Genomic DNA, 461,373 nt, shown 5'->3' on the forward strand with positions numbered 1-461,373 from the left:
GTATCAGTGCGGTCCGCAGCCCGTGTTTGAACAGCGCTCGCCGCCGGGTCAGGCCTTTAGCGCGTGCGGTGCGAATGAAATCCTGGCCCAGGACGTCGAGCATCGCGTTGCGCTGATAGCGGCTGAAACCGGCGGCTGCACCCAGTGCAAGGGTGAGCGACGGCAGGACCAGATGCTGCAACCTGTCGAAGAGGTTCACCCATAACCCACCGGCGACACCTGGCGAGGTCTCGCCCGTGTAGTCGAATAGTTGTACTCCGAGCGCCCAGTTGATCCGCAGGGCGCTCAGAATCAATAGATTGGATACCACGAACGTTGGGGTGCTCAGCACCAGCAACGCCACCATGGTGACGAACCGATCGCTGAACCGGTACTGACGGATGGCGCCCCACGCCCCCAACACGACGCCTAGCACCGTGCCGGCCAGGGATCCAACGACCAGCAGGCGCAGACTGACGCCGATGCGGCGCCACAGCTCGCGAGAGACAGGCTGACCGGTGATGGTGGCTCCGAAGTCGCCGCGAACGGCGTGTGAAACCCAGTTGGCATAGCGAATCGGTATGGGTTTGTTCAAACCCAGCTCGGCGGCCTTGGTGTCGATAACTGCCTGCGGTGGGGGTGGGCTTCGCTGCATCAGGCTTTCCAACGGATTGAAAGCAAGCGAGGTCAGGCAGTAGGTCAGGAACGACGCTAGCGCCAGCAATACTAGGTAGTTGAGCAACCGGCGCGCCAAGAAGCGTGTCATTCCCGGTCGCCCCGCCCCTGTCGCATTGGGACAGGGTAGCGATCAGGCGAACGAAGTCGCGCCAACACGTCGAGTCGGTGGCTGCGGTGATCGGTAGTGACCGCTACCAGTGATGTGCACGTCGGCAACATTTCGATCGGGCCGATTTTCATTGGTGAAATCCACGGTCCTGATTGTTAGGCTCGCAGCGCGGTACCGATCTTTGTAGCAAATGCCAAAGGTGATACTCGAGGAGGCTTGCGTGACGGTGACCGAGGAAATTCTTGCCCACAATGCGCAGTACGCCAGCGCCTTCAAGGGCCCGCTGCCGATGCCGCCGAGCAAACACCTAGCGATTGTCGCTTGCATGGATGCGCGGCTTGACGTCTATCGCATGCTTGGCATCAACGAGGGTGAGGCCCATGTCATCCGTAACGCCGGCGGTGTGGTGACCGACGATGCGATCCGCTCGCTGGCTATCAGTCAGCGGTTGTTGGGGACGCGAGAGGTGATCCTCATTCACCACACCGACTGCGGGATGCTCACTTTTACCGACGACGACTTCAAGCGCTCAATCCAGGATGCTGTGGGAATCAAACCGCAATGGGCTGTCGAGGCCTTTCCCGATTCCGTCGCGGACGTGCGACAGTCGCTGCGCCGCATCGAAAACAGTCCTTTCGTCACCCAGCACGTTTCGCTGCGCGGGTTCGTCTTCGACGTCGCCACTGGCAAGCTCAACGAGGTCACGCTGTAGTGTCTGGCGGCTGCACGCTGGGTGTCCTTGACCGGGCTTGTAAAACGTAAGTGTCGTGGCGGTCGTATGGCCGTCCGGATAGACGATCTCTGCTTCGCCGTTGACTGGTGAACGCCCCACCCCGGTTGCCGGTCCGCCGGGGTCAGGTCGGTGGTGCCAGCCGGACATTGTGAATTCCGGCGCCATTGCCCCCGGTCACCCGCTGCAGCGGCGAAGAAGTGGTCGCGCCACCAGGCCGCTGCGTCGCTGCGACGTGCCGCACCGCGGTGGGATCGGTGCGGTGTGGCGATGGCCCGGCTAGCGCCATGTCTTCGACGGCAGCTTTCGATGGACCTCACGGATCGGATGTGATTCCCGGCTAGCCGGCGAACTGCGACTCAGGGCGGAAGCGGCTGATCGCATCGCAGCTGCTTAGAGCCCTGCAATGCATCGCATTGACAGGAGTGTCAATGCCTGGTTTCATAGCGGGTAATGATCATAAGTATGGTCAAATCGACCAACTTAATTGAGAAATATCAGGGTGTTATGACCAGCAATGTGAAAGCCGGCCCAGCGGTCGGGCAGTACGAACTGAGCCATCTGCGCTCGTTGGAAGCCGAGGCGATCCACATCATCCGAGAGGTGGTTGCCGAGTTCGAGCGGCCGGTGCTGTTGTTCTCGGGCGGCAAGGACTCCATCGTCATGCTGCACTTGGCGGTAAAGGCATTCCGTCCCGGGCGGTTGCCGTTCCCGGTGATGCACGTCGACACCGGCCACAATTTCGACGAGGTCATCACTACCCGCGACGAGCTGGTGGCCGATGCGGGTATCAGGTTGGTGGTGGCTTCGGTCCAGGAAGACATCGACGCTGGCCGCGTTGTCGAAACCATTCCGTCTCGAAATCCGATTCAGACGGTGACGCTGCTACGTGCCATTCGCGAGAACAAGTTCGACGCGGCGTTCGGCGGGGCGCGACGTGACGAGGAGAAGGCTCGCGCCAAGGAACGAGTGTTCAGCTTCCGCGACGAGTTCGGTCAGTGGGATCCGAAGGTCCAACGGCCGGAGCTATGGAACCTCTACAACGGTCGGCACCACAAGGGCGAACACATTCGTGTATTCCCACTGTCTAACTGGACCGAGTTCGACATCTGGTCGTATGTCGGTGCTGAGAAGCTAAGGCTGCCGTCGATCTATTTCGCGCACCGGCGAAAAGTATTCAGCCGCGACGGAATGCTACTGGCCGTGCACCGGCACATGCAGCCACGCGCCAGCGAGCCGGTGTTCGAAGCTATGGTCCGATTCCGCACCGTCGGAGACGTGACGTGCACCGGGTGCGTTGAGTCGTCGGCATCGACTGTTGCCGAGGTTATTGCCGAGACCGCGGTGTCCCGGTTGACCGAACGAGGGGCTACTCGCGCTGACGACCGAATATCGGAGGCTGGTATGGAAGACCGCAAGCGGCAGGGGTACTTCTGATGGTCGCATCAACAACGCTGCTGCGCGTCGCAACTGCTGGTTCGGTCGACGACGGCAAATCCACGCTGATCGGCCGCTTACTCTACGACTCGAAAGCCGTCATGGAAGACCAGTGGGCTTCGGTGGAGCGGACGTCGAAGGAGCGCGGCCATGAGTACACCGACCTAGCGCTTGTTACCGACGGACTGCGCGCCGAACGTGAGCAGGGTATCACCATCGATGTCGCCTACCGTTATTTCGCCACTCCCAAGCGGAAATTCATCATTGCTGATACCCCGGGCCACATCCAATACACCCGAAACATGGTGACTGGAACGTCCACCGCCCAGCTGGTGGTTGTGCTGGTGGACGCGCGGGCAGGCTTGCAGGAGCAATCCCGTCGGCATGCCTTCCTGGCGTCGTTGTTGGGCATCCGCCATCTTGTGCTGGCGGTGAACAAAATGGACCTGATCGACTGGGAAAGAAAAGCATTCGAGTCCATTCGTGACGAGTTTCACGCCTTTGCTGCGCGGCTCGATGTGCAGGACGTAACTTCCATTCCGATTTCTGCGCTGCATGGCGACAACGTAGTGACCAAATCCGACCAGACGCCTTGGTATGACGGGCCAGCGTTGTTGTCCCACCTCGAAGAGGTCTACATCGCCGGCGACCGCAACCTGGTGGACGTACGTTTCCCGGTCCAGTACGTCATTCGTCCGCATACTGTCGAACATCAAGACCACCGCAGCTACGCAGGGTCCGTGGCTAGTGGTGTGATGCGCCCGGGTGACGAAGTTGTCGTGCTGCCTATCGGCAAGACTACCCGGATCACCGCGATCAACGGAACGAACGGGCCTGTGGCGGAAGCGTTTCCGCCGATGGCGGTGGCGGTGGAGCTCGCCGATGAGATCGATATTTCGCGAGGCGACATGATCGCTCGCACCAACAACCAGCCCAGGATCACCCAGCAGTTCGACGCTACGGTGTGCTGGATGGCGGACTCTGGGGTGCTTGAGCCGGGCCGCGACTACGTTATCAAGCACACCACCCGAACAACGCGCGCGCGGATCACCGATCTGGACTATCGCCTCGACGTCAACACGCTGCATCGTGACAAGACAGCAACAGCATTGAAGCTCAACGAACTTGGTCGAATTTCGCTGCGCACTCAGGTGCCTCTGCTGCTCGACGAATATACGCGCAATGCCGCTACGGGATCGTTTATCCTCATCGACCCCAACACCAATGGAACGGTGGCGGCGGGCATGGTGTTGCGCGACGTTTCGGCTCAGACGCCGAGCCCAAACACGGTGCGGCACAAGTCACTGGTCACCGGCAAGGACCGGTTGTCGCGCGGGCGGACGGTGTGGTTCACGGGTTTGTCAGGGTCGGGTAAGTCATCAGTGGCCATGTTGGTCGAGCAGAAACTACTCGAAAACGGCATTCCTGCTTATGTTCTCGATGGCGACAATCTGCGTCATGGCCTCAATGCGGATCTGGGCTTCAGCATGGCCGACCGTGCGGAGAACCTGCGTCGGCTGGCGCATGTGGCGACCCTGCTCGCCGAAAGCGGCCATGTTGTGCTGGTACCGGCGATCAGCCCGCTTGCCGAGCACCGGGCGTTGGCCCGTAGGGTGCATATCGACGCTGGAATCGACTTCTTCGAGGTGTTCTGCGACACTCCGCTCGAGGACTGCGAGCGGCGTGATCCCAAAGGGTTGTACGCCAAGGCACGTGCCGGCGAGATTACCCATTTTACCGGGATTGACAGCCCCTACCAGCGGCCAAAGGATCCTGATTTACGGCTGACTCCTGAGCATGCCCTCGACGAGCTGGCGCAGCGGGTTATTGACCTGCTGCAGTCGAGGTTCTAGTCGCGAATCCATCGGGGGCTCGGTGCCGCGGCTTCGCCGCAGCGGCGCTCGGCGTCGTCGTCAGCGCGGGTGGCACAATTCTCGATATGCGCATGTCAGCCAAGGCGGAGTACGCAGTGCGGGCGATGGTTCAGCTCGCCACCGTCGGTAGCGGGACGTTGGTAAAGACCGACGACTTGGCCCAGGCACAGGGCATACCGCCGCAGTTTCTCGTCGACATTCTCACCAACCTGCGCACCGACCGGTTGGTGCGCAGTCACCGAGGTCGTGAGGGCGGCTATGAATTGGCACGCCCCGGAACCGAAATAAGCATTGCCGACGTACTGCGCTGTATCGATGGGCCGTTGGCTAGTGTCCGCGACATGGGTCTTGGCGACTTGCCCTACTGCGGCCCGACGGCGGCGTTGACTGATGTCTGGCGAGCGTTGCGCGCCAGCATGCGTGCGGTGCTAGAGGCGACAACCTTGGCCGATGTCGCGGTTGGCGCCCTACCTGAGAGCGTCATACAACTCGCCAATGACTATCGGGATCAGGAAAAGACGCGGCACGGCTTGCCGAATGGCGGCGACTAAGAGCCACCCCCGATGCTTCGAGTCTGCTCAACCGTTCGAGCCATAGGGGTGAGTGAGGATCTCGAGGAAGTGCCCGGAGGGGTCCAGGAAGTACACCCCGCGGCCGCCGTCTCGGTGGTTGATCTCGCCAGGTCGTGTCGAGCCCGGGTCCGCCCAGTGCGGTAGCTCGCGCGCTTGGATCCTGGCGTAGATCGCATCGAAATCCTTGTCGGAAACCAGAAACGCGTAGTGCTGCGGCGGGATTTCCACGCCTGCGGGGACGTCGGCGTAGTCCAGATTGGCGCCGTGTTCTAGGGCGACAACCATGAAGCGCCCAAACGGTTCAGGACTTGGCAGTCCGAACAGGTCGGTGAGAAATTCCGCGGACTTTTTCTTGTCGTGTGACGCGACAATGGTGTGGTTGAAGCTGATCGTCATTGTCTTTCCCAGTCAACCACCACTGGCACAAATTTGCGAACCGTTCTCTGGGCTACCTGAGCCGGCGGCCGTAGGCGTGCCAGAATCGCGTTTGTGCAGATAGCGATGACCATGCCGGTGATGGAGCCCGACCTCGATAGGACTGTGCTCGCGAACTGGGCGCGCGCGATCGACGAGGGGCCCTTCTCGTCGTTGTGCTGGGGTGAGCGTATCGCGTTCGGCAATCCCGACAGCCTGACATTGCTCGGGGCACTGGCGGCTTGGACCGATCGGGTACGCCTTGTGACAACGGTCATTGTTCCGCAGCTGCACGATCCTGTGATGCTGGCGAAGGCGTTAGCGACTGGGGATGTGCTCAGCGGCGGTCGGCTGACTGTGGGAATCGGCGTAGGGGGAAGAGCCGAGGACTATCACGCGGTGGGTGCCGATCCGGCGACACAGACCATACGCGGCATGGCCGAACGCATAGCGGTGATGAAAAGGGTATGGGCTGGCGACAAGGTCACCGACTCGGTGCAGCCAGTAGGTCCAGCTCCGGTCCAACCTGCCGGCCCGCCGTTGCTCGTTGGCACCATCGGACCCAAGACTCTGCGCAGCGCCGCGGGTTGGGCTGACGGATTGACTGGTATCACTCTGGATCTTGACCTAGACAAGCAGAACGAGCTTTTTGACGTTGCGCGGGTGGCATGGGCGCGGGCCGGCAAGCCGAGGCCTCGGTTGGCAACATCGTTCTGGTTCGCGTTCGGGCCTAAAGATGAGGCTCGCATCCAGGTTCATCGTCATCTGCGGCGCTATATGAACTGGATTCCAACCGAGTACGTCGACGCGATAGCGCCGACAACTGGCTGGGCGGGGACGGAATCTGAGCTGTTGGTGGTGCTGCGGAAGTTCGCTGACATTGGAACCGACGAAATTCACCTCATTCCGACGTGTTCGGACATCGAGCAGCTTCGTCGGGCCGCCGATGTCGTTGCCGAGTTATGAGCACAGCGGTCGCGGGCTCGGGTGTCCCAAAGTTCTAGCCTGGTTGCCCGTGCGGTGAAGTCCGATGGTCGCGTCTCATCGCTGGTGTAAATGGTCACGGGCGTAGGTTCCGTCGCAACCGACGAAAGCTATGAAGGAGGGGCTACGCCCGTGACCAAGCGAGTATCGCCGATTGAGCGTGTGCGTGTTGAGATGGATCAGTTGTTCGCCGCGACCGAGCGGCCGTTGACCGAGATTTTGGAGGAGGTCGGGCGGTTATCGGTGCGTCTGGTGTTTCAGGTCGCCGTGGAGGCCGAGGTAGAAGCAGTGTTGGGCCGAGCCCGTCACCAGCGTCGGGTTCAGGACGGCCCGGGCGGGTACCGCAATGGGTATCAACCGCCGGCGACGGTGAAGACCACGATGGGCTCGGTCGAATTATGCCGCCCGAAACTACGCGACACCGACGAGCGGTTCTGTTCGCGGCTATTCGGTGCCGGGGTGACGCGCACCCACGCTCTGGAGGCGTTGGTGATTTCGGGATGGGTGCGCGGTTTGTCGGATCGCGACATCGAGGCCGCGTTGGCCGAGGTGCTGGGCTCGCAGGCGGCGTTGTCGCGCTCGACGGTGAGCCGGATTTGTGCGGCCATCAAAGACGAGTTCGCTGCGTGGTCGTCTCGACGCCTTGATGAGCTGGTGTTGGACTACCTGTTCTTGGATGCCTCGAACTTTCGGATGCATCCCAACGCCCCGGCCGAGCCGGTGCTGGCCGCCTGGGGCATCTGCACCGACGGCAAGCCCCTGTTTATTGGGCTGGCCCCAGCCGCAGCGGAGTCGGCTGATGCGTGGGCCGACTTCTTGGCTGACCTGAGGAACCGGGGACTACGCCCGCCGCTACTGGGCATCTCCGACGGGGCGCCGGGCCTGATCGCCGCATGGGAGACCACGTTTCCGGCAAGCCTGCGTCAGCGGTGTCTGATCCATCGCTGCCGTAACGTCATCGCCAAGACACCTGTCGCGGTCCAGGACGAGATCAAAGCCGCGTTCTGGTCGATCTTCGATGACATTGACCAGCCACCCGGCCAGCAGGCCGTGGATGAAGCCACCCGCCGCGCCGAGGAGTTCACCACCACATACCGCGGGCTCTACCCAGCCGCGGTCGCTTGCCTGGCCAACGACTTCGCCTCGCTGAGCGTGCATTTGCGCTTCCCCCGCCAACACTGGACACGCATCCGCCATTCCAACCTCATCGAACGCACCTTCGGAGAATCCCGTCGCCGGGTCAAGGTCATCGGCCGCCTACCCGGCGAAACCAGCTGTCTGTCGCTGGTATGGGCCGTCCTCGACCGCGCCAGCCGCGGCTGGCGCGGAGTCACCCAAACATCAGCGACCAGCCGCCACCTCCAAGAACTACGCCACCAACTGCTCGAGCCACCCCGCCCACTGCATCCCCCCACCACAACAACCACGACCGACACCACCGCCGCGTAACATGACCACCAGGAACATGCGCCCAGCGTTTTTACACCAGTCCTAAGACGCCACCAGTCCGATAGGGCGTGATCGTGTCCGTGCTGAGATCCGCCCGCGTCATTGACCCCACATTATGGGGCGGTGTACCTGCGATCGATTTTGCGCATTCTCCTGGTCGCGGTGCTTGGTGATATCGCAATCGCGCCATGCTTGGCCTCCGCTGTTCCGGCGCAGGCGGCGACTCCGGCGTGGAATGGGAAATATTCGCTTGTGCGATACGCCGTGGACAAGTCAGGCACTAGCGTGGCCGCCAGCCAATCCGAACCTACCTTCAGCGCCGACTACGTCTTTACGACTGTGTGTTCGGCAACGAGGTGCGTTGCTACCACCTCTGATGGACCTGTTCCTAAGAACCCGACCCTGCCCCAGCCCTCTCATTACACCTGGGACGGAGCCAAGTGGGTTGAGGTCTTCGAGTTTCAATGGGATTGCTACATGGGTGAAGGGGTACCGAAGGTGTGGGCACCTGCGAAATCGTGGGCGTACTACGCGCCGCAGCGGGACGGGTCGTTGCGCGGTACCTGGCACACCGACATCTATGGCGGGCCTTGCCGCGGGACCGTCGCCATGCCGGTGGCGGCGTTTCGCTCAGATGCCCCATAGACGACAGCCGCCAGAAAGTCGCGGGTAGCCCCGCACGGAGTGAGACCGTGCCCTAGGTGACTCACGTACAACGCTTCGGCGGTGGCACGACTGGCCTATAACCTCGTACGTATGGCTGTGGGCGAATCAGTCAGGCAGGCGCTGGAGCAGTGGGATCGGAAGGTGTGGGACGTAGCGATGCTCCACGCGTGTAACGCGCTCGACGGCACGAGCCGGAAGCGATATCCGACGCTCGGTGTCGGCACACGTTTCCGCACCGCAATTCGCGATGCCCTCGACATCTTCGGTGTGATGGCAATGCCCGGCGTCAATCTCGAACAAACTCGCTTTCCGGTCGCGGTCAGGTCTGATCTACTCCCGGAAAGACGGCCCGACATCGCAGATGTCCTCTTCGGCATGCACCGGTGGTTGCACGGCCATAGTGATCAATCGTCTGTGCAGTTCGAGATCAGCCCCTACGTGAGTGCCAATGCAGCACTTCGTATTGCGAATAACGGCACTGTCCAGCTACCTACCTCGGCGGTGTTGGGTCTGCTCGCCGTTGCCGTGTTCGCCCCGGAGAACAAGGGGCAGGTCATTCCCCCCACCTATCAGCTCACCTGGTAAGACCATGTTTTCTTCATCAACGTCTGGTGGGGCTGGCAGGACCACTTCCGCGAAATGGTCGGCTTGGACAAGGCGCGGCTCGTCACGCTCGATTTTGGCGACGCATGGAACAGGTGGACGCCGACCGGATGACCATGATGACAGCGCGGGACAGGCGGACTGTTGGTCGCTGCTGCGGTGCATGCTTTGCCGTCCTGGCCAAAAGGCTCTAGCCAGCGCTAGCGAATTCAGCAGCCATAGCGCAGCGACGGCCGCGGTGTGTCCGTTGTTGCCGGCGACCTCAACCAACCTGTTGACCAGCTTGATCCATGTCATGTTGGACCAGGCACCACGCTGCGGCGCCCCGCAGTGACGCGGGGTGGAATATCAGCTGAGACCATGGATCGGTGAAGCGTCGTTTTGTGTCTGCGACTGTGCTCGATCAGATCGGTGACCTCCTCGCCGGCACAGACGCCCAGCTTGACCGTGAATATCGCGGCGATCGACACGAGGGCCAGCCGCTGCACACCGTCTACGTTGCTGCCTCAGATGCCGGTCCGGACACCGTTGAGCGGTGGGCCGCGGAGTCGATTGGGCTGGCGGATCGCGCTGCTGACGTGCTGGAAGATCTGGACCTCGATCGCGTTATGCCCGACGTGCTCCGCCAGCTCGAAATTTCGCCGGTGCAAGACCTGCGGATCGATTTCGAGGATGGGTACGGCTGGCGCGATGACGCCGTCGAGGACAGCGATGCTCGGCGGGCCGGTACGACGCTGGGCGCGCTCAGCGGGCGTCTGTTGGCGTGTGGTATTCGGATTAAGGGGCTGACCACGGCGGATGCTGTACGCGCGATACGCACGTTGGAACTCACGTTGGACGCTGCGGGCGATGTGCCCCAGAGATTCGTATTTACCGTGCCCAAGCTCCGCCTGGCTGAGCAGGCGAGCGCGGCTGTCAAGGTGTGTGAAGAGATCGAGCGTGCTCACGGTTTGCTGGCCGGCTCCCTGCGCTTTGAACTTCAGATCGAGAGTCCTCAGGCAGTTATTGCCGCCGACGGAACAGTGACAGTTGCCCGGGCTATTCAGCTGTCGCAGGGCCGATGTTCTGGTCTGCACTACGGTACCTACGACTACAGCGCCGCCTGCGGGATTGCCGCACCATTTCAGTCGCTAGATCACCCAGTTGCCGACTACGCGAAGGCTGTCATGCAGGTCGCGGCCGCCCAGACTGGCGTGTGGGTGTGCGACGGATCGACTCAGGTAGTGCCGACAGGTAGTGCCGCATCGGTTGCGTCGGCGCTGCGTCGCCATCACGAGTTGGTGCGCAGGTCACTGTGTCGTGGCTACTACCAGGGCTGGGACATGCACCCGGGCCACCTCGTCACTCGATGGCTAGCCAACTTCGGGTTTTTCCGATCAGCGCTGTCGGTGGCAGCTCCGCGGCTACAGGCATACCTGGACCGCAGCGGGGGATCAGTCATCGAGGAGCCGGCAACCGCTGAGGCGCTGGCAGCGGTGGTGGTTCGCGGACTGTGCGTTGGTGTCTTCGATGAGCGTGCGGTTATCGAGCTGGCCCCATCTGTGAACCGCGACGTGCTCGACGCTCTCCTGCATCGATGCCTCGGTCGCGTCGAACAGGGCGACCATGACGGCGAACGAGAGGATTAGCGTGGTTGCAGATGATTTTCTAGCTCTCCCCGACCTGGCGCTTCGACCGCTAGGCGGGGCAGTGGTGTGGGCGACCGATGACCTGTTCGCGGAGAAAGAGAATCTAATCCGGCCGGGACCGGCCACGTACCAGCCGGCGACCTTCGGACACAAAGGTCAGGTATACGACGGCTGGGAGACCCGACGCCAACGCGGACAGCGATCGTCTGACGATGCCATCATCAGGCTCGGGGTTCCGGGTATTGTCCGCGGTGTCGTCGTGGATACCTCCTGGTTCAAGGGTAATTACCCGAAAATTCGTAGCGCGGGAAAGCCCCGCATCTTTAGTGCGGGGATGGAGCGCATCAATTTTGTTTCCGGGGTGGCCACTGCCTGGGGTCGCGGCGTGGCCGCCGCTTGTCGGTGCCCGGCACTATCGTGACTGGTATGAGTGCCGGGGCTGGTGAGGATGCGGGTAGCGGCAAAGCCCGCTACACCTACCGGCTGCGCATGTCGGGCGTCGCCGAAAAGGCTCTCCTGGTCGAGTGGGATCGCTGCCGCTGGGTGTGGAACCAGTGTGTCGCAGAATCGAAAAAAGCGCATCAGGCAGGCCAGACCTGCGGATACGCGGAACTCGACAAGCAACTAACTGGCTGGCGCCAACAGCAGGATTGGCTGGCCGCTGGATCGGCGGTACCGCATCAACAAACCGTGCGTGACTTCGCGAAATCGCGGGCAAAAGCGCTCAAGGACATCCGGAACCGGCTGCCGATGCGAGCCCGTGCTGGATTCCCCACATTCAAGAAGAAGCAACTCGCCGCGCCCACCCTCAACTACAACCGCAACGCCTTCCGGCTCGTAGACCGGGTGCTGTTTTTGGCGAAAGGTGTTGTGGTGCGGCCGGTGTGGTCGCGGGAGCTGCCTACTGCGCCGTCGAGTGTGCGCGTCTACCGCGACAGTCTGGGGCACTGGTATGCCTCGTTTGTGGTGAAAGCCCAAGCCGAGCCGCTACCAGTCACGGGCCGGGTAGTTGGTATCGACTGGGGTGTGAAGGCTATAGCTACCACCACCAGCGCTGAGCATGATTTGGCGCACCCGCAGCACGGTAAAACCGGATCCGACAAGCTGGCCCGCTATCAGCGGGCCATGGCGCGACGGCGCCCCGGAAAAGGGAAGCCAGGTAGTCGGCGCTACCGGGCGGCTAAAAGGTTGGCGGCCAAGGCGCACAAGAAGGTTGCGCGTCAACGCCAGCAGGACGCACGAATGTGGGCGAAAAACCTGGTCAATGATTTCGATGCGGTAGCAGTCGAGGACTTCAAGCCAAAGTTTTTGGCGAAGTCGACGATGGCGCGTAAGGCCGCCGATGCGGGTATCCGTATCGCGAAAACAGAACTTGTGAACATGGCGGGCAAGCATGGCCGTTGTGTTGTGATGGTGGACCCGAAGTACACCAGCACCGACTGCGGACAGTGCGGGGCAAGAGCCACGCACCGCCTGCCGCTGTCGCAACGCATCTACACCTGTGCCACGTGCGGCACAGTCGCGGACAGGGATCGAAACGCGGCGCAGGTGGTTTTAAACCGGGCAGGGCTGAACCCCGGCGGCGTAGACGGTGTAAGACCCGACGCGGCGTAGCTGCGCTAGGCAACCCGAGCTGCGGAATCCCCCGCATTTATGCGGGGGAGCAGTCAACCGCCAGAGATTTCCGTGCAGGCGATAGTGGTGGAGGGTTACCCCAAGCCGGAGGTGATGGTCGCCAGGCAAGACTGGGAAACCATTGTCGAACGGCGGCCTGTGTTAGGAGACAGCTGCAACTCGTTTGAGGTCGTCTCACCGAAGCGTTGGACCCACATCAAGCTCACGATGTATCCCGACGGCGGGGTCGCTCGCTTGCGTGTTCACGGTGAGGGTGTGCCAGACCCTCGTTTTCTCGGCTTGGGACCGATGGACCTAGTGGCTATCGAAAACGGCGGACTGGTAACGGCGTGCTCAAACATGTTCTATAGCTCACCCCAGAACCTTCTGTTTCCTGGAATGGCACGGGCGATGGGAGACGGATGGGAGACCGCTCGCCGGCGCGACGACGCCAATGACTGGGTGCAGGTGCGGATGGCAGGTGAAGGGATCATCCGGCTAGCCGAGATCGACACCTCATGGTTCGTCGGCAACGCACCGGGCGAGGTGGCGCTACGCGGTCGTGTCAGTGGTGCTCAGTGGGTGCAGCTTCTGCCCCAAACACCGTTATTGGTCGATACCCGGCACCGTTTTCTGATCGAGGATGCTCCGCCGGTGACCGACGTGCGTGTCGACATTTTCCCGGACGGCGGGTTTAGCCGGCTGCGATTGTTCGGCGATTTGACCGAACGCGGTCGTAGCATCGTCGAGCATCGTTGGTGGGAAGGAGCGGGTCGGTGAGCCAGCCGATCAGCGAATTCAGCTGCGGACGCGACTACCCGAGGGATCTCATCGGTTACGGACGCAAGGTCCCGAATCCGCAGTGGCCGGGGGACTCCCGGATCGCCCTGCAGTTCGTGTTGAACTACGAAGAAGGCGCAGAAAACAACGTCTTGGACGGTGACGGCTATTCGGAGGTCTTTCTCTCTGAGATGACACCGGCCGAGCCGTTCCCCAATCGGCACATGAGTATGGAGAGCCTTTACGAATATGGCTCCCGTGCGGGCGTGTGGCGAATCCTGCGGGTGTTCGAACGGCGTCGACTACCACTCACCGTTTTCGGGGTGGCGTTGGCTCTGCAACGCAACCCGGATGCAGCTGCAGCCTTCATCGAGCAGGGGCACGAGATCGCCTGCCACGGATTACGTTGGCGCTCATACCAACTGATTGATCCGGACGTCGAGCGTGAAGATATGGCACAGGCCGTGCAGATCCTCGCCGAGTTGAGCGGATCGGCCCCACAGGGCTGGTACACCGGGCGGGACTCCCCGCAGACACGGAAGTTGGTCGTCGAGCATGGTGGCTTCCTCTACGACTCGGACTCCTATGCCGACGATCTGCCCTATTGGGTGCGGGTTCCCAAAGGTGAGTCCGAGGTCGACCACCTCATCATCCCGTACACATTGGACACCAACGATATGCGATTCTCCTCACCCGCAGGGTTTCCCAGCGGCGAGCAGTTCTTCGCGCATTTGCGCGACGCATTCGACACTCTTTATGCCGAGGGTGTCGCCGGTTCCCCCAAGATGATGTCGGTCGGACTGCATTGCCGCATCATCGGGCGGCCAGCGCGTATCGCTTCGCTGGAACGGTTCTTGGACCACGTTCAATCCCATGAGGCCGTATGGATTACCCGGCGTATCGACATCGCTAAGCACTGGCACGCAACGTATCCGCCGCCCGCGTAATTGCCGGTCGGCCGCTTCGGCGGTTTGGACGTTGAGTTTGCCCAGCCGCTAGGTTCGGGATTGTCGACTGAGCCTGGGTGACCGCTACCAGAGGTCCCGGTCGGGAGATTTGCCGCTGCAAGGTGCCATTCCAAAACGACAGCCGGGAAGCACTTACTGGTTGCGGAGCCGGGTTATCGTATCGACGCGAGGTTGCGGTAGACAGTGGTCTCGAAATCGAGGTAGGCGTCGAACGATACCGTGTCGCAGAACGGAAGAACCTGTGTTGCCCACAATCCCGCAATGCCGTTCTGTCGGTCAATCCAGTAGTAGAGATTGGGCAGGCCCCCCCAGCCAAGTGCGCCCGCGGGTCGCCCGGTTGGTGCCTGCTCGTCGTTGACCATAAATGTGTATGCCCACGACTTCGGTTGTCCTGGAAAGAACTCCACGTCGTTCGATAGCGCAGGGTCGATTCCCGTGAGTGTCGTTACGCGCTGCTTCTCCAGGCCGTTGCGGGTCGCCCACCGCACAGTCTCCGGCTTTAGCACCCGACCGTGGTCACCTGCGCCGTCATTTAGCCACATACGCAGAAGCTTCATATAGTCTCTGACCGTCCCGAACAGGCCATGGCCGCCTAGGTCGATTTCGGGCTGCTGGGGTGCTGCGAAATTGATCGCAACCAATGCTCCGTCACGCTGCCGTTGGTGCATCGTGGCGAGTCGCTGACTCATGGTGGGACTCAGCGCAAACGCGGTGTCCGACATCCCCAACGGTGCAAAGACGCGATTGTCCATCACATGCCCCAAGCGCTGGCCTCGGATTGATTCGACAACAAAACCTGCCCAATCAAGGCTGAAGCCGTACATCCACCGCTCACCCGGATCAAAGAGCAGCGGCAACATTAGTGACTCCTTGACGGCGGAGGCCGAACTCGATTGGCTGAGCTGCAGGCCCAGGCGGCGGTAGGTGGCGTCGTATGTCGGGTAACCGAATCCAGCGGTGTGCAGCAAGAGCATCCGAGTCGTGATGTCACGTTTTGGAGCCCGCAGAATTGGTGCGCCGTCAGCTCCGGACCCCTCGATGACCCGCAATTGACTGATCTCTGGCACCCAAGTTGCCGCGGGCGCGTCGAGATCGAGGAGGCCTTCCTCGGCACATTGCAGGACAGCGGTGCCGGTGATCGGCTTGGTCATCGAGTGAAGCACGAACACCGCGTCGAGGGTCATTGGCTGTGCGGTTGCCAGGCATCGGAGCCCAACGGCTTTCTCGTATATGGTGCCGTTCGCGTCGGTAACCGCAGCTACCACTCCCGGTACCGAGTCACCTGTATGGCCGTCACGCGTCACGCGTTCGATCACCGCATCTAGCTGTGCCTCAAGCGTTGTCATCGACAGTTCCTTCGGTCGAAGCGGAAAGTCTGGACACCAGAATCTATACGGTCGATGTACTGGGAAGGTTCGAAGCGTTTTGCGAGATGTCAACCGTGGCTCATAACCGCGGGAACAGACCGGGACTCAGCCGCGGTGAAGACTGCACGTCGATCTGCAACCCAACGACCTCAATGGCGTACAAACACTGCGGCTACACTGCGACGGTGGTAAATGACCAGCTCGTATCGCTCGGATCGTGGCCCACGCCGCTTGAAGGAGCCCCACGGCTGTCGGCGGCGATTGGATTGGCTCCCGAAGATCTATGGGTTAAGCGCGATGACTTGACGGGTCTTGGCGGTGGCGGCAACAAGGTCCGCAAGCTTGAGTGGTTGTGCGCGCAGGCACTGCGGGACGGTGCGACGATCCTGGTGACCAGTGGGGGCGCCCAATCCAACCACGCTCGCCTCACCGCCGCCGCGGGTGCTCGGTTGGGGCTGCCGGTCGTGTTGGTGCTCAAGGGGTCCGGCCAAACGCCGTCGCGTGGCAACGTTGTTCTCGACGGTCTTTTCGGAGCCACGATCGTATGGGCTGATGCCGACAGCCTAGGTGACCTTGCTACCCATGTGGAGAGTGTCGTCGAAGGCCTGCGCCGAGATGGGCAGCGCCCTGCCGTTATTGCGTTGGGAGGATCGACGGACCTGTCGGTCAACGCATACGAAGCGGCCGCCGAGGAAGTCCTTGCCCAGGGGCCGGCGCCCCATCACGTTGTTGTTGCCCTGGGAACCGGGGCGACGATGGCAGGGCTGGTCCGTCGGCTCGGTGCGACGTGTGTACTGGGCGTGGATTGCGGAGCCATTGATGAGCCCGGCCGCAGGGTCGCAGAACTGACGAATCAAGCGTTGGCCGAGGCGCTAAGGCCACAACTTCGTATCCGCCATGACCAAATCGGCCGTGGCTATGCGTACCTGAATCCAACTGTCATGGATGCGATGAAAGTAGCGGCACGTACCGAGGGCATTGTTTTGGATCCGGTCTATACGGGTCGCGCGCTAGCCGGTCTCATTGCTGCGGTTCGCGACGGCCATATTCGTCCCGGTGAACGAACTGTCCTGATGCACACGGGCGGGTTGCCGGGAATCTTCGGCCACGAGGAACTTCTGGCCGAGCTGGCTTCCGGCTTTGCGACTTAGCTTGGAGTCGCAACGGTTTTGGGGGCCAGAAGCAATTGATGGGAAGCTGCGTGCCGCGGAAATGTAAGGCACCCGCTGCGGGGGCTTAGGCGCGGCGGACTATCCGCGAGGTCAAAGAACCGGTGTCAGGGCTGACTTTGGGGAGGCGTCACGGTGGCTAGCTGACGGTGAGCACGAGCAGGGGTTGCGACATGGCACGGGCGCTCACCGCCCGGCCCACTCGTCGATTTCGGCGGCGGCTTCAAGCAGTGCGGACGCCAATTCACGGGCCTGGTCACTGTTGAGTGGATTCAGATCCCCGAGCTCGAAAACATAGACGCTGGGGGAGCCAATTCGGCCGTCGTCGATGCTGCCATCAGCCCACTGCACGGCGCTGGGGGAAACTCTGACGGGGTGGTCGGTGACGCGTCGGTCAGTGCCGACGACGGCCCGGTAGGGCACGGGGTAGTGGGGTTGCCAGTCATCGAATTCCCGGACGCCAGGTAGTTGGATGCCGGGGAGGGGTAGGGTGCTCATTCGAGCCGCTTCCTTTCCTTTGCGGGGTGGTGGTTGGTTCGGGCGGCCTCCGCCCGGCGCTGCAACGCCGGGGTCGACGGGGGCCGCCTTCTGTTTGCGGTTGTGTGGTGAGACTAGGGCTCGCCGCGGGCTGTGTACATAAAAATTTTGGAAAGAAATTTGCTGGCGGATGCGGAAGCGGCGGGTCCGGCGGCCGCACTCACGGACTGCAGCAAAGACTGGTGAGCCCCACGGCGGCGGGGTTGTTGTCAATGGGCGGTTTGGTGTGGCGGTGCTGGTGTGGTGACCCATGGCGCGCTTCCTGCGCCGATACCGTGAGGGGCAGCTGTATTGGGCACGTTAGCTAAACCAGGTGCAGCAAATGAGGCTACGCAACGTGTTCGGCGGGCCGTACACATCGCCGGATCGGCGTGTCGGAGCTCTAGCGTGTCGTGACGACGGCTCGACTGCGCAGCTGTTGCATCGTCATCGCCTCCTGCCCGGCAGCTTTGTGACTGGCAGGAGCAATTCGGTTCGGTCGATGGCCGATCTGGTGGGCTACGTCGCGCCCACACTGTCTTATGTGCCCGGGCTTCTTTGCGGCCGGCGTTACTCGTGCCGCCCTCACCACGTTGAAACCCAATATGTTTGGGGTTGCGCATTAGCGCGCCAGCGCAGAAAACGCAGCGAAAAATCTGTATGCGAAACGGCCTCTTGGTAAAGGCGTTGCCGTTAGCGGCAAGTAAGCGTGCTAGGGCGACCGCGCCCCAGCCGAAAATGCCGACGCCGTCGCCTGTCATCTCGGCTCAGGTAACAGCATTGGCGAGCTGCACGCAGCAAATCGCGACACCTGGTTGGTAGGCCAGTAAGATATTGAGCCTCAACACGATGCGGTGGGTGACATCGCCCGGGCAAGCCCCGCGGAGGTTACTCGTCGGTGAGGAGATGGGTTGACCGCACCACACGATCACCGGCGCGGCGAACCTGAGGTCGACGGTGTTGAGCCAATTGATCAGCCGCCACCACCGTATAGTGACCCACCGTTAGGTTTTTGGGACAGCCAGCCTTGGCGGGGAGCGCCCCCACAGCCTCCCGCTGGCTCAGGGCCTCCGCCTTATGAGCTACCACCGCAGGGGTTAGGCCCAGAATTCCACGATCTGCAGGCCCAACGTTACGACAACCACGCGCGTGTCCACGAAGCCATGGCCTGGCAGCATCAACACGCGGGCACAGACACCGCCGAAGCCCTCGACCCCACCGACCGTCTGGTCAATCCAGCAGACAAGGCCCAGATCGAGCGGGACCTTGCCGACCTCGATATGCCCCCGCACGTCAACGACGTATTTGATGTCGGACGAAGCAATCAACCTCAGCAACGGATGCTGTATGTCCCCCCAGAAGAAAGGATGGCCGCAAACCCTCCGGCTCTGCAAGAACACCTGTACCACCAGCAGCAGACCGCATGGCACCAAGACCAGCAGCGTCAGTGGGAAGCGCAAGCCCAATACCATCGTGACCAAGCCGCACAAATCAGAGATCACCCGGAATGGGGGGAGTGGCAAGATTTTGAGCGTACCTATCAGCCGCAACCAATCAGCGATCCCGACGCACTAGACGACCGGGTGCGGACCCGGCGTTGGCCGTGGAGCAGACGCGTTGATCCCGTTGATACCCAAGAGCGGCCACAGAACCCGGTTGTTCGGCTGCCGCATGATGACGCCGACCGGTCGGCTCAGGCGCTTCGCGCCTATGCCGACCACCAAATCACCCGAGTAAACGACTATGAAACGTTTGCCCAGGCATCCCGCGACCAAGCCATCGCCGGCGAGCAGTTCGCTCAGGGGGACCAACAACTAGCCGAAGATGAGCGCCGCGAAGCTCAGCAGATCCGCGACGAGGTGTTGCAGCACCTCCCCGAGCAGTATCGGGAGCAGGCGCGGAACACAACGTTTGCTGCTGAAAGACAGCACCTGCAATCCGCTGAGATGTATGAGGATCTGGCCCGCGAAAGCCGACAAAGAGTCGGTGAGTTGCGCGACCAGGCGCGGTGGGCTGATGGACAGGTCCTGGGGTTGCGGGGGCGTGCCCAGCAGGACCGAATAATAGCCGATCAGTACCAACGCGCTGCGCGCCCGCGATCTGGCCAGCAGCCGGCTGGGGCTGAGTCCTCGGGCGCGACCAACATTGTGGAGTATGACCATGGAGGTATCGCCGATGGCGTGGGTCGTTTGCGGCGGGTTGTGTCACGGTCGCAATCTGCGTTAGATCGCATCGGCCAAACGCAAGCTTCACTGGCGGAAGGCTCGGCCGGGCAGACCGTAGGGGCATCGCAAGAGGCATTAAACCGGCTTGCCCACATGCATCGCCGTACAATCGACACGGCCAGACGCGCTCTGGACTATCTCGACCTAGCCGATGGGCAAATGCAGCGCCTCGATCGCGAACTGGCGCGAAGGTTTCACACCTAACCTGCTTCGAGGTGGTCCTGCCCGCGGGAAGTTCGGTCGATGTCGACCCAGCGAGGCGCTTATCATACCTCCGGATCGTCGTCGGTGTTTGGTGTGATTGGTGACGAATGTGGCTCTCTCACCCGACTACACCCGCACTTGCCAAGAGGGGCAAATCGGCCAAACCGGGGAATCGCTGGCCGCTCGTTCACGCAGGCTGACCAGAGAGGTCTCCCAACAGAGGCTGAATCAGCACGAAAACAATGGCTGCCACACGATCGGAGCGGTCTCACGCCCGATAGACGTTCTCGGTCTAGCCAACACCGAGCTGCCGTACCTCGACTGCAACACGGCACGATGATTCAGGTCCTAAAAAACCAATGTCATCCCGCGGTCGCTGTCCGAAAATTTTGCGAACATGTCCCTTCGCGCAATTCGTGGCGGTATATGTTTCGCGTTCGATACGTGTTTTTCGCGAAAATTCTCAAAAAAGATTCTTGCCGACGTTCGAAGCAAACAGCATGAGTTTGCTTTCGTTGATATCCGGCGTCGTGGCTGGCGTGTTGAGAAGTGAGCTATCGTCGGGGTCGGTGAATGTTATTGTGCCGAAAACAATTTGGGCCTTCTCGGCGGGATGACTATGCAGGGGTACGTCGGGGCTGCTTGCTAGTTGAAACCAGCGGCGAACCGCGAGTCAGTAATGGCCATATTGTAGTTGGCCTCCCGCAGTGACTGTAGTGCTCCAGCGACGGCGGCCAGGACGCGCCGGTTGGTTTGCTCGATGGCCAACAGACGGTTTTGCGAAGCCTCCGCCGCTTGGCCAGACGCGCTAGCTTGTAGGGACTGGCGGGCCGTAAGCGCCTTTTCGAGGCTTGTTCGGGCTTTTGCGGCGATCTGCTGCAACGCGGTAACGCCGGCATCTATCTGGGCGTAGTCGTACACCAGCAGACGCGGGTCGGCACCGCCGATCGGCGGTGGTGGCGGAACCCTGAAATTGTTGACCAGCTCTCGGTACGCTCGGGCGAGCGGTGGAGCCGAGACGACACCAGGATGAGTCGTTTCTAGCCACGTCTGTTGCCTGAGGGCTTCTAGCTCAACACGGCGATACATGTCACGGTAGAAAACTTCATCTTTGGCGTCTTCACGGAGCTGTTGCGCCTGCTGGACTTTCTGTTTGTCCGCCGATTGCGGCAATGTGCGCGCCTGCTGCCGCAGCTGGTCGGCCTCCCGGAGCTTCTTTTCGGCCTTCTGCTGGTACGGCTCTGCCTGCTGCCGCAGCTGGTCGGCGAACTGCTGCTTCTGCCGAGCCTTATAACGCAGCTGCTCGGCCTCCCGATACTTTTGTTCGCCTTCCTGCCGCATCTCGTTGGCCTCATCGATCGTCGCTTTGAACTCCCGAAGCTTCTCGCTGGCCTCATGTTTGAGGGTATGAGCCGCATGCTTGACGGCATCGGCTTCATCGCGGAGAACCTGGACATAATGCTGGGAGTCCTGGTCAAGCTTGACTGCCTGCAGAGAGTGTTCATGCCACTGTGTTTCGTGGTGTTGAGCATCGCGGGCGTCTGACTGAGCGTTGCGAAAATTCTTCTGTGCGGCTTGCCGATGGTGCCAATTGGCCTGCTGGCGGTGTTCTTCGGCGCGCTGATGATGCTCTTGGGATTGCAATTGGACCGGATCTGGCCGGTGTCGGTGCTGTTTTGCCGTCTGCTTCAACCGGGCGGCCTCGCGAAACTTGTCGCTGGCCTCCTGGCCTTGTCGTATGCTCGCCTGCCTAATCCGATCGCCCTCATCGAACTTCGAGGTGTGTTCGGCTATCTTTTGTGCGCCCGCACGCTCTCGCTGTTCAGCTTGTTGCCTTAGTTCGACGGCCTCCTGTTGGTGCGGTTCGGCCTCCCGCCGAAGCTGGTCGGCGACCTGCTGATTTTGTTCGGCCTCCTGCTGTTTCAGAGCGGCTTCTTGCTTGAGTTGCTTGGCTTGATTTCGGTGTGGTTCGAGCTGTTCGGCTTGATGCCGGGCATGCCTTGCTTGCCGGTTGTGTTGTTCAGCTTGTTCACGAGCGTCTTGTGCCTGGCGGGCTGCGGCGGTGTGAGCATCGATGACAGCTGGGTTTTTGTCGGCGAGCAGCTGGTGGTGTTGTTGCTGATCGGCGAAAAACCTGGCCACGGCGTCTGGATCGCCGGTGTCGTAGATCGATAACGGCTCGTCGTCGACTGGCGTGTTCTGGCCGGGCTGGGCCGGTGTGGGTGACGGTGAGGTCATGCAGAGCCCTCCGTCGTGCTCATCAGCGACTGCGTTCCATAGTTGATGCCATCGGCACGGCAGCGGTGACGGCGCTGGTGGGTATGCGGGCATACCGCAAACCCACTGAGCTCCGTGAGCGCTTGGACCTTGCCGCCGTGGCGGTGGTTTTTATTGGAGTACCACATGTTGTAGATGCCATTGTATGAGTAGTGGCTCTAGTTAACATTGGCAAAAGCGCTTAGGAATTGATTTTTGAGCCCATTGACATATTGACCGCTTAGCGCGTTCCGCTCGGCGGGGTGTGTATATCAGGGAGCTGGCCAACGACTTTGGGTGCGATCTCACTTCGGCCATCTTTGGTGTTCTTTGTCACATTTTTCTGAAGCCAGCTTTAGCTCTCGTCGCGGGCCTATTGTGTGCGCAATCACAAAGGCGGATTCAAGCGCAACCAGTGCTGCTGGAGCTAGGAACAGGCCAATCGGCGTTCCGCGGCCGATCTGAGCCAGGTTGCAGGATCGTGTTGCAAACGCAATGGACAAACTCAAATCGGTTAGTATTGATCGGTAAATCTGGTGCGGGAATATTGTGTATCGGTGAGACTCAACACGGTGACATCAACGGCGAAGACAGTCGCCACTACTGGCGCAAAGGCGACTGCCCATAATGGGTTTTCGGGGTTCTAGCGTTAAACGGAATCGGCACGGCTGGCCTCGCCTCCGCAAAACCTTGAAGGCTAATAAAGCTAGTCCGGTAACCACAATCACGGATGCGTCTGTGATATTGACGGTTACACCCCGGGCGCGCGAAGACCGTGCTGCCGCAGGAAAACCGTTGACCGTCTTGCGTGAGGTAGTCCGCGTGAGGGGTAGAGGCGGACTGGCGCGGGGGTCGCATGCGCTCTGCGGCACGGATTATTTGTGTTGATGAAGGTGGGTGCCCCCGGCAGGATTCGAACCTGCGGCCTTCTGCTCCGGAGGCAGACGCTCTATCCCCTGAGCTACGGGGGCGCACCGACAAACATGCTGCGCCATAGGGCTTGAACAAGCAGGAACAGATTAGCGCATGGCGGCCGCCGCCCGGCCACCGCGATGGATTCGAGGTGCGCGCCTGCTAGACCATAGGATGGACGCTCGTGACCCCCGCCGAACTCGCTGAGCTGCTCAAAGCCACCGCCGCTGCGGTGCTGGCCGAGCGCGGCCTCGACGCTTCGGTCTTGCCGCAGAACGTCGTTGTGGAGCGGCCACGCAATCCCGAGCATGGCGACTATGCGAGCAACCTGGCACTGCAGGTGGGTAAGAAAGTCGGTGTAAACCAGCGTGAGCTGGCTGGATGGCTCGCTGAAGCGTTGGCGCAAACCGCCGGTGTCGCTTCGGCCGAGGTTGCCGGCCCGGGCTTTGTCAACATACGCCTCGAGACGTCAGCGCAGGCCAAAATCGTCGTTGACGTTATCGATGCCGGAGCGCGCTTTGGTCACTGCGACGCTTTGGCGGGGCGCAGCATCAACCTGGAATTCGTCTCAGCCAATCCGACCGGGCCGATCCACATCGGTGGTACTCGATGGGCCGCCGTGGGCGACGCGCTGGGTCGACTGCTGTCGACGCAGGGCGCCGATGTGGTGCGCGAATACTATTTCAACGACCATGGCGCCCAGATCGACCGATTCGCCAACTCGCTGATCGCCTCGGCTAGAGGCGAACCGACGCCGGAAGATGGCTACGCGGGTAGCTACATCACCGACATCGCGGCGCATGTGCTGCGAAAAGCCCCCGACGTGCTGAGCCTGCCCGAGGCGGAGCTGCACGAGGCATTTCGCGAAATTGGTGTCGACTTGATGTTCTCCCACATCAAGGAGTCGCTACACCAGTTCGGCACCGACTTCGACGTCTATACCCACGAAGACTCGATGCACACGAGCGGCCGTGTCGATCAAGCTATCGCCCGGCTCCGCGAAACCGGCAACATCTATGAGAAGGATGGCGCAGTCTGGCTGCGTAGCAGCAGCTTCGGCGACGACAAAGACCGTGTTGTGGTCAAAAGCGACGGCAAGCCGGCCTATATTGCCGGTGATCTCGCCTACTTCCTCGACAAACGTCAACGTGGCTTTGACCTGTGTATCTACATGCTCGGGGCGGACCATCACGGATACATCGCCCGGCTCAAAGCTGCCGCGGCGGCGTTCGGCGACGACCCTGCGACCGTCGAGGTGCTCACAGGACAGATGGTCAACCTTGTCCGAGATGGCCAGCCGGTCCGGATGAGTAAACGCGCGGGTACCGTGCTCACGCTCGATGACCTGGTCGAGGCGATCGGCGTCGATGCTGCGCGCTACAGTCTGATCCGGTCGTCTGTGGATACCGCGATCGATATCGACCTCGCATTGTGGTCGTCGGCGTCGAATGAAAACCCGGTCTACTATGTGCAATACGCGCACGCCCGGTTGTCAGCGCTGGCTCGCAACGCTGTTGAACTCGGCTTGGCCCCCGACTCCGCGCAGCTTGAGTTATTGAGTCACGACAAGGAGGGCGCACTGCTGCGCACCATCGGTGAGTTCCCGCGCGTGCTCACAACGGCGGCTTCGCTGCGGGAACCGCACCGAGTGTGCCGCTACCTCGAAGACCTCGCCGGCGACTACCATCGGTTCTACGACGCGTGCCGGGTGTTGCCGCAGGGCGACGAGGAGCCCACCGATCTGAATGCCGCGCGGCTGGCCTTGTGTCAGGCAACCCGGCAGGTCATTGCCAACGGGCTGGCAATACTGCGAGTCAGCGCCCCGGAGCGAATGTGAACGTCCATCCTGCCGGAGCCCGGCATGCCGAAGAGACTCGATCCGTGACCAGTCCGCCGCAGCCGCAGTGCCCTGAGGAGCTGCTGGGCCTAGCGTCAAATGTGTGGCCGCGCAATACAACGCGCGACCAAGCGGGTGTGGTATCGGTGGCGGGAGTTTCACTTCCAGACCTGGCACACAAGTACGGAACTCCGCTGTTCGTGATCGACGAGGACGATTTTCGGTCTCGCTGTCGAGAGATCGCCACGGCGTTCGGTGGCGGGGCCAATGTGCACTACGCCGCCAAGGCGTTCTTGTGCAGCGAAATAGCGCGGTGGATTGACGAGGAAGGGTTGTCGCTGGATGTATGTACCGGCGGCGAGCTGGCCGTTGCTCTCTACGCCGCCTTCCCGCCGAATCGAATTACCCTGCACGGCAACAATAAATCGCTCTCTGAGCTCACCGCCGCCGTCAAAGCCGGTGTCGGGCATGTCGTCTTGGACTCGTTGGCCGAAATTCAGCGCCTCGACGCCATCGCTGGCGAAGCCGGAATCATCCAGGATGTCCTTGTGCGCCTCACCGTCGGTGTCGAGGCGCATACCCATGAGTTCATATCCACTGCGCACGAAGACCAGAAATTTGGTTTGTCGGTGGCCGGTGGCGCGGCGCTGACGGCGATCCGCCGAGTATTCGCTGCCGATCACCTGCGACTGGTCGGCCTGCACAGCCACATCGGTTCGCAGATCTTCGATGTGGCCGGCTTTGAAGTCGCCGCTCACCGCGTCATCGGCCTGCTGCGCGAGGTTGTCGGCGAGTTCGGCGCCGAGCGGACCGCGCAGCTATCCACCGTCGACCTCGGCGGTGGTTTGGGTATCTCCTACCTGGCGGCCGACGACCCACCACCCATCGCAGAGCTGGCGGCCAAATTAGGTGCCATCGTAAGAAGTGAGTCCGCGGCGGTTGGGCTGCCTGCCCCCAGGTTGGTGGTTGAGCCTGGACGTGCCATTGCCGGCCCCGGAACCGTCACACTCTATGAGGTGGGAACCGTCAAGGACGTCGACGTGAGTGCTGTGGCGCGCCGGCGGTACGTCAGCGTCGACGGTGGAATGAGTGACAACATCCGCACCGCGCTCTATGACGCGCAATATGACGTCCGGCTGGTATCCAGGACCACCGGCGCGCCGGCGACGCTGGCCCGTGTTGTCGGAAAACACTGCGAAAGCGGAGACATTGTGGTGCGAGACGCCTGGGTTCCAGATGATATGCAGCCCGGCGACCTGGTCGCGGTGGCTGCCACGGGCGCCTACTGCTATTCGCTGTCGAGTCGTTACAACATGATCGGCCGGCCGGCCGTGGCAGCGGTTCGCGCCGGTCAAGCGCGCCTGCTCCTGCGCCGGGAGACCGTAGACGATCTGCTGAGTTTGGAAGTGAGGTGAACTGTGGCCAATGACGAAACGCCGGTTGGCGTGGCAGTGCTCGGGTTGGGCAATGTCGGCAGTGAAGTTGTACGCATCATCGACAACAGCGCCGAAGATCTCGCGGCTCGCGTGGGCGCTCCGTTGGTGCTGCGCGGCATTGGAGTGCGCCGTGTCGCCCCTGACCGCGGTGTGCCGATCGAACTACTCACAGACGATATCGAAGAACTTGTCTCCCGCGAGGACGTCGACATTGTCGTTGAGTTGATGGGGCCGGTTGAGCCGGCGCGCAAGGCTATCCTCGCTGCGCTGGAGCGCGGCAAGTCAGTTGTCACGGCGAACAAAGCGCTGCTGTCCACGTCCACCGGTGAATTAGCCCAAGCCGCTGAAAGCGCGAACGTCGATCTCTACTTCGAGGCGGCTGTCGCAGGCGCTATCCCAGTGATCCGACCGCTGACCCAGTCGTTGGCTGGCGATACCGTCTTGCGCGTTGCCGGAATCGTGAACGGCACCACCAACTACATTCTGTCTGCAATGGACAGCACCGGAGCCGACTACGACGGGGCTTTGGCCGACGCGAGTTCGCTTGGCTACGCTGAGGCCGATCCAACCGCGGACGTCGAAGGTTACGACGCCGCGGCGAAAGCGGCCATTCTCGCCTCCATCGCGTTTCACACCCGGGTGACTGCCGAGGACGTTCATCGTGAAGGCATCACCAATATCACCCCGGCGGACTTCATTTCTGCCCGGGCGCTGGGCTGCACCATCAAACTACTGTCCATTTGCGAGCGGATTACGACTGATGAAGAACAGCAACGTGTTTCCGCGCGTGTCTACCCCGCGCTGGTGCCGCTTACGCATCCACTTGCCTCGGTGAACGGCGCGTTCAACGCCGTAGTGGTCGAGGCTGAAGCCGCGGGGCGGCTAATGTTCTACGGGCAGGGGGCTGGCGGCGCACCGACGGCTTCGGCGGTGACCGGCGACCTGGTGATGGCCGCGCGCAACCGAGTACTGGGCAGTCGCGGGCCGCGTGAGTCCAAGTACGCTCAACTGCCTGTGGCGCCAATGGGTTTCATCTCCACACGCTACTACGTCAGCATGAATGTCGCGGACAAGCCGGGCGTGTTGTCGGCAGTGGCAGCAGAGTTCGCCAAGCGTGAGGTGAGCATTGCCGAGGTGCGTCAGGAAGGTGTGGTGGACGAGGACGGTCGGCGAGTGGGTGCACGAATCGTGGTGGTCACCCATCTGGCTACCGACGCGGCGCTCTCTGAAACTGTTGATGCCCTGTCAGATCTGGGTGTGGTGCAGAGCGTAGCTAGTGTCCTGCGATTGGAGGGAACCGGCGCATGAGCGCCGTGCGGACGGAGGCCGTCCACCCCTGGCCGGGCGTGATCGCGGCGTACCGTAGCCGGTTGCCGGTGGGCGAGAACTGGGTACCAGTCACGCTGCTTGAAGGTGGCACGCCACTGATTGCGGCACCCAGGCTCTCCAAGCGGACCGGGTGCACGATTCACCTCAAAGTCGAAGGTCTCAATCCCACTGGCTCCTTCAAAGACCGGGGCATGACAATGGCGGTCACCGATGCCCTGGCCCGCGGGCAGCAGGCCGTCTTGTGTGCGTCGACTGGAAACACCTCGGCGTCGGCGGCGGCATATGCCGCCCGTGCCGGTATCACCTGCGCGGTGTTGATCCCTCAGGGCAAGATTGCGATGGGCAAGCTGGCGCAGGCCGTCATGCACGGCGCGAAGATTATTCAGATTGATGGCAACTTCGACGACTGCCTGGAACTGGCCCGCAAGATGGCAGCTGATTTCCCGACCATCTCGCTGGTAAATTCGGTCAACCCGGTTCGCATTGAGGGTCAGAAGACAGCGGCGTTCGAAATTGTCGACGTACTCGGTGCCGCGCCAGATGTACATGCGCTTCCAGTGGGCAATGCCGGCAATATCACTGCGTACTGGAAGGGGTACACCGAGTACCACCATGAGGGCGTGATCAACAAGCTGCCGCGCATGCTCGGTGCGCAGGCATCCGGTGCTGCGCCCCTGGTGTTCGGCGAACCGGTGAGCCACCCAGAGACCATCGCTACTGCGATCCGCATCGGTTCGCCGGCGTCGTGGACAGCTGCTGTAGAGGCGCAGCAGCAATCAAGAGGGCGCTTTTTGGCTGTCACCGACGAGGAGATCCTGGCCGCTTACCACCTTGTCGCCAGCGCCGAAGGGGTCTTTGTTGAACCTGCGTCCGCCGCCAGCATTGCGGGCCTGCTCAAAGCCATCGACGACGGCTGGGTGGTTCGCGGGTCGACTGTAGTGTGTACGGTGACCGGCAACGGGCTCAAGGATCCCGATACGGCTCTGAAGGACATGCCGAGCGTGTCCCCGCTGCCCGTGGACCCTGTCGCCGTGGTTGAGAAATTGGGGCTGGTCTAGTGGTGATCGCAAGCGCGCCGGATTCGGGCGCAGCGGGCTGCCGCGTGTCTGTCCGCACAAGTCAGGCCTAGTGAAAGTTTATTGATGACTCAGGTGCTGCCTCCTCGGCTAGCAGCGAGCGCAGTGGTGTCGGCGTCCAGCGCTAATCTCGGCCCGGGCTTCGACAGCGTTGGTCTGGCGCTGGGTCTGTTGGATGAGATAAATGTCGAGACAACAGATTCCGGATTGGTGGTCTTAGTAGAGGGCGAGAGCGCCGATCAGGTTCCGTTGGGTCCCGACCATCTGGTCGTTCGCGCCGTTCGCCGCGGACTGCAGGCCGCCGGACTGAGCGCGGCCGGTCTGGTGGTGCGTTGCCGCAACGTGATCCCTCATTCGCGTGGTCTCGGTTCTTCCGCTGCGGCCGTGGTAGGCGGCCTAGCGGCCATTAATGGTCTTATTGCGCAAACGAATTCGAAGCCATTGGATGAGGCGCAGTTGATCCAGCTGTCCGCGGAGTTCGAGGGCCATCCCGACAACGCCGCGGCCGCCGTGTTGGGTGGTGCGGTGGTCTCGTGGACCGACCGTGTCGGCGGTAGCCCCAAATACTCGGCTGTGCGCCTGCGGCTCCATCCTGATATTCACCTGTTCTCTGCGATTCCCCAGGAGTGCTCGTCTACCGCGGAGACCCGAGCGTTGTTATCTGCCCAGGTCAGTCACGACGATGCACGCTTCAACGTGAGTCGTGCCGCGTTGCTGGTAGTAGCGCTGACCGACCGGCCGGATCTGCTGATGTCGGCGACCGAAGACGTACTTCACCAGCCGCAACGCGGTCATGCGATGCCGGCGTCGGGCGAGTACCTTCAGTTGTTGCGGCGGCACAATGTTGCAGCGGCCTTTTCGGGAGCTGGCCCGTCGCTGATCGCACTGACCACGGAACCGCAGTTGCCTGCCGAAGCGGTGCAGTACGGCGCCGCAAACGGGTTTTCTGTGGCTCCGATGACCGCGGGCGAGGGAGTTCGCTGGAGCCCGGAAGTTGCGGTCGCACGTTGATCCACACCGTCGTGGGCGGGTTTGCTTGCTTCCGACAAAGAAGGGGGCTATCCTCGGAGCCGTCCAGCAATTGCAGCATCTTTCATACTGCCTTGCCGCTAGGACAACACTTACCAATTCTTCTCGTGGACGAGGTTCGCCGTTTCCGTCGCCGATCCAGGTGATCACCGTTGCAGAGTCGATGATTGGGCGCACTCGGCAATTTGGCTGAATGCGACGAACCCCCACGTGACGTGATCAGTGGGGAAGAAAGGAAATCCGTGACTGATACGGACCTCATCACGGCTGGCGACAGCGCTGAGAGCAGCAAGCTGTCGGACCCCGTGGCCATAGAAACTCCGAGCGTCGAAACCCCTGCACCGGCCAGTTCACTGTCCACCATGGTGCTGCCCGAACTGCGTGCCCTCGCTAGTCAAGCCGGCGTTAAAGGGACGTCGGGTATGCGGAAGAGCGAACTGATCGCCGCGATTCAGGAAAGCCGGGGTTCGGACAACGGCACCCCAGCTAGTCGCCAGTTGTCTCAAGAGCCAGCCGAAGCGCCGGCAGCCCCGGGGGGTGAGCCGACCAATACATCTGGTGACGATTCGTCAGGCGAGCCGCCGCGCCGAGAACGACGTACCGCCTCGCGTGCCGCGGGATCATCGTCGCGTGCGAGCGAACAGTCGGATCGCGAAACCTCACCGGAGGATAAACCCGACGAGAGGGCCAACGACAAAGCAGACAACCGCCAAAAGGGCCAGCAGGAAACCAAGACGGACGAGCGCCGGGCGGATGCTGCTGGCGAGCAAGCCGGTGACCAGCAAAGTTCTGGTGGCCAGCAATCCCGCGGCGACGACGAAGGTGACGGACGTCAGGGGCGGCGGGGACGCCGCTTCCGCGATCGCAAGCGTCGTGGTGAACGCGGGGGAGACGGTGCTGAAGCTGAACTGCGGGAGGACGATGTCGTCCAGCCGGTAGCCGGAATCCTGGACGTCCTCGACAACTACGCGTTCGTGCGCACGTCCGGTTATTTGGCCGGTCCCCATGATGTGTATGTCTCAATGAATATGGTGCGCAAGAACGGTTTGCGCCGCGGTGATGCGGTGACCGGCGCAGTTCGAGTGCCTAGAGAAGGTGAGCAGCCCAACCAGCGGCAGAAGTTCAACCCGTTGGTGCGACTGGACACCATCAATGGTGGTTCGGTGGACGAGGCCAGGAAGCGGCCCGAATTCGGCAAGCTCACGCCGTTGTACCCGAACCAGCGGCTTCGTCTGGAAACCACTACCGAACGGCTCACCACGCGGGTCATCGACCTCATCATGCCGATCGGCAAGGGCCAGCGCGCGCTCATTGTGTCACCGCCCAAGGCCGGTAAGACGACAATCCTGCAAGACATCGCCAATGCCATCACGAAAAACAATCCGGAATGCCACCTCATGGTCGTGCTCGTCGATGAGCGGCCTGAAGAGGTCACTGACATGCAGCGTTCGGTCAACGGCGAGGTCATCGCCTCGACGTTTGACCGGCCGCCATCGGATCACACCTCGGTGGCGGAGCTTGCGATCGAGCGTGCCAAGCGACTCGTTGAGCAAGGCAAGGACGTCGTGGTTTTGCTCGACTCGATCACCCGGCTTGGGCGCGCTTACAACAATGCGTCGCCGGCATCGGGTCGGATCCTGTCTGGTGGTGTTGACTCCACCGCCTTGTATCCGCCCAAACGTTTCCTGGGCGCGGCCCGCAATATCGAAGGCGGTGGGTCGTTGACCATCATTGCGACCGCCATGGTCGAGACGGGTTCCACTGGCGACACGGTCATCTTTGAGGAGTTCAAGGGGACCGGCAATGCCGAGCTCAAGCTGGATCGTAAGATCTCCGAGCGGCGCGTATTCCCCGCTGTCGACGTGAACCCCTCTGGCACCCGCAAAGACGAGTTGTTGCTTTCTTCCGACGAGTTCGCTGTCGTGCACAAGCTGCGTCGGGTGCTGTCCGGTCTGGATTCCCATCAGGCCATCGACCTATTGATGTCGCAGCTGCGTAAGACGAAGAACAACTACGAATTCCTCGTGCAGGTCTCCAAGACGACACCTGGGTCAATGGACAACGAATAACCGCGTCCAGACTGTGATCGAAACGCTCCAGCAGCTGCTCCGCGAGCGTTCGTACCAGGACACGCCGGCAGTCAAATATGGCGATCAGGTATGGAGCTGGCGCGAACATCTTTCCGATGCCTGCGCTGCGGCAGCCGCGTTGATCCGCGACGCCGACCAGCACCGGCCGTTGCACGTAGGGGCATTGCTGGGCAACACCCCTGAGATGCTGACCGCCATGGCGTCGGCTGCGCTCGGCGGATACGTGCTGTGCGGTATTAACCACACTCGGCGTGGTGATGCACTGGCCAGGGATATTCTGCGGGCTGATTGCCAGATCTTGCTTACTGACAGTGCGCATCGCGACTTACTCACCGGACTTGAGTTGCCGGGTGTACGGGTGATTGATGTCTCGGGCGAATCCTGGTCAACCATGCTCGAAAATGCCGGATCGCTGGCCCCACATCGTGAGGTTGAGCCGACTGACACCTTCATGATGATCTTTACGTCCGGGACCAGCGGTGAGCCGAAGGCGGTGCAGGTCACTCATCTGACCGTAATGTTTGCTGGTGCTTCGCTGATCGGGCGGGGTGAGGTCCAGTCTTGTGACGTCTGCTATCTGTCTATGCCGCTTTTTCATTCCAATGCGTTGCTTGCGGGGTGGAGCGTGGCGGTGGGTGCTGGAGCCGCGATGGTCCCCGCCGCTTTTTCGGCCTCGGGGCTGCTCGCTGATCTGCGCCGGTACGGAGTCACTTACATGAACTACGTCGGCAAACCGCTGGCGTACGTGCTGGCTACCCCGGAGTTACCTGATGATCATGACAACCCGCTACGTGTCGCTTTCGGTAATGAGGCAAGCGATCGTGACATTGCCGAATTCAGTCGCCGTTTCGACTGCACGGTGTGGGATGGCTTCGGCTCTACCGAGGGCGCGATCATCATCACCCGCGAGGAGGGGTGCCCGCCGGGGTCGCTCGGTCGCGGCTTTCCGGGCGTTGAAATCTACAACCCGGACACGCTGACCGAATGTCCGCCGGCCGTCTTGGCCGACGACGGCACGTTGGCCAATGCTGAGGAGGCCATCGGCGAGTTGGTCAACGCAACGGGCGCCGGGTTATTTGCTGGCTACTACAACGACCCGGAAGCCAATGAAACGCGGCTTCGGCACGGCATGTTCTGGTCTGGTGACCTCGCGTACCGCGATGCAGACGGGTGGATCTACTTCGCCGGACGCAGCGGAGACTGGTTGCGCGTCGACGGGGAGAATATGACTACGGCGCCCATTGAGCGGATCTTGCAGCGGTTGAAGCAAGTCAATCACGTTGCGGTGTACGCCGTACCCGATGAGCATGTTGGCGATCAGGTAATGGCAGCCATCGTATTGGGGGACAAGGCCGAGTTGACGCCGGAGGAGTTCGGCCTGTTTTTGGCCGCTCAGCCCGACCTGTCTCCCAAGGCCTGGCCGCGGCATGTTTGGCTCACCGATCAACTGCCGTCTACGGCGACGAACAAGATCCTGAAGCGGGACCTGTCTGCGCGCGGCGCCAAACCCGATGGCGGTGTGCTCTGGACGCGCAGTGAACGAAGCACGTCCTATGCCCGCGTAGTTCCCGATGCTGGGGCCGATGTCAGCCAACCAGGCCGAGGTGGACCGCCGCCGAGCCCTTGATGCCGCCCAGCCGGAGGCTATTGAGCCTGTTGGGAATGTGCGCGGGGATTTCGCTGTTTGGGTGGGTGGCAGTTGACCTGGCATAATTGACGGACAACTACCCCAGAAGCACCCCGGGATTCTCCAGTTCAGGCCCGACCGCCACGTCGAACGTCGCGGGGGACCGGGCGGCAACGATTGAAGAGGACAGCATGAAAACCGACATTCATCCCGCATACGAGGAGACCAATGTGGTGTGCGGATGCGGCAATACCTTCCAGACGCGCAGCACCAAGCCGGGCGGGCGCATTGTGGTCGAGGTTTGTTCGCAGTGCCACCCGTTTTACACAGGTAAGCAGAAGATCCTCGACAGCGGTGGCCGGGTGGCTCGCTTCGAAAGGCGCTACGGCAAGCGCGCGGCTGGGGCTGGCGCCGCCAAGACGGGACAAACCGACAAATAGCTGGCTTACCGACGCCCGAACTGTGCTGCGAACTGCACAGGCCGGGCGTCGGTTCGCGTTTGGGGCGAAGAGCTTGCTGAATTTCGTTGGAGGTGTGGCATGACGCAGCCGGTGCAGACGATTGACGTTCTGCTCGCCGAACATGCCGAGCTTGAGCGTGCTCTGGCAGATCCTGAATTGCACGGCAATCCGACCGAGGCACGCAAAGCCGGACGGCGGTTTGCCCGACTGGTCCCGATCGTCACCACCCACCGCAAGTTGGTGTCCGCGCGTGAGGATCTGGACACTGCACGCGAGCTCGCCGAGTCCGACCATTCGTTCGCCGAGGAGGTGGCCGAATTAGAGGCTCGGGTAGCCGAACTGGACACCCAGCTGACCGACATGCTGGCACCTCGCGACCCGCATGACGGCGACGACATTGTGCTCGAAGTCAAGTCCGGTGAGGGGGGTGAAGAATCGGCGTTATTCGCCGCCGACTTGGCCAGGATGTACGTCCGATACGCCGAGCGACACGGCTGGACGGTGACAATCCTGGACGAAACGACGTCGGATCTGGGGGGCTACAAGGAAGCGACACTTGCCATTGCCGCCAGCAACTCCTCGCCCGACGGGGTTTGGGCACGAATGAAGTTCGAAGGCGGGGTGCACCGGGTACAGCGGGTCCCTGTGACGGAATCTCAAGGCCGGGTGCATACGTCGGCTGCGGGAGTGCTGGTGTATCCCGAACCAGAGGAAGTCGCCGAGGTGCAAATCGACGAGTCGGACCTGCGCATCGACGTATATCGGTCTTCGGGGAAAGGCGGCCAGGGTGTCAATACCACCGACTCGGCGGTGCGGATCACCCACCTGCCCACCGGCATCGTCGTTACTTGCCAGAACGAGCGTTCGCAGCTGCAGAATAAGACCCGCGCATTACAAGTGCTGGCCGCTCGCCTGCAGGCGATAGCTGAGGAGCAGGCATTGGCGGACGCCTCGGCAGATCGGGCCAGCCAGATTCGCACTGTCGACCGCAGCGAACGCATCCGTACCTACAATTTCCCAGAGAACCGCGTCGCAGACCACCGAATCGGCTACAAAGCGCACAATCTGGATCAGGTACTAGAAGGTGATCTGGATGCTCTATTCGATGCGCTGGCCGACGCCGACAAGCAGTCTCGGCTACAACAGTCATGACCGTCTTGCAGCGCGCGATGCGATCCGCTGCGGCGCTGCTCGCCGAAGCGGGAATCGACTCGGCACGCTGCGATGCCGAGCTGTTGGCCGCACACCTGGCCGGAACCGAACGCGGCCGGCTGGCGCTGCTTGAGCAACCCGACGACGAGTTCTTCGAGCGCTACCACCACCTGGTTGCCGCGCGCTCTCGCCGGGTGCCGTTACAGCACCTCACCGGGACGGCGTGGTTCGGTCCGGTGAGGTTGCACGTCGGCCCTGGTGTGTTCATACCGCGCCCGGAGACCGAGGCCATGTTGGCATGGGCCGCCGCGCAGCCGCTGCCCGCACGACCCGTGATTGTCGACGTGTTTACCGGATCAGGTGCTTTAGCGGTCGCGATGGCACGGCACCTTCCCGCGGCCCGGATCTTTGCCATAGACGATTCCGAGGCGGCTCTCGGATATGCCCGCCGCAACGTCGAAGGTACGGATGTGGAGTTGGTCCGTGCCGACGTCACCGTATCGGGCTTGCTCCCCGAACTGGACGGGCAGGCTGACCTCCTAGTCGCCAATCCACCCTACGTTCCCGATGATGCTGCTCTAGAACCTGAAGTAGCACAACATGATCCAAAACATGCGGTGTTCGGTGGGGCAGATGGGATGGGGCTGGTGGCGGTTGTCGTCGCTCTGGCTGCGCGCTGGCTGCGTCCCGGTGGTCAGTTCGCGGTCGAGCACGACGACAGCACATCGACGTTGACTGCCGATTTGGTCGGCAGCACAGGATTTTTCGACGAAGTTCGCGCCCACAAGGATCTGGCCGGACGACCGAGGTTTGTGACGGCCCGCAAGCGCGGATATCACCCGCGCGCGGGGGAGGGAGAACCGTGATACGCACCGCAACGATCCAGGCCGTGGCGATGATGAGGAGCGGCGGCTATGTCTGAGGTTTTCGCCTGCGCTGACGCTGAACAGCGTTCGCGCGGAGTCGCCCGTGCAGCGGGCGCACTCAAGGAAGGCAGACTCGTCGTCTTACCGACGGACACTGTGTACGGCGTGGGCGCCGACGCCTTCGACAGCGCTGCGGTGGCCGCGCTGCTGTCGGCGAAGGGGCGGGGGAGAGACATGCCCGTAGGTGTGCTGGTCGGCTCCTGGTACACGATCGAGGGTCTGGTCTACGCGGTGCCCGATGGGGCTCGGGAGCTGATCCAAGCATTCTGGCCTGGTGCGCTCAGTCTGGTCGTGATGCAGGCGCCCTCCTTGCAGTGGGATCTTGGCGATGCCCGCGGAACCGTGATGCTGCGAATGCCGTTGCACCCGGTGGCCATCGAGCTGCTGCGTGAGGTAGGGCCGATGGCGGTGTCCAGCGCCAACATTTCTGGCCATCCGCCGGCTGGAGATGCGGACGAGGCGCGTCGCCAGCTCGGCGATCTCGTCGACGTCTACCTCGATGCGGGTCCGTCGACGCAGCAGGCCGCGTCGACGATCGTCGATCTGACCGGAGGCACTCCGCGTATCCTGCGGTCCGGACCGGTGAGCGTTGAGCAGATTGCCTCGGTGCTCGGGGTGGACCCGGCGAGCTTGATCGCCTAAGCGCCGGATGTGAACGGCATGTCGGCATCGCGACCGGCGTGGCTGTTGAGGTCTCAGCTTGGTGCAGTAGGGTCTCGTGGTGTCCAGCGATGCGGTCAGCTTGGCCGGCGGTTTGCTCGCCCTGTCTGGTCGCGGCGCCGGTGTCCCGTTGCGAGAACTTGTCTTGGTCGGATTGACCGCGGCGATTATCACCTACTTCGCCACTTCTCCGGTACAGGTTTTGGCTACCCGGCTGGGCGCGGTCGCCTATCCGCGCGAACGGGATGTGCATGTGACGCCAACCCCGCGAATGGGCGGGATGGCGATGTTTTTCGGGGTTGTCGCCGCAGTCTTTCTCGCCTCCCAGCTGCCGGCCCTAACGCGCGGGTTCGTATATTCCTCAGGCATGCCCGCGGTGCTGGTAGCGGGCGCGGTGATCATGGGTATCGGCCTGATCGATGATCGATGGGGCTTGGACGCACTGACGAAGTTCGCCGGACAGATAACCGCGGCCAGCGTGTTGGTCACCATGGGTGTGGCTTGGAGCGTGCTCTACATTCCCTTCGGCGGTGTGGGCACGATTGTGCTGGATCAGGCTTCTTCGATCCTGCTCACGCTGGCATTGACCGTGTCGATCGTGAACGCGATGAACTTCGTCGACGGTTTGGACGGACTGGCCGCCGGGCTCGGCCTCATCACGGCGCTGGCAATCTGTATGTTCTCGGTGGGCCTGCTTCGCGATCATGGTGGGGATGTGCTCTACTACCCGCCGGCGGTGATCTCGGTAGTTCTTGCTGGGGCCTGTTTGGGTTTTCTGCCGCATAATTTCCACCGAGCCAAGATCTTCATGGGCGATTCGGGATCGATGCTGATTGGTCTGATGCTCGCTGCGGCTTCCACGACTGCGGCGGGCCCCATTTCGCAGAACGCATACGGTGCTCGTGATGTGTTTGCTCTGTTGTCACCGTTTCTTTTGGTGGTGGCAGTCGTATTTGTCCCGATGCTCGATCTGCTGCTGGCAATCGTGCGCCGCACGCGCGCGGGCCGTAGTGCATTCAGCCCGGACAAGATGCACTTACACCACCGCCTGCTGCAGATCGGTCATTCGCATCGCCGAGTGGTCCTATTGATCTATCTCTGGGTTGGCATCGTCGCTTTCGGCGCTGCGAGTTCGGTCTTCTTCGACCCGCGCGACACCGCGATGGTGATGCTGGTCGCGATTGTCGTCGTGGGCGTGGCAACTGTGATCCCGTTGCTACGTCGGCGCGAAGACTTCTACGACGAAGAGTAGTAGCGGCATCTTCGGTGTGGTAGCCTGCAGCTAGAACCCCGAAATGAAATATCGCGGGTTGCCGGCCCCCCGGCCCATCGGACGAGTTTCCGATTGCGCCGATGCACGACCGACACAGGGAGCTACCCCTTGGGTGATTCCAGCCCGACGACTGCGATACGCTCGGCGGACCACCGCGCAGTCGGTTGGATGATTCCTGCTTCATCGACCCGGATTGAGGTGCTGCAGTGACGACACCAGCGCAAGACATGCCGTTGGTGTTTCCTGCTGTTGCCTTTCGGCCGGTTCGCCTCTTTGCCATCAGTGTTGCATTGACCGCGGTGGCAATCTTGCTCGCCGGTTTGTCTGGTCATCTGATGGTCGGGGTGTTCCTCGGCGTGGGGCTGTCGCTGGGTTTGCTCAATGCCCTGTTGGTGCGGCGATCGGTCGAGTCGATCACCGCTCGTGACCATCCGCTAAAGAGCTCGATGGCCATAAACTCAGCGTCGCGACTGGCCGTTATCACGATCTTAGGGCTAATCGTCGCCTACGTTTTCCGGCCGGCTGGATTGGGAGTTTTGTTCGGGTTGGCGCTGTTCCAGGTGCTGCTGGTGGTATCGACTGCGCTGCCGGTTTGGAAGAAGTTGCGCACCGGTGAGCCAGCGGACGGCGCCGTGCTTGCGGCGTCGGAAGGGATGGAGAACCCGCGATGAACCCGACGATCCTGGCTGAGAGCCAAATCGAGGTTGGTGAGCACCACACGGCCACGTGGCTAGGTATGACTGTCAATACCGACACGGTGCTATCCACCGCAATCGCGGCGGCGATCGTGATCTCACTGGCTTTCTTCCTGCGGGCTAAGGTCACCTCGACGGACGTGCCAGGCGGGGTTCAGCTGTTCTTCGAGGCGATCACGGTACAGATGCGTAACCAGATCGAGGGGGCGATCGGTATGCGGATCGCACCGTTTGTGCTGCCGCTGGCGGTCACGATCTTCGTGTTTATCCTCATCTCCAACTGGCTATCGGTGCTGCCAGTGCAGTACACAGATGGCACAGGTCACACCACCGAATTGCTGAAGCCGGCTGCGGCCGACATCAATTACGTGTTGGCGCTAGCTCTTTTTGTCTTCGTTTGCTACCACGTGGCAGGTATTTGGCGCCGCGGCATTATCGGACACCCGGTCAAGCTGCTTAAGGGGCATGTATCGCTCTTGGCGCCCATTAACCTGGTGGAAGAAATCGCGAAACCGATTTCGTTGTCACTCCGACTTTTCGGTAATATCTTCGCCGGTGGAATTTTGGTTGCGCTGATCGCGCTCTTTCCGCCATACATCATGTGGGCGCCTAACGCGATCTGGAAGGCCTTTGACTTGTTCGTTGGCGCCATCCAGGCGTTCATCTTCGCGCTGCTGACAATCTTGTACTTCAGTCAAGCAATGGAGTTGGAAGAGGAACACCACTAGAACTTTCACCGACATGCCTGCTACATGCCGCAACTCAACCTGGTAAACCGTTACCAGCGTTATCAAGGAGGATAGAGGAAAATGGACCCCACAATCGCTGCCGGCGCCCTCATCGGTGGTGGACTTATCATGGCCGGTGGCGCCATCGGCGCCGGTGTCGGTGATGGTATCGCCGGCAACGCGCTTATCTCCGGTATCGCGCGTCAACCCGAGGCGCAAGGACGGCTTTTCACGCCGTTTTTCATCACCGTTGGTCTTGTTGAGGCGGCGTACTTCATCAACCTGGCGTTCATGGCGTTGTTCGTCTTCGCGACCCCCGTCAAGTAATTCGCCGTGATTGGTCGCAAAGGGGTGAAGTGAGCTCTCTCGTCGTAGCCGCCGGCCAGGCCGCCGAGGAAGGTAAGACCAGCAACTTCCTGGTCCCCAACGGCACTTTTTTCTTCGTGCTGGCCATCTTCTTGGTAGTGCTCGGAGTTATCGGCGCTTTTGTCGTGCCGCCGATTCTGAAGGTATTGCGCGAGCGCGAGAACGTCGTCGCCAAAACCATCGCGGACAACAAGAATTCGGCTGAGCAGTTTGCCGCTGCTGAGGCCGACTACGAAGAGGCGATGTCTGCTGCGCGGACCGAGGCGTCGGCAGTCCGTGACGAGGCTCGTGCGGAGGGGCGCCGGATTCTCGAGGACATGCGGGCGCGTGCCAGCGGGGAGGTGACGTCACTCACGGACAGCGCCGCTGAGCAACTGAAGCAGGAGGGCGAAACCGTGGCTGCGGATCTGCGCGCCACGGTTGAGATCCTTTCGGCAACGCTGGCCGGGCGGATACTGGGTGTCGACGTCAGCAGCCCGACCGCCGCGACCCCAGCCGCCGCGACATTGGGCGCAGGAACTTCGGGGCGGTAGCGAAGGATGTCGACATTCATCGGTCAGCTCGTTGGGTTCACTGTCATCGTTTGGGGTGTGTGGCGCTTTGTGGTCCCCCCGGTGCGCAGGTTGATGGCTGCCCAACAGCAGGCGGTACGTGACCAGCTAGACGAGTCCGTTGCTGCCGCAGGTCGGTTGGCGAAAGCCGCGGCCGCCCACGCCAAGGCTCGCAACGATGCGCAAGTTGAGGCGCGCCGTGTGACCGAGGAGGCCCACGCCGACGCCGTACGGATAACCGAACAACTGGTTGCAGCGGCCGATGCCGAGGTTGAACGCATCAAAGTGCAAGGTGCCCAGCAAGTCAAATTGCTGCGTGCACAAATGATTCGCCGGCTTCGGCAGGACCTCGGCCACGAATCAGTCCGCCGCGCAGCAGAATTGGTACGGGAGCACGTTGCTGACTCAGCTCGCCAGTCTGCGACCGTCGACCGTTTCATCGACGAGCTGGACGCGATGGCGCCGTCAGAAGCCGACGTGAAGTACCCGGTGCTTGCCAAGATGCGCTCGGCCAGCCGACAGGCGACGAGCTCCATGATCAGCCGATTTGATGTGGTTGCCCGGGATCTCGACGATGCGGGACTATTCACCCTCGTCGGCGACTTGACGTCGGTAGTCAAGCTGTTGGACCGCGAAGTGGTCGTGGCCCGGTATCTGACCGTTCCGGCCGAGGACGCGACGCCTCGAATTCGGCTGATCGAGCGACTGGTGTCCGGGAAAGTTGGAGACCCTGCGCTCGAACTGCTGAAGGCCGCGGTGTCGATGCGGTGGTCAGCCAACTCCGATCTGGCCGATGCCGTCGAGCACTTGGCGCGCCAAGCGTTGCTGTTGCTTGCCGAACGCACAGGTGATATCGACGAGGTCGAAGATCAGCTATTCCGTGTTTCTCGTATCTTGGAGGCGCAACCGCGGCTGGACACGCTGTTGAGTGACACCGCGGCACCGGCGGCAGGGCGCGTCCGGTTGCTGCGTTCTGTCTTAGAGAGCGCGGCAAGTGGTGCGAGCCAGATCGCGGTTTCGCTGTTGTGTCAGACGATTGAGTTGCTGCGTGGCCAATCAGCCCACGAAGCTGTGGCGGTTCTGGCCGAAGTTGCGGTAGCTCGCCGCGGCGAAGTTGTAGCACGCGTTAGTGCCGCAGCTGAGCTCAGTGCTGCGCAGCGGACCCGTCTCGCCCAGGTGCTGAGTCGTATCTACGGTCATCCGGTGACTGTGCAGATGCAGATCAACCCGGCACTGTTGGGAGGGCTGTCGATCTGTGTCGGCGACGAGGTGATCGATGGGACGCTCTCGTCTCGTCTGGCTGCGGCCCAAGCTCAGCTACCCGACTGAACACCAAACACTCCAACATAATCCACACTGAAGGTAGGAAGACGAAAAGCGATGGCAGAGTTGACAATCTCCGCGGATGACATCCAGGGGGCGATCGATGAGTACGTGAGCTCCTTCTCCTCCGACACTGCCCGCGAGGAGATTGGCACTGTGATCGATGCCGGCGACGGCATCGCCCACGTTGAAGGGTTGCCATCGGTGATGACCCAGGAGCTGCTCGAATTTCCCGGCGGTGTTCTGGGGGTGGCGCTGAACCTCGATGAGCACAATGTCGGCACGGTGATCTTGGGCGACTTTGAGCAGATCGAGGAGGGCCAGCAAGTCAAGCGCACCGGCGAGGTGCTGTCGGTCCCGGTCGGCGACGGGTTCCTCGGCCGGGTGGTCAACCCGCTCGGCCAGCCGATCGATGCCCGCGGCGACATTGATGCCGAGACTCGCCGAGCGCTGGAAATCCAGGCGCCTTCAGTGGTGCAGCGTCAAGGCGTCAAGGAGCCATTGCAGACCGGCATCAAGGCTATTGACGCGATGACGCCGATTGGCCGTGGTCAGCGGCAGCTCATTATCGGCGACCGCAAGACCGGCAAGACCGCTGTCTGCGTTGACACGATCCTCAACCAGCGGAAGAACTGGGAGTCCGGTGACCCCGCGTCGCAAGTGCGATGTGTGTATGTTGCTATCGGGCAAAAGGGCACCACGATCGCTAGTGTGCGCCGCGCGCTGGAGGAGGGGGGCGCGATGGATTACACGACGATCGTCGCTGCTCCCGCGTCGGACTCCGCTGGGTTCAAATGGCTTGCGCCGTATACGGGATCGGCGATCGCCCAGCACTGGATGTATAACGGCAAGCACGTGTTGATCGTCTTCGACGACCTGACCAAACAAGCCGAGGCCTACCGTGCGATCTCACTGCTGCTGCGGCGGCCGCCGGGGCGCGAAGCGTACCCGGGAGACGTGTTCTACCTGCATTCGCGACTGCTGGAACGGTGCGCCAAACTCTCCGACGAACTCGGTGGCGGCTCGATGACCGGTCTACCGATCATCGAGACAAAGGCCAACGATATTTCCGCCTACATTCCGACCAACGTCATCTCGATTACCGACGGACAGTGCTTCTTGGAGACCGACCTGTTCAACCAGGGCGTTCGACCGGCGATTAACGTCGGAGTGTCGGTGTCGCGGGTGGGCGGCGCAGCTCAAATCAAGGCGATGAAGGAAGTGGCAGGATCACTGCGCCTGGATCTGTCGCAGTATCGAGAATTGGAAGCTTTCGCCGCTTTTGCCTCTGACCTGGACGCCACATCGAAGGCACAGCTCGAGCGCGGTGCGCGGCTAGTCGAGTTGCTCAAACAGCCGCAGTACAGCCCGATGCCAGTTGAGGAGCAAGTGGTTTCGATGTTCTTGGGCACCGGTGGGCACCTGGACTCGGTGCCGGTCGAAGACGTTGGCCGCTTTGAAACCGAACTGCTGGACCACATTCGGGCTTCTGAGGGCGAAATCCTGTCCGACATTCGTGAGTCCAAAAAGCTCAGCGACGAGACGACGGAAAAGCTCACCGAGGTGATCAAGCAGTTCAAGAAGGGTTTCGCGGCGACGGGTGGCGCCTCGGTAGTACCCGATGAGCATGTCGAAGCGCTCGATGAGGAGAAACTGGGCAAAGAAGCGGTCCAAGTCCACAAGCCTGCCCCGAAGAAGAAGTAGTCAGCGATGGCCGCCACACTTCGCGAACTGCGCGGACGGATCCGCTCCGCTGGGTCGATCAAAAAGATCACCAAAGCCCAGGAGCTGATCGCGACTTCGCGTATCGGCCGAGCGCAAGCTCGACTAGCCGCGGCCCGGCCCTATGCCGATGAAATCACCCGCATGCTCACCACCTTGGCGGCTGAGGCCGCTCTAGACCATCCGCTGCTTGTCGAGCGTCCCGCGCCTAGGCGCGCCGGTGTCCTCGTCGTGTCGTCGGATCGAGGTCTCTGCGGTGCCTACAACTCGAGCATATTTCGTCGCGCCGAGGAACTTTTTTCCCTTCTGCGGGAGGAAGGCAAGACGCCAGTACTGTACGTGGTAGGCCGTAAGGCGTTGAGCTACTATACATTTCGAAGCTGGCAGATCACTGAGTCGTGGAGTGGGTTCTCCGAGCAGCCCAGCTACGAGAACGCTTCGACGATTGCCTCGACGCTTGTCGAGGCATTCCTGACCGACGTCGAGGACGACGATTCAGCTTCTGGTGGCGTCGTTGGCGTCGACGAGCTGCATATCGTGGCCACCGAGTTCAAGTCGATGTTGTCGCAGTCGGCGGAGGCGCGCCGGATAGCGCCGATGGTGTTGGAGTACGTGGGGGAGGATGTCGGACCGCGCACCCTGTACTCTTTCGAGCCGGACGCGACGACGTTGTTTGAGGCGCTCCTGCCGCGCTATCTGACTACTCGCGTTTACGCCGCGTTGCTTGAAGCCGCGGCTTCAGAGTTGGCGTCGCGGCAGCGCGCAATGAAGTCGGCGACCGACAATGCCGACGACCTCATCAAGGCCCTCACGCTGGAGGCTAACCGCGAGCGGCAGGCCCAAATCACCCAAGAAATCAGCGAAATCGTCGGTGGCGCGAACGCGCTCGCCGATGCCGCTAGATAAGCCCCACCAGGAAGCGATGAAGAAATGACTGCTATGGCCGAAAAGTCCACCGGGACCGCAAGCGTAAGGGACAAGGACAGCAATGGACGCGTGGTGCGCGTCACCGGACCGGTGGTCGACGTCGAGTTCCCACGCGGCGCGGTGCCCGAGCTGTTCAATGCTCTGCATGCCGAAATCACGTTTGAGTCGCTCGCCAAGACGCTGACGCTGGAGGTTGCCCAGCATCTCGGTGACAACCTGGTACGCACAATCTCGATGCAACCCACCGATGGATTGGTGCGCGGCGTTGAGGTGACAGACACCGGCCGATCGATCTCCGTGCCGGTCGGCGATGCCGTCAAGGGGCACGTGTTCAACGCCCTTGGCGTCTGCCTTGACGAGCAGGGCTACGGCGCAGACCTGGAACGATGGTCAATCCACCGCAAGCCGCCAGCTTTCGACGAGCTGGAACCGCGCACTGAGATGCTCGAGACCGGTCTGAAGGTCGTCGACTTGTTGACGCCCTATGTGCGGGGCGGAAAGATCGCGTTGTTCGGCGGCGCCGGAGTGGGTAAGACGGTGCTTATCCAGGAGATGATCAACCGTATCGCTCGAAACTTCGGCGGCACCTCGGTGTTCGCCGGTGTGGGGGAGCGCACTCGCGAGGGCAATGACCTGTGGGTCGAGCTGGCGGACGCCAACGTGCTCAAGGACACCGCACTCGTATTCGGCCAGATGGACGAGCCGCCCGGCACTCGTATGCGAGTGGCGCTGTCCGGATTGACGATGGCGGAGTACTTCCGAGACGAGCAGGGCCAGGATGTGCTGTTGTTTATCGACAACATCTTCCGGTTCACCCAGGCTGGATCGGAAGTGTCGACGTTGCTCGGCCGGATGCCGTCAGCGGTGGGCTACCAGCCCACGCTTGCTGACGAAATGGGAGAGTTGCAGGAGCGCATTACCTCGACGCGAGGGCGATCCATCACCTCGATGCAGGCAGTTTACGTGCCGGCCGACGACTATACCGACCCTGCGCCGGCAACGACGTTCGCACACTTGGATGCCACTACAGAGCTGTCCCGTGCGGTGTTCTCCAAGGGGATCTTTCCAGCCGTGGACCCCTTGGCTTCGAGTTCGACAATCCTGGACCCGGGCGTGGTCGGTGACGAGCACTACCGTGTGGCTCAGGAAGTCATCCGGATTTTGCAGCGCTACAAGGACCTTCAAGACATCATTGCGATCCTTGGTATCGACGAGCTCTCGGAAGAGGACAAGCAACTGGTCGGCCGGGCCCGACGCATCGAGCGCTTCCTGTCTCAGAACATGATGGCGGCCGAGCAGTTTACCGGCCAGCCGGGCTCGACAGTCCCGCTGAAGGAAACTATCGAAGCGTTCGACCGCGTGTGCACCGGAGAGTTCGACCACGTGCCGGAGCAAGCGTTCTTTCTGATCGGGGGCCTCGACGACTTGGCCAAGAAGGCCGAGAGCCTCGGCACGAAGTTGTGATCCGGTCTTGCCAGCAGCGAAAGGTGGTGTGGTGTGGCCGAATTGAACGTTGAGATCGTCGCCGTCGACCGAAAGATCTGGTCGGGCAAGGCAACGTTTCTCTTCACTCGCACCACCGTCGGTGAAATTGGGGTTTTGCCGCATCACATCCCGGTAGTAGCCCAGTTGGTTGATGATGCCATGGTGCGCGTTGAACGGGAGGGCGAAAAGGATCTGCGGGTCGCCGTGGATGGCGGCTTTTTGTCGGTAACCGAAGAAGGGGTCAGCATCCTCGCCGAATCCGCCGAGTTCGAGTCGGAGGTAGACGAGAGCGCCGCCAAGCAGGATTCCGAGTCCGACGATCCTCGTATCGCCGCCAGGGGGCGCGCCAGATTGCGCGCTGTCGGCGCGATCAACTAGAGCTCCGATGAGCGCGCCCATGGCCGCCATGGTCGTGCTCGTCGTCTTGTTGGGTGTAGCTGTTGTGGCTCTCAGCTACAGGTTGTGGAAACTGCGCCAGGGTGGAACAGCAGGGATCATGCGGGATATGCCCGCTTTCGGAGGCCAAGGCTGGCGCCACGGTGTGATCCGCTACCGCGGCGGCGAAGCCGCTTTCTATCGCCTTTCCAGTCTGCGGTTGTGGCCGGATCGCCGGCTCAGCAGACGCGGCGTGGAAATCATTGCTCGGCGATCTCCACGGGGCGACGAGTTTGACATCATGACCGACAAGATTGTCGTCGTGGAGTTGCGTGATACCACCCAGGACCGCCGATCGGGCTACGAGATTGCCCTCGATCAAGGCGCGCTGACCGGCTTCTTGTCCTGGCTGGAGTCCCGTCCTTCGCCGCGTGCGCGTCGGCGCAGTGTCTGATCGACCTGAATCTGGGCCCAAAAGGTGAAGCACGTAAACGAATTCGAACGGCGACGAGCCAAGATTCCGATGGGCGGCCACAACGTGGTCGACTGTCCCCGAGTAGTTCGTTCTGACGTGAACCAGCGGTTCGCCAAGGAGTCCTAGGTTGTCGGTCGCGGGCAGTTCGTCGATTGTCTGGTGAGGTCGGGGGCTTACCGGCGCGGCGAAATCGGCGGCATGACTTTGTCGTTGGGTGGCTATCTGGCTAGCAACGAGTCGGATGCGCCTAATCGGCAGTGCTCGCGTCGCCGCCCGGTCGCCACAGCACGTCGCCGCCCGCGTTGGCCAGCCGCGACAGAATGAAGAGCAAATCCGACAGCCGGTTGAGGTACTTTGCCGGCAGAACGCTAACCTGCTCGGGGTTTGAATCGACCGCGGTCCATGCCGAGCGTTCAGCGCGGCGTACCACGGTACGAGCGACGTGCAGCAACGCTGACAATGGTGAACCACCAGGCAGCACAAACGATTTCAGCGGCGGCAAAGACGCGTTATATGTGTCGCACCAGCTTTCGAGCCGGTCGATATATGGCTGGGTGATGCGCAGCGAAGGACGCTCAAGCTCGTCTGCGGGATTTTTCAGCGGGGTTGACAGATCGGCGCCGGCGTCGAACAAGTCGTTTTGAATCTGTCGCAGTACGGCGGTGAGCTTTTCATCAGGGTTCCCCAGCGCCACGGCGGCACCGACCGCGGAGTTGGCCTCGTCGCAATCCGCGTAAGCCACTACGCGCGCGTCGGTTTTCGAGACCCTGGAGAAGTCGCTCAACCCCGTAGTCCCGTCGTCGCCGGTTCGGGTGTAGATGCGGGTGAGGTGGATTGCCATGAGAAAACGGTACCGCGAGCGATGAAAAATCGGGGAATGCTTGAGGGGCAGCAGCCTGACAAGCCGATAGCGCTTCACTAGACTAACCCGCGTGTCAGAGCGTTTCGTGGTGACCGGTGGCAATCGGTTGTCCGGGGCAGTCGCTGTCGGAGGGGCCAAGAACAGCGTGCTCAAGCTCATGGCCGCGACATTGTTGGCTGAAGGCACCAGCACCATCACCAACTGCCCCGACATCCTCGATGTGCCGCTGATGGCGGAGGTGTTGCGGGGGCTGGGGGCCAACGTGGAACTCGATGGTGATGTTGCTCGCATCACCTCGCCCGATGAGCCGAAGTACGATGCTGACTTCGCTGCGGTGCGTCAGTTCCGGGCCTCAGTCTGTGTGTTGGGGCCGCTGGTCGGCCGGTGCAAGCGCGCCAAGGTCGCCCTCCCGGGCGGTGATGCGATCGGGTCCCGCCCACTGGATATGCACCAGGCGGGTCTGCGGCTATTGGGTGCTGATTGCAACATCGAACATGGGTGCGTTGTAGCCCAGGCAGACACCCTGCGCGGTGCGGAGATTCAGTTGGAGTTTCCGTCAGTGGGGGCAACCGAGAATATCTTGATGGCAGCCGTCGTGGCCGAGGGCGTCACCACGATTCATAACGCGGCGCGTGAGCCTGACGTCGTCGACTTGTGCACGATGTTGAATCAGATGGGCGCGCAGGTCGAGGGTGCAGGTTCGCCGACGATGACGATCACCGGCGTGCCGCGGCTGTATCCAACCGAACACCGGGTGATCGGCGACCGCATCGTTGCCGCCACGTGGGGAATCGCTGCGGTGATGACGCGCGGGGACATATCGGTGACCGGTGTCGATCCAGCGCATCTTCAACTCGTCCTGCACAAGTTGCATGATGCCGGTGCGACCGTCACCCAAACCGACACCAGTTTCCGGATCGCTCAGTACGAGCGGCCCAAGGCCGTCAACGTTGCAACATTGCCGTTCCCTGGGTTTCCTACCGATCTACAGCCGATGGCGATTGCGTTGGCGTCTATCGCCGACGGCACGTCAATGATTACCGAGAACGTGTTCGAGGCACGGTTTCGATTCGTCGAAGAGATGATTCGGCTCGGTGCAGATGCCCGCACCGATGGGCATCACGCTGTGCTCCGGGGTCTGCCGCAGCTATCGAGCGCGCCCGTCTGGTGTTCGGATATCCGGGCTGGTGCGGGCTTGGTGCTGGCGGGCTTGGTTGCTGACGGAGATACCGAGGTCCACGACGTTTTCCACATCGATCGCGGCTACCCGTTGTTCGTTGAGAACCTGGCCGGTCTTGGCGCCGAAATCGAGAGGGTAGAATAGCTTTCAGGTTGACCACTCCACAGCGGTCGCGAAGACCGCCAAACATGGGGGTTGACGGGACCCGCGCCGCGGAGTACAGTGGTGGGGTTGCCTTTTCACGGGGTGTTGCTTGAGAACTCAATAGTGTGTTTGGTGTTTTGACATTTTGTTGTTGTTGTTTTTTTGGCCAAGGTCTTGACGCCCCGTTGTCGGGAACTTGGTCGTTTGTTTTGTCAGGATATTTCTGAATTCCTTTTTCCGCGCAATGGCGCGGTGAGGTTTTGTTTGGAGAGTTTGATCCTGGCTCAGGACGAACGCTGGCGGCGTGCTTAACACATGCAAGTCGAACGGAAAGGTCTCTTCGGAGATACTCGAGTGGCGAACGGGTGAGTAACACGTGGGTGATCTACCCTGCACTTCGGGATAAGCCTGGGAAACTGGGTCTAATACCGGATAGGACCACGGGATGCATGTCCTGTGGTGGAAAGCGTTTAGCGGTGTGGGATGGGCCCGCGGCCTATCAGCTTGTTGGTGGGGTGATGGCCTACCAAGGCGACGACGGGTAGCCGGCCTGAGAGGGTGTCCGGCCACACTGGGACTGAGATACGGCCCAGACTCCTACGGGAGGCAGCAGTGGGGAATATTGCACAATGGGCGCAAGCCTGATGCAGCGACGCCGCGTGGGGGATGACGGCCTTCGGGTTGTAAACCTCTTTCACCATCGACGAAGGTTCGGGTTTTCTCGGATTGACGGTAGGTGGAGAAGAAGCACCGGCCAACTACGTGCCAGCAGCCGCGGTAATACGTAGGGTGCGAGCGTTGTCCGGAATTACTGGGCGTAAAGAGCTCGTAGGTGGTTTGTCGCGTTGTTCGTGAAAACTCACGGCTTAACTGTGAGCGTGCGGGCGATACGGGCAGACTAGAGTACTGCAGGGGAGACTGGAATTCCTGGTGTAGCGGTGGAATGCGCAGATATCAGGAGGAACACCGGTGGCGAAGGCGGGTCTCTGGGCAGTAACTGACGCTGAGGAGCGAAAGCGTGGGGAGCGAACAGGATTAGATACCCTGGTAGTCCACGCCGTAAACGGTGGGTACTAGGTGTGGGTTTCCTTCCTTGGGATCCGTGCCGTAGCTAACGCATTAAGTACCCCGCCTGGGGAGTACGGCCGCAAGGCTAAAACTCAAAGGAATTGACGGGGGCCCGCACAAGCGGCGGAGCATGTGGATTAATTCGATGCAACGCGAAGAACCTTACCTGGGTTTGACATGCACAGGACGCGCCTAGAGATAGGCGTTCCCTTGTGGCCTGTGTGCAGGTGGTGCATGGCTGTCGTCAGCTCGTGTCGTGAGATGTTGGGTTAAGTCCCGCAACGAGCGCAACCCTTGTCTCATGTTGCCAGCACGTAATGGTGGGGACTCGTGAGAGACTGCCGGGGTCAACTCGGAGGAAGGTGGGGATGACGTCAAGTCATCATGCCCCTTATGTCCAGGGCTTCACACATGCTACAATGGCCGGTACAAAGGGCTGCGATGCCGCGAGGTGGAGCGAATCCTTTTAAAGCCGGTCTCAGTTCGGATCGGGGTCTGCAACTCGACCCCGTGAAGTCGGAGTCGCTAGTAATCGCAGATCAGCAACGCTGCGGTGAATACGTTCCCGGGCCTTGTACACACCGCCCGTCACGTCATGAAAGTCGGTAACACCCGAAGCCAGTGGCCCAACCCTTGGGAGGGAGCTGTCTAAGGTGGGATCGGCGATTGGGACGAAGTCGTAACAAGGTAGCCGTACCGGAAGGTGCGGCTGGATCACCTCCTTTCTAAGGAGCACCACGAAAAGTATCTCAATTCCTGAGGTACAGGCCGTGTGGAGTTCGCGTCTGTAGTGGACGAGAACTGGGTGCGCAACAGCAAACAAAACTACTGGACACACTATTGGGCCCTGAGGCAACAGCCGGTCTATTTGAGGCTGTTGTCCCCTCCATCTTGGTGGTGGGGTGTGGTGTTTGAGAATTGGATAGTGGTTGCGAGCATCGAATGGATGCGCTGCCCGCGTGGTAGCGGATTCATTTTGTGTAATTTTGTTCTTTGGTTTTATTGTGTTTGTAAGTGTCTAAGGGCGCATGGTGGATGCCTTGGCATCGAGAGCCGATGAAGGACGTGGGAGGCTGCGATATGCCTCGGGGAGCTGTCAACCGAGCGTGGATCCGAGGATTTCCGAATGGGGAAACCCAGCACGAGTGATGTCGTGTTACCCGTATCTGAATATATAGGGTGCGGGAGGGAACGCGGGGAAGTGAAACATCTCAGTACCCGTAGGAGAAGAAAACAATTGTGATTCCGCAAGTAGTGGCGAGCGAACGTGGAAAATGGCTAAACCGCATGCATGTGTAACCGGGTAGGGGTTGTGTGTGCGGGGTTGTGGGAGTGATACGTCTTAGCTCTACCTGGCTGAGAGGCAGTCATAAAGTGTCGTGGTTAGCGGAAGTGGCCTGGGATGGTCTGCCGCAGACGGTGAGAGCCCGGTACGCGAAAACCTGGCACCTGCCTAGTATCAATTCCCGAGTAGCAGCGGGCCCGTGGAATCTGCTGTGAATCTGCCGGGACCACCCGGTAAGCCTAAATACTTCTCGATGACCGATAGCGGATTAGTACCGTGAGGGAATGGTGAAAAGTACCCCGGGAGGGGAGTGAAAGAGTACCTGAAACCGTGTGCCTACAATCCGTCAGAGCCCCCTCGTGGGGTGATGGCGTGCCTTTTGAAGAATGAGCCTGCGAGTCAGGGACATGTCGCGAGGTTAACCCGTGTGGGGTAGCCGCAGCGAAAGCGAGTCTGAATAGGGCGTATCACGTGTGAGCGTGTGTAGTGGCATGTTCTGGACCCGAAGCGGAGTGATCTACCCATGGCCAGGGTGAAGCGCGGGTAAGACCGCGTGGAGGCCCGAACCCACTTAGGTTGAAGACTGAGGGGATGAGCTGTGGGTAGGGGTGAAAGGCCAATCAAACTCCGTGATAGCTGGTTCTCCCCGAAATGCATTTAGGTGCAGCGTTGCGTGGTTCACCACGGAGGTAGAGCTACTGGATGGCCGATGGGCCCTACTAGGTTACTGACGTCAGCCAAACTCCGAATGCCGTGGTGTAGAGCGTGGCAGTGAGACGGCGGGGGATAAGCTCCGTACGTCGAAAGGGAAACAGCCCAGATCGCCGGCTAAGGCCCCAAAGCGTGTGCTAAGTGGGAAAGGATGTGCAGTCGCAGAGACAACCAGGAGGTTGGCTTAGAAGCAGCCACCCTTGAAAGAGTGCGTAATAGCTCACTGGTCAAGTGATTGTGCGCCGATAATGTAGCGGGGCTCAAGCACACCGCCGAAGCCGCGACATATTCACTTTCGGGTGAGTATGGGTAGGGGAGCGTCCCTCATTCAGCGAAGCCACCGGGTGACCGGCGGTGGAGGGTGGGGGAGTGAGAATGCAGGCATGAGTAGCGATAAGGCAAGTGAGAACCTTGCCCGCCGAAAGACCAAGGGTTCCTGGGCCAGGCCAGTCCGCCCAGGGTGAGTCGGGACCTAAGGCGAGGCCGACAGGCGTAGTCGATGGACAACGGGTTGATATTCCCGTACCCGTGTGTGGGCGCCCGTGATGAATCAGCGGTACTAACCACCCAAAACCGGATCGATCATTCCCCTTCGGGGGCATGGAGTTTCGGAGCTGCGTGGGAACTTCGCTGGTAGTAGTCAAGCAAAGGGGTGACGCAGGAAGGTAGCCGTACCAGTCAGTGGTAATACTGGGGCAAACCTGTAGGGAGAGCGATAGGCAAATCCGTCGCTCATTAATCCTGAGGGGTGATGCATAGCCGATTGAGGCGAATTCGGTGATCCTCTGCTGCCAAGAAAAGCCTCTAGCGAGCACACACACGGCCCGTACCCCAAACCAACACAGGTGGTCAGGTAGAGCATACCAAGGCGTACGAGATAACTATGGTTAAGGAACTCGGCAAAATGCCCCCGTAACTTCGGGAGAAGGGGGACCGGAATACCGTGAACACCCTGCGGTGGGAGCGGGATCCGGTCGCAGAAACCAGTGAGAAGCGACTGTTTACTAAAAACACAGGTCCGTGCGAAGTCGCAAGACGATGTATACGGACTGACGCCTGCCCGGTGCTGGAAGGTTAAGAGGACCCGTTAACTCGTAAGGGTGAAGCGGAGAATTTAAGCCCCAGTAAACGGCGGTGGTAACTATAACCATCCTAAGGTAGCGAAATTCCTTGTCGGGTAAGTTCCGACCTGCACGAATGGCGTAACGACTCCTCAACTGTCTCAACCATAGACTCGGCGAAATTGCACTACGAGTAAAGATGCTCGTTACGCGCGGCAGGACGAAAAGACCCCGGGACCTTCACTACAACTTGGTATTGATGTTCGGTACGGTTTGTGTAGGATAGGTGGGAGACTTTGAAGCTTCAACGCCAGTTGAAGTGGAGTCGTTGTTGAAATACCACTCTGACCCTATTGGACATCTAACTTCGAACCCTGAATCGGGTTCAGGAACAGTGCCTGGTGGGTAGTTTAACTGGGGCGGTTGCCTCCTAAAAAGTAACGGAGGCGCCCAAAGGTTCCCTCAACCTGGACGGCAATCAGGTGGCGAGTGTAAGTGCACAAGGGAGCTTGACTGCGAGACTTACAAGTCAAGCAGGGACGAAAGTCGGGACTAGTGATCCGGCACCCCCGAGTGGAAGGGGTGTCGCTCAACGGATAAAAGGTACCCCGGGGATAACAGGCTGATCTTCCCCAAGAGTCCATATCGACGGGATGGTTTGGCACCTCGATGTCGGCTCGTCGCATCCTGGGGCTGGAGCAGGTCCCAAGGGTTGGGCTGTTCGCCCATTAAAGCGGCACGCGAGCTGGGTTTAGAACGTCGTGAGACAGTTCGGTCTCTATCCGCCGCGCGCGTCAGAAACTTGAGGAATTCTGTCCCTAGTACGAGAGGACCGGGACGGACGAACCTCTGGTCTACCAGTTGTCCCGCCAGGGGCACTGCTGGATAGCTACGTTCGGACAGGATAACCGCTGAAAGCATCTAAGCGGGAAACCTTTTCCAAGATCAGGCTTCTCACCCACTTGGTGGGATAAGGCCCCCCGCAGAACACGGGTTCGATAGGTCAGACCTAGAAGCTCAGTAATGAGTGCAGGGAACTGGCACTAACCGGCCGAAAACTTACCAACACAAATCGCAACCACTAATCCAATCCCGGGATAGAATTGTCACGGGACACCACACCCCACACCAGAGCAAATTTCATAGAGTTACGGCGGCCATAGCGACAGGGAAACGCCCGGTCCCATTCCGAACCCGGAAGCTAAGCCTGTCAGCGCCGATGATACTGCCCAGTCCGGGTGGAAAAGTAGGACACCGCCGAACATACACAAAAACACCCCCGCAATGGGGGTGTTTTTGCATTTGTAGACTTTTGGATAAGTTAGCCGAACAACGTCATATCTGGCGATAGCTGATTTCTTTCTAGTTTGAGCAAGATTTGTTTTCGATCAAGGCCGCCGCCATAGCCGGTTAGACCACCGCTGGCGCCAATAACGCGGTGGCAAGGAACGATTATCGCGATCGGATTCCGTCCGTTAGCCAAGCCCACTGCCCGGGCGGCGTTGGGAGATCCGATTTGTTCGGCAATTTCTCCGTATGTACGCGTTTCGCCATATGGAATTGTAAGCAGTGCTTTCCAGACGCGCTGTTGGAATTCGGTGCCCCGCAATTTTAGTTCGATATCGAATTCGGTTCGCTCACCGGCGAAATAGGCACCGAGCTGGTTAGCGGCGTCCGGGAACGCGGTGGGATCCGGTGACCAGTTGGCGCGGCTCGGCTCGTAGGTCTGGTCGACCATACGTAGGTTGGTCACTACTCCGTCACGCCCGGCCAGGGTCAATTGGCCGATCGGGCTGTCGATAGTGCGATAGTGAATCATGCGATCTCCTTTGGTGGCCAGTGGTTGATCGGGTGCTCGAGGGTGGTCCACAAATGCTGGGTGGCATAGGAGCGCCAGGGGCGCCAGCTGGCGCCATACTCGATCAGGGGCAGTTCTCGCGTCGGCAGGCCCAGCTGGTTGGCAGCCAGTCGCACGCCTAGGTCGGTTGCGGGAAACGCGTCCGGGTCTCCCAGCCCCCGCATGGCGATGATCTCGGCGGTCCAAGGGCCGATGCCGGGCAGCGCAAGTAGCTGTGTACGCGCGCGTAACCAGTCGCATCCGGCGTCTAGTGCGACTTCTCCCTCGGCAAGGGCTGTGACAAGCGCTTTCAGGGTCCGCTGACGTGTCTTGGGGATGGCGAGATGGATGGGAGCGATGTCGGTGAGGCGCTCGACGCCCGGGAAGGTATGGGTCAATGAGCCGTCGGCATCGTTCACCGGCTGCCCGTAGGCGGCGACGAGTCTGCTGAGGTGGGTCTGTGCGGCTTTCGTTGACACCTGTTGGCCGAGCACCGCGCGGATCGCGAGTTCGGCTTCGTCAACGGTGCGCGGTATGCGTTGTCCGGGTGCGTTGGCGACTACCGGAGCGAGGTGAGGATCGCGGCTCAGCGCTTCGACCACTGCCTCGGGGTCCGCGTCGAGGTCAAGGAGACGTCGGCATCGCGCGGTGGCGGTGGTGAGGTCGCGGAGGTCATCGAGGACTAACGTGCAGCGGACATGATCGGCCGCTGGCGTCAAGGCGACAAGACCATGGCCCAACGGCAGTCGTAGCGTGCGGCGGTAGGTACCACCGCGCACTTCTTCGCATCCAGGGACCGCACCGGCCGCCAGATGGCCGAAGAGGCCTTCGTAGGCGAAGGGTGCACGCACCGGTAGTCGAAGTGACACCGTTCCCGGGGAGGCCGCTGTGTTGTGCGGCGCGCTGAATCGGCTCGCCGCACGGTTGCGCAGCGCCGTCGGAGTGCTGTCGCACAGCAGCCGGACGGTGTCATTGAATTGGCGGATGCTGGAAAAGCCGGCGGCAAATGCAACATCACCGAACGGAAGATCGGTGGTTTCGATCAGCACCCGTGCGGTCTGCATCCGTTGAGCGCGAGCAAGCGCCAGCGGAGCGGCTCCTACTTCCGCCTGCAGTAGCCGCTCAAGCTGACGAACGGTGTAACCGAGTTGCGCGGCAAGGCCGGTGACTCCGTCGCGGTCCACCGTGCCATCGGCGATTAGTCGCATTGCCCGAGCGACGACATCGCTGCGGACATTCCATTCAGGAGAACCTGCCGACGCGTCCGGCCGGCATCGTTTGCAGGCCCGGAAGCCCTCACGTTGAGCCGCCGCAGCGGTCGGCAGGAACACCACGTTCGAGGCAAACGGTGGCCGTACAGGGCAACTGGGTCGGCAATAGATTCGGGTGGTCAGTACAGCTGTGACGAACCAGCCGTCGAAACGGGCGTCCTTGGATTGGACCGCTCGGTAGCAGCGTTCGAAATCTTCATGCACACCTCGACAATGGCACGCGCCCAGCGGCATGCCTAGCGGAAAAACGACATCAAAGTGAGTTGGGTGCTACGAGCGGCTTGGCCTGGCTGGTTCGACCGGTTTGGCCAGCCGCGTAGGTTGGTCGTGGCCACGAAGCTTCACGTGCCTTCCCAAAGACCAATGGGATCGCTCGTTTGCAGTCGCTCCGTCCAATGCCTGCGAGGAAGCCAGGAGTTTTCCGGGTCGGGATTTTGCTAGTTCGCACAGGCGTGCTGCTTCATTGACCGGCTCTCCGATGACGGTGTACTCGAAGCGTTCTTTGGCACCGACATTGCCGGCAATGACCTGCCCCGCAGCCACGCCGATGCCAGCCCGGCACTCGGGCATCTCGTTGGCTAGCCGGTCAGCGACGGCGCGCGCGGCGGCCAGCGCCGCGTCTTCGGGACAGTCGAGATCATTGGGGGCGCCGAATATTGCCAGCGAAGCATCGCCCTCGAACTTGTTGACCAGTCCGCCGTGGCGATCGACTTCGTCGACGACTATCCCGAAGAACCGGTTGAGAAATGCCACGACATCGGCGGCAGGCTGGCTGGTCACAAGCTGTGTCGAACCGACGATGTCGACGAAAACCACCGCGACGTGGCGCTCCTCCCCGCCTAGCTTGGGTCGCGCGCGTTCGGCGGCGGCGGCGACTTCACGTCCGACGTGCCGTCCGAATAGATCGCGAACGCGTTCTCGTTCGCGCAGCCCGTCAACCATCGCATTGAAACCGCGCTGCAGCTGACCCAACTCAGTGCCATCGAACACCGCTAGGTCGCCGCGCAGATCGCCGTCCTCGACGCGCTTGAGTGCCGCGCACACCACCCATACGGGCGTCGCTGTCAGCCAGGACAGTATCCACATCAGGATGCACCCGAAGATCAACGTCGCCGCAGAGACGATCAGCACTCCTAAAGCGAATTGGGTGTTCGTAAGATTGCCCGCCCACATCTCAAAGATCGCCATCAAGACGATACCGACGACAGGAACGCCCGAGCACAGCGTCCAAACCATCATGGTGCGGCCCATAATGCCCAGCGCGACCCTCCGGGGCAGCGCGCCGGCCGCGAGCGCCTGGGCGGCCACCGGACGCAGTGCGAACTCGGTCACCATGTAGGCGCCGGTCGAGACCAGGACGCCGCAAAAAGTCACTCCTATCAGGAACCGGGGGATGAACAAGTCGTTGGCCAGGCCGTAGAGGGTCGTGAAGAGCGCGGCCCCGACTCCCCAGAGGGCCAGATCGACGATCGCGACTCGCCACGGGGCAAGGAAGGTACTGCGTTCGTCGTCGGTTGTCGGCGCGCGCCCCTCGATCGCCCAGCGCAACGCAAGGACGGTTCGTCGGGTAATCCAGTAGGCGCCGACCACCAGGGCAAGCAGGATGTAGGCCGGCGCGACTGCCGTTGTGATCCACATCGGCGCATCGTGCAGCACGCTTGGCGCGGGAATGGCGACCGTGGTCAGCAGAATCGCGAAGCCGATCCCGATCACGTTCGCAGTAGCGATCAACACGGTCAGGATGACTTGGATACGGATCCGTCGGCGGCGCTGGCTTTCCTGTGCTCTTCCCAGCAGCCACGAGCCGTATGCGGGGGTTTCCGGTAACCGGCCGCTCTGCCGGGTTAGCGTCTCGAGAACCCGGCCTAGACGTTGCTCCATGGTCTTGTTGGCCGACATGGTGGCCTCAGCCTATTTCGCCCATACGCCCTAAGGTGAGTCGGGTGCGTCTAGTCATTGCTCAGTGCACTGTCGATTACGTTGGCAGGCTTACCGCGCATCTGCCCTCCGCGCGCAGGTTGTTGCTGTTCAAAGCCGACGGGTCGGTCAGCGTGCACGCCGACGATCGTGCCTACAAACCGCTGAACTGGATGAGTCCACCGTGTTGGTTGACCGAGCAACACACCGGAGAGCCCCCGGTGTGGGTGGTCGAGAACAAGTCCGGCGAACAGTTGCGTATCACCGTCGAGGCGATCGAGCACGATTCCAGTCACAATCTGGGCGTTGACCCCGGACTGGTGAAGGACGGTGTGGAAGCCCATCTGCAGGCACTGCTGGCGGAGCATGTACAGCTGCTCGGTGAGGGGTACACCCTGGTCCGCCGTGAGTACATGACCGCCATCGGGCCTGTTGACCTGCTCTGCCGCGACGAACAGGGTGGCTCGGTCGCCGTGGAGATCAAGCGGCGCGGCGAGATTGACGGCGTGGAGCAGCTGACCCGCTACCTCGAATTGCTGAACCGAGACAGTGTTCTGGCTCCGGTGCGGGGGGTGTTTGCCGCTCAACAAATCAAGCCGCAGGCTCGCACCCTGGCTACTGATCGCGGCATCCGTTGCGTGACACTGGACTACGACCAGATGCGCGGGATTGACAGTGATGAGTACCGGCTGTTTTGAGGTGCGTGACTAGGCTAGTTGCATGGGTCGGCGTCGCAGACCGCAGCGCGCAGAGCAGCCGGTCTCACCACTGGCGAGCCTGCGGCGGGTGGAAACAGGGCCCGATGGGCTCCAGTACGAGGTGCGCCCGGTTGCCGCGGCGCGTGCCGTCAAGACCTATAGGTGTCCTGGATGCGATCACGAAATTCGTTCCGGCACTGCACATGTAGTCGCGTGGCCAGCGGATTCGCCGCTGGCTGGACCCGAAGGCATCGAAGATCGGCGACACTGGCACACCCCGTGCTGGGCGAACCGCGCGACTCGCGGGCCCACCCGCAGATGGAGTTAGCTTGTTTCGAGGCTGCCGAGCCGCTAGGAGGCCGGCTCGACCAACTCCATCAGAACCCCGCCAGCATCTTTCGGGTGAATGAAGTTGATTTTTGAGTTTGCGGTGCCGCGCCGGGGAGCGTCGTAGACCAGCCGAACACCCTGAGCGCGCAACTGACGGCAAAGGGCGTCGAGGTCGTCGACTCGAAACGCAAGCTGTTGGATACCCGGTCCGCGTTTGTCCAGAAATTTAGCTATTGCCGACGATTCGTCGATGGGGGCCATCAGCTGGATCTGGCCCGTGCCCGACCCCCCTGGCGCCGCAAGCATCGCCTCGCGGATTCCCTGGTCCTCGTTGACTTCTTCGTGCACCAGGATCATGCCGAGGTGGTCGTTGTACCACTCGATGGCTGCGTCCAAGTCGGCGACCGCGATGCCCACGTGATCGAGCCCGGTCACGAGGGAGGTGGCCAGCATGCGACGGGCATCAACTTGATCGGTCGTCATAACACAACGGTAACCTGATGGGAAAGAATCTGCTTCTCCGGGTCGCCGGATCGGCTGTTCCCATGCGTTGAGGAGGTAGTCATGACGGCGTCGGTGATCGTTGCTGGGGCAAGGACGCCAATCGGCAGGTTGATGGGTTCGCTGAAGGATTTCAGCGCCAGCGATCTGGGGGCGATTGCGATCTCCGGTGCCCTGGAAAAGGCCAAGGTGCCGGCCTCTTTGGTCGAGTACGTAATCATGGGTCAGGTGCTGACCGCGGGGGCGGGTCAGATGCCCGCGCGACAGGCGGCGATCGCCGCGGGCATTGGCTGGGACGTGCCGGCGCTGACGATCAACAAGATGTGTTTGTCCGGGATCGACTCGATCGCACTTGCTGACCAGCTCATTCGCGCTGGCGAGTTCGACGTGGTGGTGGCTGGCGGTCAGGAATCTATGTCGAAAGCGCCTCATTTGTTGACCGATAGCCGTACCGGCTACAAGTACGGCGACGTCACGGTTTTGGACCACATGGCCTATGACGGCCTGCACGACGTGTTCACCGACCAGCCGATGGGCGCTCTCACCGAGCAGCGCAACGATATCGACAAATTCACCCGCCGCGAGCAGGACGAATATGCGGCCGCGTCGCATCGAAAAGCAGCTGCGGCCTGGAAAGATGGTGTCTTCGCCGACGAAGTGATCCCGGTGAACATTCCGCAACGCAAGGGCGATCCGCTTCAGTTCAACGAAGATGAAGGAATTCGCGCCAACACCACCGCCGACTCCCTAGCCGGTCTCAAACCTGCGTTCCGCAAGGAAGGCACAATCACCGCTGGATCGGCGTCGCAGATCTCGGATGGTGCGGCCGCGGTTGTGGTGATGAACAAAGAAAAGGCCCGGGAGCTGGGGCTGACATGGCTGGCCGAGATCGGTGCTCACGGTGTGGTCGCTGGACCGGATTCCACTCTGCAGTCGCAGCCGGCCAATGCGATCAAGAAAGCACTTGACCGCGAGGGCATCTCTGCCGAGCGGCTTGATGTTGTGGAAATCAACGAGGCATTCGCCGCAGTGGCCCTGGCCTCGACCAGGGAACTCGGGGTGAACGCTGAGCTCGTGAACGTCAACGGAGGTGCGATCGCCGTGGGGCATCCCATCGGTATGTCGGGCGCGCGAATCACACTGCACGTGGCGCTTGAGCTTGCGCGCCGCGGGTCGGGCTACGGGGTTGCTGCGTTGTGCGGTGCCGGCGGTCAGGGCGATGCACTGATCCTGCGAGCTGGTTAGCCGCTATGGCTGCCGACCGGGTATAGACGTTGCTAGACGCTGCGCGATGATGCCTCGCAAATGCGGGTGTGATATCGATCATAGACGCTGATCGGGGCCGTCGAAGCGGGATTTCGGGCTGGTCGTGCGGTCGCCGTTAGGGTGTGTGCCACCGGGTGGATTGGCGTCGGTGGCGACGTGTAAGACTTGATGATGTGACGCGTCGGCGACCCCCGATCGGACCGGCTATGGCAGGTGCGGTCGATCTGTCCAGCTTGAAGCAGCGCTCTCAGCAGAACGCCGCGGCAAGTAGCGGCCCGAGCCGCGCGTCATCGTCGCAGCCGGGTGCGATCGAGGTCACCGAGGCTAATTTCGAAGAGCAGGTGATCGTTCGGTCCGAACAAATTCCGGTTGTGGTGTTGCTCTGGTCGCCGCGGAGCGACGTGTGCGTCGAGCTGCTTGACGCGCTAGCTGGGCTGGCCGCCGAAGATAACGGCAAATGGTCGCTGGCGTCGGTCAATGTCGACGCCACCCCCAGAGTGGCCCAGATCTTCGGTGTCCAGGCTGTCCCCACGGTAGTGGCTTTGGCTGCGGGGCAGCCGATCTCTAACTTTCAGGGTCCGCAACCAGCCGACCAGCTGCGACGTTGGTTGGACTCATTGCTGTCGGCGACGGCCGGCAAACTCAGTGGCGCCCCCAGCGATGAGGAATCCGCTGAAGGCGACCCAGCTTTGGAACAGGCTCGCCAGCAACTTGAAGCCGGTGATTTTGCTGCCGCGCAGAGTTCTTTTCAGGCGATCTTGGATACCGACCCAGACAGTGTCGAAGCCAAGGCGGCGCTGCGGCAGGTTGAATTCCTCACACGCGCAACGGCGCACCGCCAGGATGCCGTCCCGGCAGCGGACGCCGCCCCAGGGGACATCGAGGCCGCATTTGCGGCCGCCGACGTCCAGATTCTTAGTCAGGATGTCGTCGCGGCGTTTGAGCGTCTGATTGCTTTGGTGCGGAATACATCTGGAGATGAGCGCGCCTCGGTCCGCACTCGGCTGATCGAGCTTTTTGAGCTGTTTGACCCGGCTGATCCGGACGTGATCGCAGCTCGACGTGGTCTTGCCAACGCTCTTTACTGACGCAACGTCGAACGGTGCGCGTCCGCGAAGCCGTTGAGTCAGTTGTGCTGCGGTAGAGGTAACTCGGTTTGCCGCTGGTAGCACGGCTAGGCAGGCTCCAGCCACAACGCTGAAGAGGGCGGAAGCACCAGCACCGCCGACGCGGGACGGCCGTGCCAGGGGGTGCCGGTAGCGTCTACGCCACCGAGGTTGCCGATTCCTGAGCCGCAGTAAGCTGTCGCGTCGGTGTTGAGCACCTCACGCCAGCGGCCGATGCTCGGCAGGCCGAGTCTGTAGTTGTCGTGCGTCGAACCTGCAAAGTTGAACACGCAGGCCATGACCTGGCCGTCACTGCCGTGCCGAAGGAAGCTCAAGACGTTGTTGGCTGAGTCGTTGGCATCGATCCAGGAATAGCCTTCAGGGGTGGTGTCTTGACTCCACAGCGCCGGGTGGCTGCAGTAAACGTCGTTGATGTCACGGACGAGGCGCAAAATCCCGCGAGAAAAACCGTTCTCCTCGAGCTGGAACCAGTCCAAACCACGGTGTTCGGACCACTCGGCGCGTTGGCCGAATTCCTGGCCCATAAACAGCAGCTGCTTTCCTGGATGTGCCCACTGGTAGGCGAGCAGGCTGCGCAGCCCGGCTGCTTTGGCGTGATCATTTCCCGGCATTCGACTCCACAGCGTGCCCTTGCCGTGTACTACCTCGTCGTGGCTGAGGGGCAAGACGTAGTTCTCGCTGAACGCGTAAAGCATCGAGAATGTCATCTCGTGGTGGTGGTAGCTCCGATAAATTGGATCACGACTGAGGTAGTCGAGAGTGTCGTGCATCCAACCCATGGACCACTTCATCGAAAAACCAAGCCCGCCAATGCTGGTCGGTCGGGTTACCCCCGGCCATGACGTCGACTCCTCGGCGATGGTGACGATGCCTGGGGCCGCTTTGTGGGCGGTGGCGTTCATCTCTTGCAAAAACTCTACGGCTTCCAGGTTCTCGCGTCCGCCGTAGATGTTCGGGGTCCAGCCGCCCTCGGGGCGCGAATAGTCCAGGTAGAGCATGGACGCAACCGCATCTACGCGCAGGCCGTCGATGTGGAATTCTTCGATCCAGTACAACACGTTAGCTACCAGAAAGTTACGCACCTCTGGCCGGCCAAAATCGAAAACATACGTGCCCCAGTCGAGTTGCTCGCCACGCTTGGGATCAGAGTGCTCGTACAGCGGGGTACCGTCAAACCGACCCAGCGCCCAGGCATCCTTGGGAAAGTGCGCTGGAACCCAATCCACGATGACACCGATCCCGGCTTGGTGCAGGGCGTCGACGAGTGCCCGGAAGTCGTCGGGCGTGCCGAACCGAGACGTGGGCGCGTAGTAAGAGGTGACCTGATATCCCCAGGAACCGGCGAACGGATGCTCAGCGACAGGAAGCAGTTCTACGTGGGTAAATCGTTGTTCTACAAGATAATCAGCTAGATCGCGAGCAAGCTGGCGATAGCTCAGTCCGGGGCGCCAGGAGCCGAGGTGCACTTCGCAGGTACTCATCGGTTCGGTCACCGGATTGCGTTGCGCACGCCGAGCAAGCCAGTCGCCGTCACGCCACTCATAGCTACTCGACGTCACTCGTGACGCGCGCCGTGGTGGAATTTCGGTGCCGAAGGCGAACGGGTCGGCCCGATCGGTGACCAAGTCGTCGGCGCCGTGCACCCGGAACTTGTACAGGCCGTCGGGGGGGAAGCCCGGCCAGAACAATTCCCATACGCCCGATGAGCCCAGCACCCGCATGGGGGCGTCGTTGCCGTTCCAGCCGTTGAATTCGCCGATCAGTGCGACACCCTTGGCGTTGGGCGCCCACACCGCGAACGACACCCCAGCTACTACGCCGTCGGCGGTGGTGAACGAGCGCGGGTGTGCGCCCAGTACCTCCCAGAGGCGTTCGTGGCGGCCCTCGGCGAACAGGTGAAGGTCGAACTCGGTCACGGTGGGTAAGAAGCGGTAGGCGTCGGCCACGGTGTGCACGTCGAGCGTCTCAGTAGTGCCCTGGTAGCAGACCTGCAGCCGGTAGTCGATCAGGCCGGCAAATGGCAGCGCGACAGCGAACAAGCCCGGGTCAAGCTGCTGTAGCGGAAATCGGTCATCGCCAACGAGCGCGATGACAGCGGATGCGTGTGGACGGAATGCCCGGATAACAGTGTGATCGCCGTACTCGTGCGCGCCCAGGATTCCGTGCGGGTTGTGGTGTGTCCCGGCGCTGAGGCGCGTGAGCTCGGCGGATGCGGGCCTTAGGTGTGTCCGGGCATTCTGGCCGGAAACGTTATTGGGTCGGCTCACCTCCGTAGGCCCCTGCGGAGCAGCATGATCCGCGATTCCGGCGGAACGATTGGCATATTGACGATGTGAGCAACTGCCTGGCCAGGGTCGATACGAATGTAATTGGATTGCCCCCATTGGTAGTCCTGGCCGGATATTTCGTCGCGCACCCAAAATCGTTCGTAGGACTCCATACCCAATGCCGGCATGTCTAGCCACAGAGTCGCTTCTTCAGGCGTGAAAGCGTTGAGCGTTACCACGACCAACACGCAGTCGCCGGTGGCTGGGTCGAACTTGCTGTAGGCCAGCAGCGCGTCGTTGTCCACATGGTGAAAATGAATGGTGCGCAACTGCTGCAGGGCGGGATGAATTCGGCGAATTGCGTTGAGGCGAGCAATGAACGGCTCCAGCGATCGTCCCGAATCCAGCGCGCTGGCGAAGTCGCGAGGCCGTAGCTCGTACTTTTCAGAATCCTGGTACTCCTCGCTACCACTGCGTAGCGCTTGGTGTTCGAAAAGCTCATAGCCGGAGTAGACACCCCAGGCGGGACTCATCGTTGCCGCGAGCACCGCGCGGATGGCGAACATACCCGGGCCGTTGTGCTGGAGGACGGCATGCAGGATATCCGGGGTATTGACGAACAAGTTGGGCCTGCGATAGTCGGCGAGTTCAGCTATGCCGTTGCCGAATTCGGTGAGTTCTGTCTTGGCGGTGCGCCAGGTGAAGTAGGTGTAGGACTGGGTGAAGCCGAGTTTGGCCAGCCCATACTGTCGTGCTGGAGGGGTGAAAGCTTCGGATAGGAACAGAACGTCGGGGTCGATGGTCTTGACCTGGCCGATCAGCCAGACCCAGAAGTCGGGTGGCTTGGTATGCGGATTGTCGACCCGGAAGAACTTGACACCATGGTCGATCCAATGCCGCACCACGCGTAGAACCTCGTGGTAGAGGCCCGCGGGATCGTTGTCAAAGTTGAGCGGATAGATGTCCTGATACTTCTTCGGTGGGTTCTCGGCGTAAGCAATGGTGCCGTCCGGCAATTCGGTGAACCACTGTCGGTTATTGGTGGCCCATGGATGGTCTGGTGCGCATTGCAGAGCCAGGTCCAAAGCCACTTCCATGCCCAGGTCGCGCGCCGTGGCCACGAACTCATCGAAGTCGGTGAGGTTCCCCAAGTCCGGATGAACAGCATCGTGGCCACCGTCGTCGCTCCCGATCGCCCAGGGAGATCCCACGTCGCCGGTTGCGGCGGTGGGGGTGTTATTGCGGCCTTTGCGATGTACTTTGCCGATGGGATGTATCGGGGGCAGGTACACCACGTCAAAACCCATCTCGGCTATACGCGGAAGCGCCGCCGAGGCGGTCGCGAAGGTGCCGTGTATCGGTATGCCGTTCTCGTCCCGCCCGCCGGTCGAGCGCGGAAACATTTCGTACCATGCGCCGAAGCGCGCCAACGGGCGGTCTACCCAAACGTCGAACCGCTTGCCCCGCGTAACCAGATCCCGCAGCGGATAGACAGTCAGGAGTTCGTCGATTTCCGACGTCAGGGCCAGCGCGGTACGAGTCACCGGATCGCCGGGTTCACGCAAAGCCGCTGCAACCGACAGTAGCCGAGCGCGGTGCGCGCGTGGCACACCCGTCGCCGCGCGCTCAAACAGCGCGGCGCCTATCAGCAGATCGTTGAACAGTTCCTCCTCGCCTTGACCAGCGTCCAGCTTGGCGATTAGCCCATGACGCCACGTGCGGATCGGATCGCCCCAGCCGTCGATTCTGAAGGTCCACAAGCCCACGCTGTCCGGGGCGAATTGGGCGTGGAATCTAAAGGGTTCTTGGCCCATTGTCATGGGAATCGGAATAGGTTTGACGCGAGGCGGCTGAGCGGCCGGGAGATGTTGCGCGACAGCCGGCTCTGATGCCGGGGCTCGCACCGCATGTGCCCGCCGGCCGTCGGTGGGGTGCGGGTAACGCGGCCCGAGATAGCGCACCACCAGTGTCGCCGCGACTGCCTCGTGGCCTTCTCGCCATACCGTCGCGCTGACCGGGACTATCTCACCGACCACTGCTTTGGCCGGGTACGCGCCGCACGATACAACGGGCGCGACGTCATCGATCTCGACGCGACCGGGCACCCACCACTCCGTTCCGATTGCCCGGCTTCTTCTCGGCCCGCTGCGCGGTTCGCGTCGTAACCGGGGTGTACTCCGCGTGTTGTTGTCCTTTTGCTCGTCTCGTTGCGCCTACAACCACCCTAGTGTCCGATCGTGGTCACCGGGGCGAAGCCGTCACGAGGTAGCCTGCAGGCAGCCGAATGCGCAGTAAGGTAAAGACGTGTGAAAGCCCTACGCCGGTTTACCGTCAGCGCCCATCTTCCGGACCGTCTGACCGCCCTTGACCAGCTGTCGACCAACCTGCGGTGGTCATGGGAGCAGCCGGTACAAGATCTCTTCGCGACCATAGACCCGGCCTTGTGGGTGGATTGTGGCAATGATCCGCTGGCGCTGTTGGGTTCGGTTAGTCCCGCGAGACTTGACGAATTGGCGCTCGATAGAGAGTTTCTGAGCCGCCTCGATCAGTTGGCGGCTGATTTGGACGACTACCGCAGTCGTGCGTTGTGGTATCAGCAGCAGGAAGAAGAGATCGGAGTTTCAGGGCCAACTTTGCCGACCGGTATCGCGTACTTCTCGATGGAGTTCGGTGTCGCCGAGGTGTTGCCCAACTACTCCGGTGGCCTCGGCATCCTCGCCGGTGACCACCTGAAAGCCGCCTCTGATCTAGGGGTGCCGTTGATCGCGGTTGGCCTGTACTACCGGTCTGGCTATTTCCGCCAGTCGCTCACCACAGATGGCTGGCAGCACGAAACATATCCCTTGCTGGACCCGCAGGGGTTGCCGTTGCGTCTGCTCACCGATGTCAACGGTGATCCGGTGCTGGTGGAACTGGCCCTGCCGGACTCGGCGCGGCTGCGAGCCCGGATCTGGGTCGCGCAGGTGGGGCGTGTTCCGCTGCTCCTGCTGGACTCCGATGTCCCGGAGAACGAGCACGATCTACGCGGCGTTACGGATCGCCTCTACGGTGGTGATCAGGAACATCGGATTCGGCAAGAAATCCTGGCCGGGGTCGGTGGAGTGCGGGCGGTGCGCGCGTTCACCACGATTGCGGGATTGCCGGCGCCCGAGGTGTTCCACATGAACGAGGGGCATGCCGGATTCCTGGGCGTGGAACGAATTCGCGAACTGATCACCGATTCCGGGCTGGACTTCGACACCGCGTTGACGGTCGTGCGGTCCAGCACGGTGTTCACCACTCACACGCCGGTGCCGGCCGGCATCGACCGGTTCCCGGTGGACATGGTGCGCCGCTACCTTGGGGACGACGTCGCTGGTGACGGGGTGTCCACACTACTGCCTGGAGTGCCGACCGAGCGGGTCATGGCGCTCGGCGCCGAAGGCGATCCGGTCACGTTCAACATGGCTCACATGGGTCTGCGCTTGGCTCAACGGGCCAACGGTGTGTCGTTGCTGCATGGTCGGGTGAGTCGGGACATGTTCAATGATCTGTGGCCGGGTTTCGACTCCGGAGAGGTCCCGATCGGGTCGATCACCAACGGCGTACACGCACGTACCTGGGCGGCGCCGCAGTGGTTGCAGCTGGGCAGCGAGCTGGCCGGACCTGGTTCGTTCAGTGAGCCTGGTGAATGGCCGCGGTTGCGGCAAGTCGATCCTGGCCATCTGTGGTGGATTCGCTCGCAGCTGCGCTCGCAACTAATCGCAGATGTCCGGGCGCGCCTGCGGCGTTCGTGGCTGGAGCGTGGCGCTTCGGACGCCGAATTAGGTTGGATTGCTGAGGCTTTCGATCCGGATGTGCTTACCGTTGGTTTTGCCAGGCGGGTCCCGACGTACAAGCGGCTGACACTGATGCTGCGAGATCCGGATCGGCTTGAGCGCCTGTTGTTGGACCAGCACCGACCGATCCAGCTGATTGTCGCCGGGAAATCACATCCGGCTGACGAAGCCGGCAAGGCGCTGATTCAGCAGGTGGTTCAGTTCGCCGATCGGCCCCAGCTGCGCCACCGCATCGCTTTCCTGCCCAACTACGACATGTCAATGGCCCGGTTGTTGTACTGGGGCTGCGATGTATGGCTCAACAACCCGCTTCGGCCGCTGGAGGCCTGCGGTACCTCAGGAATGAAGAGCGCGCTCAATGGCGGGTTGAATCTGTCCATCCGCGACGGTTGGTGGGACGAGTGCTACGACGGTGAAAACGGTTGGGAGATACCGTCTGCGGACGGTGTGGCCGACGAGGACCGTCGCGATGACCTGGAGTCCAGCGCTCTGTATGACCTGCTAGAGCAGTCGGTCACGCCCAAGTTCTACGAGCGGAACGAACACGGGGTGCCGCCGCGGTGGATCGAAATGGTGCGCCATACCCTGCAGACACTTGGTCCGAAAGTTTCGGCTTCTCGGATGGTGCGCGACTATGTTGAGCGCTACTACACGCCGGCGGCGCATTCGCTGCGGCAGATCGCGGGGCAACCAGAAGGCAGCGAAAACACTTGGTGCGGTGCCCACTTTGATTCAGCGCGGGAGTTGGCCGCCTATCGCCGACGTGTCGAGGAAGCGTGGCCGCGGATCGACATCACCGATGTCGACAGCACCGGGCTGCCGGATACTCCGCTTCTCGGGTCGAAGTTGACCCTGACCGCCAGCGTATGTCTAGCGGGTTTGGAGCACGGCGAAGTGACGGTGCAGGCAGTGCTGGGCAGGGTCGACGCAGGCGACGTGTTGCTGGATCCAGTCACTGTCGAAATGTCGCACACAGGCACCGCTGAGGGCGGAAAGCAGATCTTCTCCACGACAACGCCGTTGCCGTTGGCGGGGGCGGTCGGCTACACGGTGCGAGTGTTGCCTCGCCATCCGATGCTCGCTTCCGGTAACGAACTCGGGCTGGTGGCGCTGGCTTGAGGGCTGTCGCCGGGTCAGGCCGGTGTGCTGTCGGCTTGCGCGGACAAACGGGCAAGCGCCGCGCGGACTTGTGCGGCGTCGGTGGTTTGCCAAAATGGCGGCAACGAGGCGCGCAGGTAACCGGCGTACCTGGCGGTGACCATCCGCGAGTCCAGCACTGCAATAACACCGCGGTCTGTGACGCGGCGCAACAGCCGGCCCGATCCCTGCGCCAGCAACAGCGCGGCGTGGCTCGCGGCGACGGCCATGAACCCGTTGCCGCCGGTGGCCGCCACCGCTCGCTGTCGTGCGCTGAGCAGCGGGTCGTCAGGCCGGGGAAACGGGATGCGATCGATGAGTACCAATGACAGAGATGGCCCCGGAACGTCGACGCCCTGCCACAGCGATAGCGTACCGAACAGGGAAGTCGCGGCGTCTTCGGCGAACTGTTCAACGAGGGTGGACGTGCTGTCGTCGCCCTGGCACAACACCGGTGTGGACAGCCGGTTGCGCATGGCCTCGGCGGTGGCCCGGGCGGCGCGCATCGAGGAGAACAGGCCCAGGGTGCGTCCTCCGGCCGCAGCGATGAGTTCTGCTACCTCGGTCAGCTGTTCGGCCGATCCGGCGCTGTCGCGGCCAGGTGGAGGGAGATGGGCGGCCACGTAGAGTATGCCCGACGTGGCGTGGTGGAACGGCGATCCGACATCAAGCCCGCGCCAGGCGGTGTCCTGGCTGGTTTCTCTCCCGGTGAGGCCCCAGGCCGCGGCCATCGGCTCAAATGACCCGCCGATTGTCAGCGTCGCCGACGTCAACGTGGTCGTCGACCGGGCGAACACCTCAGTTGCCAGCAGTCCGGCCACCGAAAGCGGGGCCACCCGCAGCACGGCGCGCGGTGCACCGCGGTTGTCCTCATGGTCGACCCAAACGACATCGGTGCGATCGGGGATTGCGCGAGTAAATGACGTCAGGATCCGTGCCGCGGTGTCGCAGATCTCGGTCATCAGCGCGGCTGCTTCGGCGCGTGCTGCTGCGGCCTTCGCGTCGTTGGTGCTGTCGATCGCCGAGCGCGCAGCGTGGGCTGCGTCGCGCAGCGCGGCCAGGTATGTGGTCGTTTCCTCGTCGAGATGATCCATGCGGCCCGGTGTCGCATCGTGGATCGCTGCGGCGAGGGTTGCAGACGTCGCCTCCAGTCGCTGGGTCAATTCCGGACTCACCAATCGCGTGACGCGCCGGGCGGCGACACCGAGGTTCGCCGACGTCAGTTCAGCGGTGGCCACCGAGGTGACCCGATCGACCAACTCGTGTGCTTCGTCGACGACCAGCAGCGTATGTTCGGGCAGCACCGCCGACTCGGCTACGGCATCAATGGCCAGTAGCGCGTGATTGGTGACGACGATGTCGGCCGCGCCAGCTCGGCCACGCGCTCGTTCAGAGAAGCACTCCGAGCCAAACGGACAGCGAGCCACACCGATGCATTCCCGCGCGGTAACGCTGACTTGGGACCAGGACCGATCCGACACGCCAGGCTTGAGGTCGTCGCGGTCGCCGGACTCTGTCGTCGACGCCCAGGCCGTAAGTCGCTGCACGTCGCGGCCCAAGGTCGTGACCGCCATCGAGTCGAAAAGTTCCTCCTGCGGGCGGTCCTGAGCGCCGGTGGAGTCCGGCTCCGTTGAACCACTAGAAGTGCTGCCGTGGATCTTGTTCAGACACAGGTAGTTTCGACGGCCTTTGAGCAACGCGAATGTCGGCCGTCGGGGAAGGTAGCCAGCAAGCGAATCAGCCAGCCGAGGAAGATCGCGGTCGACAAGTTGGCGCTGCAAGGCGATAGTCGCTGTCGAAACCACAACCGGTGCGTCGCCGCGGACGGAATGGACAATCGCTGGAACCAGGTACGCCAGCGACTTGCCGGTGCCGGTGCCGGCTTGGACGACCAGGTGCTCGCCGGTTTCGAAGGCATGGGCCACCGCGGTGGCCATTTCTATCTGGCCGCGGCGTTCGGTGCCGCCGAGCGCGGCCACCGCCATGGCCAGCAACCTGGGCACGGACACAGACACGTCGGGCGTGGGCTGCTCCCTTGCCTATCGGGGTCTGGGGTCGTCGGACCCGTAATGTTCGGGGCCCGGTATGCAGACGGTATCTGATTGCTTCGCTTTGCCCTTCGGGCGGGCGTTTGCGCGGTGGCGCCGCGTGATCAGGTGCTGAACAGAAGCGTTGGGATCGCCGGATCTCCGTCTGCCAGCTTCAGCCCCTCCCAGGGCAGGCTTCCCAGTCCGGATGCCATCAGCTTGCGCGCCGCGGCCAGGTCACATCCGGCCACTGGACGTCCATCGCGGACGAGCGGTGTGGTCAGTGTCCGGCACGGCACGGTGCTGGCGGGTGGGCGTCCCGCTGGATGCACGACTTCCTCGGTGATGATGCCCGTCGAGCGGGAGCGTCGCAGGGCCTCCTTGCGGCCGCCGCGTGATTCCTTGTGACTGGAGCGCTTCTGCACCGCAATCCCATCCACCTCGACCAACTTGTAGACCATGTTCGCGGTCGGCGCACCCGAGCCAGTAACAAGCGACGTACCCACGCCGTAGCTGTCCACCGGCTCCCCGCGTAGCGCCGCGATGGCGAACTCGTCGAGATCACCGGAGACCATGATGCGAGTTTGCGTGGCCCCCAAGCGGTCGAGCTGTTCGCGCACTCGGCGAGTTAGCACGGCAAGTTCGCCGGAGTCGATGCGCACCGCGCCGAGTGTCGGACCGGCGGCTGTCACGGCATTCGCCACGCCCGTTGTCACGTCATAGGTGTCCACCAACAGCGTCGTGTCCGAGCCCAGCGCGTCAACCTGGGCGCGAAACGCCGCCAGTTCGGATTCTTGCGGGCGGTCGTCGGCGCGGGCATGCAGCATGGTGAATGCGTGCGCGGCGGTTCCCTTCGCCGGTACTCCGTATCGCCGCTGAGCTTGCAGGTTGGATGAGGCAGCGAAGCCGCCGATATAGGCCGCCCGGGCGGCGGCAACCGCCGCGCGCTCGTGTGTCCGTCGAGAGCCCATCTCGACCAGCGGGCGTTCTGCGGCGGCACTGACCATGCGTGCCGCGGCCGACGCGATCGCGCTGTCGTGGTTGAGGATCGACAGCACCAGCGTTTCGATCACCACGCACTCGGCGAAGCTGCCATGTACCGACAAGATGGGGGATCCCGGGAAGTACAGCTCGCCCTCGGCGTAGCCGTCGATATCGCCATTGAACCGGAAGCTGCTCAGGTAGCTGACTGTCTCGGTGTTGAGGAACTGTGCCAGGAAGTCACACGCTTCGTCGTCGAACGTGAACTGCGGCAAGGCTTCCAGCAGACGGCCAGTTCCAGCGACCACCCCGTAACGGCGGCCCGCTGGGAGTCGACGGGCGAACACCTCAAACGTGGTCCGGCGGTTGGCGGTGCCATCGCGTAGCGCCGCCGCCAGCATCGTCAACTCGTACTTGTCGGTAAACAGCCCAGCTGCCACCGAGTCGCTCACACCGCAACGGTACCGGCAGTAGCGAACCTCCTTCTCGGTATCCTGGTTCCCATGGTTGTTGCGTCAGCACCCGTTAAGCCGGGGTCCACCGGCCAACACGAGTCCGCGGGGGTCGATGCCGCAGCCAGTCCATGGGTCACCATCGTCTGGGACGACCCGGTTAATCTGATGACCTACGTGACGTATGTTTTCCAGAAATTGTTTGGCTATAGCGAGCCGCATGCCACCAAGCTGATGTTGCAGGTGCACAACGAAGGCAGGGCGGTGGTATCGGCGGGAAGCCGTGAGTCGATGGAAGTCGACGTGTCCAAGCTGCATGCCGCCGGGTTGTGGGCCACGCTGCAGCAGGACAAGTGACCGTTTCCGTGCTTGCAGGGTTCCGTCGTGCGTAGGTGGAAACGCGTGGAGACACCCGGCGGGCTGCGATTTCGGTCTTCGCTGGCTGCTCATGAAGCGGCCCTGCTGAAGAACCTGGTCAGTGCCATGGTCGGGTTGTTAGACCAACGTGAATCCTCCTCGCCGTCGGACGAACTGGAAGAAATTACCGGAATAAAGACCGGGCATGCGCAGCCGCCGGGCGACCCGACGCTGGGCCGGCTACTGCCGGCTTTCTACAGGTCTGTTGAACCCGATGATGTTGATCCGTTGGGCGCCGAGGCCGTCGACAGCCTTAACGCTGCCCTGCGCAGCCTGCACGAACCGGAGATCATCGGTGCCAAACGTGCTGCCGCTCAGCAGGTCTTGGCTACGGTTCCGCATAACGGTGGTCGTCTCGAGCTGACCGAAGAGGACGCCAACGCATGGGTCGCGGCCGTCAACGATCTTCGGCTGACCTTGGGAACGATGCTCGAAATCGGCCCACAAGGGCCGGATCGCCTGCCGGCCGAACATCCGCTCGCTGCGCACTTCGCTGTCTACCAATGGCTGACGGTTTTGCAGGAATACCTGGTCTTGGTGCTGATGGGAAAGCCGGCCCGATGAGCTCGATCAGCGACGTCGACGGCATCCGCGTGGGGCACTTCCAGCGGCTGGACCCCGACGCATCGCTTGGCAGCGGTTGGGCATGTGGCGCCACGGTGGTGTTGCCGCCGCCCGGGACCGTCGGCGCGGTTGATTGCCGGGGCGGTGCGCCTGGCACCCGGGAGACCGATCTGCTGGACCCGGCCAATAGCGTGCGTTTCGTCGATGCCGTACTGCTGGCTGGTGGTAGCGCATTCGGTCTCGCCGCAGCCGACGGCGTCATGCGCTGGCTGGAAGAACACCAACGCGGCGTAGCGATGGGCGCTGGTGTTGTGCCGATCGTGCCTGGAGCGGTGATTTTCGATCTGCCTGTCGGCGGTTGGGATTGCCGGCCGACCGCTGAATTCGGCTACGCGGCTGCTGCCGCCGCCGCGGGGTCGGCGCGCGATGATGCTGTTGCCGTCGGGACGGTCGGCGCGGGTGTAGGGGCGCGTGCGGGCGTGTTCAAGGGGGGTGTTGGGACCGCGTCCACGCATCTGACGACGGTGAATCCCAGCGTGACTGTCGGCGCCGTGGTTGTGGTGAACTCCGTGGGTAACGTCGTCGATCCGGCAACCGGTCTGCCCTGGATGGCGGACTTGATACAGGCGTTCGCGTTGACAACCCCACCGAGCGAGCAGATTGATGCTCTTGCCACGTTGCCGTCCGTTGCGAGTTCCCTGAACACCACGATCGCGGTGGTAGCCACCGATGCTGCGCTCAGCCCCACGGGATGCCGGCGTGTCGCGATCGCCGCCCACGACGGGCTGGCTCGCACTATCCGGCCCGCGCACACCCCGCTAGACGGCGATACCGTGTTCGCCCTGGCTACCGGGAAGGTCGAAGCAACTTGGGCAGCCGGACCGGTGCCGGACGCGTTGTCTCCGGAAACGGGTTTGGTCGCGGCGGTGGGTGCGGCCGCTGCCGATTGCCTGGCTCGCGCGGTGCTGAGTGCAGTCCTAGCGGCCCAGCCGGTAGCTGGAATACCTACCTACCGCGGCACGTTGCCCGGAGCATTCGAGGCTTGAACTTTCCGGACTGTCGCGACCCGACCAGCAGAGGCCAGCCGCTGACGTGCTGGTGATTCGTGCCGACATTGTCGATGCGAGGGGCACCCGTGCGCTCTGTGGCCAATGTGGCGAAGCCTATTGCCTTCGTGGTCGTCGATGCCGGTTGGATGTGTCTGTCAACAGGCGTAGACGCAGGTAGCCTTGATGACGCCGAAAACGCTCTGGAAGGGCAGGTGTGGGCATGACCGGGTCGGCTGGGCGCCGCGCAACACCAGCTGTGCCGCCGAAGAAGCGGCCGGAGTGGCTGGTGGGTGGGGCCACGGTCCTCACCTTCGTCGCGCTGCTGTACCTGATCGAACTGATCGACCAGCTCTCGCGGCATTCGTTGGATGTCAACGGCATCAGGCCGCTTGAAAGTGACGGTTTGTGGGGGATCATCTTCGCGCCGCTGCTGCACGCTAACTGGCCCCATTTGCTAGCCAACACCATCCCGTTGCTGGTGCTGGGATTTCTGATGACTCTGGCGGGGCTGTCCCGGTTCGTGTGGGCGACCGCGATCGTATGGATCGTGGGAGGTTTCGGGACTTGGTTGATCGGCAACCTCGGCAGCAGTTGCGGCCCGACCGACCACATTGGGGCTTCGGGCCTGATCTTTGGTTGGCTGGCGTTTCTACTGGTCTTCGGGCTGTTTGTGCGGCGGGTGCGCGATGTCGCGATCGGGCTGGTGGTCTTGTTCGCCTACGGCGGTTATCTGCTCGGGGCGATGCCGGTGCTCGGCCAGTGCGGTGGTGTGTCATGGCAGGGACATTTGTGCGGCGCGGTGGCTGGTGTCCTGGCCGCCTATGTGTTGTCTGGTCCGGAACGCAGGGCGCGTGCGCTGAGAAAGTCCGTTCAGCACCCGTGACTACATGAGTTCGCCGCTGACGCCCGTCGGGGTCTTCGACTCCGGCGTTGGGGGACTGACCGTAGCGCGGGCGATCATCGATCAACTGCCGGACGAGGACATCGTCTATGTCGGTGACACCGGCAACGGTCCGTACGGTCCGCTGACCATCCCGGAGATCCGTGCGCATGCGCTGGCCATCGGTGACGATCTGGTGGAGCGTGGCGTCAAGGCATTGGTGATCGCTTGCAACTCGGCGTCAGCGGCTTGCCTGCGGGACGCGCGAGAGCGCTACGACGTTCCGGTCGTGGAAGTGATCTTGCCGGCGGTGCGCCGCGCGGTCGCCGCCACTCGCAGTGGGCGTATCGGGGTAATCGGCACGCGAGCTACCATCACCTCGCTCGCCTATCAGGACGCGTTTGCCGCGGCCCGCGACACTGAGATCACCGCGGTAGCTTGCCCGCGCTTCGTGGACTTCGTCGAGCGCGGTGTTACCACTGGCCGTCAGGTTCTCGGTTTGGCCGAAGGCTATCTGGAGCCGCTGCAGCGCGCCGAAGTGGACACACTAGTGCTGGGTTGTACGCACTATCCGTTGCTTTCCGGTCTGATTCAGCTCGCCATGGGAGACAACGTCACGCTGGTTTCGAGCGCGGAGGAGACGGCCAAAGAAGTGGTGCGGGTGCTCACCGAGATGGATCTGTTGCGTCCGCACGATGCTCCGCCGGCGAACCGGGTGTTCGAAGCAACGGGCGACCCCGCGGCGTTCACCAAATTGGCGGCGCGATTTCTTGGTCCGGCAGTGACCGGTGTGCAATCTGTTCACCACTTCGGCTTCCGCTAGGCGCGCGCACGGGTTCTGCTGAACGAATGCGGCGATGTTTTCGTCATTGCGCTATCCGACGTGGCACAGTAGGTTCCGTGCGAATAACCGTGCTGGGGTGCTCCGGCAGCGTTGGGGGACCGGATTCGCCCGCTTCGGGCTATTTGCTGCGGGCTCCGGACACGCCTCCGATTGTCATCGACTTCGGCGGGGGAGTGCTGGGCGCCTTGCAGCGTCACGCGGACCCGGCCGATGTGCATGTGCTGTTGTCCCATCTGCATGCTGATCACTGTTTGGACATGCCGGGACTTTTCGTGTGGCGTCGCTACCATCCGTCGCGTCCGTCGGGCAAGGCGGTGTTGTACGGCCCGAGTGACACCTGGTCGCGGCTGGGGGCGGCGTCTTCGCCCTACGGCGGAGAGATAGACGATTGCTCGGACATCTTCGATGTTCGCCGCTGGGTCGACGGCGAGCCGGTCGCCTTAGGTTCGCTTACGGTGGTGCCGCGCACGGTCGCGCATCCGACGGAGTCTTACGGTCTGCGGATCACTGATGCCGAAGGTGCGTCGTTGGCCTACAGCGGTGACACCGGCAGCTGCGACCAGCTCGTGGAGCTGGCTCGTGGCGCCGACGTCTTCCTGTGCGAGGCGTCCTGGACCCATTCGCCACGGCGTCCGCCTGATCTGCATCTGTCCGGCACCGAGGCGGGCCGAGCGGCCGCCCAGGCCGGTGTTCGTGAGCTGCTGCTCACTCATATCCCACCGTGGACATCCCGTGAGGATGTGATCAGCGAGGCTAAGGCGGAGTTTGACGGTCCCGTACACGCGGTCGTGTGCGATGAGACGTTTGAAGTCCGGCGTGCGCTGACTGGCCAGATTTAGACCCCAACCCACACCGTTCCGGCGGGTTGGGGCAGGGTCGGGTTAGGGTTGGCGCCGTGTCAAAACGAGAAGATGGTCGGCTGGACGACGAGCTTCGTCCGGTTGTGATGACCCGGGGTTTTACCAATAACCCGGCAGGTTCGGTGCTCGTCGAATTCGGCCAGACAAAGGTCATGTGCACCGCGAGCGTCACTGAGGGAGTGCCGCGTTGGCGGAAGGGATCAGGTCTGGGCTGGCTCACTGCGGAGTACGCAATGCTGCCGTCGGCGACGCACAGCCGTTCGGACCGGGAATCGGTGAAGGGCCGGCCCAGCGGGCGGACCCAAGAGATCAGTCGCCTGGTCGGTCGATCGCTGCGGGCCTGCATCGACCTCGGTGCGCTGGGAGAGAACACCATCGCCGTCGACTGTGATGTATTGCAGGCCGACGGCGGTACTCGTACCGCTGCGATCACCGGTGCTTACGTGGCGCTAGCAGACGCGGTGACCTACCTGGCGGCGTTTGGCAGGCTGTCGGATCCCAGGCCCTTGTCGTGTGCGATCGCTGCGGTGAGTGTCGGCGTGGTCGACGGCAGAATTCGAGTGGACTTGCCCTACGAGGAAGATTCTCGGGCAGAGGTCGACATGAACGTGGTCGCTACCGACACCGGGACTCTGGTGGAGGTACAGGGCACCGGGGAGGGCGCGACCTTTCCGCGCTCGACGCTCGACAAGTTGCTCGACGTAGCGCTGGGCGCCTGCGATGCCTTGTTTGCCGCCCAGCGTGAGGCGTTGGCGCTGCCTTATCCAGGTGTGTTGCCCGAGGGGCCACCGTCACCCAAGGCGTTCGGAAGCTGACCTGCCTTATTGCCCGGGATTTTGGGAAGCCTGATCAGCAACCGTCAATCCGGTGCGTGGCCCAAGATGGGCAGCGACGAATCCCCAAGCAGGGGAGGCGACAGCCCTGGGTAGCGCAATGACGGTGCATTTCGCATGGCGTAGTCGTGCTCCGCAACGCCTTGTCCGGTGGAGAGCAACGATCAAGGCCGACAGCGTTTCTGGCCCTATGGATATGCTGCCGAGAGGTCGACAGGTATTGCCAGACAGTCATGTAGTTGGGGCTATTCGCCGAATGGCTCGTCGGACCAGCGGAACCAGGCGTCACCGTTTTGAATGTGAAGTAGGAACTCCGCGACTGGCATGCCCTCGGCGTCGATCAAGGTGAGTTCGTTGTTGATCAGTTCGTAGGTCTTCTCCCAGGAATCCATAGCATCTTCGGCGCCCGGGTTGTCGGACGCCATCAGTTCGAGTTCGCGGTCGAAAAACGGCTTGAAATGGGCGAATCCGGGTGAAGCGACGAAGGTGCCGCAGAGCCAGGGAAAGTCGCTGCCGGTGATATGAATCTCCCCGATCAACTCATCGGCGTGTTTGAGCTTCCAGATGTTTTCTGTCACGGGAATCTCCTCTGCCAGCATGAAGGGCAACACTCATCGCACGACCTCTTCGATCGTCCGCAACGGTGCTCCGCACGCTAGGTTCGGTCAGCTCGATCGCGCAAGGTCGCCGCCGAGCGGCTGCCGGCAGCGCTGAGATACCCCAAAATCGAGCTGAGATCCATGCTGAGCAGTTTTCAGCCGTAGGTGTTGGAACGGTATCGGATATTGCGCTGAGGGCTCCCGACGGTCTTCTCTTGTCTGGCGATCACGCCTAGCGACTAGTGGCCAGGCTCGGTGATCGCGTTGCGGACAACATTGGCTGCCACGTCCGCTTACTTTCAAGCAGTTTTGGTGCGGCTTCGCGGAAAACCTAGCGGTGGTGGGCAAGATGGACCAGCGTGTTGGGGGTGGCGGCTAGGTGGACGTATCTACGCTGGTGCATGATTCGAGCACGGCCCCACGTCAATTGGGCGTCAGAAGTTGTGTCCCGGTGTGGAGGGACTGAGAGTCTGGAGTGAATTCTGACCCGTCTGCTTGTTGCTAGCCGCAATCGTAAGAAGCTGGCTGAATTGCGTCGGGTGTTGGACCTCGCCGGGCTATCCACATTGACGCTGGTGTCCCTCGACGAGTTGGCGCCGTTCGATGAAGCGCCGGAAACCGGCGCGACATTCGAGGAAAACGCCCTGGCGAAGGCGCGCGACGCATTTGTCGCCACGGGTCTTGCCAGTCTCGCTGATGACTCCGGCTTGGAGGTGGCTGCGCTGCGGGGCATGCCGGGTGTGCTCTCAGCCCGGTGGTCTGGCCGACACGGAGACGACGCAGCCAATACGGAGCTGCTGCTCGCCCAGTTGTGTGATGTGCCCGATGAGCGGCGCGGTGCGGTGTTTGTTTCCGCTTGCGCGTTGGTGTCTGGGGCTGGCGAAGTTGTGGTGCGCGGCGAGTGGCCGGGTGCGATTTGCCGGGAGCCGCGTGGTCGTGGCGGGTTCGGATACGACCCGGTGTTCGTTCCGGACGGCCCTGACACTGCAGACCGGACTGCGGCGCAGCTGAGCGCGGAAGAGAAGGACGCGGCGTCGCACCGGGGTCGTGCACTGGCGCTGCTCTTGCCGGCGTTACGTACGCTTGCCCAGTAGAGAATTCGCCCTGCTGCGGTAGATGCCGGTTAAAAGGTCGGGCTTACACGCCAAAGCGCGCCTTGACGTCTTTGGTCTGGAAGTGCTCCACGAGTATTCCGAGCAACGGAATGGTGCCGGCTAGCAGCACACCGCCCGTCCTGGCGATCGGCCAGCGGACTTTTACGGCCAAATTCGCGGTGAACAACAAGTAGGTGAAATACACCCAGCCGTGGACGACGCCGATCCAGGTTGGCGGATTGTCGACCTTGACGATGTAGCGGACCACAATCTCGTAGCACAGCGCCATGAGCCAAATACCCGTTGTCCACGCCATGACGCGGTAGCCGAGCAATGCAGTGCGGATCTTGTCGGCAGGAATGCTGTTCTCGCTCTGCTGCGCTTCGGGGGTCTCTGGTGTGGTCATGCGGTGGTCCTGTTCGGTTTATCGGAGTCGTTGCTCGCGAGTGCCGCGAGGTAGGCGTTGTACTGCTGAAGTGCCGGGTCATCTGCTGGCTGCTGGGCTGGCTTGGGTCGCTCGGGAAGTAGTTCGGCGGGTACTTCGGTCATAGTCGTGCTGCTGCGCGGATTCGGTGCGGCCTCCTCGTAGCGAACGAAGTTGCGGTACGCGTAGACGCAGAACCAGGCAAATAGCGGCCACTGCAGCGCGTAGCCGAGATTCTGGAAGGTGCCGGACTCCGCTTGAAATCTTGTCCACTGCCACCATCCCAGCGCTAGGCAGCCGCACGCCGCAATGATCACCAGAATGATCAGCGCCGGCCGTCGACGACGCATGGTTGGCACCCCCAAAGCATATTACCTGCGCGGTACCTGTGATCAGGCGATCTGCCGCGAAGCGGTGTCGTGCATGGGGCCTTCCGCGGAATCCGGTGGATACGGTTTGCAAATGGGGGAGATCGAGATGCGCTCGCGACGGGGCTGTTTCGACGGATGCGCTCAGTGGGGCCGGTTGATCCGTTCAGTGACCGTGTCGGCGTCCGCTGGCCCGGCAGGCACGACGCACACGTCTGCGGCGCTGAGCGGTTATGGGGCGGCTCATCGCGGGCTAACGTAGCGTAATGCCAGCTAACAAGGTTGCGTACTCCATATGCAGGTGCGTGGCAGGTAGCTCGACGATCGAGCGGTAAAGTCCAAGGCCCGCGGGCGTGATGAAATTGGCAAACATGCCGGCTTTAGGTGCCGGTGCTCGTAAGAGCTTGAGGGTTCGAGTCCCTCCGCCCGCACCGATGCAGTCGGGCCGTGCCGTTAGGCAGACAGTTTCCGGTGGACCCAGGCTGGTGCGCGTTGTCCCGACGACACTTCGCTGGCTGTTGAGCTGGCTGTTGAGAGACCGTCGCGGCCGGGCCGCCCTGGGCGAATTGCTCTGCACCTCAGCAGTGATCGGTGGAGGTGTCTTCGGTTGGGTTCCGATCCTTGTGGCTCAAATAGGATTTGTGTGTCATTATTAATGGGATAATGGTCCCAACAACAGGGGTGCTGTGGCTGACAACCAGGAGAACGCCGCGGCAGAACGTCACGGGCTGCCGGCATCGATGATTCGAACGGGGGGACGCACCGAGCGCAACCGCCATGCGGTCGCGGCCGGGGTCTTGGAGTTACTCAAGGCGGGTGACACTGATCTCACCCAAGACAAGGTCGCTGAGGTCTCCGGTGTCAGCCGAAGCACGGTCTACCGACGCTGGCCGTCGCGGGTTGCACTGCTTCGCGAAGGGCTTTCTGCGCACGCCCGCAGCCTCAAGATCTCGAGTACTGGTGGATTTGATACCGACGTTTATGCACTAGCGCGTGCGCTCGCGCGCTTCCTTGCCAGTCCGACAGAGATCGCCATGAGCGTTGCGATGGTGGCCGATGACGACAGCGAGTTCAACGAATCGCAAATCGAGTTTTGGGCCGAGCACGCCGAGTCGCTTCTGGTCCCGTTCACCGCGGCTATCAAAAGAGGGGAGCTCTCCGAAGACACTGATTCGGCTGCTCTTCTCGAGATGCTGATGAGTCCGATGATCGTGCGTACGGTTGTGATGAAGCAGCGCCTTGAGGGCGGAATTGTTGACCGACTGGCGCGGCAGGTCATCCACGCGGCGCGGTCGAGCATCCGAGATTGAGGGCGTATTGAAGATCAAGTTGCGAGGACAAGGAGAACGTCAATGAGTGAGACAATCAGCGTCCTGGGTAGTGCTGCCCCCGTCGAGACGATCACTGGGCCGTTGCGTGAGCACGGCGTGGTCATCATCGAAGACTTCCTTGACGCCGATCTGCTGTGCCGATTCAACGCCGAGATAGATGACGTCCTTGCGACGGTTGCCGACGGAAGAGAGCTTTCGAACCCGCTTCATCGGGCATTTTTCGGCGAACAGACCAAACACCTCTCTGGTGTTGCCGGCTATTCGCGCATTTTCGCCACGGAGGTTCTGTGTCACCCGCTCTACAAAGACATCGCAGACGACATACTGCTTCCTTCTTGCGTCAACTATCGTCTCAATGTCGCTCACGTCCTAGACCGCGGTCCTGGTTCTGAGCAGCAATACCCGCATCGGGACGAGGATGTCTGGTATCACTTGCCGCAACCGCATCCTGAAATTCAGCTGGCCTCAGTAATCGCGCTGAATGACTTCACCGCCGAGAATGGAGCCACCCGTGTGGTTCCCGGCAGCCACCGCTGGGACCGGGAACGGATCGCCCGTCCGGACGACCTTCTGCCAGCCGAGATGAGCGCGGGATCTGCGGTCGTCTACCTCGGGTCAACGATTCACGGGGGTGGCCCAAACACGACCAGCAACCAACGACGCAGGGGTATGCACCTGAGCTTCAACGTAGGGTGGCTAAGGACCGAGGAGAACAACTACTTGGTGAATCCGGTCGAGACCGTGCGCGATCTCCCTGAACGCGCACAAGAGCTACTCGGGTATCGGGTTCATGACGCCATCTTGAATGGAGGGGGCGCGGTGGGGCTGTATCTGTCGAACGACCCCATCGAGATGATGCAGACGGGAAGGCTCTAAGTCTGGCGAGCATGTGGCGCTTCGGCTTCGCTCTTTGTCTTCTGCGGGCGGCGGTCCACTCGTAGATAGCTGATTCGGTGTTATCGTCCGGATGGCCAAGCGGCGATGTGGGAACTTTCCGCGATGAGTTGGTTGATCGCACGCGGTTTCTCGGTAGCTGTGACCGCCGAGATGTGGCAGGAGGTCAGGCGTGAGCGAGATAGGGCGGGGCGGTGCGGACAGTCCCCGATTGCGCCGCATGTCTGGACGCGACCCACACGAGCGGCATCGCGTGGCGACGCCGCTGGAGTTGCTTTTCGACTTGACGTTTGTTGTCGCGGCAGCGATCGCCGCAAATGAGTTCGCGCTCGCGCTCGCCGAGAACCGCGCTGGCTCTGGGTTATTCGGCTTCGTCTTCGCCGTCCTCACCATCGCGTGGGCGTGGATCACCTTCACCTGGTTCGCGTCGGCTTACGACACCGACGACTGGGCGTATCGACTTGCCACGATGCTTCAGATGGTTGGCGCGATCATCCTGGCGTTCGGCCTGTTGCCGATGTTCGCTTCCCTTGAAAAAGGCGGTCATGTCGACGATGCCGTCATGATGGCCGGGTACGTTCTTATGCGGCTCACGATGGCAGCTCAATGGTTGCGCGCAGCCAAGCAGGACCCCGGCCGCCGCGGGGCGTGCCTGACCTATGCCATCACCATCACAGCTGCCCAGGTCGGATGGATCGCGGTGGCGTTGGTGCGCACTTCGGTTGCGGTGACGCTCACGTTGTCTGCCGCCCTGCTCTTCGTCGAAGTCGCTGGGCCGTGGATCGCTGAGAGACGCAAAGGGGGAACGCCCTGGCACGCGCACCACATTGCCGAGCGGTATACGCAATTCATCATCATCGCGCTCGGTGAGGGGATGATCGGAACAGTCGCGTCGCTGTCGGCCGTGGTCGAAGATCAGGGTTTCACGATAGACGCGGTTCTGGTGGCACTCGCTGGCACCGGACTGACGTTTGGAATGTGGTGGATGTACAACTCAACGCCAATCGCGAATCTGCTTCACGCGTACCGAGAGCAGTCTTTTACTCTCGGTTATCTCACTATCGCCGTGTTTGGCGCCATCGTGGCCGCTGGTGCTGGTCTGCACGTTGCCGCCTCCTACATCGAACATCACGCCAAGATCTCACCGGCCAGCACCGTGTTGTCCATCGCGGTGCCGGTAGCCATCTTTGTCGTAGCTATGTATCTGATTTACACGCTGTTGGTTCGTACCTGGGAAGGGCTGTATGCGCTGATCGTCGCGCTAGCCGCCACCGTGCTGGTCGCATCGGTGTTGCTCGCGGCCGCCGGTATGCCGATACGTTTTTGTTTGTTGGTGGTGATGCTCGTTTGTTTGTTGGTGGTGATGCTCGCGCCGGTGGTCAGTGTGGTCGGGTCCGAAGTTACCGGTCATCGCCAAGCGGTCGCGACGGTAGCTCGCACGCTGCGGTAGCCAGGACACGCACGGTCGGTGCTCCTCGCAGCCGCCAACGGGGCGGCGTTGCGTGGGTGTTGGTTGGACGGCTTTCGTCCGAGCAGCGAACCGTGTCACCCACGCAGTTCGCCGCCGCGCGGGTGCCGATCTGGTGAGGCCGCCAACGATGCGAGAAATGGTTATGGCACAGCTGCTTTCGCGCCGATCGTATTCGGCTGTCGACGTTCTCGGCCGATGCCATACTTCTTATAGAACATGCTGGCCAGGAGATATCTACGCGGCTTCCTGGACAATTTGGATCAAGTTGCCGCAAGTATCTTCAAAGACTGCTGTGATTACTGGGCCCATATTTGCGGGTTCCTGGGTGAAGTGCACCCCGAGTTCGTGCAGCCGCAGGTACTCAGCTTGCGCGTCGTCCACGGCGAACGAGGTACACGGTATGCCGTCGGCGACCAGTGCGGTCTTGTACGACTTGGCCGCTGGGTGGTCGTCGGGTTCGAGTAGGAGTTCGGTGCCATCGGGATCCTCGGGCGACACCACGGTCATCCACCGGAACTTACCTAATGGAACGTTGGTCTTCTCCTGAAAGTTGAGGACCGCGGTATAAAACCGTAGTGCTTTGTCCTGATCGTCAACGAGCACGCTGGTTAGGTTGATTCTCATGGGGGTCTTTTCTGTCAATGTTGGCGCCGGTGCCGGGGCGGTTATCGGCGCTGTTGGCTGTGTTTTTGCCAAGCCACCGATCGACGATCGGTTCAAGCGGTGTGGTGTTGATGTAGTGAAGCTTGTGCCTGCCTTTGCGGGTGGACTCGACTAGGCCGGCAGTTTCGAGGAGGTCGAGGTGCTGTGAAATCGCCTGCCGCGTCAGGTTGATGCGGTGCTTGGTCGTCAGACGCGAGCAAATTTCAAAAAGTGTTTGACCATTACGGTCGGTCAACTCGTCGAGGATCGTGCGGCGCGTAGAGTCCGCCAGTGCCTTGAAGACGCTCTCCACTCCCGCAAACAATAGGCAAGCGGTTGCTTGCCTGTCAACCCAGGGTCGTCCTCGCTGACCGGCGCCGTAGATCGATTCTGGTATGTCTCATAGCTAGAGATTCGAGAGTGATCAGTTCGTGTCTCACATCGGGGTGGGGTGGCGTTCCGTTCCGGCGCCCCAGGCGGTCTGCATCACGCACCGCCTGCCGACGCAGACTGCTTCAGGGCCATCGAGGTGTTCTTCTCGGCGGTGATTCTTGGTCGCTTCAACGCGGCGACTCTCGCGATGGCCCCTTTTCCGCAGGAGACCGATACGCAGCCGCCCCCTGCACCTCGACGGGGGCGCACCCCGGGCGGGTTCCGCATTCGTTCGGCAAAGCCGGCAAAGAAACGCGCACACAATTTGAGTGCCGACCACGAGATTGTGGCGTTAGCTGTCGCGTTGTTCGCTTTCATGTTCGCCGTTGTGGCACTCAGGGTCGGCGTCTTGCTCCCAGCTGGTTGGGATCAGCGGCATCCGTGGGCCTTTGCCGGGTTGGTCGGTCGGCGTTATGGCCAGGCCCACCGCTTTGGCAACCGAATTTTTGGATGCTGTTCCAGCAAAACCAAGGTTACTGGCGCCCGAATCCGAGGCGGCAGTTGCGGCATTCGGTGCCATGGCCCAGTCGGGATCGGCATCGACGTTCATAGCCATGAACTCGTCGGTGTGTCCGCGCTGTTGGTTGCGTCGACGTCGGCGCGCCCGTGATTGCTCCCGCGCGGCAGCGGCTGCAGCTGCTGCCGCAGCATCGGGTTCCTGGGCTTTCCGTTGCGCGCTACGACGGGCACTGGCGCTAGCCGGTGAGCCAAGCCCTGTTCCCGGAGGCGCGACGACATAAGGGGGGCCAAAGCCAGGCCCAGGTGGCGGCGGCGGAGCCGCCGAAGCGGCACTGGCGCCGGTCGTTATCGCGGTGGGCGGTGACGACACAGATACGGAAACTGACGCCGTCGGCGGTGCGGCCTGAGATAGTTCGACCGCCGGTAACGCGGCGGGTGCAGCCGCATCAGGCGCGGGCAGTACCGGGGAATGCGGCGGACTGGTGAGTCCAGCCAATCCCGTGAAACCACTAGCAGCCCCCAGCGGTGCGATGCCGGTAAGGATCGCCGGTGCTAGCAATTGCGGCTGGGTGGCCAAGTAGCTGGCTATCTCCGCGATATGGGTTGGCCAGTCGAACAACGCGAGGTTGAGCAAGTACCTAAACGCCAGTAGCGGATTGCGCACCAGGTAGTGACCGAACTGTTGAAAATCTTCGAAAAGCTCAAGGGCTCGAACAAGCCAGAAGATCGGCTGCCCTGGATTGGTAAAAGAGTCGTAGGGTAGACCGTTCACGGTGCCTTTGGCGGGATTCCAGTCGATACCGAAGTGCTTGAGGATGTGCGCGATTAGTTCGTCTATCGGGTTGTCAATCGTCGGGTCGGGGAAAGGGTCATCCGAATCTGATTGGCTGCCAGATGATTTTAAGATCGGTGGTGCCGGCTGGGTTTCCGGTGTCGATGACAGCGCCGCGGCGGACGCTCCTTGATACGCCGCCATCGTGGTGGCGGCCTGAACCCACATGCGCGCGTAGTCTGCCTCGTTGAGCGTGATCGGAATCGTGTTGATGCCGAAAAAGTTGGTCGCCGTCAATACCCCGTGAACGATGTGGTTCGTCGCTATTTCAGCCAATGTGGGCATTGCTGCCAGCGCTGTGGTGTAAGCAGCTGCCGCCATCTCATGTTGAGCGGCCGTGGTTGCTGCGTTGGTGCTCAGCTGTGTTAGCCAGGACAGGTACGGCTGATGAGCTGTCATATACGACTCGGCGCTCGGTCCCTCCCATGAGCTGGCCCGCGCCTCCTCTAGTAGTAAGTCGAGTTCTTCAGCGACCGCGGCGTATTCGATGCTTAGGCCAGACCAGGCTGTTGCTTCCCGCAGCAACGGCGCTGGACCCGGTCCGCTACTGATCAAGGCCGAATGAACTTCCGGGGGCGACGCCATCCAGATCGGTGCTGTCATGAGTATTTCCTTGTTTTTGCGTGCTTGAACAGGCAAGAGACAGTTTAATGGTAACGATTATCGTTTGCGACTTGGCGGTGCGGATCGGTCATCACGAGCGCCTGACGTGGCCCGCGTGCTCGAAGAGGGGCTGCGAGCTGCTGGGGGCTGAGGACTGTTGCGTCTCGTATCTCAAGGAATGCGACAGTCCGACTGTGCCGTTGTATCCAGGCGTTTCCCCAGGTCGCGGCGTGCCGGGTCTTGTCTCGCGTGGCTGGCTGTTTGGGCCCCGGACCGCCGGCTGTGGCCACACTGTGGTGTAGCTGGGAATGCTCTGGCCTCAAGCCCTTGCGCCTGCATCGTGTGGCAAATCGGCTGGTAGCGAAACCGCAGTTGGCTTTTGGTAAGGTAACCCTTAGTTTGTGATGGTAGCTTTCCCCGTTGAAGTAGGTAGCCAGATAAAGGTTGTTTCGTCGCATCGATAGGGGCGACCCGCGCCTGTCGCGGTCAGGGACCTCGCGCGGTTGGATCGTCAGTTGGGGTTGCAACACCGGATCCGCGACGCGCGGTCGGGACACGGCTCGGGGTGTCGGCCCCGCTTCGCATCGGCTGGCACAGCGCGGGCGGGAGTTAAGTACCGAAGGAGGGGTTCACTGATGGCACGTGGCTTACAGGGCGTGATGCTGCGGAGTTTCGGCGCGCGCGACCACACCGCAGTGGTGATCGAGACTCTCCGGATTGCCCCACACATGGTACGGGTACGCATGGAGTCGCCAACGTTGTTCGAAGACGCGGTGGTTGAACCCACTGCGTGGCTGCGGTTCTGGTTCCCCGACCCGGAAGGGTCCAGCACTGAGTTTCAGCGGGCGTACACGATCTCCGAAGCTGACGTCGCTGCGGGCCGTTTTGCGGTGGACGTCGTGTTGCACAATCCGGTTGGGCCGGCGTCACTGTGGGCGCGCACCGTTGAACCTGGCGTGACAATCTCGGTGATGTCGTTGATGGGCTCGTCGTCGCGCTTCGTTGTACCCGATGAGCAACCTGCCGGCTACCTGCTGATTGGTGACTCGGCGTCGATCCCGGGATTGAACGGCATCATCGGAACCGTGCCCGACGAAGTGCCAATTGAGCTGTACCTCGAGCAACACGAAGACGATGACATGCTGATTCCTATCGCGCGACATCCCCGACTGCAGGTTCATTGGGTTGCTCGTCATGACCAGAAATCGCTGGCCGCGGCAATCGAGAGCCGCGACTGGTCGGACTGGTATGCATGGGCAACGCCGGAGGCCGCCACGCTGAAGAACGTTCGGGTGCGGCTGCGCGACGAGTTTGGTTTTCCCAAGTCAGAGATCCATGCCCAGGCCTACTGGAACGCCGGACGCGCCATGGGCACTCACCGCGCTGTCGGATCCGACGCCAACGTTGGCGCTGCACCGACGACCAACGGCTATCGGCCGGAAGGCTCTGTAGTGCAGCAGGAGTCGTCGGTATCCGGGTCAAGCGGGGCGCTCTCACCCTCTTCCCGCGGGAGTTGGCGCGCTCAAGCCGCCGGTCGGTTGCTTGCGCCGTTGCGGTCGGCGCTGGTGCTGGCCGGTGTGCTGCAGGCTGTTGCAACACTGGTGCAGCTGGTGCCGTTTTTGTTACTGGTCGAATTGGCTCGGTTGCTGGTGTCGGGAGCGGGGGCGCCTCGATTATGGGCGCTTGGAATTGCGGCAATTGCGCTGATGGGGGTAGGCACTCTGCTGGGTGCAGCGCTAACGCTGTGGCTGCACATAGTTGACGCCCGGTTCGCAAGCGCCCTGCGATCGCGGCTGTTGGGTAAACTCGCGCGGTTGCCGCTGGGCTGGTTCACCGTGCGCGGCTCAGGCGCGATAAAGCAGTTGGTGCAGGACGACACGCTGTCACTGCACTACTTGGTCACCCACGCCATTCCAGACGCAGTCGCCGCGGTCGTCGCACCGGTTGCAGTACTGGCCTATCTGTTTATCGTCGACTGGCGGGTGGCGCTCGTACTATTCCTACCGATCCTCGTCTACCTGGTGACGACCTGGCTGCTGACGATTCAGTCCGGTCCGCGGATCGGTCAATCGCAGCAGTGGTCCGAAAAAATGAGCGGCGAGGCCGGCGCCTACCTTGAGGGGCAGCCGGTGGTTCGCGTCTTCGGCGGTGCCGCTGCGTCGAGTTTCCGCCGCCGCTTGGACGAATACATTGGGTTCCTGGTCGCGTGGCAGCGCCCGCTTGCCGGCAAGAAGACCCTGATGGATCTGGCCACCCGTCCGACGACCTTCCTGTGGCTCATTACGGCCACGGGCACATTGCTGGTGGTCAGCGGCCGGATGGATCCAGTAAACCTTTTGCCGGCTTTGCTGTTGGGCACCACATTCGGCACCCGCCTGCTAGGCATCGCCTACGGGCTCGGCGGCATCCGCGCCGGCATGCTGGCGGCTCGGCGCTTGCAGATCGCGCTGGACGAGGTGGAGCTCGTGGTGGCTGAACCACCGCGCAAAGTTCTTGGTGACTTGCCGGCGACTGTGGTGTTCGACCACGTCAGCTTCGGATACCGGCCCGGAGTTCCGGTGATCCAAGACGTGTCGTTGACCCTGCAGCCAGGCACGGTAACCGCGCTTGTCGGTCCGTCAGGATCTGGAAAGTCCACGCTGGCTGCCTTGCTGGCTCGATTTCACGATGTCGAACAAGGCGCGATATGCGTTGGGGAACAGGACATTCGGTCGATGACGGCCGATGAACTTTATGCGAGAGTCGGCTTCGTCTTGCAGGAGACCCAGCTCGTGCATGGCACCGTCGGCGAGAACATCGCGCTGGCCGTCCCCGATGCTACCGCCGCAGAAGTCACCGCTGCGGCCCGCGCGGCGCAGATCCACGACCGTGTGCTACGCCTGCCGGATGGCTACGACACGGTGCTGGGCGCCGGTTCAGGGTTGTCGGGCGGGGAGCGGCAACGGCTCACCATTGCTCGCGCCATCCTGGCGGATACCCCGGTCCTGATCCTCGACGAGGCTATGGCGTTTGCCGATCCCGAATCGGAATATCTTGTGCAGCAAGCGCTCAACCGGTTGACCAAGGATCGCACCGTGCTGATAATCGCTCATCGACTGCACACCATCACTCAGGCCGACCAGATCGCCGTGCTCGATCATGGCCGGATCACCGAGTACGGCACTCACGATGAGCTGCTGGCCGCAGATGGACGCTACCGACAACTGTGGAATACCGGTCAGCGCAACCCTGTAGCAGCCAGCGCCCTTCAGGAGCAGGCGCGATGATCCGCACCTGGTTAGGGCTTGTTCCCGAGGGCCACCGAATCAAACTGGTCGCTTACGCGTTGCTTACGTTCGGCTCTGTCGTGATGCGGGCCCTAGCCATAGTATTGCTCGTTCCCCTGGTAGGGGCTTTGTTCGGCGACGCACCGCAGGACGCGCTGGCGTGGCTGGGCTGGTTGACTGGCGCAACGGTTGCCGGGTGGACCATCGACACCGTCAATGCGCGGATTGGGTTCAACCTGGGCTTCGCTGTGCTCGATCACGCCCAGCACGACCTCGCGGATCGGCTTCCAGATGTTCGGCTGGACTGGTTCACCGCTGAGAACACCGCGACGGCGCGGCAGGCGATTGCGTCTACAGGGCCGGAACTCGTTGGTCTGGTGGTTTACCTGTTGACGCCGCTGATCGCCGCGATCCTCTCGCCGCCGGTCATCGCTCTGGCCCTATTGCTGGTGTCCTGGCAGCTCGGAGCAGCCGCGCTGGCTGGTGTACCGCTGTTGCTGGGAGCCTTGTGGGCCTCGGTGCGCTTGGCGCGCCGGGCAGACGCCGCGGCAGGCAAGGCGAACACCGCTCTCACCGAGCGGATCATCGAGTTCGCCCGAACCCAGCAGGCATTGCGTGCCGCGCGGCGTGTCGAGCCGGCCCGCAGTCTGGTTGGCTCAGCGTTGACAGCACAGCGCGGCGCGACAATGCGATTGTTGGGCATGCAGATCCCGGGGCAGCTGCTGTTCAGCCTTGCCAGCCAGTTGGCTCTCATCCTGCTGGCGGGCGCGACAACAGCGCTCACCGTGACCGGCACGCTGACAGTGGCCGAGGCCGTCGCCCTGATTGTCGTGATTGCCCGCTATCTGGAACCATTCACCACCGTTAGCGAGCTCGCGCCGGCTCTCGAAAGCACCCGAGCGACGCTTGATCGTATCCGGTCGGTGCTCACCGCGCCGGTCATCCCGGCCGGAACCGGTGCGCTGCGCAACGGCGCTGCGGCCCCGCGGATCGATTTCGATGACGTCGCTTTCTGCTATGAGGGTGTGGGTGCGCCAGTGCTCGATGGCGTCAGCTTCTCACTAAGCGCGGGAAGCACGACAGCGATCGTCGGACCGTCTGGATCGGGCAAGACCACCATCCTGGGACTAATCTCGGGCCTGCACCAGCCAACTCGCGGTCGCGTCCTCATCGACGGTGTCGACGTCGCGACACTGGACGCCGAGGCTCGCCGCAACGCATGCAGCGTCGTGTTCCAGCATCCGTATCTGTTCCATGGGCCGATCCGGGACAACGTGTCTGCTGGCGACCCCGGCGCCGATGCCGACCGATTCGCACGGGCTGTACGGCTGGCGCGCGTAGACGAGTTGACCAGCAGGCTGCCCGACGGTGCCGACACGATCGTCGGCGAGGCGGGCACTGCGCTTTCCGGTGGTGAACGCCAACGGGTCAGCATCGCGCGAGCTCTGCTCAAATCCGCGCCGATACTGCTGGTTGACGAGGCCACTAGTGCGCTGGACAACGAGAACGAGGCCGCGGTGGTCGACGCTCTCACCGTAGATCCGCAGTCACGAACCCGGGTGATTGTCGCTCACCGGCTAGCGAGTATTCGCCATGCTGACCGCGTTCTTTTTCTCCAGGATGGCCGAGTGGTCGAAGATGGTTCGGTCGACGAATTGCTCACCGCTGGCGGGCGTTTCGACGAATTTTGGCGACAGCAACGCGAGGCCGCGGAGTGGCAAATCCTCGCCGATTAGCCCATAGCGGGTGATTGCGCAACTGCTGTATGTCGTTCGGTCACAACGTTGCTGGTCATTGGTGCGCTGCGTTGACCAAGTTCGCCCCAATGATTAGACGCTGAATTTCGCTGGTGCCTTCGTATAGCCGCAGCAAACGAACGTCACGGTAGATCCGCTCGACCGGCACTCCGCGCATATAGCCACTGCCGCCGTGAATTTGGACCGCGAGATCGGCCACTTTGCCCGCCATCTCGGTACAAAAGAGTTTCGCCGCCGACGGTGCGATTCTGCGATCCTGATTGCTGAGCCACAGCCGAGCCGCGTCGCGGACAAGGGCACGGCCGGCCAACACGCCGGTCTGCTGATCGGCGAGCATCGCTTGCACCAACTGGAAGTTCCCAATGGGAACACCGCCTTGGGTTGCCGTAGCGGCGTGCGCAACAGATTCGTCAAGTGCGCGTGCGGCGGTGCCCACCGCTACCGCGGCGATGTGGACGCGGCCGCGTGCCAAGGAAGTCAACGCTGCTCGATAACCGATGTCTTCGGTACCGCCGATCAAGGCTCCGGCATCGATTCGGACGTCGGTGAGATTAACGTCGGAGGTCCATGCACCTTCCTGGCCCATCTTCGCGTCTTTTGCGCCCACTTCTACCCCGGCGGTGTCGGCCGGAACGAGGAATACAGCGATACCGGGGGCTTGCTCGTCGGCGGGCCGGGTGCGGGCGAACACCACAAACAGGTCGGCGACGGGCGCGTTGGTGATGAAGCACTTCTGTCCCGAGATCACCCAATGGTCGTTGTCGCGGACAGCCTTGGTCCGCAGGCCAGCCGGATTCGATCCTGCGCCGGGCTCAGTCAGGGCGAAGGACGCGACGACCTCACCAGATGCCATCGGCTCTAACCAGCGGGCCTTCTGGGCATCGGTGCCGAAACCGACGAGGAGCTGCCCGGCGATGCCATTGTTGGTACCGAACATCGACCGCAGCGCCAATGAGGTGTAACCCAGTTCCATCGCCAACTCGACATCCTGCACCACGTTCAGGCCGAGCCCACCCCACTGTTGTGGAAGCGCGTAGCCGAATAGCCCCATCTTCTTGGCTTGGTCGCGCACGTCATCGGGTACTCGATCCGCAGCAAGGATCTCTTGCTCGCGCGGCAGCACGGCGTTGCGGACGAAGTGTCGGGTCTGGGCCAGGATCGCCTGAAAATCCTCGTCTTCGACTTCGGGCCGGTTGGCTGTTGTCATGGCAGACGCTCCTTGTTGGGCAGGTGGCAGCCACGTTCGGCCCTACCCAGGCATCTCCAATAGGCGGGCACCCCCGGTGCTGCAAAAATCCTATAGGAAATATGATATTTGCAGTGCGGCCCGTGCGGAGCCTGGAAGTTGGGGATGGGTGATGTTGCTGAACGGTCAGGCAGCGGTAGTCACCGGCGGTGCGCAGGGTTTGGGGCTCGCCATCGCAGAGCGATTCGTCAAGGAGGGCGCGCGGGTCGTTCTCGGTGATGTGAACGTCGATGCGACCCGTTACGCGGCCAGGCAGCTAGGCGGCAACGACATTGCCTTGGCGGTGGGCTGTGACGTGACCAAAGCGGCCGACGTCGATGTCCTGGTGCGGACCGCTGTTGAGCGTTTCGGTGGTTTGGACATCATGGTCAACAACGCTGGGATTACCCGGGACGCAACAATGCGCAAGATGACCGAGGAGCAGTTCGATCAGGTCATCGCGGTGCATCTGAAAGGAACGTGGAACGGCACCCGTCTGGCCGCGGCGATCATGCGGCAAAACGGACGTGGCGCGATTGTCAACATGTCATCGGTTTCCGGCAAAGTCGGAATGGTGGGGCAGACCAACTATTCCGCGGCCAAGGCGGGAATAGTCGGGATGACCAAAGCGGCGGCGAAAGAGCTTGCTCACCTGGGTATTCGAGTCAACGGTATTGCCCCTGGTTTGATCCGATCGGCGATGACAGAGGCTATGCCGCAGCGCGTTTGGGACCAGAAACTGGCTGAGGTGCCAATGGGGAGAGCCGGTGAGCCAAGTGAAGTCGCCAGCGTCGCACTATTTTTGGCCTCGGATTTGTCCTCGTACATGACCGGCACGGTGCTGGATGTCACCGGTGGGCGGTTTCTCTGAGATGACTGCTCATGCGTGATGCCGTTATCTGTGAACCTGTGCGGACACCGATCGGCCGCTACGGCGGAATGTTCATGTCGCACACCGCGGTCGATCTCGGCGTGGCTGCGCTGCGTGGTCTGCTCGAACGGACCGGGATCGCGCCCAGTGCGGTGCAGGACGTGGTTCTGGGGCACTGCTACCCGAGCAGCGAGGCGCCGGCGATCGGGCGTGTGGTGGCGTTGGATGCCGGCTTGCCGGTGACAGTTCCCGGTATGCAGGTCGACCGCCGCTGCGGGTCAGGTCTGCAGGCGGTAATACAAGCGTGTCTCCAAGTGCGCTCCGGCGACAACGATCTCGTCATCGCGGGTGGCTGCGAAAGCATGAGCAACGTCGCCTTCTATTCCACCGACATGCGTTGGGGCGGTGCACGTGGTGGTGTCCGGGTGCACGATGGGTTAGCCCGCGGCCGCACTACCGCCGGGGGGCGTCATTACCCGGTGCCCGGTGGAATGCTTGAGACCGCCGAGAATCTGCGCCGCCAGTACGGTATTTCGCGCCGGGAGCAGGACGAGCTCGCTGTGATGTCGCATCAGCGTGCCGTTGCCGCGCAGGAAAATGGGATCCTGGCTGAGGAGATCATTGCGGTGGCGCGGCCAACCGGTGGCGGCGAGGAGCTGCTCGACACAGACGAGCATCCCCGCTCTGATGCCTCGGTAGAATCGCTAGCCAGGCTCAAACCCGTTCTGCTGAACGATGACCCAGAGGCAACCGTGACGGCCGGCAATGCCAGCGGCCAGAATGACGCGGCGGCCATGTGTGTGGTGACCACCGCGGAAAAGGCGGACCATTATGGTCTGACGCCATTGGTGCGTTTGGTGTCGTGGGGGCAAGCAGGAGTGGCGCCCGACGTCATGGGTATCGGTCCGGTGCCGGCCACCGAACTCGCGCTTGCCAAGGCGGGTCTCCTGCTTGGTGACATCGACCTCATCGAACTCAACGAAGCTTTTGCTGCCCAAGTGATTGCGGTTATGCGTGAATGGAAGTTCGGCGCGGCAGACCGCGACCGAACCAACGTCCACGGCTCTGGGATCTCGCTGGGCCATCCGGTCGGCGCGACCGGTGGGCGGATGCTGGCAACTCTGGCGCGCGCGCTCGATCGGCGTCAGGCGCGATACGGTTTGGCGACGATGTGCATCGGTGGGGGCCAGGGGCTTGCCGCGATCTTCGAGCGGATCGCGGCAACATGAACAGTAGTGAGTTTGAAAAAGCACTGCCGTTGGACGGACTCAGTGTCGTCGAAGTGTCCAGTTTTGTCGCCGCGCCGCTATGCGGCATGACCCTGAGCCAACTCGGCGCGCAGGTAGTCCGCATCGATCCCATTGGGGGTGGTTCAGATATCCGGCGATGGCCGCTCACCTCGACCGGAACGTCGATCTACTGGACCGGTCTGAACAAGGGGAAGCGTTCGGTCACAATCGATCTGCGCTCACCGGCAGGTCAACAACTGGTCCAGCGCCTAATCGTGGAAGGCGATGGCATAGTCGTCACCAATTCCACAGGCATGTCCTGGCTGAATCATGATCTGCTGGCGGCCAAGCGCAGCGACGTCATCCATGTTCAGCTAATGGGCCGCGGCGACGGCTCGACTGGGGTGGATTACACAGTGAATGCGGCAAGTGGGTTCCCGCTCGTCACCGGTCCAGCCGACCATACCGGGCCGGTGAATCACGTCCTCCCGGCCTGGGACGTGTGCTGCGGATTATATGCCGCCCTTGCTGTTGTCGCGGCCGTCCGGCGCCGCGACCAAACCGGGGTTGGCGCGCGTATCAGCCTGGCTCTGGAGGACGTCGCGTTGGCCACAGCGGGAAATCTGGGACTCTTAACCGAACCGCAAGTCAACGGCACGCAACGCCGGCGGCTGGGCAACGCCGTCTACGGTCAGTACGGTCAGGATTTCACCAGCCGTGATGGTGTCGCTTTTATGGTCGTCGCGCTGACGGCACGGCACTTCCGCGATCTGGTCGACGTAACCGGCACCGGCCCCGCAGTGTCGGCGCTGGCTGGCGCGCTCGGCGTTGACTTTGCGGCCGAAGGTGATCGCTACCGGTACCGTGATGTTCTTTCCGGCCTGTTCAGCACTTGGTTCGCCGATCGTACGGCAGCGGAAATCGACATTGCCCTGTCCGGCACTACGGTGTTGTTCGAGCGGTACCGTACTTTCGCGCAAGTTGCCGAAGATAGCCGGGTCACGGCCAATCCGTTGTTTTCCTGGCTGCGGCAACCCGGTGTTGGCGATTACCTGGCCCCGGCTATCCCGACCGCCTTCGATGGTGTCCACCCCGCTAGCGCACCCGCCCCAGTACTGGGGCAGGACACCGTTGAAGTCCTCACCCGGTATCTGGGGTTGACGCCCGCCGACGTCGCCCGTTTGACGAGCGAAAAAACAATCGCCTGCTGAGTCAGCCGGACCAGAAGCGAGGGGAGACACACCGCATGACCCGACTTGCCCAGACACTTGGTTTGACCGAGTTTCAGACCGAAATTTTATCGACAGTAAGACAATTCGTCGAAAGGGAAGTTATTCCCTCTGCTGGCGAACTCGACCGCGGCGACATCTACCCGCAACATATCGTCGACCAGATGCGCGACATGGGGTTGTTCGGCCTGATGATTCCGCGAGAGCACGGTGGGCTGGGCGAATCGTTGCTGACGTACGCGCTATGCGTTGAGGAGCTGGCGCGGGGCTGGATGAGCGTCTCCGGTGTGTTGAACACTCACTTCATCGTGGCCTACATGGTGCGCCAGCACGGAACCGACACGCAGAAGCGACGGTTGCTGCCTCGAATGGCGACCGGCGAGTGCCGTGGCGCGTTCTCGATGTCGGAGCCGGAGTTGGGTTCAGACGTGGCAGCGATCCGCACACGGGCTAAGCGCAACCCAGATGGCACCTATGCGATCGATGGCCAAAAAATGTGGCTGACCAACGGTGGTAGTTCGACGCTGATCGCCGTGCTGGTGCGTACCAGCGAAGGCGCTGACAGGCCGCATGGTAACTTGACCGCTTTCCTCGTTGAGAAGCCAACAGGTTTCGGCGAGGTGGTGCCGGGCCTGGTGATACCCGGCAAGATCGACAAATTGGGTTACAAAGGGATCGACACGACCGAACTCATTTTCGACGGCTATCACGCTGCGGCCGAAGACATTCTGGGTGGGAGGCCGGGTAAGGGCTTCGCCCAGATGATGGACGGGATCGAGGTCGGTCGGGTTAACGTGTCGGCGAGAGCGTGCGGGGTCGGGATCCGCGCCTTTGAGTTGGCGGTTCGCTATGCCCAGCAACGTCATACGTTCGGCAAGCCGATCGCCGAGCACCAGGCCATCGCATTCCAGCTGGCCGAGATGGCGACCAAGGTTGAAGCCGCGCATCTAATGATGGTCAACGCGGCACGGTTGAAAGACTCGGGGGATCGCAACGACGTCGTTGCTGGAATGGCCAAATATCTTGCCAGCGAATATTGCACTGAGGTGACCCAGCAGAGCTTTCGGATTCATGGTGGCTATGGGTATTCCACTGGGTACGAGATTGAGCGGCTGATGCGCGATGCGCCATTCCTGCTGATTGGCGAGGGAACCAGCGAAATCCAGAAGTCCATTATCAGCAAACGCCTCCTTGCCGAGTATCGGGTCTGACCGGTGGACGTTCCGGATTTTTCGGCCCGGCCTCAGCTTTCCGAAGATGTCGCGCGGTATGTCCGCCGGCAGATCTTCGACGGCAACTATCGGCCAGGGGAGTACGTGCGCCTGGATCAGCTGGCTGCTGAACTGGGAATCAGTGTGACACCGGTTCGTGAGGCGCTACTGATGTTGCGGGCCGAAGGCCTGATTGCCCAACAACCCCGACGGGGTTTTGTGGTGTTGGAGGTGACCCGACGCGACGTCACTGACGTCGCGAACGTTCAGGCGCATGTCGGGGGCGAGCTTGCCGCGCGGGCCGCGCTCAACATCACCGACGGCCAGCTGCGCGAGCTCAAGGACATTCAGGTCCAGTTGGAGGATGCCTACGCTGGCGATGATCCTGAGTTGACGGTTCGACTCAACCATGAATTTCACCGAGCCATCAATGTCGCTGCTGATTCGCCCAAGCTGGCTCAGCTGATGTCACAGATCACCCGCTTTGCTGCCGAAGCGATGTTCCCCAGCATCGGAGGCTGGCCGGCCCAGTCGGTAAGAGACCATCGGCGGGTGCTGGAGGCACTTGAGAAGCGCGACGGCAAGCTTGCCCGCGCCGCCATGTCGGATCATCTTGCCGCAGGGGCAGGTCCATTGATCGACCACCTCGTGGCGCGTGGTGTTGTTACCGAGGCCGGCCGCCCGATATCCGAGCAGCGGGGTGCTTCAGTCATTTGACAGATTTGGTCGGACAAGCGGCCACGTACCGACCGCACGCATGGGCCGGCGAATCCTCTGACTTTGGCGTTTGGTCAGGCATCCCGGCTGTCGGGATTGTTCGACGTCTAGACGCTCTTACGGCATGATCAGCGTTCGGCCTACCGGTTCCGCGGCGACCTGACGGCCGGAGATACCTCGTTGGAGCGAGGCGAGCAGAGCGTCACGCGTCTCCCGGGGGTCGATAAGTTCGTCGAAGCCCATTCGCTCAGCCGAGCGAAACGACGCTTCCAGCTCGGCATCGTGCAGCTTGGCGGAGAGGTCTTCGCCGGCGTTCGAGGCACGGCTTAGCGCCGCTGCGCCCATCGCGCCCATCGTCGCGCCCGGATAGGCGAACGTTGCTACCTGGTCGTCGAAGCTGATCAGCGACATGACCATGGAACCGAAGCCGTATGCCTTGCGCAGCGTCAGGTGCAGCTTGAGCGTTGTCGCAGCTGTTTGTGCGGCGAACATCCGGGCGCCGCTGCGCAGCACGCCCGCGCGCTCGGATCTACTGCCGGGCAGCATGCCCGGATTGTCGGCGAGGAAGACGATCGGAAGGTGAAATGAATCAGCTACCGTGATGAAGTGGGCTGCCTTGTCGGCGGCGTCAGCGTTGATGGACCCGGCCAGCACCTGGGGTTGATTGGCAACGACTGCCACCGGATGTCCGCCGAGGTGAGCCAGAGCGCAGATGATCGCCCCGCCGAAATGCGGTTGAACTTCGAACCAGTCGGGCTGGTCGAACACCACATCAAGCACTGCGCGCATGTCGTAGACGCGGCGGTTGTCGCGGGAGACGATATCGAGGAGCTCTGGTGTGGGCCGCGGTTTCGTTTGTTCTGAGGCCGGCAGCGAAGGCGGGTATGACCAGGCGCTCGAGGGAAAATACGACAGGTAGGCGCGGATCGCATCGAGCGCAGCGGCGTCGTCGTCGGCGACGTTGTGGATTACGCCGCTGGTCACGGCAATATCCGGACCGCCCAGATCTTCTTTCGAAATATCCTCTCCCGTAGATTCTTTCACTACTGGGGGGCCGGCGGTGAAGATCGCGCCCTGGCGGCTCATGATGGTGAAGTCGCTGACCGGGGCGACGAGCGCGCCGTGCCCTGCCGAGGGGCCTAGCACCGCACTGACCAGTGGGATCCGGCCTGAGCACCGTGCCTGGGCGAGCAAGTCAGTCGGAGTTCGTCCGTAGTGTTCACTGGTGGGCCGAAACCCGGCACCTTCGAGCAGCATTACCAGCGGTATCTTGTCGCGCACCGCGAGCTCAGCGATCCGGTAACGCTTGGCGTTGCTGCCGGGTGCAATAGTTCCGGCCAGTGTCGTAAAATCCTCGGCGCCCACCATGACCGGTAGTTCGCCTATTTGGCCGAAGCCGGTAACTATTCCATCGGCGGCGATTTCACCGCCGGTGAGCGTGCCCAGTTCTCGAAAGCTACCGGGGTCAAGAAGCCGTTCGATGCGCGCACGGGCGTCGAACTTTCCGCTGCGGTGGTGTTTGTCGAGCCGCTCTGGTCCACCCATGCCCCGCGAATGTTGACGGCGACGTTCAAGGTCTTCGAGCGTCTCATCCCAACCGCCGGATATCGCCATGCGTCCGTCCTACATACCGGATTGGCTACTGTAAAGTTGCCCGCATGGGTAGCGGCCCACGCCTCAAAATCGACGGGGGCATACCTAATCAACTTGCTCGGGCGGCGGGAGCAGCCAGCTTCCTGGAAAACGACGGCTACGACGGCGGCTGGATACCTGAGACCAGCCATGATCCGTTTCTACCGCTGTTGTTGGCTGCCGAGCATACGTCGCGTCTTGAAATCGGCACGAACATCGCGGTGGCGTTCGCTCGCAATCCGATGAACGTGGCCAACATCGGATGGGACTTGCAGACGTACTCGCGTGGCCGGTTCATCCTTGGTTTGGGCACCCAGATTCAGGCGCATATCGAGAAGCGATTCAGCATGCCGTGGAGCCATCCCGCACGCCGCATGCGTGAATTCGTTGCCGCGCTGCACGCGATCTGGTCGGCCTGGAAGGACGGCACCAAGCTCGGTTTCGAAGGCGAGTTCTATACCCACAAGATCATGACCCCGATGTTCACCCCCGAGCCGCAACCGTATCCGGTGCCCAAAGTGTTTCTCGCTGCAGTGGGCGACGCGATGACTGAGATGTGCGGCGAAGTCGCCGACGGGCACCTAGGTCATCCGTGCGTTTCGAAACGCTATCTCGACGAGGTGACGATGCCCGCCTTGTTGCGCGGATTAGCGCGCTCCGGCCGTGAGCGCAGCGACTTCGAGGTGTCGTGCGAGGTGATGGTGGCCACTGGTGAAAACGATGCCGAGCTGGCAACAGCTGTTGCCGCCGTGCGCAAGCAGATCGCGTTCTACGGATCTACGCCGGCCTACCGAAAAGTTCTCGAGCTGCACGGCTGGGGAGAGTTGCAGGCCGAATTGCGGCGCCTCTCGTTGCAGGCCGAATGGGACACCATGGGCTCGCTCATCGACGATGAAATGCTGGGAGCTTTCGCCGTGGTCGGCCCGGTTGACCAAGTGGCTGCTGCTCTCCGAAGCCGTTGTGAGGGCGTGGTAGATCGCGTGCTGCCGATTTTCTTTGCCGCTACCCAGGACTGCGTTTCCGCAGCTCTGAAGGAGTTGCGCCAGGGTGTCTAGCCATGATGCGGAACTTTTTTCGCGTGCCAACAGATTCCTCGGTATGGACTGGCTAGGGCGCGCTTGCACTCGATACTGGCCTACCTGAGCGGCGGCGCGGTATTTCTTGGTCGCACGTCCAAGAAGCTAGATCGGGATGAATTTGCTGATCATCCACGTGCCGTCGATTCGCGACATGGTCACCAGCACGCTGCTGGCTGCCACCGACGGTTCGGGGTGGTCTTTATTCATGGTCCTCTGGTTGACGAAGACAAGTACGACGGCCGAATCGGGCTTAAGTTCCGACACCGCAGCGCGCACTACTTCGGCGCTGGTTCTTAGCGCCTTCTCCTTCGCCGCCGGCGCCACGTACTGCTCGGTGAACTGGTTGTAGTAGGCCAGAAAATCTCCGGCCAGATGCGACCTGGCGGTGGCGAAGTCCTCGTCGAGAGTGTCGGGCGCGTACGACAACAGTGCGACGGTTCCTTCAGAGGCCGCGCGCAGAACCGCGTTCTCGACGCTGGGGTTGGTCTGCTGATCGGGCTGGTATTGCTTGACGTAGAGCCACGCTGTTGTACCCGCGGTGATCAATACGAGCAGGATCAGGATTACCGGAATCGGTTTCAGCGTGACCTGTACGCGCCACAGGTCGCGGCGCAGCCGCCGAGTCGGGGCAGGGGAGTCGGACTCTGCGCTTTCTTCCAGGAATTCGTTCGCCGAGTCGTCAGATTCGCTTGTTGCTGAATCGATCTCGGCGGTTTCGATGTCGCGAGCATCATCGTTCACGATACGAACTCAACCTTGGACATCTTGTACTGTCCGTCGACCTCGGTCACGCTCACCTTGAGCCGCCACTGTTGAGGTTTGTCTTTACCGTCTTCTGCGTTGGCAACGCGTGATGTTGCCGCGACGAGTACCAAAGCGGTATGCCCGTCAATGGACGCTACTGCCGTGGCATTCACCGTTCCTTCGGCGACTACTTTGGATTGCTCAACCACTTTGGTGAAATCGGCTGCCCGACGCTGGAAATCGTCCTTAAAGTCGCCGGTAGAGCTGTCGATAACCCGTTGCACGTCTTTCTTGGCGTTTTTGAAGTCGAGCGAGGTGATGGCGACTACGCCTTCTCGAGCCCCAGCTGCGAACGCGGCGACCCGCTCTTGTCGTTCGGTGGCCTCATGATGGGTCCATAAGATGTAGCCGCTGAGGCCGGCAAAGCAACAGATGATGACGATCGCGGCTGTTTGGGCGATCGTGGATAGCCGAGGGAGCCGGAGCCAGCGTCGCCGGGACGGTGAGTTTTCGACTTCCGGTTCTGCGGTTTCGTCGTCTTCGTACTCGGCGTCGTTTGTGGTTTCCCAGTCGGCGTCGTCGGGGTCGCCCTCTTCATCTGGGTCCGTGGTTTCTCCGATGGCTATTGCCTCACGCCGCATCCGGGCGGCTTGAGCGCGAGCGCGCGCCGCCGCAGCAAGCGCTTCGGCCTCGGCTGCTTCAGCTTCGGCTTCCTCCGCCAACGCCATCGCGTCGGCTTTCGATCGAGCAGAATCTGCCACCGGTTCGTTGGTGTCATCCATGGCGGTGACAGCTCGTCAACATCATTATCGGCTGAACTCCGTTATCTCCTGCATTGTTTCCCTTTGCTATGTGCTCTGCGCCAGTGGTCTCTGACGAGCCATCATGACCGCTGTCGACTCTCTCGAAAGATACTCTTTACCTCGGCCGTCGCAGCGCTTCTGCGCAAAGAAATGTCGCTGCGCGTCATTTCTGGGCTATGCGAGCTGTGGTTTGGTTCGCTGTCCAAGCCTCTTCGGCAGCGCGTTGCCATTGCTGCAGCACGACCCTTGGAACCCGCGATACGGTGTCCGATCGAACCTAGGCTTGGTGGCGTAGCCGCCATGACACGCGGGCGTTTTGCGGCCGGCTGTCGGCGTTTGGGCCGGACTCGTCGGCCGCGGGTCCGATTCCGTGCGCCAAACTAGCGGACAGATCTCGCAAAGCTGGTCAGTAGACGTGAATCCGCTAGCTATCCAAGTGGTGGTGGTATAAACGGCCGGGTGAGTCACGGGTCCTCCGATCGGCCGACGCCAATTGAGAAATTGCTGGTCGTTGAGATCAGTGATCGGGTAGCCGGTAGCTACTGCGGAAAGCTGTTGGTCGACGCGGGCGCACAGGTTCTCAAAATCGAATCACCGCAAGGGGATCCGTTGCGGAGGTTCACGGCTACCGGATCGACGGTGCCAGCTGGCGTGGACTCGCCGTTGTTCAACTACCTCAACGCGGGCAAGAGCATCGTCAGCATGTCCCCGGATTCGGAACGTTACCGAGCCCAACTCAGCGCTGCCGACGTAGTGCTTGTGACCGCCAGCCAGGCGCAGGCGGAAAGCCTGGGTATCGATCCGCAGCGGTTGCTGGCCGACTCCGCGCGTTTGATCGTCGTGACGATCTCCGACTTCGGCTGGACCGGCCCCTATGCCAACCGCGCGGCCAGCGAGTTCACCTTGCAGGCGTGGGCAGGTTCGCCTGGTTTTCGCGGCGATCCCGCCGGACCCCCCGTCGCTATCGGCTGTGACCTGGGGGAATACATGGGTGGTGTGTTTGCTGCGTTCGGCGCGTTGGCCGTACGGCGCCGGGTTGAGCGCGGCGGGCTGGGCGAGCATCTTGATCTGTCGATGCTTGAGGCGATGACGCTGATGCAGAGCGGCGAATGGCTGCATTCGCAGCTGCTGCGGGTTCCGCCGGTCACTCGCACGGTCGAAGTGCCCTCGATCGAGCGGGCGCGCGACGGCTACGTGGGGATCACGTTGGTCACCGGCCAGCAATGGCTCGATTTCGCGGCCATGGTGCAGTGCCCGCAGCTTGAAGAGATCCCTCAGCTGCGTTTTCAAATCGGCCGCTGGGAATACCGGGACCTGATTCGTGAGCTGATTGGTCCCTGGTTTGCTGAGCACACCGTCGAGGAGATCGTCGAGCTGGGGCAACTGTTCCGGCTGCCGATCGCGGCTTTGGGTAACGGCGCCACAATCCGAGACACCGACCACGCCACCGAACGCGGGATCTTTGTTCGCAACCCTGCCGGTTTTCACCAGCCCCGCCCGCCGTGGTTGATGTCACGGTGTGCGCCCGCGCCGTTGCGCGCCGGTGCCGCGCTCGATACGGCTGACGGCACCTGGTCTTCGCGCAACACTGAATCCGACGATTCGTCCGCCGGTCATGGGCTGCCGCTTCAGGGCATCCGTGTCATCGATTTGACCGCATTCTGGGCCGGGCCGGCCGCCACGCACCTAATGGCTGCGTTCGGCGCTGACGTTGTCAAGGTGGAGTCGATCCAGCGACCGGACGGCATTCGGTACTCGGGTGGTATGCGCACCGATGTCGAAGACTGGTGGGAATACGGTTGGGTGTTTCACGCGATGAACACCAACAAGCGGGCTGTGACACTGGATTTGGGCTCCAGCGAAGGACGCCGGTTGTTTCTCGCGTTGGCCGCCGACGCCGACGTGGTGATCGAGAACTTCTCTCCGCGAGTGATGGATCACTTCGGGCTCACAGCCGATGTCTTGCTGCAGGCAAACCCCAGGCTTGTTGTCGCCCGGATGCCGGCATTCGGGTTGGCTGGCCCGTGGCGTGAGCGCGTCGGGTTCGCCGCCACGATGGAACAGATCGGCGGCCTGGCGTGGGTAACGGGATTTCCGGACGAGTCACCGTTGACGCCACGCGGGGTCTGCGACCCGCTGGCCGGCGTGCACGCCGCTTTCTCGGTTATGGCCGCACTGCATCATGCCGAACGCACCGGATCAGGACAGCAGGTCGAGCTGCCGATGGTCGAAACGGTGTTGAATGCGACCGCGATACAGCCGATCGAATTCGAAGTCTTCGGGACGATGCCGAATCGGCGGGGCAATCGCGGTCAGGATGGGACTATCCAAAACATCTACCGTTGCGCTGGTCTGAACGACGATTGGATTGCCCTCTCTGTGTGCGACGACACTCAATGGCGGGCGCTGGTAGGACTCATGGATCAGCCCTGGTGGTCCGACGATGACCTGTCAACTGTTGCTGGACGTCAAGAGCGGGCTGATGAGATCGACCATCGGTTGCGGGACTGGTTTGCCGCGCAGCACCTTGAACCGATCGTGAAGCGTCTGGCTGGTGTCGGAGTTCCGGCCGCGCCTGTCGTATCGCCGTCCCTGGTGACTGATAATCCCCAACTGCGTGAGCGGGGATTCTTCGAGGAGCTGGAACATCCACGGACTGGCCGCGGACTTTATCCCACGCCACCGTTCGCTCCACTGACTGGGCAGCGCAAATGGCTGATGCGCCCGCCGCCGACGCTCGGAGAACACAATCATGAGGTACTGCGCGACCGATGCGGTCTGACCGAGGAAGATCTTGCACACCTTGCCTCCAGCGGGGTGATTGGCAGCCGACCGGTGGGCACCTGAGGGTCCCGGAGCGGCAAACCGGTCACTCCACCGCGCACGTCCTACGCGCGCGATCGCTTGTGACGTCAGGATCGTGCTGCGCAGCGATACGCCAATGTGATGCAGATGTGACCACTGAGGTCAATGTAGCAAATGGTGTGTTTGTCGTATCCTGTGACATATGTCGGTTTCTCGGCGTGATGTTCTAAAGTACGCTACGGCGGCTCCCGGTCTGCTCGGGCTCGCGGCCGCCGCGTCGTCGTTGTGCGCCGCACCGGCGTCGGCGGATTCTCTGGGTACCTTGTTGGACTACGCGGCAGGGGTCATCCCCGCCAACGCGATTAGGGCGGCCGGCGCGGCGGGCGCGATCCGCTATGTGTCGGACCGACGTCCGGGCGGTTCCTGGATGCTGGGCAAGCCGATTCAGCTCGCGGAAGCCCGGGACCTGTATCGCAACGGGCTCAAAATTGTGTCGTGCTACCAATACGGAAAGGGCAGCACGTCTGACTGGCTCGGCGGTTCAGCCGCCGGCGTGCGCCACGCCAAGCGTGGAATCCAGCTGCACGCGGCAGCCGGCGGTCCCGCGAGAGCCCCGATCTACGCCTCGATCGACGACAACCCGTCATATGAGCAGTACAAGAACCAGATCGTTCCGTATCTGCGCGCCTGGGAGTCGGTGATCGGGCATCAGCGGACTGGTGTGTACGCCAATTCAAAAACGATCGACTGGGCGCTGCAGGACGGTTTGGGCTCCTACTATTGGCAACACAACTGGGGCTCGCCCAAGGGCTATACCCATCCGGCCGCGAATTTGCACCAAGTCGAGATCGACAAGCGCAGTGTCGGCGGGGTCGGGGTGGACATCAATACAATCCTCAAGCCTCAGTTTGGGCAGTGGGTCTGACATTCCGTTTGGGCCAGCCTTGGTTCCCTGCTCTCCAGCAAACATCTATCCGAGCCTGGCGTGGCGTTGTCAACCCGGTTGATTGCGCGATCCGATGGCCGACGCGGCTTCGCGCGCCCACCATAATACCCATTTGTAACATAACGATTATGTAACAATACTGCCTTGATCTGCGCTGTTGTGGCTACTCGACCGTAACCAGTGCCATGCAGGACGTTTGTTCTGGGCACCGGCGCTCGCGCATGAAACCGGTGTTACCCACAACACGGTTACCCGTGCGTAGAACTCGTCAGTAACCGATCGGCGGTAAAGAATCGGACGGATCCTTATGACACTCTTAGTGCAGCCGACGCAGTCAAACGCGGTGCTCGTCCCACGGGTCGGCCCGCCGACAACACACCAGTCAGTCGAGTTTTGACTGCGATTCGACGGGGTAGCGAACGGGACTTGTCCAGGTTCTGACGTGGGTGTCCGGACTGGCCGATCCAACCGATACGTAAAGACGCACTACAGGGAGATGCAGACGTGACAATCCACGAGCACGGCCGGGTGTCCGCTGACCGCGCCGGGAATGGCGACCGGAACCGGGGGCACCAGCCGCTCGTGGGGGACACCCACGCTCTGGTCGATCGTCTGACGGCCGGTGAGCCCTACGCGGTCGCCTTCGGCGGACAGGGCAGCGCGTGGTTGGAGACCCTCGAAGAGTTGGTGTCGGCTGCCGCGATCGAAGCGGAGCTGGCGACGCTTGTAGGCGAGGTGGAGCTGCTGCTCGAGCCGGTTGCCAAAGAGCTGGTCGTCGTGCGTCCTATTGGGTTCGAGCCGCTGCAGTGGGTTCGTGCGCTGGCGGCTGAAGACCCGACTCCGTCTGACAAGCACCTGACCTCCGCGGCGGTTTCTGTGCCTGGTGTGCTGCTTACCCAGATCGCGGCCATGCGCGCGTTGGCTCGTCAGGGCATGGACCCGATTGCGGCTCCGCCAGTGGCGCTGGCGGGACACTCGCAGGGTGTGCTGGGTGTCGAGTCGATCAAAGCCGGGGGGACACGCGACGTAGAGCTGTTGGCCCTGGCACAGCTGATCGGTGCGGCGGGAACGCTGGTGGCCCGCCGACGTGGAATCTCAGTACTTGGAGATCGGCCGCCGATGGTGTCGGTGTCGAACGCTGATCCTGAGCGCATCCAACGTTTGCTTGACGACTTCGCCCAGGACGTCCGCACTGTGCTGCCACCGGTGCTGTCTATTCGCAACGGGCGGCGTTCGGTCGTCATCACAGGTACGCCCGAACAGCTTTCGCGCTTCGAACTCTATTGCCAGCAGATTTCCGACCGAGAAGAAGCCGACCGCAAGAACAAAGTGCGAGGCGGTGATGTTTTCGCGCCTGTTTTCGAGCCAGTGCAGGTGGAGGTGGGCTTCCATACCCCGCGGCTGGCCGACGGGATCGACATCATCGGCGGCTGGGCTCAGCAGGTCGGTCTCGATGTCGCATTGGCTCGGGAGCTGGCCGAGGCCATCTTGGTCAGGCAGGTGGACTGGGTCGACGAGATTTCCCGCGTCCACGAAGCCGGCGCGCGTTGGATCCTCGACTTAGGCCCCGGAGACATTTTGACTCGGCTGACCGCGCCGGTGATCCGTGGCCTCGGGATTGGAATCATCCCCGCTGCAACGCGCGGTGGTCAGCGCAACCTTTTCACCGTGGGAGCTATCCCCGAAGTGGCCCAAGCGTGGTCGAGCTACGCGCCGACGGTGGTTCGCCTCCCCGACAGCAGAGTCAAGTTGTCTACGAAATTCACCCGGCTGACCGGCCGGTCACCCATCCTGTTGGCGGGAATGACCCCGACCACTGTCGATGCCAAGATCATCGCCGCCGCTGCCAACGCGGGGCATTGGGCGGAACTGGCCGGCGGCGGGCAGGTCACCGAAGAGATCTTCCACCGCCGAGTCCAGGAGCTGTCCGGGCTGTTAGAGCCCGGTCGGACCTTCGAATTCAACGCCTTGTTTCTTGATCCCTACCTGTGGAAACTGCAGCTCGGTGGCAAGCGGTTGGTGCAAAAGGCCCGTCAGTCCGGAGCGGCTATCGACGGAGTCGTGATCAGTGCCGGCATCCCAGACCTTGAGGAAGCTGTAGACCTGATTGGCGAACTCAACGACATCGGCATCAGCCACGTCGTGTTCAAGCCGGGGACGATTGAGCAGATTCGATCGGTGATCCGCATTGCGACCGAGGTGCCCACCAAACCGGTGATCATGCACATCGAGGGCGGTCGTGCCGGTGGCCACCACTCCTGGGAAGACCTCGACGACCTATTGTTGGCGACCTACTCCGAGTTGCGTTCGCGCGCCAACGTCACGGTGTGTGTCGGTGGCGGCATCGGTACTCCCGAACGTGCGGCCGAGTACTTGTCCGGGCGGTGGGCCCATGCCTACGGCTTCCCGTTGATGCCGATCGACGGGATCTTGGTTGGCACCGCGGCGATGGCGACCAAGGAGTCCACCACGTCGCCCGCGGTCAAACAGATGCTGGTTGATACCCAAGGCACCGATCAGTGGATTAGTGCCGGAAAAGCCCAGGGTGGCATGGCTTCCAGCCGGAGCCAGCTCGGTGCAGACATCCACGAGATCGACAACGCGGCATCCCGTTGTGGCCGGTTGCTCGATGAGGTCGCCGGCGACGCCGAAGCGGTCGCCGAGCGTCGCGACGAGATCATCGCAGCGATGGCCAAAACCGCCAAGCCATACTTCGGCGACGTTGGCGAGATGACCTACCTGCAGTGGATTCAGCGTTATGTAGAGCTGACTATCGGCGATGGCGACTCAACCGCCGATACCGCAGCACCGGACAGCAAGTGGCTGGCAGACACCTGGCGCGACCGCTTCGCGCAGATCCTGCAGCGAACTGAGGCGCGGCTGCACGCCCAAGACCACGGGCCTATCGGGACCCTTTTTGACAGCTCAGATGAGCATGGTGCACAGCTCCTGGAGAATCCAGACGTTGCCATCGCAACCCTGCTTGCGCGCTACCCGGACGCCCAAACTGTTCAACTGCATCCCGCTGATGTGCCTTTCTTTGTGACGTTGTGCAAAACCTTGGGCAAGCCGGTCAACTTCGTGCCGGTCATCGATAAGGACGTGCGGCGCTGGTGGCGCAGTGACTCCCTGTGGCAGGCACACGATGCCCGCTACGACGCCGAGCAGGTGTGCATCATTCCGGGAACCGCGGCGGTAGCCGGCATCACCAGACTTGATGAACCAGTCGGTGAGTTGCTCGACCGCTTCGAGCAAGCCGCCATCGACGAGGTGCTCGGTGCTGGGACAGAACCACAGGATGTGACATCGCGGCGGCTGGGTCGCCCCGATGCCACCGGAACGCTGGCCGCTGTGCTCGATGCACCCGACGTGCTGTGGGCGGGCCGCACTGCCACCAATCCGGTCCATCGAATCGCCGATCCCAGCGACTGGCTGGTACACGATGGGCCAGAAAGCCTGCGTGCCACAAACTCATCCACTGGCGCTCAGCTGCAGGTGCGGACCGGCGACGAACGAGTTGTGCTCAGCGTGCCAGTTTCGGGAACGTGGGTCGACATCCCGTTCGCCTTGCCCGCCAACACTGTTGACGGCGGCATTCCGGTGGTTTCGACCGAGGACGCTGCCGCTGCTATGCGTGCGGTGCTGGCCATCGCCGCCGGTGTCGGCAAACCGGAATTATTGCCCGCGGTGAAAGACGGGACGGCGACTCAGACCGTGAACTGGGATCCCGAGCGGGTAGCTGACCATACGGGGGTCACGGCGACTTTCGGTGAGCCGTTGGCGCCCAGCCTCACAACTGTGCCGGACGCGCTTGTCGGTCTGTGCTGGCCGGCGCTGTTCGCGGCGATCGGTTCGGCCGTCACCGATGCCGGCGTGCCCGTGGTGGAGGGCCTGCTGAGTCTGGTGCACTTGGACCACGCCGCGCACGTGGTCGGTCAGATACCTACCGTCCCAGGCCAATTAGTCGTTACGGCAACGGTTTCGACGGCAACCGATACAGACATGGGGCGTGTCGTCCCGGCCTCGGTCACCGTTGCCGGAGTCGATGGCTCGATCATCGCAACTCTCAGCGAACGGTTCGCGATCTTGGGGCGTACCGGTACGGCCGAACTCGCCGACCCGGTCCGGGCCGGGGGTGCGGTGTCAGAAAATACCACCGACACGCCCCGCCGCCGCCGCCGCGACGTCACGCTTACCGCGCCGGTCGACATGCGCCCGTTCGCGGTGGTTTCGGGCGACCACAACCCCATTCACACCGATCGGGCCGCTGCGTTGCTAGCAGGTCTGGAGTCGCCGATCGTGCACGGGATGTGGTTGTCGGCCGCGGCGCAGCACGCAGTGACCGCAACCGATGGGCAAGCCCGCCCACCGGCGCGGTTGGTGGGCTGGACCGCACGTTTCTTGGGCATGGTCCGGCCGGGTGACGAGGTGGACTTCCGCGTCGAACGTGTCGGAATCGACCAAGGCGCAGAGGTTATCGAAGTAGCCGCCCGCGTTGGCTCGGACCTGGTGATGGCGGCGACCGCGCGGTTACGCGCCCCGAAGACGGCCTACGCGTTTCCGGGCCAGGGCATTCAGCACAAGGGAATGGGTATGGAAGTCCGTGCCCGCTCCAAGGCGGCCCGCAAGGTGTGGGACTCCGCGGACCAGTTCACCCGCGAAACGTTGGGCTTCTCGGTACTGCATGTGGTGCGCGATAACCCGACAAGCATCATCGGCTGCGGTGTCCACTACCAGCACCCCGACGGCGTGCTGTATCTGACGCAGTTCACTCAGGTGGCCATGGCAACCGTGGCGGCGGCGCAGGTCGCGGAGATGCGTGAGCAGGGCGCCTTCGCCGAAGATGCCATTGCCTGTGGCCATTCGGTGGGCGAATACACCGCACTGGCCTGCGTAACCGGCATCTATGAGCTAGAAGCACTGCTGGAGATGGTGTTCCATCGCGGTTCGAAAATGCACGACATCGTGCCGCGTGACGAGCTGGGCCGCTCAAACTACCGGCTGGCGGCGATCCGGCCGTCCCAGATCGACCTCGCTGATGCTGATGTTCCGGCATTCGTCGCCGAGATCTCGGCGAGCACTGGGGAGTTTCTCGAGATCGTGAACTTCAACCTGCGTGGTTCCCAGTACGCGATTGCCGGAACGGTACGCGGTCTGGAGGCATTGGAAGCCGAGGTGCAGCGCCGCCGCGAGCTCACCGGCGGGCGGCGATCGTTCATCTTGGTGCCTGGTATCGATGTGCCGTTCCACTCTCGGGTACTCCGTGTGGGTGTGGCAGATTTCCGTCGCTCCCTAGACCGGGTTATGCCGCGCGACAAGGATCCTGATGTGATCATCGGTCGCTACATTCCTAACCTGGTGCCGCGGCCGTTCAGCCTGGATCGCGACTTCATCCAGGAAATCCGGGATCTGGTTCCGGCTGAACCACTTGACGAGATCCTGGCCGACTACGACACCTGGCGCAGCGAGCGGCCACGTGAGTTGGCGCGCACGGTGCTCATCGAACTGTTGGCGTGGCAATTCGCCAGCCCGGTGCGCTGGATCGAGACGCAGGATCTGCTGTTCATCGAAGAAGCTGCCGGTGGCCTGGGCGTAGAGCGATTCGTCGAGATCGGTGTTAAGTCTTCGCCCACAGTGACAGGGTTGGCAACCAACACCCTCAAGTTGCCCGAATATGCCCACAGCACAGTGGAAGTACTCAACGCGGAGCGCGACGCGGCGGTACTGTTTGCCACCGACACCGATCCAGAGCCCGAGCCTATCGATGAGGGCCCCGCCGAGGCCGAGGCAGCCGCCGGTGCCGAGCCCGAGGCGGTAACCAGCCCCGATGTCGCCGCTGCGGTTCCTCCCGTGGCCGCGGCTCCGTCCGGGGCCGCACGTCCCGACGACATCGTGTTCGATGCCGCCGACGCTACGTTGGCGTTGATAGCGCTGTCTGCCAAAATGCGCATTGACCAGATCGAGGAGTTGGACTCCATCGAGTCGATCACCGACGGTGCGTCGTCACGGCGCAATCAGTTGTTGGTGGACTTGGGTTCCGAGCTCAATTTGGGCGCTATCGACGGTGCCGCTGAGGCGGACCTGGCCGGGCTACGGTCGCAGGTAACCAAGTTAGCCCGTACCTACAAACCCTACGGGCCAGTGCTTTCCGACGCGATCAACGATCAACTGCGGACCGTTCTCGGGCCGTCGGGGAAGCGACCCGGCGGTATCGCCGAGCGGGTGAAGAAGACCTGGGAGCTCGGTGACGGCTGGGCGAGTCATGTCACGGTCGAAGTTGCGCTCGGCACCCGCGAGGGGACCAGCGTGCGTGGGGATGCATTGGGGCACTTGCATGAGGGGGCATTGGCCGATGCCGCTTCGGTGGACAAGGTTATCGATGCCGCCGTCGCTTCGGTCGCCGCGCGCCGGGGGACTGCGGTGGCCTTGCCTTCTGCCGGCGGCGGTGGTGGTGCGACTGTCGACGCGGCCGCGCTGAGTGAGTTCACCGATCAGATCACCGGTCGCGACGGTGTGCTAGCCTCGGCCGCCCGGCTCGTGCTGGGGCAACTCGGGCTCGAAGACCCTGTTACCGCTCCGCCCGCTGCCACTGATGCCGAGCTCATCGACTTGGTCACCGGCGAATTGGGTTCGGAATGGCCACGTTTGGTTGCGCCAGTCTTCGACGCAAAGAAGGCTGTTGTGTTTGACGACCGCTGGGCCAGCGCCCGCGAGGACTTGGTCAAGCTCTGGTTGACCGACGAAGGTGAGATCGATGCCGACTGGGAGCGACGCTCCGAACGGTTCGAGGGTGCCGGACATGTCGTGGCGACCCAAGCGACCTGGTGGCAGGGCAAGTCGCTAGCAGCAGGGCGCCACATACATGCGTCTTTGTACGGCCGGATCGCCGCCGGGGCCGAGAACCCGGACCCGGGTCCCTACAGCAGCGAAGTCGCCGTGATCACGGGTGCTTCAAAGGGCTCGATCGCGGCGTCTGTGGCGGCACAGCTGCTCGACGGTGGAGCTACCGTCGTTGCGACTACCTCGAAACTTGACGAAGAGCGGCTGGCGTTCTATCGCTCCCTCTACCGGGACCACGCTCGTTACGGTGCGGTGCTTTGGGTGGTCGCGGCCAACATGGCGTCCTACACCGACATCGACGCGGTGGTGGATTGGGTCGGGAATGAACAGAGCGAAAGCCTTGGCCCGCAGTCGATTCATATCAAGGATGCGCAAAACCCGACGTTGCTGTTCCCGTTTGCGGCACCGCGCGTTGTCGGCGATCTGTCGGAGGTCGGTTCGCGCGCCGAGATGGAGATGAAGGTGCTGCTATGGGCAGTCCAGCGGTTGATCGCCGGTCTGTCCACAATTGGCGCGGAGCGCGACATCGCGTCGCGGTTGCACGTGGTGCTGCCCGGTTCGCCTAACCGCGGCTTGTTCGGCGGTGACGGCGCCTACGGTGAAGCCAAGTCGGCGCTGGATGCCGTGGTGAGCCGCTGGCACGCCGAGTCGTCTTGGGCGGCCCGGGTCAGCCTGGCGCATGCGTTGATCGGCTGGACCCGCGGAACCGGACTGATGGGTCACAATGACGCGATCGTCGACGCAGTCGAAGAGGCTGGCGTCACGACGTACTCGACCGACCAGATGGCGGCTATGCTGCTGGGCCTGTGTGACGTGGAGTCCAAGGTGGCAGCTGCCAGCGCGCCGATCAAGGCGGACTTCACCGGCGGATTGGCCAAAGTCGACCTTGATATGGCTGAACTCGCGGCCAATGCGCGGGAGCGGGCCACTTCCGAGGAGGAGTCGCAAAATTCCGAGGCCGAGGGTGCCGTCGCTGCGCTGCCTTCCCCGCCGCGCGGATATTCTCTGGCTCCCGCTCCGCAATGGGATGACCTCAATGTCGATCCAGCGGACCTGGTGGTCATTGTGGGCGGCGCCGAAATCGGCCCGTACGGTTCGTCTCGCACCCGGTTCGAGATGGAGGTTGACAACGAGCTGTCGGCAGCCGGCGTCTTGGAGCTGGCCTGGACCACCGGGCTGATTCGATGGGAAGACGACCCTCAGCCGGGTTGGTACGACGTCGAATCCGGGGATTTGGTAGACGAAACTGAGTTGGTTGAGCGGTATCACGACACTGTCGTGGAGCGTGTCGGCATCCGCGAGTTTGTGGACGACGGCGCAATCGACCCGGATCACGCTTCCCCGCTGCTGGTATCGGTGTTCCTGGACAAGGACTTTAGTTTTGTGGTGCCGTCGGAGGCCGACGCCCGCGCTTTCGTCGAGTTCGACCCCGAGCACACCATCATTCGGCCGGTGCCTGACTCGGGGGATTGGCAAGTTATTCGCAAAGCGGGCACCGAGATTCGGGTACCGCGGAAAACCAAGCTGTCGCGAACTGTCGGGGCGCAGATCCCGACCGGGTTCGACCCGACGGTTTGGGGTGTCAGCGCGGACATGGCCAGCTCCATCGACCGGGTGGCGCTGTGGAATATCGTGGCGACTGTCGACGCGTTCCTGTCCGCCGGCTTCAGCCCAACTGAAGTGATGCGTTACGTGCACCCGAGTTTGGTGGCCAGTACCCAGGGCACTGGTATGGGCGGCATGACCTCGATGCAGACCATGTACCACGGCAACCTGCTGGGGCGAAACAAACCGAACGACATCTTGCAGGAGGTACTGCCGAATGTTGTTGCCGCGCACGTGGTTCAGTCCTATGTAGGTAGCTACGGCGCGATGATCCACCCAGTTGCCGCGTGCGCTACTGCCGCGGTTTCGGTCGAGGAGGGCGTGGACAAAATCCGGCTGGGTAAGGCCGAGTTGGTGGTGGCCGGCGGTTTCGACGACCTGACGTTGGAGGCGATCATCGGTTTCGGCGACATGGCCGCTACCGCAGACACATCAATGATGCGCGGCAGAGGGATCAACGACTCCAAGTTCTCTCGGCCTAACGACCGGCGGCGGCTGGGCTTTGTCGAGGCTCAGGGTGGCGGCACTATCCTGCTGGCCCGTGGTGACTTGGCGGTCAAGATGGGACTGCCTGTGCTCGCGGTCGTGGCTTATGCACAGTCGTTCGGTGACGGCGTGCACACCTCGATCCCGGCCCCTGGCCTGGGCGCCTTAAGCGCGGGCCGCGGTGGTAAGGACTCGCCCTTGGCACGCGCATTGGGCAAGCTTGGGGTGGCTGCTGATGATGTTGCGGTGATCTCCAAGCACGACACTTCAACGCTTGCCAACGACCCCAACGAGACCGAGCTGCATGAACGGCTCGCGGACTCGTTGGGACGCTCTGAAGGCGCTCCGCTGTTCATCGTGTCGCAGAAGAGTCTGACCGGTCACGCCAAGGGCGGCGCGGCGGTATTCCAGACGTTGGGGTTGTGCCAGATGCTTCGGGATGGAGTAATTCCGCCCAACCGCAGTCTGGATTGCGTCGACGACGAACTGGCCGGCTCCGCGCACTTCGTCTGGGTGCGGGACACCTTGCGACTCGGCGCGAAGTTCCCGCTCAAGGCGGCGATGTTGTCCAGTCTCGGGTTCGGCCACGTGTCTGGCCTGGTCGCGCTGGTACACCCGCAGGCGTTCATCGCGGCGATGGACCCCGGACAGCGCGCTGAGTACCAGCGGCGGGCCGATGCACGTCTGGTGGCTGGTCAGCGCCGCCTAGCTTCGGCGATCGCCGGCGGCGAGCCGATGTACCAGCGGCCAAGCGATCGGCGTTTCGACCACGAGACGCCGGAAAAGCCGCAGGAGGCGGCGATGCTGCTCGATCCGGCCGCTCGGCTGGGCGAGGGTGAGGCGTATGCCCGATGACTTCGACAATCGGTTAGCGTGACTGCTCGTGGGCATTGTCGGAGTAGGAATCGATCTCGTTTCCATTCCTGATTTCGCCGAGCAGGTTGACCAACCGGGAACCGTGTTCGCCGAGACTTTTACACCAGGAGAGCGGCGTGATGCTTCGGACAAGAGTTCGTCGGCGGCGCGTCACTTGGCGGCCCGCTGGGCCGCCAAGGAGGCGGTGATCAAGGCCTGGTCTGGGTCGCGTTTCGCGCAGCGGCCGATGCTGCCGGAGGATATCCACCGTGACATTGAGGTTGTAACCGACATGTGGGGACGACCGCGAGTGCGGCTGACCGGCGACATTGCGAAGCACCTAGCGGACGTGACGATCCATGTGTCGCTAACCCATGAATCTGACACCGCAGCGGCGGTGGCGATCCTCGAAACATCGTGAGCCGCTGGATAGCTAGTCTCAGGCCATGACTGATCTGGTTGAGCGGGTGCGCGATGTGTTGCCGTCGGTGCGGCGCGACCTCGAGGACCTGGTCCGCATCGAATCGGTGTGGGCAGACCCCAATCGGCACGACGAGGTTCACCGCAGCGCCCAGGCGGTGGCCAACTTGCTATCACAAGCTGGTTTTGACGACGTTCGGATCGTCAGCGAGGGTGGCGCGCCTGCCGTCATTGGGCACTGTCCGGCGCCGCCGGGAGCGCCCAATGTGCTGTTGTACGCTCACCACGACGTGCAGCCTGAAGGTGACCCCGGGAGTTGGGTATCGCCACCTTTTGCGCCGACTGAGCGCGACGGGCGACTCTACGGTCGTGGCAGCGCCGATGATAAGGCCGGAATAGCAACGCATTTGGCCGCGTTCCGGGCACATGGCGGCCGGCCGCCAGTGGGCGTGACGGTCTTCGTTGAGGGGGAGGAGGAGTCCGGATCGCCGTCGCTGGGCAGGTTGCTCGCCGCTCACCGCGACAGGCTGGCAGCTGACGTCATAGTGATTGCAGACTCGGAGAATTGGAGTATCGACGTGCCGGCGCTGACTGTGTCGCTGCGCGGATTGGCCGACTGTGTGGTCGAGGTCGCCACTCTCGATCACGGGCTACATTCCGGTTTGTGGGGCGGCGTGGTTCCTGATGCATTGAGTGTGCTGGTAAGGCTGCTGGCCAGCCTGCACGACGATGACGGCAATGTGGCGGTACCTGGTCTGCACGAGACGTATACCGAGGGTCTGCACTATCCCGTTTATCCTGACGAGCGGGTGCGCTCCGATTCTGGTCTGCTCGACGGGGTGTCGACGATCGGCGTAGGCTCAGTGCCGCAGCGGCTTTGGGCTAAGCCCGCGATCTCTGTGATCGGTATCGATACCACATCTGTTGCGACAGCTTCGAATACGCTGATACCCCGGGCGCGAGCCAAGGTCAGCATGCGAGTTCCACCTGGCGGCGACGCGACAGCGCACCTGGATGCCTTGGCCACCCATCTGCGGGAGCGCGCTCCATGGGGGGCGCAGGTCACCGTGACCCGCGGTGAGGTCGCTCAGCCGTATGCCATCGATGCATCCGGCCCCGTCTATGACGCGGCGCGGGCCGCCTTCCGTGCGGCCTGGGGTGCCGATCCGATCGACATGGGTATGGGTGGATCGATTCCGTTCATCGCAGAGTTCGCCGCAGCGTTCCCGCAAGCGAAGATCCTTGTCACCGGCGTTGAGGATCCGGGAACGCAGGCGCACAGTATTAACGAGAGTTTGCACTTAGGTGTGTTGGAACGTGCCGCGGTTGCCGAGGCGCTGTTGTTGACCAATCTGGCCACGTTGCTGGCGTCCGCCTAGATCGATCAGCCGCGTCGCTCGTCTAGATAGTCACGCCAGGGCCTCACCCCGGTAGGACCTGGCGTACATCAACACGGCGTATCGAGAATTGGGAGGAGACCCGACACCAACCATCGTCTCGCCGGGATTCTCGGATCGAGCGGGCCGGCTGTGGGTCTTTCGGCCCGCGTGATGTCATGTCTCAGCCAGCTTGTCGAGAACTTTGTGTGCCTTGTCAGTAGCTTCGCCGCCTTCGGTGCCAGCTCGGGCCTTGGTGAGAAAGCCGCTGTTTCGTGCGCGCATGATGTGGCCTTTCACGGTAGGTACCGGTTTGCCCAGTGCGCCTGCCAGCGCGGTTGATACGTCGCGTCGTTGCGGCGCTAATTCCTCGTAGGCCACTGCGAGCAACGCCAAGTATTCGTCGGTGACCTTGCCACCCCCGTCCCCATACGCTGAAACCATCGCCTGGGCAGCTTCGCGCCCGGTGCCAGTCGTCGGTGTTGCACGGTACTGGCGTCGTGCGAAGTCTTGAATCTGCCGCGCGGCATAGAGAAGTTCCTCGGAGCCCAGCTGGCGGTCCTTATTATTGGTCGTTGGCCGAATCGTGATTTGAATGAGTCGGCCGTTCTCGTAGCCCATCGAGATGTCGGCGGCGGCCATCTTCCGTATTTCCATGCGTATGACTGTACCGCACTGCGTTTTTCGTCAACCCTCCAAAAACGGTTGTACCGTATGAGACTTTCAAGTCATATCATCCGGTTATGCACCAATGAGATCGAAGTCCTCTTGACTGCCGCCCATACAGGTCAACCCGGGGTGGCGGGAACCGCTTGCCGACTCTCTTTAATTTCCAGCAAGATTTGTTGCTGAACCGTTCAGAAAGACATCTCACGAAGTTAAAAGTCAAGCCACGAGCGAGGGAGGAGGTGGAAAGGCTAGATGTTCGGTGTAGTGCTGGCCGGTTTGCAGGCAGTGGTGGAGTTGGCCGAGGAATTTGTTGAACAGATGTCGTTGGGCTTGGTGGTTCCAGTCTCCTGCGGCGCGGCGGGTGTCGTAGTGGCGACGGGCGCCCGGCGAGGCGCGCAGCGATGCCAAAGCCCAGATGGGACCCACGGCGGCCAGGCGCCGGTTCTTGATATGGCGGTGCAACACGAGGGTTTTCTTGCCGCTGGCGCGGGTGATCGGCGCGGCTCCGGCGAATGCTTTCAGTCCGCGGGCGTCGGTGAAGCGGGCGCGGTCATCACCGATCTCGGCGAGTACCCGGGCACCGGCCAGGTTCCCCAGTCCGGGGAAGCTGGTGATGATCGTGGAGTCCGGGTGCTGCTCAAAATGGGCGGTTGCCGCCTCGGCGAGATCAGCAGCAGTGGTGCAGGCAGCCTCGAACTGACCCAGCAGCCCTGCCAATTGGATACCCATCGCGTTCTCCACGACCGGTGGTTGGTGCAGGTAGGTGTCGGTGAACACCTCCCGCAACCGTTCGATGTCACGGTCGAGATGGCGGCGGCGGCCGGCCTTGGCCAGCAGTCGGCGCAGTCGGGCCGGGGTCAGCTTGGTCGCCTGGGTGGGGGTTGGTGCAGCAGCCAAGATGGTGCGCGCATCTCGACGAGCCAGCCCGCCCTCGGGCAGGTCGGCGAACGCGGTGATGGCCGCCGGGTAGAAATCTTTGAGCACATCGCGAATCTGGTTGCCGATGTGTTGACGTGCCCATACCGCGTCTTGCTGAGCGCGGGCCAGCACCCGGATCGCCTGGGCCAACTCGGTGTCGGCGGGCAATGGGCGGTGCGCGCCGGGGTCGGTGCGCACAATATTGGCCAGCAGCACCGCGTCGGCACCATCGGATTTGGCCCCCGACACCGCACACCGTGCCCGATACCGCGAAGCCGCCAACGGGTTGATCGGATAAATCACCCGGCCAGTTTCTCGCAGCGCCGCCACCCACAGGCCACGATCAGTTTCCATCCCCACTGGTATCGGATCAGCGGCACTGTCACCGGCCTCAGCCAGCAACGTCAACAGCTGCGCGAACCCGGCCGCATCATTGCCCAGCCGTGCACGGGCTACCACCCTCCCGTCGTCATCAACCACAGCAACATCGTGATGCTCAGTAGCCCAGTCGATTCCACAAAACAAGCCCAAGACGTCCTCACTTTTTCGTCGGTGGATGGTTGCGCCGTTACCGGTGGACTCACGCGGCGCCCTAATCGCGGGACTCCAAGGTCCGTCATCTCACTAGCCGTCCGTGACTCCAGCACATCGCAGGACTTCGTTCTGTCGAAGAGCTCAAGGCTCGAGAACAACCATCAGGAAGTCACCCCTGCGACGGGCTCGGGCAACGGAATCTCACCACCAACCCGACAAGACCTGCCGCCAGACGCGCCGCTCTTTCTCAAGTCGTCGAACGACGGGAACACCAGACGTCACCTGACGGCAGATCCCGCAAGAAACAGGCCCCGGTCACCAACACCCGGACCGGTAACCAATCCCTACTAAACGATTAGGAGCCTGAAATCGCTACGAATAGAGCAAAAGATCGCCCGGAAAACCTTCAATGTCAAGGCATACGCTGAAGCGTTTGCTATCGACATGTCCGATTCTTTTAGGTCGGCTGAATGCTTTTCTGGGCTTGCCCTGAACCCGTCTGCGAATTTAGCGGATTCGGGTGGAAGCGACGCACACGTGCTGCGAAAAGACGTCGCTACTGGGCAAGGGGGGATGCCTGCCGATGACTGGGAATTTCATTGTGCTCGACGTCGTGACACCGCGTCGCAGGTTGCCGGGCTGATCAAGTCGAAGCCGTCGCCTGCTTGATGATCTTCTGTATCAATGTGGAGGCGTGCGCAGCCTTGACGTTGTATTGCGCCAGCACAATTTTTCCGTCTTCGCCGACGACGAACGTGGATCGGATCACGCCGTGGACGGTCTTGCCGTACAGCTGCTTTTCTCCGTAGGCGCCCCAGGCCCCCAACACCTCGCGTTCGGGGTCGGACAACAGCGGGAACGTCAGGCCCTCAGCGTCACGGAACTTGGCCAGTTTTGCTGGTGGATCGGGCGAGATGCCAACCACATCGAGGCCGGCGTCATTGAGATCGCGTAGGTTGTCGCGAAAGCTACAGGCTTGTTTGGTGCATCCCGGTGTCGAGGCCGCCGGGTAGAAGTACACGACAACCTGCCGTCCGCGGTAGGCGGCCAATGACACGTCTTTTCCGTCCGCGTCGGGCAAGGTGAAGGTAGGTGCAGTGTCGCCGGGCGCCAGCCGCGTGGTCTGGGTCAACTCGTTGCCTCTCTGCGTCATTTCGGTTCACCGGAGCTGAGGGATCAGCACCGGCTGATCTAGGGTAGTGCGTCAGGTGAACCAGCCATACGTGCAGGCAGAAAAAGGCGGACTTGGAGGACAGACGTGGCGGATCGCGATCCCGACACCATCAAGCAGGAGATCGACCTCGCCCGCGAACAACTGGCGTCCACGGTCGACTCATTGGCCGAGCGAACCAGTCCGCGCCGTGTCGCTGACAATCTCAAGTTGCGGCTGGTTGAGTTCGCCAAGCAGCCTGTTGTGGCAGTTTCGCTGGCCAGCATCGGTGCTCTGGCCGTTGTCATCGTGGTTCGCCGAGTCAAGAATCGTTGACGCGGTACTCGCCTGGCCATCGCGCGATGATGGCACTGGTGCGCCGTCAGGGTTTCGAACCCCGGACCCGCTGATTAAGAGTCAGCTGCTCTACCAACTGAGCTAACGGCGCCTAGACTCACCTAGCCAGGGCACATTAACAGGCTCTGCATTAATGCGTGAAATCACGCGGAAGGTTCACAGTCCTGCGGCCTGTCTGGCCCTAGAATACAACGAAGTGTACAGCTTCGGCGCGGCGTGATCTGGTGGGGGAGGTAGGTAGCGAATGCCAACGGTGGGAGGTGTGACCCGTTGGCGTCGGCTCAGGGCTTGGAGGGCCTGGTCAGCCGCGTTGGTGTTGGCTCCGGTGGTGGTCGGTGCTGTCGCGTGCGGCAGTAATAGCAGCGGGCCTGAACCGCTCAAGGTCATCGTGGGCAAGGGCACGCCATTTACCGATTTGCTGGTTCCGAAACTCGCCTCGTCGGTGACTGATGGCGCGGTCGGCGTCACCGTGGATGTGCCGGTGTCGGTGTCGGTTGCCAACGGTGTGCTTGCTGCGGTCACGATGGTCAACGGCAGCGGCACCTCGGTGAGTGGCAAACTCAGCTCGGATGGACTGCACTGGTCGACCACTGAGCCGCTGGGATACAACAAGCGCTATACGCTCAACGTAAAGGCCCGCGGGCTTGCTGGTACGGCGAGTCGCCAGATGACCTTTCAAACCAGTTCGCCCGCGCACCTGACGATGCCCTACGTCACGCCGGGTGTTGGCGAGGTTGTCGGTGTGGGCGCACCGGTGGCGATCCGGTTCGACGAGAACATCTCCGACCGCGCCGCCGCCGAGAAAGCCGTCAAAATCACTACCGATCCACCAGTGGAAGGCGCTTTCTACTGGCTGAACAATCGTGAAGTGCGTTGGCGCCCGCAGCATTTCTGGAAGCCGGGTACGGCTGTCGACGTCGCGGTTAACACCTACGGTGTCGACTTGGGCGAGGGGATGTTTGGTGAGGACAACGCGAAGACGCACTTCCTCGTTGGCGATGAGGTGATAGCCACCGCCGACGACAAAACCAAGATGCTGACCGTACGGGTCAACGGTGAAATCGTCAGGACGATCCCAACGTCGATGGGCAAACACAGCACACCGACCGACAACGGCTTTTATATCGTCGGGTCGCGTTTCAAACACATCATCATGGATTCGTCTACCTACGGCGTACCCGTCAACTCGCCCCACGGATATCGCACCGACGTCAACTGGGCCACCCAGATTTCTTACAGTGGTGTGTTCGTGCACTCCGCGCCATGGTCGGTTGGCGCTCAGGGACACACCAACACCAGCCACGGTTGTCTGAACGTGAGTCCGAGCAACGCCCAGTGGTTCTACCACCACGTCAAGCGTGGCGACATTGTCAAGGTCGTCAACACGGTGGGAGGCACACTGCCAGGGACCGAAGGTCTTGGCGACTGGAACGTTCCGTGGGATCAGTGGCAGGCCGGCAACGCCGACGCATGATGCCCGCTGCGTGTTCGGGGTGAGTGACGGGGCTCGAACCCGCGACTTCCAGGATCACAACCTGGTGCTCTACCAACTGAACTACACTCACCATCGCCCGGCGCCGGCCCCGCGGGGGCCAAGCAGAGGCGACGTCGATACTAGCCGTTCGGTTGGTCGCCAGCCGAATCGGATGTTGCCGTCGTCCCGTTTTCGCGGTCAAGATCGGCCACCACTGCCGCGATGTCGCTGGTGGAGGGCCCGGGTGGGGATGCGAATACGGTGCGCCGATAGAACTGCAGTTCACGGATTGACTCACGGATATCGGCCAGCGCTCGATGGGCTAGCCCCTTGGCGGGCTGTCCGAAATAGACGCGCGGGTACCAGCGTCGGCAGAGTTCCTTGATCGAGCTGACATCGATCATCCGGTAGTGCAGGAACGAGTCCAACGTGGGCATGTCGCGCGCAATGAACGAACGATCGGTGGCGATTGAGTTGCCGGCCAAGGGCGCGGTCTTGGGTTGTTTGACGTGTTCACCGATGTATTCGAGGACCATCGTCTCGGCGGTCGCCAGGTCTACCGTAGATACCTTCACCTCGTCGACCAGCCCCGAGCGCGAGTGCATCTCGGCAACCACGTCGATCATCGATGACAGCGCCGCGGCGTCAGCATGGATCACAACGTCGACTCCGTCGCCGAGAATGTTCAGATCGGCATCGGTGACGAGGGCTGCGATCTCGATCAATTTGTCTGATCCCAGATTGAGCCCGGTCATCTCGCAATCGATCCATATCAATTCGTCACGCACAGCGCTCAGCGTAGGCCCCTACTTAGCCCCCGCCAGCTCGCACCCGTACTTCTCCCTCGTATGTGATGCTTTCCGCATGAATGCTGACTTACGGGAGAAGAGGGACCTGGCACGATGAGCACGGACATGGCGGCCGATGGGTCGGACAGGCCCGCGAAGCGGGTTTCTGCCGGCTATGCCGTCGAAGGCGAGGTCTTGGAGCTGGGCACGGTCGTCGTCGACGGCGACGTCGACCCAACCGCTCGAATCCGCGTTCCCCTAGCCACCGTCAATAGACACGGCCTGGTGGCCGGCGCGACTGGGACCGGCAAGACCAAGACGCTGCAGCTGATTGCCGAGCAGCTCAGCGCTGCGGGTGTAGCCGTGCTGATGGCCGATGTGAAGGGCGATTTGTCCGGCTTGGCGCGCACCGGCGTGGCCGGCGACAAGATCGCTGAGCGCGCGAAGCAGACCGGGGACGACTGGACGCCTGCGAAGTTCCCGGTGGAGTTCCTGTCGTTGGGCACTGGCGGAGTTGGGGTACCGGTGCGTGCGGCTATCTCTAGCTTTGGGCCCGTCCTACTTTCAAAGGTGTTAGAACTCAACGCTACTCAGGAATCGACACTGGGCCTGATCTTCTATTGGGCCGACCGGCGGGGTCTTCCGCTGCTGGACCTGAAAGATTTGCGCGCGGTCATCAGATACCTGATCAGTGATGAGGGCAAGTCTGAACTGAAAAGCCTTGGAGCCGTATCCACTCGAACGGCCGGTGTCATTCTTCGGGCATTGGTCACCCTCGAGGCGGAGGGTGCAGACACCTTCTTCGGCGAGCCGGAGCTAAACTCTGAAGACCTGGTGCGCATTGACGATCAGGGCCGTGGCGTCATCTCGTTACTTGAGTTCAGCGGCAATTCGTTGCGCCCGGTGCTGTTCTCCACCTTTCTCATGTGGGTGCTAGCTGACCTGTTCGTGCTCCTTCCCGAGATCGGTGATCTAGCCAAGCCCAAGCTGGTGATCGTCTTCGACGAGGCACATCTGTTGTTCGCCGGCGCCTCGAAGGCGTTTCTGCAACAAGTCGAGCAGACCGTCAAGCTGATTCGTTCCAGGGGCGTAGGAGTGTTCTTCTGCACTCAGTCGCCCACGGATGTGCCCAAGGAAGTGCTTTCTCAGTTGGGCGCTCGCGTCCAGCACGCGTTGCGGGCGTTTACCGCCGACGACCAGAAGGCGCTGCGGAAGACCGTCCGAACCTACCCGCAAACCGACGTCTACGACCTTGAATCAGCGCTGACCTCGTTGGGCATCGGTGAGGCGGTGGTCACCGTGCTTTCTGAGACGGGCGCGCCGACACCTGTCGCTTGGACGCGCATGCGCGCCCCCCGTTCGTTGATGGGCGCGATTGGCGCCGAAGCGATCGATGCTGCGGCCGGGGCAAGTTCGCTGCAAGCCGAATACGGCCAGACCATTGACCGGGAGTCCGCTCACGAATTGCTCAGCGCAAAGCTTGCGCCTGCGCAACGGACTCTGCCAGAACGCGTCCCAACCCCGCTGGGGGAGCAGGGCCCGCTGCCCTGGCCGAACGGCGTTGAAGTACCGCCGATGCCGGCGCCAGTTGAGCCCCAAGGCCCGGCCATGTGGGAAGAGATATTGAATAATCCGACGGTGAAGAGCGTGCTCAACACAACTGCGCGTGAAATCACTCGCAGCATCTTTGGTACTGGCCGCCGTCGTCGGCGGAAGTAGCAGCTACCCGCCGCCCAGCTTCTTATAGAAGCTGCCGACGATTGGCGCTACGATTGCTCGTGGAGCGTACTGGCTCGCAACCGACATCGCTTTCGATGTAACGCCCGGTACAACGCGCATCTTGTTGCGGGCCAAAGCATCCAGCGAGATCCGCGCGGTGTGCTCCACCGAGATCCAAAGAAAATCCGGTACCAGCCTGTCGACCAGCGACGCGTTGGCCGGATCTGGCATTTCCGCGCGCACCGGACCGGGCGCGAGCAGCGTCACGTGCACTCCGGAGCTGTGCAGCTCACCGCGCAGCGATTCGCTGAAGGTGTTCGCGAAGGCTTTGGTGGCCGCATAGGTCGCGTTGTTGGGAATAGGCGAATTTCCAGCTGCGGAGCCAGAAATCAATATTCCGCCGGCTTTGCGTTCGACCATCGCCGGCAGGACCGCCAACGTAAGGTCGTGTACCCCTAAGGCATTGAGCTGGACTTGGGCCTTTTCTTCGGCCGGGTCCAGCGACGCTACGGGACCGAAAGTCGCGGTACCGGCATTGGCGCACAGGATCGAGATAGGGCGGCCAGCGAGTTCGTCGGCTAGCTTCGTTCGTTCGGATGGGTCGGCGAGATCAGTAGCTCGCACTTCGACCACGACCCGGTACTTGTCGGCCAGCCGGGCGGCGAGGTCGGTGAGCACTCCTTCGCGTCGCGCAGTGACTATCAGACTGTGGCCGCGTGCGGCCAGTTCGGTGGCCAGCGCTTCACCGATGCCTTGCGAGGCTCCGGTGACGACGGCACGCGCGTCGGGGCTGGGCGCGGGTATCGGCATGCGCCAATGGTAGACACGTAGCGATCGCAAGGCCGGCGTAGCCGGGTGCAGCGGGTCGCTGCGCGTATGGTTCCGTAGCGATCGCCAGGCCGGCGTAGCCGGGTGCAGCGGAGGGTCTATATCGAGCACTAGAGTGCTGATCATGGACACCACGGACGCGGCGACCGGCGTGTTTCCGCGATTCCGGGTAGTGGCGTGGGCGTTGTGGGATTGCGGTTCCACCGGGCTGAACGCGATTGTGGCTACGTTCGTGTTCTCGGTCTACCTGACCGGCAGTGTGGGCCAGGGCACGCCGGGTAGTACCTCACCGGCGAGTTGGCTGGGACGTGCGCTGGCACTCTCAGGGTTGACTATTGCCGTGCTCGCGCCGGCAATCGGCGTATGGGTGGAGTCGCTGCATCGCCGGCGGGTCGCGTTGGGATTGTTGACCGGGCTTGCGGTGACATTCACCAGCGCGATGAGCCTGATTCGTGATCAGCCCAGCTATCTGTTGCCTGGCCTAGTGCTGCTGGCGGCCACGGCGGCATGTGGTGACTTGTCCAGCGTCCCCTATAACGCGATGCTGCGTCAGTTCAGCACGCCTCAGACGGTCGGCCGGATTTCCGGGTTCGGCTGGGCATCGGGCTACGTCGGCAGCGTCGTGTTGCTACTGGTGATCTACCTGGGCTTCATGTCGGGCAGCGGCTCGGAGCGTGGGTTGCTGCGTCTGCCGATTCACGATGGATTCAACGTACGCGCAGCGATGCTCCTGGCAGCCGCGTGGCTGGCGTTGTTCGCTCTTCCGCTCCTGGTCATAGCTCACCGGCTGCCCGACGTTGGTCCTGGGACAGGTAGGGTCACTGGCCCGAAGACGGGCATCTTCGGTGGTTATCGCAAGTTGTGGGCGGACATCAGCGCGGAATGGCGCGGCGACCGCAACCTGGTCTACTTTCTGGTGGCAAGCGCGCTCTTCCGCGACGGGTTGGCGGCCATATTTACCTTCGGCGCAGTTTTGGGTGTCAACGTGTACGGACTGTCGCAAGCTGACGTGTTGATCTTCGGCGTTGCCGCGAGCGTGGTGGCTGCGCTCGGAGCCGTGGCGGGCGGGCTCATCGACCACCGGATCGGGTCCAAGCTGGTGATTATCACGTCGCTGATAGCCATCATCGCCATGGCACTGGCATTGATCGCCTTGTCGGGCCCGCTGGCATTCTGGTTGTGCGGGTTGTTGCTGTGCGTGTTCATTGGGCCGTCGCAGTCGGCGTCTCGCGCGTTGCTGTTGCGCATGGCGGCCCACGGCAAAGAGGGCGTGGCCTTCGGCTTGTACACGATGACCGGTCGCGCGGTGTCGTTTATGGCACCGTGGCTGTTTTCTATCTTCGTTGACGTGTTCGGCGCCGTGCGCGCCGGTCTGGGCGGAGTTTGTGTGGTGCTGATTGCCGGACTCTTGGTAATGCTGCGGGTCCGGCCGCCCGGACACGAGCGCGTTGTTACCGCTGAATCGCCTTAGCCCGGCGAGTTGCAAATAGTTAAGCCGACCCCGGTGCGTTGACGTACCTGTACCCCGGCCACCGTGAGTGAACAGGTGATGTCGTGGCCGATGTTGACGATGGTGACGCTCGCCGGATTTACGGCTGACGTCGATAGGCTGACTTCCTTGTGCCACGGCAACGCGACGTTGAACTCGGTTTGTATGACGTTGCCGGTATCGAGGTAGGTGACGCTAATCGCGCGGCCTTCGCCGGTGATGTCGTAGACGACGGTCTGCATCGCGGCCGGGTCGGTTGTTTCGGTTCGCGTACCCGGGCTGCTGTTCGTCGGCGGCGCTGCGGAGGGTGAGCGCGGCCGCTTTGTCGTCGGGGTCTGGTTCGTCGAGCTTGGTCCGGACATTGCGGGTAACGGTGGCACGGCGGTTTGCCTTTGAGCAGAGCCGTTTGCAATGACCAGCGCTATGAGAAGTCCAACGACCAGCAGCACTGCTGCCCCGGCAGCGAACCATAGCCAGCGCGGTGATTTCGGGCCCTCTGGCGGCGTGGTTGGTCCATTTTGTGGTGGTCCGCCCGGAGGGGGAGCACCTTCTTGCCAGTACTGCGGCATCTCGTAGGTTGTGTCGGGCTCGTACTGTCCCTGTGCCCATTGCGGAGGATAGCCGCCGTAGGGGGGCGCATACGGCGCGTACGGTTCTTGGCCGGCGTAGGCTGGGTCGGCGGGCGGCGGGTTTCGGGGTCCCCGCGGATCGGTCTGTCCAGACCCTGTTAGAGGGGGACCAAACCGCTCGGTGCGACGTGGATCGTTCATGTCCACCTCATGGATTGCAGGGTACCTGGGTGGGACCTAGAAATGCTGACGTACCCGATGACCTTGCGGTTCGGCTACCGCTCTGGACGCTGTCCCGACACGTTGCGACCAGGTATTTCGTTGCAGACGCGCCGTGGCGCCACGCGGCGTCGGTGCCTTCCTGGTGGCGGCCGGTCTCCGGTTCGGCGCCAGCGCCGGGCGCATTCTTCGAGATCACGCGGCGGTTGTCGAAGTACGCGGGTCGCGACAATCGAAGCGGTGGCCTTCGACAGATCCGCTGGCTGATCGACTCAGTCAAGTTCGGCTATTGCGGGCCGATCGGCAGCCGCCACTTGCGTCTTTGCGATCAGGAATCGGTGGCGGCAGACGTTATGGACTGGTGGCCATCAGCGCGGCGACTGTCATCGCTCGCATGACTGCGCGGGAACGCGTTTTGCGTCCTGGTTTAGTATCGGCTGATTTCATGCTGTGCGGCGTTGAGTTCAACAGTCCGAATACAGCGTGTGCCATCAGCCGGGCGTCGGCTTCGGCCAGATCCGGGTGCAGCTCACGTAAGACGCTCACCCAGACCTCCACGTACTGCCGCTGGGCTTTCCGTACGTGCCGCTCAGCCGTTGACGGTAGGTGTGATAGGTCGCGGTCCTGGATCCGGATGAGGCTTGGCTCGTCTAGGACAAAGTCGAGGTGAAAATCGATAAGGTCGTCCAGCGCCGCGGTCGCGTCGGAGCTGCGGGAGGTCACATCGATGGCTCCGGCGAGTAGCCGCGCGCTTATGCCGACCAGCAACTCGACGAGCAGAGACTCCTTGTTCGGGAAGTGCCGGTAGATTGCCGGACCGCTGACGCCGGCGGCGGCACCGATGTCCTCTAGGCGCACGGCAAGGAAACCGCTTTCAGCAAACAGCCGTTCGGCGGCCGACAGCAATTGCGAACGGCGGTCGGACTTCAACTGGCTGCGACGACTCAGGGCCTCAGGCGGGTCTGCTTGGCCGTTCCGGGAGCGCGCTGGCATGGCGGTCTCCGTAGCCAACTAGTCTTTGAATACTTCGGTTAATCGTCACTAACATAGCACGCGTTGCTCGCAATTGGCTCGAGTTGTCGCACGGTAGGCATCAGACTGGGGAGCTGTGTCGGCTGACCTTTCCTATGAGTGCGGTGCAACCGAACCTGGGCTGCTCGCCATGACTATCGGTGCCAACCTCGCCGCCACCACAGCCAGCTGCGGGCATCGGGAGGCGCTTGTCGATATCCCCGCGGACCGGCGCTGGACCTACCGCGAATTGCTCGCCGATGTGCGCCGGCTGGCGACTGGGTTGTTGCGGGCGGGGATTGGCGCGGGCGATCGGGTAGGCATATGGGCGCCCAACCGGTATGAGTGGGTGCTTGTCCAGTACGCGACTGCTGAAATCGGCGCGATTCTGGTGACCGTAAACCCTGCCTACCAGGCTCGGGAATTGGGTTATGTGCTAAGGCAATCCGGTGTCGCCATGTTGATTGCTGCTTCCGGTTTCAAAGCTGTGGACTATCGGGCGATCCTGGCCGAGGTCGCGCCGAGCTGCCCCGGCCTGAACGAGGTGGTGTTCATCGGCGGCGATCGATGGGAGACGTTGTCCCGGGCAGAGCCCGAGCTGGGTGTGCTGCAGCAGATCGCGCCAACGCTGGATAGCAACGATCCGATCAATATCCAATACACATCTGGCACAACGGGATACCCGAAGGGCGTCACGTTGAGTCATCGCAATATCCTCAACAACGGCTATCTGGTGGGCGAGCTACTCGGGTATACCGCAGACGACCGAGTCTGCATTCCGGTGCCCTTCTATCACTGCTTCGGCATGGTGCTAGGCAATTTGGCGGCCACCAGCCACGGGGCTTGCATGGTGATACCAGCGCAGAGCTTCGATCCCGCCGCTACGTTGCGGGCGGTTGAAGCCCAACGATGCACCAGCCTGTACGGAGTGCCGACGATGTTCATCGCCGCTCTCGGCCTACCTGAATTCGAAGGCTACGAACTGGGCAGCCTGCGTACCGGAATCATGGCCGGTGCGCCATGCCCGATTGAGTTGATGCGCAAGGTGATCGAGCAGATGCACATGTCTGCGATCTCAATTTGCTACGGCATGACTGAAACGTCCCCCGTGGCAACTCAGACGCGCAGCGACGACTCCCTGCAGCGGCGGGTCGCTACGGTTGGCCGGGTGGGGCCCCATTTGGAGGTCAAGGTGGCGGACCCAGGCACCGGCGAGACGTTGCCTCGTGGTGTGGCCGGTGAATTCTGCACACGGGGTTACGCGGTGATGGCCGGCTACTGGAACGATCCGGAGCGGACTGCGGAGGTGATCGACGCTGACGGGTGGATGCACACCGGAGATCTCGCCGAGATGGATTCGCACGGGTATGTCCAAATCGTCGGCCGGATTAAAGACATGGTCGTGCGAGGGGGTGAGAACGTCTCGCCACGGGAGATCGAAGAGTTCCTCTACACCCACGCCGATATCGTCGACGGTCACGTCATCGGGGTGCCCGATGATAAGTACGGCGAGGAGCTTATGGCGGTGGTCAAGCTGCGCGACGGCGCACCGGTGCTGACCATCGAGCGATTGCGCGAATTCTGCGACGGCCAAATTTCCAGGTTCAAGATCCCGCGGTATCTGTGGATCGTCGACGAATTCCCCATGACGGTTACCGGAAAAGTCCGCAAAGTGGAGCTGCGTGAGCGGGCGATCCAGTACTTGCGCAGCCAGGGCTGAACGCTGGTGTGGGCCGTTATGCCTGGACGCGGTGCGTAGCCGGTGGTAGGGTATTTTCCCAGTTAATGAACATTAACTGAAGCCGGAGGGTTCCGCGGTCTATGGACAAGGTAGTAGCGACCGCTGCGGAAGCGATATCAGACATCGGCAATGGGGCTTCCCTGGCGGTCGGAGGATTCGGGCTGTGCGGTATTCCCGAAGCCTTGATCGCCGCACTGGCCGACAGTCAGGTCGCCGACTTGGAAACGGTGTCGAACAACTGCGGAGTTGACGGTGTCGGGCTAGGCCTGTTGCTGCAGCACAAGCGAATTCGTCGGACGGTCTCGTCGTACGTCGGCGAAAATAAGGAATTCGCGCGGCAGTTCTTGTCCGGCGAACTTGAGGTGGAGCTCACCCCACAAGGCACGCTGGCTGAACGGTTACGCGCCGGCGGGATGGGCATACCGGCCTTCTACACACCGGCCGGTGTCGGTACCGAGATTGCCAATGGCGGGCTGCCGTGGCGCTACGACGAATCAGGTGCGGTCGCGGTGGTGTCGCCGGCGAAGGAGACGCGCGAATTCGATGGTGTCACATACGTTCTCGAGCGATCGATCCGCACCGACTTCGCGCTGGTGCACGCCTGGATGGGGGACCGGCACGGCAATCTTGTCTATCGCCAGGCCGCCGCCAACTTCAACCCGGACTGCGCCACAGCCGGGAAGATCACCATCGCCGAGGTCGAACACCTTGTCGAGCCGGGAGAAATCGACCCTGCGGCAGTGCACACCCCCGGTGTCTACGTCCAACGGGTGCTGCATGTTCCCCATCCGCCCAAGCGCATCGAGCGGGAGACGGTACGGCCATGACAGCGCACACGGCGATGCGGTGGGGCACCTCCCGGTTGCGGCGGTCAAGGCGATGAGGAGGTGCGGCGCGCAATGACGTGGAGTAGAGACGACATGGCCGCGCGAGTCGCTGCAGAATTTGCCGACGGGCAGTACGTCAACCTCGGCATCGGAATGCCGACGCTTATCCCCAACCATATTCCAGCTGGGAAAACCGTCGTCTTGCACTCCGAAAACGGGATCCTTGGCGTTGGCCCGTATCCGCGGCGCGCGGACCTTGATGCGGATCTGATCAACGCGGGAAAAGAGACGGTCACGACGTTGCCGGGCGCCGCGTTCTTTGGTTCCGCGTCATCATTCGGCATCATCCGTGGTGGACACCTCGATGTCGCGGTGCTCGGCGCTATGCAAGTTTCAGCCACCGGTGACCTAGCCAACTGGATGATCCCCGGCAAGATGGTCAAAGGCATGGGCGGCGCGATGGACTTGGTGCACGGTGCTCGTCGGGTGATTGTGATGATGGAGCACGCCGCCAAGGACGGCAGCCCAAAAATCGTTGAACGGTGCACATTGCCGTTGACCGGTGTGGGTTGTGTGAACCGCATTGTCACCGAGCTCGGGGTCATCGATGTTCGCGCTGACGGCCTCTACCTCATCGAGATCGCCCCAGAGGTGTCGGTCGATGAGGTCGTAGCCAAGACTGAGCCGCCCCTTGCGCTTCGGGATTTGGGCTAACAATGAATACCCCGGGATGACACGGTGACAACAAAGACCCCCGCACCATCGTTCGCCGACGAGCACCGCCGGCTGGTGGCGGAGCTGAACGCCAAGATTGCCGACGCCGCTCTGGGCGGTAGCGAACGCGCGCGCGAACGCCACGTCGGCCGCGGCAAGCTACTACCCCGAGAACGGGTGGATCGCCTGGTTGATCCGGGCAGCCCCTTCCTCGAACTGGCTCCACTGGCCGCGGGCGGCCTGTACGAAAACGAGTCCCCGGGTGCCGGCATCATCACCGGAATCGGCCGGGTATCTGGGCGAGAGTGCGTGATCGTCGCCAATGACGCGACGGTCAAGGGCGGCACCTACTATCCGATGACGGTCAAAAAGCACCTGCGTGCACAGGAAGTCGCGGTACAGAATCGGCTGCCGTGCATCTATCTCGTCGACTCCGGCGGCGCTTTCCTGCCGCGGCAGGATGAGGTGTTTCCGGACCGCGAGCACTTCGGACGGATCTTCTTCAACCAGGCGACGATGAGTGCCGAGGGCATCCCACAGGTGGCGGCGGTGCTGGGCTCGTGCACGGCCGGCGGCGCCTATGTGCCCGCAATGAGCGACGAGGCCGTCACCGTCCGTGAGCAGGGCACGATCTTCCTTGGCGGTCCGCCTCTGGTCAAAGCGGCGACCGGCGAGATCGTATCGGCAGAGGAGCTGGGCGGCGGTGACTTGCACTCCCGAGTATCCGGGGTCACCGATCATCTCGCGCACGACGACGAGGACGCGTTGCGGATTGTTCGGTCGATAGCGGCCACTTTCGGGCCGCGCGAACCAGCTCAATGGGACGTGGGCCCGGCGGTCGAGCCGAAGTATCCCCAACGCGAGCTCTACGACGTGGTCCCGCCGGATCCGCGGGTGCCCTACGACGTCCACGAGGTCATCGTGCGGCTGGTTGACGGCGGCGAATTCAACGAGTTCAAAGCGAAATACGGCAAGACGTTGGTGACCGCCTTCGCCCGCATCCACGGCCACCCGGTCGGAATCGTCGCCAACAATGGCGTGCTGTTCAGCGAATCCGCAGTCAAAGGAGCCCATTTCATCGAGCTGTGCGACAAGCGCAAGATTCCGCTGCTGTTCCTGCAGAACATCGCCGGCTTCATGGTAGGCCGCGACTACGAGGCTGGCGGCATCGCCAAACATGGCGCCAAGATGGTCACCGCCGTTGCGTGCGCCCGGGTGCCGAAGCTAACCGTTGTGATCGGCGGATCGTATGGAGCAGGCAACTACTCGATGTGTGGCCGAGCGTATTCGCCCCGCTTTTTGTGGATGTGGCCGAATGCGCGTATTTCGGTGATGGGCGGCGAGCAGGCGGCCTCCGTGCTGGCCACCGTGCGTGCTGAGCAGCTCAGCGCGTCCGGCCGATCTTGGACGGACCATGAGGAAGAAGCGTTCAAGTCGCCGATCCGCGCGCAGTATGAGGATCAAGGCAACCCGTACTATTCGACAGCCCGCCTGTGGGACGACGGAATTATCGACCCCGCCGAGACGAGAACGTTTGTGGGGCTGGCTTTGTCGGTCTGTGTGCATGCGCCGCTGAAACCGGTCTCCTACGGCGTCTTCCGGATGTGACTGTCGATGGGCATTGAGTTGTTCGATACCGTGCTGGTGGCAAATCGCGGTGAGATCGCGGTGCGAGTGATGACGACGCTGCGCAAGCTCGGCATCCGGTCGGTCGCGGTCTACAGCGATCCCGACGCCGATGCTCGGCACGTCGTAGAGGCCGATATGGCGGTGCGGCTCGGACCGGCAGCGGCGCGTGACAGCTACCTCGATATCGACAAGGTGCTGGGCGCTGCCGAACGGTCCGGCGCCCAGGCGATCCATCCGGGATACGGGTTCCTTTCCGAGAACGCCGATTTCGCCGCGGCGTGTGAAAGCGCGGGGGTGGTGTTTCTCGGGCCGTCAGCACGCGCGATCACGGTGATGGGTGACAAGATCACCGCCAAGAACGCTGTCGGCGCCGCCGGGGTGCCGGTTGTGCCAGGAGTGGCCCGGCCGGGATTGAGTGACGACGAGCTGTTCGCGGCGGCCGGAGAAGTCGGCTATCCGGTGCTGATCAAGCCATCCGCGGGAGGCGGTGGCAAGGGTATGCGTCTGGTGGAAACCTCGGCAGGGCTGGGTAAGGCCCTGCAGGGGGCCAGACGGGAGGCGGCTTCCTCGTTCGGTGACGACACGTTGTTCCTGGAGCGATTCATATCGCAGCCCAGGCATATCGAAGTGCAGGTCCTGGCCGACAGCCACGGCAACGTGGTTCATCTCGGTGAGCGTGAGTGTAGCTTGCAGCGACGCCACCAGAAGGTCATCGAGGAGGCGCCGTCGGTGCTCCTCGACGAGTCGACACGGGCGCGGATCGGGGCCGCGGCCGTCGATACCGCCCGCAGTGTCGATTATGTCGGTGTCGGCACGGTGGAGTTCATCGTCTCGGCCGACCGTCCGGACGAGTTTTTCTTCATGGAGATGAACACCCGGCTGCAAGTGGAACATCCGGTCACCGAAGCGATCACCGGCATGGACCTCGTGGAGTGGCAGCTGCGGGTTGCCGCCGGGGAGAAGCTGATGTTCGCCCAGGACGATATCAAGCTGAGCGGCCATGCGATCGAGGCACGCGTCTATGCGGAGGACCCCGCGCGCGGGTTTTTGCCTACCGGCGGTCCGGTGCTGGCAGTGCGGGAGCCATCCGGCCCTGGTGTGCGGGTGGACTCGTCGTTGCGGCCGGGCACATTGGTTGGCAGCGAATACGATCCGATGCTGAGCAAGGTAATCGCGCACGGGAGCAACCGCGAACAGGCGCTTGCGCGACTTGACCAGGCGTTGGCGCAAACGGCTGTCTTAGGGGTGCAGACCAATGTGGAGTTCCTCCGGTTTCTGCTGGCGGATCGGCGGGTACGCGCCGGAGACTTAGATACGGCTTTGCTGGACGAGCGCCTCGCTGATTTCGCGCCGCTGTCTGCGCCCGACGATGTGCTGGCCGCAGGAGGCCTCTATAGGCAGTGCATTTTGGCGCGCAGTGCTGCCGGCTATTTGTGGGCGGTGCCGACCGGTTGGCGCGCCGGTGGCGACGTGACGCCGGTCCGCACCGCGATGGGCACCGCACAGCGGTCTGAGACGGTGTCGGTGTGGGGTTTGCCCGAAGACGCTCGGGTGCAAGTCGGTGATGGTGAGATTTGTTCTGCGCATGGGCAGCTCGATCGGGGAATGTTGAGCGTCACGCTGGACGGGCTGCATCGGGTCTACCGATGTGCGGAGGCTGATCGGCACCTATGGATCGCCGACGAACGCGGCACGTGGCATCTGCGCGAAGCGCAGGAAACCAAGATTCAACGTTCGCTGGGGCAGCGCCAGGCCGAGGTGGTCAGCCCGATGCCCGGCAGCGTCATTGCTGTCCCGGTTGACTCGGGCGCCCAGCTTTCGGAGGGCGACGTGGTGGTGGTGATCGAAGCGATGAAGATGGAGCACTCGCTCACGGCTCCAATTCCGGGGCAGGTAGAGGTCCTGGTGTCCGTCGGCGATCAAGTGACCGTCGATCAGGTGCTGGCCCGGCTGATTCCAGCGTCCAAACAGACCACAGCACAAGCCACAGAGATCGAGGATTAGAGGGTCATGGCCACAACCATTACGGCTGGAACATTGCCTAAGGAATACCAGGATCTTCGCGACACGGTGGCCGACTTCGCCCGCACTGTCGTTGCGCCTGTGTCGGCCAAACACGACGAGGAGCACAGCTTCCCGTACGAGGTGGTCGCCAAGATGGGCGAAATGGGTTTGTTCGGTTTGCCGTTCCCCGAAGAGTACGGCGGGATGGGCGGCGACTACTTCGCGCTGTCGCTGGCCCTAGAGGAACTGGGGAAAGTCGATCAGTCGGTGGCGATCACCCTGGAGGCCGCGGCGAGTCTGGGTGCGATGCCGATCTACCGGTTCGGTAGTGAGGAGCAGAAAAATAGGTGGTTACCGGACCTGCTTGCCGGTCGAGCGCTCGCCGGTTTTGGGCTGACCGAAACGGGGGCCGGCTCGGACGCCGGCGGCACGCGTACTACTGCCCGGCTCGAAGATGGCGAATGGGTAATCACCGGCAGTAAGCAATTCATCACCAATTCGGGTACCGATATCACGTCGCTTGTCACTGTCACCGCAGTCACCGGCACCGTCGCCGATGGCAAGAAAGAGATCTCGACGATCATCGTGCCCAATGGCACACCAGGTTTCGTAGTGGAGCCGGTCTACAACAAAGTCGGTTGGAATGCGTCGGACACCCACCCTCTGACCTTCGATGAGGCGCGGGTACCGGAGGAGAATCTGCTCGGTGCGCGTGGGACGGGCTATGCAAACTTCCTGTCTATCTTGGACGAGGGGCGTATCGCGATCGCAGCACTGGCCACCGGAGCGGCGCAGGGGTGCGTCGACGAGAGCGTCAAGTACGCCAAGGAGCGTCAGTCGTTCGGCCAGCCGATCGGCTCCTATCAGGCAATTAGCTTCAAGATCGCGCGGATGGAAGCGCGTGCTCATGTCGCCCGCACTGCCTACTATGAAGCGGCGGCAAAGGTGCTGGCTGGCAAGCCGTTCAAGAAGGAGGCGGCCATTGCGAAGATGACTGCCTCCGAGGCTGCGATGGACAACGCTCGTGATGCCACCCAGATCCACGGCGGATACGGCTTCATGAACGAGTATCCGGTGGCGCGTCACTATCGCGACAGCAAGATCCTCGAGGTAGGAGAGGGCACCACCGAGGTCCAGCTGATGCTCATTGCCCGATCGCTGGGGCTGTGATGGCTGGGCAGAGCGAGGAAACGACGGTCGTCCAGCGCGGCTTGTGGTTCGAGGAGTTCGAGATCGGCACGACCTACCTGCACCGGCCCGGCCGCACGGTTACCGAGGCCGACAACGTGTTGTTCACGACGCTGACGATGAACACCCAGTCGCTGCACCTCGATGCGGCCTGGGCGGCCGAGCAGCCGGGTTTTCGGGGTGAACGGTTGGTCAACTCGATGTTTACCCTCTCGACACTGGTCGGGCTGTCGGTTGCGCAACTCACGCTGGGCACCATCGTGGCCAACCTCGGCTTCTCCGAGGTGGCATTCCCTAAGCCGGTCTTTCATGGTGACACCCTGTACGCCGAGACGGTGTGCACCGAAAAGCGTGGCTCGAAAAGCCGACCCGCAGAAGGAATCGTCACCTTAGAGCACATCGCTCGTAACCAGCATGGTGACGTGGTTGCGCGCGCGGTACGGGCCACGCTGGTCCGGAAACGGCCAGCCAAGGAGCTGCGATGAATCTGTGTTCCGGCCCGGCTTGGCTATTCTGCCCCGCCGACCGCCCCGAACGTTTCGCCAAGGCGGCGGCCGTTGCCGACGTGGTGATCCTGGACCTGGAAGATGGCGTGGCCGAGGCGGCGAAGTCCGACGCACGCAGAGCGCTGCGGAACACTCCGCTGGATCCCGACCGCACAGTTGTGCGGATCAACGCGGCGGGAACCGGCGAACACGCCCGCGACCTGGAGGAGCTGGCCGACACCGCCTACACAACGGTGATGCTGCCCAAAGCCGAGTCGGCGGCGCAGGTGGCAGCGCTTGGGCCGCGACATGTCATTGCCTTGGTGGAAACCGCGCGCGGTGCCCTGTTGGCCGCCGAGATCGCCGCGGCAGAAGCCACGGTGGGGATGATGTGGGGCGCCGAGGATCTCATCGCCACCCTTGGCGGCAGCTCCAGCCGGCGGGCAGACGGCAGCTACCGGGATGTGGCCTGCCAGGTGCGCTCGACCGTCTTGCTGGCCGCGTCGGCGTTTGGCAGGCTCGCGCTCGACGCGGTGCATCTGGACATCGGCGATGGAGAGGGTTTGGGAGTCGAAGCGTTTGACGCGGCGACGGTGGGTTTCGATGCGACCGTGTGCATTCACCCGAGCCAGATACCGGTGGTGCGCGCCGCCTATCGCCCCAGCGACGAGAAGCTCGCCTGGGCGCGACGGGTGTTGGCCGCGTCAAAAACCGAGCGCGGAGTGTTCGCGTTCGAAGGACAGATGGTCGATGCCCCGGTGCTCAAACATGCGGAGATGATGCTGCGGCGGGCTGGCGAACACGCCGGGTAGCGGCCCGGGTCGCTGGTGTGAGTTGTTTGCGGAAATCGTCATCGGGTGGTGTCGCGAGCGGCTGCTAAACCGTACCCCGAGCGGCCGGTGCGACACGTTTCGGCGGTTCTCGCGATCTGCCTGCTGTCTTAGTATGCGAGGGCATAATGGGGGGTGCGCCAGTGTTGCGGCGAGCGGGGTCTATCGCGGAGCTGGTGGTTGACTTCGACTCGCAGCAGCTCCCGGTCGGGATTTTGCTGCGGCCGCCGTACCTGTGCCGACGCGAAGTACGGAATGCAGTTGGTTGGTGATCGGCGACCGAAAGGACGATATCTTCTTGCGGCGCGACCCTGCTGTGGCTCGGAGTTGAGGAGGCAGAATGGCGGCAAGGCCTCAGATCCCGATGGCTATCGGCCTCGACCCGGTGCAACTTGTCGGCGCTGATGGGACTGCGACGGCCGAACGCCGTTACAGCCGCGAACTTCCCGACGAAACGCTGTCTTGGCTTTACGAGATGATGATGGTCACCCGTGAGCTGGACATCGAGTTCATTAACTTGAAGCGTCAGGGGCAGCTGGCTCTTTTTGCGTCGTGCCGCGGACAAGAGGCCGCGCAGGTCGGCGCGACGGCCTGCTTGCGCAAGACCGACTGGCTGTTTCCGCAGTATCGCGAGTTGGGTGCCTATCTGGTGCGCGGCATCCCGCCCGGGCATGTGGGAGCGGCATGGCGTGGAACCTGGCATGGTGGGCTGGAATTCACCAAGAAATGCTGCGCCCCCATGTCGATCCCGATCGGTACCCAGACGTTGCACGCTGTTGGCGCAGCCATGGCCGCGCAACGCCTCGGAGAGAACTCGGTGACAGTGGCTTTCCTCGGTGACGGCGCCACCAGCGAGGGCGACGTGCACGAGGCGCTGAACTTCGCGGGGATATATCAGACGCCGTGCGTGTTCTATGTGCAGAACAACCATTGGGCGATCTCGGTGCCAGTATCCAAGCAGACAGCCGCCCCCTCCATCGCGCACAAAGCGATTGGCTACGGGATGCCCGGCATCCGGGTAGACGGCAATGACGTCTTGGCGTGCTACGCCGTAATGGCCGAAGCCGTCGCCCGGGCCCGGGCCGGAGACGGCCCGACTCTGATCGAGGCGGTCACCTACCGGCTCGGCGCACACACCACCGCCGACGATCCGACCCGGTACCGGACGCAGGAGGACGTCGACCACTGGCTCGCCCTGGACCCGATTCCGCGCTATCGCAGCTACCTGCGAGGCCGGGGAGTGTGGTCGGAACGGCTCGAAGACCGCGTCGCCGCCCGTTCGAAGCGAATGCGGACCGAACTGCGCGGCGCGGTGTTTGATGCGCCCGATTTCGATATCGATGACGTGTTCACGACGGTGTACGCCGAAATCACGCCTGGGCTGCAGGCGCAGCGCCAACAGCTGAGGGCCGAACTGGCCCGAACCGATTGAGGAGGCGGGGATGACTCAGCTTGTCGATCCTCCGGCTCGCCCGGACGACACGCTGACAGCTACGTCGGGCGATGCGGCTGTTGGTGCGCGACCGCTGACAATGGTGCAGGCGCTTAACAACGCGCTGCACGACGCGATGGCTGCTGATGACCGGGTCCTGGTGTTCGGTGAGGATGTCGCGGTCTCGGGCGGGGTGTTCCGGGTCACTGAAGGCTTGGCCGAAACATTCGGTGAGAAACGGTGCTTTGACACGCCACTGGCAGAGTCGGCGCTGATTGGGATCGCCGTAGGGCTAGCGTTACGTGGCTTTGTTCCGGTGCCTGAGATCCAGTTCGACGGCTTCTCCTACCCGGCTTTCGATCAGGTGGTCAGTCACCTGGCGAAGTACCGGACTCGTACCCGAGGCGAGGTGGATATGCCGGTGACCGTCCGGATACCGTCATTCGGCGGTATCGGCGCGGCCGAACATCACTCGGAGTCCACCGAGTCCTACTGGGCGCACACCGCTGGATTGAAGGTGGTCGTTCCGTCCACTCCCGCCGACGCGTACTGGCTGTTGCGGCACGCAATCGACTGTCCGGACCCGGTGATGTACCTCGAGCCGAAGCGTCGCTACCAGGGGAGGGGGCTGGTCGACACACGTAGGGCGGAGCCTCCGATCGGACAGGCGATGGTCCGTCGCGAGGGCGCTGATGTGACCGTGGTAACTTACGGCAACCTCGTAGGCACCGCCTTGAGCGCCGCGGAATCCGCTGAGCAGCAAAGAGGTTGGAACCTCGAGGTCATTGATCTGCGGACGCTGGTCCCGCTCGACTTCGAAACCGTCGCGGCGTCGGTTCATCGGACCGGGCGTTGCGTGGTAATGCACGAGGGCCCGCGAAGCCTGGGCTATGGGGCAGGTTTGGCTGCGCGCATCCAGGAGGAGCTGTTCTACGAGTTGGAAGCTCCTGTATTGCGGGCCTGCGGTTTTGACACCCCATATCCGCCGCCGCGGCTGGAGAGATATTGGCTGCCAGGGCCCGACCGTCTGCTTGACTGCGTGCAGCGCGCGATGGACCAGCCATGAGCGCCGACCCCGCCCAGGATCCCGTTAAGTCCTTCTTAGTCCCCGATCTCGGTGAGGGCCTGCAAGAGGTGACGGTGACATCCTGGGACGTCGCCGTCGGCGACGACGTCGAACTTAACCAGACGTTGTGCTCGGTGGAGACAGCTAAAGCCGAGGTCGAAATTCCCAGCCCGTACGCCGGTCGTATCCTCGAAAAAGGCGGCGCCGAAGGCGATGTCATCAAAGTGGGCGCGATGCTTGTCAAGATCGATACCACAGCCGCGACCGGCGGATTGCTGCCGTCCAACGGCGAGGCGCTGCCTACGCTGGTCGGCTACGGCGCTGACGGGAGCATCGACCAGAGCAGACGCCAGAGCCGCCCGCTGGCCGCACCGCCAGTCCGCAAACTGGCGAAGGAACTCATGATTGATCTGACGTCGTTACGGCCTGGTTCCGGCCCCGGCGGGGTGATTACTCGCGCGGATGTGGTGGCGGCTGCTGAATCTGCTGGCTGCGGGTCTGACGTGCGCCAGATTCGCGGAGTGCAGGCCCGGATGGCCGAAAAGATGACGCTGGCTCACCAAGAAATCCCGGACGCGATGGCCAGCGTTGAGGTCGATTGCACCGAATTGCTGCGGCTGCGCGACCACTTCCGTTCGGTAGTAGCCGAACATGGTCATGAGATCACGGCATTTGTTCTGACGTTGCGGCTACTGGTTATTGCGTTGACCCGCAATGAGATTCTCAACTCCACCTGGACTGATACTGCCGATGGTCCGCAAGTACGCGTTCATCGGAGTGTGCACTTAGGCTTCGGTGTGGCTACCAAGCGTGGATTGCTTGTCCCGGTGATTACCGACTCGCAGACCAAGACCACCCGGGAACTTGCTCGACGTGTGGCTGAGTTGATTGCCGGCGCCCGCACCGGTGCCCTGGCGCCGGAGGAGCTTCGAGGCTCGACGTTTACGGTGTCGAATTTCGGGGCGCTGGGAGTCGACGACGGCATGCCGGTGATCAACCATCCCGAAGCAGCGATCCTGGGTATGGGGGCAATCAAGCCGCGCCCGGTTGTCCTCAACGCGGAGGTGGTCGCTCGGCCGACCATGAGATTGACGTGCGTGTTCGACCATCGCGTCGCCGACGGCGCCCAGGTTTCCCGGTTTATGGGTGAACTGCGTGGTCTCATCGAATCACCCGCGACCGCGCTATTGGAGCTTTAGCGCGCCACGGCGGTGGGTTCAAGCGGCTTTTGGAGCGTTTCAGGTTGTCCCGGCCGTTGCTATTTGCGCCGTGCTGCTGCCAATCGAGCAACGAAATCCGGTGACCGTATCGATATCGCTTGTGGTCGAAGTTCGAGATCTTTGGCGTGTTCGTGTTGGTCGCTGTCGAGCGAGCCCAAGCTGGCCGTGGTGCGCATGGTTGCCTTAGTAGCCAGCACCATCTCGCGTGGTGCGGTTGCGGGCCCGGCAGCTAGTTCGAGGGCCGCGACGACAGGATCTTCGGCAACAGATAGTGCCAGTCCGTGCCGCACGGCGGACTCGGCGTCGAAGCGCATGCCGAACAACAAGGCTGCCCGCGCGACTTGTGGGCCCACTGCCCGGTGCAGCATCCAGGTGGCGCCCCCGCCAGGATGTATGCCCAGCTTCTGGAAGCGGGCGTCGAATACCGCGGCCGGCCCGGCGATGCGTACATCCGCGGCCAGGGCAAGATTCAGTCCAGCGCCGACAGCGGGACCGTTGACTGCGGCAATGGTCGGCAGGCTGCAACTGCCGACGGCCATGAAACCGTCGTAGAGCCGCAGCAGTCCTGGCTCGGTCTCGCCGCCGACCCCAGCGCTCAGAGCACTCAGGTCGGCGCCGGCGCAAAATGCCGTGCCTGCCCCCGTGACAACGAGGGCGTGCACATTCGGGTCGGCCTCGGCGCGTTCGACGCCAGCGCGCAGCTGAGCGGAGATCTGATCAGTGACGGCGTTACGCCGATCGGGGTCGTTGATGGTGATGAGTGCGACTCGATCGCAGACGCTGAACAGAACGAGGTCGGCGTGAGCCATGGGCACCTCCGCAGTTCGGTTTCGCTATCGCTGGCGAATTGATGTCGGACGCCTCGCTGGACGGCAGCTTGCTCTCGCGGGCTGCGACACCATTAGATGTCGTCAGAGTACGTCGCCTGGTTGGGCCGCGATGTCGAGGCATCCAGCAGCGCCCACCGTGTCCCTTGTGCCACGCCACACAAGTCTCATCGAGCGAGTTCGGCGTGACTCGAACAAGAGACCCATTGCTCGTGAGGTCGTATGGGGTGTGGCGGACGCCGTTGCGGTGTCAGATTGTTAGCGGATGAATAGGCACCTGGCGAGACTCTGCCGGAATCAGTTCGCCACACGAGGTGGCGTCTTAGGACTGGTGTAAAAACGCTGGGCGCATGTTCCTGGTGGTCATGTTACGCGGCGGTGGTGTCGGTCGTGGTTGTTGTGGTGGGGGGATGCAGTGGGCGGGGTGGCTCGAGCAGTTGGTGGCGTAGTTCTTGGAGGTGGCGGCTGGTCGCTGATGTTTGGGTGACTCCGCGCCAGCCGCGGCTGGCGCGGTCGAGGACGGCCCATACCAGCGACAGACAGCTGGTTTCGCCGGGTAGGCGGCCGATGACCTTGACCCGGCGACGGGATTCTCCGAAGGTGCGTTCGATGAGGTTGGAATGGCGGATGCGTGTCCAGTGTTGGCGGGGGAAGCGCAAATGCACGCTCAGCGAGGCGAAGTCGTTGGCCAGGCAAGCGACCGCGGCTGGGTAGAGCCCGCGGTATGTGGTGGTGAACTCCTCGGCGCGGCGGGTGGCTTCATCCACGGCCTGCTGGCCGGGTGGCTGGTCAATGTCATCGAAGATCGACCAGAACGCGGCTTTGATCTCGTCCTGGACCGCGACAGGTGTCTTGGCGATGACGTTACGGCAGCGATGGATCAGACACCGCTGACGCAGGCTTGCCGGAAACGTGGTCTCCCATGCGGCGATCAGGCCCGGCGCCCCGTCGGAGATGCCCAGTAGCGGCGGGCGTAGTCCCCGGTTCCTCAGGTCAGCCAAGAAGTCGGCCCACGCATCAGCCGACTCCGCTGCGGCTGGGGCCAGCCCAATAAACAGGGGCTTGCCGTCGGTGCAGATGCCCCAGGCGGCCAGCACCGGCTCGGCCGGGGCGTTGGGATGCATCCGAAAGTTCGAGGCATCCAAGAACAGGTAGTCCAACACCAGCTCATCAAGGCGTCGAGACGACCACGCAGCGAACTCGTCTTTGATGGCCGCACAAATCCGGCTCACCGTCGAGCGCGACAACGCCGCCTGCGAGCCCAGCACCTCGGCCAACGCGGCCTCGATGTCGCGATCCGACAAACCGCGCACCCATCCCGAAATCACCAACGCCTCCAGAGCGTGGGTGCGCGTCACCCCGGCACCGAATAGCCGCGAACAGAACCGCTCGTCGGTGTCGCGTAGTTTCGGGCGGCATAATTCGACCGAGCCCATCGTGGTCTTCACCGTCGCCGGCGGTTGATACCCATTGCGGTACCCGCCCGGGCCGTCCTGAACCCGACGCTGGTGACGGGCTCGGCCCAACACTGCTTCTACCTCGGCCTCCACGGCGACCTGAAACACCAGACGCACCGATAACCGCCCGACCTCCTCCAAAATCTCGGTCAACGGCCGCTCGGTCGCGGCGAACAACTGATCCATCTCAACACGCACACGCTCAATCGGCGATACTCGCTTGGTCACGGGCGTAGCCCCTCCTTCATAGCTTTCGTCGGTTGCGACGGAACCTACGCCCGTGACCATTTACACCAGCGATGAGACGCGACCCCACGATGTCACGTTGCGCAGCACCGGTGTTAGACCGACAAGCGCAATTGTTCAGGCGACGCAGCCGATCACACAGCGTGGTGCGGCTGCAAAGTGGAGCAACGTTGACGGAGTGGTTGTGACCGGGCACGTGCTCAACCCATTGGTTACACCAGAATTGAAAAATTTGCCCGATGGTGTTGCGAGGGTGGTGGTGGCTGCGGATGAAACCGACAGGCCCATTAAACGGTGGGCGCTTGGCTCTCCGGTAACGGTTCGTCTTGACGGCGCTATTTACAACCTCGGCGTAATAGTCGGCGTGGATGAGGCAAGGCACTGGGTTGTGGTCGACCTCATAAATCCTTTTCTCGCCCAACAAAAGGCTCGTTTGATCACAATGGCGTAAAGGCCGAATGCATCCGCCTGCCGACGGCTATTTTTCGAAGCGACCCTTACCCGACGGATTCCAAGGCAATACAAAACCGCAGTCGTTTGCCCTCTGTGGCGGACCGTTATCACGACAAAGTGCTGCCGTGTGGTCCGTGGATCAGGATGAGTCGGGATCCTGCGGGGAAAGCGGGGGCTACACCGTCATTGTGGAGGGTGCGGGCTACGCCGGCGGAATCGCCCCGTCGCAGCCTCCGGGTGGTGGTGGTCCCGGGAGAGGTTCGTCGCCCCCGACGCAGTCGTAGTAAAACTGAGGACCAGTAGCCCAGGTCCGCATCCACTGATGCCAAAAAGACCCGTCAGGGTATTTCACCCCGTCGCACACGCCCAAACTACCCCAGCCCCAACGGCCACCTGGACAGTAGCCCTTTGTGATGTCCGGCTTGTGCGGGTCAGGTGAATCCGCGCTAGCAGGTGTGCCCGGGTTGTTTGGGTCCGGTGGATCAGCGCTAGCGACCGCAGTAGAGAACATAAGGGCAGCAGCACAACCGAATGTCGCAGCACCAAGACGAGCGAGTCTGAACTTCATTTCGACTCCCTTATACCTTTGAATCAACATAGCCGATTCCAAGCGATGATCAGAACTAGTTAATGCGCCGCGGCGATGAGGTGTCATTAGACGAACCGTCCCGAGGGGAATCTAGAGTCCGGTTCGTTCTGATCAAGAGCCGGCATTGACCCGCTGGTTCGGGAAGGTACAACCGTCTTTTCGATATTCTACGTGACGCCGCGTGGCAGAACCTATGCCAAATGTCACAGCCAGTTTGGCTAGCGGGAGCTTGTCGGTGAAAGTGGCATGCGCGACGCGGGCGATTGAAAGTGCGCGATATTGGATTTCGACCAGAGTCGCGGCGAGAGGGCATAACTGCGCTAGATTCGGCGCTCGCGCCTCACTTGAGTTTCGGCGCAAACGTTGGGCTGCTGCTGGAGTTAGAGCGCACGAACACGCCACAACGGTTGGCTCGTGACTAGCACGAACGGCGGCCCCGGGCGGTGTAGGCCACTCCTCAGACGCAATCCCGCCAAGCCCGCATCTGGTGTGTCCGGCTGCTTAGGCCAAATTTCGGATGCGCCGGCCTAGTCTCAGCGTCCCAGCTATGGAGCTAGCCAAAAATCCGAACTAGGCATGCGTATGGGCTGGAGGCAAGGGCAACGCCCGCCTCGTGGGACTGCCGATCATATGGGCAATGGACGCGCATCGACGATGTTTTTCATGATCAGGCTAGAGCCGAGTCGTCCGATGCCGGGCAGCGTAGCAATGTGCTCGTCGTAGAGCTGTTGGTAGGCAGTTTGGTCGCGGGCCACAACGCGCAGCAGGAAGTCGGGGTCGCCGAAAAGCCTCTGGGCGGAGAGCACGTAAGGGATCTGTGCGACGGCTTCTTCGAAGGCAGCAACGGTGTCGCGGTCTTCGTAGCGCATGGTGACAAAGACGAGGGCTTCGAAGGTCAGTCCGAGAGCGGCGGCGTTGAGTTGCGGGTCGCGTCTCATCGCTGGTGTAAATGGTCACGGGCGTAGGTTCCGTCGCAACCGACGAAAGCTATGAAGGAGGGGCTACGCCCGTGACCAAGCGAGTATCGCCGATTGAGCGTGTGCGTGTTGAGATGGATCAGTTGTTCGCCGCGACCGAGCGGCCGTTGACCGAGATTTTGGAGGAGGTCGGGCGGTTATCGGTGCGTCTGGTGTTTCAGGTCGCCGTGGAGGCCGAGGTAGAAGCAGTGTTGGGCCGAGCCCGTCACCAGCGTCGGGTTCAGGACGGCCCGGGCGGGTACCGCAATGGGTATCAACCGCCGGCGACGGTGAAGACCACGATGGGCTCGGTCGAATTATGCCGCCCGAAACTACGCGACACCGACGAGCGGTTCTGTTCGCGGCTATTCGGTGCCGGGGTGACGCGCACCCACGCTCTGGAGGCGTTGGTGATTTCGGGATGGGTGCGCGGTTTGTCGGATCGCGACATCGAGGCCGCGTTGGCCGAGGTGCTGGGCTCGTAGGCGGCGTTGTCGCGCTCGACGGTGAGCCGGATTTGTGCGGCCATCAAAGACGAGTTCGCTGCGTGGTCGTCTCGACGCCTTGATGAGCTGGTGTTGGACTACCTGTTCTTGGATGCCTCGAACTTTCGGATGCATCCCAACGCCCCGGCCGAGCCGGTGCTGGCCGCCTGGGGCATCTGCACCGACGGCAAGCCCCTGTTTATTGGGCTGGCCCCAGCCGCAGCGGAGTCGGCTGATGCGTGGGCCGGCTTCTTGGCTGACCTGAGGAACCGGGGACTACGCCCGCCGCTACTGGGCATCTCCGACGGGGCGCCGGGCCTGATCGCCGCATGGGAGACCACGTTTCCGGCAAGCCTGCGTCAGCGGTGTCTGATCCATCGCTGCCGTAACGTCATCGCCAAGACACCTGTCGCGGTCCAGGACGAGATCAAAGCCGCGTTCTGGTCGATCTTCGATGACATTGACCAGCCACCCGGCCAGCAGGCCGTGGATGAAGCCACCCGCCGCGCCGAGGAGTTCACCACCACATACCGCGGGCTCTACCCAGCCGCGGTCGCTTGCCTGGCCAACGACTTCGCCTCGCTGAGCGTGCATTTGCGCTTCCCCCGCCAACACTGGACACGCATCCGCCATTCCAACCTCATCGAACGCACCTTCGGAGAATCCCGTCGCCGGGTCAAGGTCATCGGCCGCCTACCCGGCGAAACCAGCTGTCTGTCGCTGGTATGGGCCGTCCTCGACCGCGCCAGCCGCGGCTGGCGCGGAGTCACCCAAACATCAGCGACCAGCCGCCACCTCCAAGAACTACGCCACCAACTGCTCGAGCCACCCCGCCCACTGCATCCCCCCACCACAACAACCACGACCGACACCACCGCCGCGTAACATGACCACCAGGAACATGCGCCCAGCGTTTTTACACCAGTCCTAAGACGCCACCGTTGCGCGTGATACCCGGTGATCGCACCGGAGTGTTCCAGCGCGTGAAGGCGGCGGTGACACGGCGAATTGCTCAGTCGCACTCTGCGGGCTAGCTCGGTGAGTGTCTGACGGCCGTCCTTCTGAAGCTCTGAAAGGATCTTCCGATCAATGTCGTCCATGAGGAAGATCATTCCACGGATAGCGGCTAATCAGCGAAATTATGGAAACACTTGCTCGCTAATGGTGCCTAACATTTCCCGGTACGAGGCTTGAAGTCTGGGACGTAGACCGAACGAGCGGAATGGGCAACTAGAGCGGGGTAGGTAGGTCATGGCGTTCAGCAGTATCGCTGCGTTCTGGCTGGTTTCGATGGCGCTGACGTTGGTACCAGGTGCGGATTGGGCTTACGTGATCGCGGCGAGCATGGCCGGCGGCGCGATACTGCCTTCGACCTGTGGCTTGCTGGTTGGCCATATGGCCTTGACCGGGTTGGTCGCAGCCGGGTTGGCGACCGCGGTGGCCAGTTCGCCAACCGTGCTGTCGGTTCTGACTTTGGTCGGATCGTTGTACCTGTTGTGGCTGGGAATCTCGACAGTTCGGCATCCGCCAACGCCGCGGGCGGACGCCGGTCAGGCGGGCGTGTCGTGGTTGCGGCGCGCGGCCAAGGGCGCAGGTATCAGCGGCCTGAATCCCAAGGTGTTGTTGCTGTTGGTGGTTCTGCTGCCGCAGTTCATCGTCAGCAAGGCGGTGTGGCCTTTCGCCGTGCAAATCGCCATATTGGGCTTGGTGCACATTGTTAACTTGTGTGGGGTCTATGCCGGTGTGGGTGCCACCGCGCGGCGTATCCTACGGACTCGACCGGAGGCGGCCCGGGCGGTCAGCCGGGCTTCGGGCGTGACGATGATCCTCATGGGCGTCGCGCTATCCGTAGAACATTTCGTGCGGTGATGAGCTGCCGACACGCTGCGCTACTGCAGGCGCGTTCTCGTGGCTACGGCCACTGCCGCAGTTGGGCAGACCTCCGCTGTGGAACCTCTGGCGGCTTTGTCGCGCCAGCGGAGTTCTTGGGGGTAGGCATGGCTGAGCTGAGTTGGCTCAAGAATTAGCTGGCGGTCCCGCTCAGTCGGTGCAACGGCCGGCGTGTTGATGACGCAGTGTCGACAGAAAACGTGCCGAGCTTGGCTGCGGCGAACTCATCCGCGCATATATTTATATGTGTTGAACTGCATAAAGCGTTGGTGCCCCCGGCACGACTCGAACGTGCGACCTAGGGATTAGAAGGCCCTTGCTCTATCCACCTGAGCTACGGAGGCAATGCGCAGGTCAGTCTATCTAATGGCGTCCTCGAACGGTTCCGGTGCCAAATCGCATGCGAAATGTCTTTCCTGGCGTCGACGATCGGTTAAGGTGTGATCCTCGACACACGTACAAACCGGCTCGTAATGAGCCGTTAACCGCAACGATGCGTGTGGCTGACGTCGAGGGGTGGGCTTTGGTATGGGCTTAGCCAGTTTGACTTCGCAGTGTTCGCGAGTCGGCGCTGAGGCATTCCACCAGGGAGTGCAGCTGGGTGCGGACGCCAGAGACACCTACCGATCAGCCAAACTGTTGTTGCGTGGCTCGCCGTTCGCTGTCGGTTGGCTAGCCGGCTGGCTGGCCTCAGAGTTTCCACCCCATGTGCTGACCGGGCATGCCTTGTCGCGGGTAACGCCGTCGGCAATTGGTCGGGTTGCGACGACGTGGGCGGCGCAGCGGTCAGATCAGATCCTTGGCTCGGCGCTTGAGGATGCGTTGGGCCGGGGCTTTCGCGACCTGGTGTGTCATCCGACGTGTGAGGACTCCGATTGTGGCAAGCCCGGTGGGCTATTGCAGATGCCTGGTCCCCATCGCCGGTATGCGGCACAGACCTCAGACATCTCCTACGGCCCGGGAGGGCGCGACAACTTGCTCGACGTGTGGCGACGGCATGATCTGGCGCCCGGTTCCCGCGCGCCGGTCTTGGTGCAGGTTCCCGGTGGGGCCTGGTCCGTCAACGGCAAACGCCCTCAGGGATACACCTTGATGAGCCGGATGGTCGAACTCGGTTGGATCTGCGTCTCGATCAACTACAGCAAGAGTCCGCGTAGCGCCTGGCCGGCGCACATTGTCGACGTGAAAAGGGCGATCGCGTGGGTTCGTGAGAACATCGCCGATTACGGCGGAGACTCGGACTTCATTGCGATCACCGGCGGGTCTGCGGGCGCACACCTAGCTTCGCTCGCCGCCCTCACCGCCAACGACCCGGCGCTTCAGCCGGGTTTCGAAAAAGCTGACACGACCGTCCAGGCGGCGGCGCCGTACTACGGTGTCTACGACCTGACAAACGTCGAAAACATGCATGAACTAATGCTGCCGTTCCTGGAACATTTCGTGATGCGCAGCCGCTACGCCGAGACCCCTGAGCTGTTCGAGGCGGCCTCACCTATTTCGCACGCACACAGCGCGGCTCCGCCGTTCTTCATACTGCACGGTGAAAAGGACCCAATGGTGCCCAGCACGCAAGCGCAAGCCTTTTGCGCCGCGCTTCGTCAGGCCGGAGCCTCGATTGTGTCGTATGCCGAGTTGCCCAACGCCCACCATGCCTTCGATATAGCCGCCACCGTCCGATCACGCATAGTTGCCGATGCCGTCTCGGACTTTCTCGGTGTGGTCTATGGGCAACGTGCTGACTCGCGAATGGACTCGGTGCCACTGTCCGCATCATCGCCGGCTAGCTGAGCTCGGCGCGCCGCGAGCCCACGTAGCGCGACGCAATTTCGAGACGTGTCTACCTCGGGCGCTCGGCACGATGTGTGAGCTTGCGGCCGGCGCGTCGGATGAGTAGATCCCCAGCGGCAAGCGGCTTTCACCGCCGGGTCAACACGACTAGCGTTGTAATGGCAGTTGGGTTTGCGAGTCCGGAGCAGGAGGCTTGATCGGCGGTGACAGGATTGGCGCATCGAGTTGCCCGGCGCCGGCGGGGGCGTGGCCATGGCTGAGTTTGTCGAGGCCGACGGGCTATCCGACGAACTAGGTCCCGTCGACTATCTCATGCATCGTGGCGAAGCGAATCCGCGGACCCGGTCGGGGATCATGGCGTTGGAAATCCTTGACACCGCCCCGGACTGGGACCGCTTTCGGACCAGGTTCGAAAATGCCTCCCGCCGGGTGCTGCGGTTACGGCAGAAAGTCGTCGTGCCAACCCTGCCGACGGCTGCGCCGCGCTGGGTGGTGGATCCGGATTTCAACGTGGACTTTCATGTGCGCCGGGTCCGTGTCGCCGAACCCGGCACGCTGCGTGAAGTTATCGATCTCGCAGAGGTGAACCTGCAGTCACCTCTGGACATCTCCCGGCCGCTGTGGACAGCCACCTTGGTTGAGGGTCTGGCTGACGGCAAGGCTGCCACGCTCCTGCACGTCAGCCACGCGGTAACCGATGGCGTAGGCGGTGTCGAGATGTTCGCAGAGATCTACGATCTCGACCGGGATCCGCCAGTCAGGTCGACACCGCCGCAACCCATTCCGCAGGATCTTTCCCCAAACGACCTGATGAGGCAGGGCATCGGCCAGCTGCCCTTCGCCATCGCCGGTGGCGTCTTGGGCGCGGTGTCGGGGGCAGTGTCAGCAGCTGGGCGTGCGATTCTGGATCCGGGGTCGACTGTGTCGGGCATCGTAGGCTACGCGCTGTCGGGCGTGCGGGTGATGAACCGCGCAGCCGAGCCGTCCCCGTTGCTGCGTCGGCGCAGCCTGACCACCCGTACCGAGGCGATCGACATTCGACTCTCCGACTTACACAAGGCCGCGAAGGCCGGGGGCGGGTCAATTAACGACGCCTACCTCGCGGGGCTGAGCGGCGCCCTGCGCCGTTACCACGACGCCCTTGGCGTGCCGATCAGCACGTTGCCAATGGCGGTGCCGGTAAACCTGAGAGCCGAAGCTGACGGGGCCGGTGGCAACCGGTTCACCGGTGTCAATCTGGCAGCGCCGGTAGGCACTGTCGACCCGGTGTCCCGGATGAGGAAGATTCGCGCGCAGATGACGCAGCGTCGCGACGAGCCAGCGATGAACATCATCGGGTCTGTCGCGCCGGTGTTGAGCGTCTTGCCGACAGCAGTGCTGGAGGGAATCACCAGCTCGGTGATCGGCTCCGATGTGCAGGCGAGCAATGTTCCGGTCTACCCGGGCGACACCTACATCTGCGGTGCAAAAATACTGCGGCAGTACGGCATTGGCCCGCTGCCGGGCGTAGCGATGATGGTGGTGTTGATATCTCGGGGCGGATTCTGCACGATCACGGTTCGCTACGACCGGGCGTCAGTGCGAAATGACGAGCTTTTCGCCCAATGTCTCCTAGAAGGTTTTGACGAAATTCTCGCGCTGGCCGGTGATCCGGCGCCACATGCGGAGCCGGCATCGTTTGTTGCCCGCCCGACTGGTCGGCCGTCTCGATCGGCGTCGGGCTCATGAGCGCCGCCGACGACAAGAAGAAGGAGCCGCCGGCGCGAAAGCCGCTGCCCGACTTGCGATTGCCTGGCTCGGTCGCAGAGATTCTCGCGAGCCCTGCCGGCCCGAAAGTTGGTGCGTTTTTCGACCTGGACGGCACGTTGGTAGCCGGCTTCACGGCCGTCATTCTGACCCAGGAACGTTTGCGACGCCGCGACATGGGCGTGGGGGAGCTGCTTAGCATGGTTCAGGCGGGACTGAACCATAAGCTCGGGCGTATCGAGTTTGAAGACCTCATCGGAAAGGCTTCTTCGGCGCTGGCGGGGCGGCTTCTGACCGATTTGGAGGAGGTCGGCGAACGACTGTTCGCCCAGCGGATCGAGTCGCGGATCTACCCGGAAATGCGTGAGCTGGTTCGCGCCCATGCGGCACGCGGCCACACCGTGGTGCTCAGCTCTTCTGCGCTAACTATCCAGGTTGGCCCGGTGGCCCGCTTCCTTGGGATCGCCAACATGCTGACCAACAAGTTCGAGACCAACGAGGACGGGCTACTTACCGGCGGCGTCTTGAAGCCGATCCTGTGGGGACCGGGAAAAGCCTCCGCGGTCCAGCGGTTTGCGGCCGAGCGCGACATCGACCTCAAAGACAGTTACTTCTACGCTGACGGTGACGAAGACGTCGCGCTGATGTACCTCGTGGGAAACCCTCGGCCCACCAACCCCGAAGGCAAGATGGCTGCCGTCGCTAAGCGCCGTGGCTGGCCGATATTGAAGTTCGACAGCCGCGGTGGAGTGGGTATTCGGCGCCAGTTACGCACAATTGCCGGTTTGAGTTCGATGTTTCCGGTCGCGGCCGGCGCCTTAGGGATCGGTGTCTTGACCGGTAGTCGGCGGCGCGGCGTGAACTTCTTCACGTCGACCTTCTCCCAGCTGTTGCTAGCGACCAGCGGGGTGCGTCTCAATGTGATCGGAAAAGAGAATCTGACCGCGCAACGCCCAGCGGTCTTTCTCTTCAACCACCGCAATCAGGTTGACCCGGTCATCGCTGGCGCGTTGGTGCGCGACAACTGGGTCGCCGTCGGCAAGAAAGAACTGGCCAGTGACCCGATCATGGGCACGCTGGGTAAGCTGCTCGATGGCGTTTTTATTGACCGCGACGATCCGATATCCGCGGTCGAGACCTTGCACACCGTCGAAGAACGCGCCAGAAACGGGCTGTCCATCGTTATCGCCCCCGAAGGCACCCGGCTGGACACCACCGAAGTCGGGCCCTTCAAGAAGGGGCCTTTCCGAATCGCGATGGCGGCGAAGATCCCGATTGTCCCGATTGTGATCCGCAATGCCGAGATTGTCGCCTCTCGAAACTCGACGACGATCAATCCAGGCACCGTCGAGGTCGCGGTCTTCCCGCCGATCCCAGTCGACGACTGGAATCTTGACACGCTGCCCGATCGCATCGCCGAGGTGCGCCAGCTGTACCTGGACACGCTGGCCGGATGGCCGGTCGATGAGTTGCCCGACGTCAGCGGCTACATCGCGGTCGACAAGGCGGCGCCGAAGAAAGGCCGGCAGGCCCGCGCCGCCAAGGCCGCGGCTAAACGCGGTAAACCGAAGCCGCCGGCGAAAGATGCCGCAAAGAAGGCCGCGGTGCCGGCCGCGAATAAGGCCAGCGCGAAGAAGACGCAGCCCAAGACCACTGCAAAAAAGGCTCTGGCGCCTTCCTCAGGCAGCGACGCTGCGAAGAAGGCACAATCAAAGGCCAGCCCGAAGAAGCCGGCAAAAGCGACTCCGAGAGTGTCCAAGCCGGCTGACAAAGCCGATTCCCAACCTCGGGCCTCGAAACAGGCCGACACCGATTCAGCCGAATCGCCGAGATCTCGTCCCAAAGGACGCCCGTGACCAAAACGGCCGCTGATGCCAGTGCAGTCCTCACCGATGAAGACTCGCTGGTGCTGGCTTCAATGGCATCGCCGGTCGAGATGGAGCTGGTCATGGATTGGTTGGCGCAGCAGCGTGCCCGCAATCCGGAGACGACGTTCGACATATTGAAGCTGCCGCCCCTCAATACACCGCCGGAAGCGCTGACAGCGCTTGTCGAGCAGCTTGAATCGGGTGCTAGAACCGAGTTGGAGGTTGAGACCGACGCGGCTGGTGAATCCAGCCGAGATCGGTCTGTTGTGCCGGTGCGAGTGTTCTGGATGCCGCCCGCGGACCGCGGAAAAGTGGCCAAAGTGGCCGCGCTGCTTCCGGGCCGCGATCCATACCGTCCCAGCCAGCGCCAGCAGCGCCGCATCCTGCGCACCGCCCCGTGGCGTGCCCGGGTGGTCGCCGGCGAGTCGGCCAAGGTGTCCCAGCTACGCGACCAATGGCGCGCCACCACAGTCGGCGAGGACACACGAGATTTCGCCCGATTTGTCAGCCGCCGGGCCCTGCTCGCGCTGGCACGTGCCGAATACCGGATTCTGGGACCGCAATACAAGTCTCCTCGGCTGGTGAAGCCGGAAATACTGGCATCGTCGCGATTTCGTGCCGGCTTGAAACAGATTCCGGGCGCCACGCTGGAGCAGGCGGGAAAAATGCTCGACGAACTCGCGACCGGCTGGAGTCAGGTATCTGTCGATCTGATTTCCGTACTCGGCAGGTTAATCAGCCGCGGATTCGACCCCGAATATGACTACGACGAGTATGAAGTCGCGGCCATGCGTGCCGAGCTGGAAGCACATCCGGCGGTGCTGCTGTTCTCGCATCGTTCCTATATCGATGGCGCAGTGGTGCCGGTGGCGATGCAGGAGAATCGGTTGCCGCCAGTACACATGTTCGGCGGCATCAACTTGTCGTTCGGAGTTATGGGTCCATTGATGCGGCGATCCGGAATGATTTTCATCCGGCGAAATATCGGTGACGATCCGTTGTATAGGTACGTGCTCAAGGAGTACGTGGGCTACGTCGTCGAGAAGCGGTTCAACCTGAGTTGGTCTATTGAGGGCACCCGGTCACGGACCGGAAAGATGTTGCCGCCCAAGCTTGGCCTGATGAGCTATGTGGCCGATGCGTACCTTGACGGTCGCAGCGACGACATCTTGTTGCAGGGTGTTTCAATCTGCTTCGACCAGCTGCATGAGATCGCTGAGTACGCAGCCTATGCGCGCGGTGCCGAGAAGACACCCGAGGGGTTCAGCTCGCTCTATAACTTCATCAAGGCGCAAGGCGAACGAAACTACGGCAAAATCTACGTCCGTTTCCCCGAGGCGGTCTCGATGCGCCAGTATCTCGGTCCGCCGCGCGGTTCGCTGACCCATGATCAGGACGCGAAACGTCTTGCTCTGCAGAAGATGTCGTTTGAAGTTGCGTGGCGGATTCTTCGATCTACACCCATAACGGCAACGGGCCTGGTCTCTGGGCTGTTGCTGACAACTCGCGGAGTCGCGCTGACGCTCGATCAGCTGCATCACACGTTGCAGGACTCGTTGGATTACCTCGACCGCAAGAAAACCCCAGTCTCGACGAGCGCATTGCGGCTGCGTTCGCGCGAAGGTGTACGGGCTGCGGTGGACGCATTGTCTAACGGACACCCGATAACTCGCGTCGACAGCGGCCGGGAGCCGGTGTGGTACATCGCTCCCGATGACGAACTCGCTGCGGCGTTTTACCGGAACTCGGTCATCCATGCTTTCTTGGAGACGTCGATCGTCGAACTCGCGCTGGTGCACGCGAGGAATAGTCTGGGTGACCGAATGGCGGCCTTCTGGGCACAGGCGATGCGGCTGCGCGATCTGTTGAAGTTCGATTTCTATTTCGCCGACTCGGCGGCATTCCGGGCCAACATTGCCGAAGAGATGGCATGGCACGACGATTGGGAAGCGCAGGTGGCCGCGGGCGGCGACGAGATCGACGCGATGCTCTACGCGAAGCGGCCGTTGATGTCGGACGCGATGCTGCGGGTGTTCTTCGAGGCCTATGAGATTGTCGCCGACGTGTTGCGCGACGCGCCGGCCGACATCGGCTCGAAGGAACTGACGAATTTGGCGCTCGGGGTGGGGCGTCAATACGTGGCCCAGGCCCGCGTCCGCACCAGTGAACCGGTATCGACGCTGCTGTTTGCTACCGCCCGCCAAGTCGCCGTTGATCAAGACCTGATAGCCCCGGCAGCAGATCTCACCCAACGGCGGATCGCGTTCCGGCGGGAATTGCAGGGAATCCTCCGCGATTTCGACTACGTGGAGCAGGTCGCCCGCAACCAATTCGTTGCCCGCGAATTCAAGGCGCGCGAAGCCCGTTCGGATAACCAGGTTCAGTAGCTAAGGACTCGGTCATACGCTGGGCGAATGACGGTTGAGCAGCCTGCCGTGCGTGCTGGCGGGAAGGTTGCCGAGGTGTGTCGGACGCTGCATACCTGACTCGGGTCAGGCTGTGCCGTCGGGGCGGCGCAGCGGCGGGGGTGCTTGTCCACAGTCGTGGCTTTTTCCACCGACGCATCTGTCGGTAGCCGAGGCCGGTGTGCTTTGTCGGTGATGTCGCGCTGAATGTGCACAAGCACGAGCAACACTTCGGCTAGCGACGAAAGGAAACGTGAATCCATGTTTGAGACGCAGTTGACCGTGGTCGGCCGCATCGTCAACGACTTACAGCGCCGAAAGGTCGGTGATCAAGAAGTCATCAAGTTTCGAGTTGCCAGCAATTCGCGCCGGCGAACCAGCGACGGGGTGTGGGAACCGGGGGATTCGCTGTTCCTTAACGTCAATTGCTGGGGCCGGCTGGTTACCGGGGTGGGCGCGGCGTTGGGTAAGGGCGCCCCGGTCATTGTAGTAGGCCACGTCTATACCAGCGAATACGAGGATCGCGCCGGCAACCGGCGTTCGGGGCTGGAAATGCGAGCCACGTCGGTGGGCCCGGATCTGTCACGCGCGATCGTGCGTATCGAGAAGCCGAGCTATACCGGTCCGAGTACCGCGGACATCCGAACGGGAACAGACGTGGCTGGGGCTGCCGGTACTGCCGCAGACTCGGTCGATAGGGGCGAACAGAATCCCGATTCGTCTGCCGGTGACGTAGCCGCTGATCATGATGTGCTGCCACTACCGGCTTAGCTCCAACGAGCGGTGCCTAGGATGGTCCGCGAGATAGTTCCAGTAGACCAGAAAGGCAATACCGCGGCATGGCTGAGTTCATCTACACGATGAAAAAGGTCCGCAAGGCGCACGGCGACAAGGTCATCCTCGACGACGTCACCTTGAGCTTCTTCCCCGGAGCCAAGATCGGTGTCGTCGGCCCAAATGGCGCGGGGAAATCGAGCGTCTTGCGGATCATGGCCGGTCTGGACAAGGCCAACAACGGGGAGGCGTTTCTGGCCACCGGGGCGTCAGTCGGCATCCTGCAACAAGAGCCGCCGCTCAACGAGGAGAAGACCGTACGCGGCAACGTCGAAGAGGGCTTGGGCGACATCAAGATCAAGCTGGACCGATTCAACGAGGTCGCCGAGTTAATGGCCACCGACTACTCCGATGAGCTTATGGAAGAGATGGGCCAGCTGCAGGAGGAGCTTGACCACGCCGACGCGTGGGACCTCGATTCCCAGCTAGAACAGGCCATGGACGCGCTCCGTTGCCCATCGCCCGAAGAGCCGGTGACAAACTTGTCTGGCGGTGAACGTCGCCGCGTCGCGCTATGCAAGCTGCTGCTGTCCAAGCCCGACCTGCTGTTGCTCGACGAGCCGACCAACCACTTGGACGCAGAAAGTGTGCAGTGGCTCGAGCAGCATCTTGCCGTCTATCCGGGTGCAATATTGGCGGTCACTCACGACCGCTACTTTCTCGACAACGTCGCTGAATGGATTCTCGAGCTAGATCGTGGCCGCGCATACCCGTACGAAGGTAACTACTCGACCTACCTGGAAAAGAAGGCCGAGCGGCTGGCGGTGCAGGGCCGCAAAGACGCCAAGCTGCAGAAACGATTGACCGAGGAACTGGCCTGGGTCCGCTCTGGTGCTAAAGCCCGGCAGGCCAAGAACAAGGCGCGCCTGCAGCGCTACGAGGAGATGGCGGCCGAGGCTGAGAAGACCCGCAAGCTGGACTTTGAGGAGATCCAGATCCCGGTCGGGCCGCGGCTGGGGGCCGTGGTGGTCGAGGTAGATCACCTCGATAAGGGCTACGAAGGACGCGTCCTAATTAAGGACCTGTCCTTCACATTGCCACGCAACGGCATCGTCGGCGTTATCGGGCCGAACGGCGTCGGAAAGACCACGCTGTTCAAAACCATCGTCGGGCTCGAAAATCCGGATAGCGGTAGCGTCAAGGTCGGCGAGACCGTCAAGCTGAGTTACGTCGATCAGTCGCGTGCAGGCATCGATCCGAAGAAAACCGTGTGGCAGACGGTGTCGGATGGGCTAGACCATATCGAGGTCGGTCAGACCGAGGTGCCGTCTCGGGCTTACGTGTCGGCGTTCGGGTTCAAGGGGCCCGACCAGCAAAAGCCGGCGGGCGTGTTGTCCGGCGGCGAACGCAACAGGCTGAACCTGGCGTTGACCCTTAAACAAGGCGGCAACCTGATCCTGCTAGACGAGCCGACCAATGACCTGGATGTCGAGACGCTGGGCTCGTTGGAGAACGCTCTGGTGAATTTCCCCGGATGTGCGGTAGTCATCTCGCACGATCGATGGTTCCTCGACAGGACTTGCACCCACATCCTGGCGTGGGAAGGCGATGACGATGACGAGGCCAAGTGGTTCTGGTTCGAGGGTAACTTCGGTGCATACGAGGAGAACAAGGTGGAACGTCTCGGCGCTGAAGCGGCCCGTCCCCACCGAGTGACCCACCGAAAACTGACACGCGACTAGTGTCAACTCTGCCAGCGCTGGTATCCGCGGTGAGTTGGGAGCAGTCGACATGACGATCGGTCCCGGAGCTCAGCGGGACACCCAGCCGTGGACCGCGTTCGCGCAGAGTTCGGAGATTCCGGACTGGATTTCGCAGGCATACACCGGCACCTATCGGGGCCCCGATCAGGCCACCGACTCTGGGGCGCCGGCGTCGTTGGTCACCCCGGCCATGTTGGGCGCGCACTATCTGCTCGGTCAGCACCGCCCCGCTGGTGAAAGTTGTGTCGCGGTCTACCCGCCCGACGATCCCGCCGGTTTCGGCCCAGCGCTGCAGGTCGTCACCGCCCACGGCAGCATGCTTATGGACTCCGTCATGGTGCTGTTGCACCGGCTCGGGTTGTTCTATACGGCCATCATGAACCCAGTGTTCGAGGTGCGCCGCAGCGCCACCGGAGAACTCTTGCGCGTCGAGCCGAACACGACCCCCGCCTCGCGCGACGCCGGCGAAGCCTGGATACATGTGCAACTTGTCGCTTCGGTCGACCGCAAAGCGCTCGCTGAGGTCGAACTGCTACTGCCCAAGGTTCTGGCCGACGTTCAGCGGGTTGCTGTTGATGCGGCGGCCATGATCGCCGCCTTGAACGATTTGGCCACCGACGTCGACAACGACTCCGGGGGACGTTTTTCCGCGCCGGACCGCGTCGACGTCGCGGCGTTGCTGCGTTGGCTGGGCACAGGGAATTTTCTATTGCTCGGCTACCAACGTTGCGAGGTGCTTGGCAGTCTGGTTTCCGGTGACGGCGAGAGCGGGCTCGGTGTGCTGCGCAACCGAAGTGGGACTCGCCCCAGGCTGACCGACGACGACAAGCTCCTGGTCCTGGCTCAGGCGCGGGTGGGAAGCTACCTGCGCTACGGCGCATACCCGTATGCGATCGCGGTTCGCGAATACGTCGACGGACTAGTCGACAATAGCGGCAGCATCATCGAGCATCGTTTCGTTGGGCTTTTCACGGTTGCGGCCATGAACGCTGACGTTCTAGAAATCCCGACGATATCCAGCCGGGTTCGCCAGGCACTGACGATGGCCGAGAGCGACCCCAGCCATCCCGGTCAGCTACTGCTCGACGTCATCCAAACCGTACCGCGCTCAGAGCTTTTCACGCTAAGCGCCCAAAGGCTGCTCACGATGGCGAAAGCCGTGGTGGATCTGGGGTCCCAACGCCGCGCATTGTTATTCCTGCGTGCCGATCGGCTCCAGTACTTTGTCTCGTGCCTGGTCTATCTTCCTCGTGATCGCTACACCACGGCGGTCCGTTTGCAGATCGAGGACATCCTGGCTCGCGAGTTCGGCGGTACACGACTGGAGTTTACTGCGCGCGTTAGTGAATCCCCTTGGGCTCTTATGCATTTCATGGTTCGGTTGCCCGAAGAAGGCACAGCTGACGCCGCTTCGCCACCGGTCGATATCTCCGACGCGAACCGGAACCGGATCCAGGGCCTACTGAGCGAAGCCGCGCGAACATGGGCAGACCGACTGATCGCCGCCGCGGCCACCGGCACCGTTGGACAGACAGAGGCCGAGCACTACGCCACCGCGTTCTCCGAAGCCTACAAGCAAGCTGTTGCTCCGGACGATGCCATCAATGACATCGCCATCGTCAACGAGCTGGTCGACAACTCGGCGAAATTGGTGTTGTCTGAACTCGACGACGGTAGAGATGCAAAGCTGACCTGGTATTTGGGTGGGCGCTCTGCCTCGCTGAGCCAGTTGCTCCCAATGCTGCAGAGCATGGGCGTGGTGGTTCTTGAAGAGCGGCCTTTTACTGTCACCCGGCCTGACGGTCTGCCGGTGTGGATCTATCAGTTCAGAATCTCGCCGAATCCCACCGTCCCGCTTGCGCCGCCAGGTCCCGAACGAGACGCGACCGCACAGCGTTTCGCTGACGCTGTCACCGCGATCTGGCAGGGCCGGGTCGAAATCGACCGGTTCAACGAGCTGGTGATGCGTGCGGCGCTCACCTGGCAACAGGTTGTGCTGCTGCGCGCCTACGCGAAGTACTTGCGACAAGCCGGTTTCCCTTACAGTCAGTCTTACATCGAATCGGTGCTTAACGAGCACCCCACTACCGCGCGGTCGCTGGTGGCGCTTTTCGAAGCCCTTTTCGACCCTCGGCCAGAAGATTCACTGGTAAGCCGCGACGCTCAGGCGGCCGCTGCGGCGGTGGCCGCCGACATTGACGCGCTGGTGGGTTTGGACACCGATCGGATCCTGCGGGCGTTCGCGTCGCTGGTTCAGGCCACGTTGCGCACCAACTACTTTGTGACTCGCAGTCACTCGGCACGCAGCCAGGACGTGCTCGCGCTGAAACTGGATGCTCAGCTGATCGATGAACTGCCGCTGCCGCGCCCCAAGTTCGAGATTTTCGTCTATTCGCCGCGCGTCGCGGGCGTGCACCTACGTTTCGGTAGGGTCGCGCGGGGCGGACTGCGTTGGTCGGATCGTCGTGACGATTTCCGCACCGAGATCCTCGGTCTGGTAAAGGCGCAAGCGGTGAAGAACGCCGTGATCGTTCCGGTCGGTGCCAAAGGCGGTTTCGTCGTGAGGCAGCCACCGTTACCCACTGGGGATCCTGCTGGCGACCGCGATGCCGCTCGCGCCGAAGGTGTCGTCTGCTACCAGCTTTTCATCTCTGGGTTGCTCGATGTCACCGACAACGTCGACCACACGACCGGAAAGATCGACGCGCCGCCCCAGGTGGTCCGGCGTGACGGCGATGACGCATACCTGGTGGTGGCGGCGGACAAGGGCACCGCCACCTTCTCCGACATCGCCAACGAAGTCGCCAAGTCCTATGGCTTTTGGCTGGGCGATGCATTCGCGTCCGGTGGATCGGTGGGCTATGACCACAAAGCCATGGCCATCACTGCCAGAGGCGCCTGGGAAGCCGTCAAGAGACATTTCCGCGAAATCGGGGTCGATACTCAGACCGAGGATTTCACGGTCGTGGGCATCGGCGACATGAGCGGCGACGTTTTTGGTAATGGCATGCTGCTGAGCAGGCACATCAAGCTGATTGCCGCTTTCGACCACCGGCATATCTTCCTTGACCCAGATCCTGATGCGGCAATTTCGTGGGCGGAACGGCGACGTGTGTTTGACCTGCCCCGGTCCAGCTGGGATGACTACGACAAGTCTCTGATCAGCGATGGCGGTGGAGTGTACAGCCGCGAGCAGAAGGCCGTCGCGGTGAGCGCGCAGGTCCGTGCTGCGCTTGGCATCGACGGCGACATCGAAGAGATGTCCCCGCCCAATTTGATTCGGGCGATTCTGCAGGCACCGGTTGACTTGCTTTTCAACGGCGGAATCGGAACATACATCAAGGCCGAGTCAGAGTCCGACGCCGATGTCGGCGATCGTGCCAATGATCCAGTGCGAGTCAACGCGAATCAGTTGCGCGTCAAGGTGATCGGCGAAGGTGGCAATCTTGGAGTCACGGCGTTAGGCCGTATTGAATTCGATCTGTCCGGCGGCCGGATCAACACCGATGCCCTGGACAACTCTGCCGGTGTGGACTGCTCCGACCACGAGGTGAACATCAAGATACTCATCGATGCGTTGGTCAGCGCCGGCAAGGTCAGAGTCAACGAACGTAAACAGCTGTTGGAATCGATGACCGATGAGGTCGCGCAGCTAGTGCTCACCAATAACGAGAACCAGAACGACCTGATGGGCACTAGCCGTACCAACGCGGCCAGTCTGCTGCCGGTACATGCGTTGCAGATCAGATACCTTGTCGCCGCACATGGAATCAGCCGTGAACTGGAGGCGCTGCCGTCGGAGAAAGAGATTCGGCGGCGGTCGGATATGGGCATCGGGCTCACCTCACCTGAGCTCGCAACGCTGATGGCGCACGTCAAGTTGGCGCTCAAAGAGCAGGTCTTGGCTACCGAGTTGCCGGATCAAGACGTCTTTGCGTCCCGGCTGCCCCAATACTTTCCGACGCCGCTGCGCGATCACTTCACCCCCGAGATTCGCACTCACCAGCTACGTCGCGAGATCGTCACCACCATGTTGATCAACGACGTGGTGGATACCGCCGGCATCAGCTATGCCTTCCGGCTCGGCGAAGATGTTGGGGGCACGCCGATCGACGCGGTTCGCACCTACGTCGCTACCGATGCCATCTTCGGTGTGGGGCACATATGGCGGCGGATCCGTACCGCCGACCTCCCGGTCGCGCTTTCGGACCGCTTGACGCTGGATACCCGTCGGCTGATTGACCGTGCCGGGCGCTGGTTGCTCAACTATCGCCCGCAGCCGCTGGCGGTGGGCGCTGAGATCAACCGATTTGCCGCGAAGGTCAAGGCATTGACGCCGCGCATGTCAGAGTGGTTGGGCGGCGACGACAAGGCCATTGTCGAACAGGGAGCTGCGAATTTCGTTTCACAAGGTGCACCTGAGGATCTGGCTTACCGGGTCGCAGCCGGTCTGTACCGCTATAGCCTGCTCGACATCATCGACATCGCCGACATTACCGAAACTGACACTGCGGAAGTCGCCGACACCTATTTCGCCCTGATGGACCGGCTGGGTACCGACGCCCTACTGACCGCCGTATCCGAACTGCCCCGAAAGGATCGCTGGCATTCGTTGGCGCGATTGGCGATTCGTGACGATATCTACTCCTCGCTGCGGTCGCTGTGTTTCGATGTGCTGGCAGTGGGGGAGCCTGACGAGAGTGGTGAAGAGAAGATCGCCGAGTGGGAGCACATGAGCGCCTCCGGGGTAGAGCGGGCGCGCCGGACGCTGGATGAGATCCGCGAAAGTGGTGGCACTGATCTCGCGACGCTGTCGGTAGCGGCACGTCAAATCCGCCGAATGACGCGCACCAGCGGCCGAGGTTCGCCGGGATGAGCGCGGGATTCGTTGCGCCGGTTCCAGTGCGCTGGTCCGACATCGACATGTACCAGCATGTCAACCATGCCACTATGGTCACGATTCTCGAAGAGGCGCGGGTCCCGTTCCTCAAAGATGCATTCGCCGCCGACATCACATCCACGGGCCTGTTGATCGCCGACATTCGTGTCACTTACAAAGGTCAGCTGCGACTGGCCGATTCGCCATTGCAGGTGACGATATGGGTGAAGCGGCTACGGGCCGTGGACTTCACGCTCGGGTACGAAGTGCGGTCGGTCAACGCCGACCCCGACTCCGCACCTGCTGTCATCGCCGAATCGCAGCTGGCCGCTTTCCACATCGACGAGCAGCGACTAGTGCGATTGTCGCCACACCACAGGGAGTATTTGCAACGGTGGTTACGTTAGTTGAGCGCGGGCTGTGGCTGGGCCCGGAATCCGCGGCTGCCCATCGCACGGATCTGGCCACATTCGTCGATCGCGCGATACGGCTCAACGATGCCGCGGTGATCCGGATCCGCTCGCGGTCGGCCGAACTCCTCACAGCATGGGTGGCAACGGGTTTCGACGTGCTGGCCAGTAGGGTAGTGGCGGGCACGGCCCGGCCCTCGGATTTATCGGTCGGCGCAGGAGAATTGGCGCGCGGGCTGTCCGCGATGGATGCTTCGGGCTACGTCGATCCTGGCTACTCTATGGACTCGGCGTGGTGCGGCGCGTTGCCCCCTGAATCGGGCTTCACTCACCTTGACGATGTGCCGGCGCGGGTGATGCTGGATCTGGCGCAGCGCGGTGTACGACTCGCCAAGGAGCACAGCAGTTCCCACGGTCCGCCGGTCTCGCTGCTCGACCAAGAGGTCATTCGAGTCAGCTCCGACGATGCCAGCGTCGGGCTGCCGATGCGCTGTGTTTTCGCCTTAACCGCAATGGGTTTTTTGTCTCAGACACCCGAGGAAGCGGGCGACGACGAAATGGTCCGGGTTCGGATCTTACCGGCGTGGTTACGTGTCGACGCCCGGTACGGCTCGGTGTACCGGCGTCGCGGCGGTGGCGTCTTAGGACTGGTGTAAAAACGCTGGGCGCATGTTCCTGGTGGTCATGTTACGCGGCGGTGGTGTCGGTCGTGGTTGTTGTGGTGGGGGGATGCAGTGGGCGGGGTGGCTCGAGCAGTTGGTGGCGTAGTTCTTGGAGGTGGCGGCTGGTCGCTGATGTTTGGGTGACTCCGCGCCAGCCGCGGCTGGCGCGGTCGAGGACGGCCCATACCAGCGACAGACAGCTGGTTTCGCCGGGTAGGCGGCCGATGACCTTGACCCGGCGACGGGATTCTCCGAAGGTGCGTTCGATGAGGTTGGAATGGCGGATGCGTGTCCAGTGTTGGCGGGGGAAGCGCAAATGCACGCTCAGCGAGGCGAAGTCGTTGGCCAGGCAAGCGACCGCGGCTGGGTAGAGCCCGCGGTATGTGGTGGTGAACTCCTCGGCGCGGCGGGTGGCTTCATCCACGGCCTGCTGGCCGGGTGGCTGGTCAATGTCATCGAAGATCGACCAGAACGCGGCTTTGATCTCGTCCTGGACCGCGACAGGTGTCTTGGCGATGACGTTACGGCAGCGATGGATCAGACACCGCTGACGCAGGCTTGCCGGAAACGTGGTCTCCCATGCGGCGATCAGGCCCGGCGCCCCGTCGGAGATGCCCAGTAGCGGCGGGCGTAGTCCCCGGTTCCTCAGGTCAGCCAAGAAGTCGGCCCACGCATCAGCCGACTCCGCTGCGGCTGGGGCCAGCCCAATAAACAGGGGCTTGCCGTCGGTGCAGATGCCCCAGGCGGCCAGCACCGGCTCGGCCGGGGCGTTGGGATGCATCCGAAAGTTCGAGGCATCCAAGAACAGGTAGTCCAACACCAGCTCATCAAGGCGTCGAGACGACCACGCAGCGAACTCGTCTTTGATGGCCGCACAAATCCGGCTCACCGTCGAGCGCGACAACGCCGCCTGCGAGCCCAGCACCTCGGCCAACGCGGCCTCGATGTCGCGATCCGACAAACCGCGCACCCATCCCGAAATCACCAACGCCTCCAGAGCGTGGGTGCGCGTCACCCCGGCACCGAATAGCCGCGAACAGAACCGCTCGTCGGTGTCGCGTAGTTTCGGGCGGCATAATTCGACCGAGCCCATCGTGGTCTTCACCGTCGCCGGCGGTTGATACCCATTGCGGTACCCGCCCGGGCCGTCCTGAACCCGACGCTGGTGACGGGCTCGGCCCAACACTGCTTCTACCTCGGCCTCCACGGCGACCTGAAACACCAGACGCACCGATAACCGCCCGACCTCCTCCAAAATCTCGGTCAACGGCCGCTCGGTCGCGGCGAACAACTGATCCATCTCAACACGCACACGCTCAATCGGCGATACTCGCTTGGTCACGGGCGTAGCCCCTCCTTCATAGCTTTCGTCGGTTGCGACGGAACCTACGCCCGTGACCATTTACACCAGCGATGAGACGCGACCGTCGCGGCAACCCGGCGACATTGTTGTGCTGAGCGCCTGAACCATGTCGAGCTGACACCGGGTCGAAGATCAATGCGACGACTAGCCATTCGCCAGTAGCCGCGCACTTCGGTGTCCTGATCTTCTGCGGAGTCGGCGCTTCGGGCTGCGCTACCCGATCCAGGCGGCGGCGTTGGGTGGCAGCCCGGCATCGGTCACAGCGGCGCTGGCCAGCAACAATTCTCCGGGTGGCAGCGCCAGCGGGTGAGCTCCGGCGTTGAGGGCGCAGACCAGCTTGCCGCGGCCGCGTCGAAAAATCAGTGCATTGCTGGGCGCGGTAAGCCATTCGATTGTCGTTCCGCTGAACTCGGCACGCTCCCGGCGCAATGTGAGTGCTTTCCGGAAAAACGACAATGTAGAGCCAGCATCGGTGAGCTGTTTTTCGACGGTCAATGCTGCCCACGCTTCTGGCATTGGCAACCACGTCTGCGTGGATGTAGAGAACCCGAATGGGGGAGCGTCGCTCGACCAGGGGAGCGGAACCCGGCAGCTGTCGCGGCCACGTTCGGTGTGCCCGGAGCGCTCCCACGTGGGATCTTGGAGTGCTTGGTCGGGAAGCTCTACGTCGGGCAGCCCAAGCTCTTGGCCGTTGTAGAGGAACACGGCGCCCGGTAGGGCGAGCATTACCATGGCCATGGCGCGTGCCCGGGCCAGCCCGATCTCACCGCCGCCGTAGCGGCTGACTTCTCGGCCCACATCATGGTTGGCTAGCGTCCACGTTGGTGTGGCGTGTTCTAGCGCTGTTGCGTCGAGCGAGTTCTGCACTGCGTCGCGGATTTCGGCCGCGTCGAAATTGGCTCGTGTCAGCCGGAAGTTGAAGCCTAGATGCAGCTCGTCTGGACGCAGATACTCCGCCCAGCGGGCATTGTCATGGACCCACACTTCGCCGACGGTCACCGCCGTCGGGTAGTCGTCGACGACGGCTCGGATATTGCGGTGAATCGCGTGGACGTTCGGGTGGTTGAAGCGGGGATCGTCGTCGGTATGACACAGCACCTCGGTTTCATAGCGGCTGTCGGGCAGGCCCGGCGGCTTCGCCATCCCGTGCGCCACGTCAATACGGAAGCCGTCAACGCCGCGTTCCAGCCAGAAGCGCAACGTCTTCGCAAAGTCGTCGAACACGTCTGGGTTGTCCCAGTTTAGGTCTGGCTGCTCGGTATCGAACAGGTGCAAGTACCACTGACCGGGGTTTCCGTCAGCTTCGAGTACCCGGGTCCAGGCCGGTCCGCCGAACACCGACTCCCAATTGTTCGGCGGCTGATCACCGTCGGGGCCGGTGCCGTCGCGAAACAAGTAGCGATCCCGCGCTGGGCTGCCCGGGGCGGAAGCTAACGCGGCCTGGAACCACGGGTGAGACGAACTGGTGTGGTTGGGAACGACGTCCATGGTGATCTTGATGCCGCGTTCGTGCGCGGCAGCGATCAGTCGGTCGAACGCGGCCATACCGCCGAACAAGGGGTCGATATCGCGGGGATCTGCGACGTCGTAGCCGTGGTCTGCCATCGGGGACACAGTGACCGGGTTGATCCAGAGGGCGTCGATGCCGAGCAGATCCAGGTGCTCAAGCCGGGCTGCCAACCCCTCCAGGTCGCCGATACCGTCGCCGTTGCCGTCGGCGAACGACCGCGGATAAACCTGGTAGAACACCGCGCTCGACCACCACGGGCCGTCAGTTGGCCCGGATTCTTCACCAGACATCAAAACGGCGAGTTGACGAGGGAGTGGGCAGCCATTTCAAGATAGTCGAGCAACTCGCGGCGGTGCTGGTCGTCGAGAGTTTGTGAGTCGATGGAGGCCACCGCCGTGTGCATGCAACGCAACCATGCATCACGCTCGATGGGAGTGATCCGGAAGGGGGCATGCCGCATCCGCAGCCGGGGGTGGCCACGCCGCTCCGAGTAGGTGCGTGGACCACCCCAGTATTGCTCAAGGAACATGCGCAGTCGGTCTTCAGCGCCTGATAGGTCATCTTCGGGATACAGCTGCCGCAAAACCTCGTCCTCGCGAACCTGCGCATAGAAGCGCGACACGATCGCATCGAAGGTCTCGGCGCCGCCGATAGCGTCATAGAACGACTTTGGCATCTCATCCATCTCTTCCATTGTGGTCCACCAGCGATTCCGATGCGGTGCGAGGGCCGGTCGGGTGTCGTCGGGCTGGTTGGCAAAGGGGGATCTGCCGCTGTTCACCCAATAGACACCGCATTGGGCACAGCAATTGGCGTGCGGTCGGCGGCGAATCATGGTGGACTGTTCCGCGGAGGATCTATGGCGCATGGCAAGAAACGCCGCAGCCACCGCAGTCCGGTCGCAGCGGCCGGCGGAACCGGGCCCGCGGTCGCGTCATGCCTGCATAGCGTCGATACGTGTGCGTCCAATCGACACGAGAGCGTGTCTATCTGGAATCGCCGAAGGGTGCTGCTGCTGAATTCCACCTACGAGCCGCTGACCGCTCTGCCGATGCGACGGGCGATCATCATGTTGATTTGTGGTAAGGCCGACGTTGTGCACGATGATCCAGGGGGGCCGGTTGTCCACTCGGTGACCAGGTCTATCGCGGTGCCGTCGGTGATCCGGCTGCGGTCTTATGTTCGGGTTCCCTACCGGGCCCGCGTCCCGATGACACGCGCCGCACTGATGCACCGCGACCGCTTCTGTTGCGTCTATTGCGGGGCGAAAGCAGACACCGTTGACCATGTGGTGCCGCGCAGCCGTGGCGGCGAGCATTCTTGGGAGAACTGCGTTGCCTGCTGTTCGACATGCAACCACCGCAAGGGCGACAAGCTGCTCGGTGAACTCGGATGGGCATTGCGTCGGGTGCCGCTGCCCCCAACAGGACGGCACTGGCGGTTGCTGTCCACAGTCAAAGAGCTTGACCCGTCGTGGGTTCGATACCTCGGTGAAGGCGCCGCCTAGGTGGGATTGGGCTGGATGTAACAGGCCCTCGATACGGGCGTTGGGCGGCCTGCTCGACCTGCCGAGTCGCGGCAGACCCTTTCTTGGGTCCTAGGTGCGCGCCGTAATCCATGGTTGGGATACGGTTTGCGTTGTGAGCGTTGTCGAGATTCACCTCTTCTTTGTTGGAATCCCGCTGTTGCTGGTGATCCTTTTGGCGATGATGATCTGGTCTCGCAAAGGACCTCACCCGGCAACCTACAAGTTATCGGAGCAGTGGACTCATCCGCCTATCCTGTGGGCCGCCACCGACGAGGTTGTTGGTAGCGCCCACGGCGGGCATGGGGCGCACGATGCATCCGAGTTCACAGTTGGAGGTGGCGCAAGTGGCGTCTGGTGATGTTGCGACGATTGAGCCCACTGAATTGCCGATGGGCTCGGTGCTCACCAGCAGTGGACGGGTGTCTGCGGTTACTGAGCCAGGCGAGCTGTCGGTGCACTACCCGTTTCCTATCAGTGATCTCGTGGCTCTAGATGACGCGCTGAAATACTGCTCGCGGGCGTCGAAGGCGCGGTTCGCCGTCTACCTAGGTGACTTGGGAAGCGATACCGCAGCTCGGGCTCGCGAGATCTTGGCCAAGGTGCCGACGCCGAACGAGGCGGTGCTGATCGCAGTTTCGCCCAACCAGAGCGTCATCGAGGTGGTCTACGGCGCGCAGGTGCGTGGTCGCGGTGCCGAGTCGGCGGCGCCGTTGGGCGTTGCGGCCGCTTCTTCGTTGTTCGAACAGGGTGAGCTGATCGACGGGCTTATCAGCGCGATCCGGGTGCTTAGCGCGGGGATCTCGCCGGCCTGAGTTCTGCTGCCCGGCGAAAAGGCTGCGTTCAGTCAATTCGGTCGAAGGTGCGGGCTTTGAGCGCACGTTTAACGGCGGCTTGGCCCTCCAGGACGAGCCGGCGCAGCGGCGGGGGTACTTCGGACTCGGGCGCGGTCAGGAACGTGTCGGCGGCGGCAATCGCCTCCTCGCTGATGTCCGAGTAGGGGTACAGGCCGATCACGACCGATTGCGCGACTTCGCTGGACCGTCGCGCCCAGACTCTCGGGATCGCTTCGAAATATCGTTTGGTGAGGGGGGCAAGCAGCTCGCCCTGCCCGGGCGCGGCGATGCCCGCGATCATCGCTCGGCCGGTCGCGTTGGCAAGCGTGTCGTCTTCGACCACAGTGGTGAATGCTTGTTCCTTGCAGTCGAACTGTGGGCGCGCTGCGCGGGCCTGGGCGCTGTGCCGCTTGCCGGCGGCTGTCGGGTCGCGTTGTGCTTCGACGTCAATCCTGGGTGACTGCGGCCCGTCGGCGTCGATTGCTCCCGCGGTTGCCAGCGCAATAATGATTCGCCAGCGCAGATCGGTATCGACTTCCAAGCCTGCCAATCCCAGCTCGGCGGGGTCGGCGGCTGAGGCGGGATCGGCGGTCTGGGCGCCGAGCAGCCCGGTCAGCGTCTGCACATGGCGAGGCGACAACACCGATGAGCACAGCGCGTTGATGAAGGCGAGTTGATGGTCCGATCCCGGCTCGGCGCCCCGTGCTAGTTCCAGCAGTCGATCGGCGTACTGCGGCCAGCCGTGCTCGCGGGCCCAGCCAGGATCGGCATAGGACCCTAGTGCCGTTTGCGCCTGCAGGAGCAGACGCTGCGCGACCCCGACCTCTGTTTCGGCGTGCACACCGCCCGACACCAGTGCCACGAAGTCGCGGGCGCGCAATTCGGCCTCGCGGGTCATCTCCCACGCCGCCGACCACACTAGCGTGCGGGGTAGTGGCTCGGTGATGTCGGCGATGCGGTGCAGCGCGGTGCGCAGCGATTCGGTGTCGAGTCGCAATGCGCAGTACGTGAGGTCGTCGTCGTTGACCAGAATGAGTTTGCCGCGCGAAACGCCAACCAGTGCAGGGATTTCAGTGGTTGAACCGGCGACATCGACTTCCTCCCGGTGGACCCGCACCAGCTTGCCGGACTCGCCCGAATCGTGGTCGTCGTAGATGCCGACCGCCAGCCGGTGCACTCGGGTCTCACCGGCGCCGGGCGCCGCGCCGCTCTGCGTCACGGCAAACCGGGTGAACTTTCCGTCTGCGTCGACGTCGAAGTCCGGGCGCAAGGTGTTAAGCCCAGTGGTTTTCAGCCACTGCTGACCCCAGTTCGATAGATCGCGGCCCGAGGCGTTCTCCAGCGCGGTGAGCAGATCGTCGAAAGTGGCGTTGCCAAACGCGTGCGCGCGGAAGTATTCGCGCAGACCGGCCAGGAAGTGTTCCAGCCCGACGTAGGCAACGAGCTGCTTGAGCACCGAGGCGCCTTTGGCGTAGGTGATGCCATCAAAGTTCACCTCCACGGCTGCAAGGTCCGGGATTTCGGCGGCGATCGGGTGCGTCGACGGCAACTGGTCTTGTCGGTATGCCCACGACTTTTCGACAGTCGCGAACGTTGTCCAAGCCTCAGTGAATTCAGTTGCTTCGCTTTGGCACAGCACTGACGCGAAGGTGGCAAAAGACTCGTTCAGCCACAGGTCATCCCACCAGGCCATAGTGACCAGGTCGCCGAACCACATGTGCGCCATCTCGTGCAGCACCGTCTCAGCGCGCCGTTCGTAGGATGCCCGGGTGACTTTGCTGCGGAATACGTAGTCCTCTAGGAATGTCACCGCACCGGCGTTTTCCATTGCCCCAGCATTGAACTCGGGGACAAACAGCTGGTCGTACTTGCCGAACGCGTATGGCAGGCCAAAGTGTTCGTGGTAGAAGCCGAATCCCTGCTTCGTTTGGGTGAACAACCGCTCGTGGTCCATGTACGGCGCCAGAGAAGCACGGCAGTAGAGGCCCAAGGGAATCTCACCGTGCTCGTCTCGGTAGACGTCGCTCCACGTGGCGTACGGACCCGCGATCAGCGCCACCAGATATGTGCTCATCCTTGGGGTTGTGGCGAAAGTATGAACGCCGTTGCCGACACTGGTGCTGGCGCCGTTGGAGATCACCTTCCAGTGCTCGGGCGCGGTCACCTGGATGTCGAACGTGGCTTTGAGGTCGGGTTGGTCGAAACACGCGAACATCCGCTTGGCGTCGGCGGTTTCGAATTGCGAGTAGAGGTAGGTTTCGTCGTCGACGGGATCGACGAAGCGATGCAGGCCCTCGCCCGTATTGGAGTAGCGACAGTCCGCGTCGATGATCACAACGTTCCTGTTGGCCAGCCCGCGAAGTGGGATCCCGATTGATTCGTCATAGCCCGAGACGTCGAGCTCACGACCGTTGAGTCGGGCGCTGCGGATGGTGTCGGCGGCGATGTCGATGACCGTGTCGGCGCCCGCCAGTGCGTTGAACACCACTGTTGTGGTGGACCGGAAGGTGTACTCATTGGCAGCGCTGCTGCGGTTTGAGCCGTCGGTCACATCCAGGTTGATCTCGTAGCTGGTAACGGTGATCAGCGCGGCGCGTTCGACAGCCTGATCCCGGGTGAGGTTAGGAAGGGCCACGCGTCCAACTTAAACGTGTCCGCGGTGACGGCGCGGGCCAGGATGTCTCCGCGGGAACAGTTTGGCCGCGGCTACGGTTGTGCGAGGCGGTGTTCTGACTGTCTTTAACTCAAGGAGAGGACTTCGCTATGCCTGACAAGGCCCCCGTGAAATCTCAGGCCGATTTCTGGTTCGATCCCGTGTGCCCATGGTGCTGGATCACGTCGCGCTGGATCCTGGAGGTGGAAAAAGTCCGTGACATCGAGGTGAATTTCCATGTGATGAGCTTGGCGGTGCTCAACGAAGGCCGGGACCTGCCCGAGGAATACCGCGAGGCAATGACCAAGGCATGGGGACCGGTGCGGGTGGCGATCGCCGCCGAGCAGGCACATGGCGCCGGCGTGTTGAGTCCTCTGTACACCGCGATGGGTACCCGGATTCACAACGAGGGCAACCGAGATGTCGACGAGGTCATCAAGGGCTCACTGGCCGACGCCGGGCTGCCGGCCGAACTGGCCGCCGCCGCCACCAGCGACGCATACGATGACGCCCTCCGCAAGAGTCACCACGCTGGGATGGACCCGGTTGGTGAGGATGTCGGTACGCCGACCATCCATGTCAACGGAGTAGCGTTCTTCGGGCCGGTGCTTTCGAAGATTCCGCGCGGCGAGGAGGCCGGCAAGCTCTGGGATGCCTCGGTAACCTTCGCAGCTTATCCGCACTTTTTTGAGCTCAAGCGGACGCGCACTGAGCCGCCCCAATACGACTAACGGTCGACTGGGAACCCTGTGAAGCGACACGCCCGGGTTTGCGTCACAGAGTTAACGTTCGGTAAGGATGTCGAGCATGCGCGTCTACCTGGGTTCTGACCACGCGGGATACGAGCTCAAGCTGCAAATCATCGAGCACTTGAAAAAATCTGGGCACCAGCCCGTCGACTGCGGCGCGTTTCACTACGACGCCGACGACGATTACCCGGCGTTTTGTATCGCCGCGGCGACACGGACTGTGGCGGATCCGGGCAGCCTGGGTATCGTGCTGGGAGGTTCAGGTAACGGCGAACAGATTGCCGCCAACAAGGTCACGGGTGCTCGTTGTGCGCTGGCGTGGAGCGTTGAGACCGCGTCGCTGGCCCGCGAACACAACAACGCGCAGCTGATCGGCATCGGTGGCCGCATGCACACCGTTGCTGAGGCGCTGGCCATCGTTGATGCTTTTGTGACGACACCATGGTCACAAGCCGATCGGCATCAGCGCCGCATCGACATGCTCAGCGAATACGAACGTACCCACGAGGCGCCGCCTGTGCCAGGCGCCTCGGCCTGATACCGAGACAGCGAGCAGCCCGTGCCCGAAGGGCATACCCTGCACCGGCTAGCCCGGCTGCACCAGCGCCGTTTCGCGGGTGCGCCGGTCGCCGTGTCGAGCCCCCAAGGCCGGTTCGACCGGGGGGCCGGCGCGGTTGACGGCCGTCTTTTGCTGCACGCCGGCGCGTGGGGCAAGCATCTGTTCCACCACTACGCCGATGGTCCGGTCGTGCATGTGCACCTCGGGCTCTACGGCACTTTCACTGAATGGGAACAGCCAGCTGGCGCGCTTGTTCCGGAACCGGTCGGGCAGGTGCGGATGCGGATGGTCGGCGCCGCGTACGGAACCGATTTGCGCGGCCCGACGGTGTGTGAGTTGCTCGACGAGGCTCAGGTTGGCGAAGTGGTGGCCAGGCTGGGACCGGACCCGCTGCGTCGCGACGCTGACCCGTCGCGGGCGTGGGCCCGGATCGTGAAGTCCCGCAGGTCTATTGGCGCGCTACTGATGGATCAGACTGTGATCGCGGGGGTAGGCAATGTCTATCGCAGCGAGCTGCTATTTCGCCACGGTGTCGACCCGTACCGGGCTGGTCGGAGTATCGATCAGGCGGAGTTTGACACGGCATGGGCTGATCTGGTGGCGCTCATGACGGTCGGCTTGCGCCGCGGCAAGATCGTGGTCGTGCGACCTGAACACGACCACGGTCTGCCCTCGTATGGTCCCGGACGGCCTCGTACATACGTGTATCGCAGAGCTGGCGAGCCATGCCGGGTATGCGCAGCAACAGTTCGCACGGCGGTGCTGGAGGGCCGCAACGTGTTCTGGTGCCCTACGTGCCAAACATGACGTTGATCGGTAACGGGGCCGGTGACGGTGACTGGTGGTGCACCTGCAGCCTCGCTAACTCGGTTTGACTCCGAGTGTTGCGTAGACCGCGTTGCTGAGGGCAGTACTGCGCGGATCGGCGTTGGCTTTACTGGGGTCGAAGCGGTTGGTCACATATGCATAACCGATCCGGTGTTCGAGGTCGACAAATCCGAATGAGCCACCGAGGCCGCCATGGCCGAAGATCTTCGGGTTTGGTCCGTTGGTACCGCGCTGGTTGAGCATGTAGCCCAAGCCCCAGCCATGGTCGGCGACTCGGCGGCCGAGCACCAAGTCGGTGTCGAATCCGCCCTGAGACACCCGGACCAGGTCCATGTGTTGACGACTAAGCAGCTGTTCCTGAGCGAGCGCGTTGTAAAAGGTTGCCAACCCCAGTGCAGACACCTGCCCGTTGGTGCCTGGGAACTCGATCTGGCGCCACAGCCTCAGGTTGTTGGAGCCGAGTTCGTCGTCGGGGGTGAATCCCATCGCTACCGAGAGGGCGGCTTTCGGGTGTTCGTCCACGGTGGTGGGGTAGTCGGGGGCTTGGACATCGCCCAGCATCTGGCGGATGTGCGGCTTGTTTACCCGATCTGCGCAGAATTGTTGCTGTGCTGGCGGCACTCCGATGTGGATCGCCGCGCCAAGCGGCTCGGCGATCTCGGTGCGCAGGTACTGACCAACGGTGCGGCCGGTGACGCGGCGAAAGACCTCGCCAAGAATGAAACCGAAGGTTGTCATGTGGTACCCCTGCGCGGTGCCTGGCTCCCACCACGGTTCCGCGGCTGCCAGCTGCTCGCAGACAAAGTTCCAGTCGGCGACGTCCTCCCAGCTCAGCCTCTTGTTCGGTCCAATCACGCCGGATCGGTGGCTCATCACCATGGCAACCGTGACGTTTTCCTTGCCCGCCTGGCCGAACTCGGGCCAGTAGCGGGCAACCGGTGCCTGAAGGTCGAGTTCGCCGCGATCGGCGAGTTGGTGAACGCAGGTGGCTGTGAGTGCCTTGGTTCCAGACAGCACGGTGGCCAGTGTGTCTTGTTGCCAGGGGCGCTTGCCCCCCGCGTCGGCCGAGCCGCCCCAGAGGTTGACGACGAGCTTCCCGTCCACCCACACTGCGACAGCTGCGCCTACCTCGTTTTGCAGCGCAAAGTTGCGCTCGAACGCGTCGCGCACGCTGGCGAAACTCGACGCGCAGGAGCCGTGGAATTCGGCCTCGCCCATGGCGCCTTTCTCTAGAGCGGTTTCTTTGCCGGAGCGGGCGACGGGAATCGAACCCGCGTCGCTAGTTTGGAAGACTAGGGCTCTACCATTGAGCTACGCCCGCCTGTAATAGTTGTGCGCGACTGTACGTGGCGAAAGACGTCAAATCTAATCGAAGCCGTTATGAGACCTCTCCGTTAGGTCTGCGAGGTCTCTGCGAGGTCGGTGTGGGACTGGCGCCGTCGGGCCGTAGGATCGCGAGGTCAGCGCGGGGTGTAGCGCAGCTTGGTAGCGCATCCGCTTTGGGAGCGGAAGGCCGCAGGTTCAAATCCTGTCACCCCGACTAGGAGCAGCATGCCGCACGCACGGCTTCCAACCGCAGAACGCCCGGACCGAGATCAAGGAGTACACCCGTGAAGAGCACCGTCGAGCAGTTGAGCCCAACCCGGGTTCGCATCAATGTGGAGGTGCCTTTCGCCGAGCTTGAGCCGGATTTCCAGCGGGCCTACAAAGAGTTGGCCAAACAGGTGCGGTTGCCCGGATTCCGGCCTGGGAAGGCGCCGGCCAGGTTGCTTGAGGCGCGGTTCGGCCGGGAGGCGATGCTCGATCAAATTGTCAACGATGCGCTGCCCAGCCGGTACGGGCAGGCGGTGGCCGAATCGGAGGTCCGGCCACTTGGCCGACCAGATATTGAGGTGACCAAAAAGGAGTACGGCCAAGACCTGGCTTTCACTGCCGAGGTCGACATCCGCCCTCAGATCGCCCTGCCTGACCTCAGCACATTGGCGGTCTCGGTAGAACCGATAGCGGTCAGCGATGACGACGTCGATGCCGAGTTGCAGTCGTTGCGCGCCCGGTTCGGCACTCTTACCGGGGTGGACCGGCCAGCGGCTAACGGTGACTTCGTATCGATCGACTTGTCGGCCACCGTCGACGGTGAGGATGTGCCCAATGCCGCCGCTGAGGGCCTGTCTCACGAGGTGGGTTCCGGCCGGCTTATCGCCGGTCTTGACGACGCGTTGCTCGGTTTGTCCGCGGCCGAGTCGAAGGTCTTCACAGCCAAGCTCGCTACCGGCGAATATGCGGGCCGCGAGGCGCAAGTGACCGTCACTGTCGGGTCGATCAAAGAGCGTGAGCTGCCCGAGCCAGACGATGAATTTGCACAATTAGCCAGCGAGTTCGACACCATCGACGAGCTGCGGGCCAATCTTGCCGATCAGGTACGCGAGGCGAAGCGCGCCCAACAGGCAGAGCAGATTCGCAACGCTACGACGGATGTTTTACTCGAGCAGGTCGACGTGCCGTTGCCGGAGTCCTTCGTGCAGGCTCAGTACGACAGCGTCATACATAGCGCGACCAGTTCCCTCAACCACGACGAAGCCAGGTTCAACGAGGCGCTCGTCGAGCAAGGTTCGTCGCGCGAGGAGTTTGAAGCCGAGGCGCGCAGCGCCTCGGAAAAAGATGTCAAGCGGCAGTTGGTGCTAGATGCGTTGGCTGATGATCTGAAGGTTCAGGTGGGCCAGAATGACCTGACTGAACGATTGTTGACCACGTCTCGGCAATACGGGGTTGAGCCGCAGCAGCTGTTTTCCTATCTTCAGGAAAACAACCAGCTGCAGTCGATGTTCGCTGACGTGCGGCGCGAAATGGCCGTCAGAGCGGTGGCCGAGGCGGCTACGGTGACCGATACCGACGGTAACGCCATTGATACCAGTGAGCTTTTTGGCAAGGGCGCGGCGGCCGGCGAGGCTGATCAAGCTGGCGAGGTTGATGAGGACGCCGAAGAATCAGAATGACGCTGTGAGCGAACGCGCCGACGAAACGGGGCGTGTGGCCGTCAAACAGCAAGCGCCGTTGGTTACTGTCGGTGCTACAGAACTCGAGAAAGCAGGTACCCCAGTCGTGGCTGACATGCGTTCGAACTCGCAGGGTCTCAACCTCACGGACTCGGTCTATGAGCGCTTGCTCTCCGAGCGCATCATTTTCCTGGGTTCGGAGGTGAACGACGATATCGCCAACCGGTTGTGTGCGCAGATTCTGCTGCTCGCAGCCGAAGACGCTGGTAAGGACATCTCCCTGTACATCAATTCCCCGGGCGGATCGATCAGCGCTGGCATGGCGATTTACGACACCATGGTTCTGGCTCCGTGTGACATCGCCACCTATGCCATGGGCATGGCAGCCTCAATGGGAGAGTTCCTCTTGGCGGCGGGAACCAAGGGAAAGCGCTATGCGCTCCCGCATGCGCGCATCCTGATGCATCAGCCGCTGGGTGGTGTGACTGGCAGCGCGGCGGACATCGCCATCCAGGCCGAGCAGTTCACCGTCATCAAGAAGGAGATGTTCCGGCTCAACGCCGAATTTACTGGCCAGCCGATCGAACGCATCGAGGCGGATTCGGATCGGGACCGCTGGTTCACCGCGCAGGAAGCCCTCGACTACGGTTTCGTCGACCACATCATTACCCGCGCCCACGTCAACGGAGAAGTGCAGTGAGTACTCAAAATCCTCAGATCCAGCCTCAGGCGCGGTACATCCTGCCGTCGTTCATCGAGCACTCCAGCTTCGGCGTCAAGGAGTCCAACCCCTACAACAAACTGTTCGAGGAACGCATCATCTTTCTCGGGGTACAGGTCGACGACGCATCTGCGAACGACATCATGGCGCAGTTGCTGGTTTTGGAATCGCTCGATCCCGATCGCGATATCACCATGTACATCAACTCGCCGGGCGGCGGCTTCACCTCGCTGATGGCCATTTACGACACCATGCAGTATGTGCGCGCTGACATTCAGACGGTGTGCTTGGGTCAAGCGGCATCGGCGGCCGCGGTGTTGCTGGCCGCTGGGACGCCGGGCAAGCGGATGGCCTTACCCAATGCCCGTGTGCTGATCCACCAGCCGTCGTTGTCGGGTGTGATCCAGGGACAGTTCTCAGATCTGGAGATTCAGGCCGCCGAGATCGAGCGGATGCGCACGCTGATGGAAACGACGCTGGCCCGCCACACCGGCAAGGACGCCGAGGTTATCCGCAAGGACACCGACCGCGACAAGATTCTGACCGCTGAAGAGGCCAAGGACTACGGGATCATCGACACGGTGCTGGAGTACCGGAAACTTTCGACGCAATCCGCCTGAACCCCAACGCCAATCTTTATCGGTGGAGCCGGCCGGCGAGTCCGTGGCTGTTGCGTGGAAACTCCATCTGCGCGATCACGATTGTGTTTTTACGACGTTGTTGCGCGGGTGGTTGCCCGAGCAACGCGGCGTCGGTCAAGATTCTCGGTTCGCGCATGGTCGGCGCCGAACAGATCGTCGATCGTGAGTGCGTCGATCGATAGATCGATACGGGTGCCGGGTATGCGCTCAGGTCCGTGCGGGGCCATGGCTCTGTGGGGCCCAAGTAGCGCCCGCGTCCGGCACCTCGTGCGCCGGCCCCAAGGCGCGACCGACCATTGCGCATGTCCGCGCCGACGAAGTACGGTACAAACTGCGGCCAGAACATCTGGCATGGTCGCCTCGCAGCCCGATTTTTCATCCGCCCAAACCCACATCCGAGACTGGCACCTTAATTTCGCATGACGTTTCCCGACACACGCGTTGAGACGAGTACGGAAATCTTTGTGCGGCCTACGCGGCTGCGATATCCAGACAAGGTGCCTGGCGGCCAGCTCGATCTGGATAAGCCTCCGCTTGTTCCAAAACCAAAACCGGTTCCAATGATGCAGATAATTTTCCCTATCATCATTGTTGTCATGATGGTCGGGATGATGGCTGCCATGTTCACGCTCAATCGCGGCGCATTCAATCCGCTCTTTCTCATGTTCCCCATGTTTGCGTTTATATCGCTAGGCGGGATGATGTTCCAAAATCTTGGCGGAAGAGCGAACATGGCGGAGCTGAACGAAGAGCGTAAATCGTATTTGAGCTACTTGGATACGCAGCGCGAAAAAGTTCACCAGAACGCGCTATTGCAGATTCGTGCCCGAAAGTGGGATCATCCGGAGCCTGGCGAGTTGATCTTTTTCGTAGCTACCGCGCGAATGTGGGAGCGACGCTCTGGAAATCGGGATTTCGCGACCGTACGGATTGGTGTGGGCGAGGAACCTCTGGCGACTCCGCTAAAACCCGAAATCGATGTACAGGAAGAGCAGCTAGAGCCAACCTGCGCCCTGTTCCTCAAGGAGTTCATCGATGCGAACAAATCAATCGGTGCCTCTCCCTTGTCGATCTCACTGCGGGAATACAATCTGATCACGGTTAGTGGTCAAGAAGTTGCGCTGTCCTGGGTGTGCGCACTTCTTGGTCAGCTAATCGTGTTTCACGGCCCGGACGACGTGGCAGTCGCGATCGTTGCTCCTGATATTGAAGATGACGATTGGAGTTGGGCAAAATGGTTGCCGCATACTCAACATCCCGCGTCCAGCGACGCCTCCGGTAGTGCCCGGCTGCTCTACACAAGTATCGATCAGGCCGAAAAAGATCTAAGTTCTCTCTTCGAAAAAGCAGGCGAGCAGTCCGCATCGGCTAAATCGGAGAAACGCCATATCGTCGTAGCTTTAGATTGCCGCCGTGGTATCGCCGCCAAACACGAAGTGGATCGTTTGGCCGGTATGGAAGGCTATTCGGGTGTCACGGTTATCGCGATCGACGCGCCGGAAGGGTCGTACACGGACGACACCTCTCTTCTGAAACTGGCAATTATCGACGGATCGCTGTATTTAGCTGATAAACGGTCACCAGTAAAAGACGCGCGACAGCCGAGCGACAAGATTGCCGCTATTGATACGATGTCCTCGTCTGAAATGCGTGACCTCGCGCAACAGGTAGCGCGTTATAGGCCCGTAAGTGAACTGGACGCTATAGAGATCAAAACTGCCGGGGCTTTTCCTTCCGATAGCCCACTGCGAGTTATAGGCGATCCGAGCAAGATCGAGCCGGGGCAGACTCAAAGCCCTAGGTCCATACGGGACATGCTTCGTGTGCCGGTTGGAACGACGCCCTCTGGTGAGCTTGTTTACCTCGATTTGAAGGAAGCCGCGCAGCAGGGAATGGGGCCGCACGGCTTGCTGATAGGCCGTACCGGCTCTGGTAAGTCAGAGTTGCTTCGCACGCTGGTCCTGATGTTGGCGCTAATGCACAGCCCGCAACATCTCAACATGCTGTTGGTCGATTACAAAGGCGGCGCAACGTTCTTGGGGTTTGATCGGCTTCCGCATGTATCGACCGTGGTGACCAATCTTGAAGCTGAGGCGCACCTCGTCAACCGCATGGATATTGCTATCCGCGGAGAGCTGAACCGTCGACAAGAAATCTTGAGAAATGCCGCAGAGCGGCCTGATGTCCACACCCCGATACCCAATATTCAAATATACAACGACGTTCGCTCCTCGGGCATTTCACTCCCAGAACTCCCAGTGCTGGTGTTTATCGTCGACGAGTTCTCGGCGTTGCTTGAAGCTCATCCAGAGTTTGCAAAACTTTTCGCCTTGATTGGCCAACAGGGCCGGTCGCTGGGCGTTCACATGCTATTAGCCACACAAGAGTTGCGCTCGGGTCGTATTTCTTCGGTCGAGGCGCACCTTTCCTATCGAATCGCGTTACGGACGAATACGATCCAGGAATCTCGTGACGTGCTGGGGAGCAATGAAGCATACAGCTTGCCAGACGAACCAGGATCGGCCTATTTGAAAGTCTCGGCAGAAGGCCTAACGCGTTGGCGCGCTTTCACCCTTGGTGGTGTGTATACACCGACTCCCCATTCCAGTGAGAGGGCTTCCCCGGCGGGTCCGCGACCTCCCGGGGATGGTCTGGGCCCGAGGCTATTTACGGCGACCACGATCCGGTCGCGTCGACCGTTGCCCAGGCAGCAAGAGGCCAACGGTCGACCGCTTGCATCTCATCGCAGTTACTCTCAGCTTTCCACGCCCAGGAGCAGATATTGAGTCAGCCACAAAGTCGAAATGGACTCGGGCCTAACGTAAACGTTACGACTGTAGGTCAGGTCATGATCGAAAGGCTGGCGAGTGCCGGGTATGGCACAGCGCACAACATATGGTTGGCTCCGCTCGACCAGACAAGAACTATTCGCGATCTTCTAGACGATTCCACAGTCTACTGGCCAGATAGCGCGCGCGGACATCTTAGGATACCGATCGGGCTAATCGACGATCCCTACTATCAGCGGTACCAGGTCTTGTCTCTAGATATTAGCGGCAGCGGTGGAAACGCTCTCATTGTCGGCGGTCCTCAAAGCGGGCGGTCAACAGCCTTGCAGACATTCATCATGGCCGCCGCGATGTTGCATAGGTCGAGTGATATTCAGTTCTACTGCATGGATTTCGGAGGTGGCGGAAAGATCGCGGCGCTGGCCGACCTGTCCCACGTCGGTGCGGTAGCTACTCGCGCTAGCCCGGACCTAGCTGCCAGAATGGTCGCCGATATGCTCGCGTTGAGCCGAAAGCGGGAAAAACTTTTCATTCAGCACAATATCACCGGCATTGCAGACTTTCGAAGGCGCAAGGCGAATGGCGACCGGGCTGTGGCCGTCGATCCCTATGGCGATGTCGTGTTGGTGATCGACGGCTGGACTACTATCACCAAAGACGCCTCAGCTAACTTAGAGCACCTTGAAAATGACATCATTACGCTCGCGGAAAGAGGTTTGTCTTATGGGATTCACATCGTTGTAGCCAGTCCGCGGCACGCAGACTTCAAAGCGAGCCTTAAAGATAATTGTGGAAGTCGTGTCGAGCTACGTCTCAATGATCCGCTGAACTCAGAAGTGGATCGCAAGCGTGCAAGTATCATTCCTGAAATCCCCGGCCGCGGAATTACTCACATTCCAGGTAAGCGTTCCGTAGAGCTTCCCGGCGGCGATGTGCGAGATTTCCTCATCGCGCTACCGTTGACTAACCAGGAATTGCCGTCGGTTTCAGGACAGCCGATCACTACGGACATAGATGTGAACCTGCAAACTTCTGTGTCCCAGCTGAATGTTTCAAATAGAATTTCTGCTCCGCCTGTGCGTTTGCTGCCTCTTGACTATCAGCGCTCCGAACTTGTGCAGCGAAGGTCGAACGAAGGGTTCCGGCCATCGTCACTGTCGCGACAATCAGGCCAAGCCAACCTGGTAGTTCCGCTGGGTATCGGTGAAGCCGAGTTGGAGCCGCTAAGTATCGATTTCGGTGTAGAAACGCATTTCCTCATTTTTGCCGATTCACGCTCCGGGAAGACCACGGCGTTGCGGCACATTATCACCAGTCTGGTTGAAGTCAATACGCCCGACCAGGTAATGGTTCTTTTGGTCGACTATCGCCGAGGGCTGCTGGGAGTGCTTCCCGACGAGTCCTACGGCTATCATGTATCGACCGAGCAAGATCTTGTCCAAAAGCTGACGAGTTTGACGGCCCAGCTGCCAAGGCGGCTTCCGTCGTCCGATGTCACCGCCGCACAGTTGCAAGAGCGCTCATGGTGGACTGGACCGGACATATTTGTCGTAATCGACGATTGTGATCAAGTCGTCACGCATCGGAGCGATCCGCTGATGCCCCTTATGGAATTTATTGCCCGGGGGCGTGATCTAGGTCTGCATGTCATTCTTACGCACCGCACTGGCGGAGCAAGCCGCGTGATCTGGGGAACCTCGTTGGTCGCTGAGCTCAAGGCGTTGTACTCGCCAGGCATCGTCATGAGTGGATCAAAAGATGAAGGGGCACTGTTGGGCACCGTCAAGGCCGCGGAACAGCCACCAGGGCGCGGCGTGTTCGTATGCCGTGAGCACGTCGAAGTACTGCAGATGCCTAACATGCCGGCCCCTAGGTGATCGAAGTGGTAGGGGAGCCGCTCGGCCGAAGTTGCGGTGTTGTGCGGACAACACGCGTACCGACAACACCTGAAGTCTGATTGCCGGGCGGGCGGCCCGGGCCGCTCTCGCGCATGATCAACTCCTGTTGTCAGGGGTTTGCGGTGCTAGAGAAGCCGCGTGCGAGGTTGTTGTCGGAATGTCTGAATTCGGCATTAGCGAGGTCGAGAGCGTCTAAGGCTCGTAGCGTGGTATCGGACATGCGGCGGCGAACGTTTCGGAGCTGGGTCAGCCGTTGCTGGAGAGCCGCTGCGGCCTGGCCTTCTGTTGTGGAGAAAGCCTGTATTTGGTGGAGTTCATGTGATCCCAACTCCAATTGGGAGACAACCCGCCGCATACCGTCGATCCCTTCGGAGATTGCCCGGTAGTCACGGACCACAGTGCTGCTGTGGCCAGGCGCTGACAGTCCGGCGGTTATACCCACTCCGGTGACTGCAGGCTCCGGCGTGGGTGGGCGATGCGCGGCTAGCTCGTACTGGGTTGCTACGTCCGAATTTTGTTCAGCGCGCTGCTGTAGCTGAGGAATCTGATCGGCTGCTCGATCGGCCCGCTCCTCGAACCCACGAGCCTCTTGCTGGTGGTATGCAAAGTAGTGCTCATTGGTGCTGGCTTGACCGGCCATCAACCGGGCGTCGCTGCGATATTGCCGCTCCTGCTCGGCAAAATAGTCTCGCCGCCGCTGGTGCTCCTGCCCTTGAGGTACTTGCTGCGCGCTTCGGGCAAACCGTTCAGCTTGCTCGTTAGAGTGTTGCTCCCATCGACGGCTGTTTGCGGCGCTTCGTTGATGACCCTGGGCCGTTCGTGTTTCGGCAGCAGCGCGTTGGCGAGATGCGTCGACGTATTCTTGCTGGTCGGTTGCTTGGTTTTGGAGGTGTTGGGCGTAGCCGCGAAGTGCTTGTGCGGATCGGCTGGCGTCTTCGTGTGGGAGTTGCGGAACCGTGTCTTGCCGCGGCGTGGCTGCTGGTTCGGGACGAGCTCGGTTGCGTCGTCCCCACCGGCGACCGCGCTGCGGCGCATCGAGAGCGTCGGGATCATCAACAGGCTCTGGCCGGTTGATGCGCTTGAACGTCTGCCACTGGTCCCATTCCCTGAGCTTTTGGGCCTGGTTACGATGCTGTTGGGTCTGAGATTCGAGTTCGCGCTGCCGGTATTGGTTTAAATCGGCGTGGAGGTTGTTTCCGGCCGCTCTATATGTCGATGATCTTTCCCCGAGTTCTGCGGCTTGCTGATCTTTCTGACGGGCTTGGCGCTCGTGATACTCCGACCAGTTCTGTGGGTCGCGCATTTCTCGGGCCTGTTGCCGGTGGTATTGAGCCTGCGAGTCGAACCAGCGCTGCTCGCGCTGAAGATCCGATGTGTGTTGTTGATGTTCTAAGCCACGCGTTGACCCCAATCTTTGGCTCGAAGACTCGAACTCTCTGTGCGGTGGCGTATCGAACGGTGAGGGCCGGTCAAGATCGAATAGGTTGCGCTCGATGGCAGCCTTGTCGGCTGGATCGGTCAAAAGCTGTTCAACCGGAATGCTTGAGGGATTATCTGCCAACGCTTCTTGGGCCGAGTCGAGCGCTTCTCTAGGGTCTCTGGCCACGGCTTGGAGCTGCCATGTGCGGGTGGCGTCTTAGGATGTCAACGGCAAGTGAAAACTGATCAGGTTTCGGCAATCGAAAATTGACCAGCTTGGTTTCATTGGTCCTCGGCTGTGGTGGTGTGGCCGAGGTCTCGGTCTTTGATGCGGTAGCTGTCTCCTTTGAGGGCGATGACTTCGGCGTGATGGACGAGTCGGTCGATCATGGCGGCGGCGACTACGTCGTCGCCGAACACTTCGCCCCACCGCCCGAAGGGCTTATTCGAGGTGACGATGAGACTGGCCCGTTCGTAACGCGACGACACGAGTTGGAAGAACAGATTGGCGGCTTCGGGTTCAAACGGGATGTAGCCGACTTCATCGACAACCAGCAGGGGGTAGCGGGCCAGCCGCGCCAATTCGGCTTGCAGGGTGCTGTTGTGATGGGCGCGAGCAAGACGATCAACCCATTGCGAAGCGGTCGCGAACGCAACGCGGTGACCTGCTTGACAAGCGCGCATCGCAATCCCGATCGCCAGGTGGGTCTTGCCGGTCCCTGGTGGGCCGAGGAACACCACGTTGTCTTTAGCGGTGACGAAGTCCAGGGTGCCCAGATGGGCGATGATGTCGCGTTTGAGACCGCGGGCATGATCGAAGTCGAACTCTTCCAACGATTTACGTGATGGGAAGCGGGCAGCGCGGATGCGCCCTTCGCCGCCGTGAGATTCCCGAGCCGACACCTCACGCTGCAGACACGCCGCGAGGAATTCTTCATAGCTCCACGCTTCGGTTCGGGCGCGCTCAGCGAGACGTTCGATGGCCTCACGCAGCGTCGGGGCTTTCAACACCCGGGTCAGATACGCCAGCTCAGCGGTGACATCACGGCTGCTGGTCGCGGTCTTGGCAGCCATCACGCCACCGGCCCGTCAAGGCCCAACAAGGCGTCGTAATCAGCGAGACGGCGTTGTTCGACCTCCACGTGATGCGGTGGACCAACAACCTCGAGCCGTTTGCGCCGCAGCAGTTTCGCGGCCTGGACATGTTCGGGATCGCTGATCGTTTGATGTTTGGCCCAGATCCGGTCGTGGTCGGCGACCAGCGTGCCGTCACACCAGACCCGCACCCGGTTTAGATCTGCGATGATCTCGATACGGCGGCCGATCGCGGCCGGATGCACCGAGTAATCGTTGCTGTCGAGGCGCACGTAATGATCGCGAGGCAACCGCGTTGAGCGTCGCCATCCGATGCTGGGCCCAACCGGCGGCAATGCCAGCATCGCTGCGGTATCGGCGGCGATGCGATCTGCTGGCCGGCATCCCAGCACCCGATGCTGGCGGTGGTTGGCCCCCACCAGCCAGGCCTGCAACTGGATGTTGAAATCGGCTGGGGAGCCAAACACCCGCCCCGGCAAAAACGCCCGCTCCAAATAGTCATGGAACCGTTCAACCAGACCCTTGGCCTCAGGATCAGCGGGTTTACAGATCCCTACCGTGGTGGCCAAGGTCCCGCGGAAAGCCTGACATGCCGGGGTCAACTCTGGTCGGCGTGCCCGCCACCGCCCGACCGCGCCCTCACCATCCCACACCAACACCCGTGGAACCGCACCCAACGTCGAAAGATGCTGCCACCAACCGGCATACAAGTCTTCGGCAGCGCGTGTCGGAATCAACAGCGCCGAAGCCCACCGTGAATACCCACACACCATGGTCAACACCGGTAACGTCGCCGCCCTACGAACCTGGCCATACCCCACCGGCACCACAACATCGGGAAACCAGAAGTCACACTGCCCGACCTCACCGGCCACATACGTCGTCCGTGACACCGGATCCGGCGCCAAATACAGTGGCCGTAACTCACGCACCCGCCCACTCAGTGTGCGGATCGAATACGACCAACCGATCCGCTCAGCAATCACCGTCGCCGGCATCCGCGGATAGGCCGCCAACAACTCCCGAATCCGCGGCTCGGCCTCATCAGCAACAGAACCCCTCACCGCACGCCGATACTTCGGCGGCCCATCAGAAGCCAACGCCGACTTCACCGTATTCCGCGAAATACCCATCACCCGCGCAATCTCGGCAATCGGCAACTGCTCCGACCGGCGCAACCGGCGAATCTCAGCCCAATCCTCCACGTTCAACACCTGCCTCCTCCTTGACACATAGCCAAGGCACTCTAGGAAGCTGGTCAATTTTCAATTGCCGCCCACTGGTCAGTATTCAGTTGCCGCCGACATTAGGACTGGTGTAAAAACGCTGGGCGCATGTTCCTGGTGGTCATGTTACGCGGCGGTGGTGTCGGTCGTGGTTGTTGTGGTGGGGGGATGCAGTGGGCGGGGTGGCTCGAGCAGTTGGTGGCGTAGTTCTTGGAGGTGGCGGCTGGTCGCTGATGTTTGGGTGACTCCGCGCCAGCCGCGGCTGGCGCGGTCGAGGACGGCCCATACCAGCGACAGACAGCTGGTTTCGCCGGGTAGGCGGCCGATGACCTTGACCCGGCGACGGGATTCTCCGAAGGTGCGTTCGATGAGGTTGGAATGGCGGATGCGTGTCCAGTGTTGGCGGGGGAAGCGCAAATGCACGCTCAGCGAGGCGAAGTCGTTGGCCAGGCAAGCGACCGCGGCTGGGTAGAGCCCGCGGTATGTGGTGGTGAACTCCTCGGCGCGGCGGGTGGCTTCATCCACGGCCTGCTGGCCGGGTGGCTGGTCAATGTCATCGAAGATCGACCAGAACGCGGCTTTGATCTCGTCCTGGACCGCGACAGGTGTCTTGGCGATGACGTTACGGCAGCGATGGATCAGACACCGCTGACGCAGGCTTGCCGGAAACGTGGTCTCCCATGCGGCGATCAGGCCCGGCGCCCCGTCGGAGATGCCCAGTAGCGGCGGGCGTAGTCCCCGGTTCCTCAGGTCAGCCAAGAAGTCGGCCCACGCATCAGCCGACTCCGCTGCGGCTGGGGCCAGCCCAATAAACAGGGGCTTGCCGTCGGTGCAGATGCCCCAGGCGGCCAGCACCGGCTCGGCCGGGGCGTTGGGATGCATCCGAAAGTTCGAGGCATCCAAGAACAGGTAGTCCAACACCAGCTCATCAAGGCGTCGAGACGACCACGCAGCGAACTCGTCTTTGATGGCCGCACAAATCCGGCTCACCGTCGAGCGCGACAACGCCGCCTGCGAGCCCAGCACCTCGGCCAACGCGGCCTCGATGTCGCGATCCGACAAACCGCGCACCCATCCCGAAATCACCAACGCCTCCAGAGCGTGGGTGCGCGTCACCCCGGCACCGAATAGCCGCGAACAGAACCGCTCGTCGGTGTCGCGTAGTTTCGGGCGGCATAATTCGACCGAGCCCATCGTGGTCTTCACCGTCGCCGGCGGTTGATACCCATTGCGGTACCCGCCCGGGCCGTCCTGAACCCGACGCTGGTGACGGGCTCGGCCCAACACTGCTTCTACCTCGGCCTCCACGGCGACCTGAAACACCAGACGCACCGATAACCGCCCGACCTCCTCCAAAATCTCGGTCAACGGCCGCTCGGTCGCGGCGAACAACTGATCCATCTCAACACGCACACGCTCAATCGGCGATACTCGCTTGGTCACGGGCGTAGCCCCTCCTTCATAGCTTTCGTCGGTTGCGACGGAACCTACGCCCGTGACCATTTACACCAGCGATGAGACGCGACCCATGTGCGGGCCGCATGGGCCAATGTTTGGTTGTCATAGCGTTGAGCTTGCAGATCGTGATATTCGGGGCCTAACTCCGCTAACACCGGCGGTAGCGGCTCATACGGCGGCGGACCCTGCTCAAGCGGAACGTTGGACTCCCACGGCTGGGTATCCCAAAACCCGTCCCGAGGCGGTGTATACGGCGGCAATCGATCCTCGCCGGCCTCGCGCGGTTCGCTAGGGGACGCATCCGGTGCGGTCACGCCCATCTCCCTCCTTGCGAGAAAACGCATCTCAGCAAAGTGTCTATGCGACATTTATCCAATCATCTACCAGAAATTCCGTTGATTTGCTATATCGTCCGCAAAAAGCGTTGACTGGGCCCGACAGGGATACACTCCAGTAGAGTTTTAGCTCTGCTGATTCTTTACGGCAGTGGTGAGTTGTGAAGAGGGGGCGCCGGCTTTGATGATGTTGGCGCGCTACAAAGGAATATAGATGCCTTCTAAGGCGCTAGACGCCACAGGTGACTTCGGTGTCGGTTCAATACGATGGCCGGCCGCCAAGCTGGTAGAACCTAGCGGCAAGTTAGCGAGAAACACGTCTTGCTTGCGCCAACACGCTCCCCTTAAACCCTGAGGGCGACGCTTGATGCGCGAAGCGAGTACATAACTTACCCAGCTCTGAACAAATACATGATGACGTTCTCGAGCGGGGGTCATCCGAACCGTTGAGACAGCCAGGTGGCTGGGCAGATTGAGCCATTCCGCGATCCTGGACTCGGTAACATCATCGGCGAGATCGGAAACATAGGCGGTGGCAATTCCTGCTGGGGGTCTCTTGGTGCGCAAAACCGATGTGCCCTTCCAGCGCCCGGGGGAAATCGCCAGGTCAGAATACAATCCACGTATATGACTTGAGCTGGCAACCGCGCTCTCAATACCCGCTTCGCTGAGCCGTTGGGCGAGTCGGCGGCTGGCCGAAACTGCGGCCTTGACGGTCCCCGCACGCCCACCGCCGCGCCAATGCACACCGGTGTTTTCGTTCCAATTTGCCGTACGCAGCACCAGCCATAGCTCGCGCTCGCAAGTTATGCCCCCTTGCAGGGCTTCGGCAGCGGCGAGCACATCACCTGGCCGATCGCCGTTTTGCTGGTTGACGCCGCGGGCTGCACGTTTTGTCAAGCTGATCGCGTCAATCCCTGTCAATAGAATATCGTATTGCCAGAGACTGTCGGCAATTTGATACAGGGACAATGGTACCGCTGCTGAACTGGGGCTAGAATCTTCGGAAACGGTCACGGAAAGCGCAGTGACGGCGACTCCTCGCTCCCATAAAACGCCTATTTCCGCGTGGTCCGTGGACGACCGTACATCGATGATGTCCAGAGGCTTCTTCGATCGGAGAAATTCATCAGAGCGGTGGTATCCCAGCAGCCATCGGAAAATAAGACCGAGCCACTGAAGGGAACTCCGGCGCTGATATTGGATGGACACCAGAATGAGCAGCGCTAACATCGCCGCTGGATAGAGCCACCGCATATTCCACAGTTCAAATACGGTGACTACTATAGCGCCGGCAAAAAGGATTGCTTGCAGTACTAGAACCGACCGCAATGACAAGTATACGCGGACTGGGCCATACGCATATCTATGTCTTCCAATTTTTCGGTGCTTACCTTGAAGATAGTCTTTCACCCTAATCTTCCCGCCGGCTCAGACTTTTCAGCGTGATCGCGCCCAGGACTAATACCGCAAAAGCTAACAACCCGAACAGGGCTGTGAGCGTCGACTTGTCAACTGCTGACGTCAACAATGTAGGAACCTCGACGCTGGGTTGTGTCTCCACGAGCTGTCGACGCTCCTCCTTCGGTTGCACGTACTGCGTAAGCGCAGCTACCGGAGCGATCGATCCAGAGCCAATGAGATTACTACCGGTTCCCCCCGAAGCGGTTTGCTTGATGCGGTCGATAACGTTCACTGCGGAGAGTTCAGGGAAACGGGCGCGAACCAGAGCGGCTAGACCAGCTGCTGCCGCGGCGGCGTAGCTTGTTCCATGAATAGCCGTAGGCGCGCCGCGAGAGCCGGAATGTGCGTTAATCAGTCCCGGACCCCGGGGGTCGAGAGAGATAACGTCCGTGCCGGGAGCCGCAACGCTCACCCATACGCCGGCCAAACTCAGCGGAGATCCATCGGCTCCTCGCGCGGGCTGCCCCTTTTGATCCAGGGCGGTTACTGACAAAACGAAGTCTGAATACCAAGCCGGCGTAGCTGCGGTGATCATCCTGCTCCAGCCGGCGGGATCTTCGTCAGATGAGTCAGAAGCGTATAGCGAATTCTGTTTGCAGTTTCCTTCAACATCTCCTGAGGCCGCCACGACAACGGCATCTTCAACTGTCGCCGCGTACCATATTGCGGCGCCAAGCACTGACTGATCAATCGTGGTCGTGGCCGGTGCGGGGAGACATATCGCCCGTGGGATTGCGATGACGGTAGCGCCCAGTTTTGCGGCATGGACGATAGCTTGAGCGAGTGTCTCAAGATCCGCAGTCAATAATTGGAGACCATTGGGTACGGTCGATCCAGTCGCGATAGGATTTATTGGCTGAAATAGCTTTGAATACTGTCTTATAGATAAGATCGACGCATCAGGCGCCACACCGCTAAACGAGTCTGTAGCCGTTGGTCGCGCGGCAATGACCCCGGCAACTAAAGTTCCGTGCGCATCGCAATCTTCGAGACCGTCGCCACCCGCGGAAATGTAATCACCACCCGGCGTGACCTCTCCCAAACGCGGATGTGGGGCAACGCCAGTGTCGATTACCGCGACTAGCTGACCATCCCCGCGGCTGTAGCGCCAGGCGCGCGTTAGGTCCAAAATTTCCGCATTTCGATACGGTGCCCGAAAGTCTGTTCCCGGCAGCACCTTGGATTTCTTGCACTGATATGCCTGCCGGAGTGTGTAAACGGGACCGGGGGTACCGTCCTCGGGTACCGCTGACGGTACTACTACCGGTTTATCGAAAGCCCATGCCGCGGCCGGTGTGCCGAGCAGACTGGTCGACCACAGTAGAACAGGGATCACGCCCAACGTCAGCGTTCGGACGGGCAGCGAGCCTAGCCGCATGACGGGCTCGGGAGGGACTGGAGCTGTCTCATCTCAAGGTCCTGATGATCGAATAAGCATCGACAATCCAAAGACCTAGCGGGAATAGCGAAGCTACCGCCAAGAATTCAGTCCACTCACCGATCTTACGCTGCACCGGATTAAAAGTCGCACCAGGAAGTTTGAAACCAGCGATCAGCGTGAGCAGCGAAAATAGTAGGAGGATCGCCACCGTGACAATAACTGCAACCGCTCGCCCGTCTGCTAGAGCGAATCGCACCATTGTTGCGAGAACGACAATGGCGCCGACTCCCAACAACGGTGCAACCTGCCAACGATCGGCAAAGCAACGGGCGCGCCGGATGATTGCGTAGAGAGTCAGTGCGGAGAATATTGCGCTCAGCCAAGGTCGGTTATTCCCTGGGCTGAGGACCAGCAACAGGCCAATTCCAGTTCCTGCGGCGGACGTCCATACTAGGCCGCAAAGATAGCGATTAGCGGTTACCGCTCTTCGTTCGAAGACGTTTGAACTTGGCAGGGTGATCTTCTCAGCTGTGAACTCTCTTTTGTTGCTGAAGATCATTTGCTTCTGCGCTGGTTCGATATCGCTTACGCGGACGCCCATCGGCGGCAGTTGAGGCAACGGGATTCGTGATGCGATGATTGAGAGCCGAGGTGCCAAAGAAAGCATCAGCATGGATATCAATGTCAATCCAGTTCCCAGGCCAGTATCACTCGTCTGGAATAGTTCCGCTACGGTAGCCGAAGCCAACATAAGAGCGCCGGAAGCGCCCATAGATACGCCCAAGAGCACGGCTATTCGGAGCAATGTAATTGAAACAACAGCCACGGCGGTGACTGCTCCAGCTGCGAGGATAAAGTTGTACGCAGACCATCTGCTCGGCACCGCGGTGAACCCGCCAACTGCGGCCAGCAAATAAGACCCGCCGACAAACACTGTCGCGGCGACCGCATTATTTAGCCGATTTCTGGTGATCCAGGCGGCAATCAGAGAGGCTACCGCCGCGTTAAGGCAGAACCAGCCCGCTGCTACATTTTGCCGCTCAATTATCGCAAATAGACCTACCAGGAGTGCTGCGGACGCATAACACATTACTGCGATCGTCGCGCCCATGCGTCGCGAAGAATCGGAACTCCAGGATTGAAAACGATCTTGAGATACACGCGATACTGCGTCGGTAACGTCGTCAACGACAAGTGGAGATTTCTCGCGGCTGTTTGTCCATGCCAAAACTAATAGTGACCCGTCGGAAACGTTGCATTCCTGAAGAGTGCTGTTTGGTGGCATCGGTGAATCCGCTACACGACCTAGGGTCCATCCTCCTGGATGGAGAGGTCTGCGAGAAAATATGTCATCCATCGATTCTTGGCCGATATTTTCCACCAATATTTCAACAACGCTCACCGCTAATGTCCGGATGGGTATATCAGCAGGAAGGGTCATGTCGATTTGGCGTTCGCCAGCCAAAATACCGACCCGGCAGACGCGAGTAGAACTCACATAACTGTCAGGTGCTGAATGAATACTCATAGTTTATTCGATAGGTATCCTACGGTCTGCGTTGAAACGCGGTCAAGATGGCTGGCGCGATTTCGTGGAACATTTTCCGTGTGCGGAGCAGTCCGACTCGGAACAGTCGCTCTCGTCGCTGCGTAATACGACTGTATGGCGTGCCAGCGGGCTGGCCGGGGGCATACGGCGGTTAGTAGCCGCACACCGAACACCGGTGGAAACCGGCTGGCGGCTACGGCGATCCTGGCTGGATTCGGTATCCCGTTCGGTGTTGACCGCCGCGGTCTGGGACGGTAGCGGGCGGTGCCCGGCGAAGGAGCCCGGGCGTCGAGAAGACGCAGGGAACTCGGCTAGCACGGAGTCTGCGAGCCCAAGCGGCGTTGGCGGGTGAAGTTTCGATGTAGAAGGTGGACTCGATAGGGTTGGCGGCGCATAACTGGGTTCGAAACCCAGCGGGCGAGCCTGGCCTCGTTGATGTCGCCGGCGTCGTAGGTAGCTGTTGTAGATGACTTTGAGCGTGGCTGCGCTTGCCGCTTCAGGCATGGCGCCAGTGGCATCGGCCTGCTTGCGCCACAGGCCGGGTGGCAACGTGAGTTCGGGGAACACCTCACGTGATACCGCTCAGAAGTTGATGCAGCGCTTCGCTGGTCAAAGCCAAACATCAAAACGTGAGAATGTGTCTCAAGCTGGGTGGGCGTGGTGCCCGAGTAACAGCTCCAATAGCACCGAGATCTCCGTAAAAAATTCGAGTCCAAACGGTCGAAGTCAATTTGGTGTATGGGTGACTGACAACAAAAGTGCATTCTCTCTGGAAAGTTCCGGGCCGCTAGGCAGAAGTTTCAGGATGCTCCACGGCATGGGTAGGGGTGGTCCCGAAATCCCGAGGCTCTTTTGCGGACTCTTGTCTTGACGCCCGGAACGGCTGGGAATGCTGTATTTCACCCCGGTATCAGAAATCCACCATGCTGATTCCGCCGTATGCGCGGTGGGCGATCCGCCGCGCACCTGGACGAATAGTCCGGTACCTGGATGCACGTAAACTCCATTGGGCGCGATTCCGTCTTCAGACTGGCTGCTCACCAGGCTTGGCTGGACTACGTCCTTCAATTGATCATCAGATAGTGGGAGTCCGCCGCCTATAAAAATAGCGCTCCGGACATGATGTGTTCCAGCTTCTTGACTCCAGGTCAGGCAGGTCACTGGAAAACGAAAGGTATCTACGAAACGCAGTGGTTGATCTGGGTAATAGTCAACATCCAAGGCTGAACTTCTAGGGATGCCAGACAGGGCTCCCAAGGGGACCGGAATCACGGCCGAAGATTGCGGATAGCCGTTTATGACTATTTGCGCAGTTATATGTGTTACCCGCTGAATGCCGTCTTTGAGGACAACAAACAGATCTGGATTCCCGTCAAACCCCGTGACTTGCAGCACGGACCCGATTAGTGCCTGGTCAGGTAGCGATGACGGCCATGTCGGGGGGGTCCCAAGATCGGCGATGAATGGCACTCCTAGGAATGGTGTTGAGGGGATCGCATTATATAGCGCGGCACTAATGGGTGTTGGCTGGGGAAGGTTGATCGCGTTTACCTGGCCCGAGAGTGCACGCATCACGTCTGGATTGTTAATATCAACGGGCGTCCGGTGGTTTCCATAAATGATGTTGATTTCGTCGGCCATACGCACAACAATGGCCGAAGACGGTGCCAGTGGAAAAGTGTCGGGCTTTGCCGTGGGCCGTCCTATTATCGCTGTGACAGCCGGCGGCGCGTTGCGCTTGGCCCGGTGCGCTGAATCGCAAATAGACCAATTTGATGCGTCGGTTGACATCTTTTTCGGAATAAAATTCGGTGCACCGGGAATCCCGACGAGCGGGCCGCGTGGAATGTTTGTGATTGCCGAAGCGTTGACAAATTTTGGTAATTCTGGGCTACCGGTTATCAGCTGTGCTGACGTCAAGTTGTGCACTGGATGTATCCGCTGGCCGATGCGTACGAATAGTGCGCCATTCTGCTTAATTGCGACAATCTTTTCGTTGCCCAATGCCGGTTGGGATGAGAAAAGCGAAAGTACGAAGGCGCCTACGGTCACCAAGCCGGAAAGAATAATCCCCACTGTCATGGCTCGGGACGAACTGCGTAGCGGATCGTGCAGCATCCGGGTATCCCATCGCACTAATCCGTGTATGAGTCGGTGCAGCATGAAATTCCACCCTGACAATTGAATTCGCGATGTAACAGTCCGGGCAAGCAGGCGCTGATAGGCGGGGCGGCTCTGACTCATGGCGACATGCCTACATCACCATGCGCCCAGATGCCACTGAACCTGCGTCGCGCCGTGGCGATCGTCCGGCTCGCCGAGGGTTTTGGAGGCGTCGCTGCTGCGTGACATGCCGGATACCTGGAAGACCTTGTGGGTTCCTGGGAGGAGTCTGGACATCCGAAACCGAGGGCGCTACTGTGATCCGCGCAACTAAGCACGGCAAAAAGTGACGGACGCCACGGACTGGTAAAGCCACGGACTGGTTTAGGAGCTCTCGACGTCACGCAGGTGGACGTGGCACTTCGATGAACAAGCTCAACGAAGCAGGAGAGGGTTGATGGCAGAAAATCTATATGCCAGCGGTGCCGATCTGACAGCGGCAATCGGTCGGATGGACGATCTTTCGGGTCAGATCCGGAGTGTGATGGCTAGGGTCTCGAGCGCGGCGGGTGAGGCTCAAGCATCTTGGCACGGCCAGGCGAACATGGCCTTTACCCAATCGATCGCTGATTGGCACCAGGCCACCACCCAGTTGGATCGCGCTCTCGTCAATATCCACGATTCTGTCCATTCATCAAATATCGCGATGACGCAAGCCGAAGATAACAACGCGAACGCCCTACGCCACGCGGGCGGTGGATTGCTTAACTTTGGGATCGGCTGAACTCAATTCAACGCCCAGGAATATGGGCAAAAGACAAGCGATAGCGGCAATCATTATCAATTTAAGTTCGGTCCCCTGGCATCTCCAACGCCCTGAATGAGAAGGCGGTAGTTATGAGTTACTCGATTGCATACAACTTTGGCCAGATTGCTAACACCAGCGCGTCTATCGGTACGAACAGTGCACAGTTGCAGCAGCTGATTGACGAGATGGATCAGCTCGTAAACAAGCGTTTGCAGGCAGTATGGGCTGGTCAAGCTGGAGTTAGCTACCAGGTGGCGGCAGCGCAGTGGGGTCAGGCGGCAGCCAACGTGCGACTGGCGTTGGCGCGTTTAGGTGCAGCGGTGGGTAACGCAGGCGCAGACATGCGATCAACCGACTTGAGGAATTCATCTCTATTCATCTGAGTCTCTGGCTCAAAATATAGATGCTCTCCGCGGTGTTGAACAGGAAGTGATGCTTGCATCACTTCCTGGCCGCGATGGTTGAATTTTTCTGACGCGGTGTATTCAAGTCTTAAGGAGGTCGCCACGGTTCTGAACTTAGATCCTATAGTCAGTGCTGAATTTAGCATTAGCCAGCTTTGGGTGCTCATGAAATGCCTCGATATCCACGAGCTACCCCCCGTGTAAACATTCAGCTGTGGCGTGGCGGTTTTTCTTCTTAAATCCGGAAAAGGGTTTGTTTTTCGCTGTCTGCCGGTGGTGGGGTGTCGATTCTATGCGGGCATCTTGTTGTGGGGTTTTCAGGGGTTTCTCGCAGTCTGGTTGGGTTGGCGGTGGGCGGGCGTCTGTGGTTACGCTGCAGGGTATGGTGGGCGCGTCTGTGGTGTCGACGCCACCCACTCGTGGTGACCGTGGACTGCTTGAGCAGTTGACCCGCCCAGAGTTATGTGTCCGCGTTCGCGAACAAGCTCAGCACATTGTTGCGTTGTCTGCGCGGATTGATGACCTGACCGCCCGCAATACGGACTTGGCTGCTAGTAACGCGCATCTGGGGGCAAAGCTCGATGCGGTGACTGCGCGCAACACCGATTTGGCGACCACAAATGCGGCTCTGGTCGCCACGAATGCGCAGCTGGTCTCCACGAATGTGGAGTTGACTGCGGCTCATGAGGACCTGTCTGCCCGGTTGGCCCGGTACAAGTATCTATTTTCGCGGAACAGTGGGAATTCGTCGCTGCCGCCGTCGAGTGATGACATGGTTGGCCGCACACCGCCAGTCAAACCCACACCGCCGCTGATCTGGAAGCGGCATCGCGGCAAACAGCCTGGTGCTGCGGGTAAACATTTGGGCTGGACCGATAAACCTGACCGGTTCGTGGATCGGTTCCCGACCGGGGTGTGTGGCTGCGGTCGTGACCTGGGTGAGGCGATGGATGTGGGAATCACCGATTCCTATCAGCAGCATGATATTCCCCGGGTTACGGTGGCGATCACCCAATACGACCAGCATCGGGTGTGTTGTGGCTGCGGGAGGGTGCACATCGCCGCCCGGCCCGAGGGGCCTGGGGGTGGGCTGGTGGGTTATGGGCCGAACCTGCAAACCTTGGCCGGCTATCTGCTGGTTTATCAGCATCTTCCGGTTAGCCGTGTTGCAGCGGTGTTGGCGGCGCTTACCGGTAGGTCCCCGAGTGTGGGGTTCATCCACGGGCTGTTGGCGCGCATCGCTGCTGGTCTGGAGGGCGCTGAGGCGCGTATCCGCGCGTTGATCACCCACGCCGATGCGGTGTGTGTTGATGAGACCCCGATCCGGGTCGGCCCAGCTCAACCGGCGCCGGGGCGTAAAAAAGCGCAGAAGTATCTTCTGGTGGCGGCAACGGAGAAATACACCAGCTATGTGGTGGGGGATCGTGACCTGGACACGTTTACGCATACGGTGATTCCCGATCTGGGCGTGAACACGGTCATGGTCCATGACCGGTATGCAAACTATGACTCCTCGGTCTTGGGGTTGCATACCCACCAGTTGTGTATCGCCCATTTGTTGCGGGATCTTGCTGGGGTTGGCGAGGTTTACCCCGCGCAGAAGTGGCCGTCACAGATCGGTTGGGCGCTGCAAGCGTTGGTTCATCAGGCGAAATTGGCTCGCACCGCCGGTGCGGAAAGTATTGATGCTGCGGTCCGCGACAGGTGGGTGACAGTGTTTCGTGATGGTGTGCACATGGGTCTTCACCACACCACCACGAAAGCCAACCGTGGTGGCCGACACCGGCCTGGGGTGCGTAAGGCGCGGCTGCTGCTGGAAGTTTTGCGTGACCGCGAGGTTGATGTGCTGCGGTTTGCCCACCATCTTGGAGTGCCGCCGACGTCGAATCAGGCTGAGCGTGACCTACGCCCGGCCAAAATCCAGCAGAAGATTTCGGGCCGGTTAACCAGTCTGGCCCGCACTCGCGAGCGTTACCGTATCCGTGGTTACCTGTCCACCGCAGCCAAACACGGACACAACCCCTACGATGTGCTGTATCAGGCGATTACCGCAACACCCTGGATTCCGCCTGATCCAGCCCCGACCTAATCGCTTACCACCAGCACAACGTTTTCCGGCGAGGAGCCGCGTTGATGATCACGCCATCGAGCCTCGGTTCAACATCCCGATGGAGTATTTATAAGTCCGTCATCCCTTCAACGACTATGAGGGGCGTGGACAGAAATCGTCGGTTAACGGTTACCCGTGCTGGATTCATCAGGATAAACGTTCTGAATCATGATCGACGGTGGTAGGACGAGGCGGGCATGGCGACACATGACGGGGATGTAGCCAGGGCCACTAGTGGTGCGATAAGCGATGCCAGCGGCTCTTCTCACGGCCCGTCCGGTAAGGGCAGCTTTTTTCAGAGTCTCGACGGTACGGGCGGTGGTCTTGCCGATCAGGCAGCCCGCGACACTCTTGACGGTGGTGGCAGCTTTTTTCAGGGTATCGGCGGTATGGGCGGTATGGTCCCTGGCATGGTCGGCGGGATGGCCGGCAGTATGGCTGGCGGCGCCATCGGAAATGAGATCGGCGGTTCCACTGGTTCCATGGTCGGCAGCATGGTGGGCATGATCGGCGGTCAAATGGCCGGAGAGGCGATTGGCCGCTATTTTTTTGGAGGTTCTCCTGATAGCGGGGCTTCCACTAAAAAGCCGCCCGCCACGCCCGGTTCCGGTGGTGGCACACAATCTGCCAATAGTGGTGAAACCGAAGTTAAAATGCCTGTCACCGCCTCGGGTTCCGGTGGGGACACACACTCTGCCAGCAGTGACGAAACCGCCGCTGACAGGCCTGCCGGTTCCGGTGGTGGCACACAATCTGCCAGCAGTGGTGAAACCGAAGTTAAAATGCCTGTCACCGCTTCGGGTTCTGGTGGGGACACACACTCTGCCAGCAGTGACGAAACCGCCGCTGACAGGCCTGCCGGTTCCGGTGGTGGCACACAATCTGCCAATAGTGGTGAAACCGAAGTTAAAATTCCTGTCACCGCCTCGGGTTCTGGTGGGGACACACACTCTGCCAGCAGTGACGAAACCGCCGCTGACAGGCCTGCCGGTTCTGGTGGGAAAGCTGTGGATCAACTGTCACCAGGGACGGTAAATATAGTGGATCAGCACGGAAACTCTATTGGAACCATACAAATAGAGAGCCCGCGTGCTTCAGATACGGTGGGGTTGGGTGCTGGTGGTCAGCCTGACGGAAATATGATGACCTATGATTATCAGGGAATTTCCAATGCGGAGAATGGCATGCGGAAATCGGTCTCACGTTCAGAATCAATATTAGGTGAGATCCGTAGCGCGCAAAGCTCTCTGGCGGATATGTCCCAAGGGCAATCTTCAGCAGCTGCCCAAAATCGTCTAGCGTATCTGATGCTCGCTAATGAAAAAACCATCAGTGCTACCAGTAAGGCCTTGGACTACCTCGATTTAGCATCAACGCAAATGCGGCACACCGAGCATCAGCAAGCCGTACAATTCGGGATATAACTATCGCAAAAATGCATCGTATATGAATACAGATACTTATTCAGGAACTGGGGGAAACAGGGTCGTTGGACCCGGCTTTAGAGTAGACAAGATAGCAGGCTAGAGGTGAATTCTAGGAATAGCGTATAAACAACTTTGAATAAGCCCCGATGATGAAAAGATGTCGCGCATATCCCGATGATCTACTCCGCATCCCGACTATTTTGCGTTAGAAACTGTTGCCGTTGATGCGGATCTTGAAACATTACGCGCCGCCTTTCACGTAAATAGCAGCGGCTTAAACCTGACTTTTATCACCGTCGGTGGTCCGCTGATTATGCAGGTCTGTGACCTGTGCATTCGCTGGATTCCTGGTGCGGATTTGTGCACTAGCCGGCGACCCGTAGGGTGCCGGCGTGGCCTATGTGCGCACCGTGAAGACGTCCTCGGGGGCGACGGCGGTGCAGGTCGTGTGGTCCTCGCGACGGGGGTCACGCAAGATCGAGCACCTGGGTTCGGTACACGACGAGGCCGGGGTCGCCGCTCTGAAAGCCGCCGCTGCTCAGCGGTTGGCCGCCGGGCAGACTCAACTCGACCTGGGCCTGGCCGAACGCTCAGCCTCGGAGCCGTTGCCGATCACGTCCTCGAAATCGGTGCTGCTGTGGGAGGCACTGTGCGCTGCCTATGCGCATCTCGGGTTCGCTGCTGCCGCTCATTTGAAAGTGACCACTCCTGCTCATCGAAAGTGACCACCTGTAGGCGACTCGCTATTTGAAGTCTGCCGGTTATAGGTGGGCCCCTTCCAGGCTCTGGGTGTCTAAGTACCAGAAGCCATAGGAAGGGGCCGTGCCTCGATGCTCGCATGGGAGTCAGTCGTGGAGATAGAAGCATTACGCAGTCAGGGATGGACGATCAGTGCGATCGCCCGCCACCTTGGAGTGACACGGGTAACGGTGCGCCGTTACCTGTCTAGCAAACAATCACCGGGGGTACGAGCCCCGTCGGGGCCGGATCGGTTCGCCGAATACGCGCAGTATTGCCGGTTACGGTTGGCCGCTGACCCGCACCTGTGGGCCACCACACTGTTCGACGAAGTCACCGCACTGGGCTATGGCGGTTCGTATTCGTCGTTTACCCGCGCGATCCGCCAACGAAACCTTCGCCCGGTCTGTGAGACCTGCAAGCAGTCCCGAACCGCTGATCGGGCCGTTATTGAGCACCCGCCCGGGCAGGAAACGCAGTGGGATTGGCTCGAACTTCCTGATCCACCGACAGGTTGGGGTTGGGGTGATAAAGCCTATGTGCTGGTTGGGGTGTTGGCGCACTCGTCACGTTGGCGTGGGTGGCTGGCCGAATCTACCGATCAACCCCACCTGATCGAAGGCCTGGACGCGGTTGCGCACCGGCTTGGTGGGCTCACACGCCGGTGGCGGTTTGACCGGATGTCGACGGTGGCCCAACCGAAAACAGGGCGCCTACAAGTGTCGTTCGGGCCGATCGCGCGCCACTACCAGGTGGGTATCGACCTGTGCCCGTCCTATCACGCCTGGCGCAAAGGAGCGGCCGAAAAAGCGGTCGGGGTAATCACCGGACGCTGGTGGCGCACCCTCGGTGACGACGTGACCCAAGCTCAAGCCCAAGACAGGCTTGATCGGCTCTGCCGACGCCTAGATGGGCGTAAACGTGTGGTCGGCGGTATCGCCACCACAGTGGGGGCGCTGGCCGACGCTGAGGCGCTACGCCCGGTCCCGTCTGCTTATTCCGCCGACCTGCAGGTGATACGTACGGTGAGTAATCAGGCGCGGATAGCGTTTCGTGGCAACATCTATTCGGTGCCGCCTGGCCATACCGGCCACCGGGTGCTGATACGCCACCGTCTTGGTGGGCTGGACCTACAGATCGTTACCGAGACCGGGGTGGTGCTGGCCGCTCATCGCCGCGCACCCGATGGGGCCGGTACGGTCGTCTGCGACCCATCCCATGTGGACGCGATGCGCAAAGTGGTGCTAGCCAACTTCGCCGATAAACCCCAGTGCAGCGGCAAACACCGCCGCCCACCAACCGCAGAAGCCCTCGCTGAAGCGCAACGTCTTCGCCACGCCAACCAGCAACACAGCCCCGGTGAGCAGGTGGTGGCTGATTTCGCCCGCTACGCTGCAGCAGCCCGCCTGCTGGGTTCCGGGGACCACGAACAGGGGGCGGCTCGATGACCAGCAGTCCTACCAGCCAAGCCGCTACCTACCAGCGGCTACGCGCTCACCTGAGTTTCTTGAAGCTGGCCGCTGCCGGTGAAGCTCTCTCCGGTGTGCTTGATGCCGCCCGCACTGGCGAGCACACCACCGTCGATGTCCTCGAAGAACTGCTGGGGATCGAAGTCACCGCCACCACACAGCGTCGGCTTGCCACTCGGCTGCGGTTTGCGTGTCTGCCCACCCACGCACGCTTGGAGCAGTTCGACTTCACCGCACAACCCGGCGTCGATGCCAAACTCATCACCGAGTTGGCGTCGCTGCGGTTCCTCGATGATGCCGGCAACGTCATGTTCGTTGGCCCGCCGGGCACCGGAAAAACGATGCTGGCGATCGGGTTGGCCCGCGCAGCTGCCGAAGCCGGGCACCGGGTGTACTTCACCACCGCCGACGATCTGGCCCACCGCTGCCGCAAAGCCGCCACCGAAGGCCGCTGGGATAGCTGTATGCGGTTTTTGACCGGGCCGAAATTGTTGGTGATCGACGAATTCGCCTACGCACGAACCCATCCCGACCCTGAAGCCAACACCGCCCTATTCGAGGTGATCACACGGCGCTACCTGAAATCCTCGACGATCATCACCACCCACACCGGGATTGCCGGATGGGGCGAACGCCTCGGGGACCCGATGCTGGCCGCGGCAATCCTTGATCGTCTGCTCCACACCGGAGTTGTGGTCTCTATCGACGGGCCGTCCTATCGGATGCGGGCCCATCAACAACGCAGCGACTCCCTACGGCGTGCGTTACACCCCACGGACCAGCCATGAACACCGACACCACCTGCCACACGTGTGGACAAGCGATCACCGTCACGACTCGCAACCCCAACCGACGCTACTGCTCGCCCCGCTGCCGCAAAGCCGCCTGGCAAACACAACAACGCAACAGAAAAACTGTCGAAAAGCGCCCTGATACAGCCCCCGTCGCCGTCGCCAACGACGTCGGCGCCGCCGTTGGTGCCGCCAACGGAACGACCCGATGCCCGAACTGCCGACACGAACTCGCCGTCATCGCCGTCGTCATCCCCGCCGACGCCGCCCACGTCCACACCCCGGAGGTGATCACATAGCGCTACCCTGAACACACCGCCAGGGTGGTCATTTTCAATGAGCAACTCTGGTCACTTTCGGTGAGCGCCAGCATCGCCACGGCCGCCGATGAGGATGAGGCGTTTCGCCAGCTGGTGCTGGCGCGGATCATCGAACCGACCAGCAAGGCCGACTCACTGCGGGTCATCGACGAGACTGGCGTGGCGCCGGTGTCCTACCCGACTTTGAATCGTCGCCTGCCAGTATTCGCCAAACCCGCTTTCCGGCAGGCACTGTCGACCGCGTGTGCGATGCATGCGCAGCTGGGTCCAGCCAGCCTGGTGCTCTACGACGTGTCGACGCTTCACTTCGAGACCGATGCCGGTGACGGCTTCCGTGAGCCCGGATTCTCCAAGGAAAGACGGCTGGACCCGCAGATCACGCTGGGGTTGTTGACTGATGCTGCTGGGTTCCCGCTGACGGTCGCGGCCTTCGAAGGCAATAAGGCAGAGACCGCGACCATGGTGCCGGTCATCAACGCGTTCAAGACCGCCCACCAGCTCTCCGAGGTCACCGTCGTTGCCGATGCCGGGATGATCTCGGAAGCCAACCAGATCGCCCTGCAAGCCGCAGGGCTGTCCTACATTCTCGGCGCGAGGATTCCGTTGCTGCCTGATGTGGTGCGCGAGTGGTGCGACAAACACCCCGATGAGGCGATCCCCGACGGCCTGATACTCACGCAACCGTGGCCATCGACCAGCGGCGAGAAGGCCCGCGGTGTCCCCGATCGGGTGATCCACTACCAGTACCGCCACGACCGGGCCCGGCGCGCGCTACGCGGAATCGACGAACAGATCGCCAAGGCCCAACGAGCCGTCGACGGTCACGCCCCGGTCAAACGCAACCGCTACATCCAGCTCACCGGTGCCACTAGGACCGTGAACAGGCAGTTGGAGACCAAGACCCGCGCCCTGGCCGGCTGGAAGGGTTACACCACAAACCTGGTCAACCAGCCTGCGTCGTTCGTCATCGATGCCTACCACCAGTTGTGGCGCATTGAGAAGGCCTTTCGGATGTCTAAGCACGACCTGCAAGCCCGCCCGATTTATCACCGCACCCGCGACTCCATCGAGGCCCACCTCAGCGTCGTCTTCGCTGCGACGGCCGTCTCGCATTGGATCGAGCACCAGACTGGTTGGAGCATAAAGAAATTCGTGCGCACCGCGCGCCGCTACCGCACCGTCACCATCCAAGCCGGCAACCACACCCTGACTGCCGCCGAACCCCCACCACCCGACCTCGCCGAAATCCTCGCCAAGACCCACGACCTACGTGCGCACTAGCCTGATAAAAGTCAGGTTAAACGGCCACCTGAATTATTACCCCCCCGTCCTGGAAGTCTTTCCCCCCGCCTACTGCAGTGATGATCGACTACGGCGGAACGAGGAAGCCAAGGCATGGGAGGAGCTAGAGGAGCAGGGCGCGGTGTCCGGCGTATTTGGGAATGCCCAGTCTGTTGATGCAGTTATCAGGCAGTGGATGCAGGTCCTGGCGCGTCCAGATATAGAATTAAATACCTATATCTGGCGAGGCGAAAGCAAACTGCAAATTTGCGTCGCTAGGAGGGGGCCGCTGCATTCTGTTGCCATGCGTTATGGTGAGTTGATTCTATTTCAGCACCTGACAGATACGAATGTGGTTACCGGTGTTCCGCAAGTCGTAGCGCCTATTTTAAGCGCCCTTGGCATGGCTGCGGCGGCAGAATTCGATGCTTTCAGCTTGTCGGCAGACGAAGCCGCTGCAATCGACTCTCGTGTTGGAGAGGCGTCTGGGGATTCGCGGCGGAGCGGCCTGCGGGAAGCCCTCGTCAATGGCGGTGTTGGTGGGTCTGCGGCTGATTTTTTTGCCGAGGCATTCGCTGATATTGACAAGGTTTGGCGTTCGGAAATAACGGCCGCGGAACATTCTGCTAGTCTAAGAAATACCGGCAAGGGCAGTGTGGGAATACTCGATACACCTTCGGGTCGGATTTTGGCGGTGCCGAACGAGGCCGTCGATGGGAACCTATGGTCCACGTTCGCGCCGGGGACGGATACCAGAATTATCCGCTCTATCGAGGAAATGATCGAGACGTTGCCGTGCGGATCTTGGTTTGCGGCGGAACGGTTTTGAAGCACTGCGCCGAAGTTGTCGGCACCGTGTCAGCTTTTCGAGGTCTACTGATTAGGCGGATCTGAGTCAGGCCGAATAATCAAGAAAGCGATCATGAATAGTACTAAATTCCGGAGGCGGGAAATAGGATGACAGCAAAAGCGGATGTCAGCATCGATGGATTAGAAGACCTTCTGAATGCCCTTACCGGATTACTTGGAGGGCTAAACGTAGCGGACGGCGCCGCGTTTCTCGAAAGTTTGAATTTACCGGGTCTTTTAGGATCTTTATCCGGCTTGCTTGATACAGTCACAACCGGCCTCGGGGCCCTGCCCGGATTTTTGGAAGGTATTGAAGGTTCACTGGGCAGTTTTCTGGATGTTGTCGGCCCTGCACTGAATGGACTTCTCGCTACGGTCGAACCATTAGTTATCTCACTGGGCAATATATTATCTAGCGCCGATGGTCTGCTCGCAGGCCTGGTAGCGCTTAACCAAAGCGTTGGGCCGATCATAGCTGGTATCACCGACTTTTTTACGGCTGGCGTGCAAAATCTTTTGGTCCCGTTCATACCCTTGTTGGAGGCGGTAGGACCTGCTTTGGACCGCATAATAGGAGATTTCCTGAGTTCGGTACGAAGTCTCAGCAGCGCCTTGGACACTGTGATCGTGCCCGTCGCCAGCGCACTGGGTGATTTCCTCATCAACGGGATCTTGAGTTTCGAAGATTTCTCCGAAGGTCTTGCTGTTCTCTTGCGTGCGCTTGATTTTCGAATTACCGGGGCGCTCGGTAGTTTCAGCTCCGGCGCTGGCGACATCTTCCGATCCATCGCCGACTGGCTTGGACTCCCCCCGGAAGTCAATTCTGCGAGCATCAACAGTGGCGCTGGTCCGACGACCATGCTGGCCGCGGCCAGTGCGTCGCAGGCACTGTCGGTGAGCACAGCCGAATCTAGCGCGGAGGTCCAGACCGCGATGAGCGAACTCGCCACGGCTGGCCTTCAGGGTGTTGCCGGGGATGCAGTGGCGAGATCCCTTGGTCCGCAAGCTGAGTGGATGACTGAAGTGGCCAACGGCTTGCAAGGCGCCGGGCAGGCGCAGGCGCAGGTTGCCGCGGCTTACCAAGCTGCTCGAGCTACGACGCCGAGCGTGGGTGAGATTCAGACCAACCAGAACAGTTTCGTCAATCTAGAAAACACCAATTTCATGGGCATCAACAGCGGCTCGCTCGCCAGCAACCGAGCAGACTACGGGCGGATGTGGGTGCAGGCCGGATCGGCGATGAACGGGTATGCCGCGCAGGCTGAGGCGGCTGCCGCCCAGGCGGTAGCGTCGACGCCGTCACCGCCGCCCGCAGGCCCCCCGGCAGCTGCGGGAGCAGTCGGAGCTGGCGGACTAGCATCCCAGGGTTCCGGTGTTGTCACAGCCGCTGGCTCGATGGTGGCCACGGGCGCGGGTCTGGTCGGGGGAGTAGCGCCTGCAGCGGCAATGGGTACTGCCGGAAGTGCCGGCGCGGCACCGGTTGTCGGCGGCGCGAGCGGCGTTGCTGGACCGTCGGCAGCTTTGTTGAGTACAGCGCAGCAACCCGGGGCATCTGGTACGCCAGGTGGTTTGCTACGTGCGGGCGAAGGTCAGAACTCCAAGGGAGATTTCCGGCTTCCGCAGAGTTGGGTGCCACCCGCAGATGACATGGGATTGACTCCGCTCGCCTCGCCGGGGATGACAGTGTCGGTATCCGAGAACGTGGACGGAGGGAGTCTGCTGGCGGAGCTGGGAAGGGAGCGTGTCTCGCTGTGATTGCTTCTGGGCTCACGTCAGTAAACCCAAATGGACGAACATGTCGTTGCACTGTGATGACGCTTGACATCGGGGGTATTCGTGGAACCTGAAAAAACTTCGCAGCGCGAAGGTGATATTCAACTTCTGAAAGATCGCTTAAATGCTGCTCAGCAGGCCATGGCCGATGCTCGGCAGAAAATCGAGTCAATGAATCAGGAGGTGAATGCGCGACAGGGGATCGTCAATGAATTGTTTGCGAGTGGCAACATCGGCAATATGGCTAATCAGCTTGAAGCCGCAAAACGGCAGTTCGCAGACCTGCAGAAGAATCTTTCCGAGGCGATCTTCACCTCTGTCAGTGATGGCGGTTTGGTGCAGATGTCTTTGAAGGGCAACGGTGAGGTGGTCTCTTTAAAGGTATCGCCAGAAATCGTCGATCGAGATGATATCGAAACTTTGGAGGACTTTATCGCTGGAGTTGTCAGTGACGGAATCAAACAAATCACGACAGCCTTGCGGGGCAGTCTCCCAATCTGAATCTTCGAAGGGCGGTGAACGCTGCGGCTTCTTTATTGACGGCCTTCGTGATTGCGTGCGAAAGCATGCTTGGTCGGCGGCCTGTCATAACAGTCGCGATTGTCGGGGTGAGATCGTTAATTCTCTTTACCGTTGTGTGCAAGTCAAGGAGGTTGTCCTGAGCAAGTTCACCGAGACGATGTTCCGCAATGCCCGCGAGCCCCTGAAAGGTATCGTGACAGGTGAACCGGACTCTGCGGTTCGTCAAACCTGGAGCGAAATCCACCAGAAGGCGCGTTGTATTGCGGGCGGTCTAGCTGCTGCGGGTTTCGGGAGTGGAGACGTAGCAGCTGTACTCGTTCAGGATCCAGCCGAGATCGCCTCGACAGTCCAGGCTGTATGGATGCGCGGAGCGTGTTTCACCATGCTTCATCCCCCCGGCGTGCGTAGCCCGCGCGCGGTCTGGGCGTCAGAAAGCAGTGGCGCTATAAGAACGATCAATGCCTCGGCGATCATCATTTCCGAGCCGTTCGAGGACTGCCGCTCCATTGTCGAGGAATGGGGGACAGTCAAAGTGCTTACCGTCGCAGAATTGCTTGCGTCGGTACCGGTGGAGCCGGTCGATACAGAGGAGGGCGACCTGGCGTTGATACAGCTAACGTCGGGTTCAACGGGCATTTCGAAGGCGGTGCGGATAACTCATCACAATATGCGGTCGAATCTTGAAGCGATGTGTACGGCTTCCGAATACGACAGTGTTAATGATGTGATGGTTAGTTGGTTGCCGTGCTTCCAGGATATGGGGCTTATCGGGTTTCTTACCCTACCGATGTACTTCGGCGGTGAGCTTGTCAAAGTAACACCGGCAGATTTCTTGCGAGATGTCATGCTATGGGCCAAGCTTATCGATAAGTACAAAGGCACAATGACGGCGGCACCTAATTTTGCCTATGCCTTGTTCGCTAAGCGGTTGGGGGAGCAGTCCGTACCGGGCGAGTTTGATTTGTCGACGTTGCGTTTCGCCTTGTCGGGTGGTGAGCCTGTGGAACCCGCCGATGTCGAGCGACTGATTGAGGTCGGCGCGCCATTTAGGCTGCGGCCGGATGCGTTCGTGCCCGCCTATGGCATGGCTGAAGCGGCGGTGGCAGTGGCGTTCTCCGAGCTCGGCATGGGACTGATCGTCGACGAGGTAGACGCGGAATTGCTTGGTTCATTGAACCGCGCGGTTCCGGCAACTGAGGGTAAGACCCGTCGTTTGACGTGTCTCGGCCGGCCGCTGGAGGGCTTCGAGGTTCGTATCGTCAATGGGCAGGGCAATGTGTTGCCTCCACGCGGTGTTGGTGTGATCCAGTTGCGCGGTCATTCGATGACACCTGGGTACAGCAGAGCGGACGGCTTCATTGCAGCCGCGGACGAGGACGGTTGGTACCACACCGGCGATATGGGTTACCTGGTGGAGAACGGTCAGATAGTGGTGTGCGGCCGGGTCAACGATGTCATCACCGTGTCCAACAAGACCATTTATCCCACGGCAATCGAGCGGGCGGCAAACCAGGTTGACGGTGTCCGGCCGGGTTGTTCGGCGGCAGTGCGCCTCAACGCGGGGCACCTTTGGGAGAACTTTGCGGTAGCAGTTGAGTCCGCGGCCCATCGGCAGCCCTCCGAGGTGCAACGTATCAAAAGCGAGGTGCTCGACGCGGTGGTGTCCGAGGTCGACGTGCCGCCTCGTAATGTCGTCGTGCTTGCGCCCGGGAGCGTTCCTAAGACGCCTTCGGGAAAAGTCCGGCGCTCAGCGACGGCGAAGTTGCTGTCGTGCTAGGGAACAATGCGGCATCCGGTTCCGTGGCCGGTGCCGGTGTATCTCGTGCACGGGTATGCCGCATACCAGTGTTTTGCGCTCAGCGGGGAGGGTCATCCCTCCCCTTTCTGTACAAAAGGGAAACCTCTCGTTTGGGAAAAGGAGTGAATAGCTAAAATGACCAGTGTCGAATTCAATCGAGATGTAGTACTGGCTGCCGCTGCTCGTCTTGAAGCAGCTTCTGCCAAGCTTCGCGGTGCCGCGGGGTTGTCCGAGCCGGCTATGACTTCTGCACTGCCGCCCGGCGCGGAAGAGGTCTCGGCGGCAAGTGCTGCGCGTTTCAATGCCCGGGCCATGCAATACGTTAACTATGTGCAGTATTCCGCTGAGCAGCTGACCAGTGCTGCGCAGGCCTTGCGAATGGCCGCGCAGAATTATCAAGTCACAGATAGTGCTGCTTCGCAAATAATCAAATCTACTGTTCCCTTCGCACAGGCTTGACGCTGAATACATCGGGGGAAAACTTGCTATGGAATACAGTGCGTTCCCTCCCGAAGTGAACTCCGGTAGGTTGACGGCCGGGCCGGGTGAGTCTTCTATGCACGTGGCAAGTTCGGCTTGGAGTCAACTAGGTGCGGTAATAGCTAGCGTCATCGACGATGTTGTTTCTGCCGTCCGAGAATTAGCGGCGGTGGGTTGGAATGGTCCTACAGGGTTTGCTGCGAGTGCGGCTTTTGTGCCGTACACGGACTGGCTGACAGGGGCGGCGGCCTATGCCAACGAAATGGGTGCGGCAGAACGCGCATTGGCGATCGCATACCGAGCAGCCGCGTTGACGACTCCGCTCGTTCCTGTCGTTGTGGGTAATCAAGTCACTTTCGACGCTTTGGCGGCCACCAATGTTCTTGGTATCAACTCGGGTGCGATGTTGGCCAATCGCGCTGCGTACACCGAGATGTGGGTTCAGGCTGCCGGTGCTATGGATACCTATAGCGCGGTCGCGAACGGCCTAGCGGCAACAACGACAGTAGGTCTGGCCCCGCCGCCGTCGATCGCGAGTGCTACTCCGGTTGCCAGTCTCGCTGAGGATGGAGCACCCACGCCAGGAGCGGGTGGGGGCACATCGGGAGTAGATGAGAGTGTGCCGGGTGGGGTCGACGACACAGAGGGGGCAGGCGGGACCAGTCTGGCGGACACACTATCGGGTCTGGTGGACACGCTCTCGCCGACAGCCAATGATCTCTCTACGACTTTTGGTCAAGTGACTTCAGCGGCAACGACAACTATGTCGACGGCAGCCAATCTGGTGAGCTATTCCTCCACTAGTGGAGTCGACTATGGCGCTGCGCTACCTTACGCGCCGGCTGGTGCACTGGGGCCGGCGCTGCCCGCGAACTATTCCATCCCCGCGTTCCCACTGCCGTTGTCTCCTGGATCGGTGTCCCCGCAGCTGTCGGGAAAGTCACTCCTTGACGCCGGAGGGGTACTAAACCTAGGGATTACTTCGCCCACTGTGAATGGATCACCGTCCGTCTTTCCGCGAGGGGGCATGCTGCCCATACCGCCGTCGACGGGGGGACAACGAGGTGCGCGGCCGGCTGGGGTGGTCCGTGGCACACGGGCGCACGGGCCTTTTCAACCTTCCGGGTGGCGCGTGGTGAATCCCGCCGCCGCGGCGAAAGGAAAAGCGAAGTTGTCTGACCGACTCGCCTATGCCGGCTACGACCCCTTTGACGCGAAAAGAGTCGTCAGTGGAACTGGCTTACTCGGTCACTAGCCCTAGGCCTATCCGGGCAGGTTGGTGGGGTCTATGGTCATGGTCGACTTGGATGCGCCGCAGAGATCGGCTAGTAGTCTCGAACAGGTAACGGTGTCCGGTTTGGCAGCTGCTGACCGCGAAACTTGACGACGTTGGAAGACGTTGGGACACAAGGCCCGAGGGTGGGCGCGTCTCAAACGTCTCTAACTTTGTGCTGAAAGTCTGCTTTGTCTAGGGCGCTGAGGATATCTTCGGCGATCAGATGGGTATGGTCTGCAACTGCGTCGAGGTCGATATCAGCACATAGCCTACGGTTTCGTGCGGTGGTGGCTCGCTTTATCACACTTCGTATGAATCGCCCATTGCCAAGCGCGTCAATGCTGCGGTGCCCGGTAGCCGTGTCTAGCGAGTTATATGCCTGGGCGCAGGCCTGATACAACACACCTTTCGCCTCAGGCGTCAGGGGAGAGCCTTGAGCGGGCGCAAGTCTCTCGGCGATGGCGACAAGTTCTTCAGGGGTGTAGGAGGCAAATCGGATCCGTTGAGTGAAGCGGGATTCGAGCCCTTCGTTGATGCGAAGAAATCTGTTGATGTCCTCTTCGTACCCAGCGACAATGACGACAAGTCGCCCACGGTCGTTTTCCATGCGGTGCAGGAGTCCTTCGATGGCTTCCTGGCCGTGGTTGTGCTCGCGGGATTCTTTTACCAGGGTATAAACCTCGTCGATAAAGAGCACGCCGCCGAGCGCTTCGGTAATCTTTTTCGACGTTCGTTCCCGGGTCTCGCCGACATACTTGCTGACGAGATCTTCCTCGGTCACTTCGACAAACTTATCCGTTTCGACAGCCCCGTAGCCGGCGAAAATCTTGGCCAGTATCCGGGCAACTTCGGTTTTTCCCGTTCCAGCTGGGCCGGACAAGAGAATATTCTCGGTCAGCTCGCCTGCCGGTAACCCTTTTTCTCGGAGCTTTTGGGTCACCCGAACATTTGACTCAATATCTTTGATGTCTTCTTTGACCGCCTCCAGGCCCACGAGTCTGTCCAAGCTTTCGGCAGCCTTTTTGAGTACCTCGGCGCGGCCCGCAGATGCACCGATAGCCTCCAGGCCTACGGCTGAGGAAGGGTCCCAATAGTCGGTTCGAGTAGCGATCCACCGGTCAGTTACCACCTTGATTCGGTCTTGCGGATCGGCAAGGGCCCGGGCGGCGGACGACACCAGGTCGGGGTCGGATCTCCGGGTGTGGATGGTTTCGAAGAGTGCGCGAGCCTGCGATTCGTCGCCCTCTTCTCGGTGAATGTAAGCGCGTTCGAGGAGCGCTCGATCATATATAGCTGATGTGCCAGGAGTTGACGGGGAGATGGCGTCGAGTTTCCGGCCAGCCTCGATGAACATGCCAAGGTGGGCCGATGCCATACCAGCCATATAGTTGACGGCGTCGAGGATCACGCTCTCGCGCCATTCGATCGCCCCTAACGCGCTCAAGACATCAGGCCAGCGCTCGGTGCGCCAATAGATGAGACCTAGAAGATAGTCGGGGATACGCAGAGCATCACGCTTGGATGGATCTGTGTGTATTTCTGAGATCAGTTGTACGGCTTCATCGTATTGAGAGTTCATGGCGAGCCCCGCGGCATACGCGAGGCAGGTGTCATTGACGGTGCGCATAGGAAGCTGCACCATTCCGGCCGAATACATGCCGGTTAGGGTGTGAGGGGCTACGCCCAAACGGCTTTGATTGGCTCCCAGTCGGGCCCGGGTGCGGTAACAATTTTCTACGACACTTTGGCTGGCGGCGGCGGCGGGAGAACCTCGATGTTCCTGCATGTTGACCATGGCGATGCCCATCCAGGCGTCGCACATGCCAGGATCGATTTCACTCGCTTTAAGAAATGCGCGTCGTGCCTCCGCGAGGTCGACAGGACGGGGTTCGCAGCCGCCGATGGGAATCCCCAAGTCGACCATTCCGATGCGGAAAGCCTGCTCGGCAAGGGCGGCGTCGGTCACTAACGTGATCATACGCATTGGCCGGCTGTTCGGATACGAGATGACCGATCCGTCTGCGAGACGCTGCTTCGTCGAGGTGCTACCGGCGAGCCGCTCTCGGATACCTGGGTATCGGCGCCTTTGGAGGCAGGTGGGCCAGTGCTTTTGGGCGGTGAATCCCATAGCGTGTCAGCCGACTTCACTGCGAAGGGGGTCGGTGACGTTCGTGTCGGTAGGTCCGGCGGTGGTCATCTGTCCGAGTTGCGCAAGCAGGTTATGCGCGTGTCGGTGCGGTCTGCCACGAGTGTGCCTGGGATTGGGTGTCGGTGATCGAGACGTGGAGAACCGGGACGCTATAGACGTCGCCCAGTTGCCCGCGGCATGACGAGGGCCGCGGCGCGCGAGTTGCAGCCGGCCCCCTCACCGAAGACGTGTTGCACGCAGAACCCGATCAGCCGACAAAGCCGTCCTCGCCGGGCTCGCAAAACTGTTGTTGCGTGTTGCCCGGTAGCAATAGTTGATACGGCAGGTCGCAAGGCCGGTCTGCGCATTGCGGACACGGTTGCTCGCCCGCCTACGGCAATCAGCGCGAAATTAGCGGCCAATCTTGCTCGGTCATTGTAGGGTGACTAATTGGGGGTCTGATCGATCTATGCGAGAGGGCTGCTAACCGGCCTCGGTGGCGTAACGAGTGCGACACGCCGTAGACACGTATTGCGCGTCTCGGCGGGTGTGGGGAGCCGCCGGGCTATATGTTTCATCAAGACGGACAGGGCGTGAATACGACTGAAGCTATTCGGCGCTAACGGTCGCGGGGGGCCGGAGCAAGCGGGTAGCGTCGGGGAATACACGCGGTACAGCAAGATGACGGCGAACAGGAAGTAGGCCCTGAAGCATCATGGCGCGCATCGGAGACGGCGGCGACCTGCTGAAATGCTCGTTCTGCGGCAAGAGTCAGAAACAGGTCAAGAAACTCATTGCGGGCCCAGGTGTGTACATCTGCGATGAGTGCATCGACTTGTGCAACGAGATCATCGAAGAGGAGCTCGCCGACGCTGACGATGTCAAGCTCGACGAGCTGCCCAAGCCTGCCGAGATCCGGGAGTTCCTGGAGAGCTACGTCATCGGCCAGGACGCGGCCAAGCGGACGCTCGCTGTCGCGGTCTACAACCACTACAAGCGAATCCAGGCCGGTGAGAAGGGGCGCGACTCGCGATGTGAGCCGGTGGAGCTCACCAAGTCCAATATTTTGATGCTCGGCCCGACTGGCTGTGGCAAGACATACCTGGCCCAGACGCTGGCCAAGATGCTCAACGTTCCATTCGCTATTGCTGATGCCACTGCGCTAACTGAGGCCGGCTACGTCGGCGAGGACGTCGAGAACATTCTGCTCAAACTCATTCAGGCGGCTGACTACGACGTCAAACGCGCTGAGACGGGCATTATCTACATCGACGAGGTCGACAAGATCGCGCGTAAGAGCGAAAACCCTTCGATTACCCGGGATGTCTCCGGTGAGGGGGTTCAGCAGGCCCTGCTGAAAATCTTGGAGGGGACCCAAGCATCGGTTCCCCCGCAGGGCGGTCGCAAGCATCCTCACCAGGAGTTCATCCAGATCGACACCACCAATGTGCTGTTCATCGTCGCGGGTGCGTTCGCCGGGCTGGAGAAGATCATCTACGAGCGCGTCGGTAAGCGTGGCTTGGGATTCGGTGCCGAGGTCCGCTCCAAGACCGAGATCGATACCACCGATCACTTCGCCGAAGTGATGCCCGAGGATCTGATCAAGTTCGGTTTGATCCCTGAATTTATCGGTCGCCTTCCGGTCGTTGCGTCCGTGACCAACCTCGACATGGAGTCGTTGGTCAAGATCTTGTCCGAACCGAAGAACGCTCTGGTCAAGCAGTACACGCGACTTTTCGAGATGGACGGTGTGGAGCTGGAATTCAGCGACGACGCGTTGGAGGCGATCGCCGATCAAGCGATCCACCGTGGCACCGGCGCCCGCGGTCTGCGGGCGATTATGGAAGAAGTCCTGCTGCCTGTGATGTATGACATCCCCAGCCGCGACGACGTTGCCAAAGTGGTGGTGACAAAGGAGACCGTGGAGGACAACGTGTTGCCCACGATCGTGCCGCGCAAGCCGTCGCGCTCTGAGCGACGTGACAAGAGCGCCTAGTCCGTCAATGTGACACAACCGCAGGGATCGCGCGGACGTTGTTCGCGGTGTCTGTTGGCCAACCGCTCCACCAAGCTGTAAATGCGCGTGTCGAGCCACGTTGACGTAGTTCCGCGGCGGCTCGCTTACGCTCTGGACCTGGTCAATTTCTTGCTGGCCGATGTTCGTGATGGCTTGGGGCCCTACCTGTCCATCTATCTCCTGTTGACGCACCACTGGGATCAGGAGTCGATCGGGTTCGTCATGGCGATCGGGGGCATTGGCGCAGTTGTCGCGCAGACGCCGATAGGTGCGCTGGTGGACAGGACAACGGCCAAGCGTGCGCTTGTGGTTGTTGGCGCGTCGGCGGTCACGGCTGGATCGTTGGCGATGCCGCTGTTTCCAGGTTTTTACGCGATCTCGGTTTTGCAAGTTCTCACCGGGGTTGCCAGCTCGATTTTTGCTCCGGCCTTGGCCGCGATCACTCTCGGCGTTGTTGGTCCACGGTTATTCTCCAGGCGGATTGGGCGCAATGAATCGTTCAACCACGCCGGAAACGCATCGGCCGCTGCTCTTACCGGCGGCTTGGCGTACTTCTTCGGGCCGACCGTGGTGTTTTGGGTGCTTGCGGTCATGGGCGCGAGCAGTGTGGTGGCAGTAATGTGGCTGCCTGGCGAGGCGATCGATCATGACATAGCCCGCGGCATGGATCATGCGGTCGGCGAGTCACACCAACAGCCGTCAGGCTACGGGGTTTTGCTTCGCAATCGGCAATTGATGATCTTCGCGGTGTCGGTCGTCGCGTTCCACTTCGCTAACGCTGCGATGTTGCCGCTCGTCGGCCAGCTGCTGGCGTTGCACGACAAAGACGCAGGCACGGCGCTGATGTCATCGTGCATCGTTGCCGCGCAGGTGGTGATGGTGCCGGTAGCGTATTTGGTTGGGGCGAAGGCCGATAGCTGGGGACGAAAGCCCATCTTCTTGGTCGGATTCGCTGTCTTGACTGCTCGTGGGTTCCTCTACACGCTTTCGGATCAATCGTACTGGCTTGTCGGAGTGCAACTACTCGATGGCGTCGGAGCCGGAATTTTTGGCGCGTTGTTCCCCCTGGTTGTGCAGGATGTGACCCATGGAACCGGTCATTTCAATGTCAGCTTGGGGGCGATAACAGCCGCGACGGGAATCGGTGCGGCCATATCGAACCTGGTTGCAGGCTCGATTGTGGTCGCCGCCGACTACAACACCGCTTTCATGTCGCTGGGGGCGATCGCCGGCGCGGGTTTTGCCCTGTACCTGATGGCAATGCCCGAAACGGCTGCAAAAACAGTCGGTAGTAAAGATTAGGAGTCGCAGGCCGATAGGACCGCTCCGGGACCTGCGGCCACCGCAGTGACCAACGCCACAGTTGGGTCTCGCGTAGCACCCAGTTGCGCGGTGACGTAGGCTTTTGGCGCTCCACCTGCCGTTTGTGGGTCGCGTCTCATCGCTGGTGTAAATGGTCACGGGCGTAGGTTCCGTCGCAACCGACGAAAGCTATGAAGGAGGGGCTACGCCCGTGACCAAGCGAGTATCGCCGATTGAGCGTGTGCGTGTTGAGATGGATCAGTTGTTCGCCGCGACCGAGCGGCCGTTGACCGAGATTTTGGAGGAGGTCGGGCGGTTATCGGTGCGTCTGGTGTTTCAGGTCGCCGTGGAGGCCGAGGTAGAAGCAGTGTTGGGCCGAGCCCGTCACCAGCGTCGGGTTCAGGACGGCCCGGGCGGGTACCGCAATGGGTATCAACCGCCGGCGACGGTGAAGACCACGATGGGCTCGGTCGAATTATGCCGCCCGAAACTACGCGACACCGACGAGCGGTTCTGTTCGCGGCTATTCGGTGCCGGGGTGACGCGCACCCACGCTCTGGAGGCGTTGGTGATTTCGGGATGGGTGCGCGGTTTGTCGGATCGCGACATCGAGGCCGCGTTGGCCGAGGTGCTGGGCTCGCAGGCGGCGTTGTCGCGCTCGACGGTGAGCCGGATTTGTGCGGCCATCAAAGACGAGTTCGCTGCGTGGTCGTCTCGACGCCTTGATGAGCTGGTGTTGGACTACCTGTTCTTGGATGCCTCGAACTTTCGGATGCATCCCAACGCCCCGGCCGAGCCGGTGCTGGCCGCCTGGGGCATCTGCACCGACGGCAAGCCCCTGTTTATTGGGCTGGCCCCAGCCGCAGCGGAGTCGGCTGATGCGTGGGCCGACTTCTTGGCTGACCTGAGGAACCGGGGACTACGCCCGCCGCTACTGGGCATCTCCGACGGGGCGCCGGGCCTGATCGCCGCATGGGAGACCACGTTTCCGGCAAGCCTGCGTCAGCGGTGTCTGATCCATCGCTGCCGTAACGTCATCGCCAAGACACCTGTCGCGGTCCAGGACGAGATCAAAGCCGCGTTCTGGTCGATCTTCGATGACATTGACCAGCCACCCGGCCAGCAGGCCGTGGATGAAGCCACCCGCCGCGCCGAGGAGTTCACCACCACATACCGCGGGCTCTACCCAGCCGCGGTCGCTTGCCTGGCCAACGACTTCGCCTCGCTGAGCGTGCATTTGCGCTTCCCCCGCCAACACTGGACACGCATCCGCCATTCCAACCTCATCGAACGCACCTTCGGAGAATCCCGTCGCCGGGTCAAGGTCATCGGCCGCCTACCCGGCGAAACCAGCTGTCTGTCGCTGGTATGGGCCGTCCTCGACCGCGCCAGCCGCGGCTGGCGCGGAGTCACCCAAACATCAGCGACCAGCCGCCACCTCCAAGAACTACGCCACCAACTGCTCGAGCCACCCCGCCCACTGCATCCCCCCACCACAACAACCACGACCGACACCACCGCCGCGTAACATGACCACCAGGAACATGCGCCCAGCGTTTTTACACCAGTCCTAAGACGCCACCCGTTTGTCAGGGTCGAAGGTGGCCACACATCTGGTACGAAGTGTCATAATCGGTACCGCCAGTGACGTGAGAATGTGCGTGTGGGGGGAGCCACTCCGGCGGCGCGTAACCTGAGCTGCAGCGGAGTGCCTGTCTGGATAACCAGTGGAAGGCGGAGGCGTGGATCCGAACAGCAGTGAAACCGGGTCAGAGTCTCACAATGCGGCTCACGAGCAGGCGGACCGGCAGCGCCTAGAAAATGTGGTTATCCGTTTCGCCGGGGACTCCGGTGATGGCATGCAGCTTACTGGCGACCGGTTTACCTCGGAGGCGGCACTCTTCGGAAACGACCTCGCGACCCAGCCTAACTATCCTGCTGAGATTCGGGCTCCCGCAGGGACTTTGCCTGGAGTTTCGTCCTTCCAGATTCAGATCGCCGACCACGATATCTTCACCGCGGGCGACCGGCCGGATGTGCTCGTTGCTATGAACCCAGCAGCGCTGAAAGCCAACATTGGCGACATACCACGTGGCGGAATGGTTATCGCGAATTCCGACGAGTTCACCAAGCGGAACCTGACAAAGGTGGGCTATGTAACAAACCCGCTCGAGACCGAAGAGCTGTCGGACTACGTTGTGCACGCCGTCGCGATGACCACGCTAACTCTTGGAGCCGTCGAGACAATCGGTGCGTCGAAGAAAGACGGCCAGCGGGCCAAGAACATGTTTGCCCTGGGCCTGCTGTCGTGGATGTACGGGCGTCCGATCGAGACGAGTGAGAACTTCATCAGAGAGAAGTTCGAGCGCAAACCCGACATCGCGGAGGCCAACGTGCTCGCCCTCAAAGCGGGCTGGAACTACGGCGAAACTACCGAAGCCTTCGGCACCACCTACGAAGTCGCGCCGGCAGCCTTGCCGGCCGGCGAATATCGGCAGATCTCGGGCAACACCGCCTTGGCCTATGGCATCGTTGCGGCCGGCCGGCTCGCCGACCTCCCGGTGGTGCTCGGCAGTTATCCCATTACGCCAGCGTCGGACATCCTGCACGAGCTGTCCAAGCACAAGAACTTCGACGTCACCACATTTCAGGCCGAAGACGAGATCGGCGGCATCTGTGCGGCGCTGGGGGCGGCCTATGGTGGTGCGCTCGGAGTCACCAGTACCTCGGGTCCGGGAATTTCGTTGAAGTCAGAAGCGCTCGGCCTCGGCGTTATGACCGAACTTCCGCTAATCGTTATCGACGTGCAACGGGGTGGGCCGTCGACTGGCCTACCGACAAAGACCGAGCAGGCCGACCTGCTGCAAGTGCTCTATGGACGCAACGGCGAGTCGCCGCTGGCGGTTTTGGCACCGCAGTCTCCGTCCGACTGTTTCGCAACTGCCCTCGAGGCGGTGCGCATGGCAGTGACGTATCACACGCCGGTCGTTGTGTTGTCCGACGGAGCCATTGCAAACGGCTCCGAGCCCTGGCGAATCCCTGATGTCAGCACGCTCGAGCCGATCCAGCACACTTTTGCCAAACCGGACGAACCGTTCCAGCCTTATGCTCGGGATCCGGAAACCCTCGCCCGAAAGTTTGCGATTCCGGGTACTCCGGGTCTGCAGCACCGTATCGGCGGACTGGAATCGGCCAATGGCTCCGGCGAAATTTCCTACGAACCTGGCAACCACGACCTGATGGTCCGCCTGCGGCAGGCGAAAATCGACGGTATTCGCGTTCCAGATGTCGAGGTTGACGATCCGAGCGGAGATGCCGAACTGCTGCTGATTGGGTGGGGTAGTTCTTATGGCCCGATCGGGGAGGCGTGCCGCCGCGCGCGCCTCAAGGGAATCAAGGTCGCGCATGCCCATTTGCGGTATCTGAACCCTTTCCCAGCTAACCTGGGTGATGTGTTGCGGCGCTATCCGCGAGTCGTTGCGCCGGAGATGAACTTAGGTCAGCTGGCGCTGGTGCTGCGCGGCAAGTACCTGGTGGATGTGCAATCAGTCAGCAAAGTTCAGGGTCTTGCGTTCCTGGCTGACGAGGTGGGCCGGGTAATCCGCGCCGCCCTGGGCGGCACTCTGGCGGAGATCGAACAAGACAAGACGATGATGGCTAAATTGGGTGCGGCCACCGTCGGTGCGGGAGTTAGCGCATGACAGGCGCCGCGACGACGCAGCGCCAAGCGGTGAGGAGGAACGGCGCTCATGGCTAGAGCGATGAGCCATCTGGCGGGCACAGACCTCGGGGTGACCCCCAGGTTGACGAAAAATGATGGCGTACCCACGACGGACCAACCGCAAAAAGGCAAGGACTTCACCAGCGACCAGGAAGTGCGCTGGTGCCCGGGGTGCGGTGACTACGTCATCCTCAACACCATCCGCAATTTCTTGCCTGAGCTCGGGCTACGCCGCGAAAACATCGTGTTCATCAGCGGCATCGGCTGTTCAAGCCGGTTCCCGTATTACTTGGAGACCTACGGTTTCCACTCGATTCATGGCCGCGCGCCGGCGATCGCGACCGGATTGGCGCTGGCTCGCGACGATCTCTCGGTGTGGGTAGTCACCGGCGACGGCGATGCGTTATCGATTGGAGGTAACCACCTCATCCATGCTCTGCGCCGCAACGTTAACCTGACGATTCTGCTTTTCAACAACCGGATTTACGGGTTGACCAAAGGCCAGTATTCGCCGACGTCCGAAGTCGGAAAGATCACCAAGTCGACACCGATGGGATCGCTGGATCAACCGTTCAACCCGGTTTCCTTGGCGTTGGGCGCCGAGGCCACTTTCGTTGGGCGCGCGCTGGACTCGGATCGCAAAGGGCTGTCCGGCGTGCTGCGCGCCGCAGCCCAGCATCGAGGCTCCGCACTGGTCGAGATTCTGCAGGACTGCCCAATCTTCAACGATGGCTCCTTCGATGCGCTGCGTAAGGAGGGCTCTGCCGATCGGGTGATCAACGTTGAACATGGTGAACCAATTGTGTTCGGCGGCAGTGGAGAATACTGCGTGGTGAAGTCCGGCTTTGGCCTCGAGGTGGCAAAGACAGCTGACGTGGCTGTCGATGAGATTGTCGTGCATGACGCGCATTCGGACGACACGGCCTATGCGTTCGCGCTGTCGCGGTTGTCCGAACAGAACCTCGACCACACGGTGCTGGGAATCTTCCGCCATGTCAGCAGGCCCACCTATGACGATACGGCCCGTGCGCAGGTGAGTGTTGCCCGGAACTCGACTCCGTCGGACACCGCCGCATTGCAATCGCTGTTGCACGGTCGCGACACGTGGACCGTCGACTGACGTGGCTCCGCTCATATCCGATGCTGCTTCGCTGGCCGGGGTTGTGCTCGCTGGAGGCGAGTCTCGCCGGATGGGTCGAGACAAAGCCGGGCTACCGTTTTATCGACGCGATGTGGGGTCGGCTGGCGGCATTGCCGGCGGCAGCGGAGCTACCACTCTCGTTGAGCACGTGGTTGACGTCGTTGGACAGAGCTGCGAGCCCGTTTTTGTGATGGCGGCCCCCGGGCAACCGTTGCCGACGCTCGAGGTTCGCGTCGTGCGCGACGAGTTGCGGGGGCTGGGACCGTTGCCGGCGACTGGACGTGGATTGCGTTTGGCTGCCGAGGCGGGTGCTCGGTTCGCGTTCGTTTGCGCCGTAGACATGCCGTTTTTGACCTCAGACTTGATCGACGATCTCGTTCGACGGGCCGCCGAAACCAACGCCGAAGTGGTGCTGCCCTGGGATGGCCGCAGCCACTACCTGGCCGCGGTATACCGTGTCGAGCTGGCTGATCGGGTGGAAGCGCTGGTTGCTTCCGGCGAGCGAAAAATGAGTGCTCTGATTGACGCGTCGGACGCGCAGCAGATCGTGCTATCGGATTCCCGGCCGTTGACCAACGTCAATTCGGCTGCAGACCTACCCATGCTGGCGCAACCCGGGCGCTGAGGAGTCCAGGCGCAGTCGTGTGGGCCAATGGAAATATTGAAAACTATGCGCCGGAATTTGTGAATCAAAACGCCTATACAACAGTTATCGTATCAGCCCTTTTTGTTTGACTTCTATATAGTATTTTCTCATCATTTCTTCAATAATTTGTTATTGGTGTCAGCGTGAACGCAATCTGCTCTGTGACTTCGCCGCAAAATCAATCAGGTTCTTGGTTTGTATATATCTAAATTGCGTTGCGGCAGAAGGCATTTGGGATGGTTGTTGTGGGTACTGTGGGCCGCGGCGAGAAGGGTACTGTCGTCGCGTTGCAATAAGGTGACCTAGGTATGCTGCAGCAAATGCCTTCTTCTGGGGCAGAAATTTTTTGTTTCCGTATCGAAGGGGTGGCTCGGCATCGTCTCGGTAGCTGCCGTTCGCTGTCGAGGCGCGATATCTGATGCCCGCGCCAACGGTGCGGGGATACGGCGCTGCTTGGCGATGTCGTTGTGGAAATCTGGCTTTGACCGCCGGTGCGCTCTGCTTGAGGGCAACGCGAAGTTCGCTGGTGAACATGCTATTTCGGGTATTTGCTGGTGACCCGGGGCAAACTCTGAAGGTGTGGTAGACGTCAAGTTCTGACGCCTGACGTGACTCTGGTTATGGCAGTTTTGTCTGCGAATGATCCGAACTGGAAGGGTCGACGGGCTCAAATGCGTGTCTCGGGTCACAATATCTATGTGATTCAAATCACGATAATTTCTTGGTGTAAAACATCGGCGTGAGCTAAAAATATATGGCTGACCTGCAATAACAATTATGTATCACGTCTTAATCGGCATGTTATGGAATAGATATATCCGCTAGTGGCGGATGACGAAACCGAATCGTTATCGTAACGTCCTCGGAGTCCGAAACCGGACTAAAAATTGAATCCACGGACCCGCGTGTGAGCGGAGCTGTAATCGGCTTGCTATGCCTGCAGCCGATCTGCAGTTGTCGGGTAGCCCCCGCTAGGTGTCTAAGCCCTCCGCTGTCGTGCCAGAACGAGACGGCACGTTCCAAAAGCAGCCATTCGGTATGGATCAAGGCGTTGAACCCCACCCTCAACGACTGGCTTTGGCGTGCGCGCACCGCGAAAGGAAACAATTGTGAAGACCGTCCGAAAGACATTCGTCGTTGCGGCGATCGCCGGCACGCTTGCGGCTGTGCCGACCGTAGCTACTGCCAACGCGGATCCCGCGGGCGTTGACCCCAATGCGGCGCCTGGTGCTCCTGTTCCTGCGCCGGTGGGTTTTGACCCGAACTTGCCTCCGCCGCCGGCTCCGTTTGCGCCTCCCGCGCCGCCCCCGCCGCCCCCGCCGCCTGGTGCTCCTGTTCCTGCGCCGGTGGGTTTTGACCCGAACTTGCCTCCGCCGCCGGCTCCGTTTGCGCCTCCCGCGCCGCCCCCGCCGCCCCCGCCGCCTGGTGCTCCTGTTCCTGCGCCGGTGGGTTTTGACCCGAACTTGCCTCCGCCGCCGGCTCCGTTTGCGCCTCCCGCGCCGCCCCCGCCGGTGTACAGCGTGAACTGGGATGCGATCGCACAGTGCGAATCAGGCGGAAACTGGTCCATCAGCACGGGTAACGGCTACTCCGGTGGCCTGCAGTTCACCCCCGGCACCTGGCGGGCCAACGGCGGCTCAGGGAACGCGGCCAACGCGAGTCGCGAAGAACAGATCCGGGTTGCTGAGAACGTGTTGCGCTCGCAGGGCCTCGGGGCCTGGCCGGTCTGCGGTCGGCGCGGCTGATTCAGCCCTGCTCGACGGTTTGTTCGTCGGTGTGGCAGGAGTGCCGGGCATTATGCCCGGCACGTCCGCATTCTCGGTGCCGTTTGCCGAGCTGATCGAGCCGCGCATCCGCTTCGCCGAGTCACCGTCTTGGCGCTGTGCCCGGCCACCCCACGGAGCACCGACTCTGTCCTGCTGTTGCCCCAGCCCCGCGTCTGCTGCGCATTTGACCTAGTTAGGCGAGGTGGAACGCGGACCGCGCCGCCACGGCTGCCAAATGGCGAGTGAACAGCGCTTCGGGCAGCGCCGCAATGGCGCGGCAGGATGCAGTGCTGAGAAACTTCGGCCGCAGATTGATCACCCGGCCGACCATGGCCGACTCACGTATCAGTGACCTGACACGCGCGCGCCGGAAGGCGGCGAACCGCGCGAAGGCTGTGGGCAGATCAGCGGCCCGCTGGACGAAGGCCCCCAAGACCGCAGCGTCTTCGATACCTTGGCAACCGCCCTGACCCAAGTGCGGGCGCATCGGGTGGGCCGCGTCGCCGACCAGCGCCACCGCCCCGTGCGCCCAACTCCGGGCGCAAGCGCGGTCATAGAGGTCGTTGCGCGATACCTCGGTCGGCGCTGTTGCCGCGAGAATGTTCGGGACGGGGTCAGCCCACCGGGCCAGCTTGGCTCGCAAATAGGCCAACTCGCCGCCAGGCGAGAGCCGTCCTTCCGGCACACGTTCGGTGGCGTACCAATACGTCCGATCGCCGGCGAGCGGGACATGGCCCATCTCCACGCCAGGCCCGAGTGTCGCGCCGGCCAGCATAGGGTCCATGCCGCAACGGGCGATCCCGCGCCAAGCGGTGTAGCCGGCATAACGTCGGGCCAGCGGGCCATTGAGGTGATGGGCCACCATGGAGCCGACACCGTCGGCGCCGATCAACGCATCGGCACGACGGGCCGTGCCATCGGAGATCGCGATATGCACCCCGCCTCCGGTGGCTAGCAGTCCTTCTGCCGCCCGTCCGTATTCGATACTGCCCGGAAGCACTCCCGCCATCAGGATGTCGCGTAGCACAGAGCGTTGGATGACAATCAGCGGCTCACCGAGCGCGGCGACCAATCGCTCGGCGGGCAGGTGGCGTAGCCACCCTCCGTCGTGCCAGCGGAGAGTGGCGGCGTTAACCTGCTGGCCCGCCTCTCGCACAGCTTCACCCAGGCCAAGGTGGTCGAGCGCTGCCAGCGCGTTTGGCCAGACGCTGATCGCACTGCCAGTCGAGGTGTCGGTGCGTTCTTCGACGACGGTGACGTCGTGGTCGGCCTGTTGCAGCGCCCCAGCGGTTGCCAAACCGGCGATACCTGCCCCGACGACGAGGATCCGTTGCGCCATCAGCCGAAGTTAGCCGAGTGGGTCGACAACGGCTCGGGAAGCAGGCGCGCGGGTCCGCCCGCAGGCTGGATCGCGCTCGCGCGTACGAACGGGCACGACCTACCGCCCGGAATCGCCGGAGTAGCGTCAGTCTGGTGACCGCAACGCCGCGCGAATTCGACATCGTCTTATATGGAGCGACGGGTTTCGTCGGGAAATTGACCGCCGAATATCTTGCCCGGGCCGGCGGAGATGCGCGGATCGCTCTTGCTGGCAGGTCGCCCGAGCGACTGCTGGCCGTTCGGCAGACTCTGGGGGAATCCGCGCAGTCTTGGCCGATTCTGGTCGCAGACGCAGGATCACCGTCCACGCTCGACGAGATGGCTGCCCGGGCGAGAGTCGTCGTCACTACGGTCGGGCCCTACACGCGGTACGGTCTGCCGCTGGTGGCGGCGTGTGCCGCAGCCGGCACCGACTACGCTGACCTCACCGGCGAAGCGATGTTTGTCCGGGAGAGCATCGATTTGTATCACAAGCAGGCCGCCGACACCGGCGCCCGCATCGTGCATGCCTGCGGGTTCGACTCCGTCCCGTCGGATCTGAGCGTGTACGCCTTGTATCGGTTGGCGCGGGACGACGACGCCGGTGAACTGGCCGATACCAACTTCGTGGTGCGTTCTTTTTCGGGTGGGCTATCCGGCGGCACCATCGCATCGATGGTGGAAGTGCTGCACACGGCGTCCAGCGACCCCGAGGCGCGGCGCCAGCTGGCTGATCCCTACACGCTGAGCACTGATCGCGGTGCCGAACCCGAACTCGGTGCCCAGCCAGACCTGCCCCGGCGGCGCGGCCGGCAACTCGCGCCGGAACTCAACGGGGCGTGGACGGCGGGATTCCTCATGGCGCCGGCCAACACCCGGATCGTGCGCCGCAGCAACGCCCTGATGGAGTGGGCCTACGGCCGGCGGTTTCGCTACAGCGAGCACATGAGCCTTGGGTCGTCGGCTGCTGCGCCCGTGGCATCTGCGATCGTCAGCGCGGTTGGCAATGTACTGACCGCCGTGAGCAGCCGGTACTTTCGGTTGTTGCCGCGGCGGCTGGTGGAGCGAGTCGTGCCCAAGCCAGGTAGCGGCCCGAGTGCGGCGGCTCGGGAACGCGGCTACTACCGGGTCGAAACGTATACGACGACCACCACCGGCGCCAGGTACCGGGCGCGGATGGCGCAGGACGGTGACCCCGGGTACAAGGCGACTTCGGTGCTCTTGGCGGAGTGTGGGCTGGCGCTCGCATTCGACCGCGGCAAGCTCTCCGACCTGCATGGCGTGTTGACTCCGGCGGCCGCATTGGGTGACGCTTTGCTGGACCGCTTCGAAGCTGCGGGTGTTTCACTGCAGACGGAGCGGTTGAGCTAAGCCTGGAGATAGCTCGCTCCGGCAGAACCATCAGCTGTGGATTCGGGCGCTGTCACGGCGGCAAACGGCGGTTCCTAGAATTGACCGGTGACCGCCAGCTCCCGTCCCGCCGCCGATTCGCTGCCCAAGTCTTGGGATCCGGCGGCCATGGAGCGTGCGATCTATCAGCAGTGGCTGGACGCCGGCTATTTTGCGGCGGACCCCAGTAGTGCGAAGCCGGCCTACTCAATCGTGCTCCCGCCGCCGAATGTGACCGGCAGTCTGCACATGGGTCACGCGCTGGAGCACACCATGATGGACGCGTTGACCCGCCGGAAGCGGATGCAGGGTTACGAGGTGCTGTGGCAACCAGGGATGGACCATGCGGGCATCGCGACGCAGAGCGTGGTGGAAAAGCAGCTTGCGGCCGACGGCCTGACCAAAGAGGACTTGGGTCGGGAGCAGTTCGCCGACAGGGTGTGGGAGTGGAAGCGTGAATCTGGTGGCACCATCGGTGCTCAGATGCGCCGGCTTGGTGACGGGGTCGACTGGAGCCGAGACCGGTTCACCATGGACGAGGGCCTGTCACGCGCGGTGCGAACGATGTTCAAGAGGCTCTACGACGCCGGACTGATCTATCAGGCCGAGCGGTTGGTCAACTGGTCGCCGGTACTTCAGACGGCGATTTCCGACCTTGAGGTCAACTACCTCGATGTAGAAGGCGAGCTGGTGTCCTTCCGGTACGGGTCGCTCGACGATTCGCAACCACACATCGTTGTGGCCACCACCCGCGTCGAGACGATGCTCGGTGACACGGCGATCGCGGTCCATCCCGATGATGAGCGCTACCGCCACCTGGTCGGCACCAGCCTGCCGCATCCTTTTGTGGATCGGTCGCTGCGCATCGTCGCCGACGAGCACGTGGATCCCGAATTCGGTACCGGTGCGGTCAAAGTGACCCCTGCCCACGACCCGAACGACTTCGAAATCGGGTCGCGTCATCAGCTGCCGATGCCATCGATTCTGGATACCAAGGGCCGGATTGTGGATACAGCAACGCAATTCGATGGTATGGACCGTCTAGAGGCGCGGGTCGCAGTGCGCGAGGCACTCGCAGCCCAAGGTCGTGTCGTCGAGGAGAAACGCCCCTATATGCATAGCGTGGGACACTCCGAACGCAGTGGTGAACCGATTGAACCCCGGCTGTCGCTGCAGTGGTGGGTGCGGGTGGAATCCCTGGCCAAGGCTGCCGGTGATGCTGTGCGTAACGGCGACACCACGATTCACCCGGACAGTTTGGCGCCGCGCTGGTTCTCCTGGGTCGATGACATGCACGATTGGTGTATCTCGCGACAACTTTGGTGGGGCCACCGCATTCCGATTTGGTATGGGCCCAATGGTGAGCAGGTGTGCGTTGGTCCGGACGAAGCGCCTCCCGACGGTTGGGAGCAGGACCCCGACGTGCTTGATACCTGGTTCTCGTCCGCGTTGTGGCCGTTCTCCACATTGGGCTGGCCGTCGCGGACTCCGGAGTTGGAAAAGTTCTATCCGACAAGCGTTCTGGTGACCGGCTACGACATCCTGTTCTTCTGGGTGGCCAGGATGATGATGTTCGGCACTTACATTGGCGGCGACGATGTCATCACGTTGCAGGACAGCAGGCGACCACAGGTGCCGTTTACTGATGTGTTCTTGCACGGGTTGATTCGTGACGAGTCGGGTCGCAAGATGAGCAAATCCAAGGGCAACGTGGTTGACCCCTTGGACTGGGTGGAGCTGTTCGGGGCCGACGCGTTGCGGTTCACCCTGGCCCGCGGTGCCAGCCCAGGCGGTGATCTGGCTATCGGGGAGGATGCAGTCCGGGCGTCGCGGAATTTCGGTACCAAGCTGTTCAACGCCACCCGGTACGCGCTGCTCAATGGCGCCTCAGCACCGCAGGGCACGCCGCTTCCGCAGCTAGACATGCTGACCGATGCCGACCGCTGGATTCTTGGGCGTGTGGAACAGGTTCGTGCCGAAGTTGATCTGGCTTTCGAAGAATACGAATTCAGCCGAGCCTGTGAGGCTCTTTACCATTTCGCGTGGGATGAATTCTGCGACTGGTATGTCGAACTGGCCAAAACGCAGCTGGCGGCTGGCCTGGCGCACACCACCACCGTGTTGGGTGCGGTTCTAGATACCTTGTTGAGGTTGCTGCACCCTGTGATCCCTTTCCTCACCGAGACGCTATGGCAGGCTCTGACCGGATCTCCAGGCAAAGAAAGCTCGCTCGTTGTCGCGGAATGGCCGAAACCGTCCGGGATCAGCCTGGATCCAATCGCCACGCAACGGATTCGCGATATGCAGGAGCTGGTGACCGAGGTGCGGCGGTTCCGCAGCGACCAGGGTTTGGCCGATCGGCAGAAGGTACCGGCCCGGCTGGTTGGTGTCGAGAGTTCAGATCTGAGCACTCAGGTCGCCTCCGTGGCGGCGCTGGCGTGGCTCACTGCTCCGGGTCCAGATTTCCGTCCGTCGGTATCGCTGGAGGTTCGGCTGGGCTCGCAGATGAACCGCACCGTTGTTGTTGAACTCGACACCTCAGGCGCTATCGACGTAGCCGCCGAGCGTCGTCGTTTGGAAAAGGACCTGGGCTCAGCGCAGAAGGATCTTGAATCGAGCACCGCGAAATTAGCCAATGCGGACTTCCTGGCCAAGGCGCCGGCCGCGGTCGTCGAGAAGATCCGTGACCGCCAGCGTGTGGCGACCGAAGAAGTCGAACGGATCACGGCCCGGTTGGCAGCGCTGCGATGAACTCAGCGAGTTCGGGGCCGACGTCTGATTGGTCCGACGGGCGAAATCCCATTAGCGTCACCCCTGCACCCGACGAGATCGCGGCACTGCTGCAGGTCGAGCATCTGCTGGATCAACGTTGGCCGGAGACCCGCATCGAGCCGAGCCTGACGCGGATCAGCGCACTGGTCGACTTGCTCGGCTCACCTCAACTGAGCTACCCGTCTATACACATCGCGGGAACCAACGGCAAAACCTCAGTGGCGCGGATGGTCGATGCGCTGCTGACTGCACTGCACCGGCGCACCGGGCGCACGACCAGCCCGCATCTGCAGTCAGTGGTTGAACGCATCTCAATCGACGGAAAGCCGATCAGCCCCGCGCTTTACGTGGCGACGTATCGGGAGATAGAGCCGTTCGTAGAAATGATTGACCGGCAGTCACAGGACGCCGGTGGGCCGGCGATGAGCAAGTTTGAAGTTCTCACCGCGATGGCGTTCGCCGCGTTCGCGGACGCGCCGGTCGACGTCGCGGTGGTCGAGGTGGGCCTCGGCGGGCGCTGGGACGCCACCAACGTGCTCAACTCGCCGGTTGCGGTCATCACGCCGATCGGCATCGATCACGTCGAGTATCTGGGTCACGACATCGCCGGGATCGCCGGAGAGAAGGCGGGCATCATCAACCGGGCGGCTGATGGTTCACCGGAGACCGTCGCGGTCATTGCGCGCCAGGTTCCAGAGGCCATGGACGTGCTGCTGGCCCAATGCGTGCGTGCCGACGCCGCAGTCGCTCGGGAGGATTCGGAATTCGCGGTACTCGGCAGGCAGGTGGCAGTGGGTGGTCAGTTACTGCAACTGCAAGGGCTCGGCGGGGTGTATTCGGACGTTTACCTGCCGTTGCACGGCGAACACCAGGCGCACAACGCGGTGGTGGCATTGGCCGCGGTCGAGGCCTTTTTCGGCGCTGGCGCGCAGCGTCAGCTCGATGTCGAGGCGGTGCAAGCCGGGTTCGCCGCCGTTGCCAGCCCCGGTCGACTAGAGCGGATGCGCAGCGCACCCACGGTTTTTATCGATGCCGCGCACAATCCGGCGGGAGCGAGCGCGCTCGCGCAGACGCTGGCCGGTGAGTTCGATTTCGGGCTGCTGGTCGGGGTGCTCAGTATTCTGGCCGACAAGGATGTGGACGGTATTCTCGCCGCGCTCGAGCCGGTGTTTGACTCCGTCGTTGTCACCCACAACGGTTCCGCCCGGGCCCTTGATATCGAGGCGTTGTCATTGGCGGCCCAGGAACGGTTCGGGCCCGACCGGGTGATCACCGCGGAAAACCTGCGCGACGCCATCGACGTCGCGACAGCTCTGGTGGACGACGCTTCGGCTCGAAATGAAACCGCTGGTCAGGCGTCTTCTGGTGCCGGGATCGTCATTACCGGATCCGTGGTTACCGCGGGGGCCGCCAGGACGTTGTTTGGTCGTGATCCCCAATGACACAGTCCGTCGGTTCTGACGAATCCGACAATTTTGACAGTCGCTCTAACTCTGGTCGGGGTCGAGCCCTGCCGACCGACCCGTGGAAGAGCTTCGGTGCGGTGATGGCCGCGACGCTGATCCTCGAGGCGATTGTGGTGTTGCTGGCGATACCGGTGGTGGGTGCGGTTGGTGGCGGGCTGACGCCGGCATCACTCGGATACTTGATTGGGCTGGCCACGGTGCTGATTCTGCTAGCCGGAATGCAGCGCAAAACCTGGGCGATCTGGGTGAACCTCACAGTGCAGCTGGTACTCGTTGCGGGTTTTGCGATTTACCCGGGGGTCGGTGTCATCGGTGTCCTGTTCACCGGACTGTGGGTCCTAATCGTGTATTTCCGCGCCGAGGTTCGGCGCCGGCAGAAATACCGTATGGGGCCGGGCCAGGGGCAATAGGCGAGATCGGTCGGACGGCGTGGTCGATCTAGGCGCGGGCCTGATGGGTATCCGACCAGGTTTTGGGCATCCGTGTTTGGCCCTCTACTGTGGGGCCTCGTGGAGCGGACCCTAGTCTTGATCAAGCCGGACGGCGTGCAGCGGCATCTGATCGGCGAGATCATTGGCCGTGTGGAGCGCAAAGGCCTTAGTCTTGCGGCCTTGGAGCTCAGGGCCGTCAGCAAGGACTTGGCTAGCCGTCACTACGCCGAACACGAAGGCAAGCCATTTTTTGAGCCATTGCTGGAGTTCATCACTTCGGGCCCGCTGGTGGCAGCCATCGTGCAGGGCCCGCGAGCGATCGCAGCGTTTCGACAACTCGCAGGCGGCACCGACCCGGTAGACAAGGCGGCACCTGGAACGATCCGGGGTGATTTTGGGTTGGAAACGCAGTTCAATTTGGTGCACGGTTCAGACTCGACAGAGTCGGCCCAGCGTGAGATCGGCCTCTGGTTTCCTGGCGTTTAGCACCGTGGCGAGACAGGGCTCATGGGAGCCGTTTGCGGCGCACCCGGCTTGGGGGAGAGTGCCCCGCCCAGTGATGTGGGATACTAATGTTGGGTGAACGTCGCCGGACCGGCGTCGGACACCCGAATGAAGACTTAGGCAAGCGCGACCATCGCCATCGCGTGATGCGGCGCGGCATGTCGAGCCGTCATTCAGCACTGCGCCGAGTGGGTTCTTCGCTGAGCCGCTCGGGGCGAGACCATCACAAGCTCGGGAGAAGTGACCCGGGCACATAGCAAAGCCCTCGCGTGGCCGCGTCGATCAGGACGCGCCCGGGGGCTTGAGGAGAATTCGTGGTAGACATTGCCCCATCTTCAAATCCAGCAAACGAGCCGACGCAGCATGAGGAACTGCCGGACCGCCTCCGAGTTCATTCACTGGCGCGGACTCTGGGTGCCACCAGCAAGCAGGTCTTGGATGCGCTGAACGCACTTGACGGGCGAATCCGTAGCGCACATTCCAGCGTGGACCGCGTTGATGCGGTTCGGGTTCGCCAACTGCTCGCCGAGCAGGCCGGTCCGCCTGAAGAACCCGCCGCTGCTGCCGGCGGGCTTGTTGCACCCGAGGGCCCCGAATCCCGGTCGATGCCGGAGACCCCGGTGGAGCGTTCGCACTACATGCCGCTGTTTGTTGCGCCGCAACCGGTGGAGGCCAGTGTCAATGCTGACGACGGCGACACCGAAGATTCCGATGATGATTCCGACGCCGACGACGATGACGAACAAGCCGATCGGCCGACCAACCGGCGACGGCGTCGTGGCCGTCGCGGACGCGGACGCGGGCGCGGTGAGCAGGGCGGTCCTGAAGGCCAAGGCCAAGCTGGTGACATCGACGAAGCGGCTGGGCAGCGGGCACAGCAAGGGGCCAGTGCAGAGTCCACCGAATCCGCTGACCTTGACGGTGACGAAGACGCCGACGACGGCGAGTTCGAGAATGGGTCCTCGGAGGCTAGCAACCGCCGCCGTCGCCGGCGTCGCCGGCGCAAGTCCGGTACCGGTACAGACGCCGAAGGGGGTCCGGCGCCCGACGATCCGCCGAACACCGTGGTGCATGAGCGCGCGCCGCGCTCCGGCGGCAAGTCGGGTGGCACCGACGACCGAGCCGACAGCTCGGGAGCCACCGAGATCAAGGGCATTGACGGCTCGACTCGATTGGAAGCTAAGCGGCAACGTCGTCGTGATGGGCGCGATGCGGGGCGGCGCCGCCCGCCGGTGTTGACGGAGGCCGAGTTTCTCGCCCGCCGCGAAGCGGTTGAGCGGATCATGGTGGTGCGCGACCAGTTGCGAACCGAGCCGCCGCACTCTGGTGCGCGTTATACCCAGATTGCGGTCCTCGAAGACGGCATTGTCGTTGAGCATTTCGTCACATCGGCAGCCTCGGCATCGTTGGTCGGCAACATCTATCTGGGGATCGTGCAGAACGTGTTGCCGTCCATGGAGGCCGCTTTCGTTGACATCGGCCGTGGCCGCAACGGCGTGCTCTACGCCGGCGAGGTTAACTGGGAGGCTGCCGGACTAGGCGGGGCCGATCGCAAGATCGAACAAGCTCTCAAGCCGGGTGACTATGTGGTGGTTCAGGTCAGCAAGGACCCGGTCGGGCACAAGGGAGCTCGGCTTACCACGCAGGTCTCACTGGCTGGTCGCTATCTCGTTTACGTGCCTGGCGCGTCTTCGACCGGGATCAGTCGGAAGCTGCCCGACAGCGAACGTCAGCGTCTCAAAGAGATCTTGCGTGAGGTGGTGCCGCCCGATGCCGGGGTGATTATTCGCACCGCGTCGGAGGGCGTCAAAGAGGAGGACATTCGCACAGACGTCAATCGGCTTCAGCAACGCTGGAATCAAGTTGAAGCGAAGGCAAAGGAGACCAGGGAGAAGGCCGCCGGCGCGGCAGTGGTGCTCTACGAAGAGCCGGGTGTGTTGGTCAAGGTTATTCGCGATCTCTTCAACGAGGATTTCGCCGGTCTTGTCGTCTCCGGAGAGGACGCCTGGACCACGATCAACGAGTACGTGAATTCTGTTGCTCCGGACTTGGTTTCGAAGGTTACTAAGTATGAGCCGGTTGTGGGCCCGGATGGGCAGCCCGGACCAGACGTATTCGCGGTGCACCGAATCGATGAGCAGCTGGCCAAGGCGATGGATCGCAAGGTGTGGCTGCCGTCCGGTGGCACGCTCGTGATCGACCGAACTGAAGCGATGACCGTCGTCGATGTGAACACCGGCAAATTCACCGGGTCCGGAGGGAACCTCGAACAAACGGTCACCAAGAACAACATCGAGGCCGCCGAGGAGATCGTGCGCCAGCTGCGGTTGCGCGACATTGGCGGCATCGTGGTGATCGACTTCATTGATATGGTGCTGGAATCCAACCGCGACCTGGTGTTACGTCGTCTGACCGAGTCGCTGGCCCGTGATCGCACCCGCCACCAGGTGTCTGAGGTGACGTCGTTGGGTCTGGTGCAACTGACCCGCAAGCGGTTGGGCACCGGGCTGATCGAGGCGTTTTCGACATCTTGTTCGACTTGTTCCGGTCGTGGGATACAGCTGCATGCCGACCCGGTCGACTCGGCGCCGACGAGCGGGCGCAAGTCTGAGTCGGGTGGTCGGCGGAGCCGGCGATCGAAGAAGAACAGATCCGAAGAGCCCGCGGTGGCCAAAGTGCCCGCGCACGCTCCCGGCGAGCATCCGATGTTTAAAGCAATGGCCGCGGGGGCGTCGTCGGCGGCTGGCGGTGACGACGAGTCGGACGAGTCCGGGGCCGAACTCGCTTCCGAGGTCGACGAACAGACTGAAGATCAGGTTCCCGCCGCTGACGACTACACCGAAGACACCGACCAGGAGGACTTCGAAGGCGTGGAAGACGCCGACGACACCGACGACACCGAGGTCGACGACGAGCTGGACGACGCCGAGGACCTCGAGGTCGACGACGAGCTAGACGACACCGAGGACCTCGATGACGACGAACTCGACGACGAGGATCTCGACGTCGACGCTCCGGACGCCGAAGACGAAGACGGTGACGACGTCGCCTCGGACCCGCGTCGCCCGGCCTTGCCCGTCGAGGTCGCGGTGGCGTCGGAATACCCCCGCCGGCGGCGAGCGGCGGGCCGGCCGGCCGGCCCGCCGATGCAGTTATTCTGAGCCCACACCGATCGGCCGGTTTGACCCTTTAGCCGCTGGCCAAGTACTCTGGGGCAGTTGTCGCCAGGATGTGGACTCGGCCGGCGACAGCGGGGACTTCGCCAGATGAATCAGGCTCAGGCCCGCACCCCATGACCCACCACGTGCACCGCAGGTGGCACGTGCGCGAAGCGCCGAGCAGCGGCTGACCAGAGTTAAGGCAGGAGCAACGATGCCGACCTACGCAATCGTCAAGACCGGCGGCAAGCAATACAAGGTGGCGGTCGGAGACGTGGTCAAGATCGAAAAACTCGATTCCGAGCCCGGCGCCAAAGTGTCGCTTCCGGTTGCGTTGGTCGTCGACGGTGCCAAGGTGACCACTGACACCAAAGCCCTAGCCAAGGTCGCAGTGACTGGCGAGGTGCTCGAGCACACCAAGGCTCCGAAGATTCGTATCCACAAGTTCAAGAACAAGACCCGCTACCACAAGCGGCAGGGACACCGTCAGCAGCTGACGGTCCTGCGGGTCACTGGCATCGCCTAACACGTACGTTAGGCGCAGAACAGGCAATATTGGTCAAGGCTGAGCGGAGTCGACAGATATGGCACACAAGAAAGGCGCGTCCAGTTCGCGAAATGGTCGCGATTCCAACGCCCAGCGCCTCGGCGTCAAGCGGTTCGGCGGCCAAGTGGTTAAAGCCGGCGAAATCTTGGTCCGCCAGCGCGGCACCAAATTCCATCCCGGGATCAACGTCGGGCGCGGTGACGATGACACGTTATTCGCCAAGACGGCTGGGTCTGTCGAATTCGGCGTCAAGCGTGGCCGCCGGCTGGTCAACATCGTCGCGGTGGGGACTGACTGACCGCCGCGAGCGTGCGGCTACTGTGAAGGCGCCCTCGCCTTAGCGCCACACCTGTGGCTGACTGCCCGGGCTCCTTCTCCGTCCAATGGGCGGCTCGCGTCTTGAGCTAGGTTGGCCAGGCGGAACTGAGAGGAAGCCCGATGCCTCGTTTTGTCGATCGGGTCGTCATTCACGCGCAGGCAGGTTCCGGAGGCAACGGCTGCGCGTCGATTCATCGCGAGAAGTTCAAGCCGCTCGGCGGTCCGGATGGCGGCAACGGCGGTCGTGGCGGCAGCGTCGTCTTCGTGGTCGACCCTCAGGTGCACACCTTGCTTGATTTTCATTTCCGGCCGCGTGTGTCCGCCGCGTCGGGCAAGCCGGGCATGGGTAACAACCGCGATGGCGGTGCTGGCGCGGACTTGGAAGTCAAGGTGCCCGACGGCACCGTCGTGCTTGACCACAACGGTCGGCTGTTGGCTGATCTTGTCGGTGTGGGCACTCGCTTCGAAGCCGCGGCGGGTGGCCGCGGTGGCCTGGGAAACGCCGCACTGGCGTCGCGCGCCAGAAAGGCTCCTGGCTTCGCGTTGCTCGGCGAGCAGGGGCAGTCACGCGACCTCACTCTAGAACTCAAAACAGTCGCCGATGTTGGCCTGGTTGGGTTTCCCTCCGCTGGGAAATCGTCGCTGGTCTCGGTTATTTCTGCTGCTAAACCGAAGATCGCCGACTACCCGTTTACCACTCTGGTCCCCAACCTTGGCGTGGTCTCGGCGGGTGAGCACACCTTCACCGTCGCCGATGTTCCGGGTCTGATCCCGGGCGCATCTCAGGGCCGGGGACTCGGCCTGGATTTCCTGCGCCACATCGAGCGGTGCGCGGTGTTGGTACATGTCGTCGACTGCGCCACCGCTGAGCCGGGTCGCGACCCGATCTCTGACATCGATGCACTGGAAGAGGAGCTCGCCGCCTACACACCCTCGCTGCAAGGGGACGCGACGCTGGGGGATCTGGCTGAACGGCCCCGTGCTGTCGTCCTCAACAAAATCGATGTTCCCGAAGCTCGCGAGCTCGCTGACTTCGTCCACGATCAGATCGCTGAGCGTGGCTGGCCGGTGTTCTGCGTGTCCGCAGCCACCCGGGAGAACCTGCAGCCGTTGATATTCGGCCTATGGCAGATGATCTCTGCCTACCATGCTGCGCGTCCGCCGGTGGTGCCGCGGCGCCCGGTGATCCGCCCAGTGCCGGTGGATGACAGCGGCTTCACTGTCAAACCCGATCCACAGCAGCCAGGTGGGTTCTTGGTAACCGGCGTGCGGCCAGAGCGCTGGATTCACCAGACCGCCTTCGACAACGACGAGGCTGTCGGCTATCTCGCTGATCGCCTGGCGCGCCTTGGTGTCGAGGACGAATTGCTGCGTCTTGGTGCGAAACCGGGCTGCGCGGTGACCATCGGCGAGATGACCTTTGACTGGGAGCCGCAGACGCCCAGCGGACAACAGGCGCAGTTGTCGAGTCGGGGCACCGACGCGCGGTTGGAACGCAGCGAGCGGGTCAGTGCAGACGAGCGTAAGGCCGCACGTCGAGCGCGCCGAGAATCTGGTGGCCGCACATGACCGTTGGGCAGCGGGAGGCGATCCGCACCGCGCGCAGGCTCGTCGTCAAGGTAGGTACCACGGCGCTAACAACCCAAACAGGAGTGTTTGATGCCGGCCGGCTGTCCGGGCTCGTCGACGCGATTGAGGCGCGGATGAAGGCGGGTTCTGATGTCGTCATTGTGTCGTCGGGCGCCATCGCCGCTGGCATCGAACCACTCGGATTGTCTCGTCGCCCAAACGATTTAGCGACCAAGCAAGCCGCAGCCAGCGTAGGCCAGGTCGAGTTGGTGAATTCCTGGAGTGCCGCGTTCGCTCGATATGGGCGCACTGTCGGCCAGGTGCTGTTGTCTGCGCACGACATTTCGCTGCGTGTGCAGCACACCAATGCTCAACGCACGCTGGACCGACTGCGAGCGCTGCACGCGGTGGCGATCGTCAACGAGAACGACACTGTGGCCACCAATGAGATCCGGTTCGGTGACAACGATCGTCTCTCGGCGCTGGTGGCGCACCTGGTTGGTGCTGACGCCTTGGTGTTGCTCTCCGACATCGACGGTCTCTACGATTCCGATCCACGCAAAGCGGCGAAAGCGAAATTCATTGAGGAGGTTTCGGGGCTCGCCGATCTCGACGGTGTGGTCGCCGGCCAAAGTAGCCATCTTGGGACGGGCGGTATGGCGTCGAAGGTGTCGTCGGCGTTGCTTGCCGCCGACGCCGGGGTGCCGGTGTTGCTGGCCGCTGCGGCCGACGCCAAAACTGCACTGAGCGAAGCGTCGGTAGGTACGGTGTTCGCTGCGCGCACCGTGCGAATGTCCGCGCGCAGGTTCTGGGTGCGGTACGCTGCCGAGTCCGCTGGCTCGCTGACCCTCGACGCGGGAGCAGTCCAAGCTGTAGTGCGGCAACGCCGTTCGTTGTTGCCTGCTGGTATCACCGCGGTGTCGGGCCGATTTTTCGGCGGCGACGTTGTTGAACTGCGCGGACCGGATGCCGCGATGGTCGCCCGTGGCGTGGTCGCCTACGACGCTGCGGAGCTAGCCACCATGATCGGCCGATCCACCTCGGAGCTGCCCGGCGAGCTGCGCCGGCCGGCGGTGCACGCCGACGACCTAGTGCCCGGGTAGCAGATACTCACTTTCGTTCGCCCACGCCATCCGTAGCGTGCCGTGCACCGTCGGGGCGTTCATCGGGTGACCCGCGCCGGCAGCTGGTCGGCAAGCAGGGTCAGCGATTCCGAGCACCCACCATCGAGCTTGACGGCGGCCAGTTGGTCGCCACGAGTCCGGCCGCGGTTGATAATCGCGATCGGGATGTCGCGTGCCGCGGCGTGGCGCACGAACCGGTAGCCGGAGAACACGGTCAGCGAGGAGCCCGCAACCAGCAGTGCATTGGCGTGGTCGACCAGGGAGTACGCGTGTCGTACGCGTTCTTTGGGCACGTTCTCGCCGAAGAAGACGATATCTGGCTTGAGAATGCCCGTGCAGTGCGGACAGTCAAGGTAGCGAAACGACGCGGTATCGTTGACGACAGCGTCGGCGTCGGGAGCCACCGCTAGGCTACCGACGCGTTCAGAGCGCTTGATGAATCCCGGGTTGAGCGCCTCAAGCTGCTCGGCGAATAGGGCTCGACTAATCGTGAATCCGCAGCTCAGGCACACCACATGTGCGTAGCTGCCGTGCAGGTCGACTACGTTTGTGCTGCCGGCCTTGGTGTGCAGCAAGTCGACGTTCTGGGTGATCACGCCAGTCACCACACCGGCGCGCTCCAAAGCAGCCAGTGCTCGGTGCCCGGCATTGGGCAAACTATCCTGCATATGCCGCCAGCCGACCTGATTGCGCGCCCAGTACCGCTGTCGGAACGCCGGATCCGAGGTGAATTGCTGGATTGTCATCGGGTTGCTCGGCGGCGAATCCGGGCCCCGGTAGTCGGGAATGCCAGAGTCGGTGGAAATTCCCGCGCCCGTCAGCACAGCGACTCGACGACCGGTCAGCAGCGCCAGCAGCTCGGGGATCTCCACAGTATCGAGGGTAGGCACTCGCGGGCATTTAGCGCCGGACGGGACGGGGATTCGTCGCCTGATTCGGGTGTTGTGACCCAACTAAGCGACAATGGAAGCACTAGGAGAGAGGGCTATGAGTTTCTATTCCGCCTACCGGCACGGGTTCGTGCGCGTCGCCGCGTGCACACACCACACCACTATCGGTGACCCGGCAGCCAATTCCGCGTCGGTACTGCGCCTGGCCCGCGCATGCCACGACGAAGGTGTAGCGCTGGCGGTCTTCCCCGAGCTGACGTTGTCGGGCTACTCGATTGAGGACGTGCTGTTGCAGGACGGCTTGCTCGACGGTGTCGAGGCGGCATTGTTGGACTTGGTGACAAAGTCCGCCGAGTTGCTGCCCGTCTTGGTGGTTGGCGCGCCGCTGCGGCACCTCCACCGTATTTACAACACCGCGGTTGTCATTCACCGTGGCGCGGTGCTCGGAGTGGTGCCAAAGTCTTACCTACCCAACTACCGAGAGTTTTATGAGCGGCGCCAGGTTGCGCCCGGAGAAGGGGAGAGCGGCACCATCGGGGTCGGCGGTATCGATGTAGCCTTTGGTCCGGAACTGCTGTTTGCCGCGTCGGATCTGCCCGGCTTCGTACTGCACGTCGAAATCTGTGAGGACATGTTCGTGCCGGTGCCGCCCAGCGCTGAGGCGGCGCTGGCGGGGGCGACCGTGCTCGCCAATCTGTCTGGCAGCCCAATCACAATCGGTCGGGCTGACGACCGCCACTTGCTGGCTCGCTCGGCGTCGGCGCGGTGTCTGGCCGCCTATGTCTATGCGGCCGCGGGGGAGGGTGAGTCGACAACCGACTTGGCTTGGGACGGCCAAACAATGATTTGGGAGAACGGGGCACTGCTGGCAGAGTCCGAGCGTTTCCCCAAAGGCGAGCGCAGGTCGGTCGCCGACGTCGATACCGAACTGCTTCGCTCGGAGCGGTTGCGGCTGGGTACCTTCGATGACAACCGCCGCCACCAGCGGGCGCGTACGGAGTCGTTCCGACGCATCGACTTTCGAGTCGACCCGCCGGCCGATGACATAGGGCTGCTGCGGGAGGTGGAGCGTTTCCCGTTCGTGCCGGCCGATCTGCAGCGGCTGGAACAGGATTGCTACGAGGCCTACAACATTCAGGTAGCCGGGCTCGAGCAGCGCCTGCGCGCGCTGAACTATCCAAAGTTAGTCATCGGCGTGTCCGGGGGACTGGACTCCACTCACGCGCTGATTGTCGCGGCGCGTGCGATGGATCGCGAAGGCCGCCCGCGCAGCGACATTCTGGCGTTTACGCTACCCGGCTTCGCTACCAGTGAACGCACCAAAAGTAACGCGATCCGGCTAGCGCATGCGCTGGGTGTCACCTTCTCCGAAATCGACATCCGAGAGACCGCCCGACTCATGCTGTCCACGATCGACCATCCGTTCTCGGTTGGTGAGCAGACATACGACGTAACCTTCGAGAACGTTCAAGCCGGTCTGCGCACCGACTATCTCTTCCGCATCGCAAACCAGCGTGGGGGCATTGTGCTCGGCACCGGCGATCTTTCCGAGCTGGGGCTGGGCTGGTCGACATACGGTGTCGGTGATCAGATGTCGCACTACAACGTGAACGCCGGAGTGCCCAAGACGTTGATCCAGCATTTGATGCGCTGGGTCATCTCGTCGGGTGAATTCGGCCCGCAGGTAGGCGAGGTGCTGCAGTCGGTACTCGACACCGAAATCACCCCTGAATTGGTTCCTACCGGTGAAGAGGAGGAACTGCAGAGCAGCGAGGAGAAAATCGGACCCTTCGCTCTGCAGGACTTCTCATTGTTCTATGCGCTTCGCTATGGATTTCGGCCGTCGAAGATCGCTTTCTTGTCCTGGCATGCCTGGCGTGATGTCGAGCATGGCAAGTGGCCACCGGGCTTTCCGGACAGCAAACGTCCGTCCTACTCGCTGTCTGAGATCCGGCACTGGTTGCAGGTTTTCGTACAACGGTTCTACTCGTTCAGCCAGTTCAAACGTTCAGCGCTACCCAACGGCCCTAAAGTGTCGCATGGGGGTGCCTTATCGCCACGGGGGGATTGGCGGGCACCGGCAGACATGTCTGCGCGAATCTGGCTGGACGATATCGACCGCGAAGTACCTGAGGACTAGCCGGTGGGATCGGTGCCCACGTATCGGGGGTGAGATTTGGCAGTTGTTGATCAATGAGCCGATGTTGGTGGCTTTCGCAGCCCGACGCCGGGAATAAACCGGCCCACGTCACCCGCGTAAGCGTGGTAGGCGTCGCCGTGTGTCCGTAGCAGGTACGGTTCTTCGACCCGGCGGACATGCACTTCGATCGTGGCGGCAAGCAGGAAGAATCCGGCGACGGCAACAAGATTCGGTATCACCAGCGAGATCCCGAACCCGAAAGCAAGCATCGCGCCATAGATAGGATTGCGTACCCACCGGAACGGGCCAGTGCGCACCAGCGTGGTGGTCTCCCGCTCGTCCACCCCGATCCGCCACGAGTCGCCCATAGCGAGCTGTGCATAAACCATGGCCACGATCCCGGCCGTCGCCACCACTATTCCGGCGATCTGAATCCAGAGCATGCCCAAGATGCTGAGCGGTTCGATCATGCTGGTCCGTTGCAAGATCGCGGCGACTACCGCCAAGGTCAATGCGGCGGCAACCCCTACCCCGGCAATCCATTCCAGTGAACCGAATCGCGCGCTGATGCCGCGGAAGCCAGTCGATCCAGTGCGTCGGTGTTGCATCCAGCTGCGCCAGCCCAATCCCAGCACACTGAAAACGGCGAAGAGCGCCAGGGCAATGTCGGCCGCGGCAGTCGTTGTCATCATCGGGCCTCGGCTTTGGCGGTTATCCAACACACCGGTTCTCGGCCGATCCGTTCGGCCCGCTCGGATCGATAGCGGTGGTCGCGGCGAAGGATCGGCAGGATTTCAGCTCGGGTTGGGTTGTCTGGCAACTCGAATCCTCGGCGGGTCAGCGTGGCACTCTGGGTGGCTGTGGCAGAGCATGAGCTATTGGGCGGGGTGGTGCAGCAGCGCTGTTTCGATGGCGTCGGCGTCGGGAGCGCAATTGCCAGCACCAGACACCAATGTTGCCAGCGCGCCCGCAGTGCATGCGCGTCGCAATGCGCGCAGCCGCTCGACCGGTGCACCGCGGTTAGTCGGCCAATTCGCGGCCAGCACCCCGGCGAACACGTCGCCGGCACCGGTGGAATCCACCGGTGCCACCGACGGCGAGGGCACCTCATACACGCCGTCAGCACCGACGTAGCGGGCGCCGCGCGCGCCTAGCGTAGTGATGAAATGAGTTGGTGGCGAGGGCCAGTCGTCCGCTTCGCTCTCGTTTGCGATCACCACGTCGGCGATCATCGCCAATTCTTCAACCGAGCGTCGATCAGGGCATGCTGGTGAGGCATTCACCATGACGATAGCTTCGGCTGCCTTGGCTTTTCGTGCTGCCGCTACCGCAGTGCCCACCGGAATCTCTAACTGGGTCAACAGCAGATCGCAGCTGTTGACGGCAGCGGGCGTCAGCGTCAGATGCGCATTGGCGCCCTGAGCCGTCACGATGGTGTTTTCGGCGCTGGTATCGACCACGACGATTGCCGTGCCACTTGGTCCGGGCAGCGTCATGGTGCCGCTCAGTCCCACAGCGTTGGCCGCCAAATGGGCGCGCAGTTGGGTTGCGGCCGGGTCATCGCCGAGCGCGCCGACGAACTGGACCTGTGCGCCCGCGCGCGCCGCGGCTACCGCCTGATTGGCGCCTTTGCCGCCTGGCGCCCGGGTCAACGATGACGCCAGCACTGTCTCGCCCGGACGTGGAAAAGCAGGTACTGCGAACGTCAGGTCCATGTTCACGCTGCCTACCACGCACACTCGCGTCGCCATTTACTCGACGTTATGGAGTTGACCCTGCTTTCACAATCGTGCCGCGGCACTCGATCCTGATTGTCCGCTTATTACCTATCGTCCTGCACCTCCGTGACATCGCAGCTGCCTATCGCTTTTCGGCTAACGCCAATTTTTTTGTTCCAGCACGCTAGTCTGCTGCGTGATCGCCCCTTCTTGCCGCCCATGAATGATCGGAGATCGTTTGACGTCGGAGCAGACAACAAACGCGGTGTCGGAGGCAATACCTGAATCGACACCTGGACCGGCGCGGAAAAGAGCGCGTCGGCGGCGGCTGTTCGCCAGGATGAGCATCCAGTCGGAGCTGATGGTGATGCTGCTGGTATCCAGCATCCTGTCCGCGGCGGTGATTGCTGCCGTCGCTTACGCAACTGGTCGCGAGCTGCTGGAGAGCGGATCATCTAAGTGGCTGACACAGTTCCGTACGTCGCAGCAGCGAGCGGTGCAGGCAGAGTTCGCTTACCTAACAAATTCGCTGGTCTCCTACAGCAGTAGTACAAGCGTGCTTTTGGCGGTGGAAGCGTTTACGAATGGCTTTGATCAGCTTGCCGACGCTACAGTCACCCCAGCTCAGCAGCAGGCGATCATCGACTATTACAACAACAAGCTGATCAAGCCAACCGAGCGGGACACAGGCATCAGGCTTGACATCGACGCAGTGCTGCCGAGTTCCAACGCGCAGCGATATCTTCAAGCCCACTACACTGCGGCATCCGCTCCGGCTAGCGGCTCGCGAACAAGCGATGACAGCAGCGCCAGTCACGCGTGGTCGGCGGCGAATGATCGCTTCGACCGATATTTCCAAGACATGGTTAGCCGATTCGAATACCAAGATGCGATGCTGCTGGATGCGCGAGGCAATGTGGTCTACAGCGTGAACAAGGGACCTGACCTCGGCACTAACATCGTCGATGGACCGTACCGCGAATCCAAACTGAACAACGCTTATGAAAAGGCGTTGAGCGCCAACGCGGTGAGCTTTGTTTGGATCACCGACTTCGGGCCCTATCAGCCGAACCTCAGTGTGCCTACCGCGTGGTTGGTGTCACCAGTTCGTTCGCAAGGCCGGACCGAAGGGGTGCTGGCCGTGCCCTTGCCGACCGCGAAGATCAACCAGGTCATGACGGTCGGAATGGACTGGGAAGAAGCCGGGTTGGGCACGACCACCGAGACCTATCTGGCCGGCACTGACGATTTGATGAGGTCTGATTCGCGACTCTTTCTTCAGGATCCGGAAGCGTATCGGCGCGAGGCGGTGGCGGCGGGCACTCCGACCGAGGTGGTAGACGAAGCGATCCGCTTGGGCGGCACGACAATGGTGCAGCCGGTTCCGAGCGCAGGCCTGAGCGCCGCGCAGCGCGGCGAGACTGGGGTCCTCACCACGACCGGCTACCTGGGCACTGAGGAGATGCAGGCCTATGCGCCGCTGACCGTGCCGGATTCCGACTTGCACTGGTCCATCCTGGCGACGCGAGCCAGCTCCGAGGCCTACGCGCGGGCGTGGTCGTTCACCAGAAGGATTGTCCTGACTACTACCGCGATCATCTTCGCCGTCTGTCTGGTCGGAGCTCTAGCCTCCAGGGCATTCGTGCGGCCCATCCGGCGGCTCGAAACCGGCGCGAACAAGATCAGCGCGGGTGATTATGAGGTTTCGATACCCGTGAATTCGACGGGCGAGATCGGCGATCTCGCCGCCGCTTTCAACGAGATGAGCAGAAGCCTGCAGATCAAGGAGGAGCAGCTCACCTCGCAGCGCGCGGAAAACGACCGCCTGTTGCGGTCGCTGATGCCCGAACCGATGGTGCAGCGCTATCGCGACGGCGAACAGGCCATCGCCGCAGAGCATCGCGACATCACGGTGATCTACGCCGACATCGCCGGACTCGACGAGACATCAGCCGAATCCGCTGGCGATGAGTTGGTGGGGAATGTTGATGCCCTATTCCGACAGTTCGACGCGGCCGCCGAAGCGCTGGGCATCGAGCGCATCCGCACCCTGCACAACGGGTACCTCGCCGCCTGCGGGGTGACCACGCCGCGACTGGACAGTGTGCGGAGAACCGTCGACTTGGCCCTGGAGATGCAGCGCATCATCGACCGGTTCAACAGCCGAACCGGCGCCGCGGTCAGTCTTTGCGTCGACATCAACACCGGCACGGGCATCAGCGGGCTGGTCGGCCAGTCGAGTGTCATCTACGACTTGTGGGGGTCCGCGGTGAGTCTGGTGTACCGGATGCGCAGCGGCACGCCGCAGCCGGGTATCTATGTCAGTGCGGGGGTCTACGAAGTGATGCGGGACACGCGGCAGTTCACCCCGGCCGACGCGATATCTGCTGAAGGGGCAGAACAGCCGATCTGGCGATTGTCGGAGCGGCCGTGAGCGTTTTCGGGGCGGCATGGTTCTATTGGGCGGTCGGTGTCGCGGTAGGACTACCAGTGGGGCTCATCGTCCTCACCGAGTTACATCGCACCCTTGTGCGCAGGCAGAGCTATCTGGCCGGTCCGGTTGGTTTGCTGCGCAACTACCTATTCCCGCTCGCGGCGCTGCTGGCGCTCATCGTGGGGGCGACGCAGGTCCCGGCCGACAACACGTGGGTGCGGGTAATCGCGACGGTGTTCGGCTTCGTGGTGCTGGTGTTGGCGCTATCGGGGCTCAACGCCGCCATTTTTCAGGCAGCCCCGGAGGGGTCGTGGCGTAAACGGCTGCCGTCCATTCTCGTCGACGTCACACGCCTGTTGCTCATTGGTGTGGGCTTGACGCTGATCTTGTCCTATGTGTGGGGTATCCGAGTTGGTGGTCTGTTCACCGCGTTGGGGGTCGGGTCGCTGGTCATCGGTCTGATGCTGCAGAACTCCGTGGGGCAGGTCGTGTCGGGCCTGTTCTTGTTATTCGAACGGCCTTTCGGGATCGGCGATTGGCTGACCGTTGCAACAACGCGGGGGCAAGTCATCGAAGTGAATTGGCGCGCCGTGCACATAGCCAAGGTTGGTGGGCTGGAGATCATCCCGAACTCGGTGCTGGCCGCCACATCGTTCACCAACCTGAGTCGCCCGGTCGGACAACCGCACGTTGTGCTGATAGTGACCACGTTTTTGTCGACCGATCCCCCGGATCGGGTCTGCGCGATGTTGTCGCGGGTCGCCGCCGCCCTGCCACAGCTCAAGCCTGGCGAGGTGCCCGCTACGTTGGCGGTCGGCACGGCTACGACCTGGGCGGGCGGCGCCACCCAATACAGCACATCGGTCGGCCTGAACTCGGCCACCGACGCGTTCAGCGCGAAATCGGACTTCTTACGGTGGATCTGGTACGCGGCTCGGAGGGAAGGGCTTCATCTCGACGGTGCCTACGACGACTTCTCGACGCCGGCTCGGGTGGAGGCGGCGTTGCGTGACGTGGTAGCTCCCGCGCTGCGGTTGACCGAGGCCGATCGCCAGTCACTGGTTCCGAACGCTAGGATGGTTCGCTACGGCGCCGATGAAACCATGCAGCACCTGGGCGAGGTGCCTGCGGGGATAACCTTCGTTGTCGCTGGCAGTGTTCGGTTGACAACCACCGATGACGATGGTTCGACCGTCGCAGTTGGCACGCTCTACGACGGGTCGTTTCTCGGGTTGACCACGCTGATTCGACAACCAAACGTCACCGGCGCATACGCGCTGGAAGAAGTGACCGCGTTACAGCTTGACCGCGAACACCTCGAAGAGGTGGTCAACCGCAAGCCGGCACTGCTGCAGGACCTCGGTCGTATCATCGAGGAGCAACGCAGCCAAGTGTCGCCGACGGGCCGCAGGAGCGGATTTGGCGGCCAGTGACCGCCGCGACACCTAGGTAAACCCGGGTCTGGGCACCCGGAATCCGCGCGGCCGGATACGCTGGACGAGATGACTTTGCACGCACCGCCGTCGTCTTCCGGCACCCGCGAGCAGGTGCATGACGCCGCACGGCGGGCCCGTATCGCGTCGCGGACGCTGGCCACGCTGACCACTGCCGAGAAAAACCGGGCCTTGCATGCCGCAGCTGACGCGTTGTTGGCCAATGCGGCCACAATCTTGGCCGCCAATGCCGAAGACCTCGACGCGGCCCGGGCCGCGGACACCCCTACTGCCATGCTGGACCGGCTAGCGTTGAGCCCACAGCGTATCGACGGTATCGCTGCAGGTTTGCGGCAGGTGGCGGGGCTGCCCGATCCGGTTGGCGAAGTGCTGCGCGGCTATACCCTGCCGAATGGGTTGCAGCTGCGCCAACTGCGCGTTCCGCTCGGTGTCATTGGCATGATTTATGAGGGCCGTCCCAACGTCACCGTCGACGCCTTCGGGTTGACCCTCAAGTCGGGAAACGCCGCGGTGTTGCGCGGCAGCGCCTCGGCAGCCAGATCGAACGAAGCGTTGGTCACGGTGTTACGTGCCGCGCTGGTCGATGAGGAACTGCCGGCCGATGCGGTCGCGCTGCTTTCGGCCGCCGACCGTTCCACGGTAACCCACCTCATCCAGGCCCGCGGCCTGGTCGATGTGGTGATTCCACGCGGGGGCGCGGGCCTGATCGACGCGGTCGTTCGCGACGCGCAAGTGCCCACCATCGAGACCGGTGTTGGCAATTGCCACGTCTACGTCCATGAAAGCGCGGATCTGGATCTTGCCGAACGGGTTCTGCTGAACTCGAAGACCCGGCGGCCCAGCGTGTGCAACGCGGCCGAGACGTTGCTGGTCGACGCTGCGATCGCCCCGCAAGCGCTCCCTCGGCTGATTGATGCGCTGCGGGACGCCGGTGTCACTGTGCACGGTGATCTATTCGCGAGCGCGAGCGAGGACGACTTGCGCCGCGAATACCTGACGATGGATATTGCATTGGCGGTGGTGGACGGCGTCGACGCCGCCGTGGCTCACATCAACGAGTATGGCTCCGGTCACACCGAGGCCATCGTGGCCAGTGATTTCGCTGCAGCTCGACGGTTCACTGAGCACGTCGATGCCGCGGCAGTTATGGTCAATGCGTCGACGGCCTTCACCGACGGCGAGCAGTTCGGTCTCGGCGCCGAGATCGGAATCTCCACTCAAAAGCTGCACGCCCGCGGCCCGATGGGACTCCCAGAATTGACCTCGACCAAGTGGATCGTGTGGGGTGACGGCCACACACGTCCGGCTTGACCCCCTCCGACTTAATTGCAGTGCTGAGGAGGATCCATTGTGAGCGTGCCCGCGCGGTCTGTACCGCTGTTCTCCGACATCGCCGACGTCTCACGGCGACTTGCTGAGACTGGCTACTTGCCCGATACCGCAACCGCGACAGCGGTCTTTCTCGCCGATCAGCTTGGCAAGCCGCTGTTGGTGGAAGGACCCGCCGGCGTTGGCAAGACCGAGTTGGCCCGCGCGGTCGCGCAGGCCAGCGGCTCTGGCCTGGTTCGGTTGCAGTGCTACGAGGGCGTCGACGAGGCACGCGCACTCTACGAGTGGAACCACGCCAAACAGATTCTGCGAATCCAGGCGGGCTCGGGGGACGAAAGTGACTGGGACCGGACAAAAGACGATGTGTTCAGCGAGGAGTTCCTGCTGTCCCGTCCGCTGCTTACCGCGATTCGACGCACCGAGCCGACGGTGCTGCTGATCGACGAGACCGACAAGGCCGACATCGAGATCGAAGGACTGCTACTCGAGGTGCTGTCCGACTTCGCGGTCACCGTCCCCGAGTTGGGCACGCTCACCGCAACCCGGGCACCCTTCGTCGTGCTGACCTCTAATGCCACTCGGGAGCTGTCGGAGGCGCTCAAGCGCCGCTGCCTGTATCTGCATATTGACTTCCCCAGCCCTGATATGGAGCGCCGCATTCTGTTGTCGCGAGTCCCTGAGCTGCCCGAACGGCTCGCGGACGAGTTGGTGCGCATCATTGGCGTGCTGCGCGGAATGCAGCTCAAGAAGGTCCCGTCTATCGCCGAGACAATTGACTGGGGCCGCACTGTGTTGGCACTGGGTCTTGACACCATTGACGATGCGGTGGTTGCTGCCACACTCGGTGTCATCCTCAAGCACCAATCCGATCAGCAACGCGCGAGCGGCGAGCTGCGTTTGAACTAGGGATGCGCTGATGGCCACTGGACGTATACGCCCCACCCGACCGCTTGCCCCGCACGGTCTAACTGGTCATTTGGTTGGGTTCGTCGAAGCGCTTCGCGGAAGCGGGATTTCGGTGGGCCCGTCGGAAACGGTGGACGCCGGCCGGGTGCTGGCGACCCTGGGGTTGGGGGAGCGGGAGGTGCTGCGCGAGGGCATTGCCTGCGCTGTGCTGCGCCGGCCGGAACACCGCGACACCTACGACGCCATGTTCGACCTGTGGTTTCCCGCTGCGTTGGGTGCGCGTGCCGTGGCGGCACAGGACACCGGTGACGCCGGCGATTCGTTGCCGCTCGACGACGTCGAGGCAATGCGGCAGATGCTGTTGGATCTCCTCACAGAGAACCAAGACCTCGCCGACATGGACGAGCGGTTGGTCGGGATGATCGCGCGGATCGTGGAGGCCCACGGCAAGTACAGTTCGAGCCGCGGTCCGTCGTTCTCGTCATATCAGGCCCTCAAGGCGATGGCGCTGGACCAACTGGAGGGCAGGTTGCTGGCGGGACTGCTGGCCCCCTACGGCGACGATCCCACACCCACTCAGGAGCAGATCGCCAAAGCGCTCACTGCGCAAAAGATCGCGCAGCTACGCAAGATGGTCGACGCCGAGACCAAGCGACGTACCGCCGAGCAACTCGGCCGTGAGCACGTCCAGATGTACGGAATCCCGCAGCTTTCCGAAAACGTCGAGTTCCTGCGAGCCTCCGGTGAGCAGCTCCGTCAGATGCGCCGCGTGGTTGCGCCGTTGGCACGCACTCTGGCGACCCGTCTGGCAGCCCGGCGCCGCCGCGCCCGTGCCGGTTCGATTGATCTACGCAAGACACTACGCAAGTCAATGTCCACTGGCGGCGTGCCGATCGATGTCGTATTGCGCAAACCGCGCCCGGCACGCCCAGAGCTGGTTGTTCTGTGCGACGTTTCTGGTTCGGTCGCGGGGTTCAGCCACTTCACTCTTTTGCTGGTACACGCTCTGCGGCAGCAATTCTCTCGCGTTCGCGTATTCGCTTTCATCGACACCACCGACGAAGTGACCCATATGTTCGGACCTGAAGCCGATCTGGCCGTGGCGATTCAGCGGATCACCCGGGAGTCAGGTGTGTATGCCCGTGACGGGCATTCTGACTACGGCAACGCCTTCGTCTCGCTCATGCAGTCCTTTCCGGATGTGCTCTCGCCACGCAGCTCGCTGCTGGTGCTCGGCGACGGGCGCACCAACTATCGAAATCCGGCCACCGATGTGCTGGCCGACATGGTGACGGCGAGTCGGCACGCGCACTGGCTCAATCCAGAGCCTAAGCATCTCTGGGGAAGCGGGGACTCGGCAGTGCCGCGCTACCAAGAAGTGATCACGATGCACGAATGTCGTTCCGCCAAGCAGCTGGCCGCGGTGATCGACCAGCTGCTCCCGGTATGACCTGGCTCCTTCGTCAGGTAGCGAGTACCGCTCAACGCATCACGAAGTAATGCGGCCGCCGCGGGCGAAATCTCGGTTTTGTGACGACCTTGCCGGGCTCCTGCAACTGCTGTGTGGCTTCGTGTCGTACGGGTGGCAAATTGTCCGCAGCCTTTCCTGCGGGATCGGAAGGTTTGCCGGCGCAGCCTTGACGTGCCGGCAGTCGCCGTCACGCCTGGAACTTCATCCAGCTGTGCCGTGTTCGGTTCGCATGCGACCGGAGCGACGTCGCCTGCTCAAGTAAGCTGGCAAACCGTGCATGGGCACGTTCGCAGGCTGGGAGTCATGGGTGGGACGTTCGACCCCATCCATTATGGCCATTTGGTCGCGGCCAGCGAGGTAGCCGACCTGTTCAACCTCGATGAGGTCGTGTTTGTACCTATCGGTCAACCTTGGCAGAAGGAGCGCAAAGTCTCCGCTGCCGAGGACCGGTATTTGATGACGGTGATCGCCACTGCGTCCAACCCAAGGTTTTCGGTGAGCCGAGTCGACATCGAACGTGCCGGCCCCACTTACACCAAGGACACACTGCGGGATCTGCAGGCTCTCAATCCGGCCTGTGAGCTGTACTTCATCACTGGCGCGGACGCTCTGGCTTCCATTTTGTCGTGGCAAAACTGGGAGGAGATGTTCGAGTTGGCGCGGTTCGTCGGCGTCAGCCGGCCAGGCTACGAGCTGCGCCATGAGCACATTACCGGTGCTCTCGGTGAGTTGGCCGAGGACGCGTTGACCTTGGTTGAGATCCCGGCGCTGGCGATTTCGTCGACTGACTGCCGTAGGCGAGCCGAGCAGTCTCGGCCATTGTGGTACTTGATGCCTGACGGTGTTGTGCAGTACGTATCCAAGCGCAGGCTCTACCGCCATGCCGACGAGCCTGCGAGCCGCACCGACACTCGTCTCGCCGTAACGGACAACGCATGACGGCCAACCAGGAAGCCCTTGATATGGCCGCTGTGGCCGCTCGCGCTGCCGCCACCAAGCTCGCCACCGACATCGTTGTGCTCGATGTTTCCGGGCAGCTGGTCATCACGGATTGCTTCGTGATTGCCTCGGCGTCTAACGAACGGCAGGTCAACGCAGTCGTCGAAGAAGTCGAGGCGAAAATGCGGGAGGCGGGCCACCGGCCGGCCCGTCGCGAGGGAGCCCGCGAAGGTCGATGGACGCTACTGGACTACTGCGACATCGTCGTGCATATTCAGCACCAGGACGACCGTGACTTCTACGCCCTGGACCGACTGTGGGGCGACTGCCCGGTCGTGCCGGTGGACTTGGCCGAGAAGTCCGGTAAATCCGCGGGCACGCAATGAGGGTGCGGCGGCTCGTGATGCTGCGACATGGCCAAACCCACTACAACCTTGGCAGCCGGATGCAGGGTCAGCTGGACACCGAATTGAGCGACTTGGGCCGGGCTCAGGCGGTTGCGGCCGCTGAGGTGCTGGGCAAGCAGCAGCCGCGGCTGATCGTGTCGTCGGATCTGCGGCGGGCCTACGACACGGCGTTCAAACTGGGCGAACGAACTGGCCAGCAGGTCCTGGTCGACAATCGGTTGCGGGAGACCCACCTTGGTGACTGGCAAGGTTTGACCCATACTCAGGTCGACGCCGCGGCGCCGGGGGCCCGGCTGGCGTGGCGCGAGGATGCGACGTGGGCGCCGCACGGCGGGGAAAGCCGGATCGACGTGGCGGAGCGGAGCGTGCCGGTGGTTGCCGAACTGGTCTCCGCCGAGTCGGAATGGGGCGGCGCGGGCGAGCCGGGTCGACCGGTGGTGCTGGTAGCCCACGGCGGTCTAATCGCGGCTTTGTCGGCTGCGCTACTGAAGTTGCCGGTTGCCAACTGGCCAGTTTTAGGTGGCATGGGCAATGCCAGTTGGGTGCAGTTGAGCGGTCATTCCAAGGACTCGGACGATTCGGCGACTGATTTTGACCGTATCCGGTGGCGTCTCGACGTGTGGAACGCTTCGGCGCAGGTCTCCAACGATGTCCTCTGAACCGCGCACCAAGGCGAAGCCTGCGCTGCTTGTTTTCGCCGACTCGCTGGCCTACTACGGCCCCACCGGGGGCCTACCGGCCGACGACCCCCGTATCTGGCCTAACATTGTTGCTTCCCAACTAGATTGGGATCTGGAATTAATTGGCCGCATCGGTTGGACTTGTCGCGACATCTGGTGGGCGGCAACCCAGGACCCGCGGTCTTGGGCCGTGCTGCCCAGGGCCGGAGCGGTGATTTTCGCCACCGGCGGCATGGATTCGCTTCCGTCGGTGTTGCCGACTGCGCTGCGCGAGCTCATCCGCTATGTGCGGCCGCCCTGGCTGCGGCGGTGGGTCCGCAACGGCTACGGGTGGGTGCAACCACGGCTATCGCCGATCGCCAGGGCAGCGTTGCCGCCGCATCTGAGCGTCGAATATCTTGAACAGACTCGGGGCGCAATCGATTTCAACCGTCCGGGCATCCCGATAGTCGCGTCGCTGCCGTCGGTGCACATTGCTGAAACCTACGGTAAGGCTCACCAAGGCCGCGCCGGCACCGCTGCGGCGATCACCCGGTGGGCGCAGCGCTACGACGTGCCCCTGGTTGATCTCAAAGCCGCTGTCGCCGAGCACGTCATGTGTGGACGTGGCAATCCCGACGGCATTCACTGGAATTTCGAGGCGCATCGGGCGGTCGCGGACCTGATGCTCAAAGCATTGGCGGAGGCCGGGGTGCCGAACGAGAAGCTACCGAACTGACCCATGAACCGCGCTGATGACGATGCACAGCCAAGCGGTGCGGTGCGGAAGGCCGCCTCCGGCGGTGTACTTCGGTCCGCTGGTTCGCGAGGGCGGCGCACATGACCGTAATGGTGGTGACCGACACGTCGGCGCGTCTGCCGGCCGAACTGTGTGAAGGTTTGGCAATACGCCAAGTCCCGTTGCACATCTTGCTTGACGGGGCTGACTTGAGGGACGGGGTCGACGAGGTCCCGGACGACATCTACAAACGACAGGCCACGACCGCGGCGGCCACTCCGGCCGAGTTGCGAGCCGTATACCAAGAGGCGCTGGCGGACAGCGGCGGCGACGGGGTGATGGCGGTGCACATTTCGTCGGGATTGTCGGGAACCTATCGTGCCGCCGAACTAACCGCGGCGGAGCTAGGTCCGCAGGTGCGAGTTCTCGATTCACACTCGGTGGCCATGGGTACCGGTTTCTCGGTGTTGGCCGCCGCGCAGGCCGCGGCCGCCGGGGGTGACTTGGATGCTGTTGCGCGGGCCGCGGGTGCCGCAGCTAGCCGCACGCATGCCATAGTGTTCGTCCACCGGCTGGACAACCTACGCCGTAGCGGGCGGATCGGTGGAGCCAAGGCGTGGCTGGGCACCGCGCTGGCGCTCAAACCGGTGCTGCACATCGACGACGGCAAACTCGTGCTGGCGCAGCGAGTAAGAACGACCAGGACAGCGGTAGCAGCGATGATCGACCGAGTTTGCGAGGTGGTCGGCGATCATTCCGCTGCTCTTGCCGTGCACCATGTCGTCAACGCGGACGGCGCCGATGAGGTGGCGGAGACTCTGGCGCAACGCCTACCTGCCTGTCCGCCAGCGATCGTGACGCCGCTGGGGCCGGTTCTCTCGCTGCATGTGGGTGCGGGCGCGGTCGCGGTATGTCTGTGCCTCGGTGGCACAACGACCTGACCGTGACTGCGTGCCCGGTTGCCAGGGCGCTAGCGTGCCAGGCGTCCAGTGATCGGTGGCAGATCGGCGAGCGTCACGATGCCGGGTCTGGCGGCGACAACCGCCGGCACCGCGTTAGTTACAGGCATGGCGGTGTAGATCATGCCCAAGCCCATGAACCCGGGCTCCGTCCAATCCTTGGGAGGTAGGCAGTGCAGGACGGTGCGCATGTTGGGCAGCCCAAAAACCTGGATGACGTGGCCGTGTGCCAGCGGTTTAGGCGGGACCACATGGTTGCCCATCGTCCAGTTGAATCCGACGCTGACGACGTTGCGGTCGCCGACCCAGCCGCGGTGGTAACCATAGACGCTGCCGACTGTTCCAGCGGGGATGGTCATGAAGCCGAGGTCGGTGTCGGCGGTGGCCGCAGTAAAGGTGACGTCAAAAGTCATTCTGTCCAGCTGCGCTCCGATCGCGTCTGCCATCATTGCCGCGGACTCGGCGAAGACTTCGCTCTCAATTCGTACGCTCTCGGCCAACCCAGGGGTGTTGGGGCCTTGGGAGAACCCCATCGCCGTTTGGGTCCCAGCCGATTCGTAGGTCGAGCAGTCGACCGATTCGGTGATGCGAATCTCGTCGACGCGCTCACAGGAACCGCTGAGCACCAATCCGACCATGTTCGTGACACCCGGGTGCGCGCCACTACCGAAGATCGTCGATCCGCCGCGCTCGCAGGCCGCGACGATGCGCTCGCGATCCTGGGGAGTCTGTTTGCCGCCGGTGATCCAGGCTGCGCTCGAACATACGTTGACTCCCGATTCCAGCAAGCGAACCAGTTCGTCGATGTTGGGCCACAACGGGTTGTAGCAACATGCGTCGGCGCTGAGCGCGAGCAGCGCGTCGATGTCGTTGGTTGCCCGCACGCCGGTCGGCTCGGCTCGGCCTGATAGATCGGCGGCGTCAACACCGACTTTGTCTGCACCGTGGGCATACACGCCGACCAGTTCCATGTCGGGTCTGCCGATGATGGCGTGCAGTGATCGCCGACCGATATTGCCGGTCGTCCACTGGATCACCCGCAGCGGACGGTTGGCGCTGGCTGTGGTCATCTGGAGGCTCCTTCGGAAGCTGCGATTTGCACACATTATCTTCACGCAAGCCCGTTGTATCGGTGGCGGGCACCCTGGTAGTCGGGTGATAACGGGCACCCGGCTATGACGCGGTCGGAATGATTGGCCGTGAACGTTTCGGAACCGCTAGCGTGGTTTGGCGACTCTTGCTAGTGCCGCCGAGGAAGGTTGGCTGGGAATCCTCTTGCCGTCCACACTGCCATCAACCGATCCGGTGCGTTGACGCGATCTTTCTTGTCACGCCTTAGAGGAGATCAGAAAGACATCTCACGAAGTTAAAAGTCAAGCCACGAGCGAGGGAGGAGGTGGAAAGGCTAGATGTTCGGTGTAGTGCTGGCCGGTTTGCAGGCAGTGGTGGAGTTGGCCGAGGAATTTGTTGAACAGATGTCGTTGGGCTTGGTGGTTCCAGTCTCCTGCGGCGCGGCGGGTGTCGTAGTGGCGACGGGCGCCCGGCGAGGCGCGCAGCGATGCCAAAGCCCAGATGGGACCCACGGCGGCCAGGCGCCGGTTCTTGATATGGCGGTGCAACACGAGGGTTTTCTTGCCGCTGGCGCGGGTGATCGGCGCGGCTCCGGCGAATGCTTTCAGTCCGCGGGCGTCGGTGAAGCGGGCGCGGTCATCACCGATCTCGGCGAGTACCCGGGCACCGGCCAGGTTCCCCAGTCCGGGGAAGCTGGTGATGATCGTGGAGTCCGGGTGCTGCTCAAAATGGGCGGTTGCCGCCTCGGCGAGATCAGCAGCAGTGGTGCAGGCAGCCTCGAACTGACCCAGCAGCCCTGCCAATTGGATACCCATCGCGTTCTCCACGACCGGTGGTTGGTGCAGGTAGGTGTCGGTGAACACCTCCCGCAACCGTTCGATGTCACGGTCGAGATGGCGGCGGCGGCCGGCCTTGGCCAGCAGTCGGCGCAGTCGGGCCGGGGTCAGCTTGGTCGCCTGGGTGGGGGTTGGTGCAGCAGCCAAGATGGTGCGCGCATCTCGACGAGCCAGCCCGCCCTCGGGCAGGTCGGCGAACGCGGTGATGGCCGCCGGGTAGAAATCTTTGAGCACATCGCGAATCTGGTTGCCGATGTGTTGACGTGCCCATACCGCGTCTTGCTGAGCGCGGGCCAGCACCCGGATCGCCTGGGCCAACTCGGTGTCGGCGGGCAATGGGCGGTGCGCGCCGGGGTCGGTGCGCACAATATTGGCCAGCAGCACCGCGTCGGCACCATCGGATTTGGCCCCCGACACCGCATACCGTGCCCGATACCGCGAAGCCGCCAACGGGTTGATCGGATAAATCACCCGGCCAGTTTCTCGCAGCGCCGCCACCCACAGGCCACGATCAGTTTCCATCCCCACTGGTATCGGATCAGCGGCACTGTCACCGGCCTCAGCCAGCAACGTCAACAGCTGCGCGAACCCGGCCGCATCATTGCCCAGCCGTGCACGGGCTACCACCCTCCCGTCGTCATCAACCACAGCAACATCGTGATGCTCAGTAGCCCAGTCGATTCCACAAAACAAGCCCAAGACGTCCTCACTTTTTCGTCGGTGGATGGTTGCGCCGTTACCGGTGGACTCACGCGGCGCCCTAATCGCGGGACTCCAAGGTCCGTCATCTCACTAGCCGTCCGTGACTCCAGCACATCGCAGGACTTCGTTCTGTCGAAGAGCTCAAGGCTCGAGAACAACCATCAGGAAGTCACCCCTGCGACGGGCTCGGGCAACGGAATCTCACCACCAACCCGACAAGACCTGCCGCCAGACGCGCCGCTCTTTCTCAAGTCGTCGAACGACGGGAACACCAGACGTCACCTGACGGCAGATCCCGCAAGAAACAGGCCCCGGTCACCAACACCCGGACCGGTAACCAATCCCTACTAAACGATTAGGAACGTGCGGACTACCCTGATGAAAGATGCTTTCTCAGAAATCATTGGCAGGTGCCCGGAATCCTCGAAGATTGCCAACACAGAACCCCGAATCGCATCGGCCATCTCACGTACAGCTTCGGCGGGCCCTGGGTCATGTCGGCCCGAAGCCACCAGCACCGGCAGTGTCAACTCGCCAAGCCGGTGGGTGATATCCCAGCCGACTAGGTTGCCCAGCGTGGTCGCGAAAACGTTGCGGTTGATGTTTGTCAGGGCTTGCTCGACATAATCGGGCACCGGATCGCAACGGTAGACGTGCTGGGCAAAGCTACGAACGGCGGCGACGTAGGCAGCATCGTCGATTGGCCCAGTAGTTCTACGCGTGGTCGTGCCCGCACCGCTAGGCAACGCATCGACGAGATCGCTAACGTCTCGTTCCGAGAGGGGGAGGCTGGTGCTGGTGTTGGCCAGAATCAGGCTCGCCAGCCCGGCGGGTGCTCGTAGCGCGTATTCGACGGCGACCCACCCCCCGGCGGAGTGGCCAAGTACGTGCACCCGCTCTAAGCCCAGCGCATCGCGCACAGTGTCGAGCTCGTCGACGAATGTGTCTACGGTCCACAGGCTTGGGTCGTCGGGGCGGTCTGATTCCCCGCAGCCAATCTGGTCGTAGTAGATGATGGGCCGGTCAACGCCCAAGGCATCGAGATCCCGTAGGTAGTTGTGTGGCATGCCGGGACCACCGTGAACAACCAACAGTGGTACCGCATCTGCGTTGCCGACGATCCAGTAGTGAATCGAACCATGCGGCCCGACGATCCTCCCGGCGCGCGAGGCTGAACATGCCTCTGACACGGAGGTAGGTTATCTAGCCATTGGCTGAATCGCCAAGACGCGCCATTCGACCGGCCAATTCGGTACGGCGAGGTCATGGTCGTTGGGGATCTTGTCTGGTACTGACTTGATCGCGGGTAGGGTATCGCCGCTGCGCACGCGATCGCGGATCTCAGCCGAAATCTGGGTGGCGCAAAACACGAGAAGTCCGTCGCGGAAGGCGGCTTCGTCGGGTGTGAATGCCAGCTTCCGGTGTCGTCGGTGAGCCTCGGGCCGGCGGTGCCAGTCGGTCGGGCGCTGTTCGTCGGACCGGTCTATGTTGACCCAACCAGCCCCGCGCCTGTCCACAGGCTTGGATTCATCCACAAACTGCGGTGTCGGAAACGTGATCGGAGTCGTCGTAGTGCTGGTGACATTTATGGTCGGCGGATGCGATCAGAGCTTCCCGCCGAGCGGCTGCACCGACGGCTCGGCGCCGATCCGAAGAACGAGCGGGGTACTCACGACGGCAGCTGGGACTGCGCACCATCCGAGGACCCAGATCAAGATTCAACCAACGAAGCGCCGGATGACTCAAACTCGTTGCTGCGAAGCTGGTTTCCCGACTCAACGCGGGGCCAAGGCTGGGTAGCTAGCGTGCGGGCAGATCCAGGTCGCGCCGGCGCGATTGCGTTGGCGGCGATTGCGGCGTTAGCGGTGCTCATCACGGTGTTCACCGTGATGCGCGACCGCCGGCCGCCGGTTATGTCAGCCAAGCTACCTCCGGTAGAGCGAGTTTCGTCTCTTCAACCCGCAGCATCGACGAAACCTGCTGCGGCGGAAGGCTCGGACCGGCCGGTGGTGGTGAGCGTGGTCGGCCTGGTGCGCGCTCCCGGCCTGGTCACCTTGGCGCCGGGAGCACGGGTCGCTGATGCGCTACAGGCCGCTGGCGGCGCAATGGATGGTGCGGACACTATCGGCTTGAATATGGCCAGCCAACTTGACGACGGTGAGCAGATTGTCGTCGGGCTCGCCCCGGTTTCAGGGCAGCCGAGGGCGCTCGGTAGCTCCGTCAGTCCGGGACGGACAGCGACCCGGGGGCAGCCGGAGACGGTTGAGGTGCTTGACCTCAACAACGCAACCGCGGCCCAACTGGACGCCCTGCCCGGGGTCGGGCCGGTGACCGCTGCCGCGATCTTGGCGTGGCGGCAGGAACACGGAAAGTTCACCAGCGTCGACCAGCTTGGAGATGTTGACGGCATCGGGCCGGCGCGGCTGAACAAGCTCCGTGCCTTAGTCCGTGTCTGACACTGGTGTCTGAACCCGGCGCCGCCGACGGTGAAGCGGCGCAAGTAGACGCGCGTCTTGTCCCGGCCGCACTGACTGGATGGATTGTGACGGCGGCCGGAACAGTGTGGCCGATCGGTTATGCGTTGGCGGTGTGTTGCGTGGTGTTAGCCGCCACGTCGGGTGCGCTGTGGTGGTCGACGGCGCGGGCTCGGTGCCGAACTCAGTTGGCTGCGATGAGCGCCGGCCTGGTTGCGATCGGTGTGGTGGGCGCGGGGTATGGGCTGGCGATAGCGTTGCGGGCTGACGCGGTTGCACACCACCCGATTACCGCTGCATTTGGAACCGCAGCCACGGTGACCGTCACACCTACTGAAAGCGCGCTGTCGTTGGGCCGTGGGCGGCTGCTGTTTCGTGCCACCTTGCAGCGTCTGCACGACGACGAGATATCCGGCCGCGTTGTGGTTTTCGCGCGGGCCTCGGACTTCAGCCCGGTGTTGGTAGGCCAGCCGCTACGGTTCACCGCACGTATCGCCCGTCCGGTCCGCCACGACCTGACCGTCGCGGTGCTCAACGCTGCGGGCCGGCCAAGGGTTGGTCGCGCCGCAGCGGTGCAAAGAGCCGCTCATATCGTGCGTAGTCGGTTCGCGACGGTTGCTCAAGAGGTGTTGCCTGCCGACGAGGCCGCGACGCTGCCCGCTCTGGTTCTCGGCGATACCTCGTTGGTCACGGTCGCCACGAGCGGCGAGTTCCGCTCGGCTGGGATGACTCACCTGATGGCGGTGTCTGGGGCCAATGTCACGATCGTCTGTGCGGCCGTGCTGTTTTCGGCTCGGTTGGTCGGGCCGCGCGCCGCTGTGTTCCTCGCCGCGCTCGTTCTGGTGGCTTTCGTCATTGTGGTGCAGCCCACGGCCAGCGTGTTGCGCGCGGCTGTGATGGGCGGCATCGCGCTGGTTGGGATGCTGTCTTCGCGTCGTCGGCAAGCGATTCCGGCGCTCTCGGCGAGCGTGTTGATACTGACCGCCGCGACTCCGCGCCTGGCCGTCGACATCGGTTTCGCGCTGTCGGTGGTAGCCACCGCCGCATTGGTGGTCATAGGTCCGGTTTGGTCTCGGGGCTTGGTCGCCCGAGGCGTGCCGAAGCCGCTGTCCGACGCGCTAGCCGTGGCGGGTGCGGCGCAGGTGGTAACAGCGCCGCTGGTCGCTGGGGTGTCGGGCCGGTTCAGTGTGGTGGCCGTTGGCGCCAATATCGCGGTGGCTGCGGTGATAGCGCCGATCACGGTGCTGGGCAGCGCGGCGGCAGTGTTGGCCGTCGCCTGGCCAGCCGGTGCGGACCTGCTCATCCGATTCACGGGGCCCGAGCTGTGGTGGGTGTTGCGGACGGCGCATTGGGCGGCCTGCGTGCCCGGGGCCACGGTGGCTGTCCCGTCGGGTGTTCCCGGCGTGTTGGTCATTGTCTTGGGCACCGTTCTGGTGACTGTGTGCTGGCGGTGGCGTTGGTTTCGGGTGGTCGTAGGTTCAGCGATGGCGGCCGCCCTTTTTTGCCTGTTTGCCTGGGTAGTGGGCGGTCTGCTGGCTGGTGGGCGGTCCTTCTGAGCACGTCGGCCGTTCGTGACACCATCGTGGGGTGAACGCGGTTTCATCGTTGCATCTGGTTCTGGGTGACGAAGAGTTGCTTGTCGAGCGGGCAGTAGGGGAGCTGCTGCGATCGGCTCGGCAGCGGGCGAGCAGCGGTTCTGAAGCCGCCGCCGATGATGTCCCGGTGAACCGGGTGCGGGCTGGCGATGTGAGTACCTATGAACTTGCCGAAATGCTGAGCCCGTCGCTGTTCGGCGAGGAGCGGATCGTTGTACTCGAGGCCGCCGGTGAAGCTGGTAAGGATGCTGCCGCGGTAATTGCCTCGGCCGCCGCCGACATTCCGCAGGGCACGTTGCTGGTGGTGGTGCACTCGGGTGGCGGTCGCGCGAAGGCGCTAGCCAGTCAGCTGCGCTCGCTGGGCGCGCAGGTACATCCCTGCCCGCGGATCACCAAAGTCAGCGAACGCGCTGACTTTGTGCGCAACGAGTTTCGCTCGTTGCGGGTCAAGGTCGATGAGCAGACCGTGACCGCACTGCTGGACGCTGTCGGCTCTGACGTCCGCGAACTGGCTTCGGCCTGTTCGCAGTTGGTCGCTGACACCGGCGGTGATGTCGACGTCGCGGCGGTTCGGCGCTATCACAGCGGCAAAGCCGAGGTGAAAGGCTTCGATATCGCCGACAAGGCTGTGGTCGGCGATGTGGAAGGAGCGCTCGAAGCGCTGCGCTGGGCGATGATGCGCGGCGAGCCACTCGTGGTGCTAGCCGATGCCCTGGCTGAAGCCGTGCACACCATCGGGCGGGTAGGGCCGCTGTCCGGAGACCCTTACCGTCTCGCGTCGCAACTGGGGATGCCGCCGTGGCGGGTGCAGAAGGCGCAGAAACAGGCCCGGCGCTGGTCGCTGGACACGGTGGCAACCGCCATGAGACTGGTGGCGGCGTTGAACGCGAACGTCAAGGGTGCGGTCGCCGACGCCGATTACGCGCTGGAGTCCGCGGTGCGGAAGGTCGCAGAGTTGGTAGCCGACCGGAGTAGATAAACGAGCCGGCCGGTCAGAGCTTGTTAAGGGTCCGGGCCAACGCCGACTTCTTGTTGGCTGCCTGGTTCTTGTGGATCACTCCCTTGCTGGCCGCCTTATCCAGCTTGCGGTTGGTCGACACCAGCAATTCCCCGGCCTTGTCCTTATCGCCGGCGGCGGCGGCCTCGCGGAACGCACGGACGGCAGTGCGCAACGAAGACTTCACCGACTTGTTGCGCAGTCGGGCACGCTCATTTGTGCGGTTGCGCTTCTGCTGCGACTTGATATTGGCCACGCGTTGGTTCCCTTTGTCGATTCGGCGTTGCTCGGGTGCCCCTGCTACCCGACAGCGACTGCCCAGGTTATCAGTCGGTTACGATTTAGCCCAAAAGGGAACCACAGGCCTGCGGGAACGGCACGTTGAGGCACCATGGCACAGTGAGTACGCCCAACCAGCTAGAGGCGACCGGCCGACGGCCGTCGGCCCGCTCTGAGCGCATCTTCGGCGGATACAACTCGTCGGACCGCTACTCGCTGGCCTTCGATGAGATGTTCGATGCTCGGGGCAACGTGCGTGGCCCCTACAAGGGCATCTATGCCGAGCTTGCCCCCTCAAACGTCTCGGAGCTCAAAGCTCGCGCCGAAGCGCTGGCCCGCGCGTTTTTCGACCAGGGCATCACCTTCTCACTATCGGGTCAAGAACGACCCTTTCCGCTGGATCTGGTGCCGCGGGTCATCTCGGCCGCGGAGTGGACCCGGCTGGCGCGCGGCATCGTTCAACGGGTCAAGGCGCTCGAAATGTATCTCGACGACATCTACGGCGATCAGGAGATTTTGCGTGACGGCGTCATCCCGCGCCGGCTGGTGACCTCGTGCGAGCACTTTCATCGCGAAGCCGTCGGCATCGTCCCGCCCAACGGTGTGCGCATCCACGTGGCCGGCATCGATTTGGTCCGCGACCACCAGGGCAACTTCACCGTGCTTGAGGACAACCTGCGCTCGCCGTCAGGAGTGTCTTATGTCATGGAGAACCGGCGCACCATGGCGCGCGTCTTCCCGAACCTGTTCGCCACCCATCGGGTGCGCGCCGTCGACGATTACTCCGCCCACTTGTTGCAGGCGTTGCGCAACTCCGCTGCCACTAACGAAGCCGATCCAACGGTGGTGGTCCTGACCCCGGGGGTGGCCAACTCGGCCTACTTCGAGCATTCGTTGCTTGCCCGCCAAATGGGCGTCGAGCTGGTCGAAGGTCGTGACCTGTTCTGCCGCGACAACCAGGTATACATGCGTACCACCGAAGGGGAGCGTCAGGTCGACGTCATCTATCGACGCATTGACGACGACTTCCTCGACCCCCTGTTGTTCCGCGGGGACTCGGTGCTCGGGGTGGCTGGGTTGGTCAACGCAGCCCGGGCCGGCAATGTGGTTATCTCCAGCGCGATCGGCAACGGGGTGGGTGACGACAAACTTGTCTACACCTACGTGCCAACCATGATCGAGTACTACTTGCGCGAAAAGCCGTTGCTGGCCAACGTCAAAACCTTGCGGTGCTGGCTCGACAGCGAACGGGAAGAAGTACTGGATCGGATTCGCGAATTGGTGCTCAAGCCGGTCGAAGGGTCGGGCGGGTATGGAATCGTGTTCGGCCCGGAAGCTTCCAATAAGGAGCTCGCCACCGTCAGCAAAAAGATTCGCGCCGATCCCCGAAGCTGGATCGCACAGCCGATGATGGAACTATCGACCGTGCCGACCCGGATCGCAGGCACGCTGGCCCCCCGTTATGTGGACCTGAGGCCATTTGTGGTCAACGATGGCAATGACATGTGGGTGCTTCCTGGCGGACTGACCCGAGTGGCTCTCGTTGAGGGATCGCGGGTGGTCAATTCCAGCCAGGGGGGCGGGTCCAAGGACACCTGGGTGCTAGCACCGCGCGCCTCGGCGGCCAACCGCGAGCTGGCGGCCGCGGAGATTGTGCGTTCGCTGCCCGAGGAGGTGCCTGTCGTCGAGCTGTCCAGCGATGGTTCGCCGCTGCAGGGTCAGCAGTCGCAGTGGACACCAGCAGACGAAGGCGATCACTGATGTTGGCGCGCAACGCCGAGGCGTTGTACTGGATCGGTCGCTATGTTGAGCGAGCCGACGATACCGCGCGGATTCTCGATGTCGCGGTGCATCAACTGCTTGAGGACTCCAGCGTCGACCCGGACCAGGCCTCTCGGCTGTTGCTGCGGGTGCTGGGAATCGAGCCGCCGGACCATGAGTTAGACGTCTGGTCGCTCACTGACCTGGTGGCGTTCAACCGCAACACGCAGGGTGGCAGCTCTATTGTCGACGCGATCTCGGCGGCGCGGGAAAATGCAAAATCGGCTCGGGAGGTTACCTCCATCGAGACCTGGGAATGTCTCAACACCACATACAACGCCCTTGATGAACGGGAGCGTGCCGCTAAACGGCTTGGGCCGCACGAATTTCTGTCGTTCATCGAAGGTCGCGCCGCGATGTTCGCCGGTCTGGCTGATTCGACGCTGTCACGCGACGACGGATACCGCTTCATGTTGCTGGGTCGTGCGATCGAGCGAGTGGATATGACGGTGCGGTTGTTGTTGTCGAGAGTAGGGGACAGTGCGTCGTCGCCAGCGTGGGTGACGCTGCTTCGCTCGGCCGGCGCGCACGATACGTACCTGCGCACCTACCGCGGGGTGCTAGACGCCAGTCGGGTCGTCGAGTTCATGCTGCTTGACCGGCGTTTCCCGCGTTCGGTTTTCTATTCGCTGAGATTGGCCGAACACAACCTGGATGAACTGCTGCACAATCCGCAGAGCCGGGTTGGGGCGACCGTGGAGGCGCAGCGGCTGCTGGGACAGGCGCGCAGCGAATTGGAATTCCTGCAACCTGGGGCGCTGCTTGAGTCATTGGACACACGCTTGGCGAGTTTGCAGCGAACCTGCTACGACGTCGGCGAAGCGCTGGCGCTACAGTACTTTCACGTTACCCCCTGGGTGGCATGGTCGGATGCAGGTCACCGCCGCCGCCTGGGTGCTAGGCAGGGCGAAGCCTGATGTGGCGAATGCGAGTCGTACATACCACCGGATACGTCTACGAGTCGCCGGTGACAGCCTCCTACAACGAAGCCCGTCTGACTCCGCGGTCGACCACCCGGCAGAACGTCATCGTCAACCGCGTCGAGACCATTCCGGCCACCCGCTCCTACCGCTACGTCGACTATTGGGGCACCGCGGTCACGGCTTTCGACCTGCATGCGCCGCACACCGAACTCACCGTGACGTCCGCATCGGTCGTTGAAACCGAGCAGCCGGAGCTGCCGGCCGCGGAAGTCACCTGGACCGACTTGCAATCGGTGGCCGTGATTGACCGTTTCGACGAAGTGCTGCGCCCCACTGACTACACCCCGGGGAGTAAGCGCGTCGCGGCCGTCGGCAAGCGGATCGCCAAACATCACGAGCCCGCTGAGGCTGTGGTCGCCGCAGCGCGTTGGGCGCGCGGCGAGCTGGACTACCTGCCTGGCCGGACTGGGGTTCAATCATCCGGCTTGGACGCGCTACTCGAGGGCAAAGGGGTTGGCCAAGATTTCGCGCATCTGTCGCTGATTTTGTTACGTAGCATGGGAATTCCGGGACGCTACGTTTCGGGGTACCTGCATCCCAATCGCGACGCGGTGGTCGGCGATGTGGTGGCTGGCTGCAGCCACGCGTGGATTCAAGCCTGGACCGGTGGCTGGTGGAGCTACGACCCCACCCATGACTCCAAGATCACCGAGCAATACGTCAGCGTAGGCGTGGGGCGCGATTACGCAGATGTGTCACCGTTGAAAGGGATCTACTCCGGAGAAGGAGCCACCGACCTAGACGTGATCGTGGAGATAACCCGGCTGGCCTAACCCCCGCTAGCTGTCTGAACTTCAGATTGGGCCGAATAGCCACCCACTCGATCCGCCAGTGCTACCACCGTGCTGACCTAGGCCAGACAGTGTCGTTGCCTGTCCAGGCTTCATCCCGTCGTTGCCGACAAGGCCGGCGGACCCCGCGTTGCCGTCGGCCATTCCAGTATTGGTGCTATAGCCGCCGTCGTGTCCTACTTCGCCGACGGTTCCTCAGGTGGCGCCGTCGCCGATCAGTGGGCGGCCGAGCAATGCCTGGGCTGGTGCGTTAACCGCGTCGAGCTGGCCCTGCTGTACGTTGGCCGCCTCGGCATTGGAATACGCGGCGGAGCCGGCGGCCAGCTTTTGCACGAATTGGTCGTGGAGGGCCGCCATCTGCGCGCCAATGGCCTGATAGTTCTCGGCGTGCGACTCGAACACCGCGGCAACCGCTGCGGACACTCCATCGGCGGCGGCCGCCGGCAAGCCGGTTGTTTGGGTGGCCGCGATCGTGTTGGCCTCTTGAATCGTCGCGCCGACTTCAGCCAGATCGGCGGCCCGCGCCAGCATGGCCTCCGGTCCGGCGGTCACGTACGACATCTAGCACCTCACACCATCAGGCCAGCCTCGTCACCGTGGCTGTCCGTGTCCTGCTCCGATCGTATCGCCGTATGCGCTGACCATTGGCGTTTCGTCGAAATCGGTTCTTTCGGTCCAGTCCTAACTCATGCGTGGTCTGACGAGCCATCCAAGACCGGTCCGGCCGTTGGCAGGCGTGTTATGTGTGCGCGGGTACCTCGACTCGGTGCAAATCGTCGCCCAGCTCGATCCGCCCGCCAAATTCGGTCTCGGCCAGCGCGCGCCACTGCTCCTCTTGGCCCGGGATGATGGCTGGGACGCAGTGCGTCATGACCAGGATCCGCACGCCGGCACGCCGTGCTGTCGCGGCTGCTTCCTGGACCGACGAGTGGTAATCGCAGATATCTTTGATCCGCTGTTGCGGAATCTGCGCGACGATGTCTTTGCGGATCACCGTGTGCACCAATGCGCCTGATCCGGTCGCCAGCTCATCCAAGCTGGCGCAGGGCAGGGTGTCCCCGGCCAGCACCGCCGACGCGCCACCAGCTTCGATTCGGTAGCCGATCGTCGGCGCCACCGGCCGGTGATCGGTGGGCGCGACCCGGATCGCCACATCGTGGTGATCCCAGACTGGCCCCTGAGTGTGCTCGCGGACCTCGACCGGTGGTGGTGTTGTCAGGTCGGCGTGGTGGGCGATCCGGTAGCCGATGTCGTGACTGAATGCCTGCAGTGTGGCCGCTACGACCTCAGCGGTGCCCGGTGGTCCGATGATCGGCAGCGGTGACGGTTCAGGATTGAAGCTGGTGATCCAATATGTAATGAGCACATCGCCGAGGTCGGCGATGTGGTCGCTGTGCAGGTGGGTGAGCAGCAGTGCCGACACCCCACTGGCGCCGACGCCGACGGCCGCGGCACGTTGCAAAACGCCCCGCCCACAATCCACCAGAAACGTCTGACCGCCGGCCCGTACCAGGGTGGATGGCCCGGCGCGGTTCGGATCAGGAATGGGGCTTCCGGTGCCCAGCAACGTGATCTCGATCATCGTCTTATCCTGTCAAGTCAGGCCGGGATGTGCGGTGGGATCAATCGAACTGGGAGGCGTCTCGGGCAGCGCCGGCCACAACGTGGTTGTGAACGCTTGGTCTCCGGAAGTTTTAGTCGATATTGCGCGCGGGTTCTCGTGTTCGCTTTCCCGTAGGACGAGATGGTCGTAGCCTGGTGTGAGGAAGATCATCATCGGCGGGAGGCCTTGATGCGCATCGCGGACGTCTTGCGAAACAAGGGGGCAGCGGTGGTGACGATCAACCCCGAGGCAACGGTGGCTGAACTGCTGGCCGGCCTGGCTGAGCAGAACATCGGCGCCATGGTGGTAGTCGGGGTCGAAGGCGTGGTCGGGATCGTGTCGGAACGCGACGTCGTACGTCAGCTGCACGCACATGGCGCCAGCGTGCTGTCACGTCCGGTCTCCAAGATCATGACGGCGGCCGTCGCCACCTGCACGAGATCCGACACCGTTGACAACATCAGCGTGTTGATGACAAAACATCGGGTGCGGCACGTGCCGGTGCTGGACGGTAAAGAACTCATCGGCATCGTGAGCATCGGTGACGTGGTAAAAACACGAATGGGAGAACTCGAGGCCGAGCAGCAACAGCTGCAGTCCTACATCACCCAGGGCTGACTGCGGGGCTGATTTCTGGCTAGCGCCAGGAGTAGTCAGCGCGCAGCCGCGCGGACACCAGATTGAAGATCTCGCGATCCAGGATCGCGCCCTCCCGACGGATGCCCTCCTCGGGCACGTCGAGCACCCGGTCCAGTCGTATCCAGCTCTTCCCGCCCTCGTGATCCCAATCGCTAGAACCAATCTCGACCCAGTCATGGCCAGTGTGCCGGTGTTCCTGGCTGGACACCATCAGCCCCAGCAGGATGCTGTCGTCGCGACCCACGACCAGGACTGGCCGGTCTTCGCCGCGTGTTGGGTCCTCGTCGTAGACGACCCAAGTCCACACAATCTCACCGGGACTGGCCCGGCCATCAAGGTCTGGAGCGTAGGTGAGCTTGCGTGCCCGTTGGGCGGTGGGGAAGCTGGTGCCGGTTACCGGGCGGCCCGCGGTGACCTCGGCCGGTGGCTGGGGCATGCCAGCGGTCACGATGTTCACGGTGACCTGGACGGCCTGCTGGATGGTTCTTAGCGTGTCCTGCGAGTTCTGTACGTAGCGGACGAGCTTAGGCGCCTCGGTGAACACGAGGTTCTCCGCGAAGCGCCGCAACGTTGTCCACTGTGACTTCCGGCCGGAGGCCATGTTCGCAGCATAGACGCGCCCCCGAAGCGGCGATTGTGTCCCGGCTTCGTCAGATGGATACGCTGGACACGCCCCCTGACGGCCGCCCATGGACGCTCATGGGTCCTCAAACATCCTCGAGCCCTGGAGATCCCATCACCAGTTTCGCCGACAAGACCTTCACCCCGCCGGCGCAGATCAGGAATTTCTGCATCATCGCTCACATCGACCACGGCAAGTCGACATTGGCGGACAGGATGCTGCAGCTGACCGGAGTGGTTGACGAGCGCTCCATGCGTGACCAATACCTAGACCGCATGGACATCGAGCGCGAGCGTGGTATCACGATCAAGGCGCAGAATGTGCGGCTTCCCTGGAGGATGTCGGGAGACTCGGTAAACGATGATGCCCTCGAAAACGACTACGTCCTACACCTGATAGACACCCCCGGCCACGTCGACTTCACTTATGAGGTCTCGCGTGCGCTGGAGGCTTGCGAGGGTGCGGTGCTGCTGGTCGACGCGGCGCAGGGCATCGAAGCGCAGACTTTGGCCAATCTCTATCTGGCGCTGGACCGCGACCTAGTGATCATCCCGGTGCTCAACAAGATCGACTTGCCGGCCGCCGACCCGGATCGCTATGCGGGCGAGATCGCCCACATCATCGGCTGCGATCCTGCTGACGTGTTGCGCGTATCCGGCAAGACCGGTGAGGGGGTGGCAGACCTGCTTGACCATGTGGTGCGTGAGGTGCCGCCTCCGCAGGGTGACGCTGACGCTCCGACTCGCGCGATGATCTTCGATTCCGTCTACGACATCTACCGCGGCGTGGTGACCTACGTTCGCGTGGTCGACGGCAAGATCAGCCCGCGCGAGCGCATCGCGATGATGTCCACCGGCGCCACCCACGAACTACTTGAGGTCGGCATCGTCTCGCCCGAACCCAAAGCCAGCAAAGGCCTGGGTGTCGGCGAGGTTGGCTACCTGATCACCGGGGTCAAGGACGTCCGGCAGTCAAAAGTCGGCGACACGGTGACGACGGCTCGCAACGGCGCCCAGGAAGCCCTGACGGGCTACCGCGAACCCAAGCCGATGGTCTATTCGGGCTTATATCCCGTCGACGGCTCGGACTACCCGAATCTGCGTGATGCGCTGGACAAGCTGCAACTCAACGACGCGGCATTGACATACGAGCCGGAAACCTCGGTGGCGCTTGGCTTTGGGTTCAGGTGTGGTTTCCTGGGCTTGTTGCACATGGAGATCACTCGAGAGCGGTTGGAACGTGAGTTCGACCTCGACCTGATCTCTACATCGCCGAACGTCGTGTACCGGGTCGTGAAAGAGGACAACACCGAGATTGTGGTGACCAACCCGTCGGACTGGCCCGAGGGCAAAATCCGTACGGTCTACGAACCCGTCGTGCAGACGACCATCATTGTGCCCAGTGAGTTCATCGGCACAATCATGGAACTATGTCAGTCCCGTCGTGGTGAGCTGGGTGGCATGGACTATCTGTCACCGGAGCGGGTGGAACTGCGTTACACGTTGCCGCTCGGGGAGATCATCTTCGACTTCTTCGACTCGCTGAAGTCGCGCACCCGCGGATACGCCAGCCTCGACTACGAGGACGCCGGTGAGCAGGAGGCGTCCCTGGTCAAAGTTGACATCCTGCTGCAGGGCGAGGCCGTTGACGCGTTCTCCGCGATCGTCCACAAAGACGGGGCTTCGGCATACGGCACAAAGATGACTACCAAGCTTAAGGAATTAATCCCGCGCCAGCAGTACGAAGTACCCGTGCAGGCCGCGATCGGATCGAAAATCATTGCGCGCGAAAATATCCGCGCAATCCGCAAGGACGTATTGTCGAAGTGCTACGGCGGCGACATCACCCGGAAGCGCAAACTTCTGGAGAAGCAGAAGGAAGGCAAGAAGCGGATGAAGACTATTGGCCGGGTCGAGGTGCCGCAGGAAGCATTCGTCGCGGCGCTATCCGCGGAAGCAGCCGGGGACAAGGGCAAGAAGTAGCGATGAGCGGGGCGCGAGCTGCCCACTACCCACCCGCCGCAGTCGTTGATCCAGTCACCGCATCCAGCGACCAACCGTCGAGCGCGTGGACGAGTCCGCAGAAGAGCAGCAGCTGGATCGTGGTTGCCTTGCTGTTGGCCGCCATGCTGACCGCCGCGGGATGCGCTGCCGTGATCGGCGGTACGGCGCGCCCGGCGCCCGGGATCAAGCCGCGCCCGGTCGTGGGGGAAACGATCAAACAGGTCCTCCTTGGCCAGGCCGCACTGTCGCGACTTCTCGATCAGCCATTCAGCGCCGATCCGCGTTTGCCGCCGCGATACGGAGGCCCCGAGAAGCTGCTCCATGGTTTTGGGTCGGTGTCACCGGCCGAGTGCGCTGGCGTGCCGACAATGATCGGAAGAAGTGTCTACCCCTCGGCCAACGTCAAGAATGTCGCACGTGAGACGTGGTGGAATGCCGGCGGACCCGCCAAGGTGATCAGCGTGGCTGAGGCCACCGTCGCGATGCGCGACGCCGCCGATGCCGACGAACTCTTTGCGCGGTTCTCCCGCCAGTGGGACGCGTGCGACGGCGAAACTGTAACCATCACAGGCAGCGGTCTTCGTTTGGTGGACGACATCGCCGACGTGCGTGTTGCTAATTCCGTCCTCGCGGCGACTGTTTATGTGCAGTCATCCGGCCCGGTACGCGGGCGCAGACCAGAGGCGCGGGCCATCGGCGTCCGGGTGAATTGCCTCGTCGAAGTCGAGGTCGCATTCTTCAGCGCGCAAGGCGCATCGGACCGTGGGTCGGGCGATCCGCGAACCAGCGCTATTGACATTGCGCGCGCGATGATGGACAAGATCAGCGCCCTGAGTTGACCCAACGCTTAGGACAACCGTCACATGGGCGCGTTGGCTGGCTGGAACATCCCTGAGCTGTCGGCCTCCTCTTCGGCGCGGATCACGTGGACCACCGCGTTGATCAGTGCCAGGTGGGTGAACGCTTGCGGGAAGTTGCCCAGGTGGCGGCCCGTTCGCGGCTCGATCTCCTCTGCGTAGAGATGCAGCGGACTGGCGTAGGACAACAGGCGCTCGCACAGTCGCTTGGCACGGCTCACCTCACCAATCTCGACCAGCGCCGACACCAACCAGAACGAACAGATCGTGAACGTGCCTTCTTCGCCGGACAACCCGTCATCGGTCTCGTCGACTCGGTAACGCAGCACCAGGCCTTCCTCAGTGAGCTCGTCGGCGATGGCCAGCACCGTGTTGCGTACCCGCGGGTCGTCGGGCGGCAGGAAGCGGGTCAGTACTACCAGCAACAGCGACGCGTCGAGCGCGGTATCGCCGTAGCGCTGGGTGAACACCCCGCGAGAATCCACCCCGTGCTGCAGAATGTCGGCCTTGATTTCCTCGGCGATTGTCCGCCACTGCTGCGCGTAGGTGTTCTCGCCCTGCCGCTCGGCCAACTTGGACCCGCGGTCCAGCGCCACCCAACACATCACCTTCGACGATGTGAAGTGCTGTGGCTCCCCGCGCACCTCCCAGATGCCCCGGTCGGGTTCACGCCAGTGCTTCACCGCCTCGTCCACCTGTCGTTTCAGCACCGGCCACAAGGTCTCCGGTACTTGCTCGCGAGATTTCGCGTGTAGATAGAACGAGTCCAGGATCGAGCCCCAGATATCATGCTGGACCTGGTCGTAGGCGCCGTTGCCGATCCGCACCGGGCGCGCGTGGTCATAGCCGGACAGATGGTTGAGTTCCGCTTCGACCAGGCTGCGCTCCCCGCCCACGCCGTACATGACCTGCAACGGGTGGCGCTCGTTGCTGTTGGCGCCGGACACGTCTGCGATAAACGCGAAGAAGTCGTCGGCCTCACGGTCGAGTCCCAAGGTGTAGAGCCCCCACAGCGCGAACGTCGAATCACGAACCCAGGCATAGCGGTAGTCCCAGTTGCGCTCCCCCTGGGGCGTTTCAGGTAACGACGTGGTACTGGCCGCTAACAGCGCACCGGTCGGCGAATAGGTCAATCCTTTCAGGGTGAGCGCGCTGCGCTGCAGGTATGCCCGCCAAGGGTGGTCCGGGAAATTGCCTATGTTGATCCACTGCCGCCAGCATTCGGTGGTCTTCCACATCTTGTCGGCGGCTTCCTCGTACGTCTGCGGCGCCGGATGCTTGGTCCAGCTCAACGCGACGAACACGTTATCGCCCTCGACCATTCGGGTGCGTGCACGCGCTTCGCGGCCTTCCAACCCGATTTTCAGATTTGTGGTCAGCCGTATCGTCGGGTGAGCGTCTGGTTGTTTGCTGGCGCGCGCAATGGCCTCGCCGTATGCTTTCGCCGAATATTCCCAGGTGCACCCGAGGCGGTGGTAGTCGAACGCCGGCTCGCAACTCATCATCAGTTCGACGGTGCCGCTGACGCAGCGAACCGTGCGCAGCAGGATGTGTTCCGCGTCCCAGTCCATGGGTGTGCGACGGTGTGTTCGCGATCGTCGCTCGATGTCGTGCCAAGGCCCCATCACCAGCGCGTCACGCACGATTAGCCAGCCGGTATGGGTCTGCCAAGTGGTCTCCATAATCAGGCTGCCTGGCAGGTAGCGACGGGCCGAAGGCACCGAAACTCCGTATGGGCCCAGTCGGAAATGGCCTGCGCTGCGGTCGAGGATCGCCCCGAAGACACTCGGGGAGTCGGGCCGGGGCACACAGAGCCACTCCACCGATCCAGCCGGTGAAATCAAGCACGTCGTTTCCCAGTCGGACAGGAAAGCGTAGTCGGCGATCGGCGGAAACGGATTGCGCAGCGGTCCGCTCGACGTCAGATTCGACGCCAAGGCAAGATCGACAGCCTCAGAGGCTCCTTCGGAGCCAGTTGTGGGAGAACCGTCGGATGCGGCTTCCAACGCTTGAGCCTCAGCAGTGTGTCCGCTTTGGTCGGCGGGTTGGGCGTGCAGGACCATCTCGTCATCATCATCTGTCGACCCACTTGGCGTCCACCTTGACGAGCGGGGTGTTGGGCTGCCGCGGCATAGCGGGTTAGCCAGATCCCCGTGTTTGCGGTCAGTGTGACGCAAACGCGAGCGTCCGCCGACCACGAACCGGACGTCACTAAAAGGCCAGGCACGTTGGTTCCGGGCGGCCGGGCTAATAGTGTGAGTCCGGTGAACGGATTCCTGGGTTGGTGGGACAGCGTCGAGCTGTGGCTTTCCGGCCTCCCGTTCGCGCTGCAGACGCTGGTGGTGATGCCGGTCATGTTGGTTCTTGCTGGTGTCATGGCAGTCCTCCTGGACGCTTTGCTCGGCAGGGGTATCCAGGTGATGCGTCGTGTGGGCGGCTCCGACGAAGGCTCCGGGTAACTCCGATGCCGCGGTCGCATGTGACCCTGGCCCTTGTCGCGCTTGTCCTGTTGGTGATCGCGACCTGGCTGCTCACCCGCTGAGGTTGTAGGCGCGGGACGATTCGGCGAATTCTGCTAGGCTGCGCGACATGCTGGCAGCAACCGGTGCTTGGGTGCGCCCTGTGGTGGCGCTCGGCTGCGCACACGGGGCCGTGGTGAGCTGTGCGGCCGCCGAGCTGCGTTGTTGTCGCTGACTCCCAACCCGTGCGCGGTCTGGTGTGGAGTTCGTTAAGTCCTCTCGGTACTCGGGGGATCGCCGCCTTTCCGCCGCTACGAGACCTTTGTTCAGAAGTCCCGCACCGGAAGGCTGCCAATGCCGCAGATGTTCAGCGATATCGGGTGTGCGCCGCGGCGGCGTTATCGGGTAGTACGCCTGGTCGCGACCGTACTGATTGCCGGTACCCTCGCGGCCTGCCACGGCGGCGCTAGCGACGTCGTCGGTGGCGGCGGACTGACCGACGCGGAGACGACGATCACGCTGTTCGCCTATGCAGTTCCCGAGCCTGGCTGGAGCCGGGTGATTCCCGCCTTCAATGCCTCGGAACAGGGCAAGGACGTCCAGGTGATCACGTCATACGGGGCGTCGGGCGATCAGTCCCGCGGTGTCGTCGACGGTAAGCCGGCTGATTTGGTGAACTTTTCGGTAGAACCGGACGTCACTCGCCTGGTGAAGGCCGGCAAAGTCGCGAAGGACTGGGATGCGGACGCCACCAAAGGCATCCCGTTCGGCTCCGTGGTGACGTTTGTGGTGCGCGCGGGTAATCCCAAGAACATCAAAGACTGGGATGATCTCGTACGCCCGGGCATTGAAGTCATCACGCCCAGCCCGCTGAGTTCGGGCTCCGCCAAATGGAATCTCCTCGCTCCGTACGCGGTTAAAAGCGACGGCGGCAGGAACAACGAAGCGGGGATTGACTTTGTCGGCAGACTGGTGCGTGACCACGTCAAGTTGCGACCTGGATCGGGACGGGAAGCTACCGATGTTTTTGTCGAGGGCAGTGGTGATGTGTTGATCAGCTACGAGAACGAGGCAATCGCTATTGAACGCGCGGGCAAACCGGTTGAGCACATCACACCGCCGCAGACGTTCAAGATCGAAAATCCGCTGGCCGTGGTGACCACCAGCCGCCACTTGGGTGCTGCGACCGCGTTTAAGAACTTCCAGTACACCGCCACGGCGCAGAAGTTGTGGGCGCAGGCCGGATTCCGCCCGGTCGACCCGGCTGTCGCAGCCGCGTTCGGCGATCAGTTTCCCGCGCCGGACAGACTGTGGACGATTGACGACCTCGGCGGCTGGGGCACCGCGGACCCCCGGTTTTTCGATAAGAGCACCGGCAGCATCACCCAGATATATGCGCAGGCGACCGGATGACCGGATCCTGCTCAGGCGCAAGCCTGGGCCCGGGGGCGATCCGGGCCGGTGCGCGCTTTTCCGGCCGTTCGGTCGCGTCATCGCTGCATGTCGGCGTGGCGGTGGTGTGGCTTTCAGTGATAGTGCTGTTGCCGCTTGCGGCCATTGCGTGGCAGGCGGTGGGCGGCGGCTGGCAGGCATTCGCGCTGGCGGTGACGTCGCACGCTGCCCTGGAATCGTTCCGGGTCACGTTGACCATTGCCGCCGGAGTCACCGTAATCAACACGGTGTTCGGTCTGCTTATTGCCTGGGTACTGGTACGGGACGACTTCGTCGGCAAACGCTTGGTTGATGCGATCATCGATCTGCCGTTCGCGTTGCCTACCATCGTCGCCAGCCTGGTAATGCTGGCTCTCTATGGAAACAACAGCCCGGTAGGTCTGCATTTGCAGCACACCGCCTGGGGGGTAGGGGTGGCGCTGGCATTTGTCACTCTGCCGTTTGTGGTACGCGCCGTACAGCCGGTTTTGTTGGAGATCGACCGGGAGGCCGAGGAAGCGGCGGCGTCGCTGGGCGCTAGCGGCCGCAAGGTCTTCACCGCTGTCGTGCTGCCGTCACTGACGCCCGCGCTGCTATCCGGTGCCGGCCTGGCCTTCTCGCGAGCTATCGGTGAGTTCGGCTCTGTTGTGCTGATCGGTGGCGCGGTGCCGGGCAAGACTGAAGTGTCGTCGCAATGGATCCGCACCCTAATCGAGAACGACGATCGAACCGGCGCCGCAGCCATATCCATTGTTTTGCTGACCATTTCGTTCCTCGTGTTGTTGTTGCTGCGAATTGTTGGCGCGCGAGCGGCTAAACGTGAGGAGATGGGTGCGTGACACCCACGCGGGGGTTTCGCTACCTCTTCCGGTCGATCGCCTTGGCGTATGTCTTTGTCTTGCTGTTTGTTCCGGTGGCATTGATCCTGTGGCGCACCTTCGAGCCCGGCTTTGGTCAGTTCTATGCTTATGTCAGCACGCCGGCCGCGATCTCGGCACTGAATTTGTCGCTGTTGGTAGTGGCCATCGTGGTGCCATTGAATGTGGTCTTTGGTATTCCTACTGCATTGGTACTCGCCCGCAACCGCTTTCGGGGCAAGGGGGCTTTGCAGGCGATCATCGACCTGCCTTTCGCAGTATCACCGGTGATCGTGGGCGTCGCATTGATATTGCTGTGGGGATCGGCCGGCGCGTTCGGCTCCGTCGAGAAGGACCTTGGTTTCAAGGTCATTTTCGGGCTTCCCGGCATTGTGCTTGCCAGCATATTCGTCACTCTCCCGTTCGTGGTGCGCGAAGTCGAACCCGTTCTGCACGAACTGGGCACCGACCAGGAACAGGCCGCTGCGACGCTGGGTTCTGGGTGGTGGCAGACATTCTGGCGGATTACGCTGCCATCGATTCGGTGGGGCCTGACGTACGGCATTGTGCTAACAATCGCCCGTACGCTGGGTGAATACGGCGCTGTCATCATGGTGTCGTCCAACCTCCCCGGGACGTCGCAGACACTCACACTGTTGGTTTCGGATCGGTATCACCGCGGGGCGGAGTACGGTGCTTACGCGCTGTCGACGTTGCTGATGGCCGTTTCGGTGGTGGTCCTGATCTTCCAGGTGATTCTGGACGCCCGCCGGATACGAGCGGCCGGCCGGAGTTGAGAAGCAGACGCAAGGAGACGGTGAAATGACCGCGGAGACGACCGAAGTCGACGCCACCACAGACGAGGACGGTGACCACGCCATTGTCGTGCAGGCCGCATGCAAGCAGTACGGTGATTTCGTCGCATTGGACAGTTTGGACTTCGTGGTGCCCGCGGGCTCGTTGACGGCATTGTTGGGGCCGAGCGGTTCGGGAAAGTCGACGCTGTTGCGCATGATCGCGGGTTTGGACCAGCCAGACACGGGGACTGTCACGATCAACGGGCGCGATGTCACCAGGGTGCCGCCACAGCGACGCGGGATCGGATTCGTGTTCCAGCACTATGCCGCCTTCAAACATTTGACCGTCTGGGACAACGTGGCTTTTGGCCTGAAGATACGTAAGCAACCGAAGGCAGAAATCACCTCAAAGGTTGACAACTTGCTGCAGGTGGTGGGCCTGAGCGGATTTCAGAGCCGATATCCGAACCAGCTATCGGGCGGCCAACGACAACGGATGGCGCTGGCTCGGGCCTTGGCGGTTGACCCCGAAGTGCTACTGCTCGACGAGCCGTTCGGTGCGCTGGACGCCAAAGTGCGCGAGGATCTGCGGACCTGGCTGCGCCGCCTGCATGACGAGGTGCACGTCACCACTGTTCTTGTCACTCACGATCAGGCCGAGGCGCTGGACGTGGCCGACCGGATAGCCGTGCTCAACAAGGGACGGATTGAGCAGGTCGGCAGCCCGACCGAGGTCTACGACGCCCCGGCCAACGCCTTCGTGATGTCCTTCCTCGGAGCGGTTTCTACGCTCAACGGGTCCTTGGTCCGCCCGCACGACATCCGGGTTGGTCGCAATCCCAATATGGCGGTTGCCTCTGCGGACCGCACCGCGGCGGCCACTGGGGTTATCCGCGCTACCGTCGACCGGGTCGTCGTTTTGGGATTCGAGGTTCGCGTGGAGTTGACCAGCTCGGCCACCGGAGGTTCGTTCACCGCCCAGATCACCCGGGGCGATGCCGAGGCGTTGGCCCTGCGTGAGGGTGACACCGTGTATGCACGCGCTACCCGGGTACCGCCTATTTCCGATGAGTTGATAGGCCACCGCGACGACGGCGCCGGGGACGCTGATGCGGATCGCAGCACGCTGACCTCTGCGTGATCCGACGCTGGAACTGGCCAGGAGGCCGGTCTGCGATGAGGGAATTAGCGTGATCAGGCCGCCAAGCGTTTGGCTTTTGCCTGATCAAAGCGGTCTAGCACGGTAGCGGCCACCAGCGGGTGGGCGCCCAGCGGTGCTGCCATCGCTATGTTCGCGTTGCGTGCGAAGAGCCCTACCCGGTCGGGCACTCGACCTGGTGCCAGGAACCAGGGCGCGATGATCACTCGGCGAGCGCCTCTGCTCCGCAATTGTTCGACAGCGCCGGCCAGCGAGGGTTCCGGGCGGGTGGCGAAGGCGGTTGTGACTGCGGCCCAGCAAGTGCCCGTGGCCAATTTTGGCGCGACGCGGCCGGTGCGCGCGTTGGCGGCGCGGTTCGACGAGCCGATGGACACGACGAGCACACCCAGCGTCGGGTCGCGGCGGGTAGTCCCGAGCTCCGTTACCCGTTGACGCAGCACCGACACAAGCCGATCGTCTTCGCCAAGTACGGCGGCTTGGGACACGTGGATTCCGCTTACATCGTTGGCGCAATTGGCGATCTGACCGGGTATGTCGATACGGGCGTGGTAGGCGTTCGCCAACAACAGGGGAGTGACAACTGCCTTGGGCGCCTGGTGCTCTGCCGCTAAACCGGCGAGCACCTGAGCCAGGCTCGGAGAATTGTGTTCGCAGAACGCCAGGCGCACGTCGAGTCCGGGCCGCATTTGCACCAGGTGGCCTGCGATGGCGCGCGCGTTGGCAGCCGATCGTGGATCGGCACTTCCGTGTGCGGTCAGCACCAGGGTGGTCATGGCTGCGCACTGTCGTCGGCGCGGATCACGAGGCGTGTAACCCGCATTCGGTTTTTGCTAGCCCCTGCCAACGCCCGCTGCGGGGATCGGCGCCCTCGACGGGCTTGGCTGTGCAGGGCGCACAGCCAATTGATGGATAGCCTTCTTGGACAAGCGGATTGACCAGCACGTCGTGCTCGGCGATGTAGTCCTGGATGTCGGCGTCGGTCCACGCGGCGATGGGATTGATTTTCACCAGTTTGAATGTCTCGTCGAAGCTGATCAATGGTGCATTGGCCCGGGTGGGCGATTCGATGCGGCGCAGCCCGGTTACCCAGGCGGAGTAGCCGCGTAGCGCTTTGCCCAGGGGGGCGACTTTGCGTAGTCGGCAGCATTCACCGGGTTCCCGCGCGAACAGATCTTTGCCAAGAAGTTCGTCTTGTTCGGCAACCGTGTGCTCGGGAGTCACATTGAGCATTCGGACGTCATACACGGACTCGATCGCGTCTCGGGTACCGACGGTTTCCACGAAGTGGTAGCCAGTGTCTAGGAAGAGCACCGGTACACCTGGCCGCACCTTGGCAGCCAGATCAATGAGAACCGCGTCCTGCATGTTGGACGCCACCACATAGCCGCACGTCGCGGACTCGCGGGTGTTGTCGACACCGCCGAAGGACTCTTCGGTCCACTGAAGCAGCTCTGTAGCGCTGGCTCCGTCGAGTTCGGCTGCACCGCGCGCCGCCAGCTCGCGCAACTCGGGTTCGGTCGGCCCGGTCTCTGCGTCGCTCATCGCAGATCGTCCTCGTCGGCTCGAACAGCCCATTGTGCGAAGCGTTCACCATCGTTGCGGTGTTTGACGAAGTTGCGCACCACCCGATCGATATAGTCACCCAGTTCGTCGCTGGTGACTTTGTGCTGGCGCAGTTTGCGGCCGAATCCGCTGTCCAGACCCAGGCTGCCGCCCAGATGGACTTGGAAGCCCTCGACCGAGCCACCGGAACCGTCAGCGACCATCTGGCCTTTGAATCCGATGTCGGCAATCTGAATTCGCGCACACGAGTTCGGACAGCCGTTTATGTTGACGGTGATCGGTACGTCGAGCGTAGCGTTGATGTCGTCGAGCCGGCGTTCTAGTTCCGGCACTAAAGACTGTGCCCGGACTCGGGTTTCGGCGAACGACAACTTGCAGAACTCAATCCCGCTGCATGCCATGAGATTGCGGCGCCAATGTGATGGTCGCGTCTGCAGCCCGATTTTCTCCAGGCCCGCGATGGTGTCGTCGAGCTTGTCGTCGGGGATATCGAGGATGACCAACTTCTGGTAGGGGGTGAATCGGATCCGGTCCGAGCCGGCGCGTTGGGCCAGGTCTGCCACTGCTGACAGGACGGTGCCCGATACCCGCCCGGCTATTGGGGCAACGCCCACAGCGTTGCGCCCGTTCTTCAGTCGCTGCACCCCCACGTGGTCGAGCGGATGGGCGAGGGGTTCGGGGGCCGGACCGTCGATCAGCGGACGTTTGAGGTATTCGGTTTCGAGAACTTCACGGAATTTCGCTATGCCCCAGTCTTTGATCAGGAACTTCAGCCGCGCCTTCGCTCGCAGCCGCCGGTATCCATAGTCGCGGAACACCGAGGTTACCGCCGCCCACACCTCGGGTACCTCGTCAAGCGGAACCCAGACGCCGACCCGCTGGGCCAGCATCGGGTTGGTCGAGAGTCCACCGCCTACCCATAGGTCCAGGCCGGGCCCGTGTTTGGGATGGTTCACCCCGATGAACGCAATGTCGTTGATCTCGTGCGCGACATCCTGCAGACCCGAGATAGCGGTCTTGTACTTGCGCGGCAGGTCGGCGAACTCGGGCTTGCCAACGTAACGGCGCACGATCTCATCGATCGCCCAGCTCGGGTCGAGTATCTCGTCGAGCGATTCGCCGGCCAGCGGCGAGCCCAGCACGACGCGCGGGCAATCGCCACATGCTTCGGTGGTGTGCAGTCCGACTTCGTCGAGCCGCCGCCAGATTTCGGGAACGTTCTCCACCTCGATCCAGTGGTACTGGAGGTTCTCCCGATCGGAGATATCGGCGGTGTTTCGAGCGAACTCTGTCGAGATCTGGCCCAGCGTGGCCAGGGCTTTAGCCGAGAGTGCGCCGCCGTCACAGCGAACCCGCAGCATGAAGTATTTGGCCTCGATCTGCTCAATGTGCTCGTCGCCTGTCCATGAGCCGTCGTAGCCCTGTTCACGCTGCGTGTAGAGGCCCCACCAGCGAAAGCGTCCACGCAGGTCGTCTTTGTCGATGCTGTCAAACCCGCCCTTGGCGTAGATGTTTTCGATGCGTTCCCGGACATCGAGCGGGTTGCCGGCCTTCTTGAGTTCTTCGTTCGGGTTGAGCGGCTCGCGATTGCCCAGCGCCCACTGGCCCTCGTTGCGGGTTTTGGCGGGACGTGACGTGGTCATCCGCAGGGTTCTCCTTCGCGAACATTGCTGGACCTGGACCCGCGCGACGCCGGATATCTTCCGGTGGCGCAGAACCGGTCGCCAGCAGCAGGTGCAGGTGGGCTGGGTCTACGACATCAAGGCAGACAGGTGCAGCTGCAGACACGCTTGAGGTCGATATACCGCCGCGCAACCAGCGCTGTGCGCAGATTCGAATGGGCAGCGGTCACGGTGACATTGTGCCATGGATGGCAGCCGGCCGCGCCACCAGGTCGAATTTTTTCTCACACTGATTAAAACTACGAATAGACCCTGAGCAGCTGGATAAACACAACTGCGAATGGCCTGAGAAATTGGACCGCCGTTTCGCTCTTTAGGTGCTTAACCTGCCGGTTTCGACACAGTTGGCCGCTGGTAGAGCCGCGAACGGCTCCGCCGGAAAGTTCTGCCGTGTCGTTGACCTAGGTGGCAGGTGTGACCACAGACAATTGCCGGGACATGTCTTCATAAATGGTGAACGAGGTCAATCGTGCGCAGATTCATCATTGCGGCTGTGCCCACGGCGCGCGGCTCGGGCGTCGGGTGAGCTTCATGGAACCCTCCGAAGAAGGCCCAGCAGCTGGTGCTCATGACTCGGTCGGTGGCGACGAACCGGTCACGCCGCCCGCCGACACATCCGAACAGGCTGCGACCGTTGTCGAGGCTGCCGGTGCTGCCCCTCGGGGCCGCTCGACTGGATCGGCGATTCGCTGGGTTGGAATTATCGCGGCGGTGGTCTTGCTGGTTGGTTTGGGGTTCTGCGGATGGGTGCTATTCCAGGGACATCAGAAGGACATTGCCGCCGCTCAGGCGCTCGCGGCCGCCCGAAGCTATGTCCTGACGCTAACCAACATCGATTCCACGAGTCTCGACGACGGGATGGACAACATCCTTGACGGGGCAACTGGCGAATTCAAAGACAAATACGGCAAATCCACCGAGCACCTCCGCCAAGTATTGCTGGACAGCCAGGCGGTCACGCACGGGACCGTCGTTGAGGCGACGGTCAAGTCCGCCACAAAAGACAAAGTTGTCGTCCTGATGTTCGTCGATCAATCGGTGAGCAACCGCAACAGCCCAACTCCGCAGATTGACCGCAGCCGTATCAAGATGACCATGAACAAGGTGGCCGGTCGCTGGCTGGCCAGCAAGGTTGAGCTGTTGTGAAGCCCATGTTGTTGGGCGGTGAGGGTCGCCCGGGCTGCGGGCGCGCACGTCCTTTGTACACGTTGTTTGCCGACATGGTCGCCGTCGCGGCGCTGTTTATCGCGATGTTGGGATTGTCCACCGCCAGCGCAAAAGCAGACGATGTCAATTGGAACGCTATAGCGCAATGCGAATCCGGTGGGAATTGGGCTGCCGACACCGGGAACGGGCTGTATGGAGGCCTACAGATCAGCCAGGAAACATGGGATGCCAACGGCGGTTCCGGGTCGCCGGCGGCTGCGAGCCGCCAGCAACAGATCACAATCGCGAACAACATCATGGCTACCCAAGGGCCAAGCGCATGGCCGAAATGCAGTTCGTGCGGCCGGGGTGACGCACCGGTCGGGTCTTTGACCCACATCTTGGCATTTCTCGCGTCCGAGACTGGTGGTTGCTCAGGCAGGACGGACGACTGAGGCGTTTGGGCGACGTAGGCGGCAGCTGAGCTCGGTTCGCCGTGCGAAAATCGGGCATGACTCTTCGCGCCGAACCGGCCGAGTTGCCCGTCATTGCACCCGGTCCTGGATGTCGGTTCGGCATCTACGTTCATGTGCCGTTCTGCGTGACCCGCTGCGGTTACTGCGATTTCAACACATTCACGCCAGCCGAGCTGGGTGGCGTCAACCCCGACACCTGGATGCTGGCGCTGCGGACGGAATTTGAGCTGGCCGCCGCTCGATTGGGCGCACCGATGGTCAGCACTGTTTTTGTTGGCGGCGGTACACCGTCGCTACTCGGTGGGGAGCGCCTGGGCGCGCTGCTCGGTATGGTGCAGGATTATTTTGCGTTGGCTCCCGATGCCGAGATCAGCACCGAGGCCAACCCCGAGTCGACCTGGCCGGAATTCTTCGGGACGATCCGGGCGGCCGGATACACGCGGGTATCGCTGGGCATGCAATCGGTGGCGCCGCACGTGTTGGCGACCCTCGACCGGGTGCACTCGCCGGGGCGGGCGGCGCTCGCGGCCCGTGAGGCGATGGCCGAGGGTTTTGAACACGTCAGCCTCGATCTGATCTACGGCACTCCGGGAGAGTTCGATGACGATTTGTTGCGCTCGGTGGACACAGCGATTGAGGCCGACGTCGACCACATATCCGCCTATGCCCTGGTCGTCGAGGATGGCACTGCATTGGCGCGGCGGGTCCGGCGCGGTGAGCTGGCCGCGCCGGACAATGACGTGCTGGCGCATCGTTATGAGCTCATCGATGCGCGGCTAGGCGAAGCTGGCCTGAGCTGGTACGAGATTTCCAATTGGTCGCGTCCGGGCGGCGAGTGCCGGCACAACCTCGGCTATTGGGACGGCGGCCAGTGGTGGGGTGCGGGACCGGGCGCGCACGGTTTCGTAGCAGCGACACGCTGGTGGAATGTCAAGCACCCCAGCAAGTATGCGCAGATGTTGGCGGATGGGACGCTTCCGGTGGCGGATTTCGAGCAGCTGGACACCGAGGCGCGGCACACCGAGGATGTGATGCTGAAAATCCGACTCCGCCAGGGGTTGCCGATGGACCAGCTAGACGCCGCCGAACGGGAACGTGCCGATAGTCTATTGACCGCGCCGGCGGAGGACCGCCTAGTGTTAGCCGAGAGCGATAACTTGGTGCTCACCGATCGGGGGCGGCTGCTGGCTGATGTCGTTGTCCGAGAGCTGTTGGGGTAAGCGGAGAATTCAGCCGGTATGGAACCAGTGCCCGACAATACGGGCGATCTCGATGTAGAGCGGGATTCCGATCGTCACGTTGTAAGAGAACGTCAAACCCAGCGATGCGGCCAGCGGCAAAGTCGGACTGGCCTCGGGTATCGCAAGTCGCTGAACGGCGGGCACGGCGATATAGGATGCCGCGCCGCACAAGACGGCGAACAGTACGTAGGTGCCTGGCTTGAACTCGGTACCGGTGAGGTTGGCGTAGCCGTGAGCGACGATGATTCCAAGCGTCGCAAAGAGATTGGGCGCTAGGAGGCCAAAGACGACAAAACCGCGACCCGCGGTTTTCAGGTCTTTCAACTTCCGCGCCGCCGTCATGCCCATCTCGAGCAAGAATAGGGCCAGCGCGCCTTGGAAGGCGGTGACGAAGAAAGCGTCGTCGTCGTGGACTACCCGCTCGCCCTGCAGTCCACTGATAAGCCCGATGATGATGCCGCCGATCAGCAAGCATAATCCTGGGTTGAGGAAAACTTCCTTCAGTAGTTCACCGGAGAAGAAGGACGGCTTCGTGCCCGTTTCAGCGATGCTGTTGGCTGGGTCGGGTTCGTACCAATCCGGATGTTCTCGCCTCTCCAACGAAATCTCCAACTCCTGTTGGATCTCGCGTTCGCGTTCGATGCTGAGACTTTGACCGTTTGTGGGACGCAGAGCAGCGCCGGGGCCAACCCTGATGTGGCTGGCTGAGGCGTAGCCCGGCTCATCGGGCATCCACCCGTCCTGGCTCAACCCCCGGTGGCGTAGTCGCGCCACCAGGTACAGCGCCACCAGGCAACCGGGAATTTCCATGACAGCCAGCATGACTGGCATGAAGGCGTTGAAGGCGATGCCGGCACTGGCAAGGAAGGCCACGCAGGTGGCAAAGGTTCCCGCCGAGTCCGATCCGTAGTAGCCGGCAACCGTGGCTCGGTCGATTTTTCGTAGTGCGGTCATCCGGCCGAGCAGGTAATAAGCGGTCGCGCCGATTGCGATGTTCAAAACGAAGCCCAGGAACATGAACCCAGCGATGCCGCCGAAGCTGGACACGTTGACCTTGGCCAGCTCTTCACCGCCGTGCCAGCCGATCGCCAGCAGCAGGTACATAGTCAGGCCCTGGTAGAGCACATAGGGGAATTCGAACCGCACCTTGAGGATCTGCAGCAGGAACCCGAAGTAGAAGAACAGCAAGAGCGGCTTGAACAGGCTGTGGGTGAAGTTCTCCCAGAACTCGTGCAGCATTAGCGCCTTCCAAGATTCGGTGCAGTAGGCCACCGGCCATCGACCTCGGCGGGGCCACCGCGAACGTCCCGGGCAACGCGCAGAACCTATCCGGGCTGTGGCCACGTCGCCATCTGGGGCACACGCCGAACCACCAGGCTTCTAGGCCGCATTCGGGACGCGGCGTCCAGTTAACCGTGGTGGAGCCAGCCGGCTGTGGCAACAGCGCTGGACACGGCGCCGCTGCGCCCCGCGCTGTGTGATCAGTGCGGGGTTGTTACCAATTCGCTGTGAGCTAGCGAAATATCGCTATTGCGCAGAGGAAACCAGCGACGGTCTGACCCCGGCGCCTCGGTTGCGATGTGTCACCGACAGCCATGCTGACGGCGAGTAGTGAGTCGTGGTCTCCTCGAATCCGTCGACTCGTGAAACCGTGAGGACGCCTGTCTCCTGGTTGATCGTGAGGTCATCGCAATTGCCGGACTGGACTTCTTCTCCATCGGCGAGCCGGATTACAAACATGGTCCTCCCTATTGCTAGAAGGCGGTGAGTGATGGGGCGTTGGCCTGGCGGACTACTTCGACCAGCGGGTCCAAGTGGTTGAGCGGTAATGCTAGGGGGGTTTCGCGTACGCTAGCTCGTCGTCGTGCGGCGAGCAACTAAACGGGCGGGAAATTGTTATTCGCGCCACGTCTGTGAGCACCGGTTGTGGGGCGGCAGCGGGGATCTGGCCGGACCGTCGCAGCGGGTTTCGGAAGGCTCTGGGGCGGGGTGCGGCGAACCGGCAACTCGTCGACGGTTGCGCTTGTCGCGATAGGCGCATTTTTCTTCTGTATGAGGTTTACCCAGGTGAGGTGCGTTAGGGGCAGCAATAGCGGGCCGGGGCGGCGCTCTTTAGTAGGTTAGGCTACATTTACTAATCGTGACCGAGGTCCGCGTCGAGTCGATTCCTCCCGGCACGGCGGCGCCGTCGATGCCGGTGCCTGCCGATATCAACCCGGCCGAACTGGCGGCTGAGCTGGCCGACATGCTATCGGAGCTTGAGGGCGAGGAATACTTGCTCTACGAGCGCGACGATCAATGGGTCCTGGCCATCGGGGTCCGGGCGATGGTTGAGCTCGACAGTGATGAACTGCGTGTCACCCGCGACGGCGTCACGCAGCGGCAACGGTGGTCGGGGCGGCCTGGACTGGTACTGGGCGAAGCGATCGACCGACTGCTGCTGGAAACAGACCAGGTGTTTGGCTGGCTGGCTTTCGAATTCGGTGTCTACCGCTGCGGTCTGCAGCAGCGGCTGGCGCCGAAAACCCGTTTGGCCAGATTGTTTTGGCCTCGCACCCGCATTGTGGTAACTCCGCAGGAAGTGGTTCTGTTCGGCGCCGAGCGCCGCCACCATGAGGTGGTACGTCGGTTGCTCGCCGACGGGGTGCGTGATTTGCCCAATGTCGCTGCGGTCGATGTAACCGCTGATGCGTCAGGCTATCGCGATCGGGTTGCCGTGGCGGTTCGGGAGATCGCGGCCGGTGACTATCACAAGGTGATTCTCTCCCGTTGTGTCGAAGTGCCTTTCGCTCTCGATTTCCCGGCAACCTTCCGGATGGGCCGTCGCAACAACACCCCGGTGAGGTCTTTTATGTTGCGGCTGGGCGGAATTCGCGCGCTAGGCTATAGCCCTGAACTGGTTGCGGCAGTCCGTCCCGACGGTGTGGTGATTACCGAGCCGCTGGCCGGTACGCGCGCGTTTGGCCGTGGTTCCACGGTTGATCGGCAGGCTCGCGACGATCTGGAGTCAAGTTGTAAAGAGATTGCCGAGCACGCTATCTCGGTGCGGACGTCGCTTCGGGAGATCACCGAGATCGCCGCGCCGGGGACGGCGGCGGTCACCGACTTCATGGCGGTCCGTGAGCGTGGAAGCGTGCAGCACCTTGGTTCCACTGTCAGCGCGCGCCTGGACTCTTCGAGTGACCGGATGGGCGCCCTGGAAGCGCTGTTCCCCGCGGTCACCGCGTCGGGAATTCCGAAAGCAGCTGGCGTCGACGCGGTCCTTCGTCTTGACGAAGGTCCGCGCGGGCTGTATTCCGGAGCTGTCGTGGTGTTTTCAGCAGACGGTGGGCTTGATGCCGCATTAACGCTGCGGGCGGTATACGAATGCAATGGGCGGACATGGCTGCGGGCCGGCGCCGGCATCATCGAAGCATCCGAACCTGAACGTGAATTCGAGGAGACTTGCGAGAAGCTCGGCACGCTGACGCCGTATCTGATTGAGCGGCGCTAGCTTTCCGACGCGATGCGGCGGCCTTCCGCGGCTGGCGATGCGCTCGGGCTGTGGTCGGCGCGCAGTAGCTTCGCGGCGCGACGCATGCCGGGGGAGCGGTCGTCTGGCTATCGGAAGCCAACCGTCCTGCCGGCGCGCTGTTCGCCGGGCAACTGGTCATGTTGTTTGTGCTCGCGGCGTGTCCGACTTGAATGTAACCGCCAGACACATATATATTGCATGTTACTGATCGCAACATATAAATGGGAGGGGCCATGTCCGAGGGCTTGACCAACCTGCAGCTACTCCGCGAGCTTGAGCCCGTGGTGGAAAAGCTGGTCAACCGCCACCTGTCGATGTTCAAGGAATGGAATCCCCACGACTACATTCCATGGTCGGACGGCAAGAATTTCTACGCCCTGGACGGACGGGATTGGGAGCCGGAACAGAGCCAGCTCTCCGACGTGGCTCAGGTCGCTATGGTGCAGAACCTGCTGACCGAGGACAATTTGCCGTCGTATCACCGTGAGATCGCGATGAACTTCAGCATGGACGGTCCCTGGGGCTACTGGGTCAATCGGTGGACCGCCGAAGAGAACAGGCACAGCACGGCACTGCGTGACTACCTGGTGGTAACGCGTGCAGTCGATCCGGTCGAGCTGGAGAAGCTCCGGGTGGAGCAAATGACCAGAGGCTTCAGCCCGGGGCAGAACCAGCAGGGCGACATGTTCGCTGACTCTGTGTTTGACTCGGTAATTTACGTCTCTTTTCAGGAATTGGCGACTCGTGTCTCTCACCGCAACACCGGGAAGGCTTGCAACGAGACAATCGCCGACCAGCTACTCGCCAGAGTGTCGGCCGATGAGAATCTGCACATGCTCTTCTATCGGGACGTCACCGAAGCGGGCCTTGAGATCGCGCCCAACCAGGCGATGGCATCACTGCATCGGATCCTGCGGAACTTTAGGATGCCGGGCTTCACCGTGCCGGAGTTTCGTCGCAAGGCTGTGATCATCGCCGTTGGTGGCGTGTACGACCCGCGGATCCACCTCAATGAGGTGGTCATGCCGGTCTTGAAGAAATGGCGCATTTTCGAGCGTGAAGACTTCACCGGTGAAGCCGCGCGGATGCGCGACGATCTTGCCGTACTGATCAAAGAGCTCGAGCAGGCATCCGACAAGTTCGACGACTCCAAGCAGCGCTACCTCGACCGGGAAGCTCGTAAGATCGAAAAGATCACGGCCAGAAGGGCGCTCAAAACTGAGGGCACGCTCACGCTCAGCGGTCGGTGATCGTTGTTGCGCCGGGTTTCGCCGGCAGCCGTGGCGGCTGCCGGCGACGAGTCGGGCGCCATCGGCGGCTCAGGCCGCAGTATCAGGTCGTCGCTAGATCTTGCTGGTGACTTGCCCTAGGCGGCACACAGCCCTGCCGCCTAGGGCCCAACTTCTGTGCTGACGTGGCGGGCGATGGCTGGTTTGTCGATTTTTCCTACCGGCGTGGTGGGCAGCGCCGTCATCGCGACCAGTGTGTCAGGCCGGACGTGTGCTGCCACACCGCGCTCGTCTAGGTAGGAGTTCAACTCCGCCAGCGTCACTGGCCGGCCGGTGAAAACAACTGCGGCGCAGATTTTTTCCCCGAGGTAGGGGTCGGGCAATGGCACCGCCGCGACTGACCGGATCGCTGAATGGCTCAGCAGCTGCTCTTCGAGATCTTGGGCGGAAATACTTTCGCCAGCACGGCAGATGACATCTTTGGCCCGTCCGGTGACCATGAGGTAGCCATCTTCCCGGAGCCGGACCAGATCTCCGCTGCGGTAGAAGCCTTCGTGGTCGAAGCAGCGTCGGTGGTCGTGCGGGTCGCCAACGTATCCGTTGATCGTGTAGGGCCCACGCACCAGTAGTTCGCCTTCTTCTCCCGGCGACACCAGCACACCATCGGTGTCGACGATGCGCAACTCGTCGTCGGCGCTCAGCGGTCGCCCCTGCGTATGCTCGACCAGCTCGAGTGGATCGTCGAGGCGGGTGTAGCTCACCAGCCCCTCGGCCATGCCGAATACCTGCTGCAGGCCCGGGGTCAGTTTGGTGCGCACCTGGCGGGCGTCCTCTGGTCCGAGCTTGGCTCCGCCAACCTGCAAGAGCCGCAGTGACTTTGGCGTAACTGGTTCCCAATCGCAGGCTTGTGCCCACAGTGTTGCCAGCGCTGGAACTAAAGCGGTGACGGTGACGCCGTGGCGTTCGATAGTGGCGAAGGCAGCTTCCGGGCTGGGGTCGGTGCTGAATACTGTGGTCGCGCCGGCGGTCATCGCGCCGAGTAAGCCTGGGCAGGCGAGCGGGAAGTTGTGCGATGCGGGCAGTACCGCGAGATAGACGTCGTCGCAGGTCAGCTTGCACAGCTCAGCGCTGGCCGTGGCGTTATAGACGTAGTCCTCGTGCGTGCGGGGGATCAGTTTCGGCTTGCCGGTAGTGCCACCCGAGACCAGCAGCAGCGCGGGGTTCGCCGTGTCGCTCGTAATCTCCGGTGTGACACCGGAGGGCAGCTGCGACCATGACATGAATGGGCCAGCGTCCCCATCGACGATCACATGCCGCAGCTGAGGGTTCGTCTCGACCAACTGTTCGGCCATCGCCCGATAGTCGAAACCGCCGTTCGCGGCCATGATGATCAACCCAGCGGCGCCGCTGACCTGGGCGAAATGATGCAGGTCTGCCAGCCTATGTCCGGGTAGGCACATGATAGGTATGGCCTTGGCGCGCAGCAGGCCGAACAGGGCGACGGCGAAGCGGCATGAATTCGGCAGTTGCAGCATTACGCGATCACCGGGCGCAATTCCTAACGAGGAAAACCCGGCCGCGGCGCGGTCTGCGAGTCTGTCGATTTCGGAGTAGGTATGGCTGCTGACTGCATCCACGACACAGACTCGCTCTGGCCATGTCGCCGCGGCTTGCCGCAACAATGAGTCAACGGTGCGACCGGTCCAGTAGCCGGCCGCACGGTAGGCAGCTGCCCGTTCCGGCGGATAGGCCGTGAACCAGTCCAGCGGTATCGGCGGGGGTGACTGGGGGTAGGTAGCAGGCACTTGGTATCTCCCTTGGGCGGGTGAGTTCTGACCGGGCGTATAGGGTAGCGTAAGCGAAGTTAGGGCAGCCTGAGCTAATCAAATGGAGGTAGCTTGTGAGCCGCGCATCATTCGCCGGTGTGCTCGCGAACTCGGAATGCCACCACTGCGCCCGCGATTGTGCTTTGTTGGCCGGCGCTCGATGACCGGGACGCTCGCGATCGTTGGAGCCGGCGCGAAGGCTGTTGCCATTGCCGCGAAAGCAGCGGCACTGCGCGCAATGGGTATCGAGGTGACCAACGTCGTCGCCATCGAGCGTGCTGGCGTGGCGGCCAACTGGTTAGCCGGTGGTGGCTGGACCGATGGTCGGCAGCGGTTGGGCACCAGCCCCGAAAAAGACGTCGGTTTCCCGTACCGGTCGAGGCTGCTGCCAGGCTGCAACGCCGAACTCGATGAGCAGATGCTGCGATGGAGCTGGCAGGCCTATCTGGTGGCCACGGACCAACTCGTTGGCTGGGTCGACCGGGGCAGGCCGGCGCCCACTCACGATACGTGGGCACGGTATCTGCGCTGGGTTGCCGACATGACGGGCTTGAAAGTGGTTCGCGGCGAATTGCTTCAGATTTCGGTCAACGGACCGCGGTGGGTGCTGCACACGCCGGACTCGAGCATCTCAGCCGATACGGTGATGATCACGGGTCCTGGGCAGCCGCAGCAATCCATGCTGTCTGGTGCTCCGCGGATGCTGTCGATCGCGGAGTTCTGGCAGCGCACCTCGAGCCACGACCGGATTGTCGCCGAACACGTCGCGGTCATCGGTGGCGGGGAGACCGCTGCGTCGATGCTGAGCGAGCTATTCCATCACCGGATTTCGGCAATTACCGCGATCTCGCCGCAAGCAACTCTGTTCACCCGCGGCGAGGGTTACTTCGAGAACTCGTTGTTCTCCGATCCCGCTCAGTGGCACAGCCTCACGCAAGCTCAACGGCGCGACTGTATCGCACGGACCGACCGAGGGGTCTTTTCGGCGCGGGTGCAGGAGTCCCTGCTCGCTGACGAGAGAATCCGACATCTGCGTGGGCGGGTTGCGAGCGCAGTCGACAGCGACGACCGAATCTGGATCACGCTGCACACCGATCATTGCGGTGCGCTGCTTGAGACCGTGCACGACTTCGACCTTGTCGTCGATGGGTCCGGCGCTGATCCGCTGTGGTTTCTGCCTCTGCTTAGTAAGAATGCCCTCGACTCGCTAGAGCTGGGCCTCGGTGGCCCGGTGACAAGTGCGCGGCTGGAAGAGGCGATCGGTTACGACTTGGCTGTGGCCGGAGTCAACCCGAAACTGATTTTACCCAACTTGTCCGGTCTCAAGCAGGGGCCGGGCTTTCCTAATCTGAGCTGCCTGGGTCTGTTGTCTGACCGAATCCTCGGTGCCGAGATTGGTGTCGCCGGTTCACCAAGAGGGAGAAGTGATGAGTATCAATCCGTTTGACGATGATGCCGGCATGTTCTACGTCCTGACCAATGACGAGGAACAACACAGTTTATGGCCAACGTTCGCTGATGTGCCAGAAGGCTGGCGCGTGGTGTTTGGCGAGGACACACGCGCGAAATGCCTTTCCTATATCGAGGAGAACTGGACCGACATAAGGCCCAGGAGCTTGCGCGAAACGATGCAGTAAAATTCCTGCTTAGTCGCACAAGTCTGGGTGGTCACTAGCTACTGAGTTAATGGCTGTGGTGCCAACAGATTGGCCTTCAGCCTCAGGGTGTTGCCGGCTGGCGTGGCCCGGGGGCAAGCGCATCGAGCTTGGCTAGAATGTCGGCAACGGATGCGCCGCTGAGCAGGTCCGCTACCTCAATATCGTGGTTGAATTCCATTTTGACACGACGGCGGAACTCTAGCGCCTGCAGCGAATCCAGACCAATCGCGACCATGGGTACGCTGGTGTCGATCGCAGCGGGTCCATCGAGGCCGATGGCCTCGGCGAGTAGCGTCATCAGCTGTTGCGGCAGGTCTGCGTTGTCAATAGCGACTTGGGGCTGAACCTGACTGCCAATATTGTCAGCCTCGATGCTGGGCGAGGCCAGCTGGGACAACAACGGGCCATACCCGTAGGCGTCCAGCACCGGCCGTGCGCGATCCAGGTCGAATGCCGCGACGACGGCATTTCGCCGGAACCCGGTCATTCCGACAGCGAGTGCATCGGTGGGCGACATTGGCAGGAGACCGACGGCGGCCAACTTTGCCCAACCAGAGTCGTCGAGATCGAAATGGACAGTCCACTGGCCCCACTGCACCGAGACGCAGTCGAGATCTTGGGCTCGTAGCCAGTGAGCCATGGCGTCCAGCATCCGATTGGCCGCCGCGTAGATGATCTGCCCCCGACCGCCGATGGTCGCTGCCGCTGAAGAGCACAAAACCACGCGACAGTCGTCCGTCCGAGGAAATGTTTGGAGAACCTGCCAGATGCCGACAACCTTGGCCCGCATCATTTGATCAGTTTTCTCGACGGTGATGGCGTCCAGTTCTATGTCTGAATAGGTTAGTGCGGCGTGGATGATCAGATCCGCAGGCTCGTTTTGTTGTTGCTCGGCAAGTTGGGCTACCGCAGCCGGATCACCTACATCGCATTGATTGACCTGGATTGTGGTGGTTGTAGCCATCCGAATCTGTTGTAGTCGATTGGCGACCGCTGCGGTCTCGCCTGATCTGCTCACCAGGGTGATTCGTTTCGCGCCGCGATGTGCGAAATGATGACAGAATTCCAGCCCGAGGTTGCCGGTCCCCCCGATGATCAGCACATGACGTGGTGGCTCTTCGGGCAGCACGGCGGTGTCGATGGGAGACGTGTTGTCCTCAACGATTCGCTTGGCGTAGATGCCATTAACGCGTAGTGCCAGCTCCGGTTCTTCGGCCGTGTGTAGCGCTGAAAGTATGGTGGCTGCGGATACTGAAGCCAGGGCATCGGCCGGCAGATCGAGGTGTCGGAATCTAATGCCTGGATGTTCAGCGCCGATACTGCGGAAGCCTGCGCTTGCGGCTGCATGTACCGGATCTGGCGGCTCATCGTCGGCAGCCACCACCTCGGCAGCTACCGTAACTAGCCAGCACTCGGCGACCGTGTCGCCTAAGCCAGGCCACCACGTCCGGTTCCCGAAGAAGGCCGCGACCTCGGTTGCGGCGTCGGCATAGTCTAACTTCGGCGATTGCGGAAGCAATATGACGTAGGTGTCGAGGTCGGGTCCAAGGGTTCCGTTTTGGATAGGGAGTTCGATCCCGGTTTGGTGCCCTGTTACATACGCGGTGGCGCCGGCATTTGTTGCGGCGTCGCACAAGGCGTTGGCCAACTCAGAGCAACCGCCCGCATGATCGACGATCCCGATGGCTCGCGGCGGTACGAGTGATCGATGTGACAGGCCAACCCATTTCTCGGTGAGTAGTCGAGGGGCCGCTGTTCGCGCAGTCGGTTCTTCGGTCGATTCCGGTTGTGCGACAACCGATGTTGTGCCTGACTTTGGGCGGGCTCGTCGGGGTAGCACCTCGTCGTACGGCAGCCACAATCGGGTCTCGTTCATCAGAGTGTTGGGAAAATCAACCAGTGGCAGGCGGATTGGAGCTTCTGGTTCGGTGCGCAAGCACTCCCAAGAGTAGTCCAGGTCATGAACTGCCAGCAACGCAAGGTTCTGGGCGAAATCGCCCAGATCGGTAGCTGTTCGAGCGGACGTGGCAACCACCCTGGTCTCGTGTTCGTCCTCCGGACGCGCAGCGAGATTTTCGTGAATCGCCAACGTGAGTGTCGGGTGTGCGGCTAACTCAACGAATGTGTCGATACCGAGCTCCGCGGCGGCTGCGATGGCTTTGTCAAACCGAACGGTGTTGCGCAGGTTCCAGAACCAGTATTGCTCGACTGGCAGATCCTGAGAAATGGAACTGCCAAGAGTGGCGCCCAGACAGGTCACGTTCGTATCGAGGAAGCTCGGATGTTGTAGGTGACGCCGCATGGCCGCCCGGAGAGTGTCGCCGAGCGTGTGGATCATGCTGGTGTGGGCCGGGTATCGGACGCGAATGACTTTCGCGAACGTGCCGCGCTCGGTGAAGGTGTCCACGATGTTCTGGATCACGTCCCGATCGCCTGAGATACCGGTCACGCTCGGCGAATTGACTACAGATACCTCTGCCCAACCTGAGCAGCGGGCAATGACCTCCTCGCACACGTCTCGGTTGGCGGCGACGATCGCCATTGCATAGTCGCTGGCGGCGAACTCGTCGACGGCATGCGCGCGGAGCCCGATGACGCGTGCTGCGTCCTCCAAGGTCACGAGACCGGAGACGTAGGCGGCGGCGACTTCGCCCTGACTGTGCCCGATGGTGTTGTTCGGCACGATACCGAAGGACCGCCACATAGCCGCCAAACCCGCCATCTGAGTAAACAGTGCGGGTTGGACGGTGCTGGCTCGTTCTTCAGCTGGAAAATGTTCGTCAAGAAGATAATTCATCGGCGACTCGCCGAGCTGATCTTCAAAGGCAGCGTTGCACCGATCCACTTCGGCTCGGAACGTGGGAATTGACTCATAGAAGAGCCGTCCCATTCCAGGGTGCTGCTGCCCCTGACCCGGAAAAACATAGGCGAGTCGGCGGGCTGCGGCGGGTGCGTTCGTCTGGATCAACGCGGGGTGCTTGTGGTCATCGACAACTGCCCGCAACGCGTTGACCAACTCGTCGCGGCCAGACACCATCGCGAGGGCTCGGTGCCGCCGGGCGAGTCGCGTCCGAAACAGCATGTCAGCAATAGTGTCTGGTGTTGTCTCGGGATAGTCGACGGTATAGCTAAGCAGGGCGGCGGCCTCTTGGCGCAATAGATCGGCGGTATCGGCCGATAGCAGTACGGGAGTCGTGCCATTGGGCAGCTGGTAGCCAGGAATTGTCACGCGATCACCCCCGGGTGCCTGCTGGCATAGCGATGATGGCGTGCGCGTTGGCGCCTCCGGCACCGAACGACGACGTGGCACCGTAGCGGACGCCGTCTTTTGGCTTCCACTCGTGCAGCTTGGTGGCCAGTTGCAGCCCGGTGAGATTCCAGTCGACCATCTTTGTCGGAGTGTTTGAGAACAAGCTCGGCGGAACCTGACCATGCTGTCCGGCGAGCAGCAGTTTGATCAGTCCAAGGATTCCGGATGCGGCTTGTGCATGGCCAATGTTTGACTTGATCGATCCTAGTAGCGCCTCGGAGCCTGACGCGCCGTATGTTTTGAAGAGAGCAATCAATTCCACCGGATCGCCGGCGAGAGTCGCGGTACCGTGTCCTTCGATCATTCCGACGTCGGCTGGATCGATTCCTGCCGCTTCGAGCGTTTTGACGACGAGTTGCGCTTGGGCGCGGACCCGCGGGACGAGAATCGGTTTGCCTTTGCCGTTGTGGTTGGTGCGGATACCCAGGATACGTCCGTAGATGGTGTGTCCCAATTGTCGTGCTCGTGATTCGCGTTCGACGAGAACCATGCCGGCGCCTTCGCCCCAGACGGTACCGGTGGCGTTGTCGGAATAGGCGCGGCAGTGTCCATCCGTGGAAAGCGCATTGAGCCTTGCGAATTCGAAGAAAGCTCCCGGTGAGCCCATCACACAGACTCCACCGGCGAGCGCCCAGTCGCACTCGTCCGAGCGCACGGCGCTGGCGGCCAAATGTAGGGCGGTCAACGACGATGCGCACGCGGAATCTACGCACATCGATGGACCGGTCAACCCAAGGCAGTGTGATATGCGGGCAGCTGCCCCGAGCTGCCCCAAACTCGCGATTCGATGGCCGCTATAGGCATCGGCTACGGCTGCACGTGGGCCATATTCCATCGGCGACATTCCGACGAAACAGCCGCCGTCCGATCCGTCGAGCGTGCTCGGATTGATCCCGGAATTCTCTAGTGCCTTCCACGCTACCCGCAGCGCAACCCGTTGTTGGGGGTGCATCACGATCGCCTCACGATGAGTGATGCCAAAAAATGGTGGGTCGAATGTCGCTGCATTATCGAGGAATCCCCCTGCGTCGCGTACGGGTCCCCAGCCGTCCAGCTGCGACACAGACAAGAGATCTTTGATGGGCCAGCCGCGATCGCGTGGAAACGGGGTGAGTAGCTCCCTGGATCCAACCAGTGCTGACCACAAGGCGTTCGGGCTGTCGATCCCCCCAGGTGCCTCGATAGCCATTCCGGAGATGACAATCGGATCAGGCGATGTCAGTACAGTTGAACCGTTCTGGCTCATGCTGTTTGCCCGCGGTGTGTGTTCGTCGTCAACAACTCTGCAACTGCGCCGATGTGTGATCTCAGGTAGAAGTGGCCGCCGGTGAACATGGTGACCTTAACGGTGTCAGTGTGTTTGCCCCACCCGTAGAGGTCGCCCATGGTGACATAAGGATCTTGATCGCCTCCCATGGCGTGAATCGGAGCGGTAACCTTGACGTCCTCGGCGCAGTCGTATGTGTCAAACGCCTGGTAGTCGGCTTTGATAACGGGAAGTGCTAACCGCATCAGGTCGCGGTTTCCGAATACGTCTGTGTCGGTTCCTTCGAGCGTCGCCAGATGGTTGAGGATCTCTTCGTCATCCTGAGGATGCCGCGGCTTGGCCGCGGCGCGGCAGGGGGCGACCGCGGAGGAGACGTTAAGGTGCTGCACGGCAATTCCGTTGGCTTCTGCGATCCGGACGAACTCAAACGCGACCAGCGCGCCCATACTGTGCCCAAACGTCACGATCGGGAGTTCGCGACTGTGATCCGAGGTTGAGAACTCGTCGAACGCCCCTGCGGCAATCTCGCGCAGGGATAGCAGCGAAGCTTCCGCGATGCGGTCCTGGCGCCCCGGGTACTGGAAGACGATTACCGTGAACTCTCTACCGAGGATTTTCGAGAAATCGCGGTAGGCCGATGCGCCGGACCCCGCATGCGGGAATACCAGCAGCGGAAGGCCCGCAGGTGAATCTGCTTTGTGGAACTGCCTGATCCACCCCAGTGTGCGCTGCATGAACTACTACCTTTCGCTTACTCGCTACGTGGGCGCAGGGGTCGACACGTTCTCGCCGTGCCACGGCCGCAAGAGGAACTAACTTAGCAAAGGCTAACATAAATTAGTAGGACGGCTGGGGCCGGTTCTGGCCCGCTGACCACTGGGTTCAGTGTGGTTGCTGGCGGGCTCATTGTTGCTCCCGGCTTCGGACCATCAGGGCGGCTCGCTTGTCCGGCAGATCCAGGTCCACCGTGCGTCGGAACCCGGCGCGCTCGAGTGCACGGATCATACGAATGTTTTCGACGTCAGGTTCGGCGACCACCCTGAGTGTGCGCGGATCGGCATCTAGCTGCCAGGTCGAGATGACGCGCAGCAGATGGGCCCCTAGCTGGCGTCCGCGGCATTCGGCTGGGCCGAGCAACATATGCACACCCGCATCATGTTTATGTGCCGCGTAGTGCTCAGCGAGTGGGTCTAGATCGGCGCGGTAGAGCTCCCAATAGCTGATCGGATCACCGTTTAGCAGACCCAGATATGGGTCCAGATGACTGCTGTGGTGTTGGTCGAGCAGGTAGGACTTGATTCGTTCCCGCGGCCACGGTTTCCTCCAGTAGCGGGCCACCTCGGGGTCGTTCATCCAGCCGTGCAGCATGTCGAGATCGCGGTCAGGGTCCAGCTCTCGCAGTGAAAATTCTCCAGAGAATGCTTCGTGATCAAGCGTGGCTCGGCATTGGCTCGCGTTCAGCGTGTTCACCCGTGTCCCTCCTGACCGGACGGCCTAGGCGGTGCCACTTCGGCAGTGCAGAGGCGTCGACGCCGGTTCTCTTCGGCTCGATATCCGTGACGCTCGCCGGGGACCGCACTAACCGTCGAACTTAGCGAAGGCTAACGTAAGCTCCTGGGCTGGCGGACGGCACACGTAGGAGAGGGGTTTGTTGATGCGCGCGTCGCGGAGATGCAGGTGGAGGTATTCAGAACCCGGTAGGCCCGGACTGATACTGCGAACTGAATATCAGCAGTAGGGCGAGTCATGCGAGAAAATGCCAACACCGTGCAGGAACGTCGCCGAGAGCTGCTGCGTCGGCGCATCGCCGAGAGCGGCGTAGCCGCGGCCGAGCCGACCAACCGGGCACAGATCTACGCGGGAGTGCGTTACCCGCTGTCGGCCGGTCAGCGCCGCATGTGGTTTCTACAGGCAATGGATGCAGATGACGTCACGTTGAACGTTTGTGTCGCCTATCGGCTGACTGGTCACTTGGATGAGGTATGTCTGCGTGCGGCCTTCAACGATGTCGTTGCGCGCCATTCAATTTTGCGCACTGTCTACGCTGTGGACGCCGATGGTGAGCCCTACCAAGAATTTTCCGACGATGTTGAGGTCAACTGGCGAACCGACGATGTGACCCATCTCGCCACAGAAGAACGCGAGCAGCGTATCGAGACCCTAGCCCGAAACGAGTTTGGCCGACCTTTCGATCTCACCAGCGAGTTGCCTTTGCGCGCAAGGCTTGTCCGCACTGCCGAAAACGAATTCGTACTTATTCTTGTTGTGCACCATATCTGTTGGGATGATGACTCCTGGGATGTGTTTCTAGGCGACCTGAACGCCGCATATGGCGGTCGCTGCTTGGAGAGCCGAGCGCCGCAGTTCGTCGCGGTCGAGGTGCTGGATGAGGTAGCCGAATCCCCGGCTACTGACGTCAAATACTGGGCGGATAGTTTGCGGTCGCCACCTGAACCCCCGGAGCTTCCCGGTTCGGTCGCGCCTCATCCGTCCAGGCAAGCCCAACGTCAAACTCGGGCGCTGTCCAATAGCCTGTTCAGGGGGATTGAGGACTTCGCCCGAAAGCACTCATCCACACCATTTATGGTTCTGCTGGCGGCTTTCGGTGTGTTGGTGCGGCGCTATACCGGCGCGGCAGAGTTTGTGATCTCCGTGCCGGTCACCGAGCGCAGGGCAGCGGCGGAGGGCGCTATTGGGTATTTCGGCAATACGTTGTTGTTGCGGATCGCCGTGGGATCGCATGCCACGTTCGCCTCATTGGTCGACGAAGTGCGCGACACTTGCCTTGCCGGCTTCACTCATCAGTCTGTTGGCATTGACCGCGTAGTGCGCGAAGTAAACCCAGAGCGCAGTGGCCACGACGGTATGGACCAGTTAGTCAAGTTGGGTTTCAGTATGCGCAAGAGCGCGAATGGATTCCGGTTGGGCGGGGTCACCGTGCGTCAACTTGCGTTGGGCGCAGCAGCCGCGCAACTTCCGCTTGCCCTGAACGTTTCGCACGACGCTGAGGGCGTCTTCGCTGAACTCGAATACCACAGCGACGTGCTGAACTCAGCGTTGATCGATCGGATGCTGTCTCATTACGTGCAGCTGTTGGACAACGCGCTGGCCGAGCCCGAACGTGCCCTCGCCACTATAGACATGTTCGGAACTGATGAGCGCGATACCGTACTGGCGCAATCGCATGGCGAACTTTTCACCGCGCCGGCCACCACGATGGTCGCGATGTTGGAAGCCGCCGCAGCTGGCTGTCTCAACGCACCCGCGCTCGCCTCCGACGACGCGGAGCTGACCTACGCCGAACTGCATGGCCGCGCAAATCGATTGGCGCGCTGGTTTGTAATGCAAGGGCTCGGCCCGGATGCTGTCGTTGGCCTGCGTATGACCGCGTCGATCGAGTTCGTCGTCGCGATGTTCGCGGTGCTGAAGGCCGGCGCGGCCTATCTGCCGATCGACCCGGCTTATCCAGACGAGCGCATCGAGTACCTCATCGCGGATGCGCACCCACAGATTGTGCTGGGGCGGCATGAACTCGATGCTGCCGAAACGGCCGCCTCGCAGCTATCCGACGCGGCGCTCACCAACTGCGACCGGCTGGATTCGCTGCGGCCCGAGCACGTCGCTTATGTGATCTACACATCCGGTTCAACTGGCTGGCCCAAGGGCGTCGTGGTTCCGCATCGTGCGATCGCCGAGCATGTGGAAGGTTTCATCGCCGAATGGAGTGTGTCCGAACAAGATCGATGGCTGCAGTCGGCGTCGGTGAGTTTCGATGCTTCGCTGGCGGACATTTTCGTCACGTTGTCTGTCGGCGCGCAGCTGATTGTGCCCAACCCCGACGCTTTCGGTGATATTGGCTACCTCGCCGATCTGATCGGCCGCCACGGCGTCACAGTGCTACACGTGGTGCCTTCGATGCTGAGCACCCTGCTGGAACTACCGCCGGTTGAACAATGGCGGCAGCTGCGTCGCGTGCCAGTTGGCGGGGAAGCGCTCCCCGGTGAGGTGGCAGACAAATTCGGTACCCATTTCGATGCGGAGTTACGCAATCACTACGGCCCGACAGAGGCCGTCGTCTGCTCGACACACATGACGGTAGCCGGGTCGGATGGCGCTCGGGTAATACCTGTCGGCCAGCCGAATCGAAACGTCTATGCCTATGTGCTTGACCGGGAGTTGCGACCGGTTCCCGCTGATGTAGTCGGCGAGCTGTACCTCGGCGGTGCTCAACTGGCGCGGGGCTATCTGGGGCGTCCTGGGTTGACCGCACAGCGATTCGTTGCCGACCCATTCAACCCGGGTATGCGGCTATATCGATCAGGAGATTTATTCCGTCGCAATGTCTCTGGTGAACTGGAATTTGTTGGCCGAGCCGACCAGCAGGTCAAGATTCGTGGCTTTCGTATCGAACTAGGTGAGATCGAATCGGTGGTTGCCACGCATCCCGCGGTGCGACACTGTGTCGTTGTCGCCGATGACACCGAAGTTGGGCCCACGCTTACCGCCTACGTGGTGCCCGTTGTCGGTGAAAGCACGCAAAGCTGTTCGACGCAGCAGCAGCTCGATGAAATACGGCTCCATGCCGCGTCGACACTGCCTGAATTCATGGTGCCCAGCGCGTTTGTGATCATTCCGGAGATCCCGCTGATGGTCAGCGGCAAACTGGATAGGCAGGCGCTGCCTGCGCCGGCCCCGGTAGCAGCTGCCGGCCACCGTGAGCCGGCGACACCGACGGAGCGCCGGGTATGTGCGATATTTGCCGAGTTATTCGGCTGCCAGCACGTCCACGCCGAAGACTCGTTCTTTGGGCTGGGCGGTCATTCACTGCTGGCAGCCCGGCTCGTTGCGCAGATCCGTGCACAGTTGGGTGTGGCATTGACCGTGCGTGCCGTATTCGACACTCCGACACCGGCCGGGTTGGCGGCACGGTTGGTCGAGTATTTCCGCGTCGAGTTCGACGTCGAACTCGACGAAATAGATATCGAGGACACCACCGATGACGCGACGTTGGGCCTGCCGTTCTCGCAATCTGGTCGACCAGAACTCGCCGCGGCGATTCGCCCGGACCTGCTCCCGCTGTCGTACTCGCAGCTCGCCGCGTGGTTCCAGTATCGGATGGAAGGTGCGCATGACGGCTTTAACATGCCGCTTGCGCTCCGTTTCGTTGGGCAGTTGGCGAATGGTGCACTAGTCGCGGCGCTCAACGATGTAGTCGCGCGCCATGAGGCGTTGCGTACGAACTTCGCCGAGCAGGAAGGTGTTCCGTATCAATTCGTTAGCCCGACATTGGAGATCGAACTTCCGGTCCGGAAGGTCGCTATCGAACATCTGGAAGAGACACTGGTCGAGCTACGCCGGTATGTATTTACGCCAGAGAGCGGCCCGCTGATCAGGGCTAACCTAGTGGAACTGGCCTCGGATACCCACGTGTTGCTCATAGTGGTCCATCACCTCGTCGGCGATCACGTCTCACTCGGCGTCCTGTTTGAAGATCTCATCACCGCCTACCGCGCGCGGGTGGCCGGTGACGCGCCGCGTTGGGCCACACCAACTCTGCAATTCGCCGACTACGCACTGTGGCAACGAGATGCATTCGATACGCCGAGCGAATGGGGCCAGGCTGAGCTAGCTTATTGGCGTACTGCTTTGGCGGCGTTACCCGACGAGATCTCAGTATGCCCTGACCGCCGACGCCCGCCGGTGCTCGGAAAGAAGCCTGGGCCGGTTGTGAATTTCACGGTGCCTGCGGCGCGCCGGTTAGCCCTCACACAGCTCGCCGAGCAGGACGGCGCCACCGAGTTCATGATCTATCAGGCCGCGTTCGCGGTTGTGCTGAGCAAGCTGAGCGGCGGCACGGACATCCCGGTGGGCAGCCCGGTTGCTTCGCGAGTCGATCCGACCACCGCGAATCTCATCGGCCTATTCGCCAACTTGGTGGTGCTACGTAATGACCTATCCGGCGACCCCAGTCTGCGTACCATTATCGCGCGAAGCCGCGACACGGTGCTCGATGCCTTCGCGCACCAGGAACTCCCGATCGAACGCTTGGTTGAGGCACTCAATCCGCCGCGCTCGCGCTCTCGGAATCCACTGTTCCAGAACATGATCCACTTTCGGGGTCAGGACTGGGCGCTGACACCACGCGACCTGACTGGCACAGGTGAAACCACGGTCGTTCCACTTCAGACGGACTTCGACATCGCGCTGCTGGATCTGGCCTTAGGGTTGAACGTCACGCCGGATTCAGAACTTGATGTGCGGATAATTGCCAGCGCCGATCTGTATGAACCCGCAACAGTTGAGCGTATTGCTGATGCTTTCCGTACTGCCCTCGACGCTTTTTCCGCCACACCGGACCTACCTGTTTCCGCGTTGGAGTTGCTTCCCGGGGTGGATCTGGAAGCACCACGAGGACCGTTGCCCGCGAACGACACTGAACTCTCGACGTCTGTGATGCGCGGTTCGATAGAAACTCAGCGGATCCTCATCGCCTTGTTGGAGGAATTGCTCGACACCACCGGTATCGACCCAGACGACAACTTCTTCGCTTTGGGCGGCGACAGCATCATCTCAATCAAATGGTCGGCGCAGGCCGCAGAGCAGGGCTTGGCCTTGGTGCCAGCAATGGTGTTCGAGCACATGACGATCGGCGAGCTTGCCGCAGCAGTCGACGCCGCCGCCGATCAGCTGCCGGCCGAATCGGACTCAGCTGCCGACCAGGATTACGCGCCGATGAGTGCATCAGGCCTGACCGCCGATGCGCTGGCTGAGCTTACCGCCTCCTGGCAGAGGCAGTCGTGAGGTGGTTGTGACCAGCGTTCGGCCCGAGATCGAGGACGTTCTTGCGCTGAGTCCCTTGCAGGAGGGGCTGTTTGCGCTCTACCGACTCGCCGAGGACAGTATCGACCTGTACAGCATGCAGTTCGTGATCGATATTGACGGGCCAGTCGACATCGAGTTGCTCCGGCGAAGCGCAGAGGCCATGTTGGTGCGGCACCCGAATCTGCGCGCCGCCTTCTGGGACCGTGATGTACCTAAGCCTGTGCAGATCGTGCCGGTTGAGGCTGAGCTGCCCTGGGAGGAACGAACAGCGAGCCCAGCGGAGTTCGAGTCCATCGCACGATCGGAACGGTACCGGCCGTTTGACTTGAGCCGCGGCCCCGCATTGCGTGTCGTCTTGCTCACAGTACCCGGTGAGGGCAGACGCCGGATGATTGTCACCGCGCACCACATCCTGATGGATGGCTGGGCACTTGCGGTGTTCTTCACCGAAATGTTGACCGTGTACCGAGCGGGAGGTTCGCTTACGGGGTTGCCGGCCCCTCGTCCCTATCGGGATTACATTGGGTGGCTCGCACAGCAGGATCGAGGGGCCGCGATTGTCAAGTGGGCCGAATATCTGCATGGCCTCTCCGGCCCTCTCGTGGTCGCCGATTCCCCTGTCGGTGCAGGTGACGGCGTACCGGAGAAGACGAAACTACTTTTAGCTGAGCAAGATACGACTCGATTACGGCGGTGGGCGGGCCGCAACGGCCTTACGCTCAATACCGCTGTGCTCTTTGCCTGGGCTGTCGTGCTCGGCAGGATCACCGACCGACGTGACGTCGTATTCGGCACGATTGTCTCTGGCCGCCCAGAGCACTTGCCTGGAGTCGAGACGATGGTTGGGCTATTCATTAACGCAATACCGGTCGTGCATCAGCTGAGCCGGTCAGCATCGGTGGTCGAGCAATGCGTTCGGCTGCAGCGCGAGTCGTCGGCGATGCGCGATATCGGCTATTTGAGTTTGTCGGAAATCCAGCGTGACAGTGGTCGCGGAGCCCTGTTCGATACGTTGTTCGTCTTCGAAAACGCGCCAATCGAAGACGCTATACGTCCGGTTACCGAGCCGGACGGTACCCGCTTCTGTCCGGTCGAGATGGAGAGTCTGACGCACTACCCACTGACTGTGACCTCGCATATGGCCGGGGACGCATTGGTGGTACTGGTCGAGGCGATTCATGAGGCGTTGCCGCATCTTCGGCCGGCCGAGCTCGGCGAGCGGCTGCTCGCTGTACTGCGCCAACTTCCGGAAATCGGCGACGGCACCCCGGATGCGCTGGACATTCTGACACCCGCGGAGCGCGCCGAATTCGCTGCGCTGGCCAACCGTTCGCTACTTGGTCCGGGCAGCACCGTCTGGTCGACTTTCGAGAGGCAGGCACGCGCCACTCCGGATGCTATCGCTCTTAGCACGACAGACGGTGAGTGTTGCACCTATGCCGAACTCCGAGAGCATGCGTGCCGTCTGGCGCAAGAGTTGGCTGAGCTGGGCGTCGGACCGGAGGTGGTCGTCGCGCTGGTAATGCCTCGTTCGGTTCGATCCATCGTCGCCGTCCTCGCCGTACTCGCCGCTGGTGGCGCCTACCTTCCGGTCGATGTCACCCTCCCGCGCTCTCGTATCGAATCCATTGTGCGTCAAGCTAGCCCGACCATTGCTCTCACCGAGGTTGGCTACGCAGAGTTGGTGGCGGTGGGATTACCCGTGTTGGTCCTCGATGATCCCTCAGTGAGCGTGCGCATTTCGCGACGCGACGCGTATGCACCGGTTGTCCAACGGCATGCTGAGCACGCTGCATACGTCATCTTCACCTCAGGATCTACCGGTGAACCCAAAGGTGTCATCGGCACGAATTCGGCTTTGCTCAGCTACTTTGCTGATCACCGTGAGCGCGTCTACCGGCCAGCCACAACGCGTCTGGGTAGGCCGCTGCGTATCGCGCACGCATGGTCTATGAGCTTTGACGCCTCGTGGCAACCAATGGTCGGATTGCTTGACGGTCATATGGTTCACCTGTTCAACGCGGAGGAGATGCGTGACGCCGACCTGCTGGTAAACGGAATGGCCGGTCACCAGGTAGACATGATCGACACCACCCCGTCGATGTTCGCGCAGCTTAGTGCGGCCGGCCTGTTGGACGAGTCCCTTTCGGTGCTGGCCTTGGGCGGCGAAGCGATCGACACCGTGCTCTGGCAACAGTTGCGTGAGCTGTCACCGATGCAGGTTTACAACTGCTATGGGCCCACCGAAGCTACGGTTGAAGCCGTGGTGGCTTCGGTCCACGAGTACCAAACACCCACGATCGGCACGGCAAATACGGGAACCGCCGGCTACGTCCTCGATTCGACGTTGCGAATAGTGCCAAACGGTGTGGTTGGCGAGCTCTATCTGTCGGGCGCGCAACTGGCCCGTGGTTATGCCGCTAGGTCTGCGATGACCGCTTGTCGGTTCGTCGCGGACCCGCTGCGCCCCGGGCATCGAATGTATCGAACAGGTGACTTGGCGCGCCGCCTACCGCACGGCGGGTTTGCCTATCTGGGGCGTGGCGACCAACAGGTGAAGATTCGTGGTTACCGCGTCGAGATCGGAGAGGTCGAGGCAGTGCTGCGTGACCAGGCCATGGTGCATGATGCCGCGGTTTCTGTGGTGCGCCGCGCGGGCGGCCCATGCCTGGTGGGATTCGTTGTCTGGCAAGGGACGGCCCAGGAAGAGCCAGCCGGACTGCGTGCCGCGCTCACCGCGCGCCTGCCCGTGTACATGGTCCCGGCTCGGATTGTTTCCTTGCCGCAGCTTCCTGTGAATGCGAACGGCAAACTGGACAGCCGTACTTTGGACGGGCTGGCTGAGCAAGCGCTCTGCGGGAGCACCGACGAGGCGGTTCTCGAGTCGGCAGCCACCGACACCGAGCGGTTGCTCTGTGAGATATTTGCAGAACAATTCAATGGAGCTACACCACATATCGACGACGACTTTTTTTCGTTGGGTATCGACAGCATCGTCGCGATCTCGTTGGTCCACAAGCTACGTCATCGGGGTATCTCGGTTAATCCGCGGATGGTCTTGTCTTCCACAACAATTCGCCAACTTGCGGCTGCGATCGACACACCCGTTGCTGCAGAAGCGGCTAGCGCTGATGTCGAGCACGGTCCAGTTCGACCGCTACCGATTGTGTCTTGGTTGCTCGAGCATGGCAATTTTCGTCGATTCACCAATAACGTTCTGCTCCGACTGCCCTTCGACGTCGATCGTTCGTCGATCGAGCTGATGCTGCAGTTGTTGCTAGACGGCCACGACGCCCTTCGATTGATCCTGGTTGAAACGCCGGAGGGTCCGCGCCTCGCGACTCGCGAACCCGGTGTGGTTCGAGCCGCTGACTTGCTGGCCCGTGTGGAGTCAATGGGTTCGAGCAAAGAGGAAATCGGCTCCGTAATCGCAGAGTCTGCTCGCAGGATCACCGATGAGATCGACCCCTACCTCGGTGCGATGGTGCGCGCGGTGTGGATATCTGCGGAAAGTGAGCAAGTGCTGCTGCTCTCGGTGCATCACCTGGCGGTGGACGCGGTTTCCTGGCACATCATCCTGGGTGATATCGCAGACGCCTGGCGCTCAGTGAAATCGGGCGTGGCGCCGAAGACGCTGCCAGAGCTCACCTCCTACCGCGATTGGTCGGCTCTGATGTGGCAAAGGGCCGCTACGCCGGAGGTGCGAGCCCAGCGTGAATACTGGATTGAACAGATCCGCGACTTCGACCCTGCCTTGGGTGCGCGGCATCCGGACCCAACCCGCGATAGCTGGTCTAGTCTGCAAGCCACCCCGGTGGCCACGTCAACTGCGGTTACTGAGCGCGTACTGGCCACGCTCACCAGAGAAGGGGGAGTGCGTGACTTTCTGCTCGCGGCAATCACGATGACCGTGGCCGGTTGGCGTCGTGTTCACAACCAGGATCCGGCCGTGGGCACGTTGATCGCCTTGGAGAGCCATGGACGCTCGAACGCCATCGAGAACACCGACACCAGCAATACTGTCGGTTGGTTCAACAGCATTTTCCCAATCCGACTCGGAGTGGGCATGGCAGCCTGCGACCTTGAGCAAGCTGAAAGTGATAGCAAGGCGGCTCGAAGACTCTTCGACTCGGTGACTACCGATCTCAGTGCCGTCCCCTATGAGGGGCTGGACTATGGTCTGCTTCGCTATGTCGACCCGGTGCCCGAGTTGCAGGAGGCTGTCGAACCGCAGGTCATGTTCAGCTATCTGGGGCGCCTGGACCTCGGCGGCATCACGGATCAGCCATGGTCAGTACTGTTCGAGCAGTACATCGAGGATTTGCCGGTCGCCCCCGAGCCGGACCTGCCGCTCCGTTTCGCCCTGCACGTCGGCGCGGCTGTACGTAGTACACCGGATGGTTCGCAACTGATAGCCAACTGGCTGTGGAGTGATGGCTTGTTCACCCATGACGACATTGACCGTATGACGCATCTTTGGCAGCGTTCTGTCGCTGTAATGGCAGCCGCCTTGGACCCAGACATGGCGGTCGAATCCGGTCGACGAACTGGCCTGAGGCCTAGCTTTTAGGGAGGACCCAATGGAGTCGGTACGTAGTGCATCCGACAACGAAGAGCGGGTTAGCCGAGCAGAGATTCGGGCCACGATCTCTAACCAACTCGGTTGTAATGGGACAGATTTCGATAATCACGATGATCTCATCCAATGCGGCTTGAGTTCGATCGGAATGATGGCGCTGGCAGGGGGGTGGCGTAAACGTGGCGCCGACATAACCTTCGGTCAACTTGCGGCCAGTCCGACGGTTGAATCGTGGTACGCCCTGTTGAACTCAGGTGACATGGGACGTGCGTCGAGGCGAATAGAGTTAGCTGAACTACCAGCAGAGAATGCGGCGTTCCCGCTGGCTCCTATGCAGCATGCTTACTGGATTGGCCGTTCCGATGAGCAAGAGCTTGGTGGCGTCGCAGCTCACCTCTACGTGGAATTTGATGCTGGAAAACTAGATCCAGTTCGCCTGGAACGAGCGGTGTCGGATCTCGTGGCGGCGCATCCGATGCTTCGCACCCGATTCCTGTCAAACGGGACTCAGCAAACGATGTCCCAGCCGGGAAGTCCGGTGTTCTCGATAGTTGACCTCCGCGGTTGGAGTCCGGAACTCGCGGAGAATGCACTGGCTGAACTGCGGGAGCGCAAAACCCATCAGCAGCTGAATATTGAGGACGGTCAGGTCATCGACGTCACGCTGACGTTGCGCGACGAGTCTCTCAGTCGGCTACACCTCGACATCGACATGCTGGCGGGTGACGCGATGAGCTACCGGGTACTGGTCTCTGATTTAGCAAGCTTGTACCAGGGGGCGACATTACCTACGCCCGGCTACAGCTACCAGCGTTATCGCGTCGAGTGCCAGCGGGACGCCGTCGCTTACGAGCGTGACCGCGCCTGGTGGAAACAGCGGTTGCCCGAGATGCCCGGTATGCCGCAATTGCCCACGGTTCCAGCCGGGGAGCGCACAACGCCCCGGCGAACGGTCCGATACTCCCACTGGCTGGCGCCGGAAGCCAAGCGCCGGTTGGTAGCCGGGGCGCATGGGCATGGAGTCACTCCTGCCATGGCGTTGGCGGCCGTCTTCGCCGACACCATCGGGGGCTGGTCGGCGGAGCCCAGGTTCCTCTTGAACGTGCCTTTGTTTCAACGTGAGTCGCTACACCCGGACATCGATCGAGTGGTAGGTGACTTCACTGCGTCGATAATGCTAGAAGTTGATGTCAGTCAAGACGTCTCAGTCGCTGACCGCGCCAGGAAAATGCAGCGTGACTTCTATGAAAGCAGCTCACACTCATCATATTCCGGACTCGAAGTGCTTCGAGATCTAGGTCGGTACCGGGGTGAGCCGGTGCTGGCCCCAGTTGTCTTCACCAGTGCGCTCGATCTTGGTGAACTGTTCTCCGGCAATGTCACCGATACGTTCGGTGAGCCGGCGTGGATCATTTCGCAGGGGCCCCAGGTGTTGCTGGATGCGCAGGTTACCGAGGTTCGGGGTGGTTTGCTGCTGAATTGGGACGTGCGTGAATCGGTGTTTCCGCAAGGCGTGATCGAGGCGATGTTCTCCAGCTTCGTCCGCGTGGTCGATCGGCTCGGTGTCGGCGATGCGGGCTGGGATGCGGAGGCGCCGGTAGGCCTGCCGAGCACCCAGGCGAAGGTGCGCGCTGAGGTCAACGACACCGATGGGCCGGTGACTGATCGGTGCCTGCACCAGGGTTTCTTCGAGCACGCTGCCGCACATCCGGATGCGCCGGCTGTGGTGTGGGGACTGAACGGGAACGTGGGCGCTTGGAATTACCGGGAACTTGCCGCGCGTTCGCTTTCCGTTGCGGGCATGCTGCGGGCACATGGCGTGGGCCGTGGCGACGCAGTTGCCGTCCAACTACCCAAAGGACGAGATCAAGTCCTGGCCGTACTCGGGGTACTAGCTGTCGGGGGGACATATGTACCGATCGGCTTCGACCAGCCCGAGGTGCGCCGCGCGAAGATTCTGCAAACCGCTGATGTTGTTGCGGCGCTAACGGTCGACGGCGCCAGCACGGGATCGGTTGAGAGCTCCACGTTTCCGTGTCTGTCTATCGACCTGGCGCGAAACTACCCGGAGCTGCTGGAAGAACCGGTGTATCCCAGCGTCGACGGGATCGCCTACGTTATCTTCACCTCCGGTTCGACGGGCTTGCCCAAGGGAGTCGACGTACCGCACCGCGCGGTCATGAACACGATCGACGCCGTGAATGAGTGGTTTGAGGTGGACAGTTCAGATCGAGCGCTCGCACTGTCGGCCCTCGAGTTCGACGCGTCGGTCTATGACATCTTCGGCCTGTTCTCGGTCGGCGGCTCTTTGGTTGCGGTCGATTCCGAACAGCGGGCCGCCGCCGATACATGGGTGGAGTTACTGCGCCACCATAGAGTTTCGATTTTGAACTGTGTACCGAGCATGCTCGACATGATTTTGGATCTGGGCGGCGCTGGACTGGGTGACTCCCTGCGAGCGGTCACCGTCGGAGGTGACTGGGTGGACGCGGATCTAGCTTGCCGGCTCGCCAAGCAAGTACCGGGCTGCCGGTTCTCGGGACTTGGCGGTGCTACCGAGACGTCGATCCATAACACTATTTGCGAGGTTGTCGGTGAACCGCCGCCGGACTGGGTCACGGTTCCGTTCGGCGTTCCGCTACGCAATGTTCACTGCAGAGTTGTGTCGCCGGCTGGCCGCGATTGTCCCGATTGGGTTCCTGGTGAATTCTGGGTGGGGGGTGCCAACGTCGCTGCGGGGTACCGTAACGACCCGGTGCGAACGATGGAGCGTTTCACCGAGCATGCGGGTATTCGCTGGTACAAGACCGGTGACGTAGCTCGATACTGGCCCGACGGCACCATCGAATTTCTTGGCAGGGCCGACAACCAAGTGCAGATTCGCGGATACCGGGTCGAGCTCGGTGAAGTGGAGAGCGCTCTGCGGACGGTGCCTGGGGTGCGGCATGCTGTCGCGGCTCTCGTTGGCGGCGGCGTCCCAATACTTGCGGCGGCCGTGGTAGGTGATCGGGATGAGGTTGGTGAACCAACGGCGGCGGTAGCGGATTTGCTGCCCAGCTACATGATTCCGACTCGGATCGTGTTTTTCGAGCAGATGCCGCTGACCACGAACGGCAAACTGGACCGCCGCGCTGTGGTGGTACAGCTCGAGTCCGAGGCCACAGAACGTTCGGATGCCCGAGAGTGCGCCCCACGCAACGATCTTGAGGCCGCGCTCGCCGAGATTGTGGCCGAGCTTCTGGGCGTGGCCTCGGTTGGTGTGCACGACGACTTCTTTGCCTTGGGCGGGGACTCGGTATTGGCTACCAATGTCGTGGCACGGGTACGCGACTGGATGGAAATCGATCATGCTCTGGTCGGAGACCTCTTCGCCACTCGAACCGTTGCGGGCTTCGCCGAGCGGCTGGATAGCAGGGAAGCGCAACGCGGCGGGCAATCCCGATTGGCTGCGATCGCGCGGCACTACCTCGAGGTTGCGGCGTTGACCGACGAGGAGGTTCTTGCGGAGGGCTAGTTCGGGGCGGGAGATCCAACGATGATGCTGCCCACGCTGCACTCCTGTAGTTCATCGGTCCCGGTGGCTGCGACGAACGCGGCTGTGTCACCGAATCCTTGTGCACAGGCGCCTAGGCCCATCGCAGTTGCGGCCAGGTAGATCGTCTGGGTGGCGTCTTAGGACTGGTGTAAAAACGCTGGGCGCATGTTCCTGGTGGTCATGTTACGCGGCGGTGGTGTCGGTCGTGGTTGTTGTGGTGGGGGGATGCAGTGGGCGGGGTGGCTCGAGCAGTTGGTGGCGTAGTTCTTGGAGGTGGCGGCTGGTCGCTGATGTTTGGGTGACTCCGCGCCAGCCGCGGCTGGCGCGGTCGAGGACGGCCCATACCAGCGACAGACAGCTGGTTTCGCCGGGTAGGCGGCCGATGACCTTGACCCGGCGACGGGATTCTCCGAAGGTGCGTTCGATGAGGTTGGAATGGCGGATGCGTGTCCAGTGTTGGCGGGGGAAGCGCAAATGCACGCTCAGCGAGGCGAAGTCGTTGGCCAGGCAAGCGACCGCGGCTGGGTAGAGCCCGCGGTATGTGGTGGTGAACTCCTCGGCGCGGCGGGTGGCTTCATCCACGGCCTGCTGGCCGGGTGGCTGGTCAATGTCATCGAAGATCGACCAGAACGCGGCTTTGATCTCGTCCTGGACCGCGACAGGTGTCTTGGCGATGACGTTACGGCAGCGATGGATCAGACACCGCTGACGCAGGCTTGCCGGAAACGTGGTCTCCCATGCGGCGATCAGGCCCGGCGCCCCGTCGGAGATGCCCAGTAGCGGCGGGCGTAGTCCCCGGTTCCTCAGGTCAGCCAAGAAGTCGGCCCACGCATCAGCCGACTCCGCTGCGGCTGGGGCCAGCCCAATAAACAGGGGCTTGCCGTCGGTGCAGATGCCCCAGGCGGCCAGCACCGGCTCGGCCGGGGCGTTGGGATGCATCCGAAAGTTCGAGGCATCCAAGAACAGGTAGTCCAACACCAGCTCATCAAGGCGTCGAGACGACCACGCAGCGAACTCGTCTTTGATGGCCGCACAAATCCGGCTCACCGTCGAGCGCGACAACGCCGCCTGCGAGCCCAGCACCTCGGCCAACGCGGCCTCGATGTCGCGATCCGACAAACCGCGCACCCACCCCGAAATCACCAACGCCTCCAGAGCGTGGGTGCGCGTCACCCCGGCACCGAATAGCCGCGAACAGAACCGCTCGTCGGTGTCGCGTAGTTTCGGGCGGCATAATTCGACCGAGCCCATCGTGGTCTTCACCGTCGCCGGCGGTTGATACCCATTGCGGTACCCGCCCGGGCCGTCCTGAACCCGACGCTGGTGACGGGCTCGGCCCAACACTGCTTCTACCTCGGCCTCCACGGCGACCTGAAACACCAGACGCACCGATAACCGCCCGACCTCCTCCAAAATCTCGGTCAACGGCCGCTCGGTCGCGGCGAACAACTGATCCATCTCAACACGCACACGCTCAATCGGCGATACTCGCTTGGTCACGGGCGTAGCCCCTCCTTCATAGCTTTCGTCGGTTGCGACGGAACCTACGCCCGTGACCATTTACACCAGCGATGAGACGCGACCATCGTCTGCATCAGAACGCCGACGTTCTTCAGAATTGCGGCGTAAGCGATCTGCTCGTAGGTCCACATGACGCGATCGCAACGGGCAGCCATAATGATAAGTACTTGAGGAGCCGCGCCTTCGGTCAGAGTCGCCGAAACCGGTCTGAGCAGCTGGGCCACAGCCTTGGAATCCGCGGCAGCTACTGGGCGCAACACATGATCGAATGAGTCGTAGTGGAACATTCCGGGTTCCAGGCCAGTGGCGTTTTGCACTACCGGGTACAGCTCAAGTTCGTATAGGCCGCCACCGGAAGGGTATGGCCGGGACAGAAGGTTGTTGCCCGCTTCCGTCAGTTGTGTATTCCGCGTCCGTGCTGTGCGATACAACAGCTCGGCCAGCTGTTCGATACTGATTGGGTGAGCGTCGTCGAACGCTCTTGTTGAAACCCGGTCTTCTAGAACGGCGGTAAGTGTGGGATCTTGACGTCTTTTAGTCGTCAGGTCGGGAACGGACAGGGCGATCGCTTCGCCGGGATAGTTCATCCTGCGCGCTGGCGGCGGCGGGAACTGGCCTTTGGCCCACTGGGTCGGGCCGAAATTTTCCCAGGTGACCGTGCGTTCCCCGAGCGTGCTGCGACGGTGGAACCACAGATCCGGCGCGCTCCAGCTGCGGGTGGCGAATCCGTGGTCCTCATCACCGGGGGAAACGAGCATGCCGGCCCAGCGCAAGTCCTCGGTGAACTGCGATGCGAGCGCGGTCGGCACATCGGATTTGTGGGGCGTGGGTCCGCCGAGTAGGCCGAGCAGACGTGCGTCGTGGATGCGCAGATCGCACCATGCCAGCGGATGCTCGATGACGAGACCTTCTGAGTCGCGATGCAGGAGCGAGAATTTCGACAACACCACCGATGACGACTGCAGTTCGCGCCGCGGCGGTGGCCTTCTGAACGGCAGAATTGAGTAGAGGTGCTGCGGTCCATCGCAGACTGTGACCGTCAGCCAACCGCGTGTGGTGAGGTGATCCAGTAATGTGCTGATATCTTTTCGGTCGGCAGGAGTAGATATCTGCGAAATTGTTGTTGGTCCCACGTTCAGGGTCCGCAGCGCCTTTAACTGGCTGCCGGTAATTCGAGTCAACTTCTCGCTGTGCGGAGGATTCAATAGCAGCGCGCCGGAGGCTGTCGTCACGCAGGTGACACCGGGTCGGAATGCGAATCGTGTCTGGTCGGGGTAGCTAGTGGTGGCCAATCCGCCGTCTCCTCCGCTGGGTTTGCGCGCCGATCGCGCCAAGCCCAACAGCGTAGGTCAACGGTGAGCCTTGCAACAGTGCCGGAAGCCGCGCGGCACGACTCAGGCTCGCGCCGCAGCTTGCCTGGGTGACGCAGGTGGATTTTCGCGGAAGCGCAGTTTCGCCGGCCAATATGTGATGAGCCGAACCGCAGCCGCACAATCCCGACGCTGGGTACCCGTCGTAGGACAGGGTCTCCGGCGAGCTGGATAGATCTTGTTTTCCCAGCCTCGGCGCTGCTGCAGGTGGTCGACGCTGGCCCCAGAAAGCGCAGATCCACTCAACCCGCGCCAAGCCGATGCTTAGCTGCCGGGAATGGCTATATCGGCCGGCTCAGCGATATGTCCATGTCAAATACTCGCGCGTGCAGCGCGGTGCGGTTTCGGAGTGCGGCACGCACGGCGCGGTGCAGCCCGTCCTCAAGGTAGATCGTGCCCTTCCAGCGCACCGCGTGTGGGAACAGGTCCCCGTAGAACGTCGAGTCCTCCGAAAGCAGGCGATCGAGTGCCAGGACCGTCGTCGTGGTAACCAATTCGTCGAGACGGATCTGTTGGGGCGGTATTCGCGCCCAGTCTCGGTACGTGAGTCCGTGGTCGGGATAAGGCTTACCGTCCCGCACGCCCTTGAAAATCACCGGCAGATCTTCCCCGACGTGTCGCACCAGCCCGACCAGATCATCCTAGACAGGCTAGTCGGAATATTGGCTGTGGCATATCGGTGGTTCTGCGATTGCTTTGCGCCAGAAGCAAGGTGGACGATCTCGCGGAGTCGCCGGTACTGACTTGAACTGCGGCGGGGCGTATCGGTGACGTCCCGGCGAGCGGCCAAAGATGAAAGTGGCGCGGCGGCGGCGTTTCGGCACTGATCGTGTCACGTTGCGTCTGCGGTTTTCGGGGCGAAGTGATTGTGCGTTCTAGGCCCGCTACGCTGACGCCTGTATCTCGACGAATCACTGGCGTCGGTCGCGGGCCAGTTCGTTCATCGGGTCCGAGCAGGTGAGGTCTGTGGCTGGGCTACCGCTCCGAGCGCGTGCAGGTGGTGGGGCTTGTTACACAACACCGGGCGGGGCTTCCGCCCGAGTGGCGTATGCGGTCTTTCGGCGCTGGGCACAGGCCGCCGCACCCAACGGTCGCTGATCGGGCGCCTCGACGGTCAGCGGGCGCTGAGACCGTAAAATGGATCCGCCGAGGAAAGCTTAGGAAAGATCAGGAGACGTGCGAGGAGGTGAAGACGATGAGTAGTAGTGCCGACGAGCGTCGCTTTCAGGTGCTGCGCGCCATCGTCGCCGACTTCGTGGCTACCAAAGAACCGATCGGTTCGAAATCCCTGGTGGACCGGCACAACCTCGGTGTGTCGAGCGCCACCGTCCGTAACGATATGGCCGTGCTCGAGGCCGAGGGGTACATCGCGCAGCCGCACACCAGCTCAGGGCGGGTCCCAACGGAGAAAGGGTACCGCGAGTTCGTTGACCGGCTCGACGATGTCAAACCACTCTCATCCGCCGAACGGCGGGCGATCCAAAGCTTTCTGGAGTCCGGTGTTGATCTCGACGACGTATTGCGCCGAGCGGTTCGGCTGCTGGCTCAGCTGACTCGCCAGGTGGCGGTGGTGCAGTACCCGACGTTGTCGACGTCAACCGTGCGCCGCCTTGAAGTGATCGCGCTGACACCGGCCCGGCTGCTTTTCGTCGTTATCACCGAGTCGGGAAGGGTGGACCAGCGCATCGTCGAACTCGGTGACATCATCGACGATCACCAGCTGTCCCAATTGCGCGAGATGCTCGGTCAAGCGATGGAAGGCAAGAAGCTCTCGGCGGCCTCGGTTGCGGTCGCCGACCTTGCCGGGCAGTTCCGCGGCGTCGGTGGGTTCGGTGACCATGTTGGCCGCTCGGCGACGGTGCTGCTGGAGTCGTTGATGGAGCACACTGAGGAGCGTCTGCTGCTGGGCGGTACAGCAAATCTGACCCGTAACACCGCCGACTTCGGCGGTTCGCTGCGGTCGGTCCTGGAGGCGCTTGAGGAGCAGGTCGTGGTGTTGCGCCTGCTTGCCGCGCAGCAGGAAGCAGGCAAGGTGACGGTACGTATCGGCCATGAGACGGCGGCTGAGGAAATGGCTGGTACCTCGATGGTGTCCACCGCCTACGGGACCTCGGACACCGTCTATGGAGGCATGGGTGTGCTAGGCCCCACTCGGATGGACTATCCGGGAACTATCGCTAGCGTCACCGCGGTTGCTTTATATATCGGCGAAGTCCTGGGTGCTCGATGACCGCGCACCCGCTGCAGAATTTATGGATAGCCGTGGCAACACGGCCTGGGAAGGCCTAGGAAGGGCAAGCGTGGCACGCGATTACTACGGGATGCTCGGCGTCAGCAAAGGCGCCAGCGATGCGGACATCAAGCGCGCCTATCGTAAGTTGGCGCGCGAACTGCACCCCGACATCAATCCCGATGCGGCAGCGCAGGCGAAGTTCAAAGAAATCAGCGCCGTCTATGAAGTGCTCAGCGACCCGGAGAAACGCCGGATCGTCGACATGGGTGGGGACCCTCTCGAAAGCGCGGGCGCATCGGCCAACGGTTTCGGCGGTTTCGGCGGTTTGGGTGACGTCTTCGAGGCATTCTTTGGCGGCAGCTTCGGTGGGGCTTCGGCAAACCGCGGTCCTACCGGTCGGGTTCGGCCGGGTTCGGACTCGCTGCTGCGGATGAGGTTGGATCTCGAGGAATGTGCAACCGGGGTCACCAAGCAGGTAACGGTTGATACCGCGGTGCTGTGTGACCGCTGTCAGGGCAAGGGCGCCAACGGCGATTCCGCACCGATACCTTGCGATACCTGCGGTGGGCGTGGGGAAGTTCAATCTGTGCAGCGATCGCTGCTGGGGCAGATGTTGACCTCGCGGCCGTGCCCCACCTGTCGCGGTGTGGGAGTCGTGATACCCGACCCGTGCCACCAGTGCGTCGGCGATGGCAGAGTGCGGGCTCGCCGCGAGATCAGCGTCAAGATTCCCGCCGGTGTCGGCGATGGCATGCGAGTCCGGCTTGCGTCCCAAGGTGAAGTCGGGCCGGGGGGAGGGCCGTCCGGCGACCTGTACGTGGAGGTTCATGAGCAGGCCCATGACGTTTTCGTACGCGAAGGCGACGACCTGCACTGCACCGTTTCAGTACCGATGGTCGATGCGGCGCTGGGTACCGCGGTCGACCTGGACGCGATTCTGGACGGCATGAGCGAAATCGTTATTCCTGCCGGCACGCAACCGGGTGCGGTTATCACACTGCGTGGGCGCGGGATGCCACATCTGCGCGCCAGTGCGCGCGGTGATCTGCATGTGCACGTGGAGGTAGTAGTCCCGACCCGGCTGGACAGCCAGGAGAGCGACATACTGCGCGATCTGAAAAACCGCCGCAGCCGCGACGTTGCCGAGGTTCGCTCTCGGCACGCTGCCGGCAGTGGGCTGTTCAGCCGGTTGCGTGAGACCTTCAGCGGGCGCTGAGACGCGTTTCGAGCTTTCTCAGGGCCCTCGTACATGGTGGCGACGCTGTTCTATATCGACGCACTGCCCGATCCCGGTGCATTGGCAGTGGTTGGCGGTGACGAAGGGTTTCATGCGGCCACCGTGCGGCGCACCCGGCCCGGTGAACAATTGGTGCTCGGAGACGGCGCTGGCGGCTTGGCGCGTTGCGTCGTAGAGCAGGCGGGCCGCGATGGGCTGAATGCTCGGGTGCTCGAGCGGTGGAGCGTCCCACCGGGACGCCCGCCGGTGACGGTGGTACAGGCGCTGCCCAAGTCCGAGCGCGCCGAATTGGCGATCGAATCGGCCACCGAAGCCGGCGCGGACACTTTTGTGGCCTGGCAGGCGGCCCGCTGCGTGGCGACCTGGGACGGCGCACGCATGGACAAGGGTCTGCGCAGATGGCGTGCGGTGGCCCGTTCGGCGGCTCGGCAATCACGTCGGGCATACATTCCCGAGGTCGACGGCGTCTTGCCCACCGCGGCATTGGTGCAGCGGATACGCAGCGAGGTCAGCGATGCTGGGGTGGCGCTGGTCTTGCATGAGTCGGCGAGTGCGAAGCTGACGGATATCGCGGTGGCGCAAGCGACCATGTTCGTGCTGGTGGTTGGCCCCGAAGGAGGAATCGCGCCGGACGAGCTCACCGCATTGACCGAGGCTGGCGCTGTCGCGGTTCGGCTGGGCCCGGCTGTCCTGCGCACATCGACAGCGGCGGCGGTGGCGTTGGGCGCGCTGGGTGTGCTGACCTCGCGCTGGGACCGGCCCGGCGACATTGATGATAGGAAGTGTCGGCGCCAGCAATGACATGCGGCGACAACCCGTGGTGACAGGCCGCTGTAGCCTTCCTGTGATCAAGTCTTGGGCCGTGATTCTGACCAGCGGTAGACTGACAAGCCACGATATCCTTGCGCGAAACTCCAGAAAGCAGGCATAAGAACCCACGTGACGCCTCGCGAGACCAGCGTTGCTGACGCAGCCGGAGCCCAGGAGGACCGTGCTCAGGTTCGCAGCAGTATCGACGTTCCATCCGACCTCGTGGTGGGCCTGCTTGGTTCGGCCGACGAGAATCTGCGCGCCCTTGAGCGGACTTTGACCGCCGACCTGCATGTGCGGGGCAACACCGTGACGTTTTCGGGTGAACCGGCAGACGTCGCACTCGCCGAACGGGTGGTCTCTGAACTTGTGGCGATCGTGGCCAGTGGCCAACCGCTGGTGCCGGAAGTAGTACGCCATAGTGTGGCCATGCTGGTTGGCACGGGCAACGAGTCGCCTGCGGAAGTGCTCACCCTGGACATCCTGTCGCGCCGCGGTAAAACGATCCGCCCCAAGACACTCAATCAGAAGCGTTACGTGGACGCGATCGACGCCAACACCATCGTGTTCGGGGTCGGCCCGGCCGGAACAGGCAAGACGTATCTGGCCATGGCCAAGGCGGTCAGTGCGCTGCAGACCAAGCAGGTCAATCGGATCATCTTGACCCGACCCGCGGTGGAAGCTGGTGAGCGCCTTGGTTTTTTGCCGGGCACGCTAAGCGAGAAGATCGATCCGTATCTGCGACCGCTGTACGACGCGCTATACGACATGATGGAAGCTGAACTAATCCCAAAACTGATGTCTGCCGGATTGATTGAGGTAGCGCCGTTGGGATACATGCGTGGACGAACCTTGAACGATGCGTTCATCATTCTCGATGAGGCGCAGAACACCACCGCTGAGCAGATGAAGATGTTCCTCACCCGGCTGGGCTTCGGTTCCAAAGTTGTGGTCACCGGAGATGTCACCCAGGTTGATCTTCCCGGTGGGGCAAGGTCCGGTCTGCAAGCCGCGGTCGACATTCTTAACGGCATCGACGACATCCACATGGCGGAGCTGACCAGTATGGATGTTGTTCGTCATCGATTGGTCTCGGAAATCGTGGACGCCTATGCGAGACACGAAGAGCCCGGCCTGGCGATGAACCGCGCGGCTCGGCGTACATCCGGTAGTCGCGGCCGCCGATGATGGTCATGACGTCTTTGCGACCCGTGCGAAACGATCAGGAAAGCAGATGAGCATCGAAGTATCCAACGAGTCCGGCATTGATGTCTCGGAAACCGAGTTGGTGAGCGTCGCGCGGTTTGTCATCGCCAAGATGGACGTCAACCCGAGCGCTGAGCTGTCGATGGTGCTCCTGGACACCGCGGCGATGGCCGACTTGCATATGCGGTGGATGGATCTTCCTGGGCCAACCGATGTGATGAGCTTCCCGATGGATGAACTTGAGCCGGGCGGCCGCCCCGACGCGCCCGAGCCTGGGCCGTCCATGTTGGGGGATATCGTGCTGTGCCCGGAATTCGCGGCGCAGCAGGCGGCCGCGGCGGGCCATAGCCTTGGACAAGAGCTTGCGCTGCTGACCATCCACGGTGTGCTGCATCTGCTCGGCTACGACCACAGCGAGCAGGACGAGGAGAAGGAGATGTTCGCCCTGCAGGATCACATGCTTGAGGAGTGGGTGGCCGAACAGGTCAAGGCATACCAGGATGACCGTCAGGATGCGAGAGACCGCCGGTTGCTGGACAAGTCAAGGTTTTTCGATCAGCCGTGACCGGTCTGTACCATCTGCTCGGCGCGGTCGCGTTGATCGGACTGGGTGGGCTCTTTGCGGCCATCGACGCCGCCATTAGCACGGTCTCGCTGGCTAGGGTGCACGAGCTGGTTCGCGATGGGCGGCCTGGCGCCGTGGCGCTGCTCAAGGTGATGGCCGAAGGACCGCGCTATATCAATTTGGTGGTATTGCTCCGGATCATTTGCGAAATCACCGCGACGGCCCTTCTGGTGGTCTTCTTTCGCTACAACCTCAGTCTGGGCTGGGGGTTGGTCGCCGCCGCGGCAATCATGGTGGTGACCAGTTTCGTCGCCATGGGGGTAGGTCCGCGCACCCTGGGGCGCCAGAATGCGTACTCCATCTCGTTGGCGACGGCTCTTCCGCTGCAGGTAATTTCGTGGCTCTTGATGCCGATTAGCCGGCTGCTGGTGGTGCTGGGCAACGCGTTGACGCCGGGGCGTGGCTTCCGCAACGGGCCGTTCGCATCTGAGATCGAGTTGCGCGAGGTTGTCGACCTTGCCCAGCAGCGCGGTGTGGTCGCCGCCGACGAGCGCCGAATGATCGAGTCGGTCTTCGAACTGGGCGACACCCCGGCCCGCGAGGTAATGGTACCGCGCACCGAGATGATCTGGATCGAAAGCTACAAGTCGGCCGGTCAGGCGACAACTCTGGCCGTACGCAGCGGGCATTCCCGGATGCCGGTTATCGGTGAGAACGTTGATGACATCGTCGGGGTTGTGTACCTCAAAGATCTTGTCCAGCATACGGTCTGTGCTCCCGGCGGTGGTAGCGAAGCCCGTGTGGCGGACCTGATGCGGCCAGCGGTGTTCGTGCCGGACTCCAAGCCGCTGGATGCATTACTGCGTGAGATGCAGCGTGACCGCAATCATATGGCGTTGCTCGTCGACGAGTATGGGGCGATTGCCGGTTTGGTGAGTATCGAAGACGTCCTTGAGGAAATCGTCGGCGAGATCGCCGACGAATACGACCAGGCTGAGACTGCACCGGTAGAAGACCTGGGCAACAACCTTTTCCGGGTGTCGGCGCGACTGCCGATCGAAGATCTGGGGGAGTTGTACGGTGTGGAATTTGACGGGGACCTCGACGTCGACACAGTGGGTGGGCTACTGGCACTGGAGCTAGGGCGGGTGCCGTTGCCGGGCTCCGAGGTAACATCGCATGGGCTGAGGCTGCATGCTGAGGGTGGCCCCGATCATCGAGGGCGGGTCCGCATAGGCACTGTCTTGCTCAGTCCGGCCGAATCCAACGGCTCGGATGATTCCGCTCGCAAAGATGGCGATCGCCGTGGTTGAGCAGCCGGACGCGGAGAACTCATGGCGAAGAAGGCGGCGAACAGTCTTGGTTTGTCGCCGCTCCGCTAGGACGCGAGCGTGAGTGAATTTCGTTCGGGCTTTGTGTGTTTGGTCGGACGGCCGAACACGGGCAAATCGACCCTTACGAACGCGCTCGTCGGCGCAAAAGTAGCAATCACCTCGACGAGACCGCAGACTACCCGGCACACCATTCGCGGGATCGTGCATCGAGAGGGATTCCAGATCGTTCTCGTCGATACCCCCGGCCTGCATCGGCCACGCACCTTGCTCGGCAAGCGGCTCAACGAGCTGGTCCGCGACACCTACGCCGAGGTCGACGTCATTGGGCTGTGTATCCCGGCCGATGAAGCCATTGGTCCGGGGGATCGGTTGATCGTCGAGCAGATTCGTTCCACCGCGGACTCCGGTACTGCCCTGGTGGTCATCGTCACCAAGATCGACAAAGTGCCGAAAGAACGAGTAGCCGCGCAATTAGTCGGAATCAGTCGCCTACTGGGAGATTTGGCGAACTCAGCCGAGATTGTCCCGGTGTCGGCGGCGACCGGCGAGCAGATCGACGTCCTGGTCGAGGTGCTGGCCGCGTTGCTGCCCACAGGCCCCGCGTACTACCCAGACGGTGAGCTAACCGATCAGCCCGAGAAGATCCTGATGGCTGAGTTTATCCGGGAGGCTGCGCTGGAGGGAGTGCGTGACGAGCTGCCGCATTCCTTGGCGGTGGTAATCGAGGAGATTGCCCCGAGGGAGGGCCGTGACGATCTTGTCGACGTCCATGCGGTTCTGTACGTCGAGCGGACCAGCCAAAAAGGCATCGTCATCGGCAAGGGCGGCGCCCGATTGCGGGACGTGGGTACCGTGGCCCGGACTCAGATCGAAAAGCTGCTCGGAACCCCGATTTACCTTGACTTGCGCGTCAAGGTTGCCAAGAACTGGCAGCGCGACTCCAAACAGCTTGGTCGACTGGGGTTTTAGTATCTATCTGCGCCGAGATGGGGGAGGCGGCGACACGGTGTGGATGGGTGGTGTGGCTGTACCCTTGTCCCACCATACTGTCGGTTGTTTGGTCGCCCAGCCGCTGACCGCCTCCAGCTCGGCGGCTAGCGAGATCAACATGCCCTCGCTGTTGGCGGGTCCCATCAGTTGTACACCGATCGGCAGGCCATCAGCGGTGAATCCCGCTGGCACGTTGATCGAGGGCCAGCCCAGTAAATTCCAGGGCCATGTCACTGGGCAGGCGGTGACGATGGCCCGGTCGGTAGCCAGTCCACTCAACCTGTCGAATGCGCGGGTCGTCGGCGGGGGTTGTGCGGTGCTTGGCGCCAGCACCACGTCCACGATGTTGAAGATCGAGCCCACTCGACGCTGGGTGGCGGCTTCGTGGCGAAGCGAGCTGCGCAGAATCGCCTGCGACAGTATGTGCCCGACTCGCAGATTGGAAACGGTGCGCGGGTCGAGGTCTACATCGTCGCCGAGCCGTTCCTCCCACTCCCACAAGCCCGCGGTAGATCGGGCGAGAAAGTCAAACGACATGCGTAGGCCGTAGTCCGGATTGCCGGGTACCACGGTATGGCCGAGCAGTTCGAGATCTTCACCGACTCGCCGCGTCGCGGCCAGGATCTCTGGATGCAGCTTGGCTCGAAAGCCGGTGTACGGGAACCGGGTTGAGAGTGCGATTTTCAGCGGACCCGGTGCGATGCCGACATAGTCGGACGTTTTCACCGGAGACGGCTTGTGCAGGTCGCCTTCGACGTTGCCAGATGCCGCGTCGAGCACCAGTGCCGCGTCGGCGACTGTGCGGGCCAGCACGCCGTTGACGGTGACGCCGTTGAACGCGTCCGGCAGCGGCCAGGTGGAAATGCGGCCCCGTTGTGGCTTGATACCCACCAGGTGTGTCCATGCCGCCGGGATGCGGATGCTGCCGGCGCCGTCGGAGCCGATTGCCGCGGTTACCAGCCCAGCGGCTACCGCGGCCGCGCTGCCGCCCGAAGATCCGCCCGGCGTGTGCCGGCGGGACCAGGGATTTCGGGTGTGCCCGAACCCCGGCCCACTTGTGAATGGCCATTGGCCCAGCTCACAGGTGTTTGTCTTGCCGACGATCACTGCTCCGGCGGCTTTTAGACGTCGAACGACTTCCGCGTCGCCGGTAGCAGGCCGTACGTGCCCGGAGGTGCCGAAGGCGGTAGGCACTCCAGCAACGTCGACGTCGTCTTTGACGGCGATGGGGATGCCCAGCAGTGGCGCCGTGTGCCCAGCTGCCCGTCGCCGGTCGGCTTCGGCAGCATCGGCCAACGCGGACTCTCTGAGCACCACACGAAAGGCGTTCAGCGTGGACTGGCTTGAATCGATAGCGTCCAGGGAACGGCGCGCCAATTCGACGGAATTCACTGAGTGGCTGGCTAGCTGGTAAAGCAGATCCGTCAGTGTAGGCAGGCGCTGTCTTCCGGACCTGGTAGTCGACCCAGCAGGGAACTCGGAAGCGCAGACCACAGGTTACGAGAATATCGGCGCGGATACCAGCGATGTCGCGGTGGGGTGCAAAACTGTTGTGATGAGGCTGTATAGGGATCGGGCGGTGGTGGTGCGCCAGCACAAGCTTGGCGAAGCCGACCGGATTGTCACCTTGCTGACCCGCGACCATGGTCTGGTCCGAGCAGTGGCCAAAGGGGTACGCCGTACCCGCAGCAAATTCGGTGCGCGGTTGGAGCCCTTCGCGCATATTGACGCGCAACTGCATCCTGGGCGCAACCTAGACATTGTCACTCAGGTCGTCTCGATTGACGCGTTTGCCACTGACATCGTCAGTGACTATGGCCGGTATACCTGCGCGTGCGCGATGCTGGAAACCGCCGAGCGCGTTGCTGGTGAGGAGCGGGCGCCGGCGCCGGCTCTGCACCGGCTCACAGTGGGCGCGCTGCGGGCGGTAGCTGACGGGCGGCGGCCTCGTGACCTGCTGTTAGACGCCTATCTGCTGCGTGCCATGGGCATCGCAGGATGGGCGCCAGCGTTGACCGAGTGTGCCCGCTGTGCCACGCTCGGCCCGCATCGGGCTTTCCACATTGCCGCCGGGGGCAGTGTTTGCGCGCATTGTCGCCCGGCTGGTTCGAGCACACCGCCGCTGGGGGTGCTGGAGCTGATGTGCGCGCTGCGCGACGGCGATTGGGAGGCGGCCCAGGCGGCACCGCATGCCCACCGCAGCTATGTCAGCGGATTGGTGGCCGCACATCTGCAGTGGCATCTGGAACGGCAGCTCAAGACGTTGCCGCTGGTGGAGCGGACGTGCCAGGTTGACCGTACGATCGCCGAGCGTCGGTCTGCGCTGATCAGGCAAGATACTGAGTGTGGCTAAGAACCCGGTCAGCGGCACCGGTCGGAGTGCCGAACGCAAGCGCAGCTCCACCGACTTCCCGCAGCTGCCTCCCGCGCCTGAGGATTACCCGACCTTTCCGGATACGTCGATGTGGCCGGTAGTCTTCCCGGAGCTGCCGCCATCGCCAGACGGCGGGCCGAGGCGGCCACCGCAACACATCTCGAAGGCGGCTGCGCCGTTGATTCCAGCTCACCGGTTACCCGCTCACGTCGCCATTGTGATGGATGGCAATGGTCGCTGGGCCACGCAACGCGGATTGCCGAGGGTCGAAGGCCACAAAATGGGCGAGGCGGTTGTGATTGACATCGCTTGCGGTGCAGTTGAAATCGGGATCAAGTGGCTCAGTCTCTACGCATTCTCCACCGAAAACTGGAAGCGGTCCCCTGAGGAAGTCCGGTTCCTGATGGGGTTTAACCGCGACGTGGTGCGGCGGCGCCGCGAGAGCCTGAAGGCAATGGGTGTTCGGATTCGATGGGTTGGCTCGCGGCCGCGCTTGTGGCGCAGTGTGATCAACGAATTGGCGATCGCTGAGGAGATGACGGCGGATAATGACGTCATCACGATCAATTACTGCGTGAACTACGGTGGCCGCACCGAAATCGCCGAAGCGACTCGTGAGATTGCTCGTTTGGCGGCGGCGGGCCGGTTGAACCCGGAACGGATCACCGAATCGACCCTCGCCCGTCACCTGCAGCGGCCCGACATCCCCGACGTGGACCTGTTGCTAAGGACCTCTGGCGAGCAGCGGTCCAGCAATTTCATGTTGTGGCAGGCAGCCTATGCCGAGTTCATTTTTCAAGACAAGCTGTGGCCCGACTACGACCGCCGAGACCTGTGGGCGGCTTGCGAGGAATACGCGTCGCGCAATCGACGGTTCGGGGGTGCCTAGTGGTGTCATTGCAGCAGCGGCTGGTGTCGATACTTCGCGACGTCCTTCCCGTCGCGGAGGAGCCCGATGGCGGGCTCACTGTGCACCACGACGGCACGGTCGCGTCGTTGCAGGTGGTAAACATCTTCGAGGGCTTGGAATTGGTGGCCCTCACTCAGATCTTGGCCTGGGATCTGCCGCTGACCAAGAAGATCAGCGATGAGGTGGCCGCGCAGGCGCGTGCCAACAACTTCGGCTCAGTGACCCTGCTGGAGAAGGGCGCCGAGAAAACGGCGCAACGTAACTCCGGCAAGGGCGCGGCCACAAGGGCATCGAAAACAGCAGACGTGATGTTGCGATACAACTTCCCCGGTGCTGGCTTGAGCGACGAGGCGCTGCGCACCTTGATCCTGCTGGTGCTCGACTCGGGCGCTTGGATGCGCACCGCGCTGACTTCATGACGCGCCGAACAGCGCCGGTCAGGAGCGGCAGTTTGAGCAGATGCCGGAGATCTCGATGGTGTGGTTGATGTCGGAGAACCCGTGTTTGGTGGCTACTTCTGTCGCCCACGATTCGACTTCGTGGTCGCCGACTTCGATAGTGGAACCGCAACCGCGGCACACCAAGTGGTGGTGATGGTCATCCGAGCACCTGCGGTAGACCGATTCACCGGTGTCGGTGCGCAGGGTGTCTACCACCCCGGCTGCCGCCATGGACTGCAGCGTTCGGTAGACGGTTGTCAGGCCGATGTTCTCGCCGCGCCGGCGCAGCTCGTCATGCAAATCCTGGGCTGAGCGAAAGTCATCGAGTTTCTCCAGCAGCGACGAGATCGCGGCCCGCTGACGCGTGGAACGCACGCTGGCTCCGCTCATATCCGCCGCTGCTCCTTATTGCCTGGCTTCTGACTGCTCACCTACTTACTCCTCGGCGTGCGCGACAGCGTCGACCACGATGTGCGCCAGGTGGTGGTCCGCAAGTCGGTACAACACTTCGCGACCAGACCGTTCTCCGGTGACCACGCCGGCCGCTTTGAGGATCTTGAGGTGTTGGCTGACCAAGGGCTGCGGTACGTTCAGCGCGTCGACCAGTTCGTGTACGCAACGTTGCGATTCATGCAATTGCAGCACGATGGCGATCCGTACGGGCGCGGCTAGCGCGCGTAGCAGCTCGCCGGCGGCGTCAAGGATTTCCCGCGGCGGCGGTGCGGGGTAGCCGCAGGGCCTGGAGATTCCAGCCGCACCGTGGTCGTGATCGGCGACCAGATCGGCTGTCAACTCCGAACTCACGTGCGGGAACGGGTCACCGGCCGCAGTCGGCATTGAGGGAGACGTAACCATAGTGGAGTCATCACCTCGAATAATGCGGGTATCTGGGTATGCGCACCGTTGGGCGTCATCGTTGGCTAACCTCCACTGTCACATGCGTGATGACGCATGTCAAAGATGGTAGGACCCCGGGGCGTCGGTCGCTACCATGGCTGATGTTTTGCGGACTGCGGTTCACCGCGGTCCGTGACTACCCAATTGGAGAAGGGAGTGCGCTACCCCGTGGCGTCCGTCATCGACTCAGTAGTCAACCTGGCCAAACGGCGGGGATTCGTCTATCCCTCGGGGGAGATCTACGGTGGCACCAAATCAGCCTGGGACTACGGTCCGCTGGGGGTCGAACTCAAAGAGAACGTAAAACGGCAGTGGTGGCGATCGGTCGTCACCGGCCGAGACGACGTCGTGGGGATCGATTCTTCGATCATCCTGCCCCGCGACGTGTGGGTTGCCTCCGGTCACGTCGAGGTCTTCCATGACCCACTGGTCGAGTCACTGATCACCCACAAGCGCTACCGGGCGGACCATCTCATCGAGGCGTATGAAGCTAAGCATGGGCGGCCGCCGCCCAACGGCCTCGCCGATATTCGCGACCCAGAAACCGGTGAGCCAGGTCAATGGACTGAGCCACGCGAATTCAACATGATGCTCAAGACCTACCTGGGGCCCATCGAGACCGAGGAGGGGCTGCATTATTTGCGCCCCGAGACCGCCCAAGGCATTTTCGTTAACTTCGCCAACGTGGTGACGACTGCCCGCAGGAAGCCGCCGTTCGGTATTGGGCAGATCGGGAAGAGTTTCCGCAACGAGATCACGCCAGGAAACTTCATATTTCGCACCCGAGAGTTCGAGCAGATGGAGATGGAATTCTTCGTTGAGCCGTCGACCGCCAAAGAATGGCATCAGTATTGGATCGATACTCGTCTGCAGTGGTATGTCGATCTCGGTATCGATCCGGACAACTTACGCCTGTTCGAGCACCCGAAGGAGAAGTTGTCGCATTATTCGGATCGCACCGTTGACATCGAATACAAATTCGGCTTTGCCGGCGATCCGTGGGGCGAGCTAGAAGGCGTCGCAAATCGGACCGACTTCGATTTGTCAACGCACGCGAAGCATTCGGGCACTGAGCTGTCGTTCTACGACCAGGTCAACGACACTCGGTACACGCCGTACGTGATTGAACCGGCGGCCGGTCTGACCCGGTCGTTCATGGCGTTTCTCATCGATGCCTACACCGAGGACCAGGCCCCTAACGCTAAGGGCGGCATGGATAAGCGCTCGGTCCTGCGCCTGGACCCGCGGCTGGCGCCGGTCAAAGCCGCGGTGCTGCCGCTTTCCCGACACGCCGACCTGAGCCCCAAAGCCCGCGATCTGGCTGCTGAATTGCGGAAGTGTTGGAATGTTGATTTCGATGACGCAGGAGCCATCGGTCGTCGTTATCGTCGACAGGACGAGGTCGGCACACCGTTCTGTGTGACAGTTGACTTCGACTCGCTTGAGGATGAGGCCGTCACCGTCCGTGAGCGTGACGCCATGACGCAGGAGCGTGTTGCGATGGGCAGCGTCGCAGATTATCTGGCAGTACACCTTAGGGGCAGCTGAAACCCCGCTTTCATCAATATGGGTTTCGGCTGGTCGAACTTCTTCGTTTGGTTCGGCGCGCCCGCGCCCCAGAAAATCGCCGCCGCGTATGGGCGAGAACTTTATCGACGGTGTGCTGGGTGAAATTTGCTGCTACGTGAAGGCTATTTGTCGCTTTCTCGACGAGATTATTCCCAAACCGTAGCGGCATGTGCCGGGTGGCCTATATGTGCTTCGTCATGCCGAAAACGCACCGGAAGTACGATCCGGAGTTCACGTGGGGTTCGGTGCGTATCGTCTGGGGCTGAAACGCCGGTCGCCCGGGATTGCCCGGTACCGCGACACTCATCAAGGCCCGCTTGGAACGTGGTCGCTCTGGCCGGTGCGGTGCACCGGAGGCAGCTGCGTGGGAAGAACGCACAGTCGACGGTGAGCCGAACGAGGACCGCACGGGGCGATGTGACCGAGATCTCTACAGGATGCGTGCAAGCGCGAACTGGCTGGCCGTCCATCAGTGATTCTCCTCCTGTTTGCTGGCCCAGCTTGAAGTCGGAGCGGCTGAATTTCTAGCCAGACGGCGGAGTGATCAAGGCGGCCGCATTTTGTGTGAGGCACAACGCCAGGGATTGGCAGTGTGATTTTCCGCACTTATCGCAGAATGGTCTATACGGAGCGGGATTCCGCCAAGCTGCGCCGCGGGCTCGGGATTTTTCGTTCGATCGGACTGTTCATTCGATCGAATTGTTGCTTCGATAGCAAGGATTGGGGCGTCATTCGGGAAACGCCACGTCGGAAGCTTTCTGCCGCATGCTCGAACGCGAGGTGCGCTCCGAGTGTCATTATCAACACCCGTCAAGATCCTTCGCATCGTTGCGCCCTGGGGCAGGACGGCAAATGATGGCAAGGCCTAGCGGATTTGTCTCTTTGAGACGAGTACGCGAGAATCGCTGCCGCCCAGCCGGATGAAGAAAAAATAACGCCTTCGCGAATTCACGGGAAACTCACACCCGCAGAACAGCAAGAAATTTGGGCACGGCATGTAGGTACTGGGTACAACAATGACGGGAGTAGGGGATGACTGTGTCAGGGGCCGGTGTTGTCCTGGTAAGTGCGGTCGATCACATGTCATGGACTGTGCTGACATGACGGCTGCTCTGAAGCTGTGCGGTGTGTCGAAGACGTACCGGCGGGGTGATGAAGTCGTCCACGCGCTTGACGACTTCGATCTCGACCTGCAAGCCGGTGACTTTGTCGTTGTGACCGGGCCGTCGGGTTCGGGCAAATCAACGTTGCTGCACATCGCCGGCGGGCTGGACAAGCCCGACTCGGGGACTGTGTCAGCGAACGGACAAGATCTTTGGGCGATGCGCAGGTCTAGCCGTACGGCTTTCCGGCGTCGTCATCTGGGTTTCGTGTTCCAGTTCTTCAATCTCGTTCCCATGTTGTCAGCGGTGGAAAACGTCTCGCTGCCCCTTGTTCTCGACGGTGTGCCGGCCAAAGCCGCAGATGCGCGTGCAGCGGAGCTGTTGGAGCGAGTCGGATTGGGAGAGCGTCTTCGACATCGCCCGGGCGAGCTGTCCGGTGGCCAAATGCAGCGGGTGGCGGTGGCGCGGGCCCTAGTGGCTCGCCCGTGCGTTGTGCTCGCCGACGAACCGACAGGGAACTTGGACAGTCACTCCTCGGCTGAGGTGCTGACTTTGCTACGCCAGCTGGCATCCGAGGACGGGGCGGCAGTGGTCATGGTGACCCACGACAGGTCGACAGTCGAATATGCGACACGGGTGCTGCATCTAGTTGACGGAAAAGAACACGACGAGAAGGACGGCGCCGAGGATTCAGAAACGATGGTTTGGGCCGACAAATGACCCCGTTGCTACGCGCGGCATGGCTGTCGTTTCGACGAATTCACTTGACGGCGCTGATCGCTGATTGGCGCCGCACCCTGTTGAGTGTGGTGGGTGTCGCGCTTGGGGTGACAGTGGTGCTCGGGGTGCTGATCCTGAAGTCCGAGCTGGTGCGGCCTTTCGATGCGTTTGGCCCCGCCTTGACCCACGCCGCTGATGCCGGGGTGGTGCAGATCACCCCGAAGGTCGATGGACGTCTGCCGGTGGATCTCGTCGAACGTGTTCGGCGTGATGTCACCGATGCACGCGCGGTGATACCCGTCGTTACTGTGTTGACTCCGGCGAAAATCGAGGGGCAAACTCGCGGTTTCCTGCTTCTGGGCGGCTCGTGTGAAATCGAAATGCTGGTAGGCCCGTTCGACTGTGAGAAGCGTGCACGCTCTGAGGCGCCAGCCGATGGTCCGGGTGCGCCGTTGCAAATCCCGGGTCCCATCGCTCAACGCCATGGTTTGGCGCTTGGTGACGAACTGCGCGTGCCTGGGCTGATGCCAGGAGCGGCGCATGTGGGTTGGATTTTCCCAGATTTCGACCGCGTCAAAGACATCAACGACGGCTACGTTTTGCTGGCCCCCAGCTACCAGATCGCCTCGAAACTTGTGGGGACGCCGGGATACGTGTCTGGCGCTTTCGTTGTCCCAAAACCGGGCGTGTCCGTTAGCGAAGCAGTGACACGTGCGGTGGCCGGACAAGCTGTCGTGGCGCCGCCTCGAGCCCAACAGCCCGTCGTATTTACCACGACTGCGCAGAGTTTCAATCTCACCGAGATTGCCGGCGTGCTCATCGGGGTGCTGATCGCGGTCAATACGGTGTTGTTGGCGATCGAGGATCGTCGGCCGGTGTTGGGAACCATCGCGGCTGCCGGAGCCAGACCCCTGGGGATCTTCACCGGTTTAGTGGCCGAAGGGGCCCTCATCGGAGTCATCGGGGGTCTGATGGGACTGCCGTTGGGTTTCGCGCTGGGACAGTACCTGGTAGATCGATTCGGGCGGTCTATGCTCGCTGGCTCCGGTGGCGCCGTCGCCGCGCATTTTCATCCAGAGCTGGTCGCCGTCGCAGCTCTTGCGGGTATCGGGTGTGGCGTATTGGCAATGATGGGCCCAGCAATACGACTGGCGCGCGAAGGACCATTGTCGTTGATGACCGGATCGGGCGGCGCGCAACGCGTTCGAACCGCGCAACCATGGACGTTGATCGCCGGGGTAGTGGCGCTTGTCGCGGCCGCCGTGTTGATCACATTTTTTGGCACTGGTTCGCTGCCGCTAACCATGGGCAGTAACGCGATGACCATCGGTTTGATCGGGACAGCGCTGGTAACGGCATTCTTTGCGCCGCGAGCGGCGGAACGTCTCGCGAATGCGTTGGGCGTCGTGCACGCCAGCGTGAGTCGACTGCTCAGCGCCGACATTCGCCGATATGCGGTGCTCTTTGCTTTGTCAGCGGCCGTCCTCGCGTTGGGCGCTAGTCTGGCTGTCGGCTCGCAGACGATGCAGGTGCTGGGGACGGCGCAGGTAGCTGCGGAAAAGCCGACGCTGCTGCCCAACACGACGTTGGTATCGGCCCAGAAGGTGCTCGACCAGCGCATGGGCCAGATCGATGGCCATGTTCTCGATCAGATACGGTCGGCGGCCGCCGGCCGCCCGGTGTCTGTTCAGCGCCGCGCAACGGTATCCTCCGGCGCGAACACTCACCTGATCATGGGTGTGCAGCCGGGGGACTGGTATCCGGCTGCGTTGTTCCAGCCGGCTACCAATCCCGATGATTTCTGGAAACAGCTCGGCGCCGGCCACATCGGGCTTAGCGAAGTCGCAGCAGCCCGCCTGCATGCACGTGCGGGTGACGCCGTCGAACTCCCGACAGTGCACGGCCCCAGGCGCTATCAAGTTGCTGGCGTATTCCGGCCGGTATTTATCAACGACACCACGATCGGCGACGTGGTGTTGGTGAATGATCGCCTCGCTCAAACAGACTGGGCGGCTGTTCGGGATCAAGTCGCCGTGCGGTATTCCTCCGACGACGAGGCGAAGGCTCATAGGAGCGATTTCCTGGCCATCGGTGCGGGCTTGTCCGTGTATGACAACGCCACGTGGAAGAAGGAGGCCTCAGCCGGTATCCGACGCTTCTTTGAGCCATTTACGATCACGGGCTATGTCGTGATGGGCGCGGCGGGTTTGAGCATTCTCAACGTGTTCGTGCTGGGATTGCTGCAACGCCGGCGTGAGCGTGCAGTGTTACGTGCGGTCGGCGCGACTGTCACTCACGAACGCGCCGTTGTGCTGGGCTCCGCGACGCTGCTAGCGGTGATTGTTTCTTTCTGTGGGGCTTTGGGTGGCATGGGCCTGACTTATCTGGAGTCGGCAGCATCGCCGGTGTACTACGGGGTCGAGATCGGTTGGGGCGTGGCCGCGCTGCCGCTGGTTACCGGCGTGGTGACGACCTTTGTGCTGGCGTTGGCCGCCGCGGTCTATCCGATCATCCACGCGGGCCGGTTGGAGGCCGTTGAGTTGCTGAGGGGAATGTAAATGGTAGCCAACATCTCTGGCCTGTTAGCTGAAATAGGAGGTGGCGAGGGCGCTCCGGCCTCTTCGGCGCGACACGACGATGCCGAAGTCGCCGTGGATGCCCGTGACAATTATGCGCGTTACGTACGCCCGGCCGTGGCTCGGCGGCTGCGCGCTCTGGGACTTGATGTTGAGTTTCTCGCTGCCAGTGGGGATCGCTTGACCGCGGCGGCGCCATTGCGCCATGGAACCGAAGTCATAGATTTCGTCGGCGGCTATGGGGCCTCTCTCTTTGGGCACAATCATCCCGCGCTGGTTGCAGTTGCTAAGGCCGCCCTGCTCAAGAGCGCGCCATTCAGCGCGCAGGCCAGCGTGCGCTCATCGACGGCTGCTCTGGCCGCGCGGCTTTCGGATAAGGTCGGTTCGACGACCGGCGCCAGCTATGTGGTGACTTTAGGCTCGACGGGCGCCGATGCCGTTGAGGCGGCGATGAAGCACGCGGCGGTGGCCCAGTCACGTCGTCTTGCCGTCTTGCACAATCGCCTGGAAACCGACTTGCGTCGGGCGAACCGGGATGGCTATGCCGACCATCGGTACCCAGACTGTGCGGAATCGGTGGCCGAGGTGCTGCGGACTTCTCTCGCTGTTGTGGCTGATATGCGGCAACGCGAACCCATCTTCGTGTCGCTGCAGGGCGCTTTTCACGGAAAGACCGCAGGGGCCTGCGCTATCAGCGACCACAAATATGTCCCTGACGATTTGGTGCTTCCCGGACCGGCGCGACTGCGGCTCGCCAAGGCCGATTGGGAACCTCAACGAATGGTTACTGCACTCGACGCCGAGATTGTCGTGGTTAAGAGCGTTGACCTAGACCATGCCGGAGCCCTTCGGGCTCAAAGCTTTTCCCTCTCGCCGATTGCCGCCTGTTTCGCTGAGCCGATACAGGGCGAAGGTGGTGTCCATGAAGTGCCCGGTGCGGTCCTGCAAGGCTTGCGGTTGCTAGCCGATCGGCACAATGCGGCGCTGGTATTCGACGAGATTCAGTCGGGGATGGGCCGTACCGGTTCCTTCTTGGCGTCCACGCGATCCGGCGTCCACGCCGACTACTATTTGCTGTCCAAGTCGCTCGGCGGTGGGCTCGCGAAGGTATCGGCGCTACTGGTGCAAAGCGATTCCTCGGTCGACGACTTCGGCCTCTACCACACCTCGACCTTCGCCGAGGATGCCTCTTCGGCCCGGGTGGCGCTCGCAGCACTTGACCTGGCTTCGGAGATCACGCCTGATGTCGAGCTTGCCGCCGCTGAACTGGAACGCAGATTGGCCGACGTCTTGTCCCGCTGGCCTGACGTCTTCGTCGAAACCCGTGGACGCGGACTGATGCGGGGAATCGAGCTGGCTGCGGTCACTGTTGATGATGACCCGATCAGTGAATTGCTCGGTGAAGAACAACTCGGTTATGTAGTCGCCGGCTATCTGTTGTACCAGCACGGAGTTCGAGTGCTGCCCACCCTGTCGGCTCCGCTGACGCTTCGGATCCAACCATCGGCGTTCATGAGCGAGCAGGATATGGATCGCCTCGTCGTTGCCTTGGATGGCGCCGCCGGGTTGGTGCGCAGAGGTGATTTCGGGCGGTTGATGGCTCATTTGGGCACACCGGTCAACGGCTTCTGGCGGCCGCCGCAATTTGCGCCACCGCCGATCCGCGGCCGCAGTCGGCGCCGACCGGAAACGGGGAAGGTGGCTTTTCTCGCCAACATGAACTCAGCAGCAGATCTGCGGCACCTGATGCCGTCATTTGCTGAGTGGTCGGATGAGCAGTTGGAAACTCTGCTCGACCGGACGCAGGGTGAGCTTGGCCCGCATCAGGTCGGCTCGACGAGCACAGTCATATCCCCGACGGGACAAGAGGTCGCGATCAGCTTGATCGCGGTACCGCTGACCAGTTCACAGATTGTGCGGTGCCAACGTTCGGGCCAAGGCGCCTTCTTGCGGGCGATGGTCCTCGACGGTGTTCGGTTGGCCGCCGAACAGGGCGCCTCCGTCGTCGGTTTGGGCGGTTACACATCCATCGTCACCGCCGCTGGACGCGATGTTGTGGAGGACGAGATCCGCGTCACGACGGGTAATTCACTGACGGCGGCCTGCGTGCTTGACCAGTTACACCAGGTGCTCGATGCTTCTGACCGAACGGATCGTCGAGTTGCGATAGTTGGCGCCGTCGGCAACATCGGTACTGCCATGGCACGCCTACTGGCGCCCAAAGCCGAATCGCTCACCTTGATCGGGCAACCTGGGTCGCGCTCGCGTCTATTGCAGGTCAGCGATGGTTTGCCTGGAGCTGCCGTTGCGGTCAGTGAAGACCTAAGGGATTTGCGGGATGCGACGATAGTCGTCACCGCTACCAACGCGCCGGGCGTATCGGTCAAATCGGATCATCTGGCTGACGATCGCCCGGTGATCGTTTGCGATCTGGCCGTACCAGGGGATGTCGACGCAACTGTGGCAGACATGGAGAACGTCAGTGTCATTGCCGGCGGGCGCATCCGGTTGCCGAACGAGCAAGAAGTGCATGTCCCAGCTTCCGGCCTGCCCCGGGGCGTGGTGTTCGCCTGTCTCGCAGAAACGTTGCTGTTGGGTTTGGAGCCGGCCACGCCCAGTCCGTCGTACGGGCCGTTGACGGAGTCGGGAATCGAGCAGGCGCGCGCGCTTGCCAGGCGCCACACATTCATGCCGCATATGCTTGAGCAACATTCAGGTCCTGGGGATGAGCCGCGGCGGGGTGGCTTGATGGTAGGTGCACCGTCCTGAGGATCACCTAAAAATCTATGTCTGAACAATGACCGGCGTTTCGCGTCGGTTCTGGAAGGTACATGCAATGCACAGGATAACTTGCGATGAGGAAGCGTCCGATGGCGGCGCTTCGGGTGGTCAGCTGAGTGCTGAGATCATCTGGGCGGACACTCAGCGGATCCATGCCAAAGCGTTGTGGGTCAACGCAGATGGCGATATCGATGTAGACAGGTATCGATTTTCGTCGGCGATTGTGCCAACGGGGCCGAGTACGGAGCCGCGGATCACCGTGGTGTTGCCGTCTCTGCCCGGGAACGGGCGGTCGAGCCGCTGCTACGGTTCGGCGCTCGAATTCCTCGGTGCTGGGTTCCCTGAAACCTCGACGACCACGTCCGAACTTCTCGGGTCAGCCGTCGCCTGAAATTCGTCGATAACAGGCCGCGACAGTACCTGCACATGCCCTATCTCTTGACAGTGAGGAGCCGATGATGACACCAGAAACGTCCATCGACTTGTATGAACCAGAATTCCTCGGAAATAGCGCTTTTCGCGTCGAAAGTGCCGGGGGGAAAGCGGCTGTCCTACACGAGCTCGTCAGTGCCGGGTTCACAGTGCCTGCGGGTTTCGTTCTCGAATCCGGCGTAGACGTGGACGCCACCTCAGACGAACAGCTGTCTGAGTGGATCGCAGCAATCGGCGGCTTCCCGGTTGCTGTGCGGTCCAGCGGCACAATGGAGGATCTCGGCTCGACGAGTTTCGCGGGTCTGTACCAGACCTTCCTCGACGTGAATGACCTCACCACCTTGCGGCAGCGAGTCGCCGATTGTCGTGCCTCGCTAGACAGCCAGCGGGTCAGCGATTATGCCCACCATCACGGTCTTGATGTAGGTGCTGCCCGGGTATCGGTGTTGGTGCAGCGCCTCGTGCGACCTGTTATCGCCGGCGTGGGATTCTCGATCGACCCGGTGAGCGGTATCGAACAGCACGCGCTTGTGGAATGCTGCGCTGGGCTGGGTGAACGACTGGTATCAGGGCAGACGCTGCCGACTCGGGCCGTCATCGACCTGCGTACCGGTCAATGCGTTGAACATACTGTCGGTGATGACGGGGTTAGCTTGGACGCTGCCAGCTGCACGCGTCTCGCCGAGTTGTTGCTGAAAATCCAGGCGGAGCGACACTGTCCTCAAGACGTTGAATGGGCGATCGACGCTGATGGAGTCCTGTGGCTTTTGCAGTCGCGTCCGGTAACCAGCATCAGTTGGCGCACCGATGTGGGCGAGCTGACCGAAGCCGACTTCCGAGACGGCGGAGTTTCGGCGAGGGTCTGCACGCCATTGATGTTCTCCTTGTACCAGAACGCTTTTCAGCATGCGATGCAGCAGTTCTGGGTCGGCCTGCGGTTGCTCGACCCGGCAGTGGAACCCACGTGGATCACCATGCTCTACGGCCGGCCCTACTGGAACGTGGGTGCTGTGAAGGACCGCTACGCCAACATCCCGGGTTACGACGAGCAACTGTTCGACACCGACCTGGGTATCAACAAGGTCTATGGCGATCGGGGTCCACGCAAAACCCCGCTGACGCCGGTCGTGCTTGCAAGGGCACTGCCAGCGGCTCTGCAACTGGCCAGTGGCTACCGCCGCCAACTCGGCACGGTTCGGAAGTTCGCTGGCTGGTGGCAAACCGAGTACGCCCGATGGCAGGAGCGCCTAAAGCGCATCAACGACGTTGACGACTCGGCGTTTGCCGCCGAACTTTCGGAATGTCTACTGTCCTTCCACGCCCACACAGAGCGCACCTATTTCTCGACGATCTACTACAACACTTGCGCTCAGAACGACTGCAAGAAGGCAATCGAAAAGGTAGATGCCGCTACCAAAGGACAAACCTCCATCGTTGATATGATGGGCGGTCTGGCTGAGATCAGCCACATGAGACTGCAGCGTGGAATCGTGGCGCTGCACCGCATCGCCGACGAGACCGGACTCACCGGTGAACGGTGGAACACAGCGGTCGACCAGTTCATTGACACCCACGGCTTTCATGCTGATGTCGAACTAGATCTGACGCATCCGCGATGGTCGGAAGATTCTGGGCGAGTGGTTGCGCTGATCCGCGGAATGCTGGAAGCCGGCACTGTTCCTGCCGACCCGGACATCGCGTTAGACGATCAGCGCCGCCGTTTTGAGAAAGAACTCAACGCGTTGCGTGAGCGGATAGGTCGTGGCCGCTGGCATCGCATTAGATTCGCGCGCGCCGCCGAGCGCCACGTCGACCGGATGCGTCGGTATTTGATTGCGCGCGAACAGATGCGGGAGTACTCGTCGCAGTGCTATGCCGTCGTGCGTTCCTACGTTGTTGAAGCCGGCCGTCGGCTGGCTGCAGGTGGCCAGCTCAACCACGAGGACGATGTCTTTATGCTGTCGCTCTGGCAGCTGGCAGATCTGGTGAACGGCCGTGTCGACGGCCCCGTCCTTGCTCAAGAGATCGCCTACCAGCGCGCGATGTACTCCGGCTACCGCGATCTGGCTCCGCCGCACGAGCTCGGCGAGGGCATCACAGCGCCGGTCCGTCCCCAAACAGGACAAAGTTCGGCGCTCATCGGTCTGGGCTGCAGCCCTGGAATCGCTGAAGGAACAGCTAAAGTCGTTCTCTCACTTACTGATATCGATCAGGTACGGCCTGGAGACATCCTGGTAACCAAATTCACTGATCCAGGCTGGACCCCCGCATTGGGATTGGTGTCTGCCGTGGTGACTGAAGTCGGCGGGTTGCTTTCCCACGCCGCGGTAATCAGCCGCGAATATGGCATTCCAGCGGTTCTCAGCGTTCCCGAAGTGACCAACACGCTGCGGTGTGGGCAACGGATCCGCGTCGATGGGGCGACTGGCGAGGTAACTGTGATCGACCATCCTGACGAAAGTTCGCGCTGATGAATGACACTGCACCCACCACCATTTGCATCGTCGGCGGCGACGGGTCGGGTAAGACAACTCAAGTCACTCGACTAGCGGCGATATTCGAAAGCCGAGGCCAGAAGGTTGCTGCGGTAACCATTTGGGATGCGCTCATCGACCCGGCTGTCAAGTCCAAACTTCCGTTTGAACGACCGCTGGAGATCTACAGCTATCTCAAGGTGCTTGATCCACTGGCCCGTACTCACTTCTTGTTTCACGCGATGCACCTGGCGCTGGACTTGGCGCGGGCTCGCACGCCAGATGTGTTGTTGCTAAACGGGTATTGGTACAAATACATGGCGACCGAGATCGCTCACGGCGGGCCGCCGACCGAGCTGCGTCAACTCGCCGCCGGTTTTGCGGTGCCCGATCGCTCGTTCTACCTGGCGATCACTCCCGAAGAAGCGTTGCGCCGAAAGAGTCACCGCAGTGACTACGAAAGCGGATACGCCGAAGACCCAGAGGTTTTTTTGGCCTTTCAGCGGCAGGCTCACCAGGTCTTGGACACGTTGTCAGCAGAGCTGTCGTGGGTTCACCTTGATGGTCTGCAGCCGACGGCGACCTTGACCCAGGCGATCGTCGACAACCTCGACAAGGCGCGCAATGAGTGAGCGTGTCGCTGCCACCAGACGGGTTGCTCTGGTCGGACTCGACGGATCGGGCAAGTCGACGATCATGGCTCGCCTACGTGCGGATACCGAGCAGCGATTCAATGATTTTACGTGCCTGACGTGCCCGGATTTCCACGATACCGCCGACGGCCCAATGCATGCCTTATCTCGAACGATGCGTCAGTTCAGCACCTGCTGCGATCAGATTGGCAGCGCCGAGATGAAGGCGCTTTCGATGTACCTGCAGATGACATTGTATGGTCCGGTTGAGCGGTTTTTCCTGGATACCTTCACACCCCGGGTTTTGGTATGTGAACGGCATCCGTTGATCGAGACGTTTGTATACGCGCCGCTGTATGTGCTTCTGGCGAATACAGATTGGGACGGCACGGCAATTGAGCCGGCAATCAGGACGGCGATGGACGGGTTGGGTGCGTCCCAGTTCGACGATGTCGTCAATTGGCATGCCGCCGAGTCACGCCGGCTCGGCGACAGCGTCACTATATGGAACCGTTTCGCCGACGTAGCCGCTGCCGTGCAGTTGGACTTCCCGACCGCGATGGCCGAATTTTCTCGTCGATACCGGACCACGTTGCCGGACGTAGTATTGTGGCTCGACGTCCCACCGGAGCAAGCTGCTCAGCGATGTCGAGAGCGCAGCGCTCGATCCGAGCGCGAAACACATGAAACCCCAGAGTTTCTCGCCTTTCTCCGCACCCAGTACGAAAAAGTGCGAGAAGACGTCGCCCAAACATTTCCGCAGGTGCGCTTTCGGGTCATTGATACCAGCGATGAAGCTGGCTTGGATGACTCTTTGCAAGCCTGCTTGACAGAAGGACAGTTGCTGTGATCATCGGCCACGACATCGAACAAACTGACGCCGAAATCCAGAGCCAGGTGCGTCAGATAGTCGCCGACGTTTTATGGGTCGACCATAAGGCACTAGAGGGCTCGATTCCACTGGTCGACTACGGCATGGACTCTTTGCGGGCTATAACCCTGATAACCGGCCTGGAAACGGCGTTCGGCATCAGTTTGCCCGATGACGTGATCGCTCGCCTACACACCACTGACCAGATTGCCCACTACATCGCCGAAGGACAATTGTGACACTTGTCAAGCGATCTGATCCGAGTGTGGCCCATGCCTTGTTGGCGAACGCCGAACGCGGCGCCGACGCGCCCACGATCACCATCGCCCAGACGCCCGACCAGCACATCGTGCTGCGCCACGACGCCATGGCGCAACAGGCATTGCGCGTGGCTGCGGTGCTGGCAGAATCCGGTGTCGGTCCCGGCGACCGGGTTGTACTCTGCCTGCCGACGTCGCCGGAGTTCGCTACGATTTTCTTTGCTATCACCATGTTGCGAGCGGTGCCGGCGGCCATCGCGCTTCCCACCGGTTTTGGCGATTCAGCTGCATTCGTCGAAAAGGTCCGTGGAATTCGTAGCTATCTGACTCCGAAAGCGTTCATCACCACCGCGACTATCATCGAGGTGATACCAGAACTTGGCGGTGAGCATCTCAGCATCCTCGAAGCCACGTCCTTGTGCTCTTCGGCTGAGGGTGTCGAGCCGATCACGCTGCCGACACCGCCTGATCCCAGTGAACTGTGCTTTATGCAGCTGACCTCAGGGTCCACCGGTGAGCCGAAGGCCGTGATGGTTACCCATGGCAACGTCATGGCCAACTGTCAACAGGTGGCGCGGGCGTGCTCGTGGTCGACTACCGACGTGCAGGTGGCCTGGCTGCCGCTCAACCATGACATGGGTCTTATCGGGACATTGCTTGCACCGATCTATCTCGGTACCGACTCGGTACTGATGTCGCCCGATCGTTTTCTGCGGAAGCCCGCTGAGTGGCTAAAAAATGCCAGCAGATATAACGGTACTCTTAGCGCGACAACGAATTTCGGACTAAATTACGCTGCAGCGCGAATTCGTGACGAGGAGCTGGTCGATGTTGACCTGTCTTCGTGGCGGTTTATTTTTTGCGGAGCCGAACCTATTGATACCAGCATCATGCGTCGGTTCGTTGAGCGGTTCGCGCCATGGGGCATGCGCCGTGATGCGGTTGTGCCTTGCTACGGACTGGCTGAGGCCACGCTTGCTGTGGCCGTGTCGACCCCGGTTTACCCAGCTATGGCAGACACCGTCTGCCGAGAGCGACTCAGCCGTGATCAAGCCGTTGTTGGTGCAGAACACGGTGATCCCACAGCCCAGCAAATCGTCAGCTGCGGTCCACCGGTATGGCGAACCGAAGTGCGCATCGTCGATGAAAATGGTTGTGCTGTAACGAATTTAACTTTGGGTGCAGTCGAGTTCCGGGGGCCGTCCCAAACGCCGGGGTATTATCTTCGTCCCGAGGCCACCGCGGCATGCCAGAGCGCCGAGGGTTGGTGGAAAACTGGAGATCTCGGGTATCTACGAGACGGTGAGCTGTACGTGGTTGGTCGCGCTAAGGATCTGCTGATTATCCGTGGCGCCAACCACCTGCCTACCGACTTTGAACGCGCGGCCGAGACGGTCGAAGAGGTACGCCCTGGAGGCGTGGTCGCTGTCGGCGTTTATCAGCAGGAGCTGGGCACCGAAGAACTTCATCTCGTCGTAGAGACTCGCTCCGACGACCTACCGGAGGACCAGCAGGCCGACGAGTTGCGCCGGGTCATCACGGCCACCGTGAGTCAGCACACTGGTGTTGCGCCTACCCGCGTACATCTGGTGCCCCGCAGAGGGATTCCCAAGACCACCAGTGGCAAGCCAAGAAGGTTTCAGGTGCGCCAGCACGTGGAGAACACATTGACAGCCGCCTCGCGGAGGTACCCATGACGCACGATCTGGCGAACGCGCGGGTTTCGCCATCAAAGCGTGCGCCTGATGACGCCACATCGGCGGCGCTGGGCGTCTTCACCGGACGATTCCTGGCTGAGAACCCACATATCGGAGTGGAACAGATCGGAGGTAAGGCGGCGAACCTAGCCTGGCTCGTCGCCCACGGGTACCACGTGCCCACATTCATTGTTCTCAGCGCCGATGCGTGCTCCCGGATACTGGGCCCCGCACGCGCCCGCATCGACGCCGCGTTGGCTGCCGTCGACACCGACAATCGCGAATCGCTAGACGCGGCGGCGAGTGCGGTCGCCGCCGCGGTCGCGGATTCGCCATTCCCGCAAGACATCGGTGCGGCACTGCAACAGCAGCTAACCCAGCTAGGACCGGGGGTCAGGTTCGCGGTTCGCTCGTCGGTAAGCGGGGAAGACAGCGCTTCGCATTCCTTCGCCGGCCAGCTCGACACCTTGCTCAACGTCGCACAAGACGGGCTCCTTGAGGCCGTATTAGCCTGCCTAGCATCGGCGTACTCACCGCGCTCACTGTTTTATCGCAGTATCCGCGGCATGCTCACACAACCTGTCGACGCCGCCGTCATCGTGCAACCGATGATCGACAGTGCAGTTGCGGGAGTCTGTTTCAGTTGCAACCCGCAGACCGGCGACACAGACGAGATCGTCGTCTCCGCTGGGATGGGCTTAGGCGAAGGAGTCGTCAGCGGGCTGGTCGAATGCGATACTTTCTTCCTGGATAGCCGCACACTTTCGATTAGCACCACACTCATCAACGAGAAGACGAGCCGCATCGTCGCTACCGAAAGTGGCGGTACGGCGCAGGAAACCACGCCGCCTGTGCAGACGCCTGTCTTGACCGATCGTCAAGCGGTTGAGATCGCCGCGACTACCAAGAAGCTGGCCGACGAGCTGGAGGTGCCCCAAGATGTGGAATGGGCCATCGACGATCGCGGCGCGTTGCACATTCTTCAAACACGGCCCGTCACCGCGACCGGCGGTCAACAAACCATCTTCGACAACGTCAATGTCGCTGAGTCCTACCCGGGGCTCAGTTCACCGTTGACGTTTACATTCATCCAACAGGCCTACAGCGAAGTCTTTCGGACGTGCCATCGATACTTCGGCGCAACCCGAAAAACCATCGCCGCCAACGTCGTCGGGGTCTATCCGTACCTGCTGGCATACATTCATGGCCACATCTACTACAACATCAGTAACTGGTATCGCTTGTTTTTGCAGGTCCCCGGAATGGACTTCGCGATATCCGGCTGGGAAGCCGCGCTCGGGATCGAAAACCGTTACCAACGTCCACCTGCGCGACAGCGTCTTGTGGCCCGACTCGGCAAACAACTGTGGTTCGCCAGAGCCATGGTCATCCTCGTCTACGGCTGTCTGCGGCTACCGGCTCGGTTGCGCGCGTTCTTCAAAGATCTCCAGGCGGCCACGGTGGCGCTGGATCACCTTTTTTCCGACCAGACGCCAGCCCACCAGCGCAGTGCTCACCACCTTGTGGTGTGGCTGGAGCGTTTCATGGACGAACTTGCCCCCTCGTATTCTGCGCAGATATTCAACGACTTCATCGCCCAACAGCTGTTCAAAGTCGTTGAAACGTTCCTTCGGCGCGCAGGAATCGACGACCCGCACTCGGTACGCAACCAGTTGTTCTGCGGCCAAGGAGGCGTGGAAAGTGTCGATCCGGTCCGTTCCGCGCTGGAGCTGACCGACGAAATCCGCCAGAATCCCGATCTGCTGGCCTTGTTCGAGGACGGTCAGCCCGCCGAGGTGTGGGCGGCGATAGGCAGCAACGACAAGTTCAGCGACTTTCGCGCTCGCTGTGACCGACACATCCAAACTTATGGCGACCGCACCATCAACGAGCTCAAACTTGAAACCAGCACCTTGGCCGACCAGCCCGAACAACTGGTCATCATGCTCTGCAACTTCCTGCGTGCCGGGACCAATATCTCAGGCATGGCTGACCGCGAACGCCAAGCGCGTGCCAATGCGGACGAACAGGTACGGTCCGCGATGGCCTCGCGCCCTTTCCTGCGACTCGTCTTTTCCGTCGCGCTGGCGCTCGCCAGAAAGACGGTCAAACAACGCGAAAGCATGCGATTAGGGCGCAGCCGCTGCTTCGGGCTGGCAAAGCGTGTCTACCGGCGACTGGGCGCGCATTTCCAGCAAGCGGATCTGCTCGACGATCCGGCAGACATTTTCTACCTCACCTATCAGGAAGTGTTCGCACTAGTAAGAGGAACATTTGTCGACGCCGACCCGCGCGCCCTAGTGACGGCTCGCCGAGGCGATCACACCCGATGGGCCAGCGAGAAGCTCGCGTCGCGCATTGTCACGACCGATATCGCGGCGGCGCACATCAACGAGCCTGAGTTCACCGAAGCCGATGATTCGGCAGTTCTACACGGAATCGGCTGCGGACCAGGAAAAGTCAAGGCGACGGCTCTCGTTCTGGCCGAGCCGACCCCCGATGCCAGCGTCAACGGCGAGGTCCTGGTGGCTACTACCACCGATCCCGGTTGGGTATTCCTCATGATCGCGGCGGCCGGACTGGTGAGCGAGAAGGGCAGCATCCTGTCGCACACCGCGATTATCGGCCGAGAATTGGGCATACCCACCGTCGTCGGTGTTCCCGGAGCTACCAAGCACATACGCACCGGTGAACCAATCGCGCTTGACGGGCTCGCCGGCACAGTCACCCTGGAAAGGTAAACACACGTGAACTACCCAACGGGTAACGCCGCGGAAAATCATGCGGAGAACTTCACCCTCGACCACTATCTCAGTACCACTGGCGGTACCTTCGAACAGCGGTTTGAAGAATTTCGTCCATTCGTACAGCGCGTGCGCGGCATGGGATTCGTCCTGCGGGAGATCATTGGTCCGTCGGGGCCTGTCGTCCAGGTTCGCGACCACCACACCGGCGAAATCCGCGACGTCATCATGTTGGGGTCCAACAACTACCTCGGGTTAGCCAACGAGCCGGAGATCGTGGCCGCCACTGTAGCTGCCACCCAGAAATTCGGCATCGGTTGTGGCGGACCGCCCCTGCTCAACGGGACGACATCCCTGCACCATGAACTCGAAGAACGTCTTGCCGATCTCAAGCATTGCCAAGCGGCCATGTTGTATGCGTCGGGGTACGCGGCCAACCTGGGCTGGGTCACCGGGCTGATGCGCGGCAACGATGTGCTGATTTACGACGAGCAGAACCACGCCAGCCTCATTGATGCCATCAAGCTCGGTAGCGTCAGATCAATTCCCTTCGCGCATAACGACATTGATGACCTCCGACATCGGCTAATGCAGGTGCGTTGGCGTTACCCTGGCGCCAATGTCGTGGTCGCGGTCGAGGGTGTGTACTCGATGGATGGAGACATCGCGGCGTTACCGGCCATCAAGGAACTCTGCCGAGGATTCAACGCATGGCTGGCGGTCGATGATGCGCATGGCACCGGCGTCTTGGGTGCCCAAGGCTCTGGAACCGCCGAGCATTTCGGCATGCCCGACGAAGTAGATCTCAATATGGGCACCTTCTCCAAAGTATTCGCCACCACGGGTGGATTTGTCGCAGGCTCTGAGGCTCTCATAGATACCCTGCGCTTTTTCGCACGTTCCCACATGTTCTCGGCGTCTCTGGCGATACCGGTCGTCGCGGCAGTCATAGCCGGAACGGATTTCTTGGCGGCCAATCCCGAGCGCCGTGAACAACTGCACCGCAACGTTGTTCACCTGTCTGCGGCGTTGAGGGATATCGGATTTTCGGTCAACCCAGACTCCGCGATTATTCCGATAATGCTGCCCGAGACGGTTTCGGTTGCCGAAGCGGTCGCCGCTCTTTATGCCGATGGCCTATTTGTCAACGGTGTGGAGTTCCCCGCGGTGCCGCGCGACCAGGGTCGGCTGAGGCTCAGTGTCATGGCGACCCTGACAACCAGCCAATTGGACGAGTGTGCCGACAAAATCGAACGTGTCGCTCGCCGTTTAGGTTTCCACCCCGACCACGTTGCCCCGTTGGGGACAGCGGGCTGAGAGCTGAGATCTGCAATGATAACCACAACACCCACCGCTGAAGAGCGACTTGTGTTGCTCGCGTCCTGGGCGGCGCCCACCGCTGCTGAACAAGAGCAGCTAAGCATGCTGGTCGAAAGCGACCTGGACTGGCCACAGCTGTTCAGCCTGGCAGATACTGGTGCTACTGCGCCGCTGGTTTACCAGCGGCTACAGGCCCAGAAGCTAACGCACGCAGTGCCGGCAGCTGTCTTGCGGCGTTTTGAGGCCGTCACCGATGCTGTGACGGAGCAGAACCGACGTCGTTTGGCGGCTGCCAAAACGTTGCTCGGCGAATTCCAGCGAGCCGGCATCGATTGTGTGGTTCTTAAGGGAATGTTGTTCGGGCTAGAGATCTATCAGTGTCCTTACTACAAGCGAATGAACGATCTCGACATTCTCATCAAACTTGAGGACGCTCCGGCGGCAATGGAGCTGTACCGGCAGCTGGGTATGATCAGCTCGACGGCCCTTTTCGGCAAGGAAGCCAAGATCAAACCGGACTCCACTCACCACCTGCCATCGTTCGCGACACCAGACGGCGCCCTTGTCGTCGGAACCCATTGGGGACTGATCACTCCTCGCGCGCCGTACCGTATTGACTACGAAGCTATTTGGCAGCGAACGCGGCCGATCGACTTTTACGGCGTCCCTGCGTTGGCTATGGCACACGCGGACAATGCGCACCATCTGTGTATCCACTTGCCGTACTACAAGACCGGAGTACGCGAGCTCGCAGACATCTGGAATCTGATCCGCTACGCAGGATCTGATCTCGACACTCAGGTGGTGGTGGAGGAGATCGACAAGGCGGGCTCTCATGATCTCGTCTACCACGCTTTGAGCCTGGTTCAGCGACTGCAACCCACTGGAGCGACGGCAACGCTGCTAGACGCCACACGCCCGCATATCAGCCGCTGGTGCCGCTATGACACCGCTCGCAAGACACAGGATGTACACGTCCTGATGCGCAGCAGGTCCACCCACACCGCGACGATCGAAAAGGCTTACGTCACCTTTAACTCCACCGACAAGCTGGGGGAGAAACGAACGGCGTTCGTGGCGCTGTGGAAAGGCTTGCTGGTGCCGCCCGCTGCCGAGGCATACACGATGAGTTCGATCGGACAGGGCAGCCGATGGGTGTCGCGGATGCTGACGAGAATGGCTGCCCCGTACCGACTCAAAAGGGTCTTTCAACGCGACCTTGGCCAGTGGTTGTTTTACGCGGCTTTAGTCAAAACTGTTGTGGATATCTCGATCTGCGCTGCGCGAACGGCGGTCAACCCCCAGTATCAACCGCCCAGCCTGGAAGACTTCGCCCAAAAACACGGTGTCACCGCAGCTCAAGTGCAATCCATCCTGGATAGCCAGCAATGACCTCCGCAGCAGCCGGCGGACTCCCCGGTCTGCCCGGGGTGAACACCGTGTTGTGGGATCTTGACGGGACGCTGGTCGGGATCCGCCGACGCACCTTCGCTGCGTTGATGCCGGCCGTTGCGGCCGCGATGTTCGCCGACATCGTTGCGCCATGGCGCTTTGCCCGCATACTCGCTGCCGTCCTACCTGACGTGCGGGCCAATACCACCGAACTTACTAACTTCGACCTCATGGTCACCCGTATCGCCGACGAGACCGGTCGTGACCCGGAGCTGATTGGCGCGAGGCTGAGCCGACTTGCCGAACGGGGGTTTCCGCGCCTGCGGCGGTGCTTCTATCCGCACCGGGCTGCCGGTGCACTCGTGGAGGCACTGGCGGCTCGCAATCTGAGCCAGGTGGTTGCCACCAACCCGTTGTGGCCATTGAGCACCGCTCATGCGCGCTTGGGGTGGGGAGGGATTGATGCCCGACGATTTTCGTTTATCGCGAGCGGTAGCTTCATGCGAACGGCCAAGCCTCGGTTGGACTACTACCGTGAGCTCCTGCAGATTCTCCAATGCCAGCCGCACGAATGCATCATGATTGGCAACGATGCCACAGCTGACACTCCCGCGGCCGAATTAGGCATACCGGTCCACCTATTGGACGACAGCTATCCGGCAAAAACAGAGCTCGCGGCATCACCACTGGTCACCGTGGGAGATTGGGCGGTCTTGGCGGCGCGGCTGGGTGTGTCGCCGCTACCAGGCTCCGACCTGAGTTCGGGAACGGTTTGAGCTCGTCGAGTGGGCAGCCCGCTGTGATCCGATGACTTCGTCGCCGTCAACCGGCGGATGCAGCGAAAATATTGCCTCCATACATTCCTGAGGAAGCCCATGTTGGTTATTGTCAACCCTCGGTCCAGCGGTCACCGTACTGCGGCCCGATGGCCAGAGGTGGCGGAGTCTCTGCGCCGTGTATATCCCGATGCGCAATTCGTGGTGCCGGGCTCTGCCGAGGAGGCCCACGACGCTGTTTTGGCCGGACTGACGTCCGGGCAGGATGCGCTGGTGGCCGCCGGAGGGGATGGGACGGTCAACCTGGTGCTCAACGCAATGATCGATCAAAAAACCGACCGCCCGCACCTACCCAGCATTGCGTTGGGCGCGGTTGGGCTAGGTAGCTCCAACGATTACCACAAGCCGTTGGCTTCGCGAACGTTCTACAGTGGTCTACCCGCGAAAATAAACTCTGACGACGCCACGAACATCGACGTGGGAAAGGCCATTATCGAACTGCCCGATGGTAGTCAGATGATCCGCTACTTTGTTTTGAATGCGAGTATGGGAATGGTGGCCGACGGGAATCAACGGTTTAACCAGGGCGCGGGAATGATCGGATGGTTTAAATCGCGCAACACCGACGTCGCTATTGGCCTGTGCGCGCTACATGAGGTTTTGCGTCCGCGGGTTCCTCACGTGAAAATAGTTTCCTCATCCTCGGGGGTTTTCTTTGACGCTCCCACGGCCAATGTTGGAGTGCTGAAGTCGGTGTACTTCGCTGGTGATATGCGCTACGACACGCCAGTTGTCGCCGATGACGGCAAGTTCGATCTCAATATTTGGCGGCCATCCGGTCCAATTCGGACAAGCTGGCTCATAGCAGGTCTATACCGTGGTCGATTTCTTGGCTCACCACTGGCTATCCATAATCGTTGTTCGTCGCTGAGCATGACACCTCGGCGGCCGTGTCCGCTCGAGCTGGACGGCGAGATCGTCATGGCTGAATCGGTGCGCCTTGAGGTCATTCCATCAGTACTGCGTGCATGCACCTGAACAGCGTTGCGAGGTTGCGAAACGGTGACGCTGTTCGCCCTGCCGCCATCGACTCGGCCGCCGGATAGGTCTCGGCGATCGGCGCTGTGCGGCTGGCGCGACGGTCGTGGTTGCGCATGTCGATCTGGTGAAGCTCGCCAGCGATGAGCTGACCAAGGTTTGCTGGCAAGCCGCCCGGGTTCTCTGCGGCCGTTGCGTCGGCAAACTCGTGCTTACGTGCTCGGCACGGACTCCGGTTGGACACATTCCGAGCGCTAGCCGCATCGGTGTCAAGGCGCTGCGAAGCCGGCTGCACGGCCCCGCCGGAACCGGGGCGTACCGGTCCTTGGGTGGTGGCGGGAACCTGTAGCAGTTCTTCTTAGACGTCGATTGGAGTGGCTAGAACGGTGACTATTTGTCAAATATGTTGACAAACTTCTGGGTGGTTCTTTGCAAAGCACACCATCAGGCTGGGGCCCGTTTGTCCGATCCTGCCGAAATCTTTTCGAATTTGCGCGGAAAGATCTCGTGAAACCACGGATTTTTTTGACCGAATCGGCTTAAAATGCGCGCGTGATGACTGGAGTGTGCGTGGTCGTCGTGACTGACCGTCCGGTTGGACGGTTGTCTGGGCCGTGGATGCGGCAGGTTGGGCTGGGGTTGTAATGGTTCTGGATTTTGCGTTTCTGCCGCCGGAGATCAACTCGGGGCGGATCTTTGCCGGTGCTGGGTCGGGGCCGTTGTTTATGGCGGCTAGTGCGTGGGAGGCGTTGGCTGCGGATTTACGGGCGTCGGCGTCGTCATTTGACTCGGTGATTGCGGGTTTGGCCAGTGGGGCGTGGATGGGTCCGGCGTCGGTGGCGATGGCGGCCGCGGGTGCGCCGTATGTGGGGTGGCTGAGTGCGGCGGCGGGGCAGGCGGAGTTGTCTGCGGCTCAGGCGCGTGCGGCGGCGGGGGTGTTCGAGGCGGCGTTGACGGCTACGGTGCATCCGGCGGCGGTGGAGGCTAATCGGGTTTTGCTGGGTGCGTTGGCGGCGACGAATATTTTGGGGCAGAACACGCCGGCGATTGCGGCTACTGAGTTCGACTATGTCGAGATGTGGGCGCAGGATGTGGCCGCGATGGTGGGGTATTTGACGGGTTCTACGTCGGTGGCTTCGACGTTGGCGCCGTTTAGTGTGCCGCCGGTGAATCTGGCGGGGTTGGCGTCTGATCTTGGTGCGCAGGTTACGGGGGCGGCGTTGGCGGCGTCGTCGGCGGTGGCGCCGGTGGCCGAGGAGGCGGTGGTGGGGGCGCAGGCGGTCGCGGCGGCTGTGCCGGCTGACGCGGTGTTGGCGGCTGGGCAAGGGGTATTGGGTCCGGCGATGATGGCGTTGCAGCCGATGATGTCGCTTTTTCAGCTGGGGCAGGGTACTGGGGTGGCTGGTGCGGAGGCGGGGTTGTTGGGTGCAGATGCTGCTCCGCTGCTTGCTGGTGAGGTTGATCCGGTGAAGGGGCTTGGTGGCGCTGGGGGGCTGGGTTCGGCGGCGTCGGCGGGTTTGGGTAAGGCGCGGTTGGTTGGGGCGATGTCGGTGCCGCCGTCGTGGCAGGGGGCGGCGCCGACGGGGGCGCCTACTACGGCGATGTCTGGATTTGGTGCGATGCCGGCCGGGATGGCTGAGGGCGTCGGAATGGGTGGCCGTCCGATGGGGATGATGCCGATGCCGATGGGCATGGGTGGCGCGGGGGCTGGTATGCCAGGCGGGATGGGTCGTGGTGGTGCGGCTTCGCACGTGGTGCAGGCACGGCCCAGCGTGGTCCCCCGGACCGGAATCGGTTAGGGCAGGTTTGACGGGGTTCGTCAACGTGTGCAGCGTAGGTCTCGATTACATTGCAGCGCAGGAAAATACGATAATTCCTAGCTGTGATCCGTTAGGCGCGAGACGGCGCGATCCGGCAGTAGCACCGCGCGCAGCTGAGGGCTTTTCTGGCGAGCGGATAAGACGGTCGGCGCTAGCTATTGCAATGTTGTTCACCGCCATACGAGGCGCGCACCTCGGACAGTCCGGGGAACCGCGCGGGCCCGCCGGAGCAACGAAACGTTCTATGACTGTTTCGATTAGCAAGGTGGGATCAGGAGAGTGCTCTCCGACCGCAATTCACCGCGATTACGATACGCGCCTTGGCTGGGCCGATGAAACTGCTTGATCGATGCCTGGGCGGAATAAGATTACGCGCTCGCTAAGAAGCGCACGGCTGTGATGGTGTGTTGTGTTTCTTGCGCTCCGAAATGCGGGGCTTGACCCCTTGGGTTGGACACGGGATTTGTGGTTAGGCGGCTTGGGGCAGCGTAGCGGATAGGTGGGTCCTCTCGTAGGTGGCGGGGCTGAGCTGGTTGCAGTAGGAGTGGCGTCGTGTGGTGTTGTAGCGGGCCAGCCAGCGAAAGACCTCGCGTCGGCAGGTGGGGGCGTCGTCCCAGCTGTGTCGGTCTTGGAGGACCTCGCGTTTGAGGGCGGCGTTGACCGATTCAGCCAGGGCGTTGTCGGCGCTCGATCCGATAGCGCCCATGGACTGGGTGACCCCCAACCGGGTACACAGTTTCGCGAAATCCTGTGACGTGTACTGGCGTCCGTGGTCACTGTGGAATACCGCACCACCCAGACTGCCCCGTAGCGCCTCGGCGGCCTTGAGGGCATCTTCGACCAGTTCGGTGCGCATATGCTCTGCGATCGCCCACCCAGTGATCCGCCGAGACCAGCAGTCGATGACGGTGGCCAGATACAGGTTAGCGCCGCTAGCCAGCGGCAAGTACGTGATGTCCCCAACGTATCTCTTGTTGGATTCAGAAGCGGTGAAATCTCGTTTAAGCAGGTCAGGATATTTCTGTGTGGTTTTATCTGGTCTGGTTGTGCGGACACGGCGGCGGCACCGATACCCAGCGATCCCCGCTACGCGCATGACTCGGGCTACTCGCTTGTGGTTGACCCGCTCAGTATCAGCAACACCGTCGTTGAGTTCAGCGGTGATCCGCGGGCACCCATAGGTGTTGTCCTGATCATGTATTGCGCGAATACGCTCGGCCAACACCGCATCAGCAGCGGTTTGAGCTGCCCGCGTGGCTGCTGCCTGACACCAGGTGTAAAACGATGATCGAGCGATCTCGACGACCTGGCATAGCCGCTTCACCTCGAAGGCGTGTCGGTGATCGGCAACGAACTGAAAGCGACTCACCAGTTCGTCTCCCCAGCGAAATACTTGGCCGCCGACCGCAAAATGTCCCGCTCGGTGGCCAGCCGGGTCTTCTCGGCACGCAACGCCTGGTTCTCAGCATGGAGCCGTGCCACCGCTTGTTCGGGGGTCTCGCCACCCGGGGCCCCTACGGCAACCGAACCGGGTTTACGGTGCCGAATCGGCACACCGTGGGCCTTGCACCACGCCGATAACGTTGGGTCGCTCAAGCCAAGCTCAGCAGCGATCATGCTGATCGTCGCACCAGCGGTATCCCGATACAACGCAACCGCATCCCGCTTGAACTCATCAGGGTAACTTTTCCTTGCCATAGGGGTGGATCATCTCGCTTCCCCCAGGAACATCCTGGGATTCAGCGTGTCCAACCCAAGGGGTCAAGCCCCTGCCGACCGATCGATTCGTTGACCGCTACGTTCAATATCCTTGATTCGCGTCGGTGGTGTATGCGCTGAGAATTACCGATCCGGCACGCTGTTTGCCCTGGAATATGGCGCGATTGGAAAAACCCGCCTTGATTTTTGCCTTTGGTGATCGCGGTGGTGTTGGGCCATCTCATAATTCGCCGCGCTCTTTGAATGGCTACCCGGCGGTATGGGTCTGCACAAAGCTGAGAGGTCTGGTCGCCTACCCGGTTTGTTTGGTCTGGTCGGCGTGTGCGGTGGTTCGTCGGTTCTTCATGCGGTCGCGGTGGGCTGATGGGGGATGGCTGGCTCGATCAGACCTCGCCATACTGTTCGACGCGTCGGCTGACAACGTCGACCGCGCCGCTCGTCAACTGCTGATGGCCGCACGGGATGCCTAATGCGGTGTTGAGTTTATGCGGTGTTGGGATTTGTGGACAAAGTTTTCCCTATCGGATCTTCTGCCTGCTGAATTCCCTACCGTATCTGGTCGGCGCTGAATGCTGTGGAATGTGTCATCGAACAGCGTCATGCCTGCTCCTGGCTGTCGCGACGTCAACCTCCGCAGTCGCCGAACACGGGGTTGACCAAGGCGCTGTGCAGGGCGATCTGTTCCACGGGCTAGGTGGTCCAGCCGGCCACAGATTCGCGTTGATTGAAATTCGGGTTGGGGTGGTATCGAAATCGGCAATTCGAGGATATTGTCTCTCGGTTTGTCATACGATGCGGAGTACCTGGTGGTGATTGCTCTCTATTGGGTGGAGGCGCAATCAGGTCGGCCCTGGAAGGGGGCAGCGTGTTATTGCCTCTTGGCCCGCCCTTGCCCGACGACGCTGTGGAAGCGGTCAGGGCTCAGTCGGGCATGCTCGGAGGGTTGTCGGTCCCACTGACGTGGGGTGTGGCGGTGCCGCCCGACGACTACGACCACTGGGCGCCGGAACCCGAAGAAGGCGCTGATGCGGTCGCCGCGGAGAGCCTGGATTCGGATGTTGCTGCTGCGGACATAGATGAGTGGGAAGAGTGGCGTGAGTGGGAAGCCGAGAATGCCGAACCCCGCTTCGAGATGCCGCGCAGCAGCAGCGTGATACCGCATTCTCCGGCGGCCGGTTGAGAGAGAGGAGGAAGACTGTCGGTTTATCACGAGTGATCGGCGGCTTCGGTATACCGGCAGCCATCAATGAGAACGATCAACGTCTATAGGTATGAGATTCAGTTAGAAGGAGACAGGCAACATGGCAACACGGTTTATGACCGATCCGCACGCGATGCGGGATATGGCAGGCCGATTTGAGATGCACGCTCAGGTGGTCGAGGACGAGGCTCGCAAGATGTGGGCATCGTCGCAGAACATCGCTGGTGCGGGCTGGAGCGGTATGGCCTCGGCGACCTCGCTGGACACCATGGGTCAGATGAACACGGCATTCCGCAACATCGTCAACATGCTGCACGGGGTGCGCGACGGTCTGGTTCGTGACTCCAATCATTACGAGCAGCAAGAGCAGTCTTCGCAGCAAATCCTTGGCAGCTAATTTTCGGCGCGGCCGACGCCGTTGCCGCATATCGCTTTGATGAGTGAAGGAGGACAGGTTCGATGACCATTAATTACCAGTTCGGTGACGTGGATGCCCACGGTGCTTTGATCCGTGCGCAGGCCGCCTCCCTGGAGGCCGAGCACCAGGCCATTGTTCGTGATGTGCTGGCTGCTGGGGACTTCTGGGGTGGGGCCGGTTCGGTGGCGTGCCAGGAGTTCATCACGCAGTTGGGTCGCAACTTCCAGATGATCTACCAGCAGGCCAACGCCCACGGCGCCAAGGTGCAGTCCGCTGGCAACAACATGGCCAGCACCGACAGCGCCGTCGGCTCCAGCTGGGCCTAGATAGTCCCGGCATAGTTCGGTTCGCGGTGGCACGCGGGCGAGTGGTTCGCCCGCCGCCGACTGTGAACTGTGCGCGCCCCCGCACGAGCATTGGGTGTTCGTGCGGGGGCGCGCACAGTTGCATGTTGTGGACTGTTGTTAGAACCGCCCGCCGCCGCCGATGAAGCCGCCATCGGACGAGCCGCCGGATGTATTCGGGGAGCCGCCGAACGAAGTAGGCATCGAGCTCCCGAACCCGCCCCGCATACCTCTGCTGAGCAGATCGCCCATAAGGATGCCGCCGAGGATCGCGCCGGCGTCGTTACTGCGGCGTCGAGTGTAGGCACGCTGAGCCGAACGCACGTTGGAGTTGGCCAGCGACTGAGCTTTCGCGGCCAGTGTCGACGCTGCGTTGGCGTAGGCAATCGCTTCGGTTGGGTTGTTCGTCTTTCTATCGTAGGCAGCTTGGAGCTGCCGGTTCGCCTCGGCAAGCCGGGTTCGGGCCTCGGGCCCGACGCTGCCGCGTCGCGCATCGATGTATTCCGACACTGCGTGAACTCGCGATTGCGCGGTGAACAACGCTTGCTCAAGCGATCGGGCGATCCGATCAGCGGTCGCTTGTTCTTCGGCCAGGGTGGCCAGCAGCTGGTCGAGATCGGCGTCGGCCTTACTCAGCTGGGCAAACATGGCCAATGGATCGCCGGCTCCGCCAGCGTTGGTGGTCTCCAAAGCTCTGGCCGCGGCGTCGCGAGCGGCGATCACCTCGCCGGTGCGCGGCGATGTCGGTTTTAGAGTCTGTTGCAGCTGTTCGTTTGCGCGTCTGATGCCCGCCTGTAGGTCGGCTTTGACTGACGGCAGTGTGGCCACCGCGTGCCGGATGTCGCCGGCCGCACTGTCTACCGAATCCAGCAGCCTGCGGGCTTGCCCGAGCGCTGACTCGGCGGCGCGAACGGCGTCCACCAAACCGGCTTGTTGTCCGCGGACCGTCTGAGCGGCCAGGTCACGTGCGGTGCTGACGTTGCGATCGGCGAATACCAGCCGCTCTTGGGCTGCCGCGGCGTTGCCCGAGACCGACGCTAGTGCGTGAGCGTCGAACTCATTGTGCAGCTCGGTCAACCGCTGCTCTGTCGGGGCGATACGAGCGGAAAGGTCGACATATTGCCGGGTCAGCAGATCGAGGCGGGACGGGGCGTTGATCACCAAGTCGCGCAGCTTCTCGAACGCTTCAGTTTGTGATGCGAGTTCGCGGTCGGCGTGCGCCGCTGAGACGATGACGCGGGTAAGTAACTCGCGTCGTTGCAGTGGTGTCTCAGGGGTACTGTCGTCGAGTTGCTGGCGCACGGTGAACGCTTGGGACAGAGCCGTTTTCGCGTTGCTCACTGCTTGAGTGAAAGGCGCGGTCCGCTGTTCACCAAACTCCTCGGTCGCCAGCGCGAGTTCATTGGAACTGGTGCGTAACGCGTTGTCGACATCGACCACCATCAATCGTGAGAGGTCATCGAGGGCATCGAGCGGCACGGCGGCAAGCGCCATCGCGTCGGTGGGGTCGACTCGTCGCGCCGCGGCCAAAGAGTCGGCGCGCCGACGCCGCCCGCGGTAGCGCATCACGACGAGGAATATCAGTACGGCGACGATCAAGATGCCAAGCACCACGAGCAGTGACGTCCGGCCCGATGAACTGGTCTTCTTACCCAGGCCGTTCGCTGCGGTAACGGCGGCGCCGACCCAGTCGCCGCCGCGCAAGGCTGGCTCGATTCGATCACGCCGCAGCTTGTCGACCTGCGTCTTACTCAACCCGGGCAGCGTGCTCGGCACCAGAAACGCATAGGCACGATCGCCGGTGGCGACGGCCAGCAGGGCGTCGTGGTCGCCCAGTTCGCTGGCGGCGACGGTACTTTTTGCCCAATTTACCGCGCCTTCCCCAGAGAAGTTGTCGACGTAGACGACCCACAGACGGATGCGGCGCTCAGAGTAGAGCTTGTCGACGGCTGACGTGACTGTGGCGCGATCGGAATTTGTGAGCACGCCGGCTGGGTCGGTGACGTAGCCCGGCAGCCGGAATGACGGTTGCGCACCGGAGGGTGCAGCGAGCCAGAGTCCGGTCATGACGATTGTCAAGAGCATGCTGAACAGGCGAGCGATGCGCATACCGTTAACTTATCGTGGCGGTCTACGGACTTCGGGTGATCGGTACGGCTCGCCGTGTACGTCGAGCAATCGTATTCACCGATCATCGTGCGGATGCGCTCTTTCGGCCGGTGCAGACGCGTCCCTGGCAGACTGTGCCTCGGTGATCACGAATCGGTTGGACCCCTACGACGACTTTGACTGTGAGCGGCGAGTGCTCGAAGCGCCGAAGACTGCGGCGCTGCTGGGTGCGGAAAGCCAGGACCGCACCCATTTCGCCCGGGACAGGGCCCGGGTGCTGCACAGTGCGGCGCTGCGTCGGCTGGCTGACAAGACGCAGGTTGTCGGACCGCGGGAAGGTGACACTCCGCGCACTCGGTTGACTCACTCGCTGGAAGTTGCTCAGATCGGTCGGGGAATGGCGATCGGTTTGGGGTGCGACCCGGACCTGGTGGAATTGGCCGGTCTGGCCCACGACATCGGGCACCCGCCGTACGGGCACAACGGTGAGCAGGCGCTCGATGAATTCGCTAGCCAGGTCGGCGGCTTCGAAGGCAATGCTCAGAATTTCCGGATCCTCACCAGCATTGAACCAAAAGTGCTTGATTCACAAGGCTGTAGCGCAGGTCTGAACTTGACTCGAGCATCGCTGGATGCGGTCACGAAGTATCCGTGGACGCGTGGTCAGCAACGACGCAAATTCGGCTTCTACGACGATGACCGCGATCAGGCGGCCTGGGTCCGCGTTCGTGCGCCAGCCGGCCGGGTCTGCTTGGAAGCCCAGGTCATGGACTGGGCAGACGATGTTGCGTATTCGGTGCACGACGTCGAGGACGGTGTTGTTTCCGAACGCATCGACCTGCGCGTGCTCGCCGACGACGCAGAAGCAGCAGCACTGGCCAAGCTGGGGGAGGACGAATTTTCCCGGGTGAGTGCCGACGATTTGATGGCGGCAGCGCGACGGCTGTCGGAGCTGCCCGTGGTGGCTGCGGTCGGGAAATACGATGCCACGCTGTCAGCGTCGGTTGCGCTGAAGCGATTGACCAGCGAGCTGGTAGGTCGATTCGCTTCGGCCGCGATCACGACGACCCGTGCTAAGGCAGGCCCGGGGCCTTTGGTGCGGTACCAAGCTGACCTGGAGGTGCCTGATGTGGTGCGTGCCGAGGTGGCAGTGCTAAAAATTCTGGCGCTGCAGTTCATCATGTCCGACCCGCGGCATCTGCAGATTCAGGCCCAGCAGCGCGAACAAATCCACCGGGTGGCGCATTGGCTGTATACCGGCGCACCGCAGACATTGGACCCAATGTTTGCTGCGGCGTTCCAGGCCGCTGACGACGAGGGCACGCGGTTGCGGGTCATTGTTGACCAGATCGCCTGCTATACCGAAGGGCACTTGCAGCGTGTCGCGGCACGTCAAGCCCGTACGTAGTGGGTTTTCACACCGCCAGTGACCGTTAGGCTGCCGGGCATGATCACACGCAGCGCCACTGTCAGGTTTCTCGTTTTGCTTTCCGCCTCGGTGGTGGCCGCCTGCGGTTCGGCTGAGCGGAAGACCGGTCAGCTCAGTGGCTCGGCCTCGATAAACAGCGGCTCCGGGCTGTCTTCGGCCGCGACGAACAGGCCGGCATCGGGCACCGATTCGTTGTCGGCGCAGTTGAAAACGCCTGACGGCCAGCCTGTCGTGGCTGTGATCTTCGACTTCGCCCGTGGCTACGTCACCGTTACCGTGAAAACAGTTCGTGCTGGAGTCTTGGCTCCTGGTTTCCACGGGATGCACGTCCACGCAATCGGAAAGTGCGAGCCCAACTCGGTGGCCCCGGCTGGCGGCCCGCGAGGCAATTTCTTGTCCGGCGGCGAGCACTACCAGGCACCCGGGCACACCGGGCAGCCTGAGAGCGGTGATCTGACGCCGCTAGAGGTACGTCAAGATGGTTCAGCTTTGCTCGTCACGACGACCGATGCGTTTACCAGGGACGAACTGTTGGCGGGCCAGAGAACCGCTGTGATGCTGCACGGCGCCAAATACAGTGACAACGAGACGGAGCGGATCGCATGTGGAGTCATCAGGACCGCCTAGCAGCCTTAGACTGAGCTGATGTCCGGTCCGGCGGGTTCAAGGGATGCGGGCCGTTCTGGAGCGGGGGGTCGGTCCAGAATTTCCGATCGCGACATTGCTGCGATCCGCGACGGGGCTCGCATTGAGGACGTCGTCGGCGACTATGTTCAATTGCGGCGTGCCGGTGCCGACTCGATGAAGGGCCTGTGCCCGTTCCACGACGAAAAGTCACCGTCGTTTCATGTGCGGCCCAACCACGGACATTTCCACTGCTTCGGCTGCGGTGAAGGCGGCGATGTGTACGCGTTCGTCCAGAAGATCGAACACGTCAGCTTCGTTGAGGCGGTTGAGCTGCTCGCCGATCGGATCGGCCACACCATCAGTTATACGGGCGCGGCGACCAGCGTGCAGCGCGACCGCGGAAGTCGCAGCAGGCTCGTTGCCGCGAACGCGGCGGCGGCCGCGTTCTACGCCGACGCGCTCGAGTCCGCCGAGGCGGCGCCGGCGCGTCAGTACCTGACTGAGCGGCATTTTGATGCGGAGGCCGCCCGTCGCTTCGGGTGTGGGTTTGCACCGTCAGGCTGGGAGTCGCTGACGAAACATCTGCTGCGCAAAGGCTTTGAGTTTAAAGAGCTGGAGGCTGCGGGACTGTCTAGACAGGGCCGCCGAGGCCCGATGGATCGTTTTCACCGGCGGTTATTGTGGCCCATTCGCAGCGCGGCGGGCGAGGTGATCGGTTTTGGGGCGCGGCGGCTGTTCGATGACGACCCGATGGAAGCCAAGTACGTCAATACTCCTGAGACGCTGCTGTATAGGAAGTCGTCGGTGATGTTCGGCCTCGACTTGGCCAAACGTGAAATCGCCAAAGCGCATCAGGCGGTTGTCGTCGAAGGCTACACCGACGTGATGGCCATGCACCTGGCCGGAGTTAGCACCGCTGTTGCGTCATGCGGCACCGCCTTCGGCGACGACCATCTGGCAATGCTGCGTCGACTGATGATGGACGACAGCTTCTTTCGCGGTGAGCTGATCTATGTGTTCGACGGTGACGCGGCCGGGCGCGCTGCTGCGCTCAAGGCGTTTGCTGGTGAGCAGAACCTTGCGGGCCAGTCTTTTGTGGCGGTAGCTCCGGACGGCATGGATCCTTGCGACCTGCGCCTGAAAGCTGGCGATGGTGTCCTCCGCGATTTGGTAGCGCAGCGAACTCCGTTGTTCGAGTTCGCGATTCGCAGCGCGATTGAAGAGATAGATCTAGACAGCGCTGAAGGCAGGGTGGCCGCACTACGCCGCTGCGTGCCGATGGTGGGCCAGATCAAAGACTCCACGCTGCGCGACGAATACGCTCGGCAGCTTGCCGGTTGGGTCGGCTGGGCCGATGTTGCACAGGTCATCGACCGAGCGCGCAGTGAAGCTAAGAAGTCCAAGAACTCCAGCCGCGGCGGTTCGGCGGCCTTGCCCCACCGCCGGGACACTCAGGACGCGCAAGGCGCACCTCCATCCAAAACCGCCGCTGTACGGCCAGATCCGCGCGACCCAACTCTTTGGGCGCAGCGCGAAGCTCTTAAGTCTGCGTTGCAATTTCCGGCGTTGGCTGGTCCGGTGTTCGACGCGCTAGCGGCAGAGAGCTTCACTCACCCCGGGTACGCAGCGGTGCGTTCGGCAGTCGAGGCGGCCGGAGGTACCTCGGCCGGTATCACCGGGGCTGAGTGGCTGGATACGGTGCGTCAGCAGATTACGTCGCCGCTGACTGTCGCGCTGGTGAGCGAGCTTGGTGTGGAGGCGATCCAAGTCGACGACGAGAAACTGCCGCGCTATATCGCCGGGGTGTTGGCTCGATTGCAGGAAGTGTGGGTGGGCCAGCAGATCGCCGAGGTGAAATCGAAGTTGCAGCGCATGTCACCAATTGACCAGGGCGCCGAGTACCATGCGCTGTTCGGCGACCTAGTTGCCATGGAAGCTTATCGGCGCAGCCTGCTCGAGCAAGCCAGCGGCGACGATCTCACAGCGTAGGTTGTGTCGGCGTCAGAACGAATTTCTCCGCTGCGCTTCGGAGGCACGCTCGACGACGGCCGTTTGGTCGTCTATCTCGGTCAGGGTCAAGAACCCCGTGTCAGGTGACACCCGGTTCGCGATCTTGCGGCGGGCAGCGTCGATCATGGACTTGGCGACGGGGCTGCTGGTTAGTGCACGGCATGTGCCGGTGATCTGCTCGTAGCGGCGGCGCCCGGCTTTCGCGCCTAACACGTAACCTAGTCCAAGAACGGCGACAAACCCGATCAAAGCGTTCCCTCCCGACAAAGGTGTGTTTGGCCTCCATACTGCCTCACGCGCCAGGTTGCGCGCAGGCTTCTCCCCGTCCGTGCGTGTGATCAGGTTGCCTGGTCCCTCGTGTTCGGTGCGGGCATGCCAGTACGCTAGAGTCGTCCCGCGATGTGCACCAGCATTCGCGTGGACTTGGCGGTCCCCTGTAGCTCAATTGGCAGAGCATTCGGCTGTTAACCGAAGGGTTGGAGGTTCGAGTCCTCCCGGGGGAGCCAGTGCGTGGGTTGCCGCATGTCAGCTCGGCGTGAATTGGTTCAAGTGTCTTGTCTGAGCTGTACCTCGCATTCAGATAGAGAAGTCCTCGCCGTGCCAGACTCCGGCCTCAGGCGGGCGGATGACGTGGTCAGTTCGTGGGCCGTTGTGTTGGGCCTCTAACCGCGCCACTCTGGTGAGTAGAGACTGCAAGCTGGCTCCCACGAGATCAGGTAGAACCCACGCGTCAGCCCCCGTGCCTGAGGCGGCTGTACTGGGATGGCTCCAGCCGATGATCTGTCCAGGCACTCCAACCACGACAGCGCTGGCTGGTACCGGTTTGACCACCACCGCGTTGGCGCCGACCCGGCTGTCCTCGCCGATCGTGATCGCCCCAAGGACCTTGGCTCCAGCTCCGATGATCACGCGGTCACCGACCGTGGGGTGGCGTTTGCCCCGCTCCATGCCCGAGCCGCCCAGCGTGACGCCGTGGTAGATCGTGACGTCCCTGCCTACTTCGGCGGTTTCCCCGATGACTACCCCGGTCGCGTGATCGATGAACAGGCCTTTGCCGAGGAGTGCGCCTGGATGTATGTCGACCCCGGTCAACACGCGGGTAAGCTCGGCGAACGCTCGCGCGATCAACCGGGCGCGGTGTTTCCACAGCCAGTGGCTGATCCGGTGGCCCCATACCGCGTGCACTCCCGGGTAGCAAAAAATGACCTCGAGCGCACTGGGGCGAGCTGGATCTCGTTCTCTGGCCGCTTGGATGTCACTCCGCAGTGCCGCCAGCATGGTTATTTGCCGGGATCGTTGAACAGTACGGTGCTCAGGTACCGCTCACCGAAGTCAGGTAGGACGACGACAACAAGTTTTCCGGCGTTTTCAGCCCGGCGGGCCACTTCGAGCGCAGCCCACACGGCGGCGCCGGAGGAAATGCCGACGAGCAGGCCTTCTTCCTGACCGAGCCGTCGAGCCAGGGTGAGGGCGTCGTCGTTGCCGACGGTGATGATTTCGTCGACCAGGTCGAGGTCAAGGACCGGTGGGACGAACCCTGCGCCGATTCCCTGGATCGGGTGCGGTCCCTTCTGGCCGCCAGACAGCACCGGTGACGCAGCGGGCTCCACGGCTACAAACCGCGCTGATGGCTTGCGCTCCTTGATTGCGCGGGCAACTCCGGTGATGGTGCCGCCGGTACCGATTCCGGAAACGAAGATATCGACTTTGCCGTCGGTGTCGCGCCATACCTCTTCCGCCGTCGTAACGGAGTGGATCGCTGGGTTCGCTAGGTTTTCGAACTGTTGCGGTACGAAGTATCGCTGGTCGGTTTTGGCTAGTTCTTCGGCTTTGGCAATGGCGCCTGCCATGCCGTCGGCGCCGGGCGTAAGGACCAGTTCGGCGCCGTACGCGCGCAACAGCATCCGCCGCTCAATGCTCATCGTCTCAGGCATGGTCAGCACGCACTGGTAGCCGCGCGCTGCACACACCATGGCTAGCGCGATGCCGGTGTTGCCGCTCGTCGGTTCCAAGATGATGGTGTCTGGTTTGATCAAGCCAGCTTCTTCGGCCGCGTCAATCATGGCTACCCCGATGCGGTCCTTCACGCTACCTGCTGGGTTGAAGGACTCCAGTTTGGCGGCAACGTCGGCCACGGCGCCCTCAGTAACTCGGCGTAATCGGACCAGGGGCGTGCGTCCGATCAGTTTGGTTACGTCTTCAGCGATGCTCATCTGCTTCTCCAACGATGTAGGCCGGTAAATCGACATCCCACTGATGTCGAAGTGGATCAATATGTTCGGGCGCATGGACGGTGCGACCAATGCAATCTGGTGTGTTGCCGCACAGAACTTCTGTCGATTCGCGGGGCCAGTGGTAAGGCCGAGGCGCTACTGGCTGCCGGCGTGTCATCACCGTTGGTGAGTCACTGGGCATGGATACCAGGGTCATGGGAGGTTGATCTTCCTGAAGACGGTGGGTTGCCTACATTGCTCGGGCACATTGGCAATACATCCGCTTGGCGGGGAAACATGAGGTTTGCTGAGCGTCCCAGTGCGTCAGGATTCAACAACAACAACAGTGCGCGGTGAGGAAGCGCGTGAGGACAAATCGCAGCTTTGCGGTCTGTTGCATAGGCCCACTATAAGACATTGTGGCGGTTCATTGCTGTGGTCGCTGGTGAGTCCAGCGGTTTGCCCTAGTGCGGGGTATCCATGGTTTGGATGGGCGAGCGCCCAACGGTGCCAGCTCGGCGCTCGGCGATATATCAGGGTCGGTCGGGCTTGTGGGTCTACGCGAGCTGCGTCACAGAAGCTCGCGCAGGCCGAGAGCGCCAAGGTCCGCATCGGGGCTGTTTGGTGGTTGGCAGATGGTGTCCAGAGTCGTTCTGCGCGCACGTTCACAAGTCAGCCGAGTTGCGGCATCACTTCGGAGGCCACGAGCTCGACGTGGTCGAGATCGTCGATGTCGCGGATCATCATGTAGATGCGGCTGGCGCCTGCTTCGGAGTAGCGGCCGATGTTGTCGACCAGTTCGGAAGGAGAGCCTGCGCCCCCGTTTTCGCGCAGTTCCTCAACACTGCGATCCATTGCCGCAGCGCGCGCGTTGACCTCGGCCTCGCTACGTCCGCAGCACAAAGCCATGGTGTAAGAGAACCTCAGTTCGTTGGGATCGCGGTTGATGGCCAGGCACGCCTGGCGGACTCGCTCGTACTGCGCAGCCGCGACCTCGATCCCGGTGGGCGGCCCAGTGAGCGGATCTTCAATGTCGGTTCTGCCTGGTTGATGATTGAATTCGTTGGCGTAGCGGGCAGCTAGCGCCGGGGTGCGCTTGGTGCCGGTCCCGCCGACGATGACCGGCGGACCTCCTGGTTGGCTGGGCTTGGGCAGCGCCGGGCAGTCCTCCAGATGAAAATGCTCACCTTGATAGCTGAACCGGTCACCAATCGGGGTCCGCCACAGGCCAGTTATCACTTCTAGCGATTCCTCGAACCGGTCAAAGCGCTGCTTGACGGAGGGGAAGGGGATACCAAAGGCGCGGTGCTCGGGTTCATACCAGCCGGCCCCTAGGCCGAAATCAACTCGCCCGCCGCTCATCTGGTCGACTTGGGCGACTTGGACAGCCAGCAGTCCGGGGGAGCGAAACGTCGCCGCAGTGACCAGGACCCCGAGTCGGATGGTAAACGTTTCTCGGGCAAGCCCTGCCAAAGTCACCCAGGCGTCTGTAGAGCCCGGTGACTGCTCGCCCCAAAAATGGTCACCTCGAACGAATCCTGCATAACCACACTTTTCGGTCACCTGGGCCAACCGTAATTGTTGGTCATACAAAGCCGACCCGGACAGGGGCGCAGCGAAAACCATCAACTCCATGCGTACCAGGATGCCTTATCTAACAATCGATTCCGGAATGGAGCAGTTCCTAAGACGAGGCGAAGCATAATATTTTCCGATCAGAATCTCACTAGGGGTGCTGTGCGCAGCACACTTTCAATCAAAGTGGTGTCCTTTGCATCTCAGAAAGAGAAAACCTCGCTGTCGGTGGATAGCCTCGGCTAATCCTTCGTGGGCAACGCGACTTGTGTCGTTTGCTGACTCGACGAAATCAACGTCAACACCGCTCGGCGAAGAGGAGGTATTATTTGGCCAACTGCCGTCATCGGGCGAAGCGATTGTTGCTGAGGGCTAATCCATCAGTTCGGCACCGGCTCCAGCCGTGTGGCGCTGACAATTCTGCTTTGCTGTCCATTTATGTCCACGGGGACGGTGCCAGTCAGGCCGACTCGATGCATGACACGGTGGTGGTCATCGTAGTCATCGACAGCGCGGTGCTGGGTGGCGCGGTTATCCCAAATGGCGACGTCACCAGGTTGCCAGCTCCATCGGATCGTGTTTTCCGGCAGGCTGATCCGTTTCTGAAGCAGTTCGAAGAGGGCCGATGATTCGTAGCTATCTAGGCCGAGGAAGCCGCGCACATAGTTTCCAAGCAGCAATGCACGTTCTCCAGTTTCGGGATGCACGTGTACGACCGGATGCTCGGTGCGGTAGTCGGCGCTGTTAAAGATGGCCTGCAGTTCTTTTTGCTGATCAGTGAGCGTGACGGGTTGCTGCATGGGGTAGCCGGATCGATTGCTGTGCAGCGCCCAAAGATTGTCGGTCAAAAGCTGTAGCGGCTTGGGCAGCCAGGCGTAGGCGGCGGTGGTCGACGCCCATAATGTCGATCCCCCGTAGCTGGGCAGGACGACTGCTCGCAAGATCGCGGCCTTGGTGAATTCTGCAACGAACGTTATGTCGGTGTGCCACTGGGTAAACTTGCCTTGTTCAGAATCGATCGGTGTCACGGTCGGTGAATCGTCCGGAACGCTCAGGGCTTTAGGAGGGCTGGCCGGCGTGCCGAGTAGCTCGGCGAAAGAGTATTGCTCGTCATCGTCAAGGTGGTTCTGGCCACGAAAAAAGATCACCTTGTGTTCCAGTAGTGCCTGGTAGATACGCTGGACGGTATCTGGCTTGAGATTTGCTCCGAGACGGACACCGTCGATACGTGCCCCGATCCGGGCACCTAGCTTAGTAACGGTGAGTGCATCACTTTGCAGATCACTCGACAATTGACTCGCACCTCATTTCTTGATCGCCCTTGGACAAGCAAGTGCGGGAATCACGCGGATTGTGGGTAGACGTCCTGCGGCGAGTGTATGCGGCGTGCACGCCTGGTGCCAGGTCGCTGCGAACAGCGGGCGCCGAGACCATTCATGGCGAGGATGATGGCTCGATCACGCGAGCAGCCTTTCGTCGGATATGGCATTTGCCGCTTGATATTTCGCGCTCGGCGCTGATCGTGTCTCTCCTACCGTATGCTGTTCGTGGTGAGCTACGACTTGATCATCCGGTCTGGCACCATTGTCGACGGTCTCGGCGGTGAACCCTACGTCAGTGATGTCGCGATCTCGGGCGGCGTCATCGTCGAAGTCGGTTCGGTGGACCGCGAAGGATACCGAGAGATCGACGCGACCGGGCTGCTGGTAACTCCCGGTTTTGTTGATCTACACACTCATGACGACGGGCAGGCGATCTGGTCTGACCGGCTAAACCCCTCTTCGGCGCACGGTGTGACAACGGCTGTGATGGGCAATTGCGGGGTGGGCTTCGCGCCGTGTCGGTCCGCTGATCACGACGTGCTCGTCGATGTAATGGCTGGCGTTGAGGACATACCCGGGGTAGTCATGGCCGATGGGTTGCCCTGGCATTGGGAGACCTTCCCGGAGTATCTGGACGCCCTTGAATCCGGTCGGCGCGACATTGACGTCGCAGCGTACCTGCCGCATTCTCCCCTCCGCGTTTATGTCATGGGCCAACGAGGTGTCGATCGGGAACCGCCGACTGCGGCAGATCTGGCCCAAATGCGGCTGCTGGCAAAGGAGGCGATCGAGGCTGGAGCACTAGGTTTTGCATCGTCGCGACTGGCTACTCACCGAACTGAAGGCGGCGCACAGATTCCTAGCTATAACGCCGATCAGAACGAGATCTTGGAGATCGCGAGGGGCATAGCCGAAGGCGGCGGGGGTCTGCTCCAATTCGTCCCGGACATCCCCGCGGGCGAATATGAGCCGGTCCTGCAGAAAGTATTCGACGCGGCAGCGGAAGCGGGGCTGTCGGTCACGTTCACATTGCTTTTTGCCAACACCGGCGACCGGATCTGGCCCGAGGCGATCGCCATGATCGAGAAAGCCAACGCGGGTGGCGGCGACATCACTGCTCAGGTTTTCCCGAGGCCGATTGGGCTGCTGATGGGTTTGGAACTGACCTTGAATCCGTTCGTGCTACACCCCAGCTATCAAGAGATCGCCCACTTATCGCTGGCTGACAGGGTGGTCGAGATGCGTAAGCCGGGTGTTCGCGCCCGCATTTTGTCTGAACAGCCTGATCCCGACGCCAAAAATCCACTGCTCTACATGGTCCAAGCGTGGGACTGGATCTTTCGGCTTGGTGATGACGTCAACTATGAACCCGACCCATCGACCAGTGTCGCGGCACGAGCGCGAGCACGTGGTGTTTCGCCTATGGAGGAAGCCTACGACCGGCTACTCGATGACGACGGCCGGGCCATCCTGCTCAGTGCTCTGGCCAATTTCGAGAACAGTTCACTTGACACCGTGGGCGACCTGATGGGCCGCGATGACACCGTTCTGGGTCTGGGCGACGGTGGGGCGCACTACGGAATGATATGTGACTCAAGCTTTCCCACGTACTTGCTGACGCACTGGGCGCGTGACAGGGCATCCGGAAGGTTGAGTGTGGCCGCCGCGATCCGCGAGTTGACGTCGGTGCCGGCCCGGGTGGCGGGCCTGGCCGACCGCGGACGGATTGCTATTGGTTACAAGGCCGACCTCAACGTGATCGACCATGCCGCTTTGCGGCTAAACAAGCCGGTCATCATCTATGACCTTCCGGCTGGCGGCCGGCGTCTGGATCAGACCGCTGACGGATATGTCGCGACCATCGTCTCCGGCGAGATCATCGCCGACAACGGCACGCCGACCGACGCACGGCCTGGAAAACTGATACGCGGCCGTCAACCCGCCCCTCTCGAGCGCGCCGAGCAACGCGGGTGATCGACGACGCCGGTCTGCTTGTTGAGATCGATCTTCCTGTTGGTGGTTGGTGTAAAGCCTCGACCTCGCGGAAGCCTCCTCGACTCCTACTACCTGGCTGACGTGGTTGCCGATTGGCGCGCCGGTCGTCCCGAGTCGAGGTGGCGCCGATCATCAGATGGCAGGCTGTGGGGGTGTCGCGCTGCGGTTGGTGAGAGTCAGTCGACGGCTCTGTTCCGCTGGTGGTGGAAAGCGGTTTCGTAGACTTGTGCTATGACCGGGCCAGCAAGTTGTCCAGACGGCACAGGCACCGATAGCCCAACCGTGCCGGACTCTGCTGCGGCCGCTGATGCTGGATCTCTTCCCGATCCGCGAGGGGAACTGCCTAACTATACGCATGTCTATGAGGATGTTTCCCCCCTGGAAACTACCGTTAATTTAGGAAACGACTACAATCTAGATATTGCGGCCAGCGCAGGAGGTATAGCGCCTCCGTTAAGTCCAGTAGAGACGAGCGGATTTTATAGGCCGGTCCTTAATGGTATGCGTGCTGGCCCAGTGAATGAGCCAGCACGTCCAATTTACTGGGACGCGGGCGAGAGATCTGCGGTGGACTTTGCAGACCCGCCTCCCTCCTATCACTATATTGCGCAGCGAGATAGTGGCTTCGAAAACCCCGGTGACCTTGATTACAACATTCGTAAGCAGGCCGCATTAGAGGGCGATATTGAGCATATTAAACAGGCCCTAACCGATAATGAACGTCTTTACGATCGATTCAATCAAAGGGTTATTGATAGTAAACTCGCTGTTGGGCGTTTGCGCCTAGAAAGCAGCGGATACAGGAGCCATCTGACTGATTATGAGTCTCTCTCGGAACACCAGGGCCAACTGTTGGACCTGGGTGGCCTGCCGGCAGATGAACGGGAGGTCCGCTCCCAACTTCGTACGGACGCGGAGCGATCCGCTCGAAAATATAGGGGTCTAATAGAGAATAACGATCGTCAGGTCGCCCACCTAGAGCAACAGGGCAGGCGCGACAGTGAAACTGTCGCTGATCTGGAGCGGCGCGTCGACCGGGGCCGCGCAAAATTAGCAAGCAAACGCCAGGAGCTACAGGAATTAAGCTCTACTATCGCCCGGCAGAACCAAGCCATTTACGGCAACGTGAACGAAACTCCCGTTGCTCGCCATGAAATGGCGGGTTTGCTATTTGAAGGAAATCCTGACGGTGCCGCTGACGTAAAAGGGTATTTCGGTAAAGAATTTGTTCCGCAAAAACCACTCGGGCCGCCCCCGCCGTACTCCGTTACCGAAAATCCTGCAGGGCTATTCACGCGGTCCCCAGGCGATGAATTAGGTGCCAGCGGCGGCTCGATAGTGGAGTATGACCGACCAGTTCTTGAATCCGGCGCACAGCGGTTGGAGCAAAACGCCCAACAGCAGCGACAACATTTGGATGAGTGGAACCGCATAGACGCAGCACTGGCCAGCAACACGCAGGGCCGGGCAGAAGACGCGCGTCGCGCCCAAACCCAACAAATCCGACAAAGCCTAGAGTCGTCCCTCGAGGCCACCGAGCAAGCCGCGCAACAGCTCAGACGCGCCACCCACGCCAACGCTGACATGGACCACACCTTCGCCCGAAACCTTCAGCAACAATGAGCCGCCAACCAAGAAGGCGGCCTGACCCAGGGCGCCAACGGACACACCATCTCCGACCCAAAACCATATTCCCCGCCTAGTCGAGTCCTATCCGACCCGACAACACCACCCCAAGAGCTGCCCAACACAACCCCAAAGCGGACTCCCGGCTACCCAGAAGAACCTCACTACACCCTCGTTTACGAAGAGCCGGTTCACGCTCGGTCGATTCGGCGCCGATCAGGCCGATCAGGCCTCGGTAATCGGGGTGCAGGAAGTTTGCTTCGTTGGTGCCTGCTAGTCAGACTCGGCGAGCAACATGTAGATCTCGCGACGCGCGTTCTTGATTATCGCAAGTGTGCGCTGCTGCTGTTCGGCGCTGGCCCCGTATGCGGATTGCGCCACCGCACCGATCAATTGACCCAACGCTGCACGCAGATTGACCTGGTTCGAATCGACCCCTTCGGCGGCTACTTGTTCCCAAGGCGGGGTCTTGATCTTTGCGGCCGCCGTGCGGCCTTCGTCGGTCAGCTCGAAGAGTTTTCTGCTGCCTTCGCTTTCGGTGCTGACAATCAGGCCTTCGTCATCGAGCAGTTGCAATGTCGGATATACCGAGCCCGGGCTGGGGCGCCACAGGTCCTGGGTGCGTTCGGCGATCTCCTGGATCATTTCGTACCCGTGCATGGGGCGCTCGGCGAGCAGGGTCAGGATGGCAGCACGAACATCACCGCGGCGGCTGCGGCGGCCGGGGCCTGGCCCGCGCCGGCGGCCGCGGGCGTGGTCAGCGCCGAAACCGAAGCCAAATCCGGGGCCGGGCCCGAAACCGAAATCCGCGCCGGGCCCCAGGCCAAAATCCGGTTCGCGCCCGGGTCCGCTTGGACCGTTGCCGGGGCCGTGTTCATGCGGTGGGGGAGGTTTGTGGCCAGGGTGCTTCTTGGGGCCAGGTGCTTTTTTGCCAGGTGCCTTCTTGCCAGGGGTTTTCTTGGGGCCAGGGCCGTGTTCGTGGGGTGGCGGCGGGTGGTGGCCAGCGCGCATCTTGGGCTTGGGGGCAGGTTTGAGGGCTGGATCGTGCTTCGGTCCGCGACGATGTCCCAGGTCCTCGTAGGGTTCGAAGACGCCGTCATCATCGTAGAGCGGCTCAAATTCCGATTCTTCGTCATAGTCAGGGTCGAATTCGAATTCGTCGCCGCGAGCGGGTCCCGGCCCGGAAGCGCCGTCATCCTCCAGTTCGGTGGGAAGATCGCCCTGGTAAAGATTGACATCTTCATCACGTTGCTGTGGGCCGCGCGACAGTGCTGTTTGCCTCCGATGCCCCTGCTCCCGAACGGCTTCGAGGTCGACCGGACTGTTGTCGCCGTCGTCGATCGGCGCTGCTAGAGCGAGCGGGTCGATCACCTTTTCCTTGTCATCGTGCGTAGCTCGCCCACGCTGGTGTCCGCCAGTATCTTGCAGTTCACTCATGGTGGCTCTCGCTTTCAGGTCCTAAGCCGGTACATCGTTTCGATATAGAACGATATAGCGCTAAATATCGGTACGCAACTAGCGACCGGCGATCTGGTCCTGGCAAATTCCTGTGGCGGTTTGTGTGTGAGGGGCGAGTGCTGGCACGCGCCGGTGGCGGCCCGGAGTTGGTGGCTGTGGCCTGGGGCGGCTGCGCGCTACCCGCTCCTGGTCGGCCAAGGCGAAAGCCTGGCGTCGCAGAACCGTCCGAAACCGGGGTTCGGCAAACCAATGCGACTGAGTGGCCAAATACGAGTCAATGCTCCAGCGAGGGCGCCCGGTAGCGGAGAATCGCTCAGATTGGTCGGATTAGCCTTTCGCACAACAGCTTCGGCGATCTTCTCCTCGGTTTCGTGCGGCGCACGTGTCACTCCGGATGATCGACAAGGTGGTCTGTGTCATCTGGATAGCCACGACATCGCGTCGCCCGTGCTCGACACCCGGTTCCAAAGGTCGGCCAATGCCCAGTCAAGGCCCCTGGCTACCAGGGTCGATTGACGGTTGCCGCTAAGCTCGGGACGTGCCGATACGCCCCAGCGTGCTCCCGATGATCTTGTGTTTAATGCTGGGCTTGGCGTGTGCCGGCTGCGGGGAGAAGTCATCGCCACCGCCCCAAACCTCGCCGGATCACTGTAAAGAATCGGACGGGCCGACTGCCGGGACGGTACGGCAAGCGATCGCCTTGGTTCCGATCGTGGTGCCTGGAACGAACTGGGCTGAAGTCGCGCGGGGGCACACCAGGGATTGTCGTTTGTACTGGGTTCAAATCATCCCAACTATTGCCTCGGAGTCGACTCCGCAGCAGTTGTTGTTCTTTCATCGCAATGCTCTATTGGGCACGCCCACCCCGGAGCCGAGACCTTATATAACTGTTCTTCCTGTCAAGGATCACACGGTGGCGGTCCAGTACCGCTGGAGAGTGAGTGGTGATCAGGAATGCTGTCCCACTGGGGCAAGGACAGTGCGGTTCCAGATCGGATCAAATGGAAAGCTCAAGGTGCTCGGCACTATTCCGCCGCTAGTCGTCGCGTGACATACGTCTCAGCGGGTGCGGGTGTGTTCTGGCGATGAGCGGCCGCCGCCCATCGACGCGGCAGCGCTTGTGGCGCAACTCGTTCCATCCATTTCACTGCCCGCCGCGTGGTGCTGGCCCGTGCTGGGTGTCGATCGGACCGGCTCCGCGTATGCCCAAGCGCGCCTTACGTTCAGGAGTTCTACAGGACTCCTACAGGAGTTTCAGGCTCTGCTGGAAATGCCTGATGCTGGTGTGGCTGGCACCCTGATACATCGGTGCTGCTTCGTACGCGGCGAGGTAATTGGGGGGTAACAGCAGATGGGCGAACAGCAGATGATGTCGCAACGTGGCCAAGCGCTATGTAATCCCGGTCACGATGTGGCAGTTGCATCCGCGGTCGCTGAGGAAAATTCGAAAATGGGCCCAGCCCCACAGGCTAAGCGCCGTCGTGGCGCTCGTCACATTTTGCATTGGGATGCAGAAGATCTGGTGGCGTGGGAAGCCGGGAACAAGATTGTGGCCCGGCGCAATCTGTTGTGGTCGGTGGTGACTGTGCACCTGGGTTACTCGGTGTGGACGCTGTGGCCGGTGCTGGAACTGTTCATGCCTGAGAACGTCTACGGCTTTTCGGCGGGTGACAAGCTCCTGCTTGACACCACCGCAACGCTTGTTGGGGCCTTCCTTCGGATGCCCTACTCATTGGCCACGGCAATCTTCGGTGGCCGCAACTGGGCTGTCTTCTCGGTAATTGTGTTGCTGGTTCCCACGATTGGCACGATGCTGTTGTTGACCCATCCAGGGTTGCCGTTGTGGCCGTATTTGGTGTGCGCGGCGCTCACCGGTTTGGGAGGCGGTAATTTCTCGGCTTCGATGAGCAACGCAAATGCGTTCTATCCGCATCGTCTCAAGGGCTCGGCACTCGGAATTGCCGGTGGTGTAGGTAATCTCGGGGTTCCAGCAATCCAGGTCGTTGGCTTGTTGATTGTTGCCACGGCCGGTGATCGGCGGCCTTATCTCGTCTGCGGACTCTACGTTGGAATGCTGGCGGTTGCTGGGGTCGGGGTGGCGCTGCGTATGAACAATGTTGAGCCGCATCGGGTCAAGGTGAGTCGGCTGCGCCCGATTGTTTCCGCTGTCTTGTCGACTCCTGACACCTGGTTGCTGTCACTGCTCTACCTGGGCACGTTCGGCTCGTTCATCGGGTTTTCGTTCGCATTCGGCGAAGTACTGGAGAACAACTTCTTGGCTAGCGGAGAGAGTGCGGGACCAGCCGCCCTGCATGCGGCCGAACTCGCCTTTATCGGACCGTTACTTGCCGCATTGGCCAGGGTTTACGGTGGTCGTCTTGCCGACCGGCTCGGCGGAAGTCGCCTCACTCTCGCGGTGTTTGTCGCAATGACGCTTGCGGCAGGGTTGCTGATCAGCGCCAGTACGCTCGAAGACCGGCATACTGGCCCGCACCGGGCCGCCACGATGGCTGGATACTTTGTCTGCTTCCTGGCGCTGTTCGTCCTGTCGGGGCTGGGCAACGGCTCCGTGTACAAGATGATTCCGACGATTTTCGAGGAATGCAGCCGTTCTCTGGACTTGGATGAAGCTGAGCGCCGTGATTGGTCTCGAGTTATCTCCGGTGTTGTCATCGGGTTCGTAGGAGCCTTCGGCGCGCTTGGCGGGGTCGGAATCAACCTCGTGCTGAGTGAGTCCTACAAGAGCACCGGTACCGCGACGTCGGCGTTCTGGGTCTTCATGCTCTTCTACGTTGCGGCGGCAGTCTTGACCTGGCAGGTATACGTGCGCCGAACTGGCGCCGACATCACGGCGGTTAAGCCGGGAATAGCGCCGCAGCCGGCATGGCAGCGGGCTGGACCGCCCAGCTGAGTTCTTCGGTCCCGGGCCGCCGCCGGCCAGCTCTCGCCAGAATATGCGTGCGCGACGAGGGTCTACATCTGCTCGGCCGCTTTGGAGCCAGTGATGAACGGTTCGGGTGTAGTGGGCACTGGACAGTAGGCTGCTTTGATTGCCTAATCAACGATGTTGACACACGCCAACCGGATCGATATACGTGGGTCGTGCCAGCCGTGATGAGCCGATTGGTGGCCTTGTGTTGTTTGTTGCTGGTTGTGCCGCTAGCCGGCTGCGGGCAGGCGCGCCGGGCCGGCCCAGTGCATCGACCGGAACCGCCGAAAACTGCGGGGCTAGCATTGAGTTACCTCGGTCAGCGGACGGTTGCCTCCGATGCCACCTTTGATGGCACGGTTATCGGTGGCTTGTCGGGGATCAGCTATGACCCGGGTCGCCAGCTCTACTACGTGATCAGTGACGACCGTTCCGACAAGAACCCCGTCCGCTTCTACACCGTGCGGCTCTCGTTGTCCGACCGAGGGATTGATGACGTTCTGTTCACCGGCACGCATCCGCTGCTAGACCGCTCAGGCCAGCGGTTCGGGCCGCTGAATACCGACAGCGACCCGCCGGTAGCTCCTCCCGATCCAGAGGGTATTGCCTTCGACAAGACTCGCCAGCAACTGTATTGGTGCTCCGAAGGTGCGCGGATCATCGACGTTCCGGTGCTGTTGGACCCGTGGGTCCGGACCGCTGGGCTCAACGGCGGTTATAAAGGCGAGTTCACCTTGCCGCCGAATCTGGCGATGTCCGCCAAGCGGACCGGGCCGCGTCGCAACCGGGGACTGGAGGGGCTGACGCTGACGCCAGACGGCCGTTGGCTATTTACCGCAATGGAGGACCCGGGATACAACGACGGGCCCGAGGCCAACGGCAACCAGCCCGTGCTGACCCGGATCACCAAGTTCGACCCGAACGCACCATTGCCTGTGGCTCAGTACGCCTACCCGATGGAACCGCCTGCCGGGTCCGCGGACCGCAACGGAGTCTCGGATCTGGTCGCGTTGTCTGACGCGACGTTTCTGGTGCTGGAGCGGACCCCAGCGCTACCTCCGGTCACGCGGATCTTCCGCGCCGAGATCGGCTCCGCGACAGACGTCTTGGCGATGCCGTCGATGCTGGACTCCCCGCTGACCGCGATGAGCAAATCGCTTGTCGTTGATTTGGCCGCCACACCGGGACTCCCGCCCGTGGCCAATATTGAGGGCATCACGTTGGGGCCCACACTGCCTGATGGCCGCCAATCAGTTGTGATGGTCAGCGACAACGATTTCTCACCCATCCCGGCCACGTCGTTCTTGTTGTTCGCGTTGTCGTGATGCCGCGCTGATTTCGCGGCGGACAGGCCGGAGTCGATACCAAACAAATCCTGCCCAGAATGCGCCGAAACTCACCAGCATGATCATGTCGAAGACCCACCAGCCCGAGTAGTGGGTCCATACCTCGGTGTGCGTGGCCAGTGTGTCGACTCTGCGCAGATCAACGGTAGATGCCGACGCCGCGAAACCCCACTGGGCCGGGACCAACCAGGACAGCTGGTCGAATCCCCATGTACCCACCAGCGGATCGAGGCCGCCGGCGAATAGGAAGGATGCCAGGATCACCGGTACGGTCAGCGGCAACACTTCCAGGACGGATTTCCCGACCGACGACAACGTCAGTCCAACGATTGCCGAGACGACGGCTGTGGCTGCCACGCTCGCATAGAGCTCCACATCGGGATTGCGCAGCAGGACTGCTCCATGTACTGGCCCGCCTCTGAGCTGCACGACGACGAAGGTGACAATGGCGGCCTGGATTGCCGCGGCCACGCTGAAGACGATGATTTTGCCGGCCAGGTACGCCGATGCCGACAATCCGACGGCCTGCTCGCGCCGGAAGATACGTCGCTGCGAAACCAGGTCGCGGAAGGACAGCGCGATGCCCATGATCACCGCGGCGATGTTGAGCGTGGCCAAGATCGCAATGGCTTCATGCGGATTGCGCCCGCTCGGGTCAGCGCGACCCAGGCCGGAATCACCCGGAATCAGCAGGGTCAGCGCCCCCAACGTCAACGGCAGCAGTGCCAAGAACAGGAAATAGATGCGGTCGCCGACCAGGAGGCGGGCCTGGCGACGCGTCATCAGTCGGATTTGCTGTCCCATGGTGAGTTCGGCGGGACGGGGCGCGGGGGAGGCCAGTTCCGGAGCTGACGGTTGTTGCCTCGTCAGGAACGCGCGATGGGTGCCCTGCGGATCGGCGCCGGCCTGCGCGACGACATCGGGCCACTCGGCGGTGCCCATCGCGGAGGTGACTTGCGCGGGCGGACCGGCGAAAGCTGGGGTACCGGCCGAGGTGAGTACCAGTACCTGATCGCACTTATTCAGGTAAGCCACCGATGTGGTTGCCACCACGACGGCGCAGCCGAGATCAGCTTGCCGGCGCAGCACTGCCATGATGTGGTTTTCACGCACCGGATCCAGCGCGGCGTGCGGCTCGTCGACCACGAGCAGCGACGGTCGAGTAAGCACTTCGATCGATATGGCTGCGCACCGGCGTGCTTCGGGCGGTAGTTTGGCCACCAAAGAGTCGCGGTACGGGGTCAACGCGAGTTCGTCGAGGATCTGGTCGACCACGCGGTTGCGAACGTCGGTCGAAGTGCCTGGCGGAAGCCGCAGTTCGGCGGTGTACTGCAGAGCACGCCCGACGGTGAGATGTGGATGCACGTGGTTGTCGCGCGCTACCAACCCGATTCGGGAGCGCATCGCCATGGGCTCGGCGTGCACGTCGTGGCCGTCCACGGCGACGACTCCGGAGGTTGGATGTCGGGTGCCGGCGAGCAGGCCGAGCAGGGCAGAATTACGTGCCGCAGATGGACCGATCACTGCGGTCAAGGTGCCCGGGCGTGCGCTGAACGACACATTCGCCAGCAACGTGTTTCCGTCTGTGGCGAAGCGCAGCTGATACGCGGCCATTCCGATCGTGCGTGTGCCAGGTGTCAGCGACAGACGCTCGGTTGGTGGCACGATTTCGGCAGAGCTGGTGGCCGGGCGTGTCTGGCGCAGCTTGCGCGACGCGTCGTTCAGCCGCTCGACCAGACCTCGGTTCTTCGGCTGCTTGTTCGATGGTTTTGCGGGTTGTGCGTGTTGTTCTTTCGGCGGCGGTCGCGGCGCTGTTAGCCGGATCGGTGTGGTGGTTCGTTCAGGCATGGCATGTTCGGGCAAGCCGATGGGTTGCGGCGGAGACGGATTGGTCGGGGCGAGCTGGAAAACCAGCCGTGGCCCTCGTTGACGGTCGCCGATCGTGATCGCCAGGCCGTCTCGGATGATGGCCGTCTGCGTCGGGACACCGTCGACGAACATTCCGTTGCGGCTCTGATCGATAGCCATCCAGTGGGTACCGGTGAACTTCAGCACCAGGTACGGGATCGGCTGCCGAACCGGGTTTTGATCAGCGAGGTCCAGTCGGACATCGCACTGGTTCGTGCAACCCACCATCACATCGCGGCCGGGAGGAAAAACATATCGCTTCGGCCCGACCCAGACGGTCAACCCAGGATGCACGGTGCTGATCAGAGCGGGTTGCGGCCCGGCGCGGTTGCGGCATCATCGAGAAGCCGACGCAACACCTCGACGGCCTCGGTCAATACCTGGCGATCAACCGGTTCAAGTCGGGCCAGTTGCGGTTTAATCGCGTCGGCGCGGTCGGCGCGGACCGCATCCAGGGTGCGAATCCCGTGCGGTGTGATGCGGATGCGCACCGCCCGGGCATCGCCGGGATCGACGGTTCGGGTAACCATTCCAGCGTCTTCGAGTCGCCGCACCTGTGTGGTCATCGTCGGCTGCGAGCAGTGGTCGAATGCGGCCAGGTCGCCTATACGCGTTTCCCCCTGGGCTTCGATGGTGGCGAGCAGCCTGGCTTGCGCCGAGGGCAGCGGCATCTGGATGCGTTGGGTGGCGAACCGATTAAGTCGAGAAACCACGGCTAGCAGATCCGCCCCCAGACTTTCATGGGGTTCGCTGACCTCGGGACGACTCGCGGCGGTGGCGGAACTCATCCACCTATCGTTCCATAGCTTTGCTATGCGAGACCAGTAGTGGCCGTTGCCGGACAAACACCCACGTGGTGCCCTGTTCTGCGCGGCAAGGGCCGTGGGCTGGCAGAATCGGTGAAGTGATCGCGTCAGGTCTCCAGCCTTCGCGCCGGAGGAGTGGGCCACTGCAACCGGGCGAACTGGCGCAGGCGTCGGTAATGGCTGCCCTGTGCGCGGTGACCGCGATCATCTCGGTCGTTGTCCCGTTTGCTGCGGGCCTGGCTTTGCTGGGCACCGTGCCCACCGGACTGTTGGCATACCGCTATCGGCTCCGCGTGCTGCTGGCAGCGACTGTTGCGGCCGGAGTGATTGCTTTCCTGATCGCCGGGTTGGGCGGTTTCATGGGAGTTGTCCACAGCGCTTATATCGGTGGGCTGACCGGGCTTGTCAAACGCCGTGGTCGTGGCACACCAACGGTGATCTTCGCGTCGCTGCTGGCCGGACTCGCGTTCGGCGCGATGATGGTTGGTCTCCTCGCTCTTCTGGCCCGGCTGCGACACCTGATTTTCACAGTGATGACGGCAAATATTGACGGTCTCGCGACCGCGCTTTCCCGGGTCGGCATGGAGGGGGTCGGCGATGACTTGAAGCGGTACTTCGCCGAAGGGCTGCACTACTGGCCGTGGGTGATGCTGGCCTATTTCACCATCGGCATCACGATCGTGTCGTTGATTGGGTGGTGGGCGCTATCACGCATCTTGGAGCGGATGCGCGGAATCCCCGATGTGCACAAGCTGGACGCTCCCGCTGGCGACGTTGAGGACCAGCTTCACATCGCGCCGGTGCCGGTTCGCCTGGATCAAGTGCGGTTTCGCTACCCGCACGCCGGCCAGGATGCGTTGCGTGAAGTCAGCCTAAACGTCGACGTCGGTGAGCACGTGGCGATTACTGGTGCCAACGGTTCCGGCAAGACGACGTTGATGTTGATCTTGGCCGGCCGGCAACCGACCTCGGGCACGGTGGAACGCCCAGGCGCGGTTGGTCTGGGCAAGTTGGGCGGCACGGCGGTTGTCTTGCAACATCCAGAAAGTCAGGTTTTGGGTACTCGTGTTGCCGACGATGTGGTGTGGGGCCTGCCGCCGGGTACTCATATCGATGTTGGCCGGTTGCTGAGCGAGGTCGGTCTCGAAGCAGTGGCCGAACGTGAGACAGGCAGCCTGTCCGGTGGGGAGCTGCAGCGGCTCGCACTGGCGGCGGCGCTAGCCAGAGAGCCGGCATTGCTGATCGCCGACGAAGTCACCACCATGGTTGACCAAAAAGGCCGAGAAGCGTTGTTGGGTGTGCTGTCTGGTCTGAGGAAACGGCACCGAACCGCGCTGGTGCACATCACGCACTACAACAACGAAGCCGATTCAGCGGATCGCGCGATCGACCTCAGCGATTCGCCGGATAACGCCGACATGGTGGAGACCGTTGAACCGCCGACGTCGACTGTCGCGATGGACCATCGTGGACATGCGCCGGTGCTGGAAATCGTGGGCGTGGGTCACGAATACGGCAGCGGTACTCCGTGGGCAAAGACCGCGCTGCGTGATATCAACTTTGTGGTTGAACAGGGAGATGGCCTGCTGATCCACGGTGGCAACGGCTCTGGTAAGTCGACATTGGCCTGGATAATGGCCGGCCTGACGATTCCCACGACCGGTACTTGCTTGCTCGATGGCCGTTGCACTCATGAGCAGGTGGGTGCGGTGGCGTTGTCGTTTCAGGCGGCTCGGCTGCAGTTGATGCGTAGCCGTGTTGATCTGGAAGTGGCTTCTGCAGCCGGTTTTTCGTCTAGTGACGTGGATCGAGTGGCCGCCGCGCTGGGTGCTGTCGGATTGGATCCGGCGCTGGGCACCCGCAGCATCGACCAACTTAGTGGCGGCCAGATGCGTCGTGTAGTGCTCGCCGGATTACTTGCTCGGTCACCTCGGGCGTTGATTCTGGACGAGCCGCTGGCGGGTTTGGACGCGGCCAGCCAGCGCGGCCTATTGCTGTTGTTGGAGGATCTGCGCCGTGAGCGTGATCTGACGGTTGTGGTCATCTCGCATGACTTCGCGGGTATGCAAGAGCTATGTCCACGCACCTTGCACCTGCACAACGGCGCGTTGGAATCGATGCCGACTGCCGCAGGAGGACTGTCGTGACTTCTCCTACGCCCACGATTTCGGCCGCAGAAGTCCGGGTGACCAACCGCCCACCGCGTCCCGTGGTTCTGTTGATCCCGGTACCTGGTAGGTCGGTTGTCCATGACATGTGGGCCGGTACCAAACTCCTTGTGGTTTTTGGTATTTCGGTGCTGCTGACTTTCTATCCGGGATGGGTCACGATCGGGTTCATGGCGGCTCTGGTGCTGGCTGCTGCGAGAGTCGCACACATTCCGCGTGGCGCATTGCCGTCGATACCGCGCGTGCTGTGGATCCTGATCGCGTTCGGTGCCCTGACCGCAGCACTGGCCGGCGGCAGTCCATCGATCACGGTGGGAGATCTTGAAATTGGGTTTGGCGGAGCGTTGCATTTCCTGCGGTTCACCCTCTTGTCTATCGTGCTCCTTGCGCTCGGGGCGATGGTGTCCTGGACGACCAACGTCGCCGAGATCGGGCCTGCGGTAGCGAGTTTGGGCCGACCCTTGCGGTTGTTGCGAATCCCGGTCGACGAATGGGCGGTGGCGCTGGCGCTCGCGCTGCGCGCTTTTCCGATGTTGATCGACGAGTTCCAGGTGCTCTATGCCGCTCGCCGGTTGCGCCCTAAACAGCCTCCGCGCGGCCGTAGGGCTCGCCGGCATCGCTACGCCAGGGAGCTAATTGACCTGCTTGCCGCGGCGGTCACGGTAACGCTGCGTCGCGCTGATGAGATGGGCGACGCCATCACCGCTCGCGGGGGCACGGGTCAGCTGTCTGCGAACCCGAGAGGGCCCAAACTCGCGGACTGGGTGGCCTTGGCGATCACTGTCGCGGCCGGTAGCACGGCGGCGACGATCGAGACGATTCTGCTTGGCGCATAGGCGTGCGGACGGCTCGCGGAGTGAGGAAATCGCTTGTTCGATTGCGTGGACCGCAGTGACGACTAAGGTCGCGTACGGTCGATGATATTCGACAGGACGACGGTGCTTTCGCTGCGTTCGATGTCAGCGCTTGAGCGGATCCGTTCGAGAGCCGTCTCTAGGTGTTGCATGTCGCGGGCGAGGACGTGCAGGATCGCGTCAGACGTGCCAGTCACCGTTGCCGCGCTGACAACCTCCGGGATGTCCACCCACGCCGCGCGCAGTTGGTCGGGTGCGATGGTGCCATGGCAGAACACCTGTACATAGGCCTCGGTGTTCCAGCCGACTGCGTTGCGGTCAACGACGGTGGTGAAGCCTTTGATCACGCCGTCTTCGAGCATGCGGTCGACGCGACGCTTCACGGCCGGTGCGGACAGATTTACTTTTTGGCCGATCTCGGCAAACGTGGCCCGGGCATGCTCGGCCAGCTCGGCAAGGATGCGCTCGTCGGTGTCATCGAGCCGGTCCATCGCCACCTCCTGGTCTGATGCACAACGAATCGCTGGGAGTGCATATATAGCGCAACATATCAATGGTACATACGCAATAAACGTCGTTTGATTGTGTATAGCTGGGCAAATATCGTTGGATTATGACGAATCATCACGCCGCTGCGGCGCCTTTTCGCTCGGCGCTCCCGGTCGGTCACGGCGCCGAGGCGTCGACGTACCGCCGGGCACCCCGCCCGCGGCGGTACGCCATGACCGCGCCTACCTACTTTGCCGTCGAGTACGCGATCAACCCGTGGATGGACGTCAACACGCCCATCGACATTGGCCTGGCGCAGGCGCAGTGGGAGCACTTGTACCACACCTACGTGCAGTTGGGGCACACCGTGGACGTGATCGAACCGGTGGCCGGGTTGCCGGACATGGTCTACGCCGCCAACGGGGGTTTCATCGCCAACGGCATCGCCGTTGTTGCTAGATTCCGGTTCGCCGAGCGTGCCGGTGAGTCCCGGGCATACGCCGGGTGGATGTCTTCGGTGGGATACCGACCCGTCACCACCCGACACACAAATGAAGGACAGGGCGACCTGCTGATGGTCGGCGACATGGTGTTGGCAGGCTACGGCTTTCGAACCGATCGGGGCGCGCATACCGAAATCGCCACGGCGCTCGGGCTGTCGGTGGTCTCCCTCGAACTCGTGGACCCGCGCTTCTATCACCTCGACACGGCGCTGGCCGTTCTAGACGACCGCACCATTGCGTACTACCCGCCCGCGTTCAGCGCGGCAGCTCAGGAGCAACTGAGCAAAATTTTCCCGGACGCCATTGTGGTCGGTAGCGCGGACGCATACGTGTTCGGACTAAACGCGGTCTCCGATGGTCGCAACGTTGTACTTCCTGCCACGGCAATCGGTTTCGCCGGGCAGCTGCGCGCTGCTGGCTTCGAGCCGGTCGGTGTCGATCTGTCCGAGCTGCTCAAGGGCGGCGGTTCGGTCAAATGCTGCACCTTGGAGGTACATCCGTGACAATGCTGGGTTCGCGGCCGGCGCCGGTCACCACGGAAAGCGCCAATAATGCCGTCGTGCTAGTGGAAAAACATGCGGCACAGAACTACTCGCCGCTGCCGGTGGTTGCGGCCGCCGCCGATGGAGCGTGGATTACCGATAGCGACGGCCGGCGTTACCTTGACTGCCTGGCGGCGTATTCGGCGGTCAACTTCGGCCACCGCAACCCGGAGATTATCGCGACGGCGCACGCTCAACTCGACACCGTCACGTTGGTGAGCCGCGCCTTCCACTGCGACAAGCTCGGGCCATTTTGTGCGGCGCTTGCCGACTTGTGTGGCAAAGACATGGTGCTGCCGATGAACACGGGCGCTGAAGCCGTGGAGAGCGCCCTCAAAGTCGCTCGCAAATGGGGCGCGGATGTTAAGGGTATCCCCGCTGACCAGGCAAACATTGTTGTGGCAGACAACAACTTTCATGGCCGTACGATCAGCATTGTCAGCTTTTCCTCGGATCCGGCTGCACGCGGCGGATTCGGCCCGTTTACTCCGGGATTCCGCTCGGTGCCGTTCGGAGACACCGTGGCGCTGGCTCGGGCGATCGACGACAACACTGTCGCGATACTGCTTGAGCCCATACAAGGCGAGGCCGGCATCATCGTCCCACCAGACGACTACCTGCTGGACGTTCGTGCGTTGTGTTGGGAGCACAACGTGCTGATGATCGCCGACGAAATCCAGTCTGGATTGGCTCGCACCGGATACACATTCGCCTGCGACCATTGGGGTGTCGTGCCCGACGTCTTCCTGCTCGGCAAGGCCCTCGGCGGTGGGGTCGTTCCGTTGTCGGCAGTGGTCGCCGACCGCGAAATCCTTTCCGTGCTGCATCCGGGTGAACACGGCTCGACGTTCGGCGGCAATCCGTTTGCCGCGGCGATCGGCTCAACGGTGGTTTCCATACTGCAGCGCGGAGAATTCCAGGTCCGCTCGGCCGAGCTGGGTGCCCATTTGCACGGTCGGTTGAGCGAACTGATCGGCGACGGTGTGCGGGCAGTGCGCGGCCTGGGATTATGGGCTGGCGTCGACATCGAACCCGCCTTGGCGACCGGCAAACAGATGAGCTTGCGGCTGGCCGATCGTGGCGTGTTGGTCAAGGACACCCACGGCTCGACGCTACGGTTCGCGCCACCGCTGGTGATCACCGAGCAAGAGATTGACTGGGCAATTAGTCAGTTCGTCGCCGCATTGCGTGAGGCAGGCTCATAATCAGCCTGATCCACTAACAGGAGGAGCAATTGCCGGCTACCTCGATCAGCCTGAAAGAGCAGATGCTACGGCGCCGCCCGGTGCGCGGCGGACCCGTGGTCGACGGCGCTGCGAGGCGTCTTAGGCGCAGCTTCGGCATGTTCGAGCTGACTATGTTCGGGGTCGGCTCGACTATTGGTACCGGGATCTTCTTTGTGTTGTCCGAAGCGGTGCCGGACGCGGGTCCCAGCGTGGTTATTTCCTTCGTCATTGCTGGCATCGCAGCCGGGCTCGCGGCGCTCTGCTACGCCGAGCTGGCTTCTGCGGTGCCGATTTCGGGCTCATCATATTCCTACGCCTACGCCACACTGGGCGAGGCGGCCGCAATCTGCGTGGCAGCCTGCTTGCTGCTGGAATACGGGGTAGCCACCGCTGCAGTGGCGGTCGGTTGGAGCGGCTACGTCAACAAACTGCTGGACAATCTGTTCGGATTCCAGCTGCCGCGTGCGCTGTCGGCGGCGCCCTGGCACCCGGGGCCGGATTCGCAACCGGGGTATGTGAACTTGCCGGCGATCATTCTCATCGGCTTGTGTGCGCTGCTGCTGATTAGGGGAGTCAGTGAGTCGGCGAAGGTCAATGCGGTGATGGTGTTGATCAAGCTCGGCGTGCTGGGCATGTTTGTGTTCATCGCGCTGGGCGCCTACCACGTCGATCACTTCAGCGACTTCGCTCCATTCGGTGTTGCCGGTATCGGAGCGGCGGCGGGCACAATCTTCTTCTCCTTTATCGGCCTCGATGCGGTGGCAACTGCGGGCGAAGAGGTGAAGGACCCACAGCAGACTGTTCCGCGCGCATTGATCGCGGCGCTGGTGATTGTCACCAGCGTCTACGTGCTGGTCGCGTTGGCCGCGCTAGGCACCCAGCCGTGGCAGCATTTCGAGAATCAGCGCGAAGCCGGACTCGCAACCATCCTTGACCGTGTCACGCACGGCACCTGGGCCGGCACTATTCTGGCTGCGGGCGCGGTGATCTCGATCTTCACGGTCACCTTGGTCACCCTGTACGGACAGACCCGTATCCTGTTCGCGATGGGTCGCGACGGGCTGTTGCCGAAGCGGTTCGCGACGGTGAATCCGCGGACGATAACGCCGGTGAACAACACCGTGATCGTCGCGATAGCGGCGTCTATTCTGGCTGCTTTGGTACCGCTTAACCATCTAGCAGACATGGTGTCCATCGGCACGCTCGCTGCTTTCGTTGTGGTTTCGATCGGGGTGATCATCCTGCGGGTACGCGAACCAGACTTGGTTCGTGGGTTCCGGGTGCCCGGGTATCCCGTCACGCCCGTCCTCTCGGTGCTGGCATGCGGTTACCTACTCTTTAGCCTGAGTTGGTACACGTGGGTCGCATTCGGCGGATGGCTTGCGCTGGCGCTGACCCTCTACCTGGTGTGGGGTCGTCACGGCAGCGCGCTGAATGCTGAGGCGCTCGACCCGCCGGGGGAGCGGGTATGACCGTCGTCGTTGGATACCTGGTTGGCAGAGTGGGGCCGTCGGCGTTGCAAGTGGCGGTTCGTGCGGCACGCACCCTAAACACCACGCTGACGGTGGTCACTATCGTGCCGAGGCCGTGGGCAACACCGTCGCTGGCCCGCATAGACGCCGAGTACCAGCAATGGGCGGACCAGCTGGCCTCCGACTCGGCAAAGGAGGCGCGGCGGTACCTGCGCAGTGCGGCCGACGGGATCGAGGTCACTTACTGTAGTCGGGCGCATCGGTCGGTTTCGGGTGGACTGGTCGAAGTGGTCGACCAAGTCAGCGCCGAAGTCTTGGTGTTGGGATCGTTCCCAAGCGGACGGCGCGCGCGGGTGCTGATTGGCTCAACTGCCGACTTGCTGCTGCATGTGTCGCCGGTGCCGGTGGTTCTTAGCCCTCGTCGATACCGTTCGTCGGCTCGCCGGCTGACGCGGATCACCTGCGGCTATTCTCCGACCTCCAAATCGGCTGACGTGGTCGTGCGCTGTTCGGAACTGGCCAAGCGGCTGGGGGTGTCGTTGCGGGTGATCACCTTCGCGGCGCGCGGCCGGACCATGTATCCACCGGAAGTGGGGCTGCACGCCGAGACCTCGGTTTTGGAGGCTTGGGCAGCGCAAGCGCGAGAAATGTTGGAAAAACTACGAATCGACGATGTTGTCGATGACGGTGCTGTTCTGCAGGTAGTTACTGGAAACGGCTGGCAGCAGGCGCTCGACGCAACAGACTGGCAGGATGGCGAGATCCTGGCCTTAGGAACATCACAGCGCGGCGATGTCGCCAGGGTCTTCCTCGGTTCCCACAGTGGCAAGATCATTCGTTACAGCCCGGTACCTGTGCTGGTGCTGCCCGGATAACTAGCGATGAGCGGCGGCGTTGGCTGCGGCCTGAGCCTGTTCGAGGATCGCGGCGACATCGCCTCGGCCAAGGAACATTTCGTCGAAATATGGTTTGAGCGCCGCCTGCCCGGCGGGAAATCCAGCGCCGCCCGGCGCTGAAATGTGGGGGTTGTTCAGGACCGAGAAAAACGGGGTGACGTCTACACCTCTGGTTTTCCAGTAGTCGAAGTAGACCGGCTGGGCCGAGAGCACAGCGGGGATGGCCACGCCGTCACGACCTAAGTAGGCGTTGCCGCCGGTGCTGCCCATCCAGGTCAACACCTGGCGGACTGCTTCTGGGTGCGGCGAAGCCGAATTACCTGCTGCAGCAATACCGTTAGTAACACTCACCCGGCCCTTGGGGCCGGTCGGCATCATCGCCACGCCCCAGCTGAAGCCGGCGTCACGGGCCACCGCAGCCAGGTTGTACGTGCCGGATTGGAACAGCGCCATCCGGCCGGCTAGAAACTGGTTGCGCGAGAAGTCGCCATTGTCGTTGGTGGCTGAGGCCGGCGGGGCAACATGGTCTTTGTATATCAGATCGACGAGATAGTCGAAGGCTTCGACCGCTGGTGGATTGTCGAACGCGAACTGGTTGTCGCGCTGGAAAACGCCCCCGGCAGAGCCAATGTAGTTGAGGTAAATGCCTTGTGGGTCGTTGCCGGCGTTATATCCCCACTGGCGAACCCGTTGCGCGTCAAAACCCGTTGTGCCTGAAACGTGTCCGTCGGCATCGACGGTGAGTCGAGCCAGCATGGGGCGCAAAGTGTCGGCGTCGTCGTGCCCCCACCGCAAGGTGTCAAGCTCAGCGGGATCAACGCCGGCGGCTGCCAGCAGGTCGGAGTTGTAGAAGAGGGCAACTCCGGCGTCGGTTAACTGCGGTACGCCCCAGATCACACCGGATCTGGTGAACTGATCGACTACTGCCGGCTCCCAGCCTGAGGCTGCACCTGGACCCAGCGCCGCGTTGATATTCATCAATCGGCCGCTGTCAGCGTAGGCAGCGAGGTAGGCATTCGATAGCCAGAAGATGTCGTCGGCGCTGCCTCCGGCGACGTCGGTGCGCAACGTGTCGAAGTAGTTCGCAAATGCCACCAAATTGGTGCGCACCTCGATCCTGGGGTGTGCGCGGTTGAATGCCTCGAACGATCGCCGGTAAGCCGCCGCAACCGATTCGTCCCACAGCCGCACCGTTACAACGATCTTGCCGCCGCGAGGTTCTGCGGCTTGGTCCAGCAGCACCGCCGATATTGCGAGCAGCGCCGCGACCAGCGCCAGTGCCGCGGCGGCCAGGGACGAAAAGCGAGGCGGGGTCACTTGAGTCCCGATACCACGATCGAGGCGACGATGCGCCGTTGGAAAGCGGCAAAAAGCGCGATCAGCGGCAGGATCGCAATCGTGGTTGCGGCCATCACCAAGGTCCACTGCGCGTTGAAGCGGGACTGCAGGTCAGCCGTGGCGACTGTCAGAACCCGCCATTTGTGGCCGCTGGTGATCACCAGCGGCCACATGAAATTGTTCCACTGCGACACGACAGTGATAAGTGCTGTCGCGGCCAGAACCGGCCGGCTGGACGGAATTACCACATGGACGATGACGTCCAGGGTGTTGGCGCCGTCGAGGTGGGCGGCGTTGACCAAGTCGTCGGGGATGAGACGAAAGTGTTCGCGCAGCAAGAAAATAGCGTAGGGCGAGCCGAACATGAATGGCAGCACCAGTGCCCAGAATGTGTTCCGCAGACCGAGCTGGGCCATCATCAGGTAGAGCGGGATCACGGTCACCGTGGCCGGCACCATCAAGGTTGCGATGTAGACCCAAAATAGCGCGTCGCGTCCGGGGAATCGCAACCGCGCGAACGCGTAGCCGGCCAGCACGGAAAAGGTCATCTGGCCCACTAAGATCACCGCCGTCATCAGTGCGGTCACCGCCGCCGCGCGGCTGAAGCCAGACCCGCCCAGACTGGCATAGTTCGCCAGCGTGGGCGGACGTGGCAGCTGTAGCGGCGTCCCGGTCGCGAACTGGTGGGCCGAAGTGAATGACGTAAGCAGGCTCACCGCGAACGGTGCCAGAGTGATTACCGCGCCAAGCACCAACCCGGCGTAGATCGCGGTGTTCGATAGGTTGCGGCTAGGTGAGGTCATAGCTGATCCGGCGGCGGAAGTACAGATGCTGAACAACGGTGGCGCCGGCGAGGAGAGCGAACAGCACGACCGCCATCACCGCCGCTCGGCCGATTGCCGCCGAACCGAAGGCTTCGGCGTAGATCCGATGGGCCACCAGGTCGGTGCTGCCTGCCGGCCCACCACCGGTCATCGCATAGACAGTATCGAAGATCTGTGCGGCACTGACGATTCCGGTAACCAGGACGAAAAACATGGTCGGCCGAAGCATCGGCAATGTGATGCGCCAGAATCGCTGCCAAGCGTTGGCGCCGTCGGTACGAGCCGCTGCGTGGATGTCGCCGGGGATAGCCAGCAAGCCCGCCAGGAAGAACAGCGATACATAGCCGACGTTGGTCCAGACAATGACAGCCGCAACGACCGGCAGCGCGAGATGAGGGTTGGTGAGCCACTCGATGCGATGTCCGAGTACCGTGCTGACCGCACCGTCGGTGGGTGCCAAGATCCAGCGCCATATCACCGCGATCGCCAGCGGCGCGCCGATCCAGGGCAACACGTAGAGCGTACGGAACAGAGCGGTGCCCGGAAGCCCCCGGGCCAGCATCAATGCCGCCAGCAGACCGAGCACCGTTTGCAGCGGGACAACGAGTGTCACGAACAGCGCTGTGACCATCAGCGAGCCACCGAAATCCGAATCGGTTAGCACCGATCGCCAGTTGGTCAGGCCGACATAATGCAGCGGGCCCAGCAGGTCCCATCGATACAGGCTCAGCCAGACGACGAGAAGGATAGGCAACAACAAGAAGATGATTACGCCGAACAAGCTGGGCGCCAGCAAGGCGTAGGCGAGCGCGGTGGTGCGCGGTCTGCTTTCCGCGGCGACACCGGTCATGAGAGGTATTAAAGCGGGCAGGCAGGTGTGGTCGCTACGGTGGAGGCGTGACATTGAATCGGGAGATCGATGCTGACTTCCTTGATCTGCCGCGCTTCGAGTTAGCCGACGCGGCGTTGTCGGCGGCTACCGACGCCGGCGCAAGCCACGCCGACGTGCGGATTCATCGCATCATTTCCGAGATCATCCAGCTGCGCGATGGTGAGTTGGAGACCGCGGTCATCAGTCGCGAGATCGGTGTCGCAGTTCGGGTGATCGTCGCCGGCACGTGGGGATTCGCCTCGCACGCTGAGCTGTCGCCCTACGCCGCGGCGGCGACGGCGCGACGCGCCGTGCATGTGGCGACTGCGTTGGCGCCACTGAATAAGGAGAAGGTCACGTTGGCGCCCGAGCCCGTGTACGCCGATGCAAAGTGGGTATCGAGCTACCAGATCGACCCGTTCAGTGTCCCCGTGGCGGACAAGATCGTGGTTCTCCAGGATTACTCAGGAAGGTTGCTTGACGCCGGCGGTGTCGATCATGCATCGGCCGGTCTGAGCTCAGTGAAAGAGCAAACCTTCTACGCCGACACGTGCGGCTCAACGATCACCCAGCAGCGGGTGCGGGTGACGCCGTCCCTGGAGGCGATGTCGGTCGACGCTGCTGCCGGCAGTTTCGAGTCGATGCGCACCCTCGCACCGCCGACAGCTCGAGGCTGGGAAGCGGTGGCTGGCGATACGGTGTGGAATTGGACCGATGAGCTCGCAGAGCTGCCGTCGTTGCTGGCCGAGAAGATCAAGGCACCCAGCGTCATGCCGGGCCCCACGGATCTCGTCATTGACCCGACTAACCTGTGGTTGACCATCCACGAGTCTATCGGCCATGCGACCGAATACGACCGCGCTATCGGATACGAAGCCGCCTACGCCGGGACTTCATTTGCAACACCGGACAAACTCGGCAGCATGCGTTACGGCTCGCCGGTGATGAATGTTACAGCGGACCGTACCGCCGAATTCGGCTTGGCCAGCATCGGCTACGACGACGACGGCGTGGCGGCTCAAAGCTGGGATTTGGTGCGCGACGGAATTTTTGTTGGCTACCAGCTCGACCGGGTATTTGCGCCGCGACTGGGGCAGGAGCGTTCCAACGGATGCTCGTATGCCGATTCCGCGCACCACGTGCCGATACAGCGGATGGCCAACGTATCGCTGCAGCCTGGAACCGAAGACCTCAGCACGGCCGATTTGATCAGCCGGATCGCTGACGGCATCTACGTCGTCGGCGACAAGTCGTGGTCAATCGACATGCAGCGGTACAACTTTCAGTTCACCGGACAGCGGTTCTACCGCATCCGAGACGGTCGCCTGTTCGGTCAGCTGCGTGATGTTGCGTATCAAGCCACTACTACCGACTTCTGGAATTCGATGGAAGCGGTCGGCGGTCCGTCGACTTGGCGGTTGGGTGGGGCGATCAACTGTGGCAAAGCCCAACCCGGCCAGGTCGCCGCGGTCAGCCACGGCTGTCCATCGGCGTTGTTCCGCGGCGTCAACATACTCAACACCCGCACCGAGGGCGGCCGATGATCACACCACAACACCTCGTCAATGCCGTCCTCGAGGAAGCGGCGAAAGCGGGGCGAGCTGACGAGACTATGGTGCTGGTAACCGACCGTATGGAGGCGTCGCTGCGCTGGGCTGGCAGTTCAATGACCACCAACGGAATCGCGGTGAGTCGTAGCCTGACTGTGATTTCGATTGTCCGCCAAGGGGATAGCGCCTACGTCGGCACTGTGGTTTCCGCGGAAGTGGATCCAGCGGTAGTTCCTGGGCTGGTGGCGGCGTCGCAAGAAGCGGCTCACGCTGCGCCAGAAGCCGGCGATACTGCCCCGTTGCTGGGTAATGTCGGGGAGTCGGTCGACTGGGATGCGCCCATACCCGGCACTGGGGTGGAGGCATTCGCCGGAGTCGTGGATGGTTTGAATCGAGGTTTCCGGGGTACCGACCGGCTGTACGGCTTTGCGCGTCACAGTGTCTCGACCACCTTTCTGGCGTCTTCGACGGGACTGCGGCGGCGATACACCCAGCCCACGGGCTCGATAGAGATCAATGCCAAACGTGGCGACGCCAGCGCCTGGGCGGGTGTGGGGACCGCGGACTTCGTTGGCGTGCCAATTGATTCGCTGCTTGACGAGCTGTCGATGAAATTGGGCTGGGCGAAGCGCACCGTCGAATTGCCTGCGGGGCGGTACGAGACGATCATGCCGCCGTCGACAGTGGCCGACATGATGATCTACCTGGGATGGTCAATGGCCGGCCGCGGTGCGCAGGAAGGGCGGACCGCATTCTCGGCGCCCGGGGGTGGTACGAGAGTGGGGGAACGGCTCACCAACCTGCCACTGACTCTGTTTTCTGACCCCGGGGCGCCGGGCTTGGCGTGCACGCCCTTCGTCGCGGTGAACAATTCCTCAGAGATTGCGTCGATATTCGACAACGGGATGGATATCGGTCAGGTGGACTGGATCCGCGACGGGGTGATCAACGCGCTGGCCTATCCGCGGGCCTCAGCTGCCAGATTCGACGCCCCGGTTGCGGTTGCTGCCGACAACCTCGTAATGACCGGTGGGTCGATCGATCTCGCCGGCATGGTCGCGGCCACCGAGCGTGGTCTGCTGCTGACCACACTGTGGTACATCCGAGAGGTGGACCCCACCACGCTGCTGCTGACCGGGCTGACTCGCGACGGCGTCTATCTCATTGAAGATGGCGAGGTGACTGGTGCGGTCAACAACTTCCGTTTCAACGAAAGCCCGCTGGACCTGCTGCGTCGGGCAACTCAGGCCGGTATCAGTGAGACGACGCTGCCGCGGGAATGGGGCGATTGGGTCACTCGGGCGGCGATGCCATCGCTGCGGATACCGGATTTCCACATGTCGTCGGTGAGCGCCGCGCACTAGCTGATTCGCAAGCGGTTCGAGCCGGGTGGACCGCCCGGAGCGCTTCAGAAGTTCGGTGGTGCGCGACGACACCAGAAAAGCCGCCGCGGGTTGTGCCGATGCGTTAATTTAGACACCTGCGCACCTCGTCGCCGATGACGTCGTCGAGGTGCGCGTCCAGATGCCGTGTGGCTGATCTAGCCGCAGCGCCAACAACGAGCGTGCCGCGTCGCTCGACGCCCCAGGGTATGTGTGTTGCACTCGCCTCAATCGCGGTACCGTGAGCAGGCCAAACCAGATCGCAGCAGCCTAACGGGGGGCCATGGCGGGTAGAGCAGCTTTCGCCGTTGCCGTGGCTGCGCTGGTGGCCGGCACGCTCAGTGCTTGCCTGGGAACCGGCGGCAAGCCAGCCGTGCCGTCCCGTCCGCTTCGTAGTAGCGAAGGGTCGCGGCTGCCGCCGATCTACCCTGGGACGACGGTATCGATTCCGCCGTCTTCGGAACCCGCGGAACCAGTCAGCACCATTGCCGGCGACGGCACCTACCAGGTCGGAACGGAAATCCAGCCGGGTACGTATCGGTCCGAAGCTGGGCGATCCTGCCGTTGGTGGCGGCTCAGCGGGCTCGATGGAGGTTCTTCCGACATCATTTCGAACGGCTCCGGGCCAGGGCTGCAGGTGGTGCAGATTGCGCCGACGGATGTCGCATTCGCCACCGACTCCTGTCCGCCGTGGACCCTGGAGTCTGCGGCCATCACCGCAACGAGCACGACGACTATGACGATTACGACGACCCCAGATACGGCAGCCACGACCGCAGCGCTTCCCCCGGATGCTCAGCTGTGTCCGGGCGAAACCGGTCCTGTGGGGGGCTTCACCCAATCGGCAGCCGGGACATCGGGCACCTCCTGCGCCTTTGCCGAACAAGTACGGATCGCCTACGGGGCCAGCGGACCGCCCAGCCCGACACCTCGGCAGGTGCAGGCAGTGAGCCCGGTGACAGGGCAGTCGTACACGATGGCCTGCGCCGCGGATGGGCGATTGGTCACGTGTACGGGCGGTGACGGCGCGGTGGTGTACCTGTATTGATACGTGCTGAGCCGGCTGAGGCACTGTGTTGCGGCGGTGGCGGCTGGTAGTTGGAGGTCACCGGCCGGCGTGGGTCACCCGATGACCGCGACCACCGGCGCCGCGCTCGCCGCGTAGCATCGCCATCAGCACCATGGGGCCAAACCGTTTACGCCGCTCGTGAGACACCAGTGATTCTTCACCCAGCGAAGTCACATACACCACAGACACACACAAAGACACCGAAGAAGGCTGCCGCGAGTGGTTGGATCGGCAGTGCGCTCGAGTACTACGACTTCTTTATATATGCGCAGGCCGCAGCGCTGGCTTTTCCCAGCGTCTTCTTTCCATCTGATAACCCCCGGGTTGGGATTGTCGCCTCATTCGCGACGTTCGGAGTCGGCTATATCGCGCGACCGGTCGGTGCGTTCTTACTCGGTCATTGGGGCGATACGCGCGGGCGCAGGTCCGCTCTGATCGCGTCCATGCTGCTCATGGGTTTGTCGACGTTGTCGGTTGCGGCGCTACCAACCTATGACGCCGTCGGAATCTGGGCGCCGGTCCTGCTGGTCGTTCTGCGGCTAGTGCAGGGGTTCGCGGTAGGGGGTGAGATCTCGGGTGCCAGTGCGATGATTCTCGAACACGCGCCCTTTGGCCGAAGGGCGTACTTCGCCAGCTTTGCCCTGCAGGGGGTACAGGCCGGGCAGATCATCGCTGCGGCGGCTTTCCTGCCGCTGGCCTGGGCTTTAGCGGAACCGGAATTCCTAAGCTGGGGCTGGCGAATCCCCTTCTTGCTCAGTGGCTTCGTTGTCGTGGTCGGCTACATTATTCGCCGCAGCGTCAGCGAGACTCCGGCGTTCGCAAAACATGCAGAGCAGCACGCCACGTCCGCCGCGCCAATCCTTCTGGTTGTCAAGGAGAATGGCATTGACATGCTGCGGGTGGTGGGTATGGCGCTGATGAACGCCATACCCACCACCGTGACCATCTTCGGGGCGACATACGCGACCAACCCAGCCTACGGCGTCGAGCTGACGGCGGGAAACTACCTGTGGATAGCCTTGTCCGGCAACGTCGTTGCCGTTCTTATCATCCCTTACGTGGCCAATCTGGCCGACCGCGTGGGGCGCCGGCCGGTGATTGTTGGGGGCTGCCTGGGTTCTGGGGCGCTCGGCTATGTGTACTTGTACTTTGTTAGCGACCGCAATTTCTTGATGACCTTCCTCATTGCCATCCTGATGTGGGGAATCGTGTACCAGGGTTACAACGCGGTCTTCCCTGCCTTCTACCAAGAGTTGTTCCCAACCAAGACCCGTGTCACGGGGTTCGCCGTCGCGCAGAACTTGGGCACACTGATTACCGCATTTCTCCCGAGCATCTACGCGGCGCTTGTCGGTCCAACTCCCAGCAGCTGCGTAGAGAACCACACGTTCGTCGCAGATCATGTGCTGCCGTCCAGCCGAACATGCCAGGCCGCGGCCGAGGCGATCAAAGCCGACGTGATCTGGGTCGTGGGCAGCATCACCCTGGGGCTGAGCTGCCTGGCCGCGATCGCAGCAATCAGTGCCCGAGAGACCTACCGGGTCCACCTAGATCATCTCGGGTACAAAAAGGCTGTTCCGGTTTTGTCGGATGAGTACCAACGGATGCGGAAAAAAGCGATGGCAAAGCCATAGCCCGGATCAGCGCCGCCTATCTACGCCCATCTTCGGACGCAGGTTCAGCGGTCGTTTGGCGAGCGAACCTGCACGGGTCGAATAGCGAGATGGGGTGTCTGGTGAAGCCGTCAATGGTCAGGTCGGCGAGGATCTCGCCGACCACCGGGACGAACTTGAAGCCGTGTCCGGAGAACCCGCACGCGGCGCTCACGTTAGCGTGTTGTGGGTGGCGGGCGATGACGAAGTGTTCGTCGGGGGTCATGGAGTACATGCAGGTGGTCGCTCGCAGACATGGGCCGGTCAACGTGGGCAACAGTTCACCGACGCGCTGTTGCATCGCCCTAATCTCCTCGGGGTAGACGACTCGGTCGATGGTGTCGGGGGTGCAGGTGCTGCTCCTGCAATGAAAGCCGACTTTGACACCACCGGTAGGCCCGTCGATTGCTGGGAGACCGTAGATCCTTGTCCCCGAAGTGTTCTCGTTGATAAAAAGTGGATGGTCTTCGAACGCGGCGCCAGTTCCGACCGGTTCCAGCCAATACGTCACCTGGCGCTCGACGATGATCGAGGCACCGAGTCCGCTCAGCACCTGCGGTGCCCAGGCTCCCGGGCAGATCACCAACTGTCCGGCCGTGTAGGTGTCATGGGTCGTGGTAACCCGCACGCCTGCGTCGGTTGCGCTCCATGCCAGCACTGGCTCACTGAATTGCAGCGCCGCTCCCGCCTTTTCGGCCAAACCTAGATGCGCGCGCACCGTCATCTCCGGTCGAGCGAAGCCGGCTTTCGCCTCGTACACTGCAACGTCAGCCGGATTTGGGGTGAAATTTGGGAAACGGGAGGTGATTTCGTTGGCATCAAGCACCTCGTGCGGCAACGCCCACTGAATGCTGGAACACAGGCTGCCGGCCACCAGCGGGCAGTCCGGTGGCCCGATGAACAGCCCGCCGGTAAGCCGGTACACCTCCCAGCTAGTGTCGTGAGCAAGCTTCTCCCAGAGCTCGTAGGCCCGCAGCAGCAATGGCACGTAGGCGGGATCTTCGAAATAGGCCTGCCGGATGATCCGCGACCCGCCGTGGCTGGATCCCTTGTCGTGGGCGCGTTGGTGTCTGTCCAGACCCAACACCCGCTGCCCGCGAGCGGCGATGTGATACGCGGCCGAACTGCCCATACCACCGAGACCGATGACGATGACGTCGTAGTTCGTTGGCACTGTGGTCATCGGCTCTCACCCCCGGGGTCGATCTTCACCTCTTCGCCCTGGTCGGGCGGGTCAGCGCCGCCCAGATGCTCACCGAGTTGGCGACCGCCGTCAAGCCTACGACCGACCCGGCTACCGTCGACCGTCGTATCGGGTGTTTTGCCGATCCACGGCGATGGCCGCAGCGGATTTTGGTGACTCGTCTATTGGTCCCCGACACTTGATATTCGGGCGGCTCCTGCTCCGTTCCTCATTGCGGGCTGGGGGCCGGGGGCGTTGGTGACACCTCCGTTGCGCTGAAGCCCTGGCCAAGACGGGTTAGTCTGTTCTCGTCGACTGAGAAGTACGTCACTGGTTTACGCGGGTCCTGGTTAGCATCGATGCGGATGATCCGGGCAGGCAACACTTATTCGAAGGTGAGCCCTCTCGCTATGTCCCAAGGTGGCGTCTTAGGACTGGTGTAAAAACGCTGGGCGCATGTTCCTGGTGGTCATGTTACGCGGCGGTGGTGTCGGTCGTGGTTGTTGTGGTGGGGGGATGCAGTGGGCGGGGTGGCTCGAGCAGTTGGTGGCGTAGTTCTTGGAGGTGGCGGCTGGTCGCTGATGTTTGGGTGACTCCGCGCCAGCCGCGGCTGGCGCGGTCGAGGACGGCCCATACCAGCGACAGACAGCTGGTTTCGCCGGGTAGGCGGCCGATGACCTTGACCCGGCGACGGGATTCTCCGAAGGTGCGTTCGATGAGGTTGGAATGGCGGATGCGTGTCCAGTGTTGGCGGGGGAAGCGCAAATGCACGCTCAGCGAGGCGAAGTCGTTGGCCAGGCAAGCGACCGCGGCTGGGTAGAGCCCGCGGTATGTGGTGGTGAACTCCTCGGCGCGGCGGGTGGCTTCATCCACGGCCTGCTGGCCGGGTGGCTGGTCAATGTCATCGAAGATCGACCAGAACGCGGCTTTGATCTCGTCCTGGACCGCGACAGGTGTCTTGGCGATGACGTTACGGCAGCGATGGATCAGACACCGCTGACGCAGGCTTGCCGGAAACGTGGTCTCCCATGCGGCGATCAGGCCCGGCGCCCCGTCGGAGATGCCCAGTAGCGGCGGGCGTAGTCCCCGGTTCCTCAGGTCAGCCAAGAAGTCGGCCCACGCATCAGCCGACTCCGCTGCGGCTGGGGCCAGCCCAATAAACAGGGGCTTGCCGTCGGTGCAGATGCCCCAGGCGGCCAGCACCGGCTCGGCCGGGGCGTTGGGATGCATCCGAAAGTTCGAGGCATCCAAGAACAGGTAGTCCAACACCAGCTCATCAAGGCGTCGAGACGACCACGCAGCGAACTCGTCTTTGATGGCCGCACAAATCCGGCTCACCGTCGAGCGCGACAACGCCGCCTGCGAGCCCAGCACCTCGGCCAACGCGGCCTCGATGTCGCGATCCGACAAACCGCGCACCCATCCCGAAATCACCAACGCCTCCAGAGCGTGGGTGCGCGTCACCCCGGCACCGAATAGCCGCGAACAGAACCGCTCGTCGGTGTCGCGTAGTTTCGGGCGGCATAATTCGACCGAGCCCATCGTGGTCTTCACCGTCGCCGGCGGTTGATACCCATTGCGGTACCCGCCCGGGCCGTCCTGAACCCGACGCTGGTGACGGGCTCGGCCCAACACTGCTTCTACCTCGGCCTCCACGGCGACCTGAAACACCAGACGCACCGATAACCGCCCGACCTCCTCCAAAATCTCGGTCAACGGCCGCTCGGTCGCGGCGAACAACTGATCCATCTCAACACGCACACGCTCAATCGGCGATACTCGCTTGGTCACGGGCGTAGCCCCTCCTTCATAGCTTTCGTCGGTTGCGACGGAACCTACGCCCGTGACCATTTACACCAGCGATGAGACGCGACCATGTCCCAACGCTTGCCCACCGCTTTATCGTTCGAACTTTCCTGTTCCGCGCCGGAATCGCTAAACTCGTCTATCCGTCGGCGAGTGGTAAGCGCTACCTTCGTCGGCAACTTCGTGGAGTGGTTCGATTACGCCGCGTACGGCTATCTGTCCGCGACCGTTTCGCGCGTGTTTTTTCCAGGATCCGACCAGACCACCGGGTTGATTCTGACTTATGCGATATTTCTCATTTCGTTCGTTGTCCGGCCGGTTGGCAGCGTCTTCTGGGGTTACATCGGCGACAAGTTTGGGCGCAGGGCCGCACTGTCACTGTCCATTCTGGTCATGTCGCTAGCCACGTTCTGCATCTCTTTCCTGCCGAGCTACGCCGTGGTTGGTGTGTTCGCCCCTGTCCTGTTGTTTATCGTGCGGGCCGTGCAAGGTTTCTCGGCGTCCGGCGAATATGCAGGAGCATCATCGTTTCTCGCCGAGTATGCCCCGCAGGGGGCTGCGTCCAGATGCCGGTGTAAAAGGCAGGGCCAGTTTCGCTCCGCTGTTAGCATACGGGCGTCTGGTTCGGCGGCAGGTCGATTCGCGGGTTGGGGGTTGTACGGGCCGGTCGTGGTTCGTGCGCCGGCGATGTTTGGGCTATGAGGGCGCTGGTGGTTGTTTCTGCGTGGTCGAGGTGGCGACCGCAGGCGATTCGGGACGCTGACCAGTGGCGCGACGCGATGCCGCGGTGATGAGGGTGCGCTGCCAGTCGGGTGGGACCGCAGCGAAGATTCCGCGGTCGATAGTGGCCAGCGCCTGTGCAGCGACCTCGGCGGGGTCGATGCCGTCGGTGGACATGCCTGTCGAGACCAGGGCGGGGCAGATCATGCTCACGCCGATCGGCGTGTCGGCCAGTGCCAGCGCGGTGTGTTCGGCCACGGCCACGACGGCGTGCTTGGAGGGTCCGTAAGCGCCGCCGCTGGGAAAGGTCAGCACCCCAGCCAATGAGCCGGTGATCAGGATGTGCGCGGGCTGGTTCGCGGCCAGCAGTCTGGGTACGAACGCACGCAAGCCGTTGACAACGCCACCGACGTTGACCGCGAACACCCTGTTCCAGTCAGGAGCGGCCACTTCCCACGGAGCACCAAAGCTCCTACCGGTGATTCCGGCGTTCAGGCACACGACCCGGGCGTCGCCGGCGGCTTCAGCGAGCGATTCGACCGCATCCGGCATGGCAACGTCAGTGGGAACCGCTTGTGCCCCCAGTGACTGCGAAACTTCGCTCAATGTGACGGTGTCGATGTCGGCGAGCACGAGGTTGGCTCCACGGTCGGCCAGTGCATGCGCCAACGCGCGCCCGATGCCACTAGCTGCGCCGGTCACCACCGCTGTCATCCCATTCAGATCCACATTGTGCAGGCTATCGACCACGGCCACGCCGCCGTGGCAAACGGTTTCCCTCACCTCCCCTTACTGGGACCGGGTGGGCGTCGTCACGCGTGCGTGCGCCTCGCTACGCCGTGGCGGAGACGGGATCTGCCTGGCCGGTAGGTGCTTGACTTTGAGGCGGTCGCAGTTGGCGGGGTGAGTCGAGCAGGGATCGGCGTAGGTCTTGCAGCAGTCGGGTGCCGACCGGTGTCATGGTGAGGCCGCGCCAACCGGCCGAGGCGCGGTCGAGCACGGCCCACACCAGGCTGATGGCGCTGGTCTCGCCGGGGAATCGGCCAATGACCTTGGTCCGTCGCTTAGTTTCTCCAAAGGAGCGCTCAATGAAATTTGAGTGCCGAACGCGGCCATGGTGTTCAACCGGAAACCGCAGATAGGCGGTCAGCCCTGCTTTGTCGGTGAGCAGGATCCGCATAGCCGCCGGGTAGAGGTCGGAGTATTTAGCGGCGAACGCCTCGATCCGCTTGTCGACGATCTCAACCAGCTGCGGTCCCGGCTCGATACCCAGGCCGGTGGTATCAAAAATCGCCCAGTATCCGTCACGGACCTCGACTTGCATCCCGGTGGGGATCTTCGCAAGCACGTTGCGAAGGCGATGAATAAGACATCTCTGGCGCAACGCTTTTGGGTAGATTTGTTCGATGGCTGCGATCAGTCCCTTGGCGCCGTCAGAGACGATCAGCAGCGGAGTGGCAAGACCGCGTTCGCGCAGGTCGGTCAGGAAGTCGGACCACGCGTCGGTGGACTCTCCGGTCCCGGGTGACAATCCGACGAACACGGGTTTGCCCTCGGTGGTGACGCCCCAGGCGGCGAGCACAGGCTCGGCCGGCGACCCGGGATGCATCCGAAAGAAACTGGCGTCCAAAAACAGGTAGTCCAGAGCGATCTCACCGAGTGGGCGACGAGCCCACGCCTGGTATTCGGCCCGGATCGCCTTACAGACTTCCGAAACCGCGGACTTGGAGATCGCCGCCTGATCGCCGAGCGCTTCAGCGAGGGTGGCCTTGACATCCCGGACGGACAGGCCGCGGATGAACGAGGCGATCACCAGCGTTTCCAGGGCGTTGGTTTTCGTCACATGCTTACCGAACAGCCGAGAGGCGAACGCTTGCATGGTGCCACGCAGTTTCGGCCGCTCCAAGGTGACCGCACCTGTGGTGGTCTTGATGGTCACCGGCCGATATCCGTTGCGCGAACCGCCGTTAGCGTCGGCACAGGCGGCGGTACGTTGGTAGCGTTCACGACCGAGGAACTCGGTGACCTCAGCCTCCAGGGCCGCCTGCATCAGTAGCTGGGCGCCGAGGCGGGCGATTTCTTCAAGGATTTCAGGCAGTTCCCGATCCTCGGCGAACAGGGCGTCGATTTTGGTGCGGATACGGTCGGTCGCTGATACGCGGACAGGCACGGGCGTGACTCCTTCTTCGCAGACTTGCAGGTCGTGAAGCGGAACCTACGCGCGTGCTCCCTATTTACACCGGATCCCGGACACGACCCCGCAGGGCCGGCGGGGACTCTATGCCGCAGTGGTTCCGGCGAGCAGTGCTTCAGGCCTGCTACTGGGGTCTCTTTTGGCCGCCGCACTGACCGGAGTGCTGTCGGATGCCCAGATGCATTCATGGGGCTGGCGACTGCCGTTCCTTCTCGCCGCGCCCATGGGCTTGATTGGCCGCTATATTCGGCGACGACTCGAGGACACCCCGGCATTCCGGACTTTGGAATTAGACCACGCAGTGTCCAATACGCCGCTACGCACCATTTTCACGCAGCACTGGCAGCCGTTGTTGCTGGCAGTGGGGGCAACTGTAACCAACGCTGTCGGCTTCTACGTGCTGCTGAATTTCATGCCGATCTATCTTTCGGAGGAACTTGGTCTGGGTGATACCGAGTCGTTTTTAGCCAGCACGATTGCCCTGCTTACCTACATTGGTCTCATCTTCGTCACTGGACTGGCCTCGGATCGGTTCGGCCGCAGGACGATGCTATTGAGTTCCTCGGCGCTTTTTATCGTGCTATCGGTGCCGGCGTTCATGCTGCTGGACACCACCAGCTTCGCCCTGATCGTCGTTGTTGAGGTCATCCTGGGCGCGGTTTTGAGTCTCAACGACGGCACGCTGCCTAGCTTTTTGGCTGAGCTATTCCCCACCCGCGTTCGCTACAGTGGTTTCGCGGTCAGCTTCAACGCCGCCAACGCCTTGTTTGGTGCAACCGCGCCGCTCATCGCCGTCGCCTTCATCTCGTCCACCGGCGACCAAATCGTGCCGGCCTATCTCCTGCTCGGCGCCGCAGCCGTCTCAGCCGTGGCGGTGCTGCTCTCACCGGAGACTAGTAGGCAGCCGCTGCGTGAGATGTGAGCCGACGTGCCTGCGCGATGGTCGGCGAATCGGTGGGTCGCGTCTCATCGCTGGTGTAAATGGTCACGGGCGTAGGTTCCGTCGCAACCGACGAAAGCTATGAAGGAGGGGCTACGCCCGTGACCAAGCGAGTATCGCCGATTGAGCGTGTGCGTGTTGAGATGGATCAGTTGTTCGCCGCGACCGAGCGGCCGTTGACCGAGATTTTGGAGGAGGTCGGGCGGTTATCGGTGCGTCTGGTGTTTCAGGTCGCCGTGGAGGCCGAGGTAGAAGCAGTGTTGGGCCGAGCCCGTCACCAGCGTCGGGTTCAGGACGGCCCGGGCGGGTACCGCAATGGGTATCAACCGCCGGCGACGGTGAAGACCACGATGGGCTCGGTCGAATTATGCCGCCCGAAACTACGCGACACCGACGAGCGGTTCTGTTCGCGGCTATTCGGTGCCGGGGTGACGCGCACCCACGCTCTGGAGGCGTTGGTGATTTCGGGATGGGTGCGCGGTTTGTCGGATCGCGACATCGAGGCCGCGTTGGCCGAGGTGCTGGGCTCGCAGGCGGCGTTGTCGCGCTCGACGGTGAGCCGGATTTGTGCGGCCATCAAAGACGAGTTCGCTGCGTGGTCGTCTCGACGCCTTGATGAGCTGGTGTTGGACTACCTGTTCTTGGATGCCTCGAACTTTCGGATGCATCCCAACGCCCCGGCCGAGCCGGTGCTGGCCGCCTGGGGCATCTGCACCGACGGCAAGCCCCTGTTTATTGGGCTGGCCCCAGCCGCAGCGGAGTCGGCTGATGCGTGGGCCGACTTCTTGGCTGACCTGAGGAACCGGGGACTACGCCCGCCGCTACTGGGCATCTCCGACGGGGCGCCGGGCCTGATCGCCGCATGGGAGACCACGTTTCCGGCAAGCCTGCGTCAGCGGTGTCTGATCCATCGCTGCCGTAACGTCATCGCCAAGACACCTGTCGCGGTCCAGGACGAGATCAAAGCCGCGTTCTGGTCGATCTTCGATGACATTGACCAGCCACCCGGCCAGCAGGCCGTGGATGAAGCCACCCGCCGCGCCGAGGAGTTCACCACCACATACCGCGGGCTCTACCCAGCCGCGGTCGCTTGCCTGGCCAACGACTTCGCCTCGCTGAGCGTGCATTTGCGCTTCCCCCGCCAACACTGGACACGCATCCGCCATTCCAACCTCATCGAACGCACCTTCGGAGAATCCCGTCGCCGGGTCAAGGTCATCGGCCGCCTACCCGGCGAAACCAGCTGTCTGTCGCTGGTATGGGCCGTCCTCGACCGCGCCAGCCGCGGCTGGCGCGGAGTCACCCAAACATCAGCGACCAGCCGCCACCTCCAAGAACTACGCCACCAACTGCTCGAGCCACCCCGCCCACTGCATCCCCCCACCACAACAACCACGACCGACACCACCGCCGCGTAACATGACCACCAGGAACATGCGCCCAGCGTTTTTACACCAGTCCTAAGACGCCACCAATCGGTGCGCCGCGTGCATTCTTGATCGGCACCGTGGTGCGCGATTTCTATCTCTGATCGGGCGTCGCCGCGCTGTAGGATTTGTATCACCGGGTCCACTGTGACGTAATTGGGGTGTGGAATCCGGTGCATCGTCTTCGAGAATGCCGCGCGGCCAAGTTGATCCGAAGGTGGTTCCGCGCTACGCAGGCTTGGCCACCTACGGGCGTCTGCCCCGGCTAGAGGATGTTGGTGGTGCCCAGATCGCCGTGCTGGGGATCCCATTCGACACTTCGGTGACCTATCGACCGGGCGCTCGTTTCGGGCCTGCACATGTGCGGGAGTCGTCGCGGCTGATTAGGCCTTACAACGCTGAACTCGATATTTTTCCGTTCGCCAGGACACAGGTTGTCGACGCCGGGGACGTTGCGTGCACACCGTTTAGCATCGAGGACGCGATCGCCGCGATCGAGTACCGAGCTGACGAGTTGACCAGCGCCGGGACACGTCCCGCGGTGATAGGCGGCGACCACACCGTCGCGTTGCCAATGCTGCGGGCGCTGCACCGCAGGCACGGCCCGATCGCGGTAGTACATTTCGACGCGCATCTCGACACGTGGGATTCCTATTTCGGTGCCGCCTACACCCATGGCACGCCGTTTCGCAGGGCTTCCGAGGAGGGGTTGATCGACCGCGAGGCATCCCTCCACGTCGGCATCCGCGGACCGCTTTACGCGGGATCTGACCTAGTCGACGACACCGCACTCGGATTCGCGAGGATCACCTGCCCTCAAATCGAGATTGATGGCATGTCAGCGGCTTTAGAGCGGATGCACGCGCGGCTCGCGCAGCGACCGATCTATGTTTCGGTTGACATCGACGTGCTCGACCCTGCGCACGCCCCCGGTACCGGCACGCCAGAGATAGGTGGCCTTACCAGCCGTGAATTGTTGACGTTCCTGCGGCAACTCGCGTCTTATCAGATCGTGGGCGTCGATGTCGTCGAGGTGGCACCCGCCTACGATCACGCGCAACTCACCGGTATTGCGGCAGCCAACATCATCTACGAGCTGGTGTGCCTAATGGCGGGCAACGTTGAGGGGGTGGGCACATAGCGCGTCGGTGGGGCAAGAACTGGTCCGCTCTGTACTGCCCGGCCGCAGCTCAAATGGTGCTGCATAGACCGACCGATGGTTGCTCATCATTGGACCGTAGATCGACGCCGACCGTAGGCGTGGGATACCGTCAAGACCTGTGGATCAACAAGTTTGAGTTCACTTCCAGGTCCGCTGGCCCGGTGTGTCAGCGGCCTGGGGCGTTTTCCGGGGCTCTGGTGGATTGGTGAGCGGTGCAACAAGGACCAACGCGTTTTGGATGGTTGCGCGGTCTGCACTGCGGGCGCCAGGGAGGAGTACTGGTGGTGCGAGTGGGTGGACTGATGTGCCGTTACCCGTTCGTCGGTGCTTTGGTTCTGGCAGTCGCGGTGGGTTGGGGCGGGCTGGCCCAAGCGTCGCCGGGCCCGGTGGACCAGGGGCAGTCGGTCCGCGTGAGTCTGGCGTCTTTGGAGAGCCAGTTCGACGCGATCATCGGTCTGTATTCAGTCGATGGACAGACAGGTCGCACCCTTAGTTATCGCGACGGCGAGTCGTTTGCGATGGCCTCGACGTTCAAGACCTATGCTGCGGCGCGGGTGCTGCAGAAGGCCGAGCGCGGGGAGCTCAGTCTGCAGGATTCGGTTTACATTGAGCCATCGGAGTTAGTCGACTATTCACCGGTGACTGCCCCGCACGCCGGTGCCACCATGACCTTGGCTCAGCTTGCTGCGGCTGCCCTGCAACACAGCGACAATACTGCGGCAAATTTGCTGCTCAAGACAATCGGCGGACCATCGGTGATCACCGAATTTGCCCGCAGCATTGGTGACGACAGAACCCGGCTGGACCGCTGGGAACCCGAGCTGAACTCGGCCATTCCCGGTGATCCGCGCGATACCAGCACACCGCGAGCCCTGGGTACTGGTTATCGAAGCCTGATTAGCGGAGATGTTCTTGGCCCGCCACAGCGCCAACAACTCAAGGACTGGATGCTGGGCAATGTGACCTCTGCTTCTAGTATGCGAGCTGGGTTGCCGGCCGGCTGGACCAGCGCCGATAAAACCGGAAGCGCCGGTTATGGCACCACCAACGACATCGGGATCGCCTATGGCCCGAACGGACGCAGTGTGGTGCTGGCGGTGATGACGACGTCGCAGTCTCCTAATCCCGAGGCCGATAACATGCGGGCGCTCATCGCGAAAGTGAGCGCTCAAGCACTGGCCTGGTTTTCCGGCTCCAATTAGCACGAAACGCAACGTTCCCACCGGGGCAGTTTACGAATCGCGCGGCGGATTAGACGTTTTCAGGAGACCTCGTTTTCGTGCGACTGGCTCGGTTGGCCTGCTGCGATATGAATGGGTCCGTAGCTGTGTTCGCCACGCAGATGGATATTCAGGAAAACATGCCGCTTAGAGCTTGTGTGCCACGTCTTCCTAAGCGCTCAGAGGTGAGTCGATAGCAGGAATCGGGGGAGGACCGCGATCTAAGTGCCCGGTTAGACGCCCGTGCTTCCGACGACTCGACGAGTGGCGGCCGCAATCGCGGTCGCGGCGGCATAGGGTCCTCCCTTGAGCAGCTGCGGGTTGAATACCTCGGGTGCTAGGAGCGGGTGCGCCTTGATCTCGTCGAAGAGAGTGAGCAGCTCTGCGAAGTCGACACATCCTTGCCCGGGCAGCGCTCGTTTCGCCATACATTCCTGTAGCGGGGAGCCGTCGGGTGTGGGTGCGGCGTCGCATATCTGAAACACACGGATCAGTTCGGGCGGGAAGTCGCGCAGGACGTCGGGGCAGGGCCCGCCGGGCTGACGCTGCCAATGCCAGGCGTCGAAGACAAGCCCAGCGTTGTCGCATGCCGCGGTATCGAGTACCTGCGCCGCAGTAGCTAGGTCGGGTATCGCGGACCACGGCAGGAACTCGATCAGCACCGTCAGCCCGTAGTCGGCCGCGAGGCGGCAAAGCGCACGCAGTCGGGCGCCAATGGCTTTCGGGTCGGCAGGGCCAGCCATGCTGACGGCGCTGACGTTGGGGGCGTCGAATTCCTCGGCCATGACGAAAACGGGTTCCGCCGCAGCCAGCGCTGTGCGGTCATCGGGCATCTCAAAGGGAAGGATCGCTTCCACCATCCGTACGGTGAGCCCGGCCGCCAGGACCATGTCGCGCACCGCTTCGCGCGAATGACCGCCGACAGCGGCCGCGTCCGCGTGCAAGGCCCACAGTGAGATACCCGTGAAGCCGGCGGCAGCAGCCGCCTCGACCTGGATACCAAGCCCCTCGGCACGAACACGCAACGGGTCGGGCATCAGCGCGGCGCTGCAGAGCGTCATGTTCTCGGCGTCGAGCATCGCCCTCCGTCGTCGTGCGGTCCTGCTGGTTGGTTTTGTCGAGCCTGCGGCGCCAACTGTAGCCAGACATGCGGTGCGCCAAGGAGAAGCGTCGCCAGCCACCTGCCTGCCGTGGTACAGCAACCTACCAGCGTAGGGGCGCTAATGCTCAGCGATCCTGAGCTACGGCGGCAGAGCGAGGGGATCGGCACAGCGACCCACTCGACGTGTCCGGAAGATGCACCAGAATCAGCCCCACTCCGGCGATAAGAAAGTTCTGCAAAGCAGTCGGGCCGGCGTTGACTTCCTTGTTCGCCCACATGCGGAACCACTCACCCGCGATAGTCAAGAAGCCGCCGAGGAACAGCAGCACCGTCATGGTCCAGCCCAGACTCGACAGTCGCGCGGCGGTATCGCGCACCGCGCGGCCCGCTAGGGCACGCAACCAGGTTACCGTGGCGGTTAGAAGGACGAACGCAATCAAGAACTCCCAAATGACAATGAGCACGAACACAATCCACACGGCGGTTGCGCTGGTAATCGCGCGCCCATCGACACCGGGATGATGGATGGTTTGCTGCATTGAGAGCACCGCGGCGACCGCATGGCGGTTGGTCTCGGTATCCACACAATTGGTGGCGGCGACGAGCAGGTAGTACACCCCGGTGATGCCGGTCAACACGGTGATCGCTGTCCAGCGGCTGCCGGCCACCTTGAGAAACGCCTTGCCGCTCATGGCCATCTATCCCTCCCGGTTCGGATCGAAGTGTTTTCGCCCGCAGTTTCGCAGTTTGGCAATTCTTCGCGCTCCTTCGCGTCCCTATGATGGCCGTCCCTATCTACGATCCGCCGCAGTTGCCGCGGCGCCACCTTCGCGTTCTTCTGTTAACGTGGTTGTCGTCTGTAGACAATGGCGCCGACAGCTCCCCAACCAGCGACGATCCGTGTCAGTTCTGCTCAGATCTTTCACCAAGAAGCGGAGCGCTCCGCACGGCCGGAAAGCTAGTCCTGCGAGCCGGAACAACAACAGCTACACCCCCACCTTGGGCATCCAGAGCGGCAATCCCAGACAACTACGGACTTAGGTATCAGATTTATGTCGAGCTTTACTGAACTGCCCGTCATCGACATCAGCGACCTCGCTGATGGCACCACGGAATCACGCAACGTTATCGCTGAGCAAGTCGGAGCCGCCGCCCGTCAGGTGGGCTTCATGTACATCGTCGGCCACGGCATCAACGAAGCACTGTTCAACGCGCTCATGGCGGTTGCCAAAGATTTCTTCCACCGGCCGATCGCGGAGAAGATGCAATGCTACATCGGCAACTCTGCCAACCACCGTGGCTACGTGCCCGAGGGGGAGGAGATATTCTCCGGCGGCGATATCGATCACAAAGAGGCGTTCAATCTTGCCCTCGATCTTGCCGAAGACGATCCTGAAACGCTTTCCGGGACCCCGCTTCTGGGCCCCAACCTGTGGCCAGATATTGACGGGTTCGCCCAGACCGCAATGGCCTACTACCACGCGGTACTTGATCTGGGGCTCAAACTGTTCGAGGTGTTCGCCGTGGCGCTAGGTGAAGCGCCGGATTCTTTCATCCAGTATGTGTCCAAGGCGCCGAGCGGGCTGCGAATGGTGCACTACCCGTACGACGGTGACGCCAGTGACCGCCCAGGTATCGGTGCGCACACCGACTACGAGTGCTTCACCCTCCTAAGACCCACCCAGCCAGGCCTGGAAGTGCTCAATGAAGCGGGCAACTGGATCGACGTGCCGCCAATTGGCGACGCCTACGTGATCAATATCGGCGACATGCTCGAATTATGGACCAACGGTGAGTTTGTCTCGACTACGCATCGGGTGCGCAAAGTAAGCACCGAAAGATACTCGTTCCCGTTCTTCTTCAATGTCGACTACCGCACACGCGTTGCGCCGCTGCCACGCTTTGTCACCCCCAAACGGCCAGCGCGGCCTGGGATCATTGCCGGTGGGCGTCTTAGGACTGGTGTAAAAACGCTGGGCGCATGTTCCTGGTGGTCATGTTACGCGGCGGTGGTGTCGGTCGTGGTTGTTGTGGTGGGGGGATGCAGTGGGCGGGGTGGCTCGAGCAGTTGGTGGCGTAGTTCTTGGAGGTGGCGGCTGGTCGCTGATGTTTGGGTGACTCCGCGCCAGCCGCGGCTGGCGCGGTCGAGGACGGCCCATACCAGCGACAGACAGCTGGTTTCGCCGGGTAGGCGGCCGATGACCTTGACCCGGCGACGGGATTCTCCGAAGGTGCGTTCGATGAGGTTGGAATGGCGGATGCGTGTCCAGTGTTGGCGGGGGAAGCGCAAATGCACGCTCAGCGAGGCGAAGTCGTTGGCCAGGCAAGCGACCGCGGCTGGGTAGAGCCCGCGGTATGTGGTGGTGAACTCCTCGGCGCGGCGGGTGGCTTCATCCACGGCCTGCTGGCCGGGTGGCTGGTCAATGTCATCGAAGATCGACCAGAACGCGGCTTTGATCTCGTCCTGGACCGCGACAGGTGTCTTGGCGATGACGTTACGGCAGCGATGGATCAGACACCGCTGACGCAGGCTTGCCGGAAACGTGGTCTCCCATGCGGCGATCAGGCCCGGCGCCCCGTCGGAGATGCCCAGTAGCGGCGGGCGTAGTCCCCGGTTCCTCAGGTCAGCCAAGAAGCCGGCCCACGCATCAGCCGACTCCGCTGCGGCTGGGGCCAGCCCAATAAACAGGGGCTTGCCGTCGGTGCAGATGCCCCAGGCGGCCAGCACCGGCTCGGCCGGGGCGTTGGGATGCATCCGAAAGTTCGAGGCATCCAAGAACAGGTAGTCCAACACCAGCTCATCAAGGCGTCGAGACGACCACGCAGCGAACTCGTCTTTGATGGCCGCACAAATCCGGCTCACCGTCGAGCGCGACAACGCCGCCTGCGAGCCCAGCACCTCGGCCAACGCGGCCTCGATGTCGCGATCCGACAAACCGCGCACCCATCCCGAAATCACCAACGCCTCCAGAGCGTGGGTGCGCGTCACCCCGGCACCGAATAGCCGCGAACAGAACCGCTCGTCGGTGTCGCGTAGTTTCGGGCGGCATAATTCGACCGAGCCCATCGTGGTCTTCACCGTCGCCGGCGGTTGATACCCATTGCGGTACCCGCCCGGGCCGTCCTGAACCCGACGCTGGTGACGGGCTCGGCCCAACACTGCTTCTACCTCGGCCTCCACGGCGACCTGAAACACCAGACGCACCGATAACCGCCCGACCTCCTCCAAAATCTCGGTCAACGGCCGCTCGGTCGCGGCGAACAACTGATCCATCTCAACACGCACACGCTCAATCGGCGATACTCGCTTGGTCACGGGCGTAGCCCCTCCTTCATAGCTTTCGTCGGTTGCGACGGAACCTACGCCCGTGACCATTTACACCAGCGATGAGACGCGACCCGTAGTCTGGCTCGGTGTCTGATGTCGCTGCGCGCCCAGATCGCCTGCCCTCGTCTAGGCATGTGTGGTACCTGGTGTTGCTGTTGTCGTTAGGTGCGTTTTTGAGATGTACGACCTGATGATGACCGCCTATGTGAGCCCGGGAATGTATCAGGCCGGCATCTTCCGGGAAGGGGAAAAGGCGCTTTTCGGGCTTTCAGATCAGGCGGCATTCGCCGCCGCCGTTTTCGCCGGTCTGTGGGTTGGCACTCTCATCCTCGGCTCTATTGCTGATCGCTATGGGCGTCGCGCGATTTTCACCTTCGCGCTGCTTTGGTATGCGACGGCCACGTTGATCATGGCGTGCCAAGACACCGCGGAAGGAATCTTTCTCTGGCGATTCGTCGCGGGCATCGGACTCGGTCTGGAGATGGTGACGATCGACACGTTCATCGCCGAGCTTGTTTGCCGGAATCCCCGCGATGGCTCGTGCAGCAGGGTCGTATCGACGAGGCATTGCGTGTTGTCGAATCGATTGCGCGACACGTGGCACGAGAGACAGGCCGTGAGCCGCTACCAGTAAACACCGCGGACCCCGGGCCGTGCTGTGACCAATATGGCCGCTAATGCTCGAAGCTTTCGAGGACACTGAGTCGCAAAAGGCGTTGCAGCAGATACTCAGCGAGATCCTCGACGCGATTAACTCACCGTCTTGGCCTTTGTTTGGGCGCCCTGTGATCGGTGACGGCGCTGACGCGCTTGCCGGTAGCGGGGCCAATGGTGGGGTTGGTGGGATCTTATTCGGTAGTGGTGGTGCAGGCGGTTCTGGCGCTGTTGGTCAGGCCGGTGGTGCCGGTGGGTCTGCTAGCATGTTCGGCAAGTGGGGCTGGCGGGGCTAACAGTAACGGCCCTGGTTCTGGCTCGGGAGTTGGCGGCGCCGATGGTGATGGCGGCAATGGTGGCATTCCTTTCGGTGCGGGTGGTGACGGCGGTGACGGCGCCGGGCGTCTGACTGCTACTGCCGATGTTGATGGTGGCGCCGGTGGTAATGGCGGGCTGTTCGGTGATGGTGGAAACGGCGGCAGTGGCGGCGACTTGGGCAATCCGGACGATGTCGGCGCTGCCGGTAGTGACGGTGGTAGTGCCGGATGGCAGCAATTCGCTACTGTCACGGCACACTGCCCATCGGTGCAAGTGACTACAAAAAACAACCAACGCGCCTTGCCCGAATCGCATCATTAGTGCGACGTTCACCGCGCGGTAGTAGACAGTGCGAATTGTTGACCGTCGACTGACGGAATGCGCAAGGCTGAGATGGGTGCCGAATTTCCCGAAGGCAGTAGCGATGAACGCTCAAGATGGGGACTGTGTCAAGACGGCTCGTCGGCTTGTTTAGTGTCGACCAAGTCTGGGCCAGTTACGGCGGTACTAAATTTGAGGGCAGTGATGAGTTCGACGATCGCGGCTGGTCCGTGTCCTTCGAGGACAGCTTTCGAGAAGCAGGTCTCTAGGTGATTGTGGAGGATTGTCCTGTTCGCGTGTTCGAGAGCCGACTGGACTGCAGAAATTTGCTTCATCACATCGATGCAGTATGCGTCGCTTGCGAGCATGCGAACTATCCCGTCGAGATGGCCTCGAGCAGTCTTGAGGCGGTTGAGCGTCGCACGTTGTTTGGCCGTCAACTCCGCTGCGAGTGGATCGAGGGCCATCGATATCTCCTCCTCGGCGCCGACCTTGATCGCCGACGAAACCCATGTCTTGTGTAGTTGTCGACAGCCTAACAACAGGCCCATTAACACGTACGCAGTAGCCGTGTTACATTGAACGTTTTGAGGTTACCCCTCCCCAGTTGGGGGTGGGCTAAGATGGTCTGCACGGTGGATGACGGCGTCGGCAAATCTCTACCCCGGCCGAACGGAGCCTGGGGAAGTCGGCCGGCGGTTGCGGCTAGGAATGCGTGGATGAGGATGGCCAAAGTAATATCGCGGTGGACTCAGGGTTAATCCAGCCTGTGGATCTGTTGGAGGTTTGGAAAGATTCGTCGATTTGTCCGCGCTATTTGCACAATGAAAGTGCAAGGGGCGCAACATAATTAGGTTTTGATTGATTTGTTTAGGGTTGAGGTTTGGGGCGCGGTGCGGTGGTAAGGCGGCGAAGCCGACGTTCGTTGCGGATCGTAATATGTTGTAAGTCAATGATATACGTGGCTATGCTGGTTAGCGGCGAAACCAGCTACCATGCACCATGGTAAATCCGAAAAGCAATGTGCGCAACATAATTGAGTTATCTACTCTGGTCCGGCCCTTGTGCCGGAGCTGCATCGTGGACGCTTGTGCCGCGTCTCCTCTGCGTCAAGGGCAGGGGGCCGCGGCGTGCACGGCACTGTTTGGACTGCTGTTTGCCCAGCAATCGTATCGGCACTCCTCATACTCTTCGGCGTCCTCATAACGACTAGCAATAACCTCATGTTGTACGCATTCCACTCGTACCAGCCTGGGCTGTTCCCGACGCACATGCGGGCACGGGCTGTGGCTTCGTGTACTCGTTTAGTCGTCTGTCAACGGTCGTTACTAGTTTTGTGATTGCTTACTTCCTCAAGCAATTCGGCGCACCGGGTGTGTTCGGCTTGATCGCGTTCAGTATGGCGATGGTGATCATCTCGATTGGCGGCTTCGGGCCGCGCACCCGTGCTCGCGCGCTCGAGGGCATCACACCGCTCCTCGCGTTGGGGCACCGCACCAAAAGACCTTGAGCTAGCAAAGATCGGCAATGGTCTCGACGACACGTTCGATCCTGCCAATCACCTAACGGCAATGTGTGTCCGTCCAGCGTTGAGCTGAGGTGTTTGGCAGCGATGGCGGCGGCGACCTTCTGGGGTTGCTTTCGGCTGCGATGGCGGTGGCTCCACGGTGGTCGGGAGCGGGGTGGTTGGTGGTGTGTGGGGTGTGGGTGTTTGTGGTGGTCAGGGGGTGATTTGGGGGATTTTTTCGGTATTGCCGCGAGATGTGTCGGTGGGGAGTAGCGTCCGACGTGATGTGGACGAGCGTGTTGGTGATGGGGTTGTTCATGGCCACTGATCCCATCCGTTTGGGCCTGGCACTGGTGTTGGTGACGCGGCGGCGGCCGATGTTGAATCTGCTGGCTTTTTGGTTGGGCGGCATGGTGGCTGGTGTTGGTCTTGCGGTGGCGGTGTTGGTGTTGTTGCGTGATGTTGCGTTGGCGGCTATTGAGGCGGGGGTTTCGGCGATTGCTGATGTGCGGTCGGCGGTGGTGATTTTTTCTGGTGGGCGTCTTCAGATCACGGTGGGTGTGATTGTGTTGATGATTGCGGCCAACATGGTGGCGCGTCAGCGTGGGCGGGTTCTGGTTGGTGCTGGTGGTGGATCGGGTGTGGCGGTGGCGTCGGGTCCGCCGGGTTTGGTTGCTCGGGTTGTGTCGGCGAGTCAGAGCATGTTGGCGCGTGAGGGTTTTGTGTGGCCGGCTTTTGTGGTTGGTTTGACGTCGTCGGCGCCGCCGGTTGAGACGGTGGGGGCTTTGACGGTGATTATGGCTTCTGAAGCTGCTTTGGGTATGCAGGTGAGCGCGTTTTTGGTGTTTATTGTGTTGGTGCTTACGGTGATTGAGGTTCCGTTGCTTGCGTATTTGGCGGCTCCGCGGCAGACGGAGGTGGCGATGTTGCGGCTGGATCGTTGGTTGCGGGTTCACCGTCGCCGGATCACGTTGTCGGTGCTGTTGGCGGTGGGCACGCTTCTTTTGGTGCAGGGTGTGGTTGGTCTGTGACGCGGCGTTTTTCTAGGTGTTTATCTCATAGAACCGTTGCGCAAACTCTTTGATGCTCCACTCGGTTGGCCACCGACCGCGCACCGGCTGCACTAGCTAATAGACCGGCATCAACCAGCCGGACACGACTTCGAAGGGTCGCGTCTCATCGCTGGTGTAAATGGTCACGGGCGTAGGTTCCGTCGCAACCGACGAAAGCTATGAAGGAGGGGCTACGCCCGTGACCAAGCGAGTATCGCCGATTGAGCGTGTGCGTGTTGAGATGGATCAGTTGTTCGCCGCGACCGAGCGGCCGTTGACCGAGATTTTGGAGGAGGTCGGGCGGTTATCGGTGCGTCTGGTGTTTCAGGTCGCCGTGGAGGCCGAGGTAGAAGCAGTGTTGGGCCGAGCCCGTCACCAGCGTCGGGTTCAGGACGGCCCGGGCGGGTACCGCAATGGGTATCAACCGCCGGCGACGGTGAAGACCACGATGGGCTCGGTCGAATTATGCCGCCCGAAACTACGCGACACCGACGAGCGGTTCTGTTCGCGGCTATTCGGTGCCGGGGTGACGCGCACCCACGCTCTGGAGGCGTTGGTGATTTCGGGATGGGTGCGCGGTTTGTCGGATCGCGACATCGAGGCCGCGTTGGCCGAGGTGCTGGGCTCGTAGGCGGCGTTGTCGCGCTCGACGGTGAGCCGGATTTGTGCGGCCATCAAAGACGAGTTTGCTGCGTGGTCGTCTCGACGCCTTGATGAGCTGGTGTTGGACTACCTGTTCTTGGATGCCTCGAACTTTCGGATGCATCCCAACGCCCCGGCCGAGCCGGTGCTGGCCGCCTGGGGCATCTGCACCGACGGCAAGCCCCTGTTTATTGGGCTGGCCCCAGCCGCAGCGGAGTCGGCTGATGCGTGGGCCGGCTTCTTGGCTGACCTGAGGAACCGGGGACTACGCCCGCCGCTACTGGGCATCTCCGACGGGGCGCCGGGCCTGATCGCCGCATGGGAGACCACGTTTCCGGCAAGCCTGCGTCAGCGGTGTCTGATCCATCGCTGCCGTAACGTCATCGCCAAGACACCTGTCGCGGTCCAGGACGAGATCAAAGCCGCGTTCTGGTCGATCTTCGATGACATTGACCAGCCACCCGGCCAGCAGGCCGTGGATGAAGCCACCCGCCGCGCCGAGGAGTTCACCACCACATACCGCGGGCTCTACCCAGCCGCGGTCGCTTGCCTGGCCAACGACTTCGCCTCGCTGAGCGTGCATTTGCGCTTCCCCCGCCAACACTGGACACGCATCCGCCATTCCAACCTCATCGAACGCACCTTCGGAGAATCCCGTCGCCGGGTCAAGGTCATCGGCCGCCTACCCGGCGAAACCAGCTGTCTGTCGCTGGTATGGGCCGTCCTCGACCGCGCCAGCCGCGGCTGGCGCGGAGTCACCCAAACATCAGCGACCAGCCGCCACCTCCAAGAACTACGCCACCAACTGCTCGAGCCACCCCGCCCACTGCATCCCCCCACCACAACAACCACGACCGACACCACCGCCGCGTAACATGACCACCAGGAACATGCGCCCAGCGTTTTTACACCAGTCCTAAGACGCCACCCTTCGAAGGAAGCTATCAGGCAAAACACTAAAGAGCACTCACCATCTGGCGAGCTGCCTGCACGCAACTCCAGGCAATTAGGCGACCGTCGACAACCGAACTAGACCACGTTGGAGTACCCCTGTGTCTGCTGAAAAATTCATAGAATTGGCTAAAGGAATCGAAGATCTGAGCGTGCTCGAAATTGGGACCAAAAGGGTTTCGAAAAGGCGCTCGAGTGTCCATAAATCCTGGGTGCCACACGCTGTCGAATACGTATGCTCCGACTTCGAAAATGGTCTAGACGTCGACGTTGTTTCCGACGTTTGTGAACTATCCGCTACGTTTGGTGAACAGCGTTTCGACGCCATTATTTCGTGCTCGACTTTGGAGCACATTCAGTACCCTTGGGTTGCCGCCGTCGAGCTGTGTAGAACGCTCAAGGTCGGCGGGTTGTTGTTTGTTATGACGCATCTGACATTCCCGATCCACGCATACCCTCACGACTACTGGCGATTCACCAAGGAAGGACTGCAGACGTTATTTTCACCGCAAGTCGGTTTCGAGTGCATCGAAAGTGCCTACAATTTTCGAGCGCCAATATTGTCGAACCGTCCCGGTCGGCTGCAGCGCGCAGTGATGGGTAGCTACCTCAACAGCACCATTCTCGTGAGAAAAATAAGCCATCCACCAGAAAACTTTCAGTGGCAGGCGCGGTCGGAGAAATAGCGGAAGTATCGGGCGCGGTTCGCGCGGGCATGCTTGGGTTTGGTCGTGGTTTCCTGGGTGTCCGCATGCCGTGGTGGGTGGGCGTGACCGCAGGGTCACCCACTTTGCCGACCGCGTGATGGCAGTAGGTGCTATGTTGCGGCGGGCTCAATCGCTCACCAATACCAGGCGATTCTCGGAAGGACCTCGATGGACTGGTACACCGGCAACACTACCTATGACACCGTCTTGACGATCGCGCTGTTCATTGCGGTGCTGGTGATCATCGGCGGCATGTTTCAGCAGAGTCCTTACGGTCGGTTCGGTGCCACCGCGCGTGGGGTGAATCTCAGCCCGAAGCTCGGTTGGTGGCTTATGGAGATACCCGCAACCGTGGCTTTCGGGATCTTCTACCTCACCGGGCCGCTGAGATTCGACGCCACACCGCTGGTCCTTGCCGCCATCTGGCTGCTGCACTATGGGAACCGAGGTTGGTTTTTCCCGCTGTCAATCAGACAAGTGCCAGGTAAACGCAGCAGCTTCAACATCTCGGTGCTCGTGGCTGGAATAGTGATCACCTCGATGCACGGCTACCTCAATGGCTCATTCTTCAGCCATGACTACAAGCATCAGTACGACACCAACTGGCTGACCGATCCGCGGTTTCTGGTGGGGGTGATCGTCTACCTCAGCGGATTCATCCTGCTGGTCTGGTCTGAGTCAATTGTGCGCAATCTGCGTAGAAAGGACGATCCCGGCGCCGCAGAGTACAAGATCCCTTATGGCGGCGGGTTCCGTTTCGTCAGCAGCCCGGCGTACCTGGGTGAGTTGATTGCATGGGCGGGGTTCGCGCTGCTGACTTGGTCACTGGCAGGGGTTGCGATCTTTCTGATCACGGCAGGCAATCTGATCCCGAGGGCGTTCGCCACTCACAAGTGGTATCGCGAGAAGTTCCCTAGCTATCCTGCCGAGCGCAAGGCTCTGATACCCGGAGTGATCTAGCCAGACTCTTCTGACGAGACACTCGCGCAGGAACGGGTGCAGTGGCGGCCTGTAAAGATGCGGTGGCATCCGCTCGACCGTTATCTTCGGCTCGATTGCACGGATTGACGCGGTTTGGGCGCACGATTCAAAGCGCGATGGGATTGGCAACAATGTCTTGCGCGCAGACTTCTTCGTCCTGCGTCAAACGGAAGCGTTCTACAGCAAGTGCTGATGCGTAAATGATTTCAAGCTGCCCCCCCCTGCCGGGACAACAGGTTGGTCTAGGGCGGATCCGCGACCTCTTCGAGAGATCGGATTATGGACTTTAGGTCGCGGTCGCCCCGTTCGAGTTTGGCGAATCCGCCGTTGTAGATGTTCAGCGAGTCCAGGGCCAGTTGACGAAGATAGGCGACCCGGTCACGAGAAACCTCTTCGTTCTTCAACGCCTGCTTCCGAAAATCGACCAGATAACCGTACCGCAGGCGGCTTGCCGGCCGCCTACCGGAATGTTGTCACTTCGATTTTCCTGAAGAGCGTGCCCGCTGAAGCATGCTCCATTAATCATCGCAGGGACATTGAGATTTCTCGGTATTTATTAGGCTTTAAAGAATCTTTGCGCGAGGTTGTTGTCAAGGTTTCTGATATTCGTACTAGCTAGGTCGAGATAGGCCAAGGCCTGCATGGTCACATCGATAATGCGGCGTTGAATTTCGGTAAGCTGGCTCAGCCGTTCCTGAGAGGCCCCTGCGGCATGTCCTTCGGAAATTGTTGCCAACGAAGCCTGGGTCTGGTCGATGCGATCGAGCGCCGACTCTGACTTTGAAAGAACCCGCCGCAAACCACCGATGCCCGCAGCGATACCTTCCTGGTCGTAAACCAGCATGTTGGTGGCGCTAGAGCTTCCAGCATCCAGCTGTCCTAAACCGTCAGCTGATAGGGGAGGCCCCAATAGGGTTTTTTTGTCAGCAGCTGGCGATCGGGTTGAAATCCAATCCGCTTGATCGAGCGGTTCACCCGGCGTTTCTGGGCTTGGCGGTGGTCCTGGGGGATTGAATTGGCCTGGCCGGTAGAGGCGATCGTTTGTGTCCCGGGGGGTTGGGTTGATTTCTAGTGTGTTGGGTCGTTGTGGTGCGCGGGGGTCGGGTTCTAGGGCGAAGTTTTTTAGGCTGTCCGGTGGAGTGAAGGATGCCGGGTCTGGTAGGCCCTGAGGTGTCGGCGTGGGTGGTGATTCTGGGCTTGCCAGTGATTTTGGGCTTGGTGGGGGTGCGGTGGGGGGTCCGAGTCGGTGTGGCCCGTAGGTGTGATTGTTTGTGTCCCGGGGGGTTGGGTTGATTTCTAGTGTGTTGGTGTCAACGGCAAGTGAAAACTGATCAGGTTTCGGCAATCGAAAATTGACCAGCTTGGTTTCATTGGTCCTCGGCTGTGGTGGTGTGGCCGAGGTCTCGGTCTTTGATGCGGTAGCTGTCTCCTTTGAGGGCGATGACTTCGGCGTGATGGACGAGTCGGTCGATCATGGCGGCGGCGACTACGTCGTCGCCGAACACTTCGCCCCACCGCCCGAAGGGCTTATTCGAGGTGACGATGAGACTGGCCCGTTCGTAACGCGACGACACGAGTTGGAAGAACAGATTGGCGGCTTCGGGTTCAAACGGGATGTAGCCGACTTCATCGACAACCAGCAGGGGGTAGCGGGCCAGCCGCGCCAATTCGGCTTGCAGGGTGCTGTTGTGATGGGCGCGAGCAAGACGATCAACCCATTGCGAAGCGGTCGCGAACGCAACGCGGTGACCTGCTTGACAAGCGCGCATCGCAATCCCGATCGCCAGGTGGGTCTTGCCGGTCCCTGGTGGGCCGAGGAACACCACGTTGTCTTTAGCGGTGACGAAGTCCAGGGTGCCCAGATGGGCGATGATGTCGCGTTTGAGACCGCGGGCATGATCGAAGTCGAACTCTTCCAACGATTTACGTGATGGGAAGCGGGCAGCGCGGATGCGCCCTTCGCCGCCGTGAGATTCCCGAGCCGACACCTCACGCTGCAGACACGCCGCGAGGAATTCTTCATAGCTCCACGCTTCGGTTCGGGCGCGCTCAGCGAGACGTTCGATGGCCTCACGCAGCGTCGGGGCTTTCAACACCCGGGTCAGATACGCCAGCTCGGCGGTGACATCACGGCTGCTGGTCGCGGTCTTGGCAGCCATCACGCCACCGGCCCGTCAAGGCCCAACAAGGCGTCGTAATCAGCGAGACGGCGTTGTTCGACCTCCACGTGATGCGGTGGACCAACAACCTCGAGCCGTTTGCGCCGCAGCAGTTTCGCGGCCTGGACATGTTCGGGATCGCTGATCGTTTGATGTTTGGCCCAGATCCGGTCGTGGTCGGCGACCAGCGTGCCGTCACACCAGACCCGCACCCGGTTTAGATCTGCGATGATCTCGATACGGCGGCCGATCGCGGCCGGATGCACCGAGTAATCGTTGCTGTCGAGGCGCACGTAATGATCGCGAGGCAACCGCGTTGAGCGTCGCCATCCGATGCTGGGCCCAACCGGCGGCAATGCCAGCATCGCTGCGGTATCGGCGGCGATGCGATCTGCTGGCCGGCATCCCAGCACCCGATGCTGGCGGTGGTTGGCCCCCACCAGCCAGGCCTGCAACTGGATGTTGAAATCGGCTGGGGAGCCAAACACCCGCCCCGGCAAAAACGCCCGCTCCAAATAGTCATGGAACCGTTCAACCAGACCCTTGGCCTCAGGATCAGCGGGTTTACAGATCCCTACCGTGGTGGCCAAGGTCCCGCGGAAAGCCTGACATGCCGGGGTCAACTCTGGTCGGCGTGCCCGCCACCGCCCGACCGCGCCCTCACCATCCCACACCAACACCCGTGGAACCGCACCCAACGTCGAAAGATGCTGCCACCAACCGGCATACAAGTCTTCGGCAGCGCGTGTCGGAATCAACAGCGCCGAAGCCCACCGTGAATACCCACACACCATGGTCAACACCGGTAACGTCGCCGCCCTACGAACCTGGCCATACCCCACCGGCACCACAACATCGGGAAACCAGAAGTCACACTGCCCGACCTCACCGGCCACATACGTCGTCCGTGACACCGGATCCGGCGCCAAATACAGTGGCCGTAACTCACGCACCCGCCCACTCAGTGTGCGGATCGAATACGACCAACCGATCCGCTCAGCAATCACCGTCGCCGGCATCCGCGGATAGGCCGCCAACAACTCCCGAATCCGCGGCTCGGCCTCATCAGCAACAGAACCCCTCACCGCACGCCGATACTTCGGCGGCCCATCAGAAGCCAACGCCGACTTCACCGTATTCCGCGAAATACCCATCACCCGCGCAATCTCGGCAATCGGCAACTGCTCCGACCGGCGCAACCGGCGAATCTCAGCCCAATCCTCCACGTTCAACACCTGCCTCCTCCTTGACACATAGCCAAGGCACTCTAGGAAGCTGGTCAATTTTCAATTGCCGCCCACTGGTCAGTATTCAGTTGCCGCCGACATGTTGGGTCGTTGAGGTCGCGTCTCATCGCTGGTGTAAATGGTCACGGGCGTAGGTTCCGTCGCAACCGACGAAAGCTATGAAGGAGGGGCTACGCCCGTGACCAAGCGAGTATCGCCGATTGAGCGTGTGCGTGTTGAGATGGATCAGTTGTTCGCCGCGACCGAGCGGCCGTTGACCGAGATTTTGGAGGAGGTCGGGCGGTTATCGGTGCGTCTGGTGTTTCAGGTCGCCGTGGAGGCCGAGGTAGAAGCAGTGTTGGGCCGAGCCCGTCACCAGCGTCGGGTTCAGGACGGCCCGGGCGGGTACCGCAATGGGTATCAACCGCCGGCGACGGTGAAGACCACGATGGGCTCGGTCGAATTATGCCGCCCGAAACTACGCGACACCGACGAGCGGTTCTGTTCGCGGCTATTCGGTGCCGGGGTGACGCGCACCCACGCTCTGGAGGCGTTGGTGATTTCGGGATGGGTGCGCGGTTTGTCGGATCGCGACATCGAGGCCGCGTTGGCCGAGGTGCTGGGCTCGCAGGCGGCGTTGTCGCGCTCGACGGTGAGCCGGATTTGTGCGGCCATCAAAGACGAGTTCGCTGCGTGGTCGTCTCGACGCCTTGATGAGCTGGTGTTGGACTACCTGTTCTTGGATGCCTCGAACTTTCGGATGCATCCCAACGCCCCGGCCGAGCCGGTGCTGGCCGCCTGGGGCATCTGCACCGACGGCAAGCCCCTGTTTATTGGGCTGGCCCCAGCCGCAGCGGAGTCGGCTGATGCGTGGGCCGACTTCTTGGCTGACCTGAGGAACCGGGGACTACGCCCGCCGCTACTGGGCATCTCCGACGGGGCGCCGGGCCTGATCGCCGCATGGGAGACCACGTTTCCGGCAAGCCTGCGTCAGCGGTGTCTGATCCATCGCTGCCGTAACGTCATCGCCAAGACACCTGTCGCGGTCCAGGACGAGATCAAAGCCGCGTTCTGGTCGATCTTCGATGACATTGACCAGCCACCCGGCCAGCAGGCCGTGGATGAAGCCACCCGCCGCGCCGAGGAGTTCACCACCACATACCGCGGGCTCTACCCAGCCGCGGTCGCTTGCCTGGCCAACGACTTCGCCTCGCTGAGCGTGCATTTGCGCTTCCCCCGCCAACACTGGACACGCATCCGCCATTCCAACCTCATCGAACGCACCTTCGGAGAATCCCGTCGCCGGGTCAAGGTCATCGGCCGCCTACCCGGCGAAACCAGCTGTCTGTCGCTGGTATGGGCCGTCCTCGACCGCGCCAGCCGCGGCTGGCGCGGAGTCACCCAAACATCAGCGACCAGCCGCCACCTCCAAGAACTACGCCACCAACTGCTCGAGCCACCCCGCCCACTGCATCCCCCCACCACAACAACCACGACCGACACCACCGCCGCGTAACATGACCACCAGGAACATGCGCCCAGCGTTTTTACACCAGTCCTAAGACGCCACCGGTCGTTGTGGTGCGCGGGGGTCGGGTTCTAGGGCGAAGTTTTTTAGGCTGTCCGGTGGAGTGAAGGATGCCGGGTCTGGTAGGCCTCGCGGTGGTGGTGTTGGTTCTGGGCTTGGTGGGGGTGCGGTGGGGGGTCCGAGTCGGTGTGGCCCGTAGTTGCGATTGTTCACATCCCAGAGGCTCGGATCTTCCGGCGGAGGAGAAGAAGGATCTCGCTGGGAAACGCTGTCGAATTGGTTCAATCCGTACAGTTCCTCTAGGGCATCCGAGTCTGACCAGTTAGGGCTTGCCGGCGGAACAGGTGGTGTTTCTGGAGACTCAAACTGGCCTGTCCCATAGTTGGGATCGTTCGCATGCCAAGGGTCCGGCTCGAAGGGGTCAGGTTCCAGCGCGAGGTTTGTTGGGCTGTCCGGTGGAGTGAAGGATGCCGGGTCTGGTAGGCCCTGGGGTGTTGGTTCTGGGCTTGCCGGCGTTTCTGGGCTTGGCGGTGGTCCTGGGGGATTGAATTGGCCTGGTCCGTAGCTGCGATCGTTTGTGTCCCAGGGGTTTGGGTTGATTTCTAGTGTGTTGGGTCGTTGTGGTGCGAGGGGGTCGGGTTCTAGGGCGAAGTTTTTTAGGCTATCCGGTGGAGTGAAGGATGCCGGGTCTGGTAGGCCCTGGGGTGTTGGCGTTAGTTCTGGGCTTGGCGGTGGTTCTGGGCTTGGCGGTGGTTCTGGGCTTGGCGGTGGCGCGTATGGGGGGTTGAGTCGGTGTGGCCCGTAGTTGGGATTGTTCGCATCCCAGAGGCTCGGATCTTCCGGCGGAGGAGTAACGCTGTCGAATTGGTTCAACCCGTACCGCTGATCGAGGGCATTCGAGTCTGACCAGTTAGGGCTTTCCGGCGGAACAGGTGGTGTTTCTGGAGACTCAAACTGGCCTGTCCCATAGTTGGGATCGTTCGCATGCCAAGGGTCCGGCTCGAAGGGGTCGGGTTCCAGCGCGAGGTTTGTTGGGCTGTCCGGTGGAGTGAAGGATGCCGGGTCTGGTAGGCCCTGGGGTGTGGGTGGTGGTTCTGGGCTTGGCGGTGGCGCGTGCAGGGGGCCGTGCTGGCCTGTCCCATAGTTGTCATTGTTCGTATCCCGGGGGTCCGGGCTGGCTCCTGGTTTGTCGGCCGGTACCGCCCTGGGAGAACTGTGAGGTGGCGTCTTAGGACTGGTGTAAAAACGCTGGGCGCATGTTCCTGGTGGTCATGTTACGCGGCGGTGGTGTCGGTCGTGGTTGTTGTGGTGGGGGGATGCAGTGGGCGGGGTGGCTCGAGCAGTTGGTGGCGTAGTTCTTGGAGGTGGCGGCTGGTCGCTGATGTTTGGGTGACTCCGCGCCAGCCGCGGCTGGCGCGGTCGAGGACGGCCCATACCAGCGACAGACAGCTGGTTTCGCCGGGTAGGCGGCCGATGACCTTGACCCGGCGACGGGATTCTCCGAAGGTGCGTTCGATGAGGTTGGAATGGCGGATGCGTGTCCAGTGTTGGCGGGGGAAGCGCAAATGCACGCTCAGCGAGGCGAAGTCGTTGGCCAGGCAAGCGACCGCGGCTGGGTAGAGCCCGCGGTATGTGGTGGTGAACTCCTCGGCGCGGCGGGTGGCTTCATCCACGGCCTGCTGGCCGGGTGGCTGGTCAATGTCATCGAAGATCGACCAGAACGCGGCTTTGATCTCGTCCTGGACCGCGACAGGTGTCTTGGCGATGACGTTACGGCAGCGATGGATCAGACACCGCTGACGCAGGCTTGCCGGAAACGTGGTCTCCCATGCGGCGATCAGGCCCGGCGCCCCGTCGGAGATGCCCAGTAGCGGCGGGCGTAGTCCCCGGTTCCTCAGGTCAGCCAAGAAGTCGGCCCACGCATCAGCCGACTCCGCTGCGGCTGGGGCCAGCCCAATAAACAGGGGCTTGCCGTCGGTGCAGATGCCCCAGGCGGCCAGCACCGGCTCGGCCGGGGCGTTGGGATGCATCCGAAAGTTCGAGGCATCCAAGAACAGGTAGTCCAACACCAGCTCATCAAGGCGTCGAGACGACCACGCAGCGAACTCGTCTTTGATGGCCGCACAAATCCGGCTCACCGTCGAGCGCGACAACGCCGCCTGCGAGCCCAGCACCTCGGCCAACGCGGCCTCGATGTCGCGATCCGACAAACCGCGCACCCATCCCGAAATCACCAACGCCTCCAGAGCGTGGGTGCGCGTCACCCCGGCACCGAATAGCCGCGAACAGAACCGCTCGTCGGTGTCGCGTAGTTTCGGGCGGCATAATTCGACCGAGCCCATCGTGGTCTTCACCGTCGCCGGCGGTTGATACCCATTGCGGTACCCGCCCGGGCCGTCCTGAACCCGACGCTGGTGACGGGCTCGGCCCAACACTGCTTCTACCTCGGCCTCCACGGCGACCTGAAACACCAGACGCACCGATAACCGCCCGACCTCCTCCAAAATCTCGGTCAACGGCCGCTCGGTCGCGGCGAACAACTGATCCATCTCAACACGCACACGCTCAATCGGCGATACTCGCTTGGTCACGGGCGTAGCCCCTCCTTCATAGCTTTCGTCGGTTGCGACGGAACCTACGCCCGTGACCATTTACACCAGCGATGAGACGCGACCGAAATGACTGCCGTGCAACCTAGGCTGGTCTAGATGGTGCCGACCCTGTCCCAAGTTCGGGCATGGAGCACCGGGTATCTGATCGAGGCGGCCAGCTACTGGACTAAGACCGCCGATCAGTGGGAAGACGTGTTCTTGCAGATGCGCAACGATTCCCACACTTTGGTATGGGAAGGCGCTGGCGGTGATGCACTACGGGAGCGAACCGGCGCTGACCTCCCAATAGTGAGCGCTAAGGCCGATCAACTGTGCCAAGCCGGCAAGATCGCCCGCGATGGCGCCGGAACGATCGGCACCGTACGCCGCAGGGTGCTCTATGGCGTTGACGACGCCCACAACGCCGGTTTCGTAGTTGGAGAAGACTTCTCGGTCACCGATACTCGAACTAGCCGCAGCGCCGTTGAACAAGCGGCTCGCCAAGCCCAAGCCCAAGCATTTGCTGCCGACATCCGCCAACGCGCCGCCCAACTAGTCGGGGTTGAACGCGAGGTAGCCGCCAAAATCACCGCCGCCACCGCCGAACTCACCCCCGCCTTCCGCGAAACACCCAAAAACACACCCCACGTGCAGGCCGTGGACTACAAAACCGCGCCGCCGCCTGATCGCACGCACCCAGTCAACGATGTGATTGCCGAAGCCACCGACCTCGACGGCAACCATGTTGTACTCAGGCGCGGCTACTACAACGCAGCTAACGATAAAGGCTTCGGTTGGGACAAGATCTACTGGAAGCACGGGCTGATCAACCCGAACGTGTTCAAGGACCTGATCTCACATTCTCATCCGATAGAGAATCAAGGTGGTTCTCTGGTCTATGAGGTGCCGATCAACAAGGCCCATTGCACGTCGGGCTTTCTCGGTTTACCCAGTTGCGCCGACACCGGCGAGAGTCTGACGATGAGAATCGTGGCGAACACTAACCCCAGCTACGACGTACCCGGTGGCGGGCAGAAAGGAGTGATCACGATGTATCCCCTCCCAGGAGGCAGCGGAGTCGTTGAAGTACAAAGGAACTGGACGCTGACACCGCCATGGGTGAACAACTATGCACCCATCAACTGAATCCTCACCGGGCCAGCCCCCGACCGACGCAGAGTGCGACTTCGCAGCCAAGGTCCTCGACGAGCTGCTGCACCACATAGAGGTACGCAACGCCAATGCTGCCGCCTACCCACGGCCGGGACGTTGCACGTTCCTTGTGTCTCACGCGTGGACAGACGGCGCGGTGATGCACTTGGTTTACACCGCGCCGCCATCGGATCGTACCTGGGGCTTGGTCCGCGACACCCGAGAATCGTTGATCAACCCGTCCCCGTGGAACGAGGCCGACAATCCTGCCCTGTACTACTACCTGCTCGATCTCGAAGAGAACTGGCCAGGCGCGCACTCCCGAGAGCCCGGCGAGAATCCCGGCCGGATCTGGTGGGCAGGTGATCCACTTACGAACCTCCCCGCGCATCTCGCCAAGCTTCCCGAGGACTACCGCTACACCCCACCGCCGACAGACCCGGCGTGGATCGACCACACCCCGCCGGTAGTCAACGAACCGCGCCGCTACGTGGACCCGAACGGACTACAACCGCCGCCAGATGCGCGTCGGCCGACTCAATGAAGTAGGCAGCATCCCGATCGCTGTCCGCTGGAGTCCGGTTTGAGCGAGCGTTAGGTCGCATTGGCGGCGGCGATGTACGCCGAACTCTACGCAGATGGCAACTGCTGTTACACCGCGGCCCAGATCGCCGCCGAGTTCGGCGTCGCACGACCAACCATCTACCGGCATCTATCCGCCGCGGCCCTATCGCCAGAGTTGCATCGCTGATGCCAGATACGCAGACCTAACCGGTTCACACACTGGTCCCCTGTGTGCGAGACTCTCAATGATGGTGTCAAGCTGCGGCGGTGGCTATCGGTTTGCCGAGAGTGAACTCGCGGCCGTCGCGTAGCAGTGCCCACAGGACGTCGACGAGGCGGCGGGCCAGGGCGAGCAGGGCCTGGCTGTGGATGAGGCGTTCACCGCGTTTGCGGTCGTAGAACTGCCGTGACGGCCCGTTGGTGCGCAGGCTGGACAGCGCGGCCAGATAGAACACGCGGCGCAGTCTGCGGTTGTAGCGTTTCGGCCGGCGTAGATTGCCGCTCACGCGACCGGAGTCCTGTGGCACAGGAACCAATCCGGCGTAAGACGCCAGGCGCCCGGGCGTGGCAAACGATGCCAGGTCACCGCGGGTGACGACCAGGAACTCAGCGCCCAGGTTCGGCCCGAAGCCGGGCAGCGACTCGATGATCCGCGCGTAGGGATGATCGCGGAAGCGCTCGGCGATCATCTTGTCGATGTCTTTGATCTCGCGGTCGAGCCCGAGCAGCTTGGCCGCCGTCCGTTTGACCAAAGCGGTGGTACCGTCCTGGCCGGGCAGCGCTATCTGCTGCTCATTGGCCAGCGCTACGGCGGTGGCCGCGGTCGTGGCGATCCCGGGACGCCAGGCCTGGTTGTTGGCCAGATGGGCCGTGACGCCGTCGGTGCCGGCCGCCCGGATCTCCGCGGGGGTGCATAGCCCGGCGACCAGAATCAGCGGTGTGCGGGTGGAGTAGTCGAACGCTGCTTCCAGGGCCGGGAAGATCGACCCCAGCAGCGACCGCAACCGGTTGATACCGCGAACCCAGTCGGCCATCAAATCAGTGCGATAGCCGGTCAGCTGGGTCAACTCCATGACCAGGTCGTCGGGTATCGTCACTGTGGCGAGATCGCTTCGCATGCGGGCAGTTTCGGCGATAACCCGAGCGTCTTTGGCGTCGGTCTTACCCTCGCCCCGAAACGCACCGGTCATGGTGTTGACCACTCGGCCGGGCACATAGACCACCGATTCATCGGCAGCCAGCAGCACCGTGATTAGCATCAGCGCCAGCGGGCTGGTCAGATCGACGGCCCATCGCACCTGCTCGGCAGTCTTTTGCGCGCGGTCGATCAGCGCCTCGATCGCCCGCTGCTCGTTGGCCAATTTTTGAGTCCACACCACCGTGCCGGTCTCATCCACCGCGCACGCGTGATGGCTGGCCTTACCAACATCGATTCCGACCCACACCAGTGGCCGTCCCGTCACGGTTGTTCTCCTGTGTTCGCAGGTCAAGCCCATGGACAGCTCCGCCGACATGTCCCTAACCAGCGACGATCCGCATCAGCTCTCAATCAGCGGCCGGAGCGTCCAGCACGGTGGGGCAGCCAGCCTCACGAAGCCACACACTCAGCAACAAGATCTCAGCTACACCCCACCGCCCTGGGCATCCAGAGCATCAACCCCAGACACCCACGACCTTAGGGACAGGATCTGATTACTCCCGATTCTTTAGATGTGCGACAAGGCGAGCATTTCCTGCGGTGGCGATGCCATGCAGCACACATGGTTCGATGCACGCATGACAGACGAGGATCATTCCGTGTTCAACGATGAGAGCTGGAGGACGATCCGGGAGACCGTCGCCCGGGCGAAACAGTCCTCTATGCACTGTGCGATCGCGTCGGTCGATCCTGACGGCACACCACACATCACGCCTGTAGGAACGGTATTTCTGCGCGATGACCGCACCGGCTTCTACTTCGATCAGTACACCAGCGCGCTAGCGCGCAACATCGAGGCTGACCCCAGAGTGTGCCTGATGGCAGTCGACACTGGGCGGCTGTTCTGGCTCCGCTCGCTACTCGCAGGCCGCTTCATCGCCCCCCAGGCGTACGCCTGTTCGGCGCTGCCGGCCCCCTGCGGGCTGCAACCCAGTTCGAGCTGGAGCAAGTTAGACGAAGTGTCCGCAAAACGCAGTGGTTGAAGGGCAGCAAGATGCTCTGGTCGGATTTCAGCCATGTCCGCGATATCGCCTTTAACGGATGCCGACCGGTGCGTTATCCGGTCATGATGGGACACCTGTGGCAAGACGGCTCCTGAACGCGGCTCTCTCTACCGCTGTCCATCTGATGAGACCGGATGTGATAACGCCCGTTTCTCTAGATGTGAGACGGCGCGGTCTCAACAGCGCGATGGCTTCTGCGCGCTGGCTACGATCACACACCTCCTGGCGGTGCCGTTTCGCCACGCAACTCAACTCTGATTGCCCGTTCCGGGCAGCTTGCCGCGCCTTCGATTGCCTTCTCCAGAAGGCTTCCTTGGACGTAGGGCTTGACAACGACGCAGTAGTTCTCGGCATCGGGCTGGTAGACCTCTGGCGCAGAGGCATAGCACACGCCCCATCCCAGGCAGCGATTTCGGTTGACGACCACCCTTACCGATCCGCTGGTGTCCATGCCGGTTGCACTGAAGCGCGCCCGCACGTCATGCTGTGTGGCCGGCGTGAGTCCTCGTTTGGTGATGAGGTCGATGGCACGGTCGACCATGTCGACGTTGGTGGCAGTCCGAAACGCCAACGGGCAATCCCCGATACCCACTCGGATGCCCAAGCCACGATCCAGTGCGTGCTCCCAAAGCTCTTGACATCGTTCGGCCGAGCTCATCGCATACGGTACGACAACGATCTCGTGGTCAATCCACGTTGGGATCCTTGTCACCAGGAAATCGATGACGTCGGGTTCCGAATCGCTATAGGACACCCAGCGATCGGAGAAGAACAGCTTGATGTGCAATGGTTGCCGCAGGATCCCGATGCGGGCGGCCAGTGTCACCCAACGCAAGTCGACGGCGTTGAACACCGCGATGCTGGGCACTAGGCCCAATCTGGCAAACCGATCGGAGTTCAGGTGGCGTCTTAGGACTGGTGTAAAAACGCTGGGCGCATGTTCCTGGTGGTCATGTTACGCGGCGGTGGTGTCGGTCGTGGTTGTTGTGGTGGGGGGATGCAGTGGGCGGGGTGGCTCGAGCAGTTGGTGGCGTAGTTCTTGGAGGTGGCGGCTGGTCGCTGATGTTTGGGTGACTCCGCGCCAGCCGCGGCTGGCGCGGTCGAGGACGGCCCATACCAGCGACAGACAGCTGGTTTCGCCGGGTAGGCGGCCGATGACCTTGACCCGGCGACGGGATTCTCCGAAGGTGCGTTCGATGAGGTTGGAATGGCGGATGCGTGTCCAGTGTTGGCGGGGGAAGCGCAAATGCACGCTCAGCGAGGCGAAGTCGTTGGCCAGGCAAGCGACCGCGGCTGGGTAGAGCCCGCGGTATGTGGTGGTGAACTCCTCGGCGCGGCGGGTGGCTTCATCCACGGCCTGCTGGCCGGGTGGCTGGTCAATGTCATCGAAGATCGACCAGAACGCGGCTTTGATCTCGTCCTGGACCGCGACAGGTGTCTTGGCGATGACGTTACGGCAGCGATGGATCAGACACCGCTGACGCAGGCTTGCCGGAAACGTGGTCTCCCATGCGGCGATCAGGCCCGGCGCCCCGTCGGAGATGCCCAGTAGCGGCGGGCGTAGTCCCCGGTTCCTCAGGTCAGCCAAGAAGTCGGCCCACGCATCAGCCGACTCCGCTGCGGCTGGGGCCAGCCCAATAAACAGGGGCTTGCCGTCGGTGCAGATGCCCCAGGCGGCCAGCACCGGCTCGGCCGGGGCGTTGGGATGCATCCGAAAGTTCGAGGCATCCAAGAACAGGTAGTCCAACACCAGCTCATCAAGGCGTCGAGACGACCACGCAGCGAACTCGTCTTTGATGGCCGCACAAATCCGGCTCACCGTCGAGCGCGACAACGCCGCCTGCGAGCCCAGCACCTCGGCCAACGCGGCCTCGATGTCGCGATCCGACAAACCGCGCACCCATCCCGAAATCACCAACGCCTCCAGAGCGTGGGTGCGCGTCACCCCGGCACCGAATAGCCGCGAACAGAACCGCTCGTCGGTGTCGCGTAGTTTCGGGCGGCATAATTCGACCGAGCCCATCGTGGTCTTCACCGTCGCCGGCGGTTGATACCCATTGCGGTACCCGCCCGGGCCGTCCTGAACCCGACGCTGGTGACGGGCTCGGCCCAACACTGCTTCTACCTCGGCCTCCACGGCGACCTGAAACACCAGACGCACCGATAACCGCCCGACCTCCTCCAAAATCTCGGTCAACGGCCGCTCGGTCGCGGCGAACAACTGATCCATCTCAACACGCACACGCTCAATCGGCGATACTCGCTTGGTCACGGGCGTAGCCCCTCCTTCATAGCTTTCGTCGGTTGCGACGGAACCTACGCCCGTGACCATTTACACCAGCGATGAGACGCGACCAACTGTGAATCTCGGGGATTTAAGCCTCCTGCAGATAGTTAGGTCTTCTGGATTTCTTGACGATACGGTTTAGACAAGAAGCCCAACGGGAAAAGGCCTCGCCTATGCCGCTATTCTGCCACCCGCACTGTTCTTATCGAAACTGCGCTGCAGGTAAAGCCTATGTTGCGGTGGCTGATGTGTTGTCCGGCGTATGCGGCGTAAAGGTCTCTGCCGAGAAACGGCACGCAGCGGAACGGGCCGTCGGGGAGGTCGGCACTGGCGGCGGTCTCTTTCTTTCGCTTCAAGACGGTCGGCATGGTGTCGACGTCGTCAGGCTTGCACATCGAGCGGCATTGACGCTGGGTCGCCCGACGCTGCGTTTCAGTACCCACTACGCCACCACCTGGTGGCCGCCACACCTCAGTTCTCCTGTCCGTGGGGGCGCAACCTGCTGCACTCGGTGTTCGACCAACCCGACGCGAAATCGTTTTCTGCCCAATACGACCGGATCATCGATGCACTCAGACTCAGCCAGCCGGACCGCGTTGACCCGGTGCTAGCACGCGTCATCACTGCGACTCCGTATAGCGCTCGACGCCGACCGACGATGACTAAAGGCGTAGCGATTCCAACAATTTGTCAACCGCAGCTTCGTTTTCCAAAGCTCCGTCTGCCACACGATTTAGCAGGAACAGGACATCGTCGGGGGGATCGGACACCCGTGACTTCACTGTCGAAGACCGCGGAGACTGCGAGTAGGCCTCGTCGATGTGACCCGCGAGTGCATCCGGGCTCGGATAGTTATACAGGTCCAAGCTTGTCAGCGGTGTGGCCGGCGACTCGCCAAGACGCAGGTTGATTAGTCGCGCGATCTCGATGGCGGTAAGCGAATCCATCCCCAGATCCAAGAACATTGCGTCGCGGCGTATCCGCTCCAGGGGCACCTGCAGAGTTTCCGCAAGGGCCGATTTGATGACGACGTGCAGCTCTTCCGAACTGCGCGCGGGGCTTCCTTGGACGTCGCTGGCGGCCGGTCCCCTTGCGTCAGTGTTAGCAGCACGACGGGCGATAAAGATGCGTTCGAAGGACTGGGCAGATTGAATTTCGAAGCCGGCCTCGCCGAGCAGAGATTCCCACGTGGTTCGCGATGCGAGAGCGGAATGTGGGTAGCGACGGTCGGTGTCCTCGGCGGACCACCAGCCGGGGAGAAGCCCGAAAGTAAGCGCCAAGAAGTCGTTGGGCTCGATGGCCTCGTTCAACAGCAACCAGCCGCCCGGCCTCAGGAGCGCGCGCACTCGGCCGAGTGTTGCGGACAGGTCGCGAGTAGCATGCAGGACGTTGGTGGCAACCACCAGATCGAATTCGCTGTTGGCGAATTGCTGGCTCTCAGGACTGCGTTCGATGTCGAGAAGAGCGAACCGCAACTCGGCGCCGGCAGCATCGAAGCGTGCTTGGCCCCGGCGCAAGAAGGCCGGCGAAACGTCGGTATAGGTGTATTCGAAGGGTTCGTCCGACCGGTGCAGCGCCGCCAGGACCGCCGCCGTGGTGGCGCCGGTGCCAGCTCCGATCTCAAGGATGCGACATGGGCGGCTTCGATCGTCTCGTTCTACGAGATAGCGTGCCGCAGCTTCGGCAATCGCCATGCTATATCGGTCGTTGATCGGATCGCCTTGGTACATGGCGTCCACCGACTCCGCGTTGGCATCGCTGAATAAGACGTCCACCGCGGATGTTTCGCCGCTCAAGATCGCGGGTAGGGCATCCAGACACGCACGCAGGAGCCGAGCGTGCTGGGGCAATCCGAAGTCTTCCCAGCTGGGAAGCTGGGCGACGTCAGCGATCTGAATCCAGCCACTATCTCCACGCTCGATCAGGGCCGCGCGGGTTAGGACGTCCAACAAAGACTGGGCAATCTTGATTCCCAGGTTGCGCGCGCCTACCTGGCGTAGCAGGTCGGCCAGCGAGAGTGCTTTCGTGGTACTGAGTTTCGCGCCCGCTCGGTGTAGGGCTGCCAGGAGATGCAGCCTGCCAAGCTGTTCTAGCCTACGCACCCGCGAGGAGAAGTCTTGGGCTTCGCCAACCTCGACGCACCCCAGGCGTTCCAGTGCATCTCGGTTGGCCTTGACGGCAAGAACTTGTTCTTCGTCGCCGGACAGTACGGCCTCGATGACCTCCATTCCCTCGTCAACCTCGATGGATTGCAGGCCTTTGTGCGTCAGCTTTTCTTCGTAGAAGCCACCGGACACGGCTCCGACCGAGCCCCAATACCCCCAGTTGACGATGCGCGCCGGTAAGCCGGACGAGTTACGCAGGGCATGTGCGAAGGAGTCTTGAAACGTCGAGGCCGCAGAGTAGTTACTTTGACCAGCATCGCCGGCAAACGACTCAGCCGAACCGTAAAAGAGCAAGAAGTCAAGCGGTTCGGTGGCGAGGGCGCGAGCGAACTCGAAACTGGTCAAAGCCTTGCTGTCTAGCACACGCCTAAGGCATTGCTCGTCCATCCGATCGATGGTGCGATCTTCGAGCACAAGTGCCGAATGGATGGCGCCCCGAATGGGGCCAAATCGACTGCGGGCGTTGCCGATAGCCTCCACGAGCGACGCTTGGTTGGTGGCATCGGCACGAATGTATTGAATCGCACCACCATTGGCGATCGCGGAGTCTATTCGGTGCGCGAGGTTCGCGTCGGCTTCGCGGCGGCCCAGCAGGGTGACGCGTGCGTGCGCGTTACGGCACAGGTGCGCAGCGGTTTCGAAGCCAATGCCGCCGCCTCCACCGAGAATCAGATAATGGGCACCGTCACGCCAGGGCGACGATTTTGTGCTGGCCGGCTTAACCGGTTCGATCACGCAGACTTCACGCCGATTCCAATAACGCCGGATCGGACGACTGTCTTGAGCGGCCAATTCGGCGGCGGCGGCGTCCAGCAGGTGTTGCGGTTCGCGAAGCAGCGCCGGGCAGGTAGCAAAGCAGCAGACCTGCCACTCTGAGAATTCGCGTCGCAACGATCGGACAAATCCGTCCAGGGCCGCGAACGCCGCCGAAGGCGCCAGGCCGGGCTCATCGGCAAGCACCTGCGTTATCACAGCGAGCTCTACGGAACGCGGTCCATGTGCGCGCAGCATCTTGACGAGGCGAAATAGCGAGACAATTCCGGATTCTTGAACTCGTTCGAATGCTGCCGAGTCGAGTGGATCCGGAGGGACCGGGCCAACCCCGACCACAAAGAAGATACGACTCGTTTCGGCAAGGCTATCGGCGAGTTGGCGCTCCAGCTGGCCCGGATCCTGCGGATCTATGACGCATGCCTGGAATTCCGACGGCCAGAGATTCACAGGAACTTCTCGAGTGGCGACCACCAACGATTTGCCCCGGGCGGGAGTTCGTGGACAGGCCGATAGTGGTTGGTCGCGCCAGCGCGGCGCGTAAACCCAATCCAGCGCCCGGGGCGCAGCGGCCCGCGGATCGTGCCCGCATGGAATCCAGTAGCGCTCGCGCGCATACGGATACGTCGGGGCGGGAATCCAGCGACGTTGCGAGTCACCGTAGAGCCGGGCCCAGTCCACCCGCTCGCCGTTGAGCCAGTAGCGAGCGACTACGGGCAGATCACGATGCCCCAGTGCATCTTCGAGTGATGCCGGAGGCGCCGGCGGAGGTCCCGATGGGATCGGCGCATTACCAAGATTGGCAATCAGCTCGGCAACAGTCGAAGCCGTTACCGCGATGCGCTCCTCGTAGACCTCGCGACCGGCCTGCAACGTCCAAGCGAGATCAGCGAGTGGTGTCTCCGGGTGGCGCTCAAGAAAGGCGATCAGACGATCACGACTGGCCATGAGGCGGTCAGGCCGGCGTGCAGAAAGCACAAACAGGTGCAGCGCCCCGGTGTCCGCCGGTCTGGGCGCAAGTGCCGGTGGCTCGTCGAGAATCACGTGCGCGTTTGCGCCACCAGCGCCGAACGAACTGACACAACTGCGACGTGGGCCCGGCCACGGCGTTCGCGCCTGCACCAAATCGAAGGGCGAAGTATCCCAATCGATCAGCGGGTTGGGCGGGTTGGCGTGGAGAGTTGGGGCGAGCACACGATTCCGGATCTGCAAAATGGTCTTCGTTAGTGCGAGGATGCCTGCGGCCGATTCGAGATGGCCAAAGTTGGACTTGGCCGAGCCGATCGCGATTGGGCGGGAATGTTTACCGAAAACCTGAGTCAATCCTGCAATTTCAATGGGATCGCCGAGCGCCGTGCCGGTTCCATGGGCCTCAACGTATGTGATGGTTGCAGGATCCAAACCCGCCTGGCCGATTGCGCGCCCGACCACGCTTGCCTGCGCATTGGGGTTGGGAACCGTGTATCCGGCGGTACGGCCTCCGGAGTTTATCGCCGAGCCAACGATGACGGCCCAGATGGTATCCCCGTCGGCGACAGCGTGGGACATAGGTTTTAAAACCACCGCCCCCACACCCTCGCCGACGGCAAACCCGTCGGCGTTGGCGCCGAACGCGCGGCAGCGATCAGTAGCGGACAGCATCCCGGCGCCGGAGAGTTCTTCGAGGTGATGCGGATGGAGGATGAGGTTGACACCGCCGGCAACTGCCACGCGGCACTCACCGCGGCGCAGGCTCTCGCAAGCGAGATGGACGGCCGAAAGCGAGCTGGAGCAGGCGGTGTCCACGGCGAGGGAAGGTCCCTCAAGATTAAGTGCGAACGAGACGCGGTTGGCGATCGACCAGTGGGCTGAATGCGCGGTTGTATCGATTCCGTCGACGGCCGCGTCAGCGCCGAGGCGCTCGTAGTCGGAGTTCATGACGCCAACGAAGACACCGACCTGGTGAGCATTGGTCGCCAGCCGCTGTTGGGTGTATCCAGCTGACTCCAGGGCAGCTGCCGCCGTCTCGAGGAAGACCCGCTGCTGCGGGTCCATACCTACGGCTTCTCGTGGCGAGATCCCGAAATGCAAAGGATCGAAGCAATCAACATTGTCGAGATACCCGGCCTCGCGGTGATGTGCCGTGGACGCACGCAGGCCGGTGGAGTTCTGCCAGAGCCAGCGGTCGTCGGGCACGGCCCGTACCGCATCGCGACCGGTTTCGAGGTTCTCCCAGAGGCTGTGGACATCGTCAGAGAGTGGATAGCGCCCTTCCACGCCGACAATGGCAATCTCACCGACCGGGTCGGACTGGGTTCTGGCGGAATGGGTTTCAGCGCTCGGCGCTGGGGCCGGTGCGGAAGCGCCAGCCCGCGCGAGCAGGCTATCCAGCGTCGCTGCGTGTTCACGCTCGAAGTACTCCGCCAGCTTGGTGACGCTGTTGTTCTCAAATAGCAGCGTCACGGGGAGCCGCCCCAGGTCTTTCTCGAAAGCCCGATTGATTTCAAGCACGACGAGAGAGTCGACTCCATAGCTGGCAAAGCTGATCTCATCTTCGATCCGCTCCGGCTCGATTTTGAGAACTCTCGCCAACACGGCGCGAACATAGTCGCGGGAACCAGGCGGCAATGAGGGCTGGCATTCCGCGGCTGCCGACGCGATGATGATCGACTGACCCGACTCGCCATAGAAGGCAGCGCCTGCTGTCCACTCTTCAGCTTCTTCGAATCCAGCCGCATCGAGACATGCCAGCCAACCGGTCGATGTCAGCAACGGAGAGTGCGCAAGTCGACCCGGCCCGGCCGCCTGCCACCAGTCGGCTGTGAGACCGAAGGTGACGATTGCGAACTCGTCGGCCGACGTAGCTTCGTTCAAGATAATCAGGCCACCGGGGCGGACCAGCTCTCTCAGGTTTGCCAGTGCAGCGGTGCAGTCGGTCGCGACGTGAAGTGCGTTGGTCCCGAAGACAATGTCAAATTGGCCGGCAAGGGCCTGCTCCGCTGCGGGCCGAGTGACGTCGAACTGTGCGAATTCGCATACTGTGAACGTCTGACGTGCTGCATTTACCAATGTTGGCGAGATATCGGTAAAGAGATAGCGAGGGTGGCGTTGGCCGCATGCGGCGAATTCTTCTAGGACAACGCGGGTCGTAGCACCGGTACCGGCCCCGAATTCCAGCACGCTTTTGGGTCCGGCGGCGACGATGAGACGGGCGAGAGCTGCGTTGGTAGCGATGGCTGTCGCGCTTGAGGCGTAAATTTCCTTGATCGCATCGGTATGGTCACCGAAGAGAACAGCAGTAGCGAGCTGTTCGCCACGCAGCACCGCGGGCATTTCGGCAGCACAGTGGTCGAGTAGATCGAAGCGTCTGGCCAACTTGGGGTGCTGGCGCCGCAGCGTCGTCGTACTAGCCTCCCGGGCGCTCCCCGCGACCGCAGCAAGTGCGTCCAACATCGGCTGATACAGCGGCCGCACGTCGTTGCGGGCAGGTAGCTGGATTGCACCGCACAGGGCTGCGGCATAGCGGTTGAGTGCCGCACGCTCGGCAACGGCTCTGGTCCATTGCTCGGGGGTCAGCATCGGAAGTTTGGTCGCCGCAACAGCACGGCGTAGCTCTCCTTCGGGCTCGGGCTTGGTTACGCTGCGCAGCGCCAGCCCGTTGGCGGTCAGCGCGAGTCTGCCGGTATCGCGATCGATAGCTTCGACGTCGAAACGAGATGCCGCCGTCCGCTGGGCACGCACCTCGATTCGGGCGGGCCACGGCGGCACCACCGCGAAACGATCGATCGACGCCGGGCGCAGTCCCTCGCCATCTGTTGGCACCAGCGCTCCCACTACCTGCAGAGCGGAATCGACGGCGCCGGCAGACGGCGTTGCTGTTTCAGCTCCCACGGCAAGCCAGGCGCTGGCGCGGTCATTTTCGGTCGCGATGAACTCGATACTTCGGAAGGCCCCACGGTAGTCGACGCCGCGTTGCTTCATTAGCTCGTAGAAGTCGGTTGCGGGCTGTGGTGTCGTTCTCACCGGAGCCAGGCGCGCCCGTACAGGGCCAACGTCTTGGATGCGGCCTTCCGCGTACAAAGTTTCGTCGGGCCCTAGCACCGTGAACCGGGTACTGCTTTGTTCGATGCGCAACGTAGTTCCGGTCGGCGGGTTGTGTATCGGGCGCAGCCAGACCAGGTCTGTCAGTTCACGCGCGCGCGGCTGCATCGATTCAAGCGCGGCGAGTAGTACGGCTGAACCAGGAATCGTAGGCTTGCCGTCGACGAAGTGCCCGCTCGTCGCCGGGTCGGTGGCGGGAATGTGCTTGTGCCAAGACGTTGGCGCGGTGGAACGAGCAGGCGCCTGCGCTACCGAAATTTCCGCGCCCCAACACCGGTCGCGCTCAAATGGATAAGTAGGCAACGGAATACGGTGTCCGCTGTGTTCGGGGAACAGCTGTCCTAATGGCAGGTCTGCGCCCTGCAAATAGAGGTCACGCATCGCGGACAGGGTGGGCGGCCCGTCTCCACCATGGAGCGAGGGCAGCTGGTTACCGTTGGTCGGCAAGCCACGCGTCGCAGGCGTCGATGGCGGGTTCCAGGTGTGTAGCTGATTTCGGAGGTTCTCCACAGAATCCGCGACAAATGCTGTGCGCCAAGAAAAGTGCGTGCGGCCGCGGGCCAGCGTGAACGCTATGTCTTCAAGTTCGTCACCATGGTGCGGCGGGCCAAGATATCGAGCCAAATCGGCCACTCGGCGCTCAAGTGCACCCTTGGTTTGAGCCGAGAGCAGGATGAGCTGCTCCATAACCGGCTGGACACGCATGCGTGTTCGGGTCGGGGGTTCCTGCATTACCAAGTGGGCGTTAGTACCGCTGAAGCCGAACGAGCTCAACGCCGCTCGGCGGGGTTCGCTGCCGGACGCTGGCCAGGGACGTAGTTCCCGGTTTACAAAGAACGGCGACGCCGCGAAATCGATATGCTCATTTTCGACGTCGCAGTGCAACGTGGGCGGAATCTTGCCCCGGTTGACAGCACCGGCCAGCTTAAGAAGCCCCGCGACACCAGCAGCCGCAGTGGTGTGACCGATATTCGTCTTGACCGAGCCGACGGCGCAGAATTGCCGCGCATCGGTAGCCGCGCGAAACACCCGGGTAAGGGCTTCTATTTCGATAGGATCGCCGAGTTTGGTTCCAGTGCCATGAGTTTCAACGCATGTGATACTCGCCGGATCGACATCAGCACGACGGTAAACCTGGGACTCGAGCGCGGCTTGCGATTTGGCGCTGGGCGCAGTGAGGCCATTGGTGCGGCCATCCTGGTTGACCCCGGTGCCTAGAATCACTGCGCGGATCGGGTCCCCGCACGCGAGCGCATCGTCGAGACGCTTCAAGACGACGACCCCGACACCTTCGCCAGGCACGAATCCGTCTGCGGACTGATCAAAAGCCTTGCAGCGGCCGTCAGCGGCGAGCATGCCGGCATGGTCCATCTCTTGCCAGGCTTTTTCGCTTAGGTAAAGAGTAACGCCTCCAGCGAGAGCGAGATCGACTTCGCCGCTTAACAATCCGCTGCACGCGAGGTGGATTGCCACCAGCGAGGACGAGCACGCCGTATCGACGGCTAGGGCTGGCCCCTGCAAGTCGAGAAAGAACGCAACCCGGCCGGCCAGGATAGAGTCGGCGGTGCCCAGCATCTCCTGGGCAGGCCGAAGGCCGGGAAGCTGTTCAGCGTAGCGGTCAGAGCCGGTCACGCCCGCGTAGACCCCGACCGCCTGGCCGGACAACGATTCAGGTGCATAGCCTGAATCTTCGATTGCGCGGTAGGTTTCCGACAAGAACAGCCGGTGCTGTGGGTCCATCAACTCCGCATCGGCGGGGGACATGTTGAAGAACAATGGATCGAAGCGGTCAACACCCGCCAAGAAGCCGCCATACCAGGAATTAGACGGCTCAACCGAATTCGTTCGCCGGTCTGCGGGGAGCGGTTCGATAGCACAAACTCCTCGTTCCAGATTGTCCCAGAACTGCTCGAGATCGGGCGCGCCTGGGAACTGGCCCGAATAGCCGATGATGGCAACAGCCCGGGGAGGCTGCGAGACAAAGCTCCGATCTTGCGGACCGGGTGCACGCAGTGGTTCGGCCGACGCCGGCCCGGTCTCCGCTGTCATCGCCTCGCGCGGTGATGCCTCCAGCAGAGCGACAAGATCATCGAGGTTCGGATGGTCGTAGAGAGCTGTGGTGGGCACGGTCACACCGAGCTCGCGCGAAAGTTCGCCGACGAATTCGATCGCGAGGACGGAGTCGAGTCCCAGATCCGAAAACGAATGGGAGGCGGAAAAGAATCCGGGTCGCAGTAGAGCACTCGCGCCAGCATCTGGCGGACCGCAGATTCTAGGTTGCCAGAGCCGTTGGCAGGCGGGGCCGCCACAGTTTCATGGGGTTGGGATCCTTGCCTCAGGAATGTGGCCAAAGCTTGCAGGTTTGGGTGGTCGTAGAGGTCGGTAGCCTGCACCCGACGGCCGTAGCCAGTGGAGATGTTTCTCGCAAACTCGATCGCCAAGATGGAGTCGACACCGAGATCGAGAAGACTGCGCGACGGGTCCAACGCGTCGACCGGCATGTAGAGGACTGCGGCCAAGTCAGCGCGGAGTCGGTCCAGCAACGATGACGGTTGCACCGCCGGAGCGACATTGACGGCGTCCGGTGCGGCCACCGCCGGTTGCGCCGGTTCAACTCCCTGCGCCAAGAACGCGGCCAAAGCTTGCAGATTCGGGTGGTCGTAGAGGTCGGCAGCCTGCACCGGCTGATCCACTGTTGCGGAGACACTGCGTGCGAACTCCACTGCCAGAATCGAGTCAACGCCCAGGTCGGCGAAACTGCGCGACGTGTCGAGCGCTTCCGCTTGGGTGAACAGCACTGCGGCCAGCTCGCTGCGAAGCCTGGGCAATAACTCCGCTGGCTCAACGACCGAATGCGCTGGCGCCGCGGACGCACCGGTCGTGGGGACCGCGGGCGCAGGTGGCGGGTTTAGTTCGGTACGGCGCAGACGCACTTTGGGGGATCCTTCGGCGGGCGAATTGATAGCCGCCGCCAGCCCGGAACGTGTCCGCCCTTCCGGTGCAGGCCCATCCAGCCAGAAGCGGTCCCTTTTGAAGGGGTGGCCGGGCAAGTCGATGCGCCGAGCGCCCGGGACATCAGGCCAGCTGACGGGGTCGCCCGACAACCAGCGTTTCGCGGTGGATTCCAGTTCGACGTCAGCTGCCCGACCAACTAGATCGCTGGGAAGCCTGTCTGAACCGATTGAGCGCAAGGCGCCGATCAAACTCGCGTGTTCCGCCGCGACGAATACGACTCGATGCTCGAGCCAAGCATGTCCCTGCTGCAACGTAAACGCGACATCGGCCAGGTGAGCCTCCGCATGGCGTTCGAGCCAGGAAGCCAAGGATTCACAACGCTCACCCACCCGCGCGGTATCGGACGCTGAAATCGGAAATAGCAACGGGCCTATGAAGTCTGGGGATGAATCGAGGATTGGCGGCATCTCGACCACCAGGTGAGCGTTTGACCCACCGAATCCGAACGAGCTGACGCCGGCACGCAGCGTCGTCTTCGTGTCTGCGACGTCCCAGGCTTCCTCATGTGTCACGAGCCGGAACGGGCTGCCATCGAGCTGGATCATCGGATTCTGCCGACGCCAGTGCAGCAGCCTCGGCAACCGCCGATATCGCATCGCCAGCAGGACTTTGATCAACCCCGCGGCACCGGCGGCTGCCTCAAGATGCCCAAATTGCGTCTTCAGCGAGCCAACGCCACAGCTTGCACTGGCCGGCGGAGGCACGCCCAACTCCCCACAGCGACGCGTGAATGCGTTCTTCAGGCCATTGATTTCGATGGGGTCGCCCAGCGCCGTGCCCGTTCCGTGGGCTTCGATATAGCCGATCGAACGGGGATCCACCGCGGCTCGGCGCTGCGCTTCAGCGATCACCTCCGCCTGCGCTCCTACACTCGGCGCGGTCAGTGAATTGGTGCGGCCGCCGTGATTCTCCGCGGAGCCCAGAATGACGCCGTGAACCTGGTCGCCGTCGAGCACTGCGTCGCTTAAGGGCCGCAGTAGAACGACCGCCGCACCTTCCCCACGCACATAGCCATCGGCCGATGCGTCGAAGCTCTTGCATCGCCCATCCAAGCTCAGCATGTTGGTCGCCGTTAGGGCCGAATGCGCTGCGCCGCTGAGAATCACACTAACTCCGCCGGCGATGGCGGCAGTACATTCGCCAGACCGGAGAGCCGCGGCAGCGCGGTGGATTGCCACCAGAGAACTGGAGCAGGCCGAGTCGATCGTTGCGCTTGGACCGTGTAGGTCATACAAGTACGAGATGCGATTGGCGAGCGCCGCGTGTGACGAGCCGGACAGTGCATGCGGTTCCGCCGTTTGACCCGATCGGAAAAGGAAATCGTAATAGTCCGCGCCCGAGGCCCCGATGAACACGCCGCATTTGGTCTGCGCGAAGTTAGCGGGAGCGTGACCAGCATTCTCGAAGAGCCGCCAAACGCAGCGCAACAGGAGGCGTTGTTGCGGATCCATCTGTTCGGCTTCGCGAGCGGAGATGGTGAACAGCGCAGGGTCGAACTCCGCGATCGATCCGACGAAGCTTCCGTGACTTGACGATGCGTTCGGCCACCGCCCCTCCGGTGTTGCCGTAATCATGTCGTCGCCGGACACGAGGTGCTGCCAAAATTCCTCCAGGGTTTCCGACCCGGCGAAGATGCCGCTCATTCCGACTACTGCGATGGGATCGGTTGAGCCTGCCGCTTCGTCTTTGAGCCGCGACGCAGAACTGCCCAGCGCGCCGGAGGGTACCTCGAAGTGCGCCTCCAGCGCTGCAAGCGTTGTGAACTCATAGAACAGCGGCGGCTCAACAGGTCTGCCGAGGCGGCTGGTCAGCAGCGCTGCGATCTTGGTGAAGCGGATGGAGTCCAGGCCGTACTCTCCCAGGTGACGGTCGGGGTGAATCGCACTGGAATCTAGGCCGATGACTTCTGCTATGGAATTCCGCAGAACATCGCGGGGCGTTGACAGCGAATGACCTCGGGTATCGGAACGGATGTCCCGCATCGGCGAATCGACCAGAAGCGACTCCAGCGCGCGGCGGTCAAGCTTGTTGTTCGGCGTGAGCGGCAACTCATCCACATCCACAAAGCGAGAGGGGATCATGGCGGCGGGTAGCCATCTCGCCAGATCAGCGCGAGGATCCCAACCGCTGCCGCACGGGTCACGTCGTACGAACGCGACGAGCTGGTCGTGTGCACCTCCGTTGCGTTCGAGGATTACTGCCGCGTCGCGGACCTCGTTCAGCCGTGTCAGGGCGGATTCAATCTCACCGATCTCTATCCGCATGCCGCGGAGTTTGATCTGATCGTCAGCCCGGCCGACATGCACAAGAGCGTTCTCGTCATTCCATTGTGCGAGGTCGCCGGTCCGATACATCTTTCCATCGCTGAACGGGTTGTCGATAAAGCGTTCTGCTGTCAGTTCTGGACGGTTGTGATAGCCGACCGCAAGGCATTCGCCGGCCAGAAACAACTCGCCGGTAACCCCACGCTGGACCCGGCGCAGCTCCGCGTCGAGGACGTAGGCCTCGGTGTTGGCGATTGGGCGGCCAATCGTGACAGGTTGGCCTGGTCGGATACGTTGCGCGGTCGCCCAGATTGCAGCCTCCGTCGGGCCGTAGAGATTCCATACTTCGGCCTGCCCGCCGATGCCGAGCAGACGTTCCGCCAAATCTTCGCGTAGAGTGTCCCCACCGCACAGCACCCGCATCCCCGCCCCTGGGCGCCAGTCGGCATCGATCAGCATGCGATATGTGGCCGGCGTCGCCTGAATCGCGGTCACAGACCTCGACTCGATCGCGTGCCGCAAGCGAGCTCCGTCCCGGGCCACACCAGCCGTAACGATGTCCACGGTTGCGCCACAAGTCAGCGGCAGAAACAGTTCAAGTGCGGCAATGTCAAACGAGATCGTCGTCAGCGCAAGGAGTCGGTCGTCGGCGCCGAGCGGGACCAGCGCGCGCATGGCGCAAAGGAAGTTGGTAAGCGCACGATGCGGGATCAGCGTCCCCTTCGGGCGGCCGGTAGACCCGGAAGTATAGATTAAATATGCTGTCTCACAGCCGGATTCGTCCGTCGATTCTCGGTACACCGCCTCCCGCAGCACGTCGTCCAAACAGAGGATTTCGGCATTGACCCCGTGTAGGAGATGTAGATGGTTCCGGGCAGCGATGATCACCCCAGCGGCACTGTCGTGCAGGATGAATTGCAGGCGATCAGCCGGAAAACCTGGATCGAGGGGCAGGTAGATGGCCCCCGCTCTGAGAATTCCCAGCAACACGGCCGGTAACTGAGCATCGCGATCCAGCAGAACGCCTACCACGCGCCCCTGGGTTTCGTGGTGCCTGAGCGCGGCGCCAATGCCGCTTGCCAACCGGTCCAGTTCACGATAAGTCAGCGACGAAAGCGCATCCCGCACCGCGATAGCCTCGGGCGTGAGTTCGGCCTGCTCGGCGATCAGCTGGTGCACTGGCGTCTCTAGGCGGAAGAGCGCAGTGGCTCGATGTTGCTCGCTACCAGCGAGCTGGCCCGACGCGACGAGTGCAATGTCGTCCACGCGGGCCAACGGGTCTGAGACCGTCGCGTCCAGCAGATGGATCAATTGGTCTAAGACTTCGCTTGCGGCCGCTTCGGTGTGCTGGGAGGCATCGTATTTGAGCCGGAGTAAACAACCCTCTGTTCCGAAAAAGACTTCGAGCGCTAGCTCGATCTCGCCTTCTTGGGTGATTTCGTGAATCGGTCGTCCAAAAAGCAGGCTCTTGCCAACCTCGGAGTGTGAATCTTGGCTATAGAAGGCCACTTGTGGTGCCGGGCGGTTCTGAACCCTCAGGATTTCAGCGAACGGTAGATCGGAATGCTCGATCGCGGCGGTCAATGCGGCCGCGGTTTCCGTCCAGAGCTCCGCGACAGTAGTTCCGGGTGCAATGTCGATCCGCACCGGCAGCAGGTTCATGAATGGGCCCAGCGTGTCTGCATCACCGCGGGCTGTCCGGCGCGCGGCCGGCACCGTGATCCGCAAGCTTCGCGAACCGGCCCGGCGCCCGGCCAACACCACCCATGCGGTGAGATAGGCCGATGCGGGTGTGATCGAGTGGTGACGGCAACACTCGTGCAGTTGATTCCACCGCGCATAGGCGCGCGCTATCGATGCCCCAGACGGCTGTTTTCCCGAAGGCGGCCGCCGGTCGGCTGGCTCCGCATCGGTGCCGACATGCTTCCAATAATCGCGTTGGCGTTGGGCTTGTTCATCGTCAAGCCAGGCACGTTCGCGTTCGACGAACTGGTCGTAGGGGCGGTCCCGCGGCAATACCGGGGTCTGACCGGCTTGCGCGGCCGCATAAGCCGAATCGATATATTTCAGTAGCAGACGGTGGGTGACACCGTCGAGCACGCGATGATGCAAAATCAGCAGCAGCGCGCGGTCCTCGCCCGCTTTCGTCAACACCACACAGCGGATCGGAATGTCGACCAATTCGATCTTCGATTGTCGACGCAGCTCGTCGATCATGTTCGCGGAGGTCAGCTCGACGACCGGTAGTTCGACCGGCGCCGGTGGCAGAACTGTCTGCCGGGGGTCGCCGCCGGACGCATATACTTCGGTACGAAGAATGGAATACCGATGCACCACCGATTCAATAGCCTTGCGCAAGGCATCCACTGAGACAGCGTCATCGACGCGGTACGCGAATGCGGAATACCACGCTCGGGTGCCGGGATGCAGCTGCTCATGAGTCCACATCAAGCGCTGAATCGACGACAGCGGAAAGTCAGCGGCACCAACCGACGGAACTGCGTGAACCGCGCCGCGCGGGTACAGGAATTGAGCAAGCGCACGCGGGGTTGGATGCTTATATAGCGTGGTGAGTTCAACGTGCAGGTCCAGTTTTTCGCCGAGCTTGAGTGAAAGACTGGTGAGTTGAATGGAGTCGAGCCCGAGTTCGATGAAATTCTTGTCAGCATCGATCGTATCCGGCGAATCACCCAAAAGGTCTGCCACACCCACCGTGACTATGTCTTCGACAGATAATTCGGCACCCGCCAGAGGTGGCTGCGCTGTCGCCTCAGGCCTGTTGATCTCGGCGTTCTCGAGGTAGCGGCGGTCGATTTTCTTGTTGATAGTCAACGGGAGGGCGTCGAGCTCTTGCAATAGCGACGGCAACATATAAGTGGGCAGGTTCCGCGCCAGTTCTGCCATGATTCGCTCGGAAGTGAACTCGCTGCCGCGCTGCATCACCACGAACCCCACGAGACGCCGCTGACCGCTAATGTCGTCGCGAAGCACGACGACGGAATCTTGAACCTCTGGAATAGCGCACATTCGCGATTCGATCTCTTCAAGCTCTATGCGATGGCCACGGAGTTTTACCTGCTGGTCGCGGCGCGTAACGAACTGCATCCGGCCGTCCTCCAGCAGGCGAGCGAGGTCACCGGACCGGTAGAGCAATTCTCCAGAGCCGGGTCGCAAGTGGTCCGGAATGAATTTTTCGCAGTTCACGTCCGGCATGTCGAGATATCCGGGGGATACGCCTGCGCCCGCGATGCAAATTTCGCCCACCTCGCCGGAGCCGACAGGATTGAGGTAGTCGTCGAGAACGTATTGTCGGCAGTTTGCCAGCGGGCGACCTAGATGAATCACATCGCCCGACTCATAAGCATCGCCGCTTGAGACGACTGCTGTTTCGGTGGGTCCGTAGACAGTGAATAGAAAGTCAACACGCTGGCTTAGTCGTTCGGCCAGTTCCGGACTGATCGCTTCCCCTCCGCTGGCCAGCTTCACCGGGACGTGTTTCGACCAGCCTCCGGCCAGCATTAACCGCCAGGTGCCCGGAGTTCCCTGGACAAACGTGATGTCACCACGTTCGATTCGCTCAACCAATAGTTGGCCGTCGCGGATCGTGCTCGACGAGAGCATTTCGAGTGTTCCGCCGTGTGCGAGCGGCAGGAAGAGGTCGAGAATCGACCAATCGAAGCCTATAGAGGAGACGGCCATCAGCCTGTCGGCCGCGGAGAATGAGGTTCGCTCAGCGTAGGCCAGCAAGAGGTTGGTAAGGGAACGGTGCAGAATTGGCACGCCCTTGGGTTTGCCGGAGGTTCCTGACGTGCATATCAGGTAGGCCGGCCGATCTGGAAGTGCTTCGGGGCAGTCGAACACGAACTGTTCGCTGGGAGGCTCCGTGCCGTCGAACGCATAATCGATGATCCACTCGTGGTCGGGTCGGCGAAAAGAGCGATATCGCAACCCGCGCTCCGAAACCAGAAAGGCCGCATGCGTGTGTTGAATGATCTGCTCGATGCGCCTATCGGGGTACGCTGGGTCAAGCGGCAGGTATATCGCGCCTGTCTTGAGCACCGCAATAATCGCAACTACTAGTTCGACAGAGCGGTCGAGAAACACCCCGGCTGGTTCCCCCGGAGCTATGCCATTTATTGACATCTTCTCTGCCCACTGTGCGGCGTGGCCGTTCAGCTCCGCATAGGTGAGCGATTTGCCTTCGAAGGTAACCGCAATCCGGTGAGGGGTGGTGCGCACGTGCTCGAGAAATAAGTCGAGGAAGGTGCGATCGAGAGCGTACGGCGCGGCGCTGTCGTTGAAGCCGTGGACCGCAAGCTGATACTCGTGATCGTTCAGCAAAGCAACGGCACGCACCGGCGAGCCAGGGTTGTGCTGGGTCGCCGCGAGAAATTTGCTGAATTGTTCCGCGATGCGTGCGGCCATGGGGTGTCCGACGCGGTTCGGGCAGTACCACAAGCGAGCCCTGGAGCCCTCGGTTGTGGCCTCAAGATGGAGCGCTGACTCGGTATCGGATTTCGAACCCAGCTCGGTGGTCAGGCCGATGCTGAGGTCGGATGGCGAGCTAGCCGCCTGTGGATACCGCGCGTGGAAGTCGGCAAGCAGCGGACCTTTCCCAATGGTCGCAGCAACAACGTCCCCGGCTGAAATACAGGCGGTATCCAAGGTCTCTTTATCGGAGAAATCAAAGACTGCGGGAGCGGTATTCCCGAAAATTCCTTCATTCGGCGGTAGGATTACCTCGGCGCGATATTTTGGCCCTCCGCCTTTGCGGTGCCAAAAGGCCGCGAAGGCGCCCAACACGAATTCACCATCGCCCGAAATCTCCGGTGGAATGGCGACATCAACAAATGCGGAGGGTTGGCGCGACACATCGCTCTCTTGGTGCGACCACGTGGACCAATCGAATGCGACCACCGACGTGTATGCGGTTAACCGCGACCGCTCGGCGCGCAGAGCACGATCAAACAGTTCCGACAACCGCGCCGAGCGCTCCGACCCCACGGGCGGCAGCACGGTTCCCGCCGGTATTCGCGGTAACGCGGGTAACTCGCGACCCTCCGGGGCAGCGAGGCGGCGCAACTCCAGCGTCCCGGTTCCGGTCGCCACATGTAACGCAGAGCTCGACGATTGCAGGACGGTACCAGGCCTGTGCGCGTTGGCTTCGTCCGCGCCGAGAGCGCAATCCAGCACGATGAGGAACTGGCCGTCCAGGAACACACGGGTGCTGCCGAATGTGTTGGGCTTACCGCCGAAATTTGTCGCTCGACAAAGACGATCGAGCTCCACGGCCGGCAGCGCCCAGTTGATCACCAACGCCTCAGGCGGACGTCGATACCGCGGGTAGAGCGTGCGCAACGAACGATCCTGTTGCTGTCCGGGCGGTTGCTTGCCGGCCTGCCACAGGCTGAGCAGCTCCTCAAAGGCTGCGAACCCTGCTTCGTGACAACGAAGGTTCAGCAAGAAAGCTGTGTCAGCCGGATCGATCGGTACCGTCCGTCTTGCCAGGATCGCGCCCGTATCGACACCGGGTTCCATCCTGTGCCAGGCCACGCCGTGCTCAGATTCGCCGTTTAGAAGCGCCCAGGTTGTGGCGTGCACCCCCGCGTAGCGGGGCAGCGGCCCGTCGTGGTAGTTGACACACCCCAGGCCGGGAACGGCCAAGATCTCAGGGGCGAGAATGGTGTCATTGCCGATGCTGAGCAGCAAGTTCGGGCGCGCCTCGGCCAGGAGGGGTAGCAGGTCAGTTGCGCGTGCGCTGCTGTTTATTGCCACCCCGTGGCTGGCGGCCCACCGTTCTACGTCGCCGGAACTTGTAGTAACCCCCGCGATCGAGTGTCCGCCCCCGAGAAGCGCTTGACCGCATTGGATGAGCAAACCCTGCTCACCGACGAGCCAGCAGCACAGCTTTTTCATCGAGTCATCTCCTCGAAGCGCCGCGAAAGGACCTCAGCGGCGCCGGTCATGAGGAATTCGGCGATGTGGTCTACGTGTCGGTTGCGCCAATCTTCCATCGCTGTGCCCTGCACAATCTGGTTGAAGGCCCCCAGCGCCGGACCGCAGTGAATCTGGTAGTCGGCCTCGCGGCCCGGTTCGCCGCGTAACGCCCATTGGGTCGTGTGGTGAAAATACCAGCGACAAATCATTGCTAACGTCTCCCGCGGTTTCTTCTGAACGCGCATCCATTCAACAGCTGTCGTCCGTGACTGAAGTTCGTCGAGAACTTCGACAATAGGGCGCCGGAAGTAGGTGTTCTCGATTCGGCTGCGCGCGTCATCAGGAATCGCAAACCAGTCTTGATATTGTCGATAAAACTCGTACAATTTCTCGGCTCGTGCCGGAAACAACAGTCCCCGTCGCAACACCTGCATTTTTGCGCCCAACTCAAGCATGTCGCCGGCTGGGCAGATCGCGGTATCCGCTGGCCCGGCCTGCTGCAGGGTCTCCTTGACCTTCTCATGCGTACGAGCTTCGACCGTGCATTGGTTGACCGACCCGGTCATAACGAAATCCGCGCCCAGAACAAAGGCCGCCGCGACCGCTTCCGGCGTCCCCAGACCCCCACCGGCACCAAGGCGGACCTCCCCGGCGGGGGGAAAGTCACGCGCAGCCTTGGCTCGCGCGCTAAGAAATGCGGGCAGGATCACCCCCAGCACACCCTGATCGGTATGGCCACCGGAATCCGCCTCGACGCAGATGTCGTCAGCAACCGCAACTCTCGATGACCACTCGGCCTGCTGTGCCGTTATCCGCCCCTCGCAACGTAATTGACCAACCAGCGCTGGGTCGACGGGCGACAGGAACTGGCTTGCCACCTCCAGCCGCGACGTTTTGCCCAGCACCAGATGCTCGCAACGGATGCTTCCGCCCGTACCCGGCTGCAGCCCGCTGAGCCGGTACGCTGCGAGCGCGGGAGTTACCTGCATAAAAGCTGATGCCTCAACGCGGGTTACGCCATGACGCAGAATCAGTTCTACGATCGCATCCTCTGCGGCTGGATCGTCGAACTGGCTCAACAAGTTCACGCCGTATACACATCCACGCGGCACCAGAGACTTCACTTCACAGAGATCGCGTTCCACCTGTTCGATGGGTAGCCCGCCGTTGCCGAGGTAGGCGAGATACCCGGCTGCGGCCATCCGGGCGACCAGCGCCGGCGAGGCGATGCCCTGATACATCGCACCTGATGCGTAGGCATAACGAGTCTTGTGCGCTGAGCGGAATGCCCTGCTCCCAAGGCGCTCCGCTGAAAGCCTCAGCGTCGACACCACGCTAGTTTCCAAAGAACGTCTCGATTCTCTCCCGGACTTCCGGCTGTGTGAACGTCACTTCATGCATAGCCAGTTCACGCTCAACCACACTCGGGAGCACCTCCCGGATAGGTCCGGCCAACTGCTTCTTGAGCTCGATGAGCGCCACTCTGGGCTTGTCAGCCAGCTCTCTTGCCAGCGCCAGAGCAGTGGGGATCACCTTTTCTCGAGGCATAATGCGCGCGTTCACCCCGCGCTCGCGTAGCTCACCGCCGTGATATCCGTTGGCGCTGTACAGCATCTCCGCAGCGATTAACTCGCCGAACTTCCGCGCGAGGATGTACGTAGCGCCCATGCCGGGCGTGAATCCGTAGCGCATGAAGTTCGCGCTATAAATCGACTCCTCCGCCATCACCAGTATGTCCCCGAAGGCGCCGAAGGCCAGGCCACCGCCAATCGCGTGGCCCTGTATCGCCGAAATCACCGGTAAATGGCAGGTCAAGAGCAGATCGAAAAACATGCCATCGGTGAACTTTACGTTTCCCTTAGTAAGTGTCAGAAGTTCGTTCTTCGTTCCACCGCAGCAGAAGTAACTATCGTAGCCGTGAATGACGACCGCCCTGAGGGATGAGTCCTTGCTGATTTCGGCAAAAACCCGACGAATTCCCTCCACAAATTCACGGGAGAAGGTATTCCGAGAGTTGCGGTCTTCCATAACCACAACGCCAATGCCAGGTTCCGGGCGCTCGAGCCGAATAACGTCACTCATCGCGGACTCCACGGAAAATAGCCCTCTTCCACAAATTGACGAATATTGTTCCGCACCCTCGGTTCATTCATTAACCTTGTTATCTGCCCTACCGCCAACCCCTCCATCTCCGCATTGATAATCCACATCTTGCGGAAGTATGCCTTGAGATCGGCAACGGTCTGACTGTCTAAACGCGCCAGCCGCGGGAGCATCCGCTGGACCACACCAGCGAGGTCGCCGGAGACCTCGTCGACAAGGTGCCTAGCTTTCGCTTCGTCTGCTGTAATGGGCCACGTGGAAAGGGACATCCAATACGCTGCCTGAAATCCGGTCCGGCGAATCAGGTAGGGTGCTACACAGGCCGGCAGCAATCCCCATAGTGCCTCCGACAAACTAAATGTCGAATTGGGTGTGGCCACCGCATAGTCGCTCGCCGCGACAAAACCTATACCACCAGCATTGACCTTACCGTCGATGCATGCGATAACCGTCTTCGGCAACAACGAGAGGCGGTTGAGCAAGCTCATGAATGCTTCCGCTTTCTTGGCCTCACCAACTTCTGAGTTTCCACTTGCGGCTTCCTCGAAATCCATCCCCGTGCAAAAGAAGCCCGAATATCCAGCCAGCACAACCACCCGGCACTTCGGATCCGCTTCGATCCGATCAAGTGCGGCGCCGAGCTCCTCAAGTAATAGTCCGTTGATGCTGTTCTGTCGCTGCGGGCGATCAATAGTAATTGTGCGCGTCACTCCAGACTCCCCGACCCGGACCGTTGATTTGGTCATGCCATCAACTCCACACATACTTTCGGTGGAAATTTCGAATTTCGTCTAAGACCAGCAGTCCACCGCCAACGAATTGATCATCGTAGATCGCCTGGTAACCGGAGCGGTCCACTCGACGGTCTTTTACCCCAAATGGCCAGGCCGCAGTTTCATCCAGCAGGCTGTCGTATTCGGCCATCGTGAGCTCGTAGCGGCTGCTCAATTGCTGGTCCAGCCGAGCCGATGCTGCTTCGGCGGCTCCGAAAGGCATGGTGCAGCCGCTGAAAAATTCCGCCGAACAACCTGACCCGTACGCATAACACCCCACCCGGTGCGGGCTGCTTTTTTCTACCGAATCAAGGATGCCGCACAGGGCCAGAAATATCGTCGCGGAGTAGATATTTCCAACTTCGACGCAATATCGCAATCCTGGACTAACGCGCCTAGAAAAATCACTTTCCGTCACGTCATTCCCGGCGCGTTTGAGCTTCCTCATCATCATCCGATGCGCGCCCTTGACCATCCCAGCGAATGGGGTGTGGAAAATCAAGTAATCGAAGGTGTCGACAAAGTCTGCGCCTTCCACGCGCGCTGCGTATTGATCAAAAGCCATCTCGAGGCAGTCGAGGTAGGACATTAGTGACAGGTCGGGGTCGCCGGTCTCGATTTCAGGCGTCGGGCGGCAAGTATCCATCACTTCGTAACCCCAATATCCATTAGCGCCGAAATCCAGCTCGAAGATGCGCGGATTTTCTCCGACCAGCAAGGCGACCGCTCCAGTGCCCTGGGAGGGTTCGGCGTAGGTGAGCTTTGCTGCAGCGCGGGCGGTGTCCGTCGCGACCACCAACGCCTTGGCCCCCGGCGACGCGCCAGATCCGACAAAATTTGCCGCCATCTGTAGCGCCGCAGTTCCGCCATAGCAGGCCTGTTTCACTTCGAACAACCGACAGCGCCGATTAAGCCCAAGATAGTGGTGGATGTAGGTGCTGAGTGATTTTCCGAAGTCGACACCGGACTCCGATGAGGTAATCAGCATCTCGATCCGATCGCGCTCTGCGGGTGCGAGGCGGTCAACCACCGCTTTTGCCGCGTTAACGCCGTTGGTCACCGGATCTTCGCACGGCAGGTTGACGGCCTTGCGCTCCATCATCAGATTGCCAAAGCGCGCCAGGTCGAGGCAGCGCTGCTGAAACAACGTGCGAACATCCAGATAGAGCCGTCCGCCGTATGCGTTGATGTCCTCAATACCAACTCGCATGCTGCTTACTGCCTCCCATACGGATAGTGACCATCGGGATGCGACAGGATGACGCTGCTGTTGATCCCCCCGAAGCCAAAAGAGTTTGAAATGACGTTGCGGACCTGTGCCTGGACCGCCTGCGAGCCGGCGAACCGGAGTTGCGCACCGACCGGGCAATCAAGGTTGCGATTGGGATGTACGAAACCATCGCGGATCTGTAAGGCGCACGCCGCGGCTTCTACTAGTCCGGCGGAAGTGAGGCAATGGCCGACAAGCGATTTTGTGGAGTTGACCCAGGGCCCTGATTCCCCGAAGGCATCTCCGATAGCCTGGCATTCCACCGCATCGCCTTGTCGGGAACCGCTTCCGTGAGCGTTGACCATATCGATGTCCTCCGGCGTCAGCGCTGCCCGTTCGAGTGCCCGCATCATCGCTCTGCGCTCGCCTTCGGCGTCACTGGCGGGCAGATGCGACCCACTCAGCAGTAACGACGCTCCGCTCAAAACCGCCCACGCTGACGCACCTCGGGCAACAGCGGCTTCCGCTGTCTCGAGCACAACGCAAGCAGCACCCTCGCCAGCGACGAAGCCGGTGCTGGCCTTGTCGAAGGGGCGGTAGAGCTTCTGAGGATCGGTTGAGCACGTCGCCGGCGCCATTGCGCCTATGTTCAAATAGGCTTGTCGCTCTAGGCTAGATAGTTCCTGGGAGACACCGCACACGAGCACTCGATCGACCTCGCCCGAACGCAGCAGCTGCAACGCGGTCCACAGTGCGGCATTGCCACTGGCCGATGACGCTCCTATATTCAGCCCGAATCCCAAAATCCCCAAGAGCTCACTGATTTGACTCATGGCATGGGTATCGAGTGAGAGAAAGGCGTGGCGCGGCGAAAGGTACTCCGGCCGTTGCTCGTATTGCCATGCGCCGTCCGCCTGATACTGCTTGTTGATGTTGTTTCCGGCAGCCACCAGGCCGGTTCTTTCGGGTTCACCAGCTACCTCCTCCCCAATCGCATCGAGCCAGGCTTCAATAGCCGCGGCAGCGCTGATACGGGCAGACTGCGTCGATCGACGCCAAAGGCTCTTCGCCCTGCTCCGAAGGCCCTTCGGGCAGCCGGGCAGTGCGGCAATAAAGGCAACGGGATCGAAATCATCGAGGCGTGCGGCCGCAAACGCCGACGGGTCTTCGTACATGCGGATGCCGCACGATCCTCGCCGAAGGCCCTCAGCGAAGCGGTCCGCCCCCGCACCGATCGACGTCACAACGCCCAGACCAGTGATCAGATTGCGCGCACCTATCGGCATCAGCAATTTCCCTGATGAGTCCTCAGGACTTCTACCAGGCCTGCAAGATTCGAAATCCCGGCGAATTCGGCCATCGGAATCTGCAGGTCCAGAGCCGCCATCGCGCCCATCGAGACGTCCAATCGATCAACGGAATTTGCACCGAGATCGGACAGCGCGGCATCGTGCTGAACGGAGCTCGGATCGATGTCCGGAAGGACCTGGAGAACCACTGAGCGCACGACGGCGAAGACTTCGTCGCTACCCGTCGTTCCGGTTCGTTCTGTCGTCATCAGGATGCTCCTAGCGCAGCGCCGTTCCGACGCAGTCCATCTGTGCCTGCGCCGTCGCTAGATTGCGGTGTTCCTGCCCGAACGGAGTCATGAGCTGTTCCGACGCAGTCCATCCGTGCCTGCGCCGCCGCTAGATTGCGGTGTTCCTGCCCGAACGGAGTCATGATCATCAGCGCTTCGGACGCAGGGTTGAGGCCGCCGTTGTGTCGCACAAACCCCGCAAGCGTTCCGGACGGACCAATGTCAACGTAGAGCTTCGGACCGGTCGACTCGAGCGCGGCCAGAGCCTTGCCGAACTCAATTGTGGCCCGGGTGATTCCGTGCGGGAGGCCGGTAGGCAGCTCATGTATCACGCGCGCTGCGGAGCAGGATACTACCGGGGTTTTGATGGACCCTAGCCGAAAACCAGCCATCAACTCGCTCAGCGACTCGTCCGCCGCGTGGAGCGCGGCGGAGTGAAACGGGTGCGAGACGGGAAGTACTGCTGATCCGATTTCATGGGCAGTCAACCAGTCTTTCGCATTGTGGACTGACTCGACCGGACCGGTGACCACGAAATGTCTTGGTGCATTGACGGCAGCCAACTCGAGTTCCGGGAACAATCCAACCAATTTCGGAAAAATCTCCGGCGTGTCAAGCACCGCCAGCATCGCACCTGCCTCAGGCAGGGATTGCACCGCGTCCGCGTGGTGCATTAGTGCGATAATGCAATCACGCCAATCCAACGCACCCGACGTAGCCAACGCTACAAATTCACCCAAGCTATAACCGAGCACATAATCGGGCTCATAGCCGCGCGAACGCAATAAACGGTCGAGTGCGTACTGTACTGCAAATAGTGCAGGATGGGTGAAGCGAGTCTCGTTGAACACGTCGAATTGCGAGCCGCGATAGTCATAAACAACGTTTGCTATCGGGCGACATGTCCACCTCAACGCATAATTGCTAATCTCATCAAACGTCTCGCGGAAAACAGGTTCGCAGCTATATAGCGCTCGCCCCATCGCGAAGTATTGGCTGCCTTGTCCAGAATACATCCAGACGACTGGAAGACTATTCGCTGAGCTCATACCTGCGCTCCTATCCTAATTTTCCTAATTTCTCGAATCAAATCGGTCAAGACACGGCCCGGACCGCACTCGGTAAATTCCGTGGCGCCCCGATCTAGCATGTACTCGATACACTCGCGCCATCGGACGGGAGAGCAAATCTGCTGCCAGAGCAGATCATGAATCGCAGCATCGTTGTATGGTTCGGCGGTGATGTTAGACATCACGGAAAAGCGCAACGGCTGAAACTCCACGGGGTCGATGAAGCGTCGGAAGGCCTCGGCCGCCGGACGCATTGCACGTGAATGATGGAATGCCGCGCTGGTTTTCAACTCGACGCAATGACGAGCGCCCGCGGCGAGCAGGGGTTCGCTGGCCGCACGCACTGCGTCGAGCGGTCCGGAAATGACGAGCTGAGAAGGTGAGTTGTCATTGACAACTTCCACCTCGTTCAGACCCTGTTGGGCCAGGGCGGTTCGGACGAGTTGCACCTTGAGCCCAATGACCGCAGCCATTCCGCCGCCTCGGGCTTGAGCCATCAACGCGCCCCGCTTTCTCACAAGCCTGAGCCCTGTTGCAAAATCAAATGCGCCCGCAGCATACAGAGCTGCATAAGCACCCAGGCTGCTTCCCGCCACGGCATCTGGTGGAGGATGACCCTTTCGCTGGCGGTCCATGTAGGTGAGAGCGGATACAACGTACAGTGCAGGCTGCGTGTATTCCGTTTCCATCAAATTGTTTTCGGGATCGTCCATGCAGAGCCGGCGTATGGAATATCCCAAGATGTCGTCCGCTTGCTCGACTTCCCGCGGGAAGTGATCCCACAGATCCGCTCCCATACCGACGACCTGTGAGCCCTGTCCTGGAAATACGGTAACCCTGTACATCTAGTGATCTCCCCACCTGGGTGGTTCGGAGTCTTCGCCAGCCGCGGCAAGTGATGACTTGCCGGCGGGCAATGAGTCAGGCGAACCCCGCCATGCCCTCACATCTGCTGATCCGTTGTCTACCAAGATATCTAAACAACAGCACCACCTCGCCTCAGTTGATGCCATCCCGACGCCTATTGGGCTTCGCAGTGACATGATCGGCTAGCTCATTCATTGCAACTCCGACGAGGCCGCCGGACTCGCACTCACCGGCGCTACGGCGCGCCCACTTGGTCTCTTCAACGAAGCTCTTGACATATCAGTTAGTCCAAAGCCTTTCGGCGAGAAGCCGAAGCCTGGCGCCCGGTGCTCCGTTACCTGCCGCGACGAAGGTACTACCGGGTACGGGACGCTGACCCGAAAGCTTGATTCAACGTTCACCCGCAAGTTTGATTCTACGCCTGAGGGTACACCGCGACCGCATGCTAGGAGCTGGCAGCAAACGCGCCTGCGGCCGTCATCGCGGTGATTCATTTTCTAGCAACGTATTTGAACAGCAACACCCCCTCGCCTGAGTTGATGCCATGCCGACTAGTGCTCTAGGCGAACCCTAGTCCACACCGACTTCATCGGAACACGCGCGAGCATGATCTGAAACCGAGAAGTCCTGTGAACACCCTGAAAGTTACCGCCTAGGTTCATTTTTCGACCGCGGGATGATCCAGGTTGTCCATGTGCTGAGGAACGCACGCGACTGACACCAGCCAACCCTCAGCGGTGCAGTAAGGCGACTATCGTCGTGCGCTAGCTCCAACGCCGGACTAGCCGGAACCTCGACTGACCACTCAGCACGGTCCGCGTTTCCCAAGCAGATCGACAGACTTCAAGCATTGCTTCGCACAGCCTCGTCAGCTACTCATCAGAGTTATCTACTGCCATCAGACGGCAACTGGCCT

At 61.9% G+C, this 461,373-nt stretch carries 351 protein-coding genes, 8 tRNA genes, 3 rRNA genes and 14 pseudogenes (1 of these 376 only partly in view); 245 read left to right on the forward strand and 131 right to left on the reverse strand.

Annotated features, from left to right (window positions below):
- On the reverse strand, positions 1-745 hold the 5' portion of the coding sequence (locus tag ACO07W_RS16830) for an ABC transporter permease (RefSeq protein ID WP_421844886.1). It extends 233 nt beyond the left edge of the window; only the first 745 of its 978 coding nucleotides appear in the window; it begins with the start codon at positions 743-745; its stop codon lies beyond the left edge, outside the window.
- A 241-nt stretch (positions 746-986) separates the two neighbouring features.
- Here ACO07W_RS16830 and ACO07W_RS16835 point away from each other — a divergent pair, with 241 nt between their 5' ends.
- The 4 genes from ACO07W_RS16835 (at position 987) to ACO07W_RS16850 (ending at position 5,358) form a co-directional block, all read left to right on the forward strand.
- Positions 987-1,478 (forward strand): beta-class carbonic anhydrase, encoded by a 492-nt coding sequence (locus ACO07W_RS16835; protein WP_421844887.1) that lies wholly within the window; start codon positions 987-989, stop codon positions 1,476-1,478.
- 471 nt (positions 1,479-1,949) lie between these two features.
- Positions 1,950-2,933: a sulfate adenylyltransferase subunit CysD gene (cysD, locus tag ACO07W_RS16840; RefSeq protein ID WP_421844888.1), complete on the forward strand. Its 984-nt coding sequence runs from the start codon at positions 1,950-1,952 to the stop codon at positions 2,931-2,933.
- A complete protein-coding gene (gene cysC, locus ACO07W_RS16845) occupies positions 2,933-4,786 on the forward strand; it encodes an adenylyl-sulfate kinase (RefSeq protein WP_421844889.1) in 1,854 nt (617 codons plus the stop codon). The genes cysD and cysC overlap by 1 nt, the downstream gene beginning before the upstream one ends.
- A gap of 86 nt (positions 4,787-4,872) precedes the next feature.
- A complete protein-coding gene (locus ACO07W_RS16850; protein WP_421844890.1) occupies positions 4,873-5,358 on the forward strand; it encodes an Rrf2 family transcriptional regulator in 486 nt (161 codons plus the stop codon).
- Between the two features lie 27 nt (positions 5,359-5,385).
- Here the strand turns inward: ACO07W_RS16850 and ACO07W_RS16855 are convergent, their stop codons facing one another.
- Entirely contained in the window at positions 5,386-5,775 is a 390-nt protein-coding gene (locus ACO07W_RS16855; RefSeq protein ID WP_421844891.1) for a VOC family protein, read from the reverse strand.
- Between the two features lie 105 nt (positions 5,776-5,880).
- On the opposite strand from ACO07W_RS16855, the gene ACO07W_RS16860 reads away from it, so the two are divergent.
- The 9 genes and pseudogenes from ACO07W_RS16860 to puuE all read left to right on the forward strand — a co-directional run bounded on the left by ACO07W_RS16860 (position 5,881) and on the right by puuE (position 14,464).
- Complete coding sequence (locus ACO07W_RS16860; RefSeq protein ID WP_421846057.1) at positions 5,881-6,759, forward strand: LLM class flavin-dependent oxidoreductase; 879 nt, start codon at positions 5,881-5,883, stop codon at positions 6,757-6,759.
- A 192-nt stretch (positions 6,760-6,951) separates the two neighbouring features.
- The gene (locus ACO07W_RS16865; protein ID WP_421840071.1) at positions 6,952-8,226 is read left to right on the forward strand and encodes an IS256 family transposase; all 1,275 of its coding nucleotides are present in this window, start codon (positions 6,952-6,954) and stop codon (positions 8,224-8,226) included.
- 162 nt (positions 8,227-8,388) lie between these two features.
- Entirely contained in the window at positions 8,389-8,871 is a 483-nt protein-coding gene (locus ACO07W_RS16870) for a hypothetical protein (RefSeq protein WP_421846058.1), read from the forward strand.
- A 111-nt stretch (positions 8,872-8,982) separates the two neighbouring features.
- Positions 8,983-9,609 (forward strand): annotated as a pseudogene (locus ACO07W_RS16875) (hypothetical protein).
- A gap of 254 nt (positions 9,610-9,863) precedes the next feature.
- Positions 9,864-11,123, forward strand: a complete 1,260-nt coding sequence (locus ACO07W_RS16880; protein ID WP_421844892.1) for a DUF6986 family protein — start codon at positions 9,864-9,866, stop codon at positions 11,121-11,123.
- Positions 11,101-11,415, forward strand: a pseudogene (locus ACO07W_RS16885) (allantoicase); the annotation flags it as partial. The gene ACO07W_RS16880 and the pseudogene ACO07W_RS16885, both read left to right, overlap by 23 nt.
- Positions 11,416-11,549: 134 nt before the next feature.
- Positions 11,550-12,737 carry an RNA-guided endonuclease InsQ/TnpB family protein gene (locus ACO07W_RS16890; RefSeq protein ID WP_421841682.1) on the forward strand — a complete coding sequence of 396 codons (1,188 nt, stop codon included), beginning with the start codon at positions 11,550-11,552 and terminating at the stop codon, positions 12,735-12,737.
- A gap of 33 nt (positions 12,738-12,770) precedes the next feature.
- A pseudogene (locus ACO07W_RS16895) lies at positions 12,771-13,517 on the forward strand (allantoicase); the annotation flags it as partial.
- The gene (gene puuE / locus ACO07W_RS16900) at positions 13,514-14,464 is read left to right on the forward strand and encodes an allantoinase PuuE (RefSeq protein ID WP_421844893.1); all 951 of its coding nucleotides are present in this window, start codon (positions 13,514-13,516) and stop codon (positions 14,462-14,464) included. The pseudogene ACO07W_RS16895 and the gene puuE, both read left to right, overlap by 4 nt.
- A 173-nt stretch (positions 14,465-14,637) precedes the next feature.
- Here the strand turns inward: puuE and ACO07W_RS16905 are convergent, their stop codons facing one another.
- The gene (locus ACO07W_RS16905; protein ID WP_421844894.1) at positions 14,638-15,831 is read right to left on the reverse strand and encodes a serine hydrolase domain-containing protein; all 1,194 of its coding nucleotides are present in this window, start codon (positions 15,829-15,831) and stop codon (positions 14,638-14,640) included.
- A 206-nt stretch (positions 15,832-16,037) separates the two neighbouring features.
- Here ACO07W_RS16905 and ACO07W_RS16910 point away from each other — a divergent pair, with 206 nt between their 5' ends.
- Entirely contained in the window at positions 16,038-17,003 is a 966-nt protein-coding gene (locus tag ACO07W_RS16910; protein WP_421844895.1) for a 1-aminocyclopropane-1-carboxylate deaminase/D-cysteine desulfhydrase, read from the forward strand.
- Between the two features lie 204 nt (positions 17,004-17,207).
- On the opposite strand, the gene ACO07W_RS16915 is transcribed toward ACO07W_RS16910, so the two are convergent.
- Both ACO07W_RS16915 and ACO07W_RS16920 read right to left on the reverse strand, forming a co-directional pair.
- The gene (locus tag ACO07W_RS16915) at positions 17,208-17,519 is read right to left on the reverse strand and encodes a hypothetical protein (protein ID WP_421844896.1); all 312 of its coding nucleotides are present in this window, start codon (positions 17,517-17,519) and stop codon (positions 17,208-17,210) included.
- A gap of 1,115 nt (positions 17,520-18,634) precedes the next feature.
- Positions 18,635-18,874: a hypothetical protein gene (locus tag ACO07W_RS16920; RefSeq protein WP_421844897.1), complete on the reverse strand. Its 240-nt coding sequence runs from the start codon at positions 18,872-18,874 to the stop codon at positions 18,635-18,637.
- 30 nt (positions 18,875-18,904) lie between these two features.
- Here ACO07W_RS16920 and ACO07W_RS16925 point away from each other — a divergent pair, with 30 nt between their 5' ends.
- The gene (locus ACO07W_RS16925; RefSeq protein ID WP_421844898.1) at positions 18,905-19,966 is read left to right on the forward strand and encodes a hypothetical protein; all 1,062 of its coding nucleotides are present in this window, start codon (positions 18,905-18,907) and stop codon (positions 19,964-19,966) included.
- Positions 19,967-20,611: 645 nt separating this feature from the next.
- Here the strand turns inward: ACO07W_RS16925 and ACO07W_RS16930 are convergent.
- Both ACO07W_RS16930 and ACO07W_RS16935 read right to left on the reverse strand, forming a co-directional pair.
- Positions 20,612-22,204, reverse strand: coding sequence for a hypothetical protein (locus ACO07W_RS16930; protein WP_421844899.1), 1,593 nt, complete (start codon positions 22,202-22,204; stop codon positions 20,612-20,614).
- A 916-nt stretch (positions 22,205-23,120) separates the two neighbouring features.
- A tRNA-Arg gene (locus tag ACO07W_RS16935) sits at positions 23,121-23,193 on the reverse strand.
- A gap of 125 nt (positions 23,194-23,318) precedes the next feature.
- On the opposite strand from ACO07W_RS16935, the gene argS reads away from it, so the two are divergent.
- From argS to ACO07W_RS17045, 22 genes are all read left to right on the forward strand, one after another.
- Positions 23,319-24,971, forward strand: a complete 1,653-nt coding sequence (gene argS / locus ACO07W_RS16940) for an arginine--tRNA ligase (RefSeq protein WP_421844900.1) — start codon at positions 23,319-23,321, stop codon at positions 24,969-24,971.
- Positions 24,972-25,015: 44 nt separating this feature from the next.
- Positions 25,016-26,386 (forward strand): diaminopimelate decarboxylase, encoded by a 1,371-nt coding sequence (lysA, locus tag ACO07W_RS16945; protein ID WP_421846059.1) that lies wholly within the window; start codon positions 25,016-25,018, stop codon positions 26,384-26,386.
- 3 nt (positions 26,387-26,389) lie between these two features.
- Positions 26,390-27,715: a homoserine dehydrogenase gene (locus tag ACO07W_RS16950; RefSeq protein ID WP_421844901.1), complete on the forward strand. Its 1,326-nt coding sequence runs from the start codon at positions 26,390-26,392 to the stop codon at positions 27,713-27,715.
- Positions 27,712-28,794, forward strand: coding sequence for a threonine synthase (gene thrC, locus ACO07W_RS16955; RefSeq protein ID WP_421844902.1), 1,083 nt, complete (start codon positions 27,712-27,714; stop codon positions 28,792-28,794). The genes ACO07W_RS16950 and thrC overlap by 4 nt, the downstream gene beginning before the upstream one ends.
- Before the next feature lie 81 nt (positions 28,795-28,875).
- A complete protein-coding gene (gene thrB / locus ACO07W_RS16960; RefSeq protein ID WP_421844903.1) occupies positions 28,876-29,823 on the forward strand; it encodes a homoserine kinase in 948 nt (315 codons plus the stop codon).
- A gap of 260 nt (positions 29,824-30,083) precedes the next feature.
- Complete coding sequence (rho, locus tag ACO07W_RS16965; RefSeq protein WP_421844904.1) at positions 30,084-31,910, forward strand: transcription termination factor Rho; 1,827 nt, start codon at positions 30,084-30,086, stop codon at positions 31,908-31,910.
- Positions 31,911-31,923: 13 nt separating this feature from the next.
- Positions 31,924-33,558, forward strand: coding sequence for a fatty-acid--CoA ligase FadD1 (gene fadD1, locus ACO07W_RS16970; protein WP_421844905.1), 1,635 nt, complete (start codon positions 31,924-31,926; stop codon positions 33,556-33,558).
- Positions 33,559-33,749: 191 nt separating this feature from the next.
- Positions 33,750-33,998 carry a 50S ribosomal protein L31 gene (gene rpmE, locus ACO07W_RS16975; protein ID WP_421846060.1) on the forward strand — a complete coding sequence of 83 codons (249 nt, stop codon included), beginning with the start codon at positions 33,750-33,752 and terminating at the stop codon, positions 33,996-33,998.
- 99 nt (positions 33,999-34,097) lie between these two features.
- Positions 34,098-35,171, forward strand: a complete 1,074-nt coding sequence (prfA, locus tag ACO07W_RS16980; RefSeq protein ID WP_421844906.1) for a peptide chain release factor 1 — start codon at positions 34,098-34,100, stop codon at positions 35,169-35,171.
- Positions 35,168-36,037 carry a peptide chain release factor N(5)-glutamine methyltransferase gene (gene prmC, locus ACO07W_RS16985; RefSeq protein ID WP_421844907.1) on the forward strand — a complete coding sequence of 290 codons (870 nt, stop codon included), beginning with the start codon at positions 35,168-35,170 and terminating at the stop codon, positions 36,035-36,037. The genes prfA and prmC overlap by 4 nt, the downstream gene beginning before the upstream one ends.
- A 48-nt stretch (positions 36,038-36,085) precedes the next feature.
- Positions 36,086-36,739: an L-threonylcarbamoyladenylate synthase gene (locus ACO07W_RS16990; RefSeq protein ID WP_421844908.1), complete on the forward strand. Its 654-nt coding sequence runs from the start codon at positions 36,086-36,088 to the stop codon at positions 36,737-36,739.
- Positions 36,740-36,815: 76 nt separating this feature from the next.
- Positions 36,816-38,009 (forward strand): glycosyltransferase family 4 protein, encoded by a 1,194-nt coding sequence (locus ACO07W_RS16995; protein WP_421844909.1) that lies wholly within the window; start codon positions 36,816-36,818, stop codon positions 38,007-38,009.
- 227 nt (positions 38,010-38,236) lie between these two features.
- Positions 38,237-38,701 (forward strand): ATP synthase subunit I, encoded by a 465-nt coding sequence (locus ACO07W_RS17000; protein ID WP_421844910.1) that lies wholly within the window; start codon positions 38,237-38,239, stop codon positions 38,699-38,701.
- Positions 38,698-39,453 (forward strand): F0F1 ATP synthase subunit A, encoded by a 756-nt coding sequence (atpB, locus tag ACO07W_RS17005; RefSeq protein WP_421844911.1) that lies wholly within the window; start codon positions 38,698-38,700, stop codon positions 39,451-39,453. The genes ACO07W_RS17000 and atpB overlap by 4 nt, the downstream gene beginning before the upstream one ends.
- Positions 39,454-39,534: 81 nt before the next feature.
- Positions 39,535-39,780 carry a F0F1 ATP synthase subunit C gene (locus tag ACO07W_RS17010; RefSeq protein ID WP_421844912.1) on the forward strand — a complete coding sequence of 82 codons (246 nt, stop codon included), beginning with the start codon at positions 39,535-39,537 and terminating at the stop codon, positions 39,778-39,780.
- The gene (locus ACO07W_RS17015) at positions 39,780-40,352 is read left to right on the forward strand and encodes a F0F1 ATP synthase subunit B (RefSeq protein ID WP_421846061.1); all 573 of its coding nucleotides are present in this window, start codon (positions 39,780-39,782) and stop codon (positions 40,350-40,352) included. Before ACO07W_RS17010 ends, ACO07W_RS17015 begins: the two co-directional genes overlap by 1 nt.
- A gap of 6 nt (positions 40,353-40,358) precedes the next feature.
- Positions 40,359-41,699, forward strand: a complete 1,341-nt coding sequence (locus tag ACO07W_RS17020; protein ID WP_421844913.1) for a F0F1 ATP synthase subunit B/delta — start codon at positions 40,359-40,361, stop codon at positions 41,697-41,699.
- 51 nt (positions 41,700-41,750) lie between these two features.
- Positions 41,751-43,397: a F0F1 ATP synthase subunit alpha gene (gene atpA, locus ACO07W_RS17025; RefSeq protein ID WP_421844914.1), complete on the forward strand. Its 1,647-nt coding sequence runs from the start codon at positions 41,751-41,753 to the stop codon at positions 43,395-43,397.
- Positions 43,398-43,403: 6 nt separating this feature from the next.
- Positions 43,404-44,321 carry a F0F1 ATP synthase subunit gamma gene (locus ACO07W_RS17030; RefSeq protein WP_421844915.1) on the forward strand — a complete coding sequence of 306 codons (918 nt, stop codon included), beginning with the start codon at positions 43,404-43,406 and terminating at the stop codon, positions 44,319-44,321.
- A gap of 24 nt (positions 44,322-44,345) precedes the next feature.
- On the forward strand, positions 44,346-45,806 hold the full coding sequence (gene atpD / locus ACO07W_RS17035) for a F0F1 ATP synthase subunit beta (RefSeq protein ID WP_421844916.1): 1,461 nt from the start codon (positions 44,346-44,348) through the stop codon (positions 45,804-45,806).
- A gap of 33 nt (positions 45,807-45,839) precedes the next feature.
- The gene (locus ACO07W_RS17040) at positions 45,840-46,205 is read left to right on the forward strand and encodes a F0F1 ATP synthase subunit epsilon (protein ID WP_421844917.1); all 366 of its coding nucleotides are present in this window, start codon (positions 45,840-45,842) and stop codon (positions 46,203-46,205) included.
- A 7-nt stretch (positions 46,206-46,212) separates the two neighbouring features.
- Positions 46,213-46,656, forward strand: a complete 444-nt coding sequence (locus tag ACO07W_RS17045) for a DUF2550 domain-containing protein (protein ID WP_421844918.1) — start codon at positions 46,213-46,215, stop codon at positions 46,654-46,656.
- A 268-nt stretch (positions 46,657-46,924) separates the two neighbouring features.
- Here the strand turns inward: ACO07W_RS17045 and ACO07W_RS17050 are convergent, their stop codons facing one another.
- A complete protein-coding gene (locus ACO07W_RS17050; protein WP_421844919.1) occupies positions 46,925-47,518 on the reverse strand; it encodes a cob(I)yrinic acid a,c-diamide adenosyltransferase in 594 nt (197 codons plus the stop codon).
- A 91-nt stretch (positions 47,519-47,609) separates the two neighbouring features.
- Here ACO07W_RS17050 and murA point away from each other — a divergent pair, with 91 nt between their 5' ends.
- The 4 genes from murA (at position 47,610) to rrf (ending at position 54,251) form a co-directional block, all read left to right on the forward strand.
- The gene (gene murA / locus ACO07W_RS17055; protein ID WP_421844920.1) at positions 47,610-48,863 is read left to right on the forward strand and encodes a UDP-N-acetylglucosamine 1-carboxyvinyltransferase; all 1,254 of its coding nucleotides are present in this window, start codon (positions 47,610-47,612) and stop codon (positions 48,861-48,863) included.
- A gap of 261 nt (positions 48,864-49,124) precedes the next feature.
- A 16S ribosomal RNA gene (locus tag ACO07W_RS17060) occupies positions 49,125-50,656 on the forward strand.
- 283 nt (positions 50,657-50,939) lie between these two features.
- Positions 50,940-54,055, forward strand: a 23S ribosomal RNA gene (locus tag ACO07W_RS17065).
- 82 nt (positions 54,056-54,137) lie between these two features.
- A 5S ribosomal RNA gene (gene rrf / locus ACO07W_RS17070) occupies positions 54,138-54,251 on the forward strand.
- The 16S, 23S and 5S rRNA genes sit together here, the layout of an rRNA operon.
- A gap of 58 nt (positions 54,252-54,309) precedes the next feature.
- On the opposite strand, the gene ACO07W_RS17075 is transcribed toward rrf, so the two are convergent.
- The 3 genes from ACO07W_RS17075 to ACO07W_RS17085 form a co-directional block, all read right to left on the reverse strand.
- Positions 54,310-54,807, reverse strand: coding sequence for a methylated-DNA--[protein]-cysteine S-methyltransferase (locus tag ACO07W_RS17075; protein WP_421844921.1), 498 nt, complete (start codon positions 54,805-54,807; stop codon positions 54,310-54,312).
- Positions 54,804-56,300: an AlkA N-terminal domain-containing protein gene (locus ACO07W_RS17080; RefSeq protein ID WP_421844922.1), complete on the reverse strand. Its 1,497-nt coding sequence runs from the start codon at positions 56,298-56,300 to the stop codon at positions 54,804-54,806. Before ACO07W_RS17080 ends, ACO07W_RS17075 begins: the two co-directional genes overlap by 4 nt.
- Before the next feature lie 66 nt (positions 56,301-56,366).
- Entirely contained in the window at positions 56,367-57,995 is a 1,629-nt protein-coding gene (locus ACO07W_RS17085; protein ID WP_421844923.1) for an adenylate/guanylate cyclase domain-containing protein, read from the reverse strand.
- 44 nt (positions 57,996-58,039) lie between these two features.
- Here ACO07W_RS17085 and nucS point away from each other — a divergent pair, with 44 nt between their 5' ends.
- Both nucS and ACO07W_RS17095 read left to right on the forward strand, forming a co-directional pair.
- Complete coding sequence (nucS, locus tag ACO07W_RS17090; RefSeq protein ID WP_421844924.1) at positions 58,040-58,711, forward strand: endonuclease NucS; 672 nt, start codon at positions 58,040-58,042, stop codon at positions 58,709-58,711.
- 22 nt (positions 58,712-58,733) lie between these two features.
- Entirely contained in the window at positions 58,734-59,039 is a 306-nt protein-coding gene (locus tag ACO07W_RS17095) for a hypothetical protein (RefSeq protein WP_421844925.1), read from the forward strand.
- Positions 59,040-59,062: 23 nt separating this feature from the next.
- Here ACO07W_RS17095 and mce read toward each other — a convergent pair whose 3' ends face one another.
- Positions 59,063-59,524: a methylmalonyl-CoA epimerase gene (mce, locus tag ACO07W_RS17100; RefSeq protein ID WP_421844926.1), complete on the reverse strand. Its 462-nt coding sequence runs from the start codon at positions 59,522-59,524 to the stop codon at positions 59,063-59,065.
- Between the two features lie 81 nt (positions 59,525-59,605).
- On the opposite strand from mce, the gene ACO07W_RS17105 reads away from it, so the two are divergent.
- Positions 59,606-60,787 (forward strand): acetyl-CoA C-acetyltransferase, encoded by a 1,182-nt coding sequence (locus ACO07W_RS17105; RefSeq protein WP_421844927.1) that lies wholly within the window; start codon positions 59,606-59,608, stop codon positions 60,785-60,787.
- Between the two features lie 194 nt (positions 60,788-60,981).
- A complete protein-coding gene (locus tag ACO07W_RS17110; RefSeq protein WP_421844928.1) occupies positions 60,982-61,896 on the forward strand; it encodes a co-chaperone YbbN in 915 nt (304 codons plus the stop codon).
- 86 nt (positions 61,897-61,982) lie between these two features.
- Here the strand turns inward: ACO07W_RS17110 and glgB are convergent, their stop codons facing one another.
- Positions 61,983-64,202, reverse strand: a complete 2,220-nt coding sequence (gene glgB / locus ACO07W_RS17115) for a 1,4-alpha-glucan branching protein GlgB (protein WP_421844929.1) — start codon at positions 64,200-64,202, stop codon at positions 61,983-61,985.
- The gene (locus tag ACO07W_RS17120; protein ID WP_421844930.1) at positions 64,199-66,307 is read right to left on the reverse strand and encodes an alpha-1,4-glucan--maltose-1-phosphate maltosyltransferase; all 2,109 of its coding nucleotides are present in this window, start codon (positions 66,305-66,307) and stop codon (positions 64,199-64,201) included. The genes glgB and ACO07W_RS17120 overlap by 4 nt, the downstream gene beginning before the upstream one ends.
- A 201-nt stretch (positions 66,308-66,508) precedes the next feature.
- Between ACO07W_RS17120 and glgP the strand changes: the two genes are divergently transcribed.
- Positions 66,509-69,139: an alpha-glucan family phosphorylase gene (glgP, locus tag ACO07W_RS17125; protein WP_421844931.1), complete on the forward strand. Its 2,631-nt coding sequence runs from the start codon at positions 66,509-66,511 to the stop codon at positions 69,137-69,139.
- A 14-nt stretch (positions 69,140-69,153) separates the two neighbouring features.
- Here glgP and ACO07W_RS17130 read toward each other — a convergent pair whose 3' ends face one another.
- Together ACO07W_RS17130 and ACO07W_RS17135 are read right to left on the reverse strand one after the other, a co-directional pair.
- A complete protein-coding gene (locus ACO07W_RS17130) occupies positions 69,154-71,142 on the reverse strand; it encodes an ATP-dependent DNA helicase (protein ID WP_421846062.1) in 1,989 nt (662 codons plus the stop codon).
- Between the two features lie 167 nt (positions 71,143-71,309).
- A complete protein-coding gene (locus ACO07W_RS17135; RefSeq protein WP_421844932.1) occupies positions 71,310-72,617 on the reverse strand; it encodes a nicotinate phosphoribosyltransferase in 1,308 nt (435 codons plus the stop codon).
- A 51-nt stretch (positions 72,618-72,668) separates the two neighbouring features.
- Here ACO07W_RS17135 and clpS point away from each other — a divergent pair, with 51 nt between their 5' ends.
- From clpS to rph, 8 genes and pseudogenes are all read left to right on the forward strand, one after another.
- Positions 72,669-72,974 carry an ATP-dependent Clp protease adapter ClpS gene (gene clpS / locus ACO07W_RS17140; RefSeq protein ID WP_421844933.1) on the forward strand — a complete coding sequence of 102 codons (306 nt, stop codon included), beginning with the start codon at positions 72,669-72,671 and terminating at the stop codon, positions 72,972-72,974.
- Positions 72,975-73,001: 27 nt separating this feature from the next.
- Complete coding sequence (locus tag ACO07W_RS17145) at positions 73,002-73,598, forward strand: DUF2017 domain-containing protein (RefSeq protein WP_421844934.1); 597 nt, start codon at positions 73,002-73,004, stop codon at positions 73,596-73,598.
- Positions 73,595-74,644 carry a P1 family peptidase gene (locus ACO07W_RS17150; RefSeq protein ID WP_421844935.1) on the forward strand — a complete coding sequence of 350 codons (1,050 nt, stop codon included), beginning with the start codon at positions 73,595-73,597 and terminating at the stop codon, positions 74,642-74,644. Before ACO07W_RS17145 ends, ACO07W_RS17150 begins: the two co-directional genes overlap by 4 nt.
- Positions 74,645-74,763: 119 nt before the next feature.
- Positions 74,764-74,871: pseudogene (gene cysM / locus ACO07W_RS17155) on the forward strand (cysteine synthase B); the annotation flags it as partial.
- Positions 74,868-75,530, forward strand: a complete 663-nt coding sequence (locus ACO07W_RS17160; protein WP_421844936.1) for a rhomboid family intramembrane serine protease — start codon at positions 74,868-74,870, stop codon at positions 75,528-75,530. The pseudogene cysM and the gene ACO07W_RS17160, both read left to right, overlap by 4 nt.
- 4 nt (positions 75,531-75,534) lie before the next feature.
- Positions 75,535-76,350, forward strand: a complete 816-nt coding sequence (gene murI, locus ACO07W_RS17165) for a glutamate racemase (protein ID WP_421844937.1) — start codon at positions 75,535-75,537, stop codon at positions 76,348-76,350.
- Positions 76,351-76,376: 26 nt separating this feature from the next.
- Positions 76,377-77,210: a cyclic nucleotide-degrading phosphodiesterase gene (locus ACO07W_RS17170; RefSeq protein ID WP_421844938.1), complete on the forward strand. Its 834-nt coding sequence runs from the start codon at positions 76,377-76,379 to the stop codon at positions 77,208-77,210.
- A gap of 56 nt (positions 77,211-77,266) precedes the next feature.
- Positions 77,267-78,046, forward strand: coding sequence for a ribonuclease PH (gene rph / locus ACO07W_RS17175; protein WP_421844939.1), 780 nt, complete (start codon positions 77,267-77,269; stop codon positions 78,044-78,046).
- A gap of 263 nt (positions 78,047-78,309) precedes the next feature.
- Here rph and ACO07W_RS17180 read toward each other — a convergent pair whose 3' ends face one another.
- Positions 78,310-78,642: a hypothetical protein gene (locus ACO07W_RS17180; RefSeq protein WP_421844940.1), complete on the reverse strand. Its 333-nt coding sequence runs from the start codon at positions 78,640-78,642 to the stop codon at positions 78,310-78,312.
- Positions 78,643-79,142: 500 nt separating this feature from the next.
- Here ACO07W_RS17180 and ACO07W_RS17185 point away from each other — a divergent pair, with 500 nt between their 5' ends.
- Positions 79,143-79,757, forward strand: coding sequence for a non-canonical purine NTP pyrophosphatase (locus ACO07W_RS17185; protein WP_421846063.1), 615 nt, complete (start codon positions 79,143-79,145; stop codon positions 79,755-79,757).
- A gap of 43 nt (positions 79,758-79,800) precedes the next feature.
- On the opposite strand, the gene ACO07W_RS17190 is transcribed toward ACO07W_RS17185, so the two are convergent.
- Positions 79,801-80,163, reverse strand: coding sequence for a DUF3817 domain-containing protein (locus ACO07W_RS17190; protein WP_421844941.1), 363 nt, complete (start codon positions 80,161-80,163; stop codon positions 79,801-79,803).
- Positions 80,160-80,540 (reverse strand): hypothetical protein, encoded by a 381-nt coding sequence (locus ACO07W_RS17195; protein WP_421844942.1) that lies wholly within the window; start codon positions 80,538-80,540, stop codon positions 80,160-80,162. The genes ACO07W_RS17190 and ACO07W_RS17195 overlap by 4 nt, the downstream gene beginning before the upstream one ends.
- Positions 80,541-80,896: 356 nt before the next feature.
- Here ACO07W_RS17195 and ACO07W_RS17200 point away from each other — a divergent pair.
- The 4 genes from ACO07W_RS17200 to ACO07W_RS17215 all read left to right on the forward strand — a co-directional run bounded on the left by ACO07W_RS17200 (position 80,897) and on the right by ACO07W_RS17215 (position 84,224).
- Positions 80,897-80,980: transfer RNA gene (locus ACO07W_RS17200), tRNA-Leu, on the forward strand.
- 255 nt (positions 80,981-81,235) lie between these two features.
- Entirely contained in the window at positions 81,236-81,859 is a 624-nt protein-coding gene (locus tag ACO07W_RS17205) for a TetR-like C-terminal domain-containing protein (RefSeq protein WP_421844943.1), read from the forward strand.
- 42 nt (positions 81,860-81,901) lie between these two features.
- On the forward strand, positions 81,902-82,756 hold the full coding sequence (locus tag ACO07W_RS17210; protein WP_421844944.1) for a phytanoyl-CoA dioxygenase family protein: 855 nt from the start codon (positions 81,902-81,904) through the stop codon (positions 82,754-82,756).
- A gap of 238 nt (positions 82,757-82,994) precedes the next feature.
- A complete protein-coding gene (locus ACO07W_RS17215) occupies positions 82,995-84,224 on the forward strand; it encodes a low temperature requirement protein A (protein ID WP_421846064.1) in 1,230 nt (409 codons plus the stop codon).
- 255 nt (positions 84,225-84,479) lie between these two features.
- Here the strand turns inward: ACO07W_RS17215 and ACO07W_RS17220 are convergent, their stop codons facing one another.
- The 3 genes from ACO07W_RS17220 to ACO07W_RS17230 form a co-directional block, all read right to left on the reverse strand.
- The gene (locus ACO07W_RS17220) at positions 84,480-84,869 is read right to left on the reverse strand and encodes a VOC family protein (protein WP_421844945.1); all 390 of its coding nucleotides are present in this window, start codon (positions 84,867-84,869) and stop codon (positions 84,480-84,482) included.
- Positions 84,838-85,200, reverse strand: a complete 363-nt coding sequence (locus tag ACO07W_RS17225) for an ArsR/SmtB family transcription factor (RefSeq protein WP_421844946.1) — start codon at positions 85,198-85,200, stop codon at positions 84,838-84,840. Before ACO07W_RS17225 ends, ACO07W_RS17220 begins: the two co-directional genes overlap by 32 nt.
- A 411-nt stretch (positions 85,201-85,611) precedes the next feature.
- Positions 85,612-87,213: a PPE family protein gene (locus ACO07W_RS17230; RefSeq protein ID WP_421844947.1), complete on the reverse strand. Its 1,602-nt coding sequence runs from the start codon at positions 87,211-87,213 to the stop codon at positions 85,612-85,614.
- 635 nt (positions 87,214-87,848) lie between these two features.
- On the opposite strand from ACO07W_RS17230, the gene ACO07W_RS17235 reads away from it, so the two are divergent.
- Entirely contained in the window at positions 87,849-90,479 is a 2,631-nt protein-coding gene (locus tag ACO07W_RS17235; protein ID WP_421844948.1) for an ABC transporter ATP-binding protein/permease, read from the forward strand.
- The gene (locus tag ACO07W_RS17240; protein ID WP_421844949.1) at positions 90,476-92,215 is read left to right on the forward strand and encodes an ABC transporter ATP-binding protein; all 1,740 of its coding nucleotides are present in this window, start codon (positions 90,476-90,478) and stop codon (positions 92,213-92,215) included. Before ACO07W_RS17235 ends, ACO07W_RS17240 begins: the two co-directional genes overlap by 4 nt.
- Before the next feature lie 55 nt (positions 92,216-92,270).
- Here the strand turns inward: ACO07W_RS17240 and ACO07W_RS17245 are convergent, their stop codons facing one another.
- On the reverse strand, positions 92,271-93,443 hold the full coding sequence (locus ACO07W_RS17245) for an acyl-CoA dehydrogenase family protein (RefSeq protein ID WP_421844950.1): 1,173 nt from the start codon (positions 93,441-93,443) through the stop codon (positions 92,271-92,273).
- A gap of 151 nt (positions 93,444-93,594) precedes the next feature.
- Here ACO07W_RS17245 and fabG point away from each other — a divergent pair, with 151 nt between their 5' ends.
- Genes fabG through ACO07W_RS17270 form a run of 5 tightly spaced genes read left to right on the forward strand, consistent with a single transcriptional unit; the run spans position 93,595 to position 98,718 of the window.
- On the forward strand, positions 93,595-94,332 hold the full coding sequence (gene fabG, locus ACO07W_RS17250; RefSeq protein ID WP_421844951.1) for a 3-oxoacyl-ACP reductase FabG: 738 nt from the start codon (positions 93,595-93,597) through the stop codon (positions 94,330-94,332).
- An 11-nt stretch (positions 94,333-94,343) separates the two neighbouring features.
- On the forward strand, positions 94,344-95,561 hold the full coding sequence (locus ACO07W_RS17255; protein WP_421844952.1) for an acetyl-CoA C-acetyltransferase: 1,218 nt from the start codon (positions 94,344-94,346) through the stop codon (positions 95,559-95,561).
- Complete coding sequence (locus ACO07W_RS17260) at positions 95,558-96,772, forward strand: CoA transferase (protein ID WP_421844953.1); 1,215 nt, start codon at positions 95,558-95,560, stop codon at positions 96,770-96,772. Before ACO07W_RS17255 ends, ACO07W_RS17260 begins: the two co-directional genes overlap by 4 nt.
- 35 nt (positions 96,773-96,807) lie before the next feature.
- Entirely contained in the window at positions 96,808-98,001 is a 1,194-nt protein-coding gene (locus tag ACO07W_RS17265; RefSeq protein ID WP_421844954.1) for an acyl-CoA dehydrogenase family protein, read from the forward strand.
- Between the two features lie 3 nt (positions 98,002-98,004).
- Positions 98,005-98,718, forward strand: a complete 714-nt coding sequence (locus tag ACO07W_RS17270) for a GntR family transcriptional regulator (RefSeq protein ID WP_421844955.1) — start codon at positions 98,005-98,007, stop codon at positions 98,716-98,718.
- Positions 98,719-98,835: 117 nt separating this feature from the next.
- On the opposite strand, the gene ACO07W_RS17275 is transcribed toward ACO07W_RS17270, so the two are convergent.
- Positions 98,836-100,332, reverse strand: coding sequence for an acyl-CoA carboxylase subunit beta (locus tag ACO07W_RS17275; RefSeq protein WP_421844956.1), 1,497 nt, complete (start codon positions 100,330-100,332; stop codon positions 98,836-98,838).
- Positions 100,333-100,376: 44 nt separating this feature from the next.
- Here ACO07W_RS17275 and ACO07W_RS17280 point away from each other — a divergent pair, with 44 nt between their 5' ends.
- Positions 100,377-101,405 (forward strand): LLM class F420-dependent oxidoreductase, encoded by a 1,029-nt coding sequence (locus tag ACO07W_RS17280; RefSeq protein WP_421844957.1) that lies wholly within the window; start codon positions 100,377-100,379, stop codon positions 101,403-101,405.
- Positions 101,406-101,531: 126 nt separating this feature from the next.
- Here the strand turns inward: ACO07W_RS17280 and ACO07W_RS17285 are convergent, their stop codons facing one another.
- Positions 101,532-102,170, reverse strand: a complete 639-nt coding sequence (locus tag ACO07W_RS17285; RefSeq protein WP_421844958.1) for a hypothetical protein — start codon at positions 102,168-102,170, stop codon at positions 101,532-101,534.
- The gene (locus ACO07W_RS17290; protein WP_421844959.1) at positions 102,167-102,955 is read right to left on the reverse strand and encodes a hypothetical protein; all 789 of its coding nucleotides are present in this window, start codon (positions 102,953-102,955) and stop codon (positions 102,167-102,169) included. The genes ACO07W_RS17285 and ACO07W_RS17290 overlap by 4 nt, the downstream gene beginning before the upstream one ends.
- Positions 102,956-103,423: 468 nt before the next feature.
- Between ACO07W_RS17290 and ACO07W_RS17295 the strand changes: the two genes are divergently transcribed.
- From ACO07W_RS17295 to ACO07W_RS17315, 5 genes are all read left to right on the forward strand, one after another.
- Positions 103,424-105,823 (forward strand): CoA transferase, encoded by a 2,400-nt coding sequence (locus ACO07W_RS17295; RefSeq protein WP_421846066.1) that lies wholly within the window; start codon positions 103,424-103,426, stop codon positions 105,821-105,823.
- Positions 105,824-105,983: 160 nt separating this feature from the next.
- Entirely contained in the window at positions 105,984-106,706 is a 723-nt protein-coding gene (locus tag ACO07W_RS17300) for a DUF1906 domain-containing protein (protein ID WP_421844960.1), read from the forward strand.
- A gap of 525 nt (positions 106,707-107,231) precedes the next feature.
- On the forward strand, positions 107,232-116,513 hold the full coding sequence (locus ACO07W_RS17305; protein ID WP_421844961.1) for a fatty acid synthase subunit beta domain-containing protein: 9,282 nt from the start codon (positions 107,232-107,234) through the stop codon (positions 116,511-116,513).
- Between the two features lie 28 nt (positions 116,514-116,541).
- A complete protein-coding gene (locus tag ACO07W_RS17310; RefSeq protein WP_421844962.1) occupies positions 116,542-116,934 on the forward strand; it encodes a holo-ACP synthase in 393 nt (130 codons plus the stop codon).
- A gap of 25 nt (positions 116,935-116,959) precedes the next feature.
- Positions 116,960-118,312: a dipeptidase gene (locus ACO07W_RS17315; protein WP_421844963.1), complete on the forward strand. Its 1,353-nt coding sequence runs from the start codon at positions 116,960-116,962 to the stop codon at positions 118,310-118,312.
- Positions 118,313-118,486: 174 nt separating this feature from the next.
- Here ACO07W_RS17315 and ACO07W_RS17320 read toward each other — a convergent pair whose 3' ends face one another.
- The 3 genes from ACO07W_RS17320 to bcp all read right to left on the reverse strand — a co-directional run bounded on the left by ACO07W_RS17320 (position 118,487) and on the right by bcp (position 121,562).
- Entirely contained in the window at positions 118,487-118,966 is a 480-nt protein-coding gene (locus ACO07W_RS17320) for a hypothetical protein (RefSeq protein WP_421844964.1), read from the reverse strand.
- A gap of 228 nt (positions 118,967-119,194) precedes the next feature.
- Positions 119,195-120,421 (reverse strand): IS110 family transposase, encoded by a 1,227-nt coding sequence (locus tag ACO07W_RS17325; RefSeq protein WP_421846067.1) that lies wholly within the window; start codon positions 120,419-120,421, stop codon positions 119,195-119,197.
- A gap of 652 nt (positions 120,422-121,073) precedes the next feature.
- A complete protein-coding gene (gene bcp / locus ACO07W_RS17330; protein WP_421846068.1) occupies positions 121,074-121,562 on the reverse strand; it encodes a thioredoxin-dependent thiol peroxidase in 489 nt (162 codons plus the stop codon).
- A gap of 126 nt (positions 121,563-121,688) precedes the next feature.
- Between bcp and ACO07W_RS17335 the strand changes: the two genes are divergently transcribed.
- Entirely contained in the window at positions 121,689-121,916 is a 228-nt protein-coding gene (locus ACO07W_RS17335) for a DUF3618 domain-containing protein (RefSeq protein ID WP_421844965.1), read from the forward strand.
- Positions 121,917-121,952: 36 nt separating this feature from the next.
- Here the strand turns inward: ACO07W_RS17335 and ACO07W_RS17340 are convergent.
- Positions 121,953-122,028, reverse strand: a tRNA-Lys gene (locus ACO07W_RS17340).
- A 153-nt stretch (positions 122,029-122,181) separates the two neighbouring features.
- On the opposite strand from ACO07W_RS17340, the gene ACO07W_RS17345 reads away from it, so the two are divergent.
- Positions 122,182-123,411, forward strand: coding sequence for a L,D-transpeptidase (locus tag ACO07W_RS17345; RefSeq protein WP_421844966.1), 1,230 nt, complete (start codon positions 122,182-122,184; stop codon positions 123,409-123,411).
- A gap of 18 nt (positions 123,412-123,429) precedes the next feature.
- On the opposite strand, the gene ACO07W_RS17350 is transcribed toward ACO07W_RS17345, so the two are convergent.
- Positions 123,430-123,502: transfer RNA gene (locus ACO07W_RS17350), tRNA-His, on the reverse strand.
- A gap of 49 nt (positions 123,503-123,551) precedes the next feature.
- The gene (gene orn, locus ACO07W_RS17355) at positions 123,552-124,199 is read right to left on the reverse strand and encodes an oligoribonuclease (protein WP_421844967.1); all 648 of its coding nucleotides are present in this window, start codon (positions 124,197-124,199) and stop codon (positions 123,552-123,554) included.
- A gap of 114 nt (positions 124,200-124,313) precedes the next feature.
- Here orn and ACO07W_RS17360 point away from each other — a divergent pair, with 114 nt between their 5' ends.
- Positions 124,314-125,918 carry a helicase HerA-like domain-containing protein gene (locus ACO07W_RS17360; RefSeq protein WP_421844968.1) on the forward strand — a complete coding sequence of 535 codons (1,605 nt, stop codon included), beginning with the start codon at positions 124,314-124,316 and terminating at the stop codon, positions 125,916-125,918.
- A 3-nt stretch (positions 125,919-125,921) separates the two neighbouring features.
- Here the strand turns inward: ACO07W_RS17360 and cmrA are convergent, their stop codons facing one another.
- The gene (gene cmrA, locus ACO07W_RS17365; RefSeq protein ID WP_421844969.1) at positions 125,922-126,728 is read right to left on the reverse strand and encodes a mycolate reductase CmrA; all 807 of its coding nucleotides are present in this window, start codon (positions 126,726-126,728) and stop codon (positions 125,922-125,924) included.
- Between the two features lie 142 nt (positions 126,729-126,870).
- Here cmrA and ACO07W_RS17370 point away from each other — a divergent pair, with 142 nt between their 5' ends.
- Positions 126,871-128,217: an MFS transporter gene (locus ACO07W_RS17370; RefSeq protein ID WP_421844970.1), complete on the forward strand. Its 1,347-nt coding sequence runs from the start codon at positions 126,871-126,873 to the stop codon at positions 128,215-128,217.
- On the opposite strand, the gene ACO07W_RS17375 is transcribed toward ACO07W_RS17370, so the two are convergent.
- Positions 128,214-129,005, reverse strand: a complete 792-nt coding sequence (locus tag ACO07W_RS17375; protein ID WP_421844971.1) for an MmpS family transport accessory protein — start codon at positions 129,003-129,005, stop codon at positions 128,214-128,216. The two genes, ACO07W_RS17370 and ACO07W_RS17375, sit on opposite strands and share 4 nt — an antisense overlap.
- A gap of 369 nt (positions 129,006-129,374) precedes the next feature.
- Positions 129,375-130,016: a TetR/AcrR family transcriptional regulator gene (locus ACO07W_RS17380; protein WP_421844972.1), complete on the reverse strand. Its 642-nt coding sequence runs from the start codon at positions 130,014-130,016 to the stop codon at positions 129,375-129,377.
- Positions 130,017-130,185: 169 nt separating this feature from the next.
- Between ACO07W_RS17380 and ACO07W_RS17385 the strand changes: the two genes are divergently transcribed.
- From ACO07W_RS17385 to ACO07W_RS17435, 11 genes are all read left to right on the forward strand, one after another.
- Entirely contained in the window at positions 130,186-131,754 is a 1,569-nt protein-coding gene (locus ACO07W_RS17385; protein ID WP_421846069.1) for an AMP-binding protein, read from the forward strand.
- Positions 131,755-131,855: 101 nt separating this feature from the next.
- Positions 131,856-132,602, forward strand: a complete 747-nt coding sequence (locus ACO07W_RS17390; RefSeq protein WP_421844973.1) for a CoA transferase subunit A — start codon at positions 131,856-131,858, stop codon at positions 132,600-132,602.
- A 72-nt stretch (positions 132,603-132,674) separates the two neighbouring features.
- On the forward strand, positions 132,675-133,316 hold the full coding sequence (locus ACO07W_RS17395) for a CoA transferase subunit B (protein WP_421844974.1): 642 nt from the start codon (positions 132,675-132,677) through the stop codon (positions 133,314-133,316).
- 24 nt (positions 133,317-133,340) lie between these two features.
- Entirely contained in the window at positions 133,341-134,924 is a 1,584-nt protein-coding gene (locus ACO07W_RS17400) for a carboxyl transferase domain-containing protein (RefSeq protein ID WP_421844975.1), read from the forward strand.
- Positions 134,925-134,942: 18 nt separating this feature from the next.
- Entirely contained in the window at positions 134,943-136,949 is a 2,007-nt protein-coding gene (locus ACO07W_RS17405) for an acetyl/propionyl/methylcrotonyl-CoA carboxylase subunit alpha (protein ID WP_421846070.1), read from the forward strand.
- 6 nt (positions 136,950-136,955) lie between these two features.
- On the forward strand, positions 136,956-138,119 hold the full coding sequence (locus ACO07W_RS17410; protein WP_421844976.1) for an acyl-CoA dehydrogenase family protein: 1,164 nt from the start codon (positions 136,956-136,958) through the stop codon (positions 138,117-138,119).
- Entirely contained in the window at positions 138,119-138,622 is a 504-nt protein-coding gene (locus ACO07W_RS17415; protein WP_421844977.1) for a MaoC family dehydratase, read from the forward strand. The genes ACO07W_RS17410 and ACO07W_RS17415 overlap by 1 nt, the downstream gene beginning before the upstream one ends.
- Positions 138,619-139,434 carry an HpcH/HpaI aldolase/citrate lyase family protein gene (locus tag ACO07W_RS17420; RefSeq protein ID WP_421844978.1) on the forward strand — a complete coding sequence of 272 codons (816 nt, stop codon included), beginning with the start codon at positions 138,619-138,621 and terminating at the stop codon, positions 139,432-139,434. The genes ACO07W_RS17415 and ACO07W_RS17420 overlap by 4 nt, the downstream gene beginning before the upstream one ends.
- A gap of 358 nt (positions 139,435-139,792) precedes the next feature.
- Positions 139,793-140,884 (forward strand): pyruvate dehydrogenase (acetyl-transferring) E1 component subunit alpha, encoded by a 1,092-nt coding sequence (gene pdhA / locus ACO07W_RS17425; RefSeq protein WP_421844979.1) that lies wholly within the window; start codon positions 139,793-139,795, stop codon positions 140,882-140,884.
- Between the two features lie 10 nt (positions 140,885-140,894).
- A complete protein-coding gene (gene bkdB / locus ACO07W_RS17430) occupies positions 140,895-141,950 on the forward strand; it encodes a 3-methyl-2-oxobutanoate dehydrogenase subunit beta (protein ID WP_421844980.1) in 1,056 nt (351 codons plus the stop codon).
- The gene (locus ACO07W_RS17435) at positions 141,947-143,149 is read left to right on the forward strand and encodes a dihydrolipoamide acetyltransferase family protein (protein WP_421844981.1); all 1,203 of its coding nucleotides are present in this window, start codon (positions 141,947-141,949) and stop codon (positions 143,147-143,149) included. Before bkdB ends, ACO07W_RS17435 begins: the two co-directional genes overlap by 4 nt.
- Before the next feature lie 59 nt (positions 143,150-143,208).
- On the opposite strand, the gene ACO07W_RS17440 is transcribed toward ACO07W_RS17435, so the two are convergent.
- Together ACO07W_RS17440 and ACO07W_RS17445 are read right to left on the reverse strand one after the other, a co-directional pair.
- A complete protein-coding gene (locus ACO07W_RS17440) occupies positions 143,209-143,979 on the reverse strand; it encodes an enoyl-CoA hydratase (protein WP_421844982.1) in 771 nt (256 codons plus the stop codon).
- 386 nt (positions 143,980-144,365) lie between these two features.
- Positions 144,366-145,640, reverse strand: coding sequence for an IS256 family transposase (locus tag ACO07W_RS17445; protein ID WP_421840071.1), 1,275 nt, complete (start codon positions 145,638-145,640; stop codon positions 144,366-144,368).
- Positions 145,641-145,734: 94 nt separating this feature from the next.
- On the opposite strand from ACO07W_RS17445, the gene ACO07W_RS17450 reads away from it, so the two are divergent.
- Positions 145,735-146,151 (forward strand): hypothetical protein, encoded by a 417-nt coding sequence (locus tag ACO07W_RS17450; protein ID WP_421844983.1) that lies wholly within the window; start codon positions 145,735-145,737, stop codon positions 146,149-146,151.
- Between the two features lie 204 nt (positions 146,152-146,355).
- On the opposite strand, the gene ACO07W_RS17455 is transcribed toward ACO07W_RS17450, so the two are convergent.
- Positions 146,356-146,721 carry a hypothetical protein gene (locus ACO07W_RS17455; RefSeq protein WP_421844984.1) on the reverse strand — a complete coding sequence of 122 codons (366 nt, stop codon included), beginning with the start codon at positions 146,719-146,721 and terminating at the stop codon, positions 146,356-146,358.
- A 647-nt stretch (positions 146,722-147,368) separates the two neighbouring features.
- Positions 147,369-147,680, reverse strand: coding sequence for an Lrp/AsnC family transcriptional regulator (locus tag ACO07W_RS17460; protein ID WP_421844985.1), 312 nt, complete (start codon positions 147,678-147,680; stop codon positions 147,369-147,371).
- A gap of 113 nt (positions 147,681-147,793) precedes the next feature.
- On the opposite strand from ACO07W_RS17460, the pseudogene ACO07W_RS17465 reads away from it, so the two are divergent.
- A pseudogene (locus ACO07W_RS17465) lies at positions 147,794-149,068 on the forward strand (IS256 family transposase).
- A gap of 86 nt (positions 149,069-149,154) precedes the next feature.
- Here ACO07W_RS17465 and ACO07W_RS17470 read toward each other — a convergent pair.
- Positions 149,155-149,295 (reverse strand): annotated as a pseudogene (locus tag ACO07W_RS17470) (AsnC family transcriptional regulator); the annotation flags it as partial.
- Between the two features lie 139 nt (positions 149,296-149,434).
- On the opposite strand from ACO07W_RS17470, the gene ACO07W_RS17475 reads away from it, so the two are divergent.
- Complete coding sequence (locus ACO07W_RS17475; protein WP_421844986.1) at positions 149,435-150,052, forward strand: LysE family translocator; 618 nt, start codon at positions 149,435-149,437, stop codon at positions 150,050-150,052.
- 288 nt (positions 150,053-150,340) lie between these two features.
- Here the strand turns inward: ACO07W_RS17475 and ACO07W_RS17480 are convergent.
- A tRNA-Arg gene (locus ACO07W_RS17480) sits at positions 150,341-150,417 on the reverse strand.
- A 184-nt stretch (positions 150,418-150,601) separates the two neighbouring features.
- Between ACO07W_RS17480 and ACO07W_RS17485 the strand changes: the two genes are divergently transcribed.
- The 9 genes from ACO07W_RS17485 (at position 150,602) to ACO07W_RS17525 (ending at position 166,362) form a co-directional block, all read left to right on the forward strand.
- Positions 150,602-151,861 (forward strand): alpha/beta hydrolase fold domain-containing protein, encoded by a 1,260-nt coding sequence (locus ACO07W_RS17485; RefSeq protein ID WP_421844987.1) that lies wholly within the window; start codon positions 150,602-150,604, stop codon positions 151,859-151,861.
- Between the two features lie 252 nt (positions 151,862-152,113).
- On the forward strand, positions 152,114-153,589 hold the full coding sequence (locus ACO07W_RS17490) for a WS/DGAT/MGAT family O-acyltransferase (RefSeq protein ID WP_421844988.1): 1,476 nt from the start codon (positions 152,114-152,116) through the stop codon (positions 153,587-153,589).
- Positions 153,586-155,463, forward strand: a complete 1,878-nt coding sequence (locus tag ACO07W_RS17495) for an HAD-IB family hydrolase (RefSeq protein WP_421844989.1) — start codon at positions 153,586-153,588, stop codon at positions 155,461-155,463. The genes ACO07W_RS17490 and ACO07W_RS17495 overlap by 4 nt, the downstream gene beginning before the upstream one ends.
- Positions 155,460-157,862, forward strand: coding sequence for a glycerol-3-phosphate 1-O-acyltransferase (locus ACO07W_RS17500; RefSeq protein WP_421844990.1), 2,403 nt, complete (start codon positions 155,460-155,462; stop codon positions 157,860-157,862). The genes ACO07W_RS17495 and ACO07W_RS17500 overlap by 4 nt, the downstream gene beginning before the upstream one ends.
- Before the next feature lie 279 nt (positions 157,863-158,141).
- The gene (locus ACO07W_RS17505) at positions 158,142-158,651 is read left to right on the forward strand and encodes a single-stranded DNA-binding protein (protein WP_421844991.1); all 510 of its coding nucleotides are present in this window, start codon (positions 158,142-158,144) and stop codon (positions 158,649-158,651) included.
- A 68-nt stretch (positions 158,652-158,719) separates the two neighbouring features.
- Complete coding sequence (gene ettA / locus ACO07W_RS17510) at positions 158,720-160,396, forward strand: energy-dependent translational throttle protein EttA (protein WP_421844992.1); 1,677 nt, start codon at positions 158,720-158,722, stop codon at positions 160,394-160,396.
- A gap of 49 nt (positions 160,397-160,445) precedes the next feature.
- Entirely contained in the window at positions 160,446-165,293 is a 4,848-nt protein-coding gene (locus ACO07W_RS17515) for an NAD-glutamate dehydrogenase (RefSeq protein WP_421844993.1), read from the forward strand.
- The gene (locus ACO07W_RS17520) at positions 165,290-165,703 is read left to right on the forward strand and encodes an acyl-CoA thioesterase (protein ID WP_421844994.1); all 414 of its coding nucleotides are present in this window, start codon (positions 165,290-165,292) and stop codon (positions 165,701-165,703) included. The genes ACO07W_RS17515 and ACO07W_RS17520 overlap by 4 nt, the downstream gene beginning before the upstream one ends.
- Positions 165,691-166,362: a hypothetical protein gene (locus ACO07W_RS17525; protein WP_421844995.1), complete on the forward strand. Its 672-nt coding sequence runs from the start codon at positions 165,691-165,693 to the stop codon at positions 166,360-166,362. The genes ACO07W_RS17520 and ACO07W_RS17525 overlap by 13 nt, the downstream gene beginning before the upstream one ends.
- A gap of 31 nt (positions 166,363-166,393) precedes the next feature.
- Here the strand turns inward: ACO07W_RS17525 and ACO07W_RS17530 are convergent, their stop codons facing one another.
- From ACO07W_RS17530 to ACO07W_RS17540, 3 genes are all read right to left on the reverse strand, one after another.
- Positions 166,394-167,668: an IS256 family transposase gene (locus tag ACO07W_RS17530; protein WP_421840071.1), complete on the reverse strand. Its 1,275-nt coding sequence runs from the start codon at positions 167,666-167,668 to the stop codon at positions 166,394-166,396.
- 276 nt (positions 167,669-167,944) lie between these two features.
- Positions 167,945-169,531, reverse strand: coding sequence for a glycoside hydrolase family 13 protein (locus tag ACO07W_RS17535; protein WP_421844996.1), 1,587 nt, complete (start codon positions 169,529-169,531; stop codon positions 167,945-167,947).
- Entirely contained in the window at positions 169,531-169,917 is a 387-nt protein-coding gene (locus tag ACO07W_RS17540; protein WP_421846071.1) for a globin, read from the reverse strand. The genes ACO07W_RS17535 and ACO07W_RS17540 overlap by 1 nt, the downstream gene beginning before the upstream one ends.
- A gap of 183 nt (positions 169,918-170,100) precedes the next feature.
- On the opposite strand from ACO07W_RS17540, the gene ACO07W_RS17545 reads away from it, so the two are divergent.
- The 3 genes from ACO07W_RS17545 to ACO07W_RS17555 all read left to right on the forward strand — a co-directional run bounded on the left by ACO07W_RS17545 (position 170,101) and on the right by ACO07W_RS17555 (position 171,581).
- Positions 170,101-170,748: an HNH endonuclease gene (locus tag ACO07W_RS17545; protein ID WP_421844997.1), complete on the forward strand. Its 648-nt coding sequence runs from the start codon at positions 170,101-170,103 to the stop codon at positions 170,746-170,748.
- A gap of 199 nt (positions 170,749-170,947) precedes the next feature.
- Positions 170,948-171,127, forward strand: a complete 180-nt coding sequence (locus tag ACO07W_RS17550; protein WP_421846072.1) for a hypothetical protein — start codon at positions 170,948-170,950, stop codon at positions 171,125-171,127.
- Positions 171,114-171,581, forward strand: coding sequence for a DUF5130 domain-containing protein (locus ACO07W_RS17555; RefSeq protein ID WP_421844998.1), 468 nt, complete (start codon positions 171,114-171,116; stop codon positions 171,579-171,581). The genes ACO07W_RS17550 and ACO07W_RS17555 overlap by 14 nt, the downstream gene beginning before the upstream one ends.
- Positions 171,582-171,609: 28 nt before the next feature.
- On the opposite strand, the gene pepN is transcribed toward ACO07W_RS17555, so the two are convergent.
- Positions 171,610-174,237: an aminopeptidase N gene (gene pepN, locus ACO07W_RS17560; protein WP_421844999.1), complete on the reverse strand. Its 2,628-nt coding sequence runs from the start codon at positions 174,235-174,237 to the stop codon at positions 171,610-171,612.
- A gap of 128 nt (positions 174,238-174,365) precedes the next feature.
- On the opposite strand from pepN, the gene ACO07W_RS17565 reads away from it, so the two are divergent.
- The 3 genes from ACO07W_RS17565 (at position 174,366) to ACO07W_RS17575 (ending at position 176,370) form a co-directional block, all read left to right on the forward strand.
- Positions 174,366-174,986, forward strand: a complete 621-nt coding sequence (locus ACO07W_RS17565) for an Rv2466c family mycothiol-dependent reductase (RefSeq protein ID WP_421845000.1) — start codon at positions 174,366-174,368, stop codon at positions 174,984-174,986.
- Between the two features lie 76 nt (positions 174,987-175,062).
- Positions 175,063-175,542, forward strand: a complete 480-nt coding sequence (locus ACO07W_RS17570; RefSeq protein ID WP_421845001.1) for a ribose-5-phosphate isomerase — start codon at positions 175,063-175,065, stop codon at positions 175,540-175,542.
- Between the two features lie 21 nt (positions 175,543-175,563).
- Positions 175,564-176,370 carry an Fpg/Nei family DNA glycosylase gene (locus tag ACO07W_RS17575; protein ID WP_421845002.1) on the forward strand — a complete coding sequence of 269 codons (807 nt, stop codon included), beginning with the start codon at positions 175,564-175,566 and terminating at the stop codon, positions 176,368-176,370.
- A 54-nt stretch (positions 176,371-176,424) separates the two neighbouring features.
- Here the strand turns inward: ACO07W_RS17575 and ACO07W_RS17580 are convergent, their stop codons facing one another.
- Complete coding sequence (locus ACO07W_RS17580) at positions 176,425-177,609, reverse strand: serine hydrolase domain-containing protein (RefSeq protein ID WP_421845003.1); 1,185 nt, start codon at positions 177,607-177,609, stop codon at positions 176,425-176,427.
- A 32-nt stretch (positions 177,610-177,641) separates the two neighbouring features.
- Positions 177,642-177,712: transfer RNA gene (locus tag ACO07W_RS17585), tRNA-Gly, on the reverse strand.
- 145 nt (positions 177,713-177,857) lie between these two features.
- Here ACO07W_RS17585 and ACO07W_RS17590 point away from each other — a divergent pair.
- The 6 genes from ACO07W_RS17590 (at position 177,858) to eccCb (ending at position 185,412) form a co-directional block, all read left to right on the forward strand.
- Positions 177,858-177,931 (forward strand) — tRNA-Pro (locus tag ACO07W_RS17590).
- A gap of 70 nt (positions 177,932-178,001) precedes the next feature.
- Complete coding sequence (gene tig, locus ACO07W_RS17595) at positions 178,002-179,384, forward strand: trigger factor (RefSeq protein WP_421845004.1); 1,383 nt, start codon at positions 178,002-178,004, stop codon at positions 179,382-179,384.
- 115 nt (positions 179,385-179,499) lie between these two features.
- Complete coding sequence (gene clpP1, locus ACO07W_RS17600; protein ID WP_421846073.1) at positions 179,500-180,084, forward strand: ATP-dependent CLP protease proteolytic subunit ClpP1; 585 nt, start codon at positions 179,500-179,502, stop codon at positions 180,082-180,084.
- Positions 180,081-180,725 (forward strand): ATP-dependent CLP protease proteolytic subunit ClpP2, encoded by a 645-nt coding sequence (gene clpP2, locus ACO07W_RS17605; protein ID WP_421845005.1) that lies wholly within the window; start codon positions 180,081-180,083, stop codon positions 180,723-180,725. The genes clpP1 and clpP2 overlap by 4 nt, the downstream gene beginning before the upstream one ends.
- A 440-nt stretch (positions 180,726-181,165) precedes the next feature.
- Positions 181,166-183,532 carry a type VII secretion protein EccCa gene (gene eccCa, locus ACO07W_RS17610; protein WP_421845006.1) on the forward strand — a complete coding sequence of 789 codons (2,367 nt, stop codon included), beginning with the start codon at positions 181,166-181,168 and terminating at the stop codon, positions 183,530-183,532.
- Between the two features lie 62 nt (positions 183,533-183,594).
- Complete coding sequence (gene eccCb, locus ACO07W_RS17615) at positions 183,595-185,412, forward strand: type VII secretion protein EccCb (RefSeq protein WP_421845007.1); 1,818 nt, start codon at positions 183,595-183,597, stop codon at positions 185,410-185,412.
- Positions 185,413-185,542: 130 nt separating this feature from the next.
- On the opposite strand, the gene ACO07W_RS17620 is transcribed toward eccCb, so the two are convergent.
- The 10 genes from ACO07W_RS17620 to eccB form a co-directional block, all read right to left on the reverse strand.
- On the reverse strand, positions 185,543-186,073 hold the full coding sequence (locus tag ACO07W_RS17620; protein WP_421845008.1) for a hypothetical protein: 531 nt from the start codon (positions 186,071-186,073) through the stop codon (positions 185,543-185,545).
- Complete coding sequence (locus ACO07W_RS17625) at positions 186,073-186,468, reverse strand: hypothetical protein (RefSeq protein WP_421845009.1); 396 nt, start codon at positions 186,466-186,468, stop codon at positions 186,073-186,075. The genes ACO07W_RS17620 and ACO07W_RS17625 overlap by 1 nt, the downstream gene beginning before the upstream one ends.
- A gap of 666 nt (positions 186,469-187,134) precedes the next feature.
- Complete coding sequence (gene istB / locus ACO07W_RS17630; RefSeq protein ID WP_421839995.1) at positions 187,135-187,926, reverse strand: IS21-like element helper ATPase IstB; 792 nt, start codon at positions 187,924-187,926, stop codon at positions 187,135-187,137.
- Entirely contained in the window at positions 187,926-189,161 is a 1,236-nt protein-coding gene (istA, locus tag ACO07W_RS17635) for an IS21 family transposase (RefSeq protein WP_421839994.1), read from the reverse strand. The genes istB (ACO07W_RS17630) and istA (ACO07W_RS17635) overlap by 1 nt, the downstream gene beginning before the upstream one ends.
- Before the next feature lie 138 nt (positions 189,162-189,299).
- Positions 189,300-190,574, reverse strand: a complete 1,275-nt coding sequence (locus ACO07W_RS17640) for an IS256 family transposase (RefSeq protein WP_421840071.1) — start codon at positions 190,572-190,574, stop codon at positions 189,300-189,302.
- Positions 190,575-190,660: 86 nt separating this feature from the next.
- Entirely contained in the window at positions 190,661-190,945 is a 285-nt protein-coding gene (locus tag ACO07W_RS17645) for a hypothetical protein (RefSeq protein WP_421845010.1), read from the reverse strand.
- Positions 190,946-191,164: 219 nt separating this feature from the next.
- Positions 191,165-192,199 carry a type VII secretion protein EccE gene (locus ACO07W_RS17650; RefSeq protein ID WP_421845011.1) on the reverse strand — a complete coding sequence of 345 codons (1,035 nt, stop codon included), beginning with the start codon at positions 192,197-192,199 and terminating at the stop codon, positions 191,165-191,167.
- 181 nt (positions 192,200-192,380) lie between these two features.
- Positions 192,381-193,808, reverse strand: a complete 1,428-nt coding sequence (mycP, locus tag ACO07W_RS17655) for a type VII secretion-associated serine protease mycosin (protein WP_421845012.1) — start codon at positions 193,806-193,808, stop codon at positions 192,381-192,383.
- A gap of 28 nt (positions 193,809-193,836) precedes the next feature.
- Entirely contained in the window at positions 193,837-195,339 is a 1,503-nt protein-coding gene (eccD, locus tag ACO07W_RS17660) for a type VII secretion integral membrane protein EccD (RefSeq protein WP_421845013.1), read from the reverse strand.
- Positions 195,340-196,086: 747 nt separating this feature from the next.
- The gene (gene eccB / locus ACO07W_RS17665; RefSeq protein WP_421845014.1) at positions 196,087-197,604 is read right to left on the reverse strand and encodes a type VII secretion protein EccB; all 1,518 of its coding nucleotides are present in this window, start codon (positions 197,602-197,604) and stop codon (positions 196,087-196,089) included.
- A gap of 316 nt (positions 197,605-197,920) precedes the next feature.
- On the opposite strand from eccB, the gene ACO07W_RS17670 reads away from it, so the two are divergent.
- The 15 genes and pseudogenes from ACO07W_RS17670 to ACO07W_RS17740 all read left to right on the forward strand — a co-directional run bounded on the left by ACO07W_RS17670 (position 197,921) and on the right by ACO07W_RS17740 (position 213,488).
- Positions 197,921-198,247: a WXG100 family type VII secretion target gene (locus ACO07W_RS17670; RefSeq protein WP_421846074.1), complete on the forward strand. Its 327-nt coding sequence runs from the start codon at positions 197,921-197,923 to the stop codon at positions 198,245-198,247.
- Positions 198,248-198,360: 113 nt separating this feature from the next.
- Positions 198,361-198,654: a WXG100 family type VII secretion target gene (locus ACO07W_RS17675; protein WP_421845015.1), complete on the forward strand. Its 294-nt coding sequence runs from the start codon at positions 198,361-198,363 to the stop codon at positions 198,652-198,654.
- Between the two features lie 403 nt (positions 198,655-199,057).
- Entirely contained in the window at positions 199,058-200,764 is a 1,707-nt protein-coding gene (tnpC, locus tag ACO07W_RS17680) for an IS66 family transposase (protein WP_421841636.1), read from the forward strand.
- Between the two features lie 218 nt (positions 200,765-200,982).
- Entirely contained in the window at positions 200,983-202,209 is a 1,227-nt protein-coding gene (locus tag ACO07W_RS17685) for a hypothetical protein (RefSeq protein WP_421841638.1), read from the forward strand.
- Positions 202,210-202,604: 395 nt separating this feature from the next.
- Positions 202,605-202,898, forward strand: a pseudogene (locus tag ACO07W_RS17690) (IS1634 family transposase); the annotation flags it as partial.
- A 165-nt stretch (positions 202,899-203,063) separates the two neighbouring features.
- Positions 203,064-204,398 carry a Mu transposase domain-containing protein gene (locus ACO07W_RS17695; RefSeq protein WP_421841640.1) on the forward strand — a complete coding sequence of 445 codons (1,335 nt, stop codon included), beginning with the start codon at positions 203,064-203,066 and terminating at the stop codon, positions 204,396-204,398.
- Entirely contained in the window at positions 204,395-205,207 is an 813-nt protein-coding gene (gene istB, locus ACO07W_RS17700) for an IS21-like element helper ATPase IstB (protein ID WP_421841642.1), read from the forward strand. The genes ACO07W_RS17695 and istB (ACO07W_RS17700) overlap by 4 nt, the downstream gene beginning before the upstream one ends.
- Positions 205,204-205,509 carry a hypothetical protein gene (locus ACO07W_RS17705; protein ID WP_421841644.1) on the forward strand — a complete coding sequence of 102 codons (306 nt, stop codon included), beginning with the start codon at positions 205,204-205,206 and terminating at the stop codon, positions 205,507-205,509. The genes istB (ACO07W_RS17700) and ACO07W_RS17705 overlap by 4 nt, the downstream gene beginning before the upstream one ends.
- An 81-nt stretch (positions 205,510-205,590) precedes the next feature.
- A pseudogene (locus tag ACO07W_RS17710) lies at positions 205,591-206,811 on the forward strand (IS1634 family transposase); the annotation flags it as partial.
- Positions 206,801-207,640 carry an ESX secretion-associated protein EspG gene (locus ACO07W_RS17715; protein WP_421845016.1) on the forward strand — a complete coding sequence of 280 codons (840 nt, stop codon included), beginning with the start codon at positions 206,801-206,803 and terminating at the stop codon, positions 207,638-207,640. The pseudogene ACO07W_RS17710 and the gene ACO07W_RS17715, both read left to right, overlap by 11 nt.
- 647 nt (positions 207,641-208,287) lie before the next feature.
- Positions 208,288-209,415 (forward strand): PPE domain-containing protein, encoded by a 1,128-nt coding sequence (locus ACO07W_RS17720; protein ID WP_421845017.1) that lies wholly within the window; start codon positions 208,288-208,290, stop codon positions 209,413-209,415.
- 63 nt (positions 209,416-209,478) lie between these two features.
- Positions 209,479-209,934, forward strand: coding sequence for a YbaB/EbfC family nucleoid-associated protein (locus tag ACO07W_RS17725; protein ID WP_421845018.1), 456 nt, complete (start codon positions 209,479-209,481; stop codon positions 209,932-209,934).
- A gap of 157 nt (positions 209,935-210,091) precedes the next feature.
- Positions 210,092-211,732 carry a fatty acyl-AMP ligase gene (locus tag ACO07W_RS17730; protein WP_421846075.1) on the forward strand — a complete coding sequence of 547 codons (1,641 nt, stop codon included), beginning with the start codon at positions 210,092-210,094 and terminating at the stop codon, positions 211,730-211,732.
- Between the two features lie 156 nt (positions 211,733-211,888).
- Entirely contained in the window at positions 211,889-212,212 is a 324-nt protein-coding gene (locus ACO07W_RS17735; RefSeq protein WP_421845019.1) for a PE domain-containing protein, read from the forward strand.
- Positions 212,213-212,240: 28 nt separating this feature from the next.
- On the forward strand, positions 212,241-213,488 hold the full coding sequence (locus ACO07W_RS17740) for a PPE family protein (RefSeq protein WP_421845020.1): 1,248 nt from the start codon (positions 212,241-212,243) through the stop codon (positions 213,486-213,488).
- Between the two features lie 175 nt (positions 213,489-213,663).
- Here the strand turns inward: ACO07W_RS17740 and ACO07W_RS17745 are convergent, their stop codons facing one another.
- Positions 213,664-215,487 carry an AAA family ATPase gene (locus tag ACO07W_RS17745; RefSeq protein ID WP_421845021.1) on the reverse strand — a complete coding sequence of 608 codons (1,824 nt, stop codon included), beginning with the start codon at positions 215,485-215,487 and terminating at the stop codon, positions 213,664-213,666.
- A gap of 865 nt (positions 215,488-216,352) precedes the next feature.
- On the opposite strand from ACO07W_RS17745, the gene clpX reads away from it, so the two are divergent.
- The 7 genes from clpX to ACO07W_RS17780 all read left to right on the forward strand — a co-directional run bounded on the left by clpX (position 216,353) and on the right by ACO07W_RS17780 (position 226,209).
- Positions 216,353-217,633: an ATP-dependent Clp protease ATP-binding subunit ClpX gene (gene clpX, locus ACO07W_RS17750; RefSeq protein ID WP_421845022.1), complete on the forward strand. Its 1,281-nt coding sequence runs from the start codon at positions 216,353-216,355 to the stop codon at positions 217,631-217,633.
- A gap of 87 nt (positions 217,634-217,720) precedes the next feature.
- Positions 217,721-218,956, forward strand: a complete 1,236-nt coding sequence (locus tag ACO07W_RS17755; RefSeq protein WP_421846076.1) for an MFS transporter — start codon at positions 217,721-217,723, stop codon at positions 218,954-218,956.
- A gap of 253 nt (positions 218,957-219,209) precedes the next feature.
- The gene (locus tag ACO07W_RS17760) at positions 219,210-220,484 is read left to right on the forward strand and encodes an IS256 family transposase (protein WP_421840071.1); all 1,275 of its coding nucleotides are present in this window, start codon (positions 219,210-219,212) and stop codon (positions 220,482-220,484) included.
- Positions 220,485-220,698: 214 nt separating this feature from the next.
- Complete coding sequence (locus ACO07W_RS17765) at positions 220,699-222,657, forward strand: 2-oxoacid:acceptor oxidoreductase subunit alpha (protein WP_421845023.1); 1,959 nt, start codon at positions 220,699-220,701, stop codon at positions 222,655-222,657.
- A 48-nt stretch (positions 222,658-222,705) separates the two neighbouring features.
- Positions 222,706-223,797 (forward strand): 2-oxoacid:ferredoxin oxidoreductase subunit beta, encoded by a 1,092-nt coding sequence (locus tag ACO07W_RS17770; protein ID WP_421845024.1) that lies wholly within the window; start codon positions 222,706-222,708, stop codon positions 223,795-223,797.
- 1 nt (position 223,798) lies between these two features.
- Positions 223,799-224,443 carry a molybdenum cofactor guanylyltransferase gene (gene mobA / locus ACO07W_RS17775; RefSeq protein ID WP_421845025.1) on the forward strand — a complete coding sequence of 215 codons (645 nt, stop codon included), beginning with the start codon at positions 223,799-223,801 and terminating at the stop codon, positions 224,441-224,443.
- A 1,130-nt stretch (positions 224,444-225,573) separates the two neighbouring features.
- A complete protein-coding gene (locus ACO07W_RS17780) occupies positions 225,574-226,209 on the forward strand; it encodes a transglycosylase family protein (protein WP_421845026.1) in 636 nt (211 codons plus the stop codon).
- 214 nt (positions 226,210-226,423) lie between these two features.
- Here the strand turns inward: ACO07W_RS17780 and ACO07W_RS17785 are convergent, their stop codons facing one another.
- Positions 226,424-227,569, reverse strand: a complete 1,146-nt coding sequence (locus ACO07W_RS17785) for an FAD-dependent monooxygenase (protein WP_421845027.1) — start codon at positions 227,567-227,569, stop codon at positions 226,424-226,426.
- A gap of 134 nt (positions 227,570-227,703) precedes the next feature.
- On the opposite strand from ACO07W_RS17785, the gene ACO07W_RS17790 reads away from it, so the two are divergent.
- The 10 genes from ACO07W_RS17790 (at position 227,704) to proB (ending at position 240,846) form a co-directional block, all read left to right on the forward strand.
- On the forward strand, positions 227,704-228,960 hold the full coding sequence (locus ACO07W_RS17790; RefSeq protein ID WP_421845028.1) for a saccharopine dehydrogenase family protein: 1,257 nt from the start codon (positions 227,704-227,706) through the stop codon (positions 228,958-228,960).
- An 87-nt stretch (positions 228,961-229,047) separates the two neighbouring features.
- Positions 229,048-231,729: a valine--tRNA ligase gene (locus ACO07W_RS17795; RefSeq protein WP_421845029.1), complete on the forward strand. Its 2,682-nt coding sequence runs from the start codon at positions 229,048-229,050 to the stop codon at positions 231,727-231,729.
- Positions 231,726-233,192: a bifunctional tetrahydrofolate synthase/dihydrofolate synthase gene (gene folC / locus ACO07W_RS17800; protein ID WP_421845030.1), complete on the forward strand. Its 1,467-nt coding sequence runs from the start codon at positions 231,726-231,728 to the stop codon at positions 233,190-233,192. The genes ACO07W_RS17795 and folC overlap by 4 nt, the downstream gene beginning before the upstream one ends.
- 104 nt (positions 233,193-233,296) lie before the next feature.
- Entirely contained in the window at positions 233,297-233,626 is a 330-nt protein-coding gene (locus ACO07W_RS17805) for a DUF4233 domain-containing protein (RefSeq protein ID WP_421846077.1), read from the forward strand.
- An 87-nt stretch (positions 233,627-233,713) separates the two neighbouring features.
- Positions 233,714-234,133 carry a nucleoside-diphosphate kinase gene (gene ndk, locus ACO07W_RS17810; protein ID WP_421846078.1) on the forward strand — a complete coding sequence of 140 codons (420 nt, stop codon included), beginning with the start codon at positions 233,714-233,716 and terminating at the stop codon, positions 234,131-234,133.
- Between the two features lie 332 nt (positions 234,134-234,465).
- Positions 234,466-237,312 (forward strand): Rne/Rng family ribonuclease, encoded by a 2,847-nt coding sequence (locus ACO07W_RS17815; RefSeq protein WP_421845031.1) that lies wholly within the window; start codon positions 234,466-234,468, stop codon positions 237,310-237,312.
- Positions 237,313-237,523: 211 nt separating this feature from the next.
- The gene (gene rplU, locus ACO07W_RS17820) at positions 237,524-237,835 is read left to right on the forward strand and encodes a 50S ribosomal protein L21 (RefSeq protein WP_421845032.1); all 312 of its coding nucleotides are present in this window, start codon (positions 237,524-237,526) and stop codon (positions 237,833-237,835) included.
- Between the two features lie 58 nt (positions 237,836-237,893).
- Positions 237,894-238,154: a 50S ribosomal protein L27 gene (gene rpmA, locus ACO07W_RS17825; RefSeq protein WP_421845033.1), complete on the forward strand. Its 261-nt coding sequence runs from the start codon at positions 237,894-237,896 to the stop codon at positions 238,152-238,154.
- A 140-nt stretch (positions 238,155-238,294) separates the two neighbouring features.
- The gene (gene obgE / locus ACO07W_RS17830; protein ID WP_421845034.1) at positions 238,295-239,743 is read left to right on the forward strand and encodes a GTPase ObgE; all 1,449 of its coding nucleotides are present in this window, start codon (positions 238,295-238,297) and stop codon (positions 239,741-239,743) included.
- The gene (gene proB, locus ACO07W_RS17835) at positions 239,740-240,846 is read left to right on the forward strand and encodes a glutamate 5-kinase (RefSeq protein WP_421845035.1); all 1,107 of its coding nucleotides are present in this window, start codon (positions 239,740-239,742) and stop codon (positions 240,844-240,846) included. Before obgE ends, proB begins: the two co-directional genes overlap by 4 nt.
- 59 nt (positions 240,847-240,905) lie before the next feature.
- Here proB and ACO07W_RS17840 read toward each other — a convergent pair whose 3' ends face one another.
- Positions 240,906-241,739, reverse strand: coding sequence for an NAD-dependent protein deacetylase (locus ACO07W_RS17840; protein ID WP_421845036.1), 834 nt, complete (start codon positions 241,737-241,739; stop codon positions 240,906-240,908).
- Between the two features lie 115 nt (positions 241,740-241,854).
- On the opposite strand from ACO07W_RS17840, the gene ACO07W_RS17845 reads away from it, so the two are divergent.
- Positions 241,855-243,897, forward strand: a complete 2,043-nt coding sequence (locus tag ACO07W_RS17845) for an NAD(+) synthase (RefSeq protein ID WP_421845037.1) — start codon at positions 241,855-241,857, stop codon at positions 243,895-243,897.
- A 50-nt stretch (positions 243,898-243,947) separates the two neighbouring features.
- Here the strand turns inward: ACO07W_RS17845 and ACO07W_RS17850 are convergent, their stop codons facing one another.
- The 3 genes from ACO07W_RS17850 to ACO07W_RS17860 form a co-directional block, all read right to left on the reverse strand.
- Positions 243,948-244,586 (reverse strand): methyltransferase family protein, encoded by a 639-nt coding sequence (locus ACO07W_RS17850; protein WP_421845038.1) that lies wholly within the window; start codon positions 244,584-244,586, stop codon positions 243,948-243,950.
- A gap of 186 nt (positions 244,587-244,772) precedes the next feature.
- Positions 244,773-245,648, reverse strand: a complete 876-nt coding sequence (locus ACO07W_RS17855) for a PfkB family carbohydrate kinase (protein ID WP_421845039.1) — start codon at positions 245,646-245,648, stop codon at positions 244,773-244,775.
- 123 nt (positions 245,649-245,771) lie between these two features.
- Complete coding sequence (locus tag ACO07W_RS17860) at positions 245,772-245,963, reverse strand: hypothetical protein (RefSeq protein WP_421845040.1); 192 nt, start codon at positions 245,961-245,963, stop codon at positions 245,772-245,774.
- Between ACO07W_RS17860 and ACO07W_RS17865 the strand changes: the two genes are divergently transcribed.
- From ACO07W_RS17865 to ACO07W_RS17910, 10 genes are all read left to right on the forward strand, one after another.
- Positions 245,956-248,049, forward strand: a complete 2,094-nt coding sequence (locus tag ACO07W_RS17865; protein WP_421845041.1) for an adenylate/guanylate cyclase domain-containing protein — start codon at positions 245,956-245,958, stop codon at positions 248,047-248,049. The genes ACO07W_RS17860 and ACO07W_RS17865 overlap by 8 nt on opposite strands.
- Positions 248,046-249,482 carry a mechanosensitive ion channel domain-containing protein gene (locus ACO07W_RS17870; RefSeq protein ID WP_421845042.1) on the forward strand — a complete coding sequence of 479 codons (1,437 nt, stop codon included), beginning with the start codon at positions 248,046-248,048 and terminating at the stop codon, positions 249,480-249,482. The genes ACO07W_RS17865 and ACO07W_RS17870 overlap by 4 nt, the downstream gene beginning before the upstream one ends.
- Positions 249,483-249,551: 69 nt before the next feature.
- A complete protein-coding gene (locus ACO07W_RS17875; RefSeq protein WP_421845043.1) occupies positions 249,552-250,814 on the forward strand; it encodes a glutamate-5-semialdehyde dehydrogenase in 1,263 nt (420 codons plus the stop codon).
- Positions 250,815-250,853: 39 nt separating this feature from the next.
- Positions 250,854-251,738 (forward strand): AAA family ATPase, encoded by an 885-nt coding sequence (locus ACO07W_RS17880; protein WP_421845044.1) that lies wholly within the window; start codon positions 250,854-250,856, stop codon positions 251,736-251,738.
- A gap of 10 nt (positions 251,739-251,748) precedes the next feature.
- Positions 251,749-253,188 carry a vWA domain-containing protein gene (locus tag ACO07W_RS17885; protein ID WP_421845045.1) on the forward strand — a complete coding sequence of 480 codons (1,440 nt, stop codon included), beginning with the start codon at positions 251,749-251,751 and terminating at the stop codon, positions 253,186-253,188.
- A 315-nt stretch (positions 253,189-253,503) separates the two neighbouring features.
- Positions 253,504-254,148 carry a nicotinate-nucleotide adenylyltransferase gene (nadD, locus tag ACO07W_RS17890; RefSeq protein ID WP_421846079.1) on the forward strand — a complete coding sequence of 215 codons (645 nt, stop codon included), beginning with the start codon at positions 253,504-253,506 and terminating at the stop codon, positions 254,146-254,148.
- A complete protein-coding gene (gene rsfS / locus ACO07W_RS17895) occupies positions 254,145-254,534 on the forward strand; it encodes a ribosome silencing factor (protein ID WP_421845046.1) in 390 nt (129 codons plus the stop codon). The genes nadD and rsfS overlap by 4 nt, the downstream gene beginning before the upstream one ends.
- A complete protein-coding gene (gene gpgP / locus ACO07W_RS17900; protein ID WP_421845047.1) occupies positions 254,531-255,214 on the forward strand; it encodes a glucosyl-3-phosphoglycerate phosphatase in 684 nt (227 codons plus the stop codon). The genes rsfS and gpgP overlap by 4 nt, the downstream gene beginning before the upstream one ends.
- A complete protein-coding gene (gene octT / locus ACO07W_RS17905) occupies positions 255,204-255,953 on the forward strand; it encodes a diglucosylglycerate octanoyltransferase (RefSeq protein ID WP_421845048.1) in 750 nt (249 codons plus the stop codon). Before gpgP ends, octT begins: the two co-directional genes overlap by 11 nt.
- 101 nt (positions 255,954-256,054) lie before the next feature.
- Complete coding sequence (locus ACO07W_RS17910) at positions 256,055-256,894, forward strand: DegV family protein (protein ID WP_421845049.1); 840 nt, start codon at positions 256,055-256,057, stop codon at positions 256,892-256,894.
- Positions 256,895-256,923: 29 nt separating this feature from the next.
- On the opposite strand, the gene ACO07W_RS17915 is transcribed toward ACO07W_RS17910, so the two are convergent.
- The 3 genes from ACO07W_RS17915 to ACO07W_RS17925 all read right to left on the reverse strand — a co-directional run bounded on the left by ACO07W_RS17915 (position 256,924) and on the right by ACO07W_RS17925 (position 260,711).
- Positions 256,924-257,982: a dihydrodipicolinate reductase gene (locus ACO07W_RS17915; RefSeq protein ID WP_421845050.1), complete on the reverse strand. Its 1,059-nt coding sequence runs from the start codon at positions 257,980-257,982 to the stop codon at positions 256,924-256,926.
- A 303-nt stretch (positions 257,983-258,285) separates the two neighbouring features.
- Entirely contained in the window at positions 258,286-259,512 is a 1,227-nt protein-coding gene (locus ACO07W_RS17920) for an IS110 family transposase (protein WP_421845748.1), read from the reverse strand.
- Positions 259,513-259,868: 356 nt separating this feature from the next.
- Entirely contained in the window at positions 259,869-260,711 is an 843-nt protein-coding gene (locus ACO07W_RS17925) for a proline iminopeptidase-family hydrolase (RefSeq protein WP_421845051.1), read from the reverse strand.
- Positions 260,712-261,119: 408 nt separating this feature from the next.
- Here ACO07W_RS17925 and ACO07W_RS17930 point away from each other — a divergent pair, with 408 nt between their 5' ends.
- Genes ACO07W_RS17930 through holA form a run of 3 tightly spaced genes read left to right on the forward strand, consistent with a single transcriptional unit; the run spans position 261,120 to position 264,569 of the window.
- Positions 261,120-261,977: a helix-hairpin-helix domain-containing protein gene (locus ACO07W_RS17930; RefSeq protein WP_421845052.1), complete on the forward strand. Its 858-nt coding sequence runs from the start codon at positions 261,120-261,122 to the stop codon at positions 261,975-261,977.
- 5 nt (positions 261,978-261,982) lie between these two features.
- Positions 261,983-263,551, forward strand: coding sequence for a ComEC/Rec2 family competence protein (locus tag ACO07W_RS17935; protein ID WP_421845053.1), 1,569 nt, complete (start codon positions 261,983-261,985; stop codon positions 263,549-263,551).
- 31 nt (positions 263,552-263,582) lie between these two features.
- Positions 263,583-264,569, forward strand: a complete 987-nt coding sequence (holA, locus tag ACO07W_RS17940; RefSeq protein WP_421845054.1) for a DNA polymerase III subunit delta — start codon at positions 263,583-263,585, stop codon at positions 264,567-264,569.
- 13 nt (positions 264,570-264,582) lie between these two features.
- Here holA and rpsT read toward each other — a convergent pair whose 3' ends face one another.
- Positions 264,583-264,843: a 30S ribosomal protein S20 gene (gene rpsT, locus ACO07W_RS17945; protein ID WP_421845055.1), complete on the reverse strand. Its 261-nt coding sequence runs from the start codon at positions 264,841-264,843 to the stop codon at positions 264,583-264,585.
- A 143-nt stretch (positions 264,844-264,986) separates the two neighbouring features.
- On the opposite strand from rpsT, the gene ACO07W_RS17950 reads away from it, so the two are divergent.
- The 3 genes from ACO07W_RS17950 to ACO07W_RS17960 are packed head-to-tail and all read left to right on the forward strand — an operon-like array spanning position 264,987 to position 268,443.
- A complete protein-coding gene (locus tag ACO07W_RS17950) occupies positions 264,987-266,627 on the forward strand; it encodes a circularly permuted type 2 ATP-grasp protein (RefSeq protein ID WP_421845056.1) in 1,641 nt (546 codons plus the stop codon).
- Entirely contained in the window at positions 266,627-267,604 is a 978-nt protein-coding gene (locus tag ACO07W_RS17955; RefSeq protein ID WP_421845057.1) for an alpha-E domain-containing protein, read from the forward strand. Before ACO07W_RS17950 ends, ACO07W_RS17955 begins: the two co-directional genes overlap by 1 nt.
- Positions 267,604-268,443 (forward strand): transglutaminase family protein, encoded by an 840-nt coding sequence (locus ACO07W_RS17960; RefSeq protein ID WP_421845058.1) that lies wholly within the window; start codon positions 267,604-267,606, stop codon positions 268,441-268,443. Before ACO07W_RS17955 ends, ACO07W_RS17960 begins: the two co-directional genes overlap by 1 nt.
- 213 nt (positions 268,444-268,656) lie before the next feature.
- Here the strand turns inward: ACO07W_RS17960 and ACO07W_RS17965 are convergent, their stop codons facing one another.
- Both ACO07W_RS17965 and ACO07W_RS17970 read right to left on the reverse strand, forming a co-directional pair.
- On the reverse strand, positions 268,657-269,022 hold the full coding sequence (locus ACO07W_RS17965) for a PE family protein (protein ID WP_421845059.1): 366 nt from the start codon (positions 269,020-269,022) through the stop codon (positions 268,657-268,659).
- Between the two features lie 178 nt (positions 269,023-269,200).
- Complete coding sequence (locus ACO07W_RS17970; RefSeq protein ID WP_421845060.1) at positions 269,201-270,043, reverse strand: ribonuclease Z; 843 nt, start codon at positions 270,041-270,043, stop codon at positions 269,201-269,203.
- A gap of 210 nt (positions 270,044-270,253) precedes the next feature.
- Here ACO07W_RS17970 and ACO07W_RS17975 point away from each other — a divergent pair, with 210 nt between their 5' ends.
- Positions 270,254-270,682 carry a CBS domain-containing protein gene (locus tag ACO07W_RS17975; protein ID WP_421845061.1) on the forward strand — a complete coding sequence of 143 codons (429 nt, stop codon included), beginning with the start codon at positions 270,254-270,256 and terminating at the stop codon, positions 270,680-270,682.
- A 19-nt stretch (positions 270,683-270,701) separates the two neighbouring features.
- Here the strand turns inward: ACO07W_RS17975 and ACO07W_RS17980 are convergent, their stop codons facing one another.
- Positions 270,702-271,304, reverse strand: a complete 603-nt coding sequence (locus ACO07W_RS17980) for a type II toxin-antitoxin system PemK/MazF family toxin (protein WP_421845062.1) — start codon at positions 271,302-271,304, stop codon at positions 270,702-270,704.
- 98 nt (positions 271,305-271,402) lie between these two features.
- Between ACO07W_RS17980 and lepA the strand changes: the two genes are divergently transcribed.
- Positions 271,403-273,307: a translation elongation factor 4 gene (lepA, locus tag ACO07W_RS17985; protein ID WP_421846080.1), complete on the forward strand. Its 1,905-nt coding sequence runs from the start codon at positions 271,403-271,405 to the stop codon at positions 273,305-273,307.
- A gap of 25 nt (positions 273,308-273,332) precedes the next feature.
- Here lepA and ACO07W_RS17990 read toward each other — a convergent pair whose 3' ends face one another.
- The gene (locus ACO07W_RS17990; RefSeq protein WP_421846182.1) at positions 273,333-273,545 is read right to left on the reverse strand and encodes a hypothetical protein; all 213 of its coding nucleotides are present in this window, start codon (positions 273,543-273,545) and stop codon (positions 273,333-273,335) included.
- On the opposite strand from ACO07W_RS17990, the gene ACO07W_RS17995 reads away from it, so the two are divergent.
- A complete protein-coding gene (locus ACO07W_RS17995) occupies positions 273,451-274,167 on the forward strand; it encodes a sensor domain-containing protein (protein WP_421846081.1) in 717 nt (238 codons plus the stop codon). The two genes, ACO07W_RS17990 and ACO07W_RS17995, sit on opposite strands and share 95 nt — an antisense overlap.
- 20 nt (positions 274,168-274,187) lie before the next feature.
- Here the strand turns inward: ACO07W_RS17995 and ACO07W_RS18000 are convergent, their stop codons facing one another.
- Positions 274,188-276,248 carry a glycoside hydrolase family 15 protein gene (locus ACO07W_RS18000; RefSeq protein WP_421845063.1) on the reverse strand — a complete coding sequence of 687 codons (2,061 nt, stop codon included), beginning with the start codon at positions 276,246-276,248 and terminating at the stop codon, positions 274,188-274,190.
- A gap of 192 nt (positions 276,249-276,440) precedes the next feature.
- On the opposite strand from ACO07W_RS18000, the gene ACO07W_RS18005 reads away from it, so the two are divergent.
- The 5 genes from ACO07W_RS18005 to ACO07W_RS18025 all read left to right on the forward strand — a co-directional run bounded on the left by ACO07W_RS18005 (position 276,441) and on the right by ACO07W_RS18025 (position 280,870).
- Positions 276,441-276,644, forward strand: coding sequence for a hypothetical protein (locus ACO07W_RS18005; RefSeq protein ID WP_421845064.1), 204 nt, complete (start codon positions 276,441-276,443; stop codon positions 276,642-276,644).
- Positions 276,645-276,998: 354 nt separating this feature from the next.
- A complete protein-coding gene (locus tag ACO07W_RS18010) occupies positions 276,999-278,057 on the forward strand; it encodes a sulfate ABC transporter substrate-binding protein (protein ID WP_421845065.1) in 1,059 nt (352 codons plus the stop codon).
- Positions 278,054-278,914 carry a sulfate ABC transporter permease subunit CysT gene (cysT, locus tag ACO07W_RS18015; RefSeq protein ID WP_421845066.1) on the forward strand — a complete coding sequence of 287 codons (861 nt, stop codon included), beginning with the start codon at positions 278,054-278,056 and terminating at the stop codon, positions 278,912-278,914. The genes ACO07W_RS18010 and cysT overlap by 4 nt, the downstream gene beginning before the upstream one ends.
- Positions 278,911-279,729 (forward strand): sulfate ABC transporter permease subunit CysW, encoded by an 819-nt coding sequence (gene cysW, locus ACO07W_RS18020; protein ID WP_421845067.1) that lies wholly within the window; start codon positions 278,911-278,913, stop codon positions 279,727-279,729. The genes cysT and cysW overlap by 4 nt, the downstream gene beginning before the upstream one ends.
- A gap of 25 nt (positions 279,730-279,754) precedes the next feature.
- On the forward strand, positions 279,755-280,870 hold the full coding sequence (locus ACO07W_RS18025; RefSeq protein ID WP_421845068.1) for a sulfate/molybdate ABC transporter ATP-binding protein: 1,116 nt from the start codon (positions 279,755-279,757) through the stop codon (positions 280,868-280,870).
- A 53-nt stretch (positions 280,871-280,923) separates the two neighbouring features.
- Here ACO07W_RS18025 and ACO07W_RS18030 read toward each other — a convergent pair whose 3' ends face one another.
- The 4 genes from ACO07W_RS18030 to ACO07W_RS18045 all read right to left on the reverse strand — a co-directional run bounded on the left by ACO07W_RS18030 (position 280,924) and on the right by ACO07W_RS18045 (position 284,303).
- Positions 280,924-281,661 (reverse strand): sirohydrochlorin chelatase, encoded by a 738-nt coding sequence (locus ACO07W_RS18030; RefSeq protein WP_421845069.1) that lies wholly within the window; start codon positions 281,659-281,661, stop codon positions 280,924-280,926.
- A 25-nt stretch (positions 281,662-281,686) separates the two neighbouring features.
- A complete protein-coding gene (locus tag ACO07W_RS18035) occupies positions 281,687-282,430 on the reverse strand; it encodes a phosphoadenylyl-sulfate reductase (RefSeq protein ID WP_421845070.1) in 744 nt (247 codons plus the stop codon).
- A complete protein-coding gene (locus tag ACO07W_RS18040) occupies positions 282,427-284,094 on the reverse strand; it encodes a nitrite/sulfite reductase (RefSeq protein ID WP_421845071.1) in 1,668 nt (555 codons plus the stop codon). Before ACO07W_RS18040 ends, ACO07W_RS18035 begins: the two co-directional genes overlap by 4 nt.
- Before the next feature lie 116 nt (positions 284,095-284,210).
- Complete coding sequence (locus ACO07W_RS18045) at positions 284,211-284,303, reverse strand: Ms4527A family Cys-rich leader peptide (protein ID WP_421845072.1); 93 nt, start codon at positions 284,301-284,303, stop codon at positions 284,211-284,213.
- A gap of 361 nt (positions 284,304-284,664) precedes the next feature.
- On the opposite strand from ACO07W_RS18045, the gene ACO07W_RS18050 reads away from it, so the two are divergent.
- From ACO07W_RS18050 to hemW, 3 genes are all read left to right on the forward strand, one after another.
- Positions 284,665-285,279 carry a hypothetical protein gene (locus ACO07W_RS18050; RefSeq protein WP_421845073.1) on the forward strand — a complete coding sequence of 205 codons (615 nt, stop codon included), beginning with the start codon at positions 284,665-284,667 and terminating at the stop codon, positions 285,277-285,279.
- A 74-nt stretch (positions 285,280-285,353) separates the two neighbouring features.
- The gene (locus ACO07W_RS18055) at positions 285,354-285,734 is read left to right on the forward strand and encodes a transglycosylase family protein (RefSeq protein ID WP_421846082.1); all 381 of its coding nucleotides are present in this window, start codon (positions 285,354-285,356) and stop codon (positions 285,732-285,734) included.
- A gap of 56 nt (positions 285,735-285,790) precedes the next feature.
- Positions 285,791-286,975 carry a radical SAM family heme chaperone HemW gene (gene hemW, locus ACO07W_RS18060; protein ID WP_421845074.1) on the forward strand — a complete coding sequence of 395 codons (1,185 nt, stop codon included), beginning with the start codon at positions 285,791-285,793 and terminating at the stop codon, positions 286,973-286,975.
- Between the two features lie 9 nt (positions 286,976-286,984).
- Here the strand turns inward: hemW and ACO07W_RS18065 are convergent, their stop codons facing one another.
- Positions 286,985-288,235 carry a sodium-dependent bicarbonate transport family permease gene (locus ACO07W_RS18065; RefSeq protein ID WP_421845075.1) on the reverse strand — a complete coding sequence of 417 codons (1,251 nt, stop codon included), beginning with the start codon at positions 288,233-288,235 and terminating at the stop codon, positions 286,985-286,987.
- A gap of 288 nt (positions 288,236-288,523) precedes the next feature.
- On the reverse strand, positions 288,524-288,736 hold the full coding sequence (locus tag ACO07W_RS18070) for a hypothetical protein (RefSeq protein WP_421845076.1): 213 nt from the start codon (positions 288,734-288,736) through the stop codon (positions 288,524-288,526).
- Between the two features lie 451 nt (positions 288,737-289,187).
- On the opposite strand from ACO07W_RS18070, the gene ACO07W_RS18075 reads away from it, so the two are divergent.
- Positions 289,188-290,489: a salicylate synthase gene (locus ACO07W_RS18075; protein WP_421846083.1), complete on the forward strand. Its 1,302-nt coding sequence runs from the start codon at positions 289,188-289,190 to the stop codon at positions 290,487-290,489.
- 254 nt (positions 290,490-290,743) lie between these two features.
- A complete protein-coding gene (locus ACO07W_RS18080) occupies positions 290,744-291,760 on the forward strand; it encodes an acyl-ACP desaturase (RefSeq protein WP_421845077.1) in 1,017 nt (338 codons plus the stop codon).
- 140 nt (positions 291,761-291,900) lie between these two features.
- Here the strand turns inward: ACO07W_RS18080 and ACO07W_RS18085 are convergent, their stop codons facing one another.
- On the reverse strand, positions 291,901-293,544 hold the full coding sequence (locus ACO07W_RS18085) for a (2,3-dihydroxybenzoyl)adenylate synthase (protein ID WP_421845078.1): 1,644 nt from the start codon (positions 293,542-293,544) through the stop codon (positions 291,901-291,903).
- A gap of 181 nt (positions 293,545-293,725) precedes the next feature.
- On the opposite strand from ACO07W_RS18085, the gene mbtG reads away from it, so the two are divergent.
- Both mbtG and ACO07W_RS18095 read left to right on the forward strand, forming a co-directional pair.
- Complete coding sequence (gene mbtG, locus ACO07W_RS18090) at positions 293,726-295,012, forward strand: NADPH-dependent L-lysine N(6)-monooxygenase MbtG (RefSeq protein ID WP_421845079.1); 1,287 nt, start codon at positions 293,726-293,728, stop codon at positions 295,010-295,012.
- Positions 294,993-295,202: an MbtH family protein gene (locus tag ACO07W_RS18095; RefSeq protein WP_421845080.1), complete on the forward strand. Its 210-nt coding sequence runs from the start codon at positions 294,993-294,995 to the stop codon at positions 295,200-295,202. Before mbtG ends, ACO07W_RS18095 begins: the two co-directional genes overlap by 20 nt.
- 82 nt (positions 295,203-295,284) lie before the next feature.
- On the opposite strand, the gene nbtC is transcribed toward ACO07W_RS18095, so the two are convergent.
- The 4 genes from nbtC to ACO07W_RS18115 all read right to left on the reverse strand — a co-directional run bounded on the left by nbtC (position 295,285) and on the right by ACO07W_RS18115 (position 301,270).
- The gene (nbtC, locus tag ACO07W_RS18100; protein ID WP_421846084.1) at positions 295,285-298,431 is read right to left on the reverse strand and encodes a nocobactin polyketide synthase NbtC; all 3,147 of its coding nucleotides are present in this window, start codon (positions 298,429-298,431) and stop codon (positions 295,285-295,287) included.
- Between the two features lie 25 nt (positions 298,432-298,456).
- Positions 298,457-299,779, reverse strand: a complete 1,323-nt coding sequence (locus tag ACO07W_RS18105) for a polyketide synthase (RefSeq protein ID WP_421845081.1) — start codon at positions 299,777-299,779, stop codon at positions 298,457-298,459.
- Positions 299,776-300,534, reverse strand: a complete 759-nt coding sequence (locus ACO07W_RS18110) for a thioesterase II family protein (RefSeq protein WP_421845082.1) — start codon at positions 300,532-300,534, stop codon at positions 299,776-299,778. Before ACO07W_RS18110 ends, ACO07W_RS18105 begins: the two co-directional genes overlap by 4 nt.
- A gap of 169 nt (positions 300,535-300,703) precedes the next feature.
- Positions 300,704-301,270 (reverse strand): GNAT family N-acetyltransferase, encoded by a 567-nt coding sequence (locus tag ACO07W_RS18115; protein ID WP_421845083.1) that lies wholly within the window; start codon positions 301,268-301,270, stop codon positions 300,704-300,706.
- 276 nt (positions 301,271-301,546) lie between these two features.
- On the opposite strand from ACO07W_RS18115, the gene ACO07W_RS18120 reads away from it, so the two are divergent.
- From ACO07W_RS18120 to ACO07W_RS18130, 3 genes are read left to right on the forward strand one after another with little or no spacing between them, the layout of a single operon-like run.
- Positions 301,547-306,601, forward strand: a complete 5,055-nt coding sequence (locus ACO07W_RS18120; RefSeq protein WP_421845084.1) for an amino acid adenylation domain-containing protein — start codon at positions 301,547-301,549, stop codon at positions 306,599-306,601.
- Between the two features lies 1 nt (position 306,602).
- Positions 306,603-311,192 (forward strand): amino acid adenylation domain-containing protein, encoded by a 4,590-nt coding sequence (locus tag ACO07W_RS18125; RefSeq protein ID WP_421845085.1) that lies wholly within the window; start codon positions 306,603-306,605, stop codon positions 311,190-311,192.
- A 10-nt stretch (positions 311,193-311,202) separates the two neighbouring features.
- Positions 311,203-314,715 carry an amino acid adenylation domain-containing protein gene (locus tag ACO07W_RS18130; protein WP_421845086.1) on the forward strand — a complete coding sequence of 1,171 codons (3,513 nt, stop codon included), beginning with the start codon at positions 311,203-311,205 and terminating at the stop codon, positions 314,713-314,715.
- Here the strand turns inward: ACO07W_RS18130 and ACO07W_RS18135 are convergent.
- The 4 genes and pseudogenes from ACO07W_RS18135 to ACO07W_RS18150 form a co-directional block, all read right to left on the reverse strand.
- Positions 314,712-314,864: pseudogene (locus ACO07W_RS18135) on the reverse strand (nitroreductase family protein); the annotation flags it as partial. The gene ACO07W_RS18130 and the pseudogene ACO07W_RS18135 sit on opposite strands and share 4 nt — an antisense overlap.
- Positions 314,865-314,919: 55 nt before the next feature.
- Positions 314,920-316,194, reverse strand: coding sequence for an IS256 family transposase (locus ACO07W_RS18140; RefSeq protein WP_421840071.1), 1,275 nt, complete (start codon positions 316,192-316,194; stop codon positions 314,920-314,922).
- A 125-nt stretch (positions 316,195-316,319) separates the two neighbouring features.
- A pseudogene (locus tag ACO07W_RS18145) lies at positions 316,320-317,549 on the reverse strand (SagB family peptide dehydrogenase); the annotation flags it as partial.
- Between the two features lie 359 nt (positions 317,550-317,908).
- Positions 317,909-318,223: a type II toxin-antitoxin system VapB family antitoxin gene (locus ACO07W_RS18150; protein WP_421846085.1), complete on the reverse strand. Its 315-nt coding sequence runs from the start codon at positions 318,221-318,223 to the stop codon at positions 317,909-317,911.
- Positions 318,224-318,822: 599 nt separating this feature from the next.
- Here ACO07W_RS18150 and hrcA point away from each other — a divergent pair.
- The 7 genes from hrcA to era all read left to right on the forward strand — a co-directional run bounded on the left by hrcA (position 318,823) and on the right by era (position 325,981).
- On the forward strand, positions 318,823-319,857 hold the full coding sequence (hrcA, locus tag ACO07W_RS18155; RefSeq protein ID WP_421845087.1) for a heat-inducible transcriptional repressor HrcA: 1,035 nt from the start codon (positions 318,823-318,825) through the stop codon (positions 319,855-319,857).
- Positions 319,858-319,927: 70 nt separating this feature from the next.
- Entirely contained in the window at positions 319,928-321,076 is a 1,149-nt protein-coding gene (gene dnaJ, locus ACO07W_RS18160) for a molecular chaperone DnaJ (protein ID WP_421845088.1), read from the forward strand.
- Positions 321,077-321,109: 33 nt separating this feature from the next.
- The gene (locus ACO07W_RS18165) at positions 321,110-321,898 is read left to right on the forward strand and encodes a 16S rRNA (uracil(1498)-N(3))-methyltransferase (RefSeq protein WP_421845089.1); all 789 of its coding nucleotides are present in this window, start codon (positions 321,110-321,112) and stop codon (positions 321,896-321,898) included.
- Positions 321,899-322,036: 138 nt separating this feature from the next.
- Positions 322,037-323,095: a PhoH family protein gene (locus ACO07W_RS18170; protein WP_421845090.1), complete on the forward strand. Its 1,059-nt coding sequence runs from the start codon at positions 322,037-322,039 to the stop codon at positions 323,093-323,095.
- Positions 323,096-323,141: 46 nt separating this feature from the next.
- Positions 323,142-323,678: an rRNA maturation RNase YbeY gene (ybeY, locus tag ACO07W_RS18175; protein WP_421845091.1), complete on the forward strand. Its 537-nt coding sequence runs from the start codon at positions 323,142-323,144 to the stop codon at positions 323,676-323,678.
- A complete protein-coding gene (locus ACO07W_RS18180; protein ID WP_421845092.1) occupies positions 323,675-324,991 on the forward strand; it encodes a hemolysin family protein in 1,317 nt (438 codons plus the stop codon). The genes ybeY and ACO07W_RS18180 overlap by 4 nt, the downstream gene beginning before the upstream one ends.
- A 78-nt stretch (positions 324,992-325,069) precedes the next feature.
- On the forward strand, positions 325,070-325,981 hold the full coding sequence (gene era / locus ACO07W_RS18185; protein ID WP_421845093.1) for a GTPase Era: 912 nt from the start codon (positions 325,070-325,072) through the stop codon (positions 325,979-325,981).
- Positions 325,982-325,984: 3 nt separating this feature from the next.
- Here era and ACO07W_RS18190 read toward each other — a convergent pair whose 3' ends face one another.
- The gene (locus ACO07W_RS18190; protein ID WP_421845094.1) at positions 325,985-327,496 is read right to left on the reverse strand and encodes an amidase; all 1,512 of its coding nucleotides are present in this window, start codon (positions 327,494-327,496) and stop codon (positions 325,985-325,987) included.
- A gap of 61 nt (positions 327,497-327,557) precedes the next feature.
- On the opposite strand from ACO07W_RS18190, the gene recO reads away from it, so the two are divergent.
- Genes recO through ACO07W_RS18205 form a run of 3 tightly spaced genes read left to right on the forward strand, consistent with a single transcriptional unit; the run spans position 327,558 to position 329,705 of the window.
- A complete protein-coding gene (gene recO / locus ACO07W_RS18195; protein ID WP_421845095.1) occupies positions 327,558-328,355 on the forward strand; it encodes a DNA repair protein RecO in 798 nt (265 codons plus the stop codon).
- Complete coding sequence (locus ACO07W_RS18200) at positions 328,348-329,265, forward strand: decaprenyl diphosphate synthase (RefSeq protein ID WP_421845096.1); 918 nt, start codon at positions 328,348-328,350, stop codon at positions 329,263-329,265. The genes recO and ACO07W_RS18200 overlap by 8 nt, the downstream gene beginning before the upstream one ends.
- Positions 329,265-329,705 (forward strand): hypothetical protein, encoded by a 441-nt coding sequence (locus ACO07W_RS18205; protein ID WP_421845097.1) that lies wholly within the window; start codon positions 329,265-329,267, stop codon positions 329,703-329,705. Before ACO07W_RS18200 ends, ACO07W_RS18205 begins: the two co-directional genes overlap by 1 nt.
- A gap of 18 nt (positions 329,706-329,723) precedes the next feature.
- Here ACO07W_RS18205 and ACO07W_RS18210 read toward each other — a convergent pair whose 3' ends face one another.
- Both ACO07W_RS18210 and ACO07W_RS18215 read right to left on the reverse strand, forming a co-directional pair.
- Entirely contained in the window at positions 329,724-330,116 is a 393-nt protein-coding gene (locus tag ACO07W_RS18210) for a Fur family transcriptional regulator (protein ID WP_421845098.1), read from the reverse strand.
- 45 nt (positions 330,117-330,161) lie between these two features.
- The gene (locus ACO07W_RS18215) at positions 330,162-330,581 is read right to left on the reverse strand and encodes an ArsR/SmtB family transcription factor (protein ID WP_421845099.1); all 420 of its coding nucleotides are present in this window, start codon (positions 330,579-330,581) and stop codon (positions 330,162-330,164) included.
- 198 nt (positions 330,582-330,779) lie between these two features.
- On the opposite strand from ACO07W_RS18215, the gene ACO07W_RS18220 reads away from it, so the two are divergent.
- The 16 genes from ACO07W_RS18220 (at position 330,780) to ACO07W_RS18295 (ending at position 354,807) form a co-directional block, all read left to right on the forward strand.
- Positions 330,780-332,171: a glycine--tRNA ligase gene (locus ACO07W_RS18220; RefSeq protein WP_421846086.1), complete on the forward strand. Its 1,392-nt coding sequence runs from the start codon at positions 330,780-330,782 to the stop codon at positions 332,169-332,171.
- 1,121 nt (positions 332,172-333,292) lie between these two features.
- Positions 333,293-334,015 (forward strand): ABC transporter ATP-binding protein, encoded by a 723-nt coding sequence (locus ACO07W_RS18225; protein ID WP_421845100.1) that lies wholly within the window; start codon positions 333,293-333,295, stop codon positions 334,013-334,015.
- Positions 334,012-336,573 (forward strand): ABC transporter permease, encoded by a 2,562-nt coding sequence (locus tag ACO07W_RS18230; RefSeq protein ID WP_421845101.1) that lies wholly within the window; start codon positions 334,012-334,014, stop codon positions 336,571-336,573. Before ACO07W_RS18225 ends, ACO07W_RS18230 begins: the two co-directional genes overlap by 4 nt.
- Positions 336,574-339,360: an aminotransferase class III-fold pyridoxal phosphate-dependent enzyme gene (locus tag ACO07W_RS18235; protein WP_421845103.1), complete on the forward strand. Its 2,787-nt coding sequence runs from the start codon at positions 336,574-336,576 to the stop codon at positions 339,358-339,360.
- Between the two features lie 67 nt (positions 339,361-339,427).
- Positions 339,428-339,763, forward strand: a complete 336-nt coding sequence (locus ACO07W_RS18240; protein ID WP_421845105.1) for a hypothetical protein — start codon at positions 339,428-339,430, stop codon at positions 339,761-339,763.
- 67 nt (positions 339,764-339,830) lie between these two features.
- Positions 339,831-342,275, forward strand: a complete 2,445-nt coding sequence (locus ACO07W_RS18245; protein ID WP_421845107.1) for a PEP/pyruvate-binding domain-containing protein — start codon at positions 339,831-339,833, stop codon at positions 342,273-342,275.
- Positions 342,275-342,910: a hypothetical protein gene (locus ACO07W_RS18250; RefSeq protein WP_421845109.1), complete on the forward strand. Its 636-nt coding sequence runs from the start codon at positions 342,275-342,277 to the stop codon at positions 342,908-342,910. The genes ACO07W_RS18245 and ACO07W_RS18250 overlap by 1 nt, the downstream gene beginning before the upstream one ends.
- Complete coding sequence (locus tag ACO07W_RS18255) at positions 342,903-343,760, forward strand: hypothetical protein (RefSeq protein ID WP_421845111.1); 858 nt, start codon at positions 342,903-342,905, stop codon at positions 343,758-343,760. The genes ACO07W_RS18250 and ACO07W_RS18255 overlap by 8 nt, the downstream gene beginning before the upstream one ends.
- Positions 343,757-344,020, forward strand: a complete 264-nt coding sequence (locus tag ACO07W_RS18260; RefSeq protein ID WP_421845113.1) for an acyl carrier protein — start codon at positions 343,757-343,759, stop codon at positions 344,018-344,020. The genes ACO07W_RS18255 and ACO07W_RS18260 overlap by 4 nt, the downstream gene beginning before the upstream one ends.
- Positions 344,017-345,738 carry a fatty acyl-AMP ligase gene (locus ACO07W_RS18265; RefSeq protein ID WP_421845115.1) on the forward strand — a complete coding sequence of 574 codons (1,722 nt, stop codon included), beginning with the start codon at positions 344,017-344,019 and terminating at the stop codon, positions 345,736-345,738. The genes ACO07W_RS18260 and ACO07W_RS18265 overlap by 4 nt, the downstream gene beginning before the upstream one ends.
- Positions 345,735-348,479, forward strand: a complete 2,745-nt coding sequence (locus tag ACO07W_RS18270; RefSeq protein WP_421845117.1) for a PEP/pyruvate-binding domain-containing protein — start codon at positions 345,735-345,737, stop codon at positions 348,477-348,479. The genes ACO07W_RS18265 and ACO07W_RS18270 overlap by 4 nt, the downstream gene beginning before the upstream one ends.
- Before the next feature lie 6 nt (positions 348,480-348,485).
- Positions 348,486-349,799 (forward strand): aminotransferase class I/II-fold pyridoxal phosphate-dependent enzyme, encoded by a 1,314-nt coding sequence (locus ACO07W_RS18275; RefSeq protein ID WP_421845118.1) that lies wholly within the window; start codon positions 348,486-348,488, stop codon positions 349,797-349,799.
- Between the two features lie 15 nt (positions 349,800-349,814).
- Entirely contained in the window at positions 349,815-351,194 is a 1,380-nt protein-coding gene (locus ACO07W_RS18280; protein ID WP_421845120.1) for a nucleotidyltransferase domain-containing protein, read from the forward strand.
- Entirely contained in the window at positions 351,191-351,970 is a 780-nt protein-coding gene (locus ACO07W_RS18285; RefSeq protein WP_421845122.1) for an HAD family hydrolase, read from the forward strand. The genes ACO07W_RS18280 and ACO07W_RS18285 overlap by 4 nt, the downstream gene beginning before the upstream one ends.
- Before the next feature lie 99 nt (positions 351,971-352,069).
- A complete protein-coding gene (locus tag ACO07W_RS18290) occupies positions 352,070-353,008 on the forward strand; it encodes a diacylglycerol/lipid kinase family protein (RefSeq protein WP_421845124.1) in 939 nt (312 codons plus the stop codon).
- A 644-nt stretch (positions 353,009-353,652) separates the two neighbouring features.
- Complete coding sequence (locus tag ACO07W_RS18295) at positions 353,653-354,807, forward strand: PPE family protein (protein ID WP_421845126.1); 1,155 nt, start codon at positions 353,653-353,655, stop codon at positions 354,805-354,807.
- Positions 354,808-355,297: 490 nt separating this feature from the next.
- On the opposite strand, the gene ACO07W_RS18300 is transcribed toward ACO07W_RS18295, so the two are convergent.
- A protein-coding gene (locus ACO07W_RS18300; RefSeq protein WP_421840068.1) for an IS3 family transposase occupies positions 355,298-356,526 on the reverse strand; the annotation gives its coding sequence in 2 pieces (ribosomal slippage) (positions 355,298-356,211 and positions 356,211-356,526; 1,230 coding nt in all).
- 886 nt (positions 356,527-357,412) lie between these two features.
- Here ACO07W_RS18300 and ACO07W_RS18305 point away from each other — a divergent pair.
- The 3 genes from ACO07W_RS18305 to ACO07W_RS18315 all read left to right on the forward strand — a co-directional run bounded on the left by ACO07W_RS18305 (position 357,413) and on the right by ACO07W_RS18315 (position 358,492).
- Positions 357,413-357,727, forward strand: coding sequence for a hypothetical protein (locus ACO07W_RS18305; protein WP_421845127.1), 315 nt, complete (start codon positions 357,413-357,415; stop codon positions 357,725-357,727).
- Positions 357,728-357,848: 121 nt separating this feature from the next.
- A complete protein-coding gene (locus ACO07W_RS18310; RefSeq protein ID WP_421845128.1) occupies positions 357,849-358,145 on the forward strand; it encodes a WXG100 family type VII secretion target in 297 nt (98 codons plus the stop codon).
- 62 nt (positions 358,146-358,207) lie between these two features.
- The gene (locus tag ACO07W_RS18315; RefSeq protein ID WP_421844534.1) at positions 358,208-358,492 is read left to right on the forward strand and encodes a WXG100 family type VII secretion target; all 285 of its coding nucleotides are present in this window, start codon (positions 358,208-358,210) and stop codon (positions 358,490-358,492) included.
- Positions 358,493-358,630: 138 nt separating this feature from the next.
- Here the strand turns inward: ACO07W_RS18315 and ACO07W_RS18320 are convergent, their stop codons facing one another.
- Positions 358,631-360,619, reverse strand: a complete 1,989-nt coding sequence (locus ACO07W_RS18320) for a TPM domain-containing protein (protein ID WP_421845129.1) — start codon at positions 360,617-360,619, stop codon at positions 358,631-358,633.
- Positions 360,620-360,761: 142 nt separating this feature from the next.
- On the opposite strand from ACO07W_RS18320, the gene ACO07W_RS18325 reads away from it, so the two are divergent.
- The 3 genes from ACO07W_RS18325 to dnaG are packed head-to-tail and all read left to right on the forward strand — an operon-like array spanning position 360,762 to position 364,664.
- On the forward strand, positions 360,762-362,027 hold the full coding sequence (locus ACO07W_RS18325) for a deoxyguanosinetriphosphate triphosphohydrolase (protein WP_421845130.1): 1,266 nt from the start codon (positions 360,762-360,764) through the stop codon (positions 362,025-362,027).
- A gap of 39 nt (positions 362,028-362,066) precedes the next feature.
- Positions 362,067-362,675 carry a superoxide dismutase family protein gene (locus ACO07W_RS18330; RefSeq protein ID WP_421845131.1) on the forward strand — a complete coding sequence of 203 codons (609 nt, stop codon included), beginning with the start codon at positions 362,067-362,069 and terminating at the stop codon, positions 362,673-362,675.
- Between the two features lie 18 nt (positions 362,676-362,693).
- On the forward strand, positions 362,694-364,664 hold the full coding sequence (gene dnaG, locus ACO07W_RS18335) for a DNA primase (protein ID WP_421845132.1): 1,971 nt from the start codon (positions 362,694-362,696) through the stop codon (positions 364,662-364,664).
- A gap of 12 nt (positions 364,665-364,676) precedes the next feature.
- Here the strand turns inward: dnaG and ACO07W_RS18340 are convergent, their stop codons facing one another.
- On the reverse strand, positions 364,677-364,934 hold the full coding sequence (locus tag ACO07W_RS18340) for a hypothetical protein (RefSeq protein WP_421846087.1): 258 nt from the start codon (positions 364,932-364,934) through the stop codon (positions 364,677-364,679).
- 181 nt (positions 364,935-365,115) lie between these two features.
- Between ACO07W_RS18340 and ACO07W_RS18345 the strand changes: the two genes are divergently transcribed.
- A tRNA-Asn gene (locus tag ACO07W_RS18345) sits at positions 365,116-365,191 on the forward strand.
- 70 nt (positions 365,192-365,261) lie between these two features.
- On the opposite strand, the gene cysE is transcribed toward ACO07W_RS18345, so the two are convergent.
- The 4 genes from cysE to ACO07W_RS18365 all read right to left on the reverse strand — a co-directional run bounded on the left by cysE (position 365,262) and on the right by ACO07W_RS18365 (position 369,765).
- A complete protein-coding gene (cysE, locus tag ACO07W_RS18350; protein ID WP_421845133.1) occupies positions 365,262-365,963 on the reverse strand; it encodes a serine O-acetyltransferase in 702 nt (233 codons plus the stop codon).
- A gap of 2 nt (positions 365,964-365,965) precedes the next feature.
- Positions 365,966-366,898, reverse strand: a complete 933-nt coding sequence (gene cysK, locus ACO07W_RS18355) for a cysteine synthase A (RefSeq protein WP_421845134.1) — start codon at positions 366,896-366,898, stop codon at positions 365,966-365,968.
- 672 nt (positions 366,899-367,570) lie between these two features.
- Complete coding sequence (locus tag ACO07W_RS18360; protein ID WP_421845135.1) at positions 367,571-368,533, reverse strand: TIGR03560 family F420-dependent LLM class oxidoreductase; 963 nt, start codon at positions 368,531-368,533, stop codon at positions 367,571-367,573.
- A gap of 320 nt (positions 368,534-368,853) precedes the next feature.
- A complete protein-coding gene (locus tag ACO07W_RS18365; protein WP_421845136.1) occupies positions 368,854-369,765 on the reverse strand; it encodes a TauD/TfdA dioxygenase family protein in 912 nt (303 codons plus the stop codon).
- 258 nt (positions 369,766-370,023) lie between these two features.
- On the opposite strand from ACO07W_RS18365, the gene ACO07W_RS18370 reads away from it, so the two are divergent.
- Both ACO07W_RS18370 and ACO07W_RS18375 read left to right on the forward strand, forming a co-directional pair.
- Positions 370,024-371,769, forward strand: coding sequence for an N-acyl-D-amino-acid deacylase family protein (locus ACO07W_RS18370; RefSeq protein WP_421845137.1), 1,746 nt, complete (start codon positions 370,024-370,026; stop codon positions 371,767-371,769).
- Between the two features lie 303 nt (positions 371,770-372,072).
- A complete protein-coding gene (locus ACO07W_RS18375; protein ID WP_421845138.1) occupies positions 372,073-373,413 on the forward strand; it encodes a hypothetical protein in 1,341 nt (446 codons plus the stop codon).
- Between the two features lie 276 nt (positions 373,414-373,689).
- On the opposite strand, the gene ACO07W_RS18380 is transcribed toward ACO07W_RS18375, so the two are convergent.
- Positions 373,690-374,427, reverse strand: coding sequence for a PadR family transcriptional regulator (locus tag ACO07W_RS18380; RefSeq protein WP_421846088.1), 738 nt, complete (start codon positions 374,425-374,427; stop codon positions 373,690-373,692).
- 1,012 nt (positions 374,428-375,439) lie between these two features.
- Here ACO07W_RS18380 and ACO07W_RS18385 point away from each other — a divergent pair.
- The 3 genes from ACO07W_RS18385 (at position 375,440) to ACO07W_RS18395 (ending at position 379,128) form a co-directional block, all read left to right on the forward strand.
- Positions 375,440-375,925, forward strand: a complete 486-nt coding sequence (locus ACO07W_RS18385; protein WP_421845139.1) for an LppP/LprE family lipoprotein — start codon at positions 375,440-375,442, stop codon at positions 375,923-375,925.
- A 399-nt stretch (positions 375,926-376,324) separates the two neighbouring features.
- The gene (locus ACO07W_RS18390) at positions 376,325-377,785 is read left to right on the forward strand and encodes a nitrate/nitrite transporter (protein WP_421845140.1); all 1,461 of its coding nucleotides are present in this window, start codon (positions 376,325-376,327) and stop codon (positions 377,783-377,785) included.
- A gap of 203 nt (positions 377,786-377,988) precedes the next feature.
- Positions 377,989-379,128 carry an esterase-like activity of phytase family protein gene (locus ACO07W_RS18395; RefSeq protein WP_421846089.1) on the forward strand — a complete coding sequence of 380 codons (1,140 nt, stop codon included), beginning with the start codon at positions 377,989-377,991 and terminating at the stop codon, positions 379,126-379,128.
- On the opposite strand, the gene ACO07W_RS18400 is transcribed toward ACO07W_RS18395, so the two are convergent.
- Together ACO07W_RS18400 and ACO07W_RS18405 are read right to left on the reverse strand one after the other, a co-directional pair.
- Positions 379,084-381,285 carry an ATP-binding cassette domain-containing protein gene (locus ACO07W_RS18400; RefSeq protein ID WP_421845141.1) on the reverse strand — a complete coding sequence of 734 codons (2,202 nt, stop codon included), beginning with the start codon at positions 381,283-381,285 and terminating at the stop codon, positions 379,084-379,086. The two genes, ACO07W_RS18395 and ACO07W_RS18400, sit on opposite strands and share 45 nt — an antisense overlap.
- A 74-nt stretch (positions 381,286-381,359) precedes the next feature.
- Positions 381,360-381,845, reverse strand: coding sequence for a MarR family winged helix-turn-helix transcriptional regulator (locus ACO07W_RS18405; protein ID WP_421845142.1), 486 nt, complete (start codon positions 381,843-381,845; stop codon positions 381,360-381,362).
- A gap of 194 nt (positions 381,846-382,039) precedes the next feature.
- On the opposite strand from ACO07W_RS18405, the gene ACO07W_RS18410 reads away from it, so the two are divergent.
- Both ACO07W_RS18410 and ACO07W_RS18415 read left to right on the forward strand, forming a co-directional pair.
- On the forward strand, positions 382,040-384,010 hold the full coding sequence (locus ACO07W_RS18410) for an ATP-binding cassette domain-containing protein (RefSeq protein WP_421845143.1): 1,971 nt from the start codon (positions 382,040-382,042) through the stop codon (positions 384,008-384,010).
- 17 nt (positions 384,011-384,027) lie between these two features.
- Positions 384,028-384,867, forward strand: a complete 840-nt coding sequence (locus tag ACO07W_RS18415; RefSeq protein WP_421846090.1) for a CbiQ family ECF transporter T component — start codon at positions 384,028-384,030, stop codon at positions 384,865-384,867.
- 62 nt (positions 384,868-384,929) lie between these two features.
- Here the strand turns inward: ACO07W_RS18415 and ACO07W_RS18420 are convergent, their stop codons facing one another.
- Positions 384,930-385,376, reverse strand: coding sequence for an Lrp/AsnC family transcriptional regulator (locus ACO07W_RS18420; RefSeq protein ID WP_421846091.1), 447 nt, complete (start codon positions 385,374-385,376; stop codon positions 384,930-384,932).
- A 122-nt stretch (positions 385,377-385,498) separates the two neighbouring features.
- On the opposite strand from ACO07W_RS18420, the gene ddaH reads away from it, so the two are divergent.
- From ddaH to ACO07W_RS18440, 4 genes are read left to right on the forward strand one after another with little or no spacing between them, the layout of a single operon-like run.
- On the forward strand, positions 385,499-386,380 hold the full coding sequence (gene ddaH, locus ACO07W_RS18425) for a dimethylargininase (RefSeq protein ID WP_421845144.1): 882 nt from the start codon (positions 385,499-385,501) through the stop codon (positions 386,378-386,380).
- A gap of 2 nt (positions 386,381-386,382) precedes the next feature.
- Complete coding sequence (gene rocD / locus ACO07W_RS18430; protein WP_421846093.1) at positions 386,383-387,624, forward strand: ornithine--oxo-acid transaminase; 1,242 nt, start codon at positions 386,383-386,385, stop codon at positions 387,622-387,624.
- Between the two features lie 29 nt (positions 387,625-387,653).
- Positions 387,654-389,117 (forward strand): amino acid permease, encoded by a 1,464-nt coding sequence (locus ACO07W_RS18435; RefSeq protein ID WP_421845145.1) that lies wholly within the window; start codon positions 387,654-387,656, stop codon positions 389,115-389,117.
- Positions 389,114-389,992, forward strand: a complete 879-nt coding sequence (locus ACO07W_RS18440) for a universal stress protein (RefSeq protein WP_421845146.1) — start codon at positions 389,114-389,116, stop codon at positions 389,990-389,992. The genes ACO07W_RS18435 and ACO07W_RS18440 overlap by 4 nt, the downstream gene beginning before the upstream one ends.
- On the opposite strand, the gene ACO07W_RS18445 is transcribed toward ACO07W_RS18440, so the two are convergent.
- From ACO07W_RS18445 to ACO07W_RS18455, 3 genes are read right to left on the reverse strand one after another with little or no spacing between them, the layout of a single operon-like run.
- Positions 389,993-391,330, reverse strand: a complete 1,338-nt coding sequence (locus ACO07W_RS18445; protein ID WP_421845147.1) for an ABC transporter substrate-binding protein — start codon at positions 391,328-391,330, stop codon at positions 389,993-389,995.
- A complete protein-coding gene (locus ACO07W_RS18450) occupies positions 391,327-392,154 on the reverse strand; it encodes a carbohydrate ABC transporter permease (RefSeq protein WP_421845148.1) in 828 nt (275 codons plus the stop codon). The genes ACO07W_RS18445 and ACO07W_RS18450 overlap by 4 nt, the downstream gene beginning before the upstream one ends.
- On the reverse strand, positions 392,141-393,025 hold the full coding sequence (locus ACO07W_RS18455; protein WP_421845149.1) for a carbohydrate ABC transporter permease: 885 nt from the start codon (positions 393,023-393,025) through the stop codon (positions 392,141-392,143). The genes ACO07W_RS18450 and ACO07W_RS18455 overlap by 14 nt, the downstream gene beginning before the upstream one ends.
- Positions 393,026-393,072: 47 nt before the next feature.
- Here ACO07W_RS18455 and ACO07W_RS18460 point away from each other — a divergent pair, with 47 nt between their 5' ends.
- The 4 genes from ACO07W_RS18460 to ACO07W_RS18475 all read left to right on the forward strand — a co-directional run bounded on the left by ACO07W_RS18460 (position 393,073) and on the right by ACO07W_RS18475 (position 398,681).
- Complete coding sequence (locus ACO07W_RS18460) at positions 393,073-394,590, forward strand: TldD/PmbA family protein (RefSeq protein WP_421845150.1); 1,518 nt, start codon at positions 393,073-393,075, stop codon at positions 394,588-394,590.
- Positions 394,587-395,960, forward strand: a complete 1,374-nt coding sequence (locus tag ACO07W_RS18465) for a metallopeptidase TldD-related protein (RefSeq protein WP_421845151.1) — start codon at positions 394,587-394,589, stop codon at positions 395,958-395,960. Before ACO07W_RS18460 ends, ACO07W_RS18465 begins: the two co-directional genes overlap by 4 nt.
- Before the next feature lie 301 nt (positions 395,961-396,261).
- Positions 396,262-397,026 (forward strand): hypothetical protein, encoded by a 765-nt coding sequence (locus ACO07W_RS18470; protein WP_421845152.1) that lies wholly within the window; start codon positions 396,262-396,264, stop codon positions 397,024-397,026.
- Positions 397,027-397,196: 170 nt separating this feature from the next.
- A complete protein-coding gene (locus ACO07W_RS18475) occupies positions 397,197-398,681 on the forward strand; it encodes an MFS transporter (protein ID WP_421845153.1) in 1,485 nt (494 codons plus the stop codon).
- A 16-nt stretch (positions 398,682-398,697) separates the two neighbouring features.
- Here ACO07W_RS18475 and solA read toward each other — a convergent pair whose 3' ends face one another.
- Complete coding sequence (gene solA / locus ACO07W_RS18480) at positions 398,698-399,882, reverse strand: N-methyl-L-tryptophan oxidase (protein WP_421845154.1); 1,185 nt, start codon at positions 399,880-399,882, stop codon at positions 398,698-398,700.
- Positions 399,883-400,356: 474 nt separating this feature from the next.
- On the reverse strand, positions 400,357-401,631 hold the full coding sequence (locus tag ACO07W_RS18485; protein WP_421840071.1) for an IS256 family transposase: 1,275 nt from the start codon (positions 401,629-401,631) through the stop codon (positions 400,357-400,359).
- Positions 401,632-401,841: 210 nt separating this feature from the next.
- Here ACO07W_RS18485 and ACO07W_RS18490 point away from each other — a divergent pair, with 210 nt between their 5' ends.
- Positions 401,842-402,390 carry an MFS transporter gene (locus ACO07W_RS18490; protein ID WP_421845155.1) on the forward strand — a complete coding sequence of 183 codons (549 nt, stop codon included), beginning with the start codon at positions 401,842-401,844 and terminating at the stop codon, positions 402,388-402,390.
- Here the strand turns inward: ACO07W_RS18490 and ACO07W_RS18495 are convergent.
- Positions 402,385-403,191, reverse strand: a complete 807-nt coding sequence (locus ACO07W_RS18495) for an SDR family NAD(P)-dependent oxidoreductase (protein ID WP_421839996.1) — start codon at positions 403,189-403,191, stop codon at positions 402,385-402,387. The genes ACO07W_RS18490 and ACO07W_RS18495 overlap by 6 nt on opposite strands.
- Positions 403,192-403,240: 49 nt before the next feature.
- On the reverse strand, positions 403,241-404,578 hold the full coding sequence (locus ACO07W_RS18500) for an IS256 family transposase (protein ID WP_421840121.1): 1,338 nt from the start codon (positions 404,576-404,578) through the stop codon (positions 403,241-403,243).
- A 73-nt stretch (positions 404,579-404,651) separates the two neighbouring features.
- On the opposite strand from ACO07W_RS18500, the gene ACO07W_RS18505 reads away from it, so the two are divergent.
- From ACO07W_RS18505 to bla, 4 genes are all read left to right on the forward strand, one after another.
- Positions 404,652-405,524 (forward strand): MFS transporter, encoded by an 873-nt coding sequence (locus ACO07W_RS18505; protein ID WP_421846094.1) that lies wholly within the window; start codon positions 404,652-404,654, stop codon positions 405,522-405,524.
- Positions 405,525-405,685: 161 nt separating this feature from the next.
- Positions 405,686-406,960: an IS256 family transposase gene (locus ACO07W_RS18510; protein WP_421840071.1), complete on the forward strand. Its 1,275-nt coding sequence runs from the start codon at positions 405,686-405,688 to the stop codon at positions 406,958-406,960.
- A 199-nt stretch (positions 406,961-407,159) separates the two neighbouring features.
- Entirely contained in the window at positions 407,160-408,110 is a 951-nt protein-coding gene (gene speB / locus ACO07W_RS18515; RefSeq protein WP_421845156.1) for an agmatinase, read from the forward strand.
- 311 nt (positions 408,111-408,421) lie between these two features.
- Positions 408,422-409,333, forward strand: a complete 912-nt coding sequence (gene bla, locus ACO07W_RS18520; protein WP_421846096.1) for a class A beta-lactamase — start codon at positions 408,422-408,424, stop codon at positions 409,331-409,333.
- A gap of 251 nt (positions 409,334-409,584) precedes the next feature.
- On the opposite strand, the gene ACO07W_RS18525 is transcribed toward bla, so the two are convergent.
- Both ACO07W_RS18525 and ACO07W_RS18530 read right to left on the reverse strand, forming a co-directional pair.
- The gene (locus ACO07W_RS18525) at positions 409,585-410,430 is read right to left on the reverse strand and encodes a sugar phosphate isomerase/epimerase family protein (RefSeq protein WP_421845157.1); all 846 of its coding nucleotides are present in this window, start codon (positions 410,428-410,430) and stop codon (positions 409,585-409,587) included.
- A gap of 148 nt (positions 410,431-410,578) precedes the next feature.
- Positions 410,579-411,145, reverse strand: a complete 567-nt coding sequence (locus ACO07W_RS18530) for a DUF2165 domain-containing protein (protein WP_421845158.1) — start codon at positions 411,143-411,145, stop codon at positions 410,579-410,581.
- Between the two features lie 360 nt (positions 411,146-411,505).
- Between ACO07W_RS18530 and ACO07W_RS18535 the strand changes: the two are divergent.
- A pseudogene (locus tag ACO07W_RS18535) lies at positions 411,506-412,306 on the forward strand (isopenicillin N synthase family dioxygenase); the annotation flags it as partial.
- A 146-nt stretch (positions 412,307-412,452) separates the two neighbouring features.
- Here ACO07W_RS18535 and ACO07W_RS18540 read toward each other — a convergent pair.
- Positions 412,453-413,727 (reverse strand): IS256 family transposase, encoded by a 1,275-nt coding sequence (locus ACO07W_RS18540; protein WP_421845918.1) that lies wholly within the window; start codon positions 413,725-413,727, stop codon positions 412,453-412,455.
- A gap of 232 nt (positions 413,728-413,959) precedes the next feature.
- Between ACO07W_RS18540 and ACO07W_RS18545 the strand changes: the two genes are divergently transcribed.
- Entirely contained in the window at positions 413,960-414,415 is a 456-nt protein-coding gene (locus ACO07W_RS18545) for an MFS transporter (RefSeq protein WP_421845160.1), read from the forward strand.
- A 206-nt stretch (positions 414,416-414,621) separates the two neighbouring features.
- Positions 414,622-415,074, forward strand: coding sequence for a hypothetical protein (locus ACO07W_RS18550; RefSeq protein WP_421845161.1), 453 nt, complete (start codon positions 414,622-414,624; stop codon positions 415,072-415,074).
- Positions 415,075-415,241: 167 nt separating this feature from the next.
- On the opposite strand, the pseudogene ACO07W_RS18555 reads toward ACO07W_RS18550, so the two are convergent.
- Positions 415,242-415,541, reverse strand: a pseudogene (locus tag ACO07W_RS18555) (metal-sensitive transcriptional regulator); the annotation flags it as partial.
- An 869-nt stretch (positions 415,542-416,410) separates the two neighbouring features.
- Between ACO07W_RS18555 and ACO07W_RS18560 the strand changes: the two are divergent.
- The 5 genes and pseudogenes from ACO07W_RS18560 (at position 416,411) to ACO07W_RS18580 (ending at position 420,893) form a co-directional block, all read left to right on the forward strand.
- Positions 416,411-416,584, forward strand: coding sequence for a hypothetical protein (locus tag ACO07W_RS18560; RefSeq protein ID WP_421845162.1), 174 nt, complete (start codon positions 416,411-416,413; stop codon positions 416,582-416,584).
- 281 nt (positions 416,585-416,865) lie between these two features.
- Complete coding sequence (locus ACO07W_RS18565; protein ID WP_421845163.1) at positions 416,866-417,612, forward strand: GAP family protein; 747 nt, start codon at positions 416,866-416,868, stop codon at positions 417,610-417,612.
- Between the two features lie 262 nt (positions 417,613-417,874).
- Positions 417,875-419,149 (forward strand): annotated as a pseudogene (locus ACO07W_RS18570) (IS256 family transposase).
- A 178-nt stretch (positions 419,150-419,327) separates the two neighbouring features.
- Entirely contained in the window at positions 419,328-419,912 is a 585-nt protein-coding gene (locus tag ACO07W_RS18575; protein ID WP_421845164.1) for a class I SAM-dependent methyltransferase, read from the forward strand.
- Between the two features lie 189 nt (positions 419,913-420,101).
- On the forward strand, positions 420,102-420,893 hold the full coding sequence (locus ACO07W_RS18580) for a methyltransferase (RefSeq protein ID WP_421845165.1): 792 nt from the start codon (positions 420,102-420,104) through the stop codon (positions 420,891-420,893).
- 263 nt (positions 420,894-421,156) lie between these two features.
- Here the strand turns inward: ACO07W_RS18580 and ACO07W_RS18585 are convergent, their stop codons facing one another.
- The 4 genes from ACO07W_RS18585 to istA (ACO07W_RS18600) form a co-directional block, all read right to left on the reverse strand.
- Positions 421,157-421,318, reverse strand: coding sequence for a hypothetical protein (locus ACO07W_RS18585; protein WP_421845166.1), 162 nt, complete (start codon positions 421,316-421,318; stop codon positions 421,157-421,159).
- Between the two features lie 152 nt (positions 421,319-421,470).
- Positions 421,471-421,758, reverse strand: a complete 288-nt coding sequence (locus tag ACO07W_RS18590; RefSeq protein ID WP_421845167.1) for a hypothetical protein — start codon at positions 421,756-421,758, stop codon at positions 421,471-421,473.
- Positions 421,759-422,281: 523 nt separating this feature from the next.
- Positions 422,282-423,073: an IS21-like element helper ATPase IstB gene (istB, locus tag ACO07W_RS18595; RefSeq protein WP_421839995.1), complete on the reverse strand. Its 792-nt coding sequence runs from the start codon at positions 423,071-423,073 to the stop codon at positions 422,282-422,284.
- The gene (gene istA, locus ACO07W_RS18600) at positions 423,073-424,308 is read right to left on the reverse strand and encodes an IS21 family transposase (RefSeq protein WP_421839994.1); all 1,236 of its coding nucleotides are present in this window, start codon (positions 424,306-424,308) and stop codon (positions 423,073-423,075) included. The genes istB (ACO07W_RS18595) and istA (ACO07W_RS18600) overlap by 1 nt, the downstream gene beginning before the upstream one ends.
- A 232-nt stretch (positions 424,309-424,540) precedes the next feature.
- Here istA (ACO07W_RS18600) and ACO07W_RS18605 point away from each other — a divergent pair, with 232 nt between their 5' ends.
- On the forward strand, positions 424,541-425,815 hold the full coding sequence (locus ACO07W_RS18605) for an IS256 family transposase (RefSeq protein WP_421840071.1): 1,275 nt from the start codon (positions 424,541-424,543) through the stop codon (positions 425,813-425,815).
- 1,286 nt (positions 425,816-427,101) lie between these two features.
- On the opposite strand, the gene ACO07W_RS18610 is transcribed toward ACO07W_RS18605, so the two are convergent.
- Entirely contained in the window at positions 427,102-428,376 is a 1,275-nt protein-coding gene (locus ACO07W_RS18610; RefSeq protein WP_421840071.1) for an IS256 family transposase, read from the reverse strand.
- A gap of 159 nt (positions 428,377-428,535) precedes the next feature.
- On the opposite strand from ACO07W_RS18610, the gene ACO07W_RS18615 reads away from it, so the two are divergent.
- The 3 genes from ACO07W_RS18615 to ACO07W_RS18625 all read left to right on the forward strand — a co-directional run bounded on the left by ACO07W_RS18615 (position 428,536) and on the right by ACO07W_RS18625 (position 430,321).
- A complete protein-coding gene (locus ACO07W_RS18615) occupies positions 428,536-429,564 on the forward strand; it encodes a hypothetical protein (protein ID WP_421845168.1) in 1,029 nt (342 codons plus the stop codon).
- Positions 429,548-430,114, forward strand: a complete 567-nt coding sequence (locus ACO07W_RS18620; RefSeq protein WP_421845169.1) for a hypothetical protein — start codon at positions 429,548-429,550, stop codon at positions 430,112-430,114. Before ACO07W_RS18615 ends, ACO07W_RS18620 begins: the two co-directional genes overlap by 17 nt.
- A 72-nt stretch (positions 430,115-430,186) precedes the next feature.
- Positions 430,187-430,321, forward strand: a complete 135-nt coding sequence (locus ACO07W_RS18625) for a helix-turn-helix domain-containing protein (RefSeq protein ID WP_421846097.1) — start codon at positions 430,187-430,189, stop codon at positions 430,319-430,321.
- 67 nt (positions 430,322-430,388) lie between these two features.
- Here the strand turns inward: ACO07W_RS18625 and ACO07W_RS18630 are convergent, their stop codons facing one another.
- The gene (locus ACO07W_RS18630) at positions 430,389-431,597 is read right to left on the reverse strand and encodes an IS110 family transposase (RefSeq protein ID WP_421844812.1); all 1,209 of its coding nucleotides are present in this window, start codon (positions 431,595-431,597) and stop codon (positions 430,389-430,391) included.
- A 247-nt stretch (positions 431,598-431,844) separates the two neighbouring features.
- On the opposite strand from ACO07W_RS18630, the gene ACO07W_RS18635 reads away from it, so the two are divergent.
- Complete coding sequence (locus ACO07W_RS18635; protein WP_421845170.1) at positions 431,845-432,315, forward strand: pyridoxamine 5'-phosphate oxidase family protein; 471 nt, start codon at positions 431,845-431,847, stop codon at positions 432,313-432,315.
- A gap of 232 nt (positions 432,316-432,547) precedes the next feature.
- On the opposite strand, the gene ACO07W_RS18640 is transcribed toward ACO07W_RS18635, so the two are convergent.
- From ACO07W_RS18640 to ACO07W_RS18650, 3 genes are all read right to left on the reverse strand, one after another.
- Positions 432,548-433,204: a ferredoxin gene (locus tag ACO07W_RS18640; protein ID WP_421845171.1), complete on the reverse strand. Its 657-nt coding sequence runs from the start codon at positions 433,202-433,204 to the stop codon at positions 432,548-432,550.
- Positions 433,205-433,291: 87 nt separating this feature from the next.
- A complete protein-coding gene (locus tag ACO07W_RS18645; RefSeq protein ID WP_421840071.1) occupies positions 433,292-434,566 on the reverse strand; it encodes an IS256 family transposase in 1,275 nt (424 codons plus the stop codon).
- Between the two features lie 236 nt (positions 434,567-434,802).
- On the reverse strand, positions 434,803-435,066 hold the full coding sequence (locus tag ACO07W_RS18650; protein WP_421846183.1) for a hypothetical protein: 264 nt from the start codon (positions 435,064-435,066) through the stop codon (positions 434,803-434,805).
- Between ACO07W_RS18650 and ACO07W_RS18655 the strand changes: the two are divergent.
- Positions 435,027-435,197, forward strand: a pseudogene (locus tag ACO07W_RS18655) (IS256 family transposase); the annotation flags it as partial. The gene ACO07W_RS18650 and the pseudogene ACO07W_RS18655 sit on opposite strands and share 40 nt — an antisense overlap.
- Before the next feature lie 88 nt (positions 435,198-435,285).
- On the opposite strand, the gene ACO07W_RS18660 reads toward ACO07W_RS18655, so the two are convergent.
- The 10 genes from ACO07W_RS18660 to fabD are packed head-to-tail and all read right to left on the reverse strand — an operon-like array spanning position 435,286 to position 460,435.
- Positions 435,286-443,874: an SDR family NAD(P)-dependent oxidoreductase gene (locus ACO07W_RS18660; RefSeq protein WP_421846098.1), complete on the reverse strand. Its 8,589-nt coding sequence runs from the start codon at positions 443,872-443,874 to the stop codon at positions 435,286-435,288.
- Positions 443,769-452,834, reverse strand: coding sequence for an amino acid adenylation domain-containing protein (locus ACO07W_RS18665; RefSeq protein ID WP_421845172.1), 9,066 nt, complete (start codon positions 452,832-452,834; stop codon positions 443,769-443,771). The genes ACO07W_RS18660 and ACO07W_RS18665 overlap by 106 nt, the downstream gene beginning before the upstream one ends.
- A complete protein-coding gene (locus ACO07W_RS18670; RefSeq protein ID WP_421845173.1) occupies positions 452,831-454,186 on the reverse strand; it encodes a PfaD family polyunsaturated fatty acid/polyketide biosynthesis protein in 1,356 nt (451 codons plus the stop codon). The genes ACO07W_RS18665 and ACO07W_RS18670 overlap by 4 nt, the downstream gene beginning before the upstream one ends.
- A 4-nt stretch (positions 454,187-454,190) precedes the next feature.
- Positions 454,191-454,937, reverse strand: a complete 747-nt coding sequence (locus tag ACO07W_RS18675; RefSeq protein WP_421845174.1) for a polyketide synthase — start codon at positions 454,935-454,937, stop codon at positions 454,191-454,193.
- Positions 454,934-455,704, reverse strand: a complete 771-nt coding sequence (locus ACO07W_RS18680; protein ID WP_421845175.1) for an enoyl-CoA hydratase-related protein — start codon at positions 455,702-455,704, stop codon at positions 454,934-454,936. Before ACO07W_RS18680 ends, ACO07W_RS18675 begins: the two co-directional genes overlap by 4 nt.
- Positions 455,705-455,708: 4 nt before the next feature.
- Positions 455,709-456,941 (reverse strand): hydroxymethylglutaryl-CoA synthase family protein, encoded by a 1,233-nt coding sequence (locus tag ACO07W_RS18685; RefSeq protein ID WP_421845176.1) that lies wholly within the window; start codon positions 456,939-456,941, stop codon positions 455,709-455,711.
- 5 nt (positions 456,942-456,946) lie between these two features.
- The gene (locus tag ACO07W_RS18690) at positions 456,947-458,227 is read right to left on the reverse strand and encodes a beta-ketoacyl synthase N-terminal-like domain-containing protein (RefSeq protein WP_421845177.1); all 1,281 of its coding nucleotides are present in this window, start codon (positions 458,225-458,227) and stop codon (positions 456,947-456,949) included.
- A complete protein-coding gene (locus ACO07W_RS18695) occupies positions 458,227-458,499 on the reverse strand; it encodes a phosphopantetheine-binding protein (protein WP_421845178.1) in 273 nt (90 codons plus the stop codon). Before ACO07W_RS18695 ends, ACO07W_RS18690 begins: the two co-directional genes overlap by 1 nt.
- Entirely contained in the window at positions 458,499-459,569 is a 1,071-nt protein-coding gene (locus ACO07W_RS18700; RefSeq protein WP_421845180.1) for an acyltransferase domain-containing protein, read from the reverse strand. The genes ACO07W_RS18695 and ACO07W_RS18700 overlap by 1 nt, the downstream gene beginning before the upstream one ends.
- On the reverse strand, positions 459,566-460,435 hold the full coding sequence (fabD, locus tag ACO07W_RS18705) for an ACP S-malonyltransferase (protein ID WP_421845181.1): 870 nt from the start codon (positions 460,433-460,435) through the stop codon (positions 459,566-459,568). The genes ACO07W_RS18700 and fabD overlap by 4 nt, the downstream gene beginning before the upstream one ends.
- Positions 460,436-461,373: the final 938 nt, after the last annotated feature.

This window comes from Mycobacterium sp., from assembly GCF_965230835.1.
GTDB lineage: Bacteria > Actinomycetota > Actinomycetes > Mycobacteriales > Mycobacteriaceae > Mycobacterium.

Bases quoted from the DNA above. Each gene is read 5' to 3' on its own strand.
- ACO07W_RS18215 (WP_421845099.1), bottom strand. From the start codon at position 330,581: ATGGTTACGTCTCCCTCAATGCCGACTGCGGCCGGTGACCCGTTCCCG.
- ACO07W_RS16905 (WP_421844894.1), bottom strand. From the start codon at position 15,831: ATGACAACGCTTGAGGCACAGCTAGATGCGGTGATCGAACGCGTGACG.
- ACO07W_RS17290 (WP_421844959.1), bottom strand. From the start codon at position 102,955: ATGGATGACACCAACGAACCGGTGGCAGATTCTGCTCGATCGAAAGCC.
- ACO07W_RS18545 (WP_421845160.1), top strand. From the start codon at position 413,960: ATGTACGACCTGATGATGACCGCCTATGTGAGCCCGGGAATGTATCAG.
- ACO07W_RS17505 (WP_421844991.1), top strand. From the start codon at position 158,142: ATGTTTGAGACGCAGTTGACCGTGGTCGGCCGCATCGTCAACGACTTA.
- ACO07W_RS17435 (WP_421844981.1), top strand. From the start codon at position 141,947: ATGAGCGCCGACCCCGCCCAGGATCCCGTTAAGTCCTTCTTAGTCCCC.
- cysT (WP_421845066.1), top strand. From the start codon at position 278,054: ATGACCGGATCCTGCTCAGGCGCAAGCCTGGGCCCGGGGGCGATCCGG.
- ACO07W_RS18010 (WP_421845065.1), top strand. From the start codon at position 276,999: ATGCCGCAGATGTTCAGCGATATCGGGTGTGCGCCGCGGCGGCGTTAT.
- ACO07W_RS17395 (WP_421844974.1), top strand. From the start codon at position 132,675: ATGACGTGGAGTAGAGACGACATGGCCGCGCGAGTCGCTGCAGAATTT.
- mce (WP_421844926.1), bottom strand. From the start codon at position 59,524: ATGACGACCGATCAAGTTGATGCCCGTCGCATGCTGGCCACCTCCCTC.
- speB (WP_421845156.1), top strand. From the start codon at position 407,160: ATGCCGCGCGGCCAAGTTGATCCGAAGGTGGTTCCGCGCTACGCAGGC.
- ACO07W_RS16925 (WP_421844898.1), top strand. From the start codon at position 18,905: ATGGCCGCAAACCCTCCGGCTCTGCAAGAACACCTGTACCACCAGCAG.
- ACO07W_RS17540 (WP_421846071.1), bottom strand. From the start codon at position 169,917: ATGCCAAAGTCGTTCTATGACGCTATCGGCGGCGCCGAGACCTTCGAT.
- ACO07W_RS17245 (WP_421844950.1), bottom strand. From the start codon at position 93,443: ATGACAACAGCCAACCGGCCCGAAGTCGAAGACGAGGATTTTCAGGCG.
- ACO07W_RS18110 (WP_421845082.1), bottom strand. From the start codon at position 300,534: ATGCAGCGCACACTGGGGTGGATCAGGCAGTTCCACAAAGCAGATTCA.
- ACO07W_RS18290 (WP_421845124.1), top strand. From the start codon at position 352,070: ATGTTGGTTATTGTCAACCCTCGGTCCAGCGGTCACCGTACTGCGGCC.
- ACO07W_RS18405 (WP_421845142.1), bottom strand. From the start codon at position 381,845: ATGAGTTCCGCCACCGCCGCGAGTCGTCCCGAGGTCAGCGAACCCCAT.
- ACO07W_RS16990 (WP_421844908.1), top strand. From the start codon at position 36,086: ATGTCTGAGGTTTTCGCCTGCGCTGACGCTGAACAGCGTTCGCGCGGA.
- ACO07W_RS17705 (WP_421841644.1), top strand. From the start codon at position 205,204: ATGAACACCGACACCACCTGCCACACGTGTGGACAAGCGATCACCGTC.
- ACO07W_RS17235 (WP_421844948.1), top strand. From the start codon at position 87,849: ATGGCACGTGGCTTACAGGGCGTGATGCTGCGGAGTTTCGGCGCGCGC.
- ACO07W_RS17970 (WP_421845060.1), bottom strand. From the start codon at position 270,043: ATGATCGAGATCACGTTGCTGGGCACCGGAAGCCCCATTCCTGATCCG.
- ACO07W_RS17685 (WP_421841638.1), top strand. From the start codon at position 200,983: ATGGCGACACATGACGGGGATGTAGCCAGGGCCACTAGTGGTGCGATA.
- ACO07W_RS17965 (WP_421845059.1), bottom strand. From the start codon at position 269,022: ATGTCGTACGTGACCGCCGGACCGGAGGCCATGCTGGCGCGGGCCGCC.
- proB (WP_421845035.1), top strand. From the start codon at position 239,740: ATGACCGTTGGGCAGCGGGAGGCGATCCGCACCGCGCGCAGGCTCGTC.
- ACO07W_RS17670 (WP_421846074.1), top strand. From the start codon at position 197,921: ATGGCAGAAAATCTATATGCCAGCGGTGCCGATCTGACAGCGGCAATC.
- ACO07W_RS18635 (WP_421845170.1), top strand. From the start codon at position 431,845: ATGTGCGACAAGGCGAGCATTTCCTGCGGTGGCGATGCCATGCAGCAC.
- ACO07W_RS17955 (WP_421845057.1), top strand. From the start codon at position 266,627: ATGTTGGCGCGCAACGCCGAGGCGTTGTACTGGATCGGTCGCTATGTT.
- ACO07W_RS17345 (WP_421844966.1), top strand. From the start codon at position 122,182: ATGCCAACGGTGGGAGGTGTGACCCGTTGGCGTCGGCTCAGGGCTTGG.
- ACO07W_RS16930 (WP_421844899.1), bottom strand. From the start codon at position 22,204: ATGACCTCACCGTCACCCACACCGGCCCAGCCCGGCCAGAACACGCCA.
- ACO07W_RS17640 (WP_421840071.1), bottom strand. From the start codon at position 190,574: ATGGATCAGTTGTTCGCCGCGACCGAGCGGCCGTTGACCGAGATTTTG.
- ACO07W_RS17850 (WP_421845038.1), bottom strand. From the start codon at position 244,586: ATGACAACGACTGCCGCGGCCGACATTGCCCTGGCGCTCTTCGCCGTT.
- ACO07W_RS18055 (WP_421846082.1), top strand. From the start codon at position 285,354: ATGGTCGCCGTCGCGGCGCTGTTTATCGCGATGTTGGGATTGTCCACC.
- rplU (WP_421845032.1), top strand. From the start codon at position 237,524: ATGCCGACCTACGCAATCGTCAAGACCGGCGGCAAGCAATACAAGGTG.
- ACO07W_RS18590 (WP_421845167.1), bottom strand. From the start codon at position 421,758: ATGCTGGTTTACGACCAGGAAGGTATCGCTGCGGGCATCGGTGGTTTG.
- ACO07W_RS17580 (WP_421845003.1), bottom strand. From the start codon at position 177,609: ATGGGCGAGGCCGAATTCCACGGCTCCTGCGCGTCGAGTTTCGCCAGC.
- ACO07W_RS18075 (WP_421846083.1), top strand. From the start codon at position 289,188: ATGCCGGTGCCTGCCGATATCAACCCGGCCGAACTGGCGGCTGAGCTG.
- ACO07W_RS17960 (WP_421845058.1), top strand. From the start codon at position 267,604: ATGTGGCGAATGCGAGTCGTACATACCACCGGATACGTCTACGAGTCG.
- ACO07W_RS17740 (WP_421845020.1), top strand. From the start codon at position 212,241: ATGGAATACAGTGCGTTCCCTCCCGAAGTGAACTCCGGTAGGTTGACG.
- ACO07W_RS17375 (WP_421844971.1), bottom strand. From the start codon at position 129,005: ATGAACGATCCACGTCGCACCGAGCGGTTTGGTCCCCCTCTAACAGGG.
- ACO07W_RS18310 (WP_421845128.1), top strand. From the start codon at position 357,849: ATGGCAACACGGTTTATGACCGATCCGCACGCGATGCGGGATATGGCA.
- ACO07W_RS18225 (WP_421845100.1), top strand. From the start codon at position 333,293: ATGACGGCTGCTCTGAAGCTGTGCGGTGTGTCGAAGACGTACCGGCGG.
- ACO07W_RS17745 (WP_421845021.1), bottom strand. From the start codon at position 215,487: ATGATCACGTTAGTGACCGACGCCGCCCTTGCCGAGCAGGCTTTCCGC.
- ACO07W_RS18530 (WP_421845158.1), bottom strand. From the start codon at position 411,145: ATGAGCGGCAAGGCGTTTCTCAAGGTGGCCGGCAGCCGCTGGACAGCG.
- cysC (WP_421844889.1), top strand. From the start codon at position 2,933: ATGGTCGCATCAACAACGCTGCTGCGCGTCGCAACTGCTGGTTCGGTC.
- dnaG (WP_421845132.1), top strand. From the start codon at position 362,694: ATGTCCGGTCCGGCGGGTTCAAGGGATGCGGGCCGTTCTGGAGCGGGG.
- gpgP (WP_421845047.1), top strand. From the start codon at position 254,531: ATGAGGGTGCGGCGGCTCGTGATGCTGCGACATGGCCAAACCCACTAC.
- ACO07W_RS17570 (WP_421845001.1), top strand. From the start codon at position 175,063: ATGCGCGTCTACCTGGGTTCTGACCACGCGGGATACGAGCTCAAGCTG.
- clpX (WP_421845022.1), top strand. From the start codon at position 216,353: ATGGCGCGCATCGGAGACGGCGGCGACCTGCTGAAATGCTCGTTCTGC.
- ACO07W_RS18685 (WP_421845176.1), bottom strand. From the start codon at position 456,941: ATGCGAGTTGGTATTGAGGACATCAACGCATACGGCGGACGGCTCTAT.
- hrcA (WP_421845087.1), top strand. From the start codon at position 318,823: ATGAGTAGTAGTGCCGACGAGCGTCGCTTTCAGGTGCTGCGCGCCATC.
- ACO07W_RS17910 (WP_421845049.1), top strand. From the start codon at position 256,055: ATGACCGTAATGGTGGTGACCGACACGTCGGCGCGTCTGCCGGCCGAA.
- lepA (WP_421846080.1), top strand. From the start codon at position 271,403: ATGGGTCCTCAAACATCCTCGAGCCCTGGAGATCCCATCACCAGTTTC.
- ACO07W_RS17280 (WP_421844957.1), top strand. From the start codon at position 100,377: ATGGGTAGCGGCCCACGCCTCAAAATCGACGGGGGCATACCTAATCAA.
- atpB (WP_421844911.1), top strand. From the start codon at position 38,698: ATGAACCCGACGATCCTGGCTGAGAGCCAAATCGAGGTTGGTGAGCAC.
- obgE (WP_421845034.1), top strand. From the start codon at position 238,295: ATGCCTCGTTTTGTCGATCGGGTCGTCATTCACGCGCAGGCAGGTTCC.
- prfA (WP_421844906.1), top strand. From the start codon at position 34,098: ATGACGCAGCCGGTGCAGACGATTGACGTTCTGCTCGCCGAACATGCC.
- ACO07W_RS18465 (WP_421845151.1), top strand. From the start codon at position 394,587: ATGATCACACCACAACACCTCGTCAATGCCGTCCTCGAGGAAGCGGCG.
- ACO07W_RS17315 (WP_421844963.1), top strand. From the start codon at position 116,960: ATGACTGATCTGGTTGAGCGGGTGCGCGATGTGTTGCCGTCGGTGCGG.
- ACO07W_RS17930 (WP_421845052.1), top strand. From the start codon at position 261,120: ATGCGATCAGAGCTTCCCGCCGAGCGGCTGCACCGACGGCTCGGCGCC.
- ACO07W_RS17455 (WP_421844984.1), bottom strand. From the start codon at position 146,721: ATGAAGTTCAGACTCGCTCGTCTTGGTGCTGCGACATTCGGTTGTGCT.
- ACO07W_RS17385 (WP_421846069.1), top strand. From the start codon at position 130,186: ATGACTATCGGTGCCAACCTCGCCGCCACCACAGCCAGCTGCGGGCAT.
- ACO07W_RS17300 (WP_421844960.1), top strand. From the start codon at position 105,984: ATGTCGGTTTCTCGGCGTGATGTTCTAAAGTACGCTACGGCGGCTCCC.
- ACO07W_RS16855 (WP_421844891.1), bottom strand. From the start codon at position 5,775: ATGACGATCAGCTTCAACCACACCATTGTCGCGTCACACGACAAGAAA.
- rpmA (WP_421845033.1), top strand. From the start codon at position 237,894: ATGGCACACAAGAAAGGCGCGTCCAGTTCGCGAAATGGTCGCGATTCC.
- ACO07W_RS18165 (WP_421845089.1), top strand. From the start codon at position 321,110: ATGGTGGCGACGCTGTTCTATATCGACGCACTGCCCGATCCCGGTGCA.
- rpmE (WP_421846060.1), top strand. From the start codon at position 33,750: ATGAAAACCGACATTCATCCCGCATACGAGGAGACCAATGTGGTGTGC.
- atpD (WP_421844916.1), top strand. From the start codon at position 44,346: ATGACTGCTATGGCCGAAAAGTCCACCGGGACCGCAAGCGTAAGGGAC.
- ACO07W_RS16850 (WP_421844890.1), top strand. From the start codon at position 4,873: ATGCGCATGTCAGCCAAGGCGGAGTACGCAGTGCGGGCGATGGTTCAG.
- ACO07W_RS17220 (WP_421844945.1), bottom strand. From the start codon at position 84,869: ATGAGAATCAACCTAACCAGCGTGCTCGTTGACGATCAGGACAAAGCA.
- ACO07W_RS17045 (WP_421844918.1), top strand. From the start codon at position 46,213: ATGAGCGCGCCCATGGCCGCCATGGTCGTGCTCGTCGTCTTGTTGGGT.
- ACO07W_RS17770 (WP_421845024.1), top strand. From the start codon at position 222,706: ATGGCTAGAGCGATGAGCCATCTGGCGGGCACAGACCTCGGGGTGACC.
- ACO07W_RS17380 (WP_421844972.1), bottom strand. From the start codon at position 130,016: ATGCCAGCGCGCTCCCGGAACGGCCAAGCAGACCCGCCTGAGGCCCTG.
- ACO07W_RS18280 (WP_421845120.1), top strand. From the start codon at position 349,815: ATGATAACCACAACACCCACCGCTGAAGAGCGACTTGTGTTGCTCGCG.
- ACO07W_RS17735 (WP_421845019.1), top strand. From the start codon at position 211,889: ATGACCAGTGTCGAATTCAATCGAGATGTAGTACTGGCTGCCGCTGCT.
- ACO07W_RS17215 (WP_421846064.1), top strand. From the start codon at position 82,995: ATGTCTGGACGCGACCCACACGAGCGGCATCGCGTGGCGACGCCGCTG.
- ACO07W_RS17440 (WP_421844982.1), bottom strand. From the start codon at position 143,979: ATGGCTCACGCCGACCTCGTTCTGTTCAGCGTCTGCGATCGAGTCGCA.
- ACO07W_RS17105 (WP_421844927.1), top strand. From the start codon at position 59,606: ATGACGGCGTCGGTGATCGTTGCTGGGGCAAGGACGCCAATCGGCAGG.
- thrC (WP_421844902.1), top strand. From the start codon at position 27,712: ATGAGCGCCGTGCGGACGGAGGCCGTCCACCCCTGGCCGGGCGTGATC.
- ACO07W_RS18285 (WP_421845122.1), top strand. From the start codon at position 351,191: ATGACCTCCGCAGCAGCCGGCGGACTCCCCGGTCTGCCCGGGGTGAAC.
- ACO07W_RS17230 (WP_421844947.1), bottom strand. From the start codon at position 87,213: ATGACAGCACCGATCTGGATGGCGTCGCCCCCGGAAGTTCATTCGGCC.
- ACO07W_RS17410 (WP_421844976.1), top strand. From the start codon at position 136,956: ATGGCCACAACCATTACGGCTGGAACATTGCCTAAGGAATACCAGGAT.
- ACO07W_RS17860 (WP_421845040.1), bottom strand. From the start codon at position 245,963: ATGCTCATCCTGGCGAACAGCCGCCGCCGACGCGCTCTTTTCCGCGCC.
- ACO07W_RS18210 (WP_421845098.1), bottom strand. From the start codon at position 330,116: ATGAGCGGAGCCAGCGTGCGTTCCACGCGTCAGCGGGCCGCGATCTCG.
- ACO07W_RS17675 (WP_421845015.1), top strand. From the start codon at position 198,361: ATGAGTTACTCGATTGCATACAACTTTGGCCAGATTGCTAACACCAGC.
- ACO07W_RS17265 (WP_421844954.1), top strand. From the start codon at position 96,808: ATGACCCGACTTGCCCAGACACTTGGTTTGACCGAGTTTCAGACCGAA.
- eccCb (WP_421845007.1), top strand. From the start codon at position 183,595: ATGATCGAAAGGCTGGCGAGTGCCGGGTATGGCACAGCGCACAACATA.
- ybeY (WP_421845091.1), top strand. From the start codon at position 323,142: ATGAGCATCGAAGTATCCAACGAGTCCGGCATTGATGTCTCGGAAACC.
- ACO07W_RS18105 (WP_421845081.1), bottom strand. From the start codon at position 299,779: ATGAGCCAGAACGGTTCAACTGTACTGACATCGCCTGATCCGATTGTC.
- ACO07W_RS17875 (WP_421845043.1), top strand. From the start codon at position 249,552: ATGACTTTGCACGCACCGCCGTCGTCTTCCGGCACCCGCGAGCAGGTG.
- istB (WP_421839995.1), bottom strand. From the start codon at position 423,073: ATGGCTGCCAAGACCGCGACCAGCAGCCGTGATGTCACCGCCGAGCTG.
- ACO07W_RS18450 (WP_421845148.1), bottom strand. From the start codon at position 392,154: ATGACCTCACCTAGCCGCAACCTATCGAACACCGCGATCTACGCCGGG.
- ACO07W_RS18255 (WP_421845111.1), top strand. From the start codon at position 342,903: ATGAGTGAGCGTGTCGCTGCCACCAGACGGGTTGCTCTGGTCGGACTC.
- ACO07W_RS17420 (WP_421844978.1), top strand. From the start codon at position 138,619: ATGAATCTGTGTTCCGGCCCGGCTTGGCTATTCTGCCCCGCCGACCGC.
- ACO07W_RS17255 (WP_421844952.1), top strand. From the start codon at position 94,344: ATGCGTGATGCCGTTATCTGTGAACCTGTGCGGACACCGATCGGCCGC.
- ACO07W_RS17485 (WP_421844987.1), top strand. From the start codon at position 150,602: ATGGGCTTAGCCAGTTTGACTTCGCAGTGTTCGCGAGTCGGCGCTGAG.
- ACO07W_RS17650 (WP_421845011.1), bottom strand. From the start codon at position 192,199: ATGTTAGCGCTGCTCATTCTGGTGTCCATCCAATATCAGCGCCGGAGT.
- ACO07W_RS17760 (WP_421840071.1), top strand. From the start codon at position 219,210: ATGGATCAGTTGTTCGCCGCGACCGAGCGGCCGTTGACCGAGATTTTG.
- eccB (WP_421845014.1), bottom strand. From the start codon at position 197,604: ATGAGTCAGAGCCGCCCCGCCTATCAGCGCCTGCTTGCCCGGACTGTT.
- ACO07W_RS17845 (WP_421845037.1), top strand. From the start codon at position 241,855: ATGAGTTTCTATTCCGCCTACCGGCACGGGTTCGTGCGCGTCGCCGCG.
- ACO07W_RS18380 (WP_421846088.1), bottom strand. From the start codon at position 374,427: ATGCGCGCTGGCCACCACCCGCCGCCACCCCACGAACACGGCCCTGGC.
- hemW (WP_421845074.1), top strand. From the start codon at position 285,791: ATGACTCTTCGCGCCGAACCGGCCGAGTTGCCCGTCATTGCACCCGGT.
- ACO07W_RS18065 (WP_421845075.1), bottom strand. From the start codon at position 288,235: ATGCTGCACGAGTTCTGGGAGAACTTCACCCACAGCCTGTTCAAGCCG.
- fabG (WP_421844951.1), top strand. From the start codon at position 93,595: ATGTTGCTGAACGGTCAGGCAGCGGTAGTCACCGGCGGTGCGCAGGGT.
- ACO07W_RS18615 (WP_421845168.1), top strand. From the start codon at position 428,536: ATGGTGCCGACCCTGTCCCAAGTTCGGGCATGGAGCACCGGGTATCTG.
- ACO07W_RS17075 (WP_421844921.1), bottom strand. From the start codon at position 54,807: ATGATTCACTATCGCACTATCGACAGCCCGATCGGCCAATTGACCCTG.
- ACO07W_RS18080 (WP_421845077.1), top strand. From the start codon at position 290,744: ATGTCCGAGGGCTTGACCAACCTGCAGCTACTCCGCGAGCTTGAGCCC.
- ACO07W_RS18440 (WP_421845146.1), top strand. From the start codon at position 389,114: ATGACCGTCGTCGTTGGATACCTGGTTGGCAGAGTGGGGCCGTCGGCG.
- ACO07W_RS17490 (WP_421844988.1), top strand. From the start codon at position 152,114: ATGGCTGAGTTTGTCGAGGCCGACGGGCTATCCGACGAACTAGGTCCC.
- ACO07W_RS17415 (WP_421844977.1), top strand. From the start codon at position 138,119: ATGGCTGGGCAGAGCGAGGAAACGACGGTCGTCCAGCGCGGCTTGTGG.
- cysE (WP_421845133.1), bottom strand. From the start codon at position 365,963: ATGCTGGCGGCACTGCGGAGTGACATCCAAGCGGCCAGAGAACGAGAT.
- istB (WP_421839995.1), bottom strand. From the start codon at position 187,926: ATGGCTGCCAAGACCGCGACCAGCAGCCGTGATGTCACCGCTGAGCTG.
- ACO07W_RS17515 (WP_421844993.1), top strand. From the start codon at position 160,446: ATGACGATCGGTCCCGGAGCTCAGCGGGACACCCAGCCGTGGACCGCG.
- recO (WP_421845095.1), top strand. From the start codon at position 327,558: ATGAGGCTGTATAGGGATCGGGCGGTGGTGGTGCGCCAGCACAAGCTT.
- ACO07W_RS17980 (WP_421845062.1), bottom strand. From the start codon at position 271,304: ATGGCCTCCGGCCGGAAGTCACAGTGGACAACGTTGCGGCGCTTCGCG.
- ACO07W_RS17550 (WP_421846072.1), top strand. From the start codon at position 170,948: ATGATGATCTGGTCTCGCAAAGGACCTCACCCGGCAACCTACAAGTTA.
- ACO07W_RS17210 (WP_421844944.1), top strand. From the start codon at position 81,902: ATGAGTGAGACAATCAGCGTCCTGGGTAGTGCTGCCCCCGTCGAGACG.
- ACO07W_RS18645 (WP_421840071.1), bottom strand. From the start codon at position 434,566: ATGGATCAGTTGTTCGCCGCGACCGAGCGGCCGTTGACCGAGATTTTG.
- ACO07W_RS17495 (WP_421844989.1), top strand. From the start codon at position 153,586: ATGAGCGCCGCCGACGACAAGAAGAAGGAGCCGCCGGCGCGAAAGCCG.
- ACO07W_RS16865 (WP_421840071.1), top strand. From the start codon at position 6,952: ATGGATCAGTTGTTCGCCGCGACCGAGCGGCCGTTGACCGAGATTTTG.
- ACO07W_RS17390 (WP_421844973.1), top strand. From the start codon at position 131,856: ATGGACAAGGTAGTAGCGACCGCTGCGGAAGCGATATCAGACATCGGC.
- ACO07W_RS18050 (WP_421845073.1), top strand. From the start codon at position 284,665: ATGGAACCCTCCGAAGAAGGCCCAGCAGCTGGTGCTCATGACTCGGTC.
- ddaH (WP_421845144.1), top strand. From the start codon at position 385,499: ATGACGAATCATCACGCCGCTGCGGCGCCTTTTCGCTCGGCGCTCCCG.
- ACO07W_RS17370 (WP_421844970.1), top strand. From the start codon at position 126,871: ATGGACACCACGGACGCGGCGACCGGCGTGTTTCCGCGATTCCGGGTA.
- atpA (WP_421844914.1), top strand. From the start codon at position 41,751: ATGGCAGAGTTGACAATCTCCGCGGATGACATCCAGGGGGCGATCGAT.
- ACO07W_RS16860 (WP_421846057.1), top strand. From the start codon at position 5,881: ATGACCATGCCGGTGATGGAGCCCGACCTCGATAGGACTGTGCTCGCG.
- ACO07W_RS18620 (WP_421845169.1), top strand. From the start codon at position 429,548: ATGCACCCATCAACTGAATCCTCACCGGGCCAGCCCCCGACCGACGCA.
- eccCa (WP_421845006.1), top strand. From the start codon at position 181,166: ATGACGTTTCCCGACACACGCGTTGAGACGAGTACGGAAATCTTTGTG.
- ACO07W_RS18315 (WP_421844534.1), top strand. From the start codon at position 358,208: ATGACCATTAATTACCAGTTCGGTGACGTGGATGCCCACGGTGCTTTG.
- ACO07W_RS17975 (WP_421845061.1), top strand. From the start codon at position 270,254: ATGCGCATCGCGGACGTCTTGCGAAACAAGGGGGCAGCGGTGGTGACG.
- ettA (WP_421844992.1), top strand. From the start codon at position 158,720: ATGGCTGAGTTCATCTACACGATGAAAAAGGTCCGCAAGGCGCACGGC.
- ACO07W_RS18095 (WP_421845080.1), top strand. From the start codon at position 294,993: ATGAGTATCAATCCGTTTGACGATGATGCCGGCATGTTCTACGTCCTG.
- ACO07W_RS18610 (WP_421840071.1), bottom strand. From the start codon at position 428,376: ATGGATCAGTTGTTCGCCGCGACCGAGCGGCCGTTGACCGAGATTTTG.
- ACO07W_RS18525 (WP_421845157.1), bottom strand. From the start codon at position 410,430: ATGCTCGACGCCGAGAACATGACGCTCTGCAGCGCCGCGCTGATGCCC.
- ACO07W_RS18235 (WP_421845103.1), top strand. From the start codon at position 336,574: ATGGTAGCCAACATCTCTGGCCTGTTAGCTGAAATAGGAGGTGGCGAG.
- ACO07W_RS18395 (WP_421846089.1), top strand. From the start codon at position 377,989: ATGAGCCGATTGGTGGCCTTGTGTTGTTTGTTGCTGGTTGTGCCGCTA.
- ACO07W_RS17360 (WP_421844968.1), top strand. From the start codon at position 124,314: ATGAGCACGGACATGGCGGCCGATGGGTCGGACAGGCCCGCGAAGCGG.
- ACO07W_RS18385 (WP_421845139.1), top strand. From the start codon at position 375,440: ATGATCTTGTGTTTAATGCTGGGCTTGGCGTGTGCCGGCTGCGGGGAG.
- ACO07W_RS17085 (WP_421844923.1), bottom strand. From the start codon at position 57,995: ATGTCGGCCAACAAGACCATGGAGCAACGTCTAGGCCGGGTTCTCGAG.
- ACO07W_RS18250 (WP_421845109.1), top strand. From the start codon at position 342,275: ATGAATGACACTGCACCCACCACCATTTGCATCGTCGGCGGCGACGGG.
- ACO07W_RS18295 (WP_421845126.1), top strand. From the start codon at position 353,653: ATGGTTCTGGATTTTGCGTTTCTGCCGCCGGAGATCAACTCGGGGCGG.
- ACO07W_RS17010 (WP_421844912.1), top strand. From the start codon at position 39,535: ATGGACCCCACAATCGCTGCCGGCGCCCTCATCGGTGGTGGACTTATC.
- cysD (WP_421844888.1), top strand. From the start codon at position 1,950: ATGATCATAAGTATGGTCAAATCGACCAACTTAATTGAGAAATATCAG.
- clpP1 (WP_421846073.1), top strand. From the start codon at position 179,500: ATGCGTTCGAACTCGCAGGGTCTCAACCTCACGGACTCGGTCTATGAG.
- ACO07W_RS18035 (WP_421845070.1), bottom strand. From the start codon at position 282,430: ATGAGCGACGCAGAGACCGGGCCGACCGAACCCGAGTTGCGCGAGCTG.
- octT (WP_421845048.1), top strand. From the start codon at position 255,204: ATGTCCTCTGAACCGCGCACCAAGGCGAAGCCTGCGCTGCTTGTTTTC.
- ACO07W_RS18240 (WP_421845105.1), top strand. From the start codon at position 339,428: ATGCACAGGATAACTTGCGATGAGGAAGCGTCCGATGGCGGCGCTTCG.
- ACO07W_RS17535 (WP_421844996.1), bottom strand. From the start codon at position 169,531: ATGTCTGGTGAAGAATCCGGGCCAACTGACGGCCCGTGGTGGTCGAGC.
- ACO07W_RS17520 (WP_421844994.1), top strand. From the start codon at position 165,290: ATGAGCGCGGGATTCGTTGCGCCGGTTCCAGTGCGCTGGTCCGACATC.
- ACO07W_RS18675 (WP_421845174.1), bottom strand. From the start codon at position 454,937: ATGAGTGACGTTATTCGGCTCGAGCGCCCGGAACCTGGCATTGGCGTT.
- ACO07W_RS18390 (WP_421845140.1), top strand. From the start codon at position 376,325: ATGGGCCCAGCCCCACAGGCTAAGCGCCGTCGTGGCGCTCGTCACATT.
- ACO07W_RS18140 (WP_421840071.1), bottom strand. From the start codon at position 316,194: ATGGATCAGTTGTTCGCCGCGACCGAGCGGCCGTTGACCGAGATTTTG.
- ACO07W_RS18410 (WP_421845143.1), top strand. From the start codon at position 382,040: ATGGCTGCCCTGTGCGCGGTGACCGCGATCATCTCGGTCGTTGTCCCG.
- ACO07W_RS17150 (WP_421844935.1), top strand. From the start codon at position 73,595: ATGAGCTCGATCAGCGACGTCGACGGCATCCGCGTGGGGCACTTCCAG.
- tnpC (WP_421841636.1), top strand. From the start codon at position 199,058: ATGGTGGGCGCGTCTGTGGTGTCGACGCCACCCACTCGTGGTGACCGT.
- ACO07W_RS18230 (WP_421845101.1), top strand. From the start codon at position 334,012: ATGACCCCGTTGCTACGCGCGGCATGGCTGTCGTTTCGACGAATTCAC.
- murI (WP_421844937.1), top strand. From the start codon at position 75,535: ATGAGTTCGCCGCTGACGCCCGTCGGGGTCTTCGACTCCGGCGTTGGG.
- clpS (WP_421844933.1), top strand. From the start codon at position 72,669: ATGGTTGTTGCGTCAGCACCCGTTAAGCCGGGGTCCACCGGCCAACAC.
- ACO07W_RS18070 (WP_421845076.1), bottom strand. From the start codon at position 288,736: ATGTTTGTAATCCGGCTCGCCGATGGAGAAGAAGTCCAGTCCGGCAAT.
- ACO07W_RS17805 (WP_421846077.1), top strand. From the start codon at position 233,297: ATGGCCGCGACGCTGATCCTCGAGGCGATTGTGGTGTTGCTGGCGATA.
- ACO07W_RS17170 (WP_421844938.1), top strand. From the start codon at position 76,377: ATGCGGCGATGTTTTCGTCATTGCGCTATCCGACGTGGCACAGTAGGT.
- ACO07W_RS17530 (WP_421840071.1), bottom strand. From the start codon at position 167,668: ATGGATCAGTTGTTCGCCGCGACCGAGCGGCCGTTGACCGAGATTTTG.
- istB (WP_421841642.1), top strand. From the start codon at position 204,395: ATGACCAGCAGTCCTACCAGCCAAGCCGCTACCTACCAGCGGCTACGC.
- ACO07W_RS17785 (WP_421845027.1), bottom strand. From the start codon at position 227,569: ATGGCGCAACGGATCCTCGTCGTCGGGGCAGGTATCGCCGGTTTGGCA.
- cysK (WP_421845134.1), bottom strand. From the start codon at position 366,898: ATGAGCATCGCTGAAGACGTAACCAAACTGATCGGACGCACGCCCCTG.
- ACO07W_RS17855 (WP_421845039.1), bottom strand. From the start codon at position 245,648: ATGGCGACGCGAGTGTGCGTGGTAGGCAGCGTGAACATGGACCTGACG.
- ACO07W_RS17475 (WP_421844986.1), top strand. From the start codon at position 149,435: ATGGCGTTCAGCAGTATCGCTGCGTTCTGGCTGGTTTCGATGGCGCTG.
- ACO07W_RS18320 (WP_421845129.1), bottom strand. From the start codon at position 360,619: ATGCGCATCGCTCGCCTGTTCAGCATGCTCTTGACAATCGTCATGACC.
- solA (WP_421845154.1), bottom strand. From the start codon at position 399,882: ATGACCACAGTGCCAACGAACTACGACGTCATCGTCATCGGTCTCGGT.
- ACO07W_RS17020 (WP_421844913.1), top strand. From the start codon at position 40,359: ATGTCGACATTCATCGGTCAGCTCGTTGGGTTCACTGTCATCGTTTGG.
- pdhA (WP_421844979.1), top strand. From the start codon at position 139,793: ATGGCGGCAAGGCCTCAGATCCCGATGGCTATCGGCCTCGACCCGGTG.
- ACO07W_RS18680 (WP_421845175.1), bottom strand. From the start codon at position 455,704: ATGACCAAATCAACGGTCCGGGTCGGGGAGTCTGGAGTGACGCGCACA.
- ACO07W_RS17260 (WP_421844953.1), top strand. From the start codon at position 95,558: ATGAACAGTAGTGAGTTTGAAAAAGCACTGCCGTTGGACGGACTCAGT.
- prmC (WP_421844907.1), top strand. From the start codon at position 35,168: ATGACCGTCTTGCAGCGCGCGATGCGATCCGCTGCGGCGCTGCTCGCC.
- ACO07W_RS17620 (WP_421845008.1), bottom strand. From the start codon at position 186,073: ATGGCCGGTCAAGCCAGCACCAATGAGCACTACTTTGCATACCACCAG.
- ACO07W_RS18130 (WP_421845086.1), top strand. From the start codon at position 311,203: ATGGAGTCGGTACGTAGTGCATCCGACAACGAAGAGCGGGTTAGCCGA.
- ACO07W_RS18580 (WP_421845165.1), top strand. From the start codon at position 420,102: ATGGACTGGTACACCGGCAACACTACCTATGACACCGTCTTGACGATC.
- ACO07W_RS17995 (WP_421846081.1), top strand. From the start codon at position 273,451: ATGCTGACCGCCGCGGGATGCGCTGCCGTGATCGGCGGTACGGCGCGC.
- ACO07W_RS18455 (WP_421845149.1), bottom strand. From the start codon at position 393,025: ATGACCGGTGTCGCCGCGGAAAGCAGACCGCGCACCACCGCGCTCGCC.
- ACO07W_RS18400 (WP_421845141.1), bottom strand. From the start codon at position 381,285: ATGGTGGGTTGCACGAACCAGTGCGATGTCCGACTGGACCTCGCTGAT.
- ACO07W_RS18565 (WP_421845163.1), top strand. From the start codon at position 416,866: ATGTGGACGAGCGTGTTGGTGATGGGGTTGTTCATGGCCACTGATCCC.
- ACO07W_RS18690 (WP_421845177.1), bottom strand. From the start codon at position 458,227: ATGCCGATAGGTGCGCGCAATCTGATCACTGGTCTGGGCGTTGTGACG.
- mycP (WP_421845012.1), bottom strand. From the start codon at position 193,808: ATGCGGCTAGGCTCGCTGCCCGTCCGAACGCTGACGTTGGGCGTGATC.
- ACO07W_RS18245 (WP_421845107.1), top strand. From the start codon at position 339,831: ATGACACCAGAAACGTCCATCGACTTGTATGAACCAGAATTCCTCGGA.
- mbtG (WP_421845079.1), top strand. From the start codon at position 293,726: ATGACCGGGACGCTCGCGATCGTTGGAGCCGGCGCGAAGGCTGTTGCC.
- rocD (WP_421846093.1), top strand. From the start codon at position 386,383: ATGCTGGGTTCGCGGCCGGCGCCGGTCACCACGGAAAGCGCCAATAAT.
- ACO07W_RS18665 (WP_421845172.1), bottom strand. From the start codon at position 452,834: ATGAAAAAGCTGTGCTGCTGGCTCGTCGGTGAGCAGGGTTTGCTCATC.
- ACO07W_RS18000 (WP_421845063.1), bottom strand. From the start codon at position 276,248: ATGGTCCTGCACGCCCAACCCGCCGACCAAAGCGGACACACTGCTGAG.
- eccD (WP_421845013.1), bottom strand. From the start codon at position 195,339: ATGAGTATTCATTCAGCACCTGACAGTTATGTGAGTTCTACTCGCGTC.
- bkdB (WP_421844980.1), top strand. From the start codon at position 140,895: ATGACTCAGCTTGTCGATCCTCCGGCTCGCCCGGACGACACGCTGACA.
- ACO07W_RS18695 (WP_421845178.1), bottom strand. From the start codon at position 458,499: ATGACGACAGAACGAACCGGAACGACGGGTAGCGACGAAGTCTTCGCC.
- ACO07W_RS17190 (WP_421844941.1), bottom strand. From the start codon at position 80,163: ATGACCACACCAGAGACCCCCGAAGCGCAGCAGAGCGAGAACAGCATT.
- ACO07W_RS16890 (WP_421841682.1), top strand. From the start codon at position 11,550: ATGAGTGCCGGGGCTGGTGAGGATGCGGGTAGCGGCAAAGCCCGCTAC.
- ACO07W_RS17565 (WP_421845000.1), top strand. From the start codon at position 174,366: ATGCCTGACAAGGCCCCCGTGAAATCTCAGGCCGATTTCTGGTTCGAT.
- ACO07W_RS18030 (WP_421845069.1), bottom strand. From the start codon at position 281,661: ATGACCACCCTGGTGCTGACCGCACACGGAAGTGCCGATCCACGATCG.
- ACO07W_RS17130 (WP_421846062.1), bottom strand. From the start codon at position 71,142: ATGGCGGTGGCCGCGCTCGGCGGCACCGAACGCCGCGGCCAGATAGAA.
- ACO07W_RS17275 (WP_421844956.1), bottom strand. From the start codon at position 100,332: ATGGCGATATCCGGCGGTTGGGATGAGACGCTCGAAGACCTTGAACGT.
- ACO07W_RS18025 (WP_421845068.1), top strand. From the start codon at position 279,755: ATGACCGCGGAGACGACCGAAGTCGACGCCACCACAGACGAGGACGGT.
- ACO07W_RS18605 (WP_421840071.1), top strand. From the start codon at position 424,541: ATGGATCAGTTGTTCGCCGCGACCGAGCGGCCGTTGACCGAGATTTTG.
- ACO07W_RS18485 (WP_421840071.1), bottom strand. From the start codon at position 401,631: ATGGATCAGTTGTTCGCCGCGACCGAGCGGCCGTTGACCGAGATTTTG.
- ACO07W_RS18120 (WP_421845084.1), top strand. From the start codon at position 301,547: ATGCGAGAAAATGCCAACACCGTGCAGGAACGTCGCCGAGAGCTGCTG.
- ACO07W_RS18360 (WP_421845135.1), bottom strand. From the start codon at position 368,533: ATGGAGTTGATGGTTTTCGCTGCGCCCCTGTCCGGGTCGGCTTTGTAT.
- ACO07W_RS17095 (WP_421844925.1), top strand. From the start codon at position 58,734: ATGGGTCGGCGTCGCAGACCGCAGCGCGCAGAGCAGCCGGTCTCACCA.
- ACO07W_RS17625 (WP_421845009.1), bottom strand. From the start codon at position 186,468: ATGCGCCGCAGCGCGGTCGCCGGTGGGGACGACGCAACCGAGCTCGTC.
- ACO07W_RS18510 (WP_421840071.1), top strand. From the start codon at position 405,686: ATGGATCAGTTGTTCGCCGCGACCGAGCGGCCGTTGACCGAGATTTTG.
- ACO07W_RS17460 (WP_421844985.1), bottom strand. From the start codon at position 147,680: ATGAGACGCGACCCGCAACTCAACGCCGCCGCTCTCGGACTGACCTTC.
- ACO07W_RS17240 (WP_421844949.1), top strand. From the start codon at position 90,476: ATGATCCGCACCTGGTTAGGGCTTGTTCCCGAGGGCCACCGAATCAAA.
- rsfS (WP_421845046.1), top strand. From the start codon at position 254,145: ATGACGGCCAACCAGGAAGCCCTTGATATGGCCGCTGTGGCCGCTCGC.
- ACO07W_RS18470 (WP_421845152.1), top strand. From the start codon at position 396,262: ATGGCGGGTAGAGCAGCTTTCGCCGTTGCCGTGGCTGCGCTGGTGGCC.
- ACO07W_RS16915 (WP_421844896.1), bottom strand. From the start codon at position 17,519: ATGAGCACCCTACCCCTCCCCGGCATCCAACTACCTGGCGTCCGGGAA.
- ACO07W_RS17050 (WP_421844919.1), bottom strand. From the start codon at position 47,518: ATGGCAATCCACCTCACCCGCATCTACACCCGAACCGGCGACGACGGG.
- ACO07W_RS18330 (WP_421845131.1), top strand. From the start codon at position 362,067: ATGATCACACGCAGCGCCACTGTCAGGTTTCTCGTTTTGCTTTCCGCC.
- ACO07W_RS17320 (WP_421844964.1), bottom strand. From the start codon at position 118,966: ATGGAAATACGGAAGATGGCCGCCGCCGACATCTCGATGGGCTACGAG.
- ACO07W_RS18270 (WP_421845117.1), top strand. From the start codon at position 345,735: ATGACGCACGATCTGGCGAACGCGCGGGTTTCGCCATCAAAGCGTGCG.
- ACO07W_RS17885 (WP_421845045.1), top strand. From the start codon at position 251,749: ATGGCCACTGGACGTATACGCCCCACCCGACCGCTTGCCCCGCACGGT.
- ACO07W_RS17030 (WP_421844915.1), top strand. From the start codon at position 43,404: ATGGCCGCCACACTTCGCGAACTGCGCGGACGGATCCGCTCCGCTGGG.
- ACO07W_RS18625 (WP_421846097.1), top strand. From the start codon at position 430,187: ATGTACGCCGAACTCTACGCAGATGGCAACTGCTGTTACACCGCGGCC.
- ACO07W_RS18040 (WP_421845071.1), bottom strand. From the start codon at position 284,094: ATGACCACGTCACGTCCCGCCAAAACCCGCAACGAGGGCCAGTGGGCG.
- ACO07W_RS17160 (WP_421844936.1), top strand. From the start codon at position 74,868: ATGACCGGGTCGGCTGGGCGCCGCGCAACACCAGCTGTGCCGCCGAAG.
- ACO07W_RS18420 (WP_421846091.1), bottom strand. From the start codon at position 385,376: ATGGACCGGCTCGATGACACCGACGAGCGCATCCTTGCCGAGCTGGCC.
- ACO07W_RS18540 (WP_421845918.1), bottom strand. From the start codon at position 413,727: ATGGATCAGTTGTTCGCCGCGACCGAGCGGCCGTTGACCGAGATTTTG.
- ACO07W_RS17545 (WP_421844997.1), top strand. From the start codon at position 170,101: ATGGCGCATGGCAAGAAACGCCGCAGCCACCGCAGTCCGGTCGCAGCG.
- cmrA (WP_421844969.1), bottom strand. From the start codon at position 126,728: ATGCCGATACCCGCGCCCAGCCCCGACGCGCGTGCCGTCGTCACCGGA.
- fabD (WP_421845181.1), bottom strand. From the start codon at position 460,435: ATGTACAGGGTTACCGTATTTCCAGGACAGGGCTCACAGGTCGTCGGT.
- ACO07W_RS17865 (WP_421845041.1), top strand. From the start codon at position 245,956: ATGAGCATCCAGTCGGAGCTGATGGTGATGCTGCTGGTATCCAGCATC.
- ACO07W_RS18700 (WP_421845180.1), bottom strand. From the start codon at position 459,569: ATGAGCTCAGCGAATAGTCTTCCAGTCGTCTGGATGTATTCTGGACAA.
- folC (WP_421845030.1), top strand. From the start codon at position 231,726: ATGAACTCAGCGAGTTCGGGGCCGACGTCTGATTGGTCCGACGGGCGA.
- ACO07W_RS17915 (WP_421845050.1), bottom strand. From the start codon at position 257,982: ATGACCACAGCCAGCGCCAACCGTCCGCTGCGGGTGATCCAGTGGACG.
- ACO07W_RS17445 (WP_421840071.1), bottom strand. From the start codon at position 145,640: ATGGATCAGTTGTTCGCCGCGACCGAGCGGCCGTTGACCGAGATTTTG.